This is a genomic window from Streptomyces sp. NPDC051218 (assembly GCF_044455475.1).
Classification (GTDB): Bacteria; Actinomycetota; Actinomycetes; order Streptomycetales; family Streptomycetaceae; genus Streptomyces.
Genome location: NZ_JBITEU010000001.1, coordinates 679041 through 1138956, shown reverse-complemented (window position 1 = coordinate 1138956; position 459916 = coordinate 679041). Strand labels below are relative to the sequence as shown.

Genomic DNA, 459916 nt, shown 5'->3' with positions numbered 1-459916 from the left:
TCGATGGGTTCGGTCAGGCAGGCGAGGCCGAGGTTGAAGGGACCAAGGCCGATGCCGACGAAGTCCAGTGGTTCTCGGTCATCAGGAAGCGCGGTCAAGGGTCTCTCCCAGGTACTGCTCGGCGTGGCCGGCGATCAGATCGAGGACGGCCGTGATGTCGGCGACCGTGGTCTCGGGGTTGAGCAGGGTGAACTTCAGGTACTGGCGCTCGCCGACCTTGGTGCCCGCGACGACGGCGTCACCGGAGGCGAACAGGGCCTTGCGGGCGTACAGGTTGGCGCGGTCGATGGCGGAGGGGTCGCAGATCGACTCGGGGATGTAGCGGAAGACGAGCGTGGAGAGCTGGGGCTCCACGACGACGTCGTAGCGGGGGTCGGCGGCGATCAGCTCCCAGCCCTCGCCCGCCAGGTCGCAGACGGAGTCGAAGAGCTCGCCGATGGCGTCGGCGCCCATCACGCGCAGGGTCATCCACAGCTTCAGCGCGTCGAAGCGGCGCGTGGTCTGCAGGGACTTGTCGACCTGGTTGGGGATGCGCTCCTGCACCATGCGGCGCGGGTTGAGGTACTCCGCGTGGTACGTCGCGTGGCTCAGCGTGGACCGGTCCCGCACCAGGACGGCGGAGGAACTCACCGGCTGGAAGAAGGACTTGTGGTAGTCGACGGTCACCGAGTCGGCGCGGTCGATGCCGTCGATGCGGTGCCGGTTCTTGCGCGAGGCGAGCAGCCCGCAGCCGTACGCCGCGTCGACGTGCATCCAGGTGGTGAACTGCTCGCAGAGTTCGGCGATCTCGGGGAGCGGGTCGATGGAGCCGAAGTCGGTGGTGCCCGCGGTGGCCACGACCGCCATGGGGGTGAGGCCGTTGTCGCGGCAGCGCTCCAGTTCGCGGGCGAGTGCCACGGTCTGCATGCGCTTGTTGTGATCGGTGGGGATGACGATCACGGCGTCCTCGCCGAGACCGAGCAGCGTCGCGGCCTTCTGGATGCTGAAGTGGCCGACCTCGGAGGCGAAGATGCGCAGCTCGGTGGCGGGCTTTCCGGCTTTGGCGGCCTCTTCGCGGGCGAGCAGCATGGCCTGGAGGTTGGACTGCGAGCCGCCGCTCGTGAACACGCCGTCGGCGGCCGGGCCGAGCCCGATGCGTTCGGCGGTCCAGTCGACGAGGCGGCGCTCGATCAGTGTGCCGCCCGCGGACTGATCCCACGTGTCGAGGGAAGAGTTGATGGCGGACAGCACCGCCTCGCCGAGCACGGCCGGTATGACGACCGGGCAGTTGAGGTGCGCGAGGTAGCGGGGGTGGTGGAAGTACACGGCGTCGCGCAGGTAGAGCTCGTCGAGCTCGTCCAGGGCGGCGATGGTGTCGTGCAGGGGCTCGTCCAGGTCGACGGCCTCGATGCGGGGCGCGAGATCGTCGACGGAGACGCCGGTAAAGGGGCGTGAGGTGGTGGCGATTCTGGCCGCCACCCGCTCGACTCCTTCGGTCACGGAGCTGCGGTAACGCTCCGCGGTGGTGTCGTTGAGCAGGTGCGAGCGCATGAACTTCCTCTGGGTGAGGGGACTTGGGGGAAGTGAGGTAAGCCTAACCTAACTACCCCCGTGGTTAAACCCAGGGGGTCCCTGTGGTCACGAAGAGGCAGGAAAACGGAACAGCCCTCTCCGAAATGCGGAGAGGGCTGTGCTCGGGCGCAAGGGGGGCAGGTGTCAGCTGACCTTCTTGGCCTTCTCGATCGCGTCGGCGAGGTCCTCGAGGATCGGGGCGCACTTGTCGTACGAGTAAATGGGCTCGGTGACACGGGGGATGACCTGCCCGGCCTTGACCGCGGGCAGCTTCGCCCAGGTCGGCTTGGACTTGTCCAGGGCGTCGGGCTGCAGGGCGGAGGTGCGGTTGTCCATCATGATGACGTCCGCGCCGTGCTTGTTGACGTTCTCCCAGCTCAGGTTCTCGAACCAGCCGCCGCTCTCCTTCTTGGCGGCCTCGGAGGGTTCCACGAAGTTCACGCCGAGGGACTTGAAGTACTCCAGGTCGGCGGAGAGGTTCGTGCCGGAGACGTAGAAGATGTCCTGGCTGGCCGAGCCGACCATGACCTTGATGTCCTTGTTCGCCTTGGCGACCTTGCGCAGCCGCTCGGCGGCCGCCTCGAAGCGCTTCTTCGCCTTGACGACCTTCTCGGCCTTCACGTCCGCGCCGAGCGACTCGGCGAGCGAGAGAAGGCGCTGGAGGGGCTGGGTCATCTGGCGGTCGTAGACGGAGACGCCGACGCTCGGGGCGAGCTTGAGGATCTTGTCCTTGCTCTCCTCCGGCACGTACCAAAGGGTGCCCGCGTCGTCGAACATCGTGGAGACGAGGAGGTCGGGGGCGAGGCCCGCGTACTTCTCGATGTTGAACTGACCCCATTCGTTGCCGATGACCGTCAGCTTGCTGATGTCCATGTCGCCGGCCTGGACGTCCGCCTTGCCGTCCTTGGTCTTCGTCGGGCCGAAGACGCCCTTGACCTCGACGCCGTAGTCGAAGAGGGCCGCGGCGACGCCGGTGAAGGCGACGATGCTCTTCGGCGTGCCCTTGGCCTGGGCGGTCTTGCCGCGGTCGTCCTTGAAGCTCCAGGGGCCGGAGTCGCCGGCGTCCGCCTTGCCCGAGCCGCTCTTCTTCTCGTCACCGCAGGCTGCCAGCAGGGCCGTGAGGCCGAGGGCGCCACCGGCGGCGAGGATGCCGCGGCGGGAGGGCTGAGGGAAGCGGGCGTGGGACATATGTGGGTCTCTGCTTTCGTGAGGACGGCGGCGGGGCCACTGGCCGGAACTAGCGCTTAGGTTAACCTAACCTAATCTGATGTCCAGCGGCCCCTGCGGGCGCCTTCCCCACCGCAGGGTGGTTATCCCGCGAATCCCAGCTCCCTGGCGATCAGCATGCGCTGCACCTCGCTGGTGCCCTCGCCGATCTCCAGGATCTTGGAGTCCCGCCACATCCGGGCCACGGGGTATTCGTTCATGAAGCCGTACCCGCCGTGGATCTGGGTGGCCTCGCGCGCGTTGTCGACGGCGACCGTGGAGGAGTAGAGCTTCGCGATCGCCGCCTCCTTCTTGAAGGACTCACCGCCGACCAGGCGTGACGCCGCGTCCCGCCAGCCGACCCGCGCCATGTGCGCCCGCGTCTCCATGTCGGCGATCTTGAACTGGATCGCTTGGTTCGCCCCGATCGGCTTCCCGAACGCGTGCCGCTCCTTGGCGTACTTCACGGACTCGTCGACGCAGCCCTGTGCGAGGCCCGTCGCGAGCGCGGAGATCGCGACCCGGCCCTCGTCGAGAATGCGCAGGAACTGGGCGTAGCCGCGGCCCTCTTCGCCGAGGAGGTTCGCCGCCGGGACCCGCACGTCCGCGAAGGACAGCTCGCGGGTGTCCGAGGCGTTCCAGCCGACCTTCGAGTACGGCGCCGCGACCGTGAACCCGGGCGTCCCGGACGGCACGATGATCGAGGAGATGAGCGGACGGCCGTCCGCCTTGCGGCCGGTGACGGCGGTGACCGTGACCAGACCCGTGATGTCCGTGCCGGAGTTGGTGATGAAGCACTTGGAGCCGTTGATCACCCACTTGTCGCCGTCCCGCACCGCGGTCGTGCGGGTACCGCCCGCGTCCGAGCCGCCGTCCGGCTCGGTCAGGCCGAAGGCGCCCAGGAGTTCACCGGAGCAGAGCCGGGGCAGCCACTCCCGCTTCTGCTCGTCCGTACCGAAGAGGTGGATCGGCATCGCGCCGAGTGAGACGCCCGCCTCCAGGGTGATCGCCACGGAGGAGTCGACGCGCGCCAGCTCTTCGAGGGCGATGCCGAGGGCGAGATAGTCGCCGCCCATGCCGCCGTACTCCTCGGGGAAGGGCAGGCCGAACAGGCCCATGCGGCCCATCTCGCGGACGATCTCGTACGGGAACTCGTGGCGCTCGTACAGGTCACCGATCTTCGGGGCGACGACCTCGTGCGCGAACTCCTCGACGGTGCGGCGGAGTTCCTCGTGCTCGGGGGACAGACGGTGGTCCATCGTTCTTCACTGCTCCTGGTGGGAGGTGCCGCTCAGGGCACGGACGGTGCGGGACGGGCTGGGTCGGCCCAGTTGTTCGGCCATCCACGCGCTGGTGGCGGTGAGCTTGCCGAGATCGACGCCGGTCTCGATGCCGAGGCCGTCGAGCATCCATACGAGGTCTTCGGTGGCGAGATTGCCGGTGGCGCTCTTCGCGTACGGACAGCCGCCGAGGCCACCCGCCGACGCGTCGACCGTGCGCACGCCGTGCTGCAGGGCGGCGAGGGTGTTGGCGAGCGCCTGGCCGTACGTGTCGTGGAAGTGCACGCCGATGCGGTCCGTCGGCACGCCCTGCTCGTTCAACTCGGCGAGCAGCGCCAGGACATGGCCCGGGGTGGCCACCCCGATGGTGTCGCCGAGGCTCAGCTCGTCGCAGCCCATGTCCAGGAGCGCCTTCGCGGTCCGCACGACCTGGGCGATGGGCACCGGGCCCTCCCACGGGTCGCCGAAGCACATGGAGAGGTAGCCCCGCACCTGCGCGCCGTGCTCGCGGGCGCGGGTCACGACCGGCTCCGACATGGCGAGCGCCTCGGCCATCGTGCGGTTGAGGTTGGCCTTGGCGAACGACTCCGTGGCGCTGACGAAGACGGCGACGCCGCGCGCGCCGAGCGCCAGGGCGCGGTCCAGGCCCCGGTCGTTCGGCACCAGGACGGGGAGCTTGACTCCGCCGTCCTGTGCGAGGTCCCGCACGAGCGGGAACAGCTGCTCGGAGTCGGCCAGTTGGGGCACCCACTTGGGGTGCACGAAGCTGGTCGCCTCGACGGTCGTGAGGCCCGCGGCGGCGAGGCGGCGGATGAACTCCGCCTTGATCTCCGTGGGGACGAGCGCCTTCTCGTTCTGCAGGCCGTCCCGGGCACCGACCTCGTGGATACGGACGCGGGGCGGCAGGCCTTGGGCGGGCACAGCCATGGGGAGCGGGCCGTGGGGCGTCATTTCTCCTCCTGCGGGGCCTCGGGGTCGGGGATCACCACGGCGAGGATCTGGTCCATGGCGACCGTCGCGCCCGGTGTGACGTCGAGTTCGCTGACGGTGCCCGCGTGCGGGGCGGAGATGACGTGCTCCATCTTCATGGCCTCCACCACCAGGAGGCTCTGTCCCTGGGCCACCCGGTCGCCGGTGGCCACCTTGACGACCGTGACCGTGCCGGGCATGGGGGCGGCGAGGGCGTCGGCCCCGCTGTGGGCGGCGCCGGTCAGGCCGGCCTCCACGGGGTCGTGGTCCTGGACGTGCCAGGCGTCGCCGTCCCGGCCGAGCCAGTCGGCGGCGCGGTGGAAGGTGTGGGCGACCCCGTCCACGTGCACTGTGACGCGGCCGGGCTCCACCGTGCGCGGCCCGGCGCCCGCGACGTGCGCGACAGGCTCCTGGCCCGGTACGCGGAGGTGGTGTGTCAGCGGGGCCGGGGTGCCGCCGATGCGCCAGCCGCCCGGCACCGAGAACGGGTCCCGCCAGCCGTCGCCGGTGGGTTCGAGGGCGGTGGTGCGGATGGCCGCCGCGGCCTCGTACACCTCGTCGGGGACGCCCTTGGGGACCAGGTCCTCGGCCTCGCGCTCCACGAGCCCGGTGTCCAGGTCGCCTGCCACCACCGCCGGATGGGCGAGCAGCCGCCGCAGGAAGCCCGCGTTGGTCGGCACCCCCAGCGTGACCGTCTCCGCGAGGGCGGCGCGCAGCTTGCGCAGGGCCGTGGGGCGGTCGGGACCGTACGCGATGACCTTCGACAGCATCGGGTCGTACAGACTCCCGACCTCCGTGCCCTCGCTCAGGCCCGAGTCGGTCCGCACCCCGTCGCCCTGCGGCTCGTGCAGGGCGAGGACCGTGCCGCCGGACGGCAGGAAGCCGCGGGAAGGGTCCTCGGCGCAGACGCGGGCCTCGATCGCGTGGCCCGTGAGCGCGATGTCCCGCTGCCCGTAAGGGAGTTCCTCGCCGGCGGCGACCCGCAGCTGCCACTCCACCAGGTCGAGGCCGGTGATGAGCTCCGTCACCGGATGCTCCACCTGGAGGCGGGTGTTCATCTCCATGAAGTAGTACGACGCGGGGTCCTTGCCCGGCACGATGAACTCCACCGTGCCCGCCCCCGCATACCCGCAGGAGCGCGCCGCCTGGACCGCGGCCTCGCCCATCGACGCGCGCGTGGCCTCGTCGAGCAGGACGCTGGGTGCTTCCTCGATGATCTTCTGGTGGCGCCGCTGGAGCGAGCACTCGCGCTCCCCGAGGTGGATCACGTTCCCGTGGCCGTCCGCGAGGACCTGGATCTCGATGTGCCGGGGGCGGTCGATCCACCGCTCCACGAGCAGCGTGTCGTCACCGAAGGAGGACCGCGCCTCGCGCCGCGCGGCGGCGATCTCGTCCGCGAGCAGGGCGGCGTCCCGCACGAGCCGCATGCCCTTGCCGCCGCCGCCCGCCGACGGCTTGAGCAGCACCGGCATGCCGATCTCCCGCGCGGAGTCGGCCAGTTGGGCGTCGGTCAGGCCGCTGCCCGATGAGCCGGGGACCACCGGGACCCCGGCCGCCTTCACCGTCTCCTTGGCGCGGATCTTGTCGCCCATCAGGTCGATCGCCGATGCGGGCGGCCCGATGAAGACCAGGCCGGCGTCCGCGCAGGCCTGCGCGAACTCGGCGTTCTCCGCGAGGAAGCCGTACCCCGGGTGGACCGCCTGGGCGCCGCTGCGGGCCGCCGCCTCCAGGAGCCGCTCGGCCGAGAGATAGCTCTCGGCGGCCGGAGCCGGGCCCAGGCGCACGGCCGTGTCGGCCTCCCGCACATGCCGGGCGCCGGCGTCCGCGTCGCTGAACACGGCGACCGAGCGCACGCCGAGCGCCCGCAGCGTACGGATCACGCGGACCGCGATCTCGCCCCTGTTCGCGACCAGAACCGTGTCGAACATCGTCCCTCTCCCCGGGGTGGTCCCTTGCTGGAAGCCGCTCAGCTGGAAGTCGCTCATCGTCCGCCCCTCACATCCGGAAGACGCCGAAGCCGGGCTCGCCCAGCGGGGCCTCGGCGCAGGCGGTCAGGGCGAGGCCGAGGACGTGCCGGGTCTCCATCGGGTCGATCACGCCGTCGTCCCACAGTCGGGCCGTGGCGTAATACGCGTTGCCCTGCTCCTCGTACTGGGCGCGGACCGGGTCCTTGAAGGCTTCCTCGTCCTGCGCCGACCACTCCTCGCCGCGCGCCTCCAACTGGTCACGCTTGACCGTCGCGAGGACCGAGGCGGCCTGCTCGCCGCCCATGACGGAGATCTTGGCGTTCGGCCACATCCACAGGAAGCGGGGGGAGTAGGCACGGCCGCACATCGAGTAGTTCCCCGCGCCGTACGACCCGCCGACCACGACCGTCAGCTTCGGCACGCGCGTGCAGGCCACCGCCGTCACCATCTTGGCGCCGTGCTTGGCGATGCCACCCGCCTCGTAGTCCCGGCCGACCATGAAGCCGGAGATGTTCTGCAGGAAGACCAGGGGGATGCCGCGCTGGTCGCACAGCTCGATGAAGTGGGCGCCCTTCTGGGCGGACTCGGAGAACAGGATGCCGTTGTTGGCGATGATGCCGACCGGGTGGCCGTGGATGTGGGCGAAGCCGGTCGCCAGCGTCTGGCCGTACTCCGCCTTGAACTCGGCGAAGCGCGAGCCGTCGACCACCCGCGCGATGACCTCACGGACGTCATAGGGGGTGCGCGAATCCGTCGGCACCGCCCCATAGAGCCCGAGCGGGTCGACCTTGGGCTCCTCGACCGTCCGGACGGACCAGGGGAGTTCACCGCGCTCGGGGAGCGTGGAGACGATCGTGCGCACGATCCGCAGCGCGTGCGCGTCGTCCTCCGCGAGGTGGTCGGTGACCCCGGAGACCCGGGAGTGGACCTCGCCGCCGCCCAGCTCCTCGGCCGTCACGACCTCGCCGGTCGCCGCCTTCACCAGGGGCGGGCCGCCGAGGAAGATCGTGCCCTGATTGCGGACGATCACCGCTTCGTCGCTCATCGCGGGGACATACGCCCCGCCCGCTGTGCACGAGCCGAGCACGGCCGCGATCTGCGGGACGCCCGCGCCCGACATCCGCGCCTGGTTGTAGAAGATCCGCCCGAAGTGCTCGCGGTCCGGGAAGACGTCGTCCTGCATGGGCAGGAAGGCGCCGCCCGAGTCCACCAGATACAGACAGGGGAGGCGGTTCTCCAGCGCGACCTCCTGGGCGCGCAGATGCTTCTTCACCGTCATGGGGTAATACGTGCCGCCCTTGACGGTGGCGTCATTGGCGACGATCACGCAGGTGCGCCCGGAGACCCGGCCGATACCGGCGATGACACCGGCGGCGGGGGCGTCCCCGCCGTACAGACCGTCGGCCGCGAGCGGTGCCAGCTCCAGGAAGGGCGAGCCGGGGTCGAGCAGGGCGTCCACGCGGTCGCGGGGCAGCAGCTTGCCGCGCGCGACATGGCGGGCGCGGGCCCGCTCGCCGCCGCCGAGCCTGGCCGCCGCGAGCTTGGCCCGCAGGTCGTCGACGAGGGCGGTGTGCGCCGCCTCGTTCGTCCGCCATGCCTCGGACGCGGGATCAGCCGCGCTCGTCAGCACCGGTGCCTGCAGCATCAGTCGAGCCCCCTTGCTCGGTTAATGAGCGTTAACGCGTTTCCCTCAGGTTAACGAGCGCTAACCGCCCTGTCTAGAATTGATTCCATGGCCACCAGAACCGACGCCCCCACCCGACGCGAGCAGATCCTGAGGGAAGCCGCGCGGCTCTTCGCCGAGCGCGGCTTCCATGGAGTCGGAGTGGACGAGATAGGGGCTGCCGTCGGCATCAGCGGGCCCGGTCTCTACCGCCACTTCGCGGGCAAGGACGCGATGCTCGCCGAACTGCTCGTCGGCATCAGCGGTCAGCTCCTGACCGGTGGCAAGCGGTGTGTGGCCGAGGCGGACGGGTCGCCGGAGCGGGTGCTCGACGCGCTCATCGAGGGGCACATCGACTTCGCGCTGGACGACCGCTCCCTGATCACCCTGCACGACCGCGAGCTCGACCGCCTGCGGGACACCGACCGCAAGCTGGTCCGCCAGCTCCAGCGCCAGTACGTGGAGATCTGGGTCGACGTCGTGCGCAAGGTCTATCCGGACCTCGCCGAGAACGCGGCCCGCGTCTGTGTGCACGCGGTCTTCGGCCTGCTCAACTCCACGCCGCACCTGAGCCGGCGCGACGCGCTGCCCAGTCGCACGGCCATGGCGGAGCTGCTGCACGGCCTCGCGCGCGGGGCGTTCGCGGCGGCGGTGGCGTGACGGGAGCGACAGGGCTTCTCTCTGGACGGCCCAGTGACCGGCGGGTAACGTTGATCTGAGCAAGCGCTTAGTCGCCTTGCGTCCAGCCGAGCCAGGTGCCGTATCGAAGGAGCTCCCCGTGCGCCGTACCGTTTTCAATGAGGACCACGAGGCGTTCCGGGAGACCCTGCGCGCCTTCATCGAGGCCGAGGTCGTCCCGGTCCACGAGGAGTGGTTCGCCGCGGGTCAGGTGCCGCGCGAGTTCTACTACAAGCTCGCCGAGCTCGGTCTCTTCGGTATCAGCGTCCCCGAGGAGTTCGGCGGCGCGGGCATCGAGTCGCACAAGTTCGAGGCCATCCAGTACGAGGAGACGGCCCGCGCGGGCGTCAGCTTCGGCGGCTCCGGTGTGCACGTGCTGCTCGCCCTGCCGTACATCAAGGCGCTCGGCACCGACGAGCAGAAGAAGCGCTACCTCGAGAAGTTCGTCTCCGCCGAGGAGATGTGGGCGCTGGCGATGACGGAGCCGGGCACCGGCTCCGACCTCGCGGGCATGAAGACCACCGCCAAGCTCTCCGAGGACGGCACGCACTACGTCCTCAACGGCTCCAAGACCTTCATCACCGGCGGCGTGCACGCCGACCGCGTGATCGTCTGCGCCCGTACGTCCGCGCCCACCGCCGATGACCGCCGCTTCGGCATCTCCCTCTTCGCCGTCGACACCAAGTCCGAGGGCTACTCCATCGGCCGCAAGCTCGACAAGCTCGGCCTGAAGACCTCCGACACCGCCGAGCTCGCGTTCGTCGACGTCAAGGTGCCCGTCGAGGACCTTCTCGGCGAGGAGAACAAGGGCTTCTACTACCTCGGAAGCAACCTCCCCTCCGAGCGCTGGGGCATCGCCTACGGCGCGTACGCGCAGGCCAAGGCCGCCGTCCGGTTCGCCAAGGAGTACGTGCAGGACCGCACCGTCTTCGGCAAGACGGTCGCCTCCTTCCAGAACACCAAGTTCGAGCTGGCCGCCTGCCAGGCCGAGGTGGACGCCGCCGAGGCCGTCGCCGACCGCGCCCTGGAGGCCCTGGACGCGGGCGAGCTGACCGCCGCCGAGGCCGCGTCCGCGAAGCTGTTCAACACCGAGGTCGCGCACCGCGTCATCGACAAGTGCCTCCAGCTGCACGGTGGCTACGGCTTCATGAACGAGTACCCCATCGCCCGCCTGTACGCGGACAACCGCGTCAACCGCATCTACGGCGGCACCAGCGAGGTCATGAAGATGATCATCGCCAAGAACATGGGTCTGTAGAGACCGCCCTCCGAAAACCGCCCTGTAGAACTGCATTCATGAACCAGGCACTTGAGTCCCTCCTCGATCTGCTCGACCTGGAGCAGATCGAGGAGGACATATTCCGGGGCGTGAGCCGCTCGGCGCTCGTCCCGCGCGTCTTCGGCGGCCAGGTGGCCGCCCAGGCGCTGGTTGCGGCGGGACGCACCGTCCCCGCCGACCGGCCCGCCCACTCCCTGCACGCGTACTTCCTGCGCGCGGGGGACCCGGGCGCGCCGATCGTCTACACCGTCGACCGGATCCGCGACGGACGCTCCTTCACCACGCGCCGGGTCGTCGCCGTCCAGCACGGGCAGCCGATATTCCACCTCTCCGCGTCCTTCCAGACGTACGAGGAGGGCCTGGAGCACCAGACGGGCATGCCGTCCGCCCCCGACCCGGAGACGCTGCCGACCGCCGCCGAGATGCTGCCGCGTCATCTGCCGGCGCACGTCGCCGAGCGCCTGATCGAGGCCCGCGCGGCCGTCGATCTGCGCTACGTGGACGCACCGCCCTGGGCCACGGTCGGGCAGCCGCGCGAACCGCGCTCCCAGGTGTGGTTCCGTACGAACGGCAAGCTCGCCGACCACCCTCTGCTGCATGTCTGCCTCGCCACGTACGTCTCCGACATGACGCTGCTCGACTCGGTGCTGCTCGCGCACGGCAGGGGCGGCTGGGCGGTCGGTGACGTCGTCGGTGCCTCGCTCGACCACGCGATGTGGTTCCACCGCCCCTTCAGGGCCGACGAATGGCTCCTGTACGACCAGGAGTCGCCCTCGGCGTCCGGCGGGCGCGGCCTCGGCCAGGCGCGGATCTGGACGCAGGACGGGCAGCTCGCGGTAACGGTCATCCAGGAGGGCGTCGTTCGCGTTCCTCGCTGATCGGACATACCGTCCGATACATGAGTGAGCAACCGTCAGAGGACGGCGGCGAGAACGGCGAGAGCACCTTCACCGTCATCGTCGCCGCCGTCGCCAACCTCGGGATCGCCGTAGCCAAGGCCGTCGCCGGTGTCATCAGCGGTTCGAGCGCGATGCTCTCCGAAGCGGCCCACTCGCTGGCCGACACCGTCACCGAGGTGCTGCTCCTCACCGCCCTGAAGCGCAGCGAGAAGCCCGCCGACGACGACCACCCGCTGGGGTACGGCCCCGAGCGCTACATCTGGGCGATGCTCGCGGCCGTCGCCACCTTCGTCGGCGGTGCCGTCTTCTCGATCTACGACGGCGTCCACACCCTGGTGGCCGGCGAGGAACTCGGCGACCCGCTCATCTCGTACATCGTGCTCGCGATCGCCTTCCTCCTGGAGGGCTACTCACTGCGCACCGGCGTCAAACAGGCCCGCGGTGAGGCGGCGCGCTTCGGGGCGTCCTTCGGGCGCTATCTGCGCCACACGCCCGACACCGCGGTGAAGGCCGTCGTCCTGGAGGACTCCGCCGCCCTGGCCGGGCTCGTGCTCGCCGCGGGCGGACTGCTCGGCGGGCAGCTCACCGGCTCCGGCGTGTGGGACGGCGTGGCCTCGCTCTGCATCGGCGCGCTCCTCCTGTACGTCGCCTGGGTGCTCGGCCGCAGCAACGCGCAGCTCCTCATCGGGCGACCGCTGCCGAAGCCGATGCGGGAGGAGATCCGCGAGGTGCTCCTCGCCTCCGAGCACATCGAGGCTGTACTCGAACTGACGACGCTGCTCCAGGGGCCGCGCGAGGCGCTGGTCGCCGCCAAGGTCGACTTCCGTGACGCCTCCACGGCGGCGCAGATCGAGTGGGCCTGCGAACAGGCCGAACGGCGGCTGCGCGAGCGCTTTCCCGGCGTACGACGGGTCTATCTGGACCCGACGCCGGGGTTCTCCCAGCGGCGCGAGGAAGGGCTCAACCCGTGGCCGTGACTCAGGCCTCCGGCGTGAGACCGGCCGCGTCCAGCAGGTAGGCCGTCATGGGGTCGTAGTGCCGCGGGCTCGTGACGTGGTCGTCCAGCGGGACCGTCACCTGGACGGTGCCCTCGGCCTCGCCGATGAACAGCGCCGGGTCGTTGCAGTCCGCGTACCCGACGGAGTCGATGCCGCGCTGGCCCGCCCGTCCTGCCCAGCCGTGGTCGGCGACGACCAGGTCGGGCAGCGGGCGCCCCTCGCGCTCCAGGCCGTCCAGGATCGCGTTCATCGGCTCGGGGGAGTGCGTGTGCCACAGCGTCGCGCCGCGCTCCAGCATCGCCACGTCCGCGAACTGGAAGACCATGCCCTCGTCGGCGGTGAGGCCCTCGGGGATGACGACGATCTCGCAGCCCGCCGCGCGCAGGGCTGCCGCCGTCGCGCGGTGCACGTCGAGCAGGCCCCCGGGGTGGCCGGTGGCGAAAAGGACCCTCTCCTTGCCGGCCGCGGCCTTACGGAGGCGCGCCGCCATCCGCTCCAGGGCGTCGACCGTCAGCTCCGGGTCGATGGTGTCCTGCCCGTGCCGGAACTCGGCGTCGTCGATCACACCGCACCGCTCGGCCATCACCGCGAGGACGTCCTGCTCGTCGGTCCAGCGGTTGCCGAGTTCCAGACCGAGCCAGTAGTGGCGGTCGCCGTTCGCGAGCTTCCGGTAGTGGCTGAGGTTGTTCTCGCGCGGCGTGGCGACATCGCCCGCGATGCGGGAGCGTACGAGGTGATCGATGAGCGCGGCACGGCTGGGTATCGGCATGGGTCCTATTGTGCCGTCGCTCGGGCCGCGAGGCCGGGGCGTTTCGAAGCCTGGGCCTGTGAGGTGCGCTATGCGCGTGGGCGGGTTCGCTCTTTGGCCACGGGTCCGTCGTGGCTGGGCGCGCAGTTCCCCGCGCCCCTGACGGGGCGCTCCTCAGCTGTTCCGCCCCAGCGCGAACCACAGCTCCATGCGGATATCGGGGTCATCCAGGTCCGCCCCCAGGAGCGTCGCGCACCGCGTGACGCGTTGGCGGACCGTGTTGCGGTGCACCCCGAGCGCCGTGGCCGTGCGGTCCCAACTGCCGTGCAGGGAGAGCCAGGTGCGCAAGGTCTCCGTGAGCGCCTCGCTGCCGCCGAGCGGGGCGAGCAGCACGCGCGCGTGGGCCGCGGCCTCCGCGGGCGCCACCAGAGCCGCGATGCCCGCCTCACGGTGCCGGACGAGCGGCGCCCGGGTGGCCTCGGCGCGGCGCAGGGCGCGGTCGGCCTGGGCGTCGGCGGCCGGCAGGTCACCGGTGGCGGCGGGGGCGGAGGCGCCGAGGGCCCAGCCCGGCTGACCGGCGAGATCGCGGTCGGCGGGGAGAAGGAGCCGTACGAGGTCCTGCCCGGCGTCCGCGTCGACCAGGCCGCTGCCCAGCGCGGCGGCCAGCGCGGAGGCGGCGACGGAGTGCGCCACCGGGTCGTTGCCGGCCTCCCCGCGCGCGTGCACCACGGTCCACTCCTCGGCCCCCAGAAGAGGCGCGACATCGCCCACCGCCGAGCCGAGCAGCAGCCGTACGAGCGCCGCGGACCGTACGGAGTCGGCGGCGCCCTGGTGCTTTCCGGTGAGGAGGGAGAGCAGCACGACGGCCACCCCGGTGATGGTGTGATCCCCCGGTTCACGCTGCTCGGCGGCGACCCCGAGCGCGAACCCCTGCCCGCCGCCGAGCGCGTACGCGGCGAGGTGGGCGCCGCCCACGGAGTCGGTGGCGGAGGCGGGGGCGGGCCCTGGGCGCCCCGACGGACGCACGACTTCGGAGAGGTCACGCACCGCCTGCCGGGCCCCCGCCGCCGGAGCCGTCCCCGCCGTGTGGAGCACCGCGCCGTCCGGAGCGTAGAGCGCCGCCCAGCCGCCCAGCCGCGCCGCCAGCTGGCGAAGCACCGCGGGCACCGGGTCGGGGCGCGCCGCGGCCGTGGCGAGGCCCTGCTGCGCCTCCGTCACGCGCCGCAGCTCCGCGTGCCTGGTCTCGGCCACCAGCTGCCACACCGCGCGGGCGACGCCGCTGAACGTGGTGCGCGGCGGCACCTCAAGGAGCGGCAGGCCGTAGCGGTCGCAGGCCGTCACCAGGGCGCGCGGCACCGTGTCGTGCACGGGCGCGACGCCGAAGCCGAGGGCCGCGCCGCCCGCCTCGACGATCCGCGCCACGTAGTCGTCGAGGTAACCGCCCGCGCCCACCGGGTCGGTGAGGTGCACGCCCGCCGTCAACAGCAGCTCGCCGCCCAGGAGATACGGGTACGGGTCCGCCATCTCCGAGGTGTGCACCCACTGGACGGCGGCCCCGCTCTCCCCGGCGTCCGGCCCCGCGACCTGGCGCAGGCCCAGGTCCTCCCGGGCCAGGAGCGCGGTCAGGGGGACGGGAGGCGTCGGGGGAGCCGGGGAGGGGGCTGACGGGGCGAGGGGGTCCGGCACGGTGGATGTTCCATCCATATCGATCACGGGGAGTGGATGAAACGTACACTTCAGCGTTGCTTTCCGGCCACCTAAGGTCGTGCCGACCCCAGGCCGCGGGTACGGGCGGATGTCCCCGCGGCCGGTTGCCACCCCCCCCACTCCCATCTGCACGACACGCCACCGAGGTGCGCGAAGGAGGGCCCTATGGCCGTCGACTACACAGTGATCGTCGTCTATCTCGCCGGCATGCTCGCCATGGGCTGGTGGGGCATGCGCCGCGCCAAGTCCAAGAGCGAGTTCCTGGTCGCCGGACGCCGCCTCGGACCGTGGATGTACTCCGGGACCATGGCCGCCATCGTCCTCGGCGGCGCGTCCACCATCGGCGGCGTCGGCCTCGGCTACCAGTACGGGCTCTCCGGCGCCTGGATGGTCTTCACCATCGGCCTCGGCCTGCTCGCGCTGAGCGTCTTCTTCTCGGCGCGCATCGCCCGCCTGAAGGTCTACACCGTCTCCGAGATGCTCGACCTGCGCTACGGAGGGCGCGCGGGCGTCATCTCCGGAGTGGTCATGTGGGCGTACACCCTCATGCTCGCGGTCACCTCGACCATCGCGTACGCCACGATCTTCGACGTCCTGTTCGACATGAACCGCACGATCGCGATCATCCTCGGTGGCTCGATCGTCGTCGCGTACTCGACGCTCGGCGGCATGTGGTCCATCACGCTCACCGACATGGTGCAGTTCGTGGTGAAGACCATCGGCGTGCTGCTCCTGCTGCTGCCCATCGCGGTCGTCAAGGCCGGCGGCTTCAGCGAGATGAAGGCCAAGCTGCCCACCGAGTACTTCGACCCGCTGGGCGTCGGCGGCGAGACGATCTTCACCTACGTCCTGATCTACACGTTCGGCATGCTCATCGGGCAGGACATCTGGCAGCGCGTCTTCACCGCGCGCAGCGACAAGGTCGCCCGCTACGGCGGCACCGTCGCCGGTACGTACTGCCTCGTCTACGCGATCGCGGGCGCCGTCATCGGCACGGCGGCCAAGGTCATGTACCCGAAGCTGCCGAGCGCGGACGCGGCCTTCGCGACCATCGTCAAGGACGAACTGCCCATGGGCGTACGGGGTCTCGTGCTCGCCGCGGCGCTCGCCGCCGTGATGTCCACGTCCTCCGGAGCGCTCATCGCCTGTGCGACCGTCGCCAACAACGACATCTGGTCGCGGCTGCGGGGCGTCGTGAAGTCCGACGGAGCGGACGACGAGGCGCACGACGAGGTGAAGGGCAACCGCCTCTTCATCCTGATCATGGGCATCGCCGTCGTCTGCATCGCCATCGCCCTCAACGACGTGGTCCAGGCGCTCACCGTCGCCTACAACCTGCTCGTCGCCGGTCTTCTCGTGCCGATCCTCGGCGGGCTCCTGTGGAAGCGCGGCACGGCTCCCGGCGCCCTCGCGGCCGTCGCCGCCGGTGGGCTCTCGGTCATCGGGCTCATGTGGGGGTACGGAATCCTCGCCAACGAGCCGGTCTACTACGGCCTGTTGATCTCCCTGGCCGTGTACGTCGTCGTCTCCCTCGCCACGAAGCCGACCGACGCCGAGGTCCTCGCGGCCTGGCGCGAGCGGCTGGCGGGCCGGGGGTCAGAAGAAGCGGAACCGGAAACGCCGGTGGCCGTCTAGTTAAGCGCGCGCGGCCCGCTGTCAGTGGGCCGCGCGACACTTGTCCCAGCAGCACAGCATCACTCGTACCAGCAGGAGGAAACCGACCATGAGCAGCGCCGAGACCCCGACCCCCCGAGGCCCGGTCGACTCCTCCCGCATCCCCCGGTACGCGGGCCCGGCGACCTACGCCCGCCTGCCCCGCCTCGACGAGGTGGGCGGCAAGACGGACATAGCCGTGGTCGGCGTGCCCTTCGACACCGGCGTCTCGTACCGCCCCGGCGCCCGCTTCGGCGGCAACGCGATCCGTGAGGCCTCGCGCCTCCTGCGTCCGTACAACCCCGCGCAGGACGCCTCGCCCTTCGCGCTCGCCCAGGTCGCGGACGCGGGCGACATCGCCGCCAACCCGTTCAACATCAACGAGGCGGTCGAGACGATCGAGGCCGCCGCTGACGACCTCCTCGGCTCCGGCGCGCGCATGATGACGCTCGGCGGCGACCACACCATCGCCCTGCCGCTCCTTCGTTCGGTCGCCAAGAAGCACGGCCCGGTCGCCCTGCTGCACTTCGACGCGCACCTGGACACCTGGGACACGTACTTCGGCGCCGAGTACACCCACGGCACGCCGTTCCGCCGGGCCGTCGAGGAGGGCATCCTCGACACCGAGGCGCTCTCCCACGTCGGCACGCGCGGCCCGCTGTACGGCAAGCAGGACCTCACCGACGACGAGAAGATGGGCTTCGGCATCGTCACCTCGGCGGACATCTACCGCCGCGGCGCCGACGAGGTCGCCGACCAGCTGCGCCAGCGCATCGGCGACCGCCCGCTGTACATCTCCATCGACATCGACTGCCTGGACCCGGCCCACGCGCCCGGCACGGGCACCCCGGAGGCGGGCGGCATGACGTCGCGCGAGCTCCTGGAGATCCTGCGGGGGCTCTCCTCCTGCAACCTCGTATCGGCGGACGTCGTCGAGGTCGCCCCCGCCTACGACCACGCGGAGATCACGGCCGTCGCCGCATCGCACACCGCGTACGAGCTGACGACGATCATGTCCCGCCAGATCGCGGAGGCCCGCCGGACCACCGAGGGGAGCGCGGCCAAGTGACGCACGACCACGACGTAGTACTGCGGCCCACGGAGGCTCAGACGGAGGCGGCCCTGAACCCGCCTGCGGGGCGCAACGGCGGTGACCTCGTCGTGGAGACCCTCCAGGGCCTCGGCGCGACGACCGTCTTCGGCCTCCCCGGCCAGCACGCACTCGGCATGTTCGACGCCCTGCGGCGCTCCTCCCTGTCGTACGTGGGGCTGCGCGTCGAGAACAACACGGGCTTCGCGGCGGACGCGTACGGCCGGATCACCGGCGAGGTGGCCCCGCTGCTTCTCTCCACCGGGCCCGGGGCGCTGACCTCGCTCGCCGCGCTCCAGGAGGCGGCGGCCGGGTCCTCGCCCGTGCTCGCGATCGGCAGCCAGATCCCGGTGGCGGGACTCGGCGGCGGCCGGCACGGGTACCTCCACGAACTGCGTGACCAGCAGGCGTCGTTCAGGGACGTGGTCAAGTCCGTGCACACGGTGCGGACGGCCTCGCAGATCCCCTCCGCGATCGCGGCGGCCTGGGAGTCGGCGCTCACCGCCCCGCACGGCCCGGTGTGGGTGGAGATCCCGCAGGACGTGCTGCTCGCGCAGACGACCCTGCCCGTCGTCACGGCCATGGACGCGACCCCGGACGAGGTCGTCCCGCGCCCCGAGCTGACCGCGGTGGCGGCCGTCCTGCTGTCCCGGGCCGAGCGCCCGGCGATCATCGCGGGCGGCGGAGTCGTACGCTCCGACGCCTCCGGCAAGCTGCTCGCGCTCGCCGAGCTGGTGAACGCTCCCGTCGTCACGACCTTCGGCGGCAAGGGCGCGTTCCCCTGGGAGCACCCGCTGTCGCTCCAGTCGTGGCTGGAGGACCGGTACACCACGGACTTCCTGGAGGACGCGGACGTCCTCCTGGTGGTCGGCTCCGGCCTCGGTGAGCTCTCGTCGAACTACCACACGTTCAAGCCGCGCGGCCGGGTCATCCAGATCGAGGCGGACGCGGGGAAGCTGGAGTCCAACCACCCGGCGCTCGGCATCCACGCGGACGCGCGGCTCGCGCTGTCCGCGCTCCTGGAGACGATCGACACCCCCAGGGAGGACTCCACGGCCCCCGAGCGGGTGCGGACGGTCCTCTCCAAGGTCAAGGAGCGGATCGCCGCCCAGGAACTCACCCTGGAGCAGCAGGTCCTGGCGTCGGTGCGGGAAGCCCTGCCGGACGCCTCGCCGTCCTTCTGGGACATGACGATCCTCGCCTACTGGGCCTGGTCCGCCTTCGACGCGCGCCGTCCGAACACGATGCACTCGGCGCAGGGCGCGGGCGGTCTCGGTTACGGCTTCCCGGCCGCGCTGGGCGCGGCGGCGGCCGACCCCACGAAGCCGGTCCTCGCCGTATCGGGCGACGGCGGCGCGATGTACTCCCTCGCGGAACTGGCCTCCGCCAAGCAGCACGACCTGCCGGTCACCTGGCTGATCGTGGACGACGGGGGGTACGGCATCCTCCGGGAGTACATGTCCGACGCCTTCGGCGAACCCACGGCGACGGAACTCTCCCGCCCCGACTTCGTCGCCCTCGCGGAGTCCTTCGGGGTGCCGGGCGTCCGGACGACCCCGGAGAACCTTAAGGACGACCTGGCGAAGGCACTCGCGTCACCCGGCCCCTCGGTGGTGGTGCTCCCGGCAGTCCTGCGCATGTTCGAGCCGACGCACCTGTGACGTAGCGGGCAGGCGGAGTGGTCAGAGGTCGAGGACGGCGCGGAGCGCGTCGTCCACGACCGCCATCTGCTCCGGTGTCACGGCCCCGTGGCGGGTTCCCGTGTCGAATCGGGGCGCGGAGAGCTGGACGAGGTTGACCGCCACAGCGGAGGCGTCGACCGGATCGGTGAGGCGGACGCTCATGGCCGTGTCGGGATGGGCGGCGGGCGCGTGCAGCACCAGAGCCAGTACGGCGCCGTACGCGTCGGCGAGCCCGGTCAGGCTCACGATCAGGACCGTGCGGGTCCCCTTTCCCGTGTCGACGTCCCAGACCTCCCCCCGGGCGATCGTCACAGGGCGTCGCCCTCCCCATCGAGGTCGAGCGGCCGACCGAGCGCGGCGAGCTTGCGGGCCGCGTCCAGCGTCATCTGCCGGCGCACGGCCCGCACGATGTACGCGTTCAGGGAAGGCGCGTCGGCGGCGGCATCGCGCAGCGCCTCGTCCATGGAGTCGGGTATCCGCACGGTGACTACACTCATGCCACCAAATCTAACTACACCTCGCGACCCTGTCTACGCCCGGAAGCCCGGAAGCCCGGAAGCCCGGAGGTCCTAGGACCTCCGGCCCCTCTTTGTTGCGGCGGGATGAAATCCGCATCCCTCCGCGTTGGGCCTCTCGGCAGGTCAGGTCGACGGGAGGCATGTGGTGGCGCAGCAGCGGGGTGGGGTCGAGCAGGAGAAGGCCGGTGAGGCCGGGCCGGAGCAATCCGGCTGGGCGAGACGGCTGACCGGGTACGCGTGGCGGCATCCGAAGGACGTCGTGCTCGCGCTCGGCTCCTCGCTGGCCGGCATGGCCGTCATGGCGCTCGTCCCGCTCATCACCAAGGTGATCATCGACGACGTCATCGGGGACAAGTCGCGCGAGATGGGCCCCTGGGTCGGCGCCCTCATCGGCGCCGCCGTCCTCGTCTACGTCTTCACCTACATCCGCCGCTACTACGGCGGCCGTCTCGCCCTCGACGTCCAGCACGACCTGCGGACCGAGATGTACGGGACGATCACCGGGCTCGACGGACGGCGGCAGGACGAGCTGTCCACCGGTCAGGTCGTCGGACGCGCCACCAGCGACCTCCAGCTCATCCAGGGCCTGCTCTTCATGCTGCCGATGACCATCGGCAACATCCTCCTCTTCGTGATCTCCCTCGTGATCATGGCGTGGCTCTCCATCCCGCTCACCCTCGTGGCACTCGCCGTGGCCCCCGCCCTCTGGCTCATCGCCAAGCGCAGCCGGGGCCGCCTGCACCCCTCCACCTGGTACGCGCAGGCCCAGGCCGCCGCCGTCGCCGGCGTCGTGGACGGCTCCGTCTCCGGCGTACGCGTCGTGAAGGGGTTCGGCCAGGAGGACCAGGAGACGGGGAAGCTCAGGGAGGTCGGGCGCAAGCTCTTCGCGGGGCGCCTTCGCACCATCCGGCTGAACTCCAAGTACACGCCCGCCCTGCAGGCCGTGCCCGCGCTCGGGCAGGTCGCGATGCTCGCGCTCGGCGGCTGGCTCGCGGTGCGCGGGCAGATCACGCTCGGCACGTTCGTCGCCTTCTCCAGCTACCTCGCCCAGCTCGTCGGCCCCGTGCGCATGCTCGCCATGGTCCTCACCGTCGGCCAGCAGGCCCGCGCCGGCGCCGAGCGCGTCCTGGAGCTCATCGACACCGAGCCGACGCTGACGGACGGCACCAAGGAACTGCCCGCCGACGCCCCGGCCACCGTCGAGTTCGACGACGTCTCCTTCGCCTACGAGGACAGCCGCCCCGTCCTCGCCGGCCTCTCCTTCGAGATCAGGCCCGGCGAGACCCTCGCCGTCGTCGGCACGTCGGGCAGCGGCAAGTCCACCGTCGCGCTGCTGCTGCCCCGCTTCTACGACGTGACGCACGGCGCCGTCCTCGTCGGCGGCCACGACGTGCGCGAGCTGACCACCGACTCGCTGCGGGCCGCCATCGGCCTCGTGCCCGAGGACTCCTTCCTCTTCTCCGACACCATCCGCGCCAACATCGCGTACGGAAAGCCGGACGCCACCCAGGAGGAGATCGAGACCGCGGCCCGCGCCGCCCAGGCCGACCGCTTCATAGCGGAGCTGCCCGACGGCTACGACACCACCGTCGGCGAGCACGGCCTCACCCTCTCCGGCGGCCAGCGCCAGCGCGTCGCCCTCGCCCGCGCCATCCTCACCGACCCCCGCCTGCTCGTCCTCGACGACGCGACGTCCGCGGTGGACGCCCGGGTCGAGCACGAGATCCACGAAGCCCTGCGCGGCGTCATGGCCGGGCGGACCACCCTTCTCATCGCCCACCGGCGATCGACCCTCAACCTCGCCGACCGCATCGCCGTGCTCGACGGCGGACGCCTCGCCGCCATCGGCACGCACGAGGAGCTGACGGCCGACTCCCCGCTCTACCGGCGCCTGTTGACCGACCCGGACGAGCTCGGCGGCGTCTCGCCCGGCCGCACGGTCCCGGTCGAGATCCCCGAGGACACCTCCCTGCGCGACGAACTCGACGCGGAGTTCGACGCCGAGCGCGGCATCACCCCGCCACTCTGGGTCGGCGACCGGGAGCCGAAGGACACCGCGATGGCGGGGATGCCCGCCACGCCCGAACTCCTCGCGCAGGTCGACGCGTTGCCCCCGGCCAACGACACACCCCACGTCGACGAGGCGCGCGCGGTCACCCCGGAGGATTCGTACGGCCTGCGGCGTCTCCTCGCCGGATTCGGGAAGCCGCTGCTCCTCGCCCTGCTCCTGGTCGCGGTCGACGCGGGCATGGGCCTGCTCCTTCCCGTACTGATCCGGCACGGCATCGACGAAGGTGTCACGCAGCTCGCGCTCGGCGCCGTGTGGGCGGCCTCCGGACTGGCGCTGCTCGCCGTGCTCGCCCAGTGGGTGGCCCAGATCGGCGAGACGCGGATGACCGGACGGACCGGCGAGCGCGTGCTCTACTCGCTGCGCCTGAAGATCTTCGCGCAGCTCCAGCGGCTCGGACTCGACTACTACGAGCGGGAGTTGACCGGGCGCATCATGACCCGGATGACGACGGACGTGGACGCGCTCTCCACCTTCCTCCAGACGGGCCTGGTCACCGCCTTCGTCTCCGTCGTCACCTTCTTCGGCATCATGGTCGCGCTCGTCTTCATCGACGTGCAGCTCGCGCTCGTCGTCTTCGCGACCCTGCCGCCGCTGATCATCGGCACGGTCTTCTTCCGCCGCTCCAGCGTCAAGGCGTACGAGCTGGCGCGTGAGCGCGTCTCGGTGGTCAACGCCGACCTCCAGGAGTCCGTCGCGGGGCTCCGCATCGTGCAGGCCTTCCGGCGCGAGCGCTCCGGCGGCAAGAAGTTCGCGCAGGCCAGCGACGACTACCGCAGCGCCCGTATCCGCGGGCAGTGGCTGATCTCCATCTACTTCCCGTTCGTGCAGCTGCTCTCGGCGGTCGCCGCGGCGGCGGTCCTGATGGTCGGCGCGGGACGGGTGGAGGCGGGCACGCTGACGACCGGCGCCCTGGTCGCCTACCTCCTCTACATCGACCTGTTCTTCGCGCCCGTCCAGCAGCTCTCCCAGGTCTTCGACGGCTACCAGCAGGCCACCGTCTCGCTCGGCCGCATCCAGGAACTGCTCAGGGAGCCGACCTCCACCGAGGCCGCCGCCGAGCCGCTCGACGTCCTGTCCCTGCGCGGCGAGATCGCCTTCGAGGACGTGAACTTCGCGTACGGCACCGACGACGAGCCGGAGGAGGCGCTCAGCGACGTACGCCTGCGCATCCCCGCCGGCCAGACCGTCGCCTTCGTCGGCGAGACCGGCGCGGGCAAGTCGACCCTGGTCAAGCTCGTCGCCCGGTTCTACGACCCGACCGGCGGCCGGGTCACGGTGGACGGCACGGACCTGCGGTCCCTCGACCTGACCTCCTACCGCCACCGGCTCGGCGTCGTCCCGCAGGAGGCCTACCTCTTCGCGGGCACGGTGCGCGACGCGATCGCCTACGGGCGGCCCGACGCCACCGACGCCCAGGTGGAGGCCGCGGCCCGCGCGGTCGGCGCGCACGACATGATCGCCACCCTGGACGGCGGCTACCTCCACGAGGTCTCCGAGCGAGGCCGCAACCTCTCCGCGGGCCAGCGCCAACTGATCGCCCTGGCCCGCGCGGAGCTCGTCGACCCGGACATCCTGCTCCTGGACGAGGCGACCGCGGCCCTCGACCTGGCAACGGAGGCGCAGGTCAACCAGGCCACCGACCGCATCGCGGGCAAGCGCACCACGCTGGTCGTCGCCCACCGCCTCACCACGGCCGCCCGCGCGGACCGGGTGATCCTGATGGACCACGGCCGGGTCGCGGAGGACGGCACGCACGACGAGCTGCTCGCACTCGACGGGCGGTACGCGACGCTGTGGCGCACGTTCGTGGGGGAGACGGAGCCGACGGCAGCCTGACCCGGTGAACGAATCAGGGCGGGGGCGCAACCACGCGCCCTTCGGTCCGCGTCCGTACATCAGTACGCTGATGCGGATGTGTCGGGAGGGAAACCGGTGAGCAGTGGTCGAATACGGCGGAGCCTTGCGCTCGGCGCCGTCGTCCTTGCGGCTGCCGTCCTGCTCGGGGTCGCGGGCGCCGGTGCGGCGCAGGCGCAGGCATCGGCCGGGCGCTGCGCCGGGCACAAGGTGCGCACCCTCTCCTTCAGCACCGGCAAGGTCGTCATCTACAAGAGCCGCGGCTACGTCTGCGCCGTCACCCTCGCCAAGCGCCCCGGCGCCCGCAAGACGATGTCCGTCAGCGTCCAGGCCCGCGGCAACCGCCCGGCCAGGGACAAGGGCCGCTACACACATCACGCGGGCCCGGTGACGGTGCACGCGGGGCACCGGTGCGTGTGGGTGAAGGGTTCCGTGGGCGGCGGGAACACCAGCTCGGGCTGGATTCTGTGCTGACGGCTTACTGATCGCATGGTGCACGTTGTGTGCCCCTTTGTGACGTACTGAGTCCTGACGTGACGCAAGAGCCCCTAGTGGTGAGCGAGTTGCTCCGATAAGTTCCGGCGGACGCAATCGCGAACTTAGGGGAGAGTGCATGCGCAAGGCGCTCAGATGGCTGCTGTCGCTCGTCGTGCTGATAGGCATCGGCACCGCGGGCACAGTGAGTGCGGCAGGGGCGGCCACCGCCGCGAAGCCGCAGGCCACCGACATCAAGGACAGGCTCCTCGCGATACCGGGCATGAGCCTGATCGAGGAGAAGCCGTACACCGGCTACCGCTACTTCGTCCTCAACTACACCCAGCCGATTGACCACCGGCACCCCTCCAAGGGCACCTTCAAGCAGCGCCTGACGGTCCTGCACAAGGACACCACCCGCCCCACGGCCTTCTTCACCAGCGGCTACGGGGTCTCCACGACCCCCAGCCGCAGCGAGCCGACGCGGATCATCGACGGCAACCAGGTCTCCATGGAGTACCGCTTCTTCACGCCGTCCCGCCCCGAGCCGGCCGACTGGTCCAAGCTCGACATCTGGCAGGCCGCGAGCGACCAGCACCGCATCTTCAAGGCGCTGAAGCCCGTCTACGACAAGAAGTGGGTGGCGACCGGCGGCTCGAAGGGCGGCATGACCGCCACGTACTACGAGCGCTTCTACCCGCGTGACATGGACGGCGTCGTCGCGTACGTCGCCCCGAACGACGTGGTGAACAAGGAGGATTCGCGCTACGACGAGTTCTTCGAGACGGTCGGCACCAAGGAGTGCCGGGCCAAGCTGGAGGCCGTGCAGCGCGAGGCGCTCGTGCGCCGCGAGCCGCTGGAGAAGAAGTACGCGGAGTTCGCCGAGGCCGGCAACTACACCTTCAAGACCGTCGGCAACCTCGACAAGGCGTACGAGGCCGTTGTCCTCGACCTGGTGTGGGGCTTCTGGCAGTACCAGCCGGAGTCGGCGTGCGCGGACGTACCCGACGCGTCGTCCGCCTCGGACCAGGTGATCTTCGACTACGTCGACGCGGTGGGCGGCTGGACCTCCTACACGGACCAGGGCCTGACCCCGTACACGCCGTACTACTACCAGGCCGGTACGCAGCTGGGCTCGCCCGACATCTCGCAGCCCTGGCTCGGCGACCTGAGCCGTTACGGCTACCAGCCGCCGCGGAACTTCGTGCCGCGTGAGATCCCGATGAAGTTCCAGTCCGGTGTCATGAAGGACGTGGACCGCTGGGTGCGGCACAACGCGACGCGGATGCTGTACGTCTACGGCGAGAACGACCCGTGGGGCGCTGAGCCGTTCCGTCCCGCCAGGGGCGCGAAGCACGACTCCCACGTCTTCACCGCACCGGGCGCCAACCACGGCGCGAACGTGGCGGGCCTCGTCCCCGCGGAAAAGGCGAAGGCAACGGAACGAATCCAGGCCTGGGCCGGGGTCGCTACTGCGGCTTCCCCGAAGCCGCTGGCACCTTACGACGCGAAGCTTGACCGCAAGGACACGGACCGGGAGCTGAGTCTGCGGCCGTAGGGGCGATCCCTGCGGGGCATTCCCCAACCCCACCCCTTCCCGAAACTGGGGCTCCGCCCCAGACCCCGCTCCTCAAACGCCGGAGGGGCTGAGAATCAGCCCGTCCGGCGTTTGAGGACAAGGCCCCCGCGCCGAGCGGGTTTTCGGGAAGGGGCGGGGTTGGGGAAAGAAGAAACGCTCACACCCGCACCGCACACCCCACCGGCTTCCCACCCTCCAGTGACACATAGAGCTGAGTCGCCGCCGGACACGCGTCACGTGCAGGCGCCGCCGAAGTCACGCGGTACTCCGGAGCCTTCGCTCCTGACCCGTCACACGCCGTCTCCCGCACCTCACCCTCGCCCGCCTCATACACGCAGTCCCCGACAACAGTCCGAGGCCCACCCCCACCCCCGGGATCCCCGGGATGCGGCAACTCCAAGTTCCGCATGCAGGCGTAGCCCCGCGGCACGGCCCCGTTCCCGTCCTCGTCCACCGCGGGCCGGTTCTCGCTGATGTGGAGTACGAAGTCCGTGCGGGCGGGGCACGAAGGGCCTTCCGTGACCTTGCCGTCGTAGCGGGCGATGACCCGCGCCGCCGCCCGCTCACTGGTGCACGACACCTCCGTGAACGTCTCGCGCCCCCGCGAACTGCACTCCTCCACGGCGAGGAAGACAGCTCCGTATCCGGACGACGCCGACGGGGAAGGCTGCCGGTCCGGCGACTCCGAGCCCGGGTCCGACGACTTCTGGCAGCCGCTCACGCCCACGGACACCACCAGCAGCAACCCCGCATACCTCAGGCCAAGCATGACAAGCATGGCGAACCCCCCGATTTGTGCACCCAGCGTGGCCCGCGGTGGCGGGCGCACGCCAGGCGCGTGGGGTGCTTTGCGTCAGGTGGCGGTGGCGCGCGGGTGGCGCGGCGTACGGCTCAGTACGTAAGGCCGTGCCCGACCGGGTACAGCACCTGCCCCGGATCATCCGCACGCTGCACCGGCACGGGCAGCCGCCCCCGAGGCTCGGCGCGCCCCGCGATCACCCGTACCGCGGCGCGCAGTTCGACGTCCGTCCAGCAGTACGCGGCGAGCGAAGCGCCCACGCCCTGGAGCCGCGCCACGTCGTACGGATTGCGGATCGCCACCGCGACGACCGGAACTCCCGTCGCCACCAACGCTTCCACCAGGGCGATCTGGGCGCTCCCCGCCCCCACGTTGTACGTGCCCACGAGCACCGCGTCCTGACCGGCTGCCGCCGCCACCGCTTCGGCGGTCTTCGCGGCGGAGGGCGCCGTGCCCGTCGGCAGCACCGTCGGCGTGAAGCCGAGGTCCGTCAGCTCCCGCCCGATGACGGTCGTCGGCGGACCCGTCGTCCCCGACGGCGACGCCGGGTCCGCGCCCACGACGAGCACCTTGCGACGCGACTTCCGGGACAGCGGAAGCAGCCCGTCCTTGTTGAGCAGCAGCGTCGTCGTCTCCTCCGCGATCCGGTCGGCGGCGGCGAGATGCGCGCGCGTACCGACCGCCCGGTCGACGCCGCGCGAGGTGACGTACGGGTCGGAGAAGAGGTCCAGCTTCGCCTTGAGGCGCAGGACGCGAAGGATCGATTCGTCGAGCCGGGCCTCCGTCAGCTCGCCGTCCCGCACGGCCTGGAGCACCGCGTTCCAGGCGATCTCCGGCTTCGGCGGGTTCAGGAGCTGGTCGACGCCCGCATTCAGCGCGAGCACCGGCACGCGGTCGTCGCCGTACTTCGTGCGCACCCCCTGCATGCCGAGCGAGTCCGTCACCACGACCCCGTCGTAGCCGAGTTCCTCGCGCAGGATGCCGGTGAGGATGGGGCGGGAGAGCGTGGCCGGGTCCTCGGCGGGGTCGAGGGCGGGGACCACGATGTGCGCGGTCATGATCGAGTCGATGCCCGCTTCGACCGCCGCCCGGAACGGCGGCGCGTCCAGGGTCTCCCACTGCTCACGGGTGTGGTGGATGTACGGCAGCTTGGAGTGGCTGTCGTCCTTGGTGTCGCCGTGCCCGGGGAAGTGCTTGGACGTCGAGGCGATGTCCGTGCTCTGGTAGCCCGTGACCTGCGCGGCGACCAGTTCGGCGACCGCCTCGGGGTCGGAGCCGAAGGAGCGTACGGCGATGACGGGGTTGGCGGGGTTGACGTTCACGTCGGCGACCGGGGCGTAGTTCTGCCGGATGCCGAGCGCGCGCAGTTCGGTGCCCGCGATACGGGCCGCCTTGCGTGCGGTGGAGCGTGAGCCCGCGGCGCCCAGGGCCATCGCGCCGGGCAGGAGCGTGGCGGGGACGCCGACGCGGGCGACGGCTCCATGCTCCTGGTCGGTGGAGATGAGCAGCGGGATGCGGGCGGTGGGGGAGTCCTGCGGGGCCTGCGGCGTGAGGGCGGCGCGCTGGATGCCGTTCGAGAGGGCGGCGATCTGGTGCGGGTCACGGGTGTTGTGGGCCCAGCCGAAGTAAATGATGCCGCCGAGGTGGTACTTGGCGACCGCCTCCGCGGCGGTGCGCACGCCGAGCTCCTTGAGGTTGGCGTCGATGTCCGCCTGGTCGGGCTCGGTGGCGGAGTGGCCGTACACATGCATCACGAAGAGCTGGCCGACCTTCTCCTCCAGGCTCATGCGGGAGATGAGCTCCCGCAGCTTCCGGTCGCGACCGCGGTCACCGTCCCCGGCCGCGTGGGCGGCGGACGGCGCGGCCAGGGCCGTCGCCGCGACGGCCGTGGCGGTGAGCAGGGTGCGTCTGGAGGCGTTGCGGTGGGACATGTGAGCTCCTTCGGGGACGCCCTACGAGGACGGGAACCGGACCGGAGCCGGACTGGGGAAACCGGCTGAAGGAAACTTTCCGAGAGTCACGGATATCCCGAAGATTTCTGCCGGTCAAGAGAGTGGGCAGCGGGAGTCGCCGGTCGCTGTGAAGGAGAGGGGCCGTCACCGGCGCTGTTGAAGGGGGCGCACCGGTGACGGCATGCTGCAGGCCGCGGGCGGCAGAGAGGGTGGTCAGCGTTCGCAGCCAGCAGCGATGCCGACACCGCCGCGCGGAGACTCACCCGGCAGCACGCCAGTTGGACGGTGGTTGCTCCGCGCGGGTTCCCCGTAGGGGGCGTTTTCCGGAAAGTGGTGCGCAGGGGAATCCTGGGGTTCAGGAGGGCCGCATCGAGGGCGGGGCGGCTGCTTCGGAGTCAGGAGGCCTGCTTCTCGGGTGCCGCGCCGGGCCAGTGCCCCTGCAGCGTCCGCACCGTCTCGGCGATCGCGGGGCGCCGCGAGGCCCCGGCCCGCCACAGCGCGTAGAGCCGCCGCACCGGCAGCGGATCGAGCCGCACGGTGACCGCGCCGTCCGGGACCGGGCCGCGCCCGAGGCGGGGGATGAGCGCGATGCCGAGCCCCGCGGCGACCAGCGCGACCAGGGTGGGGTTCTCCTCCGCCGTGTGCGCGATGTCCGGCTCGCAGCCCGCCTCGCGCAGGGTGCGCACCAGCCACTCGTGGCAGACGAGCCCCGGCGGCTGCGTGATCCACCGCTCGCCCTTCAGCTCCTCGCGGCGTACGGCGTCACGGCCCGCGAGCCGGTGGCCCGCGGGCACGACGAGGTCGCAGAAGTCGTCCCCGATGACGGCCTGTTCGACGCCCGGAGGCGTGGGCAGCGGCGCGATGTCCCAGTCGTGCACGACCGCCATGTCCACCGCCCCCTTGGTCACGAGATCCACGGAGAGGTGCGGGTCGATCTCCGACATCCGGGCGTCGAGCGCCGGGTGCCGCCGGGCGAGATCCGCGAGGGCGGCCGGCATCAGACCACGCGCGGCCGAGGCGAACGCGGCGATGATCAGCCGCCCCGCGGGCAGCCCGCGCCGCTCTTCGAGCTCGGTCTCCGCACGCTCCACGATCGCCATCAACTCCTGCGCCGTGGAGGCGAGATGACGTGCCTCCTCGGTGAGCGCGACGCCTCTGCCCTGCCGTTCGAGGAGGGTGGTGCGGGTCTCGCGCTCCAGCTTGGCTATCTGCTGGGAGATGGCGGACGGGGTGTAGCCGAGCGCGGTGGCGGCGGCTCCGACGGTGCCGTGCACGGAGACGGCGTGCAGGGCGCGCAGCCGAGCGAGATCGAGCACGAGAAGCCCTCCCCAGTGGTCGGCGACGCCGGGTCGCGCCGCCCGATCCGTAAGCGTTGCTTCATCCCATCATGCAGAGATCCGCGCTGGTCCTGCATGGTCGGGGCGGGTGATCCTCGACGCATGCGACCCGCACATGTCCTTCTGGCCGTCCTCGTCGCCGCCGTTTGGGGCGTCAACTTCGTCGTCATCGAGGTGGGCCTCGACCACTTCCCGCCGCTGCTCTTCTCCGCCCTGCGCTTCTTGGTGGCGGCGCTGCCCGCGATCTTCTTCGTAGGGCCGCCGAAGGTCGCTTGGAAGTGGATCGTGGGGGTCGGACTCGTCCTGGGAGTAGCCAAGTTCGGTCTGCTGTTCATCGGCATGGACGCGGGGATGCCGGCGGGCATGTCCTCCCTGGTCCTCCAGATCCAGGCGGTCTTCACGGCGCTCTTCGCGTTCGTCGCCCTCGGCGAAAGGCCGGGTGGCGTACGCCTGTTGGGCATGATCATCGCCCTCGCCGGTATCGGCGTCGCGGCGGTCGACGAGGGGGACGCGGGCCCGCTCACGGCCTTCGCGCTGCTGATCGGCGCCGCGGCCTGCTGGGGCGCTTCGAACGTCCTGACCCGCAAGGCGTCCCCGCCCGACCCGCTGAACTTCATGGTGTGGGTCAGCACGGTCCCGGTCGTGCCGCTGCTCGGGCTCTCGCTGCTGTTCGAGGGCCCGCAGGCGGACCTCGACGCCCTGGGCTCACTGGACCGGCAGGGCGTCGGCATCATCGTCTACGTCGCGTGGATCACGACGGTCTTCGGCTTCGGCGCCTGGGGCCACCTGCTCCGCCGCCACCCCGCGTCGACCGTCGCCCCCTTCTCGCTCCTGGTCCCGGTGTTCGGGATGTCCGCCGCGGGGCTCGTCCTGGACGAGTCGGTGAGCACCCTGGGGTGGTGCGCGGCGGCGCTCCTGGTCGGCGGGGTGGGCCTGACGTCCCTGGCGGGCGTCAGGCGGGGCGGGTCGGGAGGTGAGACGGACGGCGTAGGGCTTGGTGGGTCGGGAGGCGAGACCGGCGGCGTCGGGCTTGGTGGGTCGGGAGTTGAGGCTGACGGCGTCGGGCGTGGCGGGTCGGGAGGTGAGACCGACGGCGTCAGGCGTGGCAGGTCGGGAGGTGAGACCGACGGCGTCAGGCGTGGCAGGTCGGGAGGCGAGGCCGACGGCGCCAGGCGTGGCAGGTCGGGAGGCGAGGCCGACGGCGTCAGGCGGGGCGGTCCAGGAGTCAAGGCTGACGGCGTCGGGCGGGGCGGTTCAGGAGCCGAGGGTGACGCCGTCAGGCGGGGCGGTTCAGGAGTCGGGACAGGAAGTCCCGCCCCGGGCCCAGGAGTTCGGGAAGCGGGGCCGCGTCCTCGTACCACCGCTTCTCGTACTCCCAGCACAGCCAGCCGTCCCGGTGCTCCCCGCTGAGCAGCACGTCCACGCACTCGGCGAGCGGCAGGACGCCCTCGCCGAGGCCGAGCGGCGTCGTGTCGTCGGCCGACGCGATGTCCTTGACCTGTACGTAGCCGAGGTACGGGGAGAGCGCCGCGTGGCTCTCCGCCGGGGACTCACCGCCGAGCCAGGTGTGCATCACGTCCCACAGGGCGCCCGCGTACCGGTGGCCCACCGCGCCGAGCACGCGGGTCGCCGCGGCTCCCGTGCGGTGCGAGTCGTGGGTCTCCAGGAGGATGCGTACGCCGAAGTCCGCGGCGAACTCGGCTGCCGTGCCGAGCCGTCGGGCGGCCGTCGCGTCGGCCTCGTCCGCGCTCTGCTCGGTGCCGCCACCGGGGAAGACGCGGATGAAGGGGGCGCCCAGGTCGCGGGCGAGGGTGAGCAGGGCACGTATGTCGTCGAGGACGGGCTCGTCGTCGCCGGGCTCGGCCACGCGCGCGTACCCGGCGATACCGAGGATCTCGACGCCCGCGGTCTTGAACTGGGCGGCCACATCAGCCCGTTCGGTGAGGCCGATCCCCGGGTGGACCGGCTCCTCGGGGTGCGCGCGCAGCTCGACGCCCTGATAGCCGTGCGTGGTGGCCAGGTTCAGCACGTCGGCGAGGGGGAGCCCCGGCACGCCGAGGGTGGAGAAGGCGAGTTTCATGACGCAGACCCTAGGTGCAGTTGCCAGTCCTGCCCCAGCAGGTCCACGCCGAACGAGCGGTGCGGTTTCTCGTCGACGAGGACGAAGCCGTGCCGCTGGTAGATGGCGCGGGCGGCGCCGAGGATGTCGTTGGTCCACAGGACCATCTCGCGGTAACCGACGCCGCGTGCGAACTCCACGCAGGAACGTACGAGTTGATCGCCGATCCCATGCCCCCGGGCGTCCGGCTCGACGAGCAGGAGCCGCAGCCGAGCGGTCCCGGGCGCCTCGTCGCGCACGCACATCACGGACCCCACGGGCCGCCCGTCGAGCTCGGCGATCCACACCCGCTCCAGGTGCGGATCGTGATCCTCCGCGAAGTCGGCGACGATGCGGGCGACCAGGCCCTCGTAGTCGATGTTGAACCCGTACTCCGCCGCGTACAGGGCGGCGTTGCGCTGCACGATCCACCCGAGATCCCCGGGTCCGGGCTCCCGCAGCACCACCTCCGGGACCCGAGCGCCCTTGCCCGCCCTGCTGCCCTCCAGGATCTCCCGCACGGTGCGCATGGCCGCCGCGAGCCGGGTGCGCTCGCCGGGCGCCACGGCCGAGAGCAGCGACCCGACCGATTCGTTCGACCGCTCGTCCAGGAGCGCGGCGGCCTCCCGCCCCCGGGCGGTGAGCGTGATGCTCTGACGCCGGGGATCCCGCGCGGAGGGAGCCCGCTCGACGAGCCCGGCCTTCTCGAACTTACCGAGCAGCCGACTCAAGTACCCGGCATCAAGCGTCAGTTCGGCCCGCAGGTCGGCCGCGTCGGTGCGCGGCGCGTGGGCGAGCTCGTAGAGGACGCGGGACTCGGTGAGGGTGTACGGGACGTACGTGTGCCGGCTGTAGTCGAGGGCGCCGATGAGGTTCGTGTAGAAGCGGTTGAAGGCGCGGATGTCACGAATGGGCGTGTCGGGGTCGGCATGCGGCATGGAATCACTCCGAGGCCATCGAAAGGGGCCACCTTTGACTGAGTCAACGGTACGCCGCCCCGCACATGACCGCCACGCCTCGCGGGGGCCGAACCCCGCTCAGCCCAGCTCCCCGGCCTTCGGAAAGCCGCCGGTGGTGATGGTGATGTCGCGTCCCTGGAGGGGCAGGTGAGGCTCACCGACACGGCGGCGCCGTGGACCCCCGCACCATCAGCTCCGCCCCGATCGTCGCCACGCCCCCGGGCGGGGCCTCCTCCGCGCCTGTGGCCAGGCGGCCCGCGCGGGCGCCTGCCTCGTACAGCGGGAGTCGTACGGTCGTCAGGGCGGGGACGGCGTCGATCGAGAAGGGGAGGTCGTCGAAGCCCGCCACCGAGATGTCATCGGGGATGCGCAGACCGCGCTCGCGCAGGGCGGCGGACGCGCCCAGGGCGACCGTGTCGTTGGCGGCCACGATGGCGGTCAAGTCTGGTGCGCGGCGCAGGAGTTCGAGGGTGGCCTCGTAGCCGGAGCGGCGGGTGTAGGGGCCGTGGACGGTCAGCTCGTCCTGGTCGGCGTCGTCAGTGTGGTCGGAGTTGCCGGGGTTGCCGGTGCCGAAGGCCTTGATGGCCTCCCGGTGGCCTTCGAGCCGGTGCCGGGTCGTCGTGCGCTCCATCGGGCCCGCCACGTAACCGATCCTGCGGTGCCCCAGCGTCAGCAGATGCTCCGTGAGCCGCCGTCCGCCGCTGCGGTTGTCGAAGGTGAGCGTGGCCACCGCCGCGTCCGAGTCCTCCAGCGGCGGGCGTCCGCAGAGCACGATCCGGGTGCCCGCGTCCGCCAGGCGTGCCAGCTTCGCGGACATCGCGGCGGCATGCGCGGGGTCCTCAAGGGCGCCGCCGGTCAGGACGACCGCGGCGGCGCGCTGGCGCTGGAGCAGGGTCAGATAGGTCAGCTCGCGCTCCGGGGAGCCGCCCGTGTTGCAGACCACGGCCATCCGCTCGCCCCCGGCACGCCCGCCGGGACCACCGATCTCCGACTGGACCGCGCCCGCCATGATCCCGAAGAAGGGGTCGGCGATGTCGTTCACGAGGATGCCGACCAGGTCGGACGTGGCTGCGGCGAGCGAGCTCGCGGGCCCGTTCAGTACGTAGTCGAGGTCGTCCACGGCCCGCAGGACACGCTCCCGGGTGGCCGCGGCCACGGGGTAGTTGCCGTTCAGTACGCGGGAGACGGTAGCGGGGGAGACCTGGGCGCGGGCCGCCACGTCGGCCAGGGTCACGGTCATCTCGTCGTCCTCCGGTCACGGCTCTGGTCCGAAGCCCTTGTCCGAACCTTGTGCGGCAGGCTAGCTTCTTCTCGTGTAGAAAGCGCTTGCTATACGCTTACCTGCGTACGGAGGGACTCCCTGTGACTCGCAAGACGGTGCGCATCGCCATGAACGGTGTGACGGGACGGATGGGCTACCGCCAGCACCTCGTCCGCTCCCTGCTCGCCCTGCGCGAGCAGGGCGGACTCCCCCTCGGTGACACCGACAACACGGTGCTGTGGCCCGAGCCGGTCCTCGTGGGCCGCAGGGAGCACGCCCTGCGGGAGATCGCGGAGCGCCACGGACTCGACCCCGAGACCCACGTCTCGACCGACCTGGACGCGGTCCTCGCGGACCCCACCATCGACATCTACTTCGACGCGCAGGTCACGTCCGCGCGCGAGGAAGCCATCAAGCGGGCCATCGCCGCCGGCAAGCACGTCTACACCGAGAAGCCGTCCGCGACAGGCCTCGCGGGCGCCCTCGAACTGGCCCGCCTCGCCACGTCCGCCGGCATCAAGCACGGCGTGGTCCAGGACAAGCTCTTTCTACCGGGACTGCTCAAACTGAAGCGCCTGATCGACGGCGGCTTCTTCGGCCAGATCCTGTCCATCCGCGGCGAGTTCGGCTACTGGGTCTTCGAGGGCGACTGGCAGAGCGCCCAACGCCCCTCCTGGAACTACCGCGCGGAGGACGGCGGCGGCATCGTCGTCGACATGTTCCCGCACTGGGAGTACGTCCTGCACGAGCTGTTCGGCCGCGTACGCAGCGTCCAGGCGCTGGCGGCCACGCACGTACCGCAGCGCTGGGACGAGCGGGACAAGCCCTACGACGCGACGGCGGACGACGCGGCGTACGGCATCTTCGAGCTCGAAGGCGGCGCGATCGCGCAGATCAACTCCTCCTGGACGGTCCGCGTGAACCGCGACGAGCTGGTCGAGTTCCAGGTGGACGGCACGGAGGGCTCGGCGGTCGCGGGCCTGCGCAACTGCCGCGTACAGCACCGCAGCAGCACCCCCAAGCCCGTCTGGAACCCCGACCTGCCCGTCACGCACTCCTTCCGCGACCAATGGCAGGAGGTCCCCGACAACCAGGAGTTCGACAACGGCTTCAAGGCGCAGTGGGAGCTCTTCCTGAAGCACGTGTACGCGGACGCGCCCTACCACTGGGACCTGCACGCGGGCGCACGCGGCGTGCAGCTCGCCGAACTGGGCCTGAAGTCCTCGGCGGAGGGCCGCCGCGTCGAGGTACCGGAGATCGCCCAGTGACGCTCCTGCTCCCGCGCGACGACGGCACCACGCGCCCGTACGAGCCCTGTCCGGCGCCCTCGCAGGCGCCGCCCGGCAGCGGCGCACCTCTCACCTCCCGAACGGTCTTCTCGGCGGCGCACGTGGTGGCGGACCCCCGCGCCGACGTGTCCCCGGACTCCCCGGCGGCCGTTGACTGGGACGCGACCCTCGCCTTCCGCCGCCATCTGTGGGCGCAGGGCCTGGGGGTGGCAGAGGCGATGGACACGGCGCAGCGCGGCATGGGCCTGGACTGGACGGGCGCGGCGGAGCTGATCAGGCGTTCCGCGGCGGAGGCGAAGTCGGCGGGCGGTGCGATCGCCTGCGGCGCGGGAACGGACCAACTCACCGCTTCCGCCGACCTGCTGACGGTCCGCGCGGCCTACGAGGAGCAGCTGGCCCTGGTCGAGGAGAGCGGCGCCCAGGTGATCCTGATGGCTTCGAGGGCGCTCGCCGCCGTCGCCACGTCGCCGGACGACTATCTGGAGACGTACGGCCACCTCCTGCGCCAGGCGAGCGAGCCGGTGATCCTGCACTGGCTCGGCCCGATGTTCGACCCGGCGCTCACCGGCTACTGGGGGAGCGAGGACCTGGACGAGGCCACGGAGACGTTCCTCGATGTCATCTCCGCGCACCCCGACAAGGTCGACGGCATCAAGATCAGCCTCCTCGACCCCGGCCGCGAGATCGCCCTGCGCCGCCGCCTCCCGGACGGCGTCCGCTGCTACACGGGCGACGACTTCAACTACCCCGAACTGATCGCGGGCGACGAGCAGGGCTTCAGCCACGCCCTGCTCGGCATCTTCGACCCGCTGGCTCCGCTGGCGGCGGAGGCGGTGCGCGCGCTGGACATGGGCGACACCAAGACATTCCACGCCCGCCTCGACCCCACAGTCGAACTGTCCCGCCACCTCTTCCAGCCTCCCACCCGCTTCTACAAGACGGGCGTGGTGTTCCTGGCCTGGCTGGCAGGCCACCAAAGCCACTTCACGATGGTGGGCGGCCTCCAGTCGGCACGGTCGCTGCCGCACCTGTGCCACGCCTACGAACTGGCGGACGGCCTTGGCCTGTTCCCGGACCCGCTCCTGGCGGAGTCCCGCATGAAGTCCCTACTGGCCACGTACGGAGTAGACCAATGAGCGAGTCCGAGTCCCTGGCGCGCTTCTCCGTCAACCAGATGACGGTCAAGCAACTGTCGCTGCCGGAACTGGTGTCGGCGTGCACGGACCTGGGGGTCCCCGGGGTCGGCCTCTGGCGTGAGCCGGTCCAGTCGTACGGCCTGGAACGGACCGCCAAGCTGGTGCGCGACGCGGGTCTTACGGTCACCACGCTCTGCCGGGGCGGTTTCCTCACGGCGATCGAGCCGCACGCGCGCGTGCGGGCCATCGACGACAACAGGGCGGCGATCGACGAGGCGGCGACGCTGGGTACGGACACGCTGGTCCTGGTCTCCGGCGGCCTGCCCGCCGGCAGCAAGGACCTGCACGGGGCGCGCTCGCGCATCGCCGAAGCGCTGGCGGAACTCGCCCCGTACGCGGCGTCCCGCGGGGTCCGCCTCGCCATCGAGCCCCTCCACCCCATGTTCGCGTCGGACCGCTGCGTGGTCTCCACGCTGGCCCAGGCGCTGGACCTGGCGGAACGCTTTCCGGCTTCGCAGGTGGGGGTCTGCGTCGACACGTACCACGTGTGGTGGGACGACAGGGCGCCCGCGCAGATCGACCGCGCGGGGCGCGGTGGCCGCCTCCACGCGTTCCAGTTGGCGGACTGGGTGACGCCGCTGCCGGAGGGAGTCCTGAACGGGCGCGGGCAGCTGGGGGAGGGTTCGGTCGACCTGCGGTCGTGGCGGGCGTTGGTGGAGGGGGCGGGTTACGGGGGCCCGATCGAGGTGGAGCTCTTCAACGAGGGGCTGTGGTCGAGGGACGGCCAGGGGGTCCTGTCGGAAACGGTACGGGGTTACTTGCGCCACGCGTTGCCTGGCGGGGCGCCCTAACCTTCACCCCCCGCATCCTCCGCTGCCCGAACAACCCTCTCCCACCCACCCACCCGATCACCCCGCATCCACCCCTGAACGAACAAGCTTTCCCACCCACCCGCCCGATTGCCCCGCGGTGCCATTGGGTGGGTGAGGGCGAGAGGGGTGTGGGTGGGGGCTAGAGGGGTGCGGCTCGGGTGGGGGGGCCCGCACGGAACCCGTAACCGTACGGGGCGGGGGCCTGCGCGGAATCCCTATCGGAACGGTCGGGGGGCCCGCACGGATCCCGTATCCGTACGGGGCGGGGGCCTGCGCGGAATCCGTGCCCGTGCTCGTACCCGTGTCCGCACGCGCTTGCATGGGATCGGCCCAGACTCGCCCGCAGTCGGCAGTGAGACGGGAGGGGACGTGTCGGTTTGTCTGCCCGGAGCACGGTTCGCGGCGCTTCCTCGCCGGAGTACCAAGGCGGCCACTGGACGATAGCGAGGACGGACATACCGGCGCGGCCCCGCACCCACACGCGGGCAGGCTCCGAAGTCGCACGCGCCCGCAGTCGGCAGTGCACGGGAGGGGACGTGTCGGTTTGTCTGCCCGGAGCACGGTTCGCGGCGCTTCCTCGCCGGAGTACCAAGGCGGTCACCGGACGATAGCGAGGACGGACATACCGGCGCGGCCCCGCACCCGAAGGCGGGCAGGTGCCGAAGTCGCACGCGAGGGGACGTGGCGGTATGTCTGCCCGGAGCACGGTTCCCGGAGGCTCCGGGGTCGAAGTGGCCCCGCGGCCCCGCACCCCCCGCAGGGCTACCTCTTCTTGCCGCCCAGGATCTGCCCCAAGAGGTCGCCGAATCCACCCCCGGTGGAACCCGCCCCCGGCGTCCCCGACTTCCGCGCCCGCTTCGTCAGCACCGTAAGCAGTACCGGAATCACCAACTCGATCACCCGCGTCACAGAAGCCGCCGGCAACCCCGTCTTCTTCGCCACCGCATTGGCCACCGGCCGGCTCATCTTCGCCAGCACCCCGGAAAGCATCCCGCCCGCCGCGAGCCCCCCGAACCCACCGAACCCGACGACCCCCTGCGGAGGCGACGCCTCGGTGAGGGCCTGTTCGACCTCCGCCGCCTCCGCGGGATCCTCCGCCTTCTCCTGGAGGTTCCCCGAGAGCGCGGTCACCGTGGTCCCCACCACGTCCTGCGCCCCCGCGGCATCCGTACCGAGCAGCCCCGCGATCTCATGGAGCTTGTCGTCACCCAGCTCGTCGAGTACGTCCTTCTCCAGTGAGCCATCAGGAGTTTCTGGCGATTGTTCGTTCATGCGTTAAAAGTTACTTCTGCCCTACTTCCTCGGCACCCCGAGCAACTTCCTCGGCACCCCGAAAACTAATCGCCCCGCCCGTGCAACCCTTCCCGCCCGACGCGGGTCGTACTTTGCGTCGGGACTTCCGTGGGGGGGATCTGGGGGGATCAGCGGAGTACTGACAGGGGAGGGGAGACCCGAGGGGGCCCGGTCGAAAGACCGGGCCCCCTCGAAGCTGTGCCCCAGCCCCAGCCCCAGCCGACTGCGCCCCACCCCAGCCACCCCCGCCCGAGTTATCCACAGGCCCCCCACGCTGTCAGCCCCGAGCGATAGCGTCGGCTCATGTCGAGCCCAGCAAAAGTGACGACCGCCGTGGTCGAAGGCGTCCTGGAGCGGATCACTTACGCCAACGAGGAGAACGGCTATACGGTCGCCCGAGTGGACACCGGCCGCGGCGCCGGCGACCTCCTCACCGTCGTCGGCGCACTGCTGGGCGCCCAGGTGGGAGAGTCCCTCCGTATGGAGGGCCGCTGGGGCTCACACGCCCAGTACGGCAAGCAGTTCACGGTGGAGAACTACACCACCATCCTCCCCGCCACCATCCAGGGCATCCGCCGCTATCTGGGCTCGGGCCTCATCAAGGGCATCGGCCCCGTGATGGCCGACCGCATCACCACGCACTTCGGCGTGGACACCCTCGACATCATCGAGAAGGAACCCAAACGCCTCGTCGAAGTCCCCGGCCTCGGCCCCAAGCGCACCAAGATGATCGCCGCGGCCTGGGAGGAACAGAAGGCCATCAAGGAGGTCATGGTCTTCCTCCAGGGCGTGGGCGTCTCCACCTCCATCGCCGTCCGCATCTACAAGAAGTACGCGGACGCCTCCATCTCCATAGTGAAGAACGAGCCCTACCGCCTCGCCGCGGACGTCTGGGGCATCGGCTTCCTCACCGCGGACCGCATCGCCCAGTCCGTGGGCATCCCGCACGACAGCCCCGAACGGGTCAAGGCAGGCCTGCAGTACGCACTCTCGCAATCCACCGACCAGGGCAACTGCTATCTCCCCGAGGACCGCCTCATCGCGGACGCGGTGAAGCTGCTCCAGGTGGACACGGGCCTGGTCATCGACTGTCTGGCCGAGCTCGCCACGGAGGACGAAGGCGTCGTACGCGAGAGGGTCCCGGGCCCCGGCAGCGGCCCTGACGGGGAAGAGCCCGTCACCGCCGTCTACCTCGTCCCCTTCCACCGCGCCGAACTCTCCCTCTCCGCCCAGCTCCTGCGCCTGCTCAGAGCTCCGGACGACCGCCTGTCCGCCTTCCGGGACGTCGACTGGGACAAGGCCCTCGCCTGGCTCGCCACGCGTACGGGCGCGGACCTCGCGCCCGAGCAGGAGCAGGCGGTCAGGCTCGCGCTGACGCAGAAGGCGGCCGTCCTCACCGGCGGCCCCGGCTGCGGCAAGTCCTTCACGGTCCGGTCCATCGTGGAGCTCGCCCGCGCCAAGAAGGCCAAGGTCGTCCTCGCCGCCCCCACGGGCCGGGCCGCCAAACGCCTCGCCGAGCTCACCGGAGCCGAGGCCTCCACCGTCCACCGCCTCCTGGAGCTGAAGCCGGGCGGAGACGCCGCGTACGACAAGGACCGTCCGCTCGACGCCGACCTCGTCGTGGTCGACGAGGCATCCATGCTGGACCTGCTCCTGGCCAACAAGCTGGCGAAGGCCGTCGCCCCGGGCGCCCACCTCCTGTTCGTCGGAGACGTGGACCAGCTGCCGAGCGTCGGCGCGGGCGAGGTGCTTCGGGACATGCTCAGCGAGCGGAGCCCCGTCCCCGCGGTCCGGCTCACCCACATCTTCCGCCAGGCCAAGCAGTCCGGCGTCGTCACGAACGCCCACCGCATCAACTCCGGGGTGCCGCCCATCACTCAGGGGCTCTCGGACTTCTTCCTCTTCGTCGAGGACGAGACCGAGGACGCGGGGCGGGTCACCGTCGACGTGGCGGCCCGTCGCATTCCGGCCAAGTTCGGCCTCGACCCCCGCCGCGACATCCAGGTGCTCGCCCCCATGCACCGCGGCCCGGCGGGCGCGGGGAACCTGAACGGCCTGCTCCAGCAGGCCATCACCCCGAGCAGGCCCGACGTACCGGAGAAGCGCTTCGGCGGCCGGGTGTTCCGCGTCGGCGACAAGGTCACCCAGATCCGCAACAACTACGAGAAGGGGCAGAACGGCGTCTTCAATGGCACCGTCGGGGTAGTCACCTCGCTCGACTCCGACGAGCAGCGGCTCACGGTCATGACGGACGAGGACGAGGAGATTCCGTACGACTTCGACGAACTGGACGAACTGGCGCACGCGTACGCGGTCACCATCCACCGCTCCCAGGGCAGCGAGTATCCGGCGGTGGTGATCCCCGTGACCACGGGTGCGTGGATGATGCTCCAACGGAATCTGCTCTACACGGCGGTCACGCGCGCCAAGAAGCTGGTCGTCCTTGTCGGTTCGCGCAAGGCTCTGGGTCAGGCGGTGCGCACGGTCTCCGCGGGCAGACGCTGTACGGCCCTGGACTTCCGGCTCGCCGGAGGCCGTGGTTCCACCCCCGGATCCACCCCTGGAAATTTTGATCGATCAAACGAGTAGGAAAGGTCACACACCACTTCCGCAACCGGGGCGAAGAGGGGCAGGATGAGTAGGTTGGCGGCACTCAGTGCCGCCAATAGGCCCAATGGTCGACCCCGAGTGCACTCTCCAGGGCCAAATGGGGGATGGTAGAGACAGTCAGGGCACCTCGAAGAAGAGGCACAACGTCGGTGAGGGATGACGTGAGCGACAACTCTGTAGTACTGCGGTACGGCGATGGCGAGTACACCTACCCGGTGATCGATTCGACCGTCGGCGACAAGGGCTTCGACATCGGGAAGCTCCGCGCCCAGACCGGTCTGGTGACCCTGGACAGCGGCTATGGCAATACCGCCGCCTATAAATCCGCCATCACCTATCTCGACGGTGAGCAGGGGATCCTCCGGTACCGCGGCTACCCGATCGAGCAGCTGGCCGAGCGCTCCACCTTCACCGAGGTGGCGTACCTGCTGATCAACGGCGAACTGCCGAAGGTCGACGAGCTCGCCAGCTTCAAGAACGAGATCACGCAGCACACCCTGCTGCACGAGGACGTCAAGCGGTTCTACGACGGCTTCCCGCGCGACGCCCACCCGATGGCGATGCTGTCGTCGGTGGTCAGCGCGCTGTCGACGTTCTACCAGGACAGTCACAACCCGTTCGACGAGAAGCAGCGTCACCTTTCGACGATCCGCCTTCTCGCCAAGCTTCCGACGATCGCGGCCTACGCGTACAAGAAGTCACAGGGCCACCCGGTCGTCTACCCGCGCAACGACCTCGGCTACGTCGAGAACTTCCTGCGCATGACCTTCTCGGTGCCCGCCGCCGAGTACGACCTCGACCCGGTCGTCGTCTCCGCGCTGGACAAGCTCCTGATCCTGCACGCGGACCACGAGCAGAACTGTTCGACCTCCACCGTGCGCCTGGTGGGCTCGTCGCAGGCGAACATGTTCGCCTCGATCTCCGCCGGCATCTCGGCCCTCTGGGGCCCGCTGCACGGCGGCGCCAACCAGTCCGTCCTGGAGATGCTCGAGGGCATCAAGGCGGACGGCGGCGACGTCGACACCTTCATCCGCAAGGTGAAGAACAAGGAAGACGGCGTGAAGCTCATGGGCTTCGGGCACCGCGTCTACAAGAACTTCGACCCCCGGGCGAAGATCATCAAGGCTGCGGCGCACGACGTCCTCTCGGCGCTCGGCAAGTCCGACGAGCTCCTGGACATCGCGCTCAAGCTCGAGGAGCACGCGCTGGCCGACGACTACTTCGTCGAGCGCAAGCTGTACCCGAACGTGGACTTCTACACGGGTCTCATCTACCGCGCGATGGGCTTCCCGACCGAGATGTTCACCGTGCTGTTCGCGCTCGGCCGTCTTCCGGGCTGGATCGCGCAGTGGCACGAGATGATCAAGGAGCCCGGATCCCGCATCGGGCGCCCGCGCCAGATCTACACCGGTGAGGTCCTGCGGGACTTCGTCCCGGTCGAGGGTCGCTGAACCAAGCGAAAAGCGCCCCGCCGTCGATCCCCCCACGGGTCGACGGTCGGGGCGCTTTCCTGTTCCCCGGTGCGGATTCCCCCCACGGGATCCGGCCGGGCGTCTGTGGTGGCAGCGCGCCGGTCGTGCTGCTCGTCGTGCTTGTCGTGCGCTCGTCCTGCGATCTGCCGGGACCCGTACGAACCAGGAGGGCCGCTCAAGCTCCCCGGTGCACGTGCCCCGGCCAACGCATTCCTAGGAACATCCCCCAAGATGTCCCCGATGTCTAGAGACGTCCCCCAAGACGTCCCTGGCATCGTCCTCTTAGACTCGCGAGCCCCCCGAATGGTTACGTTGGGATCGCTGTGATCTGCGTCTCCATCATATGTCCTGTACATGCGCAAGAGGCCCGATATGCCGATCAGGACTCAGGCGTGAGAATGCTGCGACCGAGATGTGAAGAGCTTATGTGAAGTTTCTGAGGCGGAGGCTATTGGTGACCACAAAGACCGAGGAAAATGCCATCGCGGCTCCCGCGATCATCGGGTTCAGGAGACCGGCGGCGGCGAGCGGCAGCGCGGCGACGTTGTAGCCGAAGGCCCAGAAGAGATTGCCCTTGATCGTGGCGAGGGTCCTCCGGGAGAGCCTGATCGCGTCGGCCGCCCCGCGCAAGTCCCCGCGCACCAGCGTCAGATCGCTCGCCTCGATGGCCGCGTCCGTGCCCGTCCCCATCGCGAGGCCCAGATCGGCCGTGGCGAGCGCCGCGGCGTCGTTGACCCCGTCCCCGACCATCGCGACGACCTTGCCCTCGTCGCGCAGCCGCCGTACGACATCGACCTTGTCCTCGGGAAGCACATCGGCGTACACGGCCTCGGCCTCGATGCCGACGGCCCTCGCCACGGCCTGGGCGACCGCGTTGTTGTCGCCGGTGAGCAGCACCGGCGTCAGGCCCAGGGCGCGCAGCTCGCGCACCGCTTCGGCGCTGGTGTCCTTGACGGTGTCGGCGACGGTGAGCACACCGCGCGCCACACCGTCCCAGGCGACCAGCACGGCCGTACGTCCCGCCGCCTCGGCCTCCGCCTTGAGCGCCGCCACCGAGGCGAGCCCCGCGACGCCCGCGTCCGTGAGCAGCCGTGCACGGCCCACGAGCACCAAGTGCCCCTCCACCGTGCCGCGCACGCCCGACCCCGCCACGTTCTCGAAGCCCCGCACGGCGGGCAGCGCGCCCACCGAGAGCCCCAACTCCGCGGCGGCGCCCAGGGCGATGGCCCGCGCCACGGGGTGCTCGGAGGCGTGCTCCAGGCCCCCCGCGAGCCGCAGCAGCTCCTTCTCCTCGGTCTCCCCGGCTGCGTACACGTCCCGCAGCGTCATACGCCCCGTCGTCACCGTCCCGGTCTTGTCCAGGACGACGGTGTCCACCCGGCGGGTGGATTCGAGGACCTCGGGGCCCTTGATGAGGATGCCGAGCTGCGCGCCGCGTCCGGTGCCGACCATCAGGGCGGTCGGGGTCGCGAGGCCGAGTGCGCACGGGCAGGCGATGATCAGGACGGCGACGGCCGCGGTGAAGGCGGCGGTCACGTCGCCGGTGGCGCCGAGCCAGCCGCCGAGCGTGGCGGTGGCGATCATCAGGACCACCGGCACGAAGATGCCCGCGATCCGGTCGGCAAGGCGCTGCACCTGCGCCTTGCCGGTCTGTGCGTCCTCGACGAGCTTGGCCATCCTGGCCAGTTGGGTGTCGGAGCCGACGCGCGTGGCCTCGACGAGGAGCCGCCCCGAGAGGTTCGTGGTCGCCCCGGTCACCGTGTCGCCCTCGGTCACGTCCACCGGAACGGACTCGCCGGTCAGCATCGAGACGTCGACCGCGGAAGCGCCTTCGACGACGGTTCCGTCGGTCGCGACGGTCTCGCCCGGACGTATGACGAAACGGTCGCCGACCACGAGACGCGCGACCGGTATGCGGACCTCCGTGCCGTCCCGCAGCACGGCCGCTTCCTTGGCGCCCAGTTCGAGCAGTGCGTGCAGGGCCGAGCCCGCCTTGCGCTTGGCGCGCGCCTCCAGCCAGCGGCCGAGCAGGATGAACGTGACCACGCCCGCGGCCACTTCGAGGTAGAGCGTCGATGCGGCGTCGGCGCGCGACACCGTGAACTCGAAGCCGTGCCGCATCCCCGGCATCCCCGCGTCCCCGAGGAAGAGCGCCCACAGGGACCAGCCGAACGCGGCGAGCGTGCCCACCGACACCAGGGTGTCCATGGTCGCGGCGCCGTGCCGCAGATTCGTGAACGCGGCCTTGTGGAAGGGGAACCCGCCCCAGACGACGACGGGCGCCGCCAGGGTCAGCGAGAGCCACTGCCAGTTGTCGAACTGGAGCGAGGGGATCATCGCGAGCAGGACGACGGGCAGCGAGAGCAGCGCCGAGCCGATGAGCCGCCGGCGCAGGGTGTCGGGCTCGGTGATGTCGGCGGTGGTGGCCGGTGTCTCCCGCTCGGGCGGCGCCGGGACGATCTCCCGCGCGCTGTAGCCGAGCTTCTCGACCGTCGCGATCAGCTGCGCGACCTCGACCCCTTGCGCGTACGAGACCTTCGCCTTCTCCGTGGCGAGATTGACCGACGCGTCCACGCCCTCCACGCGGTTCAGCTTCTTCTCGATGCGGGCGGAGCAGGAGGCGCAGGTCATTCCGCCGACGGCGAGTTCGACTTCGTTCATGGCTCTTTCGTACGTCTGGGGTGAAGCGGCTGCGGGCTCTGTGACGGTGTCACAGAGCCCGGGGTACCCGGCGGGGCGTGCGTCAGGCCTTGCTGACCCCGGCGAGTTCGTAACCCGCCTCGTCGACCGCGGCGCGGACAGCGGCCTCGTCGAGCGGGGCCTCGGAGACCACGGTCACCAGGCCGGTGGAGGCCACCGCCTTGACGGAGGTGACGCCGGCGATCTCCGAGATCTCACTGGTGACGGCGCCCTCGCAGTGGCCACAGGTCATGCCGGTGACCTCGTACACGGTGGTCTCGGCCTGCGGGAGCTCGGTCTGAGCGCTCATGTCGTTCTCCTCGGTGAGGGGTGCGGCGGCGTGTGTGCGTGCCTGTTCGTGCGTCGTAATGTGCAGGAGTGGTCCCGGTGTTCCCGGAGGCCCCCTGACACTCACCACTGTATACCCCTAGGGGGTACGCATCAACGAGGGGGCCGCGAAGAGATCCATCGGGCCGGTCAGTCTCTGCGCCCGCGGTTGTTGCCCGGCCTCGCGGCGACCCAGGCGCGGATGGTGTCCGCGTACCAGTAGGGCTTGCCGGACTCCACGTGGTCGGGCGCGGGCAGCAAGCCGTGCTTGCGGTAGGAGCGCACGGTGTCGGGCTGCACCCGGATGTGTGCGGCGATGTCCTTGTACGACCAGAGCCTTCGGTCGGTCATCAGTGGCACCTCCCTGCGGGCGCCGCAGGGGCGGCTCGGGAGGAGCCGTCGGGGGAGCTGCGGCGCCGACGCTGGCGATCACTCAGCCTGTGCCCGGTGAGCGACGCGGAGTGAGCGCTGGGGGGCAGCTGTCGACTGTCTGTGACGCAAGACCCGCGTAGGCGGGACATGTGTGACAGGAAGAGGTTGTTTGTGACGGTTGTGATGCATCCGGGGGGCGCGAGGCCGCGGCACACGAGGGGCGTACGGATACGGCGCCGGCCGGGACGGCGAAGCGAGGCGGGCCGGGCTCGTCGGCTCGTCCGCCAGCCGGTCGGCCGACGGCGGCCCGCCACCGGGCGCGAGCCGGACTAGGCCCCGCAGGAGCGCAGATACGAGCGGGTGCGGCGGGCGATGGGCAGCGGCTTGTCCGGCGGGCACGGGTACATGTCCTGCTCGACGATGGCGAACAGCTCGACGCCCAGCTTCTGGGCCGCCGCGAGGACCGGCTCGATGGCGGGCACCCCGGTCGGCGGCTCGCACATCACGCCACGGGCCACGGCGGGCCCGAACGGCAGTTCCTGTGCGCGCACTTCGGCCAGGACGGCCGGGTCGACCTGCTTGAGGTGCAGATAGCCGATGCGTTCGCCGTACGTCTCGATCAGCTTGACGCTGTCGCCGCCGCAGTAGGCGTAATGGCCCGTGTCCAGGCAGAGCGAGACGAGGTCGGGGTCGGTCGCGTCGAGGAAGCGGGTGACGTTCTTCTCGTCGTCGATGTGTGTGTCGGCGTGGGGATGGACGACCACACGCAGGCCGTAACGCTCGCGCACCTCGTACGCCAGCCGCTCGGTCTGGAGCGTGAGCTGGCGCCACTGCTCCGGGGTGAGCGTGCGGTCCTCCAGGACCTCGCCGGTCTTGTCGTCGCGCCAGAAGGCGGGGATCACGACGAGGTGCCCGGCGCCCATCGCCTGCGCGAGCGCGGCGTTGTCGGCCACATGGGCCCACGTTCTGTCCCATACGGAGGGTCCGTGATGCAGGCCCGTGAAGACCGTTCCCGCCGACACCTTCAGGCCGCGCTTCTGTGTCTCGGCGGTCAGCACGGCCGGATCGCTGGGCAGATAGCCGTACGGGCCGAGCTCGATCCACTCGTATCCGGAGTCCGCCACTTCGTCGAGGAAGCGGCTCCAGGGGACCTGGCCCGGATCCTCGGGGAACCACACGCCCCACGAGTCGGGAGCCGAACCGATCCGGATGCGTGACAGCGTCGTCATGTCCGCCAGCTTTCAGGGCGCCGCGGAACGGTGTCAAGGAGTGGTCCGAATGTAAGGACAATGTGTTGACAGGGCTGTAGGGCGCGATTAGACCTAGGGGTGGATGCGGGGGAGGGCGACGCTGAGAGGGAGTACAGGGTGACCGATCCGTACGACGTGATCACGATGGGCCGGATCGGCGTGGATCTGTATCCCCTGCAGGCCGGGGTGGCTCTCGCCGACGTCAGCACGTTCGGCAAGTTCCTCGGCGGCTCCGCGTCGAACGTCGCCGTCGCCGCGTCCCGGCTCGGCCGCCGGGTCGCGGTCGTCACGCGCACCGGCGAGGACCCCTTCGGGGACTATCTGCACCGCGAACTGCGGGAGTTCGGCGTCGACGACCGGTGGGTGAGCGGCGTACCGGACCTGCCCACCCCGGTGACCTTCTGCGAGATCTTCCCGCCGGACGACTTCCCGCTCTACTTCTACCGGCAGCCCAAGGCCCCCGACCTGGAGATGTACGAGAAGGAACTCGACCTCGACGCGATCGCCTCCGCACGGGTGTTCTGGATGACGGGTACGGGGCTCTGCGCGGAGCCCAGCAGGTCGACCACGCTGGCTGCCCTGCGCCGGCGGGCGAAGGCGGGGCTCACCGTCTTCGACCTCGACTGGCGGCCGATGTTCTGGCAGCGGGCCGATGAGGCGCGCGGGTTCTACGCCGAGGCCCTCGCCCAGGCCACCGTCGCGGTCGGCAACCTCGACGAGGTCGAGATCGCCACGGGCGTGCGTGAACCCACGGCCGCCGCCTGCGCGTTGCTGGAGACCGGCGTCGAACTCGCCGTCGTCAAGCAGGGCCCCAAGGGGGTGCTCGCCATGAACAGCTCGGGCGAGGCCGCCGAGGTGCCACCGCTGCCCGTGACGGTGCTCAACGGCCTCGGGGCGGGGGACGCCTTCGGCGGGGCGCTGTGCCACGGGCTGCTCGAAGGCTGGGAGTTGGAGCGGATCATGCGGTACGCCAACGCGGCGGGGGCGATCGTCGCCTCGCGCCTCGAATGCTCCTCCGCGATGCCGTTCCCCGACGAGGTCGAGGCGGCGCTCGCCGCGGGAGCCGTGACCCATGGTTGACGTCGCCGCACTCGCCCGTACCCGGGCCGAACACCCCGAGGCCATCGCCGAAGCCGCCACCCGGCGCCCCCGGCGGCCCCTCCTCGGCGACAGCGGGCGGCTGATGATCATCGCCGCCGACCACCCCGCCCGGGGCGCCCTCTCCGTCGGCGGGGACAAGCTGGCGATGGCCAACCGCGGGGACCTCCTGGAGCGGCTCTGCCTCGCCCTCTCGCGGCCCCGCGTGGACGGTGTGCTCGCCACCGCCGACATCCTGGAAGACCTGCTGCTGCTGGGCGCGCTCGACGGCAAGGTCGTCATGGGGTCGATGAACCGCGGCGGGCTCGCGGGGGCCTCGTTCGAGCTGGACGACCGGTTCACGGGGTACCGGGCCGAGGACATCGAACGGCTCGGGTTCGACGCGGGCAAGCTCCTGCTGCGGGTCGACCACGAAGACCCCGGCTCCCTCACCACCCTGCACTCAAGCGCCCGCGCCGTCGACGCCATGGCCGCCCGGCAACTGCCCGTCTTCGTCGAGCCGTTCCTCTGCCGCCGCGCCCCCGACGGCGGACCGCCGCGCAACGACCTGAGCGCGGAGGCCGTCACCACGTCGATCGCCATCGCCTCGGGGCTCGCCGGGACATCGGCGTACACCTGGCTGAAGGTCCCGGTGACCGAGAATCCGGACGACATGGCGCGCGTCATGGAGGCCTCGACCCTGCCCGCCGTCCTCCTGGGGGGTGACATCGGGGACGACAGTGACACCGCGTACGAGAAGTGGCGCGGGGCGCTGCAACTGCCCACCGTGTACGGGCTCGTCGCCGGGCGCACGCTGCTGTACCCGGCGGACGGCGACGTGGCGGGCGCCGTCGACACCGCCGTCGGACTGCTGTAGGAGGGCCACATGACATACGTACCGAAGGGGAGCGCGGCCGAAGGGCCCTACGCCCTCGAACTCGACCCCAAGCGGTCCGGTCTGGACTATTCCGCGCTGCGCGTGGTCGACATCGAACCCGGCACCACACACTCCTTCGCCACAGGGGAGAGTGAATGGATCGTGCTGCCGCTGACCGGCGGCTGTACGGTGCACGCGGAAGGCGAGATCATCGAACTGCTGGGCCGTCGGTGCGTGTTCAGCGGAGTGAGCGACTTCGCCTACGTGCCGCGTGACGCCCGGATCCAGATCGCCTCCGGCGCGGGAGGCCGCTTCGCCCTGGCAGGAGCGAAGTGCGAGCGTCGACTCCCCGCCCGCTACGGCTCCGCGCCGGAGGTTTCCGTCGAGCACCGCGGCAGCGGCACCTGCGCCCGCGAGGTCCGCAACTTCGCGTCGGCCGACGCCTTCGACTGCGACCGCCTCATCGCCGTCGAGGTGATCACCCCCGGCGGCAACTGGTCCTCGTACCCACCCCACAAGCACGACGAGCACCGGCCGGGCGTCGAGACCGAGCTCGAAGAGATCTACTACTTCGAGATCGAGGCCGACAGGGAAGGGAAGGAAGGCTTCGGCTACCAGCGGGTCTTCCCGTCGCGCCCCGGCGGCACCGACGTCCTCGCCGAGGTCCGTACGGGCGACGCCGTGCTCGTCCCCGACGGCTGGCACGGCCCCTCGATCGCCCAGCCGGGGCACAGCATGTACTACCTGAACGTGATGGCAGGACCCGGCGAGGAGCGGGAGTGGAAGATCTGCTTCCATCCCGATCACACGGAGGGATACCGATGACCTCGATCAGGCTGACCACCGCGCAGGCCCTCGTCCGCTTCCTGTCCCGGCAGTTCACCGAGCGCGACGGCGAGCGGCAGCGGCTCATCGGCGCCACCTGGGGCATCTTCGGGCACGGCAACGTGGCGGGCATCGGCCAGGCGCTCGTCGAGTACGGCGACGAGATGCCCTTCCACCAGGGCCGCAACGAACAGGCCATGGTGCACGCCGCCGTCGGGTACGCACGCCAGTCCGGCCGCCTGTCCACGCACGCCGTCACCACCTCCATCGGCCCCGGCGCGACCAACCTCGTCACCGGCGCCGCGCTCGCGACCGTCAACCACCTCCCGGTGCTCCTGCTGCCCGGCGACACCTTCGCGGCCCGCCCCGCCGACCCGGTGCTCCAGCAGCTCGAAGTCCCGTACGCGGGCGACGTGTCGGTCAACGACTGCCTGCGCCCGGTGTCGCGGTACTTCGACCGGATCACCCGGCCCGAGGCCCTGATCCCGGCCGCGCTCGCCGCGATGCGGGTGCTCACCGACCCGGCGGACACCGGCGCCGTCACCCTCGCGCTTCCGCAGGACGTACAGGCGGAGGCCTTCGACTGGCCGCAGGAGTTCTTCGCCGAGAGGGTGTGGGGCGTACGCCGTCCAGCGCCCGATCCGCTTGAACTGGCCGCAGCGGCACGTGCCGTCCGCGAGGCGCGGCGCCCGCTGATCGTCGCGGGCGGCGGGGTCCACCACAGCGCGGCCGAGGAGGCGCTGCGGGAGTTCGCGGACGCGACCGGCATCCCTGTCGCCTCCACCCAGGCGGGCAAGGGCTCCCTGCGGTTCGACCACCCCGCGGACGTCGGTGGCATCGGGCACACGGGCACGGCCACCGCCGACGAACTCGCCCGCGCCGCCGACCTGGTGGTCGGCGTCGGCACCCGCTACAGCGACTTCACCACGGCGTCCGGCACTCTCTTCGAGACCGCGGACGTCCGTTTCCTGAACCTCAACATCGCCGCGTTCGACGGCCACAAGATGGCGGGCCTGCCCCTCGTCGCGGACGCGCGCGCGGGCCTGGAGGGCCTGACCGCAGCCCTGAAGGAGTGGCGCGTGCCGCCCGCGTACGTCGCCGAGTACACCGAGGACAAGGCGCGGTGGGAGCAGCGGGTCGACGCGGCGTACGCGGCCGGCGAACCCGACGTACGGCCCACGCAGATCCAAGTCCTCGGGCTGCTGGACGAGTTGGTCGGGGACGAGGACGTGATCATCAACGCGGCGGGCTCGCTTCCCGGCGATCTCCACAAGCTGTGGAGGGCGCGCTCGCCCCGGCAGTACCACGTCGAGTACGGCTACTCCTGCATGGGATACGAGATCCCCGCCTCGCTCGGGGTGGCCATCGCGGCGCCGGAGCGGCCGGTCTGGGCGCTGGTGGGCGACGGGACGTATCTGATGATGCCCACCGAGATCGTCACGGCCGTCCAGGAGAACATCCCGGTCAAGGTCGTGATCCTGCAGAACCACGGGTACGCGTCCATCGGCGGGCTCTCCGAGTCCGTGGGCGGCGAGCGGTTCGGCACGGCCTACCGCTACCGGGAGGCCGACGGGACGTACACGGGCGCCCCGCTGCCCGTCGACCTCGCGGCCAACGCGGCCTCGCTCGGGATGCCGGTGATCCGCGCCAAAACAGTGGCTGACCTGCGCGATGCCCTCGCGCGGGCGCGGGCGGCCGACGGTCCCACATGTGTCTACGTGGAGACGGAAACGGCAGACACAGTGTCGCCCCCGCCCCCGGCGCAGGCGTGGTGGGATGTGCCCGTGGCCGAGACCGCGGACCGACCGTCGGCGGTCAAGGCCAGGAAAGAGTACGACCGGCACGTCTCAGCCCGACGCCGCCACCTGTGAGATGTGAGAGTAGGGATGCTTGTCATGACGAAGACCGTCAACCACTGGATCGGTGGCAAGACTGTCGAGGGCGCGTCGGGTACGTACGGCCCGGTGACCGACCCCGCGACCGGCGCCGTCACCACGCAGGTCGCCTTCGCCTCCGTGGACGAGGTGGACGCCGCCGTCGCCTCCGCGCGTGAGGCGTACGTCACATGGGGCAAGTCGTCGCTCGCCAAGCGCACCTCGGTCCTCTTCGCCTTCCGCGCGCTGCTCGACGCCAACCGTGACGCGATCGCCGAGCTGATCACCGCCGAGCACGGCAAGGTGCACTCGGACGCGCTCGGCGAGGTCGCGCGCGGCCTGGAGATCGTGGACCTCGCGTGCGGCATCACGGTCCAGCTCAAGGGCGAGCTGTCGACGGAGGTCGCCTCGCGCGTGGACGTCTCGTCCATCCGCCAGCCGCTCGGCGTCGTCGCGGGCATCACGCCGTTCAACTTCCCGGCCATGGTGCCGATGTGGATGTTCCCGCTGGCCATCGCGTGCGGCAACACCTTCGTACTGAAGCCCTCGGAGAAGGACCCCTCGGCCGCGATGAAGATCGCGGAGCTGCTGAGCGAGGCCGGGCTCCCGGACGGTGTCTTCAACGTCGTGCACGGCGACAAGGTGGCCGTCGACGCGCTCCTGGAGCACCCGGACGTGGCGGCCGTCTCCTTCGTCGGCTCCACCCCGATCGCCCGCTACATCCACACCACCGCGACCGCCAACGGCAAGCGCGTGCAGGCCCTCGGCGGCGCCAAGAACCACATGCTGGTCCTGCCGGACGCCGACCTCGACGCGGCGGCCGACGCGGCCGTGTCGGCGGCGTACGGCTCGGCGGGCGAGCGCTGCATGGCGATCTCGGCCGTCGTCGCGGTCGGGTCGATCGGCGACGAGCTCGTCGCGAAGATCAAGGAGCGGGCCGAGAAGATCAAGATCGGCCCCGGCAACGACCCCACGTCCGAGATGGGCCCGCTGATCACCGCCGCCCACCGCGACAAGGTCGCCTCGTACGTCACCGGCGCCGCGGCCGAGGGCTGCGAGGTCGTCCTCGACGGCACGGGACACACGGTCGACGGCTTCGAGGACGGCCACTGGATCGGCCTCTCGCTCCTGGACCGCGTGCCGGTGACGGCCGCCGCGTACAAGGACGAGATCTTCGGCCCCGTGCTGTGCGTGCTGCGCGTCGACACGTACGACGAGGGCGTGGCGCTGATGAACGCCTCCCCCTTCGGCAACGGCACCGCGATCTTCACGCGCGACGGCGGCGCCGCGCGCCGCTTCCAGCTGGAGATCGAGGCCGGGATGGTGGGCGTGAACGTCCCGATCCCGGTGCCGGTCGGCTACCACTCCTTCGGTGGCTGGAAGGACTCGCTCTTCGGCGACCACCACATCTACGGCAACGACGGCACGCACTTCTACACCCGGGGCAAGGTGGTCACCACCCGCTGGCCCGACCCGTCGGACGCGCCGGCCGGCGTCGACCTGGGCTTCCCGCGCAACCACTGAGCGTGGTCAGAGGCCCGCGTACCGCGATCGTGGTACGCGGGCCCCGCTGCCTACTCCCCAGGTAGACAACCGGGTTCAGACCACCGGCTGCCTCGGTTGTCGGACCTCGCCCGTACGGTTGACGCATGGATCTACGACTGCCCAGGCGCAGACTGCTCGCCGCCGCGGCCGCCCTCGCCATTCTGGCGGGGGCGGGCACGTGGACGGCGGCGGCATCGGACGACGGGCCCGCCGTGCACCGTGAGGACCGCATGATGCGGATGCCGGGGGCGGGCGGCGCGAAGATCGACACGTCGTACTTCACCGCGGGTGACCCCGACACGAAGCGCCCCGCCGTCCTCATCGGCCACGGCTTCGGCGGCAGCAAGGACGACCTGCGCACCCAGGCCGAGGACCTCGCCGAGAAGGGGTACGCGGTCCTCACCTGGACCGCCCGCGGCTTCGGCAAGTCCACCGGCAAGATCGGGCTCAACGACCCGAAGGGCGAGGTCGCCGACGCCCGTGGGCTCATCGACTGGCTGGCACAGCGCCCCGAGGTGCAGCTGGACAAGAAGGGCGACCCCCGGGTGGGCATGACCGGCGCCTCGTACGGCGGCGCGGTCTCCCTCCTGGCCGCCGGGTACGACGACCGGGTGGACGCCGTCGCCCCCCAGATCACGTACTGGAACCTCAGCGACGCCCTCTTCCCGAACGGCGTGTTCAAGAAGCTGTGGGCCGGTCTCTTCATCAACACCGGCGGCGGCTGCGAGCGGTTCGAGAAGCAGCTGTGTGAGATGTACAACCGCGTCGCGGTCGCCGGGAAGCCGGACGCCGCGGCGAAGAAGCTCCTCGCCGACCGCAGCCCCGCCGCCGTCGGCGACCGCATCAAGGTGCCCGCCCTGCTCTTCCAGGGCCAGACCGACTCCCTCTTCCCGCTCGGCCACGCCGATGCCATCTCCCAGGCGATCCGCGGCAACCACGCGCCCGTGTCCGTCGACTGGATCTCGGGCGGCCACGACGGCGGCGACCGCGAGACCGGCCGGGTCAACGCCCGGATCGGATCGTGGTTCGACCGCTATCTGAAGGACGACAAGAGCACCGACACCGGCCCCGCGTTCCGGGTCACGCGCACCGGAGGCGTCGACTCCACCGACGGAGCCGCGCAGCTGCGGGGCGCGAGCGGCGACAGGTACCCCGGCCTGGAGAACGCGCAGCGGGACATCCCGCTCAGCGGACGCGAGCCGCAGCGCGTCGAGAACCCCGCGGGCGCCGCGCCGCCCGCCATCTCCGCGCTCCCCGGCGCGGGCGGCGGCGGGCTGGGCCAGCTCTCCTCGCTCGGCGTCGGCGTCTCCCTGGACTTCCCCGGCCAGCACGCCGCGTTCCAGTCGGCGCCGATCAAGGACGACCTGCGGGTCACCGGATCACCGCAGGTGCGGGTGCACGTCAAGTCCGACAGCGAGGACGCCGTGCTCTTCGGGAAGGTGTACGACGTCGGGCCGGGCGGCGGGCAGAAGGTACTGCCCTCGCAGCTGGTCTCGCCGATCCGCGTGGAGGGCGCGAAGGCGGGCAAGGACGTCACCCTCACCCTGCCCGCCGTCGACCACGACCTGCAGAAGGGCCACCGCCTGCGCCTCGTCCTCGCATCGACCGACCTGGGCTACGCCTCTCCGGAGCAGCCCGCCACGTACACGGTGTCCCTGAAGAGCGACCTGAAGGTCCCCACCGCGCCCGGCGTGAAGACGGCGGCGGCCCCGCTGCCCGCCTGGGTGTGGTGGCTGCCGGCGGCCGGAGCGGTGATCGCGGCGCTGCTCCTGCTCACCGCGCGCCGCCGGACGGCGGCGCCCGCCCCTGACCCGGAGCTCGCGGAAGTGCCGCTGCGGATCACGGACCTGAGCAAGAAGTACGCCAAGTCGACGGACCGTTACGCGGTCCGCGATGTCTCCTTCAGCGTCGAGAAGGGCCAGGTGCTCGGCCTCCTGGGTCCGAACGGCGCCGGCAAGACGACGACCCTGCGCATGCTCATGGGCCTGATCCGCCCCGACGCGGGCGAGATCCGCGTCTTCGGGCAGGCGATCAGGCCGGGCGCTCCGGTCCTCTCCCGGGTCGGCGCGTTCGTCGAGGGCGCGGGCTTCCTGCCGCACCTCTCCGGGCGCGAGAACCTGGAGCTGTACTGGAAGGCCACCGGGCGCCCCGCCGAGGACGCCCGCATGGACGAGGCGTTGGAGATCGCCGGGCTCGGCGACGCGCTGGCCCGCGCGGTGCGGACGTACTCGCAGGGCATGCGGCAGCGGCTCGCGATCGCCCAGGCCATGCTCGGCATGCCGGACCTGCTGATCCTGGACGAACCGACCAACGGCCTCGACCCGCCACAGATCCGCGAGATGCGCGAGGTGATGATCCGGTACGCGTCGGGCGGCCGCACGGTCATCGTCTCCAGCCACCTCCTCGCGGAGGTCGAGCAGTCCTGCACCCACCTGGTGGTCATGGACCGCGGACGCCTGGTCCAGGCGGGCCCGGTCGCGGAGATCATCGGCTCCGGCGACACCCTGCTCGTCGGCCTCGCGGACGCCGTCTCCGACCCCATGGTCGACAAGGTGGCCGCGCTGCCCGGCGTGGCATCCGCGGCCCGCGCGGACGGCGGCCTCCTCGTACGTCTCGACGGCACGGAGGCAGGCAGCGCGAGCCGGCTGCTGCCCGAACTGGTGCGCCTGGAGCTGCCGGTGGAGTCCATGGGCCCCCACCGCCGCCTCGAAGACGCGTTCCTCACCCTGATCGACGGAGGCACGGCATGAGCGCCCCAGCCCCACTCACGGAGCCGGGCACGGAACGCGCCACGGCCCCCGGCTACCGCCCCGGCCGTACGCTGCCGCTGCGCGTCGAGGCGGTCCGCCAGCTGAAGCGGCGCCGGACGCTGGTCATGGGCGGCGTGATGGCCCTGCTGCCCTTCGTGCTGGTCCTCGCGTTCACCATCGCCGGATCCCCGGAGTCCCGAAGCGGCCGGGTGACGCTGATGGACACGGCCACGGCATCGGGCGCGAACTTCGCGGCCACGTGTCTGTTCGTGTCGGCGGGCTTCTTGCTGGTCATCCCGGTCGCGCTGTTCTGCGGGGACACGGTCGCATCGGAGGCCAGCTGGTCGTCACTGCGCTACCTACTGGCGGCTCCCGTCCCGCGGGCCCGCCTCCTGTGGTCGAAGCTGGCCGTCGCCCTCGGCCTCAGCGCGGCGGCGATGATCCTTCTCCCCCTGATCGCCCTCGCGGTCGGGACGGTGGCCTACGGCTGGGGCCCGCTGCAGATCCCGACGGGCGGCGCCCTGCCCGCGGGCACGGCGGCGCAGCGCCTGGTGATCGTGGTGGCGTACATCTTCGTCTCCCAACTGGTCACCGCGGCCCTGGCCTTCTGGCTCTCGACGAAGACGGACGCACCCCTGGGCGCGGTGGGCGGCGCGGTAGGCCTGACCATCGTCGGCAACGTCCTGGACGCGGTGACGGCACTGGGCAGCTGGCGCGACTTCCTGCCGGCGCACTGGCAGTTCGCCTGGGCGGACGCGATCCAGCCCCGCCCCGAGTGGGGCGGGATGATCCAGGGCTCGGCTGTGTCGGTGGCGTATGCGCTGGTGCTGTTCGCGTTGGCGTTCAGGGGGTTCGCGCGGAAGGACGTGGTGTCGTAGGGGGTCTTCCGGTCTCCCCTCAACTTCCGGCCGGGCTGGTGAACTCCAGCTCGGCCGGAGGTATTTCAGCCGATCCGGTGCTTGAGGACGAGCTCGGAGAACCTGGCGGAGCCGGTGATGAACGCTGCGCGAGGCGGAGGGGTGCGTTTCCGCGGTGGGTTGCTTTCGCGTTGGTTTGGGGGAGCGGGGGGCTGCTCCTCAACCTCCGGCCGGAGGTATTTCAGCCTGTCCGGCGTTAGAGGGCGAACCTGGCGGAGCTGGCGACGAACGCCGCTCAAGGACCATGGGGCCCGTTTCCGGATCGGGACGTTTCCGCAACGGTTTCGAGCGAGCGTTTGTGGTGCCCCCCGCGTCACAGTCATGTGAACCGACGACGCGAGGGGGCCAGGATGCGGACCTGCAAAGTACGGCGGGGGATGCTCGCCGCGGCGGTGGCCGGTGGGTTGCTGCTCAGCGGGTGCACTACCGGGGGAGAGGACGCGGACCGGGCCACGGGCAGCGGAAAGCGGGACCGGAGCGGCACCGCCCCGCTGCCCGCGCCGGGCCCCGCCTCACCCGGCACGGGCGACGCGGCCACCCCCGGTGAGCAACAGGACGACAAGGGGCGCGGCTTCACCCCGCGCCCGGACTACCTCTCCACCTTCGCCCTGGACGTGGACACCGCCTCCTACGGCTACGCCCGCCGCACCCTCGCCGCGGGCAGCCTCCCGGACCCGGCGACCGTACGCCCCGAAGAGTTCATCAACAGCTTCCGGCAGGACTACCCGCGCCCCGAGGGCGACGGCTTCTCGGTGAACGTGGACGGCGCGCGCACCGACGAGGACGACTGGTCCCTGATGCGGGTGGGCCTCGCGACCCGCGGCGACGGCTCGGACGCCGAACGCCCGCCCGCCGCCCTCACCTTCGTGATCGATGTCTCCGGGTCGATGGCGGAGCCCGGCCGCCTCGACCTGGTCAAGGAGTCGCTCGGGATCATGACCGACGAGCTGCGCGACGACGACTCCGTCGCGCTCGTCACCTTCAGCGACAGCGCGAAGAAGGTGCTGCCGATGACCCGCCTCGGCGACCACCGCGGCGAAGTGCACTCGGCCATCGGCGCCATGGAGCCCACCCAGTCCACCAACCTCGAAGCGGGCATCCGCACGGGCTACGACACCGCCGTGGACGCCCGGCGCGACGGCGCGACCAACCGCGTCGTCCTCCTCTCCGACGCCCTCGCCAACACCGGTGAGACCAGCGCCGACGGAATCCTGGAACGCATCTCCGACGCCCGCAGCGAACACGGCATCACCCTCTTTGGGGTCGGCGTCGGCAGCGACTACGGGGACGCCCTGATGGAACGCCTCGCCGACAAGGGCGACGGCCACACCACCTACGTGTCGGACAGCGAGGAGGCCCGCAAGGTCTTCTGCGAGCAGCTCCCGGCCAACATCGAGCTGCGCGCCCGGGACGCGAAGGCACAGGTCGCCTTCGACCCGCAGACCGTCAAGCAGTTCCGGCTCGTCGGCTACGAGAACCGCGCCGTGGCCGACGACGACTTCCGTGACGACAGCGTGGACGGCGGCGAGGTCGGGCCCGGACACACCGTGACCGCGCTGTACGCCGTACGGACGAGGCCCGGCGCGAGCGGGCACGTGGCGACGGCCAGTGTCCGCTGGCTGGTCCCCGACAACCGTGTCCCGCACGAGGAGTCCAACGAGATCGAGACGGCGGACATGGAGGGCGGCCTGCGGACCGCCGACCACGGTCTGCGCACCACGGCGGTCGCCGCGTACTTCGCGGACGCGCTGCGGAACGGGACGTCGGCGCAGAGCGAGCCCGGCGACCCCGCGGTGCGCCCCGACCCCGGCACGACAGCCGACGCCCCCGACCCGATGTCCACCTCCACGGTGCCCGCCGCCCGGCAGCCCTTGCCCGGAGCCCCCTCACTGGCGGAACTGGCACGGAGCGCCGACGAGTTGTCCGAGGCATCAACGGGCGAGGACAAGGCACCGGGCGCCGACAAGGCACTGCGCGACCTGGCGACCGCCGCACACCAGGCGGACCGCCTCACCGGCGGCAACGGGTACGGGGGAGGCGACACGGAGGAGGAGGGCGAGCTCACCGGGGGGCGCTAACGCCCGCGGGGGAGCTGGCTTCAGCGTCCTCGCGAAGTTGCCGTCGGACCCGCAGCGGGGGGGGGGGGGGGCAGCGGGAGTGCCGCCTGCGCCTGCAGCGGAGTTGCCGTCGGACTCGCCGCGGGGGGTGACGCCAGCGCCTGGCGCGGAGTTGTCGTCAGCTCCGCTGCAGGACCAGCCGGTGCGCCCTGCGCGAAGCTGCCGCCTGCGCCTGCAGCGGAGCTGCCGTCGGACCCGCCGCGGGAGTTGGCGCCAGCGCCCGCCCCGGAGTTGCCGCTAGCGTCCGCCCGCAGGGCAGCTGCCAGGACCGGCGGCGCTGCCGCCAACGCTCGCCGCGCAGCTGCCGCCAACGCTCGCCGCGCGGCTGCCGCCAACGCTCGCCGCGCAGCTGCCGCCAACGCTCGCCGCGCGGCTGCCGCCAACGCTCGCCGCGCGGCTGCCGCCAACGCTCGCCGCGCGGCTGCCGCCAACGCTCGCCGCGCAGCTGCCGCCAACGCTCGCCGCGCGGCTGCCGGCAGCGCTCGCCGCGCAGCCGCCCGCTAACGCCCCCCGCAGAGCTGCCGCTCGGCTCGTACCGGGTCGTTCGGGAAGCGGAACGACGTGCGCTCCCACACCCCGGCGGCGTTGCGCAGAAAACGCCCCGGCGTCATCGGACCCCGCGTCGCCGCCCGCAGCTCGGCCAGCGCTCCGCAGTCGAGCGCGCGCCGGGCCGCGGCGACGCCCGCCGGGTCGAGGCCGGCGGGAAGGGGCCCGCGGCCACGGTCGGCGAAGATCCACGCGTCCGGGAGCCGCTTGTCGTGGCCCACCCGGGCGTCGAGGCGCTCGGAGTGCGCGGCCAGCGGATAGGCGAGCCCGATCGGGTCGAGAGCGGCACCGTCCAGCGGGACCACCGTGCCGCTGAACCCGAGCGTGCTCCAGACGCCGGTGACGCCGGGGGAGTTGGCGGTGACGGCGGTCTTGGCGAGCAGGAGCGTGGGGGTCTCAGCGTGATCGGCGTCGCGTACGAGACGTTCGTACGCGAGGTAACTCGGGTAGTTGGCGAAGCCGTGGTGGAGGGGGTGGGGGGCCGCGTTCTGCCGGACGTACACCCCGCGCTCGTCCGCCACACCGTCCGGCCCGATGTGCCCCTCGTAGGGAATCCGCAGCAGGCTCGCGCAGGCCACGGCCCAGATACCGACGCCCGCGACCGCGATGGTCCACGCGCGCGTGACGGGCACCAGGAAGACCGGCAGGACCATGAGGAGCAGCCCCGGCAGGAACATCCGGCCGTGCATGAAGTCGCCGCCCACCTTGATGACGTAGACCCAGCACAGGAGCCCCGCGACGATGGGCGCGAGCGCGGGGACGAGGGAGGCGGCGTCCCGCCGCGTGGCCGCCGTCGGCAGCAGTGCCGCGAGCAGGAACAGCGCGGGCACCCACAGCAGATAGGGCTCGGTGAAGTCCGCGAGGTAGCCGAACCCGCGCCCCCACAGGCTCTGCGAGGCCTCCTTGGTCACACCGGGCAGCGGCATCAGCTGCCCGTAGTACCCGATCCGGAAGATCTCGTACGCGGCCGGCAGCGCGAGGGCGGCGCCGAGCCCGCCGAACGTGGCACGGCGCGAGGGCTGCGCCAGCAGCCACTGCGCGACGAGGAAGACGGCGGACACGAGCGCCAGGTCGGGCCGTACGAGGGGGCCGAGGCCGAGGACCACGCAGGTGGAGAGCGACTCGGGCCGCGTGACGAGCAGCAGCCAGGCCCCCGCGATCCAGCAGGTGGCGAGCCCGGTCTCCAGGCCGGAGGTGGCGAAGTCCCAGACGGGCGGCAGCGCGAGCAGGACGAGGCAGCCGAGGGGGAGCACGGCCTTGTCCGCGTACAGCCGCATCGCCCCGAGCGAGGCGAACGCGAACCCGGCCGCGGTCAGCAGCAGCCCGCCGTACATCGCGGCCCTGGCGATGTCGATGCCCGGCAGCCCCGCGAGTACCAGCAGCCACTGCCAGAGGGTGCCGGTGGAGGCCTCGGCGCGTTCGCCCGCGTTGAAGACGGGGCCGTTGCCCGCCAGGATCTGCCGGACCGTACGGACGTAGATGTGGCCGTCGTCGGACATCCAGCGCCGCTGGAACCCGGCGAACACGATGACGCAGGCCGGCAGCAGACAGAGGACGCCGCGCCGGAGCCTGCCCCTGGTGTCGCTTCGGCTGTTGATCAGCCCGAGCACGGCGTCGGGCTCGCGGAAGAAGAGTTGCGTCGGTGTCATGATCTTTTCATCGGCGCAGCTCTGTGGTGGCTTTAGGTCGCTTTGCCAGCAATCGTCCCCCGGCCCGAGCCCCGGCGGTTCTGCCACCGGGAGCCGGAGCCCTGGCGGGCCGCCGAAACCCCAGGCCTGGCGGATCGGCCGCCCGCGCCGCGGGTACGCCGCCTGGGACCGGCGCCCTGCAATCCGTCACCCCTGGCCGGGCGCCCAGCGGATCCGCAACCCGCGCCGCACGCCCCTCCCGCCGCAACCCGCGCCGCACACCCACCCGCGCCCGACGCCCCCCGACCCCGCCCCCTACCGGATCTGCCGCCCCGAAATCGCTCGCGCGATCACCAAACGCTGAATCTCACTCGTCCCCTCGAAGATCGTGTAGATCTTCGCGTCCCGGTACATCCGCTCCACCGGATGCTCCCGGCTGTACCCCGCACCCCCCAGCACCTGCACCGCCTTCTCGGACGCCGAAACGGCCAGCTCGCCGGCGCGCAGCTTGGCCATCGAGCCCTGCCCCGCGTCGAACGACTTGTCGTTGCGCGCCATCCACGACGCCTGCCAGATCAGCAGCCGCACGGCCTCGATCTCGGTCCGCAGGTCGGCGAGCCCGAAGGCGATGGACTGGTTCTCGATGATGGGGCGGCCGAAGGCGAGCCGGGAGCCCGCGTAGTCGAGCGCGTACTCGTACGCGGCCCGCGCGATGCCCAGCGCCTGCGCCCCCACCGTCGGGCGGCTCACCTCGAAGGTCGCCATGGCGGCCTGGCCGCGGCCTCCGGCGCCGGTCTTCGCGCCGCCTGCCTTCGCCCCGCCCACCCCCGCGGCGCTCGCGCTGCCCGCGCCGCTCGCGGAAGTCTTCGCCCCCTCGCGCGCACGGGCGAGCCGGCCGTCGAGACGCTCCTTGCCGCCGAGCAGACAGTGCCCCGGCACGCGTACGTCGTCCAGGAACACATCCGCGGTGTGCGAGGCCCGCAGCCCCAACTTCTTGATCTTCTTGGCGCCTTCGAGGCCCCGCGTGCCGGGCGGCACGATGAACGCCGCCTGCCCCCGCGAGCCCAGCGAAGGATCGACGGACGCGACCACCACATGGACGTTGGCGATGCCGCCGTTCGTGATCCACGCCTTCTGGCCCGACAGGGTCCACTCGTCGCGTGCCTCGTCGTACGTCGCCCGCGTCCGCATCGCCGACACGTCGGAGCCCGCGTCCGGCTCGGACACGCAGAACGCCGCGACATTGGGGTCGTCCTCGTCACCGAAGCACTGCGGCACCCACTCGGCGAGCTGGTCCGGCGTGCCCGCGGAGAAGATCCCGGCCACTGCGAGCGAGGTGCCGAACAGGGCCATGCCGATGCCCGCGTCGCCCCAGAAGAGCTCCTCGTTGGCGATCTGCAACGAGAGCCCGCTGGGGTCGCCGAACAGATCGGCCAGGGACTCGAACCCGTACAGGCCGATCTTGGCGGCCTCCTGGATGACGGGCCAGGGAGTCTCCTCGCGTTCGTCCCACTCTGCGGCGGCCGGCCGCACGACATCGGCGGCGAAGCCGTGCACCCAGCCGCGCAGGTCCCTTTGTTCTTCGGTCAGTTCGAACGAGAAGGCCATGGGGGCGTCCCCTTACGGAAGTTGGTCGGACTGCGGCGTTCGGGGTCAGGCCTTCGGGATGTCGAAGTAGCGGGTCAGACCCGCGGCGAACGCCACATCACCCGCGATCTTGATCTTGCGCATCATGAACATCGTCACGGGGCTCGCGTTGCCGGAGACCAGCTTCAGGAACTCGGGGTCGGCCATGACGAGCGTGACGCGCGGCTCGGCGTCCGAGCGGCCCTCGCGAACGGTGCAGGTGCCCTCCGAGATCTCCGTCTCGTAGACCGCCTCGTCGACCGTCTCGTCGACCCCCGTGATCTTCCAGCGGATCAACGCCTCGACGCTGCCCGCGGCCTCCGGCTTGAACTGCCGGCCCATCCGCCCGAAGATCTCCGCGAGGACGCGGGCGCGCAGCTCGGCGTCCTGGGCGATCGCGGCGATCTCCTTGCCGGAGAGCCCCTTCACGATCTTCGCGAACTCCTCGGGGGTGACGCTCGCGAAGTCCAGTCCGGCCAGGCCGTCAGCGCCGCCGATGCCGTCCGCCATGGCAATCTCCTTACTCAAAAGTAAACTTACTAAGGGGTAAGGTAGCCCCGAGTCTGGGAGGCTGCAAGGGTGACGGTCAACGGGAGAACTGAGGGAAGGCGTCGGCGCGTTCCGCGCCAGGAGCGCGAGCAGCAGATCATCGACGTGGCGGTGACGGTCTTCGCCAAGCGCGGCTACCACGCCGCGTCCGTGGACGAGATCGCCGAACTGGCCGGGATCTCCAAGCCGATGGTCTATCTCTATCTCGACTCCAAGGAGGGGCTCTTCCTCGCCTGCCTGCGGCGGGAGGCGGACCGCCTGGTCGCCGCCTTCCAGGGCGCGGCACGAGCGGGTGGCGGCGCGCCCGAACTACGCCTGCACGCAGGCCTGTCGGCGTTCTTCGCCTTCGTGGCCGAGCATCGCGACAGCTGGGTCGTGCTGCACCGCCAGGCGTCGGAGCTGAGCGAGGCGATCGCGACTGCCGTCGCCGACGCGCGGCGGGCGGTGATGGCGCAGGTCGCGGGCCTGGTCCGGGACGGCATCGCGGAGAACCCCGGCGGCTCCCAACTGGACGAGGAGGACGCCGACTTCGTCGCGTACGCACTGGTCGGCGCGGCGGACTCGCTCACCGACTGGATGGGCGGCCATCCCGGCCAGTCGCCGGAGGGGGTCACGCTGCGGTTGATGAACATGGTGTGGGTGGGGATGGGGCGGGTGCTCGAGGGGGAGGTGTGGGTGCAGCAGGCGCCGCGCTCACCGGAGTGAGCGCACTCGTCGCCGACGCGCGCTGCTCACGCCCGGATTTCTTCGGCGCCCACCCCATTGAACTTTCCCTACGCTCAAGTAAGTTGACCCCTCAGTAAGTACGCACCGCACCACCTCTGCATGACCTCTGCATGACCTCAGCACGACCTCAGCACGTCAGCAGCTGACAGGTAGCCGCGAGCCGCGAGCCGGGAGCCGTCATGGGCGTACGCAAGGATCTGAAACGGGCACAACGCCACAGCGAGCTGGCCGATCGGGCCCCGGTGGAGATCGTCAGGGACGAGCAAGGAACCGTGCGCGAGGCGCACACCGCCCCGCTCGCGCCGAAGGCCACCGCGGGCAGCGCCGCCGACATCCCCTTCACGAACGCCGCGGAGGCACCCGGCGCGATCGTCCTGCGCCGCAAGCAGGCCGGCCAGTGGCGCCCGGTCACCACGGCGGCCTTCGCGCACGAAGTCACGGCCACGGCCAAGGGGTTGATCGCAGCCGGTCTCCAGCCGGGCGGCCGGGTCGCGCTGATGTCCCGTACGCGGTACGAGTGGGCCGTACTGGACTTCGCGATCTGGGCGGCGGGCGGACAGAGCGTGCCCGTGTACGCGACGTCGGCGGCGGAACAGATCGAGTGGATCGTACGGGACTCCGGCGCGACGCTGCTGCTCGCGGAGACGGAGGAGAACGTCGCGACGGCCGAGACGGCGGTCGCGGGCCTCACCGAGCCGCCGCGCATCCTCTGCGTAGACGACGGGGCCCTGCTCGAACTCGCGACCCAGGGCGGGGAGTTGCCCGACGAGGAGGTGGCCAAGAGGAGAGCCGCCCTCACCCCGGAATCCATCGCCACCATCTGCTACACATCGGGCACGACGGGCAAGCCCAAGGGCTGCGTCCTCACCCACGGCAATCTGCTCGCGGAGGCCGCGAACACGGTCGATCTGCTGCACCCCATCTTCAAGGAGATCACCGGCCAGGTCGCCTCCACGCTCCTCTTCCTGCCCCTCGCCCACATCCTGGGCCGCACCATCCAGATCGCCTGCATGCTCGCCCGCATCGAACTGGGCCACTGCCCGAGCATCAAGCCGGACGAACTGCGGCCCGAGCTGCGCTCGTTCAGGCCGACGTTCGTCGTTGGCGTCCCGTACCTCTTCGAGAAGATCCACGACACGGGCCGTGCGACAGCGGAGAAGATCGGGCGAGCCGCGTCCTTCGACCGGGCCGAGGGGATCGCGGTGCGGTTCGGCGATGCGTACCTGAACAAGTTCCTCGACGCGGGGAAGGGCAAGGGCACACGCGGCCCAGGACCCTCCCTCGGTCTCTACCTGGGCTGGGCGCTCTACGAACTGCTGGTCTACCGCCGCATCCGCAAGGAGGTCGGCGGCAGGCTGCGGTACGCGATCAGCGGCGGCTCCCCCCTGGACCGGCGCCTCAACCTCTTCTTCTACGCCGCCGGGATCATCATCTACGAGGGGTACGGCCTGACGGAGACCACGGCCGCCGCGACCATCACGCCACCGCTGAAGCCCCGCCCCGGCACGGTGGGGACGCCGGTGCCGGGCACATCCATACGCATCGCGGACGACGGAGAGGTGCTCGTCAAGGGCGGCATCGTCTTCGGGTCGTACTGGAACAACCCGGACGCGACGGACGCCGTGCTGCGGGACGAGTGGTTCGCGACCGGCGATCTGGGGGCGCTCGACGAGGACGGCTATCTCACGATCACCGGGCGCAAGAAGGACATCATCGTCACGTCCGGCGGCAAGAACGTCTCCCCGGCGATCCTGGAGGACCGGCTGCGCAGCCGGGCGCCGGTCGGCCAGTGTCGTCGGCGACAACCGCTCGTACGTCGCGGCGCTCGTCACACTGGACCCGGAGGCAGTCGAACACTGGCTCACCGTGCGCAAGCGCCCCAAGGACACCCCGCTCGCCGAACTGTGCCGGGACCCGAAGATGATCGCGGAGGTCCAGAAGGCCGTGGACTACGCCAACGCGGCGGTCTCACGAGCGGAGTCCATCCGCAGGTTCACCCTCGTCGAGGGCGATTTCACCGAGGAGAACGGCCTGCTCACCCCGTCCCTGAAGATCAAACGGCACGCGGTGACGACGGCATACGCAACCGAGATCGAAACCCTGTACGCCGACCCCAGAGGCTGACCGGACCGCTCGCTCCGTGCTGCCGCCCCGTCAGCAAAAAGGCCCTCCGAGGTGGAGGGCCGAACAAGGGTGGACTGAAGCGCCCCCGGCAGGACTCGAACCTGCGGCCAAGCGCTTAGAAGGCGCCTGCTCTATCCACTGAGCTACGGGGGCCGGATGGTGGCCGGTGGCCTGGAGCCCGGGTGGGGACGAGCCGTGACCTTGCCGGGGACAAGGATAGGGCTCCCGGGTCCGTGTCCCTGGTGCTTCGCCTCCGCGGCACTATGTGGAGGTTCAGTGAAGCGGTCCTGATAATCGCAGGCAGGTGCGAATCTCGCATCGCTTTTGGCGTCTCGCGCCCCGGGTGTTGTGCACTCGTTATGCCTGTGCCCCAGTCGCCCCTTCCGTCCCATGTGTCCGATCGGCGCGCAGGGGTGTCCATATGCTTCAGAAAGCCGCCAAAATTGGGCATTCTTCGCATGTGGTGACCTTGGACGTACGGCCTCAACTGCTCGACGCACTCTCCGCCCTGCGCGAGCGTGTCGCCGCCGCACGCTTTCCGCTCCCCTTGCCGGGGGCGCCACGCGCGCGTGCCAACCGGGACGAGCTCCTTGCCCAGCTCGACGACTACTTGGTGCCCCGCTTGCGGGCCCCCGAAGCGCCGCTGCTCGCCGTGATCGGGGGTTCCACCGGGGCGGGCAAGTCGACCCTCATGAACTCCCTCGTCGGCCGGCAGGTCAGTGAGGCGGGGGTGCTGCGCCCGACGACGCGGACGCCGGTCCTCGTATGCCATCCGGAGGATCATCACTGGTTCGCCGGCATGCGCGTACTGCCCGACCTCACGCGCGTGTGGGTGCCCCGTCCGGAGCCTTCGGCCACGAACGACGAGGACGACGACGGGAGCGACGAGCTGCTCCCGCTGACCCCCGACGGCGAGCGCGCGCTGCGCATCGAGACCTCGGAGACCCTGCCCCAGGGGCTCGCGCTCCTGGACGCCCCCGACGTCGACTCCCTCGTCGCCGACAACCGGACCCTCGCCGCCGAGCTGATCTCCGCGGCCGACGTCTGGGTCATGGTGACCACCGCGTCCCGGTACGCGGACGCCGTGCCCTGGCACCTGTTGCGTACCGCCAAGGAGCACGACGCCACCCTCGTCACCGTCCTCGACCGGGTGCCGCACCAGCTGGTGGCCGAGGTGTCGCGGCAGTACGGGGCGCTGCTCGTCAAGGCGGGCCTGGGCGACGTGCCCCGCTTCACCGTGCCCGAGCTGCCCGAGTCCACCCGCGGCGGCGGGCTGCTTCCGGCCACCGCCGTGGCGCCGCTGCGGGCCTGGCTCACTCACCGGTCCCAGGAGCCCGCGGCCCGCGGAGAGGCCATCGCCCGCACGGCCCACGGCGTCATCCAGTCCCTGAACGTGCGGGTCCCGGAGCTCGCGGGCGCCGTCGCCATCCAGTACGCGGCCGCTCTGCGGCTCACCTCGGCCGTCGACGAGGCGTACGGACACGAGCACGCGCGCGTGCGGGAGCGTCTGCAGGCCGGTGCCGTCCTCGCGGGCGACGCGCTGAAGCGCTGGCGCAGCTACCCCCTGGACTGCGGCGCCGGTGAGCTCCTCGATGCCGTCTCCGAGAGCCTGGAGGCGCTCCTGCTGTGCGCGGTGACAGCCGCCGACGAGCGCATCGACGAGGTGTGGCGGCGCGAACCGGCCGCCGCCGCCCCCGGCCTCGGCGACCGTGACCGGTCCATCGAGAGCGCCGAGAGCGCCGAGCACCGCATCGGGATGGCGGTACGGCGCTGGCGACGCGTCCTGGAGGAGTACGCGGAGGACGAGGTCCGCGGGCTCGACCGGGTCGAGAAGAGCTTCCTCCCGGACCCCGAGATGGTGGCCGCCCTGCTCGCCACGGCCCTGCTCGGCGGGGACCGCGGCCGCTCGGCCGGCGAGACGCTCGCCGAGCGGATCGGCGCCCACGGAGCGCTCCGGCTGCGGGACCGGGGCGGACGCCTGCTCTCCACGTACATCGACAACGTCCTGGGCGCGGAGCGCGAGCGACGCCTCGCACCTCTCGACGCCCTCGACGTCAACCCCGAACCCCAGGCCGACCTGATCGCCGCGCTGTCCGTACTGCAGAAGGAGAGGTGACCCGCGGTGACTGCTGTCACTGATCACACCGAGCGCGAGCCCGAGCGTGAGCACGAGCCCGAACGTGAGCGCGATCGCGATCGCGAGCAGAAGCGGGAGCGTGGGCGGGACCGGGAGCGCGATGAGCCTCGCAAGGGTCTGAAGAATCCCGAGGACGCTGCCGGGGAGGCCCGTGGCGACTCCGAGGGTGTTTGGGACGACGGGTTGATCGCGCGACGCGGCGGCGCCACGCGCGAGGGCTCCGCCCAGGGAGCGGGCGAAGGGGCGAGCGGCGGCTCGGGGAGCCGTTCGGAAGGTGGGCGGCCCGGAGGTGGCTTCGACCCGTATGCCTCGACCGCCTCGTCGGAGACCCCGTCCGGAGCACCGTCCGTTACGCCATCCGGTGCTCTCTCCAGTACGTCATCCAGTACGGCATCCAGCACATCCAGCACATCCAGCACTTCGACCGAAGCTCCGTCCGGCATTTCAACCGCCTACGAAGGGCCCCTGCGCGCCCGGCTCGACGCCCTGCGTGAGCTCGTCGGGCTCTCGCGCACCCGGCTGGACAGCGCCACGCTCGCCGAGGCGGGCCGCGTCCTCGATGAGGCAGCCGCCCGGCGCAGGCTCTCCGGTAGGCACACGGTCGTCGCCATCGCGGGCGCCACGGGGAGCGGCAAGTCGACGCTGTTCAACGCCCTGGCCGGGGTGACGATCTCGGAGACCGGCGTCCGCAGGCCGACCACGGCGGCCCCCATCGGCTGCAGCTGGACCGACGGTGCCGCGGCGCTGCTCGACCGGCTCGGCATCCCGGGGCGGCTGCGCAGACGCCCGCTGCAGGGCCCGGACACGGACACGCTGGAAGGCCTCGTCCTGATCGACCTGCCGGACCACGACTCGGCGGTCGGGGAGCACCGCGCGCACGTGGACCGGATCCTCGCCCTCGTCGACGCGGTCATCTGGGTCGTCGACCCCGAGAAGTACGCCGACGCCATGCTCCACGAGCGCTACTTGCGGCCCATGGCGGGGCACGCCGAGGTCATGTTCGTCGTGCTCAACCAGGTGGACCGGCTGCCGGGCGACGCCGCCGACCAGGTGCTCGACGATCTACGGCGACTGCTCGACGAGGACGGCATCGCCCTCGGCGAGCACGGCGAGCCCGGCGCCACCGTGCTCGCCCTCTCCGCGCTGACCGGCGAGGGGATCGGTGAACTCCGGGAGACGCTCGGTCAGTTCACCAAGGAGCGCGGCGCCGCCGCCCGGCGGATCGCGGCCGACCTGGACGCCACCGCCGACGAGCTGTGGCCGGTGTACGCGGCCGGGGCCGGGTGGCACGGAGGCCGCGGCAGGTCGTGGATCGGGCTCAGCGAAGAAGCGCGCGAGGAGTTCACCGACCGGCTCGCGGACGCGGTGGGCGCGGCGGCCGCGGGGCAGGCCGCGGAACGGGCCTGGCAGCGCAACGCGGGCAAGGCGTGCGGCACGCCATGGCTGAGGCTGTGGCGCTGGTACGAGGCCCAGCGCGCGCCGCGGGGCATCGGCTGGCCCGTGGCTCCGACGCCGCCGGACGAGGAGGCCACGGCTCGGCAGCGCGTGGAGAACGCGGTGCGCACGGTTGCCGACGAGGCCGCCTACGGGTTGCCCCAGCCCTGGGGCCAGGCGGTGCGGGAGGCGGCTGTGCGGGGCGCGGAGGGGCTGCCCGAGGCGCTCGACGCGCTGACGGTGTCGGCCGGGGTGCCGGAGGGGAGGCCTCCGCGGCCCGGTTGGTGGCCGGTCGCGGTCCTCGCCCAGGCGGCGATGACGTTGCTCCAGATCGTGGGCGGGCTCTGGCTGGTGGCGCAGATCATCGGGATCGCGGAGCCAAACCTGGGCGTGCCGGTGCTGTTGATGCTGATCGGCATCGTCGGCGGTCCCTGCGTGGAGTGGGGGAGCCGGATGGCGGCGAGGGGCCCCGCGCGACGCTACGGCCTGGACGCGGAACGACGGCTGCGGGAGGCGGCCGCCGGGTGCGGGCGGGCGAGGGTCCTTGATCCGCTGGCGGCTGAGCTGCTGCGGTATCTGGAGGTGCGGGAGCAGTACGTGCGGGTGACGGGGGCGGCGGTGGGGTGAGGGTGGTCAGTGGTGAGGGTGGTCAGTGATGAGGGGCGGCCGGGCGCCCCGTTCGGGTGAGGGAGTTTTCCACAACTGGCCGGTAGACCACAGGGCTCAGCGAGATCGTGCCGACCGGTTCACTCTGAGATCGAAGCCGCGGGACCGACCACCGCGGCGGCGGAAGCGGAGTGGACGAGGGAGGGGTTCGGCATGAACGAGACCTTGGTGACGGTGGTGGGGAACGTGGCGACGACGCCCGTGTTCCGGGAACTGCCCTCCGGGCCGGTGGCGCGGTTCCGGCTCGCGGTGACGGCGCGGTACTACGACGCGGTGCAGAACGTCTGGGCCGACGGGCACACCAACTTCTTCACGGTGTGGGCGAGGCGAGCGCTCGGTTCGAACGTGCAGGGGTCACTGACGATCGGTGAACCCGTCATCGTGCAGGGCAAGTTGAAGGTGCGCGACGAGGAGCGGGGCGGCCAGCACTGGACGTCGGCGGACATCGACGCGATGACCATCGGTCACGATCTCTCGCGCGGGACGGCGGCGTTCCGTCGCGTGCTCAAGGCGAACGCGGCACTGACGGACCCAGCGGCGGCGCGCGAGCCGGTACTTGAGCCCGATCCCGAGCCGGAGCCGGTGGGGTGAGAGGTCGTCAGGGGGGGGCTGGCGACCGATGTGCGGCTTATCGGCGAATGAGTGTCATGGATTTGTCGATAAGACCGGTTCTGAAAGGTTGTTGGCGATAACGATTCCGAGTCGGATCGGTTATCGAACGGTAGGACGGGGGGTCGTGGTGTGCCGCGTCCCTAGGATGCCGAACGTAGCTAACGGGGCAGTTGGTAGTGGATGCCACGCAGGTGGCAGGCGAGTCTGCCCCTTTCGATCTGCTGGCGGGATCACCCCCCTCGAAGTGAACGGGTCCCGTCCGGAGGGGAATTCTGTGTCTTTTGCGCGATCAGTGTTGTCGGCGTTCTCTGCCCTCTCGGGGGGCCGCGCGTGCTCTGCGCCCTCCCGGGGGAGACGAGGCGCCGCGCGCCTCGCCGCGGTGACGCTGGCGACCGGGGCGCTCGCGGCGGGTGCGATAGCCGGCGCGGGTTCCGCCGCGGCGGAAGAGACTCCGCAGCACAGGGGCGGAGCCCTCGCGACGCTGGGCGGGCTCCAGACGTACGGCCAGGCCGTCGTCCGTGACGCCGGGGCCAGCCAGCAGGTGCCCGCCGGGCTCTTCGAGATGTCCGTGGACGGCGGCGGCACCCTGCAGACGTACTGCATCGACATCCACAACCCCACGCAGAAGGACGCGGAGTACCAGGAGACCCCCTGGAGCGGCACTTCGCTGAACGGCAACAAGGACGCGGGCAGGATCCGCTGGATCCTGCAGAACTCCTACCCCCAGGTGAACGACCTCGCCGCGCTGGCCCACAAGGCGGGCGCACGTGCGCTCACCGAGCAGGCGGCGGCGGCCGGCACCCAGGTCGCGATCTGGCGGTACTCGGACAGCGCCGAGGTGGAGGCCGTCGACCCGCAGGCCGAGAAGCTCGCGGACTACCTCTACAAGAGCGCCCGCGGCGCGGCGGAGCCCAAGGCGTCGCTGACCCTCGACCCGCCCGCGGTCTCCGGACGCGCCGGGGAGCGGGTGGGTCCGGTCACTGTGCGGACGGACGCGGACGCCGTGTCCGTGACCCCGCCCGCGGACGCGGTGGCGAGCGGAGTGAAGGTCGTCGGCAAGGACGGCAAGCCCGTCACCTCGGCGTCCGATGGCAGCCAGCTGTTCTTCGACGTCCCCGAGGACGCCCCGGACGGCTCGGCGGCGCTCACTGTCCAGGCGTCGACCACGGTTCCCGTCGGCCGGGCCTTCGCCTCCGAGACCCGGAGCCAGACGCAGATCCTCGCGGGCTCCAGCGAGTCCATGGTCTCCGCGACGGCGAACGCGACGTGGGCCAAGGACGGTGCGATACCGGCCCTGTCGGCGGAGAAGAACTGCGCCAAGAACGGCGTGGACATCACGGCGAGCAACAAGGGCGACCGGCCGTTCACGTTCCGCCTCATGGGCCTCAAGCACACGATCGAGGCCGGCACGTCGCGAACGGTGACGATCCCGCTGCAGGAGGACCAGGCCTACGACTTCACGATCAAGGGCCCGAACGGTTTCGAGAAGCGCTTCAAGGGCGTGCTCGACTGCCAGACCGAGAGCAGGACGATCGGCAACAAGGCAGAGCCGGCCTCCGACCCGAGCCCGGCATCGGCAGGCGGCACGGGCACAGGCAGCGGCGACCTAGCGGAAACGGGCGGCTCCAGCGCGACCCCGATGATCGCCGGAATAGCGGTGGTCATGGTCGTACTCGGCGCAACAGCGATGTTCCTCCTCCGCAAGAAGAAGGACCCGACGGAGCCGTCGGAGGACTGAACGACGGAGCGGGCGCGGCGGGCTGGCGGGCCGTCCATGACGGCCGGCCGCCGATCAAGGGCGACAGTCGGTGACCAGTGGTGCGGCGCGGGCTCTGAGCCCAAGGGTCGGGGATACCGAAACCCCCGGCATCCCAGAGGAACCGTTCAGGGAACATCAGCGTTTGTGCAGGATGGTGGATGGCGCCGACCGCGGAGCGTGGGCGATCCGGGCTCGATGCTCCTACGGCAGCCGCTGGCCGCCCCGGCAGCCTATTCTGAGGCGCTGGCGGCGAGGACAAGTCGGCTACTGAGGGGCGGGGGCGGGAATGACGTTTCGCACGGCGAATGCCGAGGATCTCGAGCAACTGTCGAAACTCGTGGACGGGCGCGGTGGCGTAGAGGAACGCCTCAACGAGGCCTTCACTAGAGCCGCCCAACTAGGGGTAAGTGGACATCTTTCCTCCCTGAAGCCGATGAGCTCCTGGAGCCGCAGCCAGGGCAAGGACCTGCGTAGACGTGCCACCATCCTGCGCCTGGAGAACGGCGACCCGATGGCCGGATTGCTGTGGGCCGGGTTCACGATGAAGGACCTGGAGAAGTACAAGGGCGAAGGGATCAAGCCGGAAACGCTACTGCTGGCCAATTCGGTAGCAGCGAGTGACGATCCGAACGCGAAGGACCTGACACGACAGCCGGGGGAAAAGCTTGGCGACTGGGTCGCACGGCTTGAGGCGCACGCGCTGGCGAAGATCCCTGGTCTGGAGCCGCACGAAGAGTCCCTCACCGGGATGATCAAGTTCGGATCCGACGCGTTCAACGTCGCGGCCGCAGCCCAGGTTGTGGCCGCAAGCGGCCTCTCGGGAACCAAGGTGCTACTGGGCAATGCGGTGAAGACCGGCAAGCTGGGGCCTATGAAGGATGCCCTCGCGACACGGTGGACCGCGGCCGGCAGCAACCCTATTTTGCGTTGGGCTGGCACGAAGCTCGGCAGTTACAACCCGCCAATACGCTCGTTGGCTGCACCTGGTAGCTGGTTTCCCGGACAGCTCGGCAATATGGCCTCCCGGAGTCAGGCGTACCAAAGGGTGGCCAACGTTCCCCTTAGTTCCGGTTTCATTGGCGACCGTTGGGGCGGAGGGTGGGACAAGCTGCGCGCACGCGGCTTCATGAACGCCAAAATGCTTGGCTTCACTCCCAATCAGGCCATCAATTTCTTCGCCGGGTCGGACGACATGGCTCGCGCGTACGGTGGGCTGACACACTCCGGGCAGGCGGTCACGCGCGCGGGACAAGCCAGCCTCCTGACGGTCGGGAAAGCCGGTGGGTTCGGAGCGGCAGCGAAGACCGCGGGGCTGTGGCGCGGGGCGGGCATCGTAGGGTCAGCAGGCGCGACGGCATTCTCTGTGGCCAACATCGCCACCATGGACCACGGCAAGGAGTGGAAGAAGAGTAAGGCCGGCTACTTGGCCAATTACGCGGAGGTCGGGTTCAACGCCACCCTGACCGCTGCGATGGTCGCACCTAATCCGGTCACGATCGGTCTCGCCGTTGGGACCGGCATCGTCTACGGGGGATTGAAGGTCGTCGAGCACTGGGACGACATCAAGGAAGGCGCAGGTGAGGCAGCCGACTGGGTCGGTGACAAGGCGGGCGACTTCGCCGACGGCGCCAAGAAGCTGGGCAGCGCCCTCAATCCATTCGATTAGCGATGCATGGAAGGAAAGGAGCGGCTGTCGCCATGGAAACGAGCAGTGAGTCCTTGCAGTTCGAGCTGACGCCGTACAGCACCGGCACAGGCACCAAGAAGACGACGCCCAAGGCCGGATTCACAGCGGATGTGGGGCACTTCGGATCCGTCACCGTGGAGCGCTGCCCGCTTTACAGGCCGCTCGAGAAGGGGTTGGACACCGTTCGGTTGAGCGGTCCCGCTTTCCCGGACACGACCTTCCGTGGGAAGCGCAGATCGGGGCAGCCTTCGCTGTCCAGGGCGGAGCTCACCCTCGCCGGCCGGCCCGCAGAGCTGCGGTTCAACGCCCGGGCTCTGCGGAAGGAGGACCGAGCGCTGCGCATCTCGTATGAGAGCCGGGAGTATGTCTACTCCGCTGAGGGTCTGGGCAGGGCGAAGGTTCTGGAGAGAGCGGGCGTCCGGGTCACGATGGAGCCGGGTCAGTACGTACCGGCGACCGGGACCGTCACCGCGGGCACGGCCACCGGCCCGGTCGACGCCGTGGATTTGGCGATCGCCATAGTGCTGGAGGCGGTGGACACCGATGTCCTGACCCTGAGTGGCACCGCGTTGTCGTCGCCGTTCGCCCTGCTGCACCACTTCTCGGACCGAGCCGAGTAGCAGACCCCGCTCGCATCGACAATCAGTGACAGACCAACTACCCAAGCGGTCAGAGAACGTCCAGGTCATGGCCCCCCGGCCATACTGGTTTCCCCCGGTAGGTGGCTGTCAGGCAAGATGGGGTGTATCTGCCCACTCACTGATTGCCGGACGGTTTCTCTTGGCTGAGTACATCTACACCATGCGCAAGACGCGCAAGGCGCACGGCGACAAGGTGATTCTTGATGACGTCACCCTGAGCTTCCTGCCTGGCGCCAAGATCGGTGTCGTGGGCCCCAACGGCGCCGGTAAGTCCACGGTGCTGAAGATCATGGCCGGCCTTGAGCAGCCGTCCAACGGTGACGCGTTCCTCTCGCCCGGTTACAGCGTCGGCATCCTCATGCAGGAGCCGCAGCTCGACGAGAGCAAGACCGTGCTGGAGAACGTCCAGGACGGCGCCGCCGAGATCATGGGCAAGCTCAAGCGCTTCAACGAGGTTGCCGAGCTCATGGCGACCGACTACTCCGACGCGCTCATGGAAGAGATGGGCAAGCTCCAGGAGGACCTGGACCACGCCAACGCGTGGGACCTCGACGCCCAGCTCGAGCAGGCCATGGACGCGCTCGGCTGCCCGCCCGGCGACTGGCCCGTCACCACCCTCTCCGGTGGCGAGAAGCGCCGCGTCGCGCTCTGCAAGCTCCTCATCGAGGCGCCCGACCTGCTCCTCCTCGACGAGCCCACCAACCACCTCGACGCCGAGTCCGTGAACTGGTTGGAGCAGCACCTCGCGAAGTACGCGGGTTGCGTTATCGCCGTCACTCACGACCGGTACTTCCTCGACAACGTCGCCGAGTGGATTCTTGAGCTCGACCGTGGTCGCGCCATCGCCTACGAAGGCAACTACTCCACCTACCTGGAGAAGAAGCAGACCCGTCTCAAGGTCGAGGGCCGCAAGGACGAGAAGCGTGCCAAGCGGCTCAAGGACGAGCTCGAGTGGGTGCGGTCCAACGCCAAGGGGCGTCAGGCCAAGTCCAAGGCCCGCCTTGCCCGTTACGAGGAAATGGCCGCCGAGGCCGACAAGATGCGGAAGCTGGACTTCGAGGAGATCCAGATTCCGCCGGGCCCGCGGCTGGGCTCGATCGTCGTCGAGGTCGAGAATCTTTCGAAGGCCTTCGGCGACAAGGTTCTTGTTGATGATCTGAGCTTCTCGCTGCCTCGCAACGGCATCGTCGGCATCATCGGTCCCAACGGCGCCGGCAAGACCACGCTGTTCAAGATGCTCCAGGGCCTTGAGGAGCCGGACTCCGGCAAGATCAAGATCGGTGACACGGTCAAGGTCAGCTACGTCGACCAGGGCCGCGCCAACATCGACCCGAAGAAGACCCTCTGGGCCGTGGTGAGCGATGAGCTCGACTACATCAATGTCGGGCAGGTTGAAATGCCCTCGCGGGCCTACGTCTCCGCCTTCGGGTTCAAGGGTCCGGACCAGCAGAAGCCGGCCGGCGTGCTCTCCGGTGGTGAGCGCAACCGCCTCAACCTGGCGCTGACCCTCAAGGAGGGCGGCAACCTGCTCCTCCTCGACGAACCGACGAACGACCTCGACGTCGAGACCCTGTCGTCGCTCGAGAACGCGCTGCTCGAGTTCCCCGGTGCGGCCGTGGTCATCTCCCACGACCGGTGGTTCCTCGACCGAGTCGCCACGCACATCCTCGCCTACGAGGGTGACTCCAAGTGGTACTGGTTCGAGGGCAACTTCGAGTCGTACGAGAAGAACAAGGTCGAGCGCCTCGGTGCGGACGCGACCCGTCCGCACCGTGCCACCTACAAGAAGCTCACCCGAGGCTGAGACTGACATGAGTCGGCATATCTACAGCTGCCCCCTCCGGTGGTCGGACATGGATGCCTTCGGGCACGTCAACAACGCCGTCTTCCTGCGGTACTTGGAAGAAGCGCGGATCGACTTCATGTTCCGGCTCGCACCGGGGGACGGCAGCCCGTCGTTCTCGGGCGGGTCCGTCGTGGCCCGTCATGAGATCGACTATGTACGGCCGTTGGTCCACCGGCACTCGCCGGTGACCATCGAGTCGTGGGTGACGAAGATAGGCGCTGCCTCGCTCACCATCTCGTACGAGGTCAAGGACCCCGAGCAGGTGTACGTGCGGGCGACGACGATCGTCGTGCCCTTCGACCTGGAGGCGCAGCGGCCGCGGCGGATCACCGCCGAGGAGAAGGCCGTGCTCCTGACCTTCATGGACGACGCAGCCGATGACGGTCCGGAGGCGCTCGTCGCATGACGGCGCAGCTGCACTTCGCCGACGCCGGGGAGGCGGGGGATCTCGCCGCCTTCCTGGCCCGGCTCATCCACTACGACAAGGCCGCGGCGGTCCGGCTGCAGGCGGCGGGCGACACGCTCGCCGTGTTCGGCAGGCCGCCGTCGTTCGAAGTGCTCGCCATCCGTACGGCGCGGCTCGCGAAGCCGTACGAGCACGGGCTCGAATCCTCGCTCGACGTCACCGTCTCCGCCGGTGAACTCCTGGAATTCGTGGGGGAGTCGGCGGAGTCCGTCGAGACGGCGGGGACGGCTCTCGTGCCGCAGGCCGTCACCGGGCCGCCGTGGGCCGGAGTTCTTCCCCCGCGCGGCGGCTGGCAGCCGGAGAGCGGGCTCCCGCCGGCTGACGCGGTGCGCGGCCTCGTCGCGGCCGCGGTCGCCGAATTCAAGTCCCGGGTCGAGGAGTTGCCGCAGGAGCGGCGGGTCCGGGCGGAACTCGATCAGCTGGGCCGGGAGATCTGGTCCAGGACCATCGGGGACACGGGCCTGCCCGTGCGGGCCGCGCATGCCGCGCAGGCCCTGGGGTTCCTGCGGGGGGACTCGCTCACCCTGCTGTCGTCAGGACCGTGGCTGCGACTGCGCACGAACTACGGCTCGATCGCCGTGCGCCGCGCGGGAGTCGGCGGCCTCTCGGTGACGCCGGCCTAGAGGCCGGGCCACCGCTACCGCCACCACCGCCACCGGAAGAGCGCCGCGGACCGTCAGCCCTCGGAGTTCACCATGGACGCCGCCGCGTACGTCAGGTAGTTCCACAGGGTCCGCTCGTGCTCCTCGGAGAGCTTCAGCTCGTCGACGGCGGTCCGCATGTGCTTCAACCACGCGTCGTGCGCGGCCCTGTCGACGGTGAACGGGGCGTGCCGCATCCGAAGCCGGGGGTGGCCGCGGTCGTCGCTGTACGTGCGAGGGCCGCCCCAGTACTGCATCAGGAACAGCGCCAGGCGCTCCTCGGCCGGGCCCAGGTCCTCCTCGGGGTACATCGGTCGCAGCAGCGGGTCCTCCGCGACCCCCTGGTAGAAGAAGTGCACCAGGCGCCGGAAGGTCTCCTCGCCGCCGACCTGTTCGTAGAAGGTCTGCTCCTGAAGCGTGCCGTGCGGGATCTCTTTCACACCGTCCATGGTCTCAGACGTGCCGACCGAGGACGGAAGACTTAGGACCTACCTCCGCCGGATCGGTACGTTTCGCCGCTCGCATCGCGAGCCATAGCGCAGCACAGTGGCTGTATGGGACCCACAGTCGACCCACTCCTCGCCGCGGAGGCCGCGTCCGCCCTGGTGCGCGAGATCGAGGCGAGCGGTGCCTGGACACGGGACCCCGGCCTGCGCGCGGCGTTCGAGAACGTCCCGCGGCACCTCTTCGTGCCGTACTACTACGTCACGTCATCCGGAGGCGGTCACGAACGCCTCTGGGGCGAGGACCTCGACCCCGCACGCCGGGCACGCTGGCTGCGCGGTGCCTACGCGGACGCCCCGCTTGCCACCCGCGTACGCGACGGAGACCTGCTCTCGTCCAGCAGCCAGCCCTCCCTGATGGCGAAGATGCTGGAGGAGCTCGACCTGCGGGACGGCGACTGCGACGTCCTGGAGATCGGCGCGGGCACCGGCTACAACGCGGCCCTCCTGTCCCACCGGGTCGGCGAGGAGCACGTCACCACCGTCGATCTCGACCCGGAGATCACCGAGTCCGCACGGCGGCATCTGACGGCCGCTGGGTACCACCCCGCCGTCGTCACCGGCGACGGCAGCGTGGGCTGCCCCGAGCGCGCTCCCTACGACCGGATCATCGCGACCTGCACCCTGACCTCCGTGCCGCGCCCCTGGCTCGCCCAGTGCCGTCCCGGCGCCCGCATCCTGGCCCCGCTCGCCACCGGGCTCATCGCGCTGACGGTGCGGGACGCCCAGCATGCCGAGGGCCGCTTCCTGCACACCCCCGCGTACTTCGTGCCGCTGCGCGGAGGCAGCAGAAGGGCCCCGCACGAGCAGCACCTCGGGGGGCTGCCGCGCAGGGCCCTGCAGAACGAGCTCTTCCGCTTCCTGCTCGAACTGACCGCCGGGAGCCTCGATCCTTACGAGGCCCTCGCCCTGTGGCAGCGCGAGGACCGGCCGGTGCGCGAGCGGTTCGGGATCTCCGTCAGCGGGCCGCACGAGTGGGCCTGGCTGGATGACCCCGAAGGGCCGTACGCCTGGCCACTCGCGTGAGCCCGCGGCATCAGCCGCTCAGCTGTGCCGGATGGTGATCGTCGTCCAGGCGCCCACATGCACCCGGTCGCCGTCCTGGAGCGGTACCGGGACGAACGGCTGGATGGGCTCCTCGCCGTTGTTGACCGTGGTGCCGTTGGTCGAGTTCTGGTCGACGACCGCCCAGCTGCCGTCCGGCTGCTGGACCAGGACCGCGTGCTGGTGCGATACGCCCGGGTCCTCCGGCGGCACCGAGAGATCGATGTCCGGGGTGTCGCCGGTGGAGTGCCTGCGACGGCCGATGGTGATCTGGTTGCCGGCCAGCGGGCGCTGCTGCTCGGGTGAGTACGCCGGCAGGTTGAGGCCCGACGCCTCGGGACCGCTGCGGTGCATCATCGCCATGAAGTACTCACGGTCGGGACCGATCGTCGCCGACCAGGAGACCGTGCCGGTGCTCGGCCCCGGCACCGCCTGATAGCCGGGAGGGCCCTGCGGCGCCTGCGTCTGCTGAGGCTGCTGCTGCCCCGGCTGCTGGTGGCCCCACTCGCCCTGCTCGGGAGCCTGCGGTGCGCCGGGACCCGGAGCGGACGTCGAGGGCGGCGGGAGCACCCAGTCGTCGCCACCGCCGCCGAAGGACGGACCGCCGGGACCCGAGGGACCCGGGCCGGGAGGCGGCGGAGTCCCCGTCTCCTGCGGGAACGCGGGCGGAGCCGGCGGACCCTGCTGCTGGAACGCCTGCGGGGGCGGGCCCGACGGGTCACCGCTGTAGGGCGGCGGGGGCGGGCCCGACGGATCGCCGCTGTAGGGCGGCGGGGGCGCTTCGCCGCCGTACGGCGGAGGCACCTGACCGGACGGGTTGCCGTTGCCGAACGGCGGGATCGGCTCGGCGGGCCTGTTCATCTGCGAGGGCCGCGAGCCCTGGTAGCCGAACGGGTCCTGGCCGGGCTGGGTGCCGTGGGGCTGGCGGCCGGGCGGCTGCTGGAACTGCTGGGCCGGGTTCGGCGGGTGCGGGGCTGCCGGGGTGTACGAGGTCGCCGTGTTCGTCAGGAAGTTCCAGCGGCACTCCTCGCAGAACGGCGCGTTCGCCTCGCGGGGCGTGCGGCACTGCGGGCAGAGCTCGGGCTCGGCGGCCTGGTCCGGCACGGACGACAGGTGCGGGCGTCCCTGGTTCTGCTGGGGATATCCGTACCCGGAGTCCTGGCCGGGGCCGGGCGGCGGCGGATAGCCGTAACCGGGCGCGCCCGGGGGCGGCGGGGGAGGCGGCGGTACGGCACCGGCCATGCGGTGACCGCAGACCTCGCACCAGTCGTCGGAACCCGACTGGTGTCCGTTCGGGCAGGTCGGCATGTCGGCGCTTCCCCCTCTCCTTCTCCGGCCCTGAGGGCCGTACGTGCTGCTGTGGGGCTACTGATGATTTCGGGCGGTGCTGTTGTGAGCGGTGCTACTTCTTCACGCGAACGGTCTTCGTGGACCGCGTCTCGAGAGTCATCTCGTCGGCCTCGGTAACCCTCGCCTTCAATCGAACAGTACCTGCCACGGCGTCGACCACGTCCACCACCTTCGAAAGCAGCTTCGCGGTGTCCTCGTTGCCCGATGCGCTGGCGAGCTGGACGGCACGGCCCAGTTTCGCCGTCGCTCCGTCCATATCTCCCGACTTGCGTGCGTCGAGGCCCTGCTGGATCACCTGGGCCAGTTCCGCCTGGCCCGTGTAGTGCGCCACCTGCGGGTTGATCGACGTCGAAGCGGACATGTCATCCGTCCACACGGCCCGCACGAGCCCCTGCGAGAGCGTCTGGGCGCTGCCGTCCGGCTGCGGCACGATCAGCGAGACACGGGCCGCGAGCATCTCCTGGCCGAGCTCGGCGTTCGGCACCTCGACGCAGATGTGGTAATCGCGGGACTCGTCGCCCCAGGACCCGGTGGGATAGTCGCCGGCGCGCGGTCCGGCCTCCGTACGACGGTCGGTCAACTCCTCGACCGTGGGCGCCACTTGCTTGACGAACTTGATCTCCGCGCCCAGCGGTGTCCACAGCCGCAGGCTGACGTCGGCGACCTCCTTGCCCATCGCCGCCTCCATCATCTGCGTGAAGTCGGCGGAGAGCCCCGAGGGGTCGGCGACGATGTCCGCGGTCCCGAGCAGCGCCGAGGCGATGCCGGTGACCTCCTTGACCTCCCAGTCGGTGCCCACACCGCGGGCGTCGCAGGTGAAGCGGCCCGCGCAGGCGTCGAGTGAGGCCTGCAGATCCTCAGGTGACTCGTGTTCGTTGCGGCCGTCCGTCAGCACGATTCCGTGCCGTATGGAGACGTCGGCCGAGGACAGGAGCCGGTCGGCAAGGCGCAGCCAGGTGCCGATCGCCGTACCGCCGCCCGCGCTGAGCTTGCGCAGGGCCTGCTTGGCCTGCTCCCGGGTCTCGGGGCCCGCGACCGCCAGGCGGCCGTTGCCGGGATAGATCTCCTTGGCGACATGGGTGCCGCCGATCACCGCGAAGTGGACTCCGTCACGTACGGCGTCGATGGCGGCGGCCGTGGCGTCACGGGCGCCGCGCATCTTCGTGGGCGGGTAGTCCATCGAGCCGGAACAGTCGACCATGATCGCCACGGCCGCGTCCGGGGTCTGGCCCGCCGAGTAGAGGTGCGGGGCGCTCACCGCGGACCCCACCGTGCCGCCGCCGGTCGAGGTCACCGTGGCGATCGCGTTGACCTCGCGGCCGCCCTCCGGGAGGTACTCGTTCTGGTACACGTCGACCGAGAACTGCGGCACGTTCGACTTCGAGAAATTGGCCATGGATCCCTGCTCCCCCTATACGTTCCCACCGGCTTCCCCAAGCCGGTGGGTGACAAGTGCGCATGGGCGGCCCCCTCCAGCGGGGGCTTCCACTAGGCCGATCCTGCCCCTTGCGGCACGACACGGAACGGCACAATCGCCACTGTTACGTTGTCGTGGCCACCGCCGTCCAGCGCGTGGCCGACCAGGACCTGGGCGCTGTGCAGCGGGCGCTCGGCGGAATCGGCGGGTACGGCGCGTGCCATCTCGTCCACCGCTTCCGCGTAGTTCCACAGCCCGTCCGTGCACACCACCACTACACCCGCACGGTCCGGCTTGAAGGAAGCGGTGTGCGGCTCCAGTTCGTACGCGTCGGCGCCGAGCCAGCCCGTGATGGCGTGCGCGCGCTCGTCGGCGTACGCCTCCGCCTCGTTCATCAGACCCGCGGCCACCATCTGCGCCGCCCACGAGTCGTCCTCGGTGAGGCGGGCCGCAGGACCACTGCGGTCGTCGGGGACCCAGTAGGCGCGGCTGTCGCCGACCCAGCCGACGACGAGCAGACCACCGGCGACGATCGAGCCGACGATGGTGCACGCGGGGGCGTTCTGGTGCGGGGAGTGCTCCCTGGCCCCAGTGGGCTCCGCGGCAAGGGCGTTGACGGCGTCGGACGCCGCGAGGATCGCGTCGTGCATGGCCTGCTGCGGGTGCGTGCCGCGCGGCAGGGCGGCGAGCAGCGATTCGTTGGCCGCGCGGGAGGCGGCGAGCGAGGCCTCGTCGGGGCGGGTCGCGGACGAGACACCGTCGCAGACGATCGCGACGACGGCGGGGGAACCGTCCGGCAGCGCGGTCGACGAGATGGCGAACGCGTCCTCGTTGCGGTGGTGGCGAAGGCCCCGGTCGCTGACCGCGGCGACCGCGTCGAGTTCCTGCTCCATGTGGTCGCGCTCGCGCGGCTGCGCGTGCCCGCAGTTCTCGCAGTAGCCGTCCGGGTCCACCCGGCCCGAACGGCACGCCACGCAGAGCTTGGTGCCCGCGGGCGGCGTGGGGTCGGGCAGGGCCGTACGCGGGTCGGCGGGCTCCGGGGCCGGGGCGCCGGGAGCGGGCAGGGGGTACTCGTCCGGCTCGGCGGGGCGCGCGGCAGGGGCGTCGGTGCGCACCTCCCTCGCGCCCTGCGCGGCCCGTGCGTCCGCGTTCGGGGAGAGCTCGCCGCCCGACGACTCCGTGACCGGCAGGTCTGTGGGCAGGTGCGCGGGCACCGGCATGTCGGAGCTGTCCACGTCCGGGGCGATGGGCCACTGTGACGACGCGTCCGGCGGTGGCGCGGCCGACGAGCCGTTCATCGCGACGGTGGGACGGTCGTCCGACCCGGCCGGCTGCGCCGACAGGTCGTACCCGCACGCCCCGCAGAACAGGTCACCCGATTCCAGCGGCTCTTCGCAGCCGGGGCACGTGGAACCTGCCCCGGCAGTCTGCTGGTGCATCTGCGACATCTTCACACCCACGTCCGAGGGCGGAAACGGTTGGCCCGCTCCACCAGTTCGATCCTTTCCTCGCCACCCTGTGCGAGCCGGGCAAGCGTTCGGTACGAGCGCTCCAGGCCGAACCGGAGGCCCCGCTCGTCGAGGTCGCTGCCGAGCAGCACGGTCCGCGAGCCGCCTGCCGGTGCAGCGGGTGCTGCCGGCGGGTCGGAGGCGTGACCAGGGTGCCTACCGGAGAGTACCCAGTCCAGCGCGGTACCGAGGACCTCGGTGGACAGTCGCTCGCGGCGCACCGCGTCGAGGCCGAAGCCCGCGAGGGCCTCCACCTGGCCCGCAGAGGCCGTCAGATCGTCGAGGAAGTCGCCGAGACGGCCGCCGGGCGACGGCGCGGTGCCCGGCGTCATACGGTGCCGCAGCCTCGCCCGTACGGCCGCCACCCGGGCCGCCGTGTAGTGGATCGAGGCCTCGGGCACCGACTCCAGGGTCCGCACGGCACCGCGCCGGTCGTCCGACGCGAGCTGCACGCGGGCCAGGCCGAACGCCGCGCTGACGAAGCTCGGGTCGGTGGCCCACACCAGGCGGTAGTACTCGGCCGCGTTGTCCAGCTGCTCCAGGACCTCCGCGCAGACGCCGAGGGCCAGCTTGGGGGCGGGCTCGCCGGGGAACGCGTCGTACACGGCGTCGAAGGACAGCGCCGCGTTCTCGTGGTCGCCGGTCGCCAGCGAGGCCACCCCGCGGTACCAGACCACCCGCCAGTCGTCCGGATGCTGTATCTCGAGCTCCGTCAACGCCTGTGCCGCGCCGTCCAGTTCACCCATGGCGAGGCGGGCGCGCAGTCCGCGCAGCCGCAGCTCCACGGAGTCGCTTGGCGCGGCCCGCAGCGCGGTGATCAGCTCGGCGGGCGCGGAGGCCATGAGGCCGGCCAGGAACCCGGCGTTCGGGTCGTTCGGGTCGACGCGCGGCACTGGCAGCGCGAGGGCCGTCGCGGGGGCGTCGAGCGGCCGGACGATCCGGGCGGGCGGGGCGGCCGGCGGCACCGGAGGCGGGACCCCGGGCGAGCCGTTGCCGCCCGTGCCCGCGCCCTGGCCTGCTGTCAGTTCGGGGCGCCGTGTGCGCCGCCCCGCGGGCAGTACCCGTACCCCGAACTGGGAGACGTCCCCGGTCAGTTCCGCGAACAGCTCTGTGTCCGTGACCTTCACCTCGGGCCCGAACAGCGTCGAGAGCGCGGGCCGCGGCCGACCGGTCTGGAGGGCCACGACCTCCCTCAGGACGCCCGTGAGCTGCTCCGCCATCTCCTGCGCCGAGGCGAACCTGCGGGCCGGGTCCGGGTCGGTGGCGCGCACGAGGAGGCGGTAGAACGACTCGTACGTACGGAAGACCTCGATGTTGTCGGGGTCCGGCAGGGAATCCACGAAGACGTTCGTGTACCCCTGGAAGTCGAAGGTGAGCACGGCCAGGGTGCGCGCCACCGTGTACAGGTCGGAGGCCACCGACGGGCCCAGCTCGGCGACTTCGGGGCCTTGGTAGCCGACCGTGCCGTAGATCGCCGACTCGTCGTCGTCCATGCGGCGGACCGCGCCCATGTCGATCAGCTTGAGCTGGTCCTCGGTCTGGATCGCGTTGTCGACCTTGAAGTCGCAGTACAGGAGATTGCGGCTGTGCAGATGGCCGAGGGCCTCAAGGGCCTCGATGCCGAACGCGCACGCCTGCTCCACGGGCAGCGGATCGCGCTTGCCCTGCGCCGTGCGGCGTTCGTTGGCGATCTCCTTCAGGGACTTGCCGCCGACGTACTCCATGACGATGTAGCCGTCCATGGAGCCCGTGCGCTGGTCGAGGTGCTCGACGAAGTTGTAGATGCGCACGATGTTGCTGTGCTCGATCTCGGCGAGGAAGCGGCGCTCGGAGATCGCGGCGGCCATCGCGTCCTGGTCGCCCGTGTCGAGCAGGCCCTTGAGGACCACCCAGCGGTCGGAGACCGCGCGGTCGACGGCGAGATACACCCAGCCGAGCCCGCCGTGCGCCAGACAGCCCACGACCTCGTACTGGCCGTGCACGATGTCGCCGGCGTTCAGCTTCGGCACGAACGAGTACGGGTGGCCGCACTTGGTGCAGAACCCCTCGGTGCGGCCAGGACGCTCCCCGCGCGCACGGCCCACCGGCGCCCCGCAGTCCGAGCGCGAGCAGAAGCGCTTGCGCTCGGGAACCTCGGGGTTCTCCTGCACCGCTCGGCGCGGATCGGGGCGCGGCACCTCGGGCACGAGCACCAGGCCCACGCCGAGCCTGCTGCGGCCGGACGTGCCCGCGGACGGTCCTGAGCTGCGCACCGAGACCGAGCGGGACGTCGAACTGCCGGACAGCGAGCGCGAGAGGCGGCCCGAGACCGATCTGCGGGACGACTGGGAGCGGGCGGAGCGTGACGAGGACCGCGAGCTGGACCGGGAGCTGCTGCTGGCCGAGCCCTTGCCGCCGCCGGTGATGCCGGTCGGGGGAGAGGAGACCAGGCCGGTCGGCGAGACGACCGGGGCCAGACCGCAGGTGTCGCAGTACAGCTCGCCGCCGCCCACGTCCTCGTACGACCCCGTGCATCCGGGCCGCTGGCATTTCTGCTGCTCACTCATGCTTCCCCCCTCCGGTCGGTGGGACCGCCCTGTTGCGGGACCCTCGATGCAAGGACTTCGGCGGCTGCCTGCTGATAACGAAGCACCGCCTGTTCGGCGACGCGCAGATCGCAGGGCGCGCTCCACAGCATCCGGCGCGCCGCGTCGTACCGCTCGATCAGGAACGGGTCCTCCGCGTGGCCGAGGCGGGCGACCTTCGCCTTGTACGCGTCGAGACGGCCGCGCAGCTCCGCGCGGACCGCGAGGGGCTGGGTGACGGCCGTCAACGACTCGCGGGCCCGCATGAGTTCGTCCTCGGCCTTCTCCTCCAGGGATTCCAGGAGCGGGGACAGGCGGTGCCACTGGGCGTGCCTGCGGTAGTCGGACGCCATCGCGAGCTGCTCCTGCAGCGCGGTGGAGGGGCCGCTGACGGCGGGCACCTCGGACGCGGCGATCTTGGCGAGGACCTCGCCGCGCGCGGAGCGTGCCTCGGCCAGCGTGCGGTCGGCGCGCGAGAGCACGTCACGGAGCCTGCCGAGGCGCAGCTCGGCGTCCTGCCGGACCGTGAGCACCGCGTCGATCTCCCGACGCACGTCCTCCAGGGCGCGGGCCTCGCGGTCGTACCGATCGGTGTGCGGACGGCCGCCACCGGGGGCCGAACTGCCCCGCGCGGGCTGCCAGAAGGCCAGCGGATCGGAGATCACCTGCTCGCGCAGGCGTGTCAGCTCCGCCGTGATCCGCTCCAGGTCGTCACCCGCGGGGTGCTCGCCGGGGCGTACTCCCACGGAGTGGGCGAGCTGCCGGGTGCGCTGCAGCTCGGCCGCCAGGAGGTCGATGCGGGCGGGCAGCGCGGACCAGACCGCGTCGGCGGCGACGACCATGTCGAGCGAGTGCGCGTACAGGTCGTTCATCCGCGAGACGAGCTCGATGAGCGTGAAGCGTTCGGTGAGCTTGGCGGGTCCGGTGATCGAGGCCGACGGCGCGGGGGCGGCGCCGCCGGCGACGGTGACACTCTCACCGCGCAGCAGCTCGGTCAGCTCCACCAGGTCGTCCCTGCTGGGCCAGCGTCTGCGGGCCCGCACCTCGTGCGCCGAGCGCAGGGCGGCTGCGTACGCGTCGAAGTACGCCCACAGCAGGGTGATCTGCTGCTCGGTGGACTGCCAGCGCTCCTGTGTGGTGCCGGTGAGCCCGGCGCCTTCGAGGAGCCGTCGGCCCGCGTGATCCTGAAGGGCGAGGAGCGAGGTCTCGATCGCCTCGTGCTCTGCGTCGAGGCGCGCCAGCGCACGGTCCACCTCGTCCCGGTCCATCACAGGACCGGGGGGTCCCGCGACGCTCATCGATCACCTCTCCGCTCTGCGTTGCTGTGCACGTCGGGCTCAGTCGCTGTACTTCGGCGCGGGCGGTCCCGCCGATTCACCGAGGGCCGGCTTCAGCCAGTGGTCGTAACTCTTCTGCCAGCCGCTCTTGCGGTAGTCCTCAAGGACTTGGTTGACGCGCCGCACCAGGTCGTCCTCGCCCTTCTCCGGCTTCTTCATCGCCACGCCGTAGTACTCCGTGTTGAGCGGTGCGTCGCCCTTGAGCTCGACCGTCGGGTCCTGCGCGGCCTGGCTCGCGGCGAGCGCGCTGTCGGTCACGACGGCGTCGACCTCACCGAGCTGGAGCCTTACCAGGCAGTCGAGTTGGTTCGGGACCGTAGTACCGATGTCGGCATCGAGGCCCTCCTTCTTGAGCTCCTCCAGCTTGGTGAGGGCCGTGGAACCCTTCGCGGAGCAGACCTTCTTGCCGTCCAGGGAGTCGTCGAACCCGGTGATGGACGAGGACTTGGGGGCGAGCACCTGCTGACCGGTCTTGAAGTAGGCGGTGGAGAAGGAGACTTCCTTCTCGCGGTCGCAGGTGATCGTCATGGTCCGCACCACCATGTCGACCTGGCCGCTCTGTATCGCCTTGACGCGCTGGTTGGTGGGGATGGCGCGGAAGAGCACGGCGTCGCGGTCGCCGAGGATCTCCTCGGCGATCCTGTGCGCGAGGTCGATGTCGAAGCCTTCGAGCGTCGCCGTCTTCTTGTTCGGGTCGCGGTAGCCCCAGCGGTAGCTGTTCTGGTCGACTCCGACGATGAGCTTCTTCACCGGGCGCTCGCGGATGGCATCGATCGTCGGGCCGTCCTTGTCGTCCGGCGAGAGGCTCTCCTCCGGGGTCTCGCACTCCTCGGCGCGCGCGGGCGCGGCAGCCGCGGAGCCCTGGGAGGCGCGGCCCTCGCCCTGGCCGGACTTGACCGCGCCGCCGGCCTCGGGGAGCACGATCACGAGGGAGCCCGTGAGCGCGCAGGCCACCGCCATGGCGGCAGCTCCGCCCCAGCCGCGCATCCTCGCCAGTCCTCGCGTACGCATCGTCCGCTCGCCCCCTCTCACCTGTACTCCGACAGCCTGCGCCCGACGCCGAGCACGGCGCCGGCGGCGGCGAGCACGGCGAGTACGGCGGCACCCACCGGGAGCCCGCTCATCGCTCCCTTGCCGTCCTTGGCCGCCAGCTCGAATTCGTTCCGCTCGTGCTTCAGCGCGTCGTCGAGCGCCTCGTCGACGTTGTCGAAGCACTCGCCGGTGGGCTCGTCCTCCTTGTCGCCGACGACCTTGGCGAGCGCGCCGTTGTAGTCACCCGCGTCGTCGCTGTCCCGCGCGGTCTTGTGCCGGTCCTTCCAGACCGACACGTTCTTCGCGGCCTCTTTGACGGGGTTCTCGCCCGCGGCGTTGTCGGCCACGGCCACGGCCTTGCCGAGCAGCCCGCTGTCGGCGCTGCCGAGCTGCTTCATCTGCGACTGGTAGGCGACGTCGAACTTGTCCTTGATCTCCTTCGCCGCGCCCACCTCGACGGTCTCCGCGCCCCGGCTGACCAGCGTGAGGTTCTCGTTGCTGCGGGCCTTGAGCGAGCTGATGCGGGCGTCGTTCAGGACGTTCAGGGACTTCACGCCGTTGTCGTACGAGTCGTTGAGTCCCGAGCGCGCGAAGGTGTGCCCCGCGACCAGCCAGAGCAGGACGACGGCGGAGGCGGTGGTCGCGGCGACCAGACCGTGGTTGAACACCCGGTTCGTACGGCGGTAGTTGCGGCGCTGGGCCCAGAACAGGGCGCCGAGCGCGAGCAGGCCGAGGGCGATGGCCGGCCAGGGATACGGCTTCGCGTCGTCGTAGTCCCTGCCCAGCCGCTGCTTCTCCGCGGTGTACAGCTGCTCGGCGGCCGGGAGCATCTGGGTCTGCATCTTGTCGTTCGCGTACCGCAGGTAGGCGCCGCCCAGGGGCAGGCCCTGGCGGTTGCTCGCGCGGGCGCGCTCGATCAGGCCGGTGTACTCCGGCAGGAGCTTGTTCAGCTTGCTCACCGAAGCGGCGGCCGATGATCCCGAGCCCGCGTTCGACGCGGCGTTCGCCAGTTTCTCGGAGGCCCGCTCGATGTCCGCCTTGTACCGGTCGCGTACCTCGGCCGGTTCCTGGCCGCCCGCGAGGAAGCCGCTGGACGCGGCGGTGTTGGCGTCGGCGAGGGAGCGGTAGATGGCCGCCGCGTCGTCGCTCAGCGGCTGGCTGCGGTTCAGGACGCTGTCGGCGGCGGCCGAACGGTCGGACATCTGCCAGGTGGTGACGGCGCCGAACGCCACGACGAGCAGCGCGAGGACGGCGCCGATGATTCGCAGCCTGCCCGGCTCCGTCGTCGCCGCCGCGCGCAGCCGGTCCCGGCCCTCGATCCACGCGGGGCGGCGGGGTGCGGCGCCCGGCACGGCCTGCGCGGATACCGCGGAGTCCGGCCCTGCCTGCGGCGGGACGACGGGCATCGCCGGCGCGGCCTGTCCCGGCGGCGCGGCGCTGCCGTTCGGCGGGTATGTCACCTCGACCTCGACCTCCCCCTTGGTCATCGGACGTTCACTTCCGCCCGGCGTGCGCGGTGCGGGAAGAAGTGCACGGCGGCAAGTATCGCCGTAGGGACCGACATCCGCACAGGTCTTGACTGGATCTTGTTCTGATCACTGCGCCCGGAGACCTGTACGGATCATGCGAAGCCTGCCCGGATCAGCGAAAGCCTGCCCGGATCATGCGAAGATCGCGCACCACCCCTGCCCTTGAATACGCGATCCAGTGCGGATCGGTTCCCTGCCGGGCCCATGAACTCGGCCGCCTCAGGCTCCCACGCCACTCTCGTAGTGCCCCCGCACGCGCGCGTGCACCTCGGTCGGCGCCCCCACCTGGTCAAGGCCGAGCAGCGCCGCGCCGAGCACGGGACGCGCGACGACCACCCTGGCCACCGCCTTGGGCGCCCGCTCGGCCAGCAACGCCCGCACGCGGTCGTCCAGTTGCGGATGCCGGGCGGCCAGGACGCTGCCGCCGAGCAGCACCGGGGCCTCCTCGCCGAGCAGGCCGAGGCGGTCGAGTGCCACGGTCGACATGGCGACGACCTCGTCGGCCATCCGGTCCACCAGCGAGCGTGCGACCGGGTCGCCCGCCGCCGCCGTGGCGAAGAGCACCGGCGTCAACTCGTGCCGCCGTACGGGCGCGATGGAGCCCAGGTGCAGCGCCTCGATCAGCGCGTACATGGAGGACAGGCCGAAGTGCGCGGGCAGTGCGTCGCGCAGCGCGGTCGCATCGCCGCGGCCGTCCTCCGCCCGCGCCGCGTACCAGAGCGCCTCCTCGGCGAGGCCGCCACCGCCGCCCCAGTCGCCGGAGATCCGGCCGATGGCGGGGAAGCGCGCGGTGCGCCCGTCGGGCAGCATGCCCACGCAGTTGATGCCCGCGCCGCACACCACGGCGACGCCCCGCGGCTCGGCGTCCTCCAGGAGCCCGGCCCGCAGGATGGCGAAGGTGTCGTTGCGCACGTCGACCGAAGCGCCCCACGCGCGCCGCCGCAGCGCGAGGCCCAACTCCCGCTCCTCGACCGGGAGATCGGCGTTGGCGAGACAGGCGGACACATGCCCGACGGAGTCGGTGCCCGCCTCGGCGAGCGCGCGCGTCACCGCATCCTGAAGCACGTCCACCGCGGCCTCGACGCCGACCTGCGGCGGCTGGAACCCGCCGCCGCGTGCCGAGCCGACGACTCTGCCGTCGGCCGCGACCACCGCGACGTCGGTCTTGCTGTTGCCCGCGTCGATCGCGAGCACGCTCATGCCTACGCCCACGCCAGGTGCTCCCGGTTGTGCGCGATGAGCCGGTCGGTGAGCGCTTCCGCGTACGCGTACTGGCCGACCAGCGGGTGGGCGAGCAGCGCCTTGAAGACGCGGTCGCGGCCACCGTGCAGCGCCGCCCGGAGCGCCAGGTCCTCGTAGCCGGTGACGTTCGCGATGAGGCCCGCGTACAGCGGGTCGAGCTTCGGTACGGGCAGCGGCTGGGCGCCCTTGCCGTCGACCGTGGCCTGCACCTCGATGACCGCGTCGTCCGGCAGGAACGGCAGCGTGCCGTTGTTGACGGTGTTCACCACCTGGTGGGGGCTGCCGCCGTTGCCGAGCAGCGAGGCCGCGAGGTCGACGGCCGCCTCCGAGTAGAAGGCGCCGCCGCGCTTGGCGAGCAGCTCCGGCTTCTCGTCGAGCGTCGGGTCGCCGTACATCTCCAGCAACTCACGCTCCATCGCGGCCACTTCGGCGGCGCGCGATGGCTTGGTCCGCAGCTCGTCGACCACCGCGTCGTGCTGGTAGAAGTACCGCAGGTAGTACGAGGGCACCACGCCGAGCCGGTCGACGATCTCGCGCGGCATGCGCAGGTCGGCGGCGACCGCGTCCCCGTGCTCGGCCAGGAGCCTGGGCAGGATGTCCTCGCCGCCCGGACCTCCCAGACGTACGCCTGTCTCCCACGTCAGGTGGTTGAGCCCCACGTGATCCAGGTGGACCTCGCCCGGTGAGACGTCGAGCAGCCGGGCGAACTTCCGCTGGAAGCCGATCGCCACGTTGCACAGGCCGACGGCCTTGTGACCGGCCTGGAGCAGCGCCCGCGTCACGATGCCCACCGGGTTGGTGAAGTCGATGATCCACGCGTTCGGGTTCGTACGCCGTACGCGCTCGGCGATGTCCAGGACGACGGGCACGGTGCGCAGGGCCTTCGCCAGGCCGCCCGCGCCGGTGGTCTCCTGGCCGACGCAGCCGCACTCCAGGGGCCAGGTCTCGTCCTGCTGGCGGGCCGCCTGCCCGCCGACGCGCAGCTGGAGCAGGACCGCGTCGGCGTCCGCGACGCCCGCGTCCACGTCGGAGGTGGTGACGATGCGGCCGGGATGCCCCTGCTTGGCGAAGATGCGCCGTGCCAGGCCCCCGACGAGGTCGAGACGGTCCGCGGCGGGGTCGACGAGGACGAGTTCCTCGATCGGCAGGGTGTCCCTCAACCGCGCGAATCCGTCGATGAGTTCGGGTGTGTAGGTCGACCCTCCGCCGACCACTGCGAGCTTCATATCGGTTCTCAGCCCTTTACTCCGGTGAGGGTGACGCCTTCGACGAAGGCCTTTTGTGCGAAGAAGAAGACGAGGATGACCGGCGCCATGACGAGCAGGGTCGCTGCCATGGTCATGTTCCAGTTGACGCTGTGGGCGCTCTTGAACGATTCCAGGCCGTAACTCAGTGTCCAGGCGCCGGGGTTCTGGGCGGCGTAGATCTGCGGCCCGAAGTAGTCGTTCCAGCAGTAGAAGAACTGGAAGAGCGCGATGGCGGCGATACCGGGCTTGGCCATCGGCACGACGATCTTGATCATGGTGCGGAACTCGCCGCAGCCGTCGACCTTCGCCGACTCGATGTACTCCTTGGGGATGGTCAGGAGGAACTGCCTAAGGAGGAAGATCGAGTACGCGTCGCCGAACGCCATCGGGATGATCAGCGGCCACAGTGTGCCCGACAGGTGGAACTGCTGGGCCCAGACCAAGTACATGGGGATCACGATGACCTGCGGCGGCAGCATCATCGTCGAGATGACGAGCAGCATCGCGGTGCGCCTGCCGCGGAAGCGGAACTTGGCCAGTGCGTACGCCACCGGGATCGCCGAGCAGACGGTGAAGAGGGTGCCGAGGCCCGCGTACATGAGCGAGTTGCGCCACCAGTCGAGGAAGCCCGGCGTCTCGAAAACGGCCTTGTAGTTGGACCAGTGCCAGGAGTCGGGCCACAGGTCGCCGCTCATCGCCTGCGAGTCGCTCATCACCGACGTCAGGAAGACGAAGACGAACGGCAGGACGAAGAGCAGCGCGACGGCTATCGCGACACTGTGCACGGCGATCCAGTGCAGGACCCGCTTGCGGCGGGCACGGGCGGCGGCGGGGCCGCGCTGCTTCGGGGCGGTGCCGGCGGGCGCGGCCGGCGCGCTGAGCGTCGTGGTCGTCATGAGTCCTCAGTCCTCCGCCGAGAGCAGCCCGGAGCGCTTGCGCATCAGGAGCATCGTCACGGCCATGGCGATGGCGAAGAGCACGAGCGAGAGCACGCACGCGGCGCCGGTGTTGAAGTTCTGGAAGCCCATCTGGTAGACGAGCTGGGGGACCGTGAGGGTCGAGTGGTCCGGATAGCCGGGCTGGATCACCGAGCCGGGCCCGATGTTGACGCCTGAGGCGACCTTCCCCGCGACCAGGGCCTGCGTGTAGTACTGCATGGTCTGTACGACGCCGGTGACCACCGCGAACATCACGATCGGCGTGATCGCGGGCCAGGTGACGTAACGGAACTTGGCGAACGCGCCCGCGCCGTCGAGCTCCGCGGCCTCGTACTGCTCCTTCGGCACGTCGAGCAGCGCGGCCATGAAGATCACCATCAGGTCGCCGATGCCCCACAGGGAGAGCAGTACCAGCGAGGGCTTGGCGGTGTCGGGGTCGTTGAACCAGTTGGGCCCGGAGATCCCGACCGCACCGAGGATCTCGTTCACCGGCCCGGAGCCCGGATTGAGCAGGAAGACGAAGGCGACGGTGGCGGCCACCGGCGGCGCGAGATACGGGATGTAGAAGGCGGTGCGGAAGAACCCGGCCCCCGACTTGATCTTCGTGATGAGCAGCCCGAGCGAGAGCCCGAAGACCACCCGCAGGGCCACCATGATCACGACGAGCCAGAGGGTGTTCCACAGGGCCGGGCCGAACAAGGGCATCTGCTCGAACACGTACGTCCAGTTCCTGAGACCCACGAAGGTGGGCTCCTTGATCTGGTTGTAGTGCATGAACGAGAAGTAGACGGTGGCGATCAGCGGGTACGCGAAGAAGACGCTGAAGCCGACCAGCCAGGGGGAGAGGAAACCGAGCGTGCGCAGTCTGCGGCGCGCGGGGTTGGAGAGGGTCATTGCCATGGCGGGGTCCTCAGCTCAGCTCTTCGACTGGAGGGTGTCGGCGTCGATCTGCTCGTCGAGCTTCTTCAGCCCCTTGCGCAGGTCGGGGACGCGCCCGGCCTCCACGGAGTACGCGAAGTCCATCAGGGAGACGACGTAGGCGCCGCCGTTGACGGAGGGCGGCAGGGCCTTGCTGTGCTTGTTCTCCAGGATGTCGAAGAAGGTCCGGAAGGTCGGATCGGCGTCCAGGTCGGGGGACTTGAGCGCCGCGAACGTGGAGGGCACGTTGTGGATGGCGTTCGCGAAGTTCACGACCTGCTCGGTGTCCGCGGTCAGGAACCGCACCAGTTCCCACGCCGCGTTCTGGTGCTTGCTGCTGTGCGCGATCCCGGCGACGGTGCCGGTGATGAAGCCGCGCCCGTACGTGTCGGCCTGGTCGTCCGGCACGGGCAGCGGGGCCACGCCCCAGTCGAACTTCGCCTTCGCCTCGTCCAGCATCAGACCGCGCCACTCACCGTCGAGATGCATGGCGACCTTGCCGGTGAGGAAGGCGTTCTGGCTGGACATCTCGTCGCCGAACGACATCCGGAACCGCTCCAGGTCGTTGAACCCACCCTGCGCTTCCGCGAGTTGCCGTGTGGTCTTGAAGAACTTGTACGACGACGGCTCGTCGGTGAGCCGCGCGTCACCGTCGGCGTCGAAGTACTGGGGACCCCACTGCGCGAAGAGCCGGTCCGGACTGTTCTGGTAGAAGCGGAAGTTGGGCATGAACCCGACCTGCTTGTACGAGTCCTTGCCGTCGCGGATGGTCAGCTTCTTGGCGACCTCTTCGAACTCGGACATCGTGCGGGGCGGCCGTTCGATGCCCGCCTTCTTGTAGGCGTCCTTGTTGTAGTACATCCCGAAGGCGTCCGCGAGCAGCGGCAGGGCGCACTGGCTGCCCTGGTAACTCGTGTAGTCGAGCAGCGTCTTGGGGAACGTCTTGCGCTTGTCGAGCCCGGTCTTCTTCATGAACGGGTCGAGGTCCGCCCACATCCCGGAGTCGCAGTACTGGCCGACGTTGTTGGTGGTGAAGGACGACACCACGTCCGGGGCCTTGTCGCCACCCGCGCGAAGGGCCTGGTTGACGGTCTCGTCGGACACGTTGCCGGTGGCCTGCACGTCGATGTTCGGGTGCAGCTTCTCGAAGCGGGCGATGCTGTCGTTGACGGCCTTGACCTCGCCGGGCGTCGACCAGCCGTGCCAGAACTTCAGGGTGACCGGCTCGGTCGGGTCGTCGTTCGCGCTGCCGACGCTCGGGTTGGCGCAGCCGGAGAGCAAGAGACCGGCTGCGGCGAGCGCCGCGGACGCGCAGATGGGCATGCGCCATCGCGGCATGGCGGACTTCCTTTACGGGGGAGGGGCGGTTTCGGTGGTGCGCGGGAGACGGTTCAGGCCGTGTCGAAGACCTGGTCGCGGGCCTGTGTGAGGGCCGAGCGCAGGGCGCCGGTGAGGATCGGGTCGCCGTCGAGTTCGCTGATACGGACGTCGGGGCGGGGCAGCGCGAGCCCGGTCAGCTCCTCCTCGACCCGTACGCGCAGTTTGTCGCCGCCGGCCTGGGCCACCGAGCCGGAGAGCACGACGAGTTCGGGGTCGACGACGGCGACGACCGCGGCGATGCCGGTGGCGAGGCGCCGGGCTACCTCGTCGAGCACGGAGTCGTCGGCGAAGGCGTCCGTCAACGTGGCGGCGCCATCCGCGAGTTGGCGTACGACCGGGGCGCAGACCAGGCTCTGGAAGCCGCCGCCCCCGTCCGGACCGCGCGTCGCCTCGGGGCCGCCGTGCGCCAACGGGGCTCCCGGCAGCGGCATGTAGCCGATCTCGCCCGCGCCGCCGGTCGCGCCGCGCAGCAGGGTGCCGCCGAGCACGATGGCGGCTCCGACACCGTCGTCGACCCAGGTGAGCACGTAGTTGTCGTGGTCCTGGGCCGCGCCCTCGTACTGCTCGGCGACGGCGGCGAGGTTCACGTCGTTCTCGATGTCGACGGGGGTGCCGAGGACGGCGGCGAGATCGTCGCGCAGCGTCCGCGAGTGCCAGCCCGGCAGGTGCGGGGCGTAGCGCAGCTGACCGGTGTGCGGGTCGATGGCGCCGGGGGTGCCGATGACGGCGGCCCGCAGGTCGTCGTGGCCGAGCCCCGCCTGGCGCAGCGCCTCGTCGACGGCCTCCGCGACCAGCTGGGCGGTGCGGTGGCGCACATCCTCGGCCACGGCGTCCGCCTCGACACGGGCCTGGCCGAGGACGGTGCCGGTGATGTCGGCGACGAGAGCGGTGATCCCGGTGGGATCGGCGGACAGCGCGGCGACGTGCCCGGCGCCCGGATCGATCTCGTACAGCAGCGCGTTGGGCCCAGGACGGCCGCTGAGGCTGCCGGTGGTGTGCACGAGCCCGGCCGCTTCGAGCCGCCCGAGAAGCTGCGAGGTGGTGGGCTTGGAGAGCCCGGTCAGCTCACCGATGCGGGTGCGGGTGAGGGGCCCGTGCGCGACCAGGAGGTCGAGTACGGCCCGGTCGTTCATGGCGCGCAGGACGCTGGGCGTGCCCGGAGTGCTACCTGCTGCTGCCATGACGTCACCTTACTTTGGGCGGCTCGGTCGGCCGCTAACTGTTAGGAAACTTTCCAATTGGTGAGGACCGTACGACCGGCCTGAACAGGCCGTCAATAGCGAACGCCCCCGCGGCAACCAACTCGTTACCTGCGGGGGCGTGCCGTTGCACCGGGTGCGTCCGGGGGGGTCTCCTCGGCGGGAGCTACTTCGCCAGATTCGGCGGCGGCGTGATCGGGGATGCGGCGAGGGACTGCGGCGAGGTCGTGGACGCGTACGCCGAGGGAGCCGCGACGCCCGCCGACGGGTCGCCTGCCGCCTCCTCCGTCGCCTGGAGCGGGAGGCCGCCCACGATGCGGATGCCGACCTCGTCGAACGCCTGCTTGATGCGCCAGCGCAGCTCGCGCTCCACGCTCAGGGCGTTGCCCGGCATCGTCTTCGCGGAGACCCGGACGACCATCGAGTCGAGGAGCACGCTGTCCAGGCCGAGCACCTCGACCGGGCCCCACAGGCGCTCGTTCCACGGCTCGTCCTTGGCCATGGACTCGCCGACCTCGACCAGCTTCGCCTTGACCTTCTCCAGGTCCTCGTCCGGGCGGACGGTGACGTCCACGCCCGCCGTGGACCAGCCCTGGCTGAGGTTGCCGATGCGCTTGACCTCGCCGTTGCGGACGTACCAGATCTCGCCGTTGTCGCCGCGCAGCTTGGTCACGCGCAGGCCGACCTCGATGACCTCGCCCGACGCCACGCCCGCGTCGATCGAGTCACCCACGCCGTACTGGTCCTCCAGGATCATGAAGACGCCGGAGAGGAAGTCCGTGACGAGGTTCCTGGCGCCGAAACCGATCGCCACGCCCGCGACACCCGCCGAAGCGAGCAGCGGGGCGAGGTTGATCTGGAATGTGCCCAGAATCATGAGCGCGGCGGTGCCGAGGATCAGGAACGACGCCACCGAGCGCAGCACCGAACCGATGGCCTGCGAGCGCTGGCGGCGGCGCTCCACGTTCACGAGGAGACCGCCGAGCGCCGTCCCGTTCACGGACTGCGCCGTGCGGTTCATGCGCTCGATGAGCTTGGTGATCGAGCGCCGGATGACCACGCGCAGGACGACGGCGACGGCGACGATCAGCAGGATGCGGAGCCCGATGCCCAGCCACGCCGACCAGTTCTGCTCCACCCAGCTCGCGGCGTTCGTCGCGCTCTCCTGGGCGTCCTCAAGGGTCGGGGACTTCGGCTTCGACTTGTCGTCCGGGTCCGTTCCGGCTGCTGACAGGACGGACAGGAACACAGCTGGTACCTCCAGGCATAGCGGCCTGCCCAGGAGATGCGCCGGGCAGAGACACCACACTAACGGGGCATTGTGTGTGGATCGTTGTCATCTTCGAGGGAGAGACGGTGCTCACCTGGGGAAGAAGAGGGTGTCGCACCTGTGTGGTCGAAAACACTCCGAGCCCGTTACCAGCTGATGGTGGCGCTTGGACCAGGCATGAGGGGAGACTGGCTACAGATCGTCCCGGCGCGAGCCACGCGCCGCCGGCGTACAAGGAGGCATCCGTGCCGCACGTCCTGGTCCTCAATGCGTCGTACGAGCCTCTGGGCGTCGTACCGCTCCGCCGCGCGCTCGTCCTCGTACTGGAGAACAAGGCTCTCTGCCTCGAGGAATCCGGCGCCTTCATGCACAGCGCAACGCGCACAGTCCCCGCACCCAGCGTGGTCCGCCTCAAGCGGTTCGTCCGGGTCCCTTACAGGGGGCCCGTTCCTCTGACCAGGCGGGCGCTCTTCGCCCGCGACGGCGGTCGGTGCATGTACTGCGGTGGCGTCGCAACCAGCGTCGACCACGTCATTCCGAAGAGCCGTGGCGGCCCGCACGCCTGGGAGAACGTGGTGGCGTCCTGCCGCCGCTGCAACCACACCAAGGCGGACCGTCATCTCCTGGAGCTGGGGTGGCGCCTGCGCCACAAGCCCGCGCCGCCCTCGGGCCTCGCGTGGCGCATCATCGGGACCGGGCACAGGGATCCGCGCTGGCTGCCGTACTTGCAGCCGTTCGGCGCGGACGACGCGATGGCCCGGATCGATGGCATTTCCGCCTAGGAAGCGATCCGGGCCCTGTTGTACGCGGCCGCCCGCACGGGGCCTGTACGTGGCTGTCGGCCGTCGTCAGTCAGCGGCGGCCGGGGCCACGGCATACGCCTCCACCGACCAGAGCGAGTAGCCGAAGCGGGTGGCCCGCTTGTCGCCCTGGACGCGGATGAAGCGGGTGTCGCGGGCGTCCATGCGGACCGCCTCGCGGCCGCCCTTGCCGTCCTTCACGGTGGCCGCCGTGCGCCAGGTCCTGCCGTCGGCGGAGGTCTGCACGCGGTAGCCCGCCGCGTACGCGTCCTGCCAGCGCAGGACGACCTGGCCGAGCCTGACCGGCTTCGCGAGCTCCAGCTGCCACCAGGCGCCGTCCTCGGCCGGCGACGACCAGCGGGTCTCCGGGTCGCCGTCGTTCGCGCCGGACGCGGGGAAGTCCTTCGTCTCGTCGCCCGATGACGACGCCTTCGCGCCGCGCGCCAGGTCGGGTCCCGCCGTGCGCGGGTAGGCGCGGATCGAGAGGGTGCGGGTCTGGCCGTCGAAGGTGACCGGGATCTCGTACGTTCCGGCGCGCGTGCCGGCCGGGACGCTCACGTCGACCGGGACGTCCACCCGCGTGCCGCGCGGCAGCGTCGAGTTCTCCGGGGTGCGCACCTCGATGCCCTTGGGGGCTTTCGCGGTGACCTTGCCCCGCACCGCACCGGGGCGCAGGGACGTCAGTTTCGCCGTGACCCGCTGCGGGCCGCCGCCGATCTCCGCGTCGGCCTCGGCGCGGGCCAGCGAGAAGCGGGCGGCGGGGGAGTCGGCGTACCAGGGGACGACGTGGCGGACCGTGCCCTCGGTGACCGTGACGCGCACGGCGTCGGCGCGGGGGGCTTCGGTGTCCTTGGGCTTGGCCTCCGTGAAGCCCGAGCCGGACAGGGCCCCGATGCGGCGCCAGCCCTGGCCCGGGACGTGGGCCTCGACGCTGCCCTTGGTGCCGGGGTCGGTGAGGGCCGTCACCGCCGTGAGGGGGCGGGCGCGGGGGACGCGCACCGTCGCGCGGTCCGACGCCTGCTCGCTGTCGAGCCCCGCCCACGTCTCGTACGCCTTCTGCGACCGCGTCAGGAACGGGGCGAGGACGCCCTTGCCGACGGTCACCCGGGCCGCCCTCAGGTCCTTCTGGAGCCCGGCCAGGGTGCGTGAGGCGCGCCAGGCGGCTGCGCCGTCCCCGGCGCTCTGCGCGCGCAGCATGTCGACCGCGGTCTCGCCGGCCTCCCCATAGCGCGCCAACTGCTCCACCCAGGGCCGTACTTCGGTGTCGAGGTCGGTGTCGGCGAGCCGCCGCGGCGCCTCCTTCATGACGGTGAAGGCATCCCGCAGGGCCTGTGCGGACTTGCCGATGCGGCCGGTGTCCGTCGTCGTGCGCGCGCGCCAGAAGTCGTCCATGAGCGGGCGCAGATACGCCGATTCGTCGGCGCCGAGCACGGACGAGGCGTCATTGCCCGCGAGGGCCCGCAGGGCGCCCCGCGCCTTCCTGTCGCCGCCCGAGAGGTCGTCGATCGCGGCGAGCCAGGACTCGTGCGGACGGTAGGCGCGGGGGTTCCAGGCGTAGTCGGCGGCGGTGAAGAGGGGGATGCGGGAGGCCGACGGCTGCTCCATGGCGTTGCCGAGCAGCGCCGCCGAGCCGGTGGCCACGGCGGGCTCGCGGCCGGTGTAGGGGCCGAGGAAGATACGGTCCTGCGCGAAGTCGTTGACGGGGTAGTTGTCCATCGTCACGAGCGGATGCGAGCCGAACGCCTTGCGCACGCCCGCCAGTTCACGCCCGGTGATGGTCTTGGGGACCACGCCGACGCCGGTCCACGCCACCTCGACGCGTTCGTCGAGCTCGGCCGCGATGGCGTCGCGGTACTCCGTGGAGCCGTTCTGGAAGTACTCCGTGGGCATCAGCGAGAGCGGCTTCGCCCCGGGGTGGCGCTCGGCCAGGTGCGCGGAGACGGCGTTGGCGACGCGCGACTGGGCCTTCGCGGCGGCCTCCGGTCCCGAACCGAAGGCGTCGGCGTCCGCGTCGCAGTGCCACTCGCTGTAGCTGACGTCCTGGAACTGCAGCTGGAACGCGCGTACGCCCAGGGCCCACATCGCGTCGATCTTGCGGTTCAGGGCCTTGACGTCCTTGTCGGACGACATGCACATGGCCTGGCCCGGTGCGACGGCCCAGGCGAGCGTCACGTGGTTGGCCCTGGCCCGCTCGGCGAGGGCGCGGAAGTCGGCGCGCTGCTCCGCGGGGTAGGGCTCGCGCCAGCGTGCCTGGCGGTAGAGGTCGTCGCCGGGGGCGTAGAGATAGCGGTTCTGCTTCGTGCGGCCCATGAAGTCCAGCTGGTCCAGGCGCTGTTCGCGGGTCCACGGAGTGCCGTAGAAGCCCTCGGTCATGCCGCGGACCGCGGTGCCGGGCCAGTCACGGATCTGGACGCCGGGGACGGTGGAGTTCGTCGTGCTGTTGGTGCCGTTGGTGCTTGTGGTGATCAGCTGGCGCAGGGTCTGTACGCCGTGGAAGAGGCCGTCATCGCCCGCGCCCGCGAGGGCGATGGTCTCCTGGCCGCCGATCCGCCCCACCGCGAGCCGATAGCCGCCGGACGGCAGATCACCCCGGGCGCGGGCGCCGAGCGTACGCAGAGCCTGCTCGGCGCCGGTGCCTTCGGCGCGGATGACGAGCTTCCCGCCGGCCGCCGGGAGCTGCTCGCCCTCCGCGACCTCGGTGATCCTGCTGGCTCCCGCGTCGTGGAGGAGGGTGCGCAGGGCTTCCATGGCGTACGGATCGGGGTCCTTGCCGGTGGCCAGGACGACCTCGTCGGTGACGGTGACCGGGGCTCCGGCCTTGGTCATCGACTGGGGACGCGGCCAGACCGGGGGGAGGGAGCCGTCGCTCTCGCGGTCGTCGTCGGGGGAGGTGGCGGGGGTGCCGGGTTTCCCGGGGAGGCCTGGGGCGGCGACGGCGCCGGGGGCACCGCCGAGTGCGCCTGCGATGACGGCGACGGCGATGGCCGCCGCGCCCTTCCTGCGCCGCAGTTGCACGGCCCTCTCCTCGTTGTCCTTCGTACTGATGATCACGGCTGTCGATCACGGCTGTTGATCACGTGTGGTGCGTCAGTTGTCTCAGGGTGTCACTGAGCCCACCACTCGCGTGGTGGGGGTGTCAACGGGCGTGGGTGTTGTGGGGGTTTTCTTCCGTGTGAGATCTCCGTGGGGGATCGGCGAGTTCCCCGTCGAACGCCGTGGGGGCTGGAATGCTTGCCCCCGGATCCGCGAACGGACGGGCGGTGGAGGGTGCGCGGAAGGAGGCGGAAGGAGAAGGAAGATCTTGCGTCCGAACCCCCACTCGGGGAAACGAATGTGAGCACGCGCACGTTCATACAACGGATATGTCTGCGAGCCCGCGCATTGGGTAGGGCTGCTGCCGAAGACCCGTCCTGTCCCCTGACAATGGAGCCTTACGTGCCTGCTTCCGCGAACCTCCTTCTCTCCGCTCTTTCCAAACAGGTGTCCGACCCCGACTCGGGTCTCGACGGATCCTGCTCCTGCGGCTTCCTTGAGCCGCCCCTGACCAGCGAGCCCCCGCTGGCCGACGCAGCACCCCTGACCAGCGAGCCTCCGCTCGCCGACGCCGCCCCGCTGACCAGCGAGCCGACCTCCATCGGCACCGCGTCGCACCTGGACTACATGGGGGTCTAGGTGGCCCCACCCGGAGCGACCGGCCCCGACAGCGGGCCTGCCGACGGGCCCTGCGGCCCCACCGGCCTCACCGGACTTCCGCGCCTTGCCGCCCTGCACGGCGTGGCGACTTCTTACTCCCCGTCTCCGGACCGCACCGTTCCGGCCAGCGACGCCGCGGTGATCGCCGCCCTGGCCGCCCTCGACGTGGACGCGAGCACCCCCGAGGCGGTGCGCCGCGCCCTCACGGCCCGCGAGACGGAGCTGAGCGCCCGCCTGCTGCCGCCGACGGTGGTGGCGTGGCAGGGCGGCGACCCCGAGACCCCGCCGCCCTGGGCCGGGCTGCCGCCGGGCACGCGGGTGTGCGTGGAGACGGAGGAGGGGGAGCGGCTGGAGTGGGAGATGCCGCTGCCGGATGCGGACCGCTCCGACCTCGCTGACGCGCCGCGGGGCAATCGGGTGGCTGGGCGGGAGGTATCGCCGCTGGGTGGGCGGGAGGCATCGCCGCGAAGCGGCGGGAAGAGCGAGCCACGCGTGGCGCCCGCCCTGCCACTGGGCGTCCACACGCTCCGAGCCACGACCCCGGACAACCGAACAGCCACCGCCCACCTGATCACCGCCCCGCACCGCCTGCCGCCCTCGCGCGAGAAGACGTACGGAATTCTCGTCCAGCTCTACTCCCTCCTCTCCCGCCGCTCCTGGGGCATGGGCGACCTCGGTGACCTCGCCGAGCTCGCTGCGTGGTCCGGGCGGTCCCTGCGGGCGGGGTTCGTGCAGGTCAACCCCTTGCATGCGGCTGTGCCGAAGCCGTCGGACGGGCCGTCCGACCCCTCCCCGTACCGCCCGTCCTCGCGCCGCTTCCCCGACCCGGTCCACCTCCGCGTCGAGGACATCCCCGAGTACGCCCACCTGGACGGCGAGGCCCGCGAACTGGCCGCCAACCTCACACGCCAGGCCGCCGCACTGCGCGAATCCGTGCTCCAGCAGGGCCAGTTGATCGACCGCGACGCCGTCTGGGCCCTCAAGGTCCGGGCCCTGGAGCTGATCCGCGAGGTCCCGCTCGGCCCCGGACGGCGCGCCGCCTACAACGACTTCCTCGCCGAGCACGGTGAGGACCTGGAGGACCACGCCACCTGGTGTGCGCTCGCCGAGCGACACGGCCCCGACTGGCACGCCTGGCCGGCCCCGCTGCGCGACCCCGCGTCCCCCGAATCCGCGCGCGCCCGCCGCGCGTTGATGGACCGCGTGGACTTCCACTGCCGGCTCGCCTGGCTCACCGACGCCCAGCTCGCCGCCGCGCAGCGTGCCGCGCGGGACGCGGGCATGGACATCGGCCTCGTGCACGACCTCGCGGTCGGGGTGCACCCGTCCGGCGCCGACGCGTGGGCGCAGCGGCGGCACTTCGCCGCGGGCACGTCGACCGGCGCCCCGCCCGACGCGTTCAACGCGCTCGGCCAGGACTGGGGCCTGCCGCCCTGGCGCCCGGACCGCCTCGCCGAGTCCGGATACGCCCCGTACCGCGCCTTGCTGCGCGCCCTGCTCCGGCACGCGGGCGCGATCCGCATCGACCACGTCATGGGGCTCTTCCGGCTCTGGTGGGTCCCGGAGGGCCGCGCGCCCACCGAGGGAACGTATGTCCAATACGACGCGGAGGCGATGCTCGCCGTCCTCGCCCTGGAGGCACACCGCGCGGGCGCCCTCGTCATCGGCGAGGACCTCGGCACCGTCGAACCCGGCGTCCGCGAGACCCTGCAGCGACGCGGCGTGCTCGGCACCTCCGTGCTCTGGTTCGAGCGGGACTGGGCCGGCACGGGGCGGCCGCTGCCCCCCGAGAGCTGGCGGGCGGACTGCCTGGCCACCGCCACCACCCACGACCTGCCGTCCACGGCGGCCCGCATCACCGGTGAGCACGTCCAACTCCGCGACCGGCTCGGTCTGTTGACCCGCCCCGTGGCCATCGAGCAGGCCGAGGCGGCGGCGGACGTGTCGGAGTGGCTCGCGCTGCTCTCGCGCCTCGGGATGCTGCCCGGCGGCGGCGGACACGAGCAGGAGGAGATCCGCGCCGTCCACCGCTTCCTGCTCGCCACACCGGCCCGCATGATCGGCGTATGGCTGCCGGACGCGGTCGGCGACCGCCGCCCGCAGAACCTCCCCGGCACCTGGGACCAGTATCCGAACTGGCGGCTGCCGATCGCCGACGCCGCCGGACGCCCCGTCACCCTGGAGGAACTCGCCGCCTCCCCGCGGCTCCACGCGTTCATGGATGTGTTCCGTACACGCATGGATGTTTTCCGTCCACGCGAAAGGACCCGTACGGCACCCCCGGGCGCGCGGCCCGTTTAACAGTTCGCTACGTTGGCACCGTGGACAAGAAGAACGCCCTGCGCGCCGGCGCCCTGGCTTCCGGTACGACGCTGATGATGCTGCTCATGTCGTCCCCCGCGCTCGCGCTCACGCGCGACGACGGTGACGACCCGGGTCCCGGCCTGAGCGTGATCGACACGCTCGGCCTCTATGTCGTGGCGCCCATCGTGCTGTTCCTGGTGATCGCGGGCCTCGTCATGGTCGGTGACAAGTCCCGCAAGCCGGTGAAGAAGGGCTGACGCCACTTCGTTTCCTGAGCTCTCCGTAGGGGCTCTTTGTCGACGCATGCTTTGCGTACGTCGACAAAGAGCCCCTACGTGTGTCATGGCCGCTCGGCCGTGAGATACCGCTGCACCGTCGGCCCCAGCCAGTCCGCCATCTCCTCGCCGGACAGGGCGACCGCGGGCGGGAACCGCAGCACGTAGCGGGTCAGCGCCATGCCGAGGATCTGCGAGGCGCAGAGCCCGGCCCGCGTCGGCGCGTCGGCGGGATCGGGGCAGACGCGGCGCGCGACCGGCAGGAGCTGGTCCCGGAAGATGCCCTGCATGCGCTCGGCGCCCGCCGTGTTCGTGATGCCGACCCGGAGCATCGCCGTCAGCACCTCGTCCGTCTCCCAGACGTCCAGGAAGTGGGCCACCAGGGCGCGCCCGACGCCCTCGCGTGGCACCGCGGCGAGGTCGGGAAGCCGTAGGTCGATGGCGCAGGCCGCGGCGAACAGGCCTTCCTTGTTGCCGTAGTAGCGCATCACCATGGACGGATCGATCCGCGCGTCCTTGGCGATGGCGCGGATGGTGGCCCGTTCATAGCCGTCGGCGGCGAACCGCTCGCGGGCGGCGGCGAGGATCGCGCCACGGGTCGCGTCGGAGCGGCGGGGTGGCGCCGGGGGTTCCTCGGCGGTTGTCCGGGTCGCTGGATCGGGTGCGCTTTCGGTCATGCCAACAAGCGTAGGCCAACATCTGTTGACAGTCCATGACGGCGGTCCTACGTTAGCCAACAAGCGTTGACCAACAGTTGTTGGCGCAAGGAAGCCGAGGAGGCCGTCATGAACGGAACCCAGGACACGACCGGCACCGACCCCGCTGTGATCGTCGTCGGCTCCGGGCCCACCGGGCTGCTGCTCGCCGGGGACCTGGCCGCCGCGGGCGTTCCCGTGACCCTGCTGGAGAAGCGGCCGCACGAGATCAGCAACCTCTCGCGCGCCCTGGTGCTGCACGCCCGCACCCTCGAACAGCTCGACGCGCGCGGCCTCGCCGACGAGCTGGAGGCCAAGGGTAAGACGCTTGACCGGCTGCGCCTCTTCGGCCGCCTCGAAGTGGGCCTCGACAAGCTGCCCTCGCGCTACAACCACCTCCTGGTCCTGCCGCAGTACGAGGTGGAGCGGGTCCTGGAGCGCCGGGCGATCGCGGCCGGGGTCGACTTCCGGTACGAGAGCGAGGTCACCGGCCTCGCCCAGGACGCGGACGGCGTGACTCTCGAAGTCAGGGGTCCGGGCGGGGAGTCGAGCCAGTGCCGGGCCGCGTACGTCGTCGGCGCGGACGGACTGCACAGCCCGGTCCGCAAGGCCATCGGCCTGCCCTTCCCCGGAAAGTCCGCCATCCGCTCGCTCGTGCTCGCGGACGTGAAGCTCGCCGAGAAGCCCGCGTCGGTCCTCACGGTGAACGCCGCCGGTGACGCCTTCGCCTTCATCGCGCCCTTCGCCGACGGGTACTACCGCGTGATCGGCTGGAACCGCGCGCACAACGTCCCCGACAGCGAGCCCCTCGACCTCGAAGAGGTCAAGGAGATCACCCGCCTCGCACTTGGCCGTGACTACGGCATGCACGACGCCCGCTGGATGTCCCGCTTTCACAGCGACGAGCGCCAGGCGCCCGCCTACCGGGTCGGCCGCGTCTTCCTCGCCGGTGACGCCGCGCATGTGCACACCCCGGCGGGCGCACAGGGCATGAACACCGGGCTGCAGGACGCGGCGAACCTGAGCTGGAAGCTGGTGGACGCGGTCAACGGCCGTGCGCCGCAGGGCCTGTTGGACACGTACCAGTCCGAGCGGCACCCCATCGGCAAGGCGGTCCTGCGCAGCAGCGGCGGGATCGTGCGGCTCGCGATGGTCAAGCGGCCGTGGTCGCGGGCGGGCCGCGCGGTGCTCGCGTCCCTCATCGGCGCCTTGTCCCCGGTCCGGGACAAGGCGATCGGCCGGATCACCGGCATCGGCTACCGCTACCCCGCCCCGAAGGGTGCCCACCGCCTGACCGGTCGCCGCGCTCCGGACGTCGCGCTCAAGGAGGGGCGGCTGTACGAGGCCCTGCGCGAGGGCAGGTTCGTGCTGATCACTCCGCAGGGCGAGGAGTGCGATGCGGGGCGCGCGGTCGCGGCGCAGTGGGCGAGCGGCCGGCGTACGACCGTCCTGGTGCGTCCCGACGGGTACGTGGCGTGGGCCGCGGACGACGCGGACGCGGGAGAGGTGCGGGCCGCACTGGCCAACCATTCAGCTCAGCTTCACTAATACGTCGAAAAGATTCGCTGGACCTGATGGGTGTGGGGGTGCGACGGTAATCCCGCAACCAACCAAGTGATCAGCGAAGAGATCCCCGCCGGGTGGTTACCACCTCGGCGGGGTTCGTGTTTTCCCGGGCGAACCGGGAGAGAGACAAGGGATATCAGTGACTGTCCTGGACCGGACGACCTCCACTCGCGCGGCAGCTACGGCAGCTACGGCGGACACAGCCGCTTCGGCGGCCACGCCGACCACCGCGACGGCGGTGAACAAGGGGGTGCAGCGGGCCGCGGGCCCCATCGGCGTCGGTCTCGCCCTCGCGGCGCTCGCCACGGTCGTCTGGTCGGGCAGCTTCGTCACCTCGCGCGCCCTGGCCGACAGCGTGCCGCCCATCCAGCACGCCTTCTGGCGCTGGATCATCGCGATCGCCGCGGTGGCGCCCTTCGCCGTGCGGCAGACCTGGCGGCAGCGGGCCCTGCTGCGCAAGCACATCCGCTTCCTGCTCATCGCCTCGCTCCTCGGCGTCACGATCTACAACACCCTGGTCAACCAGGCGGGCGTCACCACCACCGCGGGCAACATGGGCATGATCATGGCGGCGTCGCCGGTCCTGATGGCGGTGTACGAGCGCCTCGGCGGGGCCAGGCTCGGGGCGCGCCGGGTGACCGGCATGCTGGTCGCCTGCGCGGGCGTCCTCGTCCTGGTCTCCGGAGGATCGCTCTCCATGGACTTCGCCGTGGGCGACCTGTGGATCATCGCGGGCGCCGTCTCCTTCGGCTCGTACAGCGCGCTGCTCAAGCGCAAGCCGGCGGAGATCGGCGGACTGCCGTTCCTCTTCGCGACGTTCGTGCTCGGTGCGCTGATGCTGCTTCCGGTGTTCGTGGTCAGCTTCGTGGTCCAGGGCGGCTTCGAGCCGACGGTCGGCACGGTCTCCCCGCTCCTGTACGTCGGCGTCGTGTCATCCGCGATCGCCTTCTTCGCCTGGAACAAGGCGATCTCGATCATCGGCGCGGCCCGCGCCGGGGTCATCTACTACCTCCAGCCGGTCTGCGTCGCCCTGCTCTCCTTCGCGGTGCTCGGTGAGGCGATGGGGTGGCTGCAGGTCATGTGCATGGGGCTGATCCTGGGCGGGGTCGTCCTCGGCGCGGCGCGCGCGAAGAAGTAGGGGGCGCGTCCGGTGGGATCACCTCTCCTGACCAGTCGGTACGTTGACTCCATGAGCGAGTGGGACATCAAGAAGCTGCAGATCCTGCGTACGTTGAGCGAGCGGGGCACGGTCACGGAGACGGCTCGGACGCTGCGGATGACGCCGTCGGCGGTGTCGCAGCAGCTGTCCAACCTCGCCAAGCAGCTGGGGGTGCCGCTCCTTGAGGCGCACGGGCGCCGGGTGCGCCTCACGGACGCGGCGCACCTCGTCCTGCGGCACGCGGAGGCGGTCTTCGCCCAACTGGAGCTTGCGGACGCGGAGTTGGCCGCCTATGCGCAAGGTGAGGCGGGGGAGGTGCGGGTCGGCGCCTTCTCGACGGCGGTGCCCGCGCTCGTGGTCCCCGCCGTGCGGGAGCTGCGGGCGGCGGCGCCGGGGATCTCCGTGCGGGTACGTGAGGTGGAGGCGGCGGAGGCGTACGAGTTGCTGGCTGCGGGGGAGGTGGACGTGGCCCTCTCCCTGGCGGTGACGGCGCCGGCCGCGGGCGACGCGGACACGCGCTTCACCCGGGAGTCGCTCCTGGCCGACCCGCTGGACGTGGCGCTGCCGGGGGAGCATCCGCTGGCGTCGGTGGAGGGGCTGCGGCTCGCGGATCTGGCCGGGGAGCCGTGGATCTTCGGGGGCAGCGGGCCCTGGTCGGAGATCACGCGGGCGGCGTGCGAGGGGGCCGGGTTCACGCCCGAGCAGGCGCATTCCGCCTCCGGCTGGACGGCGATCCTGGCGATGGTGGAGGCGGGGATGGGGGTCGCCCTCGTCCCCCGGATGGCGGCGGTCCGCCGTGACGGTGTGGTGATGCGCTCCCTGTCCGCCGACCGTCCTCGCCGCCACGTGGTGGCAGCGGTTCGTCGGGGGGCGGCTGGGGGGGCGGGGGTCAGCAGGGTCTTGTCGGCGCTCCGGGGGGTGGCCCGGTAGCGGCGGGTGGCCGGGTCTTTTGCCTGCGGGCCGACACCGACCTTCCCGCTCGGGCGGGGGGCAGACCTGTCGGGGCCGGGGAGACCCCGGGGGTCGGCACCCCCGGGGTCGAGGGTCAGGCGTCTGCTGACTGCGCCCGCAGGGCCCGCTCCACCCCCGCCCTGGACTCCGTGACCAGGCGGTGGAGGGCCGGTGGCGGGGTCGCCGTGGAGAGCCACGCGTCCGTGGCGTCCAGGGTGGCCTGGGAGATCTGGAGCGACGGGTACAGGCCCACCGCGATCTGCTGCGCCATCTCGTGCGAGCGAGAGTCCCACGCACCCTTGACCGCCGCGAAGAACTTCTCCGCGTACGGGGCGAGGAGTTCGCGTTGCTCCGTCTGGACGAAGCCGCCGATCACGGCCTCCTGGATCGCGTTCGGGAGCTTGTCGGACTCCACCACGGAGGCCCACGCCTCCGCCTTCGCCTCCGGCGTGGGCCGCGCCGCCCGCGCCGAGGCCGCGTGCCGCTCGCCCGCGGCCGTCTTGTCACGGTCGAGCTCCGCCGTGATCCCCGCCTCGTCGAGACGGCCCGTCGCCGCGAGCCGGTGCACGAAGGCCCAGCGCAGCTCCGTGTCCACCGCCAGGCCCTCGATGGCCTGCTTGCCCGAGATCAGCTCCTCGATGAGCGTCAGCTGCCCATCCGTACGCGCCGTCGCGGCGAACGCCCGCGCCCACGCCAGCTGATGGTCACTGCCCGGCGCCGCCGCCCGCAGGTGCGAGAGCGTCGCCTCGGTCCAGCGGGCCAGCGCCTCGTCACGCCCGGACGGCGCCGCGTACAGCTCAAGGGCCAGCTTCACCTGACGGTGCAGGGACTGCACGACCCCGATGTCCGACTCCTTGCCGATGCCGGACAGGACCAGGGAGAGGTACTCCCGGGTGGGAAGCTCCGCGTCCCGCGTCATGTCCCACGCCGACGCCCACGAAAGCGCCCGCGGCAGCGACGCCTCGAAGTCACCGATGTGCTCCGTCACGAACGCGAGCGACTCCGCGTCCATGCGGACCTTCGCGTACGAGAGGTCGTCGTCGTTCAGGAGGATCACCGCTGGGCGCGTGCGGCCCAACAGCCCGTCCACCGCCGTCAGTTCACCGTCCACGTCCAGCTCGACGCGGTCCGTGCGCAGCAGCTTGCCGCTCTCGGCGTCGAGGTCGTACAGGCCGATCGCGATCCGGTGGGGGCGGAGAGTGGGCTCGCCCTTCGCGCCCGCGGGGAGCGCCGGAGCCTCCTGCTTCACCGCGAACGACGTGATCCTGCCGGACGTGTCGACGTCCACCACCGGACGCAGGACGTTGATGCCCGCCGTCTCCAGCCACTTCTTCGACCAGGTCTTCAGGTCGCGCCCGCTGGTCTCCTCAAGGGCGCCGAGCAGATCGGACAGGCGCGTGTTGCCGAACGCGTGCGCCTTGAAGTACGCCTGCACGCCCCGGAAGAACTCGTCATTCCCGACATACGCCACCAGCTGCTTCAGGACGCTCGCGCCCTTCGCGTACGTGATGCCGTCGAAGTTGACCAGGACGTCGTCGAGGTCGCGGATGTCGGCCATGATCGGGTGCGTCGACGGCAGCTGGTCCTGGCGGTACGCCCACGTCTTCATGGAGTTGGCGAACGTCGTCCACGAGTGCGGCCAGCGCGAGTTCTCCGCGTACGCCTGGCAGGCGATGGACGTGTACGTGGCGAACGACTCGTTCAGCCAGAGGTCGTTCCACCACTCCATCGTCACCAGGTCGCCGAACCACATGTGGGCCAGCTCGTGGAGGATGGTCTCCGCGCGCGTCTCGTACGCCGCGTCCGTCACCTTCGAACGGAACACGTACTGGTCGCGGATGGTCACCGCACCCGCGTTCTCCATTGCGCCCGCGTTGAACTCCGGCACGAAGAGCTGGTCGTACTTGGCGAAGGGGTACGCGTAGTCGAACTTCTCCTGGAACCAGTCGAAGCCCTGCCGCGTGACCTCGAAGATCGCGTCGGAGTCGAGGAACTCGGCCAGCGAGGGACGGCAGTAGATGCCGAGCGGAACCGACTGGCCGTTAGGACCCTCGTACGAACTGTGGACCGAGTGATACGGACCGACGATGAGCGCCGTGATGTACGTCGACATGCGCGGCGTGGGCTCGAAGACCCAGACGTCACCGCTGGGCTCGGGGGTCGGCGCATTCGAGATGACCGTCCAGCCGGACGGCGCCTTCACGGTGAACTGGAACGTCGCCTTGAGATCGGGCTGCTCGAAGGAGGCGAAGACGCGGCGTGCGTCCGGGACCTCGAACTGCGTGTAGAGGTAGGCCTGTTCGTCGACGGGGTCGACGAAACGGTGCAGGCCCTCGCCCGTGTTGGTGTAGTCGCAGTCGGCGACCACCCGCAGCTCGTTCGGGCCCGCCTCCAGGTGCCTCAGCGCGATGCGCGAGTCACGGAAGACGGCGCCCACCTCCAGCGGGTGGCCGTTCAGGACGACCTCGTGGACCGCGGGGGCCACCAGGTCGATGAACGTCTCGGCGCCCGCCTCCGCGGAGTCGAAGCGCACGGTCGTCACCGACCGGTAGGTGCCGCCCTCTTGCGCGCCGGAGAGGTCGAGATCGATCTCGTACGAGTCAACGGTGAGCAGCTTCGCCCGCTGCTGCGCCTCTTCGCGGGTCAGATTGGTGCCGGGCACGCGGTCATCTCCTCAGGTACGTCAGGTACGACTTGTGGCGTTTCCGGCCATCCTTCCACGTGGGTCCGCGCACGTGTCCGGGCATGGTCCATGGGCCGCCGCGCGGCATTGTTCGCGGGCTGCCGTGCCGCTACCATCCGCGCGTCGACCAACGCCCCGGGGGAAGCGTTCATGGGACCGAGACCACCACATCGATTACGTCGATTACCGCGCCTACCGCGATCAACGCGCTTACCGGGATCGCCCGGCGCGAGGTGCGCCCCGTGATCGACGTACTTGTCGCCGGAGCGGGGATCGGCGGGCTCACCACGGCGCTCAGTCTGCACGCGGCGGGCATCGGGGTGCGGGTCATCGACGCGGTGGACGCGTTGCGGCCCGTCGGGGTCGGCATCAACCTCCTGCCGCACGCGGTAAGGGAGTTGACGGAGCTCGGCCTCGGCGCCGAACTGGCCGCCACGGCCGTGCCGACCGCCGAGACGATCCACTTCGACCGGCACGGCAACCACATCTGGGGCGAACCGCTCGGTCTCGCCCGCGGTCACCACTGGCCGCAGTACTCCCTGCACCGCGGCGCCCTGCACCTGATCCTCCTCGCCGCCGTCCGTGACCGCATCGGCGAGAACGCCGTCCAGACCGGTACGGCGTTCGTGCGGTACGCCGAGCCCGAGGGGTCCGGGGCGCTGCGGGTGACCCTGCGGGACGTACGGCGCGGACGGGAGTTCGCGGTGCCGGTGCGCGCCCTGATCGGGGCCGACGGCCTCTACTCGGCGGTCAGGGCCCGGCTGCACCCCGGGGAGGGGCCGCCGCTGTGGAACGGCATCCGGATGTGGCGTGGCGTCACCGAGTGGCACCCGGTGCTCGGCGGCCGGAGCATGGCGTTCGCGGGCAGCAACGCGGCCGCGAAGCTCGTCGTCTACCCGATCTCGCGGGAGGCGGAGATGCGGGGGCGTGCACTGCTCAACTGGGTGGCGGAGGTGCGGTATCCGGTCCATCACCACGGGTCGCCCGGACCGGTGGACTGGAACCGTTCGGGACGCCTCTCCGACGTCCTGCCGCACTTCTCCGGGTGGCGGATCGGGGACCTGGACGTGCCCGCGCTCCTCGCGGCGACCGGGTCGACGGGGCGGATCCTGGAGTACCCGATGGTGGACCGGGACCCGCTGCCGTACTGGGGGCGCGGCCCCGTGACCCTGCTGGGCGACGCGGCTCATCCGATGTACCCCGTCGGGTCGAGCGGCGGCTCGGAGGCGGTGCTCGACGCGCGGGTCCTGGCGCGGTGCGTGGCCCTCGCCGGGACGGACCGGGTGAGCGGCCTGCGGGCCTACGAGGCGGAACGGCGGGGCCCCGCCAACGCCGTGGCCCTGGCCAACCGCGCGATGCCGGTGGACGAGATCCTCCGGACGGTGGCCGAACGGGCTCCGGAGGGGTTCGTGCGGGTGGAGGACGTCCTGACGGGGGAGGAGCTGGCGGGGCTGGGGGAGGGGTATCGGCGGATGCGGGGCAGTTGGTAGCGGCCCCTGTCCGGCGCCCCTGTCCGGCCCCCTGTCCGGCGCCCCTAGCCGGTCGCTCCCACCGCCCGTGCGAACGCCCGTACCCGCTCCGTCTCCGCGTCCCGTCGCCACACCATCCCGAGCACCGAGTCCGGCACCCCCTCCACCGGCACGAACGTGACGTCGCGCCGCCCGTGGTACTCCGCCGTGGGGCGGCACAGCAGCATCGCCCCGCGTCCGGCCGCGACCAGCGTCAGGCCCTCCTGGAGGGTGCGCACCTCCGGCGCGGCGACGCAGGAGGGAGCCTGCGCCGCACGCCAGTACGCGGGAGCCGGCGCCGTCGCCGAGATCAGCGGGGTCCCGTTCAGCTCGGCGGCCCGCAGCGAGGCGCGGCCCGCGAAGGGATGGCGTACCGATACCGCGACCGTCTGCTGCTGGCGGGAGAAGAGCGGGCCGAGCACCAGGTCCGGTTCCTCGACGGGCAGCAGCACGATCGCCGTGTCCACGTCCCCGTGCCGCACCGCCCCGAAGGGATCCGAGAAGGGCACCTCGACGATCTCCGTCACGCAGCCCGGATGCGCCTCCTGGAAGCCGGTGATCGCCCCCATCAGCCGGGCGTCCGCCGTCCCCTGGAAGCCGATCCGCAGCCGTCCGGTGACCCCTCGCGCCGACTCCCGGGCCGTTTCCACCGTGGCGCTCAACGTCTCGTAGGCCGGGCGCATTTCGGCCAGAAACCGCTCGCCCGCCGGAGTCAGCCGCACCCGCCGGCTCGACCGCTCCACCAGCCGCGTACCGATCCGCCGCTCCAGGTCGCGCAGCAACTGGCTGACGCGGCTCTGCGACACGTAGAGCCGCTCGCCCGCACGGCCGAAGTGCAGCTCGTCGGCGAGCGCGATGAAGCACTCCAGCTCCCGTATCTCCAGCACCGGCAACCCCCTCATCCATGAGCCTCGCTCATTCAAGGATGAGATCTTCGCCGTTGTTCCCCGCAGGGCTCCCGGCGAAGGCTTGACCGCATGAAAGCCACCTCGACCACACGCCCCGGACCCGTGCTGCCGCAGCGCTCCCTGCCCCTCTCCGTCCTCACCGTCGCCGCCACCACCTTCTCCGTCGTCACCACGGAAATGCTGCCGGTCGGCCTCCTCACCTCGCTCTCCTCCGGGCTCGGCGTGTCCGACGGGACCGCGGGCCTGACCGTCACGCTGCCCGGCGTGGTCGCGGCGCTCGCCGCCCTGCTGCTTCCGGTCGCCGTGCGGCGGGCCGACCGGCGCACGGTGCTGTGTGTCCTGATGGTCCTGCTCGCCGCCGCCAATCTCCTCTCCGCGCTGGCGCCCGCCTTCGGCGTGCTGCTCGCCGCGCGGGTCCTGGTGGGCGTCTGCATCGGGGGCGTGTGGGCGACGGCGGCCGGGCTCGGCGTACGGCTCGTGCGGGAGGAGGCAGCAGGGCGGGCCACCACGGTGATCTTCAGCGGGATCGCGGTGGCGTCCGTGCTCGGTGTCCCCGCCGGTACGTTCCTCGGTGAACTCGCGGGCTGGCGCTGGGCGTTCGCCGTGATGGGGGCGTTCGCGCTGGCCGTCGCGGGGCTGCTCACGGCGGCGCTGCCGCCGCTGCCCGCGACGGCGGCCGTACGGCTCGCCGCGTTCCCCGGGCTGCTGCGGAACGCGCGGCTGCGGGCCGGACTCCTGGTGGTGCTGCTTCTGGTGACCGGGCACTTCGCCGCCTACACCTACGTACGCCCCGTCCTGGAGCGGGTGCCCGACCTGGGCGCCGGGCTCCTCAGCGGGCTGCTCCTCGCGTACGGGATCGCGGGCATCGTCGGCAACTTCGCGGGCGGCGCGCTCGCGGCCCGCGAACCGCGCCGGGCGCTGCTCGCCATCTCGGCCGGGCTTGCCGCCGTCGTCCTGCTGCTCGGGCCCGCGGGCGGCTCGCTCCTCGTGTCGGTGGCGCTCCTCGTGGCGTGGGGCCTCGCCTACGGCGGGGTCTCCGTCTCCACCCAGCACTGGGTCCTGGCCGCCGCGCCCCGCGCCCGCGAGGCGGCCTCCGCGCTCTTCGCCGGGGTGTTCAACGCGGCGATCGCCCTGGGCGCGCTGACCGGCGGCCTGGTCGCGGACGGCCTCGGGACCACGGGCGTGCTGTGGCTCGGGGGCGGACTCGCGGGCCTCGCCCTGCTCGTCGTGGCGTACGCGAAGGGGGCGGACACCGACATCTAGTCGGCGCCCGCCCCCTTCGGCGTACGCAGGGCGAAGGCCTCAGCCCTTGAGCTCGGCCGCCACCAGCTCCGCGATCTGCACCGCGTTCAGCGCGGCGCCCTTGCGGAGGTTGTCGTCGGAGATGAAGAAGGCCAGGCCGTTCTCCACCGTCTCGTCGTTACGGATGCGGCCCACGAAGGAGTCGTCCTTGCCCGCGGCGACCAGCGGGGTCGGGACGTCGGTGAGGACGACGCCCTCGGCCTCCGCGAGGATCTCGGTGGCGCGCTCGGCGCTCAGCGGACGCTCGAAGCGGGCGTTGACCTGGAGCGAGTGACCGGTGAAGACCGGCACGCGGACGCAGGTGCCGGAGACCTTGAGGGCCGGGATCTCCAGGATCTTGCGGGATTCGTTGCGGAGCTTCTGCTCCTCGTCGGTCTCGTTCAGACCGTCGTCGACGATGGAGCCCGCGAGCGGCAGGACGTTGTACGCGATCGGCGCGACGTACTTGTTCGGCGCGGGGAACTCCGTGGCCGAGCCGTCGTGCGTCAGCTTCGGCGCGTCGTCGCCGACCTTCTTGACCTGGTCGAACAGCTCGTCGACACCGGCGAGGCCGGAGCCGGACACGGCCTGGTACGTCGCCACGACGAGCGCGGCGAGCCCGGCCTCCTTGTGCAGCGGCTTCAGGACCGGCATCGCGGCCATCGTCGTGCAGTTCGGGTTGGCGATGATGCCCTTGGGGCGGTTCGCGATCGCGTGCGGGTTGACCTCGGAGACGACGAGGGGGACCTCGGGGTCCATCCGCCAGGCGGAGGAGTTGTCGATCACGACGGGGCCCTGCGACGCGACCTTCTCGGCCAGCGCCTTCGAGGTGGCGCCGCCCGCCGAGAACAGGACGATGTCGAGGCCGCTGTAGTCGGCCGTGGAGGCGTCCTCGACCGTCACACCGTCGAGCTGCGAGCCGGCCGAGCGGGCCGATGCGAACAGGCGCAGCTCGTCCACCGGGAAGTCCCGCTCGACAAGGATCTTGCGCATGACCGTGCCGACCTGACCGGTGGCTCCGACGATTCCGACCTTCACGGGGGCTCCTCCGTACGTACATGAGCTGCTGATGCAGCCATCATGCGTCTCTCCAGGTCAGGCTTGTCCAATCCTTAGTCTTTGCCGCCGCTGTCCCGGGAGCGGGAGCTTCCTCGGGCTTTGGCCGGTCCCTCGTGACCGCCATGCGAGCAAAGTCACAACGGGCGGGGGGGGGGCGAAGGCGGACAAAAACGCACACGTGTGCGTTGGGGTCGCATGTTCGGGTGAGTGTGTGCGAAGTCCGCTTCTGTGTGCGGAGCGGCCCCTACGGTCGGGGCCATGGAGCTGGTGGTGCAGGTGAAGCTGCTGCCGTCGCCGGCACAGGCGGCGGCACTGCAAGCGACGCTGCGCGCCTGCAATCGGGCGGCCGGTCACGTCGCCCGGGTCGCGTTCGAGTCGGGTACGCGGGACCGAAACGGGCTGCAGAAGCTCGTCTACGCGGAGATCAAAGCGGAGTTCGGGTTGTCGGCCCAGCCCGCCGTGCGAGTGGTCAAGAAGGTCGTGGACTCCTATGCGGCGCTGGCCGCGCAAGCGAAGGCCGGAATACTGGGCCCTCCCATGTGCAAGCGCTTCCGCGCGGCGACGGGCAGACCTGTTGCCTTCCGGCCGCAGGCGGCACAGCCGTTCGACGACCGGTGCCTGTCCTGGCAGACCGATGCTCGCACGGTGTCGATCTGGACCGTGGCCGGTCGGATGAAAGGCCTTTGCTATACCGGTGCCGCCGGGCAGCTGAAGACCCTGGCCGATCACCGCAAGGGCGAGTCCGACCTCGTCCAGCGGGGCAGGGCATGGTTCTTGGTTGCCACCTGTGAGGTGCCTGAGCCGGAGGTGTACGAGCCGGTCGACTGGGTCGGGGTGGACCGCGGCATCGTGAACCTCGCGACCACTAGCGACGGCGGCAATCACAACGGCCGCCGGCTGTCCCGCTACCGCCGCTGGCACTCCCGCAAGCGTGCCGAGCTCCAGGCCAGGAAGACCCGGTCCGCCAGGCGCCGTGCCGCCCGGCGCGCACGGAAGGAACACCGGCATGCCACCCATGTGAACCACAAGATCAGCAAGGAGATCGTGTCCGTCGCGCAACGCACCGGACGCGGCGTCGCCGTCGAGGAGTTGGACGGGATCCGCGACCGGGTACGGCTTCGCCGCGACCAGCGGGGCATGCTCTGCTCCTGGCCGTTCCATCAACTCGGACGGCACCTTCAGTACAAGGCCCGCCGGGCTGGAGTGCCGTTCCTAGAGGTGGATGCGGCTTATACCTCGCAGTGCTGTCCGCGCTGCAGGCACACCGATCGGGCCAACCGGCCCACTCGGGAACACTTCCATTGCCGTCGGTGCGGCCTCGCTGGGCCCGCCGACCACGTCGCCGGGGTCAACGTGCGCAATCGCGCACGCTCGGCGTGGGTATTCGTCACCATGCCCGTTCCCGCCCCGGCCTGAATCGGTCGGACCCGGCGGGGAGATGCGACCCGTGACCGTCCTGTCGTAGGGGGCAGTCGGGAGCGCGACGAGGCGTGAACGACCGAGCGCATGAGCACGGCTGTTCGCGGCCAAGGAGGTGACAGGGACTTCCTCCGTATGTCCGTGAGTCCGTACGTTCGTTCCGCCTGCCATGGTCCGACGTAGGGACCGTCTCATCGCGGCGAACGTTTTGGCCCGCCCTGGCGTCGTAGGGGGAAGGTGGGGGACGGGAGGGCACATTGCTGCGTAGAAAGGCGCGCCGCGCGTCACGGCACGAGGGGGCCGATCCGCTTGACGCGGCTCAGGAGGATCGGGTGCGGGCGGTGCTCGCGCTCGGCGGGGTGCCGTACGCCGATCTGCCCGACGGTGTCCAGCAGGTCAGGCTCAAGCTCCTGGAGCGCGCGGCGGACGGGCACGAGGCGCCGCGTGACGTGTCGGCGTGGGCGGCGGTCGTCGCCTCCAACCTCGCCATGGACTGGCATCGGGCGCGCCGGCGCCAGGAACGGCTCGGGGAGCGGCTTGCCGTGCTGTGGCGGGAGGCGACGGACGAGGACGGGGCGGAGTCGCGGGCCCTGTCGATGGCCGTGACCCAGGGCCTGGACGCGCTGCCCGACCCGCAGCGGCAGGTTGTCGTCCTGCGCTTCTACGCCGATCTGCCGGTACGGGCGATAGCGGACGAACTGGGCATTCCGGAGGGCACGGTCAAGAGCAGGCTGCATACGGCGGTACGGGTCCTGCGGACTCGGCTGCACGAGGGCGAGGTGGTGTGACGGTGGCCGAGGACGACGTGGCCGGGAACGAATACGACGCGCTGATGCTCGCCCTCATGGACGAGCCCCTGCCCGCCGCCGCCGGACAGGACCCGGAGTGCGCGGCGGAGTACGCGGCGGCCGTGGCGGATGTCGCGCTGCTCCGGGAGCACATCGGGGTGGCCGGCCGGGCGCTGGCGGCGCCGGAGGCGGTGCCGGATCGGCGGATCGGCGTACGTCCTGCCGGAACCCCCGGGGTGCCCGGGGCCCTGCGGCGGTACGGCGCGAAGGTGGCGCTCGGCCTCGCCGCGACCGTGGCGGCCGTCTCGCTGGTGGGCGGGACCGCCTGGCTGGCGATGGAGGGCGGAGGGGGCATCAGCGGCAGCTCGGACTCCGACGCGGCGAAGGGGGCCCAGGGAGACAGCAAGGACGCCGGCGGCGGGGCCGCGGAGGATCTCTCGCCCGAGGGGTACGTGGCCTGCGCGCGGCTCATCGTCGAGGGGACGGTGAACCGGGTCGAGCCGATCCCCGGAGCGGAGCAGGAGCGGATCGTCCTGGACGTCTCCCGCTACTACAAGCCGGCCGGTGGCAAGAAACAGATCACGTTCGTGATGGACGTGGACGTGGACCCGCGGCTCCGCGCGGGCGACCGGACCCTGATCGGCATCCCGAAGGACGAGGCGTCACCGGACATCTGGGCCACGCGGGGGGCGGACATCGCCAAGGACCGGGCGTGGATCGAGCGGGCGCTGCCGCGAGCGGAGGGGATGCGGTGCTGAACGCGCCCGAATGTGCTGGATGTAAGGGTCTATGTCTGCTTATGGTTACTACATGAGTCCCCAAGTGCCCGCGCCCGAGCCCGACTTCACGCCGACCGACGACGTCTTCGTGCGGAAGCACCTGGGTGTGCCGGACATCGACGTCGCCGACTGGGCGCTGGTGGTGGAGGGGCTCGTCGAGCACCCGCTGCGCCTCGACATGGCCGCCGTTCTCTCCCTCGGGACGCAGCGGCTCGCCGCCTTCCACGAGTGCTTCGGGAGCCCCTTCGCGCCGGACGTGCCGACGCGGGCGGTGGCGCAGGTGGAGTGGGCCGGGGTGCCGCTCGCCGCGGTCCTGGACCGTGCGGTGCCCGGCGCGGGCGCGCGGCACGTCTGGTTCGAGGGCGCGGACACGGGGTCCTTCCAGGGGCAGGACGGCGTCACGTACGTCAAGGACCTGCCCCTGTCGGTGGCCCGCGGTGATGTCTTCCTCGCGCACCGGATGAACGGCGAGCCGCTCCGTCCCGAGCACGGGTTTCCCCTGCGGGCGGTGGTGCCGCGGATGTTCGGCACGAACTCGGTGAAATGGCTGACCCGCGTCGTCCTGGCGGACCGCAGGCCGGAGGGGCTGTTCACCACGCGGCTCTACAACCGTGTCCTGCCGGGGGAGTCGTCCCCGGGCCCGGTGCGGGAGGTCGACGTGAGCAGCAAGTTGTTCGTGCCGGAGGAGGGTGCACAACTCCCTTCCGGTGAGGTGGAGTTGAGTGGCCGGGCGTGGAGCACGACGGAGGTCGTGAGCGTCGAGGTATCGGTCGACGGAGGGCCTTGGGAGACGGCCGCGGTGGCCCCGCCGGGCGCCGGGCCGACGTGGCAACGGTTCTCCCTAGTGCGGGAGTTGGCTGCTGGGCGGCATTCGATCCGCTGCCGGGCGCGGGATCTCGCGGGGCGCGTGCAGCCGCTCGCGGGGGCGCGTAATGCGGTGCATGAGGTGGGGGTCGAGGTCGGGGGAGATGGCCTCAAACGCCGGCCGGGCTGATTCTCGGCCCGGCCGGCGTCAGACACCTAGGGAGTCACCTTCTCGATCAGGACACTGCCCGTGCCGGCAACCGTCCCCCGGCCGTTCAAGAGGGACACCTCACCGAACAGCTGACGCCCCTCCGCCGCAGGCGCGTCCGCCGCGACCTCCGCCGTCACCTGGGCGGAAGCCCCGTTCGCCAGCTTCACCGGCGCCGACTCGTCCACCTTCACCGAGCCCAGCGCGCCCGAGAAGAAGACATCCCGGTAGTCGTACGCGGTCGTGCCGGACGGGATCGAGTAGCCCGCCACCTCGATCTCGTACGTACCCGCCGCCGGCTTGGTGATGCTGACCGACTCCTCGGAGTCGCCGTCCGCCGACGAGCCCACGACCGCCCCGTCCTTCGAGACCGACAGGTCGAGGTCGGCCGCGGTGTCGGCCGTCGAGCCGATGGCCACGTCGAGCCGCTCCGCACCCGCCGGCACGACCACCGTGGTCGTCTGCGTCTCACCCTGCTTGATCGACGGCTTCGCCGCCTTCGCGGAGCCGAGCGGGCCGCCCTTCAACTTGCCGTCCACCGCGGCGAAGTTGTTGGTGACCTTCCAGGAGACGGGCGCCGGCGTACCGACCTTCGCCTCGGGCACCGTCTGCACGGCGGGGTCGAAGGCGACACCCAGCGCGGAGACGTCCAGCTTGTAGGGGTTGTCCAGAAGCGGCGACGTCCTGCGCGACTCGACCTCGATCTCCCACACGCCGGGCTGCGGCTCGGGGTACGAACGCAGGTCGGGGCGGCAGGTGTTGGCCGGGTTCTCGTAGTTCGCGTAGCACGTCAGCGACGACGTCGAGTCGACCGGGACGCCGTACGGGTGCACCGCGATGAACCGCGTCTGGCTCTTGCCCTTCAGGCCGCCGAGCGCCACCTCGAGGGACTTGGCGTCCTTGGGGACGGTGACGAAGTACGACTCGGTGCTGTTGCGCTGCGTCGAATCCGACGTGGAGAAGGTGTACGACGGCTTGGCGAGCGGCGACGAGACGACGACCGTCGACATGATCTGCTGGTCGATGCCCTCGGAACGCTCGTCGTCGACCGTCAGGATCGCGCTGTGCAGACCGGCCGACTTGGCCTTCGCCTCCACCTGGACCGTGACCGGCTTGTTCAGCGGCAGCGTCACGGCGCCCTTGCCGGGCAGTTCGAAGGTGCGCTCGTGGTTGTTGACCAGGTCCAGCTCGTGGCGGATGCCGCGGTCCGGGCCCGACGTGCGGGTGATCGTGACGTCGTACGTCCGCTTCTGGCCGGTCCTCAGGCCGCCCTCACGGTCGTAGATGCCGGTGCCGGGCTTCTTCAGCTCCTGCTCCAGGGCGGTGTCGACCGGGGCCTTCACCGTGTACGTGTGCGCCTTCGCGTCGTCCTCGATGGCGTTCCAGGCGTCGACCACGTTGATCAGGCCGGTGCCCTGCGCGTACGCCTGCTCGCCCCGGATGCGGTCCGCGGTCGAGGTGAGCGCGGTGCGCAGCTTCGCCGGGGTCAGGTCGACCTTCTCCCGCTTCGCGGCGGAGAGCAGCAGCGCCGAGGCGCCCGCGGCCTGCGGGGACGCCATCGACGTGCCCTGCAACATCGAGTAACCGGCGGGCAGTTGATAGCCCGCCTCGGTGACCGGGGAGCCCGGAAGCCAGGTCTGCGTCGTGTTGATGGCCGAACCCGGCGCGGAGATGATCGGCGCGAAGCCGCCGTCCTCGCGCGGGCCGCGCGAGGAGAACGGCATCATCGCGTACTTCTTCTCGACGGCGGAGCCGTAGTTGGCGGCCCAGGTCTCCTTGGAGATGGAGGCGCCGACGGAGATGACCTTGTCGGCGAGGGCGGGGTCGCCGATGGTGTTCGCGCCGGGGCCCGAGTTGCCCGCGGAGATCACCAGCTGGACGCCGTACTCGTCGATGAGGCGCTTGTAGAGCTCCGCGCGCGCGTTGTTGCCGTCGTTCAGTGCCGGGAGGCCGCCGATCGACATGTTCACGATGTCGACGCCGCGCTTCGTCACCAGGTCGATCATGCCCTCGGTGAGCGCGACGTTCGTGCAGCCGCCGGACCAGGTGCAGGCGCGCGACGAGACCAGCTTGGCGCCGGGCGCCGCGCCGCTCATCTTGCCGCCGAACAGGCCGTTGGCCGCGGTGATGCCCGCGACGTGCGTGCCGTGCTCGGACTCGATGACGCCGATGTTGACGAAGTCGGCCTTCTTTCCGACCCAGTCGCCGCCGTACGGGTCGGTCGGAACGTCCTTGCGGATCTCGACGACGAACGGGACGCGCTCGACGACGTCGGTCGCCGGGTCGTCCTTGCCGAAGTAGGCGACCTGGTGGCCGTCCTTGTACGGCTTCATCGTCTCGTCGTCGGTGAAGTCGTTGTTGTCGTTCAGGTCGACGCGGACGGTGCCGGCGGCCGGGTCGTACAGCACGCCCCAGCTGTCGGTGGTGTCGCCGTCGCGGTTGATGTCGCCGTTGGCGTCGCCGCCGACGGTGGCCGACTCGCGGAAGCGGTTGACCTGGAAGGAGCCCGCGGGGGCCTGCCACGTCTCGCTGTCCCAGGTGAACACGGGGCCGGTGACGGGGTTGGTCATGCGCCGCCAGGTGCCGTCCGCGTCCACGATCGGGTCGGTCGCGGTCACCCAGTCGGTGATCTTCCGCTCGCCCGTGGTGGTCTTCTGGAGCGCGGGGTGACCCAGGTCGACGCCGGAGTCGAGGATGCCGATGGTGGTGCCGCGGCCGTCCGCCTTCGGGTGCTTCTTCACGAAGTCGACGGCGCCCGTCTCGAAGGACGGGTTGTACGGGTTCTTCGCCGGGGTGTTCTTGCCGGGCCCGGCGTACGTCCCCTCGGCCGCCTTCTTCGCGCCCTTGGCGCGGTCGGCGGCGGGCGTCGGGTCGTCGAGCTCGATCTCGTGCCGCAGGTCGATGGCGTGCACGGACGACAGCTTGCCCGCCGCCTCGATGGCGGCCTCGGCCTTGCCGGTGGGCACGGTGGCGCGTACGTAGCCGAGCTTGTCGTACGTCCGGCCCACGGAACCGCCCTTGACGGCGTCGAGCTGGTCGGCGACCTGCTCGGTGGCGCCGGGCGCGGTGGCGACCATCATCGTGACGGTCTTCTCGCCCTCCGCCTTCGCGTCGGCGAGGAGGTCGGCATCGGCCGAACCCAGCTTCTTCGCTGCGGACTTGGGGGTTGCCTGGCCCCCGGGGTCGCCGGGGCCTCCGTCGGCCGCGAGGGCCATGGGTATGGGACCGGCGGCGGAGAGCGCGGCGGTCAGACCGACGGCTATCGCGAGACGGGTCGTGCGTCTAGCACTGGATCTGTGCATCAGCATCCCTGTACGTAAAGGTCGAAAGGTCCGGAATCCGGAACCGGATGACCGCTCAGCCTTACGTAAGTGACTGCTGTTTGGGGAGAGTTGTCCGGAGAGGATCGGAGCGTGGCGTAATTCCGCCATGCGCCATCGGTGACATAGCGGGTGATTCAGGCCTCGCGGGCGCGGGCGTAGTGCCGGGAGGCCTTCGCCCGGTTTCCACAGGCGGCCATGGAGCACCAGCGGCGCGTGCCGTTGCGCGAGGTGTCGAAGAAGTGCAGGACGCAGGCCTCGTGCGCGCAGGGGCGGATCCGGTCGGGCGCGGTGGTGAGCAGCGTCAGGTAGTCCCGCGCCGCCAGCCAGGCCGCGCCCCACGTCGCGTCCTTGAACTCGGGCTCCTCGCCGGGGCCTTCGGCGGTCAGGGTCGCCCGGATCCGCCCGTGCCCGAGGATCTTGTTGACGCGGGCGATCCCCGCCGCCGCATCCGGGGCGTCCACGACGGTGGAGATCGCGTCGCGCGCCCGCAGCACATGCTCCAGCGTCGCCTCGTCCGCGCCGAAGCGGTCGTCGAGCCGGTTGGCCGCGAGCCAGACGGCCAGCCCTTCGGTGCCGTCCAGGAGATCCTGGCGCCCGCCGTCCGCCGTCCACCGGGTGTTGAGCAGATCGAGGGAGAGCGGCTCGCCGACGAGGGGGCGGGGGTCGTGGAGGTCGCGGGGCGCGGCAGTCATGGGGGCTCCCTTCAAGGCTAACCAGCAAAGGGTACGTGACTGGTTGACTCGATCCGAGTCTAACCATTAAAGTCACTGTCACGGGTTACCCGCGCAGGGTGGGCCGCCGCCGGCAAGGGGAGTGCCATGACCCCGTACGACCCATACGACCCGTACGACCCGTACCACCAGGGCTCCCGCGCCGTTCAGGACCGCGTCGGCGTGCGGGAACTGGCCGACCACGTGGGCCGGTCCATCGGGGACGGGATCCGTCCCGTCGCCGCCGCCTTTCTCGAACTCCAGCCCATGCTCGTGATCGGCGGCGCGGACCCGGCGGGCGCCGTCTGGGCCTCGTTGCTCACCGGAGAACCGGGGTTCGTGCGGGCCACGGGGCCGCGTCAGATGTCGGTCGCGGGCCGCCCGCGCGAGACCGACCCCCTCGCGCGGGCCCTCGCCCAGGAGGGCACCCCCGTCGGCACCATCGCCCTGGACCCCCGCACCCGGCGGCGCCTGCGGCTGAACGGCCGGGCGCGGCCGACCCCCCGAGGCCTGGCGATCGAGGCCGATCAGGTCTTCTCGAACTGCCCGAAGTACATCCAGAAGCGGCAGCTTTCGCCGGGCGTCATGGCGGCTCGCCCGAAGGCGCCTCGCCACGGAGTGAAGCTCACCGGCGATCAGCGCGCGTTCCTGGCGGATGCGGACACCTTCTTCCTCGCCACCGTCCACGCGAAGGGCGCCGACGCCGGCCACCGGGGCGGCAATCCCGGCTTCGTCCAGGTCCCTTCCCCCTATGAACTCACCTGGCGGGACTACCCCGGCAACTCCATGTTCCTGACCCTCGGCAACCTCGCCGACGACCCCCGCGCCGGCCTCCTCTTCCTCGACTGGGCGACCGGCACGACCCTCCAGCTCACCGGCACCGCTCGCACGGACCATGCCGACGACGGCTCCCGCACGGTCCGCTTCACCCTCACCGAGGCGGTGGAGACCTACTGCGCGAACCCCTTGGGCTGGTCCGCACCGGAGTACTCTCCTGCCAATCCCACCCAAGAGGACTAGCGTCACTCTGTGAACAAAGAGCTCCGGGTGGCGGCCTACGCCGTATGCGTGCAGGACGGGCAGTTGCTGCTCGCCCGCTGGGTGGCGGGCGACGGCAGCAAGCGCTGGACGCTGCCCGGCGGCGGAATGGACCACGGTGAGGACCCGTACGACACGGTGATCCGCGAGGCCGACGAGGAGACGGGGTACGTCATCGAGCCCCGCGCACTCCTCGGCATCGACTCACTGCGCCGCCGCTACCCGCGCAAGCTCGGAGCCGTCGCCGACTTCCACGGCCTGCGGATCGTCTACGAGGCGCGCATCACCGGCGGCGAGCTGCGCCACGAGCGGGACGGTTCCACCGATCTCGCGGCCTGGCACGCCCTGGGCGACGTCCCCGGACTCGACCGGGTGGGCCTCGTCGACGTCGGGCTCGGCCTGTGGCGCACCCGGCCCGACGACGGACACCTGACGGCATCTTCCTGAGGCTTCGCAGGGCCTTCCCTTCCCCGAAAGATGAACGTGGAGTGACCGCTTCCTCTCCGCCCGGAGAGGGGTGCGTGACCGCGCAGGGTGCCGGATGATCCACGTACGGTGATCGGCGTTGCCCGTTGCGGTCTCGTTAACGTGCAGGTCATCCCGGATGCCAACGATCCAGTACGAGCGGGAATTTCGCCTGGTGCGGAGCTGCCCGCGACCACTGCCGACGCGTTCGCAATCGGGGAGACCGCGCCATGTCGCGCATACGCTCTGTCGCCACAGCCGCCCAGTCCGCCGCCCAGTCCGCCACCCATACCGCCGCCGGTGCCGCCTCTTCGGTGGACCGCCGCGCCTTCCTCGCGGCCACCGGAGCCATCTCCGTCTCTGCGGGCATCGGCTACGCCCTGAGACCCGCCACCAGCCATGCCGCCGCCGCGCGCGGGCCCGCCCCGGTCGCGCTCTCCCGGCAGGCGCCCGCCGCGCCGCTCGCGCCCTACCGCGGCGGCACCACGCTGGGCGCCGTCGCCACCCCGCGCGGCGCCTCCGGCTACCGGCGGCTCGGCGACGGTCCCGCCTGGGAGCGTGTGGTCCGCGGTGATCTCGCCGCGGCCAAGAACGGCCGCGAGGGGCGCCGCACCCCGCTCGCCGCGTTCGTCCAGTTCACCGACCTGCACCTGGTCGACGTGCAGCACCCGCTGCGGTACGAGTATCTGCGCGCCCAGACGGCGAGCGCCTGGCGCCCGCAGGAGGCCCTCTCGGTGGCCGGCGCGGTCGCGCTCGTCGAGCGGGTCAACGGGCTGCGCGGCGCGCCCGCCACCGGCTCGCCGCTGCACTGTGTGGTGACGACGGGAGACAACACGGACAACAACTCCCGCTCCGAGCTCGACTGGTTCCTCAAGACCATGAGCGGCGGGCGCATCACCCCCAACACCGGTGACCCGCGCCGCTACGAGGGCGTCCAGGACAGCGGCCTGAAGCTGTACTGGCACCCGGACGGCGACCTCCGCGACTCCGACAAGGCCCTCGGCTTCCCGCAGGTCGACGGCTTCCTGGAGGCCGCGCTCCGCGAGGTCAACAGCCCCGGCCTCGGCCTGCCCTGGTACTCGACCGTCGGCAACCACGACGCGCTGCCCGGCGGCTGCTGGGGCCCCGGAGACTCGTACTTCTCCGAATTCGCCGTCGGCGGGCGGAAGTTGATGTCCTTGGACGAGTCGCGGGGCGCCGCCCTGTGGAAGGCCGTCAAGAAGGGCCGCGATCCCAAGGGCTCCCAGTTCAAGGAGCTGTTGAAGAGCGAGGCCCGGCGGATGCGCTCGGTCACCCCGGACGAGAGCCGCGCGCCCTTCACCCCCGCCGAGTACGTCCAGGCCCATCTCGACCCCGCGTACAAGGGCCACGGCCCCGCGGGCCACGGCTACACGCAGGAGAACCTCGACGCGGGCACCCAGTACTACTCCTTCCGCATCAGCGAGGACGTCCTCGGCATCAGCCTGGACTCGACGGATCCCGGCGGCCACTACGAGGGCTCGCTCGGCAGGGCCCAGATGGAGTGGCTGGAGCGGGAGCTGAAGGCCAACGAGGAGAAGGACGGCGGCGGTTCGTACGTCGTCGTCCTCAGCCACCACACCAGCCGCACCATGCGCAATCTGCGCCAGGACCCGGACCGCCCGCGCGAGGGCAGACACGGGGGCGACGAGATCGTGGCGCTGCTCGGCCGCCACCGGTCCGTCCTCGCCTGGGTCAACGGTCACAGCCACAAGAACAAGATCACGGCGCACCAGACCCCGGACGGCTCCTTCTGGGAGGTCTCCACGGCCTCGCACATCGACTTCCCGCAGCTGGCCCGCGTGGTGGAGCTGAGCGACAACCACGACGGCACGATCTCCCTCTTCACCACCCTCATCGAATCGTCGGCCCCGCACCGCACGGATTACGCCGACCTCTCCCAGACCGGCCTCGCGGCGCTCTATCGCGAGCTTTCCTTCAACGCCCCTGGTGCGAAGCCCGCGTTGGGCGGCGAGCCGGGTGACCGGAACACGGAACTGATCCTCAAGAAGGGCTGAAAACCGCTCAACCCGCGCGAGGCGTTCAACCTCCTCACCCGTCCGCCGAGTCCCTCCCGCCGTCCGAACGGTGTGAACAGAGGGGGAGACATGGCAGTACGCAGGAGAGGCCTGACGGGCGTGGCCGCGGGGGTGGCCATGGCGGTGACGGCGGGGGTGTTCGCGGGGCCGGCGTTCGCGGGGGAGTCCGGTGGCGGGCACGGTGACCGGCACCGGGCGACGCAGCGGGCGATGGAAGCCGCGGTCAACGACGAAGCCCCCGGCGTGACGGTCCAGGTGAAGGACAGGCGCGGAGCCTGGGACTCGGCAGCGGGCATCGGGGACGTCGAGCGGCAGACTCCGCGCGGCGCCCACGACCACTACCGCATCGGCAGCATCAGCAAGATGTTCCTTTCCACGGTGCTGCTCCAGCTGGTGGCCGAGGGGGAGCTGAGCCTCGACGACACGGTGGGGCGGTGGCTGCCGGGCGTGGTCGAGGGCAACGGCCACGACGGCGACCGCATCACGGTGCGCAGGCTCCTCAACCACACCAGCGGGATCTACGACGTACTGACCGACCCCGGGTTCCAGGACGCGGTGTTCACCGAGAAGTTCCTCGCCCACCGCTACGACACCTGGACTCCCGAGCAGCACGTCGCCATCGCCATGCGCCACGAGCCGGACTTCGAGCCCGGCAAGGACTGGCACTACTCCAATACCAACTACATCCTCGCCGGCATGATCATCGAGAAGGTGACGGGCGAGACGTACGCGGACGAGATCCGGCGGCGCATCATCGAGCCGCTGGAGCTGAGTGGCACCAGCGTGCCCCCGAGTACGGAGTTCGGTCTGCCGACGCCGAGTTCACGCGCGTACATGAAACTGTCCAAGGCCCCGGACGCCAGGACCCACGACGTGACGGAGCTGAATCCGTCCATGATGGGCGCGTCGGGCGGGATGATCTCCAACTCCGCCGACCTGAACGTCTTCAACACCGCCCTGCTGCGCGGCAAACTCCTGCCGAAGAAGCAGCTCGCCGAGATGAAGAAGACCGTCCCGCAGGAAGAGGGCAACGACGACGAGGGGTACGGGCTCGGCCTGGTGAGCCGCACGACCAAGTGCGGCAAGGTCGTCTGGGGCAACGGCGGCGATGTGCACGGCTCGACGACGATGATGCTGTCGTCCGAGGACGGCCGCCACGCGCTCGCCGCCAACTTCAACAGCATGGAAGGCGACTTGTACGCGATTCTGAACGCCGAGTTCTGCGGCAAGTGACGCGCAGGGGGCGGGGCCCGTCGTGCGCCCCGCCCCAGGGTCCTACCTGGGGAGCACGACCACGTACGCCGCCGGATCGCGATCGCCCGACGCCATCAGGGCGGTCCGTACGACGGTCGCCTGCTGTTCGAGCGACTCGCGCAGCTTCTTGGGCGTCAGGTGGACGACGGTGATGCCGAGCCGCTCCAAGTGCTCGCGCTTGCGGGCGTATTCGGACCACAGCGCGTCGTCGTCCTGGCGGAATCCCTGCCGGGGTGCCCGCGTGTCCAGCTCGACCGCGACGGCCAGATCGGGCCAGTAGGCGTCGACGCCTCCGAGATGCGGTCCGCCCGGCAGTCGCAGGTCGACGTTCCACAGGGGATCGGGCAGCGCGTGCTCGGTGACCATCCGGTACAGCCGGTCCTCGGCGATGGCGCGGCCCTCGGCGAGCAGCGAGTCCACGGCGTCCACGACATGCGGGCGGGTGAGCAGCTTCGCCTGGTTCAACTCCCTTACGACGGCCGCCGGTTCGCAGTGCCCGCCGCGCACCGCCTCGGTGAGCAGTCTGCGCACGGCGGCCGCCTCGGTGAGCCCCGCCACGGCGTCGGCGAGCGCGCGCGGCACCGGGGCCACCGGAACTCCGCCGATCTGTACGGCGGTCGGCAGCGCCGGGGTGCGCACGAGCCGGACGAACCCGGTGGAGCGCAGCCGCCGGGTGCGCGGGACCAGGACGTCGATGTGGTCGAGGGAGAGCAGTGGGGGAGCCGACGAGAAGCGGTGCAGGGCGAGCGCGGCGAGCCCCGTGACCAGGGCGTCGGCGTACGGGGCGTGGAGTTCGCCCGCGCCGGGTTGTGCCGGCACGGTCTTCGCCACCTTGGCCGGCGGCCGCCCCGCGAACAACAGGGCGCCGTGCAGGCGCTCTTCACTGGTCGGCGGGCCCGGATGCAGCAGGCAGACTCCGGGGAGCAGCTGCTGCCAGGGCCCTTCGGGGCGGCAGTGGGCGGTGATGTCGGCGGGGGAGATGCCGTGGGCGCGGAGCTGGGCGGTGCTCATGACGCGGCGCTGGACCGCGGCGAGGTGGCGGAGGGGGCGGGGGGAGAGCGGGGTGTTGTGGTTCATGACCGGGCCATTCCCGCTGCCGATCCGCCCCCTAACCGCTGTTACACGCCCGTCGACATAACCGGACAACCCCGCACTAAAGTGCAGACGTTCGACTGCCGAAAAGGTCCGTTTGTGCTCGGTACGTTCCGGCAGTCGCTCCCCCCCTCGGCCTAGGAAGCGGCCGCCGCGTCACAGACCTGCGCCCGCAGCGACCGGGCGAGGTCGTCCCGGGCCTCCAGCACGAGCCGCCGCAGGGCGGGCGCGGCCGACTCGTGCGAGTCGAGCCACAGGTCCGCCGCGTCCAGCGTCTCCTGGTCGCCCTGGAGGATGGGGAAGAGACCCCTCACCACGTCCATGCCGATCTGGATGGACCGCTCGGCCCACACCCGCTCGATGGCGGCGAAGTACCGGGGCGCGTACGGAGCGGTCAGCTCCCGCTGCGACGCCTGCGCGAACCCCGCGATCGTCGCCCCCACCAGCGCGTTGGACAGGGAGTCCGACTCGACCACGGAGGCCCACGCCTGCGCCTTGACCGCCTCGGACGGCCGCGCGGCGAGGCACCGCACCTGATGCCGCTTGCCCGAAGCGGTGTCGTCACGGACCAGCTCGGCGGCGAGCACCCGCTCGTCGGCGAGGCCGTGCGCCGCCAGCGGACCGAGGAAGGACCAGCGCAGCTCCTGGTCGACGTCCAGTCCGTCGATCTTCGCGGTGCCTTCGAGGAGTCCCTGCAGCAGCTGGAGATCGGCGTCCGACGACGCCACCGCGGCGAAGAACCGCGCCCACGTCAGCTGGTCCTGGCTGCCGGGCTCCGCGATCCGCAGCTCCCGCAGCGCGCCCTCGGCGAGGGCGCGCCCGCCCTCCTCGCGCCACTCGGGGGCCGCGTAGAAGGTCAGGGCCGAGTCCGCCCAGGTGTGCAGCATCTGCAGCACGCCGATGTCGCTCTCACGCCCCGCGAACCGCAGCACGAGACCGATGAAGTCCCGCGCGGGCATGACCGCGTCCCGGGTGAGGTTCCACAGCGCGGTCCAGCACAGCGCGCGGGCGAGCGGGTCGGTGATGTCGCCGAGGTGCGCGCGCAGCGTGTCCAGGGAGTTCTCGTCGAAGCGGATCTTGCAGTACGTCAGGTCGTCGTCGTTGACCAGGACGAGGTCGGGAGCCTCCTCGCCGGCCAGCTCGGCCACGACCGTGCGCGGCCCCTCGACGTCCAGCTCCGCACGCGCGTACCGCGTCAGCTCGCCCTCGGGCGTGCGGCGGTACAGTCCCACCGCCGCCCGGTGCGGGCGCAGTTCGGGGTGTGACTCGGCGGCCTCCTGGATCACGGAGAGCTCGGTGATCCGCCCCTCAGCGTTCAGCAGGACCTGAGGCGTCAGGGAGTTGACGCCCGCCGTCTGAAGCCAGGCCTGCGACCAGGTGGCCATGTCGCGCCCGGAGGTCTCCTCCAGGACGGAGAGGAGGTCACCGAGGCGGGTGTTCCCGTACGCGTGCCGCTTGAAGTAGCGGCGGGCGCCCTCCAGGAACGCGTCACGCCCGGCGTAGGCGACGAGCTGCTTCAGGACGCTCGCACCCTTCGCGTACGTGATCCCGTCGAAGTTGAGCTTGGCGTCCTCCAGGTCGCGGATGTCGGCCGTGACCGGGTGCGTGGAGGGCAGCTGGTCGGCGCGGTACGCCCACGCCTTGCGGTTGTTGGCGAAGGTGATCCAGCCGTTGGTGAAGCGCGTCGCCTCGACCATCGAGAAGGCGCCCATGAAGTCGGCGAAGGACTCCTTGAGCCACAGGTCGTCCCACCAGCGCATGGTGACGAGATCGCCGAACCACATGTGCGCCATCTCGTGCAGGATGACGTTGGCCCGGCGCTCGTACGACGCCTGGGTCACCTTGCCGCGGAAGATGAATTCCTCGCGGAAGGTCACGAGGCCGGGGTTCTCCATCGCGCCGAGGTTGTACTCCGGGACGAAGGCCTGGTCGTACTTCCCGAAGGGGTAGGGGTAGTCGAAGTTGTCGTGGAAGAAGTCCAGTCCCTGCTTGGTGACCAGGAAGACGTCGTCCGCGTCGAAGTGCTTCGCGAGCCCCTTCCTGCACATCGCGCCGAGCGGGATGTCCAGCGTCGTGCCGTCGTCGAAGGTGCGGCTGTAGGAATCCGTCACGTAGTGGTAGGGGCCCGCGACGACCGCCGTGATGTACGTCGAGATCGGCTTCGTCTCGGCGAACTTCCAGACTCCGTCGGCCAGTTCACCGGCGCCGTTCGACCAGGCGGTCCACCCCTCCGGAGTCCGCACCTCGAAACGGAAAGGCGCCTTCAGGTCGGGCTGCTCGAAGTTGGCGAAGACACGCCGGGAGTCCGCGGGCTCGTACTGCGTGTAGAGGTAGACCTCGCCGTCCTCCGGGTCGACGAAGCGGTGCATGCCCTCGCCGGTGCGGCTGTAGGCGCACTGGGCGTCCACCACCAGTTCGTTCTCGGCGGCCAGGTCCTCCAGCGTGATCCGGGTGCCGTCGAAGACCTCGGCGGGGTCGAGGTCCTTGCCGTTGAGGGAGAGCGCGGTGACGCTCGGCGCGATCAGGTCGGCGAAGCTCGTGGCGCCGGGTTCGGCGGAGCGGAAGCGCAGGGTGGTGACGGAGCGGAACGTGCGCGGCTCCTGGTCGCTCTCGCCGATCGCGGAGCGCAGGTCGAGAAAGACCTCGTACCCGTCGACGGACAACAGGGCGGCCCTTTCCTGGGCCTCGTCGCGGGAAAGATTCTCACCGGGCACGGGCGGTACTCCCTTGTACTCGCAGGTGTAAGTCGTGGATCGCACGACCTGTACGAATGTCTACGATCCTCGCATGTGCCCTCAGTGCGCGGTATCGGGGAATGCCCGGGTAGATCACTGACGTTCCCCTGGCCAAGCGCGCACGTATTCCCTAGGGAGAGACATGTCCGAGAACGGCAAGTCCGGCAAGCAAGGCAAGACCCCCGTCGACTTCTGGTTCGACCCGCTGTGCCCCTGGGCCTGGATGACCTCGCGCTGGATGCTCGAGGTGGAGAAGGTCCGCGATGTCGAGGTCCGCTGGCATGTCATGAGCCTCGCGGTGCTGAACGAGGACAGGCTCGACGAGCTGCCCGAGGAGTACCGCGACATGCTGGAGAACAAGGCCTGGGGCCCGGTCCGCGTGGTCATCGCCGCCCAGCAGAAGCACGGCGACGACTACACCGGCAAGCTCTACACCGCCCTCGGTACCCGCTTCCACAACCAGGGCGAGGGCCCGACCCGCGAGGCGATCGTCGCCGCGCTCAAGGATGTCGGCCTGCCCGAGGAGCTCGCGGAGTACGCGGACTCGGACGAGTACGACACCCAGCTGCGCGCCTCCCACCAGGAGGGCATCGACATGGTCGGCCAGGACGTGGGCACGCCCGTGATCGCGGTCCCCGGCGCGGACGGCGAGCAGGTCGCCTTCTTCGGCCCGGTCGTGACGCCCGCCCCCAAGGGCGAGGCCGCGGCCAGGCTCTGGGACGGCACGCTCCTGGTCGCGTCCACGCCCGGCTTCTACGAGATCAAGCGCACGCGCAAGCAGGGACCGATCTTCGACTAGCGGAACTGCTCGGGGAGGCGGAAGCCGCGCTTGAAGGCGAAGTGCGGCTGGACGCGCAGGCAGCCCGGGTGTGTGCAGCGCCGGAAGGTCCCGGCCTCCGCACGGCCCACCTTCGAGACGACGTAGGCCAGTTCCGCGTCGTTGAGCCAGCGGAACAACTGGAAGCTGTCACCACAGCTGAGGCAGCGCTTGGAAGGGTCCGACATGGGCCTACGGTCCCCCGGAACCCCGCGCACCGAAAGGCCCCCGTGAGTCATGTCCTCACGGGGGCCTTTCGTCTATCCGCCTGCCTCGGCGAAGGTTGAGAAGACGATCACGAGGCGGGGCGTTTCAGGGGCAGGCTCAGGGAGCGAGCAGCAGGCTGTTCACGCGCTGCTTCGCGGCCGCGTAACGCTTGGCCACGTCCTGCCAGTTGACGACGGCCCACATGGCGTCGATGAAGTCGACCTTCTGGTTCTTGTACTGCAGGTAGAAGGCGTGCTCCCAGGCGTCGAAGACCAGGATCGGCGTCGAGCCCTGGCCGACGTTGCCCTGGTGGTCGTAGACCTGCTCGACGATGAGGCGGTTGCTGAGCGGCTCGTAGGCGAGCACGCCCCAGCCCGAACCCTGCGTGGTCGCCGAGGCCTTGGTCAGCTGCGCCTTGAACTTGGCGAAGGAGCCGAAGGACTCGGTGATCGCGTCCGCGAGGTCGCCGACCCCGTCCGCGGCCAGCGGCTCGCCGCCGCCACCGTCCTTCGGGCTGTTCATGTTGTGCCAGTAGATGCTGTGCAGGATGTGGCCGGAGAGGTGGAAGGCCAGGTTCTTCTCCAGGCCGTTGATGGCGCCCCAGGACTCCTTGTCGCGCGCCTCCTCCAGCTGCTCAAGGGTGTCGTTCGCGCCCTTCACGTACGCCGCGTGGTGCTTGTCGTGGTGCAGCTCGACGATCTGGGGGTTGATGACCGGCTCGAGCGCCGCGTAGTCGTACGGAAGTTCTGGAAGCGTGTAAATGGCCATGATCCGAGCCCTCCGACTGCTGCTCTGCTGTGGTGCAACGCTTATTGCAATCTATATGCAAGTGCAGGCTAGCAGCAGGAGCAGGCCGGAGTTGATCAGCCCTTCGTCCTAGGACCGGAGGCGGGGGAGAGGGAGGAAACGCGAAGAGGGCCCCGAGTCGGTCGACTCGGGGCCCTCTTCGCGTTGCTGCCGCTACTCGGCGGCGACAGCCGCCCGCTTCTCCGCCGTCTTCTGCCGGACGAAGCCGATCACCGCGAGCACCAGCGTCAGCGTGCCCGTGGCCAGGAGCTGCTTGCGCGTGTCGGGCTGTTCCGTCATCAGGTAGAAGATGTACGCCATCGCGGCGAGCGCGACCCACGTCAGGACCGGGTAGGCCCACATCTTCACGACCAGCTTCTGCGGCTCGTCGCGCTCCGTCCTGCGGCGCAGGATCAGCTGCGAGACGGCGATGAAGATCCAGACGACCAGGATCATCGCGCCGATCATGTTCAGGAGCCACGGGAAGACGTCGTCGGGGCGCCAGTAGCTGAGCAGGACGCAGACGAAGCCGAAGACCGAGGAGGCGAGGACCGCGAGGCGCGGGACGCCGCTGTCGACGCGGCCGAGCACCTTGGGGCCCTGGCCGCGCGCGATCAGGGAGTACGACATGCGCGATGCGCCGTAGATGTTGGCGTTCATCGCGGAGAGCAGGGCGATCAGGACGATGACGTTCATGATCTGGCCGGCGCCGGGGATGCCCAGGTGGTCGAGCGTGGCGACGTACGGGCCCTTCGCGACGACTTCCTTGTTGTCCCAGGGGAGCAGCGTGACGACGACGAGCATCGAGCCGACGTAGAAGAGGGCGATGCGCCACATCGCCGTGCGCACGGCCTTGGCGACGCTTCGGACCGGGTTCTCGGACTCCGCCGCCGCGATCGTGACGGTCTCCAGACCGCCGTACGCGAAGACGGAGGCGAGGAGGCCGATGATCAGGCCGTCCGTGCCGTTCGGCATGAACCCGCCCTCGCCGGTGAGGTTGGCCGTGCCGGGAGCGGAGACGTCCGAGCCGGGCAGGATGCCGAGGATCGCCAGGACGCCGATGCCCAGGAAGAGCGCGATCGCGCCGACCTTCAGGGCGGCGAACCAGAACTCGAACTCGCCGAAGTTCTTCACGGCCGTCAGGTTGGCCCCGCAGAACACCAGCATGAAGAGCGCGACCCAGACCCATTCGGGGCTCTCGGGGAACCACCCCACCATGATCTTCGCGGCGCCGATGCCTTCGAGCCCGACGGCCACGCAGAGCAGGAACCAGAAGCCCCAGCCCGCGGTGAAGCCCGCCCACGGGCCGATCGCCCGCTCGGCGTGGACCGAGAAGGAACCGGACGCCGGGTTCGCCGCCGACATCTCGCCGAGCATGCGCATCACGAGCATGACGAGCGCGCCGGATATCGCGTAGGCGAGGACGATCGAGGGGCCGGCCGCGGCGATGCCCGCTCCGGAGCCCACGAAGAGCCCGGCGCCGATGACGCCACCGAGGGCGATCATGGAGAGGTGCCGCTGCTTGAGGCCGTGGACGAGCGGTGAGTCGACCTTGGGGGCCTCGGGGGCCGCGTCGGGTGCTGCGTCCTTGGGGGTGGACGTCCGAGACATGGGCGTGCCCTGTTCAGTAGCTGAGACGGGGGAGCTGAGCGGGGTGAGCGAGCGGCCCACAGCGGGGTGAGCGAGCGGCCCACAGTCTGAAGTCCGGTACCGCTGACAGGGAACACCTGACCGCTATACGGACACGACGCTCACACTTTGTGAAGGTGTCGGCACTGGATGTTCACACCCTTGTCCTGCGCACCTCGCGCCACTCCCGTAGACCCGCGACCGCGAGAACCAGACCCGTCGCGCCCGCCGACCAGAGCAGCTGGGGCCGCGCCGCGTCGTCGGTCAGCATCAGGCCGAGCACGGCCGCCATCGCCGCGAGCGCCGCCCACGTCAGATACGGGAACGCCCACATCCGCAGGACGAGCCGCTCCGGTGCCTCACGCTCGATGCGCCGCCGCAGCCGCAGTTGCGAGACCGCGATCAGCGCCCACACGAAGAGGAGCACCGCGCCGACCGCGTTGAGCATGTAGAGGAAGACCGAGTCGGGCCACTTCAGATTCAGTACGACGGAGACGAAGCCGAAGGCCACCGACGCGAGGACGGCACGACGCGGCACCCCGCCGCCGGACACCTTCAGGAGCGCCTTCGGGGCCTCGCCGCGCTCGGCCAGCGAGAAGACCATCCGGGACGAGCCGTACAGGTTGGCGTTCAGCGCCGAGAGCAGCGCCACGAACACCACGATGTTCATGATCGTGCCCGCCGACGGCACGCCGATCGAGTCCAGGACCGTCACATAGGGACTGACGCCCGCCTGCTCCGCCGTCCAGGGCAGCACCGTCACGATGACGAGCATCGAGCCGACGTAGAAGAAGAGGATGCGGTAGACGGCGCTGCGCACGGCGCGGGAGACCGAGCGCACCGGGTCGTCGGACTCGGCCGCGGCGATCGTCACGACCTCCAGGCCGCCGAAGGCGAAGACGACGGCGAGCACCCCGGACGTCACGCCCTCCCAGCCGTTGGGCAGGAAACCGCCGTGTCCGGTGAGGTTGGTGAGGCCCACGGGGTCGGTGTCCGGCAGCACGCCGAAGACCGCGAGCAGCCCGAGGATCAGGAACGCGACGATCGCGAAGACCTTCAGGGCGGCGAACCAGAACTCGAACTCGCCGAAGTTCTTCACGGCGGCGAGGTTGGCCGCGGTGAACACCAGCATGAAGATGAGCACCCAGGCCCACTGCGGCACACCCGGCGCCCAGCCGTTGGCGATCTGCGCGGCGCCGGTCGCCTCCACGGCGAGGACGACGACCAGCAGGAACCAGTAGAGCCACCCGACGCTGAACCCCGCCCAGCGGCCGAGCGCACGCTCGGCGTGCACGGAGAAGGACCCGGAGGCGGGCATCGCGGCCGACATCTCGCCGAGCATCCGCATCACGCACATCGCGAGCGCGCCGGCGATGAGGTACGAGACGACGATGCCGGGCCCGGCGACGGCGATCCCGGCCCCGGAGCCCACGAAGAGCCCGGCTCCGATGACGCCGCCGAGCCCGAGCATGGTGAGGTGGCGCTGCTTCAGCCCGCCGCCGAGCGGTTCGGGTTCCGTGCCCGTCAGGGGCAGGGGTGCGTCGTGCATGGTGCTCAGCGCTGCTCTCGGGATCACAAAGGCTTGGCGGGAACCTACAGTGTCGCTGGGGTGCGGCCCCCCGCGCAAAGCGGGCCCAAAGCGCCGTCGACCTCAGTGACGAGCATCACGCTCCCGCAGGGGGTGGGCGCCGCCTATTGTCCAGAACCCACGAACAAGGTGCCCCGCACCTTGTCACCCGCACACCGTGAGAGGCGCCCCCGCCTGAGATAGCGTCGCGGGGTCCCAACTGCCCGTCCCATAACCCGCGGAGTCCCGATGAGCATCGCCGCCGTCTCTTCCCGTCCCGGCCAGGTCCTCGCGGACCTGCTGCCCGCGTCCCGCGCGAAGGACGCGGCGTTCGTCATCGGCGGCGCCGCCCTCACCGGCATCGCGGCCCAGATCGCCGTGCCCGTCCCCGGTTCCCCCGTGCCGGTGACCGGGCAGACCTTCGCCGCTCTCCTCGTCGGCACCGCCCTCGGCGCCCGCCGCGGCTTCCTCTCCCTCGCGGTGTACGCGCTCGTCGGCATGGCCGGTATGCCGTGGTTCGCGGAGGCGGGCTCCGGCGTCGCCGCGCCGTCCCTCGGCTACGTCCTCGGCATGCTGCTCGCCGCGACCGTGGCCGGCGCCCTCGCCCGCCGCGGCGGCGACCGTTCGGTCCTGCGCACCGCGGGCACGATGGTGCTCGGCTCGGCGATCATCTACGCGGTCGGCGTCCCGTACCTCGCCGCAGCGACCGGCATGTCGCTGACCCAGGCCGTCGCCGCCGGGCTCACGCCGTTCCTGATCGGCGACGCCCTCAAGGCCGCGCTCGCGATGGGCGCGCTGCCGACGGCGTGGAAGCTGCTCGACCGCTAGCTCAACCGGCGTTCCCCACGCCGTAGTTCCGCCTGAAGAGGTTCGCCGGGTCGTACGTGGCCTTCAGCTCGGCGAGCCTCTTTCGCGTACCGGCGTCGTACAGACCGTCGCCTGTGTCTTGAGACGCGCCCCGGTCCCCGGCGCCGAACGCGAAGTTGAGCAGCCGCCCCTCACCCGCGAACAGCTCGAACGCCCGCTCCTGCACGGCCCGCACGGCGTCGAGACTCGTTCCCTCCAGCGGCGAGAGCACTCCCACCACCCACCCCGCGTCCCGGTAGGGCACCGCGTTCCCCGCGGGCTTCGCAAGGGCACCGCCCAGCTGCTTGATCTGGACGACGTGCATCTTCTCGGCGTCCGGACCGGTCATCGTCAGGAGCTCACTCGCCGCCGCGAGATCCAGCTCGCCCTCCACCAGCACGCTGTCCCCGCAGTAGGAGTGCGGGAAGTCGGGGTCGCTGTGGATCGTGTGGCTCTCGGTGTACGGCATCTCCCGCATCGAGTCCGACACGGCGGGCCCGATCTCCCGCAGCGGCGCCACGAGCCGTTCGCCCTCCGCCGCGGAGCCCGTCCAGGCGACCCGGACCGTGACGAGGTAGCGGCCCCGCAGAGGGGGCGGCAGCTGCGGCATGTCCGGGTAGACGAGGGCCGCCACCGACGAGGTCAGCTCCTCCGGCACCGTCCGCGTCCACGCCTCGTACGCCCGCAGGATGCTGCCGGGGTCGACCTCACGGCCGTCGAAGTCGATCGCCCCGCCGTAGACCCGCGCCACCGGCACGAGACCGATCTCCAGGGCCGTCACTACCCCGAGGTTCGCGCCGCCGCCCAGCAGCCCCCAGAAGAGCTCGGGCTCGCTGTGAGCCGTGACGTGCCGCAGAGTGCCGTCCGCCGTCACGACGTCGAGCCACCGGACGTGGTCGGCCGCGTACCCGAACTCCCGTGCCAGGATGCCGAGTCCACCACCCAGCGTGTACGAGACGGCGCCCACACCCGGCGCCGAACCGTTCAGCGGGGCGAGCCCGTACGCCGCCGCGGCCTCGATGACCTGACCCCAGCGGACACCCGCCCCGACGGTGACCGTGCGCGCGTCGGCATCCACCCGGACGGAGTCCATCCGCCGGGTGCTGATCAGTACGCCACCGTCCGACGAGCCCGGAAGCCCGTGCCCGGTGGCCTGGACGCCGACGGGCAGACCCGCCTGCGCGGCGTAAGACACGGCGGCGACGACGTCATCGGCGCCGACGGCCCCGAACACGATCGCGGGCCGCTGCGTGAACCCGGTCTGGAATCCGGCGATCTCCTCGCCGTACCCGTCGTCGCCGGGCCGGAACACGAGTCGCTGAGCGGTGAAGTCCACGGTGATCCTCCAAGAAGCGCTGCTGACGCACAGAGCTTCCCGGCAAAACCTGACATCCGCCGTCAAGTTTTCGCAGCAGCCTTCGCGAACGGGCCGCCCGGAACGCGCGCACCCCCCGACGGTGGCGGGCGCGTCTGCCGCGCCACCGTCGGGGGGTGGAGGGAAGCTGCTAGGCGTCCACCGAGTCGGTGGTGGCAGCGGACTCCGCCGCGTCGCGGGGCCGCACCTTCTCGCGTACCAGGGAGAAGACGACCACGAACGCCGCCGCGAGCAGCGAGAGAAGGACCTGTTTGCGTCCGGTCTCGTCGGTCAGCATGTAGACCAGCACGAACGAGATCATCGCGATCGTGACCCAGGTCAGGTACGGGAAGAGCCACATCTTCACGACGAGCTTCTCCGGCTGCTCGCGCAGGATGATCCCGCGCATCCGCAGCTGCGTGAACGCGATCATCAGCCAGACGAACAGGGCCACCGCGCCCGACGAGTTCAGCAGGAAGTCGAAGACGGTGTCCTTCCACTGGTAGTTGAACCAGACGGCGACGAAGCCGAAGACGACGGACCCGAGGATCGCGGTCTGCGGCACACCACGCTTGTTGGTGCGCGCGAAGGACTTCGGCGCGTCACCGCGCTGGCCGAGCGAGAACGCCATACGAGAAGCGGTGTAGAGACCGGAGTTGAGGCAGGAGAGCACGGCCGTCAGGACGATGACGTTCATGACCTGGCCGGCGTGCGGGATGCCGATCGAGTTCAGCGCGGCGACGTACGAGCCGTCCTTGACGATCGACTTGTCGTTCCACGGAAGCAGCGTGATGACGACGAAGATCGAGCCCAGGTAGAAGACACCGATACGCCAGATGACGCTGTTGGTGGCCTTGGTGACGGCGCGCTGCGGGTCCTCGGACTCACCGGCGGCCAGCGTGACGATCTCGGAGCCCATGAACGAGAAGACGACCATCAGCACACCCGTGAGGATCGCGCCCGCACCCTGCGGCATGAATCCGCCCGCGTCGGTGAGGTGCGCGAATCCGGCGCCGGGGTTGTCGGAGCCGGGCAGCACGCCGAAGACGGCGAGCAGGCCGATGATCACGAAGCCGCCGATGGCGACGACCTTGATCCCGGCGAACCAGAACTCGAACTCGCCGTAGGAGCCGACCGAGACGAGGTTCGTCGCGGTGAGCACCACCATCACGATGAGCGCCCAGCCCCACTGCGGGACGGCCGGTATCCATCCGTTGAGGATGACGGCGCCTGCGGTGGCCTCCACCGCGAGCACGACGACCCAGAAGAACCAGTAGAGCCAGCCGATGGAGAAACCGGCCCAGCGGCCGAGCGCCTGGTCCGCGTAGGTGGAGAAGGAGCCGGAGGTGGGCCGTGCGGCGGCCATCTCGCCGAGCATCCGCATCACGAGGACGACCATCGTGCCGACGAGGGCGTACGACACGAGGATGGCGGGCCCGGCGGCGGCGATGCCGGAGCTGGAGCCGACGAAGAGTCCCGCTCCGATGACACCGCCGATGGCGATCATGGAGAGGTGGCGGTTCTTCAGCCCGGCCTGCAGGCCGTCACCGGTGTCTCCAGACTGCGAATCCCCAGGATCGGCGGGGTTGCGGTCTGCCTTCGCAAGGGAGGGTTGCGAGGTCATGGACGAATCCTTAAGTTCTCGGGTCACGAGCCCCCGCATTCAAACTCAGGGGTGTACGTGACGGAAGTCCTGACTCCGGATCGTGATATTCCGGCCCGATGGCCCAGACCTTGGTGACCAAGGTCCTGCCCCCGGACGCCGCTACCCGCCCCGTGACGTGCCACACTCAGTCGCATGCGCGTGTACCTCGGCTCGGATCATGCCGGCTACGAACTGAAGAACCACCTGGTCGAGTGGCTCAAGAGCCACGGCCATGAGCCCGTCGACTGCGGGCCCCACATCTACGACGCCCAGGACGACTACCCCCCCTTCTGCCTCCGCGCCGCGGAGAAGACGGCGGCGGACCCCGAGTCGCTCGGCATCGTGATCGGGGGCTCCGGCAACGGCGAGCAGATCGCCGCGAACAAGGTGAAGGGGGTGCGTGCCGCCCTCGCCTGGAGCGAGCAGACGGCCGCGCTCGGGCGTGAGCACAACGACGCGAACGTGGTGTCGATCGGCGGCCGGATGCACTCGCGGGAAGAGGCGACGAAGTTCGTCGAGATCTTCCTGTCGACGCCGTACTCGGGTGAAGAGCGTCACACTCGGCGGATCGACATGCTGTCGGCGTACGAGACCACGGGTGAGCTGCCCCCGATCCCGGCACACCACCCGCAGCAGTAGCGAGGCCACGGGGGTTCCACGGACGCCGGACGGGCTGGACTTCCAGCCCGTCCGGCGTTTGAGGACGAGCCCTGAAGGCGATCTTGCCGCACCCACCCCCGGAGGGACCCGTGCCGGAAGGGCACACCATTCACCGCCTCGCGGAGGACCACCGCGCCCGCTTCGAACGCCGCGGCCCTCTGAAGATCACCAGCCCCCAGGGCAAGTTCTCCGACAGCGCGGCCCTGCTCGACGGTCAGGAGATGGACACCGCCGAAGCCCACGGCAAGCACCTCTTCCTCGGCTTCGCGGACACCGGCTGGATCCACATCCACCTCGGCCTCTTCGGCAAGTACGCCCTCGGCGAGACCCCGGCCCCGCCCCCCACGGACACCGTCCGCCTGCGGCTCCTGAACGACGCGTACCACTCCGACCTCCGCGGCCCCACGACCTGCGCCCTGATCACGGACGAGGAGAAGCAGGCGATACACGCCCGGCTCGGCCCCGACCCCCTCCGGGCGGCGGACGACCCGGAGAAGGCCTACCACCGCATCTCCCGCAGCCGCACCACCATCGCCGCCCTCCTCATGGACCAGAAGGTCGTCGCGGGCGTCGGCAACGTCTACCGCGCGGAGGTCCTCTTCCGGCACGGCATCGACCCGTACACCCTGGGCAAGGACATCAAGCCCGCCCTGTGGACGGCGATCTGGGAGGACCTGGTCGCCCTGATGCGCGAGGGCGTACGCCTCAATCGCATCGACACCGTCCGGCCCGAACACACGCCGGAGGCGATGGGCCGTCCGCCGCGCGTGGACGACCACGGCGGCGAGGTGTACGTGTACCGCAGGGCCACGATGCCCTGTCACATCTGTGGCGGCGAGATCCGCACCGCCGATCTCGCCGCCCGCAATCTCTTCTGGTGCCCGAAGTGCCAGCGGCCCCGCCGGCCGAGCCGGCCCCGACGAAAGAGCGGCTGACCATGTTCACCGGCATCGGCCTACTGGGCGCCACCCTGTTCGCGCTGGTCAGCCTGGCGCTCTTCCTCCTGCCGTCCCTCATCGCCTTCAACCGGGGCATCGACAACCGCTGGCTCGTCCTGGTCGTCAACCTCGTGCTCGGCGTCTCCGTCATCGGCTGGCTGCTAGCCCTGTATCTGGCCACGCGCAAGGCCAAGGCAGCGCTGCCGGGCCCGCCCGGAGCCCCCGGCTAGAACCCGTGCGGCAGCCACGGCGCCACGTCCGAGCCGAAGGCCAGTGCCGCCTCGGTCAGGGCGCCGGGCCGCAGTTCCCGTACCCGGCCCGCGGCCGCCAGTGACGTCAGGGACACGCCGCCGAGGTAGGCCGAGCCCAAGTCCCGTACGGACAGGGCGAGATCGGCGTCGTCGTCGGTGCGCTCGCAGGTCGCGCCCTTCAGGTCGCCCGTCAGCCGCCAACGGCCCGCGTTCCAGGAGCAGAAGGCGTCCTCGACGTCAAGGACCACGTTCACCGGCGTCCGGTAGGTGCGCGCCTCCAGCGCCGCCGCCACCTCCACCAGGCGTACGTGGAGCGAGTCCCGCACCTGGATCCGGCAGCGCCGCAGGTCCGAGACGAGGTGGAACACCGCGTCGTCCGTCGGGCGGCTGTGCGCCTCGACCGTCGACGTCAGGTCGATGCCGAAGAGGAACCGCCACAGCGCCGCGGACGCCGCCGGGTCGTCGGCCTCCAGATCACGCAGCCGGACCGTGCCCTTGGGGCCCGCCATGTCCCAGTCGGGTTTCACCTGGAAGCGCGCGTACCCCACGAGCTCCCCGTCGCGCTCGGCGACCACGCACTGCAGCGGCGATGCGCCGTGCCGCTCGCTCTCCGGGTCGAGCAGGCCGAGCCGCTCCCAGCCCGGCTGCCTGGCCAGCATTCCCGGCCGCTCGCTCACCCGGCGCGCGTACAGCTCCTCGCACGCCTCGTGGACGTCGGCGGGCTTGGCGTAGCGCAGCCCTACGTCATCCGTACCGGGCGGCGCCGACAGGCTCACGCGTGAGGTGTCGATCTCGGCCTTCGCCGCGAACGTCGCCGCGCCGTACCCGAACCGGCCGTAGATGGCGGGTTCGGAGGCCGTGAGCACGGCCAGGAACTCGCCCTTCGCGCGGACGTCGTCGAGCTGGCGCCGCATCATCGACGTCAGGATTCCGCGCCGCCGGTGCGTCGCCGCGACGCTGACCATCGTCACACCGGCGGCGTCCACCAGGGAGCCGCCCGGCACGCAGAGGCGGAAGCTGAACGCTCCCGTCGTGCCGACGCAGGTCCCGCCCTCCCAGGTGCCGAAGAACCGGTCGAACTCGGTCAGCGCGTTCCAGAGCTCATGCTCCTCCGGCGCCTCGGCGACGCCACCGAAGGCGAGCTCCAAGGTGCCGTAGTACTCGTCCCAGTCTTCCTGGCGCAACTCCCGCAATTCCGTCGTCATATGCCATGCCTACCAGGGTGAAGCGGACAGAGCGACAGGATTTACGCGCGCCGACAGCATGCCCCTGACGGGGGACAACCGGCACCTCCCGTGCGAAGTGCCTGGCCCGGTGGATAGGGTCCGGGAGCAATGGCAGGCAGGCGTGCGGAAGCCGAGACGTTCACAGCCCGGATGAAGAAGCGGATCCACCGGGCTCGCATAGGGCTGCGCAAATCCGGGGTGGACTACTTCAGAGGCGACGGCTCGGACTGGATCGCGCTCGCCGGCCTGCTCGTCACGATCCCGGTGATCACCTTCTTCACCATCGTCAACAACGTCTGGTTCGCGCCCTCCGCGCTCGTCCTGCCCATCGTGGCGGGCGGTCTGCTGCTCCGGCCCTCCAGCCTGCTCGGCCTGTACGCGACGGCCGCCGCCGCGCTCATCGTGGAGTCCATCCAGCTGGGCCCGTACACGGAAGGGGCGTCCCGGGTCACGCCCGGCGTGGTCCTGGTGGTCGCGGCCTGCGGATTCTTCGGGCTGATCATCGCGCAGTTCCGCAGCAGGGTCGGCGTGCCGTGGCGCGGCGGCGGAACGATGCTGTTCGACCTGCGCGAACGGATCCGCGTACAGAGCAAGCTGCCGAAGCTGCCCCGCGGCTGGCACCGCGAGATGGCCCTGCGGCCCGCGGGCGGCCAGTCCTTCTCCGGCGACTTCGTGGTCGCGGCCCGCACGAACGGCGGCCGCACCCTGGAGGTCGTCCTCACGGACGTCTCCGGCAAGGGCATGGACGCGGGCTCCCGCGCCCTGCTCCTGTCGGGCGCCTTCGGCGGCCTGCTCGGCTCGCTCCCGCCGCACGCGTTCCTGACCGCCGCCAACGGCTACCTCCTGCGCCAGGACTGGGACGAGGGCTTCGCGACCTCCATCCACCTGGTCCTTGACCTGGAGAGCGGCGACTACGAACTCTTCACCGCGGGCCACCCGCCGGGCCTCCAGCTCAGCGCGGGCAACGGCCGCTGGGAGCAGATGGCCGCCGAGGGGCCGCTCCTCGGGGTGTACGACGGGGCGCAGTTCGACCCGGTGAAGGGCTCCCTGCGCCCCGGCGACGTCCTGATGCTCTTCACGGACGGCCTCGTCGAGACCTCCGACCGCGACATCAGCGAGGGCATCGACCGCCTCACCGGGGAAGCCGACCGCTATGTGGCGGGCGGCTTCCACGGCGCCGCGTGGCATCTGATCGAGGCGGTGGCGAAGGACGTGAACGACGACCGGGCGCTGCTCCTGATCTGCCGGGAGCCGTCAGCGGGCGCCTGACAACTCGGGCTCAGGTTCGCGCATCGGATCGCGCCCGCCCGGCAGGATGCGGGCAAGCCACTTCGAGCGTCCCGCGGCCAGCGGCCCGAGCACCGCGAGCAGCAGCACGTACCCCGCGATGAATGGCGAGAGCCGCTCGTCGAGGCCTGCGGTGGCCGCCATGGTCGCCAGGATCAGGGCGAACTCTCCGCGGGCGAGCAGGGTGGTGGAGATGTTCGCCGCGGGTCCTGCCCCGAACCCGTAGATGCGTGCTGCCCCGAGCCCCGCGAGGACGTTCATCAGCAGCGTCACGGCCACGGCGGCGAGCACCGGCCAGAGCACCGTGGGCAGGTCGCCCGGGTCGATGGAGAGGCCGAAGCCGAAGAAGAAGATCGCCCCGAACGCATCCCGCAAGGGGTGCACCAGTTTGCGGACGCGTTCGCCGGACGCCGTGCTGCCCACCATCAGGCCGACCATGAACGCGCCGATCGCGTCCGCGACCCCGAACCACTCCGAGACTCCGGCGACGAAGACGGCGGCGCCGAGGAAGGAGATGACGAGTAGTTCGTCGTCACGGGTGTCCATGAGCCGCCCGACGACCTTCGTGCCGAAGCGCGCCACGAGGGCGAGAAGCAGCAGGAAGCCGAAGGCCTTGCCGCCGTCCATGACGGCCGCGGCGAGGCTGTCGGCGCCGGACAGGACCGGCTGCAGCGCCGCCAGATAGAGCGCCAGGAAGATGTCCTCGACGACGATGATGCCGAGGATCGGCTTCGTCTCCGGATTGCCGAGCCGTCCGGTGTCGACGAGCACCTTGGTGACGATCGCCGACGACGAGATGCCGAGCACCCCGGCGAGGACCAGAGCCTCGGAGGTGCCCCAGCCGAGGGCGAATCCGAAGCCGAGGCCCGCGCCGACGTTCAGCGCGAGATACGTCCCTCCGGCGAGGGCCATCTTGCGGCCGCCCGTCTTGAGGTCGTCCATGTGGAACTCGAGGCCCAGGTAGAAGAGCAGCAGCACCAGGCCGAGCGCCGAGAGCATCTCCAGGTCGTGGGGGTCGGAGAGCAGGACCACGCCGGGAGTGTGGGGGCCGAGGAGGATCCCGGCCAGGATGAAGAGCGGAATGGTGGGGAGTCCGATGCGGCCGCCCAGACGGGCGAGCACGGCGGCGGCGAGAAAGGCGCCGCCCATGGCTATCAGGGTGTCTGCGTGTCCGATGGGCCCGTTCCTCCTGGTGGTCGGCGACGCACCCACCGCATCCGAATAGCAAAGGGCGCGTCAAGAACGCGTCAATAGTTAGCTTACCAAACGATTGACGGAGCAACCTTTGACGACCGGTGGTGGGGTTCTCCCCACCCCAGGTCCGCCGGGGACCCTCATGGTTCACAGCACCCCGAATCCGTACGTTCGAGATATCGATCAGGGCGTACGGACGGAAGGTGGACGAAGCCATGGGGCTGCGGCGCAAAAGGCGAACCGGCGAGGGCAGTTCGGCGGTGCCACCGATGCCCCCGACGCCCCCGCTCCCCGGCGAGGCACCCCGCGGCGCCGACTGGGCCGTCGAACTGCACGGCGTGCGCCGCAGGTACGGCAGGGGATCCGGCGCCGTGCACGCCCTCAGCGGCATCGATCTCGCCCTGGAGCGCGGCAGCTTCACCGCCGTCATGGGGCCTTCGGGCTCCGGCAAGTCCACGTTCCTGCAGTGCGCCGCCGGACTCGATCGCCCGAGCGAGGGCACGGTGCGCCTGGGCGGCACGGAGATCACGTCCATGAGCGAGAACAAGCTGACCGCGCTGCGCCGCACCCGCCTCGGCTTCGTCTTCCAGGCCTTCAACCTGCTGCCCTCGCTGACCGCCGAGCAGAACGTCGTCCTGCCGATGCGCCTCGCGGGCCACCGCCCCGACCGCCGCAGGGCCGCCGATGTCCTGGCCCGCGTCGGCCTCGGCCCCGACAAGCGCAAGCGCCGCCCCGGAGAACTCTCCGGCGGCCAGCAGCAGCGCGTCGCCATCGCCCGCGCCCTGGTCACGAACCCGGACGTGATCTTCGCCGACGAGCCGACCGGCGCCCTGGACACCACCACGGCCGCCGAGATCCTCACCCTGCTCCGCTCGGCCGTCGACGGCATGGGCGCCACGGTCGTCATGGTCACCCACGATCCCGCTGCCGCGGCTTATGCGGACCGGGTGTTGTTCCTCGCCGACGGCGCGATCGTGGACCGCCTTGAGCGGGCATCCGCGGCCGAGATCGCTAGGCGTATGACGACCCTGACGGCTCCGGTGCACGCAGCTGCCGCGGCCTGAGTACACCCGCCGGCCGGATGTGGCTGGTCGCGCAGTTCCCCGCGCCCCTTTCGGGGCGCCCACAAACCCCGGAGAACCCGATGCCCAACGGCCTCGCCCGCGCCGCCATCCGCTTCAAACCCGCCGCCTTCGTGGGCACGTTCGTCGCGCTGATGATGGCCGCGCTGATCGTGTCCGCCTGCGGCATCCTCCTGGAGACGGGAGCGCGCGCATCGGTGCCTCCCACCCGGTACGCGAACGCCCCCGTGGTGGCCGCCGCCGACCAGCGCGCCCACTTCGTCACGGGCAGCGGTGAAAGCCGCTCCGACACGGCCACGCCACTGCCCGACCGCGCCCGGATCGACAACTCCCTGGTGAAGGCGGGTTCGGCCCCCGGAGCGCGTACCGCGGTCCCGGACGTCACCTTCCCGGTGCAGTCCGGCGGCAGGGAAGTCACCGCGCACGGCTGGGGCTCGACCGCCTTCACCGGCGAGAAACTGACCGCGGGCCGCGCCCCGCACCCCGGCGAGGTCGTCATCGCCGCGCCCGGCGCGTCCGTCGGCGAGCGCACCACGCTCACCACGGCGGACGGGCCGCGCGCCTTCCGGATCTCCGGCACCGTAGAAGCCGGGCCGGGCGCACTCACCGCCTGGTTCACCGACTCCGACGCCGTACGGCTCTCCGGCCACCCCGGCCGCATCGACGCCGTGGCCGTCCTGCCCAAGGACGGAGTCACGGACGCCGCCCTCAAGTCCCAGGTGGCGCACGCCGTCGGCGGCAAGGCGGACGTCCACACCGGCGACGACCGCAGCGAGGCCGAGGGCTCCGAACTCGCCTACGCCCAGGAGATGCTCACCGGCCTCGGAGGCTCCTTCGGCGGCATCGCCACCATGGTCGCCATGTTCACCGCGGCCGGCACCGTGGCGCTCTCCGTCGGCCAACGAGCCCGGGAGTACGCGCTGTTGCGGGCCATCGGTACGACGCCCCGCCAGATCCGCCGCACCATCGCCACGGAGGCCCTGCTCGTCGCGCCCCTCGCGGGAGCGGTGGGCGTGCTGCCCGGCATCGCCCTGGCCCGCTGGTGGTTCGGCCAGCTCAAGGACAGGGGAGCCATCCCCGAGGCCCTGGACCTGTCCATCTCGTTCATCCCGCTGGTCTCGGCGGTCGGCGTCGCCGTGCTCACCGCCCTGGTCTCCGGCTACATGGCGGCCCGCCGCCCCTCCCGCATCCGGCCGGGCCAGGCCCTGAGCGAGTCCTCCGTGGAACGCCCGCGCTTCGGCTGGATCCGTACGCCGCTGGGGATCGCGGCGGCCGTCGGCGGCTGCGTCCTCGCCGGGATCGCCTCGTCCCTGACGGGCGACGACGCGGCCAACGTGGCGCTCGGCATCGTCATGCTGTTCATGCTCGCCGTGGCCCTGCTCGGCCCGCTGGTCGCCCGCGGCTGCGCGGCCCTGTTCGGACTTCCGCTGCGCGGCGCGGGCGCGTCCGCCTCGCTGGCGGCGGCCAACTCCCGTACGAACGCCCGCCGGCTGGCCTCGGCGATCACCCCGATCGTCCTGGCGATGGCGTTCTCGTCCACGCTCGTCTTCATGCACACCAGCGAGGACCGTGTGGCCGCCGACCAGCAGCGCGAGGGCATCACCGCGGACCACATCGTCACCGCCGCGGGAGCGGGCGCGACGCCCGACGGGGTGGCGAAGGCCGGGCAGGCCCCCGGGGTCACATCAGCCGTGGGCCTGCTCAAGACCTCCGTCCTGGTGCCGGTGGGCTCGGGCGGCGACCGCTGGCTGGAGAGCGCGTCGGCCCAGGGCGTCACCGGCTCCCCCCGTGACCTGGCGAAGGTCCAGGACCTGGGCGTCAGGACGGGCACGATGGCGGCGCTCGGCAAGGGCGAGATCGCCATCGACGCGAAGCTCGCGGACTCCGCGAACGTGAGGACGGGTGAGCGGCTGGCCCTGCGGATGCCGGACGGCTCGAAGGCGACGCGGAAGGTCGTCGCCACGTACGACCGAGGCATGGGGCTCTCCCAGGTAACGCTCCCGGCGCCGGACCTGAAGGAGCACCTGACCTCGCCCTTCTCCTCGGAGATCTGGACGAGGGGCACGTCTTCGCAGACCGCCCTCACCGCCCTCACCGCCTTCGGCACCCTCCAGGACCGCGACGACTACGCCACCGCGCAGTCCACGGACCGGGCGGTCAACGCCTGGGCGAACACGGTGATGGCGGCCGTACTCGGCGGGTTCGCGGCGATCGCCGCGGTCAACACCCTGGTGATGACGGTCCTCGACCGCCGCCGCGAACTCGGCACGCTGCGCCTCATCGGCTCCACCCGGCGCCAGGTCATGCGGATGGTGCGCTGGGAGGCACTCCTGGTCGCGAGCGCGGGCATCGCGATCGGCTCGGCCATCGCACTGGCGACGCTGATCCCCATGATGAACGGCCTGACGGGCGAGTCCCCGTACATCCCACCGCTGGTCTACGGCTCGTTCGTGGCGGCGACGCTGGCCCTGGGCCTGGCGGCAACGGCTTTGCCGGCGAGGGCGGCGCTGAAGGAAAGGGCCTGAATTTTCCCCAACCCCACCCCTTCCCGAAAACCCGCTCGGCGCGGGGGCCTTGTCCTCAAACGCCGGACGGGCTGGAAATCCAGCCCGTCCGGCGTTTGAGGACGAACTCGGCGGAGCCGGTGATGACGGCACGCAAGGCCCCCGCGCCAGAGCGGGTTTTCGGGAAGGGGCGGGGTTGGGGAAGATCTCCCCATGAACCCCAGCCCCCTCCTCACCCTCCCCGAGGTAGAAGCAATCGCCCGCCAGGCCCACGCCACCCAGAAGGACAAGGCGGGCCGCCCCTACACGGAGCACCTGCAAGCCGTGGCAGAGGGAGTCGCGGCCCGAGGCGGCTCCCAGGAACAGATCGCCGCGGCCTGGCTCCACGACGCCGTCGAGGACAATGCCCTCACCGAGGAGTGGCTGCGGGACGCGCCTCTCACGCAACGTACGAAGGACATCGTGCGAGCCCTCACCAAGAGGGCGGACGAACCCCCCGAGGCCTACGCCACCCGCATCCTCGAAACCCCCGGCGCCCACCTCGTCAAGGAGGCGGACCTGGCCCACAACGCAGATCCGGCCCGCCTAGCAGAGCTAGACGGGCCGACCCGTGATCGCCTCACGGAGAAATACGCGAACATGCGCGCCCTACTGGGCGCCCGGTCGCAGCGCTAGGAGGAAGCCTTGGCCCGCTCCCGGGCCAACGCCGCGGCATCCCGCTTGAACGCCCACTCCATCTTCGGCTCCATGGCGAAACGGAACATCCGCTGCACCGGAGGCGTACAGAGAAGCGTCACCACAGCCGCGGCGATCAACGACACGAGCACCTGCCCGGCGGGCGTGTGCATCCAGTCGTACTCGTCGAACCAGCCCCAGAAGCGCGAGCCCTTGGCCAGGAAGCCGTGCAGCAGGTAGCCGTACAGCGTCCCCGCGCCGAGCACCGTGAACCACATCTTCCGACGCGGAACCCACGCGAAGAAGCACGCGGTCAGGATGGCCGAGCAGCCGAACAGCGCCAGCGTCATCACGACACCGGCCCACCACGGCGCACCCAACTCCTGTGCGCTGTCCCGGCGGTAGAACCAGGCCGACGTCATCCGCGGGCCTGCCCAGTACGCGAGAAGCAGCGCGCTCGCGAAGATCGGGATGGAGAGCAGCCGCACCTCGCGCCGCCGCACCAGCTGGAAGTACTCGGGCTTCATGAAGAGGCCGAGCACGAAGAAGGGCAGGAACTGCAGCACGCGCTGCAGGTCGAGGTCGTCGCCGATGTCCGGGGAGATCGTGGCGAGCACCGCGATGGCGAGCGCGAGCGGAATCGGCCAGCGGACCAGCTTCCACAGCGGGGTCGTCAGACGCCAGACGAAGAGCGCGACCAGGAACCAGGTGAGGTACCAGGGGTCGAGCAGACTGATCGGCTGCGTCGGATCGTTGTCCGCGTAGCGCTTGAAGAAGGTGTACGCGACTTCGAAGATGACGTACGGCACGGCGATGCCGGTCACCAGGCGCTTGAGGCGGTCGGACCGCATGTCGAAGCTGCGCGAGAAGTAACCGGAGATGAGGATGAACGCCGGCATGTGGAAGGTGTAGACGGTCATGTACAGCGCCTCTGCGGCGCGGCTGCCGTCGGTCAGCGGCTCCCAGGCGTGCGCCATCGCGACCAGGACGATCGCCAGGTACTTGGCGTTGTCGAAGAACGAGTCGCGCTGCTTGGCGGGTTGACCCGTGGATGCGGATCTGCCCGTGGAACCGAGGTGGCCCGTGGAGCCGGGGTGGCCCGTCGGGGCGGGGCGAGCGGTGGTGCCGGCCGGGGCGTGGGGAACGGTCGCGGCCATGGTGGACTGGGGGGCGCGGGGGCCTGGTACTCCGTCCGCGGGCACATGTGCCGGGGGGAGCGGCGCCCGGTGGCGGCCGTGCGGTTGAACCGAGTTCGTCACAGGCCCTCCCACCAAGAGCTCGGTGAGACGATCCTGGACCGCACTGCGCTTGCGGGGATGGTGGCAGCGTGGAACATCTGAGGCACCCTAGCGTCGCTCCTGTGTATTCGTAAAACCCCCAACTCGGCTGTCAGCTCAATCACAGACGGATCAGGGCTATTACGGTCCGGGTACCCCGGAAATCATCGAAGTCGACACGGAGATGTACAGAGATTGACCTCCTGGCACCCTTGATACAACGAGCCGGATGTCCAGTACGTCACAACTCATCCCCCTTAAACGCCGCATAACGCCCGCAGGCGACTCTGGTGGAATGTCCGATTGATCGGGTCTTTGTGGGGTCGTCGGTGTGCGGCCCGCAACAATTCGAATTTCTGACGAACGAGTTGTGTGGCAATGGAAACGATCAAGCCGAATTAGCGGCCACGCGCGGGCTTCGAATTCCCGTGCGGGGGCGCGGTGTTCATGTGCCCCAAGGGCGCCTCCGCGCGCCGCGTCCGCGCCGGGCGCGTGTCGCGTTGGCCGACGATGTGTCACCGGCCGCATAGGGAAGCCGCGTTGGTGGCACGATGGTCCTGGCGGGGGTGTGCGGGGTCGTACCCCCCGGGCCGGGGAGAGACCGACCTAGGGTGTGATCAGTGTGGCCATTTCGCTGTCAGTGGTGTTGCTGTTGGCGATCATCCTCATCGTGCTGATCCGTGGGGGATCGATCAAAGCGGGGCCCGCCATCGTCGCGGTGCTCTTCGGGTTCTTCCTCGCCTCAACCGGAATGGCCCCCTCCATAAATCGCTTCCTCAATGAGGTGGCGGAGACCATCAACTCGATCAGCTTCTGACGGCGCGGGCGGGCCGGGATCGGCGCGGTCTCGCGGGGACGCAGAAAAGCCTCCGGCCCGGTTCCGAGGAACCGGGCCGGAGGCCACAGAGCGGGTGACGGGAATCGAACCCGCGTAGCTAGTTTGGAAGACTAGTGCTCTACCATTGAGCTACACCCGCACAGCTCGCGCCACAGTACATCGAGGACTCTGCTGGTCAGCGACCGCGGCACGGCAAGCATCGTAGCGGGTCGGACGCCCTGTCCGCACACCCCGTACGTACTCGCGATTAAGCGGGCGCCGCACTGCCTGCGGGCATGTACCCTACGTGTCGCACCGACGGGGTGTGGCGCAGCTTGGTAGCGCGTCCGCTTTGGGAGCGGAAGGCCGTGGGTTCAAATCCCGCCACCCCGACCAGCAGGATCTCTTCCAGGATCTCCCTCGCAAGATCGCATTGTGGGTCGGCTCCCGCTTGCCGTTACTATGCAAGCTGTGTGCCCGTGTGTCTCTAGCCGGGCTCAATCCCAAGAAGTCAGCCCCAAGGAGACCGAACCGTGAAGAGCGCCGTGGAGACCCTGAACCCGACCCGGGTTCGGCTCACTGTTGAGGTGCCCTTCGAGGAGCTCAAGGAAAGCCTCGACGCGGCCTACAAGAAGATCAACCAGCAGGTCACGGTGAAGGGCTTCCGCAAGGGCAAGATCCCTGCCCGAGTCATCGACCAGCGGTTCGGCCGCGGCGCCGTCCTCGAAGAGGCCGTCAACGACGCGCTCCCGAAGTTCTACACCGAGGCCGTCAACGAGGCCGAGCTCAACGTCCTGGGCCAGCCCGAGGTGGACATCACCGAGCTGAAGGACAACGAGACCCTCAACTTCACCGCTGAGGTCGACATCCGTCCCGCGATCGAGATCCCGGACTACTCGGGCATCGAGGTCGAGGTGGACGCGGTCGAGGTCAGCGACGAGGACGTCGAGAAGGCCGTCGAGGAGCTCCGTGAGCGCTTCGCGTCCACCTCGCCGGTCGAGCGTGCCGCCGAGGACGGCGACGTCGTGACGCTGGACCTGGAGGCCAAGGTCGAGGGCGAGGTCCTGGAGGACGGCGTCGCGTCCGGCGTCTCCTACACGATCGGCTCCGGCGAGCTCCTCGAAGGCATCGACGAGGCCGTCAAGGGCCTGGAGGCCGGTGGCGAGGCCACCTTCACCTCCGAGCTCAAGGGCGGCTCCGCCGCGGGCAAGGAGTCCGAGGTGACCGTCAAGGTCACTCAGGTCGCCGCCCGTGAACTGCCCGCCCTGGACGACGACTTCGCGCAGCTCGCGTCGGAGTTCGACACCCTGGACGAGGTCAAGGCGGACAGCCGCAAGCGCCTCGAGAACATGAAGCAGTACGACCAGGCGACGCAGGCCCAGGAGCGCGTCCTGGAGAAGCTGCTCGAGCTGGTCGAGGTCCCCGTCCCCGAGAAGCTCCTCGCGGACGAGATCGAGACCCGCAAGCACAACCTGGTGAACCACCAGCTCGGCCAGATGGGCCTCGACCTCGCGAAGTACCTGGAGATCCAGGGCAAGACCGAGGAAGAGTTCGACGCCGAGACCAAGGAGCAGGCCGAGAAGGGCATCAAGACGCAGTTCGTCCTCGACGAGCTCGTCAACAAGGAGAAGCTGAACGTCAACCAGGAGGAGCTCACCGAGCACCTCATGCGTCGCGCGCAGTCCTCCGGCATGTCCCCCGACCAGTTCGCCCAGGCCGTCGTCGAAGGCGGCCAGGTCCCGATGCTGGTCGGCGAGGTCGCCCGCGGCAAGGCCCTCGCGGTCGTCGTGGAGGCCGCGACGGTCAAGGACACGAACGGCGAGGTCGTGGACCTCGACGACGAGGAAGAGGCTCCCGCCGAGGGCGAGCAGGCCGAGGCCTCCGAGCCCGCCGAGGAGAAGACCGAAGCCTGAGCTTCGCTCTGACGCACGTACGCAGGGCCCCCGGGACGCGAGTCCCGGGGGCCCTGCGCCTTAGGGGCGCGGGGAACTGCGCGAGCAACCCCGTACGAGCCGCACCCGCCGTGGGGCGTACCGCGGCAGTCGCGACTGCGGCCCTGCGGGGGCTGAGCGCGCAGTTCCCCGCGCCCCTTACGGGGCGCTCCCGGCGGTGTGCTACCTGCGCTCACAGCGAACAGTGAACTCTGCGGGATTCCCCGAAGGGTCCCGCGCGTTAGGGTCCATGAATACGAGGGCAGGGGAGTCCCCGAAGCCGCCCCGGAGCGGCGAGCACGCGGGGTCCCAAGCCTCAGAAGAAGACGTGAGACGGCCCGGCGCCGTCGTAAGACGAGCAGGTGGATACGTGACGAATCTGATGCCCTCCGCCGCCGGCGACCCCTCCATCGGTGGTGGCCTCGGCGACCAGGTCTACAACCGGCTGCTCGGCGAGCGGATCATCTTCCTCGGCCAGGCCGTGGACGACGACATCGCCAACAAGATCACGGCGCAGCTGCTGCTCCTTGCCGCTGAGCCGGACAAGGACATCTTCCTTTACATCAACAGCCCTGGTGGATCCATCACGGCCGGCATGGCGATCTACGACACCATGCAGTACATCCAGAACGACGTGGTGACGATCGCGATGGGCATGGCGGCCTCCATGGGCCAGTTCCTGCTCAGCGCCGGCACCCCCGGCAAGCGCTTCGCGCTGCCGAACGCCGAGATCCTGATCCACCAGCCCTCCGCAGGACTCGCGGGCTCCGCGTCGGACATCAAGATCCACGCCGAGCGTCTCCTTCTCACCAAGAAGAAGATGGCGGACCTCACCGCGTTCCACACGGGTCAGACCGTCGAGCAGGTCACCCGCGACTCGGACCGAGACCGCTGGTTCGACCCGCAGGAGGCCAAGGAGTACGGCCTCATCGACGACATCATGCCCAACGCGGCCAGCATGCCGGGCGGCGGCGGCACCGGAGCCTGAGCCTCACCGCTCAGCCCTTCGAAGCCGACTCAAGCCCACGCTCCTCAGGAGACCTACAGAGATGAAGAACTTCCCCGGCAGCGGCCTCTACGAGGGCGCCCAGGCCGAGTACACCGGCCCGAGCGCCGAGTCCCGCTACGTCATCCCGCGCTTCGTCGAGCGCACCTCGCAGGGCGTGCGCGAGTACGACCCGTACGCGAAGCTCTTCGAGGAGCGTGTGATCTTCCTCGGCGTGCAGATCGACGACGCGTCCGCCAACGACGTCATGGCGCAGCTCCTGTGCCTGGAGTCGATGGACCCCGACCGTGACATCTCGATCTACATCAACAGCCCCGGTGGCTCCTTCACGGCGCTCACGGCCATCTACGACACGATGCAGTTCGTGAAGCCCGACGTGCAGACGGTCTGCATGGGCCAGGCCGCGTCCGCCGCCGCCGTGCTCCTCGCGGCCGGTACGCCGGGCAAGCGCATGGCGCTCCCGAACGCGCGCGTCCTGATCCACCAGCCCTACAGCGAGACGGGCCGGGGTCAGGTCTCCGACCTGGAGATCGCCGCGAACGAGATCCTCCGGATGCGCTCGCAGCTCGAGGAGATGCTGGCCAAGCACTCCACGACGCCGATCGAGAAGATCCGCGACGACATCGAGCGCGACAAGATCCTCACTGCCGAGGACGCGCTGGCGTACGGCCTGGTCGACCAGATCATCTCCACCCGGAAGATGAACAACTCCTCGGTCGTCTGACGCAGCGCTGTAGCATCTGCCGTTCCCTGGCACGGTTCACGTCAAAGTGAACCGTGCCAAGGGGGGCCCGAACGGGGGGCCGGGCAAGGTACCGTCAGATAGAGGCACCAGGAGTCGCTGAACGTGGCGTCTCCCAGGCGAAGGGGAAGCACCTCGTGGCACGCATCGGTGACGGCGGCGATCTGCTCAAGTGCTCGTTCTGCGGGAAGAGTCAGAAGCAGGTCAAGAAGCTCATCGCAGGTCCCGGTGTGTACATCTGCGATGAGTGCATCGACCTCTGCAACGAGATCATCGAGGAAGAGCTCGCGGAGACGAGCGAGGTGCGCTGGGAGGAACTCCCCAAGCCTCGCGAGATCTACGAATTCCTCGAGGGGTACGTCGTGGGCCAGGAGCCCGCGAAGAAAGCCCTCTCGGTAGCGGTCTACAACCACTACAAGCGGGTCCAGGCCGGGGAGACCGGCGGCGCACAGGGCCGTGACGACGCGATCGAACTCGCCAAGTCCAACATCCTGCTGCTCGGCCCGACCGGCTCCGGCAAGACGCTGCTCGCGCAGACGCTCGCGCGCATGCTGAACGTCCCGTTCGCCATCGCGGACGCGACGGCGCTCACGGAGGCCGGCTATGTCGGCGAGGACGTCGAGAACATCCTCCTGAAGCTCATCCAGGCCGCTGACTACGACGTCAAGAAGGCCGAGACGGGCATCATCTACATCGACGAGATCGACAAGGTGGCTCGCAAGAGCGAGAACCCCTCGATCACGCGCGATGTGTCGGGTGAAGGCGTCCAGCAGGCCCTGCTGAAGATCCTGGAGGGCACGACGGCCTCCGTCCCGCCGCAGGGCGGCCGCAAGCATCCGCACCAGGAGTTCATCCAGATCGACACGACGAACGTGCTCTTCATCGTGGGCGGCGCGTTCGCCGGCCTGGAGAAGATCATCGAGTCGCGGGCAGGCGCGAAGGGCATCGGCTTCGGCGCCACGATCCACTCCAAGCGCGAGCTCCAGGAGAAGGACCGGTTCGAGGACATCATGCCGGAGGACCTGGTGAAGTTCGGGATGATCCCGGAGTTCATCGGCCGCCTCCCCGTGATCACCTCGGTCCACAACCTGGACCGCGAGGCCCTGCTCCAGATCCTGGTGGAGCCGCGCAACGCACTCGTGAAGCAGTACCAACGCCTGTTCGAACTCGACGGCGTGGAGCTGGACTTCGAGCGTGAGGCCCTGGAGGCCATCGCCGACCAGGCGATCCTGCGCCAGACCGGCGCGCGAGGGCTGCGGGCCATCATGGAGGAAGTCCTCCAGTCGGTGATGTACGAGGTCCCGTCCCGCAAGGACGTGGCCCGTGTGGTCATCACGGCGGACGTCGTTCACTCGAACGTGAACCCGACCCTGGTGCCGCGTGACGCGCGGGGTCCGGGGTCTGGGGGCGAGCAGAAGTCCGCGTAGCTTCCAGGACTACGTGACGTACGTGAGAGGGGCGCCCGGCGATCCGATCGCCGGGCGCCCCTTTTCCGTTCCCCTGCCGCCTACTTGACCTCGACGCGCACGTCGTCGCTCCGCGACTGTCAGAGCTTGACGCGGACTTCCTTGCGGAACTTGGCCGTCTTGTCCGCGGCCTCGTCGAGGTCGGCGCTCTTGCCGGCCATCGCGTTCGCCACATCCGTGGTGATCACGATGCCCAGCGTGCTCTTGTCGCCCCAGATGCAGGTCGCCATCGACATCTCGCTGGGGCCCGTGGTGCTGCCGGTCGAGGAAGAGCCGAAGTCGAGCTTCGCCTCCTGGCACTTGAGCACCGCGCCGTCGAGCCCCGCGGGGGAGAACGACTTGGGGCTGCCGACCAGGGTCATCTTCTCGCCGCTGCTGCCGCTGCCGCCCTCCTGGGCGTTCTTCTCCGCCTCGCCGAACATCGCGTCGACGACCTTCTCCGGGTCCGCTATGTCGCCGTAGACGCCGTTGAACTGCAGGATCTTCTGCGACAGCGGGTTGTCCTCGTCACCGGCCTCGTACTGCGCGTCGACGTCCTTGGCGTTCTGCACGCCGTGCTTCTCGGCTTCCCTGACATCACTGGAGGTCATGCCGGACCCGCTGGTGCCCTCCTCGCCCTTCTTGTACTCGGAGAGCACCATCGCCGGCGTGGTCAGCTTGTGCGGGCCGTCGTCCTTGATGCCACCCGCGCCGATGCCACCGCCCGCCACGTCCGATGAGCCGCCGCCCTTGCCCTTGTCGTCGTCACCGCCCGCGAGGACGAAGTAGCCACCCACGGCGACCGCCACGACCGCGACCACGGCGGCGATGACGATGCCGGTCTTCTTGCCGCCGCCACCCTGCGGCGGGGGCGGCGGAACCTGCCCGTAGGGGGCCTGCTGGCCGTAAGGAGGCTGCGGCTGCTGGCCGTAGGGGACCTGCGGCTGCTGCCCGTACGGGGCTTGGGGCTGCTGGCCGTACGGGCCCGGCTGCTGCGGGGGGACTCCCTGCGGGGCTTGCGGGGGGTAGCCGTAGCCGGGCTGCGGGGCCTGCGGCTGCTGGCCGTACGGGCCGGGCTGCTGGGGCTGCTGGCCGTACGGGCCTGGCTGGTTGTAGCTCATGACGTGGGTTCCCCCGTGAGTGCGCTTATGTGATGCCGACATCCTGACGGAAGCAGCCCCGGCCGAAGCGACCGGGGCTGCTGTGCGCGCAGTTGCGCCGTCAGGACATCAGGCCTTGACGCGAACTTCCTTGCGGAACTTCGTCGTGGTGTCCGCGGCGTCGTCCAGAGAGGCACTCTTTCCGGTCATGGCGCTCGCCATGTCGACCGGGATCACGACGCCGATCGTGCTGTTGTCGCCCCAGATGCAGACCGGCATGCGGATCGTCTTGGGTCCGGAACCGCCACCCTCGACCTCCGTCTCCTGGCACTTGACGACCGCACCGTCCGCGTCGAAGCTCTTCGGGCTGCCGATCAGCTTGCCGGTGGAGGTGGAGGCACCCTCCTTGTTCGACTGCGTCTTCATCTTGTCGAACATGCCGTCAACGACCTTGGACGGGTCGTCGATCTCGCCGTAGACGCCCATGAACTTGATCATCTTCTGGGCCAGCGGGTTGCTCTTGTCGCCCGACACGTAATCGGCGTCGACGGGCTTGCCGTTCTTGACGCCGTCCTTCTCGGCCCGCTCCATGTCGTCGTCATTGAAGCCGCCGTCGGAGGTGGCCTGCTTCTGGTAGTCGGAGATGACCGTCTCGGGCGTCACCAGCTTGTGCGCACCGTCGTCCGCCACCGCCGAGTTGCCCGCCGACGACGAGCTGTCGTCCTTGCCCGCCGTGAACCACCAGATGCCGCCGCCGATCGCGACGAGCGCGACGACCGCGCCGATGATGATGCCGGTCTTCTTGCCGCTGCCCCCACCCGCGGGCGGAGGCGGCGGGACCTGCCCGTAGGGGCCCTGCTGGTTGTGGTCGTACGGACCCGGCTGCTGCGGCTGGCTGTAGCCGCCCTGCTGCGGGGGGACTCCCTGCGGCGCCTGCTGGGGGTAGCCGTAGCCGGGCTGGGGTGCCTGCGGCTGCTGGCCGTAGGGGCCAGGCTGACCCGGCTGCTGCCCGTAGGGACCGGGCTGCTGGGGCTGCTGCCCGCCGTACGGGCCAGGCTGGTTGTAGCTCATCGCGTGGGTTCCCCTCCGAACGCTTATGTGTTCCCGACATCCTGTACGAAGGCAGAGCCCCCATGTGGCTCCCGGCCGCAACCGTTACTCAAGAATCCGGTTTCGGGACGGGCCTGTGACACCTCTAAACTGGCCCGGTGACCGAGAACACTCAGCAGCAGAAACCAGCGCCCACCTCCGAACTGCCGACCCAGTACGCGCCGGCCGAGGTAGAGGGGACGCTGTACGAGCGCTGGGTGGAACGCGGCTACTTCTCCGCCGACGCGGCGAGCGAGAAGCCCCCGTACACCGTCGTCATCCCGCCGCCGAACGTCACCGGCTCCCTGCACCTGGGGCACGCCTTCGAGCACACGCTCATCGACGCCCTCACGCGCCGCAAGCGCATGCAGGGCTTCGAGACGCTGTGGCAGCCGGGCATGGACCACGCGGGCATCGCCACGCAGAACGTCGTGGAGCGCGAGCTCGCCAAGGAGGGCAAGTCCCGCCACGACCTCGGGCGCGAGGAGTTCATCGAGCGCGTCTGGAAGTGGAAGGGCGAGTCCGGCGGCCAGATCTCCGGGCAGATGCGCCGCCTCGGCGACGGCGTCGACTGGGACCGTGAGCGGTTCACGATGGACGAGGGCCTCTCGCAGTCCGTCCAGACCATCTTCAAGAAGCTCTACGACGACGAGCTGATCTACCGCGCCGAGCGCATCATCAACTGGTGCCCGCGCTGCCTGACCGCGATCTCCGACATCGAGGTCGAGTACCAGGAAGACGACGGCGAGCTCGTCTCGCTGAAGTACGGCGACGGGGACGACACCCTCGTCGTCGCCACCACCCGCGCCGAGACGATGCTCGGTGACACCGCCATCGCCGTCCACCCCGACGACGAGCGGTACAAGCACCTCGTCGGCAAGCTGATCAAGCTGCCGCTGACCGACCGCTCGATCCCGGTCGTCGCGGACGAGCACGTCGACCCCGAGTTCGGCACGGGCTGCGTCAAGGTGACCCCGGCGCACGACCCGAACGACTTCGAGATCGGCCAGCGCCACGACCTGCTGAACATCGCGGTCATGGACGAGCACGCCGTCATCACGGTCCCGGGTCCGTTCCAGGGCCTCGACCGTCTTGAGGCCCGCTCGGCCATCGTCGGCGCCCTGCGCGCCGAGGGCCGCATCGTCGCCGAGAAGCGCCCGTACACGCACTCGGTCGGCCACTGCTCGCGCTGCAAGACCACCATCGAGCCGCGCCTGTCGATGCAGTGGTGGGTCAAGGTCGGCCCCCTCGCGAAGGCCGCCGGTGACGCGGTCCGCGACGGCAAGGTCAAGATCCACCCGCAGGAGATGGAGAAGCGCTACTTCGACTGGGTCGACAACCTCCACGACTGGTGCATCTCGCGTCAGCTGTGGTGGGGCCACCGGATCCCCGTCTGGTACGGGCCCAGCGGCGAGGTCGTCTGCGTCGGACCTGACGACGAGGCGCCCACCGGCGAGGGCTGGACGCAGGACTCCGACGTCCTCGACACGTGGTTCTCGTCCGGCCTGTGGCCGTTCTCCACGCTCGGCTGGCCCGAGGAGACCGAGAGCCTCGCGAAGTTCTACCCGAACTCCGTTCTGGTCACCGGCTACGACATCCTGTTCTTCTGGGTCGCCCGGATGATGATGTTCGGCCTGTACGCGATGGACGGCACCCCGCCGTTCCACACGATCGTGCTGCACGGCATGGTCCGTGACCAGTTCGGCAAGAAGATGTCGAAGTCCTTCGGCAACGCGGTCGACCCGCTGGACTGGATGGACAAGTACGGCTCGGACGCCGTCCGCTTCACGCTGGCCCGCGGCGCCAACCCCGGCGTCGACGTGCCGATCGGCGAGGACTGGGTCCAGGGCTCGCGGAATTTCGCCAACAAGATCTGGAACGCCACGCGCTTCGCGCTGATGAACGGCGCCACGATCGAGGGTGAACTCCCGCCCGCCGAGCAGCTGTCGGCGACGGACCGCTGGATCCTGTCCCGGCTGAACGCGACGGTCGCCGAGGTCGACGCGCTCTACGACGACTACCAATTCGCCAAGCTGTCGGACGCGCTCTTCCACTTCGCGTGGGACGAGGTCTTCGACTGGTACGTCGAGCTGTCCAAGACGACGTTCATGGGCGGCGGCGAGGCGGCCAAGGTCTCGGGCCGGGTCCTGGGCGAGGTCCTCGACGTCACCCTGCGCCTCCTGCACCCGATCGTCCCGTTCGTCACGGAGACGCTCTGGACGACCCTCACCGGCCGCGAGTCCCTCGTGATCGCCGAGTGGCCGTTCGACAGCGGCTTCCGTGACGCCGCTGCCGAGCAGGAGATCGAGACGCTCCAGCAGGTCATCACCGAGGTCCGCCGTTTCCGCGCCGACCAGGGTCTCCAGCCGGGCCAGAAGGTCCCGGCCCGCCTGACCCTGGACGGCACGGCGCTCGCCCCGCACGAGGCGGCCATCCGTCAGCTCCTGCGCCTCCTGCCGGAGGGCGACGGCTTCGCGGCCACCGCGACGCTGCCGGTCTCGGGCGCCACGGTCGCGCTCGACCTGTCGGGCACGATCGACATCGCGGCGGAGCGCAAGCGCCTCGCCAAGGACCTCGCCGCGGCCGAGAAGGAGAAGGCGCAGGCCACGGCGAAGCTCGGCAACGAAGCGTTCCTCGCGAAGGCGCCGGACAACGTGGTCGACAAGATCCGTGGCCGCCTCACCAAGGCGGACGCCGACATCAGCCGGCTGCAGGCCCAGCTGGACGGTCTGCCGCAGGCCTAGTCAGGCGGTGCCTGATCAGGCGGTGGTGACAGGGCCCATGGAACCGGACGGTTCCATGGGCCCTGTCCCGTGTTCGTGGCCCGTCTCCTGGACGGGGATGTACACCTGCTCGGGGATGTGCAGGCCGAGGCGTACGAGCTCTGCCTCGGCGAGCGCGTCGATGATGACGGGGTCGCCGCCGCGCCAGCCCTCCGCGAGGCTGCCCGCGGTGGCGTCGGGGAGTTCGTAGGCGGTCCGCGCTACCTCGTCCAGGGGGCGCAGCAGGGCGCGCAGGGCGAGCAGTTCGCGGCCGTCGTCGCTGGCGGCGAGCTCGTGGGCGGCGGCGGCCTGCCGGATCCAGCGCAGGCGGCGGGGGAGCCAGCTGCTGAGCACGAGACCGACGGGTACGAGGAAGACGACGACGGCGCCCACGATCACCGCGGCGCGCACGGTCACCGGGTCCCCGGCTCCGGCGACGTCCGCGGCGGCCCGCAGCGCGGAGTCGACGCGATCACCGACCAGGGGCAGGCGTGAGGGGTCACCGATGGGCGGGGGCGGCGCCTCCGGGGCGGGGCGGGTGAGCAGACAGGCCAGCCGGTAGGCGACGACGGCGGCGGCGCTCCACAGCGCGGTCCAGAGCAGGACCGCGCCGTCGCCGAGCAGCTGGCGGGTCCGTCGGCCGGGGTTCTGGGCATACCACATGGTCTGATTTGACCCCCGGGAGACGGTCTTTCCGGAGCAGCCACGCCGACGTGTCACACTTCACGAAATAAAGGTCATAAGTCCGATGATTCGGGCAGAAAGACCTTGGATGATGGACGGCATGCTCGACCTGCCCGCCGCCCAGGCGATTCGCCAGGCGACGGCCGCGGGCCGTCGCCTCGCCGGGGGCTGGGCGCGTGCGCCCCGGGTGCAGGACGCGCTCACCGCGCTGAGCTGCCTGGCCCTGATGAGCCTGGACATCCCCGGCCTCGCCGAGGCGGACAACTCCCTCAACGGCCCGCTCGCCGCCCTGGTCCTCACCTGCGGCGCCGCGTCCCTGCTGGTGCGCCGCGGGGCGCCCTGGGTGACGTACGCGGTGGCGCTCGTGTTCATCGGCTGGCTGCACGAGCTGACCCTCGCCCAGTTCGCGCTGTACTCCCTCGGCAGATACCGCGGCCGTCTCGCCGGTACGTTCGGCGTGCTCGGTTACGTGGCCTTCGCGTACGTGATGTTCACTCTGCCCGGCTGGCCGGTGCACCGCGGGGACAGCCTGAGCTCCTTCCTCAGCCTGGTCGTGCCGATCGGTGTGCTCGCCGCGGGGGTCGGCGTGGCGGCCAACCGGCAGGACCTGGTGCGTGCGCTGCAGGCTCAGCGGGCCGAGACGGACGCGTTGCACGCGGTCCAGCAGGAGCGGTCCCGTATCGCGCGGGATGTGCACGACTTCGTCGGCCGTGAGCTGACGCTCCTGAGCGTGCGCTCGCAGGTGCTTGCCCGCCGTGCGGCGGGCGGGGCCTTCGCGGACGGCTTCGACGAGCTGTCCGAGGCGGCGCGGTCGGCGCATCGCATGCTGAACGAGATCATCGTGCGGCGGGGTGTGGACGGGGCGCCGACGCCCGGTCTTGACGCGCTTCCCGAGCTTGCCGAGCGCAGTGAGCTGGCGGGTACGCCGGTCGACCTCCTGATCGACGGGTCGGCCTACCGCCTCTCGCCGATCCGGCAGGCCGCCGTGCACCGGGTGGTGCAGGAGTGTCTGACGAACGCGGCGAAGCATGCGCCGGGGGAGCGGGTGGATGTACGGGTGCAGGTGTCCGATGGCCACCTGCACGTGCACGTCCGCAACGCCTTGCCCGCGGCCGGGCCCGCCGCGCCCCCCGTCTCCGCCGGAACCGGCACGGCGGGGATGGCCGAGCGGGTCCACACGGTGGGCGGCAGCCTCTCCGCGGGCCCCTGCGGGGGGCTCTACGCGGTCCTGGCAACGCTCCCCGCGGGTGACTTGGCCTGAGGCCCGGTTCTTGCCCGCAGCGTTCCCCGCACGAACAAGCTTTCCCGCCCACCCACCCGATTGCCCCGCAGCGACCATCGACTGCCCGCAGTCGGCAGCGCGCGCGAGGGGACGTGCCGGTATGTCTGCCCGGAGCACGGTTCGCGGCGCTCCGGTGCCGAAGCAGCCCAACGGCCACCGGACGATAGCGAGGACGGACATACCGGCGCGGCCCCGCACCCCAAGACGGAGCAGCACCGCACACGCCCCGCCCCGCCGGCCGCAGGCCTACGCCGCCGACATCACCCGCTCCAACCCGTCAAAGTCCTCCACGCACTTGCCGCACCCCATCGCCACACTGTCCAGCGGATCCTCCGCCACGAACACCGGGATCCCGGTGGCCGAAGCCATGCGTAGGTCGAGGCCCGGGAGTAGCGCGCCGCCGCCCGTCAGGACGATGCCGTGTTCCATGACGTCGCCGGACAGCTCCGGCGGGCACTCCTCCAGAGTCGTGCGTACCGCGGAGATCACCGCTTCCACCGGCTCCTCCAGCGCCGCCCGCACCTCACGTACCGTCAGCTCCACCGTCTTCGGCAGGCCCCGCACCTTCTCCCGCCCCCGCACCGTGAACGTACGGAACTCCAGCGCGTCGTCCCCCGGCACCGGCCACGCCGAGCCGATCGCGATCTTGATGTGCTCGGCGGTCCGCTCGCCGATCAGCAGCCCGTGTTCCTTGCGCACGAAGTTCGTGATCGCCTCGTCAAGGCGGTCCCCGCCCACCCGCAGCGACTGCGCCGTGACGATGCCGCCGAGGGAGATCACCGCGACCTCCGTCGTGCCGCCGCCGATGTCGACCACCATCGAACCCCGCGGCTCCGCCACCGGAAGCCCCGCCCCGATCGCCGCGGCCATCGGCTCCTCGACCAGGTGCACGGCACGGGCCCCCGCCCGCTGCGCCGCGTGCACGATGGCCCGGCGCTCGACCGGCGTGACACCGCTCGGCACGCACAGCACCATCCGCGTACGGGGACGGCGCCCCGGCACGGCCTTGCGCACGAAGTGCCGGATCATCTCCTCGGCGGCTTCGTAGTCGCTGATCACACCGTCACGCAGGGGGCGGATCGCGGTGATGGAGCCCGGAGTCCGGCCGATCGTCTCCTTGGCCTCCGTACCGACGGCGAGGGCGGTCGGCGCGCCCTCCTTGACGGCGACCACGGACGGCTCGTTGAGCACGATCCCCTGGCCGCGGACGTAGAGAAGGGTGTTCGCTGTGCCGAGGTCGATACCTATGTCCATGATCGCCAAGTTTGCCCGGCGGCCGACCGGATCGGCGGGACCAAGGTCCTGAATCGGGCAGGACCAAAGTCCCGAGAGCGCCCGAGCGGCGCCCGAGCAGGTCCCGGCGGCGGCTGTCATACCCCCTCCGTAGACTGGCCTGCGTGAGTGACCTCCCCCCGCCCGACAGCGCGCACCCCGACCACGACGACCACGACGACCGTTTCGAAGAGATCGTCGAAGCCGAGACCGACCGCGACCCCGACCTCGCCGTGATCGAGGCGGGCAGCCGCACCCTGCGCACCCAGGCGGGCCCGCCCCAGGGCGACATCCCCTCCCGCCCCACCGACCCTGAGATCGACAAGGCGCTGCGCGAGGTCGAGACCGAGCTCGCGAGCCGCTGGGGAGAGACGAAGCTGGAGCCCTCCGTCAGCCGGATCGCCGCGCTGATGGATGTCCTGGGCGAACCCCAGCGGGCGTACCCCTCGATCCACATCACCGGCACGAACGGCAAGACGTCCACGGCCCGCATGATCGAGGCCCTGTTCAGCGCCTTCGAGCTGCGCACCGGGCGGTACACCTCTCCGCACGTCCAGTCGATCACCGAGCGGATCAGCCTGGACGGCGCCCCCATCGAGGCCGAGCGCTTCGTGGAGACGTACAACGACATCAAGCCGTACGTCGAGATGGTCGACGCCCAACAGGAGTACAGGCTCTCCTTCTTCGAGGTCCTCACCGGCATGGCGTACGCGTCCTTCGCGGACGCCCCCGTGGACGTCGCCGTCGTCGAGGTCGGCATGGGCGGCAGCTGGGACGCGACGAACGTGATCGACGGCTCGGTCGCGGTCGTCACGCCCATCGACCTGGACCACACCGACCGCCTGGGCAACACGCCGGGCGAGATCGCCGCCGAGAAGGCCGGGATCATCAAGCCGGACGCCACGGTGATCCTCGCCCAGCAGCCCGTGGACGCGGCGCAGGTGCTCCTGAAGAAGGCCGTGGAGGTCGACGCGACGGTGGCCCGCGAGGGCCTGGAGTTCGGCATCGTCTCCCGTACGGTCGCGGTCGGAGGCCAGCTCCTGACCCTGCGCGGGCTCGGCGGGGAATACGAGGAGATCTTCCTGCCCCTGCACGGCGCCTACCAGGCGCACAACGCCGCCGTCGCGCTCGCCGCGGTGGAGGCGTTCTTCGGCATCGGCTCGCAGCACACGCGCGTCCTGGACATCGACACCATCCGCAAGGCCTTCGCCTCGGTGTCGTCGCCGGGCCGCCTGGAGGTCGTGCGCACCTCGCCGACCGTCGTCCTGGACGCCGCGCACAATCCGGCGGGCGCGCGCGCCACCGCCGAGGCCATCAGCGAGGTCTTCGACTTCAGCCGGCTGATCGGCGTGGTCGGGGCGAGCGACGGCAAGGACATGAAGGGGCTGCTCGAAGCCTTCGAGCCGATCTTCGCCGAGGTCGTCATCACGCAGAACTCCAGCCACCGCGCGATGGACGCGGACACGCTGGCCGGCCTCGCCGTCGAGGTCTTCGGCGACGACCGCGTCCAGGTCGAGCCGCGCCTGCCGGACGCGCTCGAAGCAGCGATCACCCTCGCCGAGGAAGAGGGCGAGTACGCGGGCGGCGGCGTGCTCGTCACCGGCTCCGTCATCACCGTCGGCGAGGCCCGACTGCTCCTGGGGAGGGGCTGACTCCTGTGCGTACGCTCTGCGCTTCGACGTTGATCGGCGAGTTCTTCGTCGTCGGTTTCGCCGGTCTTGTCGCCATGAAGGACCCGGATCTGACGATGAGCACGGTCTGGACGGTCTGCGGCATCACGATGCTGCTCTGCGTCCTGCTGTGCGGAATGATCACCAGGCCCGGTGGGGTGCAGCTCGGCTGGGCGCTGCAGATCGCGCTCATCGCGAGCGGCTTCGTCGTGCCGATCATGTTCTTCATGGGGGCGGTGTTCGCCGCGCTGTGGTGGGCCTCGATCCACTTCGGCCAGAAGATCGACGAGGCGAAGGCTAGGTTCGCCGCGCAGGCCGAGGCCGAGGCCTAGACCCCGCGCGGCGGATCATGGCCGGGGCCGGAGGTAACGCGGTGTAGTGGGTGCCGGTATTCTGCCGGGCAACCCACATGCTCGTAGAAAAAATGCTTGGAGCCGCACATGACCCAGCGCACTCTCGTCCTGCTCAAGCCCGACACCGTCCGTCGTGGCCTGATCGGCGAGATCATCGGCCGTATCGAGCGCAAGGCGGGCTGGACGATCTCCGCGCTCGAACTGCGCTCGCTCGACCAGGAGACGCTGGAGCAGCACTACGGCGAGCACAAGGGCAAGCCCTTCTACGAGCCGCTGGTCGCCTTCATGTCCTCGGGTCCGGTCGTCGCGCTCGTCGTCGAGGGTGAGCGTGTCATCGAGGGCGTGCGCGCCCTGGCGGGTCCGACCGACCCGATCGCCGCCGCGCCCGGCTCCATCCGTGGCGACTTCGGCAGCATCGTCCGGGAGAACCTCATCCACGCTTCGGACTCCGAGGAGTCCGCCGAGCGCGAGCTGAAGATCTTCTTCCCGGGTGTCGTCTGACGCCGGGCGCGTCTCGCCTGACGGACACCTGAGGGACACAGGTAAAGAGTTCCGTAAAGACTTCTGACGCCCAGTCAGCAGGGCACGGCCCTGACCAGGGGTGGCCGAGAAAACCGGCCGCCCCTTGGCATATGCGCCCCAATTGGGGGAACCCGTGCCTCCGATGGCACGTCTCCAAGAGCGAGGCGGCGCATCATCTGCTGACAATGGCGAAGACCCTAGCGCCGTGTTCGTGCAGGCGAGACTACGATGGAAGCCTCCACGCCACACAGCACCCACCTCGCCTACCTAAAAAGCCATCAGAAGCTCCAGGGAAGGCCAGACGCATCCTCATGGGGAACAACATGTCGTTCATCGGCCGTGACATGGCTGTCGACCTCGGGACCGCCAACACGCTGGTGTACGTCAGGGGTCGCGGGATCGTTCTCAACGAACCGTCCGTCGTCGCGATCAACACCAACACCGGTGGCATCCTCGCTGTCGGCGCCGAAGCCAAGAAGATGATCGGTCGCACGCCGGGCAACATCGTTGCCGTGCGACCGCTGAAGGACGGCGTCATCGCCGACTTCGAGATCACCGAGCGGATGCTCCGCTACTTCATCCTGAAGATCCACAAGCGGCGCTACCTCGCCCGCCCGCGGGTCGTCGTCTGTGTGCCATCCGGCATCACCGGAGTCGAGCGCCGCGCCGTCATCGAGGCCTCCTCGCAGGCCGGCGCCCGCCAGGTGCACATCATCGAGGAGCCCATGGCCGCGGCCATCGGTTCCGGCCTGCCGGTCCACGAGGCCACGGGCAACATGGTGGTCGACATCGGCGGCGGCACCACCGAGGTCGCCGTGATCTCGCTCGGCGGAATCGTCACGGCACAGTCGATCCGCGTCGCGGGCGACGAGCTGGACAACGCGATCATCCAGCACATCAAGAAGGAGTACTCCCTCCTTCTCGGTGAGCGCACGGCCGAGCAGATCAAGATCACCATCGGTTCGGCGTACGACATGGACGCCGACGAGCACACCGAGATCCGCGGCCGTGACCTGGTCTCCGGGCTGCCCAAGACCGTCGTCATCTCCGCCGCCGAGGTCCGCAAGGCCATCGAGGAGCCGGTGAACGCGATCGTCGACGCGGTCAAGACGACCCTCGACAAGTGCCCGCCGGAACTCTCCGGTGACGTGATGGACCGCGGCATCGTTCTCACCGGAGGCGGCGCCCTGCTGCGCGGCCTCGACGAGCGTCTCCGCCGCGAGACGGGCATGCCGATCCACATCGCCGAGGACCCGCTGGACAGCGTGGCGCTCGGTTCCGGCAAGTGCGTCGAGGAGTTCGAGGCGCTCCAGCAAGTGCTCGACGCATCGCCGCGCCGTTGAGGGTGGCGCGAACCCGCTGAAAGGGTGTCCGCCGTACGAGTGCCTGTCACCTCGTGCGGCGGATCGTTGATATAGAGGCAAGGCAAAACAAGGGCAAGGCATAACAATTCCGCGGCGTCCGCAGACGCCGCGGAATCGGATTGTTTAGATTTGCTCCTACATACGCACAGTTGCTCAGAATTCCAAGGATTTCCAACTGAGGAAGGCACGGCCGCCGCACGTGAGGGACACACGAGAGAGCCGGCTGCTCCTGGTGCTGCTGATCGCCATCGCGTTCGCTTTGATCACGGTGGACATCCGTGGTGGCGAGGACTCGCCGGTCGACGGTGCCCGCCAGGCCGCCGCCACGGTCTTCGGCCCGGTCGAGAACGGCGTGTCGTCCGCCGTCGACCCGATCGGCAACGCGATCGGCGCGGTACGGGACTCCGGTGACCGGCATGACCGGATCGCGGAACTCACGCGGCAGAACGCCGCGTTGAAGGCGAAGCTCGGCAGCGACGACCGCAACCGCAGTCGCGTCAGACAGCTGGACAGCATGCTCAAGAGCGCCGGCGCAGGGCAGTACGGCATCAAGGGCGCCGAAGTCATCGGCATAGGAGCGGCCCAGGGCTTCTCCTGGACCGTCACCATCGACGCCGGTGCCAACGACGGACTCAAGCGGGACATGACCGTCCTGAACGGCGACGGCCTGGTCGGCCGCGTCACCACGGTCGGCCCGAGCACCGCCACCGTCCTGCTCGCCAACGACCCCGACTTCACCGTCGGCACCCGCATGGAGAAGACCGACGAGCTCGGCTTCGCCACCGGACAGGGCGACCGCCCGCTGTCGGTGCAGATGCTCAACGGCAAGGCCGAGATCAAGAAGGGCGACCGCCTGGTCACCTTCGGCTCGCAGAAGGACAAGCCGTTCGTGCCGGGCGTACCCGTCGGTGAGGTCGTCCGCGTCGACCCGTCGGGCGGTGACCTGACGCGCAACATCTTCATCAAGCCGTACGTCGGCTTCACCAAGCTGGACATCGTCGGAGTCGTCGTCGAAGCGCCCCGCGAGGACCCGCGCGACACGGTCCTGCCGAACAAGCCCGCCAAGCCGAAGCCGACCCCGACGGTGACCGTCACGGCCACCCCGTCAGGACAGCCCCCGGTCGACGGCGCCGACAACGGCAACGAGCAGTAGGAGCCCCGGACCCATGCGCTTCAACCGAATCCTGCTCTCCACCACCCTGATCGTCGTCGCCCTGGTCATCCAGGTCAGCGTCCTCGCCCGGCTGCAACTGCCGGGCGCGGTCCCCGACCTGGTGCTGCTCACGGTGCTCGGCCTCGCCCTGGTCTACGGCCATGTGGGCGGCGCCCTCATCGGCTTCGGCGCCGGACTCCTCGCGGATCTGGCACCGCCGGCCGACCACGCGGCCGGGCGCTACGCCCTGGTCCTGTGCGTCGTCGGCTACCTCGCGGGCCTGGCCAAGCCGGAGACCGGGCGGCTCAGGTCGGCCACCGCGCCGCTCGTCGTGGTCGTGGGCGCGGCCATCGGATCGACCCTGCTCTACGCGGGCGTGGGCGCCCTCGTCGGCGACACCGCGGCCCGCCACGTGGGCATGGTCAAGCTCCTCTTCACGGCTGCCCTGTACGACCTGCTGCTCGCGCCGTTCACGGTGCCGCTGATCATCGCGCTCGCCCGCAGAGCCGAGAACGACCCACTGGGGGAGACCTCACCCGCCAACAAGGCCGCCACGGACGTCGCGTCCGGCTGGCTCTCGTCCGGCACCGGCCTGCGCATCGGCAACCAGCGCGGCGGCCTGCGGATGAAGGCGGCCAAGGCCCGCGTCGCGCGCGCCGGACGCATCAAGGGGGTCAAGCGCCTGTGACCAACATTCCCGAGACCGGCCGGACCCCGCGGGTCCAGATCCGTCTCATCGTCATCCAGATCCTCGTGCTCTCCCTCCTCCTGACCCTCGGCGGCCGCCTCTGGTACCTCCAGATCCGCAACGGCGAGGAGTACGCCGAGGAGGCCTCCGGCAACCACGTCCAGCAGGTCGTCGACCCCGCCGTACGCGGCTCGATCCTCGACGCCCGCGGCGTGCCGATCGCCGACAACGAGACCCGCCTTGTCGTCTCCGCGTCCCGCACGGACCTGATGAAGATGAAGGACGACGGCAAGGCGGCCCTCGCCAAGCTCGCCGACGTCCTCGGCATGACGCCCAAGGAAGTCTCCGACAAGGTCCGCCTCTGCGACTCCAAGACCCCGCAGCCCTGCTGGAACGGCTCGCCCTACCAGCCGATCCCGATCACGGACGAGGCATCGCCCAAGCAGGCACTGCAGATCCGTGAACGCGCCGAGGACTTCCCCGGCATCACCGCCGAGCCCACCGCCGTCCGGCGTTACGCCGCGCCCGGCAAGTCCAACACCGCCCAGGTGCTCGGCTATCTCTCGCCCGTCACCGACGAGGAGATCAAGAAGGCCGAGCACACCAACTCGCCGTTCCTGCGCTCCGACCAGGTCGGCCGCTCCGGCCTGGAGCGGACCTACGACGCGCAGCTGCGCGGCAAGGCCGGCGTCACCCGCTACGAGGTCGACAACCTCGGCCGCGTCATCGGCAAGGCCAAGGACGACCCGGCCCAGCCCGGTGCCAACGTCGTCACCAGTATCGACGCGCGCGTACAGGCCCTGTCCGAGTACTGGCTGAACGACGCGATGAAGAAGGCCCGCCAGGAGTTCGACAAGAACACCAACGAGAATTACAAGGCCGACGCGGGCGCCGTCGTCGTCATGGAGAACAAGACCGGCCGCATCGTCTCGATGGCGTCCAACCCGACCTACGACCCGAACGCCTGGGTCGGCGGCATCTCCGGCAAGGACTACACGCAGCTCACCGGCAAGAAGTCCAACTACCCGCTCCTGAACCGCGCCATCCAGGGTCAGGCGGCTCCTGGCTCCATCTTCAAGGTCATCCCGACCACGGCGGCGGTCAACGCGGGCTACGACTTCAACGGCAGCTACCCCTGCCCCAGCTCGTACTCCATCGGTGGCCAGGTCTTCAAGAACTTCGAGTCCCAGGGCCACGGCAGCATCACCCTCGGCCAGGCCCTTGAGGTCTCCTGCGACACCGTCTTCTACAAGCTCTCGCACGACCAGTGGGCCAAGGACGGCGGCAACAAGCCGAAGAAGGACGCCAAGGACTGGTTCTACAAGACCGCCCACCAGTTCGGTCTCGGCAAGGAGACCGGCATCGACCTGCCGAACGAGGTCACCGGACGCGTCCCGGACCGCCAGTGGAAGAAGGACTACTGGAAGGCCAACAAGGACGGCTGGTGCAAGCAGGGCAAGAAGGGCGGGGACTACGTCGAGAAGATCGCGTACGAGAACTGCCTCGAAGGCATGAAGATGCGCGCCGGTGACTCCGTCAACTACTCCATCGGACAGGGCGACACCCTCGTCACGCCGATACAGATGGCCTCGATCTACTCCGCCATCGCCAACGGCGGCACCCTGTACAACCCCACCGTCGGCAAGGCGATCGTCAGCGCCGACGGCAAGCAGGTCCAGGAGATCAAGCCGAAGTCGCACGGCAAGCTGCCCATGAGCGAGAAGACGCGCGCCGACATAGACGGTGCGCTCGCCGACGTGGCGACCAAGGGAACGGCCGCCTGGCGGTTCCAGGGCTGGCCGCAGGACAAGATCCCGATGCACGCCAAGACGGGTACGGCGGAGGTCCACGGCAAGCAGACCACCTCGTGGTTCGCGACGTACACCAAGGACTACTCGATCGTGATGACGATCTCCCAGGGCGGTACGGGTTCCGGTGCTTCGGGCCCCGCCGTCCGAAAGATCTACGACGGCCTCTACGGCCTCGACGACGAGGGCAAGCAGGACCCCAAGAAGGCCCTGCTCCCCGAGCCGCAGAAGGATCTGCCGAAGATCGAGACCGACGGTTCGATCAAGTCCCCGAAGATCAAGCCGTACAAGCCGGAGGCCCCCAAGCCGTCCGAGGCGCCGCAGGAACTGGCGGGCGCGCCCGCGAACGGGAGGCGCGACTAGTGGCCGGCAACAATGGCTTCTCCGTCTCCGGCTACGGGCCCGAGCGCTCCTCGCTCTCGTCCCGCCTGTTCGCCCGTGACTCGCTGGTGCGCAGGATGGACTGGCCGATACTGCTCTCGGCGATCGCGCTCTCCGCGATCGGCTCCGCGCTCGTCTACTCCGCGACGCGCAACCGCACCGACCTGGTCGGCGACGATCCGTACTCCTTCCTGTTCAAGCACCTCCTGAACACCGGCATCGGCATCGCCCTTATGGCGGGCACGGTGTGGCTCGGCCACCGGACGCTGCGGACGGCCGTGCCGATCCTCTACGGCATCTCCGTCCTGCTCGTCCTGCTCGTCCTCACCCCACTCGGTGCGACGATCAACGGCGCGCACGCCTGGATCGTCCTCGGCGGCGGCTTCTCGCTGCAGCCCTCCGAGTTCGTGAAGATCACGATCATCCTGGGCATGGCGATGCTGCTCGCGGCCCGGGTGGACGCGGGCGACCGGGACCACCCCGACCACCGCACGGTCGTGCAGGCCCTCGGTCTGGCCGCCGTACCGATACTGATCGTGCTGCTCATGCCCGACCTCGGGTCGGTCATGGTGATGGCGATGATCGTGCTCGGCGTGCTCCTCGCGTCGGGTGCCTCCAACCGCTGGGTCTTCGGGCTCCTCGGCACGGGCGCGGCCGGTGCGATCGCCGTCTGGCAGCTCGGCGTCCTGGACGACTACCAGATCGCCCGCTTCGCGGCCTTCGCCAACCCCGCGCTCGACCCGGCGGGCGTCGGCTACAACACCAACCAGGCACGCATCGCGATCGGCTCCGGCGGCCTGTCCGGCACCGGGCTCTTCAAGGGCTCGCAGACCACGGGCCAGTTCGTGCCCGAGCAGCAGACGGACTTCGTGTTCACCGTCGCGGGCGAGGAGCTCGGCTTCGTGGGCGCGGGCCTCATCCTGGTGCTGCTCGGCATCCTGCTCTGGCGTGCCTGCCGCATCGCGCGCGAGACGACCGAGCTGTACGGCACGATCGTCGCCGCCGGGATCATCGCCTGGTTCGCCTTCCAGTCGTTCGAGAACATCGGGATGACGCTCGGCATCATGCCGGTGGCCGGCCTGCCGCTGCCCTTCGTCTCGTACGGAGGATCATCGATGTTCGCGGTCTGGGTGGCCGTCGGGCTGCTCCAGTCGATCAAGGTGCAGCGGCCGATGTCGGCCTAGCTCGGCTCCGGGGCGGCTGGGGGACTGCCCAGCGCCCCGGATCCCGTCTAGATTCGGTTCATGGCGGAGACAAAGCGGGAAATCGAGCGGAAGTACGACGTCGAAGCAGCCGCAGAGCTGCCTGACCTGACCGGTGTCGCCTCAGTGGCGAAGGTCGTCGACCAAGGTGTCGTCGCACTGGACGCCGTCTATCACGACACGACCGACCAACTCCTGCTCTCGGACTCGATCACGCTCCGCCGCCGCACGGGCGGCGACGACGAGGGCTGGCACCTGAAACTGCCGGTGTCCCGCATAGAAGGCGCGCGGGACGAGATCCAGGCACCCCTGTCGGACTCGGTGCCTTCCGAGCTGTCCGAGCTGGTGCGCTCCCGGGTGCGCGGCGCCGAACTCGTCCCCGTCATGCGGCTGTTGACCGCGCGGGACCTGCGTCACCTCCTCGACGGCAAGGGCGCGCTCCTGGCCGAGCTGAGCATCGACCGGGTCAGGGCCGAGCGGCTCACGGAGGGCGGCGGCACCGCCGAGTGGGCCGAGATCGAGGTGGAGCTCGCGGACGGAGTTGATCCCGTGCTGCTCGACGCGATCGAGAAGGAGCTGAAGAAGCTCGGCGTCGAGCGGTCGGCGGCCGCGTCGAAACTGGCCAAGGCCCAGGCGGGGACGGCGCTGAGCGCGGCCAAGCAGCTGGTCGCGGAGGGCACGCTGAAGCCTGCCAAGGGCAAGAAGGGGCAGAAGGGTGAGCAGTACACCGTCACCCTTCCGAAGGACTCCGCCGTGCAACCTGACCCCGTCACCGCTGCCGACCACGTCCTCGCTTACGTCCGCACCCAGCGCGACGCCCTCGTCGCCCTCGACCCCGACGTCCGCCGCGACCTGCCGGACTCCGTGCACCAGATGCGGGTCGCCACGCGCCGCATGCGCAGCGCGTTCCGCTCGTACCGGAAGCTGCTCGATCGCTCCGTCACCGACCCGATCGGCGGTGAACTGAAGTGGCTCGCGGGCGAACTCGGCGTGGACCGCGACCAGGAGGTCCTGGCCGAGCGGCTCACCGGCCGCATCGACGCCGTGCCGGGGACGCTGCTCCTGGGTCCCGTGCGGGCCCGCCTGAGTATCTGGAACGTCGGCGGCTCCGTCGACGCCCGGAGCAGGACCGTCGCCGCGCTCGAAAGCCGCCGGTACGTGCAGCTCCTCGACTCCGTGGACGCGCTGCTCGCCGACCCGCCGCTGCGCAAGGCCGCCACCGCGTCCCCCGGCAAGGCGCTGCCCAAGGCCGCCCGGAAGGACTTCGCCCGCCTGGAGGCCCGCATCGAACACGCCCTCGCGCTCGCGCCAGGGGAGGAGCGTGACGTGGCGATGCACGGCGCCCGCAAGGCCGCCAAGCGCGCCCGCTACGCGGGTGAGGCGGCGAAGCCCGCGCTCGGCAAGCCCGCCAAGCGGTTCGCGAAGCGGATGAAGGCCGTCCAGAAGGTGCTCGGCGATCACCAGGACAGCGTGGTCGCGCGCGAGGCCCTGCGGAACCTCGCGATCCAGGCCCACGCGGCGGGCGAGACCGCCTTCACCTGGGGTCTTCTGTACGGCCAGGAGGAGGCCAGGGCCGCCGAGCGGGAGAACGAGCTGCCGGCGGTATGGCACCGGGCCTCCCGGCCCAAACTGCGGTCGGCATTGGGCGGCTGAGTACCAGGGTACGCTTGATGGTCACCCCTGCCAGATCATGAGAACCCTGCCGAAAGACGCTGTGATGCCTGTCGAGTCCGTCTTCCCACGCCTGGAAGCGCTTCTCCCGCACGTCCAGAAGCCCATCCAGTACGTCGGCGGAGAGCTCAACTCCACCGTCAAGGACTGGGACGCGTGTGACGTCCGCTGGGCGCTCATGTACCCCGACGCGTACGAGGTCGGGCTGCCCAACCAGGGCGTCATGATCCTCTACGAGGTACTGAACGAGCGCGAGGGCGTCCTCGCCGAGCGCACGTACAGCGTCTGGCCGGACCTCGAAGAGCTGATGCGGGAGCACGACGTCCCGCAGTTCACCGTGGACAGCCATCGCCCGGTCAGCGCGTTCGACGTCTTCGGGCTCAGCTTCTCCACCGAGCTCGGCTACACGAACATGCTTACGGCCCTGGACCTGGCGGGCATCCCGCTGTCGGCCAAGGACCGCACGGTCGACCACCCCATCGTCCTCGCCGGAGGCCACGCGGCCTTCAACCCCGAGCCGATCGCGGAGTTCATCGACTGCGCGGTCATCGGCGACGGCGAGCAGGCCGTGCTCGACATGACCGCGATCATCCGGGAGTGGAAGGCCGAGGGCCGCCCCGGAGGCCGCGAGGAGGTCCTCTTCCGCCTCGCCAGGACCGGCAACGTCTACGTCCCCGGGTTCTACGACGTCGAGTACCTCCCGGACGGGCGGATCGGCCGCGTCGTACCGAACAAGTCCGGTGTCCCGTGGCGCGTGTCCAAGCACACCGTCATGGACCTGGACGAGTGGCCCTACCCCAAGCAGCCCCTGGTGCCGCTCGCGGAGACCGTCCACGAGCGCATGTCCGTGGAGATCTTCCGCGGCTGCACCCGCGGCTGCCGCTTCTGCCAGGCCGGCATGATCACGCGCCCCGTGCGGGAGCGAAGCATCACCGGCATCGGCGACATGGTGGAAAAGGGCCTCAAGGCGACCGGCTTCGAAGAGGTCGGCCTGCTGTCCCTGTCCTCCGCGGACCACACCGAGATCGCGGACGTCGCCAAGGGCCTCGCGGACCGGTACGAGGAAGACAAGATCGGCCTCTCGCTGCCCTCGACCCGCGTCGACGCCTTCAACATCGACCTGGCGAACGAGCTGACGAGGAACGGCCGCCGTTCGGGCCTGACCTTCGCCCCCGAGGGCGGCAGCGAGCGGATGCGCAAGGTCATCAACAAGATGGTCTCCGAAGAGGACCTGATCCGCACCGTCGCGACCGCGTACGGCAACGGCTGGCGCCAGGTGAAGCTGTACTTCATGCTCGGCCTGCCCACCGAGACCGACGAGGACGTCCTGCAGATCGCGGACATGGCGGCGAACGTCATCGCCAAGGGCCGCGAGGTCGCGGGCAACGACATCCGCTGCACGGTCTCCATCGGGGGCTTCGTACCCAAGCCGCACACGCCCTTCCAGTGGGCCCCGCAGCTGTCGGCGCAGGAGACGGACGCCCGCCTCACGAAACTGCGCGACAAGATCCGCGGCGACAAGAAGTACGGCCGCTCGATCGGCTTCCGCTACCACGACGGCAAGCCCGGCATCGTCGAAGGCCTGCTCTCGCGCGGCGACCGCCGCATCGGCTCGGTCATCCGCGCGGTCTACGAGGACGGCGGCCGCTTCGACGGCTGGCGCGAGCACTTCAGCTACGACCGCTGGATGGCCTGCGCCGAGAAGACGCTGCCCGAGTTCGGCGTGGACGTCGACTGGTACACCACGCGTGAGCGCACGTACGAGGAGGTCCTGCCCTGGGACCACCTGGACTCCGGTCTCGACAAGGACTGGCTCTGGGACGACTGGCAGGACTCGCTCGACGAGACCGAGGTCGAGGACTGCCGCTGGACCCCGTGCTTCGATTGCGGCGTGTGCCCGCAGATGCAGACCGAGATCCAGATCGGCCCGACCGGCAAGAAGCTCCTTCCGCTGTCGGTCGTGAAGTAGATGGCGCGGCCGGGGCCGGTGGCCGGAGCGGGTCCTCGACTCGTGCCGCCCACCGGCCTCGTGCATCACTCCTTCATCGCCGCGATGGAGGAGTTCCGCGCCGAGGGGCGCGGCGGCGATGACGACGACACGACGCTCGGCCGCACCCTGCGCGACTACGGCGACAAGTGGCACGACCCGGTGGTCTTCGAGCGCTACGTGACCGAGGTCCGCGCCGCCACGCACCCCGCCGAGCCGCTCGCCGTCCCCGTGACGACCCTCTGGTACGCGCAGGGGGCCGACTACTTCGGCCGCCTCGCCATCCGGCACAACATCAACACGCGCTTCCTGCGCGAGTACGGCGGCCACATCGGCTACGACGTGCGGCCCACCGCCCGCCGCCGCGGCCACGCCACAGCCATGCTGATCGGCTCCCTGCCCTATGCCCGCGCGCTGGGCCTCGCATCGGTCCTGGTCACCTGCGACACCGACAACACCGGTTCGCGCAAGGTGATCGAGGGCGCGGGCGGCGCCTTCGAGGACGAACGCGGCGGAAAGCTGCGGTACTGGATCCCGACCGGCGCCTGACCGAACCAGCACCCACGACTGACGCGTCTAGGACGGCATGGACCTGGAAAAGCAGCCGCTCACCCCACCACGACCACAGGCGGAGGGCTGCCTCGCCGTCGCGATCCGCATCCCGGTGCGGATCGTGGTGCTCGTACTCGTCGTGCCGGTGCGCCTGGTGTGGGACGCCCTCGCCGTGTGCGGCCGATTCCTGTACTTCAGGGGCCTGCGGCCCGTGGGGCGCGCTCTGGCGTGGCTGGGGCGGACGCTGATCGTCACGCCGCTGGCCTGGCTGATGGAGTACGTCATCACGCCGGTCGCACTCGGCGTCACCACCGTCACACTGTGGCTACTCAAGGCCGTGTTCGTGTGGCCCTGGGTGGGTCTTTGGCGGTATGTGCTCGTGCCGGTGGGCAAGGGGCTCGGGTGGCTGGGGCGGGTGCTGGTCGTGATTCCCGCCATGTGGCTGTACGCGTCGGTCCTGACGCCGATCGGGCACGGACTCGCCTGGCTCGCGCGGGGCGTGGGCATCGGCCTCGGGTGGCTGCTCAAGGCGGTCTTCGTGTGGCCGTGGGTGGGTCTTTGGCGGTATGTGGTGGTGCCGGTCGGGGCGGGGCTCGGGTGGCTGGGGCGGGTGCTTGTCGTGATTCCGGTCATGTGGCTGTACGCGTCCGTCCTGACGCCGATCGGGCACGGACTCGCCTGGCTGGCCAAGAGATTGGGAGCGGGCATCGCCTGGAGCGTCCGGGGGATCGGGGCCGGCATCGGCTGGCTGCTGCGGGGCATCGGGACGGTACTCGGCGCCCTGGGACGCTGGATCTTCGTCGTGCCCTCCGTCGCCCTGTGGCGCTGGGTGCTCGCGCCCATCGGGCGGGGCATCGCGGTCGTCGCCCGCGAGATCGGCGCCGCGCTAGGACACGCCTGGCGCGTCGCCGGGTACGTCTCGCTCGCCGTGGGCCGCTTCCTCGGCAGGCTCCTGCGGTGGCTCTTCGTCGACCCGGCGCGCTGGGTGTACCGCTCGGTTCTCACTCCCGTGGGGCACGCGGTACGTGACGGAGTCTGGCGGCCGGCCGTGCGGGCGGTGAAGGACGCGGGCCGCGCCACCCGGCAGGCCATCGCCGCCGCCCGCCGCAGCGTGCGCGAGGCCCGCGCCGACGTACGGCGCATGCTGTTCGGGGCGCCCGAGGAGCGGGTCCCGGTGGGGGCCGTCCCGATGGAGCCCGCTCCGGTGCCGGTGGCCCGGCGGGAACCGGACACGCCCGCGACACGTACTCTAGGTAGCAGTACGACCGCACTCACGAAGGACTAGAACACTGGGCAAGCGACAGCCCGAAGGCCCGCCGCCCGCTCCCGCGGTGCAGCGCATCCGCCTGCGCTACACCAAGCGCGGCCGCCTCCGGTTCACCAGCCACCGTGACTTCCAGCGCGCCTTCGAGCGGGCGCTGCGCCGCGCCGAGGTGCCCATGGCGTACTCGGCGGGGTTCACCCCGCACCCGAAGGTGTCGTACGCCAATGCCGCACCCACCGGCACCGGCAGCGAGGCCGAGTACCTGGAGATCGCGCTCACCGAGCCGCGTGACCCCGACAAGCTGCGCGAGCTGCTCGACGAGTCGATGCCCAGCGGCCTCGACATCATCGACGCCGTCGAGTCCCGCACCTCGGGCCTCGCCGACCGGCTCACCGCGTCCATCTGGGAGCTGCGCCTGACCGGCGTCGAGCCCGCGGACGCGGAGCGTGCCGCCGAGGCCTTCCGGGCCGCTACGAGCGTCGAGGTCCAGCGCCGCGCGAAGAACGGCATGCGGACCTTCGACGCCCGCGAGGCCGTCGTGAGCCTTGAGGCGTTCGCCGCCGACGAGGCGCTCGGTCCCGATGCTGATAGGCCGACCGACCAGCCCTGTGCGATACTGCGGCTGGTTGTTCGGCACGTGACACCTGCCGTACGACCCGACGACGTCCTGTCCGGTCTCCGAGCTGTGGCCGACCTGGCGCCGCCGGTCCCCGCAGCGGTGACCAGGCTGGCGCAGGGGCTTCTTGACGACGAGACCGGCACGGTGACCGACCCGCTCGCGCCCGACCGCGAGGCAGCCACGACCCCACTTGAGCACGACGGGGCCGACGCAGCCGCCGCGAAGGTGCCGGCGACGGAAGGTCCCGCGTAGGGACGAACGTCGAAGCGCCGCCCTTGGACTCGGGAGCCACCTGGGTCGGGCAGCGCACTGACCGAGACTTTCGCCAGGCCGTCCGCATTTGGGCGTACGGAACCGGCGAGACAGACACATAGAGCTCCCGTGCGGCGCCCACGCCCCCGGATGGCGGCCCCGCGTAGGTGAGCGAGGGCCGCGGACATCACCGGACCAGGCGCGGCGCCCGGGAGCGTGACGGGAGAACCGCCCGCATGCATGAGCCGAACGAACCCACTGAGGGCTCGGACAACAACAGCCCCAGCGACACCCTGCCGCCGCGCCGCAGGCGCCGTGCGGCGTCGCGGCCCGCGGGACCGCCCGTGGGCGCCACGGAGGGCGCCGAGGGCGCAGCTCCGGCCATACCGGCCACCCCCGCTGCCGAAGAGCCCGCCGCGGCCGTGACTCCGGAGCCCGCAGCGGCCGAGGAAGCACCCCCCGCCGCGCGCCCGCGCCGTCGTGCCACCCGTCGTGCCTCGGCTCCCGCCGGTGCGCCGCAGGGTGCCGAGACGCCCGCCGAGACGCCGGTGGCCGCCGAGCCCGCCGCCGCCGCGGCCGAGGCCGAGCCCGAGGAAGCAGCTCCCGCCGCGCGCCCGCGCCGTCGTGCCACCCGCCGTGCCTCGGCTCCCGCCGGTGCGCCGCAGGGTGCCCAGACGCCCGCCGAGACGCCGGTGGCCGCCGAGTCCGCCGCCGAGGAGCCCGCCGCCGAGCCGGCGCCCGAGGCGCAGCCGGAGTCCGGTGACGCCGCCCCGCGCCGTGCCCGCCGCCGCGCGACCCGCGGCTCGTCCGCGCCCGCCGCCCAGGCGCAGGCCGCCGAGCAGGCCCCCGCCGCCGAGCCGACGGCCGACGCCGCGCCCGCCGAGGCCAAGCAGACCCCCGAGCCGGAGACCGCCGAAGAGGACGCGCCCAGTGGCCGCCGTCCCCGCCGTGCCACCCGCAAGGCAGCCGCCGGATTCTCGGCGCCCGCCCCCGCGCGCACACGCAAGGCGCGTGCCGGTGACGGCGAGGAGGGTTCCGGAAGGAAGCCGCGGCCGGCCGTCGCCGTCTTCCAGGCGCCGGTTTTCGCCGCTCCGATGTTCCAGACCCCCGAGAGCGCGGCCGCCGCTGCCGCCGCCGAAGCGGTCGACGAGCCCGCCGAAGAGGTCGAGGCCGAGCCCGTGGCCGCCGCCCCCGTGGCGGAGGAGGAGACGGCTCCGCGCCGTCGCCGCCGCCGTGGTCGCGCCTCCGACGAGCAGCCCGCCGACGAGCAGCCCGCGAAGGCCCCTCCCCAGGCTGTGGAGGAGCCCGCCGAGCCCGAAGAGGCCGAGGACACCGCCGCGGACAGTGACACCGACAACGACGACTCCGACGACTCCGGCGAGCGTCACGGCCGCCGTCGCCGCCGTGGTGGCCGTCGCCGTCGCCGCGGTGAGTCCGCGGACGACGCCGGTGACCAGCAGGACGCGGACGCCGAAGCGGACTCCGACACGGACGCCGCCGAGCAGGACGCCGAGCCCGCCGCCGATGAGTCCGACGACGACTCCGACGACAACGGCTCGGGTGCCGGCTCCAGCAGCAGCCGCCGTCGCCGTCGCCGGCGTCGCCGCGCCGGTGACTCCGGCGAGGCCGAGAGCGCGTCGGACGGCGACCCGGAGCGTACGGTCGTCAAGGTCCGTGAGCCGCGCAAGAAGGAAGAGCGCGAGCTCGGCACCGGCGTCGACGAGGTCACGTCCATCAAGGGCTCGACCCGCCTCGAAGCCAAGAAGCAGCGCCGCCGTGAAGGGCGTGAGCAGGGCCGCCGCCGTGTGCCGATCATCACCGAGGCCGAGTTCCTGGCCCGCCGCGAGGCCGTCGAGCGCGTGATGGTCGTCCGCCAGAACGGCGAGCGCACCCAGATCGGCGTCCTCGAGGACAACGTGCTCGTCGAGCACTACGTCAACAAGGAGCAGGCCACCAGCTACGTCGGCAACGTCTACCTGGGCAAGGTCCAGAACGTGCTGCCGTCCATGGAGGCCGCCTTCATCGACATCGGCAAGGGCCGCAACGCGGTCCTGTACGCCGGTGAGGTCAACTTCGAGGCGCTCGGGATGGCCAACGGCCCCCGCCGCATCGAGTCGGCCCTCAAGTCGGGCCAGTCGGTCCTCGTGCAGGTCACGAAGGACCCGATCGGCCACAAGGGCGCCCGCCTCACCAGCCAGGTCTCGCTGCCCGGCCGCTACCTCGTCTACGTGCCCGAGGGCTCGATGACAGGCATCAGCCGCAAGCTGCCCGACACCGAGCGCGCGCGTCTGAAGACCATCCTCAAGAAGATCGTCCCCGAGGACGCGGGCGTCATCGTGCGCACCGCAGCCGAGGGCGCGAGCGAGGACGAGCTGCGCCGCGACGTCGAGCGTCTGCAGCAGCAGTGGGAGGACATCCAGAAGAAGTCGAAGGCGGCCTCTACGAGCGCGCCGGGCCTGCTGTACGGCGAGCCGGACATGACCGTCCGTGTCGTCCGCGACATCTTCAACGAGGACTTCTCGAAGGTCATCGTCAGCGGCGACGACGCCTGGGAGACCATCCACGGGTACGTCTCCCATGTCGCCCCCGACCTGGCCGACCGCCTGCAGCGCTGGACCTCCGAGGTCGACGTCTTCGCGACGTACCGCATCGACGAGCAGCTCATGAAGGCGCTCGACCGCAAGGTCTGGCTGCCCAGCGGCGGTTCGCTGGTGATCGACAAGACCGAGGCGATGATCGTCGTCGACGTCAACACCGGAAAGTTCACCGGTCAGGGCGGCAACCTCGAAGAGACCGTCACGAGGAACAACCTCGAGGCGGCCGAGGAGATCGTGCGCCAGCTCCGGCTGCGTGACCTCGGCGGCATCGTCGTCATCGACTTCATCGACATGGTCCTGGAGTCCAACCGCGACCTGGTCCTGCGCCGGCTGCTCGAATGCCTGGGCCGCGACCGTACGAAGCACCAGGTGGCCGAGGTCACCTCGCTGGGCCTCGTGCAGATGACCCGTAAGCGGGTCGGCCAGGGCCTCCTGGAGTCCTTCTCCGAGACCTGCGTCCACTGCAACGGCCGCGGCGTGATCGTGCACATGGAGCAGCCGACCTCCGCCGGTGGCGGCGGCAAGCGCAAGAAGCGCGGCCGCGGCGGCTCGGAGCAGGGTCAGGAGCACACGCACGACCACGACCACGAGCACGAGGCCACGGACGAGACCGAGGCCGAGGTCGCCGCGGAGGCAGCCGCCCCGGTGGCGCTTCCGGAGCCCGACTTCGTCCCGGACGAGGAGCTGTACAGCAGCGCGTCCGAGGCCGAGGCCGCGGCGTCCCGCGGTGGCCGTTCGCGCCGCAGGGCGACCCGTCGGGCCTCGGCTCCGGCCGGCGCACCGAAGGCGGACGCCGCGCCCAGGGCGGAGAGCGCGCCCAAGGCGGAGAAGCGGTCCAGGTCCCGCAAGGCCGCAACGGCCGAGGACGAGGCTCCGGTGGTCGAGGCCCCCGTGGTCGAGACTCCGGCCGCCGCCGAGGACCCGGTCGTCGAGGTGGCCCCCGAGGCGCCCGCGGACGACGCGGCCCCCAAGGGGCGTACGCGCCGTCGTGCGACCCGCAAGGCGACGTCGCCCGCCGGTTCGCCGAAGTCCGCGGAGAGCGCCGAGCCCGCCGAGGTGATCGTGGCCGAGGCGCCGAAGGCCGAGCCCGTCGCGGAGCCGGTCGCCGAGCCCGTCGCCGCCGAGCCGGTCGCGGACGCCGCTCCGGCCCGCCCGCGCCGTCGTGCGGTCCGCAAGGCCACCGCGCCGACCGCGTCCGAGGAGGCGGCCGTCCTGGTCGTCCCGTCGGCGGAGAAGGCCGCGCAGGCCCCGGAGGCCGGCACGGACCAGGCCGAGGCCGAGACCGAGGAAGCCGCTCCGGCCAAGAAGACGGCGCGTAAGACCGCCGCCAAGAAGGCGCCCGCGAAGAAGGCCGTCGCCAAGAAGACCGCGGCCAAGAAGACGGCCGCCAAGAAGACGACGGCCAAGAAGGCGTCGAAGACGACGAAGAAGACCGCCGCGGCGGAGCAGGCACCGTCCGGTGTCAAGGCCTCCGCGGCCGACGAGGGCTGACCTGGCCCTTCGTCGTTCGTACAGGTGACCGGGCGCCCCCGGTGTGGTGATGTGGCCACGCCGGGGGCGCCCGTCTGTTGGCACGTGGTGAAGTACCTGTAAAACTCATGCGGTTGGTGAAGAAACACACGCGCGTGACGTCCGGGGAGACGTCGCGCTCGTGTCAGGGAGGGGACGCACGATGGCGCAGGGACGCCTGAAAGGCACGGGACGTCACCGTGCCGTGAAACAGATCAAGGGCGGACGCCAGGCAGTAGCGCTGGCCACCGTCCTGTCGGCGGCGGGTATCCAGTCCGTCAGCGCCGTGGGGACGGCGGCGGCCGACGGGGAGCCGCCGCTGGTGGAGGCACCGCTCTTCAACGACCCGAAGGGCACCCCGGAGCAGCAGCACGCGATCCGGACCCGGCTGATCGACCTGACGAACGCCGCGGTGCCCGGTTCGACCATCAAGGTCGCGGTCTACCACGTGTGGGAGGCCTCGGTCGTCGACGCGCTCGTGGCGGCCAGACACCGGGGCGTGAACGTGCAGATGGTGCTCGACGAGACCAGCAGGAGCGACCGGCCCACGAACACCTCGTACGCCAGGCTCGCGACGGAGCTCGGCACCGACCGCAACAAGCCGTCGTTCGTGACGCTCTGCCCGGCCGACAAGTCCTGCCTGGGTGATCCCAAGTACGGCAAGTCGATCATGCACAACAAGTTCTGGCTGTTCTCGCAGGTCGAGGGCGCCAGTGACGTCGTCGTACAGACCACGTCGAACTCGACGCCGTCCGCGCACACGAAGTTCTACAACGATGCGCTGCAGCTCCCTAACAACCCGACGATGTACGAGGCGTACGCCGACTACTTCGCCGAGATGATCCGCAAGGACTGGCGGAACTGGGACTACCGCACGGTGAGCGACGGCCTCTACAAGGCGTATTTCTTCCCGCGCTCCGGCACGGTCAACGAGACCGACACCATGTACTCGGTCCTGAACAACGTGCAGTGCAATTACAAGGACGCGGCGGGGGTGGCCAGGCACACCAACATCCGTGCCTCGATCTTCAAGATCACCCGTAAGCAGATCGCCGACAAGCTCGTCTCGCTCAAGAAGGCGGGCTGCACGGTCAGCATCGTCTACGCCGAGACCGACAGCGCCAAGAGCCAGGGCGGCACCCCGGGCACCTGGGAGGCCCTGCACAAGGCCGGCGGGCCGACCGTGCGCTGCTTCAACGACGACCGGGACCCGCTGCACCCCGGCACCAAGCTGACAACGCCCTACATCATCCACTCGAAGTACCTGCTCATCGACGGCATGTACGACGGCAAGCAGAACAAGCTCTCCTTCACCGGCTCGCAGAACTACACGGCTCCGGCGCTGCGCGAGAACGACGAGGCGATCGTGAAGGTCGACGACGATTCCGTGCACGACGCGTACCGCGGCCACTTCGACCGGGTAGGGGCCGTCGCCTGGCCGGGCAAGGCCGACAGCACCGACCTGTGCAAGGGCGTCAAGCCGCTGCCGCCGGACGGTGAGAAGCCGGTTTGACCCGTCCGGCCCAGCCCCGTAATCTTGACCGTCGGCGTGTTACTAGGCACGTCATACCCCTGTAAACCTGATTTCCTTCCGGCGCCCCCGGCGCTCGGGAGAGGCCGACCGTGCATCCGGACGGGCGGCTGGACTGCGGGGGTCCCGTTCCGAGCGAGAGAGAGATCCGTGTACGCCATCGTGCGCAGCGGTGGTCGCCAGCACAAGGTTGCTGTCGACGACATCGTTGAGGTTGACAAGCTTCCCACCGCCAAGGTTGGCGACACCGTAGAGCTCTCTACGCTGCTCGTTGTCGACGGCGACGCCGTGACGAGTGACCCGTGGGTGCTTGCCGGTATCAAGGTCACGGCCGAGGTCGTGGACCACCACAAGGGCGCGAAGATCGACATCCTTCGCTACAAGAACAAGACCGGCTACCGCCGTCGCCAGGGTCACCGCCAGCAGTACACGGCGATCAAGGTCACCGGTATCCCCACGGCTGCGAAGTAAGGGACTGAGAACACATGGCACACAAGAAGGGCGCATCGTCCACTCGGAACGGGCGCGATTCCAATGCTCAGCGGCTCGGCGTGAAGCGCTTCGGCGGTCAGACCGTCAACGCCGGTGAGATCCTGGTCCGCCAGCGTGGCACCCACTTCCACCCGGGCTCGGGCGTCGGCCGTGGCAAGGACGACACCTTGTTCGCGCTGGACGCCGGTGCGGTGGAGTTCGGCACCCACCGTGGCCGCAAGGTCGTGAACATCGTTCCGGTCGCCTGAATCAGGCTTCTGTAGAACGGGTTCTTTGCGAGGGCGGACCTCACTTCCCTTTCGGGAAGCGGGTCCGCCCTTCGCGTGTTACTAGATAGACATTCCGTAAGTTTCTGGAGGCACATCCCATGACCACCTTCGTGGACCGCGTCGAGCTGCATGTCGCCGCGGGTAGCGGGGGCCACGGCTGTGCCTCCGTCCACCGTGAGAAGTTCAAGCCGCTCGGCGGCCCGGACGGCGGTAACGGCGGCCGTGGCGGTGACGTGATCCTGGTCGTCGACCAGTCGGTCACGACGCTGCTCGACTACCACCACTCCCCGCACCGCAAGGCCACCAACGGCGCCCCCGGCGCCGGTGACAACCGCTCCGGCAAGGACGGCCAGGACCTGGTCCTGCCCGTGCCGGACGGCACCGTCATCCTCGACAAGCAGGGCAACGTCCTCGCCGACCTGGTCGGCCAGGGCACCACGTACATCGCGTCGCAGGGCGGCCGCGGCGGCCTCGGCAACGCCGCGCTCGCCTCGGCCCGCCGCAAGGCGCCCGGCTTCGCGCTGCTCGGCGAGCCGGGCGACGAGGGCGACGTGGTCCTGGAGCTCAAGACGGTCGCGGACGTCGCGCTCGTCGGCTACCCGAGCGCGGGCAAGTCCTCGCTGATCTCGGTCCTGAGCGCGGCCAAGCCGAAGATCGCGGACTACCCCTTCACGACGCTGGTCCCCAACCTCGGTGTGGTGACGGCCGGTTCGACCGTCTACACCATCGCCGACGTACCGGGCCTGATCCCGGGGGCGAGCCAGGGCAAGGGTCTTGGCCTCGAGTTCCTGCGGCACGTCGAGCGGTGCAGCGTCCTGGTGCACGTCCTGGACACGGCGACGCTCGAGTCCGACCGTGACCCCGTCTCCGACCTCGACATCATCGAGGCCGAGCTGCGGGAGTACGGCGCGGGCCTGGAGAACCGCCCGCGTGTCGTCGTCCTCAACAAGATCGACGTACCGGACGGCCAGGACCTCGCCGACCTGGTCCGCCCCGACCTGGAGGCGCGCGGCTACCGCGTCTTCGAGGTGTCGGCCGTGGCGCACAAGGGGCTCAAGGAGCTCTCCTTCGCGCTCGCCGAGGTCGTGGCCGCGGGGCGTGCCGCGAAGCCGAAGGATGAGGCGACCCGTATCGTCATCCGGCCCAAGGCCGTGGACGATGCGGGCTTCACCGTCAAGCTCGGCGACGACGGCATCTACCGCGTGCGCGGCGAGAAGCCGGAGCGCTGGGTGCGGCAGACCGACTTCAACAACGACGAGGCCGTCGGCTACCTCGCGGACCGGCTCAACCGCCTCGGCGTCGAGGAAGAGCTGATGAAGGCGGGCGCCCGCACGGGCGACGGCGTCGCCATCGGCCCCGAGGACAACGCGGTCGTCTTCGACTGGGAGCCCACGGTGATGGCGGGCGCGGAGATGCTGGGCCGGCGTGGCGAGGACCACCGCCTCGAGGCGCCCCGCCCCGCGGCCCAGCGCCGCAGGGACCGGGACTCGGAGCGGGACGAGGCGGAGAAGGCGTACGACGACTTCGATCCGTTCTAGTCCCTGGTCCCGTAAGGGGCGCGGGGAACTGCGCGACCAGCCACGAAGCACCCGCAGTGACGCATGAAGAGAAGGGCCCCGGAGCCGAAGCTCCGGGGCCCTTCTCCGCGCCTGGGGGCGCCCTACAGTGCTACGCCGTGACGGAGTCTTCCGCGCCGTTCGGGTTCGGTTCCGTCGGGTCGGATTCCATTTCCTCCGCCGCGTCCTGCGCCGCACGCTGGCCGGGGATCTCCGCGTCGATGCGGGTGGCCATGCGAAGACGGCGCTCGTCGGCCCTGGCCGCGAGCGCGAGGGCCGCGTCGTTGAAGCGGGCCAGCGAGGGCGGGTCCGAGGGGCCCAGGAGGTGCTCCTTGAGGGCGGCGCGGGCCTCGGCGTGCGTGTCCTTCTCCGGGGAGCGGACGGCCTCCAGGAGGTCGGGGACACCCTCGGCGGTGGGGGAGAGGATCGCCGCCGCGCTCACCGTCGGGAAGCCCGAGCGGAAGTCCGCCTCGGACATGCCGGACGTGTTGGCGACCGCGTACGGCTTCTCGCTCGTCAGCCAGTCGGAGACGACCGAGGAGACGTCGCTGATCAGCAGGTCCGCCTGGTTGAAGCAGGAGAAGATCGCGGGGCGCGGGGTGGTGATGATCTGGTGCTCCCACTCGGGGAACGACGCCCAGTACGCCGCCTCCCACGCCGCCGTCGCCTCGGCGACCGCGGCCTGCTGGTCACCGTCGGGCGTGCCCTGGAGCATCATCCGCTCCATCTCGTCCACGCTCTTGCGGAACGCCGTCGAGGTCAGCCGGTCCAACTCGGCGGTGCGCAGCGACAGTTCGGCCAACGCGTCCTGGCCGGGACGCTCGCCGGAACGCTTGGCGGCGGCCTCGCGGATCATCGTCTTGATGCGCTCGTTGGCGGCGCCGGCGCGCGGGTCCTGCGAGCCGGTCATCGGGTGCGGCTTGTAGATGAGCCGCACGCCGGGGTCGGCGAGCAGATGCCGGACGATGTTCTCGCCCGCGAGGGTCACCGACGTGTTGCCGGGGTTGCCGTCCCAGCCCTCCCAGGTGGGGGCGTACAGGACGGTCGTGAACGGGCCCGTGGGGGCGCCCGTCGACGGCAGGATCGGGGACAGCTGGGGGCGGCCGACCTCGACCACGTCCTTGTCCTCGACGCCGACGTCCGCGGCCTGGTAGCGGTCGCGCGCGGCGGGGCCCGCCACCCACACCTCGTCGTACGCCTTCGCGTACGGGTTGCAGGAGGACAGCTTGTCGCTCTCGCCGTGGTTGATGAAGGCGTGCTTGATCGTGGGGATGCGCAGGACCTGGGAGGTCTTCGCGGCGTTCGCCGGGTGCAGCATCATCTTCAGCGTCGACGTCTCCAGGGAGAACATCGTCGCGACCTTCGGGAAGCAGATGATCGGGACGTCGGTCGCGTCGATCTTCTGCACCATGAACCGCTCACGCAGCACGATCAGCGGCTTGCCGTCGAGCTTGGAGAGCGTGGAGAGCCACATGTTCGCCTGGTACGCGGATGTGGAGCCGCCCGAGAAGTACATCGCGACGGACGGCTGGTAGTCGGCCAGCCAGTTGTCCAGCCACTCCATGACCTTCTCGTCGTTCTTCGCGCGCTTCTTGGGGAGCAGCCATGTGGCGAGGTAGATCGCGCCGATGCCCATCAGGGCGATGGAGATCCCGAGGCCGATGCCGCCCCAGTACGCCTCGGTGGTGGCCGCGGTGACCATCAGACCTGCCGTGGCGGGGACCGAGAACGTCAGCAGGCGGTGGGCCTGGCGGCGCGAGAGGATCCGCGGCGGGGCCGCGGTCAGGTGCAGCGCGGACGCGTCGATGTTGCGCGTGACGATCGGCAGCTGGCGGGTGCGGCGCACCAGTATGGCGGTGGCCTGGCAGCCGAAGTGCAGGAAGTAGAACGCGAGCAGTGAGATCGTCAGCGGCGACTGCTCGGCCAGCGGCTCGATGCCGTCGATGCGCAGCAGGCCGACCAGGATCAGCATGTCGCGCAGGAGCTGCCTGACCGTGACATCGAAGCGGATCTTGCCCAGGAGGGAGAGGAGGCCCGGCTGTTTGTACTGCAGGTAGACGTCGAGCGCGAGGTTCGCCGCCGACGCGGCGATGAACACCGGTACATACGGGACCAGCGCGCTGACGAGCTGGGCCGTGAAGAGCGCGAACATCGCGAACAGCGCGGAGAGCTGCACGATGCGGCGGGGTGCGAGTCCGGCAGAGGGCACGGGCTTGGGCTCCTGGCGGGGGATCGGGGGGATCGGATGGGGGGAAGTCAGGGAAGACGACCACTGACCGTATGACGTGCCGTGGCTCTGTAGCAATCTTCCGTGACGACAATCACCGGATAAAGGGGCAAAGGTACTGAACCCCGGGGCCCGCATTCGCCTCGCGTGAGCCTTCCGCCCCTGGCCGGTCCGCTCCTCGAAATGGAGGGGCGTCCCCCGCGCTCACTCGCGTAGATTGCTGGTCCGGCAGGGAATGGGATCTTCGGGATCATTGGGGAAGTACGTTGGCTGGGGCAAGGCAGGGCGTCGCAGAGGCCCACAGGGTTGTCGTCAAGGTCGGGTCCTCGTCCCTGACCACCGCGTCGGGGGGCCTGGACGCCGATCGCGTTGACGCCCTCGTTGACGTGCTGGCCAAGAGCCGCAGCGGCGGCGAGCGCGAGATCGTGCTCGTGTCGTCCGGCTCCATCGCCGCCGGGCTCTCGCCGCTGGGGCTGCGCAGGCGGCCCAAGGACCTGGCGAGGCAGCAGGCGGCCGCCAGCGTCGGCCAAGGCCTTCTCATGGCCCGCTACACCGCTTCCTTCGCGCGGTACGGCGTACGCGTCGGGCAGGTGCTCCTCACCTCCGACGACATGGCGCGGCGTGCCCACCACCGCAACGCGTCGCGCACCTTCGACCAGCTCCTGGCGATGGGCGCGCTGCCGGTCGTGAACGAGAACGACACCGTGGCGACGGACGAGATCCGCTTCGGCGACAACGACCGGCTCGCCGCCCTCGTCGCCCACCTCGTCCACGCCGACCTCCTCGTCCTGCTCTCCGACGTGGACGGCCTCTACGACGGCGACCCCGCCAAGCCGGGCACCTCCCGGATCTCCGAGGTAACGGGCCCCGCCGACATAGCGCACGTCCAGATCGGCAGCGCGGGCAAGGCGGGCGTCGGCACCGGCGGCATGGTCACCAAGGTCGAGGCCGCGCGGATCGCCGCCGCGGCCGGTATCCCGGTGGTCCTGACCTCCGCGAGCCAGGCCGCCGACGCCCTCGCGGGCCGCGACACCGGCACGTACTTCCACCGCACGGGACGCCGCTCCGGGGACCGGCTCCTCTGGCTCCAGCACGCCTCCGAGCCGCGGGGCGCGCTGACGCTCGACGACGGGGCGGTGCGCGCGGTCGTCGAGGGGCGCAAATCGCTGCTGCCCGCCGGGATCGCGGCGGTCGAGGGTGACTTCGCCGCGGGCGACCCGGTCGAGCTGCGGGACACCGCGGGGCGGGCCGTGGCACGCGGCCTGGTGAACTTCGACGCCAAGGAGCTGCCCCAGCTCCTCGGCCGCTCCACGCGGGATCTCGCGCGGGAGCTCGGACCGGCGTACGAGCGGGAAGTCGTGCACCGCGACGACCTGGTCCTGCTGCACGACTGACGCTCTTCGCGGGTCCGGGCCTCGGCCGAAAACAGGCGCGAACGCCGTGCGAGGACCGGCCTCCGCGAGGTGAAACTCCCCAAAACCGCCCCGCGGGGGCGCTTGGCCTGCTCAACTTTGTTCCAGACACTTCCGCACGACCATTGCGTATCCGCACCACCATTGCGTAGAGGAGGCCGTCGTGAGACGAGTGCGCCCGGGAGCGTCGTCCCGCGCGTCGGCTGAGCGGTCCCTGACCAGCGTCGCCGCGGGGGCGACGTACACCGGTGACACGCGAGCGGCGGGCGAGACGGACGAGAGGCAGGAGGGCGAGACGGTGGACGCGCCCCGTCTGTGGCACGTCACCCTGAGCGTCTCGGGGGGCGAAGCCCCGCTCAAGGAGGTCAGGCGGGGCCTCGAACAGCTCGCCCACGACCACCCCTTCCTGCTGACCAGCAGGTATGCGCCCGATCACGCGGAGATCCGCTACTGGGAAGAGGCCCGCGACCTGCACGACGCCGCCGCGGTCGCGCTCCGGCTCTGGGGCGAGCACCGGCAGAGCGCGCAGCTCCCGCCCTGGGAGATCGTGGGCCTTGAGGTCATCGACCGCGACACGTACCACCAGCGCATCGCGGAGGGGTACGGCCCACTGCCCGCGACCCCGGTGGGCGTGCACCCTTTTTGAGCCGTCCTGCTTCTCGCTCCGTCGTGAGCACCGTGGTCTCGGCTGCTGAAACAGCGGGTGGACTCCGGCCGGTCCCCATTACGCTGCGGGCATGACGTCCCTCACGCCTCCGTTCTCGGGCTTGCCGTACGACAACCTCTCGCCCGTCGCCCAGGCCGCCTACCGCGCCCGTGGCGCCGCCGCGACGCTCGCGCCGCTGCCGCGTGCCGCCAAGGACGACGCGCTCCTGGCGATCGCCGACGCCCTCGAGGTGCGTACGGCCGAGATCATCGAGGCCAACGGCAAGGACACCGCCCGCGCCCGCGAGGCCGGGGCCAGCGAGTCCGTCGTGGACCGGCTGACCCTCACCCCGGAGCGGGTCCGCGCCATCGCCGCCGATGTGCGCGACGTGGCCGCCCTGCCCGACCCCGTCGGCGAGGTCGTCCGCGGCTCGACCCTGCCGAACGGCATCGACCTGCGCCAGGTCCGCGTCCCGCTCGGCGTCGTCGGGATCATCTACGAGGCCCGCCCGAACGTCACCGTGGACGCCGCCGCCCTCTGCCTGAAGTCCGGCAACGCGGTGCTCCTGCGGGGCTCGTCATCGGCGTACGAGTCCAACACCGCGCTCGTCCGGGTTCTTCGCGACGCCGTCCACGGGGCGGGTCTGCCCGCCGACGCCGTCCAGCTCGTGCCGGGCGAGAACCGTGACTCCGTACGCGAGCTGATGCGCGCCCGCGGCCTCGTCGACGTCCTCATCCCGCGCGGCGGCGCCTCGCTGATCAAGACCGTCGTCGAGGAGTCCACCGTCCCGGTCATCGAGACCGGCACCGGCAACTGCCACGTCTACGTGGACGCCGACGCCGACCTGGACATGGCCGTCGACATCCTGATCAACTCCAAGGCCCAGCGCCCCAGCGTCTGCAACGCCGCCGAGACGCTCCTGGTGCACGCCGACATCGCCGACGCCTTCCTGCCGCGCGCCCTGGACGCCCTGGCCGAGGCCGGGGTCACCGTGCACGCCGACGAGCGGGTCGTCCCGTACGCCGATGGGTCGAAGGCCACCGTCGTGCCCGCGACCACGGAGGACTGGGAGACCGAGTACCTCTCGTACGACATCGCGGCGGGCATCGTCGACTCCCTGGAGCAGGCCGTCGAGCACATCCGCCTGTGGACCTCCGGGCACACCGAGGCGATCGTCACCACCTCGCAGCAGGCCGCGCGCCGCTTCACCCAGCTCGTGGACTCCACGACGGTCGCCGTGAACGCCTCCACGCGCTTCACGGACGGCGGCCAGTTCGGCTTCGGCGCCGAGATCGGCATCTCCACGCAGAAGCTGCACGCCCGGGGCCCGATGGGGCTTCCCGAGCTGACCTCGACGAAGTACATCGTCACCGGCGACGGCCACACCCGCTGAATTCCGCGCGGGTCCAATTCCCGTACCGTCTGCCCAGATTGCCCCTTCCGGGGCTACGCTGGAAGGGTGCCGGAGGACGTGGGGGGCACGCCGTCGTTTCCCGACGGCTGGGAGCCCGACGACGACCACGACCGCGGGGGTGCGGACGAAGAGTTCGCCTCCGTGGTCTTCGACGAGTCCTTCGTCAAGGCCGCCCAGGTTCATGAACCCACCGCGGTGGAACGGCTGTTGGCCGCCGCCCAGGCGCGCGCCGAGGCCTCCGAGGCCGAGAGCCGCAGGGCCCGCACCCGGGGCTCGGGCCGAGACTCGCCGGAGGACGACCTCTACGACGAGCAATTCGGCCCGGACGGCGGCGACTTCGGCCACGACGCGGACCTCGACGACGTGTACGACCGGGAGTTCACCGAGGACGGTTACGGCCGGCAGGGCTATGGGGGCCACAACCGCTGGCACCGCCCCGTGGCCTGGATGCTCGCCCTCCTGATGGGCATCGGCATGGTCGCGCTCGCCTTCACCGCGGTCTATCGCGGCGCCTCGACGGGCCGCCAGGACCCCGCCCCGCCGCCGGCATCCACGGAGCCCTCCGCCTCCGCGGAGTACGGCCCGCCGCCGGTGTCGGCGTCGCCGCGCAATCCGTGAGGAGCGGCGGTTGTCGGAACTTGTCGTGTACCAGGGCGTTTACCTGACCGCGCGGAGACCTAACCTGAAGGTATGGGCGGGCCAGGAGAACCACCTGAGGGGACACCCGGGGGCGCTCCCGCCGGTGGCGATGACGAGTACCGATCCGTCGTCTTCGATGAATCGTTCGTCCGCGCCGCACGGCTCCAGGAGTACTCCGCGCAGGAGCGCATGAGTGACCACACGCATGCGGTGCGTCGCCTTCCCGGCCGCCACCGGCACCTCTCCAAACAGGCCGTGATCCTCGTCCTGCTGATCGCCGTCGCCTTCGGCACCGCGATCTACATGGGCGTACGCCATCCGTACCAGAACCCCGTAGCCCAGCGCCCCGAGCCGCTGCGGATGACGGTCATCCCGCTCGCCCCGCCGGGACCGGTGCCCGGCGCCGAGAAGCCCGCCGAGCTGTACGAGCACAGCCCCGCGGCGCAGTTCCGGGTGGGCGCCTCGGGCATCAACCTCCCTGCGGCGCGGCGCACTTCACACTTCTCGGACGGTCAGGTGATGACCGCGCTGACCACCGCCAAGGACTATCTCGTCGAGTCCTCGCTCGACCCGGACGTCCTCACCGGCGGCGCCGTGCGCTCCGCGCGCATCCTGCTCGACCCCCAGCAGCTCGACCAGTTCGACGAGAGCTTCGCGCACCCGGCGGCGGACGGGCGGCACGCACCCACCGGCTGGCTGGTGCGGTTCGACCCGACGAAGACGGCCCTCGCGTCGCCCGGCATCCGCGTCCACGGCACGCTGCACACCACCGAGACCGACAAGAACACCCTCGAAGTGACCTCGGACCACACCTTCGTCTACGCGCTGCGCCCGGCCGGCAAGGGGGAGCATTCCAAGGCCTCACTGTTCACGGTCCGCCGTGAGCTGCAGTTCCGCTTCGACCGCGACGACCTGCGGATGCGCCAGGCCGAGCTGCTCGTGTCGTACACGCAGGCAGGGCCGCTCACCTGCTCGGCCGACTCCGCCAACCGGCTGCGGCCGCTGCTCGCCGGGCAGAAGGCGAAGGCGGGCGGCCCCGCGGGCACCGACCCGTACGCGACGGGTGATGCCACGGCGCTGTGCGGCACGCTCTCGGCCACCGCCCAGCCTTCGCTCTGAGGTCCAGGCCCCGAGAGTTACTTCTCCTCGGTGGGGCCCTGTGGGCCCTGACCGCCGGTGAACTTCCCGCGCAGCTTGCCGCCCAGGTCGCCCGCGCCGCCCGCGATGTCGTTGACCAGCTTCATCAGCGGGTCCTTGCTGTGGCGTACGTCGTCGGCGTAGCTGGAAGCGGACCGGCGGAAGGAGTCCGACACCGAGGTGTCCCTGTCCTCGTCGCGGCGGGGGTAGTGGCCGTCCATGATCCGCTGGTAGTCGCGGGACTCGGCCCACTTCTTCAGCTCGGCCGCGCGCACGGTCGTGAAGGGGTGCGTGCGCGGCAGTACGTTCAGGATCTTCAGGACCGAGTCGCGCAGGTCGCCCCCTGCCTCGTACTCCTTGGCCTGCTCCAGGAACGCGTCCACGTTCATCTCGTGCAGGTGGTTGCCGCCCGCGATCTTCATCAGGCCGCGCATCGACGCCTTGAGGTCCTGGCCCACCAGGAGCCCGGCGCGGTCCGCCGACAGCTCGGACTTGCGGAACCACTCGCGCAGGGCGGTCACGATCGCCATGATCGCCACGTTGCCGAGCGGGATCCAGGCGACCTTGAGCGCGAGGTTGGTGAGGAAGAGCAGTATCGTCCGGTACACCGAGTGGCCGGAGAGCGCGTGGCCCACCTCGTGCCCGACGACCGCCCGCATCTCCTCCTCGTCGAGCAGCTCGACGAGACCCGTGGTCACCACGATGATCGGCTCGTCGAGGCCGATGCACATCGCGTTCGGATTCGGGTCCTGGTTCACGTACATCGGCGGGACCTTCTCCAGGTCCAGGATGTAACAGGCGTCCCGCAGCATCGTGTTCAGGTGGGCGAACTGCGCGTCGGAGACCCGTACGGAGTCCGAGAGGAACAGCAGCCGCAGGCTCCGCTCGGGGAGCAGCGCGCTGAGCGCCTTGAAGACGGTGTCGAAGCCGGTGAGCTTGCGCAGGGCCACCAGGGCCGAACGGTCCGCCGGGTGCTCGTACGCCCGTGACGAGATGCCGGGAAAGCGTCTGCGCTGCCTGCTCGGCACGTGCTCGTGGCCACCGCTCTCGTAGCCACCGTCCTGCCGGCCGCGGTCGTTGTCGTCGGTCATGCCCCATCCCCCATGCTCGTCCAGTCATGCCCCCGAGGTGGGACCCAGCCTAGGCGGAGATACCGTGACAGGGCAGCACAGCGAATGGAGTCGCCCGTCATGGCCGTCATGGAGCACAGCGCCGCAGCCCACCACTGGGTCACGGAGGCGGCCGCCCTGGCCGCGAAGGAGCAGGGTGCGGGCAATCTGCTGCGCGTCGTGCTGATCGTCATGGTCGTCGGCTGTGTGCTCGTGGCGTGGTTCCTGCTGCGGGGCTACCGCCAGGGGGCCGACGCCGAGCGAAGGGCCGCCGAGCGCGGTGAGGACCGTCCCGGCAGTGGCGAGGACCGTCCCGGCGGTGGCGACGAGGGCGACCGCGCGGGCCACAACAGCTGAGTCGGCGTGAGCGCGGCAGGTGTCCCCGCATACGATGGCCCGTAAGTCTTTGTCCCGCCCACCTCCGGATAGGTCCTGCCGACGATGAGCCTCCACAGCACCGCCTCCCAGCTGGTCACCCTCGCCTCCGAGGGCAAGCACGTCGACGAGCACGCAAGCCTCAGCCCTCTCGTCACCGGCGGTGGCGCGTTCGTCGCGCTGATGCTGCTCCTGTGGGTCACCACGCGCTTCAACCGCGACCGCTGAGCTCCAACCGCTGAGCTCCAACCGCTGAGCGCGACCGCTGAGCGGTCTCACGGAACGGACGGCTGGGCCGGAGCCCGTCGACCGGGCCGGTAGGGTCTGCACGCATGGGAGAGCAGGACATGCCTACCGGTCCCGGTACCGGCCCGGCCAGCAAGGGCAAACGCCGCCTGGGCGTCATGGGCGGAACGTTCGACCCGATCCACCACGGACACCTGGTGGCGGCCCAGGAGGTCGCCGCGCAGTTCCACCTCGACGAGGTGGTGTTCGTGCCGACCGGGCAGCCGTGGCAGAAGAGCGACAAGGCGGTGTCCCCGGCCGAGGACCGTTATCTGATGACGGTCATCGCGACGGCCGAGAACCCGCAGTTCTCGGTGAGCCGCATCGACATCGACCGCGGCGGACCGACCTACACGACGGACACGCTGCGCGATCTGCGCACGCTCAATCCCGACACGGACCTCTTCTTCATCACGGGCGCCGACGCCCTCGGCCAGATCCTCACCTGGCGCTACACCGATGAGTTGTTCTCCCTTGCGCACTTCATCGGGGTGACCCGGCCCGGCCATACGCTGGCCGACCCCGGGCTTCCCGAGGGCGGCGTCTCCCTCGTGGAGGTCCCGGCCCTCGCCATCTCGTCCACGGACTGCCGGGCGCGGGTCGCCAAGGGTGACCCCGTCTGGTATCTGGTGCCGGACGGTGTGGTGCGTTATATCGACAAGCGTGAGCTGTACCGCGGCGATTGAGCCGAGAGGGGCACCGGTGAACGACCGACAGTACGACCCGTACGCGGGCGGCGACCCGTATGCGGGCGAGTACGCGGCTGATCAGTACCAGGTCGTCGGGTACGACGAGTATGGGCAGCCGGTGTATCAGCAGGTGCCTCATGCTGCGCAGCAGCAACAGCAGCAGCCCCAGGGTTACGGGTACGACCCGTACGCAACAGGGCAGCAGGCTCCCGTGCCTCCGTACGACTCTTCGTACGACTCCGGTTCGTACGGCACGTACGACCAGCAGCAGGCGTACCAGCAGCCCCAGCAGCAGGCCGCCCACCAGACGCAGACCGGCTGGATCCCGCAGCAGTCGCGGCAGGCGGAGCCCCAGCCGGAGCCTGAGCCGCAACCGATGCCGGAACCCGAGGCTCGGCGTGCGCCGGATCGCGATCCCGCGTACGAGACGCAGCAGTTCTCCTTCATCGAGGAGCCGGACGAAGAGTCCGAAGACGTCATCGACTGGCTGAAGTTCACCGAGAGCCGCACCGAGCGGCGCGAGGAGGCCAAGCGGCGCGGGCGTTCCCGGGTCGTCGCCCTCGTCGTGGTGCTCGCGCTCGTCATCGCGGGCGGTGTCGGCTACCTCTGGTACGCGGGCAAGCTGCCCGGCCTCTCGGACGGCGCGTCCGGCGACGGCGCCGCGGCGGCGGGCCCGCAGAACCGCGACGTGATCGTCGTCCACCTGCACAACACCAAGGGCGGCGGCACCTCGACGGCGCTCCTGGTGAACAACACCACCACCGAGCGCGGCACCACCGTCCTACTGCCCAACTCCCTCTCCGTGACGGACGACGAGGGCGCGGGGACGACGCTCGGCAAGTCGGTCGACGACGACGGTTCGACCGGCACCCGCGAGGCGATCGACAGCCTCCTCGGTACGCAGGTCGAGGGCACCTGGCGCCTTGACACCCCCTACCTGAACAACCTCGTCGAGCTCGTCGGCAACATCGACATCGACACGGACGCCAATGTGCCGGACCCCAAGGCCAAGAAGGGCCAGCCGCCCCTCGTGAAGAAGGGCGAGCAGCAGACCCTGAGCGGCCCGATGGCCGTCGCGTACGCCACCTATCGCGCGTCCGGCGAGACCGAGACCGCGCAGCTCGACCGGTTCGGGCAGGTCATGCAGGGCGTGCTGCGCAAGCTGTCCTCCGACCCGCAGGCCGCGACGACCACCGTCCAGTCGCTCGCCCAGATCCTGGACCCGTCCCTCGAGGAGAAGGACCTCGGCGCCTTCCTCGCCAAGCTCGCCGACCGTGCGAAGGGCGGCGACTACTCCACGCGGCTGCTCCCGGTGCAGCAGGACGGGACGCTCTCGGAGAAGGCCGGCGCGAGCGTCGTCAAGGACGTCCTGGGCGGCGCGGTCAAGAACCCGGACAAGGACGCGTCCGTACGGGTAGGCGTGAAGAACGCGTCCGGCAGCAAGGGCGCGGGCCAGGAAGCGCGGATCTCGCTGGTCAACGGCGGTTACACCTTCGTGGACGGCGGCGCGGGTTCGACGGCCCAGGCGGCGTCGCAGGTCACGTACGCCGAGGCGGACAAGAGGACGCAGGCCACCGAGGTCGCCAAGACCCTCGGCCTGCCGGACAGCGCCGTCCGCAAGGGCAAGACCGCACCGAACGCGGATGTGTCGGTCGTCCTCGGCCGGGACTACGACGCGGGATGACGGCAGCGGCCCCGGCCGGGCACTTTGCCGGCCGGGGTGACGCAGCAGACAGGGCCGTCGCGCAATCGGCGGGAGGTCTCTCGGCGGTCCGTGAGACCCTTGGGGTGTCTTGACCACCTGAAGGAAAGCTCACTGTGACCGCCACGGACCGCTCCATCGAGCTCATCAAGGTCGCCGCTCAGTCGGCCGCCGACAAGCTCGCGCACGACATCATCGCGTACGACGTCAGCGACGTGCTGTCGATCACGGACGCGTTCCTGCTCGCCTCCGCGCCCAACGACCGCCAGGTCAAGTCGATCGTCGACGAGATCGAGGAGCGGCTCAACAAGGAGCTCGGCGTCAAGCCGGTGCGCCGCGAGGGCGACCGCGAAGCCCGCTGGGTCCTCCTGGACTACGTGGACATCGTGGTGCACGTCCAGCACAGCGAGGAGCGTGTCTTCTACGCCCTCGAACGCCTGTGGAAGGACTGCCCCGAGATCGAGCTCCCCGCGGACGCCGTCGCGACCCGCGGCAAGGCCGCCGAGCACGCCGAGCAGCGCGCGGCGGAGGAGGCTGCCGACCTGGACGGTGAGCTTCGGTGACCAACCGCGGCTGCCGGATCATCCTGTGGCGGCACGGCCAGACGGCCTGGAATCTGGAGCGCCGCTTCCAGGGCTCCACGGACATCGAGCTGACCGACACCGGTGTCTCGCAGGCCAGGCGCGCCGCCCGGCTGCTCGCCTCGCTGAAGCCGGACGCCATCGTGGCGTCCGACCTGAAGCGGGCGGCCGCCACGGCGAGCGAGCTCGCGGCCCTCACCGGCCTCCCCGTCACCCACGAGCAGGGCCTCCAGGAGACGTACGCCGGTGAGTGGCAGGGCCTGACGCACGACGAGATCATCGCGCGCTTCGGCGACCAGTACGCCGCGTGGAAGCGCGGCGAATCGGTGCGCCGCGGTGGCGGCGAGCTGGAGACCGAGGTCGCCGACCGTGCCGCGCCGATCGTGCTGCGCCATGCCGAGAAGCTGCCGGAGGACGGCACGCTCGTGGTGGTCAGCCACGGCGGCACGATCCGCACCACCATCGGCCGCCTCCTCGGGCTGGAGTCCTACCACTGGGAGGGCCTCGGCGGGCTCTCCAACTGCTGCTGGTCCGTGCTCGGCCAGGGCGCGCGGGGCTGGCGCCTCCTCGAGCACAACGCCGGCACGCTGCCGGAGCCGGTGCTCGGCGACGACGACTAGTCTCCGCTGGCCGCCCTTGACCGGGCGGGTGCGAGAGCCGCTGGTCACAGGGCCCGGGAGGGCCCGTCACCCGGATTTCACATTCCGGCTCGTCGCAGGCTAGAGTTCTTCTTGTTCGCCCGCCGAGCGGGACGAAACACCATGCGACTCCGTCGCGTGGCGCAAGGGGCTATAGCTCAGTTGGTAGAGCGCCTGCATGGCATGCAGGAGGTCAGGAGTTCAATTCTCCTTAGCTCCACAATCCGGATCCCGTCCTCATCAGAGGGCGGGATTCCTCCGTTTCCGGTGGTCTGAGCGCACGCAGCTCGGCCGACCGGCGGCGGCTCTCCTCGTCGTCGGGGGTGTACGCGACGATCCTGCACTCCGGCATGCCGTTGATGGACAGCGAGACCGACGTCATCCGCAGCTCGCCGACCGCCTCGTGCCGGAACGTCTTCACGCGCGGACCCGGCGGCGCCACGTCGCCGCTCTCCCACAGCTCGGCGAAGTGCGCGCTCGCGGCGGACAGGCGGCGTATGAACTCCTCCCAGGCGGGCTCGCCCACATGCCGTCCGTACGAACTGCGCAGCGTCGCCACCATCACCGGGAGCTCCTCGTCGCGGAAGACCAGCGGGCAGACGGGATCGGGCGCGATGAACAGCGTCCACAGCACGTTCGGCACCCCGAAGGCCTCCAGCTGCGGGACGAAGAACAGGTCCCGGTAGGCGGGGTTGGTGGCGAGGATGTCGTACCGCTCGTTGTAGACCACCGCCGGGTGCGGGTCGAGCGCGTCGATGATGCCCTGGATCTCCGGGCCGACGGCCGCGGGGGACGCGGCCCTGCGGTCGGGCTCGTACGGCACCTCGGCCAGGTGGTACAGGTGCTCCCGCTCCGCCTTGTCGAGCCGGAGCGTGCGCGCCACGGCGTCGAGGACGTGCGCCGAAGCGTTGATCGGGCGGCCCTGCTCCAGCCACGTGTACCAGGTGACGCCGACTCCGGAGAGCTGGGCGACCTCCTCGCGGCGCAGCCCTGGCGTGCGGCGGCGCAGGCCCGGCGGCATCCCCACGTCGGCCGGTGTCACCCGAGCCCTGCGGCCGCGCAGGAAGGCGGCGAGCTCCGGCCTGCGTCGCTGAGTGGTCCCCATCGTCGTCACGTCCCCCATCGTCCGTCCTCGCCACGGGCCTTGCCAGGTGCTGCCAGTACCAGCATCGGTGGGCTCTCGTTACCCGTACCAACTCGCCGCCACGCTCGGTGTCATGACAACGACCACCCCGTCCACCACCCCGCCCGGCGCGGCGGATCCCGTTGGTCCGAACCCCCCTGATCCGGACCCTGCATCCAGTAAAGCCCCCGGCACTGACAATCGCCCCGGGCGGCTGCTCGCCGTCGTCATCGCCGCGCAGTTCATGGCGCTGCTCGACGTCTTCATCGTCAATGTCGCGGCGCCCACCATCCGCACCGAACTGGGCGCGTCGGGCGCCGGGTTGCAGCTGGTGATCGCCGGCTACACCATCACGTACGCCGTGCTCCTGATCACCGGTGCGCGGCTCGGTGACCGTCTCGGGCACCGTCGCGTCTACCTCGTGGGCCTCGCGGTCTTCACCGTCGCCTCGCTGGCCTGTGGACTCAGCAGGGGCACGGGCGAGTTGATCGCCTTCCGGCTGCTGCAGGGCGCGGGCTCGGCGCTGCTCATCCCGCAGGTGCTCAGCCTGATCCAGCGCCACTTCACCGGCGAGGCGCGGACGAGGGCGCTCGGGGCGTACTCGGCCGTGCTCGCCGTCGGGGCCGCCGCGGGGCAGGTGCTCGGCGGGGTCCTGGTCAGCGCCGACCTCTTCGGCACGGGATGGCGTCCGGTCTTCCTGGTGAACGTGCCGGTCGGCGTGGTCCTGCTGATCACGGCGGGGCGTGTGCTGCCGCGTGACGTCGTCCGGGAGCCGGGGGAGGCGCCGCGGGCGCGTGGGCTCGATCTGCCGGGGCTCGTGCTCCTCGGCGCCGCCGTCTCGCTGTTCACCGTGCCGCTGGTGCTCGGCCAGGAGCAGGGCTGGCCGCTGTGGTCCTGGCTCTCGATGGGCTCGGCCGCGGTGCTCTTCGCCGTCTTCTGCGCGTACGAGGCCCGGCTGGCCCGCGGCGGCGGTGCGCCGCTGATCGCGCCGAGGGTCCTGCGCAGCCCCGGCATGGGCCTCGCGGTCTTCCGGATCGCCGCGGTGATGGGGGTCAACGCGGGCTTCCTGTTCGTGCTCACCCTGCACATCCAGGGCGGGCTCGGCTACAGCGCGCTGCGGGCGGGTCTGACGTTCGCGCCGACCGCGGTGGTCTTCGGGGCGGTCGGCCTGACGTGGCGCCACTGGCCCGTGCCGCTCCAACGGGCACTGATCCCGGGCGGGTTCGCGCTCACCTCGGTCTCTGCGGTCGCCGTGGGGTTGCTGCTCCGGGACGGCGGGGAGGGCGGACCGTGGCTGTATGCGGCCTTCGTGGGGATCGGCGCGGGTCTCTCCCTGGGGTTCAGCCCGACGCTGACCCGGGCACTTTCCACGGTGCGGCCGAAGGACGCGGCGGACGCCAGTGGCCTCCTCTCGACGGTCGCTCAGCTCGGCCAGTTGATCGGCGTCGCGTGTTACGGCGCACTTTTCCTCAACCGGCTTGAGTCACAAGGGGTTCCGGGGGCGTATTCATCGGCGGACGCGCTTTTGGTGTGCGCGTACGCCCTGGCCGGGGCGGCCGCGCTGGGCGCCGTGTCCGGACTGGTACGACTGCGTCGCTGACCGGGCCGCTCGGGCCGTGGCAGAATCGGACAGCCGGAAGGGGACCGCACCAGACCACCGAATGTGACCCGACGGGAGGGAGAGCGATGCCTGCGAGCATCCTCGACGGGGCCGAGCGCCCCGTCGCAGTGGCCGCGCCGCGACGCGCTGCCTCTCCCTTCGCGGCGATCGCCCTCCTCACCTGTCCGTCCTGCGGTTCGTCCCACGTCGCCCAAGTCCTGGGTGACAACGGCGGTGTCTCGTACGTGTGCACGGCCTGCGGCCACAGCTGGAGCTGATTGATGGGTGCACACAGGCGGAAGTGCGACTGGTGCGGCAGTGGTACGCCGATCGTCCGCGACATGGAACCGGTCAACCCTGATTACCAGTACTGGTGCGAGGAGTGCGCGCGGGCGCTGATCATAAAGGGCGACCCCATCGAGACGTACCGCGAACTCGAAGGGGAGCCGATCTATGGCCGGCTGCTCGACGAACACTGCACGCTCAAGCGCTTCTATTCATTCGCCACGGCCTGATCCCGCTCGATGACGCTGGATCCCGCCTGATCCTGCTTGATCCCCGAGCGGGTCCGGCGGCCGACTCCTTGCAGCAGGAACGCGAAAGCGGCCCCTACGTAGAGGGCGGACAACGTCATCTCGCCATAATTCTGGCCGAGTTCAAGCCGCCCCACGCCGTGCGGAACCCACCACAGGGCGTACGAACAGAAGACGAGGACCAAGGCTCCGGTGGCCGTCCACCGGGCCCGGCCGCCCCGGCCCACCGACTCCGTCCACACGAGCAGGGCCATCGGCACGCACCACACCCAGTGGTGCGACCACGACACCGGGCTGACCAGGAGCGCCGTCACCGCGCAGCTGACCGCCGCCCTGGCGCGCTCCCCGCGCAGTGCCGCGCCCACCGCGACCGCGAGCCCGAGCGCGCCGGCCGCCGCCGCGGCCACAGCCCACCAGATGCCGGGCTCCTCGGTGTGCAGGAGCCGCGAGAGGACCCCCCGCAGCGACTGGTTCGCGGTGTCCTCGGGGAGCCCGACCCGGCTCGCCTCGAAGACCATCCGGGTCCAGAAGCGCCAGGAGTCGTACGGCAGGAGAGCGGCCGCGAGCAGCGTCGCGCCGGTGAACGAGAGGGCCGCCACGCACGCGTGGCGGACGGGCGGGCGCCACTGCCCCCGCCCCGCGGCCTGCGCGGCGCCGGTGAGCAGCAGGAACACCGCGAAGAGCGCGGGAGTGAGCTTGATCGCGGCCGCGATGCCGATGCCGAGGCCCGCCCAGCGGTGGGCGGGGTGCCGGGACAGATCCCACAGGACCAGGACGGCGAGCAGCAGATTGATCTGGCCGTACCGCAGGGTCGTCCACACCGGCTCGGCCCAGACCGCGAGCGCGGACACCCACAGGGCGGCCTCCAAGCGCGGGGCGGCCTTCACGCGCGCGTGCCCGATGCTCGGCAGGGAGCCGATGAGACGGATGGCGAGGTAGGCGAAGGTCACCAGGAGGAGCAGGTTCCCCAGCGTCGCCAGCGCCCGCATATCGGCCGTGTCCAGGAGCGTCAGCGGCGTGAACAGCAGGGCGGCGAACGGCGGGTAGGTGGTGGGCAGATGGGCCTCGGTGGTGCGCAGCGCGTAGAGGTCGCCGCCCGCGCGCACGGTCTCGCCCTCGGCGCGGTAGACCATCAAGTCGATCATCGAGACGTCCAGTGCGCGCTGCGCGAGCCAGAAGGCCGTGAAGGAGAGCAGGCACGCCCCAGCGGCGAGGGGCACGCGGTGGCGGGCGCCGACAAGCGCGATCACGGTCACGAAGGCTGACAGTACCGGCCGTATCCGTACAGACCGGAAACGATTTGGTGGAGCACGGGGAGGACCGCTAATGTTTACGAAGTCGCCGGGGGAACCCGGCGGACAAGCAAGGGGCTATAGCTCAGTTGGTAGAGCGCCTGCATGGCATGCAGGAGGTCAGGAGTTCAATTCTCCTTAGCTCCACAGCAGATGAGAGCGGGCCACCCGGATCGGGTGGCCCGCTTTCGTGTGTCCGGCCTCTACGGGCTGGTCACTGCCGTCCGCTGCCGAGCGCCCTGCGGCCACGGCTTCTGCCCGACGGCAGTGCGAGCGGCAGCGCCGTGCGCGGCGACGGCAGGGACGGGTCCTCCTCGATGCGCAGGGCGAGCGCGGGGCAGCGGCGTACGGCGCGTTCGGCGCGCGCTTCGGAGTACCGCGGTACGGAAGCTTCCGCCACACCGGGGAAGCCGTCGGGGCCCAGCTGGATCAGCTCGGGGACGATGTCCGCGCAGAGCCCGTGGCCCTGGCAGAGCGTCCAGTCGACGGCCAGCCTGCGGCCGCTGGGCGCCTCGGCCTGCGGGGTTTCCGCCTGGAGCGGCAGGACGCCCTCCACGGGGCGGCCGCAGCCGCCGCCGAGGACGTGCGCGGCGAGGTCGTCGGTGAACGCCGAGATCGAGGACTCGATGAACGCCGCCGTGCCGTCGGGGTGCTTGCAGGCGCCGCGCCGCTTCACGGCCCGTGTCACCTCGCGCAGCGCCTCCAGGGCGGTGGGACCGCCGCCGTCCAGGACGTCCGCGAGGCCGCGGGCCGCCGCGGGCAGGCCCAGATAGCAGGGGCCGCACTGGCCCGCGCTCTCGGAGGCCAGCCAGTTCGCCACGTGCAGCGCCTCCCCGAGCGGGCAGGTGCCCGCGCCGATCGGCAGGATCGCGCCCGCGCCGAGGGCGCCGCCGCAGGCCTCCAGGGAGGCGCGTGAGACGACCGCGTCATGAGCGGTGACCGCGTCGAGCCACTTGCCGTGATAGCCGCCCGTCAGGACGCCCTGGGGGAGCGGCGGGGCCCCGGCCAGCTGCAGGACGTACCGCAAGGGCACTCCCGTGGGGACCTCGACCACCATGGGCCTCGTGACGGCTCCGGAGACGGTGAGCAGTACCGTGCCCGGCTCCTCGCGCAGACCGGTGCGGCAGTAGCGATCGGGACCGATCCGGGCGGCGACGGCCAGCTGGGCGAAGGTCTCCGCGTTGGACAGCAGCGTGGGCGCGCCGCCCACCCCGGAGTCGGAGGTGCGCACCTTGCGCCCCGGGGGCATGGGCGGACCGCCGTCCGCGGAACGCACCAGGGCCGAGGATTCACCGGTCACCATGCGCACCGGATTGCGCTGCACGCGCGCGCGGATGGTCGATCCGCGCCGGTTGGTCAGGCCGCGCTCGGCGAGCGCCGCGAGCATCGAGGACTCGGTGGAGTCCCGGGTCACGCCCACGACGAGCGTGCGCGCTCCGAGGGCCTCTGCGGCAAGGAGAGCACCGTCGAGGATGAGGTGCGGGGCCCGGTTGATCAGGACGGTGTCCTTGCGGCAGGCGGGTTCGTCCTCGCTGCCGTTGATGACCACCACGGGGCGTACGCCGCGACGTATCGCCGCGTCAGCGACCGAGCGCAGCTTCCTGGCGAAGGGGAAGCCTGCGCCGCCCCTGCCGCGCAGCGAGATGGCCTCGGAGAGGGTGGCGAGGGATTCGCCCGCCATGGGTTCGAGCGGGCCGTGCACCTTCAGGTGCATCGCCAGATCGAGGCGCTCGACCAGATCGAAGCCCGAGGTCAGGAGCGGAAGCCCGACGACACGGACTTCGGGGACGTCGGGCAGCGACGCGTTCACTTGGGTCCTCCGGTGGCGGCGTTCCAGGGCTCGCCCGAACTCGGCGCCTGGAAGGTGTGGGGCAGCGGTTCAGTGGCGGGGCCGCTGTCGTACGGGGCCTGGTACGGGGCCTGGTACGGGGGGTCGGGGACCGGGCCGTAGGGCGGCGGGTCGTACGCGGTGTCGTACAGGGTGGTGTCGTACGGGATGTGGGGCGCCTCGGCCGGGGGCGGCGGGGACGGCGCCGGCCAGCGGGGCGGCGGGGGATCGGTGCTGGACACGACCTCCGTGGGCCGGCTGGTGGAGGCGAGGACGCGGTAGGCCGCCGCGATGCCGACCACCGGGGTGGGGTCGGACTCGGGTTCGGGGGCACGGCCGGGAGCGGCGGCCGTGCCGGGGAGCGGGGACTCGGTGGTGTCCCTGCGGACGGGCTCTCTGTTGCGGGCCCTGCTCTCCGGTTCGAGGAGGGCCAGGATCCGGGCGGCCACCTTCCGCTTGAGCGGGAGCGGGGAAGCGCGCAGGGCGACCGCACCCGCGACGGCGGCCAGACAGAGGCAGTACAGGGTGGTCACCCATGGACTCGGCGGACGTCCCGCGTACAGGCCGTGGATCAGCGCCGAACACCAGGCCGGGTAGGCGAGCATGTGCAGCGCGCGCCAGCGGGACGCGACCTGGACCGGCGAGGCGAAGGCGCTGCGCAGGGCCCCGGTGACGCCGGTGACGACCATGAGGAGCCCGGCGAGCGACCCGAGGCCGATGAGCCCGTCGGTTCCGGAGAAGCCGAGCCCGAAGGGGATGAGGGCGCCGACCGGCGACACATGGTCGAGCGTGAGCTTGACGGTGACGTGGAGCAGGAGGAACCCGATGGAGGCGACGGCGGTGGCCCGGTGCACGGCCTGGGCGAGCAGTCGCTGACGGGAGTGCAGGAAGAGCCGGTCGGTGGCGACCAGGCCCCAGACGACGGCGGCGGTCAGGGAGACCAGGGACAGGACGCCGGTGGTGAAGTCGAGTGCGGCGCGGAAGGCGTCGCTCCCGACGATCACGAGCAGGGGTATCAGCAGGAGTGCGGCGGTGGTCAGTACTCCACGCGTGCTTCTGCTCGGTTCGGGGAAGGATGCGAACGAACTGTTCTTGCGGTTGGTGCGGCCCGCGCCGCTCGCACGGCTTGTGCGGCTCGGGCGGCTCTTGCGATGCGGATTCAGAGGGTTCATGGGGGCGACTCCGAAATGGCTCGATCGCCGCATGCTAAGTGGCCGCATACCAGTGAGTACGAGGTTTGAGTTATTGCGTTGTTATCCAAACGCGATGCGATCTTGGTGTTGCCCCGTTAGTGGTCGGTACGCGGAGTAACCCTTGGCCAAAGGTTGGGTTCCGGACCGCCGTGGGCCTCCGGGTGGTGCGGGTATCGCGGCGTGGAACCTCGTCGCGGGCCGCACGAGCGCTGCGGTACCCTGACGCCATGCGTGCCGTACGCCTTCTGCTTAGCGGGCCGCGCTGATCAGTCCCGACCGCCGGAAAATCGCGGTCGGCATCGGCGCGGCGTCCCCTCCTGTGTGAGGGGCTTTTTCATTTGGCCAGGACGGTCATTTCCGCAGGCAGAGACGATCGATGGAGCTTTGAGGATCATGAGCGAGACGAATTCTGCTGCCGCCTCCGAGGTGGCCGCACCGCACCGCTACACGGCCGCCCTGGCCGCCGAGATCGAGGCACGCTGGCAGGACTTCTGGGACGCCGACGGCACGTACGAGGCGCCCAACCCGAGTGGTGACCTGGCGCCCTCCGCCGAGGGGTCGGCTACGCAGGCGGCGCTGGTCGCCAAGCCCAAGAAGTTCATCATGGACATGTTCCCGTACCCCTCCGGAGCGGGCCTGCACGTCGGCCACCCGCTGGGGTACATCGCCACGGACGTCTTCGCCCGCTTCCAGCGGATGAACGGCCACAACGTCCTGCACACCCTGGGCTTCGACGCGTTCGGCCTGCCCGCCGAGCAGTACGCCGTGCAGACGGGCACCCACCCGCGGGCCTCCACCGAGGCCAACATGGAGAACATGAAGGCGCAGCTGCGCGGCCTGGGCCTGGGCCACGACAAGCGCCGCTCCTTCGCGACGATCGACCCGGACTACTACAAGTGGACCCAGTGGATCTTCGTACAGATCTTCAACTCCTGGTACGACGACGAGGCGAAGAAGGCGCGTCCGATCGCCGACCTGGTCGCGCAGTTCGACAGCGGTGAGCGCCCCGTACCGGGCACCACGCGCGCGTGGAGCGAACTGGACGCCGCGGAGCGCGCCGAAGTACTGGGCGAATTCCGCCTGGCGTACGCCTCCGACGCGCCCGTCAACTGGTGTCCCGGCCTGGGCACCGTCCTGGCGAACGAGGAGGTCACCGCCGACGGACGCTCCGAGCGCGGCAACTTCCCCGTCTTCAAGGCCAAGCTGCGCCAGTGGAACATGCGCATCACCGCCTACGCGGACCGCCTGCTGGACGACCTGGACGGCCTGGACTGGCCCGAGGCCATCAAGCTGCAGCAGCGCAACTGGATCGGCCGCTCCGAAGGCGCCCGCGTCGCCTTCCCCGTCGGCACCGAGGACGGCGACGCGATCACCGTCTTCACCACCCGCCAGGACACGCTGTTCGGCGCCACCTACATGGTCCTGGCGCCCGAGCACGAGCTGGTCGACAAGGTCGTCCCCGACGCCTGGCCCGAGGGCACCCACGAGACCTGGACCGGCGGGCACGCCACGCCGGCCGAGGCCGTCGCGAAGTACCGCGCGTTCGCCGCCTCCAAGTCCGACGTGGAGCGCCAGGCCGACGCCAAGGAGAAGACCGGTGTCTTCACCGGCGTCTACGCCACCAACCCGGTCAGCGGCGAGCAGGTCCCGGTCTTCATCGCCGACTACGTACTGATGGGCTACGGCACCGGCGCGATCATGGCCGTCCCGGCGCACGACAGCCGCGACTTCGCCTTCGCCCGCGCCTTCCACCTGCCGATGCACTGCGTGGTCGAACCCTCGGACGGCCGCGGCACCGACACGGCGACCTGGGACGACGCCTTCTCCTCCTACGAGGCGAAGCTGGTCAACTCCTCGAACGCGGAGATCTCCCTGGACGGCCTGGACGTCGCGGGCGCCAAGGCGCGGATCACCGGCTGGCTGGCCACCCGCGGCATCGGCGAGGGCACCGTCAACTTCCGCCTGCGCGACTGGCTGTTCAGCCGCCAGCGCTACTGGGGCGAGCCCTTCCCGATCGTCTACGACGAGGACGGCATCGCCCACTCGCTGCCCGAGTCGATGCTGCCCCTGGAGCTGCCGGAGGTCGACGACTACTCCCCGCGCACCTTCGACCCGGACGACGCGGACACCTCTCCGGAGACGCCGCTGTCCCGCAACGAGGACTGGGTCAACGTCACCCTGGACCTGGGCGACGGGCCCAAGAAGTACCGCCGCGAGACCAACACGATGCCCAACTGGGCCGGTTCGTGCTGGTACGAGCTGCGCTACCTGGACCCGCACAACGACCAGAAGCTGGTCGACCCGGAGGTCGAGCAGTACTGGATGGGCCCGCGCGAGGGACAGCCGACCGGCGGCGTCGACCTGTACGTGGGCGGCGCCGAGCACGCGGTGCTGCACCTGCTGTACGCCCGCTTCTGGTCGAAGGTGCTGTTCGACCTGGGGCACATCTCGTCCGCCGAGCCGTTCCACAAGCTGTTCAACCAGGGCATGATCCAGGCCTACGTGTACCGCGACAGCCGTGGCTTCCCGGTCCAAGCCACCGAGGTCGAGGAGCGCGACGGCAAGTACTTCTTCGAGGGCGAGCCCGTCAAGCGCGAGCTGGGCAAGATGGGCAAGTCCCTGAAGAACGCGGTCACTCCGGACGAGATCTGCGAGGAGTACGGCGCCGACACCCTGCGCCTGTACGAGATGGCGATGGGCCCGCTGGACGTCTCGCGCCCGTGGGACACGCGCGCGGTGGTCGGCCAGTACCGCCTGCTGCAGCGCATGTGGCGGCTGATCGTCGACGAGTCGACCGGTGAGGTCACGGTCGCCGACGTCGCGGAGTCCGAGATCGCCGAGGGCACGCTGCGCGCCCTGCACAAGGCGATCGACGGCGTGCGCCAGGACCTGGACGGCATGCGGTTCAACACCGCCATCGCCAAGATCACCGAGCTGAACAACTACCTGACCAAGGAGGGCGGCACGCTGCCGCGCTCGGTCGCCGAGCGCCTGGTGCTGCTGATCGCTCCGCTGGCCCCGCACGTCGGCGAGGAGCTGTGGCGCAAGCTGGGCCACACCGACTCGGTCGTCCACCAGGACTTCCCCGTGGCCGACCCGGCGTACGTCGTGGACGAGACCGTGACCTGCGTCGTGCAGATCAAGGGCAAGGTCAAGGCGCGCCTGGAGGTCTCCCCGTCGATCTCGGACGAGGAGCTGGAGAAGGTGGCCATGGGCGACGAGAGGGTGCTGGCGGCGCTGGACGGCGCCGGGATCCGCAAGGTCATCGTGCGGGCGCCGAAGCTGGTGAACATCGTTCCGGCCTGAGGCCGGGCGCAGCAGCGTGAGGGGGCATGAGGGTAGTCCCCTACGGGCAGGTTGGGGGTTCCGGTGGAACCCTCGGCCTGCCCTTTGCGTTTACCGTTGAAGAGTCGGTGCGGAACCCGCCGCAGGGACTGGGAGGAGCGTCATGGAAGCCGTGGGCGTGATCGTGGCGCTGCTGGTACTGCTGTTCGTGATCTTTGGTGCGTACATGACCGTGAAGGCGGTCGGTGCCGCCAAGCGTGGCGTGGACCGCACGATCTCGCAGGCGCGCCGGTCGGTGGAGGACACGACGCTCCGGGCGAAGAGCTTCGCGCAGGTGGGCGCGGCCGGTGAACTGGCCCAGCTGCGGCTCAAGTTGCGTACGTCGATGCGGGCCACGCAGGACGCCCTGCAGGCGGGCGTGGTCGAAGACGCCTCGCTGAAGGAGTCCCTGGGGCTCTTCGAGCGGCTCAGCGCGCACGGGCACGAGCTGGACGACGAGCTCCGGCGCCTGGAGCGGGACCCCGACAGGACGACCCTGGCCACGCGGCTCCCGGCACTGCGGGAGCGTACGGCGCAGATCACCAAGTCGGCGGACTCGCTGCGGTGGGCGGTCCGCGACCGGTCCCAGCGCTTCGCGGGCGATGACCTGGACTCCCTGAGCTCGCAGATCGACCTGGAGACGGGCGCGCTGCGGCACTGGACGAAGGAGCCCTCGCCCACACAGACGCCCGCCGCGTGGCCCGAGCCCGAGCCGGCGGCGGACGCGGGCAAGGGTGCCGAGCAGACGTGGACGGAGCCTTCGGGGCAGCCGGAGCAGCCGGAGCGGGCGGGGCAGTCGAAGCCGTCCGCGTCGGCGGAGGAGTCGGCGCGGCCCGCCATCACGCCGCCGACGCCGCGGCCCGTCTATCCCTGGGAGAAGCAGACCAGGCCGGAGAGCACGACGTGACCGCGCGGGCGACGTGGCACGGCCGGGGGCGCGGCCGGCAGACTGCCGCCTCAGGGGTCGGGCTGCCGCCTTCGGGTCCAGGCAGGTAATCTCCACCGCATGTCCCGTCATGTCGCGATCGTCACGGATTCAACGGCCTATCTGCCGCAGCGGACGATGGAGCGGCACGGCATCACGTCGGTACCTCTGACCGTGGTCCTCGGCGACCAGGCGCTCGAAGAGGGCACCGAGATCTCCGCCCGCTCCCTGGCCCTTGCGCTGCAGAAGCGGCGTTCCGTGACCACCTCGCGGCCGAGCCCGGAGCTCTTCGCGCAGACGTATCGCAAGGTCGCCGATTCCGGCGCCACGGCCATCGTCTCTCTGCACCTGTCGGCCGAGTTCTCGGGAACGTACGACGCGGCGGTCCTCGCGGCGAAGGACGCGCCGGTGCCGGTCCGGGTGGTGGACACCGGCATGGTCGCGATGGCCCTGGGCTTCTGCGCCCTCGCGGCGGCGGAGACCGCCGAGTCGGGCGGCTCGGTGGACGAGGCGGTGGCGGCGGCGGAGAAGCGGGCCGCGAACACGTCCGCGTACTTCTACGTCGACACGCTGGACTATCTGCGCCGTGGTGGCCGCATCGGCGCGGCCCAGGCCCTGTTGGGCTCGGCGCTGGCGGTGAAGCCGCTGCTCCAGCTGGACGGCGGGCGCATCGAGATGCTGGAGAAGGTGCGGACGGCGTCCAAGGCGATCGCCCGGCTCGAGGAGATCGTGGTCGAGCGGGCCGGTTCGAACCGCGTGGACATCGCGGTACATCACCTGGCGGCCCCGGACCGGGCAACAACCCTCGCGGACCGCCTCAGGGACCGGCTGCCGTCCCTCGCGGAACTGCACGTGAGTGAGGTCGGCGCGGTGATCGGGGCGCATACGGGGCCAGGGTTGTTGGGGGCTGTGGTTTCGCCCTGGTGAGGGGTGTTGGTGCCGGGGGGGGGCGGGCCTGGGTGGGGGCGTGTGGGTGTGGGTGACGAAGTTATCCACAACTTCCGGGTAATCCACGGAAATTGACCAAGATCAACTAATTTCCGCCGCGATGCCTAGCGTCGTCGGCATGGCACTTCGATCACTTTCACGGAAACCTGCCGCGACGAGCGGACCGGGGCGAGCCCCAGCGTCCGACGGCCGATCCTCCGACGGCCGCGCGCGACACAGCCACGCCCGCAGGCGAGCGACCAGGCGCAGACACGGGTCGGCGGAAGCGCGGGCACAGGCGTTGCGGCAACGCGCGGAGTCACTCTTCACTGCCGAGTCTGAGGGAGCGGGTGGTGAAGGGGGCGGTGCCGGAGGGGGCTTGGGGGCGGGGCTTGGGCTGGGACCAGGACTTGGGCTGGGGTCGGAGCCGCGGCCAGAACCGGGGGCGAGGCCAGAGCTTGGGCCGGGGCGGGTCAGGCGTTGGCGTCAGCCGGAGCTGGAGGAGGCGGGGGGTGAGCGGCCGGAGCCGGAGCTGGAGCTGAAGCTGGATTCCGAGCTGGCGTCGCCGTCTCGGCCGCGGGTGGCGCGGCGATCGAGGGTGGTGTCGCAGCCGCCGGGGTCGGGGGGCTGGGCTTCTGAGCAACCGCAGACTCCGGGGCGGACCCAGCCTTCGGCGCCTCGTTGGGCTCAGCAGGCGGATGCGGATGCGGCCGATGGTGAGCGTGGTGAGCCGAAGGACGTGGGGGAGGCGCAGGGCGCGACTTTGCGACAGGCCGGGCGGGGTTCGCAGCGGCGGGCGCCGGCGTGGGCTCGGTCTTCGGGTGCGCCGGTGCCGCGGGATCCGCAGCCGGACTCGGCCGATGGTGAGCCGCAGGATGGGTTTTTGCAACGCCCTGTGCGGGGTTCGCAGCGGCGGGAGCCAGCGTGGGCTCGGTCTTCGGGTGCGCCGGTGCTAGGGGCTCAGCAGGCGGGTGGTGAGCCGGAGGGCATGACCCTGCAACAGACCGTGCAGGGGCCGCAGCGGCTGGCTTCGGTGCGGGGGCAGTCTTCGGTTGCGCCGGTGTCTCGGGCTCCGCAGGCGGACGCGGCTGATGGTGAGTTGGTGCCGCAGGCGCGGCGGCGTGGTGCGGGGCGGCGTCAGTCAGTGCCGGGGGGTGCGGCTTCGTCGCAGTCGGGGCTGGGTTCGCAGCGGCGGACGACGGTGTGGGCTCGGTCTTCGGGTGCGCCGGTGCCAGGGGTTCAGCAGGCGCACGCGGCGGATGGTGAGGTGCAGGGTGCGGCATTGCCGCTGGCCGAGTCGCCGACTCGGTCGGCATCGTCGCCGGAGGGGGCGGTGTTGCCGCAGGCCGTGCGGGGGCCGTTGTCGGCGTCGGCGCGGGGGCAGGTGCACGACCGGCGGTGGCGGCAGTCGGTGGCGGGTGCTCATGCTCCCGCGCAGCCGCAGCCGCAGCCGCAGCCGATGGCTCGGCAGGCGGCGGTGGGGGCGCCCCTGCGGGGGCGGGTGGGGCTTGCTGTGCGGGAGCGGTTGCCGTTGTGGCTGCAGGCGCGTTGCGGGCTTGAGCGGCGGAGTCTGGTCGCGCTCCTGGTGGTCCTTGTCGTTGCGGCGGTCTTCGCCGCCCAGCACTTCTGGGCAGGGCGGACGCAGCCGGTGCGGGCGCCGGACGTGGTCGGGGCGGCGCCCTCTCCGTCGCCCGGAGCCCCACCTCCCTCGGAAGGCGGGGGTCGGCCGGTGGCCGGCGCGGTCGGCGGGAGGATCGTCGTGGACGTCAGTGGAAAGGTGCGAAGCCCCGGAATTCTGCGGATGCCCGCGGGGTCCCGGGTAGCCGACGCGCTGAAGGCCGCAGGCGGGGTTCGCCCCGGCACGGACACGGACGGCCTCAACCGTGCCCGTCTGCTCATCGACGGCGAACAAGTGGTCGTGGGCGCCCTGGCGCCGACTTCGGCAGCACCGGCAGCTCCGGCGGAGCCCGGCGCGGGATCGGCGGCGGGGCCGACGGCGGCGAGCCCCGCCGCCCCGGTCGGACTCAACACGGCCACTGCCGAGCAACTCGACGAACTGCCGGGCGTGGGCCCCGTGCTGGCCCAGCACATCATCGACTACCGCACGGAACACGGCGGTTTCCGCTCGGTGGACGAACTGCGCGAGGTCAACGGAATCGGCGACAAACGCTACGCCGACCTGCAGAATCTCGTGCGGCCATGAGAGCGCCGAACGGGGCGGCCGTCGTGCCGGGGGCTCCGACGGCTCCGGGGCGCCAGGCGGTGCACGCCCCGCGCGGGCCTCGGCCGGCGGGCGCCCACCCTCGCCGGGAGGGCCCGCTGGACCTGCGCCTCGTGCCGCCCGCCCTCGCGGCGTGGGGAAGCGCGGCCGTGGCGCTGGATGCCCCGCATCAGTGGGTGACCGCAGCCGTGGTGGTCTGCGTGGTGGTGGCAGGTGCCCTGCTGGTGGCCTGGACGGTGAGGGGTCGATCGGCGGGTGAAGGGGAGGAAGGGCGGCAGGACGCGGTGTCCGGGCCGGCCGACGGCCGGTGGCGAGGGCGGCCCTGGCGGCGGGTCTCGGCGGCGGCCGTCCTCCTCTGCGCCGCGGCGGGCGCTGCTTCCGGGGCGTTGCACGGGGCCGACCTGCATCGAGGACCGGTACCTGCCCTGGCGAATCAATACGCCGATGCAGAGGTGGAGTTGGAGATCACCGGAGACCCCCGGCTGACCCGGCCCCGCGTCACGGGAGCCCATGCCGTGCCGCCCTCCGTCATGTTCGACGCGGAGATCGTCCGGGTCACGTCGGCGGACGGCGACACCTCCGTGACCCGCACCCCGGCCCTGGTCTTCGCCGACAGCCGTGGGGATGCCGTCGGACCCTGGCCCAGGGCTCGCTGGCTGGCGCTGCTGCCCTCCACCAGGCTGCGTGTCCAGGCGAGCCTCTCGCCTCCCCTGCCCCGGGGCGACCGCGTGGCGGCCGTGCTGCGGGTGTCCGGGGAGCCGCCCCCGGAGGTGATCGAGGCGGCGTCGGGGCCGCAGCGGCTTGCGGGGAGACTGCGGGGCGGGCTGAGGGAGGCCACGGACGGTTTGCCGCCCGACGCCCGTGCGCTGTTGCCCGGCCTGGTGGTCGGGGACACCTCACGCGTGTCACCCGAGTTGGAAGAGGCCTTCAAGGCGACCGACCTGACGCACCTCCTGGCGGTGAGCGGCGCCAACCTCACGATCGTCCTCGCCCTGCTCATCGGCCCACCCGGCCTAGCGCAACGGGCTGAACGGCGAGGAATCGCACCGCGGTTGGGGATTTCACTGCGGATGACCGCGTTGCTGGGCGGCGTCCTCACCCTCTGCTTCGTCATCGTCTGCCGGCCGGACCCGAGTGTGCTGCGGGCCGCGGCCTGCGGGCTGATCGCGCTGCTAGCCATCGGCACAGGGCGGCGCAGGTCGCTGATCCCGGCCCTGGCCGCCGCCGTACTGCTGCTCGTCCTGTACGACCCGTGGCTGGCCCGAAGTCCCGGCTTTCTGCTCTCCGTTCTTGCCACCGGAGCCCTGCTCACCCTCGCTCCGAGATGGAGTACTGCCCTGCGAAGGCGCCGGGTCCCTCCGCGCCTGGCCGAGGCGTTGGCCGCCGCGGCAGCCGCGCAGGCGGTGTGCGCGCCGGTCGTCGCCGTCCTCGCGGCACGGGTGAGCCTGGTGGCGGTGCCCTGCAACCTCCTCGCGGAGGCGGCCGTCGCGCCTGCCACGGTCCTCGGCTTCGCCACGCTGGCGACGGCGCCGTGGGCGATGCCGGTCGCCAAGGTTTTGGCGTGGTGCGCGAGTTGGCCGACCGGGTGGATCGCGGACATCGCCCGCGCGGGAGCGGCCCTGCCCGGGAGCGGGATCGACTGGCCCGGCGGCTGGCTCGGCGGTCTGCTGCTCGCCCTCGCCACGGCGGGCGTGGTGCTGGTCGGCCGCAGGCTCGTCAGGCACCCGTGGGTCAGCGTGGCCTTCGCTGTGCTGCTCGTCCTCGCGATCGTCCAACCTCCGCCCCTCACCCGGGTGATCGCGGGCTGGCCGCCACCGGGCTGGCGGTTCGCGATGTGTGACGTGGGGCAGGGGGACGCCACCGTGCTCGCTGCCGGTGACGGGGCCGGGGTGGTCGTCGACGCGGGGCCTGATCCGGTGCTCGTGGACCGCTGTCTGCGTTCGCTCGGCGTGACGCGGGTACCGCTGGTGCTGTTGACGCATTTCCACGCGGACCATGTGGCGGGCCTGCCGGGTGTGCTGCGGGGGCGTTCGGTCGGGGCAATCCAGACGACGGGGTATCAAGAACCTCCCGAGCAGGCGCGGTTCGTACGGGGGCAGGCGGCTGCCCACGGGATCCCGGTGGGCCATGCGGTGGCGGGGGAGCGGAGACGCGCGGACGGCGGGGTTCTCGACTGGCGGGTGCTCTGGCCCGTGGCGGCCGGTCCGGGCACGGCAGCGACCCCCGAAGGCCCGAACGACGCCAGCGTCACCCTGCTCGTCCGGGCCGGGGGAGTGACCCTGCTCCTGCTCGGTGATCTCGAGCCGCCCGCCCAGCGAGCCCTGGCGCGCACCCCGGCCGTGGCGGCGCTGCCACCCGTGGACGTGCTCAAGGTCGCCCACCACGGCTCGGCCTATCAGGACCCCGGCCTCCTGCGGCGGGCCGCGCCTCGCCTGGCTCTCATCTCCTGCGGACGGGACAACTCGTACGGCCACCCGGCGCCTCGTACGGTCGCGGCGTTGCGGGCCGGGGGCGCGGAGGTGCTGCGGACGGATACGAACGGCTCCATCGCCGTCATCGGGCCGACCGACGGGCGGGCGGCCGAATCGGCTGAGGGAGCAGTCCCGGCGCTGAAGGTGGCCACGCGCCCGCCATAGGCCGTAGCCCGGAGCCCGGCCGGGGTGCCAAAACGCCTCTACAGGTGACCAATTCGGTTACTCGGGACAGTTCAAGTGCTATCGCAGGATTCCAGTGAAGTGGGTTCGTGTTGCATCGAATGCCGCAACGGTGATCGAATGCCTCTTCGTGACAGGAGTTGTCAAGGTGCGCGGGGGTGTGTCGCAAATGTTCGGCCGTTGGCTGGGAGAACGTACGGACCGAGCCGGTCGAACGAATCGAGTCGTTCAGGCAGGACGGGCAGGTCAGGCAGGGCGGGCTGGACGCGCGGGTCGGGCTGAACGCGTGGGGCGGGCTGGACGGGGCGGCGGTCCCCTTTCCGCTGTGGCGGTTCCGGCCAGTGCGGGGGTGCTCAGCTGCCGGGTGCTCGACCCCGTCAATGAGCCTGTGCGGCATGCTGAGTTCGCGGTGAGCGATGCCATGGGGCGCAAGGTTGTCGGCGGGGGCCTTGATCCGTTCGGTTCGTTCGTCGCGACCGTTCCCGCCGGTGACTACCGCCTGGCGGTCTCGGCGGAGGGGTTCACTCCGTACCGGGCGAACGCCACGGTCGGGGAGAGCGCGCACGCCTCGCTCGGTGACGTCATGCTCCAGATAGCCCCGCCTCCGGCGCTGCCCGAGCCCGGTGACTGGGAGATCGATCCCCTGCACTCCTCGGTCGCCTTCAGCGCGCGGCACATCGGTCTCGCCCGTATTCACGGGCGGTTCAACAGCTTCGCGGGTGCCATACGGCTGGGGGAGCGCATGGAGGACTCGGCCATGCACGTCGTCATCGACGCCTCCTCCATCGACACCGCGGTGAAGATGCGCGACGACCACTTGAGGTCCGGGGACTTCCTCGACGTGGAGCGTTTCCCGACGGTGGAGTTCTACAGCGACCGCTTCGTGCACAAGGGCGGCAGCCGCTGGGCGATCACGGGCGGCCTGACGCTGCACGGGGTGACGCGCACGGTGACGCTGGAGACGGAGTATCTCGGGGTGGGCCGCGGCCTGGAGGGGGAGACCCGCGTGGCCTGCCGCGCCTCCACCGAGCTGCACCGCGACGACTTCACGATCAACTGGCAGACGATGCTGGCCCGAGGCATCGCGGCGATCGGCCCCAGCATCTCGATCGACCTCGACATACAGGTCCTGCCCAAGACCTAGGGAGCCTCCAACACCTAGGCAGCCTCCGGGACCTAGGGAGCTTCCAGCCAGCCCTCATGTTCCGCCGCCAGATCGTCCAGTGCCGTCCGGTCCAGGCGCCGCTCGGGGTCCTCGATCACGACCAGCCACTGGGCGTCCTCGGCGTCGTCCTCACCCGCTAGGGCGTCACGGACGAGCTGCGGCTGCTCACGCACGCCGAAACGGTCGGGGAGTTCTTCGGCCACTTCCTCCGCGGCGTCGCGGTCGGGCAGCACCAGGACATGTCGTACGTCGGTCACCAGCCCATTCTCCGGTATGAGGGGATGCGGTCCGGAACCGGCTGTACGGGGCGGGCTGTCAGTGCCGCGTGGGATGCTTGACCGCGATGGCCAGGAAGACAGATACCGCCGACCCGCTCGCCCCTCTCACGCTCGCCGTGGGCCAGGAGGACCTCCTCCTCGACCGCGCCGTGCAGCAGGTGGTCGCGGCCGCCCGCGCCGCCGACGCGGACACGGACGTGCGTGACCTCACCTCCGACCAGCTGCAGCCCGGCACGCTCGCCGAGCTGACCAGTCCCTCGCTCTTCGCCGAGCGCAAGGTCGTGGTCGTACGCAACGCGCAGGATCTGTCGGCCGACACGATCAAGGACGTCAAGGCGTATCTCTCCGCGCCGGCCGAGGAGATCACCCTCGTCCTGCTGCACGCGGGCGGTGCCAAGGGCAAGGGGATGCTCGACGCCGCGCGCAAGGCGGGGGCCCGGGAGGTCGCCTGCCCCAAGATGACCAAGGCCGCGGACCGGCTCTCGTTCGTACGGAGCGAGTTCCGTGCCCTGGGCCGTTCGGCCACTCCCGAGGCGTGCCAGGCGCTGGTCGACTCGATCGGCAGCGATCTGCGGGAGCTGGCGTCGGCGGTGTCCCAGCTGGTGGCCGACGTCGAGGGCACGATCGACGAGGCCGTCGTCGGCCGCTACTACACGGGCCGCGCCGAAGCCTCCAGCTTCACCGTGGCCGACCGTGCGGTGGAGGGGCGGGCCGCCGAGGCGCTCGAAGCGTTGCGGTGGTCCTTGTCGACCGGGGTCGCCCCCGTCCTGATCACCAGTGCCCTCGCGCAGGCTGTCCGGGCGATCGGCAAGCTGTCCTCTGCGAGGGGCGGGCGGCCGGCTGATCTTGCCCGGGAGCTCGGTATGCCGCCCTGGAAGATTGATCGGGTTCGGCAGCAGAGTCGGGGGTGGACGCCGGATGGGGTGGCGGTGGCGTTGAGGGCCTGTGCGGAGGCTGATGCGGGGGTCAAGGGTGGGGGCGATGATCCCGAGTACGCGCTGGAGAAGGCCGTCGTTTCCGTTGCCCGTGCCGCGAGGGCGCGCCGCTGAGGTTGTGCGGTTGCCCCCCGGGGTGCTGTGTCTGCGGGGGCGTTGTGCTTGTTCGCGCAGTTCCCCGCGCCCCTGGGGGTGCCTCCGCAGCTTCATCGTCTGCAGGCCAGCTGTGGTTGCTCGCGCCGTTCCCCGCGCCCCTAAAGGGGCGTAATACCCCCGGACACAGCAATGCCCCCGGAGTGGGCCGGGGGCATTGTCGCAGCGTGGCGTACTGCGGGGTCTGTCCGCGATTCGAGGTAGAGGGCTCGAATTACCCTCGCGGGAGGATTGATCAGCGCCCCGGCGAGCCGGGGCAAGGGTTTCAGCCCTGGAGGGACGCGACCTTCGAAGCAAGCGCCGACTTCTTGTTGGCGGCCTGGTTCTTGTGGATGACGCCCTTGGAGACGGCCTTGTCGAGCTGGCGCGAAGCCTCGCGCGTCGCCTCGACGGCCTTCTGGGTGTCACCAGCGGCAACGGCCTCGCGGGCCCGGCGGATCGCGGTCTTCAGGGAAGACTTGACTGCCTTGTTGCGCTGACGCGCCTTCTCGTTGGTCTTGATCCGCTTGAGCTGGGACTTGATGTTCGCCACGAAAGAGCCTTTTCAGGTTCAGGTCCTGCAGAGGTACTGCAGATGAGTTTCTTTGACACGTGCCTCAGAACCGATAGGGCAAGGAGACACAGCTGCCCAGATTACCAGCCGCCCTCCGACCGGCCCAATCCGGGCCCAGGCCCCGCCCGGACCGGCCCGATCCGGGTCCGCCCCCCACCCGGACCGGCCCACACCGGGCCCAGTGCTCCACCCATGGGACCATGGAACCTACGTATAGATCCGACCCGAGGCGACAGGCGCCTCAAGAGACAGGACCCTGCGTGCCCGCGACCCCTAAAAATGTGCCCGAGCCGAGCCGTACCGACCCGGCTCTGATCCGTAATTTCTGCATCATCGCGCACATCGACCACGGCAAGTCCACGCTCGCCGACCGGATGCTCCAGCTGACCGGCGTGGTCGAGCAGCGGCAGATGCGTGCTCAGTACCTCGACCGCATGGACATCGAGCGTGAGCGCGGCATCACGATCAAGTCCCAGGCGGTGCGTCTGCCCTGGGCCCCCACGGAGGGGCCCGACAAGGGCAGCACCCACGTTCTCAACATGATCGACACCCCGGGCCACGTGGACTTCACGTACGAGGTGTCCCGCTCGCTCGCGGCCTGTGAGGGCACGGTCCTTCTCGTGGACGCGGCGCAGGGCATCGAGGCGCAGACTCTCGCCAACCTCTATCTGGCGATGGAGAACGACCTCAAGATCGTTCCGGTGCTCAACAAGATCGACCTGCCGGCCGCCCAGCCGGAGAAGTTCTCCGAGGAGCTCGCCAACCTCATCGGTTGCGACCCGGAGGACGTGCTGAAGGTCTCCGCGAAGACCGGCATGGGCGTCGAGGCGCTGCTCGACAAGGTCGTGGCCGAGGTGCCGCCGCCGGTCGGCGTCGCGGACGCGCCCGCGCGCGCGATGATCTTCGACTCCGTGTACGACTCGTACCGCGGCGTCGTGACGTACGTCCGTGTGGTCGACGGCCAGCTCAACAAGCGTGAGCGGATCCGGATGATGTCCACCGGCGCCACGCACGAGCTCCTGGAGATCGGTGTCTCGTCGCCCGAGATGACCCCGGCCGACGGCATCGGCGTCGGCGAGGTGGGTTACATCATCACCGGCGTGAAGGACGTCCGTCAGTCCAAGGTCGGTGACACGATCACCTCCCTGAACAAGGGTGCGACCGAGGCCCTCGGCGGCTACAAGGACCCGAAGCCGATGGTCTTCTCGGGCCTCTATCCGCTGGACGGCTCGGAGTACCCCGACCTGCGCGAGGCCCTGGACAAGCTGCAGCTCAACGACGCCGCGCTGGTCTACGAGCCGGAGACGTCGGCCGCGCTCGGCTTCGGTTTCCGCGTCGGCTTCCTGGGCCTGCTGCACCTCGACGTGATCCGTGAGCGGCTCGAGCGCGAGTTCGGACTCGACCTCATCGCCACCGCTCCGAACGTGGTCTACCGCGTGGTCATGGAGGACGGCACCGAGCACACGGTCACCAACCCGAGTGAGTTCCCCGAGGGCAAGATCGACGAGGTCTTCGAGCCCGTCGTGCGCGCCACGCTCCTCGCGCCCAGCGAATTCATCGGCTCGATCATGGAGCTGTGCCAGAACCGGCGCGGCACCCTGCTCGGCATGGACTACCTCTCCGAGGACCGCGTGGAGATCCGCTACACGCTGCCGCTCGCCGAGATCGTCTTCGACTTCTTCGACCAGCTGAAGTCCAAGACACGCGGTTACGCCTCGCTGGACTACGAGCCCACCGGCGAGCAGTCCGCCCAGCTCGTGAAGGTCGACATCCTGCTGCACGGCGACAAGGTCGACGCCTTCTCCGCCGTCACGCACAAGGACGCCGCGTACGCGTACGGCGTGCGCCTGGTGGCCAAGCTGCGCGAGCTCATCCCGCGCCAGGCCTTCGAGATTCCCGTCCAGGCCGCGATCGGCTCCCGGGTCATCGCCCGCGAGACCATCCGCGCCATCCGCAAGGACGTCCTCGCCAAGTGCTACGGCGGTGACATCTCCCGTAAGCGCAAGCTGCTCGAGAAGCAGAAGGAGGGCAAGAAGCGCATGAAGATGGTCGGCTCCGTCGAGGTGCCGCAGGAAGCCTTCATCGCGGTGCTCTCCAGCGACGACAGCGGCCCCGGCAAGGCGAAGAAGTAGTCCCTGCCACAGCTGTGGCACCGTCCGGCACGGGCGTCACAGAGGCAGCTCAGCGGGTCCGTCGCGCTTCTTGCGCGGCGGACCCGTTCTTGTATGAAGTGACAGGCAGAAGCCCCTTACGTGGCGGGCCTCCGCGCTCTACTCTGATCACTGCTCGTAGGTTACTCGCAAGTTAAACAAGACCAGCAGCCGCCAGCCAGTCGCCGCTTTGTCGCGGGTCCGGAGGATGTCGTGAGCGACACACAGACCTTGATCGAGAACCGTCCGCCGTCCGTGGCCCATCTCTTCCTGGAGCGCGTGGCGGCCACGCCCGACGCCGAGGCCTACCGCTATCCCGTGCCGGCCCCCTCGGGCGACGGCCCCGACGAGTGGAAGTCGCTGAGCTGGGGGCAGGCCGCCGAGCGCGTCTACGCCATCGCCGCGGGTCTCATCGAGCTCGGCCTCGCGCCCGAGGACCGGGTGGCGCTCGCCTCGTCCACGCGGGTCGAGTGGATCCTCGCCGACCTCGGCATCCTCTGCGCGGGCGCGGCCACCACCACGGTGTATCCGCAGACCAACGCCGAGGAGTCCACCTACATCCTGGCCGACTCCGACAGCCGGGTCCTGATCGCCGAGGACGCGGCGCAGCTCGCCAAGGCGCGCGAGAAGCGCGCCGAGCTGCCCGACCTGCGGCACGTCGTCGTGATCGACGCCGAAGGCGCAGGACCCGCCGAGGGCGACCCGGAGGGCTGGTTGCTCACCCTCGCCGACCTGGAGGCGCGCGGCGCCGCCCATCTGGAGAAGAACCCGGAGGCGGTCAAGGAGCGGATCGCGGCGATCACCAAGGACCAGCTCGCCACGATCATCTACACCTCCGGCACCACGGGTAAGCCCAAGGGTGTGCGCCTGCCGCAGGACAACTGGTCGTACATGGCCAAGGCCATCGCGTCGACCGGCCTGCTCGGCCCGGACGACGTGCAGTACCTGTGGCTGCCGCTCGCGCACGTCTTCGGCAAGGTGCTGACCTCCGGCCAGATCGAGCTCGGGCACGTCACCGCGGTCGACGGCCGCGTCGACAAGATCATCGAAAACCTGCCGGTGGTGCAGCCGACGTACATGGCCGCCGTGCCGCGCATCTTCGAGAAGGTCTACAACGGGGTTGCGGCCAAGGCACGGGCCGGCGGCGGCGCCAAGTACAAGATCTTCCTGTGGGCCGCCGAGGTCTCCCGCGAGTACGCGAAGGTCAGCCAGGACAACTTCCGCAGGACCGGCAACGCGTCCGTGCCCTTCGGGCTCGGCGCCAAGCACAAGGTCGCCGACGCGCTCGTCTACTCCAAGCTGCGGGAGGCCTTCGGCGGACGGCTGCGCGCCGCCGTATCCGGTTCGGCCGCCCTCGCGCCCGAGATCGGCTACTTCTTCGCCGGCGCGGGCATCCACATCCTGGAGGGCTACGGCCTCACCGAGTCCTCCGCGGCCTCCTTCGTCAACCCCGGCGAGGCCTACCGCACCGGCACCGTCGGCAAGCCGCTGCCCGGCACCGAGGTCCGGATCGCGGACGACGGCGAGATCCTGCTGCGCGGCCCCGGCATCATGGAGGGCTACCACGGCCTCGCCGACAAGACGGCCGAAGTCCTGGAGCCCGACGGGTGGTTCCACACCGGGGACATCGGCGAGCTGTCCGCGGACGGCTATCTGCGGATCACCGACCGCAAGAAGGACCTGATCAAGACCTCCGGCGGCAAGTACATCGCGCCCGCCGAGGTCGAGGGTCAGTTCAAGGCCGTCTGCCCGTACGTCTCCAACATCCTGGTGCACGGCGCCGACAAGAACTTCTGCACCGCGCTGATCGCGCTCGACGAGCCGGCCATCCTGGCCTGGGCCAAGGACAACGGCCTTGACGGCAAGAGCTACGCCGACGTGGTCGCCGCCCCCGCGACGGTCGCACTCGTCGAGGGCTATGTGAAGGAGCTCAACGAAGGCCTCCAGCGCTGGCAGACCGTCAAGAAGTTCAAGCTGCTGCCCCGCGACCTGGACATCGAGCACGGCGAGCTGACGCCGAGCCTGAAGCTGAAGCGCCCGGTCGTCGAGCGCGAGTACCAGTACCTGATCGACGAGATGTACGCGGGATCGCGCGAGGCCTGAGCTCCCGGCTCCTGATTCCCGGCTCCCGACCCCGTGCGCGGGCGGGCTGATGCGGACCCCTGGGTCAGACATCACCTCGTCCGCGCCGCATCTCCTTGACCAGCTCCTCCATGTGCGTCACGTGGTGGCGCAGTTCGAGGACGTCCTTGAGGCTGCTGGCCGCCATGTGCGACTCGATGGCCGACAGGCGGGCCGCCAGCTCGTCGAACTGCTGCTGCTCACGCGCCAGGATCCTCTCCAACTGCCGGTTCTTGCGGTGCAGTTCAAGGAAGACGGTGACCTTGGCGCGCAGCACCCACGGGTCGAACGGCTTGGTGAGATAGTCCGCCGCGCCCGTCGCATAGCCTCGGAAGGCGTAGCCCGCGTCGTTGTCGGTGCCCGTCAGGAAGATGATGGGCACGTCCTTGGTCTGGTCGAGCCGTTTGATGTTCGTCGCGGTCTCGAAGCCGTCCATCCCCGGCATGCGTACGTCCAGGAGGATCACGGCGAAACGCTGGCGCAACAGCGCCTTCATCGCCTCCTCGCCCGAACGGGCGCGTACCAGCGGTTCGTTGAGTGACCCCAGGACGGCTTCGAGAGCCATCAGATTGTCCTCCATGTCATCGACGAGGAGGATGCTCGAGCGGTTGTCGGTCAGGACCTCTGTGCTCATGGTGACAGTGCCTCACTCGGCCGTCGGCGGAACAGCGGCCTCCCCGAGAGCGCCTGCCGGTTCCGTTGCGACGGCCGTATCTGTGGTGGTGGGCGTGTCCGGCTCTGCCGCGCCCGCGCGCTCAGGGGCCAGGAGCGCGCAGGCGACGGTGAGCAGTTGGTCCACATCCACGGGTTTGGGTACATAGTCGTTCGCGCCCTGCTCGATGGCCTTCTCGCGGTCGCCCGGCATGGCCTTGGCGGTCAGCGCGATGATCGGAAGGCCGGCCCAGCGTGGGGTTCGGCGGATCGCGGCGATGGTTTCGTAGCCGTCCATCTCCGGCATCATGATGTCCATCAGGATGAGGTCGGTGTCGGGGTTGCGCTCCAGGGTCTCGATTCCTTCGCGGCCGTTCTCCGCGTAGAGGACGGGCATGCCGACGCGGCTCAGCACATGGGTGAGGGCGAAGACGTTGCGGATGTCGTCGTCCACGATCAGGACGCGGCGCCCGCGCAGGATGCGGCCTGCCGGGCCCTCGCGGTACTCCTCCAGCTTGGTCGGCGTCGGCCAGCTGTCGTTCTGTTCGTGGAAGGTGTGCGGGGACATGGTGACCCGCTCGTCGTGCAGCTCCGGCGCCGCGAGCGACTTGGTCGCCGCGTACGCCGCCGCCGCGGGCCCGTGGCCGGGGTGCACCACGGGGACGTAGAGCGTGAAGGTGGAGCCCTGTCCCGGGCTGCTCTCGGCGGTGATGCGGCCGCCGAGGAGACCGGCGATCTCGCGGCTGATGGAGAGGCCGAGGCCGGTGCCGCCGTACTTGCGGTTGGTGGTGCCGTCGGCCTGCTGGAACGCCTCGAAGATGGCGGGCAGTTGATCGGGCGGGATGCCGATGCCGGTGTCCGTGACGGCGAAGCAGAGCCGGTCGCCGCCGTCGTGGAGCCGCCGGTCGCCGGTGTTCTTGACGCGGCTCACGCGCAGCTCGACCCGGCCGCTCGCGGTGAACTTGACCGCGTTCGACAGGAGGTTGCGCAGGATCTGCTGGAGCCGCTGCTCGTCCGAGAACATCTCGCGCGGCACGTCCTCGCCGACCGACACCTCGAAGGCGAGCCCGCGGTCCAGGGTGAGCGGTCGGAACGTCGCGTGGACGTAGTCGAGGACCTTGATGAGGGGGAGCTTCTTGGGGCGTACGTCCATCCGGCCGGCCTCGATCTTCGACAGGTCCAGGATGTCGTTGATGAGCTGGAGGAGGTCGGAGCCCGAGCGGTGGATCGTGGTCGCGAACTGCACCTCCTGGTCGGAGAGGTTGCTGTCGGGGTTGTCGGAGAGCAGCCGGGCCAGGATGAGCAGGGAGTTCAGCGGGGTGCGCAGCTCGTGCGACATGTTCGCGAGGAACTCCGACTTGTACTGCGACGAGGTGGCGAGCAGCGCCGCCTTTTCCTCCAGTTCGGCGTTCGAGCGCTGCAACTCCGCCTGCTGGAGCTGAAGTTCGTCCGAGCGGTCCTGGAGCTGCGTGGCGAGCCGCTGGGACTCGCTGAGCAGTGACTCCGTACGGGAGTTGGCGATGATGGTGTTGATCGCGACGCCGATGGTGCTGACGAACTGGTCGAAGAACGCCAGGTGCACGTCCGAGAAGCGGGAGAACGTGGCCAGCTCGATGACGCCGAGCAGCTTGTCCTCGAAGAGGATGGGGATGATCACCAGGCTGGCGGGGGCGGCGTCCCCGAGCCCCGAGTTGATCTTGATGTAGTCGGGCGGCACCTCGTCGACGAGGATCCGCTTCTTCTCCAGGGCCGCCTGCCGCACCAGGCCGTGCGCGGGCATCGCTCCCGTGTCGACGACCGAACCCTGCGCGGAGCCGTACCCGGCGATGAAGGCGAGCCCCTTGACCGGGGGAGACTGCAGCGTCGTCGCGTCCCCGGCCTCCGGATCGGCCAGGAAGAAGGCGCCGTACTGCGCGTTCACCAGCGGGGTCAGCTCGCGCAGGATCAGGTCCGCGACCTCCATCAGGTCGCGGTGGCCCTGCATCAGACCCGCGAGGCGGGCGAGGTTCGACTCCAGCCAGTCCTTGGCGCGGGTGGTCTCACGGAGGTTGGAGACCATGACGTTGATGTTGTTCTTCAGCTCGGAGACCTCGCCGCGGGTCTCGACCGTGATGGAACGGGTCATGTCGCCCTGCGCCACGGCCGACGCCACCTCGGCGATCGCGCGGACCTGGGTGGTGAGGTTCAGGGCGAGTTCGTTCACGTTCGTCGTCAGGCGCTTCCAGGTGCCGTAGACGCCCTCGACCCGTGCCTGGCCGCCCAGTTGGCCCTCGGAGCCGACCTCGCGGGCCACGCGGGTGACCTCGGATGAGAAGGAGGACAGCGTGTCCACCATGGTGTTGATGGTGGTCTTCAGCTCCAGGATCTCGCCGCGCGCGTCCACGTCGATCTTCTTGGAGAGGTCACCCTGGGCCACCGCCGTCGCGACCTGCGCGATGTTGCGGACCTGGCCGGTGAGGTTGTCGGCCATGTAGTTGACGTTGTCGGTGAGGTCCTTCCACACGCCCGATACGCCGAGCACCTGGGCCCGGCCGCCGAGCCGTCCGTCCGTGCCGACCTCGCGGGCCACGCGGGTCACCTCGTCCGCGAAGGCCCGCAGCTGTTCCACCATCGTGTTGACGGTGTCCTTCAGCTCCAGGATCTCGCCGCGCGCCGTCACCGTGATCATCTTGGAGAGGTCGCCGTTGGCGACGGCCGTGGTGACCTGGGCGATGTTCCGCACCTGGGAGGTGAGGTTCAGCGCCATGAAGTTGACGTTGTCGGTGAGGTCCTTCCAGACCCCGGACACGCCGCGCACCTGGGCCTGTCCGCCCAAGTTGCCCTCGGTGCCGACCTCGCGGGCCACGCGGGTCACCTCGTCGGCGAACGCGGAGAGCTGGTCCACCATCGTGTTGATGGTGGATTTCAGTTCGAGGATCTCGCCCTTCGCCTCGACCGTGATCTTCTTGCCGAGGTCGCCCTGGGCGACGGCCGTCGACACCAGCGCGATGTTCCGCACCTGAGAGGTGAGATTGTCCGCCATGAAGTTGACGTTGTCGGTGAGGTCCTTCCATACGCCGGACACGCCGCGCACTTGAGCCCGGCCGCCGAGGTTGCCCTCCGTGCCGACCTCGCGGGCCACGCGGGTCACCTCGTCCGCGAACGCGGAGAGCTGGTCCACCATCGTGTTCACCGTCGACTTCAACTCCAGGATCTCGCCCCGGGCGTCGACGGTGATCTTCTGGCTCAGGTCGCCGTTGGCGACGGCCGTGGTCACCTGGGCGATGTTTCGCACCTGAGAGGTGAGGTTCGACGCCATGAAGTTGACGTTGTCCGTGAGGTCCTTCCAGACCCCGGACACACCACGGGCCTGCGCCCGGCCGCCCAACTGCCCCTCGGTGCCTACCTCACGAGCGACACGCGTCACCTCGGCGGCGAACGCGGAGAGCTGCTCGACCATCGTGTTGACGGTCAGCTTCAGTTCGAGAAGCTCGCCCGTCGCCTCGACCGTGACCGTCCGTGTCAGATCGCCCTGCGCCACCGCCGTCGTCACCAGGGCGATGTCGCGCACTTGGGCGGTGAGCCGGGCCGCCATCGTGTTGACGGCCTCCGTCACGTCACGCCAACTGCCCGAGAGGCCGCGCACCTTGGCGCGCCCGCCGAGCCGCCCCTCCGTGCCGACCTCGCGGGCGACGCGGGTGACCTCGCCCGTGAAGAGCGACAGCTGGTCGACCATCGTGTTCACCGCGCGGCCCAGGCGCCGCAGGTCTCCCCGCAGTTCGCGCGAGCCGTCGTGCAGGTCCACGCGCTGGGTGAGGTCGCCGCCCGCGACCGCGTTCAGTACGCGCGTCGCGTTGGCCGCCGGGGCGACCAGGGAGTCCAGCAGGGAGTTGGCGTCCGCCACCCGCGTGGCCCAGCTGCCCTGCCCCGGGCTCGCGGTGAACCGCTCGTCGAGGTGCCCGTGACGGATGATCTCCCGGCGTACGCGCGTGAGTTCACTGTCGAAGTGCAGGGAGCGGTCGAGCATCTCGTTGAACACCGTGTGCAGCTCGGCGACCAGGCCGTGCCCGCTCACCGTGACCTTGGTGAAGTCCCCGTCGCGGGCCGCCCGCATGGCGGACAGCAGGATGCGCAGTTCGGACGCCGCTTCCGGGGCGGTCTCCGGAATGATTTCTGGTGCCGGGTCCGGATCGTTCCCGGCCTGCGGCGGAGGTGACGGAGCTGGTTTCGGTGCCGGAATCCGACCGTAACCGAGCGCGGGCATAGCACTGTTCTCACTCATAGCGGCCCACTTCAGTAACTCGGTGCTTATGGGCGTGGCCAGTCTGTCACTCTGTCCGTGTCGCCTGAGGCGTATTCGACCGAACTGCTCAGGAGCCGAAACGTGGGGTCCATTCCGATGCAACGGGAGACCACTTTCCGTGCGTCCGCCCAGCCGGGGCACCAGCCCGGCCCGCCGGCGGTGGTGTGCACGTCCTTGCCCGGAAACCCGTTGGCACCCGCGGCCGCACGCAAGTTCGTACGGGCCGCGCTCGCCGACTGGGTCGAGCTCGCGGTGCCCGCCGCCGCGGGCGTCACCGACCGGCTCGCGGACGACGCCGTGCTCCTGGTCAGCGAACTCGTCACGAACGCCGTCGTGCACGCGGGCACCACGGTCGAGCTGCTGTGCCGGCTCGACGAGGCGGGCCTTGGCGAGAGCACCGACACCCTCGTCATCGAGGTCTCCGACCACCACCCCGCCCGAGCGGTCCGCAGCGAGCCCATGCCCCAGCCGCCCGGCACCCCCGAGTACGGCCGCGGCCTTCAGCTCGTCGCGACCCTCTCCGACTCCTGGGGCATCACCTACCGCACCGGCACCAAGGCCGTCTGGGCCCGCCTCCCGGTCGGCGGCGTCCAGGCCGTGCACGAGATCGAGTCGTACGCCAGCGAGCAGGCCGTGCAGCGCGGACTGCGCACCGCCGAGATCCTCGCGCCGCTGCCGAAGCGGATCACGCACGACACGGAGTGGGTCAACCGCGGCGCGCTCACCTTCCTCGCCGAGGCGTCCGACCTGCTCGCAGGACAGTTCGACGAGGACCTGGTGGCCGCACTCGCCGGGCAGCTGCTCGTGCCGCGGCTCGCGGACTGGTGCGCGGTATGGCTCGACGACGAGGCGGAGGTCGCGCCGCGCGACTCCATGAGCGGGGGCGCGGGCTCCCGGCTCGCCCGCGTCTGGCACACCAGTGAGCAGCGCATAGAGGAACTGCGCCGCAGCCTGGAGAAGGACCCGCCACGGCTGCCCGAATCCGTCGGCTCCGGCGCCGTCCCCGTGCCGTGGCCCGGCGAGGCGCTCTCGGTGCCGGAGGAGGCGAGCGGCACGGCCCTCGCGTACCGCCTCACGGCGGGCGGTCGCGGCCTGGGCACGCTGATCATCGGGCGGGCCGGCATGGTGCGCTTCGCCGACGAAGTCACCGGCCTCATCGAGGACTTCAGCCGCCGCGTCGCACTGGCCATCAACGCGGCGCGGCGCTACCAGCGCCAGGCCACCATCAGCCAGGTCCTCCAGCGCGGCCTCCTCCCGAGCTCCGTCGCGGACATCCCCGGAGTGCACAGCGGCGTCGTGTACGAACCGCGGGACAAGGGCGGACCCGGCGGTGACTTCTACGACGTGTTCCAGGCGGGCAAGGGCCGCTGGTGCTTCGCGCTCGGCGACGTACAGGGCAAGGGCGTCGAGGCGGCCGTCGTGATCGGCCTCGCCCGGCCGTGGCTGCGGCTGCTCGCCCGCGAGGGGTACGAGGTCGCGGAGGTGCTCGACCGCCTCAACCAGCTCCTGCTCGACGACGCGACGGAGGCGGCGGACGCGGCCGCGGCGGTGGTCGCGGTGGCCGGCGGCCAGGGCGTCCCGCCCGACGGAGCCACCTCCCGCTTCCTCTCCCTCCTCTACGGGGAGCTGGTGCCCACGGACGACGGCGGAGTCCGCTGCACGGTGGCGAGCGCGGGCCACCCCCTGCCGCTCCTGCTCTCCCCGGACGGGACGGTCCGCGCGGCGGCCACGCCCCAGCTGCTCCTCGGGGTCGTCGACGACGCGACGTACACGAGCGAGACGTTCGATCTGCGGACGGGGGACACGCTGCTCTGCGTCACGGACGGGGTGACGGAGCGCCGCACGGGGCAACTGATGTTCGATGACGGCGACGGCCTCGCGACGGCGCTCGCGAGCTGCGCCGGGCTGGACGCGGCGCTGGTGGCGGAACGGATCAAGCGCCTGGTGCACGAATTCTCCGAGCGGCCGCCGGACGATGATCTGGCGGTGCTGGTGTTGCAGGCGCAGTAGGCGGGATCGGGTGCGGCGTCGTGGGCGTGCACCGCGGGGCCTGTGGCGCGGCGTCGGGTCCCTTCGTGGTGCGGGACAATCGAAGGTATGCCTTCCGCACTGCCCGATGGTGAGCCCATGCCCGAGGACGGGGCCCTGCCCGCGTCCGCCCTCGCGGCTGCGGGGACACGACCGCTCGGCTTCTACCTCCACGTCCCGTACTGCGCCACCCGCTGCGGCTACTGCGACTTCAACACCTACACCGCGACCGAGCTGCGCGGCTCCGGCGGCGTGCTCGCCTCGCGCGACAACTACGCGGACACGTTGGTCGATGAGGTGCGGCTCGCACGGAAGGTGCTCGGGGACGACCCGCGCCCCGTCCAGACCGTCTTCGTGGGGGGCGGTACGCCGACGCTGCTCGCCGCGGCCGACCTGGTCCGCATGCTGGGGGCGGTGCGGGAGGAGTTCGGGCTCGCGGACGACGCGGAGATCACCACCGAGGCGAACCCGGAGTCCGTCGATCCCGCCTACCTGAGCGAACTGCGGGCCGGCGGCTTCAACCGCGTCTCCTTCGGGATGCAGAGCGCCAAGCAGCACGTACTGAAGGTGCTCGACCGCACGCACACCCCCGGCCGGCCCGAGGCCTGCGTGGCGGAGGCGCGGGCCGCGGGCTTCGCGCACGTCAACCTCGACCTCATCTACGGCACCCCGGGCGAGACCGACGACGACTGGCGGGCCACGCTCGACGCGGCGATCGGCGCCGGGCCCGACCACGTCAGCGCGTACGCCCTGATCGTCGAGGAGGGCACACAGCTGGCGCGGCGGATCCGGCGCGGCGAGGTGCCGATGACGGACGACGACGTGCACGCGGACCGGTACCTGATCGCCGACGAGGTCCTCGGCGGTGCCGGGTTCTCCTGGTACGAGGTGTCCAACTGGGCCACGTCCGAGGCGGGGCGGTGCCTGCACAACGAGTTGTACTGGCGTGGGGCCGACTGGTGGGGGGCCGGGCCGGGGGCCCACAGTCATGTCGGGGGCGTGCGGTGGTGGAACGTCAAGCATCCCGGGGCGTACGCGGGGGCGTTGGCCGCTGGGCGCTCGCCGGGGGCGGGGCGGGAGGTGCTCGCTGCGGAGGACCGGCGGGTGGAGCGGATTCTGCTGGAGCTGCGGTTGCTTGAGGGGTGTCCGTTGTCGTTGCTTCGGCCCGCCGGCCTTGCGGCTGCGGGGCGGGCCCTCGCGGACGGCCTCCTCCAGGCGGGGCCCTACGAGGAGGGGCGGGCCGTGCTTACCCTGCGGGGGCGGTTGTTGGCGGACGGGGTTGTGCGGGATCTGGTGGACTGAGGTTCCAGCGGCCCTGCGGGGCTCTCCCCAATCCCACCCCTTCCCGAAATTCCGGCTTCGCCGGCCGCGCGGTTGCCGTCATCACCGGCTCCGCCGAGTTCGTCCTCAAACGCCGGACGGGCTGAGAATGCCTGGCGGGGCTGGGTGGGCAGCTGCGGGGCAATCGGACGGGTGGGCGGGACAGCTTGCACCCGTAGACGGAGATGGCCCAGGTCCCCGCTGGGCAAGCCGCGGGGCAATCGGGCGGGTGGGCGGGAAAGAATCGCCGCGCAGCGGTGGGTCAGACGCACTCGGAGATGGCGAGGCCCAGGTCCCCGCTGGGCAAGCCGCGGGGCAATCGGGTGGGTGGGCGGGAAAGAATCGCCGCGCAGCGGCGGAAAGGCCGGTCCGCAGGCGGCGAGGGCCCGACGCCTGGAGAGATCCGCCGCGCAGCGGCGGGCCAGGTCGCACTCGGAGACGGCGGCGGCTTAAGGCGCTGTCACGAAGTCGATCAGTTCCTCCACGCGGCCCAGCAGTGCCGGTTCAAGATCCCGGTAGCTCCGGACCGAGCCCAGGATCCGTTGCCACGCGGCGCCCGTGTTCGGGGGCCAGCCCAGTGCCTCGCAGACGCCCGTCTTCCAGTCCTGGCCGCGCGGGACGCGGGGCCACGCCGCGATCCCCACCGAGGACGGCTTCACCGCCTCCCACACGTCGATATAGGGATGCCCCACCACCAGCGCCGACGGAGAACTCACCGCCGCCGCGATCCTCGACTCCTTGGAGCCCGGGACCAGGTGGTCCACCAGGACCCCCAGGCGCGCGTCGGGCCCGGGGGAGAAGTCGTCCACGATCCCCGGCAGGTCGTCGATGCCCTCCAGATACTCGACGACCACGCCCTCGATCCGCAGGTCGTCACCCCACACCCGCTCCACGAGCTCCGCGTCGTGCCGCCCCTCGACGTAGATCCGCCCGGCACGGGCGACCCGGGCCCGAGCCCCCGGCACGGCCACCGAACCCGAAGCGGTACGCGTGGGACGTACAGGTGAGGTGGAGGATGCGGTGGACGGGCGGACCAACGTCACCGTCCGGCCCTCCAGGGCGAAGGCCCCCGGCGTCATCGGGAAGACGCGGTGCTTGCCGAAGCGGTCCTCCAAGGTCACCGTCGGACCCTCCGCCGTCTTCTCGCAGCGGATCACCGCCCCGCAGAAGCCGGTGCTCAGCTCCTCCACCACGAGGTCCGCCTCCGCGGCGACCTCCGGCACGGGCTTCTGCTTCTTCCAGGGCGGGGTCAGGTCCGCGGAGTACTGGCGCATTTTCCCGACGATAGGAAGAAGAAGGGGGAGGCTCGCTACGACACGCCGAAGCGGGCCGCCAGTGTGGCGCGTTGCGCACGGACAAACGCCGCATCGACCACCGCACCGTGCCCCGGCACGTACAGCGCGTCCTCGCCGCCCAGCTCCAGCAGCCGGTCGAGCGCGGCAGGCCACCGAGCCGGGACCGCGTCGGGGCCGGCCTGCGGTTCGCCCGACTCCTCGACCAGGTCGCCGCAGAAGACGATCTCCGGGGACTGCGCGGTGCCCGGCACCAGGACCGCCAGGTCGTGGCCCGAATGCCCCGGGCCCACGTTCGCGAGGAGCACCTGCACCCCGCCGCCCAGATCGAGCGTCCACTCCCCGCACACCGAGTGGTGCGGGGACACCAGCAGATCGGCGGCCTCCGCCGCGGCGTCCGGGGCGACCCCGTGCCGTACGGCGTCGTGGCGCAGCTCGTCGCGGCCCTTCGCCAGGAGCGCGTCGAGGCCAACGGCTCCGTACACTTCCACGCCCGCGAACGCCGCGGCCCCGAGCACATGGTCGAAGTGCGGATGCGTCAGGACGAGGTGAGTGACCCGGCGGCCACCGCCGAGGATGCCGCGAGCCTCGGTGCGCAGCTCGCCGCCCTCACGCAGCGTCGCCCCCGCCTCGATCATCAGCGCCGATTCGCCGCCGACCACCAGACCCGCCGTACAGTCCCAGACCGGCAGGCGCCGCCGCCCCACATGCGGCGCCAGCCGCTCCCAGCCCGCCTCGTCCCACGCCAGTGCCACGTCCATGAGGTCGACGCTAGTCCCGCGCGGGCGGCTCGGCAGCCGTCACCTCGGCCTTCGGACCGACATAGCGGGTCCGGCCCTTGCCGGGGCCGTACCCGACGGCCGTACACTGGGCGCGGCGCAGGCTGGCACTCACCCCAGGGGAGTGCCAGGCAGAGCCGCAGGGCAGACAGGTTTCAGGGCAAAAAGGTGGAGGTGAGCGCGGATGCTGAATGAACGCAGGCTCGAGGTGCTGCGCGCCATCGTCCACGACTACGTCGGCACCGAGGAGCCCGTCGGCTCCAAGGCGCTCACCGAGCGGCACAGCCTCGGGGTCTCCCCGGCCACGGTCCGCAACGACATGGCGGCGCTGGAGGAGGAGGGGTTCATCGCCCAGCCTCATACGAGCGCGGGGCGCATCCCCACCGACAAGGGGTACCGCCTCTTCGTCGACAAGCTCGCGGGCGTCAAGCCGATGGCGGCGCCCGAGCGCAGGGCCATCCAGAACTTCCTCGACGGCGCCGTCGACCTCGACGACGTCGTGGCGCGCACGGTGCGGCTGCTCGCGCAGCTGACCCGGCAGGTCGCGGTCGTGCAGTACCCGTCCCTGACGCGGTCGACGGTGCGGCACGTGGAGCTGCTCTCGCTGGCTCCCGCCCGCCTGATGCTCGTCCTGATCACGGACACGGGCCGGGTCGAGCAGCGCATGATCGACTGTCCCGCGCCGTTCGGCGAGACCTCGCTCGCGGACCTGCGGGCGCGGCTCAACAGCAGGGTCGCGGGCCGTCGCTTCGCGGACGTGCCGCAGCTGGTGCAGGACATGACGGAGTCCTTCGACGCGGAGGACCGCGGCACGGTGGCGACGGTGCTCTCCACCCTCCTCGAAACCCTGGTCGAGGAGACCGAGGAGCGGCTGATGATCGGCGGAACGGCCAATCTCACCCGCTTCGGACATGACTTTCCCCTCACCATCAGGCCCGTCCTGGAGGCTCTTGAGGAGCAGGTCGTCCTGCTCAAGTTGCTTGGCGAAGCCACGGATTCGGGCATGACCGTACGGATCGGTCACGAGAACGCCCATGAGGGACTCAGCTCCACGTCCGTGGTCTCCGTCGGCTACGGTTCGGGCAGCGAGGCAGTAGCCAAGCTCGGCGTGGTCGGCCCGACCCGCATGGACTATCCGGGAACGATGGGAGCAGTACGCGCAGTGGCACGTTACGTCGGACAGATCCTGGCGGAGTCGTAAGTGGCCACGGACTACTACGCCGTACTAGGCGTGCGCCGCGACGCTTCCCAGGACGAGATCAAGAAGGCCTTCCGGAGGCTTGCGCGAGAGCTTCACCCGGACGTGAATCCGGATCCGAAGACTCAGGAGCGCTTCAAGGAGATCAACGCCGCGTACGAGGTGTTGTCGGACCCGCAGAAGAAGCAGGTCTACGACCTCGGCGGTGACCCGCTGTCCCAGCAGGGCGCGGGCGGCGGCGCGGGCGGTTTCGGAGCCGGTGGCTTCGGCAACTTCTCGGACATCATGGACGCGTTCTTCGGGACGGCGTCGCAGCGTGGCCCCCGGTCGCGCACGCGCCGTGGCCAGGACGCCATGATCCGGCTCGAGATCGACCTGGACGAGGCGGCCTTCGGGACCACCAAGGACATACAGGTCGACACGGCGGTCGTCTGTACGACCTGCAGCGGTGAAGGTGCCGCGCCGGGGACATCCGCTCAGACGTGTGACATGTGCCGCGGTCGCGGTGAGGTGTCGCAGGTCACGCGGTCCTTCCTCGGTCAGGTCATGACGTCGCGGCCGTGCCCGCAGTGTCAGGGCTTCGGCACGGTCGTGCCCACCCCGTGCCCGGAGTGCGCCGGCGACGGCCGCATCCGGTCGCGGCGGACGCTCACCGTGAAGATCCCCGCCGGTGTCGACAACGGCACGCGGATCCAGCTCGCGGGCGAGGGCGAGGTCGGCCCCGGCGGCGGCCCCGCAGGCGACCTGTACGTGGAGATCCACGAGCTGCCGCACGCCGTCTTCCAGCGGCGCGGTGACGACCTGCACTGCACGGTCACCATCCCTATGACGGCCGCGGCCCTGGGCACCAAGGTGCCCCTGGAGACGCTGGACGGCATGGAGGAGGTCGACATCCGGCCGGGCACGCAGTCCGGCCAGTCGGTGCCGCTGCACGGCAGGGGCATCACGCACCTGCGGGGCGGCGGTCGCGGTGACCTCATCGTGCACGTCGAGGTCCTCACGCCGAGCAAGCTGGACGCGGAGCAGGAGCGGGTCCTTCGGGAGCTGGCGGTGCTGCGCGGCGAGGAACGGCCCACGGGGCAGTTCCAGCCGGGACAGCAGGGTCTGTTCTCCCGCCTCAAGGACGCGTTCAACGGGCGGTAGCGCCTTTTACGGGCGAGGGCGCCTCGAGCGGTGCCTTTCCTGCGCCCCCGGTAGCGGTTCGCCCGTGCCGGGGGCGCTTTGCTGTCTGTCCGCGGGCTGTCCTGGGTTGCTCGCGCCCCGCGGCGGAGCCGCACATGTCACAGCCCCGCGCCCCTTACGGGGCGTTGTGGGTTGCTCGCGCCTCGCGGCGGAGCCGCACATGTCACAGCTCCGCGCCCCTTGGGGCGCTCCTGATCATGCCGGGTGACGGGTGGGTGGGTGGGAAAGACCCGCGATTCGGCCCCCCGGCCAGGAAGTGGCACGATGCGTTCATGCCCACCGCACTGACCGATCTCTGCCGCCTCCCGATCGTGCAGGCCCCCATGGCGGGAGGCGCCTCGTGCCCCCAGCTCGCCGCGGCCGTCTCCGAGGCCGGAGGCCTCGGTTTCCTCGCCGCCGGGTACAAAACCGCCGACGGGATGTACCAGGAGATCAAACAGCTGCGGGGGCTCACGAGCCGTCCGTTCGGCGTGAACCTCTTCATGCCGCAGCCCGAGTACGCGGACGCCGCCGCCGTCGACGTCTACCGCAACCAGCTCGCCGGTGAGGCCTCCTGGTACGAGACGCAGCTCGGCGACCCGGACAGCGGCCGCGACGACAACTACGACGCCAAGCTCGCGATCCTCGTCGAGGACCCGGTGCCGCTGGTGTCGTTCACCTTCGGCTGCCCCACCCGCGACGTCTTCGACGCCTTCGCGCGGGTCGGCACCATCACCGTCGCCACCGTCACCTCGCCCGAAGAGGCGCAGACCGCCCAGTGGTCGGGCGCCGACGCCGTATGCGTCCAGGGCATCGAGGCGGGCGGCCACCAGGGCACGCACCGCGACAACCCCGAGACGGACGGCGCCGGGCTCGGCCTCCTCTCGCTCATCGCGCAGGTGCGCGAGACCGTGCAGATCCCGGTCGTCGCGGCCGGCGGCCTGATGCGCGGCTCGCAGATCGCGGCGGTGCTCGCGGCCGGCGCGGACGCCGCGCAGCTTGGCACGGCCTTCCTGGTCTGCCCCGAGTCGGGCGCCAACGCCCTGCACAAGCAGGCCATGACCAACCCGCTGTTCACCCGCACCGAACTGACCCGCGCCTTCTCGGGACGCCCCGCACGGGGCCTGGTCAACCGCTTCATGCGCGAGCACGGTCCCTACGCCCCCGCCGCCTACCCCCAGGTCCACCACCTCACCAGCGGGCTGCGCAAGGCCGCCGCCAAGGCCGGTGACGCGCAGGGCATGGCGCTGTGGGCGGGGCAGGGCCACCGCATGGCGCGGGAGCTGCCCGCCGGTCAGCTCGTGGAGGTTCTCGCGGCCGAACTGGCCGAGTCGAAGGCCGTGTTGGCGGCCGGAGGGCAGCAGGGGACCCAGCCGGGGAGCCCGGCGTGACCGCACCCGTCTTCGTCGTCGAGACCTTCGAGACCCGGGGGAACCCTGCCGCGGGCGGCGACGGACGCTACGTACTCGACGGTCCAGAAGGGCGTCACGCCGTCTCCGTGAAGCGGCTGCACGCCGGTGAGGACGTCGTCCTGACCGACGGGGCCGGGCGCTGGGCCGACTGCGTGGTCGAGGACACCGAGGGCAAGGACCGGCTGATCCTGCGGATGGACCCCGTACGGGAAGAGGCCCTCCAGGAGCCCCGCATCACCGTCGTACAGGCGCTGCCCAAGGGTGACCGAGGTGAACTCGCCGTCGAGACCATGACGGAGACCGGCGTCGACGCGATCGTGCCGTGGTCCGCGTCGCGCTGCATCACGCAGTGGAAGGGCGAGCGCGGACTCAAGGCGCTCGGCAAGTGGCGTGCCACGGCGCGCGAGGCGGGCAAGCAGTCGCGCCGGGTGCGCTTCCCCGAGGTGGCGGACGCGATGTCGACCAAGCAGGTCGCCGCGCTGCTCGCCACGGCCGACCTCGCCGCGGTCCTGCACGAGGAGGGCAGCGAGCCGCTGGCCACGGCGGATCTGCCAAAGGCCGGGCACATCGTCCTGGTGGTCGGCCCCGAGGGCGGCGTATCGCCGGACGAGCTCGCGGCGTTCGCGGACGCGGGCGCCAAGCCGTACCGCCTGGGGCGCAGCGTGCTGCGTACGTCGACGGCGGGGACGGCGGCGACCGCACTGCTCCTGGGGCGCACGGGCCGCTGGTCCTGAACCCGCCCCGAGCAGCCCGCCGGGGAGTGGACGCAAAGGGGACTATCGTCAGACGGCCCGCAGTGGCACTCTGCCGCCTATGGGGGCATTGAGGCGCTTACATGATCGTGCGGTGGACGTGCGAGGCAGGCGACGGCAGGTGCTGTACGCCGTCGGGTTCGCGGGGGCGGCGGTGATCGGGGTCGCCGCGTGCGATCCGGTCGACGGCGGGATGAACACGGCGGCCGTCGCGATCACCACCGACCAGCTGGCGACCAAGGAGCTGGAGCGGCAGCATCTCGACGTGCTGTGGATCAGCTGCACCGCCCGCTACAAGGACAAGGTCACCCCGACCGGCGACGGACCCGACCGCGACGCCCGTGTCACCGTCGACTGCCAGGGCCAGGCCAGGGAGGGGAAAGGGGGCGAGGACACCAGCGACATCACCGTCAAGGGGACCGTGACGTCCGTCGTCGACGGACACTGCGTACGCGGAGACCTCACCGCCAAGGTCGACGGCAAGGAGTGGTTCCGGGTGGACGTCATCGGGGACTGCTCCGGTGGCGACCGGTCGACCGAGCCGGAGGAGTCCGACCAGCCGCAGGAGCCGGAGCAACCGGACCAGCCGGACGAGCCCGACCAGCGGCCCACCGCGACCGTCACCGTGACCGCCACGCCCGACCCGCCGCCGCGGCGGCCCGATCCGACCTGCACCTGCTTCAAGGGCAAGTGATCCAAAACCCTGTCCGGCTCCGCCGAGGCTGCCTAGGCTGGCCGTGTGACACTGACTGGGCACTCTGCGTATCTCCGGTTTCCGCATCTGCGTGGCGAGTTGGTCGCCTTCACCGCCGAGGACGACGTCTGGGTCGCGCCCCTCGACGGCGGCCGGGCATGGCGCGTCAGCGCCGACAACACGCCGGTGAACCACCCCCGCATCTCCCAGGGCGGCACGACCGTCGCCTGGACGTCCACACGTGACGGCGCCCCCGAGGTGCATGTCGCCCCGGTCGACGGCGGACTCTCCAAACGCCTTACGCACTGGGGTAGTTCACGCACCTCGGTGCGGGGCTGGACCCCGGACGGACAGGTCCTCGCCGTCAGTACGGCCGGCCAGGCCTCGCTGCGTCGCAGCTGGGCGCGGGCCGTTCCGCTGGACGGCGGACCCGCGGCCACCCTGCCCTACGGGATCGTGGGGGACGTGGCGTACGGCCCGCGGGACGGCCAACTCCTGCTGCTCTCCGCGCCGATGGGGCGCGAGGCCGCCTGGTGGAAGCGGTACCGCGGCGGCACGGCGGGCAAGTTGTGGATCCGGAGCGGGGGTGCTGACGCCGAGGGTGGCGGGGGCGGTGAGGGCGGTGAGGGTGGCGAGGGCGGCGAGGACCGCTTCGTACGCGTCCATGAAGGGCTCGACGGGAACATCGAGTACCCGCTGTGGGTCGGCGAGCGTATCGCCTTCCTCTCCGACCATGAAGGCGTCGGCGCGCTCTACTCCTCGCTGCCCGACGGCTCCGACCTGCGCCGGCACACCGGCATCGACGGCTTCTACGCCCGGCATGCGGCGACCGACGGCACGCGGGTCGTGTACGTGTCGGCGGGTGAACTCTGGCTCCTGGACAACCTCGTGGACGCCGAGCCGCGCCGCGTCGACGTCCGACTCGGCGGCCAGCGCACCGACCTCCAGCCCCACCCGGTGAGCGCCGCGCGCTGGTTCGGCGCCGCCGCTCCCGACCACACCGGACGCGGCAGCGCCGTCTCCGTGCGCGGCGGCGTGCACTGGGTCACCCACCGCGAGGGACCCGCCCGCGCGCTCGCCGCGGAACACGGGGTGCGCGCGAGGCTGCCGCGCACGTTCCGGGTCGACGGCGAGGAACACGTCGTCTGGGTGACGGACGCGGAGGGCGACGACGCGCTCCAGTTCGCGCCCGCCACGGGCCTCGCGCCCGGCGCCACGCCCCGCAGGATCGCTGCCGGGCAGCTGGGCAGGGTGCTCGGGCTCGCCATGGCACCCGACGGCAGCCGGGCCGCCGTCGCCTCGCACGACGGGCGGGTGCTCCTGGTCGAGCGGGAGAGCGGAGAGGTACGCGAGGTCGACCGCGGGGAGGACGGGGACGCCTCCGGCCTCGTCTTCTCGCCGGACTCGGCGTGGCTGGCCTGGTCGCATCCGGGACCGAGTCCGCTGCGGCAGCTGAAGCTCGCCAACACGGCCGACCTGTCCGTCTCCGAGGCGACGCCGCTGCGGTTCCGTGACTACGCGCCCGCGTTCACGCTGGACGGCAAGCACCTGGCGTTCCTGTCCGCGCGGGCGTTTGATCCGGTGTACGACGAGCACGTCTTCGACCTCGCCTTCGTCGGCGGATCGCGGCCGTATCTGATCACGCTGGCAGCCACCACCCCCTCGCCCTTCGGGCCGCAGCGGCACGGGCGGCCCTTCGAGGCACCCGACAAGGACGAGACCCCGGACAGCGAGGGCTCGCCCGTCACCCGCATCGACCTCGACGGTCTCGCCGACCGCATCGTGCCGTTCCCGGTCGAGGCCGCCCGCTACTCGACGCTGCGGGCCGCCAAGGACGGCGTCCTGTGGCTGCGGCATCCCGTGCGGGGCGTCCTCGGCGCGTCCCGCGCCACCCCGTCCGACCCCGACCCGCACACCGAGCTGGAGCGCTACGACCTCGTACAGCAGCGCATCGAGGAACTGGCGTCGGACGCCGATCACTTCGCCGTCAGCGGGGACGGGAAGCGGGTGCTGCTGTGGGCCGACGGGAAGCTGAAGGTCGTGCCGATCGACCGGCGGGCGTCCGGTGACGAGAGCTCCGACTCGAACATCACCGTCGACCTCACGCGGGTACGCCAGACCGTCGATCCGGCCGCGGAGTGGCGGCAGATGTACGACGAGGCCGGGCGGTTGATGCGGGACAACTTCTGGCGGCCCGACCTGGGCGGGATCGACTGGGACGGCGTGCTCGACCGCTACCGCCCGGTCCTCGGCCGGGTGGCCACGCACGACGACCTCGTCGACCTGCTCTGGGAGGTCGCGGGCGAACTCGGCACCTCGCACGCGTACGTCATGGGGGGCGGGGCCTGGGGGAGTTCGGCGGTGCGGCAGGGGCTGCTCGGCGCGGATGTCTCGCGGGGCGCGGACGGGGCGTGGCGCATCGACCGCATCCTCCCCTCCGAGACGTCGGACCCCTCCGCCCGCTCGCCGCTCGCCGCGCCGGGGGTGGCGGTGCGGGCCGGCGACGCGTTGCTCGCGGTGGCGGGGCGTCCGGTGGACCCGGTGACGGGTCCGGGGCCGCTCCTGGTGGGTACGGCCGGGAAGCCGGTGGAGCTGACGGTCTCACCCGCGGGCGGGGGCGATCCGCGGCACGCGGTGGTGATCCCCGTCGACGACGAGGAGCCGTTGCGGTACCACGCGTGGGTCGTGGACCGGCGTGCGTACGTCCACGAGCGGTCGGGCGGCCGTCTCGGCTACCTGCACGTGCCGGACATGCAGGCGCCGGGCTGGGCGCAGATCCACCGTGACCTGCGGGTAGAGGTGGCGCGGGACGGGCTCGTGGTGGACGTCCGCGAGAACCGCGGCGGGCACACGTCCCAACTGGTGGTCGAGAAGCTGGCCCGCAAGATCGTGGGCTGGGACCTGCCGCGGGGGACGCGGCCCTTCAGCTACCCGGCGGACGCTCCTCGGGGGCCGGTGGTCGCCGTCGCCAACGAGTTCTCCGGCTCCGACGGGGACATCGTGAACGCGGCGATCAAGGCGCTGGGGATCGGGCCCGTGGTGGGCACGCGGACGTGGGGCGGCGTGATCGGCATCGACAGCAGGTACCGGTTGGTGGACGGAACGCTGGTGACGCAGCCGAAGTACGCGTTCTGGCTGGAGGGGTATGGGTGGGGCGTCGAGAACTACGGGGTGGACCCGGATGTGGAGGTGGTGACGACCCCGGAGGACTACGCGGCGGGCCGGGACCCTCAACTCGACGAGGCGATCCGCCTGGCCTTGACGTCCCTGGAAACGACACCCCCAAAGACGGCACCGTCCCTGCCGTCCCTGCCGGGGGCCTGAGGCGGTTCGTCTGTGGGTGCGGGCTGCGCCGGTCTACTGCGGAGCTGGTCCGCCTTCGGGTGCGGGGCCGCGCCGGTATGTCGGCCTCGCGTCTCGCCTCTCGTTGCCGACTGCGGGTGGGTGGTTGCTGCGGAGCTGGTCCGCTTTTGGGTGCGGGGCCGCGCCGGTATGTCCGTCCTCGCTATCGTCCGGTGGCCGCCGTGATTCTTCGGCGAGGGAGCGCCGCGAACTGTGCTCCGGGCAGACATACCGGCACGTCCCCTCGCGTGCGCTGCCGACTGCGGGCGCGGGGGACTTCGGAGCTTGCCCGTCTTTGGGTGCGGGGCCGCGCCGGTATGTCCGTCCTCGCTATCGTTCGGTGGGCGCCTTGGTACTTCGGTGAGGGAGCGCCGCGAACTGTGCTCCGGGCAGACATACCGGCACGTCCCCTCCCGAGTGCTGCCGACTGCGGGTGTGTGCGACCCAGGCCCCGCCCCCGCCGCGTACGTCGCCCCCCGACCCCCAACGGCTGCCCCCCTCACCCGAGCCACGCCACCCACCCCCCCCACCCCTCCAGTCACCGTGGGGCAATCGGGCGGGTGGGCGGGAAAGGCTTGTTCGGCACGGGGTGGATGCAGGGTGATCGGGCGGGTGGGTGGGAAAGGCTTGTTCGGGGGGGGAGGTGGATGCGGGGTGATCGGGTGGGTGGGTGGGGAGGGTTGTTCGGGAAGGGCGGGCTGCCGGGGGCCGAGGGGAGGGGCCTGGCGTGGGCGCAGCCCGGATAGCATGCGGGGGGCCAGTACAACCAGCTAGGACCGGAGGCGCCCCATGGCGGGAGAACCCCAGGCTGACTGCCTGTTCTGCAAGATCGTCGCGGGCGAAGTGCCCGCGACCCTGGTGAAGGAGACGGACACGACCGTCGCCTTCCGGGACATCAACCCCCAGGCCCCCAGCCACGTCCTGATCATCCCCAAGGCGCACTACCCGGACGCCGCCTCCCTCGCCGCCGCGGAACCCACCATCGCCGCCGACGTCCTCCGCGAGGCCGGCGAGGTCGCCGCCGAGGAGAAGGCGGAGAGCTACCGCATCGTCTTCAACACCGGCACCGGCGCCGGCCAGACCGTCTTCCACGCGCACGCCCACGTCCTCGGCGGACGCGGCCTGCAGTGGCCCCCTGGATAACGGGACAACGGGACAACGGGACAACGGGATTACGGGATTACGGGATAACTGGCCTTGTCCGTACGTGAATTGGTGGTCCTCGGCACCGCGAGCCAAGTTCCCACCCGGCACCGCAACCACAACGGCTACGTCCTGCTCTGGGACGGGCAGGGCATCCTCTTCGACCCCGGCGAAGGCACGCAGCGGCAGATGCTGCGTGCCGGGGTCGCCGCGCACGACCTGCACCGGATCTGCGTCACGCACTTCCACGGTGATCACTCGCTGGGCCTGCCGGGGGTCATCCAGCGCATCAACCTGGATCGCGTCCCGCACGACGTGACCGTGCACTACCCGCGCTCCGGTCAGCGCTTCTTCGACCGGCTCCGCTACGCCACCGCCTATCGCGAGACCGTCCAGCTCATCGAGGAACCCGTCGCGGACGACGGGCAGTTGGCCCGCACCCCCTCCTTCACGCTCGACGCCGTCAAGCTCTCGCACCCCGTCGAGTCCTTCGGCTACCGCATCACCGAGCCCGACGGCCGCCGCATACTCCCGGAGCTGCTCGCCGCGCGCGGCATCGCCGGGCCCGACGTGGGACGCCTGCAGCGCGAGGGCGCACTGCGGGGCGTCACGCTCGACGAGGTGAGCGCGGTGCGGCGCGGGCAGAAGTTCGCCTTCGTCATGGACACCCGGCTCTGCGACGGCGTCCACGCCCTGGCCGAGGGCTGCGACATGCTCGTCATCGAGTCCACCTTCATCGACGAGGACGAGCAACTCGCCCTCGATCACGGGCATCTGACCGTGGGCCAAGCCGCCCGTGTCGCCATCGACTCCGGGGTCCGGCATCTCGTACTGACCCACTTCAGCCAGCGCTACCCCGACCCCGGCATCTTCGAGCAGCAGGCCCGGGACGCGGGTTTCGACGGTGAACTCACCGTCGCACAAGACCTGTTGCGTGTATCCCTGCCCAAACGAACCACCTGAGTGAGCCGCCGTCATGCCCCTTCCCAAAGCCGAACTCCACCTCCACATCGAGGGAACGCTCGAACCCGAGCTGGCTTTCTCCCTGGCCGCCCGCAACGGCGTCACCCTCCCGTACGCGGACACCGAAGAGCTGCGCAAGGCCTATCTGTTCGATGATCTGCAGTCCTTTCTCGACCTGTACTACGGGTTGATGGCCGTCCTGCTCACCGAGGACGACTTCGAGGAGCTCGCCGACGCCTATCTGGCGCGGGCGGCCCGGCAGGGCGTGCGGCACGCCGAGATCTTCTTCGACCCGCAGGCACACATGGCGCGCGGCGTCGGCATCGGGACGGTGATCGAGGGGCTCGGGCGCGCCCTGGACCGGAGCGAGGAGCGGCACGGGGTCTCGACCCGCCTCATCATGTGCTTCCTGCGTGACCAGTCCGCCGCATCGGCCCTGGAGACCCTGGAGGCCGCACGGCCCCACCTCCACCGGATCGTCGGCGTCGGGCTCGACTCCGCCGAGGTCGGGCACCCGCCCGCCAAGTTCCGCGAGGTGTACGAGGCGGCCGCCGCGCTCGGCCTGCGCCGCGTCGCGCACGCCGGCGAGGAGGGGCCGCCCGCGTACATCACCGAGGCCCTGGACGTCCTGGGTGTCGAGCGCATCGACCACGGCCTGCGCTGCATGGAGGACCCGCAGCTGGTGGAGCGCCTGGTGCGGGAGCGGGTCCCGCTCACCCTCTGCCCGCTGTCCAACGTCCGGCTGCGCGCCATCGACGTACTCGAAGAGCACCCGCTCGCGCGGATGATGGACGCCGGTCTCCTCTGCACGGTCAACTCCGACGACCCCGCTTACTTCGGCGGCTATGTCGACGACACCTTCCACGCCGTACGGGAAGCCCTCTCCCTCGACCAGGAGCGGCTGCGGGAGCTGGCGCGCAACTCGTTCGAGGCGTCCTTCCTCGACGGGAGCGCCGAGGACGAAGCGCTGCGGGCGCGGTACCTCGCCGAGGTCGCGGAATATTCGTTCGACTGATCGGCGGCAGCGGAGCTACGGTTTCGCGCATGGACTCCTTCATCCAGCTCTACGGCTGACACGGCCTCACCGGTCCGAGCGCCCCGCTGAACAGCGGTTGCGGCGCCGGTCCGGCACGCCTTCATCCGTAGCAGTGGCATCACACGAAGGAACTCACCCATGCATCGTCGAACGTCCCGTCACCGCGCCCATATCGCCATGGTCGGCACCCCGATGGTCAGCCATGTGCTGCCCAGTCTGGAGATCATCCGTGAACTGGTGGCGCGCGGCCACCGGGTGACGTACGCGAACGACCCGGCGAACCGCGGGCTGATCGAGCCCACCGGCGCCGAACTCGTCCCGTGCACGTCGGTACTGCCGTTCAAGGACAACGTCTGGCCCGAGGACCCGATCGCCGCGAGCGGTCTCTTCCTCGACGACGCGATGGCGCTGCTCCCGCAGTTGCGCGCGTTCTACGACGACGATCCGGCCGACCTGTATCTGTACGACATCGGCGCGTACGTCGCCCGCGCCCTCGCCGAAGGGCAGCAGCGGCCGTTCCTGCAGCTGTCGCCCACCTTCGTGGCCTGGGAGGGGTACCAGGAGGAGGTCGGGGCGCAGATCCGGCAGCTGCCCGGAGCCGCCGACCTGGAGGAGCGGTTCGGGCAGTGGCTCGCCGGGTGCGGGGCCACGACCCTGGACGTCGCCGCCTTCTCCGGCACACCCGACCGCGCCGTCGCGACGATCCCCCGCGCCATGCAGCTGAACGCCGACCGGGTCGACCCGAAGCGGGTCGACTTCGTGGGCCCCTGCTTCGGGGACCGCTCGGCGCAGGGCGGCTGGCAGCGGCCCGAGGGCGCCGAGAAGGTGCTGCTCGTGTCCCTCGGCTCCTCCTACACCCAGCAGCCCGAGTTCTACCGGCAGTGCGTGAGCGCCTTCGGCGGGCTCGCGGGGTGGCACGTGGTGCTGCAGATCGGCAAGCACGTGGACCCCGCCGAGCTGGGGGACGTGCCCGGGAACGTGGAAGTGCGCTCATGGGTACCGCAGTTGGCGATCCTGGAGCAGGCCGACGCGTTCGTCACCCACGCGGGTATGGGCAGCAGCAGTGAGGGGCTGTTCAGCGGGGTGCCGATGATCGCCGTGCCCCAGGGCGCGGAGCAGCCGCTCAACGCGGACCGGCTCGTGGAGCTGGGGGTCGCGCGGCGCATCGACACCGCCGACGCGACCGCCGACGCGTTGCGTTCGGCTCTCCTCGAGCTGACGTCCGACCCCGGCGTCGCGCTCCGGGCCGCCCGTCTGAAGGCGGAGGTGCGGGCCGAGGGCGGCACCGCTCGGGCCGCCGACCTCGTCGAGGCGGAGCTCGGCGGGTAGCGGCCGGTCCCGGCACGCCGGGCGGACCGTACCCTCGGCCCGTCCGGCGTTCGGCCCCCCGGTGGCCTGAATCCGTTACGTTGCCTGCATGGTCGTACCTCTCAAACCCAGCATCGACCCGCTCAAGGGAGCCCGCAGAGCAGGCGATCCGCCCTGTGACGTCTTCCTCACCGGCACGGTCTTCCTCGACATCATCTTCACCGGCCTGGACTCCGCGCCCGTACGCGGCACCGAGTCCTGGGCGCGCGGCATGGGGTCGAGCCCCGGCGGCGTCGCCAACATGGCGACCGCCCTTGCCCGGCTCGGCCTGCACACCTCGCTCGCGGCGGCCTTCGGGGACGACCACTACGGCGAGTACTGCTGGGACGCCCTCGAACAGGGCGAGGGCATCGACCTCACGACATCGCGCACCGTGCCCGGCTGGCACTCACCGGTGACCGTCTCCATGGCGTACGAGGGTGAGCGGACCATGGTCAGCCACGGCCACGAGCCGCCGCCCGACGCCGAAAGCCCGCACGGCGGCGCCCCGGCATGCCCGCCACGCGCGCGTGCCGCCGTCGCCTCCCTGACACCCGGCTCGCGCTCCCCGTGGATCGCCGAGGCCGCGCGCAAGGGCACCCGGATCTTCGCCGACGTCGGGTGGGACGACACCGGGCGCTGGGACCTGGCGGGCCTCCCGGACCTGGCGCACTGCGAGGCGTTCCTGCCGAACGCGGAGGAGGCCATGCGCTACACCCGGACGCAGTGCCCCCGGGCCGCCGCGCGGGCGCTCACCGAACACGTACCGCTCGCCGTGGTGACGCTGGGTGCGGAAGGTGCGTACGCGGTGGACGGGCGGACCGGCGAGAGCGCCGAGGTCCCGGCCATCGCGGTGGAGGCCCTCGATCCCACGGGCGCCGGCGATGTCTTCGTGGCCGGCTTCGTGACCGGCACCCTCGCCGGCTGGCCGCTCGCCGACCGGCTCGCCTTCGCCGGGCTCACCGCGGCGCTCTCGGTGCAGGAGTTCGGCGGCTCGCTCTCGGCGCCGGGCTGGGCGGAGGTCGCCACGTGGTGGCGGACCGTACGGGAGGTCGACGACCAGGACCCGGTGGCGCTGCGCCGCTACGGCTTCCTGGAGGGCCTCCTCCCGGAGTCCACACGCCCGTGGCCACTGCGGCGCGCCGTGCCCACGATCGGGTTCCGGTCGGCCTAGCCGCCGCCCGAAGTCGCACAGTCGTGCGTGACCGGAGTGGAAAAGCCCTACGGCGGTGACAGTGGTGCGTCGTACTCTTGGCAGTGCAAGGCTGTCGAGCGGCCACCAAGCCCCGCAAGAGGAGGATGAGCAGGCCCTAGCGCCGGCCCATGACTCAGACACCCACAGCTCATACCCCCGCCGAGGGTCAGGCCCGAGCACACTTCACCGTCCCGGCGACCCATCCGATGGTCACGGTGCTCGGCTCCGGCGACGCCCTGTTGCGCGTGATCGAGAAGGCCTTCCCGGCGGCCGACATCCATGTCCGGGGCAATGAGATCAGCGCGGTCGGTGACGCCCATGAAGTCGCCCTCATCCAGCGCCTGTTCGACGAGATGATGCTGGTGCTCCGCACCGGTCAGCCGATGACGGAGGACGCAGTGGAACGCTCGATCGCCATGCTCAGGGCGGACGAGGCAGGAGAGGGCGACGGCCAGGAGACCCCGGCCGAGGTCCTCACGCAGAACATCCTCTCGTCCCGCGGCCGCACGATCCGCCCCAAGACGCTCAACCAGAAGCGTTACGTCGACGCCATCGACAAGAACACCATCGTCTTCGGCATCGGCCCCGCGGGCACCGGCAAGACCTACCTCGCCATGGCCAAGGCCGTGCAGGCCCTCCAGGCCAAGCAGGTCAACCGCATCATCCTGACCCGCCCCGCCGTCGAGGCCGGCGAGCGCCTCGGCTTCCTGCCGGGCACGCTCTACGAGAAGATCGACCCGTACCTGCGCCCGTTGTACGACGCGCTGCACGACATGCTCGACCCGGACTCGATTCCGAGGCTGATGGCAGCGGGGACCATTGAGGTGGCGCCGCTGGCATATATGCGTGGCCGTTCGCAGCCCGTCTTCACGAACGTCCTGACGCCCGACGGCTGGCGCCCCATCGGGGACCTCCAGGTCGGTGACCTGGTCATCGGCTCGAACGGCGAGCCGACGCCGGTACTTGGTGTCTACCCCCAGGGTGAGCGAGACATCTACCGCGTCACCGCACAGGACGGCTCCTGGACGCTGTGCTGCGGTGAGCACCTGTGGACGGTCAGGACGCGCGACGACAAGCGTCGCGACAAGCCGTGGCGGGTCCTGGAGACCCAGGAGATGATCGGCAACCTGCGGGCGGCGCACTATCGTCGGTACGAGTTGCCGATGCTCACAGCGCCCGTCGAGTTCCCGGAGCGTGAGGTCCGCATGGACCCGTACGCGCTGGGCCTGCTCCTTGGGGACGGCTGCCTCACCGGCTCCACCACGCCGTCGTTCTCGACAGAGGACGTCGAACTCGCCCAGGCGCTGGAGGCGGCGCTCCCGGGCGTCAAGGTGCGGCACAAGAGCGGCCCCGACTACGTACTGAACCGGGTGAAGTCGCCTGGCGACGTGGTCACTCTGGAGAATCCGGTCACCGGCGTCATGCGCGAACTGGACCTCATCGGCGGCCGTTCGCACTCCAAGTTCGTGCCGGACGACTACCTGTTCAACACGGCGGAGACCCGGCTCGCAGTGCTCCAGGGCCTGCTCGACTCCGATGGCGGTCCGGTCACCCAGGACGACCGTACGTGCCGTATCCAGTACTCGACCGCGTCGATCGTCCTGCGCGACGACGTGATCGCGCTCGTCCAGTCGCTCGGGGGTGTCGCCTATACGCGACGCCGTCCGGCCGAGGGCCGCGAGCAGGGCACCGCGTTGACTGCCCATCGGTACGACCAGCACGTCGTCGACATCCGTCTCCCCGAAGGCATCGAGCCCTTCCGCCTCGCCCGCAAGCGCGACAAGTACCACGCGGCCGGAGGCGGCGGACGTCCGATGCGCTTCATCGACTCCATCGAGCCCGCAGGGCGTGAGGAGACGGTCTGCATCCAGGTCGCCGCCGAGGATTCGTTGTACGTCACGCAGGACTACCTGCTCACGCACAACACCCTGAACGACGCCTTCATCATTCTCGACGAGGCGCAGAACACCAGCGTCGAGCAGATGAAGATGTTCCTCACCCGCCTCGGCTTCGAGTCGAAGATCGTGATCACGGGCGACGTCACCCAGGTCGACCTGCCGAACGGCACCAAGTCCGGTCTGCGCCAGGTCCAGGACATCCTGGAGGGCATCGACGACGTGCACTTCTCGCGGCTCACGTCCCACGACGTCGTACGGCACAAGCTCGTCGGCCGTATCGTCGACGCGTACGAGAAGTACGACGACAGCCAGCAGAGTCAGCAGAACAAGAAACACGGGAAGTAGCGGAAGCCGCACCATGTCGATCGACGTCAACAACGAATCCGGGACCGAGGTCGACGAGCAGGCGATCCTCGACATCGCCCGCTACGCCCTCGCGCGGATGCGCATCCACCCGCTCTCCGAGCTCTCGGTGATCGTCGTGGACGAGGACGCCATGGAGCAGCTCCACATCCAGTGGATGGACCTGCCGGGACCGACGGACGTCATGTCCTTCCCCATGGACGAGCTGCGCCCGCCGGCCAAGGACGAGGAGGAGCCCCCGCAGGGCCTCCTCGGCGACATCGTGCTCTGCCCGGAGGTCGCCATCAAGCAGGGCAAGGAAGCGCCCACGGAGCACTCCATGGACGAGGAGCTCCAGCTGCTCACCGTCCATGGGGTGCTGCACCTCCTTGGGTACGACCACGAGGAGCCGGACGAGAAGGCCGAGATGTTCGGTCTCCAGGCGGCCATCGTCGACGGCTGGCGCTCCGAGAACGGCCTGACCGGGCCCTCTCCCGCGCCCACCGTCTCGTAGCGGCATGAGTTTCCAGTTGATCGCGGGCGCCGTCGCCCTGGTCGTCGTCGCCTGGCTCGCGGCCTGCGCGGAGGCGGGCATCGCCCGCGTCTCCAGCTTCCGCGCGGAGGAGGCGGCCCGCTCCGGGCGGCGCGGGAGCGCCAAGCTCGCGCAGGTCGCCGCCGACCCCACCCGCTATCTGAACGTGGCGCTGCTCGTCCGCGTCGCGTGCGAGATGGCCGCGGCGTCCCTGGTGACGTACGCCTGCCTGAACGAATTCCCCGAGACCTGGGAGGCGCTCGCCATCGCCATCGCGGTGATGGTCCTCGTCTCGTACGTGGCCGTGGGGGTCTCGCCGCGCACCATCGGCCGCCAGCACCCGCTCAACACGGCGACCGCCGCCGCGTACGTCCTGCTGCCGCTGGCCCGCATCATGGGCCCGATCCCGCCGCTCCTGATCCTCATCGGCAACGCGCTCACGCCCGGCAAGGGCTTCAGGCGCGGCCCGTTCGCCTCCGAGGCCGAGCTGCGGGCGATGGTCGACCTCGCCGAGAAGGAGTCCCTCATCGAGGACGAGGAGCGCCGCATGGTGCACTCCGTCTTCGAGCTCGGCGACACCCTCGTACGCGAAGTCATGGTGCCCCGGACGGACTTGGTCGCCATCGAGCGTTTCAAGACCATCCGGCAGGCGCTCACGCTCGCGCTGCGGTCCGGTTTCTCGCGCATCCCGGTGACGGGCGAGAGCGAGGACGATGTCGTCGGCATGGTCTATCTCAAGGACCTGGCCCGCAAGACGCACATCAACCGCGACAGCGAGGCCGACCTGGTGTCGACGGCGATGCGCCCGGCGACGTTCGTGCCCGACACGAAGAACGCGGGCGATCTGCTGCGCGAGATGCAGCAGGAGCGCAACCACGTCGCCGTCGTCATCGACGAGTACGGCGGCACGGCCGGCATCGTCACCATCGAGGACATCCTCGAGGAGATCGTCGGCGAGATCACTGACGAGTACGACCGTGAACTGCCGCCCGTCGAGGAGCTCGACGACGGCTGCTACCGCGTCACCGCGCGTCTGGACATCGGCGACCTCGGCGAGCTCTTCGGACTCGACGAGTTCGACGACGAGGACGTCGAGACCGTCGGCGGTCTGCTCGCCAAGGCCCTCGGCCGGGTGCCGATCGCGGACGCCTCGGCGATCGTGCCGCTGCCGGACGGCCGTGAGCTGCGGCTCACCGCGGAATCCGCAGCCGGACGGCGCAACAAGATCGTGACGGTGCTCGTGGAGCCGGTCGCGCCCGCGGGCGCTCACAAGGAGACATCGGTGTGACCCCACAGCAGCTGCGCGCGTTCTGCCTGTCGTTCAACGACGTGGTGGAGGAGTTCCCGTTCGGGCCCGAGGCCTCGGTGTTCAAGGTCGCGGGCAAGATGTTCGCGCTGAGCTCGCTGGACGCCGTGCCGCTGACGGTGAACCTGAAGTGCGACCCGGACATGGCGGTCCAGCTGCGGGAGGCGCACCCGGAGATCGTGCCGGGGTGGCACATGAACAAGCGGCACTGGAACACGGTCTCCCTCGCCGGAGAGCTCCCGGACCGGCAGGTCCGGGAGCTCGTCGAGGATTCGTACGACTTGGTCGTCGCCGGTCTCCCGAAGGCGCAGCGCCTGCGGCTCGACCGGCCCTAGGCGTTGCGCTTGACCCGCAGGCCCGTCGCCACCAGGGCCGCCGTCACCAGCAGGACCGCCGTGTCGATCAGGAGCACCGTCCGCGTGCCCGCCAGGAGATCCGTGTTCGTGGTCGCGAGGACTCCCAGGAGCGGGATGCCGATCGTGATGCCCACCTGCTGGGTGGACGTCACCAGGCCGGTGGCCAGGCCCTGCTCCTCGTTCGGGACACCCGAAGTGACCGTCACGCCGTACGAGATGATCGCGCCCAGGTGGAACATGCTCGCCACCGATACGCCCGCCGTGGCGAGCCAGACCGAACCGGTGCCCTCGTCGATGCCGAGCAGTGTCGCGATGAACAGGCCCTGGCCGAGCAGCGAGACGACGAGGGTACGGCGCGCCCCGAAGCGGCTGATGACCTTGGGCGCGTAGATCCCGGAGACCACCGAGAGGACGCCCTGCACGCCAAAGACGAGACCTGTCTGGAAGGCGGAGAGCTTCAGGATCTCCTGGAGGTACAGGGTGAGGGTGAAGATGACCGCCGACATCATCGAGAAGGTGATCAGACCGCCCAGGTTGCCCCAGGCCACCGTCCGCCGCCGCAGCATCGGCAGCGAGACGAGCGGGGACTCGGCGCGCGACTCGACGTAGCCGAAGGCCGCGATCAGCAGTACGCCCGCGGTCAGCGTGACGACGACGTCCGCCCCGCCGAAGCCGCGCTCGGCGGCCGTGGAGAGCGCGTAGATCAGGGCGAGCAGACCGCCGGTGACGGTGACCGCGCCGGGGGTGTCGAGGCGGGGGCGGTCCGGGGTGCGGGACTCGGGCAGGAGGCGCGGCGCGAGCGGCAGCACGATCAGCACGAAGAGGGTCAGCAGGCCCATCGTGGAGCGCCAGCCGAGCGTGTCGGTGAGTACGCCGCCGAACACCATGCCGAGGGTGTAGCCGAGCGAGAGCAGTGTGCCGGAGATGCCGAGTGCCCGGTCGCGCTGCGGGCCCTCGGGGAAGGTCGTCGTCAGCAGGGACATGCCGGTCGGCACGATGGCCGCCGCGCCCACGCCCTGCAGCGCGCGTCCGGCGAGGAAGGACGCCGGGTCCCAGGCGAACGTCGCCAGGAGCGAGGCGAGGCCGAAGAGCGCGAGGCCGCCGATGAACAGCTTGCGGCGGCCGTACAGGTCGCCGGTGCGGCCGAAGAGCAGCAGGAAGCCACCCGAGGGGAGGGCGAACGCGGTCACCGCCCACTGCAGCGCGGACTTGCTCATGCCCAGGTCGGTGCCGAGGACGGGCAGCGCCACGTTCAGCACGGAGAAGTCGAGCGCGACCATGAACTGGGCGGCGCAGAGCACGAAGAGGACGAGCTTGTCGCGGGGTGCGAGCTTGGGGGCCGTGGGCTGAGGTGCGGGGGCCGTCGTTGTCGGGGACGGGGAAACGGTGGTGTCGATCGCCATGCGATGAGCTTCGGGCGTCAGGAATAGCCGTGGGGAGCGGGTACTTATGCTGGTGGTCGTAACACCAGGCAGGGGGGGAGCTCGCGAATGGCAGGGACGAGTGAAGCGGCGGCCGCGCGGCCCCAGGACGAATCCAAGGCACGGCGTCTGGGCGAACTGCGCGAGTTCCTGATGAGCCGCCGCGCCCGGGTCAGCCCCACGGAGGCGGGCCTCCCGGACGGCGGGGCGCGGCGGCGTACGCCGGGCCTGCGGCGCGAGGAGGTCGCCGTGCTCGCCGGGGTCGGCGCGTCCTGGTACCAGTGGCTGGAGCAGGGCCGCGACATCTCCGTGTCGCCGCAGGTCCTGGACTCCGTGGGACGTGTCCTGAAGCTGTCGAGCGCGGAGCGGCGGCACTTGTACGTGCTCGCCGGTCTCAACCCGCCCGCCCCCGAGGTCGAGCAGGCCGACCGGGACATGTGCGAGGGGATGCAACGCCTGATCGACACGTGGATGCCGTACCCCGCGCACATCATGGACCGCTACTACAACTGCGTCATGTACAACGACGCGGCCGGGATGGTCTTCGGGATGCGCCCCGAGATCACCCAGAACTGCCTCGTGGACTTCTTCACCGACCCCATCTACCGCTCACGGAGCGTGAGTTGGCGGACGAACGCGGAGACGGTCGTCGCGCAGTTCCGCGCGTCCTGCTCGGAGACCCCGGACGACGAGGGGTTCCAGGCGATCCTCGCCGAGCTGCGGGAGTCGGTGGCGGCCGAGGAGTTCGACGAACTGTGGCAGCGGCGGGACGTGCGGCCCGCCGGGCAGGTGCACAAGGAGCTCATCCATCCGCTGGTGGGGGCGTTGCATGTCGAGTCGACGGCGATGCGGGTGCCTGCGCGGCCCGACCTGACGATCGTGCTGCACACGCCGCTGCCGGAGGCGGAGACCGCGGCGAAACTGGAGTGGCTCGCGTCGCCGGAGGGGCGGCGGGGGTCGATGTACCCGGTGGCGGTTTAGGTCTCTTGGCTCCGTATGCTCGGCGTATGAGCGAGAGTGCTGCGCCTGGCGCGCTGGATGCCGAGGACCGGAAGATCGTTACGCTGGCTCGTTCGGCGCGGGCGCGGAACGGGGTGGCCGAGGGGGCCGCTGTGCGGGACGAGACGGGGCGGACCTATGTCGCCGGGACGGTTTCTCTCGACTCCCTGAAGCTTTCCGCCCTGCGGACCGCGGTGGCCATGGCTGTCGCTTCCGGTGCGGAGTCCCTTGAGGCGGCGGCGGTCGTCTCCTCCGAGGAGGCGCTGTCCGCCGAGGACCTTTCCGCTGTGCGGGACCTTGGCGGGGCCGGGACGCCGGTGTTCCTGGCGGGGGCTGACGGGGAGGTCCGGGTGCGGGCTCAGGCGAACTGAGTCTTTCCCCAACCCCGCCCCTTCCCGAAAACCCACTCTGGCGCGGGGCCTTGGTTGCCGTCAATCACCGGCTCCGCCGAGTTCGTCCTCAAACGCCGGACGGGCTGAAAATTCAGCCCGTCCGGCAGGGGCGGGGTTGGGGATGAATCAAACCGCGTCCGGCCCCCGCTCCCCGGTTCGTACCCGTACCACCGTCTCCACCGGGACCGCCCACACCTTCCCGTCACCGATCTTGCCCGTGGCCGCCGCGCGGACGATTCCGTCGATCACGGCCTCCGCGTCCGCGTCGTCGACGACGACCTCGATCCGCACCTTCGGGACCAGGTCCACCTGGTACTCCGCGCCCCGGTACACCTCCGTGTGCCCCCGCTGGCGTCCGTACCCGCTCGCCTCCGTGACCGTGAGGCCCTGGACGCCCAGTTCCTGCAGGGCCGTCTTCACCTCGTCGAGGCGGAACGGCTTGATGACCGCGGTAACGAGCTTCATCGGACGGTGCTCCCCTTCATCGGGCTGACCAGGACGCCGTGATCGTAGGCGGTCTCCGCGTGGTGCGTCTGGTCGAGGCCCGTCTGTTCGTCCTCCGCCGACGCGCGGAAGCCCATGAGCTTGTCGATCGCCTTGCCGATGCCGTACGTCACCGCGAACGTGTACGCCGCCACCGCGAGCACCGCCACCGTCTGCTTGCCCAGCTGGGCGAGCCCGCCCCCGTAGAAGAGCCCCTCCGCGCCGTCCGTCATCGTGGCCGTCGCGAACAGGCCGATCAGGAGCGTGCCGACCACGCCGCCGACCAGGTGGACGCCCACCACGTCGAGGGAGTCGTCGTAGTTCAAGCGGAACTTCCACGCCACGGCGTACGAGCAGACCACGCCCGCCGCGAGGCCGACCACCGCGGCGCCGAGCACCCCGACGACCCCGCACGCGGGGGTGATGGCGACCAGGCCGGCCACCGCGCCCGACGCCGCGCCGAAGGTGGTGGGGTGGCCGTCGCGTCGCTGCTCCACGAAGAGCCAGCCGAGCAGGCCCGTGCACCCGGCCAGGAGCGTGTTCAGGAGGGAGGCCGCCGCGAGGCCGTTCGCGCCGAGGGCCGAGCCGCCGTTGAAGCCGAGCCAGCCGAACCAGAGCAGGCCCGCGCCCATCAGGACCATCGGCAGGTTGTGCGGACGCATCGCGTCCTTCCTGAAGCCGAGCCGCGGGCCGAGTACCAGGCACAGGGCGAGGCCCGACGCACCCGACGCGATCTCGACGACCAGGCCGCCCGCGAAGTCCAGTGCGCCGAGGGAGGAGGAGATCCAGCCGTCCGGGCCCCAGACCCAGTGCGCCACGGGAACGTATACGAGCAGCGCCCAGATGGGCACGAAGACCAGCCAGGCCGCGAACTTCGTGCGGTCCGCGATCGCGCCGCTGATCAGCGCCGTGGTGAGGATCGCGAAAGTGAGCTGGAACGTGGTGAAGAGGAGGGTGGGGACCGTCCCGGTGAGGGTCTCCGGGCCGATGCCCGCGAGCCCGAGGTGGTCGACTCCGCCGATCAGGCCCGCGAACGCGTCGTCGCCGAACGCGAGTGAGTAGCCGGCGAGCAGCCACACCACCGTGACCAGGGCGATCGACACGAAACTCATCAGGAGCATGTTGAGGACGCTCTTCGTGCGGACCATGCCGCCGTAGAAGAGGGCGAGGCCGGGCGTCATCAGCAGGACGAGGGCGGTGGCCGCGAGCAGCCAGGCGGTGTCGCCGGTGTCGGGGCCCTTGGCCGCGGCCAAGGTGGTGGTCAGGGACTGCACGGGGAATCTCTCCTCCGGGTGGGGGCAGAGGGAGAGCGTCACCGCCCCGCGTTTCGGGACGGGCACCCGGGCGTTTCCGCCGTGTTTCGTGTTGCCGGTGAGTTTCCGCGTGCTCACCGGTGCCGCTTCCGGGCCTCATCGGTGCCTCGGGGTGCTGCGGCCCTCCGGCGATCAGGGAGAATGGGCGCCATGAGCGTTCGTACCGAGTCATCCGAGCCGTCAGAATCGTCGGGGGCACCCCACCGCGCCGGCTTCGCCTGCTTCGTGGGCCGCCCCAATGCGGGCAAGTCCACCCTTACGAATGCTCTGGTCGGCCAGAAGGTGGCGATCACGGCCGACCAGCCGCAGACCACGCGGCACACGGTGCGCGGCATCGTGCACCGGCCCGACGCCCAGCTGATCCTGGTGGACACCCCCGGGCTCCACAAGCCGCGCACGCTGCTCGGCGAGCGGCTCAACGACGTCGTGCGCACGACGTGGGCCGAGGTCGACGTCATCGGGTTCTGTCTGCCCGCGAACGAGAAGCTCGGCCCCGGTGACCGTTTCATCGCCAAGGAACTGGCCGGCATCAAGAAGACGCCGAAGATCGCGGTCGTGACGAAGACCGACCTCGTGGACAGCAAGACGCTCGCCGAGCAGCTCATCGCCATCGACCAGCTCGGCAAGGAGCTCGGCTTCGAGTGGGCGCAGATCGTGCCGGTGTCCGCGGTGGGCGACAAGCAGGTCCAGCTGCTCGCCGACCTGATCGTCCCGATGCTCCCCAAGAGCCCGCCGCTCTATCCCGAGGGCGACCTCACGGACGAGCCCGAGCAGGTCATGGTCGCCGAGCTGATCCGCGAGGCCGCGCTGGAAGGCGTCCGGGACGAGCTGCCGCACTCCATCGCCGTCGTGGTGGAGGAGATGCTGCCGCGCCAGGACCGCCCCGCGGACAAGCCGATGCTCGACATCCACGCGAACGTCTACATCGAGCGCCCCAGCCAGAAGGGCATCATCATCGGCCCGAAGGGCAAGCGCCTCAAGGAGGTCGGGATCAAGTCCCGCCAGCAGATCGAGGCGCTCCTGGGGACGCCGGTCTTCCTCGACCTGCACGTCAAGGTCGCCAAGGACTGGCAGCGCGACCCCAAGCAGCTCCGCAAGCTGGGTTTCTGATTGATTCCCCGGCGGGACCCCGGGGTTACTCCACGCCCCTGATCCGCGTCACGAGCAGCGCCCCCGCCAACCCGATCACGGCCGCCACCAGGTACAGCACCCGGTAGCCGCCCAAGTGCGTCACGATCGGGGCCGCCAGGGCGGGGGCCGCCACCTGGGGGAGTGAGTTGGCGATGTTGATGACGCCCATGTCCTTGCCGCGGTCCATCGCCTTCGGCAGGACGTCCGTCATCAGGGCGAAGTCCACCGAAGTGAAGACGCCGAAGCCGACGCCGAGGACCGCCGCAGCGACGATCGCCCCCGGCCAGGTCTGCCAGCCGGACAGCAGGGCCGTCGCCACCGCCATCAGGACGCCGGACCAGAGCACGAAGGGCTTCCGGCGGCCCACGCGGTCCGACCAGACGCCGCCGACGACCACCGTCGCGAGCAGCGTCAGGCCGTTCACCGCCGTGAGGATCAGGACGCCCTCGTCCGGGTCGGCGTAGTCCAAGCGGTCCCGGAGGTAGTAGAGGAGATAGAGCAGGACCAGGGCGTTGCTGAGGTTGATCAGGAAGCGGGTCAGCCAGGCCCAGCCGAGGTCCGGGTAGCGGCGCGGGCTCAGCCAGAAGGCGCGGGTGAACGACCGCCACGCGAACGGCGGCCTGTCGTGCGGCGCCAGGCGCAGGTCCCGGTGGCGCAGGACGTACGGGAGCACTCCCACCAGGGTGAACACCGCGCACGCCGCGTATCCCGCGCCCACACCCCCGGCAGCCGTGGCGAGGCCCGTGCCCACGACCACGCCCAGGATCTGCGCCGCCCCCAGCCAGCCGCCCACCGCGCCCCGCTGGAGCCGCGGCACCCGGTCCGGTACGGCCGCTGTGACCGCGGCGAACGCGGCGTTCAGGGTGAGCTGGACCAGGCACCAGCCCGCCGCCATCCACCACACGGACCCGGCGGCCGAAAGCAGCAGGAGCGCCGCCGCGCCACCCGCCGTGCCCGCCACGATCCATGGCGTGCGCCGCCCGAAGCGCGACACGGTCCGGTCGGAAAGCGCGCCGAACAGCGGGTTCGACGCGAGGGACACCACGGCCCCGGCGCCCGCCACCCACGCGAGGACCGTCTCCTTCGATGTGCCGGCCGGGGCGAGGTCCTCCGCCTGTACGGCAAGGAGGATCTGCAGCGGGCCGTACCACCCCACCCAGATCGCTCCGTTGGCGAGCGAGAGGGACGCCGTCCAGCCCCGCCCGACGCGGTCGACCGGCTCCCGCAGCGCCTCAACCCGCCCGGCTGTCATGCCTGTTGCACCCGCAGTGCCTCGCGCAGCCAGGCGTATGACGCCTTCGGAGTGCGCTTCAGGGTGGCGTAGTCGACGTGGACGAGACCGAAGCGCTGCCGGTAGCCCTCCGCCCACTCGAAGTTGTCCATCAGGGACCAGACGAAGTAGCCGCGTACGTCCACTCCCGCCTCCAACGCCCGGTGCAGTGCGCGCAGATGACCGTCCAGGTAGTCGATCCGCCGCTCGTCGTCGATGCCCTCGTACGAGCAGCCGTTCTCGGTGATCACCAGCGGGGGCAGCCGGTCGCCGTACCGGTCGCGGAAGCCGGTGAGCAGTTCGGTGAGTGACTCCGGGACCACCGGCCAGCCGAAGTCCGTCATCGGGCGGCCCTCGATCTCCCTTGGCGCGAAGGGGAGTTCGGGCGGGAGTGTGACGCCGCCGAACTCCGTGGCAGTCGTGGCCGTGGCCGGGAGCGGGGCGCCCACCTTCGTCGGCTGGTAGAAGTTGATCCCGTACCATTCGACCGGCTCCGCGATGACCTTCAGGTCCGCCTCGATGTCGCCGCCCGGCATCAACTCCGCGATTCCGTCCGGGTATCGGCCGAGGATCAGCGGGTCCGAGAAGAGGCGGTTGAGGAGCACGTCGTAGAAGTCCGCCGCCTGGGTGTCCTCGGCCGAGGGGGAGGCGGGCCAGGTGGGGCCGTGCGAGTTGGCGACGCCGATGTCGGTGATGCCCGCCGCGCGCAGCGCCCGCACCGCGAGGCCGTGGGCGACGAGCTGGTGGTGCGCCACCGGCAGGGCGTCGAACATGAGCTGCTCGCCGGGCGCGTGCTGGCCGAGGGCGTGACCGAGGAGGGTGTGCTCGGCGGGTTCGTTGAGGGTGATCCACTTCTTGGCGCGGTCACCGATGCGGGCGGCCACCACGGCCGCGTACGCGGCGAAGCGCTCGGCTGTGTCCCGCCGCAGCCAGCCGCCCTCATCGGCGAGCGCGAGCGGTGTGTCCCAGTGGAAGAGCGTGGGGACGGGGCTGACGCCCGCCGCGCACAGCTCGTCGACGAGACGGTCGTAGAAGTCGAGGCCCGATGTGCTCACCTCACCCGCCCCGCTCGGCAGCACGCGCGGCCACGACACCGAGAAACGGTAGGCGCCGACCCTCAACTCCCGGATGAGCGCGACGTCTTCGCGGTAGCGGTGGTAGTGGTCGCAGGCCACGGCGGCCGTCGTGCCGTCCTTCACCCTGCCGGGCAGCGCGGTGAACGCGTCCCAGACCGAGGGGCCGCGTTCGTCGACGGCGCCCTCGATCTGGTGAGCCGATGTGGACACCCCCCACACGAAGTCGCGGGGGAACTGCGGGAGTGGTTCGCGCACATGGGTCGCATGGGTCGCTGCCATGGGCGCGATCTTCCGTACGGCCGCGTACGGAAGTCAATGGGCGTACCTCAGAAAACGTGAACACTTCTCACGTCTTGCGGGTTCCCCTGTTCTACGAGCCCTCCTTGAGGACACGCGTGATCAGCTTGCGCTGTGGATCGGTCAGGCGGGGATCCGAGCAGTACACCGTGCGGCCGTCCACGGTGAGCTGGTAGCTGAAGCCGTCCGGCACCCCTATCGGTGGCGCGTTCCGGCCCTCTGCCATGGCCTCGTCGGCCAGGGCCTGCCACTCGGGGGCATCGGGCAGACCCGAGGTGTCGACCTCGGCGTGCCGCTCGATGCCCGCGAATCCTCCCGTGCGCTTCACCTGGATACGCATGGAACCTGTCTACTCCATGGGGAGGCCGGTTGGTAGGCCGGTCGGTGGGCGGTCAGTTGGTGGGCACGCCGACCTGGGACCACGCCTTGACGACGGCACCGTGCTCCTCGCCCTCGCCGTACTTGTCGCGCGCCGCGGCCACCGTCAGCTTCGCGAAGTCCGCGAAGGACGCGTCCTGGGCCAGCTCGCCGCCGGTCAGGACGGCGTACCAGATCTGGCCCGCCCGCTCCCACGCGTTGCCGCCGAGCGCCTCGGCGAGCAGATAGAAGGCGTGGTTGGGGATGCCGGAGTTGATGTGCACGCCGCCGTTGTCGCGGCCCGTGCGGACGTAGTGGTCCATGTCGGCCGGCTGCGGGTCCTTGCCGAGCACATCGTCGTCGTAGGCCGTGCCGGGCGCCTTCATGGAGCGCAGCGCCGTGCCCGTCACGCGCGGGGCGAGGAGCCCGGCGCCGATTAGCCAGTCGGCCTCGGAGGCGGTCTGGCCGAGCGTGTACTGCTTGATCAGCGAGCCGAACACGTCGGCGCACGATTCGTTGAGCGCGCCGGGCTGACCGAAGTACGTGAGGTTCGCCGTGTACTGCACGACGCCGTGCGTCAGCTCGTGGCCGATGACGTCCACGGGGATGGTGAAGTCGAGGAAGATCTCGCCGTCACCGTCGCCGAACACCATCTGTTCGCCGTTCCAGAAGGCGTTCCCGTAGTCCTCGCCGTAGTGGACCGTCGCGTTCAGCGGCAGGCCGCTGCCGTCGATGGAGTTGCGCTGGTACGACTTCAGGAACAGCTCGAAGGTCGCGCCGAGGCCCGCGTACGCGCGGTTGACGGTCGCGTCCTTGCCGGGCTTGTCGCCCTCGCCGCGGACCTTGCGGCCCGGCAGCTCGGTCTTGTGCTTCGCGTCGTGGATCGTGCGGTGCGGTTTGCTCTCCGCGGCTTCCTTGGGCAGCGAGACGGCGGGGGCGCCGATGACCGTGGTCAGGCGGCGGTGGGTGCGCTCGATCGAGTCGCGCTCAAGGGTGCGGCGAGCGGGACCCGCGAGAGTGGCGTCGTCACTCTGGGCCAGAGTGTCGAGCACGTGAGGAGGGATGATGGTGCAGAAGACAGGCTCGAAGCCTGGATTGGCGGTCATGGCGGCAATGTGGCACTGGGTCATGCCGCTGTCACTACCTGCAACCATGATTAGTGAAATAGAGGTATTGATCACCTCTTACCCGTTACCTGGCGGCGATCCCGCATACTGATACGCACCCGCGCACACAGCGCGACTCGGCTAGGCTGCGGAGCATCATGCGTTACGGGCTGCTTCTCCTTAGCTGCCGCGGCGAGGGCCTGTAGTCGAGGCCGACCCCCTCCCCGCGGAGTTCGGTGTTGCTCGCGAAGCGACCGTCGGCCGTCCTTAAGGACACTCCCGAGGAGCCCCCGCATCATGGCGATCAAGCCCAATCTGCAGCGTGCCACGTCCATGCCGGTCCACAAGTACGGCCAGTACGACCAGGTCGACATCCCCGACCGCACGTGGCCGGACAACCGCATCACGGTCGCTCCCCGCTGGCTCTCCACGGACCTGCGTGACGGCAACCAAGCGCTGATCGACCCGATGTCCCCGGCCCGCAAGCGCGAGATGTTCGACCTGCTGGTCCGCATGGGCTACAAGGAGATCGAGGTCGGCTTCCCCTCCTCGGGCGCGACCGACTTCGATTTCGTACGGTCGATCATCGAGGACGGCGCGATCCCGGACGACGTCACGATCTCCGTCCTGACGCAGGCCCGCGAGGAGCTCATCTCCCGCACCGTCGAGTCGCTGGTCGGCGCCAAGCGCGCCACCGTCCACCTGTACAACGCGACCGCGCCCGTCTGGCGCGAGGTCGTCTTCCGTGGCTCGAAGGACGCGGTCAAGCAGATCGCCGTCGACGGCACGCGCCTGGTCATGGAGTACGCGGAGAAGCTGCTGGGCCCCGAGACGGTCTTCGGCTACCAGTACAGCCCCGAGATCTTCACCGACACCGAGCTGGACTTCGCCCTGGAGGTCTGCGAAGCCGTCTGTGACGAGTGGCAGCCCGCGGAGGGCCGCGAGATCATCCTCAACCTGCCCGCCACGGTGGAGCGTTCGACGCCCTCCACGCACGCGGACCGCTTCGAGTGGATGTCCCGCAACCTGACCCGGCGCGAGCACGTCTGCCTGTCGGTCCACCCGCACAACGACCGCGGCACCGCCGTCGCCGCCGCCGAACTGGCCATCATGGCCGGCGCCGACCGCATCGAGGGCTGCCTGTTCGGGCAGGGCGAGCGTACCGGCAACGTCGACCTGGTCACGCTGGGCATGAACCTCTTCTCGCAGGGCGTCGACCCGCAGATCGACTTCTCCGACATCGACGAGATCCGCCGCACCGCCGAGTACTGCAACCAGATGGAGATCCACCCCCGCCACCCGTACGCGGGCGACCTCGTCTACACCGCCTTCTCCGGCTCCCACCAGGACGCCATCAAGAAGGGCTTCGAGGCCATGGGCATGCGGGCCGAGCAGCAGGGCAAGACGGTCGACGAGATCGAGTGGGCCGTCCCGTACCTGCCCATCGACCCCAAGGACGTCGGCCGGTCCTACGAGGCCGTCATCCGCGTCAACTCGCAGTCCGGCAAGGGCGGCATCGCCTACGTCCTGCAGAGCGACCACCACCTGGACCTGCCGCGCCGCATGCAGGTCGAGTTCTCGAAGATCATCCAGACGAAGACCGACACCGAGGGCGGCGAGGTCACCCCGGACGCGATCTGGGGCATCTTCCAGGACGAGTACCTGCCCAACCCGCAGAACCCGTGGGGCCGCATCCAGGTCAAGAACGGCCAGACCACCACGGACAAGGACGGCACGGACACCCTCACCGTCGAGGCGACGGTCGACGGCGCCGACACCGTCCTGACCGGCACCGGCAACGGCCCGATCTCGGCGTTCTTCAACGCGCTGCAGGGCATCGGCATCGACGTACGCCTCCTGGACTACCAGGAGCACACGATGAGCGAAGGAGCCTCCGCGCAGGCCGCTTCGTACATCGAGTGCGCCATCGGCGACAAGGTCCTGTGGGGCATCGGCATCGACGCGAACACGACGCGTGCCTCGCTGAAGGCCGCGGTCTCCGCGGTGAACCGCGCCGCCCGCTGACACACCGCCCGACCGCCCCCCGAGGTGATCCTCGGGGGGCAATCAGGGTGCGGTACCGGCCATCTCTCGTACAGGGTGCTGACGCCACATCAACAATGTGGCTAACATCACGCCCAACGCGGCAATGTTGCCGGGGCGTTACGGAGGTGCGCGGTGCTGCCAGATCGGGGACGAGACGGCCGGGAATCCCGCATCGTCGCCACGCCCGTTTCGCGTGGGCGTGTCCTGCGCAGGCGCGTGGTCGGCGTGCATACGGCCTGGACCACCGTCGGGGACGGTGAGTTCTTCTGCCCCGGCTGCGGCGGTGACCGCAACTACCAGCGCCGCACCGGCCGTCGCCGCTTCGTCCTGCTCGGCGTGCCCGTCCTGCCGCGCGGCGCCGCGGGGCCCATCGTCGAGTGCGCCGCCTGTGGTGACCACTTCGGTACGGACGTTCTCGGCCATCCCACGACCACACGGCTCTCGGCCATGGTCCGCGACGCCGTGCACACCGTCGTCCTCGCGATCCTCGCCGCGGGCGGCACCTCGTCGCGCTCCACGCTCGACGCGGCCGTCGGCGCGCTGCGCCTCGCCGGGTTCGACGACTGCCGCGAGGACCAGCTCGTCGCGCTGGTCGAAGCGCTCGCCGCGGACACCGGCCGTGCCACCGTCCCGGACTGCGGGCCCGGTCTGGCCATAGAGCTCCACGAGGCGCTCGGCCCGCTGGCCCCGCACCTCGCTCCCGCCGGACGTGAGGCGCTGCTGCTCCAGGGCGCGCGGATCGCACTCGCCGACGGCCCGTACACCCCCGCCGAACGCGAGGTGCTCGCCACGGTGGGCGGCGCCCTGACCATCGGCGCGGACGAGGTCACGCGGCTGATGGTGGCGGCGCGGACGACGCACTTCTGACCTGAGGGTTGTAGGGCCTAAGGGGTGTGGGCGCTACTCCCCAGGGAGTAGTACGAGGCTGATGCCTCCCTGCGTCGTACGCCCCAACTCGCCCTCTCGCCCGACGGATCGCGACACACCCTCCGGAAGGGTTGGCACCGAACCTGCCAACCTGCCGGAAGGAGGCCCGTCATGCGGGCCGAACAGACCACCGCACGACGGCGACGAGCCGTGCCCTGGATGTTCCTCGGACTGTGGATAGCCGTCATCGCGCTCGCCGGGCCCTTCGCGTCGAAGCTCTCCGACGCCCAGCAGGACCGCGTCGTGGACTACCTCCCCGCGAGCGCCGACTCCACCGAAGTGGCCAAGATCCAGGACCAGTTGCCCGGGGGTGAGGCCACCGAGCTCGTCCTCGTCTACCACCGCGACGGCGGCCTGACCTCAGCCGACCGCGCCGCGGCGGCCCGGCAGGTCACCGAGATCGGCCGGGCCCACAAGCTGGCGGCCACCCCGCGCGTCGTACCGTCCAAGGACGGCACCACGCTCATGTACCCCGTGGTCAGCACCGAGCCGGGCCATGACGAGAAACTCCGGGACGCGCTCGTCGACGACATCCGCGACACCGCCCGGGGCGAGGACGGGCTGAGCGTCGACGTCGGCGGCCCGGGAGCGCTCTCCACGGACGCGGGCAAGGTCTACGACTCCCTCGGCGGGCCCCTGCTCTACACCACCGCAGGCGTGGTCGCGCTGCTCCTGATCCTCATCTACCGCAGCCCGTTCCTGTGGCTCGTGCCGCTCACCGTGGCGGGCATCGCGGACTACCTGGCGATGGGCGTCGCGTACGGACTGCACGAAGGCTTCGGGACGTCCGTCACCGGTCAGAGCAGCGGCGTGATGACGATCCTCGTGTTCGGCGCGGGCACGGACTACGCGCTGCTCATCGTCTCCCGCTACCGCGAGGAACTGCGCAGGATCAAGCGGCCCTACGACGCGATGGTCGCCGCCCTCAAGGGCTGCGGCCCGGCCGTGCTCGCCTCGTCGGGCACGGTCGCGGCAGGGCTGTTCTGCCTGCTCGCCGCCGACCTCAACAGCAGCCGTGGCATGGGCCCGCTGGGCGCGGTCGGCGTGCTGTGCGCGCTCCTCGCGATGCTGACGCTGCTGCCCGCGCTCCTCGTCCTGCTCGGGCGGCGCGTGTTCTGGCCGCTGGTGCCCGCCTACGGCGGCGAGCCCAAGCAGCGGCGCAGCCTCTTCTCCATGATGGGCAGCTCGGCGGGGCGCAGGCCCCTCACCGTGCTCGCGGGCGGCGCCGTGCTGCTCGGCGCGCTCGCCCTGGGGGCGCTGAACCTGCCGGGCGCGCTGAAGCAGGAGGACTCCTTCACCAAGACGCCCGACTCCGTCACCGCGATGGAGACCCTTGACAAGGCCTACCCCGAGCACGGCACCCGGCCCATCACCGTGATGACGCCCGCCGACCGCGCCTCCGATGCCCTCGCCGACATCAAGGGCACGCGGGGCGTGGACAGCGCCGAGAAGGGACGTACGGCGAAGGACTGGACCGAGATCTCCGTGATCGCGACGGCCGCGCCCGAGTCGGCGGGAGAGACGGAGACGATCAAGGCGCTGCGGGCGGACCTGGACGGCTCGTACGTGGGCGGAGCCAGCGCTCAGCAGCTGGACCTGAAGGACACCAACGACCGGGACACCCCGATCATCGTGCCGCTGGTTCTCGCCGCGGTGCTGCTGATCCTGGTGGCGCTCCTGCGGTCCCTCGTCGCGCCGCTGCTCCTGCTCGCCGCGGTGGTCGCGGTGTGGGGGGCCTCGCTCGGCATCGCGGGCCTGGTCTTCGAGCCGCTCCTCGGCTTCGAGGGCACGGACCCGGGGCTGGGGTTGCTCTCCTTCGTCTTCCTGGTCGCGCTGGGCGTCGACTACGGCATCTTCCTGATGCACCGCATGCGGGAGGAGTCCCTCGCGGGCGCCGAACCGGGGGCCGCCGCGCTGACCGCGCTGCGGACGACGGGCGGCGTCATCGCGTCGGCGGGCCTCGTGCTCGCGGCGACGTTCGCGGTGCTCACCAACATGCCGCTGGTGCAGCTGGTCGAGCTGGGCTTCGTGATCGCGGTCGGGGTGCTGCTCGACACGTTCCTGGTGCGGACGTATCTGGTGACGAGCGCGAGCGTGGCGCTCGGCAGGAAGGTGTGGTGGCCGGGGAGCCTCTCGCGTCCCGCCCCGGAGACGGGCCCCGCCCTGGAGCCCGAGCCCCAACGGGTGCACGCCCCCTGACCGTTGAACGCTTCCGGGCGCCCCTTCCCTGCCGGAGGGGCGCCCTCGTACGGGAGGATGAGGCTGTGGCGGACATACCGCGGGTTCAGGAGAGGGCGCCGGCGCCGCGTGGTGTGCTGGCCTTCACGGGGGCCGTGCCCGGCAGCCGGAACGCTCTGCGCACCGACGCGCTGTTCGCGGCGGTGCTCGCGGCGCTGTCCGTCCTGCTCGCCGTGTTCGTCGAGGACGGCCGGCGCCCCGACCTCCTCGGCTGGAGCCTGCTGCTCTGTGCGCACGTACCGCTGGCGTGGCGGCGAAGCAGTCCCCTGCTGGCGCTGCTCGGGGTGATCGTCTTCATCTCTCCGTACCACGGCATCGACTACACGCACATGGCCGCCGTCCCGGTCGGCATGGTCGCGCTCTACACCGTCGCCGCCTCCGGGCGTCCGCGCCGCGCCCTGATCATCGGCGGCCTCGTCGTCGGCATCATGCTGACCGTCAACGCGAGAGTGTCCCCGCACCAAGTCGCGGAAGTGCTGCGGATGTCCGGCTGGATCGTCTCCGTGCTGCTGCTCGGCGTGTACGTGCGCATCCACCGCCAGTACGTCACCTCCGTACTGGAGCGTGCCGAGCGGGCGGAGCGTACGCGCGAGGAGGAGGCGCGGCGGCGGGTCGCCGAGGAGAGGCTGCGGGTCGCCCGTGACCTGCACGACCTGCTGGCGCACAGCATCACCCTGGTCGGCGTCCAGACGTCCGTCGCCGCGCACGTCCTCACCGCCGATCCGGAGCGCCTCGACCGGGAGGCGGTGGCGAAGGCCCTCGACGACATCGCCGACACCTGCCGGTCGGCCCGTGGTGAACTCCGCGCCACCCTTGAGGTGTTGAGGGAAGGCACCGCGGAGGAGACGCGGGGCCCGCTGCCGGGCCTCGACGGCCTCGCCGACCTGGCGGAGGCGGCGCGGACGTCCGGCGCGGAGGTCGATCTGGCGGTACGGGAGGTCGAGGCGCCGCCCGCCGTGGGCGCAGCGGCCTACCGCATCGTGCAGGAGGCGCTGACCAACGCGGTGCGGCACGGTGGCGGCGGCCCCGGGCTCACGATCCGGGTGGGTGTCCGGAGCGAGGGGCCCGCGTTGCGGGTGACCGTGGTGGACGACGGGGCCGTCTCAGCCCTGGACCCCTCGCACACCCCCGGTTTCGGCCTGGTGGGGATGCGGGAGCGGGCCCGGAGCGTGGGCGGGACGTTGGAGGCGGGGCCTCGGCCCGATGGCGGTTTCTTGGTGGCGGCGGTACTGCCCCTGGTGCCTGTGGGAGGGCTTCGATGACGATCCGTGTACTACTCGCCGACGATCAGACGCTGGTGCGGGCCGCGTTCGCGATGCTGGTCGAGTCCGCGCCGGACATGGAGGTGGTGGGGCAGGCGGGGACGGGGCGGGCGGCGGTCGACCTCGCCCGCTCCGAGCGGGCGGATCTCATCGTGATGGACATCCGGATGCCGGACCTGGACGGGATCGAGGCGACGCGGCTGCTTGCGGAAGACGAGGATCTGGCCGGGGTGAAGGTGTTGATGCTGACGACTTACGACACGGATGAGCATGTCGTCGACGCGCTTCGGGCCGGGGCGTCGGGGTTCTTGGTGAAGGACACGAAGCCGGGGGAGTTGTTGGAGGCGATTCGTACGGTGGCCGCGGGGGAGTCCCTGCTGTCGCCGGGCCCGACTTCTCGGTTGATCGCTCGGGTGTTGCGGGCGCCGGTTGAGGTTGCTCTGCCGGATGCGTTGTCCGGTGAGTTGAGCGAGCGGGAGCGGCAGGTTCTCGCGCTGGTCGCGCGGGGACTGAACAACGCGGAGATTGCGGATCAGTTGGGGTTGAGCCCCCTGACCGCGAAGACCCATGTCAGCCGGATCATGGGGAAGCTGGGGGCGAGGGATCGGGCGCAGCTGGTGATCGTGGCTTATGAGTCGGGGTTGGTGCGGCCGGGGGTGGCGGGGGTGGGGTAGGGGCGTTTCTTTTCCCCAACCCCGCCCCTTCCCGAAAACTCGCTCTGGCGCGAGGGCCTTGCGTACCGTCATCACCGGCTCCGCCGAGTTCGTCCTCAAACGCCGGACGGGCTGGAAATCCAGCCCGTCCGGCGTTTGAGGACAAGGCCCCCGCGCCGAGCGGGTTTTCGGGAAGGGGCGGGGTTGGGGATTAAAAAGGCGCCTACAACAACCCCGCCCCCGCCAAGAACTTCCCCACCCGCTCGACCTCCCCGGAGGACAGCGGAACCTGGGGCTCCGCAGTGGCGGGGCACGCGATTACGCCCCGGAGGGCGAGGGCCGCCTTGAACGCCCCCAGGGCGGACGAGTTCCCGCCCATGCGGCCCGCGTCCCCGACCCGCACCATCCCGAACAGACCGCACAACCGCTCCTGCTCGGCCCGCGCCCGCACCAGGTCCCCCTCCCGGCAGTAGCGGTACAGCCGCGCATACCCCTCGGGGTCCACGTTCCCCAGGCCCGGTACGACCCCGTCCGCGCCCATGGCCAGCGCCGCGTCCACCGTCGTCTCCGAACCTGTCAGGACACTGAAGGCCGGCGCGTCCCCGCGCCCCCGCGCGCCGAGCACCACGTCCCGGAAGTTCCCCTCGTCCCCGCTGGAGTCCTTGAGGCCGGCGAGCACCCCCTCCGCCGCCAGCTCAAGGACCAGCTCCGCGGGCAGTTTGGAGTGGACCGAGACAGGGAGGTCGTACGCGAACACCGGCACCGGCGACCCCGCCGCCACCAGGCGGAAGTGGCGGGCCATCTCCGCCGGATGCGTGCGCGTGTAGAAGGGCGCCGTCACCACCACAGCGTCCGCCCCGGCCGCCGTCACCGCCCGGACGTGGTCCAGGACCCGAGGCGTCGTCATGTCGATCACCCCTGCCAGGACCGGGAGTTGGCCGCCCACGTGGCCCACCACCGTATCGACCACGGTCTTCCGCTGCGCGTCCGTCAGGTACGCCGCCTCCGACGACGAGCCGAGGACGAAGAGGCCGTCCACCCCGCCCGACACCAAGTGGTCGACCAGCCTGATGAGCGAGGGCGTGTCCACCTCGCGGTCCGGTGTCAGGGGGGTGCAGACGGGCGGAATGACACCGGTCAGCGGGGTGGGCATGGTCATGGGCTCTCCCTGGGGCTCGCGTCCGTGGCGGCGGACTGGATCACTAGCTCGTGCGTGGACTGGCCGTCCCGCACGGGGTGATGGCAGCGGTAGCGGTGTCCAGATTGTTCCGATGGTGCCGATCTCTCCGACAAGGCGAAGTCCGGCATGGTGGCGGCGCAGGTCTCGTCCGCCTTCCAGCACCTCGTACGGAACGGGCAGCCGCTCGGCGGTCGTGTCGCGGACGGCACCGGGCCGACGAGCGGGATCGGGTCGATGGGGTCGAGGAGGCCGGGGGTCGCGGAGAAGAGGGCCCGCGTGTAGGGGTGGCGTGCTCTGTCAAGGATCTCCTCCGCCGGTGACTCCTCCACGATTCTGCCCAGATACATCGTGATGACCCGGTCGCTCATCCTTCGCACGGTCTGGATGTCGTGCGACACGAAGACCAGGGCCAGGCCGAGCCGCTCCTTCAGGTCCAGGAGGAGGTTGAGGATCTGGGCGCGCACGGAGACGTCCAGCGCGCTCGTCGGCTCGTCCGCCACCACCAACTCCGGTTCGAGGGCGAGGGCGCGGGCGATCGCCACGCGCTGGCGCTGTCCGCCCGAGAGCTGTCCTGGCAGTCCGTCCGCCAGGGCTTTGGGTAGGCCCACCAGCGCCATCAAGTCCCGTACGCGTGCCTCACGTTGGGGCGCATTGCCCATCCTGTGGACGTCCAGGGGGTCCCGCAGGATCTGTCGTACGGTCAGCCTGCGGTTCAAGGCCGTCGACGGGTCCTGGAAGATCATGCCGGTGTTCCGGCCGATCGTGGCCCGGCGCTCGGCGGGCTTCATCGTCCATAGGTCGCTGCCACGGAAGGACACCGAACCCGCCGTGGGCCGCTGCACCCCTACGAGCACCTTCGCGAGCGTCGACTTGCCGCACCCCGACTCGCCCACGACGCCGACGGTCTCGCCGGGCGCGATGGTCAGGTCGGCGCCGGTCAGGGCGTATACGCGGTCACGGGAGAACAGACCGCCCGAGCGGGCCCTGTGCACGACGTGCGCGTCGGACAGCGAGATCAGAGCGGTCATTTGAGGGCCTCGCTTCCCCTGGGGCGCGGCACCGGGGGCGGTTGCTGCGCCGGATGGTGGCAGGCGATGGAGTGCCGTGCCCCGCCGACGAGTTCGGGCGCCGTCGTGCGGCACACCTCGCTCGCGAGGGGGCAGCGGTCCGCGAACCGGCAGCCCGCGGGGAAGTCGGCCGGCGAGGGGACGACGCCCTTGATCTGCGTCAGACGTTCGGCCGCCGATTCGAGCGAGAGCACCGAGCCGAGCAGGCCCCGCGTGTAGTGGTGCGACGGCGCCTCGACGAGGTCCGCCGTCACGCCCGTCTCCACGATCTGGCCCCCGTACATCACCACCACCCGGTCGGTGACGTCCGCGACGAGCGCCAGGTCGTGCGAGACGAGGATCAGCGCGAAACCCAGTTCCTCGCGCAGGCGCAGCAGGAGCTGGATGACCTGGGCCTGCACCGTGACGTCGAGGGCCGTCGTCGGCTCGTCGGCGACGATCAGCTTCGGGTCGCGGGAGAGCGCCATCGCGATCAGGACGCGCTGGCGCTGGCCGCCGGAGAGTTCGTGCGGGTAGCTGCGCAGGGTGCGGTCCGGGTCCAGGCCGACCAGTTCGAGGAGTTCGACCGCCGTGCGGCGCCCACCCCTGCGGACGACCTGTTTGAGCTGGGCGCGGACCGTCATCGCCGGGTTGAGGGACGACAGGGCGTCCTGGTAGATCATCGCCATGTCGTGGCCGAGCAGCCGTCTGCGGGCGCGCATCGGCATGCCCGTCAACTGCTCGCCGTTGAACGTGACCTGGCCGCCGATGCGGGCGCCCTTCGGTTCCAGGCCCATCACGGTCAGCGCGGTGAGCGACTTGCCGCAGCCCGACTCGCCTACCAGACCGAGGACTTCGCCCGGCCTGACGTGGAAGCTGATGCCGTCGACGATGTCCACGCCCCCGTGGCGGGCGTCGAAGCCGATCGTGAGGTCGGAGACGGTGAGCACCGGGGTGCCGTCCGGCAGTGGCCGTGCGCGTGAGCGCAGGCGCTGCGCCGCATCCGCGAGGCCAGGCAGTTCGAGCACCTTGCCGCTGCCCGGCTCGGGGGCTTCGATGCGGTCCTCCTTGCGGGCCGCGCCCGGCACGTCACGCGTCGCGGGCGCCGCCCACGCGTCCGAGACGCCCTCGGAGAGGATGTTCAGGGCAAGGACCGTGATCAGCATGAGGAGTCCGGGGAAGACCGTCGCCCACCAGCCGCCGAGCAGCACCATGTTCTTGCCGTCGGCGATGACGCTGCCCCAGGACGGGTCCGGGGGCCGTACGCCCGCGCCGATGAACGACAGCGAGGCCTCGAAGACGATGGCCTCGGCGACCTGCACCGTGCAGAACACCAGGATCGGCGCCGCGCAGTTGATGGCCACGTGCTTGATGAGGATGTGCGGGGTGCGGGCGCCGACGATGCGTTCGGCGACGACATAGTCCTCGCCGTACTGATCCATCACGTTCGCCCGTACGACCCGGGCGATCGGCGGGGTGAACAGGAACGCGATGGCGCAGATCAGGACGAGGATGCCGCCCCCGAAGACCGCCACGAGCACGGCGGCGAGCGCGATGCCGGGGAACGCCATGACGATGTCCAGGCACCGCATCAGCGTCTCGTCGACCGCCTTGCGCGAGGTCGCCGCGATCGCCCCGAGCACCGCGCCGACGACCAGGGCGAGCAGCGTCGCCCCGAGCCCGATCGCGAGGGACCAGCGCGCCCCGTACATCAGCCGGCTGAGGATGTCCCTGCCGAGGCTGTCCTGGCCCATCCAGTGGTCGCCCGACGGGTGCCCGGTGCCGTCGACCTGGGGCTGCTGGTCGAGCGGGTCGTGCGGGGCGAGCAGGGGTGCGAACAGCGCGACGAGGACGACCACGCCGACGACCGCCACCGCGATCCGGGAGAGGACCGGCAGCCTGCGCAGGGAGCGCAGCCGGACGCCGGGCCGCGAGAGCCGCTCGGCCAGAGCCTTGCGCGACGTGATCATCAGGCGGACCCCCTCAGGCGCGGATTGACCAGCAGGTGGAGGATGTCGAGGACGAGGTTCACGACGACGAACCCGACGGCCGTGGTGATGACGACCCCCTGCACGACGGCCGGGTCGCCGTTCTTCACGGCGTCGATCATCAGCTTCCCCATGCCGGGCAGCGAGAAGATCGTCTCGATGACGACCGCGCCGCCGAGCAGATAGCCGACGCGCAGTCCGAGCACGGTCAGCGGGTTGACGAGGGCGTTGCGCAGGACGTTGCGGCCGACCACCACGACCGGCGGCAGACCGCTGCCGATCGCCGTCCGTACGTAGTCCTTGTCGAGTTCCTCGACGACTGCCGTACGGATGATGCGGGTGAGCCCGGCGGCCACGGGGAGCGAGAGCGCGAAGGCGGGGAGCGTCATCGTCTTGAGCCAACCGCTCAGCGAATCACCGGGGTTGACGTATCCGCCGGTCGGGAACCAGCCCGCCTCCACCGCCAGGTACTGGATCATCAGCAGCGCCAGCCAGAAGCCGGGTGCCGCCACACCGGTCAGCGAGATGACGCGGATCAGCTGGTCGGGCAGCCGGTCGCGGTAGATCGCGGCGGTCACACCGAGAAGGAGCGAGATGACCACCGCGATGCCCAGGCCCATGAAGGTCAGCTGGAGGGTGAGCGGAAGGGCGGTGGTGACCTGGTCCACCACCGGTGAGCGGGTGAGCACGCTGATGCCCATGTCGCCCTGGACCAGATCGCCGACGAACGCGACATAGCGCACCGGCAGCGGATCGAGCAGGCCGTTCTCCTCGCGGAAGTCGTGCAGTTGCTGCTCGGTGGGGTTGGCGCCCTGGAAGAACGCCGACGCCGGATCGACGTCCGAGAACCGCATGACGAGGAAGACGAACAGGACGATGCCGAGCAGCAGCGGGACGAGGAGGGCGAGGCGGCGGGCCAGGATTCGGAGTACCGCGGTCACGTCGCCCACTTGGCCTGGAGCAGGTTGATCCCCGGGTAGGGCTGGGCCTTGATGCCGGTGAGCTTCTTCGGGTCCCAGGCGGTCATCAGCTCGTTGTGGACTACGGGATAGATCACCGCCTGCTCGGCGACGACGTCGATGTAGTCCTGGACCATGGCCTTCTTCTTGGTCGCGTCAGGCTCGCGCGTCGCCTGGTCCATGTCCTTGAAGAGCTTCTTGGCCGTGGAGTTGCCCGCCCAGCGGGCGTACCCCATCCACAGGTTCTCGGGCCCGTAGTTGTAGTGCATGATCAGGTCGGGGTCGATGCCGAACTGGTTGGGATTCGATGCGGCGGCGACGACTTGATAGTCCTTCTTCTGGTCCATCTTGGTGAAGACGGCCGTGGTCTCCTGCGGGTCCAGGGTCGTCTTGACGCCGATCGCGTCCCACGAGGCCTTGATGGTCGGCAGGCAGTCGACGATCCAACTCACGTTCACCGCCATGAGGTTGACCGAGAGATCCTTCACCCCGGCCTCCTTCAGGAGCTTCTTCGCCTTCTCGGGGTCGTACGCGTAGACCGTCTTCGCGGGGCGGTAGGCGGGGTTGGACTCGTTGAGGAACGAAGTCGACGCCTTTCCATGCCCCTTGAGCGCGACCTCGATCATCTTCTCGGTGTCGATGGCGTAGTGCAGGGCCTGGCGCACGCGTACGTCGTCGAAGGGCTTGTGCGCGGTGTTGAACATCAGGAACAGGTTGTTCATCCCCGCCCCGCCCTCGACGGTGAGCCCGCCCTTCTTGAGCTGCTCGATGTTGGCGTACGGGATGTTGTCCGCGATCTCCGAGTCCGCGCTGCCACCCGAGATCTTCGCGACGCGAGGTGCCGCGTCCACGATGGTCAGCCAGTTCATCTTCTTGAAGGCTGCCTTGCGGGGGCCGTTGTAGTCGTCGAAGGCCTCGAAGGTGGTGTTGGACTTCGGGGCGTGCGAGGCCTGCTTGTACGGTCCTGAGCCGATCGCCTTGCCCTTGGTCGCGTCGTCCCAGGCTCCGGGCTTGGAGTAGACGTGCTTCGGCATGATCTTGGCGAGGGAGAGCCGGGCGAGGCCGTCAGGGAAGGGGAACTTCAGGATGAGCTCGACGGAGGTCGCGTCGACCTTCCTGACCTCCTTCAGCCAGCTCTCGAAGAAGCCCTTGGCCAGGGTCTGCGTCTTCGGGTCCAGGATGCGGTCGAAGACGAACACCACGTCGTCGGCGGTCACGGGCTTCCCGTCGTGCCACTTGGCGCCGGGCCGCAGCGTGAACTTCCAGGTGGTCGCCTTGTCGTCGGTGGGAACCTCCGTGGCGAGCGCGGCGTACGGCTCGCGGGTGATCGGGTCGGTGTTGAGAAGCCCCTCGTAGATGTGTTCGTTGCCGGCCATCGCGAAGGCGGACGCGGTCTGCGTCGGGTCCCAACTGCCGTCGTTGCCATAGCCGATGACGGCGGTGAGGGTGGAGTCGCCGCCCTTGCCGCCGCCACCTCCGGCGTCGTTCGTGGACTCGGGCCCCGACGAGCAGGCGGAGAGCGTGGTGGTGATGGTGGCGGCCGCGCCCAGCGCACCGGTGTACCTGAGGAAGGACCGGCGGTCCGGCGCGGGTCCGGTGGGTCCGGCTGAGCCGATGCGGGTCTTGTGGTCGCTCACTGTGTCTCCCTTGAGAGATCCCACGTCCTACGTCATGGTGGCGTGGCGACGATAAGAGGGGCCGGAGGGCCGGTCAAGGCTCCGGACGGCAGGTACCCCGTCCGGGTGAGGGCTTCCGACTCGGGGCTCGCGGCGGCATGCGCCCAGTGTTTAGTGAATGCTAAACTCTCGAAGGGGCTGAGGAGTGGAAGAGCACTGGGACATCTACCTGACCGACGAGGTGGACCAATGGCTGAACGATCTCGAGAAGGCCGATCCCGTTTCGTACACGCTGGTGAACCAGGCAATTTGGATCCTGGCCTGTCACGGACCGTCGGAAGGGAGGCCGCTGGTCGACCGCATCAAAGGGTCCGCGTTGCACAATCTGAAGGAGCTGCGGCCGGGCTCGGCGGGACGGAGCGAGGTGCGCGTCCTGTTCATGTTCGATCCCTGGCGCTCGGCCATCCTCCTGGTCGCGGGTGACAAGGCAGGGAACTGGGTCACCTGGTACGACGAGGCGATCCCTCTGGCTGAGCGTCGTTACGCGCAGTACGTCGCCGACCGTGAGAAGGAGCTGGGGAAGTGAGCGGACACATCAGGTGGTCGGCGAGTGGACACCGTGAGCGCGCGGAGGAACTGGCCGGTGGGCGGGGTGAGTTCCTCGAAGGTGCTCAGCGCATGCTGGCCGAGGCGCGTGCGTGGCGTCTCGTCGAGATGCGCCAGGAGCGGGGGTATACCCAGGCGCAGGTGGCCGAGCGTATGGGGGTCAGCAAAGGCAGGGTTTCGCAGATCGAGAGCGGCCGGGTATCCGGCACGGATGTGATGGCGCGGTACGTCGAAGCGCTGGGCGGCAGCCTGGTGATGGTCGCGGTTTTCGACGACGGTGAGCTGCGAAAGGTCGGATGACGTGACCGAGTATCAGGGCATGGCCCGCTTCCGTTCCCGTCTGCCGTCGCTCGGCTACGGCGGCGACTACAACCCCGAGCAGTGGGGCCCGGAAGTCCACACCGAGGACGCCGAGTTGATGCGCGAGGCGGGCGTGAACCTCGTGACGCTCGGCATCTTCTCGTGGGCCAGGACGGAGCCCGCCCCGGGCTCGTACGACTTCGCCTGGCTGGACGGGCACATGGACCGCCTGGCCGAGGCGGGCGTCGCGGTCAGCCTGGCCACGATGACGGCCTCCCCGCCCCCGTGGCTGACGCGCCTGCACCCCGAGACCCTGCCCGTCCTGGAGGACGGCACCCGACTGCACCCCGGCTCCCGCCAGCACTGGTGCCCGTCGAGCCCGGTCCACCGCCGCCACGCCGTGCGCCTCGCGGAACGCCTCGCCACGCGCTACGGCACGCACCCCGCCCTCGCCCTGTGGCACATCGGCAACGAATACGGCTGCCACATCTCACGCCACTGCCACTGCGAGGTGTCGACGGCGGCGTTCCGCGGGTGGCTGCGGGAGCGTTACGGCACCGTGGCGGCCCTGAACGACGCGTGGTCGACGGACTTCTGGTCGCAGCGCTACGGCACGTTCGAGGAGATCCACACCCCGCGCAAGGCCCCGTCGTTCCGCAACCCGGCCCAGCAGCTGGACTACTGGCGCTTCTCGTCGGACGAACTCCTCGCCTGCTACCTGGCGGAGAAGCAGGTCCTGACCCGCATCACCCCGCACATCCCCGTCACCACGAACTTCGTCCCGGTGGCCAAGACCCTGGACCTGTTCGCGTGGGCCCCGCACCTGGACGTCATCTCCTACGACTCGTACCCCGACCCGCACGACCCGGAGTCACTCCACCAAACGGCCTTCTCGTACGACGTCATGCGCGGCCTGAAGGGCGGTCAGCCGTGGCTGCTCCTCGAACAGGCGCCGGGCGCGGTCAACTGGCGTGAGCGCAACGGCAGGAAGCCGCCGGGCCGGATGCGCCTCGACAGCTGGCAGGCGGTGGCGCACGGCGCGGACTCGGTGCTGTTCTTCCAGTGGCGGCAGTCGCGCGGGGGAGCGGAGAAGTTCCACTCGGCGATGGTGCCGCACGGGGGCCGCGAGACGCGGATCTTCCGTGAGGTACGGGAGCTGGGCGCGGAACTGGCCCGCCACCCCGACCTGCTCGGCTCCCGCCCCGAGCGCGCGGACGCCGCCCTGCTCCTGGACTGGCCCAGCTGGTGGGCCCTGGAACTGGACGCACACCCCAGCACGGACGTGACGCTCCTGGACGCGGCCCTGGCCCACCACAAGCCGCTGTACGACGCGTCGGTGGCCTGCGACGTGGTCCCGGTGGACGGGGACTTCGCCCCGTACCGCCTGCTCCTGGTCCCCAACCTCTACTCGGTGACGCAGGAAGCCGCGGAACGGATCCGCGCGTACGTCCACGGGGGCGGCACCCTGGTCATGTCCTACTTCTCGGGAATCGTGGACGAACACGACCGCGTCCACCTCGGCGGCTACCCGGCCCCCTTCCGCGAGCTCCTCGGCCTGCGCGTGGAGGAGTTCGACCCCCGCCCCGACGGCACCTGGTCGGAGGAGATCCACCTGGAAGGCGCGGAAGCGGTCACCACGACCCCCGAGGGCACCCCGGCGGTGACCCGCCACGCGTACGGCGATGGCGTGGCCTGGTACCTGGGCACGCGCCCCGCCCCCAAGGAGCTGCGGGAACTCCTCGACAGGGTGCGCACGGAGTGCGGGGTGAACCCGGTCCTCCCCGGCCTCCCGGAGGGGGTGCAGGCGCGGACGCGGGTGACGGCGGCGGGGGAGCGGGTGCATGTGGTGCTCGACGGGCGGGATCTGAGCGTGGAGGTGCGGCGGGGGCTTTCGCCGACACGTTAGTGGAGCGTTAGCCGGACGGCGCTGGATCACCAGCGGCGGCGGACAGTCTTGTCCTGTCGAACCCCGCACCCCCCGACAGAACGGTGAGAACATGTCGCACGCCACCCTCCTCCACGCCCGCAAGGCCGCAGCCGCCATGGTGATCACCGTCGCCGCGTTCGGGCTCACCGCCTGCCAGGGCGGCGGCAACGACGCCTCGTCCTCCTCCTCCGCCGCTTCCGCTTCCGCGTCCAAGACCGGCGAGACCAGCAAGACCGGCAAGACCTCCGCCGACGAGGCGCCGTCGGCCGCCCCGGACGACTCCGGGAAGCGCTGCACCGACCAGCTCGACTACGCGGGCGACCCGAGGTCGAACGCCGAGATCAACTCCATCGGCGCGGACACCGGCACCTGCCCCACCCCGGTGAAGGGCGAGAAGCCGTCGCCCGCCCCCGCCAAGCCCGGGAAGAGCTGCACCGACCAGCTCGACTACGCGGGCGACCCGAGGTCGAACGCCGAGATCAACTCCATCGGATCGGACACCGGTACCTGCCCCACCCCGGAGAAGGGCGACAAGCCCTCGGGCACCCCCAACAAGCCCGGTGTCAGCTGCACGGACCAGATCAACTACGTGGGCGACTCGCGGTCGAACGCCGAGATCAACTCCATCGGCGCCGACACCGGCTACTGCCCGCCGGTCAAGAAGTAGGTCAGTAGCGGCTGGCTACTCGTCGAGGTTCTCTCGGAGTGCGTCGACCACGTACTCGGGGCAGAACTCCAGGAGCCAGTCCATGAAGCGCAGGCCGTACGCGTCCCGTGCGCCGTCGATGATGAGGTCGGCGTCCTCGGGCGCGGTGAGGCCGAACCGCTCCTCCAGCCAGGCGAGATACTCCCCGTGCCCCAGGCTGTGCTCCTCGTCCTCGTCCCACTCCCACTCGGGCAGATACCACTCGTGGTCGATGGCAAGCAGCCGGAACAGATCCCGCAGCCCGGAGGCGACGACGTCGAGGTCGCCCTCGTCCCCGAAGAGGACGACGGGCAGCGTCGCGAGATCGGCACGGTCGTCGCAGCGCCACAGCGCGTAGAACGAACCGGAGCCGGTGGCCTGGGCGAAGGGCACGAGACGGTCCAGGCGGGCCCGCAGCTCCGGGGTGTCGGTCATGTCCAGCCACTCGACGAGGCCGGCGTCACGCCGCCCGTACTCGTACATCTCGAACCCGTCGGCGAAGCCTGCCTTTCCCGGGCCGTCGTGGAACTCCTTGAGCAGATTCAGCTCCGGTATGGGTGAGTAGGCGGTGCCCATGACGTTGACCACGGCATCTCCTCGGCGAGGGGCGGTTCGGGTGACGGCAACGGACGCTACCGCCCGGCACTGACAACGCCGCCCACGCCCGCTTGGCGATAGGTTTCCGCCATGCCCGAACTCCAGCGCCTGCGCGCCGATCACGCCCCCGCCCTGCTCGCCTTCGAGCGTGAGAACCGGGCCTACTTCGCGAAGTACGTGCCCGACCGTGGTGACGCCTACTTCACCGAGTTCGATGCGCGACTCGCCGCCCTGCTCGCCGAACAGGCCACGGGAGCCTGCCACTTCCACGTACTGGTGGATGGAGAGGGCGCCGTGGTCGGGCGCGTCAATCTCGTCGACGTGGCGGACGGGGAGGCCGAGCTCGGCTATCGCATCGCGGAGAGGGCGGCGGGGCGGGGTCTTGCTACGTCCGCCGTACGGCAGGTCTGCGAGGTCGCCGGCGCCCAGTACGGGCTCACTGCCCTGCGGGCGGCCACCGATCACGACAACGAGGGCTCCCGGGCGGTGCTCGTCCGTGCGGGGTTCGTGGTCGTCGGCGAGGGGGAGATGGAGGGAACGGGGCGGGCGGAGGTGCGCTATCGCCGTGCGGTAGCGGCCGGTTGACACGTGATCCGTCCCGCGCAAGAGTCGCGCCGGTGGAGATCAGGGATCTGAGCGAGGCCGAGCGACAGGTGTGGGACGCGTTCCCGCTGGGGCGACTCGTCGACTTCCGGCAGCGCACGAGGGAACCCGCCGATCTCGGCGCCGACTGGGGCCCCGAGCGGACCGTGCGCGCCGACGTGCTCCGGGCCCTGCTCATCGACGGGCCCCGCCAAGAGGGCGAGACGCCCTACCTGCGGCTCAACGGAGCCCGCATCACGGGCAAGTTGGACCTCCAGTACGCGGAGGTCGCGGGGGCGATCCACCTCTGGGCATGCTACTTCGACGAGGAACTGGACATCTACGGTGCGCAGTTACGGCAGCTAAACCTGGGCTGGTCCATCTTCCCCGGCCTGTGCGGGGTCGGACTGCGGGTCGACGGCTCGCTGCGGATGACCGGAGTCCGCGTCCGGGGAAAGGTCCGGCTGGGCGGCGCGCGCATCTCCGGGGCTCTCTTCCTGGACCGGGCCCGGCTGGGCGAGGAAGGGGCGGCCCGCGACCCCGACGAGCCCATCCTGACCCTCAACCGCGTCACCATCGACGACGACCTGACCGCCGACCAGGGCTTCACCGCCCACGGGATGGTCCGCCTCGCGGGAGCGGTCGTCGCCGGGACGATCACGTTCGACGACGCGGTCCTCAGTAACCCGGGGGGCACTGCGCTCCAGGCGTCGAATCTGAGTGCCGGGACCGATCTGCATGCGATGCGGCTCACGGCGCGGGGGCGGATCAACCTGCGGGGCGCCCGCATACCGGGCCAGCTCAACTTCACCCACGCGCGCCTGTCCAACCCCGGCGGCATGGCCCTGCGCGCCAGCAGCCTCGCCGTCGGCGAACTGTGGTTCAAGGAGGCTGCCCCCATCGAGGGCTCCCTCACCCTGCGCCGCTCCCAGCTCGACCTGCTGCGCATCGCCCCGGAGACCTGGCCGGACGAGGTCCGGCTCGACGGCCTGACCTACACCACGCTCGACCCGCACGAGCCTGCCGAGCGTCGGCTCCAGATCCTCGGACGTGACTCCGACGGCTACGTCCCGTACGCGTACGAGCAACTGTCCACCGCCTACCGCCGGATCGGGGACGACGCCGCCGCACGCAAGGTCCAGCTCGCCAAGCTGCGCCGCCACCGGACCACCCTGCCCTGGTACGCCAAGGCCTGGGGCCACCTTCAGGACGTCACCGTCGGCTACGGCTTCCGGCCCACGCGGGCGGCGGTCTGGCTGCTCTCACTGCTCCTGATCGGCTCCGTCACGTACGCGGTGCGGGAGCCGGTGGCGCTGAAGCCGAAGGAGGCCGCGGAGTTCAACCCCGTCTTTTACACGCTGGACCTGCTGCTCCCGATCATCGACTTCGGCCAGGAGCACGCGTATGCCTCGCGGGGCGCGTATCAGTGGCTCGGGTACGCCCTGGTCATCATGGGCTGGACCCTCGCCACGACGATCGCGGCGGGCGTCACGCGGTCGATCAGCCGCCAGTAGGCCGCAGACCGGTCACGAAGGCCTGCCAGGCGGGGGCGTTGATCAGCAGGGCGGGTCCCTGGGGGTCCTTGCTGTCGCGTACGGGGACGATACCGGGGACTCCGTCGGCCACCTCGACGCAGTTGCCGCCCTCGCCGTTGCTGTAACTGCTCTTGCGCCAGCGGGCGGCGCCGATGAAGTCGTAGGCGACTTCGACGCAACTGCCGCCGTTGCCATCGCTGTAGGTGCTCTTGCGCCAGCGTGCGTTGCTCAGGTCGTACTCGCGCATCGTCTGTAGCCCTCCGCCGCCGACTCGATCAGGTCCAGGGACGCCTGCGGCGACAGCGCGGCGGCCCTGAGCAGATCGTATGCCGAGTACGAGCGCTTCACCACTGCCGGGTCGTCCAGCAGATTCCCCGAATACACGGCTTCTGTATAGGCCGTTGGAGGCGCGTCCTCGAACTCCATGAGCGCCAGCATCCCGTTCATCACGGCGTACGGCCCAGCGGCGTATGGCAGTGCTTGGACCAGCACCGTGCGCTCCCGTGCCTGGGCTACCAAGCGTTCCAACTGCTCCGCCATGACGGCTGGGCCGCCGACCGGAATGCGCAGCACATGCTCGTGGAGGATTACCCAGTACGCGGGCCGCGTGGCGTCCTTGAGGATGGACTGACGCTCCAGACGGCCCGCTACCTTCTCCTCGATGTACTCGTCCGGTGCGAAGGGGTTCATCGCCACCGTCACCGCCCGCGCGTATGCGGCGGTCTGCATCAGGCCTGGCACCAATGCGGGCGCGAACTCACAGATCCTCGTGGCCAGGCGCTCCAACTCGACGACGTGAGCGAAGTAATCCGCATACCGCTTGTCGTCGATCAGTTTGCGGCACATCCGCTCGAAAATACCGTCTGATTGCAGAATCTCGTCGATCCGCTGAGCTACGTCCAACTGCGGTTTGCGAATTGCCTGTTCGAATTGGCCGATGTACGCGCCGGACACGAAAACCTGGAGCCCCAGCGAGGACTGCGTGAGCCCCGCGTCCTCCCGGCGTCTCTTCAGCTCGGCTCCGAAGAACTCCCACGCTGCCTGCCGCGAACCATTGGCCATGGCCAACCACCCTTCGCTGCGCCGCAGTTGTAGAGCGCAGACCCCTCACGAGTGTAGGCCGGAGCGGTCACCATCGAGGCACGAAGCGTGAAATCCGATGGGAAAGGGGAGCCACGTCATGGTTGACGGCAAGGTGAACTCGGCGCAATGCGCCGAAGAAGCGGAGGAGACGATGAAGGAATTGCGCACCGCACCCGCAGGGGCCGGAATTATTCTGTCCGGATTGCGGGTCGACCCCACATCCTGGCCCGTGAAGCCCCTTGTCCGCGGAATGAATTGAGGGCGGGATGAACCTCTACCTGCCGATCGGCGCCTACGCCGTGGACACCCGTACCGGACAGGTGGGCCGGGTCATGGGCCACGAAGGGCCCTATGTCCAGCTCCGACCCTTCGGCGGCGGACGGGAGTGGGACTGTGCGCCGGACGCGCTCAGGACCGCCACGACGGCGGAGCGGCTGCGCGCCGCGACCGCTTATGCGAACGCGCGGAGCCGGGGCGAAGTCCCGTGACGTAGGCGAAGTCGCGTCACGTAAGGTGCGGGCGCATGGCCATATGGAAGTGGGGCAAACCCAAGGTCGAGTCCAAGTACCCGACGCCGCTGACCATGCACCAGCTGTGGATGGTGTCGCTGAGCGCGCCGGTCAGCCGGGACAAGGACGCCTCCCGGACGACCCTGTATCCCTTCACCCGCATCGACGACGGCAAGGCGCGGACGTGGCTGGCCGAGCAGTGGGAGATCACCGCGCCCGAGCAGCTGCTCGGGCGCCTGAGCGGGCTCGCGAGCACCGGCTACCGCGCCATGGCCCAGCGGCGCTTGGGTATCGCACCGCTGGCGTGGGACATCGCGCTCTACGTGGACATCTCACGGCGCGGCTACGCCTGCGGGATGCTGAGCGAGGCCGACACCTGGGCCCGGCTGAAGAACGTCGTGCCGACGGTGGCGGGGACGTACTCCTCCTGGCAGGAGTACGCCGACCACTATCTGCTCGGCAGGAAGGTGTGGCGGGACAGTCTCCAGGGGACGCGGGACGCGGACTTCCCCGCGCCTCAGGCCGCGTCCGACGCCCACCTGAAGGCGCTCCTGGACCCGGCGAACCGGACGAGCCCGTGGAGTCTCGCCCCCTGGGAAGCGATCAGTCACCCGGACCGGCCCGGCCCCGCCCGCCGGGGCTAGTGCTGCTGCGGCTTCTGCGGGGTCAGCTCGCTCGGCCGCACGATCACGTATCCCTCGCCCCGCAGCAGCAGCTGCACCGCCTCGCCGGAACCGCCCCTGATCATGGAGCCGATGGACTGCGAGCGGTGCAGCGTGGTGTCCAGGTTCGCCGTCCAGCCGACCACCGCGTCCGTGTCGACGTACACCGGCTGCTGCGGCGACACCGGGATGACGAGGGGGTTGCCGTCACAGACCAGGCCCAGCTGCCCGGACCCGGTGAAGACGCTGTTGAAGAGGCCGCCGCCGGTGACGCCCGCGCCCTTCACCGTCTTGATCTCGTACGAGAGCGTCGCGTCGAAGCACAGGACGTTGCGGCCGTTGACGGTCAGGACGTCGCCCGGCTCGATGTCGACGATGAAGCAGTTCTGCGCCTCGTGCGCGAACCACGCCTCGCCCTGGCCGCGCACCGCCATCAACGGCAGACCCTCACCGGTCATCGCCCGCTTGAGCATGCCGCCCATGCCCTGGCCCTTGCGCTCGAACTGAAGGTCGCCGCGGTAGGCGATCATCGCGCCCTGCCGAGCGTGCATCTCGCCGTTGACCGCGTACTTGATGGACTTGGCGTTCTGCAGGGTCATCCCGGGGACGACGGACTGCTGGGCCATGTGCTCCGTGGAGAACAGCTCACTCTTCATGCGGGCATTTTTGCAGGCGTGAGCGATATGGCCAGAGGGCGGAGCGGATCGGTACGACCCCGGCCACGGCTGTCGGCCCCGTACGCGAGAATGGGTCCATGAGTCTGTTCCGTGATGACGGCGTCGTGCTGCGCACCCAGAAGCTGGGTGAGGCGGACCGCATCATCACGCTGCTCACCCGCAGTCACGGCCGGGTCCGTGCCGTCGCGCGCGGCGTGCGGCGCACGAAGTCCAAGTTCGGGGCGCGGCTCGAACCCTTCTCACACGTCGATGTGCAGTTCTTCGCGCGCGGCAGCGAACTCATCGGACGCGGCCTTCCGTTGTGCACACAGAGTGAGACCATCGCTCCTTACGGTGGCGGGATCGTCACCGACTACGCGCGCTACACCGCCGGCACGGCCATGCTGGAGACCGCCGAGCGGTTCACCGATCATGAGGGCGAGCCCGCAGTGCAGCAGTATCTGCTGCTCGTGGGCGGCCTGCGGACCCTCGCCAACGGCGAGCACGAGCCCCACCTCATCCTCGACGCGTTCCTGCTGCGCTCCCTCGCCGTGAACGGGTACGCACCCAGCTTCAGCTCCTGCGCCAAGTGCGGAATGCCCGGACCGAACCGCTTCTTCTCCGTCGCCGCCGGCGGCTCGGTCTGCGCCGACTGCCGGGTGCCCGGCAGCGTCGTACCCTCGATGGAAGCCCTCGGCCTGCTCGGCGCGCTGCTCACCGGAGACTGGGAGACGGCGGACGCGTGCGAGGCGCGGCATGTCAGGGAGGGCAGCGGGCTTGTTTCCGCCTATCTGCACTGGCACTTGGAGCGCGGGCTGCGCTCGTTGCGGTACGTAGAGAAGACCACGTAACACAGATACAGCTAGGTAGGAGAGAGCCCCCCATGGCACGACGCGGAATCCTCGGACGGTCCCGCCGTGAGTACAAGACCCCCGAGCCGCACCCCTCGGGCGTCACACCGCCGAAGATCCCCGGCGAGCTGGTGCCCAAGCACGTGGCGATCGTCATGGACGGCAACGGACGCTGGGCCAAGGAGCGCGGTCTGCCGCGCACCGAGGGGCACAAGGTCGGAGCCGAGCGTGTCCTCGACGTCCTCCAGGGCGCCATCGAGATGGGTGTCGGGGCGATCTCGCTCTACGCCTTCTCCACCGAGAACTGGAAGCGGTCCCCGGACGAGGTGAAGTTCCTGATGAACTTCAACCGCGACTTCATCCGCAAGACCCGCGACCAGCTCGACGAACTCGGCATCCGGGTGCGCTGGGTGGGCCGGATGCCCAAGCTGTGGAAGTCGGTCGCCAAGGAGCTGGAGATCTCCCAGGAGCAGACCAAGGGCAACGACAAGCTCACCCTGTACTTCTGCATGAACTACGGCGGCCGCGCGGAGATCGCGGACGCCGCACAGGCGCTCGCCGAGGACGTGAAGGCGGGACGGCTCGACCCCTCCAAGGTCAGCGAGAAGACCTTCGCGAAGTACCTGTACTACGCGGACATGCCGGACGTCGACCTGTTCCTGCGCCCGAGCGGCGAGCAGCGCACCTCCAACTACCTGCTGTGGCAGAGCGCTTACGCCGAGATGGTCTTCCAGGACGTCCTGTGGCCGGACTTCGACCGCCGTGACCTGTGGCGCGCCTGCCTCGAATACGCCTCGCGCGACCGCCGCTTCGGCGGGGCGATCCCGAACGAGCAGCAGATCGCCGACAGTTAGCGGTAGGTGTACGTATACGGGAGGGCCCCCACCGTCAGCTCGACGGTGGGGGCCCTCCCGTATACGTACGGCGCTACTTGCTCGCACACTCCGCGCACGTGCCGAAGATCTCCACGGTGTGCGCCACGTTCACGTACCCGTGCTCGGAGGCGATCGCCTCGGCCCACTTCTCGACCGCCGGGCCCTCGACCTCGACCGCCTTGCCGCACACCCGGCAGACCAGGTGATGGTGGTGGTCACCGGTGGAGCAGCGGCGGTAGACCGACTCGCCCTCGTCGGTGCGCAGCACGTCGACCTCGCCCGCGTCGGCGAGGGACTGGAGCGTCCGGTAGACCGTCGTCAGGCCCACCGAATCGCCCTTGTGCTTGAGCATGTCGTGCAGGTCCTGCGCACTGCGGAACTCGTCCACCTCGCCCAGGGCCGCCGCCACAGCGGCTCGCTGCCGGGTGGATCGGCCTCGTACCGGGGGTCCCGCAGCCGTTGTCACAGGTGCCTCCTCAACTGAAAACTCGCACGATCGCCCGCACATCTGTCATATCCCGCCGGGCCATTGTGCCAGCTCGCTCTCAGACGGTGACCTCGTCCGCCGGGGGCCGCGCCCCCGGGAGGTCCTTCGGGGCGTCCGCCGTGCAGGTCGCATCGGCGGCGGTCGCGGCCCGCGCCCGGCGCCGGGCCAGCGGTGTCGCGAGCGCCGTCAGGACGACGAAGACGCCGATCGCCATCAGGACGATGGTCGCCCCGGGCGGCACGTCCTGGTAGTACGACGTGACCGTGCCGGACAGTGTCACGGCGGTGCCGATGACCACCGACAGGACGAACGTCACCTTGAACGAGCGGGTGATCTGCTGGGCCGCGGCGACCGGCACCACCATGAGCGCGCTCACCAGGAGCAGGCCCACGACGCGCATCGCGACGGTCACCGTGACGGCCGCGGTGACCGCGATCAGCAGGTTCAGCGCCCGCACCGGAAGCCCCGTGACCCGCGCGAACTCCTCGTCCTGGCTCACCGCGAACAGCTGCTTGCGCAGGCCGACCGTGACGAGGACCACAAACGCCGCGAGCAGGCAGATCGCTGTGACGTCGGAGTCCGAGACCGTCGAGAGCGAGCCGAAGAGGTACGAGGAGAGGTTCGCGTTCGAGCCGGTGTCCGAGAGGTTGATCAGCAGGACACCGCCCGCCATGCCGCCGTAGAAGAGCATCGCCAGGGCGATGTCACCGCGCGTCTTGCCGTACGCCCTGATCAGCTCCATCGTCACCGCGCCGACGACGGCGATCAGCGTCGCCATCCACACGGGGCTCGAATTGAGCAGGAAGCCGAGGCCGACGCCCGTCATGGCGATGTGGCCGATGCCGTCGCCCATCAGGGCCTGGCGGCGCTGGACGAGGTAGATGCCGATGGCGGGGGCCGTGATGCCGACGAGGACGGCGGCGATCAGCGCCCGCTGCATGAATTCGGTCTGGAAGATTTCCATCATCAGGTCAGCAGTCCCGTGCGGATCGGCTCGTGCTCGTCGGCCGAGTGCGGATGTACGTGGTCGTGGCCGGGCAGCGCGTGCTGTCCCGTGGCCTTGGGCGGCGGACCGTCATGGGTCACGCAGCCGTCGCGCAGCACGATCGCGCGGTCGATCAGCGGCTCCAGGGCGCCGAGCTCGTGCAGCACGAGCAGCACCGTCGCACCGGCAGCGACCTGCTCGCGCAGGGTCTGGGCGAGGATCTCCTGGCTCGCCAGGTCGACGCCCGCCATCGGCTCGTCCATGATCAGCAGCTCGGGCTCGGAGGCGAGCGCGCGAGCGATGAGCACGCGCTGGTGCTGGCCGCCGGACAGGGCGCTCACGGAGTCCTTGGCGCGGTCGCCGAGGCCGACGAGCCCGATCGCCCGGTCGACCGCAGCGCGGTCCGCCTTGGTGCTCACGCCGAGCCTCGACAGCTTCGTACGCGACAGACGTCCGGCCGACACGACCTCACGGATCGTCGCGGGAACGCCGCTCGCTGCCGTCGTGCGCTGCGGCACGTACCCGATGCGGGCCCACTGCCTGAAACGCTTCAGGGGAGTGCCGAAGAGGCTGATGTCACCGCCGGTGAGGGGGACTTGGCCGATCACCGAGCGCACAGCGGTGGACTTGCCCGAGCCGTTCGCGCCGAGCAGCGCCACGACCTCACCGCGCCCGACGGTGAGGTCGATGCCGCGCAGCACCGGACGCGCGCCGAGGGTGGCCGTGGCCGCCCGCACGGATATGACGGGCGGTACTGGCTGGCTGGCTTCCATCACGGGTGTCTCCGATGCTGCTGCTGGCCGTTTCACTTCGCGCCGAGAGCCTTCTGGAGCGCGGCGAGGTTGGACTCCATGACCCCGATGTAGTCATCGCCCTTGGACTTGCCCGTGATTCCCTCCAGCGGGTCGAGCACATCCGTCTTGAGGTGCGCGTCACCGGCGAGCGTCTTGGCGGTCTTGTCGCTGGCGAGGGTCTCGAAGAACACCGTGGACACGTCGTCCTTCTTCGCGATGTCCTGGAGTTCCTTGACGCGGGCGGGGCTCGGGTCCGACTCGGGGTCGATGCCGGCGATGGACTCCTGGTCGAGGCCGTAGCGCTCGGCGAGGTAGCCGAAGGCGGAGTGCGTGGTGATGAAGGTCTTGCTCCTGGTGTCCTTCAGGCCGCCCTCGAACTTCGTGTTCAGCGCGCCGAGCTTCTCGACCAGGGCCTTCGTGTTCTTCTTGTACGCCGCCGCGTGGTCGGGGTCGGCCTTCTCCATTGCCTTGCCGACGCCCTCGGCGACCTCGGCGTACTTCACCGGGTCGAGCCAGATGTGCGGGTCGGCGCCGGCTTCGTTCTCGTGGCTGTGCTCTTCTTCGGAGTGCTCTTCGCCCTCGTGGCCGTGGTCGTGGCCGACGCCGGTGCCGTGCTTCTCCAGGTGGGTGAGCTCCGCGGCATCCACGGTGTTCTTCACGCCGGACTGGCCGATGGCGTCGTCGACGGCGGGCTGGATGCCCTTGAGGTACAGGATGAAGTCCGATTCGCCCAGCTCGGCGGTCTGCCGCGGGCTGAGCTCCAGGTCGTGCGGCTCGACACCCGGCTTGGTCAGGGTGTCCACGGAGACGTGGTCGCCGCCGATCTCCTGGGCGAGGTACTGCATGGGGTAGAACGACGCGGTCACGTTCAGCTTGCCGTCGCCGTTCTTGTCCGCGGCGCTGGAGGACGAGCAGGCGGACAGAGCCGTGAGCCCGAGAACCGTGGCGGAGGCGACGGCGACGGTGGGTATGAGGCGACGTACGTTCATGACACTCATTTTCAACAAATCTGGAAACGATTGTCAACTAGCGGTGTGGGAGGAAGCTCGACCGGAACCGATTTGATAAGTGGGGTAAGGCCGCCGGTAACCTGAACCATTCGCTTCGCCCACCGTCGTAATGAAGAGAGCACCGTGGCCGCCGACAAGATCGACAGCATCGTCAGCCTGAGCAAGCGCCGTGGCTTTGTTTACCCGTGCAGTGAGATCTACGGCGGCCAGCGTGCCGCCTGGGATTACGGGCCGCTCGGCGTCGAGCTCAAGGAGAACCTCAAGCGCCAGTGGTGGCGCTACATGGTCACTTCGCGCGAGGACGTCGTCGGCATCGACTCGTCGGTGATCCTGGCCACGGAGGTCTGGCAGGCCTCGGGTCACGTCGCGACGTTCTCCGACCCGTTGACCGAGTGCCTCTCCTGCCACAAGCGGCACCGCGCCGACCACCTGGAAGAGGCGTACGAGGCCAAGCACGGCCGTCCGCCCGAGAGCCTGGCCGAAGTCAACTGCCCCAACTGCGGCACCAAGGGCCAGTTCACCGAGCCCAAGCAGTTCTCCGGCATGCTCTCCACGCACCTCGGCCCCACGCAGGACAGCGGCTCCGTCGCCTACCTGCGCCCCGAGACCGCGCAGGGCATCTTCACCAACTTCGCCCAGGTCCAGCAGACTTCGCGCAAGAAGCCGCCGTTCGGCATCGCGCAGATGGGCAAGTCCTTCCGCAACGAGATCACGCCCGGCAACTTCATCTTCCGGACCCGCGAGTTCGAGCAGATGGAGATGGAGTTCTTCGTCAAGCCGGGCGAGGACGAGAAGTGGCAGGAGTACTGGATGGAGCAGCGCTGGAACTGGTACACCGGCCTGGGCCTGCGCGAGGAGAACATGCGGTGGTTCGAGCACCCGAAGGAGAAGCTCTCCCACTACTCCAAGCGCACCGCTGACATCGAGTACCGCTTCCGCTTCGGCGGCAGCGAGTGGGGCGAGCTGGAGGGCGTCGCCAACCGCACGGACTACGACCTGTCCGCGCACTCCAAGGCGTCGGGCCAGGACCTGTCGTACTTCGACCAGGAGGCCGGCGAGCGCTGGACCCCGTACGTCATCGAGCCCGCGGCGGGCGTAGGCCGCACGATGCTGGCGTTCCTCCTGGACTCCTACATCGAGGACGAGGCCCCCAACGCCAAGGGCAAGCTGGAGAAGCGGACGGTCATGCGCTTCGACCACCGCATCGCGCCGGTGAAGGTCGCGGTCCTGCCGCTGTCCCGCAACCCGGAGCTGTCCCCGAAGGCCAAGGGCCTCGCCACGGCCCTTCGCCAGAACTGGAACATCGACTTCGACGACGCGGGCGCCATCGGCCGCCGCTACCGCCGCCAGGACGAGATCGGCACGCCGTACTGCGTGACGGTCGACTTCGACACCCTGGACGACAACGCGGTGACGGTGCGCGAGCGTGACTCGATGAAGCAGGAGCGGGTCTCCCTCGACCAGATCGAGGGCTACCTGGCTTCGCGCTTGGTGGGTTGCTGACGCTCCGCTCCGCCTTCGGCTGAGTGAAGCTTGAAAGAAGGCCCCGGTTCCGCGTACGGAACCGGGGCCTTCTGCTGCACACTGTTCGCCATGCCTTCGATGACCACGAGCAAGGTCAGCAGATGGGACCAGCACGGGCGCGAGCATGTGGTGCACGTGCAAAAGGCGGGCGTCCAACGCCAGTTGAGCTGCGACACGTGCGGCTGGGGGAAGCGGGTGCAGTTCCTGCCGTGGCTGAAGGCGGAGGAACACCTGGCGCAGGCACACCAGGCGACGGTGGATCCGTCGGTGCCTTAGCTGCTGCTTGGGCTGCTGGGTGGAGTGGCTACTGGCTGGTGCCAGCTGCCAGCTGCCAGCTGGCGGGCGAAGCGGCGGACGGCGTCGGTGAAGGCGTCCGGATCGTCGAAGTTCGCGAGGTGACTAGCTCGCGGGATCAACTCGACGCGGGCGTCCGGATGGGCGCGGGCGAAGTCCCTCTCACCGGACCGGAAGACGGTGTCCTTCTCGCCGTTCAGGATGAGCACGGGAGATGCCACGTGACGCATCGAGCCCGCGTCGAAACGGCCCAACACCTCGCCCCAGGCGGCCGGAAGCGTGTGGAACGCGTAACCGGCGCGGATGGTCGCCGCCACCACCTCGGGCGGGTAGAGCCTTCGAAGCAACCGGTCGTTCAACCGTGCCAGGCGGTCCGCCGGCAGACGAGGGACGAGACCGGCGACCCACCGGTACGGCGTTGCCCACCGGCCACGGGTCGATGCGCTGGCCCCGGCGAGGACCAGCCCCCGTAGCTGTTCGGGGCAGCGGCGCGCGAACTCCAGCGAGGCGTACCCGCCGAGCGAGTGTCCGACGACCAGCGCCGGCCCGCAGGCCAGGGAATCCACCGCTGAGGCGATGATCTCCGTCGCCGCGTCCAAACTCCACGGCTGGTCCGAGCGGGCACCGTGCCCCGGCAGATCAACAGCGGCCACCCGGAAGTCGCTGCGGAGCGCGGCGAGCTGAGGACTCCACTGCCCCGCACTGAACCGCGTGCCGTGCACGAAGACGATGGGTGGTGCGTCCGGTGCGTCCTGCGCGTCCGGTGCCGTCATAAGTCCCCCCGGGCTTCGACCCTCTGGTGTCAGGATGCCGGTTGCCTTGACAGTGGCCGTACCCGGGGTCGGATAGCGCACCCGCCGCCGCGTCCGCGGGCACGCCCGCCTAGTTCCTCTGCTAGTTCCTCTGCAGAGTGCGGGTGACGCCCGCGATGAGTGCGGTTGTCAGGACCCAGCCCAGAGCCACCAGCAGGTAGGCCAGCCATTGGGGGGCGTTGCCCGTCCAGTACCAGGCCGTGCGCTGGCCCAGGCCGCCGATGGGGATCAGGAGGTCGAGCGTGTAGACGACGGGCTGGAACGGGGCGCCCTCGCCCGGTTTTACCGGGCTGGGAGTGTGTGCGCCGAAGATCAGGGAGCCCAGCAGCGTCAGGGTCAGGAGCCAGATACCGGCCAGCCATGGCCGGTACCCGTAGCCGACCGTCGCGTCGAGCAGATGGCCCCAAGCGCGCGCGGGCAGGGCCAGGGTGCGGCGCCGGTGACGCTGTTTGGCCAGGAGTACCCGGCGGGCGTCGTCGTCGTGGCCGATCGTCCGGTACCAGCCCGCCAACTGTTCGTACGGCTGCGGGCTGTATCCCGGGCTGCGTCGTAGCCACGCCACGCGGTGGGCCGCGGACTCCCGGTATCCCGCGCCGTCCTGCCGTTCACCCGCCTCCGCCGACTTGATGGAGCCGTAGCCGAAGCCGTCCAGCTCCACCACATCCGGCCAGCTCCGCTGGTTCTCGTGCAGGTAGGAGACCTGCGCACCCCGCAGGTCCAGCGGGGCGGACGGGGTGCGGGCGGGGGTGAGGCGGAACTCGACGGCCTGCATCAGCGGGGCGAACAGGGCTGGGCCGCCGCCGTCGGGCGGGCCGTTCAGGACCGCTCCTTCAAGGGTGAGGTCGTCCGCGATCTGGGCACCCCGCAGCCGTAAGGTGCCGTTCGCGGTGAACCCCTTGGAAAGATTGAGCGTCGAGACCACGGCGTTGTCCAACGAGAGCGCCACCCCGTGCGGTCCAGGGCTTGCCAGGTGTGCGCCCTGCATGAAGAGCCCGCCCGGCAACTGCGCGCCGACGAGCCGTACTTCACCCCGCGCGGTGAAACCGCCCTTGCAGAAGACGCCCCCTTCCACGGCCAGGCCCCCGGCGGACACGGCCCACCCGCCGGGCACGTTGAACTCGGCGTCGTTGAGGAGCACGCCGCCCGTCACGTGGGCGTCGCTCAGCGACAGAGCGGTGTTCTCGTGATTGAAGGGCGAGGAGAAGCCGCCCTCCATGACGGATCGCCGCAGGTCGAGATTGCCCTCGATGCGGGCCGCATCGGCCTCGATGCCCGGCGTCCGGCTCCCGGTGATCACGATCGTCTGCGTCGACGCTCCGAGAAGGTCGACCGATTCCTCGAACGAGCAGTCCTCGAGCCACAGGGCATGAGCGATCTGCGCGCCGGCCAGGTTGAGGCGCCCGGTTATGCGCGCCCCGGCGAGCCGGAGGCACGCGACGGCGCCCGGCTGCGCGGTGTTCGCGCCCAGGAGGAGGGCCGCGATCACGGCGGCCCGCACCATCCGTCCCGGGCCCCACCGCCCGCCATCGGCAACTCGGTCGTCCGCGGGCACGCCCGTGCGCAGGTCCACGCGCTGCCCCTCGGGGAACGCGTCCCACAGCTCACGTTCCGGTGGAGTCAACTCGTCGTATGAGAGCACCTGTGCAGAGTAGTGATCTCCCTGTAGTGATCTCTCTCCTACGGCAACTGCGCGAGCTCCATTGGAACTTGGCTACGCATGGAACCTGGCTACGCATGGAACTTGGCTACGAACCGCTTCTGCCACGGCGTCTCCACCGCCCGTGGCGCGTAATGCTCCCGCACATACGCCACGGCCTCCGCGCCCGGCACTCCGTCCAGTACCGCGATGCACGCCAGCGCCGTTCCCGTACGCCCCTGGCCCCCGCCGCACGCGACCTCGACCCGCTCCGTACCGGCCCGCTCCAGCGCCTCGCGCAGTGCGGTGGCCGTTGCCGGGCGGTCGGACGGTAGGCGGAAGTCCGGCCAGCGCAGCCAGCGGGATTCCCATGCGGCGGTGGGGGGCTCCTTGCCCAGGAGGTACAGGGCGAAGTCGGGTGTGGGTCCTGCCGGGAGGGGGTGGCGCAGGCCCCGGCCGCGGATCAGTCGGCCGGAGGGGAGGCGCAGGATGCCTGATGCGGTGGGTTCCCAAGTCGTGGTCACGGCGGGAGCGTAGCCCCGGGGGGCGGGGCGGTATGCGGCTTCGGGCGGAGTGCGTGCGGCGTTCCGACGCCGTTCGCCGCTGCCGTCACGGTTGTGCTGAGCGCTCGTTCCGGTGGGGCGGGGGCGCCGGCGGTGTGGACTCCAGGCGGGCCGCCGTCCGTTGGGCTGTTCTTCTCGCCCAGTGGCCGCTGGTCAGCGCGCCCAGGAGCAGCACCGCCAGGCCGCAGCTCGCGATGATCCACCAGGCGGGGCGGCTCGCCTCGGTGAAGGTGGCCGCGTACGACGAAGAGCCCACCCCCGACGCGAGGACCGCGCCGATGACCGCGACGCCGAGCGTCTGGCCGATCTGGCGGCTCGTGGAGGCCACGGCGGCGGCGACGCCCGCCTGGGAGCGGGGCATTCCGGAGACGGCGGTGTTCGTGATGGGCGCGTTCACGAAGCCGAAGCCGAGGCCGAAGAGGACGTAGCCGAGGAAGAGCGTCGCGTTCGTGGTCTCCGCGTCGAAGGCGGCGAAGAGGACTCCGGACGCCGTCATCGCGACCCCCGCGACCAGCAGGGAGAAGCGTGGTCCCCGGCTGCCGACCAGGCGGCCCGACAGCGGGGCGCAGATCAGCGTCATCGCGGCCATCGGCAGCATCCACACGCCCGCGTCAAGGGCGTTCAGACCGCGCACGTTCTGGAGGTAGAGCGTGGAGAGGAAGAGGAATCCGCCCAGCGCGGCGAAGGCGCAGACCGCGATCACCGTCGCCCCGCTGAACGGCGCCGAGCGGAAGAAGCGCAGGTCGATGAGGGGGTCCGCCCGGCGCGGCTCATAGGCCAGCAGGCCGAGGAGGGCCAGTAGCGCGGCTCCCGCGAACGCGATGATCAGCGGCGAGGTCCAGCCCGCCGTCGGCGCCTCGATGATCGCGAACGTCAGGGCGCCGAGCAGCACCATCACCAGGAGCTGGCCCACGGGGTCGGGGCGGCGCGGCTTGGGGGCGCGGGACTCGGGGACGTACCGGATGGTGAGGAGCAGCGCCGCGAGGCCCACCGGCAGGTTGATCCAGAAGATGGAGCGCCAGCCGACGGAGTCCACCAGAAGGCCGCCCACGAGCGGCCCCGCCGCCATGGAGATGCCGACGACACCGCCCCAGACGCCGATGGCGCGGGCTCGCTCACGCGGCTCGGTGAAGGTGTTGGTGATGATCGACATCGCGACGGGGTTGAGCATGGAGCCGCCGACCGCCTGCGCCATGCGGAAGGCGACGAGGGACTCCAGGTTGGGCGCGAGGGAACACGCCACCGAGGCGAGCGTGAAGATCACCAGGCCGATCTTGAAGATCTTCCGGCGCCCGACGCGGTCCGCCGTCGACCCCGCGAGCATGAGGAGCGCGGCGAGTACGAGGGTGTAGGCGTCGATGGTCCACTGCATGCCCGAGATGCTGGTGCCGAACTCCCGCGCCATGGAGGGCAGGGCGACGTTCAGGACGGTGTTGTCGAGGCTGACGATGAGCAGGCTCATGCAGCAGATCGCGAGAACGAGCATGCGTCGGCGGTGCGTGAGCTCTTGCTTGGGCATGAGTTCGACGGTAACTCGGCCGGCTGTGGGTCGCTTCTGCGGGCGGGGGGGGGTACGTACATCCCGCCCGGAGAGAAGGTCCCGGGCGGGCCCTCAGCCCAGCCTCCGCGGCAGGCGCAGGCTCAGCAGGGCGAGGCCGAGCAGACCGGCCAGCTGTACCGCGAGGACGGTCGCGAACGCGGTGCGCATGCCGAGGCCCGGCACCAGGGCCAGGAACAGCGAGCCGAGGGTGGCGACGCCGATGGCCAGGCAGGACTGCTGGACCGTGGCCGCGAGGCCGCTGCCCGCGCCCGCCCGTGACGCGGGCACCGCGGCCAGCACGATGCGGTAGTAGAGGGCGAGCTGCACGCCTTGGCCGAGGCCACACAAAACGAGACCGGGGGCGAGCACGAGCGGGGTGAGTGAGGCGTACGGGGTCCACAGCACCGTCAGGGCGAGGGCCGCGAGGCCGGTGGCGTGGACCAGGGCGCACAGCGTCATCGCGCGGCTGCCGAGCCGGGTCACCAGGCGAGGGGCGAGCATCGACGCCGCGAACTGCGCGACCCCCATGGGGATCAGGGTCAGCCCGGACTTCAGAGGGCTGAAGCCGAGCCACTGCTGGAGCGTGACCGCGCTGACGAACATCCACCCGGCGAAGCCGGTGAAGATGGGCAGGCCGACGGCGAGCCCCATCCGTACGCCGGGTTCGCGCAGCAGCGACGGAGGCAGCAGGGGGCTGCCGCCGGTGCGTTCGGCCCGCAGTTCGACGCGGGCGAACGCCCAGGCCAGGAACGGCGAGGCGACCAGGGAGAGCACCGACCACAGCGGCCAGCCCGCGGCCCGCCCCTCGGTCAGCGGCAGCAGCAGCGCGATCAGGGACCCGGCGAGCAGCAGCGTGCCGCCGATGTCGCTACGAGTGGCCTGCTCGGCCCGGCTGTCCGGCACCGAGCGCACGGCGAGGAGCAGGGCGACGACCGCGACGGGCGCGTTCACCAGGAACACCGCGCGCCATCCGGTGCCGGCCAGGTCGGCGGAGACCAGGACGCCGCCGAGCACCTGCCCCAGGACGATGGAGATGCCGCCGACCGAGCCGTAGCGGGCGACCGCCTTCGAGCGCCGCTCGCCCCGCGTCGTCGCGTGGATGGTGGCGAGGACCTGCGGCAGCATCAGCGCGGAGGCGGCGCCCTGCGCGACGCGCGCACCCACCAGCCACCAGGCGCCGGGCGCGAGCCCGCAGGCCAGCGAGGTCACGCCGAAGGCGGCGACACCCCAGAGGAAGAGCCTGCGGCGCCCGTACGTGTCGCCGAGCCGCCCGCCGAGCACGAGCAGCACGGCGTAGGCGACGGCGTAGCCCGCGACGACCATCTCCAGGGTGGCGGGGGATGCGTGCAGGTTGTGTTCGATGCTGGGCAGGGCGACGTTGACGATGAAGAAGTCGATCATCGGGAGCGCGGCGCCGAGCAGGATGGTGACGAGGCCGAGGGGGGTGAGCGCGGGGGAGGCGTCCCCTGCGGGCCGGTCGGCTGCCGCTGGCCGGTCGGCCGCCGTGGGTCGGTCGGCTGCCGCTGGTCGGTCGGGCGGCGCGGGGTGGTCGGGCGGCGTGGACTGGTGGGCTGCCGCAGGTTGGTCGGGCGGCGTGGGCTGGTCGGTGGGCGTGGGCTGGTGGGCTGCCGTGGGTTGGTCGGTGGGCGTGGGCTCGTCGGCTGCCGCGGGCTCGTCGGTGGGCGCGGGTTGGTCGGTGGGCGTGGGCTGGTGGGCTGCCGTGGGTCGGTCGGTCGGCGCGGGCTCGTCGGCTGCCGCGGGCTCGTCGGTGGGCGCGGGCTCGTCGGTGGGCGCGGGCTGGTCGGTGGGCGCGGGCTGGTCGGTGGGCGCGGGCCCGCCGGCCGACGTGGGCCCGCAGGGCGGCGTGGTGGGCTTCAGGGTGCAGGCGGTGGCGTTCGTGAGGTTCACGAGTACGACGGTCGTCGTATCACCAGCCTGGTACCAGAGTCTGTTTATCCTGGTACCTGTACTACCTGGAAACAGGGTCGCCGGGGCAGTCACCGGGCGGGCAAGCTGATCCCATGGACACCGCAGTGCCGACGCCGCAGCAGCCCGACCGCATCCGCCGCAGCGAGCTCGCCGACTTCCTGCGCAGCCGCCGCGAGCGCATCACCCCGGAGCAGGCGGGCCTGCCCCGCGGCCCGCGCCGCCGCACGCCGGGCCTGCGCCGCGAGGAGGTCGCGCACCTCTCCACGGTGGGCGTCACCTGGTACACGTGGCTGGAGCAGGGCCGCGCCATCCACGTCTCGGCCCAGGTGCTCGACGCGCTGTGCCGCGCCCTGATGCTGGACGCCGGCGAGCGCGCCCACCTCTTCCAACTGGCGGGCACCGCCGACCCCTCCCCGGCCGCCGAGATCGCCTCGGTCCCGCAGGGCCTGCTGCGCATCGTCACGCAGCTGGAGCCGTACCCGGCATGCGTGCAGAACTCCCGCTACGACATCCTGGCCTGCAACGCGACGTACGCGAACCTCCTCACCGACCTCGACGTGCTGCCGCCCGAGGACCGCAACTGCATGTGGCTGACCTTCACGCACCCCGCCTGGCAGGCCGCCATGGAGGACCGGGAGGAGACGATGCGCAGGATGGTGGCGAGGTTCCGGGCGCGGATGGCCGGGCATCTCGCGGACCCGGCGTGGAAGACGCTGCTCAGGAGGATGCGCAAGGCATCGCCCGCCTTCTGCGAACTGTGGGAGCGGCACGAGGTGATGCAGGCGGTTGACCAGTCCAAACGGTTCAACAACTCGGTCGTGGGGCCGCTGCACTTCACGTACCACGGGCTGTGGCTCGGTCCGGCCGAGGGCCCGCGCCTGGGGACGTACGTCCCGGCGGACGCGCGCTCGCAGGCGGCCACGGAGGAGCTGCACCGGCTGGTGCGGGCCGGGGGTGTGGGCAGCCGCGCGGGTACCCATGTGGCCGCGCGTGAGGGCACGCGCGCGAATGGGGGACAATAAGAGGTCTGCCCACGCTTCAGCACAGCTCGCCCCGGAGGATTCCCCCGCCATGGAGCCCCAGCTTCAGATCGGCCCGCACGCCGTGCGGCCGCCCGTCGTGCTCGCGCCCATGGCGGGCATCACGAACGCGCCGTTCCGGACGCTGTGCCGGGAGTTCAGCGGGGGCAAGGGCCTCTTCGTCAGCGAGATGATCACCACGCGGGCGCTGGTCGAGCGCAACGAGAAGACCATGCAGCTGATCCACTTCGACGAGACCGAGAAGCCCCGGTCCATCCAGCTGTACGGCGTCGACCCCGCGACGGTCGGCAAGGCGGTCCGCATGATCGCCGAGGAGAACCTCGCCGACCACATCGACCTCAACTTCGGCTGCCCCGTCCCCAAGGTCACCCGCAAGGGCGGCGGCTCCGCGCTCCCGTACAAGAGGCCGCTGCTTCGCGCGATCCTCCGTGAGGCCGTCAGCGGCGCCGGGGACCTGCCCGTCACGATGAAGATGCGCAAGGGCATCAACGACGAGCACATCACCTTCCTCGACGCGGGCCGCATCGCCGTCGAGGAGGGCGTCACGGCGATCGCCCTGCACGGCCGCACCGCCGCCCAGCACTACGGCGGCACCGCCGACTGGGACGCCATCGCCCGCCTCAAGGAGCACGTCCCCGAGATCCCGGTGCTCGGCAACGGCGACATCTGGTCCGCCGCCGACGCGGTGCGGATGATGAACGAGACCGGCTGCGACGGCGTCGTCGTGGGCCGCGGCTGCCTCGGCCGCCCCTGGCTCTTCGGCGACCTGGTCGCCGCCTTCGAGGGCACGGGCGCGCCCAAGGCACCCGACCTGCGCGAGGTCGCCGCCGTCATGCTGCGGCACGCGGCCCTGCTCGGCGAGTGGATCGGTGACGAGGCGCGCGGTGTCATCGACTTCCGCAAGCACGTGGCCTGGTACCTGAAGGGGTTCGCGGTCGGCTCGGAGATGCGCAAGCGTCTCGCGATCACCTCGTCGCTCGCGGAGCTGGAGGACGGGCTCGGCGAGCTGGACCTCGACCAGGGGTGGCCCGCGGGAGCGGACGGTCCGCGTGGCCGCACGTCGGGCAACAACCGCGTCGTCCTGCCGGACGGCTGGCTGAAGGACCCGTACGACTGCGCGGGCATCAGCGAGGACGCGGAGCTGGACACGTCGGGCGGCTGAACCGCCCCCCGCGCGAGATTTGGCCTGAACACCCTTCCCGTTTCCCGGCCCGCGGTGCGCCGCGGGCCGTTCTGTCGGCGTTCCCTTCCCCGCTCGACGCGCGAGCGGCGTCCGACGGGGGCCGACGGCGTCCGACGCGGTCAGACCGACGCGCGAATCGTCTCGCCACGCGTCCGGATGCTGACATCCAGCCGCTTCAAACGGCGTGATTCTCGCCACCCCTGATAGGCGTTGCGCTCAGATGAGCGGTTTCAGGGTGACTGCACTTCTCCAAGGGGTGGCACTCAGTGCCACCGCTCGATCATTCACGAGGTGAACTCACATCTGAGAATGATCCGCTCATCTGAGCAAAACGCCGGGTCTACGGGCGTCACGTCTTCAAGAGTTGAACGAATGATCGTCCCTCCAGCTACCGCTGAGTCACTTTCGATCTACTGGCGGACGGGTGGTTACGGCCGCATGACGCACAAGTGGACGTACCCATGCGCCTTCGATCTGGGTATGTTCCTCGCCGTCAGGGCAGCCACCGAGTCCTCGAGGAGTCGAGACCCGTGTCGGAAAACAAAGATCCCCACGTAGCGCAGAACGACGCGAACGACGCGAGCGATGCGGCGGTGAAGTTCGTTTACGACTTCACCGAGGGCAACAGGAACCTCAAGGACCTTCTCGGCGGGAAGGGCGCGAACCTCGCCGAGATGACCAACCTCGGGCTGCCCGTCCCTCCGGGCTTCACGATCACCACAGAGGCCTGCAAGACCTACCTCGCCAGCGGCGAGGAGCCGGTCGAGCTGCGCGACGAGGTGAGCGCGCACCTCGACGCCCTCGAGAAGACCATGGGCAAGAAGCTCGGTCAGGCCGATGACCCGCTGCTCGTCTCGGTCCGCTCGGGCGCCAAGTTCTCGATGCCCGGAATGATGGACACCGTCCTGAACATCGGGCTCTCCGACAAGTCGGTGACCGGCCTCGCCAAGCAGTCCGGCGACGACCGCTTCGCGTGGGACTCCTACCGCCGCCTCATCCAGATGTTCGGCAAGACCGTCCTGGACGTCGACGGCGAGCTCTTCGAGGACGCCCTGGAGGCCGCCAAGGCCGCCAAGAAGGTCAAGGTCGACACCGACCTGGAGGCCGCGGACCTGAAGAAGCTGGTCACGAAGTTCAAGAAGATCGTCAAGACCGAGGCCGGCCGCGACTTCCCGCAGGACCCGCGCGAGCAGATGGACCTCGCGATCCGCTCGGTCTTCGAGTCCTGGAACACCGACCGCGCGAAGCTCTACCGCCGCCAGGAGCGCATCCCCGGCGACCTGGGCACCGCGGTCAACATCTGTTCCATGGTCTTCGGCAACCTCGGCCCCGACTCCGGTACGGGCGTCGCGTTCACCCGCGACCCGGCCAGCGGCCACCAGGGCGTGTACGGCGACTACCTGACGAACGCGCAGGGCGAGGACGTGGTGGCGGGCATCCGCAACACCGTCGCGCTCGCGGATCTCGAGCAGATCGACAAGAAGTCGTACGACCAGCTCATGCAGATCATGGAGACCCTCGAAACGCACTACAAGGACCTGTGCGACATCGAGTTCACCATCGAGCGCGGCCAGCTGTGGATGCTGCAGACCCGCGTCGGCAAGCGCACCGCCGGTGCCGCCTTCCGCATCGCGACGCAGCTCGTCGACCAGGGCCTGATCGACGAGGCCGAGGCGCTGCAGCGCGTCAACGGCGCTCAGCTCGCCCAGCTGATGTTCCCGCGCTTCGACGAGACCGCGAAGGGTGAGCAGCTCGGCCGGGGCATCGCCGCGTCACCCGGTGCCGCGGTCGGCAAGGCGGTCTTCGACTCGTACACGGCCATCAAGTGGTCGCGTTCGGGCGAGAAGGTCATCCTCATCCGCCGTGAGACCAACCCCGACGACCTCGACGGCATGATCGCGGCCGAGGGCATCCTCACCTCTCGCGGCGGCAAGACCTCGCACGCCGCCGTCGTCGCCCGCGGCATGGGCAAGACCTGTGTCTGCGGCGCCGAGGAGATCGAGGTCGACACCAAGCGGCGCCGCCTGACGGCCCCCGGCGGTGTGGTCATCGAAGAGGGCGACGTCGTCTCCATCGACGGCTCGACCGGCAAGGTCTACGCCGGTGAGGTGCCCGTCGTGCCGTCGCCGGTCGTCGAGTACTTCGAGGGCCGCATGCACGCCGGCGCCGACGACGCCGACGAGCTGGTCGGCGCCGTGCACCGGATCATGGCGTACGCGGACCGGGTGCGCCGCCTGCGGGTGCGCGCCAACGCCGACAACGCGGAAGACGCGCTGCGCGCCCGCCGCTTCGGCGCCCAGGGCATCGGCCTGTGCCGCACCGAGCACATGTTCCTCGGTGAGCGCCGCGAGATGGTCGAGCGGCTGATCCTCGCCGACGCGGACGGCGAGCGCGAGGACGCCCTCAAGGAGCTCCTGCCGCTCCAGAAGCGTGACTTCGTGGAGCTCTTCGAGGCGATGGACGGCCTTCCGGTCACCGTCCGCCTCCTGGACCCGCCGCTGCACGAGTTCCTGCCGGACATCACGGAGCTCTCCGTCCGGGTGGCGTTGGCCGAATCCCGCAAGGACGCCAACGAGAACGACCTGCGCCTGCTCCAGGCGGTGCACCGCCTGCACGAGCAGAACCCGATGCTGGGCCTGCGTGGCGTACGCCTGGGCCTGGTGATCCCCGGCCTGTTCACCATGCAGGTACGGGCGATCGCCGAGGCGGCTGCCGAGCGCAAGAACGCCAAGGGTGACCCGCGTGCGGAGATCATGATTCCGCTCGTCGGCACGGTCCAGGAGCTGGAGATCGTCCGCGAGGAGGCCGAGCAGGTCATCGCGGAGGTCGAGGCGACGACGGGCGTGGCGCTGAAGCTGGCGCTCGGCACCATGATCGAGCTGCCGCGTGCGGCTCTGACGGCGGACCAGATCGCGGAGGCGGCCGAGTTCTTCTCCTTCGGCACGAACGACCTCACGCAGACGGTCTGGGGCTTCTCGCGGGACGACGTGGAGGCTTCGTTCTTCACCGCCTACCTGGAGAAGGGCATCTTCGGTGTCTCCCCCTTCGAGACCATCGACAAGGACGGCGTGGGCAAGCTGGTGAAGGACGCGGTCAAGGCCGGCCGTGCCACCCGCCCCGACCTGAAGCTCGGCGTCTGCGGCGAGCACGGCGGCGACCCGGAGTCCGTGCACTTCTTCCACGAGGTGGGCCTGGACTACGTCTCTTGCTCCCCGTTCCGGATCCCGGTGGCCCGCCTCGAAGCGGGGCGCGCGGCTTCCGAGTCGGCGGGCAGCGACCACCGGTAGGCCTGAGGACCTGAAGGCCTGAAGGCCTGAGGGCCTGAGGGCCTGATGGGCCACCGGTTAATACTCCGGGGCCGATGCCGTGTCCCCGACCCTCACCGATGCGGCGTCGGTCCCGGTTCACCACGAAGGGGCAGTTCCCTGTGCGGGGGAGCTGCCTCTTCGGTCGTTCTCAGCTCGCGGCTCCTGGACCGGTTCTTCGCGATGTTCCGGGTCTTCCTGGTGCGGGCCGACTCGGCGACCACGGCGAGTACCGCGGGCGACGTCGACCACTCGGCGAGGTGGCGCTGCATCCAGTCCGTGACCTCGGCCAACTCGGCCGGTGTCGGCGCGTGGCCGTCCTGCTCGACGGAGAGGCAGAACAGCCAGTCGTGGATGCGGCGGCGGATGAAGTCGCGGAAGCTTTCGACGGGGAGCCGGTCGATCTCCGGCAGCAGGCCGTCCGACCACTGCCGGAACTCGGCGGGACCGCTCACCTTCCACGCGATCCTGTCCACGAGGGCGACCACCGCCGTCTTGGCTCCGCTCGCGTCGGGGTCGCGCAGGATCGTGGCCACGATTGCGCGGTCCCGGTCGCGGCTCTGCGAGGCAGCGACGACCGAGACGACGCGGAGGTACGCGGACGTTCGGGCGTGGTCGTCCGGGACGGCCTCGTCGACGTCCACGTCCGCGTCCACGTCCGCGTCCACGTCGACGAGGCCGGCCTCCGCGAGTAGCTCGGCCACATCGGAATGCAATGTCATCGCTTCATTTCCTACTTGCCCTACGTGCCTGGTTTCTCGGCGGCCTGGACGGCCTCGCGCTGCCCGTGGGCGTCAGCGGCGTGCCTCGCGGAGTATGGCAGCCAGGGCCCGGCGGGTAGGGCAATCGCGCCAGTTGCACTGGCAGCGGGGACAGTTCAGCCCGTGGGCCAGCATCGCGCGGTACGCCAGATCCGCCGGGTCCTCCGCCAGACCGGCGGCGCTCCCGCGCCCGCCCTGCTCCACCATGTCGACTCCGTCCGGTCTCCCGTGCCCCGGGCCGCTCACGGTTGCCGGGGCCTTACCGCATGACTTCCGTGGAACCGGGGCCGATGGACGCAGCGAAAGGCATATGCGACCGAATTCCGGGGGTGGGTGGGGCTACTCGGCGCTCTCCAGCAGGGACTTGAGTTCGGCCAGGCGCTCGCGCCAGAACGCCTTGTACGCCGCCACCTCCGCCGCGTCCGCCAGCTTCTCGTGCCGGACGCCCACCAGTGTCTTCGCCGGGCCCTTGACGGTCACGCCCACGGAGAGACGGCTGGTGGCGCCCGTCGCGTCCTTGAAATCGGCGGTCACCGACTTGGCGGGGCGGTGCGTGCGGAGGGAGATCTCCGCGTCGGGGAGCCAGCGGCGGCGTACGGCGTCGTCCGTGAAGGCCTCGATGACCCGCGCCGCCGACGCGTCGATCGTCTTGCTACCGCTCGTCCGCCACTCGCCCGTGCTGCTCTGGCCGACCTCGCGCAGACCCCGCTCCTGCTCGTAGCCGACGGCCACGGACTGGGCGTACCAGCCGTCGACGCCATGTTCCTCGCGGACGTGCCGGGCGATCTCCGTGTGGTTGCGGGAGGTGGCGCCCCAGGCGTCGAGCGCCGCGAACCACTGCGGCCAGTCCTTGCCCGTCGCCTCGCGCAGCGCATCGGACGACAGCTTCTCGGTGATCCTCTTCCCCGCGCTGCCGGCGCTGTCCGCGCTGCCCGAGCTGCCCGCGTGGCCCTGGCGGTCCGCGCCGCCCCGGCCGCCCCCGTTGCCCGTAGCTCCCGTACGTCCGCTCATGGCGCGACGCTAGGACCGTCCGCGCCCCGCCGCAAGGCGGAACCGCAGGCGGCAGATGACCGCGTCCGTGTCCCGGCGGACGGCGTGGGCGAGGACCGCGCCGCGTTGGTTCTGGAGCAGGCGTTGCCAGACGTGGGCCGGTTCCACCTCGGGGATCAGGACGGTGACTGGACGTGGGCAGGGCAGGGCAGGGCAGGTCGTGACGGTGGCGGGGCCAGCCGAGAGGCGGGTTGGGCCGGCCGTGACGTGGGCGGGGCCGGCCGTGACGTGGGCGGGGCTGGCCGCGACGGTGGCGGGGCCAGCCGTGACGCGGGTGGTGCAGGCCACGACGTGCGTAGGGCCGGCCGTGGCGTAGGCGGAGTCGGCCCTGACGCGGGTGAGGGAGGGGCTCAGGCCGCGGCGCCTCCGTCGACCACCAAGTCCGCGCCCACCACGGACGCCGACTCGGCCGAGGCGAGGTAGAGCACGGCGGCGGCGACCTCTTCCGTCGTCGATACGCGGCCGAGCGGCGTTGCGCTCTTCATGCGCTCCGTGCGCTCGGCCGGGCTCTCGCCCTGGCGCAGCGACATGCTGGTGTCGGCGGAACCGGGGCTCACCGCGTTGATCCGTATCCCGTCCCGGATGTTCTCGATGGCGGCGCCCTTGGTCAGCGCGGAGACGGCCGCCTTGGTGGCGCCGTAGCCGATGGTGCCCGGAAGGCTGGTGTGGGGACCGAGGTTGGAGGAGACGTTCACGATCGCCCCGCCGCCGGGCTGCGTGCGCATCTGCTTCACCTCGGCCTGGAGGGCGAGCAGTACGCCGGTGACGTTGATGTCGAGCATCGTCCGCCAGTCCTCCTCGGGCAGCTCCACGACCGGCTGCCCGGCGCGCAGGACGCCCGCGTTGTTGACGGCCACGTCCAGTGAGCCGAACCGCTCGACGGTGGCCTCGACGAGCGCCGCGAGGTCGCCGGAGCGCGAGACGTCGGCCGGGACGGCGAGCGCCGTGCCGCCCGCGTCCTCGATGAGGCCCACGGTCTCCTTGAGGGGGCCTTCGGTGCGCCCCGCGACGACGACGTTCGCGCCCTCGGCGGCGAACGCGAGCGCCATGGCACGGCCGAGACCGGAGCCGGCGCCGGTGACGAGGGCGGTGCGTCCTGCGAAGCGGGTACGCGGTGCTGAAGACATCACGGAACTCTTTTCTTGAACGATCGATTCAGTATTAGGGCATCAAAAAAGAGGCCAGGGAGATTGAGCAAGCGGAGCTCAGGCGAGCAGGCTCAGCGCCTGTTCCGTCGCGTCCCGCACCCGCGCCGGGTCCTTGGAGGCCTTGCCGACCACCCGCACCCCTTGCATCAGGGTCAGCAGCATGCGCGCGAGGGCCAGCGGGTCGCGGTCCTCCGGGAGTTCGCCCTGCGCCTGGGCGCGCACGAGCGCGGAGTGCAGCAGCGTCTCCATGTGCTCCCAGCTGCGCTCGACGCAGCGGCTCGCCGCGTCGTCGTGCGGGCCGAGCTCGGCCGCCGTGTTGGTGATGAAACAGCCGTTCAGGCGCGCGGCGTCGGAGGCCGCCTCGGCCCCGAAGCGGCGGACCACCGAGCGGACGGCGGGCAGCGCGGGGCCCGGCTGCGAGAGCTCCGCGAGCAGCCGCGGGTTCTGGAGATCGGCGTACCGCTCCAGTGCCTTCAGGTACAGCTCGTGTTTGTTGCCGAACGTCGCATAGATGCTGGCGCGTCCGATGCCGAGCTCCTCGACGAGGTCGGCCATCGACGTCGCCTCGTAGCCGCGCCGCCAGAACAGCTCTAGGGCCGACTGGAGCGCGGCGTCCGGATCGAATTCCTTGGTCCTGGCCACGAGGAGGAGACTAGATCTATCTGGAACGCTCGGTCAAGTAAATTGCGGCTGACTGCTAGGCCAGCCTGACCCGGTGCGTCTGGACCGTCACCGAGTCGTCGTCCAGGCACCGCCCCGTCTCCAGGTCGAACCGCTGCTTCAGGAGCGGTGAGGCGACGAACGGCCGGCCGGCCGCCGCGCCGAGCAGGCCGCGCGAGAGCACCGCGGCGCCCGTGAACGGGTCGCGGTTGTCGATCGCGTACGCGCGGCCCGCGCGGTCGATGAAGAGTGCGGCCTGACGGCCGTCGGGGAGCAGTGCGGCGATGCCGCGGCCCGGCTGGAGATGCGCGCGGTCACAGACCTCGAACCAGGCGTCTTCCAAGTGGAGTTGAATGCTCATCAGGATGCGGCACCTTCCAGGTCGCGAGGGCGGGAGCCGATGGACAGCAGCGGCAGGTCGGGCTTGATCTGGTCCCGTTCGGGGACGAAGCTCACGGTCGGGTCCGGGACGTCCGGCGCGTTCACGAAGGACACGAACCGCGCGAGGCGCTCGGGGTCGTTGATGGTCTCGGACCACTCGTCGCGGTAGTGCGCCACGTGGTCGGCCATCAGGGCCTCCAGCTCGGCGCAGAGTCCGAGCGAGTCGTGCACGACCACGTCCCGTACGTGGTCGAGGCCGCCCTCGATCCGCTCCAGCCAGGTCGATGTGCGCTCAAGGCGGTCCGCCGTGCGGATGTAGAACATCAGGAACCGGTCGATGAGACGCACCAGTTCGGCGTCGCTCAGATCCTGCGCGAGCAGGTCCGCGTGGCGCGGAGTCGCGCCACCGTTGCCGCCCACGTACAGGTTCCAGCCGCTCGACGTGGCGATCACACCGAAGTCCTTGGACTGGGCCTCCGCGCACTCGCGGGCGCAGCCGGAGACGGCCGACTTCAGCTTGTGCGGGGAGCGCAGGCCGCGGTAGCGCAGCTCCAGGTCGATCGCCATCCGGACCGAGTCCTGCACGCCGTAACGGCACCAGGTCTGCCCGACGCACGACTTCACCGTCCGTAGCGACTTCCCGTACGCATGGCCCGACTCGAAGCCGGCGTCCACCAACCGGGTCCAGATAAGCGGCAGTTGTTCCACGCGTGCGCCGAACATGTCGATGCGCTGGCCGCCGGTGATCTTCGTGTAGAGACCGAAGTCCTTGGCCACCTCGCCGATCACGATCAGCTTCTCCGGGGTGATCTCGCCGCCGGGAATGCGCGGCACGACCGAATAGGAGCCGTTCTTCTGGAGGTTGGCGAGGAAGTGGTCGTTCGTGTCCTGGAGCGAGGCCTGCTCGCCTTCGAGTACGTAGCCGTCGGCGCCGATCGTCGGGGCAAGGGAGGCGATGATCGAGCCGACCGTCGGCTTGCAGGTCTCGCAGCCCTCCGTGCCACGGGCGGACTCGCGGCCGTGCGAGTCCAGGAGTTGGCGGTAGGAGGTGATCCCCAGGGTGTGGACGATCTCGTACAGCTCCTGACGCGTCTGGGCGAAGCAGCCGCACAGGCCCTTGTCGACCTCGACGCCCGACGCCTCCAGCTCGTCGTTCACCAACTGGCCGAGCACCTTCACACAACTGCCGCAGCCGGTACCGGCCTTGGTGCACTTCTTGACCTCGGGCACGGTGGTGCAGCTGTGTTCCGTGACGGCGCCGCGGATCGCGCCCTTGGTGACGTTGTGGCAGGAGCAGATGACCGCGGAGTCCGGCAGCGAGGACGGTCCGATCGCCACCGGGGCGCCCGCGCCCGCGGGAAGGACCAGCTGCTCCGGCGAGACCGGCGGCACGCTCCCGGTCATCGGCCGCAGCACGCCGTACGCCTCCGCGTCACCGACCAGGACACCGCCGAGCAGCTCGCCGCCCGACCCGATGACCAGCTTCTTGTACGTGCCCGAGCGCGAGTCGGAGTAGACGACGTCCAGGCAGTCCGGGGTCGCGCCGTGCGCGTCGCCGAAGGAGGCGACGTCCACGCCGAGGAGCTTCAGCTTGGTGGAGAGATCGGCGCCGGTGAAACTCGACTCCTCCGTGGCGATCGAGGCGGCGACGGTCTCGGCCATCTCGTAGCCGGGCGCGACCAGACCGTAGACCCGGCCGTCCGACGCCAGGGCGCACTCGCCGATCGCGTACACGGAGGGGTCGCTGGTGCGGCACTGCTCGTCGACGGTGATGCCGCCGCGCTCGCCCACCGAAAGGCCGCAGTCGCGGGCGAGTTGATCGCGGGGTCGGATACCTGCGGAGAACACGACGAGATCGGTGGCGAGTTCACTGCCGTCCGACAGTTTCATCCCGCTGACGGCACCCTCCGTACCGACGATCTCCTGGGTGCCGACGCCCGTGTGCACGGTCAGGCCCATGCCGGTGATGGTGCGCAGGAGCGCGGCGCCACCGCCCTCGTCGACCTGTACGGGCATCAGCCGTGGCGCGAACTCGACGACATGCGTGGCGAGTCCGAGGCCGCGCAGTGCGCCCGCCGCCTCCAGTCCGAGCAGTCCGCCTCCCACCACGGCGCCGGTCGTGGCGTACGTCTTCGCGTACTCCTCGATGGCGAGCAGGTCCTCGATCGTGCGGTAGACGAAGCAGCCCGTGGTGTCCTTGCCCGGCACCGGCGGCACGAAGGGGAAGGAGCCGGTCGCGAGCACGAGGGTGCCGTAGGCGAAGGTCTGCCCGGAGCGTGCCGTGACGGTCCTCGCGTCGCGGTCGACGCTCTCGGCGGGGTCTCCGACGTACAGCTCGATGCCGTGCTTCTCGATGAACTCCGGGTCGGTCAGGGAGAGTTCGTCGGGCGTGCGGCCCGCGAAGTACGAGGTGAGCTGTACGCGGTCGTAGGCGGGCCGAGGCTCTTCACACAGGACGACCACGCGGTGGTTGTCGGTGAGACCGCGGGCGGCGATGGCCTCCAGGAAGCGCTGGCCGACCATGCCGTGCCCGACAAGGACGATGGTGTTGTCGTGCGCGCCGTGGCGGGGGCTGGGGGTGTCCGTGGGCATCTCAGAGGCCTCCGTCGGTGGTGAGCAGGTGGAGCAGGGGGCTGCCGTCGTCGGGCAGCGGGTCGTCGGCCTCCCAGGCGCGGGCGAGCGCGCCGACGGCGGTCAGCTCGCCGAGCAGCACGCCGCCGACGAGCCGGTCACCGCGGACGACGACCTTGCGGTACGTGCCACGGGTGGCGTCCGCGAGCTGGACGACGTCGTCGTCGGGCCGGTGCTCGGGGTCGCCGAAGGCCGCCAGGTCCAGGGGAGCGGAGCCGGGACGTCCGTTGTGCAGGGTGAGGCGGGTGAGGGCGCGGGTGCCGGCGTAGGGGCGGGCGTCACGCGGCGAGAGCAGGGCATCGGCGAGGGCATCGGCCTGCTCGAGGGCGGGCGCCGCGAGGCAGCGGGCCTCGCCGGAGTGCTCGGCGCAGTCGCCGATGGCGCGGATGTGCGGGTCGGAGGTACGCAGCTCGTCGTCCACGATGATGCCGCGGCGCACGTCCAGGCCCGCGGCCTGCGCGAGACCCGTGCGGGGGCGGACACCGCAGGCGAGGACGGTGAGGTCGGTGCCGAGTACGTAGCCGTCGGCGAGCTCCACCGAGCGGATTGCGCCGTCGCCCTGCCGCACCCCGCGTACGCGGCACTCGGTGTGCACTTCCACGCCGAGCTCGGTGAGGTGCCGGTGGACCAGCGCGCTCGCGGCCGGGTCGAGCTGGCGCTCCATGAGGCGGTCGCCCTGCTGGGTGAGGACGACCTGGGCGCCCCGCACGGCGAGCGCGCGGGCGGCCGATACGCCGAGGAGGCCGCCACCGATGACGACTACCCGGGTTCCGGGTACGACGGCCTTGGACAGGGCTAGGCAGTCGTCCATGGTCCGGAAGGCGTGCACGCCGCGCGGCAGTTCGGTGGCGCCGGGCTCGAAGAGGCCCCGCAGGGGTGGAAGCACGGGGTTCGAGCCGGTCGCGAGGACGAGGGTGCCGTACGGGACGACGCTGCCGTCCGCGCAGTGCACGAGCCGGTCGGCGCGGTCGACGCGGACGGCGCGGGTGCGGAGGAACTCGCCGGGGGCGGGAGGCAGGCCGATGACCTCGGGGGCGAGGCGGCCGGAGAGGACATCGGCGAGGAGAACGCGGTTGTACGGGGCGTGGGGTTCCTCCCCTATGAGGGTGACCCCGGAGGTGCCATCGCCGTCGCCCCCGAGGCGCTGGGCGAGCCGGACGCCGGCGAGGCCGCTGCCGATCACCACCACGGGGGGTGCGGGGCTCGGGGTCGATGAGGTCATGTACGGCAGCGTGCGGGGGTGGTGTTACCCGGCGGCATCTTGTCTGTTTCCCAGGGGGAACGCTGCCCTCAGCGGGCGCCGGGGCTGGATGTGAGGGTCCTGGCCGGGGGCCTTGGTTCGCCCCGCATCCGACTCTTGCCGAACGGGCCTCTCCCACCCACCCGCCCGATTGCCCCGCATCCGATTGCCCCGTAGTGCCATTCATCAGCCGTCGAATGGCCGCAGTCGGCAGTCCGACGTGAGGGGACGTGGCGGTATGTCTGCCCGGAGCACGGTTCGCGGCGTTCCGGGGGCGAAGTAGCCCGGCGGGTACCGGACGATAGCGAGGACGGACATACCGGCGCGGCCCCGCCCCCTACGACGGACCAGAACCGCACCGGCTTAACCGCCGTTGAGGCAATCCTCAAGCCCGCCTTAAGGATCAGCAGTATCCGCCTGACCAGCCACTTCCGCCCCCGCCCCGCGCCTAGTCTGCGGCGGTGACCACCGACGTAGCCGATTCCCGCCTTGACGCTTACCCCGCCCTGGCCGCATACCTGCGGCAGACGGAGGGGCCCCCGGTTTCGCCGGTTTCGACGGTTCCGCCCATGCCCGCGAAGCCACCGCGGCCCCGAACACCCGCCACCCCCGCCACCCCGATCCGCCTCACCCCCACCACCCTCCGCAACGGCATCCTCGGCGTAGGCCTCGCCGTCACCGCGCTCTGGGCCGTGCAAGCCGAACCCTCGGCCCGGCTCGACGTGCTCTTCGCGACCGGAGCCCACCTCACCGGACTGCTCGCCGGCTACGGCGTCCTCGTCATGCTCTTCCTGATGGCCCGCGTGCCCGCGGTCGAGCACGGCGTCGGCGCCGACCGGCTCGCCCGGCTGCACGCCCTCGGCGGTCGCTACGTGCTCAGCCTGTGCCTGGGCCACGCCCTGCTCGCCCTGTGCGGATACGCCGTCCACGCCGACACCGACCTCCTCAGCGCGGGCCTCGACCTGCTCGGCTACCCAGGCCTCGCCCTGGCCTGCGCGGGCACCGCCCTGCTGCTCGCCGTCGGCGTCACATCGGCGCGCGCGATGCGCCGCCGCGTCCCGCACGAGACCTGGCAGGCCGTGCACATGCTGACCTATCTCGGCGCGGCGCTCGCCTTCGTGCACCAGCTCGCGGGGCCCGACGTGGCGGGCGGCATCCTGACGGTGTGGGCGTGGTCGATGCTGCACGCGACGGTCGCGGTGCTGCTCGTCTGGTACCGCGTCGTCGTACCCGTGCGGCAGGCGCTGAAGCACAGCCTGCGCGTCATCGACGTACGGGACGAAGGGCCCGGCGTCGTGTCGGTCGTGATGCAGGGCATCGGGCTCGACGAACTGCGCGCCGAGCCCGGCCAGTTCTTCCGCTGGCGCTTCCTGCGGCGCAGGCTCTGGCGCACCGCGCTGCCGTTCTCGCTGTCCGCGCCCGTGCGCGACGACACCCTCCGGATCACCGTGAAGGCCATCGGCGACCACACGCGGCGGATGCGGCGCCTGAAGCCGGGGACGCGGGTGCTCGCCACGGGGCCCTTCGGGGCGCTGACCGCGCACCGGCGTACGAAGCGGAAGGTGCTGCTGCTCGCGGGCGGGGTGGGGATCACCCCGATGCGGGCGCTGTTCGAGACGCTGCCGGGCGGGCCCGGGGACATCACGCTGCTCTACCGGGCGGGCAGCGCGGAGCAACTCGTACTGCGGGCGGAGCTGGAGGAGATCGCCAGGAGCAGGGGAGCGGGGCTGCACTATCTGCTCGGGCGCTCCGACGCCTCCTTCGACCCGCTCGCCCCGCAGGCCCTGCGCAATCTGATCCCGGACCTGGCGGAGCACGACGTCTATCTGTGCGGCCCGCCCGGGATGGCGTCATCCGCCACCGCCGCGCTCGTACGGGCCGGTGTGCCCCAGGAGCGCATCCATGCCGAGTGTTTCACCTTCTGAGAGGGGCTGACGTGGGACGTCACCGTAGACCAGTGGGCCCGGCCCAGGGCCCCACCCTGCAAGCCCGCCGCAAGCTGGCGACGGGCCTCGCGGGAGCGAGCGCGCTGATCGCCACCGCCCTCGCCCTCACCGTCGACCCGGCGGCACCACCGGCGCCCGACCGCGCCCCGGCGGGGGTCCCGGCACCGCAGGCGGCGCCGTAGGGGGCGTAGGAGAACCGGACCAGAAGCCTCCGGAAGCCTCCGCAACCCCAGAAAGCCTCCGGAACCCCCGGAAGCCTCCGGAACCCCCGGAAGCCTCCGCAACCCCAGAAAGCCTCCGGAACCTCTGCAACCTCTGGAAACCCTCAACTCTCCCTGAAGTCATGGACGACGTGATCACTCTCTCCATAAGGTCGCGATCATGCCCGACATATCGCTGACCACCGTCGTCGTCCTCTGCATCGCCGCCCTCGCGGCAGGCTGGATCGACGCGGTGGTCGGCGGCGGGGGGCTGCTCCTCCTGCCCGCCCTGCTCCTCGGCCTGCCGGCCGGGACCCAGGCCACGCACGCGCTGGGGACGAACAAGGCCGTCGCCATCGTCGGGACGACCGGCGCCGCGGTGACCTACGTCAGGAAGACGCCGGTCGACGTGCCCACCGCCGTACGGATCGGTCTTGCCGCGCTCGCCGGGTCCATGGGCGGCGCCTTCTTCGCGGCCGGCATGAGCACCGAGGTGCTCAAGCCCGTGATCATGGTGGTGCTGCTCGGCGTCGGGGCCTTCGTCATCTTCAGGCCCGCCTTCGGCACCGCGCCGCCGGCCCGCCCCGCCTCGCCCAAGCGCATCCTCGCCGCCATCGGCCTCGCGGGCCTCGGCATCGGGTTCTACGACGGGCTCATCGGGCCCGGCACCGGTACCTTCCTGGTGCTCGCGCTCACCGCCGTGCTCCACCTCGACCTGGTGTCCGCCTCGGCCACCGCCAAGATCGTCAACTGCTGCACGAACGCGGGCGCCCTCGCGATGTTCGCCTGGCAGGGCGCGGTCCTGTGGCAACTGGCCGGTCTGATGGCCGTCTTCAACCTCGCGGGCGGCATGCTCGGCGCGCACACCGCCCTCAAGAAGGGCAGCGGCTTCGTCCGGATCGTGCTGCTCACCACGGTGTTCGGTCTGGTGGCGAAGATGGCGTACGAACAGTGGCTCGCGTAGCTCCTGAGCTCGCGTGGCCCAAGCCGGGGGCCGCACCCCGGCGCCCCGGCGCACCCCCGCCGCCCGAGGGTCAGCGCACCCCCGTCAGGTGGGCGAACACCACCACGTTGCCCTCGTAGCCGGTCTTCCGCGAATAGTCGCCGCCGCACGTGATCACCCGCAGCTCCGGCCGGTCCGCCGCCCCGTACACCTTCTCGTCCGGGAAGTTCTCCGCGTCGTAGACCTCGTTCGCGTCGACCGTGAAGACCGCGATGCTGCCGTCCCTGCGTTCGACCTCGATGGTGCGGCCCCTGGTCAGACCGCCCAGGTCGTAGAAGACGGAGGGCCCGTCGGCGTTGTCGACGTGTCCCGCCACGATGGCCGTGCCGTTCTCGCCGGGCGTCGTCCCGGACTCGTACCAGCCCGCGAGGTTCGTCTTCTTCGGCGGCGGTACGTCGAGACTGCCCTGCTGATTGAGGCCGAGCCCCATCAGGGGCGCGTTGACCCGGATCGCGGGGATGCGGATCCGGTCGGGCGGGGACGGGGGGAGCGCGTCGGCGGACGTGGTGTGGCCGGAGTGCGGCTGCGCCGAAGCGGCCTGCGCGGCGGACGGCTGGGGCGGCGGACGGGACTCGGTGCCGTTGCGCAGCAGCCATGCCCCGGAGCACAGGGCCAGGACGGTGACCGTGCCTATGGCGGAGTTGACGGCTTTCCTGCCCAGCGGCCTTCCGCCCAGCGCCCTGCGGCCCAGCGGTCTTCGGCCCTGCGGCTTTCTGCCGGGGTTCTTCCTGCCGGGGTTCTTCCTGCGCATCACTCGACTCGTCCCCCTCGGGGTTCTCAGGGTTCGGGGAGGCCGGTCCCCGCTTCCCCCTCCGGGTCCACGAGGGACAGGCGGACCCGGAGAGGGAGGGGGCTGGCGGTACCGGTGGACAGCGGAGGGTGTCCGTCAGATCCTGTCGCCTCTCGCCCGGCGATGCAGGAGCCAGGTACCGCCCGCGGCGGCGACGGCAAGGGCCGCCACACCTGCCGCGGTCTGTACGGGGTCGGGGCCAAGAGCGCCGCCGACCCCCGTCTTCACGTGCCCCTTCGGGGTGATCTGTTGATCGTGGGCGGCGGCGGTCGAGGTGATCGTCACGACCAGGTCACCGGTGACCTGCTTGCCGTCGGCGCCGGAACCCGAGCACTTCGCGACGATCTCGTAGGTGCCGGGCTGTGCCGATGGCGGCACCTTGAACTGACCGGCCGCGCTCCCCTCGTACTCCTTGTCCGAGCCGGGCGCGAGCGTGAACGTGCCGGCGCCCACGGCGCTTGCGTCGCCCGACGCGGAGCCGTCGCTGCCGCACGCGGTGGTGCTCACGGTGACCGTGGAGCCGGGCATGACCGTGGTCGGGTGGACCTCCAGGCCGCCACCACCGGCGGCGGGTGTCGCGGCGGCTGCGGGTGCCAGCAGCGCCGCCGATGCGACGGTGAGCGCGGCAGTGGTCAGCAGGCGGGCTTTGCGCATCGTGCTTGTCCTCCGAGGAGCCATCAGAGGGCACGGCCCGCGGCACCCCCAAGTGCCGCTGCGTCGGTCGAACCCCGCTGTACCGAGGTAAGTGGCACTCGGCGGCGCACGCCTCCTGAAAGACGGTCAGAAACCCTGTACCGGAGCGGCTTCTGACACTTCGACGGATACGTTCCAGCAGGTCACTCGGCGTGTCGCGGAGAAGCGCCCGAAGGGAACGCTGGGCGCCTGTGAATGGGTGACCCGGGGCCGGACGCGCCCCGGCCGTGACCCGCTGCGGCCCTCGGCTCGCCGCAGACCCGCGTTCGCCTCAGACGGTGTCCAGGGGCACGTCGGCGTAGAGCCCCGCCAGCGTCTCCATCAGTGTCTCGTCGACCTTGAACTCCGTGTCGTCGATCCGCCGCACCGGTGCGATGCCCCGTGCGTTGGTGATGAAGGCCGCCGTGTACGAGGAGAGGCTCGCGAGGGTGACCGGGGCCCGGCGGGTGGGGAGTCCGGCGGCCGGGAGGCGGGGTTCGAGCAGTTGCATGGTGATGCCGGCCAGGCAGGGCGCGTCCGGCCAGATGATCTCCGTGCCGTCGTAGAAGGCGATGTTCGTGGTGGCGCCCTCGCTGACCGTTCCGTCGTGCCCGGTGAGCAGCGCGTCGTCGAAGCCGGCCCGCCTGGCGAGCTCTCCATGGCGGGCCTGCCCGAAGCCGCCCAGGTGCTTGATGTGCGGGAAGGGCCGCTGGTAGGGGGCGGACCGCAGGGCCTGCGCGCCCCCGGGCATCCCGCCCGGCGCCCGGACGATGACCGTCACGGACGGCTCGCCGTCGGGTGCGTGGACGTGGACGCGTACGGACGCGTCGGCGATGTCGTCGCGGAGCACGTGCCGGACGAGCTCGCGGACGTGCTCACCGTCGAGCTCCCGGTCGAAGAGCTCACGCGTGGCCGAGTCCAGCCGCTCCAGATGCAGCCCGAGCCCACGCGTCGCGCCACCCCTGACCTGCATCGCGGTGAAGTGCCCGACGCCACCGAGCGCGGACCACAGCAGCCGGTCGGCGGTGGCGGCCTGCCCGTCGATCTCAAGCCGCTGCAGCGGTGAGGGAGTTGTCATGGTCCACACGGTACGGCGGGCCCCGCGCCGAACTCGCGGAAAGAGGCGCTTGACCTCAACCTAGGTTGAGCAATCAGGCTCTCCTCATGACCCAGAACAAGACCCAGAACAAGACCCAGAACAAGAGTGCCGCTGACCCCACGTCCGCCGCCACGGCCACCGCGCCCGGCGCCACCCTCACCACCCCCGCCACGCCCCTTCGCGTCGCCGTCGTCGTCGGGAGCAACCGCGAGGGCCGCTTCGGGCCGATCGTCGCCGACTGGCTGCTGGCCCGGATCGGCGAACGCACGGACTTCGAGGCGGACGTCATCGATCTCGCCGACTCCCACCTGCCGACCGCGCTCTCCTTCAACCCGTCCGCCGAGACGCTCGCCGAGCTCGCCAAGGTCACCCCGAAGCTGGCCGCCGCCGACGCCTTCGTCGTGCTCACCCCCGAGTACAACCACTCCTACCCCGCGTCCCTCAAGAGCCTCATCGACTGGCACAACGCCGAATGGCAGGCCAAGCCCCTCGCCTTCGTCTCCTACGGAGGGCTCTCCGGCGGTCTGCGCGCGGTCGAGCACCTGCGCCCGGTCTTCGCCGAGCTGCACACCATGACGATTCGCGACACCGTCTCCTTCCACAACGCGGGCGCCCTCTTCGCCGACGACGGCACCCACAAGGACCCGACGGCCGCGAACGCCGCCGCCAAGTCCATGCTCGACCAGCTCCACTGGTGGGCGTGGGCCCTCCGGAGCGCGAAGGAGGTCCGGCCGTACGGCAGTTGAGGCCGAAGCGCAGCGCGCTCACGCCGTCGGCAGGTGTACTTCCGCCACCGCGCCACCGCTCTCCGCGTTGCTCAGCTCCACGCGCGCGCCGATCGCCTGCGCCTGGCCGAACGCGATCGTCAGGCCGAGGCCCGTGCCCTGACCGCGCTCGCGAGCGCCGGTCTGGAAGCGCCGGGGGCCGTCCTTCAGCAGATGCTCGGGGAAGCCGGGCCCATGGTCGCTGACCGTGACCACGGGCCCGGCCACCCGTACGTCCACCGGGTCGGCGCCGTGCCTGCGGGCATTGGCGACGAGGTTGGCGATGATCCGCTCCAGGCGGCGCGCGTCGGTGCGTACGAGCGTGTCGTCCCGACCGTCCCGACCGTCCCGACCGTCCCGACCGTCCGGGTCGGCGGGGGCGGCAGGGTCGGCAGCGTCGTCGGGGTTCACCCGGCCGTACGGGTCGCTCTCCGCCGCGAACCGCACCGGGCACCCCGACCGTTGCACGATCCCCTCGGTCAGCGTGCCCAGCGGATGCGTGGCCAGGTCGGGGCGCTCCATCTCCGCGTCGAGACGCGCCACTTCGAGCAGGTCCTCGGTGAGCGTGCGCAGGGCGAGGACCCGGTCGCGCACGAGTTCCGTGGGCCGGCTCTGCGGCAGCAGCTCGGCCGCGGTGTGCAGACCGGTCAGCGGGGTGCGCAGCTCGTGGGCGACGTCCGCGGTGAAGCGCTGCTCGGCTTCGAGCCGCTGCTGCAGGGACGCCGCCATCGTGTCGACGGCGGTGGCGAGTTCGGCCACCTCGTCCTTGCCCGGCCGGCCGCCTGGCGGTCGCGGATGGTCGATACGGGCGTCCAGATCGCCCTGGCTGATCCGGCGCGCGGTGGCCGCCGCGGTCCGCAGTTCGCGGCTGAGACGGCTGGCAAGCGCGGCGCCGCCGAGCGCCGCGAGGATGACGACGACGGCACCCGAAGCCACCAGCTGCTGGTCGAACTCCTCCAATTCATCGGCCTGTTGGGCCAACGGTTCGCGCACCGAGAGCACATGGTCGCCGACCGGCCGCGCCGCCCATACGACGGGGTCGGCGGCGCCCATGTCGAGGTACGTGGTCCGCCGCCCGTCCAGCGCGGCGGCCCGCAGCGATGCGGGCAGATCCGGCGCGTCGAGAGCGGCGTCCGTATCGGCCTCGCCGCCGGTGTCCACCTGGCCCGTCAGCTCGTACAGCTGGCGCACCCGCACCAACTGCGCGGTCGCCCCCGACCTGGCGGTCTTGGAGACCTGTTCGAGGCGCGCCTGGTGGATGAGGACCCCGATGGCGACGGCGACGACCGCGCAGCCGAGCGCGAGCAGCGCGGCGATCTTCCAGCGCAGACCGAGGGCGTTGAGCGCGGCGCGGACGCGCTGGGCGAGGGCCCTCATCTCTGCCCGTCCGAAGGTTTGTCGCTGTCCGTGGGCTCCGGAGTGGGCTTGCGCGTGGGCTTGGGCGTGGGCTTCGGTGACGGCGATGAGCCGTCGGCGCCGTCCGGCGCCTTGTTGTAGTTCTTGGTGTCGCTCACCGTGGACATCCGTACCCCGTCCCAGTGGAACCGCACGGCCTGCTCGCCGCCGTCCGCGCACGGGCTGCGCACCAGCAGGTCGGGGCCGAGCGTCTCGACGCTCACGCGCTTGCCGGAGGTGAGCAGGATCGGGTACACGCGGCCTTCGCGCTCCTTGTAGGCGACCAGGAGGCTGCGTCCGCTCTCCGTGTCGGCGGCCACGAGCAGTTCGGGCCGCCCGTCGCCGGTCAGGTCCGTCAGGAGCGGAGGCCGGAGCCCGGCCTGTCCGGGGCGGTCGATCTCGCCGCGGTCGGCCAGCGGTTTCATCCGCGGATCGGCCCGCAGGACCTTGCGGAAGTCCTCCGCGCCGAGCCCGCCCCTGCCGAGCTTCGGCAGCCCTGCCAGCGGCTCCGGCGGCGGCTGGTGGGTGGCGGCGTCGGCGCCGGGTGCCTCGGACGACGTACTGGTCCAGGCGGGCCAGAGCGGTTCCGGGCGCGGCTGTACGGACACGGACGGCGCGGGCTCACCGGCGCCGAGCCCGTCCACGCTGCCGCATCCGGCCAGCGCGACGGCCGCCGTGCCGGCGAGAAGGGCGGCGCGGCGCAGGAGGCGGCGGTGGGGGCAGGGAAGATTCATGGCACTACCGACGGTAGGAAGCGTCCATCACGGAAAACGGGACGTTGTGTAACAGACAGGGGTAAGCGGGGTGGGGGAGCGGAGATCGGGACCTTCGGCCTGGCCGGTGGCCCCGGCCGGCCGTGAGGGTGTTCGGTGCGGTGGTCGGTGGTCGGTGGCCGGAGGTCGGAGGCCGGTGAGAGGCTCCCCGCCCTGCGCGGCGAGAATCGGCCCCATGACGTCGACGTACGCAACGGAATCAGGTCCCGCACGGGCGGCGGTGCTCACCGTGCTCACCACGACCGACACGGCCCAGAAGGCGGAAGCCCTCGCGAGCGGCGCGGTGGCGGCGCGTGCCGCAGCCTGCGCGCAGATAGCTGGGCCCGTCACCTCCGTCTACCGATGGGAGGGCGCCGTCGAGACGGCACAGGAGTGGCAGGTGCTGTTCAAGACGGCCGCCGCGCGGTACGAGGAACTGGAGGCCTGGCTGACCGAGGCCCACGACTACGACACCCCCGAGATCATCGCGACGCCCGTCGTGCGGGGGAGCGCGGCGTACCTGGAGTGGGTGGAGCGGGAGACGGCCCCATGAGGCGGGACGGCCCCATGAGGCGGGACGGCCCCATGAGGCGGGAGAGGGAACGGCTGCCGTTCTTCGTGTACGGGACGCTGCGGCCGGGGGAGCCGAACCACGACGTCCACCTGCGCGGCAGCGTCGAGGCGGAGCCGCCCGCCCTGCTCCCGGGGGCGGTTCTCTACGAGGGGCCCGGCTATCCGTACCTGGTGGAGGCACCCGAAGGCGGCCCGGTGCGCGGCGAGTTGATCACCCCGCTCCCGTCCGCGTACGACCGGGTCATCGCCGACCTCGACGTGCTGGAGGACTACGCGCCGGGCGACCCCCGCAACCTGTACGAGCGCGTCGAGCGCGAGGTGACGCTCCTGGGTGGAGTGACGGCGCGCGCGTGGGTGTACGTGGCGGCGCCGCGGGTGGCGGTGATGCTGCGTGCTTCGGGGGCGTTGATCGGGGGAGGGGACTGGGCGTCGTTCCAAGGGCGGGGGCGGGGGCGGGGGTGAGGTGTGATCCGGGCGCGCCGGTGACGGGGTGGGCGCGGCTAGGGAGGGGTGGTCGCGGACGCGGATTCCGCAGCTCAAACGCCTGCGCACGCGGTGAGCACTCGATCCGGTGTACTCCGTCACCCGTGAGAGCGACCCGCGTGAACCGCATGATCGCGGAGGGTGTTCGCTGTGGCACTCTCCGTGTGCACCAGTCGGTGCGCGAGTCGGTGCGTGAGCACCACGTCCTCAGCAGGAGTTGCCCCATGAGCCTTCGCCGTTCGCTGCCGGCCCTCGTAGGCGCCGTAGCCCTCACACTCGGCCTCCCCGTGGCGGCCGCCGCGTCCGCTCACACCCCGACCGCCGTCATGAACCCCTGCGGGTTCTACGAGACCGGCAGCGACGCGTTCTACAACCACTGCACGGGCGACGGTTCGAAGGTCGTCATCCACGTGCGGGTGGCCCTCGCCCCCGACTACGAGCGCTGTGTGGGCCCGGGCAAGCACTGGCTGGGCTCGTCGAGCAAGATCCAGGGCGCGCACTACGTGGGCCGCACCTGCTGATTCCGCACGCGCTGTTCTACCTACGCGCATGACAGCGGGCCGGGGGGATTCCCCCCGGCCCGCTGCTACTGCCGCCGCTGCCGCTGCTGCTGCCGCGTCCGGCGGCTACGCCCGCTCAAGCCGGACCGCGCACACCTTGAACTCCGGCATCCGTGACACGGGGTCAAGTGCCGGATTGGTGAGGGAGTTGGCCCGGCCTTCGCCAGGCCAGTGGAACGGCATGAACACGGTGTCGGAGCGGATCGCGCTCGTGATGCGCGCCGGGGCGACGGCCCGACCCCGCCGCGACACGACGGTCACCGGCTCGCCCTCCGCGACCGCGAGCCGCGCCGCCAGCCGTGGATGCAGCTCCACGAAGGGGCCCGGAGAGGCGGAGTTGAGCTCGTCGACCCGGCGGGTCTGGGCCCCCGACTGGTACTGCGCGAGGACCCGCCCGGTGGTCAGGAGCACGGGATACTCCGCGTCCGGCTCCTCGGCGGCCCCCCGATGAGCCACAGCCACGAACCGCGCCCGCCCATCCCCGGTAGCAAACCGCTCAAGAAAAAGCCGAGGAGTCCCGGGATGCTCCCCACCGACGCCGCTCCCGCCATCCGCACCCCCCTCCCCGCCCTCTCGCGCGGGGCACGGCCAGAACACGCCCTCCCCGTTGCCCTCTCTCAGGCGTGCGTACGAGATTCCCGAGTAGTCCGCCACTCCCCCCGCGCTCGCTCTGCGCAGCTCCTCGAAGACCTCCTCCGGGTCCGTCGGGAAGCCCTTCTCGTGGCCGAGGTGCGCGGCGAGACCGTGCAGGACGTCCAGGTCGCTCCGTACGCCATCGGGCGCGCTCACCGCCTGGCGGCGCAGCAGTACCCGGCCCTCCAGGTTCGTGACCGTGCCCGTCTCCTCGGCCCACTGCGTCACCGGCAGCACGACGTCGGCCAGTTGGGCCGTTTCGGAGAGCACGACGTCCGCCACGGCCAGGAAGTCGAGGGACCGAAGCCGCTCCTCCACGTGCGAGGCGCGCGGCGCCGACACGACCGGGTTGGAGCCCATCAGGAGCAGCGCCTTGATGTCCCCGCCGAGCGCGTCCAGCAGCTCGTACGCTGAGCGGCCCGGGCCCGGGAGCGAGTCCGGGTCGACGCCCCACACCCCCGCCACATGCGCCCGCGCCGCCGGGTCCGTCAGCTTGCGGTAGCCGGGCAACTGGTCGGCCTTCTGGCCGTGTTCCCGTCCGCCCTGGCCGTTGCCCTGCCCGGTCAGGCAGCCGTACCCGGCCAGGGGGCGGCCCGCGTTGCCCGTCGCCAGGCAGAGGTTGATCCACGCGCCCACCGTGTCCGTCCCCTTGGACTGCTGCTCGGGCCCCCGCGCGGTGAGCACCATCCCGGCCTCCGCGTCGCAGAACATCCGCATGGCATCCCGGAGTTGCGGCACGGGAACGCCGCTGATCCGCTCCACGTACTCCGGCCAGTGCGCCATCGCCGCCGCCCGCGCCTCCTGCCAGCCGCTGGTGCGCGCTTCGATGAACGCCTCGTCTGTCCGCCCTTCGGCCACCACCAGGTGCAGCAGGCCGAGGGCGAGGGCGAGGTCGGTGCCGGGGCGCGGCGCCAGGTGGAGGTCGGCCTGTTCGGCGGTGCGGGTCCTGCGCGGGTCGACGACGATCAGCTTCCCGCCGTTCGCCTTCAGCTCCGTCAGATACCGCAGCGCGGGCGGCATCGTCTCGGCGAGGTTCGAGCCGACGAGGATCACACAGCCGGTGCGCGGGATGTCGTCGAGCGGGAACGGCAGACCGCGGTCGAGCCCGAAGGCACGCTGGCCCGCCGCAGCCGCCGACGACATACAGAACCGGCCGTTGTAGTCGATCTGCGAGGTGCCGAGCGCCACCCGCGCGAACTTCCCCAAGGCGTACGCCTTCTCGTTGGTCAGCCCCCCGCCGCCGAACACCCCGATCGCGCCCGCGCCATGTTCCGTACGTGTACGGGAAAGCCCCTCGGCGACGCGGGCGACGGCCTCCTCCCAGGTGGCCGGTTCGAGCCGGCCCGTGGCGTGGGATCGGATGAGTGGCTCGGTCAGGCGCACCCGGGAGGAGAGCACAGCGGGCGCCGTGCGGCCCTTGCCGCACAGCGCGCCCCCGTTCACGGGGAACGCGGGACGCTCCACGACCTCCACTTTGCCGCCGGGCCCGGTGGCCAGGCCCATCCCGCATTGCAGCGCGCAGTACGGACAGTGGGTCGGTGTCGCCTTGGTGTGCATAAGGCCCAGCCTCCGCCGGGCTTGTTACACCCCCCAACGCGATCGCGTTACACACGAGGTAAGCCGACCTCATCGCCCCCCACACCCCACTGTGAGCCACCCACACCCGACGCCCGCAGCCGTGCCCCGCCAGGGGCGCGAGGAACGGCGCGAGGACGGACCACAATCCGCACCCGCCGGACGGACGGGCGGAAGGGCAGACGCGCTTCTCACGCGGAGGGAGCCGCCCGCGCCCCGCAAGGGCCGAGGGGAACGGTCGTGCCCCGCCAGGGGCGCGAGGAACGGCGCGAGGACGGACCACGACCGGCACCCGGCCAACGAACGGGCGGAAGGGCAGACGCGCCCCCCCAACCCCGCTCAAGGCCCAGGGGCCAGACTCTCTCGGGGGCCCAGGAACCGCGGATCCGGCTGAAACGCCGCGTCCCACACCGCCTTGCCCGCAGCGAACAGCTCCCTCGCGCCGCCGTAGTACCAGGTCACGTCGTGCTTGGCATCGACCCCGACGCCGTACGACGAGACGCCCGCGGCGCGGCACAGCGCGACGGCCCTGCGTATGTGAAAGCCCTGGCTGATCAGCACCGCGCGGTCGACGCCGAACACCTTCTTGGCGCGCACGCAGGAGTCCCAGGTGTCGAAGCCCGCGTAGTCACTGACGATCCGCCGCCCCGGCACGCCCCGCTCGGTCAGATACGCGCGCATCGCGTTCGGCTCGTCGTAATCCTCGCGGCTGTTGTCCCCGGTGACGAGGACGACCTCTATCCGCCCCGCCTCGTACAACTCGGCCGCCGCGTCCAGGCGGTGCGCGAGATACGGCGACGGCTCGCCGTCCCAGAGCCCGGCGCCGAAGACGACCGCGACCCGCGTGCGCGGCACGTCAGCCGTCGAGTGCAACCGCCCCTCCGCCGTCACGAACAGCCACGTCGCGGGCAGCAGCGCCACCACGCAGCAGGCCATGAAGACCTGCACGGCCCGCCGCTGACCCCGCCGCGTCCGCGGCAACCGCACCCGCGGCCACCCCGGCCGCAGCCACCTCGGCCGATTCCACCCCGGCCATTTCCACCCCGGACCCGTCATGCCGCCCCCGTCCCCCCGCCCCCGATACCGGATCCCCCGATCCGATCACTGCAGCCAACGGTAAACGACCGCACTGACAACGCCGCGGCGTCGCCCGTGAGCCAGGCCGAAAGGGCCCGTCACCGGCGCGCAACGCGACCGAAACGCCGCACGGCCATCCTCGGTCCATGACGCCGTCGAACCCCCTTCGCAGCCGGCCCGGCAGCCGCGCGCCCGCGCTCGTCGTGGTCGCCCACGGCAGCCGTGACCCCCGCGCTCTCGCCACCGTCACGGCGCTCCTCGAACGGGTCCGTGAGCTGCGGCCAGGGCTCACCGTTCGCCTCGGCCACATCGAGCTGAACGAGCCGCTGCTCACCGACACCCTCGCCACCACGGCAGGCCGAGCCGTCCTCGTGCCACTGCTGCTCGGCCGCGGCTACCACGTCAAGCACGACATCCCCGAGGCCGCCGCGAGCGCACCGCACCTCGAAACGCGGCTCGCCGCCCCGCTCGGCCCGCACCCCCTGCTCGTCGACGCACTGCACGACCGGCTCGCCGAAGCGGGCTGGCCGGAGAGGCTCGGCCGGGCGGCACGGCGCACCAGCGGCGTGATCCTCGCCGCGGCCGGCTCCCGCGACCCGGACTCCGCCACGGACACCCGCCGCGCGGCGGACCTCCTCGCCCAGCGGCTCGGCGTGCCGGTGGTCCCCGCGTACGCGTCGCCGACCGCCGCCGCCCCGCTCAGCGTGCCCGCGGCAGTGCGCGCCCTCGCCGCACGTGGCCGCCACCGCACCGCCGTGGCCTCGTACTTCACGGCACCGGGCCGCTTCGCCACGCAGTGCGCCGACGCCGCCCCCTGGATCGCGTCGGGCCCGCTCGGCGACCACCCGGCGATGGCCCACCTCCTCCTGCACCGTTACGACAAGGCCCGCGCGACCACCCCCGCCACACCGGCCACCCCCGTCACGCGCCTTTCACCCCGTCAGCTGGCCTCCGCCTGACGGTCGACGGTCGGCCACCGAGGGGCCCTGGAGCCCTCTTTGTCACTGCTTGCGTCTACTGTCGGTGCATGGAAGGCACTGCACCGAACACGTACGACGACGAGGCGGCCGAGGCGGTCGAGGTGGCTGAGACTGCCCAGGCCGCCTATGACGAGGCCGCCGTCGAGCGATGGGCCACCGAACCGGACAAAAGGCCCGGACGCACCGCCTTCCAGCGGGACCGCGCGCGCGTCCTGCACTCCTCCGCACTGCGCCGCCTCGCGGGAAAGACCCAGGTGGTCACCCCCGGCACGCGCAGCAACGAGGCGTGGGACGCCAGCGCCCGCACCCGCCTGACGCACTCCCTGGAGTGCGCCCAGGTCGGCCGCGAGCTCGGCGCCGCCCTCGGCTGCGACCCCGACCTGGTGGAGACCGCCTGCCTCTCCCACGACATGGGCCACCCGCCCTTCGGGCACAACGGCGAGCAGGCGCTGAACGAAGTCGCGGAGAGCTGCGGCGGTTTCGAGGGCAACGCCCAGTCGCTGCGCCTGCTCACCCGCATCGAACCGAAGCGCTTCGTAAGAAGTGAGCAGACGGACGAACTCGTCAGCGTGGGGCTCAATCTGACCCGCGCCGCCCTGGACGCCGCCACCAAGTACCCCTGGCCGCGCGGCGCCCACCCCGCCGACCCCGAGTCCCCCAAGTTCGGGGTCTACGAAGACGACCGGCCGGTCTTCGACTGGGTCCGCAAGGAGGCCCCCGGCCGCCGCACCTGCTTCGAGGCCCAGGTCATGGACTGGGCGGACGACGTGGCGTACTCGGTGCACGACATCGAGGACGGCCTGCACGCCGGGCACCTCGACCCGAACCTCCTGCACGCCGAGCCCGAGCGCCAGGACATCTTCGCCGTCGCCATCGGCCGGTACGTCCCCGCGGACACCGACCCCGAAGAGCTCTCCGAAGCCCTCGACCGCCTCCTGGAACAGGAGTGGTGGCCGCACGGGTACGACGGCTCGGCCATCGCCCAGGGCCGCCTGAAGGACGCCACCAGCCAGCTCATCGGCCACTTCTGCCTCGCCGCCGAGACCGCCACCCGCCTGCGGTACGGCTCGGGCCCCCTCACCCGGTACGCCGCCGAGCTCGTCGTCCCGCGCGAGGCCCGCCACGAGTGCGCGGTCCTCAAGGCCGTCGCCGACCGCTACGTGATGCAGCGCCCCGCCCAGGAGCGGCTGCGCGCGGACCAGCGGATCGTCGTCGCCGAGCTGGCCGAGGCCCTCACCGCCCGCGCCCCGGACGGGCTCGACCCGCAGTTCCGCGCGCTGTACGACACCGCGCCCGACGACCGCGCGGCGCTGCGCGTGGTCGTCGACCAGATCGCGTCCCTCACGGACGCCGCCGCACGTTCCCTGCACGCACGGCTCACGGCGAGACAGCCCTGACGCGGCCCCTGACGCGGCCCCTGACGCGGCCCCTGACGCGGCCCCTGACGCGGCCCCTGGCGCGGCAGGGCCCCGCCATATAGGGCCCTGACATATGCGGAATGACCCGATCGACCACGGGGCGTGACGAAAACTGGCCGGATCGGGCCGCAACCCCTTCCCCCATCACGCTCCGTGCGGGACGCTCCCCCTGACGGCAAGGCTTTGAGGAGGCATCAAGTGGTCGACGCGGATCAGACGTTCGTCATTGTCGGAGGAGGTCTCGCGGGCGCGAAAGCGGCCGAGACACTCCGGGCCGAGGGTTTCACCGGCCGGGTGATCCTCATCGGCGACGAACGCGACCACCCGTACGAGCGCCCGCCCCTGTCGAAGGGATACCTCCTGGGCAAGGAGGAGCGCGACAGCGTCTTCGTGCACGAACCCGCCTGGTACGCCCAGTCGGACGTGGAGCTGCACCTCGGCCAGACCGTCGTCTCCATCGACCGCACGGCCAAGGCCGTGCACCTCGGAGACCGCGCCGTCATCCACTACGACAAGCTCCTTCTGGCCACGGGCGCGGAGCCGCGCCGTCTCGACGTCCCCGGCACCGGCCTGGTGGGCGTGCACCACCTGCGCCGCCTCGCGCACGCCGACCGGCTGCGTCAGGTTCTCGCCAGTCTCGGCCGCGACAACGGCCACCTGGTGATCGCGGGAGCGGGCTGGATCGGCCTGGAGGTCGCCGCCGCCGCGCGGACGTACGGCGCGGAGGTCACCGTCGTCGAGCCCGAGCCCACCCCGCTGCACGCGGTGCTCGGCCCCGAGATCGGCCAGATGTTCGCCGACCTGCACGCCGAGCACGGCGTGCGCTTCCACTTCGGCGCCACGCTCACCGAGATCGCGGGGGAGGACGGCCTGGTCCTCGCCGCCCGCACGGACGACGGCGAGGAGCACCCGGCGCACGACGTGCTCGCCGCGATCGGCGCGGCCCCGCGCACCGCGCTCGCCGAGGCGGCCGGTCTGGAGATCGCCGAGCGCGCGCACGGCGGCGGCGTCGTGGTGGACGCCGCCCTGCGGACCTCGGACCCGGACATCTTCGCGGCGGGCGACGTGGCCGCCGTCCAGCACCCGCTCTTCGACACCAGGCTGCGCGTCGAGCACTGGGCGAACGCCCTGAACGGCGGCCCGGCCGCGGCCCGCGCGATGCTCGGCAAGGAGGTGACCTACGACCGCGTGCCCTACTTCTTCTCGGACCAGTACGACGTGGGCCTGGAGTACTCGGGATGGGCGCCCCCGGGGACGTACGACCAGGTGGTGGTGCGAGGCGATGCGGGGAAGCGGGAGTTCGTCGCCTTCTGGCTGAGCGAGGGGCGGATCCTCGCCGGGATGAACGTAAATGTGTGGGACGTCACGGACACCATCCAGAAGCTGATCCGCGCGGGCGCGCGACCGCCCGCCGAGTCCCTCTCCGACCCGTCCGTCCCCCTGGAGTCGCTGCTCGGGTGACGGGGCAGGGCGGGAGTGTCACAGCAGGGCCGTAGTATTCCAACGTGGCAGGCAGGATCAATGACGAGGACGTGAAGGCGGTTCGGGACGCGGTCCCGATCGACGCCGTGGTCTCCGACTACCTCCAGCTGCGGAACGCGGGCGGCGGCAATCTCAAGGGCCTGTGCCCCTTCCACGACGAGAAGTCACCGTCCTTCCAGGTCAGCCCGAGCAAGGGTCTCTTCCACTGCTTCGGCTGCCAGGAAGGCGGCGACACGATCGCCTTCGTGATGAAGATCGACCACCTCACCTTCTCGGAGACGGTCGAGCGCCTCGCCGCCCAGGCGGGCATCACCCTGCGGTACGAGGAGGGTGGGTACAACCCCACGAGCCAGCGCGGCGAGCGCATCCGGCTCGTCGAGGCCCACAAGATCGCCGCGCAGTTCTACGTGGACCAGTTGGAGAGCCCCGAGGCGGAGATCGGCCGAAAGTTCCTGGCCGAGCGCGGCTTCGACCAGGCCGCCGCCGCGCACTTCGGTGTCGGCTACAGCCCGGCGGGCTGGGACCACCTCACCCGCTTCCTGCGCGGCAAGGGCTTCACCGACAAGGAGATCATCCTCTCCGGCATCGCCCAGGAGGGCCGCCGCGGCCCCATCGACCGCTTCCGTGGCCGGCTGATGTGGCCGATCCGCGACATCAGCGGCGAGGTCGTCGGCTTCGGCGCGCGCAAGCTGCGCGACGACGACAACGGCCCCAAGTACCTCAACACGCCTGAGACGCCGATCTACAAGAAGGGCCAGGTCCTCTACGGGGTCGACCTCGCCAAGAAGGAGATCGCCAAGACCTCCCGCGCGGTCGTCGTCGAGGGGTACACCGACGTCATGGCCTGCCACCTCGCCGGTGTCACCACGGCCATCGCGACCTGCGGCACCGCGTTCGGCGGCGACCACATCAAGATCCTGCGCCGCCTGCTGATGGACAACGGCTCGGCGCGGGTGATCTTCACCTTCGACGGTGACGCGGCGGGCCAGAAGGCCGCCCTGCGTGCCTTCGAGGACGACCAGAAGTTCGCCGCCGAGACGTACATCGCCATCGCGCCCGAGGGCATGGACCCCTGCGAACTGCGCCTGGCCAAGGGCGACTCGGCGGTCTCCGACCTCGTCGAACCGCGCACGCCGCTCTTCGAGTTCGCGCTGCGCCAGATCGTCGGGCGGTACGACCTGGAGACCCCCGCCGGTCGCGCCGCCGCACTGGACGAGGCGGCGCCGGTCGTGGCCCGCATCAAGAACAGCGGCGCGCAGCACGAGGTGGCCGTCCAGCTCGCCGGGATGCTCGGCATCCTGGACACCCAGTTCGTGGTCAAGCGCGTGGCCCAGCTGGCGCGTTGGGCCCGCGACCGGGGTGGCAGGGGCCCGGCGCCGCAACAGCAGCGCACGCAGCAGCACCAGCAGTACGCGGCCTCCGCGCCCGCCGGGCCCTCCGGCCCGGCGCTCACCCTCCGCAGCCCCGCCCACCGCACCGAGCGCGAGCTGCTCAAACTGGCCCTGCAACGCCCGGAGCTGGTCTCCCCGGCCTTCGACGCGTACGGCGTGGACGAGTTCACCGCGCCTCCGTACGCGGCGGTGCGCCAGTGCGTGGAAGAGGCCGGCGGCGCCGAGGCGGGCATCCCCGAGCCGCAGACCTACCTCGCCCGCGTCCTGGACGCGGCACCGAACGACACGGTCCGCGCCATGGTCACCGAGCTGGCCGTCGAGGCGATCCTGCGCAAGCAGGTCGACGAGATCTACGCGGGTATCCAGCTCGTCCAGGTCCGGCTGCGCGCGGTCGACCGCCGCATCCGCGACGTCACGGGCAGCCTGACCCGCCTGAGCGCCCAGGGAGACGCCGCGCAACTGGCGGCGGTCCAGAACGAGTTGTGGGTCCTCCAGCAGTACGCACAAGCACTGCGAGAGCGCGGCGCCGACGCACTCTGAGCTCCCGCTCGGGGCAGTGCCGGCCCCGCCCGAGGTTCAGAAGGCGCCCAATTGGTTACCCGGCGGGTAACCGCTCGGTCACGCACCGGACTCAGAAAGTCACCGCACGCCCCTCGTGGCGGCCGTGTGTCGTGCCCCACACTGGGTTGCGGTGCCTGAGTCCTCGGAGCGCGGCCGGCCCGCAGACAGCGGATGCGGATCCGGTATCCCCGCGATTCCACACATCGTGTTCGGGACGGACAGCGGCGAGGCCGTCGAAGCCGATCCCGCCGTACCGCTGCCGCACGCCTCAGCCGCGATCATCATGGAGGTCGCCCCCGTGCAGACCCAGACCCTCACCCAGACCGAGACCGCCGCCCTCGCCGCGGAAGCGGAAACGGAAGCGGAGGCGGCGGATACGGACGTCATCGCGGCCGTACCGTCCCAGAACCGCGCCGCTGGGCACCCGGAGGCGGGCCAGGAAAACTCCGAAGCGGAAGCCGCCCCGGAGCCGCGGGAGGCGCTCGAACCCGACAGTGGAGAGCTGCTGCCCTTGCCGCCCGCGCCCCGCAGCCGCGCCGACACCGGCGGGCCCTCGTCCGACCTGTTCCGTCAGTATCTGCGTGAGATCGGCCGGATCCCCCTGCTCACGGCGGCCGATGAAGTGGAGCTCGCGCGCGGGGTCGAGGCCGGTCTGTTCGCCGAGGAGAAGCTGCGCCTCGCCACCGACCTCGACTCGCAACTCGCCCTCGACCTGGACAAGTTGGTCGTCGTGGGCCGGATGGCCAAGCGCCGCCTGATCGAGGCCAACCTCCGCCTGGTCGTCTCCGTCGCCAAACGGTATGTCGGGCGCGGACTGACCATGCTCGACCTCGTCCAGGAGGGAAACCTGGGCCTGATCAGGGCAGTGGAGAAGTTCGACTACGCACGCGGCTACAAGTTCTCCACGTACGCGACCTGGTGGATCCGCCAGGCGATGTCGCGGGCCCTCGCCGACCAGGCCCGCACCATCCGCGTCCCCGTGCACGTCGTGGAGCTCATCAACCGCGTCGTCCGCGTCCAGCGCCGCATGCTCCAGGAGCGGGGCTACGAACCGACCCCCGAAGAGGTCGCGGCCCACCTCGACCTGCCGCACGAGCGGGTCAGCGAGGTCCTGCGCCTGGCCCAGGAACCGGTGTCGCTGCACGCGCCCGTGGGCGAGGAGGACGACGTCGCGCTCGGCGACCTCATCGAGGACGGCGACGCGACGAGCCCCGTCGAGTCGGCGGCCTTCCTCCTGCTGCGCGAACACCTGGAGGCGGTGCTCTCCACGCTCGGCGAGCGCGAACGCAAGGTCGTCCAGCTGCGCTACGGCCTCGCGGACGGCAGGCCCCGCACCCTGGAGGAGATAGGCCGGATCTTCGGCGTGACACGCGAACGTATCCGCCAGATCGAGTCCAAGACCCTCAACAAGCTGCGGGACCACGCCTTCGCGGACCAGCTCAGGGGCTATCTCGACTAGCCCCGTAAAGGGAGCTAGTCGACCTCGGCCACCGCCTGCGCGAACTGAGCCGCGTACAGACGCGCGTACGCGCCCTCGGCGGCCAGCAGCGCGTCATGCGTGCCCTGTTCGACGATCGACCCGTTCTCCATCACCAGGATGGTGTCCGCGTCGCGGATCGTGGAGAGCCGGTGCGCGATGACGAACGACGTCCGGCCATGCGCGAGCCGCGCCATCGCCTTCTGGATGAGCACCTCGGTCCGGGTGTCGACCGAGCTGGTCGCCTCGTCGAGGACGAGTATCACCGGGTCGGACAGGAACGCGCGCGCGATGGTGATGAGCTGCTTCTCGCCCGCGCTCACACCCGTGCCCTCGTCGTCGATCACCGTGTCGTACCCGTCGGGCAGCGTGCGGCAGAAGCGGTCGGCGTGGGCCGCCCGCGCCGCCTCCTCGATCTCCTCGCGGGTCACGTCCTTGGCCGCCCCGTACGCGATGTTCTCCGCGATGGTGCCGCCGAACAGCCAGGTGTCCTGGAGCACCATGCCGATGCCGGACCGCAGTTCGTCGCGTGACATCTTCGCGATGTCGACCCCGTCGAGCGTGATGCGCCCGCCGGTGACCTCGTAGAACCGCATGAGGAGATTGACCAGGGTGGTCTTGCCGGCGCCGGTGGGCCCGACGATCGCCACCGTGTGGCCGGGGTCGACCTTCAGGGACAGGTCCTCGATGAGCGGCTTGTCCTTCTCGTAGCGGAAGGACACCTCCTCCATCTCGACCCGGCCGCGCAGATGGTCGGGACGCAGCCCCGGCACCGGGTCGGCCTCCTGCTCCTCCGCGTCGAGCAGCTCGAAGATCCGCTCGGCGGACGCGACACCGGACTGCACCAGGTTCGCCATCGACGCGACCTGCGTGAGCGGCATCGAGAACTGGCGCGAGTACTGGATGAAGGCCTGCACGTCACCGATCGAGAGCGCGCCGGACGCGACCCTGAGGCCACCGACCACGGCCACGAGCACGTAGTTGAGGTTTGACATGAAGAACATCAGCGGCTGCATGGCCCCGCTGTTGAACTGCGCCTTGAACCCCGCCTCGTACAGCGCGTCGTTCTGCTCGGCGAACGCCTTCGCCGACTCCTCCTGGCGCCCGAAGACCTTCACCAGGTTGTGCCCGGTGTACATCTCCTCGATGTGCGCGTTGAGCTTGCCGGTGGACTTCCACTGCTGCACGAACTGCGGTTGCGACCGCTTGCCGACCTTCGTCGCCACGAAGAACGACAGCGGCACGGTCACCAGCGCCACCAGGGCCAGCAGCGGCGAGACGTAGAACATCATGATCAGTACGCCGACGATGGTGAGCAGCGAGTTCACCAGCTGGCCCATGGTCTGCTGGAGGGTCTGGCCGATGTTGTCGAGGTCGTTCGTCGCCCGGCTGAGCACCTCACCGCGCTGCCGCTTGTCGAAGTACGACAGCGGGAGCCGCGACAGCTTCTCCTGCACGTCGCCGCGCATCTTGAACACGGTCCTGTTGATGGCGCGGTTGGAGAGCCGTGTCGCCACCGCCATCAGCAGACCCGCGATCAGGAAGGCCCCGAGAGCGAGCAGCAGCACCTCTCCCACCGCGCCGAAGTCGATGCCCTCGCCCGGCGTGAAGTCGACGCCGGTCAGCATGTCCGCCATGCCGCTGTCGCCCTTGTCGCGCAGGCTCTCGATGGCCTGGTCCTTGGTGACGCCGCTCGGCATGTCACGCCCGACGATGCCCGCGAAGAGCAGGTCGGTCGCCTTGCCGAGGATCTTCGGGCCGAGCACGGTGAGCGCCACGCTGAAGACTCCGGCGGCGATCATCCCGTACATCGTGGCGCGTTCGGGCCTGAACTGCGCGAGGAGCCGCTTGCCCGACCCCTTGAAATCCATCGACCGGGAGTCCGGCCCCATCATCTGTCCGCCCGGACCGGCCATTACGCGGCCTCCGCTTCCGTCAGCTGGGAGAGCACGATCTCCCGGTAGGTCTCATTGCTCTCCATCAGCTCGTGATGGCGTCCCGTCCCCACGACCCGCCCCTCGTCGAGGACGATGATGCGGTCGGCGTCCCTGATCGTCGACACGCGCTGGGCGACGATCACGACGGTCGCCTCGGCGGTCTCGCGGCCGAGCGCGGCGCGCAGGGCGGCGTCGGTCGCGTAGTCGAGGGCCGAGAAGGAGTCGTCGAAGAGATAGATCTCGGGGCGCTGTACGAGCGTCCGCGCGATCGCGAGGCGCTGGCGCTGACCGCCGGAGACGTTCGTTCCGCCCTGCGAGATGGGTGCGTCAAGGCCCTCCTCCAGGCTCTCGACGAAGCCCTTGGCCTGGGCGACCTCAAGGGCGTGCCAGAGGTCCTCGTCCGTCGCGTCCGGATTGCCGTAGCGGAGGTTGGTGGCGACCGTGCCGGCGAAGAGGTACGGCTTCTGCGGCACCAGGCCCACCGTCCGCGCGAGCAGCGCGGGCTCGATGGTGTGCACGGGCACGCCGTCCACCAGGACCTCGCCCTCGGTGGTGTCGATGAGCCGCGGCACGAGGCTGAGCAGCGTCGACTTGCCGCTGCCGGTCGAGCCGATCACGGCGGTCGTCTCACCGGGGCGCGCGACGAGCTCGACGGCCTTCAGGACGGGCTCCTCGGCGCCGGGGTAGCGGAAGCCCGCGTCGCGGATCTCCAGGTGGCCGTGGCGCCGCAGCTCGATCACGGGGGAGGCCGGGGGCACCACGCTGCTCTCGGTGTCCAGGACCTCCTCGATGCGCTCGGCGCAGACCTCGGCGCGCGGCACCATCATGAACATGAAGGTGGCCATCATCACGGACATCACGATCTGCATCAGATACGCGAGGAACGCGGTGAGCGCCCCGATCTGCATGCCACCGCTGTCGATGCGGTGCGCGCCGAACCACACCACGGCGATCGACGAGATGTTCACGACGGTCATGACGATCGGGAACATCAGCGCGAGCAGCTTGCCGGTGCCGAGCGACACCTCGGTCAGCTCGGCGTTGGCCTTCCGGAAACGGTCCTTCTCGTACGCGTCGCGGACGAAGGCGCGGATGACGCGGTTGCCGGTGATCTGCTCGCGCAGCACGCGGTTCACGGTGTCCAGGCGCACCTGCATGGTGCGGAAGAGGGGCCGCAGCCGCTTCACGATGAGGCTCACGCAGATCGCGAGGACGGGCACGACCGCGATCAGGACGCCCGAGAGCGGTACGTCGAGGCCGAGGGCCATGATGATGCCGCCGACGCACATGATCGGCGCCGACACCATCAGCGTGAACGACATCAGGACCAGCATCTGCACCTGCTGGACGTCGTTCGTGGTCCGGGTGATCAGCGACGGCGCGCCGAAGTGTCCCAACTCCCGGGCCGAGAACGACTGCACGCGGTCGAAGACGGCCGCCCGCACGTCGCGGCCGAGCGCGGACGCGGTGCGGGCGCCGTAGTAGACGGCCCCCACGTTGCAGACCACCTGGGCGACGGTGACGGCGATCATGATGCCGCCGAACGACAGGATGTAACCCGTATCGCCCTTCACGACACCTTCGTCGATGATGTCGGCGTTGAGGGTCGGCAGATAGAGCGAGGCGCAGGTCTGCAGGAACTGCAGGAGCACCAACAGGGCGATGGGCTTCTTGTACGGACCCAGGTGGGCCCGAAGGAGTCGTATGAGCACGGGGTCTCTCGAGAGGGGGTTCTGGCGAGGGCGCCTCAATACTCCGATACCGCACCCGGGGCTGCGCAACCGATTAAGCCATGACCCGGTAAAAAGATTGGCCGGGTCAAGAACTAGGTATGCTCCCGCGGGTCTTTTGTGGCTGGGCGCGCAGTTCCCCGCGCCCCTTACGGGGCGCTGTCCAGCGCCCCGGGATGTGCCTGCTCCCGCACGGTCCGATACTGCTGGCGTACCGCCTGGCCCACGGCCAGTTCCTCGCCCGGCTCGAAGGTCTGCGCGGATGCCCCCTGCCAGTACGGCAGTTGACCGTTCAGGGCCCAGGCGGCCTGTCGCGCCGCGCCGATCGCCGCGTAGTCCGCGGGCTGCGGCACCACGACCTGCGTGCCGAACAGCATCGGCGCCGCGGCCTGCACCGCCGGCAGCTCGGCCGCCGCACCGAGCAGGAAGACCCGGCGCACCTCCACGCCGCGGCCCCGCAGCACGTCGAGCGCGTCCCCGAGCCCGCACAGCATGCCCTCGAAGGCCGCCCGCGCCAGATGCTCGGGCCGCATCGACTCACGCCGAAGCCCGGTCAGGGTGCCCGCCGCGTGCGGCAGATTCGGCGTCTTCTCGCCCTCCAGATACGGCAGGAGTACGAGCCCGTGCGCACCCGGCGTCGACTTCATGGCCAGGTCGGAGAGCCCTTCGAGGTCGGAGACCCCCAGCATCTCGGCCGCGCCGCGCAGCACCCGCACGGCGTTCAGCGTGTGCACCACCGGCAGATGCATGCCGGTCGCGTCCGCGAGCGAGGTGATCGTCCCGCTCGGGTCGACCAGGGCCTCGTGGTGCACGGCCATCACGGACCCCGAAGCCCCCAAGGAGACCACCGCGTCGCCCTGTTGGACCCCGAGCCCGAACGCCGCCGCCATCGTCTCGCCGGTCCCGGCGGAGATCAGCAGCCCTTCGGGGGTCGTCCCGGCCGCCTCGGCGGGACCGATCACCTCGGGCAGCATCGCCTGGTGGCCGAGCGCGAGCTCGACGAGATCGGGACGGTACGAACCTGTCGCCGCCGACCAGTAACCGGTCCCGGAGGCGCCGCCCCGGTCACTCGTGCGCCGCGCGGGCCGGCCGAGGAGCTGCCACACCAGCCAGTCGTGCGCCTGCATGAGGGAGGCCACGCGCCGGGCGGACTCCGGCTCGGTCTTCGCCAGCCAGCGCAGCTTCGTCACGGGGTGCGCCGCCTGCGGGACGCATCCGACGGCCTGTGCCCAGGCCTCGCGGCTGCCGAGCCCGTCGATCAGGTCGGCGGCGGCGACCTGCGCCCGCCGGTCGTTGCCGACGAGCGCGGGCCGCACCGTGTTGCCGTGCTGATCCAAGGGGACGACCGCGTTCTGCTGCGCGGAGACGCCGATGGCCTGCACGCCTTCGAGCAGCCCGCCGCCCGCCGCCTCGCCGAGCGAGAGCAGCCAGGCCTGCGGATCCACGTCCGACGGACGGCCCGCGCCATCGGGGCCCTCCGTCGGATGCGGGGCATAGCCCTGCTTGAGTACGGCACCCGTGTCCGCGTCACAGACCACGATGCGCGTGAAATCGGGCGAACTGTCCAACCCTGCGACTATCCCCATGCCAGGAATTCTGCCGCACCGCGCGACGTGACCCGTACCTCAGCTCCCAGGGGCCGTTCCCGTCACGTGTTGCTGGTGCCCCAGTCGTCCTCGCCACTGCCCGGCCCGCGCTCGCGCAGCGACCGCACCCGGTCGGCCACCGAGTCCGGGACCCGGTCCCCGACCTTCTCGGACACGGAGTGGAAGGCCTTGCCCGCCACGTCGCGTCCCTGCTGTGTCGCGGACTCCACGGTGTTGCGCACGGCCGGGTTCTGCGCGAACTCGCGAGCGGCCTTCTTCAGCTTCTCGTAGCGCTCGCGGCCTGCCCGGGTACCGAGCACGTACCCGAGAGCCACCCCCGCTACGAATGTGAGCCGGTAGCGCATGGCTGCCACCCTTCCCTTGCGTCGGCGTCGAGCGTCTGTCGCTCGTCTGCTGCTCTGCGTCGGCGGTGGGGGATACCGATTGGCGGAGCACCCCCCTGCTTGCGCTAATGTATGTGTCGCAGCGACCGCCCGCCGCCTGGAGAGTTCCCAGGTAGCTGCGTTCGATGCAACGAGACGATCCCCTGTAGCTCAATTGGCAGAGCAGCCGGCTGTTAACCGGCAGGTTACTGGTTCGAGTCCAGTCGGGGGAGCTCGGTCTCCTGTAGCTCAATTGGCAGAGCAGCCGGCTGTTAACCGGCAGGTTACTGGTTCGAGTCCAGTCGGGAGAGCTGTGAGAAGGACCCTTGAGGTTGCCCTCAAGGGTCCTTTTTCGTGCCTGGTGGAACCACGCGGGCAGCACGGAGGTCCTCATGGTCGAGCGATGCCGACCATCCGAAGCAGGAGATCGTATGAGCGGCTATGCTGCGGCAGACGGCGCGCACAAATGTGCGCGACGCGCCGTTAGGGGCGGTAGCTCAGCCGGTTAGAGCAGCGGACTCATAATCCGTCGGCCGTGGGTTCGAGTCCCACCCGCCCCACCACAGCGCTGGGGCGCAGGAACGATTCCACCTGCGTCAACAGTGCAAACCTCCTGGGTGTTCCTTTTCGGGTACCGCACGAGTGATCGGTTGCTGGCCCGCTGCTGGCCCGAAGGGCAAACGATCTAGACATGGAGCGGCCCCGGCGGGGCGTGCCTCCCAGCCGGGGCCTGAAGCGTCGGGGTCAGACGTGGGCCTGGACGATGAGAGTGCCGATGTGCCCAGCCTTCGGCGCCTCGATCACCGTCGACTCGACAGCAGTGAAGCCTGCCCGGAGCAGATGCCGCTCCCACACCGCGGGCTTGTAGCTGTAGCGGTAGGTGAACATGGCTTTCCCCGCGAACCCGCCCTTGTACATGCCCTGCGGTCCGTAGGCGCCCGGGATGGCAGGCGGCTGTGAGAAGACGAAGACGCCACCCGTAGCCAGACGCTCCCGGACGAGGGGGAAGAGCCGGGACGGGTCGGTGAACCAGGCCGCGCCGAAGATGGAGTACACGGCGTCGTACCGGGCCTCGTCGGTGGCGAGCCAGTCGAGGATCTCGCCCTGCTCGATCCGCACGCCGAGCGGCGCCCACCGCTCCCCGGCGAGCTGCACCATGCGCGGCGACAGATCGACCCCGGTGGCCTTGACGCCCTGCTCGGCGAGGTGGGCGAGGGCGCGACCGGTTCCGCAGCCGATCTCCAGCACGGACTCCGGGGTACCCAGCAGCTCGGCGCCCGGTCCGTGGCCGGCGTACTGGGTCCAGCACAGCGACGCTGGCGAGTCTGGATCGAAGGCGGTGGCAGCGTAGGTGTCCCAGAGTTCGGTCTCGGCGGGGATGTCATGGGGTACGGGCACAACGGGATCCTCTGGTCGTCGGAACGCGGGAGCCCCCGCCCTCGGGAGCCGGGAGGGCGGGGGCGACTGTAGCGGGATCAGTGGCTGTCGGGGGCCTTGTTGTCACACGGGGAGCGGTCGGCACCGTCGATGGCCCACAGTTCCTCGTCGATCGCCCAGCCTTGGGACTTGAGGAAATCGCCGGTGCGCAGGCACAGGCCGTCGCTGCGGCGCTCGATGAACGGGGCGTGGTGCTTGTAGGCGCCGTTGTTGTAGAGACGGCACAGGCCCCACCAGACGGGGGTGTCGAGGATGAGCTGGTGGACGCCGATGTCGACGAGTTTGCCGACGCCGAGGTGCACGTCCGGGTTTTCGATGGAGCCCATGACGTACATGACGCCGTTGCCGAGGATCCGCTCGGCCATGTCCCGGACCATGGTGTGGTCGCGCAGGAGCAGCGCGATCTCACGGTCCCAGATGGTCATGCCGGAGTCGAAGATGTTGAGGGTCAGTTCCGTGATGTGTGGAGCGACCGCGTTGAGCAGCTCTTGCGGGTCGCGGGTGCGGGTTGAGGCGGAATGCTCTAACGCTACGGTCACGACTTCCTCCTGTTGTGGACGAGCGCCCCTGCTGGGGCGTCGGGCCCGCCCGCCCCCAGAGCTACGGGGTGCGGGGCGGGCGGGGGATTGACGAGCGGCCCGCGTCGTGGGCTCACGCCATGAGGCGGGCCGCCCCTTCCCTGCCGTGGGCTGTCCGACGAGCCACGGCGAGGGGGTCTAGGGGTGGCGCCGGACGAATGTCGGGCGTTCCGCGCAGGCTTCGTGCACGCGGATCGTGATGCCGCCGGCCGAGATGGAGACCTTGGCGAAGGTCTGGAACTTCTGGCCTTGGGTGATCGGCTCGTCGCAGTGCCCGCAGTAGCGTGTGCCCTCGCTCATCGCCGTGTCTCCTTCAGCGTCTGCCGCAAGGCCTGCCCGCCGGTGCAGCGGGCGGGGTTGTCGTAGCACTGCAGGCAGTTCGCGGTGTGGTCGAGGAGGGCCTTGTGCGCGGCGACGACGAGGCAGGGGCAGCAGGAGCGGGGAAACCAGCGGGCACACGAACCGTGTGCTTCGGTCTCCCGCACGCCGAGATCTACGGCCGTGGCGTTACTCAGGGCGACGGCACACCGGACGACGCGATGCGCCTGCTGACAGCAGCACGGCGCGCGGCCTACACCGGCCCGGGCAAGGAGCAGGCGAAACTTCAACGACTTGCCGACGCCCGCCTGGAGATGAGCGTGTCGCCGCGCAGCGCTCGGAAGATCATCGAACTGGGCTTTGAGGGTGGCTCCATCCGCACATATGCCTCAGCAGACCGATGCTGCTGCACGCGGCAGAGCGCCTCATGTGCGGGGAGACGCATGAGTTGGCGCCGGCGTGCCGGGTAAGGCAGTGCCTTCCCGGGATCTTCCCCACACCTGCAGGCATGGTCCCGTCATGGTGCCCGGCATCCTGGGCTCAGGTAAGTGCTCCCCGCACCCGCGGGAATGTTCCCACGGATTCGGGGCCGCTTCAGCCGCCACTGGATCAGCGGCGGCGGCAGCGTTCGACGGCTTCCTCGTCCAGGGTGATGCCGAGGCCGGGGGCGTCGGTGACGCCGACGAAGCCGTCGCCGTAGATGCGGACCGGGTCGCCGAGCATGAAGTCGCGGCGCTCCACCGTCCAGCCCTCGGGGTCGTAGGGGAACTCGAAATAGGGTGCCGCGCCGACGCCCACCGCCACATGCAGGTTGGCGAGCACGCCGATGCCGTTGGTCCAGCTGTGCGGCGTGAACTGACGGTTGCGCTGCTGGGCCAGTTCGGCGGCGGTGCGCGCGCGGTGCATGCCGATGGCCAGCACGACGTCCATTTGGTAGACGTCCAGCAGGTCCTCGTCGAGGTGGGTCAAGACGTCGTCGAAGGTCTGGAACATCTCGCCGCCGGCGATCCGCACCTCCGTGCCGGAGCGCAGCTGCCGCAGGCCGGACCGGTCGCTGTACGGCAGGGGTTCCTCGACCCAGGTGACGCCGAGCTCCGCGAGCCGAGCCACGGTGCGGCGCACCGTCTTCGCGTCGAGCGCCGGTTCCACGTCGCCCGCCATGCGCCACGACTGGTTGAGGTCGACCATGATGGCGAAATCGTCGCCCAGCGCCTCACGCACGCCGCGGACCGACTCGACGCCCTTTTCGATGCCGTCCCGGGCGATCCGGATCTTCATCGCGCGAAAGCCCTCGGCGCGGGCCGCCAGCGCCGATTCGACGCGCGCCTGCGGCGACTTCAGCTCTCCGGTCGACATATAGGCGGGCATGCGTGTGGCGGTGTTGCCGAAGAGCGTCGCGACGGGCAGGCCGGTGACCTTGCCCATGAGGTCCCACAGCGCGGCCTCCAGCGGCCAGAAGCGCCCGGCGTGGAAATTGATCGTCTCGATCGTCCGGATATGGCGCATGATCTGCAGCGGGTCGGTGCCGACGAACAGATGCCTGAAGGCGTCGAAGCCGTCCATGGTGTCGCCGGAGCCGATGCCGGTGACTCCCTCGTCCGTCTCCACCCGCACGATCGTCGCGTCGAAATGGCGCCGGGGCTCGGGGTCCCAGGCCGCGTGGAAGGGCGGGTCGAGGTCGAGGCGGAGTCGGTCGAGGCGGATGTCTGTGATCTTCATGCGTGTTGCTCCGGAGTGTCGCGGGGGAGGCAGGAGAGGCGGGGGAGACAGGAGGGGCGGGGCAGGCGCGGGGCGGCGTTCGGGGCCGTCACCACAGGCCTTCGTGCTTGAGCCAGCGCTCGGCCACGTCATCGGGGTCGAGGCCCTCGATGTCCACCTGGGCGTTGAGCGCCCGCATGGTGGGTGTGTCGAGCTTCTGCGCGAGGGGCGCCATGATGCGGGCGAGTTCGGGACGCTCCTTGGCCGTCTTCTCCATCATCGTGAGAGCGCCCTGGTAGTGGGGCAGGAACCGTTCGTCGTCCTTGAGGAGGGTGAGCCCGAGGCCGCTGACCCGCCCGTCGGTGGCGAAGACCTCACCGACGTTGCAGCTCCTGCCCTTGTCGGTCTCGTGGTAGATGACGCCCCCGTCGAGCGTCTTGATGTGGGACTTCGGCAGGTTGATGCCGTAGGTGTCGAGCAGGCCGGGCAGACCGTCGTCGCGTGAGGCGAACTCGCTCTCGACGCAGACGGTCGCCTGCGCGGGGTCGCGGCGCGCGAGCCGCGCGAGGTCCGAGACGGTCGCGAGCCGGTGCTCCTTCGCGAATTCCGACCGGACGGCCAGGGCATAGGAGTTGTCGAGTCCCGCGGGGTCGAACCAGGCGATGCCGTTCTTCGCCGCGTCCTCATCGCGGACGGCGGCGAACTGCTCGCCGGGGTCCCGGATGGGTTCGGTGTGGTGCTGGTAGGAGATCCAGGCCGTGCCGGTGTACTCCCAGTACATCGACATGTCGCCTGATTCCATGGCCGTCCGGATGTTGGCCGAGCCGCTGATGCTCTTCACCTGGGCGTCGGCGCCGTTTCTCTGGAGCAGCAGGGCGGTCAGGTTCGCGAGGATGTCCTGCTCGGTGAAGTCCTTGGCGCCGATGACGTAGGACTCACCGTTCAGCGGTCCGTCGCGTCTGGCGGAACCGCCGATGCAGGCGGTGGCAAGCAGCACCGGCACAAGGGCGAGGATCAGCGGGATGCGGGGCTTCATGGCTCTCTCCGTGGTCGCTGGAGCTGGCGGGTGCGCTCACACGCCCCTGGGGCGCAGCAGGTGTTCGAGCAGCCCGGCCAGCCAGTCGAGGCCGAGGGCGATGACAGCCGTCAGGACGGCTCCGGTCACCAGGACCGGGGTGCGGGTGGTCTTGATGCCGACGACGATCACGTCCCCCAGGCCGCCCGCGTTGACGAAGGTGGCGACCGTGGTGACGCCGACGCAGATCACGAGGGTGCTGCGCACCCCGGCGAGCAGTACGGGGACCGCCAGCGGGAGTTCGACCCGGGCCAGCACCTGTCGCGGGCGCAGTCCCATGCCGGCGGCGGCTTCCACCAGCGTCGCGTCGACCTGCTGGATGCCGACGATCGTGTTGCGCAGGACCGGGAGTACGGCGCTGATGACGAGGGCGGCGATGGCGATGCCGCGTCCGACTTCGAACACCATGGCCAGGATGACCAGGATGCCGAGCGCGGGGGCCGCCTGGCCGATGTTGGCGAGGGCGAGCGCTCCGGGTGTCAGCCACCGCATGCCGCGCCGGGTGAGGAGGACGCCGAGGGGGATGGCGATGGCGACGACGACGAGGGTCGCGATCGCGGTGATCTCCAGGTGCTGCACGGCGGCCGTGACGATGGCGTCGCCGGTCAGGACGCGGGCCTCGATGCTGTCCAGGTCGGCGGCTGCCAGCCACCCGTACAGCGCGAGCACCACGGCGGCGAGGAACAGGGGGGTCGCGAGGTGGCCGCGCCGCCACCTCGGGCGGTCCTGCGGCGGGTTGTCGGCGGCGGGAGCGGCGCCGGGGGCGGTCCCGAGCGTGTCAGATGCCATCGGCGCTCCTCTTCCAGAGGGAGCAGACGTGGTCGAAGTCGAGGGTTCCCATGTCCTGGCCGTCGGCGCTCCGCACCCGTACGCGGGAGTGGCCGGAGCGCAGCATGAGGTCGACGACGTCGCGGGCGCTCGTGGTCTCGACCGTCGTCGGCGCTTCGTCGTCCACCGTGTCGTTCACAGCGCCGTCCGCCGCGCGTGCACGGTCCGGGCCCAGCAGGCGTACGGCCTCTCCGGCGGTCGTGAGACCGAGGTGGCGGATCGCGGCGGCCGAGCCGACGAAACTCGCGACGTAGTCGTTCGCGGGGGCGGCGAGGATGCGCTCCGGGGTGTCGAACTGCTCGATCACCGAACGCTCGCCGAGGACGGCGATGCGGTCTCCGAGGCGTACGGCCTCGTCGAAGTCGTGGGTGACGAAGATGATGGTCTTGCCGAGCTCCTTGTGCAGCTTCAGGAACTCGCTCTGCAGATTCTCGCGCGTGATGGGGTCGGTCGCCCCGAACGGCTCGTCCATGAGCATCACGGGCGGGTCAGCGGCCAACGCCCTTGCCACTCCCACGCGTTGCTGCTGACCGCCGGAGAGCCTGCGGGGATGGCGCCCGCGGAAGCGGGACGGGTCGAGGCCGACGAGTTCGAGCAGCTCGTCCGCGCGGCGCCGGGCCGCCGGCTTGGACCAGCCGATCAGTTCCGGTACGAGCGTGATGTTCTCGCGCACGGTCAAGTGGGGGAACAGGCCGATCTGCTGGATGACGTAGCCGATGCCGCGGCGCAGTTCGTGCGGGTCGAGAGTGGCGACATCCGTGCCGTCGATCAGCACCTGGCCGCCCGTGGGCTCGATCAACCGGTTGATCATCTTCATGGTGGTGGTCTTGCCGCAGCCGGACGGGCCGAGGAACATCACCATCTCGCCGGGGGCGATGTCCATCGACACGTGGTCGACAGCGGGCACCGGCTGGCCGGGGTACTGCTTGGTCAGCTCCACCAGGCGAATTCCGGCGCCGCCCGTGGACGAGGCGGCGGGGGCCGTCTCCCGTGTCCGCTCGGCGGACCGGACGGCGCGGCTTGTGGTGAGGCTTGTGGAGAGGGTGGTTCTAGACACGGAGCCCCCTAGGCGTGATGAGACGGTGGATCAGGACGAATGCCGCGTCGAACGAGAGCGCGAGGACGACGACGCCGAGCGTTCCGGCGCAGGCCTTGTTCAGGGCGTTGGCGGCGCCGAGCCGGGACAGCCCGGTGAGGATGTCGTTGCCGAGGCCCGGCCCCGCGACGTAGGCGGCGATGGTCGCGACGGCGAAGAGCATCTGGGCCGAGACGCGGATGCCGGCGGCGATCACCGGCCAGGCCATGGGCAGCAGGATGCCCCGCATTGCCGCTGCACGGGAGAGGCCCATCCCGGTGGCCGCCTCGCGCACGGCGTCGTCGATGCCGCGCAGTCCGGCGATCGCGTTGCGGACGATCGGCAGCAGTGAGTACAGGACGAGCGCGATGATCGTCGGTGTCCAGCCGAGTCCCACGAGGGGGATCAGCAGGGCGAGCAACGCCAGGGACGGGATCGTCAGGAGCGTGCCCGACGTCGCGAGGGCGAGTGCGGACCACCGCGGGTTGTCCCAGGTCAGTACGGCGACCCCGACCCCGACGACGGTGGCGACGGCCAGCGCGATCACCACGACGAGCAGGTGCTGCAGAGCGGCGTTGGCGAGGTCGATCCGCTCATAGGAGAGGTATTCCCAGAATCCCAACGGCTTCTCCGCTTCCTCGTGCGCGTGTGTCGATCCCGCACGCTAAGCAGTTGTTAACCTCAGCGCAATTGAAGTTGTTCGTATCGCAACACGGAGAGGGTGGTGGCCGTATGAAGACGTCCTCGACGGGCATGGGTCTGCAACGGGATCTCGAACTCCTGGAGGTCCTGGCATCGGCGACGGCGCGCGGCACGGCCGGCAGTCTGGGCGTCACGCGGGTCGCGGAGCTGGCCGGGCGCGAGAAGTCGCAGGTCTCGCGAGCGTTGCAGGCGCTCGCCAGGGAGGGACTCGTGGAGCGGGACGCGGACACGCGCGGCTACCGCGTCGGATGGCGGCTGTTCGCCCTGGCCGCCCAGACGATGGAGTCACGGCTCGTCGCACTGGCCATGCCCCACCTACGGGCCGTCGTGGCGAAGGTCCAGGAGACGACGGCACTGTGCGTCCTGCGCGGCGACCAGGTACTGACGGTGGCCGGCGAATCCGCCGCCCACGCCTTCCGGGGGGTCGGCTGGGAAGGCGTCAGTGTCCCGGTCGCCGCGACGTCGGCCGGACGGGTCCTGGTCTCGGAGTGGGAGGAGCCGGCGATCCGCCACCTCTTCCCGCCGCAGGCCATCGCCCGCCCCGGAGCGCGCTCCGTGATCACCACCACGGACGAACTCCTGGCCGAGCTCAGCACCATCCGGAGCCAGGGCTACGCGACCGTCGACGAGGAGTTCGAGTACGGCGTGGTCGGGTGCTCGGCTCCCGTCCGCGACCCGCACGGCCGCATCATCGCGGCCGTCAACATCATCGCGCCCAAGGCCCGGCTCGGAGACCGTCTGGACATGGCGGGCCGCTTCGTGGCCGGCGCCGCGTCCGCGCTGGGGGACCGCCTGTGCGCTCCGGAAGAGCCGGTTCAGTGAGCGGGATCAGGCAGCCCGCCGTGCAAGGCCGAAGCGCGGCATGAGCTTCAGCCGCGCGATCCGGGGCAGCAGGGGCACATGAAGATATTGATCGTTCTGGTGGTCATCGGCCTAGCCGCAGCTTGGTACATGCAGTCACGGAAGCGCCGGTGAGCACGCGGGCCGGGGACACGGCAGCCGCTCCGGTGGCCGTGCATCCGTCGAAGGGCACCGGCGGGCGGCGCGTGACGGTCCGTGGGCAGATCGTCGGCCTCGCGCATTCGGACGCGGACGTGGTCGAGTTCCTGCGGGCGGCCGGGCTGCCGGACGCCGAGGGCCTCCTGGACGATCCCGCCTGGGTGAAATGGCGCGGCGGCGGCGCGCACGAGTACGAAGCGGCGTAGGTGTGCGAACGGACCCGGGTCTAGAGCGGGGCCTGCCAGGTGGTGGTCGTGCCCGACCCGACGCCGTCCGTCGTGCCGTCGTCGTAGACCGTCAGACGTACGCCCGACCGGCCGTCCGGCAGCGTCGCCCGCGCGTCCACCGCCACCTCGATGCGGGTGACGTCGGGGCGGCGGGACGTGGTGGCCAGGGCGCGGCGCAGCGCGGCCAGGAGATGGCCCGCCGCGGGCTCCGTGACGCGGGCGTCGACGGCGCCGGTGAAGTGCACCGAGGGCTGCACACCGACCACGGCCGCCGCGCCCGCCGTCTCACGGAGCACCTTGCCGCGGAACGTGGTCGGGGCGTCGGCCGGGGGCTGCTGGAGCGCGAAGATCGCCGTACGGACCTCCTGGATGGTGGACTCCAGCTCGTCCACGGCCTGGTCCAGGGTGGACTCCACCTGCGGCGAGTGGTCCCTGCTCCGGGTCGACTCCAGCATCATGCCGGTGGCGAAGAGCCGCTGGACGACGAGGTCGTGCAGGTCGCGGGCGATGCGGTCGCGGTCCTCGAACACGGCGAGGCGCTGCCTGCTCTGCTGGGCGTCCGCCAGGACGAGGGCCAGCGCGGCCTGTGAGGCGAACTGCGTGGCGAGAAGACGCTCCACGGAGGTGTACGCGCGCTCGCCCCTGCGGCGGGGCAGCGCGAGCGTCCCGATGAGCCGTCCGCCCGCCTGCAACGGCAGCATCATGCTGGGCCCGAAGTTGGTCCGCACATGCGTCGTCATCCGGGGGTCGGTCGCGGAGTCTTCGATGAACACCGGCTCGCCCCCGAGCAGTTGACCGAGGACGTCGCTGCCGGGCTCGATCGTCGTGCCGATGAGGTCGTTCTGGAGGGCGTGCGGGTGCGCATCGGAATCGCTCGGGGGAGTGATGCCGTCCTCCTCCTCCGTCGCCGCCGCGACGATCCGCATGCCGCCCTGGTCCGTGGGCTGCAGGATCACCCCCGCCGATGCGCTCGCGAGGATGCGGGCCTGCTCGGCGACCGTCATCAGGGCGTCGGCCGCCGGTTCGCCGGTGAGCAGGGCCGTGGTGACCGCCGCCGCGCCGTCGATCCACCGCTCGCGCTGGCGTGCCGCCTCGTACAGGCGGGCGTTGCCGATCGCGATGCCCGCCTGGCTCGCGAGGACGCGGAGCAGTTGCAGGTCCTCGTCGGTGAAGCGGCCCTCGCGCTTCTCGGTGAGGTAGAGATTGCCGAACGCCTCGTCGTGGACGTGCACCGGCACGCCCAGGAAGCTGTGCATCTCCGGGTGCCCCGGCGGTACGCCGCACGAGCGCGGGTCCGCCGTCAGGTCGTCGAGGAGGAGCGGCTTCGGTTCGCGGATCAGGGTGCCGAGGAGGCCCGAGCGGCCGTCGGGCAGGGCGCCGATGCGCTCCCGCTCGGCTTCGGTCAGGCCCGCGGTGAACAGGTCGGTCAGTCCGCCGTGGCCGGGGTCGATGACGCCGAGCGCGCCGTACCGTGCGCCGCCCAGCTCGGTCGCGCTGTCCACGATGTGCTGGAGCGTGGTGTGCAGTTCGAGGTCCGAGCCGACGCCGAGCACCGCGTCCAGGAGGGGGACGAGGGGGAGGGGCAGGTCGTCGCCGCTCATCGCGCGGCGCCGTTCCGGTCCCGGCCGGCCCGCCCGCCGCCGCGCGCCTTCTTGACCAGGCTCAGCAACGAGACCACCATCCACGCACCCTCCAGAAGCAGAAAACCCCACTGCCTTTCATGGAGAGCATCGCCCGCCGTGAGGCCCGAACCGACGAAGTTCAGCCAGAGATAGAGCCAGGTGTCCGTGCCGAGCCTGCCCGCCTGGGCGAGGACGAAGGCGAGCAGGATCAGCGCGGAGCCGACCAGCTGCACGGTCATCGACATACGGGCGCTCTTCCGCGGGGGGCCGGGATCAGCCGGGGGGCCGGGATCAGCGGGGGAAAGGGCTCGCGTCAGCCGGAGAGCGGGTTGAGGACCAGGGGCTGGATCTTGCCCTCCAGCATCGCGCCGAGCCCGAGCACGGCGCACACGTCGGGCCGTTCGGCGATCTGCACCGGCATCCCCGTCGCGTCCCGCAGCATCTGGTCGAGGCCCGGCAGCAGCGCGCTGCCGCCGACCATCATGATCCCGCGATCGGCCAGGTCGGCCACCAGGTCCGGCGGGCAGTCCCGCAGCACCTTGCCGATGCCGTCGAGTACGGCGGTCAGCGGGGTGTGGATCGCCTCGCGGACGGCGGCGGTGTCGACGTGCACCGAACGGGCGAGCCCCGTGGCGACATCGCGGCCGTGGATCTCGGTCGACTCGGGCCCCTCCGGGGTCAGGCCGTTGCCGCGCAGGGCGAGCTGGAGCGGGCGTACCGACTGGCTGGGGAGCATCAGCTCGTGGTGGTGGCGCAGGTGCTGGACGATCGCGTGGTCGATGGCCTCGCCGCCGACCGGGATCCGCTGGGCCGTGACGATCGACCCGAGGGAGAGCACCGCGACCTGCGTGGTCGCGGCCCCGCACACCAGGATCATCGTCGCTTCCGGCTGCTCGACGGGAAGCCCGCAGCCGACCGCGGCCGCGATGAGCGTGTCCACCAGCTCGACCCTGCGCGCCCCGAGCCCGACCATCGTCTCGACGGCGGCGCGCTGCGCCAGCGGGTCCGCGTCGTGCGGCGTGCAGGCGGCGGCGCGCAGCCGCGGCTTGCGGCGCAGGGTGCGGCGGAGCTTTTCGCCCAGGAGGTGGCGCAGCATGCGCTGTGCCATCTCGATGTCGACGACGGTGCCGCCGGACACCGGCCGTACGACCCGGATGTAGCCCGGCGTACGTCCCGTCATCTGCTCGGCGAACTGGCCGACCGCGATGAGCGCGCCCGTCCGGGTGTTCACGGCGGCGGCGCTCGGTTCGTCGACGACGAGCCCCGCGCCCTTCACGAATACCCGGGTCCTCGCGGCACCCAGGTCGACGGCGATGTGGCAGCGGCGCAACTGCTCCAGACTGACGGTCATGGCAGATCCTCCCGAGAGCGCAGACCGTACGGGCCGTCGGACGACGGTCCCCTCTCGCATCGTGCGGTGGCCGCGGGCGGCGCGCGCGCTGGGCTGAGCCGGGCGGGGTGCCGCCGCACGGGTGGTCTGTGGCGGGTTCGGGGGTTCGGGGCGGGGGTGCGGGGGTGTGGGGGTGTGGGGGTGTGGCTCGGGTGGGGGTCGGCGTCCTGCGGGGTGCGTGCGGCTCGGTGCTGTGGCTGGTGTTGCGTGGGGCGCAGTTAGCATCCCGTGTGACTCATACGCCCCCGGAAGAAGACGAAGCCGACGGCCCCCGGATACCCGAGGCCGCCGCCGACCCTCTGCTGCCTCCGCGGCCCGCGCTGCCTGCGCAGTCGGTGGAGTCCCCGGGGCCCGTCGCGAAGAGACGGCTGCTCGCCGATCTGACCCCGTTGCGTACGTCCGCCGACTACCGCCGGCTCTGGGCCGGCAACACCATCTCCTGGATCGGCCAGGCGATGACCGCGCTCGCCGTCTCGCTCCAGGTCTACGACATCACGCACTCCAGCTTCTCGGTGGGCCTCGTCGGGCTCTTCTCGCTGGTCCCGCTGGTGGCGTTCGGCCTGTACGGCGGCGCGATCGCGGACACCGTGGACCGGCGGAAGCTGGGCCTCTACTCCGCGCTCGGCTCGTGCGGGCTCTCGGTCGTGCTGGCCGCGGGCGCGTTCGTGGGCTTCCACCACGTGTGGTTCCTGTACTCCGTGGTCGCGCTGCAAGCGGTCTGCGGGGCGCTGAACTCGCCGGCGCGCTCCTCGATGATCCCGCGGCTCCTTCCGCCGGAGCAGCTGCCCGCGGCCAACGCGTTGTCGTCGATCACGACGACAGGGGGCACGATGCTCGGCCCCATGCTGGGCGGACTCATCGTCGGACTGTGGGGCTACCAGGCGGCGTACACGGTGGACGCGGTGGCCTTCAGCGCGGCGCTGTACGCGATGTGGCGGCTGCCTGCGATGCGGCCCGAGGGGGCGGAGGCTGCCGGGGGGCGCCGGAAGCGGGCCTCGGTTCTCGACGGGCTGCGGTTCCTGGCCACGCGGCCGAACCTGCGGATGACCTTCTTCACGGACATGTGCGCGATGGTGCTCGCGCATCCGCGGGCCCTGTTCCCCGCAGTTGCGGTGGTGTGGTTCGGCGGCGACGCGAAGACGGTGGGGCTGCTTGTCGCGGCGCCCGCGGTGGGGGCGTTGCTCGGGGCGGTGTTCTCCGGGTGGCTGGGGCGGGTGAGACGGCACGGTCTGGCGATCCTGCTGGCGGTGGCCGGCTGGGGCACGGCGATCGCCGTCTTCGGCCTGACGCGGAATCTGTGGCTGGGGCTGTTCTTCCTCGCGGTGGCGGGCTGTGCGGACACCATCTCGATGGTGTTCCGCAGCACGATGCTGCAGGCGGCTGTGCCGGACGAGATGCGGGGCCGCCTGCAGGGGGTCTTCATCGTGGTGGTGGCGGGCGGACCCCGGCTCGGGGACTTCATCGCGGGCTCGGTCGGGGACGTGGGGTCGCCGGGGCTCGCGGTGGTGGGGGGTGGCGCGGCGTGCGTCGTCGCTGTGGGGTTGCTGGCGTTGCGGTGGCGGGGGTTTGCTCGGTATGAGGCGGGGGTGCAGGGGGTGCCGGGGGCGTGAGGGGGCGTTCCGGCTGCGGGTGGGTGTGGCTGCGGGGCTTGCCCGTCTTTGGGTGCGGGGCCGCGGGGCTTGCCCGTGTGTGGGTGCGGGGCCGCGCCGGTATGTCCGTCCTCGCTATCGTTCGGTGGCCGTTGGGTTGCTTCGGCTCCGGAGTGCCGCGAGCCGTGCTCCGGGCAGACATACCGGCACGTCCCCTCCCGTGCGCTGCCGGCTGCGGGTGCGTGGGACTTCGGAGCCTGCCGGTGTGTGGGTGCGGGGCCGCGCCGGTATGTCCGTCCTCGCTATCGTCCGGTGGGCGCTGGGTTGCTTCGGCTCCGGAGTGCCGCGAGCCGTGCTCCGGGCAGACATACCGGCACGTCCCCTCCCGTGCGCTGCCGGCTGCGGGCGCGTGGCACTGCCCCACCCCCGCCCGCCCGCGATGTCCGCCCTTCCCCGTCGAGCTGCCCCCCCGCCCACTCGCCTGTCACTGCGGGGCAATCGGGTGGGTGGGTGGGAAAGGCTTGTTCGGGCAGGGGTGGATGCGGGGTGATCGGGTGGGTGGGTGGGAGAGGCCTGTTCGGGCACCGGTGGTTGCGGGGCGGGCCGACGGCAGTGGGTGGGGAAGGTGGGGGCCCGGCCGCCCGGCGGAGGCGTTCACCGTTCAAGCCCCGTGCAACGGACTGGCGGGAAGGTGACCTGGCGGATTTCCGCCAGTGACCGTCAACACCCCTGCAACACAAGCCCCCTGACACTTTTCGCAGCACCCGGCGCCCACCCCCGCCCGGGTCCGACGAAGAGAGGGCACCCATGACCCGATCACCCGCGTGGCGAAGAGCCAGGCTGCTGCCGGCCATCGGCCTAGCCTTCGCCCTGCTCCCGGCAGGGCAGAGCGCGAACGCCGCTCCCGCGGACGCACCGCAGGGGCGGGCCACCCCCGCCGCCCGCGCCGCCCACACGGTCACCCTCGTGACCGGCGACAAGGTCACCGTCACGGAACTCGGCGGCGGCAAGAAGACCGTCACCGTCGACCGGCCCGCCGGGGCCACCGGAGCCGTCCGGAGCGAGATAGCCGGTGACCGCATCACCGTCGTACCGGACGAGGCGCGGCCCTATCTGGACGCGGGCACCCTCGACGAGCGCCTCTTCGACGTGACGGAGCTGATACGGCAGGGGCTGGCGGGCGAGGAGGGGGGTGCGTTGCCGCTCATCGTCACGTATGAGCGGAGTGCGCGGCGCGGCAGCGCCGGACCGGTCGCCCCCCGTGGCGCCGACACAGTGCGGTCGTTGCCCAGCGTGGGCGGCCTCGCCGTGGCAGCGGCCAGGCCGGGGGCCCTGTGGAGGGACGTCACCGCGGACGACAGCGGGGACACCGCCCGTGGCGCTCTCGCCGACGGCATCGGCAAGATCTGGCTCGACGGCCGCGTCGAGGCCGACATGGCGCAGAGCAACGAGCAGATCGGCACCCCCAAGGCCTGGGAGGCCGGGCTCACCGGCAAGGGGGTGAAGGTGGCCGTCCTCGACACGGGTGTCGACGCGGGCCATCCAGGGCTCAAGGACCGCGTGGGCGTGAGCAAGAGCTTCATCCCGGGCGAGGAAGTCGCCGACCGCAACGGCCATGGCACCCACGTGACTTCGACCGTCGGCGGCAACGGCGCCGAGTCCGACGGCAACAAGGAGAAGGGCGTGGCGCCCGGCGCCGAACTCTCCGTCGGCAAGGTGCTCAGCGACGAGGGCTCCGGCAGCGAGTCGCAGATCATCGCCGGAATGGAGTGGGCCGCCAAGGACGTCGGCGCCAAAGTCGTGTCGATGAGCCTCGGTTCGCAGGAGGCCAGCGACGGCACCGACCCCATGGCCGCCGCCGTCAATGCTCTCTCCAAGGACACCGGCGCCCTCTTCGTCATCGCCGCGGGCAACACCGGCGCCCCCTCCTCGATCGGCTCGCCCGGCGCCGCCGACTCCGCGCTGACCGTCGGCGCGGTCGACTCCGCCGACAAGGCCGCGTACTTCACGAGCCAGGGCCCGCGGTACGGCGACCACGCCCTCAAGCCCGACCTCTCCGCACCCGGCGTCGACATCCTCGCCGCTCGTTCGCAGCTCGTCGCAGGTGAGGGCTACTACACCGAGCTGAGCGGTACGTCGATGGCGACCCCGCACATCGCGGGCGTCGCCGCCCTGCTCGCCGAGAAGCACCCGGACTGGAGCGGGGCCCGGCTGAAGGACGCGCTGATGTCGTCCTCCGCGCAACTGGATGCGTCTGTGTATGAGTTGGGTGCCGGTCGCATCAGCGTGCCTGATGCCATCGATACGCCGGTCACCGCGAGCGGCAGCGTCGATCTCGGGTTCTACTCCTGGCCCTATGGGGCGAATGAGCCCGTCACGAGGACACTTACCTACAGCAACTCGACTGGCAGCGATGTGGAGTTGAGCCTTTCCGCCGAGGGGGCGGCCGATGGAGTGGTGGCCCTCGCCGACAAGACGCTCACCGTCCCCGCGCACGGCACCGCGTCGACCACGGTGACCGGCGACGGTGCGAAGGCGCCCGTCGGCAACAGCAGTGGGCGGATCGTCGCGAGCGTGGCCGGTAAGACTGTCTCGCATACCGCCTTTGGCCTGGTCAAGGAGGAGGAGCGGTACACGCTCACTGTCCGCGTCAAGGACCGTGACGGCGCGCCGACCGGGGCGGGCCTCGTCCTTCAGCGGCTCGCCGAGCAGGTCGACCCCGAGCAGGCGGAGGTCGGCGACTCCGGGACCCTGGAGCTTCGCCTCAAGCCCGGCACGTACTCCCTCTCCTCGCTCCTCGACGTGCGCGGCAGCAAGGGCAAGGACTCCCTCGGCCTCGGCTTCCTCGCCGCACCCGAGGTCGTACTCGACCGGGACCGTGAAGTCACCCTGGACGGGCGTGCGTTGCGCGAGGTCGGTGTCGACGTCGGTCAGCGGACGGAGACCCGGCAGCTCCTGATGGAGTACGACCGCGAGGCGAACGGCGCCCAGCTCCAGGGCGCGGTCCAGGTGCCCGTCAAGTACGACAGCATCTTCGCGGCACCCACCGGCAAGGTGACCGAAGGCAGCTTCGAGTACCGCACCGTATGGCGCCTCGGCAAGCCGACCCTGGACGTGAAGGGGCTCGGCCGGGTGGTCGCGCAGCCCGGCGGCACGGTGAGCGACGGCCGCAGCAAGCTGCCGATCGTGGACGTGGGCGGCGGCACGGCGGCCGAGTACGCGGGCAAGGACGTCAAGGGCAAGGCCGTCATCGTGCGGCGGTCCGGCGGCAGCGATGTGACGCTCACTCAGGTAGGGCAGGCTGCCCAGGACGCGGGCGTCAAGGCTCTGTTCGTGACGGATGACGCGCCGGGCAGGCTCAACGCCTGGTTCGGTACGGAGGACAACGGGGAGCGGCCGCTGCAGATTGGCACGGTCGACGCGGCGGACGGCGCGCGGCTGCTCGCGGCGGCGAAGGCGGGCCGTACCGTGGAGACGACGGCGACATCCCGCACGCCCTACGTCTACGACGTGTCGGAGGGCCACAAGGGTGCCGTGCCCCGCGGCGACCTGACGTACGAGCCCGCCAAGCGTGAACTCGCCGTCCTGGACGCGAAGTTCCATGCGGTGAAGCCGGTTGCCGGTGGGGAGTTCCGCTACTCGCTGACGGACACCTTCTCCGTCGGGATCGGCTTCCAGGAGAAGATCGACTACCCGGCCGAGCGGACGGACTACGCCTCCACCGGCGCCGGCCAGCTGTGGCACGAGTCGGTGTCGGTCGGGCCCGGCGCGGTGGAGGAGCGCAGTGGTCTGGTCGGTTACCGGGGTGGCAAGCGCGGTGAGCTGAACTGGTTCAAGCCCGTGTGGCACCCGTGGCTGGGGACGGGCCTCGGCTGGGGCCAGCAGCGGCGGGGGAACACCCTGGAGTTCAACGTTCCCGGCTGGGGCGATTCGGGACCCGACCACACGGGGTTCGGCGATGTGTGGAACGAGGACTCGATGACGCAGGTCAGTGAGGTGTACGCGGACGGGGAATTGGTCGACCGGCGGCAGAGTTCGGGTGTGTACGTGTGGGACGCGAATCCGGCGTCGACGACGTACAAGGTCGTCACGGACACGACGCTGGATCCCGAGCGGTGGCGGCTCACCACGAAGGGGCACTCGGAGTGGACCTTCAGGTCGAAGGAGACGCCGGACGACCGCAAGACCTTCCTGCCCCTGCTGAACCTCGGGTTCGACGTGGACACGGATCTCGCGGGTGACGTCCGGGGCGGGCGCTCCGTGCGGGTCGGGATCTTCTCCGAGTACGTCAAGGGAGCGGTGGACACCGGGTCCATCTCCGGCGGCAAGCTCGAAGTGTCGTACGACGACGGTGAGAGCTGGAAGGTCGTCGGCCTGGACCGGGATGGCCGCGAGGCCGCCTGGGACGGGAAGTTGAAGGTGCCCGGCGACGCGGAGTTCGTCTCGCTGCGGGCCTCGGTGCGGGATGACCGGGGCGGGTCCGTCAGCCAGGAGATCATTCGGGCGGTGGGGGTGCGGTAGGACGCCACGACGCGGCGACGCCGCCTCCCCTGGGACGGGGGAGACGGCGTCGCTGCGGGTGTTTCGGTGACGTCAGACCAGCCAGCCGAGGAAGTGGGCGATACCGGCGACGACGTCAGTGATGATGTTCATGGTGGTGCTTCTCCTTGTGGGACTTTCTCAGGATCTTCCAACTCCCGGACCTCGTATGGGACATGGCCCGGGAACGCGGCAACTACGGTCTGCAGCCCGTTGCTTGCGTTCCGTAATCATCGTCAATCACTTGCGTCACATGCAATCCCTGACGCAACGATCACCTGTTCCAGGGAACAACTGCTCCCCTGTTCGCATTTTCGGGCCGCGTCGTCGAGATGCGGCGGGCGTCTCCAAGGGGCGGGCGGCCTTGGACGGATGACTCAAGGAGGTCACGCCCTCCAATGAGCTGCGGAACTGGTTCCACCAACACCGTGGCGAGCACGAGGAGTTCGGCCGCCGCTACCGCGCCGAGCTCGCCGGCCCCGAGCAGCAGGACGCTCTCCATCACCTGCGCGAACTCGCGGACGCCGGAACGGTCACCCTGGTCACGGCGGTCAAGGACGTGGAGCACGGGCATCTGCCGACGCTCCGGGCTGAGTTGATGCAAGAGGGTTGAGGGGGCGAGGGTTCGGCCCGCCCTGCGGGCGCCGCTTAGAGGGCGCACATGCCGACGGCAGGTGCATCCGTGCGCCGGGCACTTTGCGTGCCTGATCGGATACTCTGGGTGACTTCGGTGGGTCGCCGTCGGGAGCGGTCCGCACGGTGGAGGGGATCTCAACATGATGCGACGACGCATGGCCGCGGCCCTGGGGGCGCTCGTGGCCGCCGCGACCCTGATGGTCGCGGTGCCGGGATCGGCGTACGCGGCGGAAGGTGTCCTGATCATCAACGGTTCCGAACACGAGGACCCGAGCGGCTGCTACCCCGTCGAGTGGTTCCCGTCCTCAGTGACCAACCACACCGACGCCATCGCCGAAGTCCACTCCGGGCCCGGCTGTGGCGGTCCCGTCGAGTGGCTGGTTCATCCCGGTGAGACGTACTACACGGAGACGGCTCAGAGCGTCTTCGTCCTCTGATCCCCCCACGGGGAAGCGGGGGGTGGCGGTCCGCGCCGTCGCCCCCCGCTGACCTGGGCAAGGGTCTTGTCGGGAGCACGTCGACATGTTGTTAGCCTGCGGGGCGGATTCATCGAACCCTGGAGGACCACGTGTCACCCGACCGCCCCACGATCGCCCTGGTCACCAGCAGGCCTCAGCTGGAGACCGGCCTCGACCGTGACCTCCCCGAGCTGGCGCGCTCGCTCGGCGCGGCGGGCGCCGATGTCGCCACCGTGTCCTGGGACGATCCGCGGGTCGACTGGGAGGCGTTCGACCTCGTCGTCATCCGGTCCGCCTGGGACTACAGCGAGCGCGTCACCGAGTTCCTGGCCTGGGCGGGGCGGGTCGCGCGGCTCACCGTTCTCGCCAACCCGGCGTCCGTGGTGCGCTGGAACACCGACAAGCGGTACCTCGCCGAGCTGGCGGCGGCGGGCGTACCCGTCGTGCCGACCACCTATCTGGCGCCCGGCGACGCGATCGAGATTCCGGACGACGGATCGTTCGTCGTCAAGCCCGCTCACGGGGCGGGCGCGCGCTTCGCGGCGCGGTACGAGAAGGGCGAGTACGACACCGCCGCGGCGCACATCGAGCGGATGCACGCGGAAGGCCTGACCGCGATGGTGCAGCCCTACATGCCCCGCATCGACGAGACCGGCGAACGCGCGCTCGTCTTCGTCGGCGGGCGCTTCCTGCACGCCATACAGAAGGGCGCGGTCCTCGCGCCGGGCACGGCCTACGACGACGAGAAGATGCCCCACCCCGACCTCCGCCAGTGGCAGCCGACCGCGGAAGAACTCGACGTGGCCGAGCGGGCGTTGGCCGCCGTTCCGGGCTCGCCCGAGCTGCTGTACGCGCGGGTCGACCTCGTCGACGGAGCGGACGGCGACGTGCCCTGCGTCATGGAGCTGGAACTCGTCGAGCCGAACCTCTTCCTCTTCCTGCACGCGGACTCGCTGCCCGCGGTCGCCGAGGAGATCCTCACCGCTGCCGGATAAGGGGTGGACGTGGCGGCGGAGGCCTGATTAGCCTGCCGCCATGTCCAGTCCCGAGTCCGACAGACTCTAGCCACCGGCCGGCACGCCCGGTGGCCCCCTCTCACGTCACCGGACCGATCGCCGAAGCGCGGATTCGACATCCCCCTTTTCTTCCCGGCGCGGCAGCCGCACGGCTGAGCCGCCGCCTTGTCGACCCATGACGTGGTCGACCCATGACGTGGGTGCGGAGTTCCCTCATGCCCTTTGCTCTCTACATGCTCGGCCTTGCCGTCTTCGCGCAAGGAACCTCCGAGTTCATGCTCTCCGGTCTCGGCCCCGACATCGCCGCCGACCTCGATGTGTCCCTCTCCACCGCGGGCACCCTGACCTCGGCCTTCGCCGTCGGAATGGTCATCGGCGCGCCCGTGATGGCCGTCATCGGCCGCCGTTGGCCGCGCAGGACCGCGCTGCTCGCCTTCCTGGTCACCTTCCTGCTCGTCCATGTCGTCGGCGCGCTGACCACCAGCTTCGCCGTGCTCCTCGCGACCCGCGTCGTCGGTGCGCTCGCCAACGCCGGGTTCCTCGCGGTGGCCCTGGTCGCCGCCATCGGCATGGTCGAGCCCAACGCCAAAGGGCGGGCCACCTCGGTGCTGCTCGGCGGCGTCACCCTCGCCTGCGTCGCGGGCGTCCCGGGCGGCGCGCTGCTCGGGCAGTTCTGGGGGTGGCGGTCCGCGTTCTGGGCGGTGGCCCTCGTCTCGGTGCCCGCCGTCATCGCGATCCTGCGGGCGGTGCCCGCCGGTACGCCGCCCGACACGGCAGGCGCCGACGCGCGGGCCGAGCTGCGCTCGCTGCGCGACCCGGGTCTCCTGGTCACGCTGCTCCTCGGCGCCCTGGTGAACGGCGCGACCTTCTGCACGTTCACCTATCTCTCGCCGCTGATCACCAACATCAGTGGATTCTCGGCGAGTTGGGTTCCTGCGCTGCTCGCGCTCTTCGGCGCCGGGTCGTTCATCGGCGTCACGGTCGCGGGGCGGTTCGCGGATGCGCGGCCCGTACGGTTCCTTCTCGCGGGCGCGGTGGCGCTGCTCGCCGGGTGGGTGCTCTTCGCGCTCAGCGCCGGGAACCCCGTGGCAGCGGTCGTGCTCGTCCTCGTCCAGGGCGCGCTGTCCTTCGGCGTCGGCTCCGCCCTGATCACCCGGGCGCTGTACGCGGCGACCGGCGCCCCCACCCTCGCCGGCGGCTTCGCCACGGCCGCGCTGAACGTGGGCGCCGCGATCGGTCCCGTGGGCGGCGGCCTCGCCCTCTCGGCGGGGCTCGGCCACCGCTCGCCCCTGTGGGTCAGCGCGCTGCTCGTGACGCTGGCCCTGGTGGTCGGGGCCCTGGCACTGCGGAAGCGTCAGCCCGCGTCGGGGAACGACAGCCGCTGGAGCAGCCCCCAGGTGAACTCCGCGACGCAGCGCCGCGGCTGACCCGCACCGTCCGGCGCGGTGAAGGCGAGCCGCCAGCGGGTGGGCGCCGTGCCCTCCATCGGGCGGGCCGGGGCGAACGCGCGGGCGGCCTCGTCGACCGTGCACGACCAGGGGGTGAGGTCGTCCAGGTTCCGGAGCGCGGGCCCCGGAGCGCCGGGCGCTCGGATCAGCCACTCGTTCCACACCGCGCCGTTCGGTGCGCGCAGGACCTCGAAGCGCAGGGTCGGCCAGAGCGGCACCGGCCACAGCAGGGCCTCGCACTCCAGGTCGCCGATCTGCCGGGCCACCGTGGACTCGGGGGCGCCGAGCACCGAGCGGTAGCGGGAGACCGCGCCGCGCGAGCGGGACGAGCGGGTCATCGCCTGCCAGCGGCGGTTGGCCTCGCGCATCTCCGCGATGGAGGCGCCGAGCTCGTGGCGGGCCGCCTCCACCAGGTCCGGGTTGTGGTCGGCCATGCGGCGCAACAGGACCAGCTGGAAGTCGAGCGGGGTGAACGCGGAGCTAGCGGACATGCGCTCCATGGTCGCGCACCGCCGCCGCTCCCGGGCGGCGCCCGCCGGGAAGGAAGAGCACCGAGTTGACGTACCGGGGCCTGCGCGGCGTGAGCACCCTGCGGAGCAGCCCCTGCGACACGACGTACGAGGTGTCGTTCTGGTGCGCCTCCAGGTCGAAGCCGTCGAGCGGCACCCAGGTGTCGTGGGGGAGCACCCAGCCCCGGTAGCCGTGGTGCCGGGTGAGCAGCTCGATGATCGGCTCGATCGGCTGGATGCGGGACTCCAGCTCGATGAAGAGGGCGGGGTGGTCCCGGGTGAGCAGGTCGCGGGCGCCGTGCAGGACCGGGAGTTCGTTGCCGTCCACGTCGATCTTGATGAAGTCGACGTCACGCAGGCCGAGCCCGTCCAGGGTGAGGCAGGGCACCTCGACCGCCTTGGCGTGGATGTCCCTGCGGATGAGCGAGGAGACTCCGCGGTCCCCGCGGTCGCCCTGCGGCAGCCAGAGCCGCGCCGTGCCGGGGCGGTCGGTGGCCGCGGCCTGGATCACCCGGACGTTGCCGGGCGTTGAGGTCTCCAGGAACCTGGCCAGGTGCGGCACGGGCTCCACCGTGACCACGCGGCGCGCACGCGAGGCCAGGCGGCGCGACCAGGGCCCGTACCAGCCGCCGACGTCCACCGCCGTGCCACAGCCGCGCGGGCAGAGGTCGGCGAGGCGGGCGAGCTCCGGCTCGAAGCGGGGGTAGACGAGGCGGGCCACGGCGCCGATGAGGCGGGCGGGGAGGTGCGGGGCGAGGCGGGCCGCCACGGTCTTGTGCGGTTTGGTCTTGTGGGGCTCGGTCCGGTGGGGCTCGGGGGCGGCCCTTTCGGGGCCCGTCACGGGGAGATCCGCTTCAGGAGCTGCTCGTGCTCGTCCTCGGGTATCTGCTCGCCCGACGAGGGCAGGAGCTGCGGTATGCCATCGATGATCGGATAGCGGCGGCGCAGCCGGGGGTTGTAGAGCACCTCCTCCGGTACAAGGGGTTCCGCCGGCTCCAGAAGATGCAGCGGCCCCTTGTCCAGCGGGCAGGCGAGGATCTTCAGGAGGGGGTCTTCGGGGTTCATCAGCTCGTCAACTCCTTGGTCGGCGGCGTCGGTTGGGGCGGGGGCGCGTCATGCTTGGGCATGGCGAGGAGCACGGACACCGCGAGCGCCGTACCCGCGATCCGCAGGGCGAGCCGCAGCGGTTCCTCCGGCAGCGGCTCGCCGAAGGCCAGGGTGCCGAGTACCGCGGTGAACAGCGCGGTAACCGTCGTGCACACGGGGACGATGAGCGAGGCCCGGCAGCGTTGCAGCGCCGCCTGCGACATGATCAGGCCGAACGCGCCGGTGAACAGCAGGAGATACGGGTACGGGGAGCGCAGCAGGCCGAGCAGCGCGGAACCGAGTTCGTCCGTGGTCAGGTAGCTGGAAACCCCCTTGATGGCGAGCGAGCTGACCCCGTAGAGGAGCCCGACGGCGACCCCGTACTCGACGCCCGTCGTGGGCAGCCGGTGCCGGTGCTTCGCGCGCCGCTCGGCCGATCCGTACAGCAGGACCCCCGCCGCCAGCGAGGGCAGGCAGACCGTGAGGACGAGCGGGACCGGCGCGCTGCGGCTCACGGTGTCCGCCTCCTCGCTCAGCGAGAGGACGACCATGAGCAGCGCGAGGAGGATGGCCCCGACGGCGTACCGCTCGCGCCCCGAGGTCTGCTCCCCGAGCAGCACGGAGGACAGCAGCAGCAGGAGCACGAGCCCGGAGACGAAGATGCCCTGTGCGGCGGCGATCGGCAGCGTCCGGTAGACGGCGAGCTGCGCGCCGAACCCGGCGGCGAGCGCCAGCGATCCGCCGATCCACAGTGGGCTGGAGATGACCTGTCTGAGCAGCCGTGCCGGGCTGCGCACGCTGACGGAGGGCATCGCGGTGAGGGCACGTTTCTCCAGGACGAACCCGGTGCTGTAGAGGACGTTCGCAAGGAGGGCGGCGGCCACACCCCACCACATGGTCTACGACCTTCGGGCGTGCAGCAGCAGGATCGACGACGCGCTCGGCACGGCGCAGGCGAGCCGGTCCAGGGCGCGCAGCGGACGCGGTACGCCGTGGAAGGGCGCACCGGCGACGCGGACCACGTCGAAGCCGGACGCGGCGACGAACTCCCGCAGCGCGCGGGCGGTGTAGAGCCGCAGGTGCCCGACGACCTCGGTCCCCGGGCGGCCGTGGATGCCGCGCAGGCTGACCTCGGAGAAGACGGGCTGTACTCCCGCGAGCAGGAGGCCGCGGTTGTACCAGGCGGCGAGGTTGGGCGTGGACAGCATCAGATGCCCGCCCGGCCTGAGCACTCTCCGCAGCTCGTCGAGCGCGCTGTCGGGGTCGACGAGATGCTCGATGACCTCACTGAAGAGGACGGCGTCGGCGGAGCCGTCGCCGAACGGCAGCCCACCGTCGGTGAGTTCACCGCGTACGACGTACGGCAGATGTGCGTGGGCCCGCTTGAGGGCGTCCTGGGACCAGTCGACGCCGACGACGCGGTGCCCGGCGAGCAGCGGGGCCGCGGTCGCCGCGGCGGTGCCGTCGCCGCAGCCGATGTCGAGGACGACGGCGGTGCGGGCGGTGGCGGGGCCGAGGGCGTCGGCGAGCATCCGGGCCTGGCGGATGCTGCGGGCGTCGCCGGAGGCTACGGGGACGGAGGGGTCCTCGTAGAAGTCCCGCAGATCGCGGGGCGCGGTACTGGTGCCGGTCACGGTGTCTCCCCCTCCTCCGTGTGCTCCGTCGCGTGGAGGTAGTGCTCGAACAGGTCGCGCAGGTGGGCGCCGTCGCCGCTGCTGAGCAGGGACTTCGACCAGCGCAGTGCGACATGCAGGCGCCCCGCGGTGGACGCCGTGGTCACGGTCAGGCCGCGGGGCAGCCGGGCGGGCGCGGAGAACCAGACGGCGTGCGCGCGGCCCGCGTCGCCGAAGTCCAGGGAGTACGGGACGCGGCCGATGTTGCTGAGCAGCGTGGTGGACGTCCAGGGCGCGGCGGCTCTGCGCAGGCCGCGGGTGACGGCGGCCCTGAGGGTGACGGGCAGGACGGGCGAGGTCAGAAGGGCCGCGCCACGGCCGAGTTGGGGCCGGGAGAGTGCCTTGAGGGCGCGGGTACGGTCGGCGGTGCGACGCAGGAGTGCCCCGATATCTGCGGGCCCCCACTCCTCGGAGGTCAACTCGGCAGCACTGAAGGGCACTTCCACCAGCCGGGTGCCGTTGCCGATGGGCATGTCCATGTCCCGGGTCCGGTCGTCGACGGGCATGGTGATCCGGAACGGCTTCGGCCGCGCTCCGTGCTCCCGGTTCCAGTGCGCGATCATCAGCGCGGTCGCCACCATGAGCTGATCGTTCACGGTGAACGGCGCCCCCTTGGGCCGCCGGGGCACGGGCAACTCGGCGACGAGCATGCCGTTGCCGGGAGAGGGCTCAGGCTTCCCCCGAGAGACCCGAGCAGGCGGAGCCCACCCGGAGGGCCCGCCCCCCACGTCATCCGCCTTCTCGGGCACGGCGGACGAGACCGGCCGCAGGGGAGGCGCGGCGGGCGAGTTGTCCTGCCCGCCGTACAACTCGGCGGCGGTGGCGAGAACACGGAGACAGGCGGGGCCGTCGAGGGCGGTGTGGTTGATGGTGAGAAACAAGACACTGGCGGACTGTGGGCTGCCGTTGCCGCCTCCGTTGCCGCTGGGTGCGGCGTCCGCTTCCGGAGTCCCGGCCTCCGGGCCGGGAGCGGTTGAAGCCTCCGGCTCCTCCGGGGCGGCATCACCTCCGGCAGCGGAGGAGGCGTCGGCCGCGATCACCTCCAGGCGGATCGGTGGGGAAGCCGACAGAGACGGGGCTTCGGAGAGGGAGCGGGTGCGGGCCTTCTTCAAGGCGTCTCGTTCCGGGGGTGGGAACGTCACCACCTCTACGTCCGGCTCCGCCGTCAGTTCCCACTCGTAGCGGCGGCGGTACCAAGGCCCCCGCGCCTCCCGCATCAGGATGCGCGGGTGGCGGCGCAGGGCCTCGGTGAACGCGGCCTTCAGGCGGGCCGGGTCCGGGGTGCCGGGCAGGTGCACCTCGATGTGCACCGTCTCCGGCTCCTCCTCCTGGAGGCAGTGCCTCGCGACCTCGTCGACGACGGGGAACGGCACGCGCTCCGGAGGCCGTTCGGGTCCGTCCGCGTGACGTGCCGGGTGATCGAGTGCGGTCATCGGTCCGTGTCCTCCCCGGGGGCGGACGGCGCGGCTGCTCCCACCGGCCCGTCCGTCGCCCTTGGCCTGCGCCGCCTGAAGCGCGTGGTCCGCATCGTCCGGGTACCCGACGGCGCCGGTTCCTGCTGGGCCGATGCCGGGCCCCTGGCGGAGATCGTCGGGCTGGTCGCCGCCTGCGGTGCGCCGCCGGCGTCGTGGCCGCCGGAGCCAGGACCGCTCTCCCCGCGCTTGCGGCGCGGCAGCGCAGTCGTACCCAGGTCCCGGTCGGGGCCCGGCGGTGGCGTCATCGGCGGCGCCGGGGGCGGCGGCTGGTGCGCGGGTGGCTCCCATGGAGCGGCCTGGCCGCCCCCACCGGGAGACGCGGCCGTCGCCGGAGCCCCCGCAGCCGTGCCCCGCACACTCACCAGCGCGGCGAACAGGGCGATGAGAGCCAGGAGTTGGGCCGCGGGGCTGAACGCACCCTCGTCCGCCGTCGCCGGCTCACCCGCACCCACCGCCGCCGCGATCCCCGCCCCCGCCATCGCCACGAGAGCGAGCGGCACGAGCAGCGCGTGACGGCGCCAGGCGAGCAGGGCGAGCGCGGGCACGAGCAGCGCGAACCAGCCCGCGATCACCGCGGCCACCAGCGTCAGCGCCACCGTGCCGAGGATCAGTCCCGGCGCGGGCGGGACCACGTCCGGTCCGTCCGGGTTCGGCTCGCGGCGCCGGATCAGGGCGAGGGCGATGAGGGCAAGGACCCCGACGCCGCCGCCGATCAGGCCGATCTCGTAGATCCGCGAGGGCTCGTAGGAGAGCTTGACCGTGCCGCCCTCACCCTTGGGGACCAGGAAACCCTGCTGCCAGCCGTCGAGCCGTACGGACGACAGCTCCTTGCCGTTCAGCGTGGCCTTCCAGCCGTCGTTGATGTTCTCGTAGGTCGAGAGGTACGAGGCCGAGCCCGCGCCCACCGACACCTCGCGCCGGTCGCCGAGCCAGTCCTTGATGTCGAGGGAGCGCGACTCCTCGTCGATCGCGCCCGGCGTCCCCTGCGTCAGCGAGACGTCCATGAGGACGAGCGGACCCGCGTCCCCGGCCTCGACGGTGTGCTTACCGGCGCCGAGCGACAGGGCCGTGTTCTGCGATCCGCGCGAGCAGAGCGTCACCTCGATGGGCCGCCGCTCGGTCAGATCCCGTACCGAACCCTTCGCGCTCGTGGCGTGCAGCTTGCCGTCGACGGCGAGATCCGGGCCCTCACCGCAGGCGAGTTCGAAGGTCGCCGAGGCCTTGGGCTGCTTCGTCCGGTACTGGTCGAGCGCCGGGACGTAGACCTCGGTGAGACCGACCGGCAGCTGCAACTCGTCGTCCGCCACCGGGTTGTGGACCGTCAGCGGCGCCGTCTCGGTGACCGTGATGGTCAGCTCGTCCGTGGTGATCGGCGGGAACCGCACATTGCCGTTCTCGTCGACACCGGCGATCGCCGCGCCGTCCGGCGAGCTGATCTCGACCTTCTGGGGGCGCGTCGAAAGCCCGCCCGCAGCGGGCAGGACGACCTCGTCGATCGCCTGCTTGCCCTTCCACTTCAGATGGACCACGGGACTGTCACCGGCGATCCAGGCCGTCGTCAGATCGCCGTCCGTGAGATTGCGCGGCGACAGACTGCCGCCGAGCTTCGACGTGGAGTCGGCGCTCGCGACGATCTGGTCCTTCTGCTCCGGCGCCACCTTGTACAGCAGCTTGTCGAGCTCGGACCCCGCCATGGCGACCGCGCTCGCCTTCACCTCGAACTCGGCCTCGGCCGGAGTCGTGAAGCGGCGGTGCAGCCCCGACTCGGTGTTCACCGGCGACAGGGCGCTCGGGTCCGAGGCGCGGTGCATCGAGTACGTCGTCGCGTCGGCGCCCTCGGCGGGCGTCCTGGCGGCGGACCCGGTGTCCGTGGGCAGCTGCAGCAGCTTCGTCACCCGCACACCAGGAACGGTGATCTCCGAGAACCCCGCCCCTGTCAGACCCGCCTTGCCGATCTCCGCGTCCAGAATGGTGACCTTCAGCCAACTGGAGTCGCCCGCAGGAGCCTTGACGCTCTGGCGCATGCCGTTGGGCTGCAGCGAACTCGTGCGGCTGCCCTGCTCCGTCTCCACCCGCACCCGGGTGGGCGCGGCCCGCACACCCTCCTGCGGCAGCGGCGTGAGCCGGATCGAGGACGGGACGGACTCCTTGGACCTGAACTCGGCCTTGATCCAGGCGCCGTCGGGCTTTCCGGGGCTGCCCTCGGCCCACGCCGTGGCCGGATTGCCGTCGAAGGCGTTCACGGGGTCGTACTGCGGCAGGTGGAAGAGCCAGTTGCCGTAGCTCGACGCCGTCACGGACTTCGCGCCGCGCAGCTGAGCCGTCGTCTGGTGCTCGATACCCGTGGTGGGCAGGATCTGGTGCGGCTTCTTGCCCGCGTCCTGGAGCGCCTCGCTCGCGTTCCGCTCGCCCGCTGTGTACGTGTAGGAGGTGTTGGAGTTGACCAGGCCGAAGCGGGTGTCGGCGCGGCGCAGACCGTCACCGACCGCCTGGAGACCGGGAGTTCCGACCCCCGGGTGGTTGTCGCCCGTCAGGACGGAGGGCCGGTCCCGCATCGAGGGGTCGGCGGACAGCGGGAGCAGCGACTCGGGGCCGCCGCTCACCACGGCCGTGTTCGACACGGGCTTGATCCCGGCCTGGCCGGGCCGCTCGGCGCCCGACCCCGGTGCGTAGATCTCCACGGCGCGCTGGCGCGGGTAGAGGCCCTCGACCTGGAGAGGCGTGTCGTTGGGTATCTTCCCGCCGGTCCCGGTCGGACCGAAGCCGGTGACCCGCTCGAAGCCCGACTCCTCCAGGGTCCGCTTGACCGTCGCGGTCGGAATGTTGCCGACCTGATCCGGGTCGAGGTCGTTGCGTACGACGACGTAGTACAGGCCCGCACGCGTCACGTAGTCCCGCAGACCGGGGACCTCGCCGCCGGTCGCCAGCGCCTGCTCCACCGCGTCCATCGCACGCCGGTTGCCCGCCGTGCCGAACGGCACGTAGTCCCGCTGCGCCCAGCGCGACTCCGCGAGCACGTCGAGGGGCTGGTCGATGGGCGAGCCCCAGGTGTAGATGCCGTGCGCGGTGGCGGGCACCACGAGCGCGCGGGAGTCGGGGGAGTACTTCTTCAGCCAGTCTCCCGTCGCCTCCCAGTAGTTGGGCAGCTTCTGGAAGGAGCCGGGCTGGAGGATCGAGCCGTTCAAGTAGGGGAAGGCGAGACCGGGCAGCACCAGCAGGGCGGCGATCAGCGGGGCGAACTTGCGCCCACGCACCGGCCGCGCCCCGCGCGCCTGCGCGGCCACGCCCACGAGATGCATCAGGCCGAAGACAAGGGCGAGCGCGAGGCCCGTCTGGAACTTGTAGATGTTCCGGAAGGGGACGAGCCCGCCGTTCAGCCACGACTGCACCGTCTCGTGGAAGGGCGCGCCGAACGAGCCGCCGTACCCCGCGAGCGTGATCAGCGCGACCGACAGCACGGTCAGGACGAGCCAGCGCCGCTCGGGCAGGTCACGCCGCGCGAGCCCGGCGAGGCCGAGGGCGGCGGCGAGCGCCGAGCAGACCACGACCACCACGGACGTCGCGACCGTCCACCCCGCGGGCAGCCACGCCTCGCCGAAGTGCAGATAGGCCACCCAGTTGCCGGCGCCGCGCAGTGTCTCCGTGGCCGACATCGTGCCGGTGGTCGTGGCCGAATTCTCCACGTAGGGAAGGAAGTTCTCGCCGTAGATGCCCAGCATCAGCAGGGGCACCACCCACCAGGCGGTGGCGAGGATGACGCCGGGCACCCACCAGGTGATCAGCTTCCGCTTGCGCGGGCCGTTGGGCCGCGACAGGAGGTACAGGCCCACCGGGAGCAGGGACGCCAGCGTCGCCGCCGCGTTCACGCCGCCCATGAAGGGGATGAAGAGCGCCGAGCGCAGGGCCGCCGAGCGCGCGCTGATGCGGTCGTTCGTCAGCGGGAACAGCACCCACGGGAGCAGGGCGCCGGGCAGGGCCGCCGCCGACGTCGATCCGACGACGACAGTGAAGGTCGGCCACAGGGCGTAGGCCACCGCGCCGAGCAGCCGACTGGAGCTGCTGCCTATGTTCAGCCGCTCCGCGAGCCGCAGCGCGCCCCAGAAGGCGGTCGCCACGATCAGCGAGAGCCAGAGCCGCTCCGCGAACCACACGGGGAGCTGGACGAGGTCCGCCAGACCGTAGAACGGCAGCATCGGCCACGCATAGCCGACGTACTGGTCCTGGATGCCGCCGAACCCGCCCCGGTCGTGCCACAGCTGACCCAGGTCGGAGAGGAACTGCCAGGGGTCGACGGCGACCCCCAGCTTCGTGTCGAACGTCATCCGCCCCGGCTTCACGGCCAGGAAGAGGACGAACACCACGGCCCAGAACCCGAGCAGCCAGCGCTTGGAGCGCGGCCCTCTGCCGGGTTCGGGGGCGTCAGCCGTTGGCCGGACTGCCGCCGGGGGTGGGGCCTGCACCGTGGTCATGGACACCGCCTGAGGATGAGAAGGAGATTCCAGGTGGCGAACTCGCGTACACCCGGCACTTTGGTGATGCCACTGGCCAGGAAGGGCCAGTAGCGGGACCGTGCGGACACGACGGACACGTCGTTCCTCGCCCGCACTTGGCGCAAGGTCGGGCCGACGTGGTGAGCGAAGAGGTTCTCGCCGAGCGTGTGTTTGGCTGCCTTGCCTGTACGTCGTTCATAGCGGGCGCGGCCACGGGCGCCGCCCAGATAGTGCCAGGGCGCCCACTCGTGGCCGCCCCACGGCGAGTACCAATTGGTGAAGGAGACGTAGATCAGGCCGCCGGGCCTGGTCACCCGCACCATCTCGCTGAGGAACGTCTGCGGATCGTCCACGTGCTCGAGGACGTTGGAGGAGAAGGTGACGTCGGCGACGCCGTCCGCCAGCGGGAGGAGATACCCGTCGGCGACGACGGAGCCCTCCGGCGGTTTGGCGCCCAGCTCTGCCGGGTCCGGCTCGAAGAGGAAGCTCTGCGCGCCGCGCCGCCGGAACTCCTCGGTGAAATAGCCACCGCCGCCGCCGATGTCGACGACGACGCGGTCCTTGACCGGTCCATAGGCCTCGACCTGGTCGGCGGCGTCACGGGCGAGCAGGGTGTAACACCGCTCGGGCTCCTGCTGCTCGCGCAGAAAGGCCCGGAAGAGGGTGAGGGATCGGCGCAGGGACGGGTCCTTCACGCGGACCCCTGGGCTGCCTGGTGCGAGACGATCGCCTCGGAGGCCACCGCCTGGAACTCCCGTACGGAATTGGCCCACCGGTAGCTGGTGGCCCGTTCGCCCGCCGCCTTGCCGAAGGTCTCGCGGCGCTCGGTGCTCAGGGCCAGGGTGCACCAGGCTGCGGCGAAGGAACTCTCGCCCCGGGCGAGCAGCCCCGTCACGCCGTCCTCGATGGAGTCACGTACGCCCGGTACGTCGAAGCCGATCGCCGGGGTCGAGCGGGTCGCCGCCTCGGTGATGACAAGGCCCCAGCCCTCCACGGCCGAGGGGTGCAGGAGCATCCACGCCTCGCACAGCAGCCGGTGCTTCTCGGCCTCGGAGACATGGCCCTTGAACTCCACGCCGGGGCCGGCGAGTTGCCGCAGCCGCTCGCGCTCCGGTCCGTCGCCCACGATCACCAGGCGGCCTCCGGTGACGGGCCTGACGCGCTCCCATAGGCGCAGGAGCAGGTCGATGCGCTTGTATTCGACGAGACGTCCCATCGCGAGGAACATCGGTTCGTCCGAGCGGGGGTGGAGCGTGCCCGGCTCCTCGACCCCGTTGTGGACTATGCGTATGCGCTCACGCTCGACGCCTATCGCGCGCAGGGCGGTGGCAGTCGACGGCGAGACGGCCACCAGGAGGTTGCCGCGCTGGGCACCGGAGAGCGACCAGTGTTCGAGTCTTCGGCCGAGCCGGGCCGCGGGGGCGAGCGCACCCTGGAAGCGCATCCCCCACAGATCGGTGTGGACGTGGTTGACCAGGCACAGCGTGGGCCCGCGGTGCCACAGCGGCGCCAGATACGGCATGCCGTTGCAGACCTCGACCAGAAGGTCGCAGTCACCGACCTGCCGGGTGAAGGCGGAGCGCGAGCGCAGATAGTGCCCGAGGTCACCGCCGGCCGATACGACGCGGTAGTCACGGAAGGCGGCGGGGCCGCCGCACAGCAGGGTGACCTGATGGCCGAGCTTGCTCAGGCCGTCGGCCAGCCGGTCGACGAGCAGTTCGGATCCGCCCGCGGCCGGGTTCGCGAGGTCGCGGCGGGCGAGGAAAACGATCCGGCGCGGCTGCGGGGGAGGTGCCGGGAGCCGCTGCGCGACCCGCGGGGTTGCGGCGCGCAGCGGAGAAGGCACGTGCTGGGGCATGCGTGCTCCAACTCGTCAGGGTGCGGAACCGTGAGGTGCCTATGGGGGGTTGCACCGTTCGGGGGTCGCTTACGGAGGGGCTGTGCTCTGACTGTGCGCGGGTGGTGCGGGGGCGGTGCGGGGACTGTGCGCGGGTGGGGTCGCTAGTTTTCGCCGCCGTGTTCGACGCGGCTACTCACCGAAGTGACAACTTTTGGTGTTTCAACAGCTGACGTCTCATCACATCGTGGTGGGTTGCAGGGCGGTTGGGGACGTATCGCTATGCGGACCGCCCGGCTCCGCCGCTGAACCGGGCCCTCCGGGCCCATCGGGCCCCTGCGCCCCACTGTCCGAACGTCGTCCGCGGATGACAAGAACGCCTCCCGCGATCGCGAGCAGCGCACCGAGCACACCCGTACCGACCGGCAGCGTCTCGCCCACCAGCTTCAGCCGGCTGCTGTCGTCGTCCGCGAGCCCGACCTGCGTCTTCTGTGTCTTCTCGGTGAACGCGATGCGCTCGCTGTCGAGCAGCACCGTCGCGTCCTTGTCCGAGCCGGGCGCGCGCAGCGTCTTGCGGGGGCCGATCGCCGCGTAGATGATCCGGCCGGTGCGCTTGTCGGCGACCAGCTCGACGCCGTGGTTGGCGTACCACTCCTCGGCCAGCACGTTGCTGCGCTTGGGCTGCCCCACCAGGCGGCCGGGCACCAGACGGGTGCCGGTCTTGGCGGGCTTCACCTCGGCGGTGAAGCGGTAGCCCTCGTACCCCTGGATCTTCTTCGTGCCGCGGAAGGTCAGCGGGACGGTCGCGCCCAGGGTGTTGTCCCACCAGGTGTAGGAGCGCTTCTCCACGTCGAAGGGGAACTTGAGGTAGGCCTCGCCCTCGAAATACGGCTTCTCGTCGCAGCAGTGCACCGGCTTGTTCGTCCCGCGGTCGGTGACCCAGCGCTCCGTCGTGAACTGGAGCGAATCGTGCGGGTCTGACGCGGGCAGGGACTTGTCCGGGTCGACGGACGTGACCACGTCCCAGACCGCGTGCTCGCTGGTGCTGTCCTCCACGTCGCCGCGGACCTGCCGCGTGATCGTGAGGTTCTTGTCGCGCACCGTCTTGATCTTCTCGGTGTCGAAATAGCTGCCTTTGCCCTTGAAAACAGTGATCGTGTCGATGTCCACGGGCGTGCGTTTCGCGCGTGGCTCGACGTACCACGCGAGCATCGGCGCCAGGACGAGCAGAAAGACGCCGAGTCCGAGGAGGATCAGCGAGAGGGGCGAGGCTGTGCGGCGCATCCGGCACTCCTGGGGGCGGGTGAGAAGTGTTACCGAGCCGTAGGGGCCGGAACGCTAGGCGGACCCTTGACGAAGTGTCAATGCGTTGATGAAACTGTGCACCTACCGGGTGGGGCCGGTAAAGGACTGTGCGAGCGCCATCCGCGCGACCTGGGTGGGGACGACCTCCAGCAGAGAGGCTGACCCTGACATGCACCGATTGCTCGCCGCCGGGCTGACCGCCGTAGCCGCCGCGGCACTCGCCGTGGCCGCCGCGTTCGGCGTCGTCGCGCTCCTGAACGCGACCCCCGACCAGCCCAACACTCCCCTCGTGCACTACGAGACCGCCCCCCGGGGACAGTGAGTGGCCGTGCCCGTGACCGAGAGCCAGGGTTCGCTGTCCGTCCGCTCGGCCTGGCGCGACGTACCGCCCGTGCAGGCGCGGCAGTTCGCCGCGCTCGCCCTGGACGAAGTGCCCGCCCTCGCCCACGACATCCTGCGTGAGATCCGCGCCGAGTACCCCGCCCTGCCCGTCGTGCTCGACGAGTCGGGCGAACCCATGGCGCTCATCGGCATACGCCGCGCCCTGGAGGGGTTCGTCCAGCAGATCGCGGCGGCCGAGGGCGGGCGGCCCGTCTACCCCCTTGAGGTCTTCCAGGAGTTCGGCAGGGGCGAGGGCCTGCACGGCCGCAGCCTCGACTCGCTCCAGGCGATCTACCGCCTCGGCGTACGGCTCGCGTGGCGCCGCCTGGCCGAGATAGGCCAGCAGATCGAGATCCCGCCACCGGCCATGTACGAACTCGCCGAGTCGGGCTTCGAGTATCTGGACGGCCTCGTCGATCAGTCCGTCCGCGGATACGCCGAGGCCGCGGCCCGGCAGGCAGGTGAACGGCTGCGCCTGCAACGGAAGTTGATGGAGTTGCTGCTCTCCGAGCGGCGCGGGGACCCCGGTGCGGGAGCGCCCGCCGACTTCGGCCACGGCTCCGGTTCCCGCTCCGCGGCCGCCGGTGCGCCCGGCGCCCGCAGCGCACTCGACGAACGGGCCGCCCGCGTCGGCTGGCAGCTGCCCGAGCGGGTCGCCGTCGGTGTCCTGCTCCGCCCCGCGAGGGAAGCCGTGGCGCCCGCCGTCGGCCAGGGCGTCCTGCTCGACATGGAGACCGAACAGCCCCGCATGGTCGTCCCCGACCCCGAGGCCGCGGGCCGCCCCGAGCTCCTGCGCCGCGCCATGGCCGGCTGGTCCGGCGCGATCGGCCCGCCCGTACCGCTCGCCGACGCGGCGAAGTCACTGCGCTGGGCCCAGGCCGCCGTCCGCCTGATGGAACGCGGCCTGCTCCCCTCCGGTGAGGTCCTGCTCTGCACCGAGCACACCGAGGCCCTTGTCCTGCTGCAACCCGAGGAGCTCATCGAGGACTTGGCCCGCCGCTGCCTGGCCCCGCTCGCGCACTGCGGACCCGCGCACGGCCGCCGCCTCGCCGAGACGCTGCTCGCCTGGCTGGAGACACGGGGCGGCGCCCCGGAGGTCGCGGCTCGGCTCGGGGTGCATCCGCAGACGGTGCGCTACCGCCTGCGGCAGATCAGGGAGCTGTGGGGCGACGAGGTCGACGACCCGGACCGCCGCTTCGAGCTGGAACTGGTGCTCAGGGCGCGGCGGTTGCGCGGAGAGCTGGGACGGGTGGGCTGAGCGGGGAGTCGGGGAGCCGGGGAGCCGGGCGTTCGGCCAGCCGTACGGACAGTCCTGCGGGTAGCCTGCCGCAATGGACATAGCGGTACGCGCGCAGGCAGCACTCGGCGAGGGCCCCACCTGGGACCACGCCGCCCAGCGGCTGATCTGGGTCGACATCCTGAGCTCACGCGTCCACACGTACGACCCGTCGACCGGGCACCGCTCCGTCCTGGCCACCGAGCAGCACGTCGGCGCCGCGAAGCCGCGCGCGGGCGGCGGCCTGGTGGTCAACCTCCGGGACGGCGTGGGCCTCTACGACTCCGCGGCCGACGGAGGCGGCTTCCGCTGGCTGCACCGCGAGGTCGTGCCGGGCCGCCGGGGCAACGACGCCGCGGTCGCCCCCGACGGAGCGCTCTGGGCGGGCACGATGCGCTACGACGAAGGGGAGGGCGGCGGCAACCTCATCCGGCTGACCGGTGACGGCGCCCGGGATGAGGTCCTGCCCCCCGTCTCCGTCAGCAACGGCATCGGCTGGAGCCCGGACGGCCGGCTCATGTACTACATCGACACCCCGACGCGCCACGTCGACGTCGTGGAACTGGGCGACGACCAACTCCCGCGCTCCAGGCGCCCCTTGGTGACGATCGAGCCCGAAGCCGGATACCCCGACGGCCTGACCGTCGACGCCGACGGCTGCGTCTGGGTCGCCCTGTGGGACGGCGCCGCCATCCGCCGCTACACCCCCTCCGGCGCCCTGGACGGGGTGATCGAACTGCCGGTGGTCCGCCCGACCGCGTGCGCGTTCGGCGGCGCGGGACTGCGCGACCTGTACATCACCTCCGCCCGTACGGGACTTGAGGCGCCGCACCCTTTGTCCGGCTCCGTGCTCGTGCTGCCGGACGCCGGACAGGGCGTGGAACAGGCGGCGTTCGCCGGCTAGACGGGCCCGCGGCCGGAGCGGAACAGGCGGTTTGCCCCATAGGGGAAGCCGACACGGCAGGAACATCCGATTCCGCACACAACCTTCACGGCAGCGGCTTCCTCTGTTCCCCGCGGCTCACTTAGCCTCCATGCCTCATGGACTACTGCCACCCGTGCCACAGGCACCTCAACGGCGCCCTGGCCTGCCCGGGGTGCGGAACCCCGGCCGAAGCCTGCCGTGAGTACGCGGAGGCGGTCGCCGAGCAGGAAGCCCCCGCCGGTTCGGAGCGCACGTACGACGACGTGGTGCCCCGGAGCAGGGGCCGCCGCAGGGAGCGCGGGCGCCGGGCGCACCGGCGCAGACGCCGCAAGGTCCTGCTGATCACCGCGGGGCTCGCGCTCGCGGCCGGTGGCCTGAGCCTGGCCGAACTCGGCATCGAGGGCCCGTCGGAGGAGCCGACGGCGGCGTCCTCGCCGGACGGGGGAGCGACCCGGCCCGCGTCACGGACGCCGCAGGACCCGGCCGACGGCACGGCGACCGGCGCCGAGTCCGCGGCGGCCACGTCCGCCGGTCCCTCGGCCTCCAAGTCCGCGAAGGACAAGGCGGCCAAGGAAGCGAAGAAGGACGAGGACAAGAAGAAGGCCGACGAGAAGACGGAGCGGGCCGACAAGGACCCCGATCCCGCGGCCCCGGTCACGACCTCCGCGCCGGACACCCCGGACAGCCCCCCGGACGCCCCCGCGACCACGCGCCCCACGCCCCCGCCGACCACGCAGCAGCCGGATCCGACGCCCGAGCCGGAGCCCTCCCAGACGTGCGACCGCTTCCTGTGGTGGTGCACGTAGCCGGCTCCTGAGGCGAGCGAGCGGTCAGCCCGCGTCCTCGCCGACCATCCTGCGCAGCAGCCCACGCAGCGAGAGCCGCTCCTCGCGGGTGAGCTCGGCCAGCGGCTCGCGCGCGAAGTCCAGCGACTCGCGCAGGCTGCGGGCGACCGTCAGGCCCTCCTCCGTCGGGGCGGCGAGCTTCACGCGGCGGTCGGCCGGGTCGGGCCGCCGCTCCACGAGACCGCGCGCCTCGAGCCGGTCGATGATCCCCGTGATGTTCGACGGCTCGCACTTCAGCTTCTGCGCTATGCGCCGCATGGGCAGCGGTTCGAGGGACAGCAGACCCAGTACGCGTGCCTGCGCCCCGGTGAGGGCGTGCTTGCCCGCCGCGGCGTCGTACTCCTCGTAGTAGCGCGCGACGACCGTCCCGATGAGCTCGACGACTTCGAGCGTCAGGGGGTCGGTGCGCGGGGTGCGGGAGCTGGTGGTGGCCATGCGCTCCAGGCTACCCCGTTACTTGACATCATGAAATATGTAGGCGCATGGTTGTTTCACAACATGAAGCATTTTCGATATGCCAGCCTGCCGGCCACGGCAGCCTGAGCAGGAGGAGGACGCCCGCATGTCCGTCACCCCCGAGGCCCCCGGGTCCCAGAAGCTCCCCGCCGTCAGCCGCGAGTGGCACCTCGTGCGCCGCCCGCACGGCTGGCCGGTCCCGGAGGACTTCGCGCTGCGCGAGGCCCCTGTGGCGGCCCCGGCCGATGGCCAGGTCCTGGTCCGCAACCTGCACTTCTCCGTGGACCCGTACATGCGTGGCCGGATGAACGACGTGAAGTCGTACACCCCGCCGTTCCAGCTGGACCAGCCCATGCAGGGCGGTGCGGTCGGCGAGGTCATCGCGTCGAACGCCGAGAACATCGCGGTGGGCGACCACGTCCTGCACTTCGCGGGCTGGCGCGAGTACGCGGCCGTCCCCGCCAAGCACGCCGTCAAGGTGGACGCGCAGGCCGCGCCGCTCTCCGCGTACCTCGGCGTGCTCGGCATGACCGGCCTGACGGCCTACGCGGGCCTCTTCGAGGTCGCTTCCTTCAAGGAGGGCGACGCGGTCTTCGTCTCCGGTGCCGCGGGCGCGGTCGGCTCCCAGGTCGGCCAGATGGCCAGGCTCAAGGGTGCGTCGCGCGTCGTCGGCTCGGCGGGCTCGGACGAGAAGGTGAAGAAGCTCGTCGAGGAGTACGGCTTCGACGCCGCGTTCAACTACAAGGACCCGCGCCCGGTCGTCGAGCAGCTCAAGGAGGCCGCCCCCGAGGGCATCGACGTCTACTTCGACAACGTCGGCGGCGAGCACCTCGAAGCGGCCATCAGCCGCATGAACGTGCACGGCCGCGCCACCATCTGCGGCATGATCGCGGGCTACAACGACACCGAGCCCACGCCGGGCCCGCGCAACATGGCCATGATCATCGGCAAGCGCCTGCGCCTGCAGGGCGTGCTGGTCGGGGACCACGAGGCGCTGCAGCCGCAGTTCGTGTCGGAGGTCGGCGCGTGGATCCGCTCCGGCGAGCTGAAGTACGACGAGACGCTCGTCGAGGGCGTGGAGAACGGCGTCGAGGCGTTCCTGGGCATGCTGCGCGGCGAGAACACCGGAAAGATGATCGTTTCCCTGGCCTGAGGTGCGGGCACCCGAGGAGTAGCGCCCGGTGTTTTTCCGGCATCCGATAAAGTGATTCCACATTGTCGCGACTGTGGGCGCGCATCGCGGAACATCTCAGGAGGAACCGGCACTTATGTCCATCCAGCAGATCGACGTCAAGTACACCGCCGTCGCCACCGCCGAGAACGGCCGTGACGGCCGCGTCGCCACCGACGACGGCAAGCTCGACGTCGTCGTCAACCCGCCGAAGGAGATGGGCGGCAGCGGCGCGGGCACCAACCCCGAGCAGCTCTTCGCGGCCGGCTACAGCGCCTGCTTCCAGGGCGCGCTCGGCGTGGTCGCCCGCAAGGAGAACGTCGACATCTCCGGCTCGACCGTGACCGCCAAGGTCGGCATAGGCTCGACCGAGGCCGGCGGCTTCGGCCTGGAGGTCGCGATCAGCGCCTCCATCCCGAACGTGGACGCGGCCACCGCGCAGTCGCTGATCGAGAAGGCGCACCAGGTGTGCCCGTACTCGAGCGCCACGCGCGGCAACATCAAGGTGGAGCTCGCGGTCGCCTGACCGTCTCCTCCGATACGTGACGGAGGGCCGCACCCCGAAGCGGGGGTGCGGCCCTCTGCCATGCCGGTCGGCCTGTCGTGTCAGTCAGTTTGCCAGGCCGGTCAGCGGGTGACGGCCGCCGTGTGGATGGCCCGCACCAGGCGCTCGTCCTCCGGGGTCGCTCCGCCGGGGGCGGGGAAGCGGCGCCGCGTGTACCCGTAGGCGAGCCCGCTGCGAGGGTCGGCGAACGCCTGCGAGCCGCCCACGCCTTTGTGCCCGATGGACCCCACGCCGAGGAAGGGATACCAGGCCTCGGCGACGTTCTGGAACCCCACCCCGAACGACTTGTGCGCCCGGAGCACCAGGTCGTACCCATGGGAATGTATCTGCCCGAAATCGGCCACGGTGTCCGCCTTCAGGAGCGGCTCCTGCCCTTCGAGCCCGCCGACGGCCGCCGCGTACATCGCGGCGAGCCCGCGCGCGGAGGCGACCCCACCGGCGGACGCGGGCCCCTGGGCGCGCACCGAACGGGAGTTGGGGAGCGACTCGACGTCGGTGGGCTGCGCGGCATGGCGGTTGAAGGCGATGGAGTTCAACGTGCCCGGCTGCGGCGGCTGCGCGTCGAGCAGGGCACGCTCCTCGGGGGAGGGCATCATCGGCAGCACGGAACGGAAGCGGGGCTCCAGTGCTTCCGGCAGCCCGAGGTGGAAATCAAGGCCGTGCGGGACACGCACGCGCTCCTCGTACACCTCTTGCAGCGTCCGCCCGGTGGCCCGCAGGACGACCTCGCCGGCCAGCGCGCCGATGGACAGGGCGTGGTAGCCGAAGGCGGTGCCGGGGCGCCAGTAGGGACGCTGGGTCGCGAGCCGGGCGGCGGCGGCGCGGTCGTCGGCGATCTCCTCGGGGCTGAAGCCGGAGTCTGCGCCGACGACGCCGACGCGGTGCGAGAGGAGTTCCCGCAGGGTGGCCTCCCCCTTCCCCTCGGCGGCGAACTCCGGCCAGTAGTAGGCCACCTTGCGATCCAGCTCCAGGGTGCCGTCCTGGACGAGCAGCGCCATGACGAGGTGGGCGGCGCCCTTCGTGGACGAGTACACCCCGAAGAGCGTGTCACCGTCGGTGTCCGGCCCCACCCACAGGTCGACGACCTGCCGCCCTCGTACGTAGGCGGCGACCTGCGAGGCGTGATCGGGCTCCGCCTGGGCGAGCAGGGCGGTGAACTCGTCCCGCACGGATTCGTATCCGGCTGCGGTGGTGCCGTGGACTCTGATCTCACGTGTCATGTGTTCTTCCTCCCCCACCCCACCCCTTCCCGAAAACCCGCTCGGGCGGGGGCCCACAAATTCAGCCCCTCCGGCGTTTGAGGAGCGGGGTCTGGGGCGGAGCCCCAGTTTCGGGAAGGGGTGGGATTGGGGAAAGCCCCGCAGGGATTGCCTTAGCCCCGGCTCACACTCAGCAACGCTCGCCCCACCTGCGGAAACGCCCCCTTAGGGTGGTCGCGGAAGAGAGGCTCCGTGCCGAACAGGACAACCCGGGACCCCGCAGCGGACCCGCTGACCACCGAAGGCTGACCCGCAGCATCAGAGGGACCACCGCCACCCTCCTCCGCGGAACGCCAATGCCCGGAGAGCAGCGGATTCCCACCCCCATAAGCCTGATCGACCCGCACCCCACTCCCAAGCCCCGTGAACCACATGGGCGCATAGACGAACGAGTGTGACGGCGCACCCCCAGTAACAGGGCCCCCCGCATTGACCACCCGCACCACACCATTCGCATCCCCGTTCCCGGAGACCGCCTCAACGGACAGCAACTTCGCGTCGGAGTTGAGCGCAACCCCTTCCGCGCCCCGCCCGACGAGCCCACCGCCCCCGGAGAGGAACGCGTCGAGCCCGCCCCGCGCCCCCGCGTCCAGCTCCCCGTACGAAAGCCCCGCCGACACGAACAACGCCTCCACCCCCGACTTCTTCCAGTCGAACCCCGCGTTGAGCACCGAAGTCGAGACCGGTACCACGTCGAAGTTCATCTCCCGCAGCGCGAACAGCTCCCCGGGCGTCACCGCCGCCGCGACCCGGGTCGCGCGCACGACGGCACCACCCTTCGCCTTGGTCGCGTCGAAGGCGATGTCATACTTCCTCGCCGCGGCAACAGCCGCACCCCGCGCCGACGCCGGCAGAACCACACTCCCGTCATCAGCCCTGCGCACAGAAGTCCCGCGCGCCAGCAGCCAGTTGAGAGCGGCCACCTCCCGCGCGTCGTCGAGCCGCAGCCGTAGATTCCCCCGCCCCGCTACATGTCCGACCCGCGACGCCGCGTCCACGACACGCGAGCGCACACCGGACAGCGAACCGCCCTGCACCGAGTCCACCGTCGCGCCCCACAACCGCCCGAGGCTCCACCCCGAGATGTCGTACATGGTGGACACCTTGTCGCTGATGTCCCGCCCGTCGGCGAGCATCACGTTCGCGAGCCCGCGCTTGGGCTGACGCATGTCGATGACGTAGGACCCTGCACCGTACGACGTCCCGCCGAGCCTGAAGTCCCTTGTCGCCCGCCGCACTTCGACGTCGTTGTCGAGCAGATGCTCCACGAGCCGCGAGGCGGCAGCCGCGGAACGCTGGCCACGCCCACCCTGGGGAATCACGTACGCACGCGGGAAGTCGGTCGTGTAGACGTCCTCCGGGCCGATGCCCGGCACACCCGGCACGGTCTCCGGCGAAACGGGCACCTGCGCCGCACCCGCCGCGCCGCGCCGGAACGTCTCGATCTGGTCGGCGATCACCGAAGTGCGGTGCTCCTGCGTGTACTTGAGCGTCGCCGACATCGCGGCGCCCGCGATGTCCACGTTGATCGCGGACCGCCGCCGCAGCTCCGGCACCGGCAGCTCGTCGTACTCGTCGTTGTTGACGGTCATCGGGAACTCGATGGTGTGCGCGGCGACCGCGCCGTGGAACGGCATGTACTGCGGGGTGAAGATCGGCGGCCAGTCGTCCCAGCCCTCCTCCTGGTCACGGAAGGGGATGATCGCCGGTTCGACGCCGTCCTTCTCGGGGGTGTAGCCGAGGCCGTTGACCGCGGCTTCCATGCCGAGCGCGTTGGCGTAGGTGTTCTTGAGGAAGAGGTCGTACTCGTAGTTCTCGCCGTGCGGGGGAGTCGTCGGCTCGATCAGTGTGCCGTTGACGTACCCGTGCAGGTCGATCATGACCGCGGGCTGCTTGTCGATCGCGATCTGCCGCATCGCACGCGCCTCGGGCTGCGAGGCGGTGATGAAGTCGCGGTTGAGGTCGAAGCCGTTGGCGTTGGCGCGGGTGCCCGCGATGCGGCCGTCGGGGTTGGCCGTGACGTTGAAGTACAGCCGGTTGTGCGCGAGCAGGTCCCGCGTCGTGCCGTCCTTGGCCTTCGCCAGCTTCTCGATGAGCTTCAGGGCGGCGTCCGTGCCCTCCCACTCGTTGCCGTGGATGTTGTTGTTGATGAAGACCGGCGTCTTGTACGAGGACTTGACGGCGCGGTCCTTGGCTGCGGCGCCCGGCGCGTTCTCGATGAGCTCGCGCATCCGCTCCTGGCGGGCGGTCTCCTTGGCCGACTCAGGGGCGGTGACGGTCACCAGGTAGAGCTGGTGACCGCCCGCCGAACGGCCCGCGATCTCCACGCTGACGCGGTCGCCGATGCCCTGGATGTCATTCAGCTTCGGGGCGATGGAGTGGTAGGGGGCAAGGCCCAGCTTTATCGACTTGTCGTCGGGATTCGCGGGAGGCGGGGTGAGCTTCTGCTCGCGGGGGTATCCGCGGTCCTTGCCGCGACCGTGTCCGGACTCGCCGGACCGACCGGACCCGAGTGCGGGGCTGTCCGCGGCCCCCAGTGCCCGGTCGGCGGCGCTCAGCGGCGTCCTCGCGGCCCGTTCCGTACTGCTGAGGGGCGAGCCCTCGCGGTGGATGTCCCGGTCGCCCGGACGGGGGTCGGCGGTCGCGGCGCCGGGGGCGAGCGTGGTGAGGACAAGGGCGCCCGCCGAGGCGAGGGTGGTGAGCAGAACGGGTCTTGATGGCCGGGATATCCCCATACGTACCTCCGGGAGCGACAGCTGGAGAGAAGTCAGTACGCGTGGTCTACCGTCTCAACCCCCGCGCAACAAGAGGGCCTTCGACCCCCTTGCCTCTCTCGCGTCCCGCGGACCGCACGGCCGTGACCGGCGGATAGGCTGTGCCGCATGCGTGATCTGGGACGAGGCTTCGGCTATTTGATGAAGGGCCAGCGGTGGGTGGCCCAGCACGGCAAGCAGTTCGGAGTCGGCCTGCTGCCCGGCCTGATCACCCTGCTTCTCTACGCGGCCGCCCTCGTGGCGCTCGCCCTGTGGGGCGCGGACTTCGTCGGCTGGGCGACGCCCTTCGCGGATGACTGGTCGTCGCCGTGGTCCGGCCTGTTCCGGGGCTTCCTCACGGCGCTCCTCTTCGCGCTGGCGCTGCTCCTGTCCGTGGTCACCTTCACCGCGGTGACGCTCCTGGTGGGCCAGCCCTTCTACGAGTCGCTGTCGGAGAAGGTCGACATCTCCGTCGCCGGGTACGCCCCCGAATCGGGCCTGCCGCTCTGGCGTGAACTGTGGATCTCGGCGCGCGACAGCCTGCGCATCGTCCTGCGGGCGGCGGTCTGGGGCATCCTGCTCTTCGCCCTCGGTTTCATCCCGGTCGTCGGCCAGACCGTGGTCCCGGTGGTCGGCTTCTGCGTGACGGGCTTCTTCCTCGTGGAGGAGCTGACGGGGGTGGCGCTCCAGCGCCGGGGCATCGAGGCCCGCGAACGGCTCGCGCTGCTGCGTGCCCGTAAGCAACTGGCGTGGGGCTTCGGCACCCCGCTCGCCGTGGCCTTCCTGGTCCCGTTCGTCGCGGTGTTCCTGATGCCGGGGGCGGTCGCGGGCGCGACGCTCATGGCGCGGGAGCTCATGGGCGAGGACAGCGGCCACGCCCCGGACGACGACGCCCGGGGCGCGGCCGACCCGGCAGGACCCGGCGGACCGCAGGCCGCTACCGGCGGGCGTTCATAGCCGTCGTCAGGATCTCGCGCACCTGCGCGATGATGTCGAGGCGGTTGCGCACGAACTCGGGGTCGGTGATCTCGCCCGTCGCCGGGTCCGTGTTGCCCGCGCCGAACTGCAGGATCGGCGTGTGCACATGGCCGCCGGGCAGCCGGTCGTGCAGCCCGAGCCGGTCGCGGAGGAGCGTCGCCCGGTAGGCGATCTCGTTCGACAGGTAGTTGCCGCCGCCGCCCTCGCGGGCCGTCGAGCCGGCGGTGGGCCCGTCGGGGCGGACCACGGGAGCCGTCTGGCCCGCCGGGATCTCGGTCACCGAGGTGTTGTCGTACACCGGGAAGCGGCCGGTTTCCGCGCTCACGATCTCCTTGTACGGGAGGGTCGTGGACGTCCACTGGGGCTGCGTGGCCGGATCGGTGACCGGCACCGTCTCCGTACGCGCGAGGTTCTCGTTGTCGGGGAAGCCGCCACGCCAGGCCCCGTTGGTCCGCTCGATGTCGAAGCGTCCCGCGCGGCCCTGGCTGATGGTGGTGAAGAGGTCGACGCGGGGGAGCTGGGCGCGCAGGGTGCGCTCGACCGTCCCCTCCGCGAAGTCGTCCCAGCGGACCGGGAAGACGACGGTCTCCACGCGCGCGGGACCTTCGGCGGTCTGGATGACAGTGCCGTCGAGGGCGAGGGCCGTGGCGCCCGACGGGTTGCTGATGCGGACGTCCCTGTCGAGCGTGAAGGGGTCGAAGCCGGTGACGAGGACGCGCTTGAGGCTGTGGCCCGCGCGGTCCTCCTTCGGGTAGCGGATGGAGTCGTGCCCGCGGGAGGAATCCTCCAACGCCCGTATCAGGCGCCCGTGCTGGGCCTCGCTCACCCCGAAGCGGGCCGGCTCCCACTGCCTGAGCTCCCGCGTCATCCCGAGCCGGGCCCAGTACAAGGGCCGGTCGTCGTCCCGGCTCAGCTCCCCGGCTCCCGTCGCCCCGTGCCCCCGCCCCTGCGCCCGCTCGACGGCACGCCGCCACAGTGCGTCCCCCTGGCGTACGACGACGCGCTTGGCCTCGCCGTACGAGTGGGCGCGGTCGAGGGCGCGCGCGAACTCCGGTGCCACGGCGTCGAATCCGCTGCGGCGCAGGATCTCCTGCGGGGCCGCTCGGTCGAGGCGCTGCTCCTCGGCGGTGGCGCCGTCCGGTGCGGTGGCGGCCGACGCGGGCACGGCGGCGAGGGAGAGCAGGAGGGTGACGCCGAGCGAGGTGAGCCGGGCGGCGCCATGGGACGTAGGTGACACGGGAGTCCTTCCGTGGCCGGTGGGGGTGGCCGCAGTATCGCGCCGAGAGGGCGGCGCCCGCTAGCGGTTGAACTCCCGCGACCCAGGGCGGCGCGCAGGGTCATGGACGCCGAGCCGCACGCCCGTAGTGGTCGGCCACAGCGTGGAACGCCTCCTTGGGCTCCCAGTGCCAGCGGCCGGAGGTCCCGTCCTGGATCGTCTTCACGATGCTGTAGCTCGCCATGTCGAGGTCGTGTCGCGGCTCGGCCTTGTGCGGGGCGTCGGGGCTGACGAAGTTGTAGAGCGTCGCCGAGTAGAGGTCCATCGACTCGAAGACGTCCAGTACGTCGGTGATGTACGCCGCCTGGGTCCGCTCGCTGCGGACGAGCCCGCCCTTGATCTCGGGCGGATACTTCGTGTAGTCGACGACGTCCCAGCCCATGCCGCCCTGCTCCGGGGCGCCCCGGAAGGTGCAGGAGCCGAACTCGGTGATCGCCACCGGCTTCCCCCAGCGTCGGTAGGGCGCCAGATCCCGTAGGTAGGCGGCCCGACTGCGGTGATATCCGTAGTAGTTGACGCTGACGATGTCGAAAAGACCCCAGTCGACCTCGTCACCGTCCGCCGCCCCATAGGTCAGCCCGCCCCCGAAGACGGACCTGCCGACCGCCGCCGCCCGCCCGATGAACCGCTTCAGGCGCCGCTGCGTCAGCACGGGGTCGAAGTTTCCCTTGCTGATGTTCTCGATGCGCTCCACCGCGCTGTCACCGGGCACGATGCCCGGCACGAAGAGCACGAACTCGCAGCCCACACTCAGATGGACCGCCGCTCCCTGCCGACGCAGCCGCTCGGCGTGCCGGCCCGTCTCCGCGAGGTGGTCGAGGATCTCCCGCTGGGGCCGGTCGGCCAGACGCGGCTGGAGCCAGACGTGCAGGCCGCGCTCGGCGGCCTCCGTCGCGGTGGCGCCGAGCCGTTCGACGCCGTCGCCGAACACGGAGACGGTGGTGGCGTGCAGCCGGTCGTCGATCACGCACAGGTCCTCGCGCATGCGGGCAGCGCTCCACCCGGTCGTGGGCGTTTCCCCCGAGACGACCTCGTAACAGACACCGCGATACCTGAGCCCACCTGCCGGCCCACCTGCCCCGGGGCTACTCGCCACCGCAGGCGCCGCAGTCAACAGCCCCCCTGCCGCCGCCGCGAGGCCGACGCCCCCCGCCCCCGCCAGAAACCGCCCCCGACTGATCCCGCCACTCATCACGGTGCCTCCCAGTGCCCACCCGCACGGCCCGTACGGTGGGCCCAGTCTCACCAGCGGCCCCGGCCCACCTCGACCGCCGTCGGTCTACGCCGTGGGCGACCTTGGTAGGAAAGCGCTGCCCTGCTGGGCGACTTGAGTAGCGCGACAGCGTGATCACCGCCCGTCGGATCCGCCGTCCAGCAGAGCGAGGAAATTCCTGAACGCCCCCGCCATGTCCACCGATTCGGGGTCCAGGAGCCACTGGTACTGGAGTCCGTCCATCACCGCGACGAGGAGCGGCGCCGCGGCCTCCGGGGTGAGGCCGCCGGGGAGCCGGTCGCCGTACTCCGTGCGCAGGACCGCCGCGAAGTTCTCCCGCACCCTGCCGTACCGCTCGGTGAAGTACTCCCGGGCCGGATGCCCGTCCGTGACGCTCTCGCCGAGCAGGGCGCTGAAGGTCTGGATGATGCCGGGGCGCATCGCGTTGTACTCGACGAGCGAGCCGAGCAGGTCGAGGCGGATCTCGCTCGTCGGCACCGCGTCCCACTGGTCGCGGGCTTCTAGGACGGCGACGAGGAGGGCGTCCTTCGTCGGGAAGTAGTGCAGCAGGCCCTGCTGGGTCAGACCGACCCGCTCGGCGACGGCGCCCAGGCTCGCGCCGCGGTAGCCGCGCTCGGCGATCACCTCAAGGGCGGCCCGGAGAATCTCCGCGCGCCGCTCCTCGCTTCTGGCCCTGGTCGCCATGGTCTCTGCCCTTCACGCTCTCGGTCCTGCTCGCGGGACGACCGTACGTCATGCTCCGGTCCAAATATAACGTCCAGATCACGAAACCTACCGATCTACAGGTAGTCGAGGCAGGATGGAGGGAACGTACGGAACGGATTTCGACGACACAGGCGACTTCAACGAGGAGGCACCGCCATGGCGGGAACCCAGGGACCCGGAGCGACGCAGGCAGATCAGGCGCGTGAGGAGGTCGTGGAGGCCGCGCTCGCCGCGCTGGACCTGGACGCCAAGACCCGGCTGCTCGGCGGGCGCGACATGTGGTCGCTGCACCCGCTGCCCGAGATCGGGCTCGCGCCCCTCGTCATGTCGGACGGCCCGATCGGCGTGCGCGGCACCCGCTGGACCGCCGACGACCCCTCCATCGCCCTGCCGTCCCCGACCGCGCTCGCCGCCACCTGGGACCAGGACCTCGCCCGCCGCGCGGGCGCCCTCCTTGCCCAGGAGGCCCGCCGCAAGGGCGTCCACGTCCTCCTCGCGCCCACCGTCAACCTGCACCGCTCACCGCTGGGCGGCCGGCACTTCGAGGCGTACAGCGAGGACCCGTATCTGACCGGCGTCATCGGCACCGGCTACGTCCAGGGCGTGCAGTCCGGCGGCGTCGGCACGACCGTCAAGCACTTCGTGGCGAACGACGCCGAGACCGACCGCTTCACCGTCGACAACAAGGTGGGCGCGCGCGCCCTGCGCGAGCTGTACCTCGCGCCCTTCGAGGCGATCGTCACCAACGCCCACCCCTGGGGCATCATGACCGCGTACAACAAGGTCAACGGCTCGACGATGACCGAGCACCGCTATCTGGTCAACGAGGTGCTGCGCGGCGAGTGGGGCTTCGATGGCTACAACGTCTCCGACTGGATGGCCGCCCGCTCGACCACCGGCACCATCGAGGGCGGCCTCGACGTCGCCATGCCGGGACCGAGGACCGTGTACGGCGACGCGCTCGCCGACGCCGTGCGCGGCGGTCAGGTCAAGGAGGCGGTGGTCGACGACGCCGTCCGCAACGTCCTGCGCCTCGCCGCCCGCGTCGGCATCCTTGAAGGCGCCGATCCCGTCGTCACCGATCCGCCCGCCGAGATCGACGGCGAGGCGCTGGCCCGCGAGGTCGCCCGCCGCGCCTTCGTCCTCGTGCGCAACGAGAACGACACCTTGCCGCTCAGGCCCTCCGCCTCCGTCGCCCTCATCGGCGCCGCCGCACGCGACGCCCGTGTCCTTGGCGGCGGCTCCGCCACCGTCTTCCCGCCGCGCGTGATCTCCCCGCTCGACGGCCTGACGGCGGCGCTGGGCGAGGAATCCCTGACGTACGCCGTCGGCGCGGACCCGAGCGACGAACTCGCCCCCGCCGACAAGGGGTTCGAGCTACGCGCCGTCTGCCGCGACGCCGACGGCAACATCCTGGGCGAGGGCAGCCTCCCCTCCGGCCAGGTCCAGTGGATCGGCGACGACCTGCCCGAAGGCGTCACCCACGAAGCGATGGCCTCGATCGAGGTCGTCGGCACGTTCACGCCGCGCGAGAGCGGCGAGCACTCCTTCGGCACGCGCGGTCTCGGCGCCTTCACGCTCACCGTCGGCGGCGACGTCGTCTTCGACGGGACCGAGGTGATGGGCGAGGCGTCCGACCCCTTCGAGGCGTTCTTCGGCTCCCCGGTCGAGCGCGCCAAGGTGAGCCTGACGGCGGGCGAGAGCGTCGAGGTCTCCCTGCTCCACCCGCTCGACAAGGAGTACAAGGCCCCGCTGCCCGGCGTGGTGTTCTCCTTCGTGCACCTCGGCCCGCGGCGCGACCCCGACGAGCTGATCGCGGAAGCCGTCGAGGCGGCGCGGGGAGCCGACACCGCGGTCGTGGTCGTCGCCACCACCGAGCGCGTCGAGTCCGAGGGCTTCGACCGGCAGGACCTGCGGCTCCCGGGCCGCCAGGACGAACTGGTGCACGCGGTGGCCGCGGCCAACCCCCGCACGGTCGTGGTCGTCAACTCCGGCTCCCCGGTGGAACTTCCGTGGCGCGACGACGTGGCGGCGGTCCTGCTCGGCTGGTTCCCCGGGCAGGAGGGCGGCGCCGCGCTCGCCGACGTGCTGCTCGGCGCCCAGGAGCCGGGCGGCCGTCTGCCCACGACGTGGGGCGCCTTCGCGGACGCGCCGATCACCCAGGTCACCCCCGGAGAAGGTGAACTCTCCTACGACGAGGGCGTGTTCATCGGCTACCGCGCCTGGGAGAAGTCCGGCGCCACCCCCGCGTACGCCTTCGGCCACGGCCTCGGCTACACCGACTGGACGTACGAGTCCCTCACCGTGGAGGGCACGACGGCAACGGTCCGCCTGCGCAACTCCGGCCCGCGCGCGGGCCGCGAGGTCGTCCAGGTCTACCTCGCCCCGACCGCGAACGACGGCTCCCGCCCCGCCCGCTGGCTCGCGGGCTTCGCGGGCGTGGATGCCGTGCCCGGCGAGAGCGTGGAGGTGTGCGTCGAACTCCCGCGCCGTGCCTTCGAGATCTGGGACGAGAGCACCAACTCCTGGGCTCACCAAGCCGGTTCGTACGAGATCCAGGCGGGCCGCTCCATCGCCGACAGCCGCCTGAACGAGACGATCACCGTCGCCTGAACGAGACGATCGCCGTCTGACCTCGGGCAACCGCGCTAGCGAACGGAGAAGCCGTACACCGTCTCCGACGCGTACACCCCACCCGGCCGCAGCTCCGTGCTCGGAAACTCCGGCCGGTTGGGGGAGTCGGGGAAGTGCTGCGTCTCCAGGGCGACACCGTCCCCGGGAGCGAACGGCAGCGGCTCCGCGAAGTGGTCCGCCGTGTACAGCTGAAGACCCGGTTCCGTCGTCGCCACGGTCAGCACGCGACCGGACGCCGGGTCGCTCAGCTCGGCCACCTCGACCGGCCGCGCGGTGACCCCCTTGTCGAGCACGTAGTTGTGGTCGATCCCGGCCCCGACCTTCCGCGCGTCCCGGAAGTCGAAGCGCGTCCCGTCGACGTCCTCGTACACCCCCGTGGGAATCTGCGTCCCATCCGTCGGTGTGAGCCGCGTCGCCGCGATCCGCAACTCATGGCCGCCCGCGCCACCGCTCCCGGCCCCCGCGAGATTCCAGTACGTGTGGTTGGTGAGGTTCACGACCGTCGGGGCGTCGGTCGTCGCCTCGTAGGCGATCCGCAGCGCGCCCGACTCGTCCAGCGAGTACGTGGCCGACACCGTGAGCCGCCCCGGATAACCCTCCTCGCCGTCCGGGCTCACCCGCGAGAGCCGCACCCCGTGCTCGGCCTCCGCCGCCTCCCACACCCGCTTGTCGAAGCCGGCCGCGCCACCGTGCAGGGCGTTGGGCTCGTTGTTCCGCGCCAAGGGGTACGTCCGGCCGTCGAGCGTGAACTCGCCGCCCGCGATCCGGTTCGCGTACCGGCCCACCAGCGCCCCGAAGTACGGCCCGGGATGATCGAGGTAACTCTGGAGGTCATCGAAGCCGAGCGCCACCTGCGCGCACCGCCCCGACCGGTCCGGAACTTCCGCCGACTGGATGATCCCGCCGTACGTCAGGACGCGTACCCGCACCCCGCCCCTTTCCAGGGTCCAGCGATGGACGGGCGTGCCGTCGGGGAGCGTCCCGAAGAGTTCACTGCGCATGATCGCGACCCTACGCCGGGCCGCGCGGACGTGGGGCCGCCGGTCCCTCAGTCCCTGGGATCCTTGGCGTTCTTGGCCTTCACCTGACGGTACGCCAGCTCGGCGAGGCGCGACTGGCCGTCCTTGCTGGGGTGGAACCAGTCCCAGTGGCTCAACTGGTCACCGTCGAAGCGGTACTCGAAGACCGCCCCGCCGTCGTACCGGCAGCGCAGATCCTTCGCGCACACCTCCTTGAGCACGTCGTTGTACGCGACCACGCGGTTCTGCACGGTGGCCCGGCGCTCCGTGGCCGCCGCGTCCCGCGCGTCCGGGTCCGCAAGCATCGAGGCGCAGATGCCCAGCTTCCAGATCTGCTTGCCCAGCGCGTTGGTGCGCCCCTGGGACCACAGCCGCTTCAGGTCCGGCACGGACGTCACGTACACCTGCGTCTTGGGAAGCTCGCGCCGCAGCGTGCGCATCGCCTCCTCGAAGTCCGCGCGGAACTGGGCGACCGGCGTCATGGAATCCACCGAGGGGCGGCACGCGTCGTTCGCGCCCGCCATCACCGTGACCAGCTCGGGGCGCTTGAGCGTGGCCTGCTTCATCTGCCCGGTCAGATCCGCCATGCGTGCGCCGGTCTTCGCGTAGTTCCAGCTGTGCCCGGCGGCCCGCTCCTTGCCCAGGAGCCGGGTGGCGAGGCTGCGCACCTCGGAGTCCGTGCCGGTCGCCCAGGAGGCCTCGGGGCAGTCGGCGAGCACCGAGCAGGCGTCGAAGCCGCGGGTGATGGAGTCGCCGACGGCCGCCAGGGAGTCCGGACTCGTGTCCCAGGTCGGGGTGGGCTTGGGTGATGGCTTGTCGCGCGCGGAGGGTCCGTTGGGCGCCTGGGCGTCGCCGCCGGAGGCGTCGCACGCCGTGAGTGCGGTGGCGCCGAGAAGAACCGCCGTCGCGGCGGCGACGGCGGCACGTGAGCGGTGCCTTCGGTTCCGCATCCCCAGGTCCCCTCTGTTGCCGTACGCCGATCTGTCGCCGTGGGCCGAGATGCTGCCGTAGGCCGACCGCGCCGTTTCGGCGCCCCTGCGAGTGAATGGTGGGCGATTCCTGGCCTCGGGACCGACGGTACGTCACACTCCTTGTTCCGCCGCACGGTAGCCTCGCCACCCAGTGGCACCCTGCTCTTCCGGTTCCGCTAAATTACATCACGTCACATCTGTCCCGTTTTCGGGAGTTTCCCGAATTCAGGGCGACAACGCTCGGCACGGGCGCGAGGCCGCTGGGGAAGGCGAACCTCGACCCACACTGGAGGTCCCGGTGACGACACGTGGAGTTCTGTACGTGCACTCCGCACCGCGCGCGCTGTGTCCGCACGTCGAATGGGCAGTCGCGGGCGTACTCGGCGCGCGCGTCAACCTCGACTGGATCAGGCAGCCCGCGGCGCCCGGCAGCTGGAGATCGGAGTTCTCCTGGCGCGGCTCGGTGGGCACCGCGTCCAAACTCGCCTCCGCCCTGCGCGGCTGGCAGCTGCTGCGCTTCGAGGTCACCTCCGAGCCGTGCCCCACGGCCGAGGGCGAGCGGTACAGCGCCACCCCCGAGCTCGGCATCTTCCACGCGGTCACCGGCATCCACGGCGACATCCTGATCCCGGAGGACCGCCTGCGCGCCGCCCTGGCCCGCTCCAAGGGCGGCGAGAGCGACCTGGAGGCCGAGCTCTCCAAGCTTCTCGGCAAGCCCTGGGACGACGAACTCGAACCTTTCCGGTACGCGGGTGAGGGCGCTCCGGTGCGGTGGCTGCACCAGGTCGTGTGACGTACGTCCGGCTGTAGTACGGCGAAGGGCCCCCACCGCATGGTGGGGGCCCTTCGCTACGTACGGGTGAGTGCTCAGACGGTCCTGAACGCGAGCACCACGTTGTGGCCGCCGAAGCCGAACGAGTCGTTCAGCGCCGCGATCCTGCCCTCGGGCAGCGCGCGGGCCTCGTCGCGGATGACGTCCGCGTCGACCTCGGGGTCGAGGTTCTCGATGTTGATCGTCGGCGGGGCCATGCGGTGCTTCAGCGCGAGGACCGTCGCCACGGTCTCCACACCGCCCGCGCCACCGAGCAGGTGACCGGTCATCGACTTCGTGCTGGCGATCGCCATGTGGTCGACGTCGTCACCGAAGGCCTTGCGCAGCGCCTTGATCTCGGCGACGTCACCCTGCGGCGTCGAGGTGGCGTGCGCGTTCACGTGCACGATCTCGGCGGGCTTGAGGTCCGTGCTGTCGATGAGGTTCTGCAGCGCCGCCGCGATGCCGTTGCCGGACGGCTCGGGCTGCGTGATGTGGTGCGCGTCGGCCGAGATACCCTGGCCGACGGCCTCCGCGTAGATCTTCGCGCCGCGGGCCTTGGCGTGCTCCTCGGACTCGAGGACGATCACGCCGGCGCCCTCGCCGAGCACGAAGCCGTTGCGGTCGACGTCGTAGGGACGCGAGGCGCCCGCCGGGTCGTCGTTGTTCTTGGACATCGCCATCATGTTGCCGAACGCGACGATCGGCAGCGGGTGGATCGCCGCCTCCGTACCACCCGCGACGACGACGTCGGCGCGGCCGGTGCGGATCATCTCGATCGCGTAGCCGATGGCCTCGGCGCCCGAGGCGCACGCCGAGACGGGGGTGTGCACACCCGCGTGGGCGCCCAGCTCGATGCCGACGTTGGCCGCCGGGGAGTTGGGCATCAGCATCGGCACGGTGTGCGGGGAGACGCGGCGTACGCCCTTCTCCTTGAGCACGTCGTACTGGTCGAGCAGGGTGGTCACGCCGCCGATGCCGGAGGCGATGACCGCGCCGAGGCGGTGCGGGTCGACGGACGTGTCCTCGCCCGCCTTCGCGGTGTAGCCGGCGTCGGCCCAGGCCTCCTTGGCGGCGATCAGCGCGAACTGCGCCGAACGGTCCAGCTTGCGGGCCTGCGGGCGGGGCAGGACCTCGCCGGGCTCGACGGCGATCTGGCCCGCGATGCGGACCGGAAGTTCGGCCGCCCAGTCCTGCTCGAGAAGACTGACACCGGAGCGGCCCGCGAGCAGACCTTCCCAGGTCGAGGCTGCGTCGCCACCCAGCGGTGTGGTTGCGCCGATACCGGTGACGACCACGGTGCGATTGGTCGAGTTCACAGGAAAATTCTCCACGGTGTTGAGGGGATCAGCGGCGCCACCGCCGGGTGGCGACAGCAGAGCAGCCTTGTCAGGCCCGGTGCTTCAGCAGAGCAGCCTGAATCAGGCCTGGTGCTCGAGGATGTACTTGGTCGCGTCGCCGACCGTCTTGAGGTTCTTGACGTCGTCGTCCGGGATCTTGACGTCGAAGCGCTCTTCGGCGGCGACGACGACCTCGACCATGGACAGCGAGTCGACGTCCAGGTCGTCGGTGAAGGACTTGTCCAGCTGGACGTCCTCGACCGGGATGCCGGCGATCTCGTTCACGATCTCGGCGAGACCGGCGACGATCTCTTCCTGAGTGGCGGCCATGTTGGCGCTCCTTCTATGTATCCAGAGGGTGTGGCGCCCGCCGCGGCAGCGGCAGGTTGGTTTACAGCCGTACGGATCGGATGATCCGGACGACATGCCTAGGGGAGGGTAACGACCGTGGCGGCGTACACGAGACCCGCCCCGAAGCCGATGACGAGCGCGGTGTCGCCGCTCTTCGCCTCGCCGGTCGCCAGGAGCCGCTCCATCGCGAGCGGGATCGAGGCTGCCGACGTGTTGCCGGTGGTGCGCACGTCACGGGCGACCGTGACGTGTTCCGGCAGTTTCAGAGTCTTCACCATCGAGTCGATGATCCGCTCGTTGGCCTGATGCGGAATGAAGACATCCAGGTCGTCCGCGGTGATTCCGGCCGCGTCCAGCGCCTGCTGGGCGACCTTCGCCATCTCGAACACGGCCCAGCGGAAGACCGCCTGGCCCTCCTGCGTGATCGCAGGGAACTTGATGTTGCCCTTGCTGTCGAGCGGCAGCTTCGAGACATCGCCGACGTGCAGGTCGTTCCACGACACGGTCTGCTTGATGGTCTCGGACTTGTCGCCCTCGCTGCCCCAGACGGTGGGACCGATCTGCGGCTCGGTGGCCGGACCGACGATCACGGCGCCCGCGCCGTCACCGAACAGGAAGGCCGTCGCACGGTCCTCCAGGTCGGTCAGGTCGCTCAGCCGCTCGACGCCGATGACCAGGACGTACTCCGCGGAACCGTCGGTGATCATGCCCTTGGCGAGCGTCAGACCGTAGCCGAAGCCGGCGCAGCCGGCGGAGATGTCGAACGCGGCGGGCTTGCCCGCGCCGATCTTGTCCGCGATCTCGGTCGCGATGGCCGGGGTCTGCTTGAAGTGCGAGACGGTCGAGACGACGACCGCGCCGATCTGCTCCGGGGTGATGCCCGCGTCGGCGATCGCCTTGCCGGACGCCTCGACGGACATCGCGGCCACGGTCTCCTCGTCGGAGGCCCAGTGGCGGGTCGCGATGCCGGAGCGGGAGCGGATCCACTCGTCGGACGAGTCGATCGTCTCGAGGATCACCTCGTTGGGCACGACACGGGTCGGGCGGTAGCCACCGACTCCCATGATGCGCGCGTACGGGGCGCCCTTACTGGGCTTGATCTTCGACATGCTCTCCTGGCTCCTTCTCAGGCACCCGCCGCGTCGGCGGCGGATGCGGTGTCGGCGATGAGCTCAGATGCGGCGTCGAGATCGTCGGGGGTCTTCAGAGCCACCGTCCGCACGCCGGGCAGGGCGCGCTTGGCGAGACCGGTGAGCGTGCCACCGGGGCACAGCTCGATCATCGCCGTGGCTCCCAGGTCCTTGAACGTCTCCATGCACAGGTCCCAGCGCACCGGGTTGGCCACCTGGCCGACCAAGCGGGACACGACGTCCGAGCCGGTCGCCACGGTCTGGCCGTCGCGGTTCGACACGTACGTCAGCTTCGGGTCGGCCGCGTCGAGCGCCTTGGCGGCCTCTTCGAGCGTGGCGACCGCGGGTGCCATGTGGTGCGTGTGGAACGCGCCCGCCACCTTCAACGGTACGACGCGGCGGACACCCTCGGGCTTGTCCTCGGCGAGCGCCGCGATCTGCTCCGCGGTGCCCGCGGCGACGATCTGGCCCGCGCCGTTCACGTTCGCCGGTGTCAGGCCCAGCTTCTCCAGGTGCGGAATGGTGATCTCGGGGTCGCCACCGAGGAGTGCCGCCATGCCCGTCTCCGTGACCGCGGCGGCGTCGGCCATGGCCAGACCCCGGGTGCGGACGAGACGGAGCGCGGCGTCATCGCTGAGCACACCCGCGTACGCGGCGGCGGTGATCTCGCCGACGCTGTGTCCCGCGACCGCGCCCGGCTTGTTCGCACCGAGCGCGTCACTGAGTGCCGCGGCGGAGAGCAGACCGGCGGCCACGAGCAGCGGCTGGGCCACGGCGGTGTCGCGGATCGCGTCCGCGTCGGCCTGCGTGCCGTAGTGGGCAAGGTCGAGCCCGATGGCGTCCGACCACGCGCCGATGCGGTCGGCCGCACCGGGGAGATCGAGCCAGGGGGTCAGGAAGCCGGGCGTCTGGGCGCCTTGGCCGGGAGCGACGAGTACGAGCACTCTCACACTCTCTCTTGTGGACGGTGGAAGCCGCCCGTGGGGACAGGGACGAAGAACCGCTGGGGGAATTGTAGAGGCCCGACAAAAACCTACGGTTGGAGATCTCCGTCGGCCAGACGCCCCAGGATGAGCGCGATCCGCAGCGTGAATGCGGAGCGTACGTCCGATGGCGACCAGCCGGTGACGTCAGTCACACGTCGCAGCCGGTAGCGCACGGTGTTGGGGTGTACGAAGAGCATCCGGGCCGCGCCTTCGAGGCTGCTGGCTTGTTCCAGATAGACGCTGAGCGTCTCCAGGAGCGCGGATCCCGCTTCCTCCAGTGGTCTGTAGATCTCCTCCACCAACTGCTCGCGCGCGGCGGGATCGCTCGCGATCGCGCGCTCCGGCAGGAGATCGTCCGCCAGGACGGGACGCGGGGCGTCCTGCCAGGCGGCGCAGGCCTTGAGTCCGGCCGCCGCGGCCTGCGCGGACCGGGTGGCGGCCAGCAGGTCGGGGACGATGGGTCCGGCGACGACGGGCCCGGCCGCGTACGGGCCGATCAGCCCCTTGGCGACCTGCAGCGGATTGTCGCTGCCGCCCGCGATGACGACCAGACGGTCGCCCAGCACACCCGTCAGGACCTGCAGCTTGGCGTGCCGCGCGGCGCGACGGATGGCCTCGACGGTGAGCTCGCTGTCGCCGTCGGGCGCGGTGCCGAGAACGACACAGACGTGCTCGGGGGAGTTCCAGCCGAGCGCGGCGGCGCGGGACACGGCCCCTTCGTCGGCCTCCCCGGAGAGCACGGCGTTCACGACCAGCGACTCGAGGCGGGCATCCCAGGCACCGCGTGCCTCGGCGGCCTGCGCATAGACCTGCGCCGTGGCGAAGGCGATCTCGCGTGCGTACACCAGGAGCGCCTCGCGGAGAATGGACTCGTCTCCCGGGGCCGCGATCTCGTCGACCGCGGACTCCATCACCTCGATCGTCGTACGCACCATCTCCACCGTCTGGCGCAGGGTGATCGCCCTGGTCAGCTCGCGGGGGGCGGTGCCGAAGACGTCGGTGGAGATGGCCTGGGGGGCGTCGGGATGCCGGAACCACTCGGTGAACGCGGCGATACCGGCCTGCGCGACCAGACCGATCCACGACCGGTTCTCGGGCGGCATCGCCCGGTACCAGGACAGGGTCTCGTCCATGCGCGCGATGGCCTGCGCCGCGAGGCTGCCGGCCGACTGCTCGAGGCGCTTCAGCGTGGCTGAGTGCGCGTGAGCCTTCCGGTGCGCGTCCTGGCGGGCGGCTTCCTCGTGGCGCGCGGCTTCCTCGTGGGCTGCCTGATGGGCGTCCTGGCGGGCTTCGTTCGCAGAGGGTTCGGGCACGGGGACAAGACTGCCTTATCGGGACGGGGACATGCGGAGCCGGGTCTAACGTGGGGTGCGTGATTGATGTACGGCGCTCCGGCGAGCGGTACCCCGGCGGCGAGCCCGCCGCCGGTATCGAAACCTTCCACGCCATCTCCTTCGGGCCGCACTACGACCCGGACAACCTCCGCTTCGGCGCGGTCCTGGCCTGCAACGAAGAACGTCTCGCGCCCGGCGCGGGCTTCGACGAACACCCGCACAGCCACACGGAGATCGTGACCTGGGTGGTGGAGGGCGAACTCACCCACCGCGACTCGGCCGGTCACGAGTCGGTCGTGCGCCCCGGGGACGTCCAGCACCTGAGCGCGGCGGGCGGCGTCCGGCATGTGGAACGCAACGACGGCGGCGACCCGTTGGTCTTCCTCCAGATGTGGCTGTCACCGCTGAAGCCGGGCGGCGAGCCGTCCTACGAGGTGGTGCACGGCATCGCGGACTCCACTCCGTACGCGGTACCGGCGGCGGGCGCCCTCCTCCACGTCCGGCGCCTGACCGCGGGCGAGCGCACGGCGATCCCGGATGCGCCTTTCGCGTACGTGCATGTGGTGCGGGGTGAGGTCTGCCTGGGCGGCGAGGAGTTGCGACAGGGCGACGCGGCCCGGATCACGGCCGCGAAGGGTCTGGAGGCGGTGGCGGGGAGCGAGGGGGCGGCGGAGCTGCTGGTGTGGGAGATGACGGAAGGCTGAGTTGCGCCGCGGCACCCCGCCCCGCCGGGCTGCGGAGACGGTCCTTGCGGTAACTGTGCTGCGGGGTGCTGCGCAAAGCTGCGGGGCCCGCAAGGCCCGCCCGTACGCCCCCCTACAGCTCGGAGAGCACTGCATCCGTGAACGGAGGCCACGCCTCGACGGCCCACGGTCCGAACGCCCGGTCAGCCAGAGCGACACACGCCGCCCCCGCATCGGGATCGACCCAGAGGAACGTCCCGGCCTGCCCGAAGTGTCCGAACGTCCGGGGTGACGACGAACTCCCGGTCCAGTGCGGCGACTTGGAGTCCCGGATCTCGAACCCGAGCCCCCAGTCATTGGGGCTCTGATGCCCGTACCCGGGAAGCACACCCTTCAGCCCCGGATACGCCACGGACATCGCCTCGGCCACCGTCCGCGGATCGAGCAACCGCGGCGCCTGCACCTCAGCGGCGAACTTCACCAGGTCATCGACGGTGGACACCCCGTCCTTGGCGGGCGAAGCCCCTCCGTCGAGCGAGGTGGCCCCCATGCCCAACGGCTCCAGCACCGCCTGCCGCAGATACTCCCCGAAGGGAATGTCCGTCGCCTTGGCGATGTGATCACCCAGCACCTCGAACCCCGAGTTCGAGTACAGCCGCCGCGTCCCGGCAGGCGCCGTAACCCGGTGCTCGTCGAACGCGAGGCCGCTGGTGTGCGCCAGCAGATGCCGCACGGTCGACCCCTCGGGCCCGGCCGGCTCATCGAGCTCGACCGCCCCCTCTTCGTACGCCACGAGCGCCGCGTACGCCGCCAACGGCTTGGTGACCGAAGCGAGCGCGAAACGGTGCCCGGTGGGTCCATGCGCCCCGACGACCGTGCCGTCCGCGCGAACGACGGCGGCGGCAGCGGTAGGGACCGGCCAGTTCTCGATCAACGCCAGGCTCTGCATGCGTACGAGCGTAAGCGCCCTACAGGTTCAGCCGCATCGAGGGGTCGGGCTTGCGCACGAAGCCGAGCGAGGCGTACAGCGGCTCCGCATCCGCCGACGCGTTGAGATCGACACTCCCCGCGCCGCGCTCCCGGAACCAGTCGAGCAGCACCTCCATGCAGGCCCGCGCATACCCACGCCGTCGCTGATCCGGATCGGTGGCAACACTGAACACATGGCCGATGGCACCCTGCGGATTACCCGCCCGCCCGATGCGGTACTCCAGCGTCCCCACCACCAGCGCCGCCAGCTTCCCCGGCCGCTCCGGCTGCTCGACGACGAATGCGACGAAGTCGCCGTTCGGATCGGCCAGTTTGTCCCGGACGACAGGAAGGGACTCGGCGTGCCAGCCGGTGTCGGACGCGGCCGACACCGAGTCGGCGGCGAACACCGAGTCGATCATCACCTGCCGTAGCCTGATCAGTTCTTCGGCATCCTCTGGCGTGGCGCGACGCACAAGACTCATGATCGGCACCGTAACCACCGCATGAAGCGGCGTCCCCCGATTTTCCGAGGGTTTGGCTTCGTCACAATTTTCCTCCCTGTTCTGCTTGCTTAGAGCGCACTCCAAGGTTTTAGCGTTGGGGTCATGACGGTGATCGAGACCGAGACGGCCCACCCACAGGGCCCCACGCCCGGCGCGACGGAGACGGACCCGGGTGCTGCCGGTGCTGCTGGTGTCCCCGGTGTCGCCGGGAGCAGCCGCGCTCCTGGTGCTGTAGGTGCTGCCGGTGCACCGGGTGCCGCCGGGAGCTCCGACGGCCCGGACGCCAGTGCTGACGCCTGCGCCTCGGTACCCACCGCGCACCCCCGCCCGGACGGACGGGACCACTACACGATCAGTGAGGTCGTCGCCTTCATCGGCCTGACCGCGCACACCCTGCGCTGGTACGAGCGAATCGGCCTGATGCCTCACATCGACCGCTCCCACACGGGCCAGCGCCGCTACCGCAACCGTGACCTGGACTGGCTCACCTTCGTCGGCAAGCTCCGCCTGACCGGCATGCCGGTGGCGGACATGGTCCGCTACGCCGAGCTGGTGCGCGAGGGTGACCACACCTTCACGGAGCGCCATGAACTCCTCGAACAGACCCGCCGCGACGTCCGCACCCGCATAGCGGAGCTCCAGGACACGCTCGCCGTACTCGACTACAAGATCAACTTTTACGCTGACGCCCGCCCGGCGTCGGAGAGGCTCTGACACTGATGACCGCAGAGACACCCAACACCCCCGAAGCGGCTACGACCCCCGAGACGGCTACGACCCCCGAGACGGCAACGGCATCCCGGATCGCGAAGGTGCAGCTCGGGACCGGCGGCCCCGAAGTCGGCGTCCAGGGGCTCGGCTGCATGGGCATGAGCTTCGCCTACGGCCCCACCGACGCCGAGGAGGCCCGGGCGACCCTGGAGCGAGCCCTCGAGCTGGGCGTCACCCTCTACGACACCGCCGACGCCTACGCCGCCGGTGAGAACGAGCAGTTCCTCTCCCCCTTCCTCAAGGCACACCGTGACGAGGTCGTCCTCGCCACGAAGTTCGGCCTGGCCATGGACCCGGCCGACCCGACCAGGCGCATCATCAACAACGACCCCGCCTACATCCGCGCCTGCATCGATGCCAGCCTCCAGCGCCTCGGCGTGGACACCATCGACCTCTACTACATGCACCGCCGCAGCCCCGAGGTGCCGATCGAGGAAACGGTCGGCGTGATGGCCGAGCTGGTCGCCGCCGGCAAGGTCAAGCATCTCGGCCTCAGCGAGGTCACCGGCCCTGAACTCCGCGCCGCCCACGCCGTCCACCCCATCGCCGCCGTCCAGTCGGAGTGGTCGCTGTTCAGCCGTGACATCGAGCAGGGCGTGGTCCCGGTCGCCGCCGAACTCGGCGTCGCCCTCGTCCCGTACTCCCCGCTCGGCCGCGGCTTCCTCACCGGCTCGTTCGTCAGCGCCGACAAGGAACTCGGCAAGGACGACTTCCGCCGCCAGCAGCCCCGCTTCACCGGCGACAACGCCGCCACCAACGCGGCCCTCCTCGAACCCGTCCGCACCGTCGCCGAAGCCCACGGCGCGAGCCTCGGCCAGGTCGCCCTCGCCTGGGTCCAGCAGCAGGCCCAGGCCCACGGACTGGCCGTCGTCCCCATCCCGGGCACCCGCAAGCGCACCCGCGTCGAGGAGAACACCGCAGCCACCCACCTCGAACTCACCCCCTCCGAACTCACTCTCCTGGACCCCATCGCCGCCCAGGTAGCAGGCGACCGCTACGCCGACATGACCTTCACGTCAGCAGGCCGCGAGTAACAAAAACCGACAGCCCCGCCGACCGGGCCCGGCCCCTGCCCCGCGGTACACCCAACGCGCAGGGGCCCCATCCGGCGGCGCCTGTTCGCCTACCCACCCCGTGGGGCGCCTCGCACGACAGCGATCCCAGCGGCCAGGCTCCCGGCAACTCACTCCGGGCTCTCCCTGCCCGAGCTCTGCCCGATCTCTGCCCGACGGGGATGCCATCGCGCGGGGCTGGCTCTAGGCGGGCCGCCATACCCTGCGGGGCGCCGCCGGCCCACCCCCGCGGGAGCCTTGCGAGTACTGGCCCCGTGGGGCGCGGCTTGCCTGCCGAAGCCAGGCAGCCCTCCCCGCGGCCACCCTGCGAGGCTCCGAGCGAACCCCCTCGCAGGGGACCTACTCGGCAGCGGAACCACCTGGCGGGACGGGTCTCCCTGGCGAGGCCCTGCCGCCGCATTGCCTTGGGCGAAACCTCTGCCGCGCATGCCCGCCCGGTATGACCCTGCTGCGCATGCCCACTGGGCCCCACAGCCGCGCGGCACGCACCCGGCAAGGTCCGTCCCCCCCCCAACTCGCTCACGCCAGCCCCAGTGCGAAGACCGTGAACCCGGCCGCCAAGAGTCCGGCCAGTGCCCTTCGGGCGTGGGTGGCTCGTTTCCACGGGGCCTCGAAGCTGCGGGTGTGGCGGCCTATCAGCAGCAGGAGTACTCCGAAGACCGGAAGCCAGGCGATCCGGGCTGCTATCCAGTCCCAGGTGTCAGGGCCCGCCGTCAGCCCCGGCACCGTGTCGCCGAGGAACGAGCCGGGCACGGCCGCCGCGAGCATCGCCGTCTGGTGCCAGCACAGGATCGTCATCGCCGACAGGTTGATCACCACCACCGGTGCCCACAGGGCGGGCCTGCGCAGCAACTTGCCGATGCGCTCCCGCAGCAGGATCGCCGCTCCACTCTGCGCGGCGGCCAGTGCCAGGACCAGCAGCGACGGAGGGTGGGAGTTCGTCCGAACCTCACCCGGGACACCGACCATCGATGTCGGGTAGTGGAAGACGAGCAGCAGGGCCGCGAAGAGGGCTGACCCTCCGACGAGCAGCAGCCACGCACCACGCCTGCCCAGCCTCTTCTCCCCCCAGCTGACACCCAGTTGATAGGCGAACATCCAGCCGGGCAGCAGATTCAGCAAGCTCAGCCAGGACGGCATCGACTCCCCGTACGGGCCGTAGCGCAGGAAGTCGACGACGGCGACCGATCCGAGCAGTGGCACCGCGGCCCCGGCCCCGAGCCGCTCGGCCGCCCTTATGCACCATGGAGTGAGCGCGGTGATCACCGCATAGATCCCGACGAACCACAGCGGCTGTATCACCAGCGTTGACCCCGTGCGCAGAGTCGTGCCGGGCACTCCCATCGCGTACAGCACCGGGATCAACGCCGCCCAGACGGCCGTCACCCCGAGGACGGGTCGCCCGAGACGCGCCACTCGCCCACGAAGCCAGCGGCTCGTCGACTCGCCGCGCGCCGCCGCCCGGCGATACGACAGGACGGAGGCATAACCCCCCACCAGAAAGAAGATGCCGAGCATCTGCAGCACCCAGCTGAGCGGCGCGAAGAATCCGAACGACGCCAGAGGGCTGGCATTGTGCAGCGCCCCGCCCGCATCGAGCGTGAATCCGCCGAGCAGCCAGTGCCCGGTCGGCACAGCGAGGAGGGCGAGCGCACGCAGCCCGTCTATGGCCCGGTCACGATGTGCGGGCGTCTTGGCGTCAATTGCCGACGCGGTCTTGCGCAGGGTGGTCAGCGGGGTGAGGTTCATGGCCGCTCTCCAGTGGGGCTGGCGTCGGCGGCAGGCGCCCAGCCGGCGGTGCCGTGGTCCGAGACGGTGGAGGAGGTGGTCTTCGCGATGGCGGCGAAGGCCTGGAGGGAATCCGTCCCCGGGGCGAAGTAGCCGGTATGGCCCTCGGCTCGCTCCGCGGGAACGCGTCGGGCGCCGAACCCCGGGTCGGCCGGGTCCTCGCCATGGCCGAGGCCGAACAGCTCGACATTTGGCACGTCACCGATCCAGTCGCTCTCGTCCTTGGCCGCCCACACACGGGCGGAGGTGTGCAGATCGGCCACGCTTTCGGCACGCATGCCGGGGGAGCCGAGCACCACCAGGTCGGACGCCGGTAGTTGAGGGGCCGCCAGACCGCACACCACCGAGCCGTAGCTGTGGCAGAACACAGCGGGGCGCGGGGTGCCTGACGCCGTCAGGCCCTGCACGAACCGTGCGAGCCGTGGCGCACCGGCGTCCGCGAGCCGCCCCGTCGCGGCGTCCGGTCCGAGGCCCACCGGCGTGGTGTATCCGACCCAGGCCACCACCGCCGTGTCGTCGCCTGCGGAGGCGTGCAGGGAGCGCGCCATCCCAGCCGGAGTGCCGTACTCGTCCTTCGAGCGGTCGAAGGTGCCCAGGTCCATGTCGGAGCCCGGCACGACCACGGATACGTGGCTGGCGTCCGACAAGTCGCCGTACACCTCGGCTACTTGACCCCTGCCGCGGGGGTCGAACGCGAGTATCTGCCGACCGGGGCTCAGGAGGTCTTCGTAACGCGCCACGAGGGATCGGGCCCGCTCGTGATCCTGCAGAGTGAGGCGCGGATTGGTCTCACGCGCTCGCTCGCGGGCCCGCTCGACTTTCAGGGACTGGGAGTTGGCCTCGAAACGCAGAGCGGTCGGGGCGCCGTCCAGATTGCCGACGACCGAGGGGTGCCGTGCGGCCAGGCGGTGCTGCTGCGCCTGGCTCAACGAGTCGAAGAACGCGGCGACTCGGGCGGGGGTCGTGGATGCCGGATCCGGCAGTCGAACCCCCCACGTATGGTCCGTGCGCCAGGCCTGCGTACCCGGCGGCGGGCCTGTGAGCGGCTGCTGCTCATTGCCGACCGCCCAGCCAGTCGTGCCGGCCACGATCGTCGTCGTGAGCGCCGCGGCGATCAACGTCCGCTTGCTGCGGCTCTTCCAGCTTCCGCGGGCTTTCCGTGAACGAAGGCGCATGGCCCGTCTCCCTCCCCATCTCGTGCACGCTCTGGCGTGACGAGGGGAAAAGTAGGGAGACGGTGCCCTGCGGCACCTCACACTGCGGAGCCAACTTGCGGCTCATACCGGGGTAGGGGGAGCCCATACCGCGGTATGGGGGAGAGGGGTTCTACTGCTCTCCGGGCGCGATCAGTCCGGACTCGTAGGCGAAGATCACGGCCTGGGCGCGGTCCCGCAGGTCCAACTTGGACAGCACCTTGCCGATATGGGTCTTCACGGTCTGCTCGGCGAGGACCAGCCGCTCGGCGATCTCCTGATTCGACAGGCCGCGCGCGATCAGCACCAGTACCTCGGTCTCACGCGGCGTCAGGCCGTTCAACCGCAGCGACTGGTCGCTGCGCGGCCGCTGCTTGGCGAAGTCCGTGATCAGGCGACGTGTCACCGATGGAGCGAGCAGCGCGTCGCCGGCCGCCACCACGCGGACCGCCGAGATCAGATCGGCGGGCGGAGCGTCCTTGAGGAGGAAGCCCGAGGCTCCGGCGCGCAGCGCCTCGTACACATAGTCGTCCACGTCGAAGGTGGTGAGCATCAGTACCTTCGGCACGTGCACCACTCCGGGTGGGGGGTCCAACAGGGCGCGAGCCGCGGTGAGTCCGTCCATCTCGGGCATCCGCACATCCATCAGGACGACATCGGGATGGGTGTTGCGGCTGACGTCGACAGCCGCCTTGCCGTTCGGCGCCTCGCCCACGACGTCGATGTCGCTCTGCGCCGCAAGGAGTGCGGCGAAGCCGGCCCGCACCATGTTCTGGTCATCGACGATGATCACGCGGATGGTCATGCGGTGCCGGAGTCCTTTTTGAGAAGGGGGAGTTGGGCCGCCACACGGAAACCGCCGTCGGGCAGGGGCCCGGCGTCGACCGTGCCGCCGACCAACCGTACGCGTTCGCGCATGCCGACGAGACCGTGTCCTGTGCCGCTGTGCTCCAACGGGTCGGGTGTTTCGGTGGGCGGGCCGTTGACCACCAGGATCAGCAAATGTTTCTCGTCCAGGGTCACGGTGATGGTGGTGCGTGCTCCCGGCGCGTGCCGCATCACGTTCGACAGGGCCTCCTGGACGATGCGGTACGCGGACAGGTCGACAGCCGGTGTGACGTCGGCCAGCTGTGTGAGCACCGACAGTTCAGGACGGGACAGCTCGATCGGTATGCCGGCGCGCACCGTCGCCTCCACCAGATGCGGCAGTCTGCTGAGTCCCGGCTGCGGCGCCCGCTCGCCCGCCGCGTCCTCGCTGCGCAGCACGGCGAGCAGCCGCCGCATCTCGGTGAGGGATTCGCGGGCACTGGCCGCGATGCTGCCGAACTCCTCACGTGCAGCGTCCGGCAGGCCGTCGAGGCGGTAGGGCGCGGAGTCGGCCTGCACCGTGATCACCGACATGTGGTGAGCGACGACATCGTGCAACTCCCGGGCTATGCGGGTTCGTTCCTCAAGAAGGGTTCGCTGGGCACGCTCGGCCTCGCTGATGGTCTCCTGCTCGATGAGTCTGCGCTGCGCGTCGCCACGCTCGCGCAGCAGCGCGCCGAGCAGCAGCGCGCCACCGCTCAGCACGATCAGCAGCACGCTGGTGTCCTGGCTGCCGCCGTCGCGGAACGCGCCGAGGACGAGGCTCACGACGACGGTCACCAACCACACCCCCAGGAGGGTGCGGCGGCTTTCGCGCAAGGACAACAGGAGGCACACGACCACGTAACCAACGATGATCATGACCGTCCAGGGCGCGGGACGGTCGTCGCTCATGGACAACGTCACGATCGCCCCGATGACATCCGCGACGATGACGATGCACCAAGCGGCCAAGGGGCGACTCACCGCGAGCAGCAGCGGCGCGACCTGAGCGACACCCAGGGCGCCCGCCAGACCGCCGTTCACGCCATAGTCGTTCGCCAGCACCTGGGTGGTGATCGGGATGAGGGCAGCGACGAAGCCCAGCGCGGTGATCAGGGGGAGCAACCGCATCCAGCGCTTGGGCGCCCGGGCAAGAAGCGGTTCGGCCCGCCCCGCGGGTGTAAACAGGAAGGCCCCCGCCCGGCCGAGGCCCTCGCGGACGCCCGCGATCGCATGCTGAAGGGTGGCCCCGCGCCCGTCCGGCTCCGAGGCCGGTGGGCGGGAATCCTGGTCCGGTGGTGTCGATGCGCTGCTCATGGCCTGTTCAGCGTAGGCACGAAGCACGCCCGGCGCCGTCGTACCGCGGAGCTGACCTGCACCCCATACTCAGGTACGAATCGGGCTTCCAGCGATACCCAGGTATGACGCGTGGGCCCCTGGATCCGCCTGATCACAGCTCCGCCAGCAGCTCGGCCTTCTTCGTGGTGAATTCCTCGTCCGTGAGCAGCCCGGCTTGGTGCAGCTCGCCGAGGTGCCGGATGCGATCCGCGATGTCCGCAGGGTCACGGCGGACCGCCGGGGTGCTGCTGGGAACCGTGCCGGGCGTCAAGGCCGGGCCCGACGTCCGCACCGCGGCGAGCACCGACGCCGCGAACGGCAGCGACTCGTGCACCGGCCCGTACCCCAGACCGAAGACGACGGCTGCGGGATCCTGGTCCGCCTGCGCGGGCTGGGCGAGCGGGGTCTCACGGCGCAGCAGCCGCAGATGGCCCTCGAAGACCTCCGGGGAGCGCCACTCGACGCCGCTCAGGTCCGTGACCAGGAAGCTCTGGTCGCCGGCCTTCCACTTCGCGGACGAAGCGCCCGTCCAGAACCACCGGAAGGCCACCGATTTGCCGTCGAAGGACGCCTTGCCGTCGTACGCCTTGAACTGCAGCGGAGCCTCCGGCGGGGCGACCAGGTAGCGGTCCGGAGGTCCGCTGTCACCCTCCGCGAGCTGCGCCCGCAGTTCGTCCGCGTAGTACTCGGCGAGCGTCTCCCGCTCGGCGGGCAGCACGAGTCGGTACGGGTCGCACCCGTCCTTGAGCTGGCCCGCGGCCGCCTCCATCAGCGGATCGGCGCCCGGTCTCGGCACGGCGTGCAGAACGACTGTCCCGCGTTTACCGGGAGTGAGTGTCACCGCTGCGATCGCCTCGTGGGGGATGCGGCGTTCGCCGAGCGCCTGAAGGAGCTTCGGCGTACGGATCCCCCGTTCGAAGCGGATGAGCACGGAGTCGGACTCGAACTCCCAGGCGGCGTGAAATCCGGCCAGTACATCACCCATGCGGCTCATCGTAGGCGGCACGCGCGCCTCCGTCCCTCCTGCGGCGTGCCGCTGTTTCGTCGATTTCTACGCGCGTCAGACCACGGCCGAGCCGGAAAATTCCTTCCGGCAGACGTCATCGCCGCTCGCGCACCGCACCGAGCGGTACGAACCGACGCCGATGTCGGCGAAGTTCCTGAGGCTCTCCGTGCCCGGCTCGAAATAGCCGGTGTGGCCGATGGCGCCGCGTGCGGACAGCACGCGCGCGCCGAAGTCCCGAGAGACGGGATCGGCACCGTGACCGAGCCCGCCGACCTCCATGTTTGGCACATCCTGGATCCAGTCGTCGCCGTCCCGTGTGGCCCAGACGCGGGCCCCTGTGCCCAGCTGCGCCGCCGTGTCCGCGCGCATCCCGGGGCTGCCCGCCACCGCGATGTCGGTGACGCGGGAGGGCAGCTGTCGCGCGGCGACCCCACACACCACCGAGCCGTAGCTGTGGCAGTACAGCGCGACGGGTGAGTGACCCGGCAGGCCGCGGACCAGGGAGTTGAGCCGGGTCGCGCCGTCGTCGGCGCGCATGGACGTGGCCGCGTCCACGCCAAGGCCCGCGGGCGCGGTGTAGTCGGCCCACGCGATCACGGCGGTACGCGCGCGTGGGCTCGCCGCGTGCTCCGCGCCGTACAGGGCCTTGGCCATACCGACCGGCGCCGAGTACTTGCGGTTCGTCCGCTCGAACGTCAGCACGTTCGTGTCCACCCCGGGCACCACGACCGACACCCTGGAAGCCTTGCCGAGGTCCCCGAAGACCTCGGCGATACGGCCGGACCCCATGGGATCGAAGGACAGGACCTGCCGATCCGGGTGCGTCATCACGCCGAAGCGCTTCATTCTGCGCTCCGCCTCCTGCTGCCCGAGAGGGGAGAGCCGGTTGTCGTGCACGCGCTGTCGCTCGGTCTTGCGTGCTTGCTCCAGCGCGATGCGGTTCGCGCGATATCGCAGCTCTACGGGGGCACCGTTCATGTTGCCGACCGCAAGGGGATAGCGGGTGGCGAGTCGGCTGCGCTGATGCGCGTTGAGCGACGAGAAGAAGTGAGCGAGCTTGCCGGCCGGGGCACTGGCGTCGGGCAGGGCACGGCCGCCGATGTGCCCGCGCTCCCAGGCGGAGAGCGAGGCCGCGAGCGGCGATGCGGCGTCCTTGTGGTGGCGCACCGCGGTCCAGCCCGTGGTCGCCAGCATGACGAACACGACGGCGAGCGCAAGCAGTGCGCGCCAGGCGCTGAGTTGAGGGGAGGAGTCGAAGGAAGTCACTACGGAACACCCTAGGAGAATCGTGATGCCTACCGTGCACCGGGTGAGACAGATCACGTTTCACGTGGGGTAATTGAGGCAAAGCGGGCGTACTTTGAGCATTCTCGTCACGCACTGTATGCAGTGTGTACGCGCAGCGCACCGGCGTAAACCGTTACTGACGGTGTATCAATCGTTCACTGAACGTGCTGATTTGTTCGATGGGTCGATCCATCGTGTTGCCGGACGTCACCTGTGACCGAACGAGGAGTGCGCGTACCGTCACTCCCTGCGCCAGCTCTCCGCCAACGCGGGTCCGAGGTGATCGAGATACGTCTCGGTGATCGCGCGAATCGACTCCACGCTCGAGTCCTCGCCCGCACCCCACAGGCGCCCGGTCACGCGCATCACTCCGCTGAAGGCGGCCACCACCACGCGCGGGCGGGGGTCCGTGTCGAGGTCGAGCCCCTCACGTTCGGCGATCACGCGCGCGATCTCTTCCTCCATCTCGATGGAGCGGCGCAGGTGGGCGGCGAGCAAGGAAGGGGTGGACTCGATCATCTGGTAGGTCCGCATGTGGAGTTCGACAGGGACGACCTCCTCGATGGACCGGCCCATCGCATCCCAGGCCCCTATGACGGCCCCACGCAGAGCCACGAACGGCGTTTCGCCGGCAGGGCGTTCGCGCAACGTCTCCACGAACCGCTGCTCCACCATCTCCTGTACGGCGAAGGCGGCCTCCTGCTTGTTGGCGAAGTACCGGAAGAACGTGCGCTGAGAGACGTCGACGGCTTCGGCGATCTCGTCGACCGTCGTCTCCTCGTACCCCTTGGTCGTGAAGAGCTCGAGCGCCGCGCGCAGCAACGCGTCGCGAGTGCGCTGCTTCTTGCGCTCGCGCAGTCCGGGCCGAGAGGGCTCGTCGGAGCGCACTCCCACGGTCTCGGCCTGCGGTTTCGCGGGATCCGCCGCTCGCTGCCCGGTCCTCACGCCATGGCCTTCTTTCCGCCGTTCGATCAGCTCACCTTACCTGTGAGCTACGTGACAGTTACCGACTTGTGAAATGGTTTGTCAACTGTCAGCAGCTGACACTAGCCTCGAACACATGACTAGTCAGATCACCGTCGACAAGGCGGACAAGGCGCCGGAGCCGACCGCTCCGGCCCCGGCCAAGGGGCTCCGCGGCCACCCTTGGCTGACGCTCTTCTCCGTCGCGATCGGCGTGATGATGGTTGCCCTGGACGGCACCATCGTGGCGATCGCCAACCCGGCCATCGCCAAGGACCTCGGCACCTCGATGGCCGGCGTCCAGTGGATCACCAACGGCTACCTCCTCGCGCTCGCCGTCGCACTGATCACCGCCGGCAAGCTCGGTGACCGGTTCGGCCACCGGCAGACCTTCCTGATAGGTGTGGCGGGCTTCGCCGTCGCCTCGGGTGCCATCGGGTTCTCCAGCAGCGTCGGCCTGGTCGTCGCCTTCCGCGTCCTCCAGGGCCTCTTCGGAGCCCTCCTGATGCCGGCCGCGCTCGGCCTGCTGCGCGCCACCTTCCCCGCCGAGAAGCTGAACATGGCGATCGGCATCTGGGGCATGGTCATCGGCGCCTCGACCGCGGGCGGCCCCATCGTCGGCGGTCTGCTCGTCGAGCACGTCAGCTGGCAGTCGGTGTTCTTCATCAACGTGCCCGTCGGCGTCATCGCTCTCCTCCTCGGCCTGGTGATCCTCAAGGACCACCGTGCGGAGAACGCGCCGAAGTCCTTCGACATCCCCGGAATCGTCCTGCTCTCGGGCGGCATGTTCGCCCTGATCCTCGCCCTCATCAAGGGCTCGGAGTGGGGCTGGGGCGGAACGAGGACGCTGCTCTTCCTCGCGGGCGCGGTGGTGCTCTTCGCGCTCTTCGCCTTCTGGGAGACGAAGGTCAAGGAACCGCTGATCCCGCTGGGCATGTTCAGGTCCATCCCGCTGTCCGCGGGCACGATCCTGATGGTGCTGATGGCTTTCGCCTTCATGGGCGGCCTGTTCTTCGTCACGTTCTATCTGCAGAACGTGCACGGCATGAGCCCGGTCGACAGCGGGCTGCACCTCCTGCCGCTGACGGCCATGATGATCGTCGCATCGCCGATCGCGGGTGCGCTCATCACCAAGTTCGGCCCGCGCGTTCCGCTCGTCGGCGGCATGGTGGCCACCGCCATCGCGATGTTCGGCATGTCCACGATGACGACGGACACCGCGACACTGCCGATGTCCCTCTGGCTCGGCATGCTCGGCCTCGGTCTCGCGCCCGTCATGGTGGGAGCCACCGAGGTCATCGTCGGCAATGCCCCGCTGGAGCTGTCCGGTGTGGCAGGCGGCCTCCAGCAGGCCGGCATGCAGGTCGGCGGCGCGCTCGGCACGGCGGTGCTCGGCGCGGTGATGGCAGCACGGGTCGACGAGGACCTGCCCGCGAACTGGGCGGACGCCAAGCTGCCGCCGATGACGGCCGGGCAGCAGGACCAGGCGTCCGCCGTGATCGAGATGGGCGGGGCCCCGGTCCCGCCGAAGGCGCCGGAGCCGGTCGCCGAGGCGATCACCTCGGTCGCGCATGACACGTTCGTGTCCGGCATGGGCCTGGCCTTCACCGTCGCCGGTGTCGTCGCGGTCATCGCGGCCCTGGTCGCCACGTTGACCAAGCGCGGTGCCAACGCCGACGCGGGCGCCGGGGTCGGGCACATCTAGCCGAGTCCGAGCCGTCGCGTACGCGCATTCTCGTGCCGTCGCGCACGCGCATCAGGGAAAGCCCCTCAGGGTTCTACTGGGGGGCTTTCGCCTATCTGGGTGACGCACATCCGTACCCCTTCCGATGGAGCTGGCGAGTGGGTCACAGTTCTGGCAAGTGATCCACACGACACGGGAGTTGAAGCAGATGCGCACGAGCATGCCCACGACCTTCGCCGCGGCCGCACTCGCCACGGTGATCCTCACCCCCGCACAGGCCGGCGCCACGGCACCGGTCACAAAGGCCGATCTCGCGACACCCGCGAAGTACGCCGGGGCCGCGGCGCCGCCCAGGCTCGCCGGTTGCGGTCCTGGGGAGCTCTGCCTATGGGGAAAGGCGGAGTTCAAAGGCGCCCGACAGACGTATGAGCTGTCCGAGATCGACATCGAGAGCTGTGTAGCGCTGCCGGAGGGGGGTAGCGCTCAAGCTCTCGCCAACCGCACGGGTCGGCCGGTCACCACCTACCAATCCGCGGAGTGTGCCGAGACCGGCGAGTTCGACACCTATCCAGGGGGTGGCAGCTGGGTCCCTGAATCGCCCTATCGCGTACGGGCGTTCAAGGTCTGGGAGAACTGACCGGAGGCACATCGGGGGTCTCCGCGGTCGGCGCCGGCCGCGGCACCTCCACCTCCACACCAGACGCACCGGCCACCCCAGATGCACCGGCTGCCACGCCAGCCGCCCCAGCCGCCCCCGACTCCGCCCCGGCCGACAGTGCGGTCACCTGTGCCCGCAGCGCTCGCACCTCCGCCGTCAGCGTCTCGATCGCCGCTGTCTGGCGCCGCTCCTCGACGTCGTCCCGGTCGAAGCGCGCGATGAACCAGGCGGCGATATTGGCGGTGACCACACCCAGCAGTGCGATGCCCGACAGCATGAGGCCGACCGCGAGCACGCGGCCGAGCCCGGTCGTCGGCGCGTGATCGCCGTAGCCGACGGTGGTCATCGTGGTGAAGGACCACCACACCGCGTCACCAAGGGTCTTGATATTGCCGTTCGGTGACTCCCGCTCCACCGAAAGGACAGCCAGCGAACCGAACATGAGGAGGCCCACGACAGCCCCGGCGACGTATGTCGTCAGCTGAATCTGAGACGCCATCCGGGCCCGGCGCCCCACCAGCAGCAGAGTCGACACGAGCCGCAGCAACCGCAGCGGCTGCAACATGGGAAGGAGGACAGCACCGAGGTCCAACCAGTGCGAGCGGACGAACTGCTTGCGGTGGTCGGTGAGGTAGAGGCGTACGAGATAGTCAGCGGCGAACGAAGCCCAGACGATCCACTCCACCACCGTGCAGGTGGTTCCGACGCTCTCGCTCGCGTCGGGCACCACGATGGGCACGGCGTAGGCGACGGCGAAGGCCACCGCGAGCACGAGGAGCGGATTCTGTGTGCGTCGCTCCCAACGGAGCTGTGCCGGAGGGTGTTTATCGGGCGCTTCCATGCGCGCATCGTAGGAAACGCCGGAGGGTGGCGGGAGCCACTGCCCCACCACCCTCCGAACGACCTACGTGCTACGGGCGCCGCGCGCCCACGCGGCTACGGCTGCCACCGCACGGCGCACGGCCTAGGCGTCGCCCCCAGCGGCGCCCGGATCGGCCGCCGTGACGTCCAGGAGCTGGTAGCGGTCGATGGCCTGCTTCAGTACGGAGCGGTCGAGCTTGCCCTCGCGGGCCAGCTCGGTGAGCACGCCGACCACGATCGACTGCGCGTCGATGTGGAAGAAGCGGCGGGCCGCACCGCGAGTGTCAGCGAAGCCGAAGCCGTCGGCGCCCAGGGACTGGTACGTGCCGGGGACCCAGCGGGAGATCTGGTCGGGGACGCTCCGCATCCAGTCGGAGACGGCCACGAACGGGCCCTCGGCGCCGGACAGCTTCTGCGTCACGTACGGGGTGCGCTGCTCCTCCTCGGGGTGCAGGAGGTTGTGGCGCTCCACGTCGACCGCCTCGCGGCGCAGTTCGTTCCAGGAGGTCGCCGACCAGACGTCCGCCTTGACGTTCCACTCCGAAGCGAGGATCTGCTGGGCCTCGACCGCCCACGGCACCGCGACACCGGAGGCGAGGATCTGCGCCGGGATGGCGCCCTGCTCGGCCGCCTTGAAGCGGTAGATGCCCTTGAGGATGCCCTCGACGTCCACATCGGCGGGCTCGGCGGGGTGCTGGATGGGCTCGTTGTAGACGGTGAGGTAGTAGAAGACGTCCTCGCTGTCGGGGCCGTACATCCGGCGCAGGCCGTCCTTGACGATGTGCGCGATCTCGTAGCCGAAGGCCGGGTCGTAGGCGACGCAGCCCGGGTTGGTCGAGGCGAGCAGCTGCGAGTGGCCGTCCGCGTGCTGGAGACCCTCGCCGGTCAGCGTCGTACGGCCGGCGGTGGCGCCGAGTACGAAGCCGCGGGCCAGCTGGTCGGCCATCTGCCAGAACTGGTCGCCGGTGCGCTGAAAACCGAACATCGAGTAGAAGACGTACACGGGGATCAGCGGTTCGCCGTGGGTGGCGTAGGCCGAGCCCGCGGCGATCAGCGAGGCCGTGCAGCCGGCCTCGGAGATGCCGTCGTGCAGCATCTGGCCGGTCGGGGACTCCTTGTAGGCGAGGAGCAGCTCGCGGTCGACGGCCTCGTACTGTTGGCCGAGCGGGTTGTAGATCTTCGCGCTCGGGAAGAAGGCGTCCATGCCGAAGGTGCGGTACTCGTCGGGGGCGATCAGCACGAAGCGCTTGCCGATCTCCTTGTCCCGCATGAGGTCCTTCAGGATGCGGACGAACGCCATGGTGGTGGCGATCGACTGCTGGCCCGATCCCTTCTTCGCTGCCGCGTACGTCTTCTCCTCGGGGAGGGGGAGAGGCTTCGAGCGGACCACGCGGGTCGGTACGTAACCGCCGAGGCCCTGGCGGCGGTCGTGCATGTACTGGATCTCTTCGGAGTCACGGCCCGGGTGGTAGTACGGCGGGGCGCCGTCCTCCAGCTGCTTGTCCGTGATCGGGATGTGCAGGCGGTCGCGGAAGCCCTTGAGGTCGTCGACCGTCAGCTTCTTCATCTGGTGCGTGGCGTTGCGGCCCTCGAAGTTCGGGCCGAGGGTCCAGCCCTTGACCGTCTGCGCCAGGATGACGGTCGGCTGGCCCTTGTGGGCCTTGGCGGCCGCGTACGCCGCGTAGACCTTCTTGTGGTCGTGGCCGCCGCGGCCCAGGTGCAGGATCTGCTCGTCGGACATGTTCTCGACCATGGAGCGCAGGCGGTGGTCGTCGCCGAAGAAGTGCTCGCGGATGTACGAGCCCGTCTCGGTCGCGTACGTCTGGAACTGGCCGTCGGGCGTGGTGTTGAGCCGGTTGACCAGGACGCCGTCGCGGTCCTGGGCGAGCAGCGGGTCCCAGCTGCGGTCCCAGACCAGCTTGATGACGTTCCAGCCGGCGCCGCGGAACTGCGACTCCAGCTCCTGGATGATCTTGCCGTTGCCACGCACCGGGCCGTCGAGGCGCTGGAGGTTGCAGTTGACGACGAAGGTGAGGTTGTCCAGGCCCTCGCGGGCGGCGATGGAGAGCTGGCCGAGCGACTCGGGCTCGTCCATCTCGCCGTCGCCGAGGTAGGCCCAGACGTGCGACTTGGAGGTGTCGGCGATGCCGCGCGCCTCCATGTAGCGGTTCATCCGCGCCTGGAAGATCGCGCCGAGGGGGCCGAGGCCCATCGAGACGGTCGGGAACTCCCAGAAGTCCGGCATCAGACGCGGGTGCGGATAGGACGAAAGGCCGTTCGGGGCCTTCGACTTCTCCTGGCGGAACGCGTCGAGCTGCTGCTCGGAGAGCCGGTCGAGGAGGTACGCGCGGGCGTAGATGCCGGGGGACGCGTGCCCCTGGAAGAAGATCTGGTCGCCGCCGTCGCCCTCGTCCTTGCCCCGGAAGAAGTGGTTGAAGCCCACGTCGTAGAGCGAGGCGGAGGACGCGAAGGTGGCGATGTGGCCGCCGACCCCGATGCCGGGGCGCTGGGCGCGCGACACCATCACCGCGGCGTTCCAGCGGGTCGCGTTCAGGACCTTGCGCTCGATCTCCTCGTTGCCGGGGAAGAACGGCTCGTCCTTGGTGGCGATCGTGTTGACATAGTCCGTGCTGCGCATCTCGGGCACGGCGACGCGCTTCTCGCGCGCACGTTCGATAAGCCGGAGCATCAGGTAGCGGGCCCGCTCGCGGCCGCGTTCGTCGACCGCGGCATCGAGGGAGTCGAGCCACTCCTGGGTCTCTTCGGGATCGAAGTCCGGGACCTGACTCGGCAGGCCGCCAATGATGATCGGGTTGCGATCGGATCCGGAAGCCACGCTGTTCCTTCGCTGTTGGGGCTTTCGCCTGGGTTTTGCCTGGCTGTGAGACGTTCCCCATCGTGTACCGCGTAGACGCAATCGTCATCTCTACTGAGAGGTAACCGACGGGTCCGCCCGGCGGCCCTGGGGTAGGCTCGACCAAATCGCAACGATACGCCCATCCCGCCTAGCCGGTTCGTAAGGCCGTTCGGACCTCAGTTCCGATCGGTGTCGTACGAGCGAAGTCGAGCTGAGTGCGAGCGGAGAAGGATCTGGCAGGTGGGCCTTGAGTTGCGGCGACACGGCCGGGAACGTCACCGTTTCAGCGGTCTTGACGGCCGGGTACTTGCGCGATCCGGTCCGCCCGTGTGGACTACCGCCAATGTCCCGCGCACGCGCGTGGGTGAAGGCATTCCCGAAAACATGATCAGGAGGCAAGCCGTGAGCGCGACCGCGGACCACGCGGAGGAGCGGACCAACCCTGCCGCGAGGCTGGGTTTCCAGCCCGAGCAGGTGGTCCAGGAGATCGGCTACGACGACGATGTCGATCAGGAGCTCCGCGAGGCCATTGAAGGGGTGATCGGCAGCGAGCTCGTCGACGAGGAATACGACGACACTGCCGACGCCGTGGTGCTGTGGTTCCGTGAGGACGACGGCGACCTGACGGATGCGCTGGTCGACGCCACGCAGATGATCGAAGAGGGCGGCGACCTCTGGCTGATGACGCCGAAGACCGGCCGCGACGGTTACGTCGAGCCGAGCGACATCAACGAAGCGTCCACGACCGCCGGACTCGCTCAGACCAAGAGCATCAACGCGGGCAAGGACTGGACGGGCAGCCGTCTGGTCACGCCGAAGGCGGCAGCCAAGAAGCGGTGAAGCTGCCGCTCAGGCAGCAGGAAATCGACTGAGCCGATTGTCGTGAGCCCCCACCGACGTATGCCGGTGGGGGCTCACGCATGTCCGCAGGACGGCCGGCGCCGCACAAGCGCCCGCCCTGCGGGGTGATCGGATGAAACGTCCGTTGCGTAGGGTGGTCGTCACCCGAACAGCCCCACCGAAGGGATGCGAACTCATGGCGCTCGCTGGAACGGCGATCGGCACCAAGGCCCCGGACTTCGAACTGAAGGACAACCACGGCCGGACCGTGAAGCTGTCGGACTTCCGCGGCGAGAAGAACGTGGTGCTGCTCTTCTATCCGTTCGCGTTCACCGGTGTGTGCACGGGCGAGCTCTGCGCGCTGCGCGACGAACTGCCGAAGTTCGTCAACGACGACACCCAGCTGCTCGCGGTCTCGAACGACTCCATCCACACCCTGCGCGTCTTCGCCGAACAGGAGGGCCTGGAGTACCCGCTGCTCTCCGATTTCTGGCCGCACGGCGAGGCGTCGCGCGCGTATGAGGTCTTCGATGAGGACAAGGGCTGCGCGGTGCGCGGCACCTTCATCATCGACAAGGAGGGCGTGGTGCGCTGGACTGTCGTCAACGGCCTGCCGGACGCCCGCGACCTCGGCGAGTATGTCAAGGCGCTCGACACCCTGTGATTCCTCAGGGGTGACACCCTGTGTTTCTTCAGGTGCAGAGCCTGTGGCGGCCGGGAACCGGTCACTAGGATCCACTCGTTGATCCGATGGCAAGCACGACTGGGGCTCCCCGCCCCTGGACATCAATTGGGAGGACCTGTGGGAGTCAGCCTCAGCAAGGGCGGCAACGTATCGCTGAGCAAGGAGGCGCCCGGCCTGACCGCGGTTCTGGTCGGCCTGGGCTGGGACGTCCGTACCACCACCGGTACGGACTTCGACCTCGACGCCAGCGCCATTCTGACCAACGCCGAGGGCAAGGTCAGCAGTGACGGCAACTTCGTGTTCTTCAACAACCTGAAGAGCCCGGACGGCTCCGTCGAGCACACCGGTGACAACACCACCGGTGAGGGCGAGGGCGACGACGAGGGAATCAAGGTCAACCTGGCGGCCGTTCCGGCTGACGTGGACAAGATCGTCTTCCCGGTCTCGATCTACGACGCCGAAACCCGCCAGCAGTCGTTCGGCCAGGTCCGCAACGCGTTCATCCGCGTCGTGAACCAGGACGGCGGCACGGAGATCGCGCGGTACGACCTCTCCGAGGACGCCTCGACGGAGACGGCGATGGTCTTCGGTGAGCTGTACCGCAACGGGGCGGAGTGGAAGTTCCGCGCCGTCGGCCAGGGCTATGCCTCGGGCCTGCGCGGCATCGCGCAGGACTTCGGCGTCAACGTCTGAGCCGAGTAACGCCCTCCGCCTTGTCGTCCGGCGCCGCACACCACGAGTGCGGCGCCGGACGTGCTCAAACTCCTGCTCCCGGGCACAGCTTCCGCATCATGGGGGACCGGGAAACTCTTGCTCTCGAACCACGGGGAGGACCACATCATGGGCGTCACGCTCGCCAAGGGAGGCAACGTCTCCCTCTCCAAGGCCGCACCGAACCTCACACAGGTCCTGATCGGCCTCGGCTGGGACGCGCGCTCCACCACCGGAGCACCCTTCGACCTCGACGCCAGCGCGCTGATGTGCAACTCGGGCCGGATTCTCGGCGACGAGTGGTTCGTCTTCTACAACAACCTCAAGAGCCCGGACGGCTCCGTCGAACACACCGGCGACAACCTCACGGGTGAGGGTGACGGTGACGACGAGTCGCTCCTGATCGATCTCTCCAAGGTTCCCGCCACCTGCGACAAGATCGTCTTTCCGGTCTCGATCCATGACGCGGACAATCGCGGCCAGGCGTTCGGCCAGGTCAGCAACGCTTTCATCCGCGTCGTCAACCAGGCGGACCAGCAGGAGCTCGCACGGTACGACCTCTCCGAGGACGCCTCCACGGAGACCGCGATGATCTTCGGCGAGGTCTATCGCTACGGGGGCGAATGGAAGTTCCGTGCCGTTGGGCAGGGGTACGCGTCAGGTCTGCGGGGCATCGCTCTAGACTTCGGGGTCAATGTTTCGTAAAGCAGGGGACCGGCGCGGGGGAGACCGCTAAACGGGAGCCCGTACACACACGATTGGGTAGCCAGTGCTTCTGAAAACCTTCGGCTGGTCGTTCGCGGTTACCGCGCTCGGCCTGGTCGCGGCGGTGTTCTACGGGGGGTGGACAGGTTTCGGGATCGTGGCGATCCTGTCCATCCTCGAGATCTCGCTGTCCTTCGACAACGCGGTGGTCAACGCCGGGATTCTGAAGAAGATGAGTGCCTTCTGGCAGAAAATCTTCCTCACCATCGGCATCCTCATCGCCGTGTTCGGCATGCGGCTGGTCTTCCCCGTCGTCATCGTGGCCATCAGCGCCAAGATCGGGCCCATCGAGGCCGTCGACCTGGCGATGACCGACAAGGACATGTACAAGCAGCTGGTGACCGACGCTCACCCGTCGATCGCCGCCTTCGGTGGCATGTTCCTGCTGATGATCTTCCTGGACTTTATTTTCGAGGACCGGGACATCAAGTGGCTGGGCTGGCTCGAGCGTCCGCTCGCCAAGCTCGGCAAGGTCGACATGCTGTCGGCCTGCATCGCGCTGATCGTCCTGCTGATCACCTCGATGACCTTCGCCGTCCACGCCCACCAGCACGGCGGCACACACGTCAACAAGGCCGAGACGGTACTGATCTCCGGCATCGCCGGTCTGATCACCTATCTGATCGTCGGCGGTCTCTCCGGCTTCTTCGAGAACAAGCTTGAGGAGGACGAGGAGCGCGAGCACGAGGCCGAGGAAGAGGCCAAGCGCACCGGTAAGAACACCGGCATGGCGATGGCCGGCAAGGCCGCGTTCTTCATGTTCCTGTACCTCGAGGTCCTGGACGCGTCGTTCTCCTTCGACGGTGTCATCGGCGCCTTCGCCGTCACGAACGACATCGTCCTGATGGCGCTCGGTCTCGGCATCGGCGCGATGTACGTCCGGTCGCTCACCGTGTACCTGGTCCGCCAGGGCACCCTCGACGACTACGTCTACCTGGAGCACGGCGCGCACTACGCGATCGGCGCCCTCTCCGTGATCCTCCTCGTCACCATCCAGTACGAGATCCACGAGGTCATCACCGGCCTCGTCGGCGTCGTCCTGATCGCCTGGTCCTTCTTCTCGTCCGTGCGCCGCAACAAGCGCATCGCGGCGGAGGAGGGCAAGGGCAAGGGCTCGGGTTCGGACGAGAAGGCCGAGGTGCCTTCCGGCGTCTGACCCAGGGTCCGATCCGTTCCCGGAGTGTGACGCGGGGCCGGGTGAGGAACGCTTCTGAACGGGGCGGCCATCGAGGACGAGTCCTCCTGGCCGCCCCGTTCGCATTCGTAAGGAACTCACTGGGCCCATGGGGCTCATGGGGGCACCGGCACTTTTTTTGGGGGCGGGCATGTCCTTCTGGGACGGTTTGTGGCGTGGACGATCGATGGACTACGAGTCGGGCAGCGCCGCGACGAACTCCATCGAACTCACCAAGCGGCACCCGACGGTCTCGCTCAACAAGCAGGGCGCGGCCACCGGCAACCTCCGGGTCAACCTCTCCTGGCAGATGCGCACGTCCGACATCATCGGCAAGCCCAAGGGCGCAGGCCTGCTGCGGCACCCCCTGAAGATGTTCCAGCCGGACGTGGTGCAGGCGCACACGCAGGGCGTGGTCAACGTGGACCTCGACCTCGGCTGTCTGTACGAGACGATGGACGGCGCCAAGGGTGTCGTGCAGCCGCTGGGCAGCTTCTTCGGGGACCTGAACGCGCCGCCTCACGTGAAGCTCAGCGGCGACGACCGTTTCGGTTCGCCGTCGGGCGAGACGATCTACGTGAACCTCGATCACCGTGAGTCGATCAAGAGGCTGCTTTTCTTCGCCTACATATACGACCAGACGCCGGCCTTCGACCGCACGCACGCCAAGGTGACGCTCTACCCCAGCAACGGCCCGCGGATCGAGATCGACCTGGACGAGCGCCAGCCGCAGGCGCGCTCCTGTGCCATCTTCACGCTGGAGAACGTCAAGGGCGAGATGGTCGTGCGCCGCGAGGTGAAGTTCGTGTACGGCTTCCAGGCCGAGCTCGACCGTCTCTACGGCTGGGGGCTGCAGTGGGGCCGTGGCTACAAGTCGAAGGTGGGCGGCGCCTGAACGGGCCCCGGGCGCTCATCGCGCTCGGCCCGATCGGCGTGCTCGGTGCGCCTGGGACCCTCGGCCCGCTGATCCTGCCGAGCGGCCCCGCGTCCTCAGCGTGCGAGGAACTGCGGGCCCTGGGGCGGCAGCCGGAAGTTCGGGTCGGGCATCGGCGCCACGGGCTGCGGATAGCCGTACGAGGGCTGCGGGACCGGCGCCGCGTGGGCGGGCGGGTGCTGCGGGTAGCCGTAGGACGGCTGCGGGGCGGGCTGGTGGCGCGGGGGCTCGGGAGGGTAGCCGTAGGCGGGCTGCGGAGCCGGGGCGGGGAAGGGCTGCGGGGCGGGAACCTGCGGGGACGGCCCTGGACCCGGAGATTGGCCGGGACCCGGGGCCTGCGCCTGCGTGGCAGCTTCGGGCAGCGGCTGCCGCTGGGGGTACGGCTGCGGGAGCGAGGCCTCGGTCGACGGCTCGGGCACCGCCTCCGACTCGTCCACGGAGATGCCGAAGTCGCCGGCGAGGCCCTCCAGGCCGTTCAGATAGCCCTCGCCCAGCGCGCGGAACTTCCAGACCTCACCGCGGCGGTAGAGCTCGCCGCAGATCAGGGCCGTCTCGGCGCCCGTCTGCGGGGTGATGTCGAAGTACGCGAGCGGTTCGGCCTCGCCCGCGCCGGCGTCGTACAGCAGGATGCGCAGCGCGCGCACGTTCTCGAAGGCGGTGTTCTCGGCGGAGGCGACGAGCAGGACGCGGTGCACGGCGGGGTCGAGGCCCGCCATGTCCGTCTGGATCGTGTCGGTCAGGCCCTCGGCGAGGCCCTGGGAGACGCGCTTCTTGCCGAGCCGCCAGACCTTGCCCGACGGATGGCGCGGCTGGTTGTAGAAGACGAAGTCCTCGTCGGACCGCACGCGGCCGTCGGCGCCGAGGAGCAGAGCCGACGCGTCGACGTCCGGGACGCCCTGACCAGGGGTCCAGCGCAGCACGGCGCGGACGGCGGTGGCTTCGAGCGGGACGTTCGACCCCTTCAACATCGCGTGCGTCATGCGGTCATCCTGCCTTCCCGGGTTTGAACGGGACAACGCGGGGGTGACGGTGTGTGGCCAGTGTGTCTGACATGGCCGGGTTACTTGAATTTCATGCCCAAGGGGAACCCTTGACACCCGTCCCTACGTACTATTACCGGCCACATCACGTCGGGTCGCGCCGACGAGTACAGGGGAAATAATGCGTCATTTCGGGCATATAGCCCCAGAGGTGCGAGAGCGTCTCTTCCATCGGGAGCCGTGCGCCTTCACCGCGGACTCCTCCCCGCGTCTGCTCGCCGCCGCCCTGGGAGCCACGCTCTACAGCCCTGCCACGCGCCCCCGCCTCGCCGACGACATTCTCAAACAGGCCGGGCATGGCGTGATCTCGATGGTGCTCTGCCTCGAGGACTCGATCGACGACGCCGAGGTCGTCGGCGCCGAGGAGAACCTGGTCAGGCAGTTCGCCGACCTGGCCGAGCGGGACGGCGCCGAGCCTCCGCTTCTCTTCATACGGGTCCGGACGCCCGAACAGATAGCCGACCTGACGGAGCGACTCGGGGCCGGGATCAGGCTGCTTTCCGGGTTCGTGCTGCCCAAGTTCACCGAGGAGCGCGGCGTCGCCTTCCTGGAGTCGCTCGCCGTGGCGGAAGCCGCGAGCGGCCGCAGGCTCTTCGCGATGCCGGTCCTCGAATCGCCCGAGCTGCTGCACCTGGAGAGCCGCTCGGAGACCCTCGCCGGGATCGCCCGCACCGTCGACAAGTACCGCGAGCGGGTGCTCGCGCTGCGGCTCGGCGTCACCGACTTCTGCTCGGCGTACGGACTGCGCAGGCCGCCGCACATGACCGCGTACGACGTGCACATCGTGGCCTCCGTCATCGCCGACGTGGTGAACCGCCTCGGCAGGGCGGACGGCACGGGCTTCACCGTGACAGGCCCTGTGTGGGAGTACTTCCGAGCCCAGGAGAGGATGTTCAAGCCGCAGCTGCGCCGCAGCCCCTTCCTTGAAGGGCGGGCCGAGGAGCTGCGGCAGGCGCTCATCGAGCACGACATCGACGGGCTGCTGCGCGAGATCGAGCTCGACCGGGCCAACGGCCTGCTCGGCAAGACCTGCATCCACCCCTCGCACGTGCTGCCCGTGCACGCGCTCTCGGTCGTCAGCCACGAGGAGTTCAGCGACGCCGAGGACATCCTGCGCCCGGAGCGGGACGGCGGCGGGGTGATGCGCTCGGCGTACACGAACAAGATGAACGAAGTGAAGCCGCACCGCGCCTGGGCCGAGAGGACCCTCCAGCGCGCCGAGGTCTTCGGCGTCGCGCGCGAGGACATCGGCTTCGTGGAACTGCTCACCGCCGGGCTCTCCGGCTGAGCACCCGGGCCGGCTGAGCACCCGGGGCCCCCTTTTTCCGGCTGAACTTTCCCGGCTGAACGTAAGGACTGTGCGAGGACTGTGAACGACGACGTGGTGTGGTCAGGGACGTGGGTGGCCGAGCGGCTCGGTGTGGAGTTGGCCGGGGACGCGGGGCTGAGCGGCCTGCTCGGCCTCGCCCTGCGCCGCAACCCGAAGCGGGCGCACCTCCTGGTGTCGAACGTCCTCGGCAAGCATGTGCCGCAGCTCCCTTCCGTCGTGTACGCGGCCGGGCGCGACCTCGGTGTGCGGGTGCGCGCCCTCCTGGGTGACACGGAGGCCGGGCGCGCGGTCGTGCTCGGGTACGCGGAGACGGCGACCGGCCTCGGCCACTGTGTCGCGGACGGCATCGGCCTCGCGCCCTACCTCCACTCCACGCGCCGTCCGGTCGACGGGGTGCGCAGGGCGGGCGGCTTCGAGGAGTCCCACTCCCACGCGACCTCGCACCTGCTGCTCCCCGAGGACCCCCGGCTCCTCACCAGGGACGGCCCGCTGGTCCTCGTCGACGACGAGTTCTCCACCGGTAACACGGTCCTCAACACCATCCGCGCCCTGCACGAGCTGTACCCGCGTGAGCGGTACGTCATCGTGGCGCTCGTCGACATGCGCTCCCCGCGGGACCAGGGCCGCCTGGCCGACTTCACCCGCGAGATCGGCGCGCGGGTCGACCTGATCACGATGGCGTCCGGCACGGTGAGCCTGCCGGAGGGGGTCCTGGAGAGGGGGCAGGCGCTGGTCGAGGAGTACGAGGCTTCGGCGCTCCCCGCCCCGCGCCGCGAGGCGGGTTCGGTCACCCGGGCCGACCTCGCCTGGCCCGCCGGGGTACCGGACGGCGGCCGCCACGGCTTCACCCCCGAGCACCGGGCGGCTCTTGAGGCGGCGCTCCCGGGGATGGCGAACCGGCTCGCGGAAGAGCTGGCTTCGGGGGGCGCACTCAATGCTGTTTCGCAGTCGGCTTCGGGGGCTACAGCGGATGCTGCCTCGCGGTCGGCTTCGGGGGGTGCACCGGATGCTGCCCCGCAGTCGGCCTCGGGGGTGACACCGAATGCCACCCCGCAGCCCAACTCGGGAGCCACGCCGACGGCTGCCCGGCCGCTGACCTCGGGGGCCGCGCAGGAGGAATCCGCGCCGGAGTCCGCCCCCCAGCCGGCCTCGGCAGCGACGCCGACGGCCGCCCCGCGGTCTGCCTCGGGAGCCGCACCCACAGCCGCCCCCCAGCCTGCCTCGGCAGCGGTGCCGGAAGCCGCCGCCACCCCGTCCCCCGCCCCCCGCGTCCTGGTCCTCGGTTTCGAGGAGTTGATGTATGCGCCGTTGGCCATCGGCGTGGCGTTGGAGGAGCGGTTGGGGGGTGGTGTCGCGGAGGTGCGGTACTCGACCACCACACGGTCGCCCGTCCTCGCCGTCGACGACCCCGGCTACGCCATCCGCAGCCGCCTCGTCTTCCCCGCGCACGACGCCCCCGCCGACGGACCCGGCGAGCGGTACGCGTACAACGTCGCCGGCGGTGGCTTCGACGCGATCGTTCTCGTCGTCGACTCCGTGGCCGACCGACCCGAACTCCACGCCCCCGACGGCCTGTTGGCGCAGCTCGCCGCGCACGCACCGCAGGTGCTGCTCGCCGTCGTACCCTCGTACGTCCCCGAAAGGCACTCCATGCTGCCCGAGCCCCTCCGCGGCCCCGACTTCTCCTCGTACGCGGCCGAAGACGTCGGCTGGCTGCTCCAGGATCTCTCGGACGTGACGCTCGAGGCGCCCACCGAGGAGCGCGAGGAGGCGATACAGAGCGGTGGCGCGCACTATGCCGAGTCGCTGCCGGTCGAGTACCAGCCGAGCCCGCAGTACCAAGAGCTGTTCCGGGCCGCGCTCGGCACCTCCGCCGCCCGCATCGCGCAGGCCGTCGGTGCCGTCACCGAGACCGTGCTCGCCGAGCGCTCCCCGCGTCCGGTCCTCGTCTCCCTCGCCCGTGCGGGCACGCCCGTCGGTGTGCTGATGCGGCGCTGGGCGCAGCACCGGCACGGCCTCGACCTGCCGCACTACGCCGTCTCGATCGTGCGTGGCCGCGGTATCGACGCCAACGCGCTGCGCTGGCTCGCCGCCCACCATGACCCGGCCGATGTCGTCTTCGTCGACGGCTGGACGGGCAAGGGGGCGATCACGCGTGAACTCGCCGACGCGGTGAGGGAGTTCGAGGAGGCCGGAGGCCCGGCGGGCTTCAACCCGGAGATCGCGGTGCTCGCCGACCCCGGCTCCTGCGTCCGCACCTACGGCACCCGTGAGGACTTCCTCATCCCCTCGGCCTGCCTCAACTCGACGGTGTCCGGCCTGATATCACGCACCGTCCTGCGTGCGGATCTGGTCGGGCCCGATGACTTTCACGGTGCCAAGTTCTACCGCGAGCTCGCCGACGGCGACGTGTCCCTCGACTTCCTGGACGCCATCACCGCCCGCTTCGACGAGGTGGCCGACGCCGTCGACGCCCAGGTTAAGGAGCTGCTCTCGGCCGACAGGGCGCCGACCTGGGAGGGTTGGGCCGCCGTCGAGCGGATCAGCGAGGAGTACGGGATCCACGACGTGAACCTGGTCAAGCCGGGCGTCGGCGAGACGACGCGCGTCCTGTTGCGGCGCGTTCCCTGGAGGATCCTGGCGCGCGCGGGGGCGGGGGCCGACCTCGATCACGTACGACTGCTGGCGGAGCAGCGTGGCGTACCGGTCGAGGAGGTGTCCGAACTCCCTTACACCTGCGTCGGACTGATTCACCCTCAGTTCACGCGCGGAGCCACCGGAACGGACGGCAAGGCGGTGACCTCCAAGTGAGCACCTCCCGTTCAGTGTTGGTCGCCAGCGACCTCGACCGCACCCTCATCTACTCCTCCGCCGCCCTCGGCCTGCCCATGCCCGACGCCGAAGCGCCGCGCCTGCTCTGCGTCGAGGTCTACGAGAGCAAGCCGCTGTCGTACGTCACCGAGGCCGCCGCCGGGCTCCTTGACGAGGTGGGCCGTTGCACGGTCTTCGTGCCGACGACCACACGGACGCGCGAGCAGTACGGGCGCATCCATCTGCCGGGCCCCGCACCGCGGTTCGCGATCTGTGCCAACGGCGGGCACCTGCTGGTGGACGGGGTGTCCGACCCCGCGTGGCGGGCGGACGTCGACCGGCGGCTCGCCGCCGAGTGCGCCTCGCTGGACGAGGTCCGCGCTCACATGGTGCGCACCGCCGACCCCGCCTGGCTCCTCAAGGAGCGGGTGGCCGAGGACCTCTTCGCCTATCTGGTCGTCGAGCGCGCCCTGCTGCCGGTGGAGTGGGTCAAGGAACTCGGCGTGTGGGCGGAGGGCCGCGGCTGGACCGTCTCGCTGCAGGGCCGCAAGATCTACGCCGTGCCGAAGCCGCTGACGAAGAGTGCGGCGGTGCGTGAGGTGGCCCGCCGTATCGACGCGGACGAGATCCTGGCCGCCGGTGACTCGCTCCTCGACGCCGATCTGCTGCTCGCCGCCGACCGTTCCTGGCGGCCTGGGCACGGTGAGCTGGCGGACACGGGCTGGACGGCGCCGGGACTCACGGTGCTGCCGGAGCGGGGGGTCGCGGCGGGGGAGGAGATCCTGCGGGAGTTCCTTCGCCAAGGTTCGTCCAACGCCTGACCCCCGGTCGGCCCGCTGCCGCTAGCCTTGGCCCATGCCCCGATACGAGTACCGCTGCCGTTCCTGTGGCGACACCTTTGAACTGAGCCGCCCGATGGCCGAGTCCGCCGCCCCCGCGGCCTGCCCCGCCGGGCACGAGGACTCGGTGAAGCTGCTGTCGACGGTGGCCGTCGGAGGCTCAACCTCGGCGCCCGCCGCGGCCCCGCGAGGCGGGGGTGGTGGCGGAGGCGGTTGCTGCGGCGGGGGCTGCTGCGGCTAGCGGACCGGCGGGTCGGTCGGCTTTGGAAGGTGCCCAGCGGACCCGCGGGCTAGACGGCTCTGTAAGGCGTCCTGCGGGTGACGGCCCCGTCAGCTCTGTAAAGGGCCCAGCGGACTGCGGTCCGGTTGTCTCTGGACAGGGGCCCGCGGGCCGGGCGGCCCTCTGGAGGGGGGCCCCGCCGGACGGCCCGCTCCAGCCCCAGCCCCGCCGAACGGCCCTCTCCAGCCGAGAGGGCTAACGCACCACCGTCCCCGGCCCCGCCCCCAGCAGCCCCAGCTCCGCCCGCGTGGGTGCCCCCTCCCAGTCCCCGTGTGATGCCACGGCGAAGGCGCCCGTGGTGACCGCGCGGTCGAGGCGGTCCGGCACGTCGTCGCCGTCGAGCAGCGCCGACAGGTACCCGGCGACGAACGCGTCCCCCGCGCCCACCGCGTCCACCGCCCGCACCGGACGCGCCGGGGCGTACAGCTCGCCCTCGGCGGTGTACGCGGTGGCCCCGTCGGCACCGAGTTTGACCACGACCTCGCGCACGCCCTGCGCGAGGAGCGCCTTGGCCAGGGCGTGGGCTTCACCGGTGGCCGTCGTCTCCCGTACGCACAGCGGCAGTTCGTCGTCCGACGCGATGAGGACATCGACGTACGGAATCCACGAACGCATCACCGCGGCGGACTCCTCGTCGCTCCACAGCCGCGAGCGGAAGTTGACGTCGAGGCAGACCGTCGTGTCGTGCTCTCGGGCCAGTTCGAGGGCGCGGCGGCAGGCGGCCAGGGCGGACGCGCCGAGGGCCGGGGTGATGCCGGTGAGATGCAGGACGCGGGGCGCGCCGGGAGACGTGAACGCGCCCTCGACCGCGGCCGCCGTGAGGCGTGAACCGGCGGAGCCCGCTCGGTAGTAGTGCACGCGGGTCACTTCGGGCAGCCGCGGTTCGAAGAGGATGAGCCCCGTGGGCGCGTCAAGGTCGCGGGTCGCGCCGGAGACGTCGACACCCTCGGCCCGCAGCGTGCGCAGCACGAGCTCGCCCGCCTCGTCGTCGCCGACGGCGCCCGCCCACCGCGTCGCGTGGCCGAGCCGCGCGAGCCCGATGGCCACGTTCGACTCGGCGCCCGCGATGGACACGTCCATCGAACCGCCCAGCTTGAGCGGCCCGCTGCCGCGCAGGGCGACCATGGTCTCGCCCAGGGTGAGGACGTCGGTGGCGCCGCGGGGAGGCGTGGTGCCGCTCATCGGCCCGCCCCCGCCGCTGCCCCGGTGGCCGCCACGAACCGCGCCGCGCGCTCGCGCAGCGCGTCCAGATCGCCGCCGTCCGCCGCGTCCCCGATCAGCGGGGAGCCGACGCCGACCGCGACCGCGCCGAGCGCCAGGTACTCCTCGGCGGCGGCCGCGTCCACGCCGCCCACCGGTACGAAGGGCAGGTCGGGGAAGGGGGCTCGCAGGGCCTTGAGATACGCGGGGCCGCCCATCGCCGAAGCGGGGAAGATCTTCAGGGTGGTGGCACCGGCGGCGCTCGCCGCGATGACGTCGGTCGGGGTCAACACCCCGGCGGCGACCGGCAGTTCACGCCGCAGCGCCTCGTCGACCCCGGCTCCGAGTCCGGGCGTCACGATGAGATTCGCCCCCGCGTCCGCGGCGCGGCGCGCGTCCTCCGCGGTGAGGACCGTGCCCGCGCCCAGCCAGGCCTCGCCGCCCAGCTCGGCGCGTGCCCGACGCAGGACGCCCAGGGCGTCGGCGCCGCTGAGGGAGACCTCGACGAGCGGCACACCGGACTCGACGAGCGTCATGACCGTCCGGAAGGAGGCCTCCGCGTCGGTGCCGCGCACGATGGCGAGCAGACGCCGGGTCCGCAGGGCTGAACTGAAGGCAGTGGTGAGGTCCGACATGCCCCAAGGCTCGCACAGGGGATTCAGCGTGCCTGCTCAGGGCTGGGTGTCGGTGCCCGGCACCTTGGACCTGGGCTCGACGCGGCGGCCTCCACGCCCGCGCCCGGCGTGCCGCACCTGCTCGGGGTGGCGTGCACGCCAGTACGGGTTGTCGTGCGGCAGGGCCGAGCCGACCCGCCCGTACATCCCGAAGATCATCAGGAGGACGCCCACCACGAAGCTGAACAGCACGTTCTGGATGCGGAAGGCGAGAAAGTTGAAACCGGTGTCGAGGAGGGCGAGATTGACGAAGCCGCTCAGGATGAAGGCGCAGCCGAGGACCATGTTGAGCGTCGACGCGAAGTTCCCGCCGATCACCATGCCGGCGAACAGGAGCAGGCCGACGCAGATCGACAGGACGCTGAGCGCGCCGTTGGTGTTCAGACCGGCGACGGTGTCGCCCCCGGTGTCGAAGAAGCCGACCTTGTCGATCAGGCCGAGGATGCCGAACGCGAGCAGGACGAGCCCCATCAGACCCGCGCCGACGCGGTAGACCGTGCTGAGGCGGTGGTCGACGGGCAGGTGTTCGTTCAGCGTGACGCGCCGCCTGGGCCGCTTCGCCCCTGGGTGGAGTACGTGCGTGGCCATGTCCGCCTCCTGACGTCGGCGTACGTATCTCCAATATCCGCCCGCGGGGCACCAACCGCCAGCAGAGGTGCCGGGGCGTGCCGCCCCTAGGCCCCGTGCCCCCGCTCCTCCCGGATCTGCGTGACCACGCGCGCCACCGCCTGCCGCACGGCCTCGGTCTCGGTCAGGAAGTGCCAGTAGTCCGGGTGGCGCCCCTCCAGGGAGGCCACCGCGCGGTCCAGGCGGGCCACGGACTCGTCGAGGGGGCGGGCGTGGCGCTGCTCCGGGGTCTGGCGCCCCGCCATGGCGAGGCGCTGGGCGTCACGGATGGCGAAGCGGGTGCGCTCGATCTCGTGCTGGGGGTCCTTCGCCACCGCGTTCAGCCGCTGCAGCCGGTCGCCGGCGGCCGAGACCGCCTCGTCCGTCGCGTTCAGCAGGGCGCGGACCGTCGAGAGCAGCGATGTGGCGTCGGGCCAGCGCTGCTCCTCGCGCGCCTGCCGGGCCTCCTTCAGCTTGACCTCGGCCTGGCGTACGTTCTCCGTGGCCTGGTCCGGCACGCGCTGCAGGTCCTGCCAGCAGGCGGCGGTGAAGCGCCTGCGCAGCTCGCTGAGGACCGGGTCGACCTGGCCGCTGCGGGTGGTGAGCGCCTGCGCGCGCGTACGCAGCGAGACGAGGCGGCGGTCTATCTCCGCGGCCCGCTCGGGCAGCCGGTCGGCCTCGGTCCTGACGGCTTCGGCATCCCGCAGCACGCGGTCGGCGCGCTGCAGCGTCTCCGGCACGCCGTGCTGCCCGGCGCCTTGATTGAGCTTGGTCAGCTCGGGCCCGAGGGCGGCGAGGCGGGCGGCCAGATCATCGGCCTTGAGCCCCGCGCCCCGTACGGCATCGAGGGCGTTGCTGGCGGCGAGGAGGGTCTGCCGGGCCCGCTCGACGGCGGGGGCGAGCCGGGCGAGCTGCGTCTCCGCCTTGTCGAGCAGCGGGCCGAGCCCCTGCTGGAAGCGGTCCAGGTCCTGCTTGGCCTTGTCCAGCTCCCCCTTGGCCTCGGTGAGCTCGGTCCTCGCGCGGGCGGCGACGGAGGCTTCGAGATCATCACGGTCGAGGTCGTGCGCGTCCACCGCGCTGATGTACTGGTGGCTGGCCTCGTCGATCCGCCGCCCGATGGCCTCGAAGTCGGAGACGGCACGCTGCGCGGCGGGCGTGGAGTCCACGGCGATGATCGTCTCGATGGAGATCCGCAGATCCCGCTGGGCGGTGTCCAGCTCGTAGAAGGCGGCGGCCGCCGCGTCCTTGGCGGCCTGGGCATCGGCCCGCACGCTCTCCCCGCGCCCGCCGAACCACCGCCGGGTGCCGCCGCCGGCGAAGGCGGCGGGCAGGGCGAGGGCGATGAGGGGGAGAGGCAGGAGGGCGAGCGTCAGGGCGTCGCGGAGGGGGCGGAGCGGGCCGCGGCGATCTCGCAGGCCGTGCGGTCGGGAACGCGGCCGCACGCTCCCGCAGCGTCGTACATCCCTGTCCGGCACTGCTGACGCACTCGATCTGCTCGGCGTGTCCGGTGTGTACGGCTGCGAAGGTGTCGCCGTCACTATCCCTCTCCCGTGCTGTCATCCGCCTTGCCCGGTGTCACATTCTCCCACCGGTTAATGACGAACACACGGGCCGGTTAGTTCGCGCTGCGCACCGCGACTTTGCCGTCTTCGCTGCGGGCGGACACGAGGTGCGGACTACCACCGCCACGGGGAGCGGAAACATCCGAGCGGTCCCTCGTGAGCCCACCCTCATACGGGTTTGCGACCCGGGGCCACCGGCAAGGTAGGCTGTCGAAACATTCCGGGCGCGTAGCTCAGCGGTAGAGCGCTGCCCTTACAAGGCAGATGTCGGCGGTTCGAAACCGTCCGCGCCCACCCGGACGAAGACCCCCAGTCGATCATGGCTGGGGGTCTTCGACGTAGCTGTCCTTCTCCCGGGCGCTGTCCTTCACCTGCGCCCGCAGGTCGTCGATCTCCTGTTGCAGCGACTTCAGTTGCGCGTAGGTGTCGAAGAGATAGCGGACCTTGGTGCGCAGCGTCAGTGGGTCGATGGGCTTGAGGGCTACGTCGGCGACGCCGAGCAGGAAGGCCGCGGCGGCGATCTCGCGGCTGACGTCGAAGCCGGTCAGCAGGATGATGGGTATGGCGCGTGTCTGGTCGAGACGGCGTACGTAGCGCACGACGTCGAGGCCGCTCACGCCCGGCATGCGCACATCGAGCAGGATGAGCCCGACGTCCCCGCGCAGGACCACTCTGAGGGCGTCGTCGCCGTTGGTCGCGCTCACCAGCGGGTAGCCGAGAGGGGCCAGCGCGCTCTCCAGCGCGAACAGGGTGTCCTTGTGGTCGTCGACTACGAGGATCACGGATGTGGTCGGCATGGATCTGAGCCCCCTTTCTCAGTAACTACGGTAAGCCGAAGTCGAGTTGGAGAATCCGTTCGTCACCCCTGGTTGCTGCCCGGGTTGCCGCCCTGGCTCATGACCACGGCACCGGAGGTAGCAGTAGCACCGTCCGCTACAGAGAAGAAGCCCCGCACCTGATCGGGTGCGGGGCCGGTGTGCCGGGGGCTCGGGTGGTGTTCCGTGTGATCACGTGAAAGCCTCACCGCGCTCTTGAAGGCGTCACCGCGCGCTACGGCTACTCCCGCGCCTTTGCGTAGTCCTGCGCCATGCCTCCCGCGAAGTCGTACAGCAGGACCTGTTCGTCGCCGACGACCCACGCGTCGTGGCCGGGCGGGCATACGAAGACATCGCCCGGTCCGACTTCGGCCTCGCCCCCGTCGTCCATCAGGAGGTGCATCCGCCCCGCGACGACGTAGGCGTTGTGGTGGATCTGGCAGGTTTCGGTGCCCGCGAGCGGGGCCACGGACTCGGACCAGCGCCAGCCGGGCTCGAAGGTGCCCACGGCGAAGTCCAGCCCTGTGAGATGGACGGCTTCGAGGTGGCCGCGTGGGAAATCGCGACGCTCGTCCGGCTTTTCGACCGCCTTGACCTCGATCATGACAACTTCCTCCGTTCGGGCTCGTGCCCGCGATCTCGGAGTCAGTTGTCGCCGCCGCGGGGTCCACGGCCGACGTCATCACCAGCCGACCCCTTCACTCCATCGTCTGCCTGTCAAGCGGGGGCCGCCACCTGGGGGAATCCCGGCCGGTACGCGGCCCGGCCCGCGGACCGCGGCAGTGAAATCGATCGGGTGGTCGTCCAGAACTTCGGGGATCTCGGGTGAGTTGGAGGCAGTGGCAAGGCCTGTGCGAGTGTCCTGTGCGGATGCTTCGGGCGGGCGACCGTCGTGCTGCCGTTGGGCCCTGCCGGAAGGGATACACCTCGTGAAGATCTCCAAGGCCGCTGCTGGTGTCGCCAGCGTCGTCGGTGTCGCCGGTGTCGGGCTCGCGTTGGGGGCCGTCGCTCCCGCTATCGCCGCGCCCCAACCCCAGCCGCAGGCTCAGGCGTCCGCCGACGGCGTGACTCGGATCCTCGACTCCGCCACCCGAACCACGCAGGACGTGCAGGACCTCCTCGGCGAGGCCGCCGTGGACCCCACCACCGGAGAGCTCACCGCGAACAACCCCGGAGCCGTCACGACCAAGGCCGGCGACGCGGCGCTCGGAGCGGTCTCGATGCTCGGCGGGCTGCCCGCCGGGGCGCCGGTCGGCTGAGGCCGACCCGTCGAAGTGGCCGTACGGGAACTGCCGTTGGTACGGCACGGAGGGGCTTCGCTGAGTCGGACGGCCGCCCGGCGGTGACCGTCCGGCTCAGCGGCCCGAACCCGGGTGGGTCCGGCGGTACCTGCGGTCCCAGCGCTCCTGGCGTTCCTTGCGGATGCGGTAGTCGCGGTAGGTCTTGGGATAGCCCCCGCCTCCGCCACCGCCCCCACCGCCGGCAGCGCCTCCGCCGCCCCCGCCGCCCCCTGCGGCACCCGACGCTCCGCCCGCGCCGCTTCCGCTGCCGCTGCTCTTGCCGGAGCCCCCGCGGTCGTACTGCTGGACCATGTAGAAGACGAGCGCCGCAGCGGCCAGCCACAGAACTGGCTGGCCGAAACCGAGGCCGACCAGGGCGAGGAGCAGGACGACCAGCAGCACATTCATGGCGGCACCTCCTTGGCGTAGCAGGAGTCAACGCCCGCTGTCACCCGGTGTCAATGGATTTCTCGTGGATGTGTTTCAGCCGTGCACGAGCCGCCACCGCGTCGGGTCCCGCCACCTGATCCCAGAAGCGGTGACACGTGACGAACACCGCCAACTCCCGCTCCCGCGCGCGGAGTTTCTCGACCTCCTCCTGTTCGTCCGGGGTCCAGCCGGGGGAGGCGGGGCGCTCCACCTTCCGCCAGCCGTGGTCGTCGCTGAAGCCGTCGAGGGGCGTGACCGACCAGGGGAGCCGCTTCAGCAGGCCCAGGAGTTCGGCCCGGACCTGGTGCAGTTCCTCCTGACCCGCGAGGAGGTCGTCAGGGAAGTCGTATGCAGGGGTTGCAGGCACCCCGTAATGCTACTCCTGTTCGAATTTCGAGTGCGAGAGCCGCCACGCGTGAGGTGGGGTGAACTTCGGGACGGGGGCGGGAGACGGGGGACGGGGGACGGGGCCGGAGGGTGCCTGCGCTCTCCTCCCGCGGACGACTTCACGTCCGCGCTCCACTCGCGGCAAGCTGTAAGCATGTGCCGCAGCATCAAGACGCTCCGTCCGCCCGCCATCCCCGACGACGCCACCGAGGAGGAGATCCGGGCCGCCGCGCTTCAGTACGTGCGCAAGGTCTCGGGGTTCCGTGCCCCGGCCGCGCACAACCGCGAGGTCTTCGACCGAGCCGTGGACGCGGTCGCCGAGGCCACCGCGGAGCTGCTCGCCGGGATCGAGGTCCGCGGGGCCAAGCCGCGGGCCGCCGACCAGGCGCCCGAGGAAGCCCCGGCGGCCTAGTTCGCCGCCGCAGCCCCAGCAGCCCCAGTAGCAGCCGCCGCCCCAGCCGCCGCAGTCGCCGTCCGCGGTCGGCGGACCAGGAACGCCGCCCCCGCGCCCGCCGCGAACAGCGCGAGCAGCGAGACGCCGGTGGCCAGCCACGTCGCGCCGAGCCACTGCCCGCCGAAGTAACCGAGCGCGACGCTGTACCCGGCCCAGGCCACGCCCGCCAGGGCCGACCAGGGCAGGAACTCGCGCACCTTGCGGTGTGCCGCGCCCGCCGCGAGCGAGACGATCGAGCGGCCCGCAGGGGCGAAGCGCGCGAGGACGACCAGGGCGCCGCCGCCCCGGGAGAGCGCGGTGCCGAGTCGTTCCTGCGCGGTGGTGAGGCGGCGTGAGCGGGCGATGGCGCGGTCCAGGCGCTCGCCGCCGCGCCAGGCGAGGCGGTAGACGGCCAGGTCGCCGAGTACCGAGGCGGTGGCCGCGCAGAGCAGCAGGATCAGGATGTCGGGCACCGCGTGCGGCACGCTCCCCGCGCCCGCACCCGCGGTCGCCGTACTCGCCGTGCCGGCCGCGGCCGCCGCGGTGGCCGCCGTGATGACGAGGACGCCGCTCGGCAGCACGGGCAGGACGATGTCGAAAAGCACCGAAAGCGCGACCACCGCGTAGATCCATGGGCTGCTGGTCAGTGAGCCCAGAGTCTCAAGCACCGGAATTCCCCGTAACTCCCCGGTCGACGACGTGACTGCCGCGACGTCGCGGGGGAGCGGCAGGGGCGGCCTGGTGACAGCTGTACAGCGTACGCCGCGCTCTCCGCCGGAGATCCACGGGGGGCTCATATGTTCGCTACGTCACGTTCACCCGGCTGCCGCCTTCGATGGGGCATCCGGCGCCGAAGTCCCGTACCAACAGAGTCACCAACAGGAAGGAGCGGGGCGATGGTGGCAGGAATGCTCGCCGGGGCCGTGGCAACAGCGGTGCTCGCAGCGGGCGGTGGCGCGGTCGGTGGGGGAGCGGTCGACGGAGGCGCGGTCAGCGGTGGCGCAGGTGGTGACGGTGGCGCCGTCAGCGGAGCCGCGCCGTTCTACGAGATGCGGGTCGGCGGGCGGTTCGCGCCGCCCAAGGCCTCGATGTACTCGTGGGCGGTCACGTACGACACGAAGCTCGTCCCCGCCGGGTCCCAGATCGAGATCGAACAGCGGGGCAAGCCGCGTGACATGGAGGTCACGCTCCGGGTGAAGGGCATGAAACCCGGTTACGCGTACGGCGCGCACGTGCACCAGAAGCCGTGCGGCACCGACCCCGACGCGGCGGGTGGGCACTACCAGCACCGTCAGGACCCGGTCCAGCCCTCCGAGGACCCGGCCTACGTCAATCCGGAGAACGAGGTCTGGCTGGACTTCACCGCGGGCGCGGACGGCTCGGGCGCGGCGACCTCCCGCCACGACTGGGAGTTCCGTGCGGGTGAGGCCAGGTCCGTCGTGCTGCACCGGGAGCAGGGCGGGGCGGGGGAACGGCTGGCGTGCTTCACGGTGCCGTTCCTTCCCACCCACTGAGTCCCCTCCGCCGGCATGTGACGGCGCCCCCACCCTCGTAATGTCACGAGGGTGGGGGCGCCGTCACATGCCGACTGACTGCGCGTGTTCGTCAGGCTGCCACCGGCGTCCGCTCCGACGCCGCCTCGGTCTCGCTCTCGCCGCGCGAGGCGAAGAGCCGGTCGAGGCCGAGCGCGCCCGAGCCGGTGAAGACGAGCAGGAGCATGGCCCAGCAGAAGATCGCGGAGGCCTCTCCGCCGTTCTGCATCGGCCACAGGGCCTCCGGCTGGTGCACCTTGAAGTAGGCGTACGCCATCGAGCCGGACGAGATGAACGCGGCGGCGCGGGTGCCGAGGCCGAGGGCGACCAGGCCGCCGCCGACCAGCTGGATGACGGCCGCGTACCAGCCCGGCCAGGTGCCGGCGTCGACCGTGCCGCCGCCCATCGCGCCACCGAGCACTCCGAAGAGCGAGGCGGCGCCGTGGCAGGCGAAGAGCAGGCCGATGACTATGCGGAAAAGCCCGAGGGCGTAGGGCTGGGCGCTGTTGAGACGTCCAGTCATGGTGGGGGACTCCTTCGGTCTTTGGGGACGGTAACCGAGCGGAGGCCCAAGGTTAGGTGAACCTAATCTATGCTTGCAAGTTCAACATCTGGCCATTCCGGCGATTCCGCTTGCCGCGCGGAGGGGACCGCTCCCCTCGGGGAAGGGATCTCCGTCGCCCCCGCGGCTTCCGCCGCCGTCCGCAGCGCGGCCCGCGCCATCGCGTCCGCGTCCGACAGGGTCACCGAGTCGACGCCGGGCCTGGCCCCGGCCGCCGTGACCCAGTGCACGCCCTCGGTGGGCACTCCGAACGCGAACCGCCTTGCGTGGGAACGGCCTTGACGGTCGATCAGGTGATAGGGGCGGGGTGTGACGTCGAGGCCTCCGGTTTCGTGTCCGTCGACCACGTGGGCGCGGCACTGGCCCGTCTCCCAGAGCCATCCGAGCAACTCGTCCGCGGTGCGCCGCACGTCCGGCTCGGGGAGCCGGGCCTCGATGACTGTGGTCACCGCCACATCCGAACCCGGTACGTCGGGGGAGCGGGCGAGAAACGTTCCGCCCGCCGCGGGCCGCACGTCGAGACGCGGGCCCAGCACCTCCACGACGCCCGCTTCGATCAGTGCGGTCATCTCCTCGATGCGGCGCCGGGGAGGGCCGATCGACAGGAAGGCGTTGAGCGGGGTGTACCAGCGGTCCAGGTGCTCGCGGCGTGAGGTCCCCGACAGGCCGCCGTGGTCGAGGATCAGGCGGAGTTCGTTGCGCAGGTCGCGCAGGACGTCGAGGGCGGACTTCAGCGGGCTCGTGACATTGCCGAGCGCGGCCTGCGCGACGTCCTCGCGCAGATACGCGAGCAGCCAGGCGCGGAAGTCGTCCGGGGAGCCGAAGGTGTGGCCCGCGTGCGGCTGCGCGAGGCGGTCCCAGGACCAGCGTGCGGCCTCGGGCACTCCGAACTCATCCAGTACGAGGGCCTCTTGAGGGCTGTGGTGCGGTACGGCGAGGAAGGCGTCCCGGAAGTCCGTCACCCGCTCCCGCTCGCGGGGCTGGACGAGGGCCGCGTAGTAGACCGTCTCCACCTCCTTGGCGACCAGCGGCCATATCTCGTCCAGGAAGTCCGGGGCGTCGCCGCTGTCCGCGCGCTTGCGGAAGCGGGCTATGACATCGGACGTGAGGACGAGCGGCTCGTGCCGTCCGTAGGGGCCCTTCTCGTTGTCGCCGCGTGCTTGGTACGGGATGCCGCGCCGCGAGCCCGCGTACAGCTTCGGCTCGTGCCCCGAGGGGTGGTAGCGCAGGCCGCCCCCCGGCGCCGGGGTGAAGCGTCCGCCGCGGCCCTGCGTCAGGAGCGCCATGTGGTCGAAGAAGTTCAGGCCCAGCCCGCGCAGGAGTACGCGCTCGCCGGGGGCGATGGCCGAGAGGTCCACGTCGGCGGGGTTGGCGGGCGGGATGTGTCGCAGGCCGTGCCGTGCCGCGTGCGCGGCGAGGTGCTCCTGCCCTTCGTCGCTGACTGTGGGGAGGTGGCCCTGAGCGAGGATGACGGCGTCGAGTCCGGAGAGCTCGCGGCCGCTGTCGAGCATGAGCGACTGGGCGCCGTCGGCAGGCCCTTCGAGGCGTACGGCGCGCGCCGCGTGCGCCTCGACCCGGACGGTTCCGGGGGCGCGGCGCAGGGTCTCGGCGAAGACCCACTCCAGGTAGCGGCCGTAGCAGGCGCGGGTCGGGTAGTCGTCGGGGCCGAGCGCCGGCGCGTGCCCGGCGGCGGCCCAGGCATACAGGCTCGGGCCCGGCCGTATCGGTCCGGCGCAGTCCACGCTCTCGTCGGTGAAGAGGGTCACCTGTGAGGCGACCGTGTTCATGAGCAGCTCGGCCGGCTGGGCGGTCCGCCAGACCCGGCCCGGCCCCGGGGGCGAGGGATCGACGACGTGGACCGTCAGCCGTGCCCCCGGCGGCAGGAGTTCGGCCGCCGAGGCGCAGAGGCGCTCCAGGACACTCGTGCCGCGGGGCCCCGCGCCGACGACGGCGACTGCAACGTCATGTTCCGGTGCGGCCGCTGCGGATGGTGCGAACAAGAGCGTGACTCCCGGGCATAGCAGGGGGTGGTGGGGGGCGTGGGGTGGTGGGGGTGTGGGGTGAGTGGGGGTGTGGGGTGATGGAAGCGGACGGTCCGCCTCATCATGCCGCCGGAACACGCGAAGTCGAACCCCGTGACGGAGGTTCGCCGGAGGGGTGTGGCCTGAGTCACGTGCTGCCTGGGGGCGCTGGTCGCCTTTGCGAGGCTATGGGAACTAAGGAGTGTGAGAGGGATTCACGAACTTCTGGGGTCTACGGGAACTACATGAGGTACGGGGGTTTTTGAGGCTTAGGGGGGGGCGGTCGCGGAAGCCCGACGGCCCGCGAACTCCGCTAACCCCCGAAGCTCACGAACCCCCGAAGCTCACGAACACCCGAAGTTCACGTACCTCCGAACCTCACGAAAGCCGTGACCTCTGCGTCGTCTCCAAGCGGGTGCCAACGCCCTTGACCACCTGCGCCTGGTCCAGTTGTACGTCCGCCGCACGACCCCTCAGGGTCAGCGTCATGAGTTGGTTGCCGAACCACGGGCCGCCCGTTTTGCGCCAGTTGATGGCTGCCCGCGCCATCCGGCCGTGGCGGACGAAGCGGCGGCCCAGGGCGCGGCCCACCCTGCTCCAGCCGAAGCGGAAGCCCAGCTTTATCGACGCGGGGATGGAGTTGTGGACGGGGGAGCACGTCAGTTGCAGGACGCGGGCCTCGGGGCCGCCGCCCGCCGGCCAGGTCGGTTCCGCGATGTACGCGTGATGGACGTCGCCGGAGAGCACGCACACCGTCGCCGGGGAGCCCACCCCCGTGCCCGCCTCGGCGATCAGCGAGGTCAGCGCGTCGAAGGACGAGGGGAACGCCGCCCAGTGCTCCAGATCCGAACGCCTGCGGAGGTTCTCGCCGAAGCGGGCCCAGCGCGCCCCTCGCTCGCCACGGCACAGCGCGGCGTTCCAGCCCTCGGCGTCATGGATGAGGTGCGGCAGCAGCCAGGGCAGCGACGTCCCGATCAGAAGGTGGTCGTAGCCGACCGCCCTGCCCGAGCCGTCGGCAGCCCTACCCGAGCCGTCTTCCGCCCTGCCCGCGTCGTCCGCCGCGCCACCCGCGCCGCCCACCCCGTCGAGAGCCTGCTCGCGCAGCCAGCGGGCCTCGTCCGGGTCGATCATGGCGCGGTTCTGTTCGTCCAGGACGCGCGCCGCCCTGGTATCGATCATGAGCAGACGTACGCGGCCGAAGTCCCGGCGGTAGCTCCACCGGGTCGCCCCGGGGTCGGCGTCCGAGGCCGCGGCGAACGCGCGCAGTGCGTCCGTACCGTCGGGCGTCGAGCGCAGCGTGGCGTACAGCTCGTCGCGCTCCAGCTCGGCGGGCGGCAGATTGCCGATGTGCTGGTAGACCCAGTACGACATCAGGCCGCTCAGCACCCGCTCGCGCCACCACGGCGTCGCCCGCATCTCGGCGAGCCAGGCCGCGCTGGTGTTCCAGTCGTCTATGACGTCGTGATCGTCGAAGATCATGCAGCTGGGCACGGTGGACAGCAGCCACCGCACCTCGGGGTCGAGCCACGATTCGTAGTAGAGGTGGGTGTACTCCTCGTAGTCCGCGACCTGGTCGCCCGGCGGGTCGTTCAGATTCCGGCGGGCCGCGAGCCAGCGCCGCGTCGCCTCGGACGTGTTGTCCGCGTACACCTGGTCGCCCAGAAGAAGCAGGACGTCCGGGCGGTCGGCAGCCGTGCCGGTGGCGATGCGCGCGGCGAGGGTGTCCAGGGCGTCGGGCCCCACGGGGTCGTGCTCGCCGCTCGGCGGAGCCGCCCAGCGGCAGGACCCGAAGGTGACGCGGAGCGCCTCGTCGTCGCCCTCGCCCGGCGTGCGGATGGTGCTCGGCGGGAAGGGCGAGTCCGGCAGCGGCCACACGGGGCCGCCGCTGTCGCCGAGCCGCACCTCGTACGCGGTCTCCGTGCCCGGACGCAGGCCGGTGACCGGGATGAGCGCGTAGTGATGGCCCGCGATCTGGAACGTGTTCGCCGTGCCCTTGGCGCCATCCGCGCACCGCACCTCGGCGGTGCAGGGCCGGTCGGCCTCGACCCAGACCGTCGCCGTCGAATCGTCGACATACCTCAGCAGTGGACCCAGGCGCAGCCGTGCCACGATGATCACTCTCCTCCGTCGCCCCGTACGGTACGGAACGACGGAGGCCGTTGGCGAGGTTCCGAGGATTCCCCCTGGTTACAGGGTGGTGACCTCACCGCTCGTGAACCGGTGACCTCAGCAGCCGCTGAGGACCGACGACAGCTTGGTCTTCTCCTCCGCGTTCACCGTCAGGCTGTAGTGGTGCTTCACGTCCACCCACATCCGGGCGTAGTAGCAGTGGTACGACGTGGTGGGCGGCATCCACTCCGCCGGGTCCTGGTCGCCCTTGCTCTGGTTCACGTTGTCGGTGACGGCGATGAGCTGGGGGCGGCTGAGATCGTTGGCGAAACCTTCCCGCTGGGCGGTGGTCCAACTGTTCGCGCCGGACTTCCAGGCCTCGGAGAGCGGGATGACGTGGTCGATGTCGACGTCGGACGCCGCGGTCCAGGTGCCGCCGTCGTACGGGGACTTCCAGGTGCCCGAGGTGGCCGCGCAGCTGGAGTCCTGCTGGACGTTCGTGCCGTCACGCTTGAGGACGACCTCGCGGGTGTCGCAGGCGCCGGACTGGGTGCTCCAGTGCGGGAACTTGTCGCGGCTGTAGCCGTCGGAGGAGCCCTCGGCCTTCTCCGTGAGCTGGCCCAGGTAGGTGCGGGCGGTGGCGGCGGAGACCGGTGCCGGGGGAGCGGCCTGGGCCGGGGCGCCGGTGAGGAGGGACGCCGCGGAGGCGAGTGCGGTCAGGGCGGTGAGAGTGGCGAGGCGTCGACGCGCGTAGACAGCGGACATACGAACTCCCTTGACGTGGGGGGATGTTGGCCGTTGGGGCGGCCATGCTGGCGCGGTGGGGTTTCCTGCGGATGTGCGTCAGGTGACAGGGTCGCGTCAATCGGGTGGTCAGTTCAAGAGTCCTGGCGCCGCGTCATGTCCGGCCGCCTGTCCGGGAGTTGGGTTTTCTTGATTCTTCGTGACCCGAGTCACCCGCGAGGGGGTCGAAAGGCCCTGGTCCGGGGTGTGCGGACGTCCCGTACGATGGATGGCGCAGAAGGGGAGTAGCTCTTCGCCGGACCGTCGACATACTGCTCAGCTCGCCTGAGCCGGCGCCCGGAGGCAGGCCTCGCCATCCATGGGATGGACGCGGTCGGCCAGCGAGACCTTCGGCAAGCAGTGCCCGACGTACATGACCGTGTACGTCCGTGTGCGCTGCCGTGCCGAGGTGTCGTACGTGAGGTACAGATGGCTCTCGGTGGGGCAGCCCCGACCGATTGAGGAACCTTGATCAGCATCAGCGTGATGGCGCTCGTCTTCGGCGTCGTCTTCCTTGCCGAACTCCCGGACAAGACAGCGCTGGCCGGGCTCGTCCTCGGGACGCGCTACCGCGCCTCGTACGTCTTCGTCGGGGTCGCCGCCGCCTTCGTCGTCCATGTCGTGCTCGCCGTGGCGGCGGGCAGCGTCCTGACGCTCCTGCCGCAGCAACTGCTGCACGCGCTCACCGGCGTCCTCTTCCTCGGCGGGGCGGCGATGCTGCTTCTGAAGGGCGGCGAGGACGAGGAGGAGGTCCGCGAGCCCAAGGATCAGAGCTTCTGGAAGGTCTCCGGCGCGGGCTTCATGCTGATCCTGGTCGCGGAGTTCGGTGACCTGACGCAGATCATGACCGCGAACCTCGCCGCGCGGTACGACGACCCGCTCTCCGTGGGGCTCGGCGCCGTGCTCGCGCTGTGGGCGGTGGCCGGGCTCGGCATCGTCGGCGGAAAGGCGCTGATGAAGCGGGTTCCGCTCGCGCTCATCACCAAGATCGCGGCGATGTTGATGCTGGGTCTTGGGGTGTGGAGCCTGTACGAGGCGATTGCCTGACTTTCGCCCGGCGCTCTGCCCGGAGCTCTGGCCGGAGCTCTGCCTGGATCGGGGCCCCGGAAGGGGTGTGACCTGCGGTGCTGGCGTCCGGCGAGGCCTTTTTGTATCGTGGAGAAACAAAGTGGCTCCGCCCGTGTTCCCTGACCGGCGGGCGGAGCTGCCTTGATTCTTTCGACGGTCCTTTTCTCCGCTTTCCCTGGAGTACGCCGATGACGGCCGCTACCGCCTCTGTACTGACCGCCCGAGCGCTCCTCCTGGACATGGACGGGACCCTCGTCAACTCCGACGCGGTGGTGGAGCGCTGCTGGCGGCGCTGGTCCGAACGGCACGGGCTCGACTTCGACGAGGTCATCAAGGTCGTCCACGGGCGGCAGGGCTACGCGTCGATGGCGGTGCTGCTGCCGGAGCGGCCCATGGAGGAGAACTACGCGGAGAACCGCCGGATGCTGGCCGAGGAGACCGCGGACATGGAGGGCGTCGTCCCCGTGCCGGGGGCCGAGGCTTTCCTGGCGTCCCTGGAGGGGCTCCCGCATGCCCTCGTGACGTCCGCGGATGTGCCCCTGTCGACCGGGCGCATGGCCGCGGCCGGGCTGTCGCTGCCCGCCGTGCGGGTCACCGCGGAGAGCGTGGGGGCGAGCAAGCCCGACCCCGAGGGTTTCCTCAAGGGCGCCGCGGAGCTGGGCTTCGCCCCCGCCGACTGCGTGGTCTTCGAGGACTCCGGGGCGGGAATAGCCGCGGGCCTCGCGGCAGGCATGCGAGTCGTGGGCATCGGCCCCCGCGCCGGGGAGTTCGGCCCCACCGTGCATGTCGACGACTTGACGGAGGTCAGCGTGGAGCCGGCCGAGGGCGGGGCACTGCGACTGACGTTCGGCTGATCCGGGGTTGGTTGCTGGGTGCTGGTCGCTGCTTGGGCGGGGCGAGATGCGCCCCGCCAGGGGTGCTGAGCGGCTGGGTACCTGCGGTGCGCCCCGTCAGGGGCGCGGGGAACTGCGCGATCAGCCCCCGCGCACCTGTAGACGAGTGGCGGCGGGTAGGTGTCGCGTGTTGCTCGCCGGTTTCGGTCGTTGTTCGGGCGGGGGCGAGCCCCGTTAGGGGCGCGGGGAACTGCGCGACCAGCCCATGCGCGCCTGCAGACGAGTGGCGGCGGGTTGTTCTCCGGGTTCGGTCGCTGTTTGGGTGCTGGGCATGGAGGCGGGGGCGAGCCCCGTCAGGGGCGCGAGGAACTGCGCGATCAGCCCACGCGCACCCGCGGACGAGAAGCAGTCGGGAGCAGGCGCAGGGCCGCCCCGGGCCAGCTGACGAGAGGCCGCCGGGTTGGCGGACTTGCAGGGCCGCCGGGTCAGCGGCACCCGGGGGCGCCGGACGGGTGGACGTGGGGCCGCCGAGGTAGACGCACCCGGCGGTAGCCGGGGACTACGGCTCCGTGGTTTCCCGTTCCAGGGCCGCCCGCGTCCGCTCCCCGTAGACCCCCTCGCCGTCCGCCTGCGTCGCGCGGGCGTACTGGAAGCGGGTGACCGCCTCGGCCACCGAGGTGTCGTACGTGCCGTCGGCCTCGCCCATGTACAGGTACAGCTGCCGCAGCCGCCGCTGGAGTTCCTCGACCTCAGGGCCCCTGTCGCCGCGCTTCAGGACACCGTCGGCCTTCGGCGTCGCCGACTCCACCGAACCCGTTGCCCGCGCCGTCGAGCGGCTCGGCGGTGGCGTGGAGCGCGGCTTGGCCGAGGCCGTGCTCGACGGGGGCGGTGAGGAACTCGCCTCGGGCGACTCGGACTTGGACTTGGACTTGGGCGTGGATGCCGAGGTGGACGACTGCGCGGAAACGGACGGGGAAGCCGTCGGCAGCGAGGCCGAGCCCGACGGGGCCGCGCTCGCCGCCCGCGTCGGCACGTCCGGCATCGCCTGCTCCCGTTGCGGCTTGTCCGGTGACAGCAGCACCGTCGCGAGCACCGCGACGGCCACCACGGCCACCACCGCGCTCACCCCCGCGTACAGGCCGGTACGGCCGCGCCTCGCCCCGTCGTCCGGCATCGAGGGCGGGAGCAAGGGCCGCCGCGACTCCCCCTCGCCCGCCGCGAACAGGCCCACATCCGCCGACCGCGGCGGAACCACAGCCTCCGGCGGCAGGACGGGCACGGGAGACCGCCGCCCCGGCTCAAGCCCCGCCACCTCGGACTCCGACTCCGACTCCGCCTCCGCGGGCCCCGGCTCCGGCAGCGTCACATACGGACGTATCCGCAGCGGATCGAAATCCTCGGCGGCGGCAGCGTCCGCGGACCTCGCGTCCCGCGCCGCGTCGGCGGCCCGCTCCGTACAACCGCAGGCAGGCGCGCTGCCCGGCTCCCGTGACGTACCGCATTGGGGACATCGCTGACCGTGCCGGCGGCCTTCGGTGCCGTCCGGACGTCCTTCCTCCGTGCTGCTCACTCTTCGTACCCCACCCCTTGAGAACTCCAGCGATTATGCAGACCCCCGGTTCAACAGGCCATAACGGGTCACACGGATCAGGATGGAGAAGGAGAGGCTCGCGCAGGACACGCGGAAGCCCTCAGGAGGTGTCCATGACGCAGGACGTCAGCGCCCGGCCCACGGGGCCGGAGCCGGATCCCGTCCCCGGGCCCCCGGGCGAGCACGCCCACGGCGGCGTACTGGTCTCCATCGGTGCGCTGCTGCTCGGCATGCTGCTCGCCGCCCTCGACCAGACCATCGTCTCGACCGCGCTGCCCACCATCGTCAGCGAACTCGGCGGCATGGAGCACCTCTCGTGGGTCGTCACCGCGTATCTGCTCGCCGCCACGGCCGCGACACCGCTCTGGGGCAAGCTCGGCGACCAGTACGGCCGCAAGAAGCTGTTCCAGCTGGCCATCGTGATCTTCCTGATCAGCTCGGCCCTCTGCGGCATGGCGCAGAACATGCCGCAGCTCATCGGCTTCCGCGCCCTCCAGGGAATCGGCGGCGGCGGTCTGATGGTCCTGTCGATGGCGATCGTCGGCGACATCGTCTCGCCGCGTGAACGCGGCAAGTACCAGGGGCTGTTCGGTGCCGTCTTCGGAGCGACGAGTGTCCTCGGGCCGTTGCTCGGTGGCCTGTTCACCGAACATCTCAGCTGGCGCTGGGTCTTCTACATCAACCTGCCCATCGGCGTCGTCGCGCTCATCGTCATCGCCACGGCCCTGCACATCCCCGTGCGCTCGCAGAAGCACACCATCGACTATCTCGGTACCTTCCTCATCGCGGCCGTCGCCACCTGCCTCGTCCTCGTCGCCTCGCTCGGCGGCACGACCTGGGGGTGGGGCTCGCCGCAGATCGTCGGCCTCGCGGTGCTCGGCGTCGTGCTCGCCGTGGCCTTCGTGGCCATCGAGCGCAAGGCGGCCGAGCCGGTCATCCCGATGAAGCTGTTCCGGGTCAGGACGTTCACGCTCTCCGCGATCATCAGCTTCGTCGTCGGCTTCGCGATGTTCGGCGCGATGACCTATCTGCCGACGTTCCTCCAGGTCGTCCAGGGTGTGTCGCCGACGATGTCGGGTGTGCACATGCTGCCCATGGTGATCGGCATGCTGATCGCGACGACCGCGTCCGGCCAGATCGTCAGCCGCACGGGCCGCTGGAAGGTGTTCCCGATCGCGGGCACGGGAGTCACCGCCCTCGGTCTGCTGCTGCTCCACCAGCTCGACGAGAACAGCGGCACGGGCGAGATGAGCGCCTACTTCTTCGTCTTCGGCTTCGGGCTCGGCCTGGTCATGCAGGTCCTGGTGCTCATCGTGCAGAACGCGGTCCCGTACGGGGATCTGGGCGTCGCCACGTCCGGCGCGACGTTCTTCCGCTCCATCGGAGCCTCGTTCGGTGTCGCCATCTTCGGCACGATCTTCGCCAACCGCCTCGTCAGCAGTCTCTCCGAGGCCGTCGCGGGCCAGCAGCTGCCGCCCGGCGTCAGCGCGGACTCCCTCACGGCCGACCCGCGGGGCATCGCCGAACTCCCGGCGGCCCTGCGCCCGGACGTCATCCACGCGTACGCGTCGTCCATCACGGACGTCTTCCTGTACGCGGCGCCGGTGGCCCTGGTCGCGTTCGTCCTGGCCTGGTTCCTGCGCGAGGACAAGCTGCGCGGTTCGGTCACGGCGCCGGACACGACGCAGACGCTCGCCAGCAACCCCGTCGAGCGTTCGTCGTACGACGAGGTGGCGCGGGCACTCTCGGTCCTCGGCACGCGTGAGGGCCGTCGCGAGATCTACGTACGCATCACCGAGCGCGCGGGCTACGACCTGCTGCCCGGTGCCAGCTGGCTCCTGCTGCGCATCAGCCGGCACGGCCACGTGGAACCTGCGGTGCTCGCCGAACGCAGCCCCGTGCCGCTGTCCGTGATCACGGCCGCGTCGCGCCAGGTCGAGGAGCGCCGGCTCGCCCGGCGCGAGGGCATGGGCCTGCGGCTGACCGACGAGGGACGGGTGGTGGTCGCCAAGCTGGCCAAGGCCCGCGAGGAGTCCCTGGCCGAGCTGCTCGGCGACTGGTGGGGCCCCGACCGGCCCACCGACCTGGTCAAGCTCGTCGAGGAGCTGGGCGCCGAGATGTGCGGCTCGTCCGCGGAACAGCCGCACAACGGGCCGCACGGCAGCGGGCCCGGCGGGACCGGCAGTACCGGCAGTACCGGCAGGCCACCACAGCGCGGCGTCGCGGCCTGAGCGGCGCCGCGACGCCGCTCAGGCCGAAGCCCTCCCACGGGGCTCAACCGGCCGCCGGGGCAAGCTTCTTGGCGTACCAGCACTCGGCGTACATCCGCTCGGTCAGCGGCTCGCTCTCCTCGTAGCCGTGCCGTGCGTAGAGCGCTCTGGCCTCGACCAGATCGAGGCGGGTGTCGAGGATGAGGCGCTCCGCGCCGAGCGCGCGGGCCGCGTCCTCGGCGGCGGCGAGGAGGAGCGCGGCGCCGCCCTTGCCGCGCATGTCCTCGCGCAGGAAGACGCGCTTGAGCTCAGCGGTACGGAAGCCCTTCAGGTCGCCCATGAGCCGCACCCCGGCCGTACCCGCGGGCTCGCCGCCGTACCGGGCGACGAGGAGTACGCCGGTGGGCGGGCGCAGGCTCTGGCCCGTCTCGGCGGCGATCTCACGCTCCAGCTCCCCGGGGTCGGTCCTTCGCCCGTCGTGGAGGAGGTAGTACCGGTCGCTCACCTCCGTGTAGTACGCGCGCCAGAGCGCCGCGGCGACAGGGGAGTCGACGGCTTCGGGAGCGACGGCCCAGGAGGCGGGTCTCGCGGTGCTGGTCTCGATGTGGGTGGTCATGAGGGCCATTCAGGACCCGACTGCCGTGCCCCGCAAGCAAATTACGGGTCTCACGGTGCTCCCCGAGCCCACTGTCCTCGACGGCGCCCCGGGGTCAGTCCTTGCGTCCGGTCGCGGCGATGCCGACGCCGAGCCCGATCATGGTGAGCCCGCCGGCCCCGCCGACCATCGAGAGCCGCCGCGGCGAGTGCGCGAACCAGCCGCGCGCGGTGGCCGCGACCAGGCCCCACACACTGTCGGACGCCAGGGCGATGGCGTTGAAGACCAGGCCGAGCAGCAGCATCTGCAGCATGACGTGCCCCTGCTCGCGGTCGACGAACTGCGGCAGCACGGCGGCGAAGAAGACGATGGTCTTGGGGTTGGCCACGCCGACCGCGAACCCTTCCCACAACGTACGCAACCCGCTGCGGGCGGGAGCGTCACCGGTGAACGCGGCGTGCAGCGAGCCGCGTTGGCGCACCGCCTTGACCCCCAGATACACGAGGTAGGCGGCCCCCAGCAGCTTCAGCGCGGTGAAGACGACGACGGAACGCTCGACGACGGACCCGACCCCGAGCGCGACGGCCACCACGAGCACGTACGCACCGATCGTGTTCCCCACCACGGAGGTCAACGCGGCCCGCCGCCCCTGAGCCAGCGCCCGCCCGACGACGAACAGGACGCTGGGCCCGGGGATCACGATGAGCAGGAAGGACATGGCCGCGAAGGCGAGTATCCGGTCGGTGGACATCATGGGCACATGGCACCACGGGCCGGGGAGGCGCCGGTACTGCTTTTTCCCGGCCCCAGCCGCCTCCCGCCGCTCCTCCCGGCTACTCGCCCTTGGGCGCTGCCTGCTGCACGACCTCGAACGACCACACCGCGGCGCTGCTCGATGCGGGCTTGGGCCGCTCGCCACCACCGGCGCCACCGCCCTGGTGCGCGGCCTTCATGGGGCCCTCCATCCACGCCTTGAAGGACTCCTCGTCACGCCAGCGCGTGTAGACCAGGTAGTCATCGGTGCCCTCGATGGGGCGCAGCAGCTCGAACCACTCGAAGCCGTCGGAGTTCTCGACGGCGCCGGCGCGGGACGCGAAGCGCTTCTCAAGGGTTTCCCGCTGTTCGGCGGGAACGGTCAGGACGTTGATCTTTACGATGCTCATGCGCCCATCCTCGCGCATGCCCCCGTCCCGCCATCCGCCCCCATGCGCTCAGCGCGGGTGGCGTGCGCGCCAGGTCTTGGCCACCTCGTCGACGTCGAAGGGCTGCAGGCCGAGGGGCGGGCCCGGGGGCGGCATGCGCAGGGCCTCGCGGATCTTGGTGTTGAGGTCAGTGACCAGTTTGCGGGCCGCCTGTTCGGAGGGGGCGTCCGGAGCCGCGGCCAGGACGTCCTCGGCCTCCTTGCGCAGGGCGAGGGTCGGGGGGAGGTGCGAGAGGCCCTCGCGGACCATCTTCTGTTTGATCCACCACTGCTCGTCGTGCGACGTGGTGTTCAGGCCGTCGGGCAGTGGCTTGCCGCGGCCCTTCAGGGTGGCGAAGTCGCCCCGCTCCTCGGCCTCTCGGATCTGTTTGTCGATCCAGGACTCGAAGCTGACCTCAGGTGGTTTCCGTTCAGTCATACGTCCATTGTTCCAGGCGGTCGTGCGGTCTCGTGAGGTCCGCCATAGGATGCGGCGGCGCGGGGACGTGTGCGGCCGCCGCGCGTTCTGACCGCCGAGAGCTGGGGGAGCGTACGTGCTGGAGCTGACCATGGCCTCCTTGTCGGGGGCGGACGAAGGGGCGACGGCGGGCATGCTCATGGCTGACGCGCCGAGCGCACCGGGTTCCGTGCTGCGGGTGGGGCGCGACCGCGGTGTGTGCCGTCTTGTGCCCCCTGATGACTGGCTGTTCGTGTCGCGTACGCACCTGGAGTTCCGCTGCGGAACGGACGGTGCCTGGACCGTCACCTGGCTGCGCGGGTCGCATCCCGAGCCCGCGTCGGAGGTACGGCTCACCGTGGGCGGTGCGCCGTCACCCCTGGAGTACGGGGGCACGGCGCCCCTGCCCCGGGGTGGTTCCGGTGACGTCGTCATCCAGGACCGGGCCGGGCCGCGCAGCGTGAACGTCGGGTTCTATCAGGAGGGTTGAGGCCGGCCGGGCCTCGCCGGGTCCGGTCCGCCCGGCCGGGGGCTCAGTCCAGTACGCGGGCCAGCGCCAGGCCGTCGTACCCCTTCGTGCCCACCGTCTGCAGCGCCGTGCCGCTCAACTTCGGGTGCTCGGCGATGATTTCGAGCGCCTTGCGTGTGCCCTGGACGCTGGGGTCGACGGAGTCGGCATGGGCGACCGCGCCGCTTCGTACGACGTTGTCGATGATGATGAGGCTGCCGGGGCGGGTGAGCTTGAGCGACCACTCCACGTAGTGCGGGTTGTTGCCCTTGTCCGCGTCGATGAAGACCAGGTCGAAGGGGGCCACGTCCTCGGCCACGAGCGCGGCGAGCGAGTCGGTGGCCCGGCCCACCCGGACCTCGGTGAGCTTGTCGAGGCCGGCGCGCGCGAGGTTGCCGCGGGCCACGTCCGCGTGGACCGGGGAGTACTCCAGGGTGACGAGGCGGCCGTCCGCGGGCAGGGCGCGGGCCAGCCAGATGGTGCTGTAGCCGCCGAGCGTGCCGATCTCGAGGATGCGGTGCGCGCCCTGGATCTGGGCGAGGAGCTGGAGCAGCTTGCCCTGGTTCGGCGCGACGCTGATCTGCGGCAGGCCTGCGGCGTCACTGTCGTGCAGGGCCGCGGCCAGTGCCTCGTCGGCGGGGGTGAGGAGATCGGTGAAGTACGTGTCGACCGCGGTCCATTGCTGCTGGTTCATGGAGGCCTTTCCCAGTACTCGTTAGGTTCGCTAACGATGTTAGTGGGGTGGGGGCCGATTGTCAGTGGGGGCTCGCATACTGGGGTTGTCGGTCCGTGATGGCGGGGCGAGGGCTGTGGGCTGCGGGGGTTGAGATGACGTACGGGGCTGGGGATGGGGCTGGGTCGGAGGCTGGGGTGGGGGTCGGGGTCGGGGTCTGGCAGGTGTTGCCGGCGGCGGCGATCCGGGGGCTTGCCGAGCGGTGGCTGCCGCTGATGGCTTCGCCCGGGGTGAGGCCCGGAGCGGGGCTTGGGTCGGCGCAGGGGCGCGGTGACGGGGCCGGGGCGGGGGACTTCGTGTGCTCGCCCGCCGGGCTGTGGCTCGCGCTGGCCGCCGTCGCGGTGGGCGCGCGGGAGGAGACCGCCGTGGAGCTGCGGGAGTTGCTCGGCGTCGCGGGTGAGGAGGCCGCCGGTGTGGTCACGGCGGCGGCGCGGGCGTTGGGCGGCACGGACGCCGTGGCCGTCGCGACCCGGGTGTGGAGTCGGGTTCCGGTGTACCGCGCCTATCGGGAAGCGCTGCCGGACGTGGGATTCGGGCCGATGGACCCGGAGGGCATCGACGCGTGGGTGCGGGAGGCGACGGACGGCCTCATCGAGCGGCTGCCGGTGGTGATCACTCCGGACGTGCTGCTCGTCCTGGTCAACGCGCTTGCGCTCAAGGCGCGTTGGGAGATCCCCTTCGAAGGGGCGGGCACGCGGGACCAGGACTTCACCGACGCCCTCGGCGTGCGGCACCGGGTGCCCACGATGCACCGGCCCGTTCCGCTGAACTGCGCCTGGACCGTGGGCGGCGCGAGTGTCGTCGAGCTGAAGTGCCGGTCGGACGGCGGGAGTGCGCCTGCCCGGGTGCGGTTCGTGCTCGGTGAGCCGGGCGCCGGCGCCGCCGAGGTGCTGCCGCTCGCGTGGGCGCCGGAAGGCCGCTGGACGGGGATCGACGCCGAGCAGATCAACATGGCGCTGCCGCGGATGTCCCTGCGGACGCGGGTCGACGCGACGCGGCAGTTGGCGGAGCTGGGTGTGCGGTGGGCGATGAGCGAGGGGGCCGACTTCTCCGGGATGTCACCGGAGGAGCTCGCGATATCGCAGGTGGTGCAGGAGGCCGTGGTGCGGGTTGCGGAGGAGGGGGTCGAGGCGGCGGCGGTGACGGCTGTGCCGGCGGCTCCCGGTGGGGCGCCGTATGTCCCTCGGCGGATCGAGTGGATCGCCTTCAACCGGCCGTTCGGGGTTGTGGTGCTTGATGGGGCGGGGGAGGTGCCGTTGTTTGTGGGGTGGCAGGCGGGGGTCCCGGGGTAGGGGCGGGTTCTTCCCCAACCCCGCCCCTTCCCGAAAACCCGCTCGGCGCGGGGGCCTTGGTGGCCGTCATCACCGGCTTCGCCGAGTTCGTCCTCAAACGCCGGACGGGCTACTTCTCCACCGGCGGCCGGGCTACTTCTCCACCGCCGGACGCGACCCCGGCAGCGGACGTCCCGCGCTCTCCGTCATGAACCACACCGCGATACCGCCCACCACGGCCGCGGCCATCATGTAGTACGCGGGCATCATCATGTTCCCCGTCGCTCCGATCAGCGCCGTCACCACCAGCGGTGTCGTGCCTCCGAAGATCGATACGGAGATGTTGAAGCCGATGGAGAGCGAGCCGTAGCGGACCTTGGTCGGGAAGAGGGCCGGGAGCGTCGACGGCATCGAGGCCGTGAAGCAGACCAGGAGCAGGCCGAGCGCCGCCATGCCGAGGCCGATCGCCCAGAGCGAGCCCTCGCGGATCAGGAGCAGCGCGGGCACGGAGAGGAGCAGGAAGCCGACGCAGCCCGCGGCGATCACCGGGCGGCGGCCCACCCGGTCGGTCAGCGCGCCCGCGAACGGCTGGACGCACATCATCAGCGCCATCACGGCCAGGACGACCAGGAGGCCGTGCGTCTCGTCGTACTTGAGCTCGCTCGTCAGGTAGCTCGGCATGTACGACAGGAGCATGTAGTCCGTGACGTTGAAGACCAGGACCAGGCCCATGCACAGGAGCAGTGCCTTCCACTGACCCTGGACCATGTCGCGCAGGCGCACCTTCGGGCGGGACTGCTCGTCCTTGTGCGCCTTGGTGAGCTCCGCGGCGAACGCCGGGGTCTCCTCCAGCTTCATCCGCAGGTACAGGCCGATCAGGCCCATCGGGCCCGCGATCAGGAACGGGATGCGCCAGCCCCAGGAGAGGAGGTCATCGGTGGAGAGCAGGGCCGTCATCAGGGTGACCAGGCCCGCGCCGCCGATGTAGCCGGCGAGGGTGCCGAACTCCAGCCAGCTGCCGAGGAAGCCCCGTTTCTTGTCGGGTGCGTACTCGGCGATGAACGTGGCCGCGCCCGCGTACTCACCGCCCGTCGAGAAGCCCTGCACCAGGCGGGCGAGCAGGAGCAGGATCGGGGCACCCACACCGATGGAGGCGTAGGACGGGATCAGGCCGATCGCGAAGGTTCCCGCCGCCATCATGATCATGGTGAGGGCGAGGATCTTCTGGCGGCCGATGCGGTCGCCGAGCGGGCCGAAGACCATGCCGCCGAGCGGGCGGATCAGGAAAGCCGCGGCGAAGGCGCCGAACGTGGAGAGCAGTTGGGCCGTGGGGTTGCCCGAGGGGAAGAAGACCTTGCCCAGTGTCACGGCGATGTAGCTGTAGACACCGAAGTCGAACCACTCCATCGCGTTGCCGAGGGCCGCCGCCTTCACCGCCCGCTTGACCAGCGCCGGGTCGACGACGGTGACGTCCGCCGAGGCGTGCGCGGACGGAGGGGCCTGGGTCTGCGGGGCGACGGGTGCGACGGATGCGGCTGCCGGCAAGGGTTCGCTCGCCTGCCTCTCGGTTGACTGCAAGTACAGAGCCGCCCAGCGCGGGGCGGCCCGCAAGCGACCATAGGTGTAGGCGGCATCATTACGGTCGGTGTCCGGCCAA

The 459916-nt window shown here is 70.7% G+C and carries 385 protein-coding genes, 9 tRNA genes and 3 pseudogenes (1 of these 397 running past the window's edge); 210 read left to right on the top strand and 187 right to left on the bottom strand.

Features of this window, described 5'->3' with window-relative positions; genetic code table 11:
* The 7 genes from ACIBCK_RS05105 to ACIBCK_RS05075 form a co-directional block, all read right to left on the bottom strand.
* Window positions 1–98, bottom strand: the 5' portion of a protein-coding gene (locus ACIBCK_RS05105; protein WP_399386796.1) for a lysine N(6)-hydroxylase/L-ornithine N(5)-oxygenase family protein. Its footprint begins 1177 nt before the window's first position; 98 of the gene's 1275 nt are visible here — the first part of the coding sequence; the start codon lies at window positions 96–98; the stop codon falls past the left edge of the window.
* The gene (locus tag ACIBCK_RS05100) at window positions 82–1530 is read right to left on the bottom strand and encodes a pyridoxal phosphate-dependent decarboxylase family protein (protein WP_399386794.1); all 1449 of its coding nucleotides are present in this window, start codon (window positions 1528–1530) and stop codon (window positions 82–84) included. The genes ACIBCK_RS05105 and ACIBCK_RS05100 overlap by 17 nt, the downstream gene beginning before the upstream one ends.
* Before the next feature lie 165 nt (window positions 1531–1695).
* Complete coding sequence (locus tag ACIBCK_RS05095; RefSeq protein WP_399386792.1) at window positions 1696–2739, bottom strand: ABC transporter substrate-binding protein; 1044 nt, start codon at window positions 2737–2739, stop codon at window positions 1696–1698.
* A gap of 122 nt (window positions 2740–2861) precedes the next feature.
* A complete protein-coding gene (locus ACIBCK_RS05090; protein WP_399386790.1) occupies window positions 2862–4016 on the bottom strand; it encodes an acyl-CoA dehydrogenase family protein in 1155 nt (384 codons plus the stop codon).
* Window positions 4017–4022: 6 nt separating this feature from the next.
* On the bottom strand, window positions 4023–4988 hold the full coding sequence (locus tag ACIBCK_RS05085) for a hydroxymethylglutaryl-CoA lyase (protein WP_399386789.1): 966 nt from the start codon (window positions 4986–4988) through the stop codon (window positions 4023–4025).
* Window positions 4985–6934, bottom strand: coding sequence for a biotin carboxylase N-terminal domain-containing protein (locus ACIBCK_RS05080; RefSeq protein WP_399387257.1), 1950 nt, complete (start codon window positions 6932–6934; stop codon window positions 4985–4987). Before ACIBCK_RS05080 ends, ACIBCK_RS05085 begins: the two co-directional genes overlap by 4 nt.
* A 67-nt stretch (window positions 6935–7001) precedes the next feature.
* Complete coding sequence (locus ACIBCK_RS05075; protein WP_399386787.1) at window positions 7002–8618, bottom strand: carboxyl transferase domain-containing protein; 1617 nt, start codon at window positions 8616–8618, stop codon at window positions 7002–7004.
* 87 nt (window positions 8619–8705) lie between these two features.
* Between ACIBCK_RS05075 and ACIBCK_RS05070 the strand changes: the two genes are divergently transcribed.
* From ACIBCK_RS05070 to ACIBCK_RS05055, 4 genes are all read left to right on the top strand, one after another.
* Window positions 8706–9296, top strand: a complete 591-nt coding sequence (locus ACIBCK_RS05070) for a TetR/AcrR family transcriptional regulator (RefSeq protein WP_399386785.1) — start codon at window positions 8706–8708, stop codon at window positions 9294–9296.
* 118 nt (window positions 9297–9414) lie between these two features.
* Entirely contained in the window at window positions 9415–10572 is a 1158-nt protein-coding gene (locus ACIBCK_RS05065; protein ID WP_399386783.1) for an acyl-CoA dehydrogenase family protein, read from the top strand.
* Between the two features lie 38 nt (window positions 10573–10610).
* On the top strand, window positions 10611–11471 hold the full coding sequence (locus ACIBCK_RS05060) for an acyl-CoA thioesterase (RefSeq protein ID WP_399386781.1): 861 nt from the start codon (window positions 10611–10613) through the stop codon (window positions 11469–11471).
* A 20-nt stretch (window positions 11472–11491) separates the two neighbouring features.
* A complete protein-coding gene (locus ACIBCK_RS05055) occupies window positions 11492–12469 on the top strand; it encodes a cation diffusion facilitator family transporter (protein WP_399386779.1) in 978 nt (325 codons plus the stop codon).
* A gap of 1 nt (window position 12470) precedes the next feature.
* On the opposite strand, the gene ACIBCK_RS05050 is transcribed toward ACIBCK_RS05055, so the two are convergent.
* A complete protein-coding gene (locus ACIBCK_RS05050; protein WP_399386777.1) occupies window positions 12471–13259 on the bottom strand; it encodes a phosphatase in 789 nt (262 codons plus the stop codon).
* Between the two features lie 153 nt (window positions 13260–13412).
* Entirely contained in the window at window positions 13413–14942 is a 1530-nt protein-coding gene (locus ACIBCK_RS05045; protein WP_399386775.1) for a PucR family transcriptional regulator, read from the bottom strand.
* A gap of 168 nt (window positions 14943–15110) precedes the next feature.
* On the opposite strand from ACIBCK_RS05045, the gene ACIBCK_RS05040 reads away from it, so the two are divergent.
* The 3 genes from ACIBCK_RS05040 to ACIBCK_RS05030 all read left to right on the top strand — a co-directional run bounded on the left by ACIBCK_RS05040 (window position 15111) and on the right by ACIBCK_RS05030 (window position 19349).
* The gene (locus tag ACIBCK_RS05040) at window positions 15111–16580 is read left to right on the top strand and encodes a sodium:solute symporter (RefSeq protein ID WP_399386773.1); all 1470 of its coding nucleotides are present in this window, start codon (window positions 15111–15113) and stop codon (window positions 16578–16580) included.
* Between the two features lie 88 nt (window positions 16581–16668).
* Entirely contained in the window at window positions 16669–17667 is a 999-nt protein-coding gene (speB, locus tag ACIBCK_RS05035; RefSeq protein ID WP_160505152.1) for an agmatinase, read from the top strand.
* Window positions 17664–19349, top strand: a complete 1686-nt coding sequence (locus ACIBCK_RS05030; protein ID WP_399386771.1) for a thiamine pyrophosphate-binding protein — start codon at window positions 17664–17666, stop codon at window positions 19347–19349. Before speB ends, ACIBCK_RS05030 begins: the two co-directional genes overlap by 4 nt.
* A gap of 21 nt (window positions 19350–19370) precedes the next feature.
* Here ACIBCK_RS05030 and ACIBCK_RS05025 read toward each other — a convergent pair whose 3' ends face one another.
* Window positions 19371–19682: a hypothetical protein gene (locus ACIBCK_RS05025; RefSeq protein ID WP_399386769.1), complete on the bottom strand. Its 312-nt coding sequence runs from the start codon at window positions 19680–19682 to the stop codon at window positions 19371–19373.
* The gene (locus ACIBCK_RS05020; protein WP_399386768.1) at window positions 19679–19867 is read right to left on the bottom strand and encodes a hypothetical protein; all 189 of its coding nucleotides are present in this window, start codon (window positions 19865–19867) and stop codon (window positions 19679–19681) included. The genes ACIBCK_RS05025 and ACIBCK_RS05020 overlap by 4 nt, the downstream gene beginning before the upstream one ends.
* Before the next feature lie 166 nt (window positions 19868–20033).
* Here ACIBCK_RS05020 and ACIBCK_RS05015 point away from each other — a divergent pair, with 166 nt between their 5' ends.
* The 3 genes from ACIBCK_RS05015 to ACIBCK_RS05005 all read left to right on the top strand — a co-directional run bounded on the left by ACIBCK_RS05015 (window position 20034) and on the right by ACIBCK_RS05005 (window position 25845).
* Window positions 20034–23795, top strand: coding sequence for an ABC transporter ATP-binding protein (locus ACIBCK_RS05015; protein ID WP_399386767.1), 3762 nt, complete (start codon window positions 20034–20036; stop codon window positions 23793–23795).
* Between the two features lie 96 nt (window positions 23796–23891).
* Window positions 23892–24287: a hypothetical protein gene (locus ACIBCK_RS05010; protein WP_399386766.1), complete on the top strand. Its 396-nt coding sequence runs from the start codon at window positions 23892–23894 to the stop codon at window positions 24285–24287.
* A 139-nt stretch (window positions 24288–24426) separates the two neighbouring features.
* Window positions 24427–25845 carry a S28 family serine protease gene (locus ACIBCK_RS05005; protein ID WP_399386764.1) on the top strand — a complete coding sequence of 473 codons (1419 nt, stop codon included), beginning with the start codon at window positions 24427–24429 and terminating at the stop codon, window positions 25843–25845.
* Between the two features lie 178 nt (window positions 25846–26023).
* Here the strand turns inward: ACIBCK_RS05005 and ACIBCK_RS05000 are convergent, their stop codons facing one another.
* The 3 genes from ACIBCK_RS05000 to ACIBCK_RS04990 all read right to left on the bottom strand — a co-directional run bounded on the left by ACIBCK_RS05000 (window position 26024) and on the right by ACIBCK_RS04990 (window position 29933).
* On the bottom strand, window positions 26024–26644 hold the full coding sequence (locus ACIBCK_RS05000) for a hypothetical protein (RefSeq protein ID WP_399386762.1): 621 nt from the start codon (window positions 26642–26644) through the stop codon (window positions 26024–26026).
* 113 nt (window positions 26645–26757) lie between these two features.
* Window positions 26758–28596, bottom strand: coding sequence for a glycoside hydrolase family 3 protein (locus ACIBCK_RS04995; protein WP_399386761.1), 1839 nt, complete (start codon window positions 28594–28596; stop codon window positions 26758–26760).
* A gap of 416 nt (window positions 28597–29012) precedes the next feature.
* Window positions 29013–29933, bottom strand: a complete 921-nt coding sequence (locus ACIBCK_RS04990; RefSeq protein WP_399386760.1) for a LysR family transcriptional regulator — start codon at window positions 29931–29933, stop codon at window positions 29013–29015.
* Window positions 29934–30056: 123 nt separating this feature from the next.
* On the opposite strand from ACIBCK_RS04990, the pseudogene ACIBCK_RS04985 reads away from it, so the two are divergent.
* A pseudogene (locus ACIBCK_RS04985) lies at window positions 30057–30947 on the top strand (EamA family transporter); the annotation flags it as partial.
* Between the two features lie 283 nt (window positions 30948–31230).
* Here ACIBCK_RS04985 and ACIBCK_RS04980 read toward each other — a convergent pair.
* The 3 genes from ACIBCK_RS04980 to ACIBCK_RS04970 all read right to left on the bottom strand — a co-directional run bounded on the left by ACIBCK_RS04980 (window position 31231) and on the right by ACIBCK_RS04970 (window position 34251).
* A complete protein-coding gene (locus ACIBCK_RS04980) occupies window positions 31231–32034 on the bottom strand; it encodes a sugar phosphate isomerase/epimerase family protein (RefSeq protein ID WP_399386758.1) in 804 nt (267 codons plus the stop codon).
* Window positions 32031–32990 carry a GNAT family N-acetyltransferase gene (locus tag ACIBCK_RS04975; protein ID WP_399386756.1) on the bottom strand — a complete coding sequence of 320 codons (960 nt, stop codon included), beginning with the start codon at window positions 32988–32990 and terminating at the stop codon, window positions 32031–32033. Before ACIBCK_RS04975 ends, ACIBCK_RS04980 begins: the two co-directional genes overlap by 4 nt.
* 175 nt (window positions 32991–33165) lie before the next feature.
* Window positions 33166–34251 carry a LacI family DNA-binding transcriptional regulator gene (locus tag ACIBCK_RS04970; protein ID WP_399386755.1) on the bottom strand — a complete coding sequence of 362 codons (1086 nt, stop codon included), beginning with the start codon at window positions 34249–34251 and terminating at the stop codon, window positions 33166–33168.
* Window positions 34252–34373: 122 nt separating this feature from the next.
* Here ACIBCK_RS04970 and ACIBCK_RS04965 point away from each other — a divergent pair, with 122 nt between their 5' ends.
* Genes ACIBCK_RS04965 through ACIBCK_RS04955 form a run of 3 tightly spaced genes read left to right on the top strand, consistent with a single transcriptional unit; the run spans window position 34374 to window position 37548 of the window.
* The gene (locus tag ACIBCK_RS04965; RefSeq protein ID WP_399386753.1) at window positions 34374–35540 is read left to right on the top strand and encodes a Gfo/Idh/MocA family protein; all 1167 of its coding nucleotides are present in this window, start codon (window positions 34374–34376) and stop codon (window positions 35538–35540) included.
* Window positions 35537–36697 carry a dihydrodipicolinate synthase family protein gene (locus ACIBCK_RS04960; RefSeq protein ID WP_399386752.1) on the top strand — a complete coding sequence of 387 codons (1161 nt, stop codon included), beginning with the start codon at window positions 35537–35539 and terminating at the stop codon, window positions 36695–36697. The genes ACIBCK_RS04965 and ACIBCK_RS04960 overlap by 4 nt, the downstream gene beginning before the upstream one ends.
* Entirely contained in the window at window positions 36694–37548 is an 855-nt protein-coding gene (locus ACIBCK_RS04955) for a sugar phosphate isomerase/epimerase family protein (RefSeq protein ID WP_399386750.1), read from the top strand. Before ACIBCK_RS04960 ends, ACIBCK_RS04955 begins: the two co-directional genes overlap by 4 nt.
* A 783-nt stretch (window positions 37549–38331) precedes the next feature.
* Here the strand turns inward: ACIBCK_RS04955 and ACIBCK_RS04950 are convergent.
* Window positions 38332–38841, bottom strand: a complete 510-nt coding sequence (locus tag ACIBCK_RS04950; protein WP_399386748.1) for a DUF937 domain-containing protein — start codon at window positions 38839–38841, stop codon at window positions 38332–38334.
* Between the two features lie 324 nt (window positions 38842–39165).
* Between ACIBCK_RS04950 and ACIBCK_RS04945 the strand changes: the two genes are divergently transcribed.
* Both ACIBCK_RS04945 and ACIBCK_RS04940 read left to right on the top strand, forming a co-directional pair.
* Window positions 39166–41451 carry an ATP-dependent RecD-like DNA helicase gene (locus tag ACIBCK_RS04945; protein ID WP_399386747.1) on the top strand — a complete coding sequence of 762 codons (2286 nt, stop codon included), beginning with the start codon at window positions 39166–39168 and terminating at the stop codon, window positions 41449–41451.
* Window positions 41452–41633: 182 nt separating this feature from the next.
* Window positions 41634–42923: a citrate synthase gene (locus ACIBCK_RS04940; protein WP_367042047.1), complete on the top strand. Its 1290-nt coding sequence runs from the start codon at window positions 41634–41636 to the stop codon at window positions 42921–42923.
* Window positions 42924–43367: 444 nt separating this feature from the next.
* On the opposite strand, the gene ACIBCK_RS04935 is transcribed toward ACIBCK_RS04940, so the two are convergent.
* The 4 genes from ACIBCK_RS04935 to ACIBCK_RS04920 all read right to left on the bottom strand — a co-directional run bounded on the left by ACIBCK_RS04935 (window position 43368) and on the right by ACIBCK_RS04920 (window position 47551).
* Window positions 43368–45605 carry a heavy metal translocating P-type ATPase gene (locus ACIBCK_RS04935; RefSeq protein WP_399386745.1) on the bottom strand — a complete coding sequence of 746 codons (2238 nt, stop codon included), beginning with the start codon at window positions 45603–45605 and terminating at the stop codon, window positions 43368–43370.
* A gap of 82 nt (window positions 45606–45687) precedes the next feature.
* A complete protein-coding gene (locus tag ACIBCK_RS04930; RefSeq protein WP_399386743.1) occupies window positions 45688–45933 on the bottom strand; it encodes a heavy-metal-associated domain-containing protein in 246 nt (81 codons plus the stop codon).
* 167 nt (window positions 45934–46100) lie between these two features.
* Window positions 46101–46301, bottom strand: coding sequence for a MarR family transcriptional regulator (locus ACIBCK_RS04925; RefSeq protein WP_367042041.1), 201 nt, complete (start codon window positions 46299–46301; stop codon window positions 46101–46103).
* Window positions 46302–46651: 350 nt separating this feature from the next.
* Window positions 46652–47551 carry a sugar phosphate isomerase/epimerase family protein gene (locus ACIBCK_RS04920; protein ID WP_399386742.1) on the bottom strand — a complete coding sequence of 300 codons (900 nt, stop codon included), beginning with the start codon at window positions 47549–47551 and terminating at the stop codon, window positions 46652–46654.
* Between the two features lie 165 nt (window positions 47552–47716).
* Here ACIBCK_RS04920 and iolC point away from each other — a divergent pair, with 165 nt between their 5' ends.
* The 8 genes from iolC (at window position 47717) to ACIBCK_RS04880 (ending at window position 59515) form a co-directional block, all read left to right on the top strand.
* On the top strand, window positions 47717–48652 hold the full coding sequence (gene iolC, locus ACIBCK_RS04915) for a 5-dehydro-2-deoxygluconokinase (protein WP_399387255.1): 936 nt from the start codon (window positions 47717–47719) through the stop codon (window positions 48650–48652).
* Complete coding sequence (locus tag ACIBCK_RS04910) at window positions 48645–49526, top strand: deoxyribose-phosphate aldolase (protein WP_399386741.1); 882 nt, start codon at window positions 48645–48647, stop codon at window positions 49524–49526. The genes iolC and ACIBCK_RS04910 overlap by 8 nt, the downstream gene beginning before the upstream one ends.
* A gap of 9 nt (window positions 49527–49535) precedes the next feature.
* Window positions 49536–50351 carry a 5-deoxy-glucuronate isomerase gene (gene iolB / locus ACIBCK_RS04905; RefSeq protein ID WP_399386739.1) on the top strand — a complete coding sequence of 272 codons (816 nt, stop codon included), beginning with the start codon at window positions 49536–49538 and terminating at the stop codon, window positions 50349–50351.
* Window positions 50348–52222, top strand: coding sequence for a 3D-(3,5/4)-trihydroxycyclohexane-1,2-dione acylhydrolase (decyclizing) (iolD, locus tag ACIBCK_RS04900; RefSeq protein WP_399386737.1), 1875 nt, complete (start codon window positions 50348–50350; stop codon window positions 52220–52222). The genes iolB and iolD overlap by 4 nt, the downstream gene beginning before the upstream one ends.
* Before the next feature lie 24 nt (window positions 52223–52246).
* Complete coding sequence (gene mmsA / locus ACIBCK_RS04895) at window positions 52247–53749, top strand: CoA-acylating methylmalonate-semialdehyde dehydrogenase (RefSeq protein ID WP_399386735.1); 1503 nt, start codon at window positions 52247–52249, stop codon at window positions 53747–53749.
* Window positions 53750–53874: 125 nt separating this feature from the next.
* On the top strand, window positions 53875–56520 hold the full coding sequence (locus tag ACIBCK_RS04890) for an alpha/beta fold hydrolase (protein WP_399386734.1): 2646 nt from the start codon (window positions 53875–53877) through the stop codon (window positions 56518–56520).
* The gene (locus ACIBCK_RS04885; protein ID WP_399386732.1) at window positions 56517–57398 is read left to right on the top strand and encodes an ABC transporter permease; all 882 of its coding nucleotides are present in this window, start codon (window positions 56517–56519) and stop codon (window positions 57396–57398) included. Before ACIBCK_RS04890 ends, ACIBCK_RS04885 begins: the two co-directional genes overlap by 4 nt.
* A 389-nt stretch (window positions 57399–57787) precedes the next feature.
* Window positions 57788–59515 (top strand): von Willebrand factor type A domain-containing protein, encoded by a 1728-nt coding sequence (locus tag ACIBCK_RS04880; protein ID WP_399386730.1) that lies wholly within the window; start codon window positions 57788–57790, stop codon window positions 59513–59515.
* 539 nt (window positions 59516–60054) lie between these two features.
* On the opposite strand, the gene ACIBCK_RS04875 is transcribed toward ACIBCK_RS04880, so the two are convergent.
* From ACIBCK_RS04875 to ACIBCK_RS04865, 3 genes are all read right to left on the bottom strand, one after another.
* A complete protein-coding gene (locus ACIBCK_RS04875; RefSeq protein WP_399386729.1) occupies window positions 60055–61749 on the bottom strand; it encodes a hypothetical protein in 1695 nt (564 codons plus the stop codon).
* A gap of 294 nt (window positions 61750–62043) precedes the next feature.
* Window positions 62044–63336, bottom strand: coding sequence for an acyl-CoA dehydrogenase family protein (locus ACIBCK_RS04870; protein WP_399386727.1), 1293 nt, complete (start codon window positions 63334–63336; stop codon window positions 62044–62046).
* Window positions 63337–63381: 45 nt separating this feature from the next.
* On the bottom strand, window positions 63382–63864 hold the full coding sequence (locus ACIBCK_RS04865; RefSeq protein WP_399386725.1) for an SCP2 sterol-binding domain-containing protein: 483 nt from the start codon (window positions 63862–63864) through the stop codon (window positions 63382–63384).
* A 69-nt stretch (window positions 63865–63933) separates the two neighbouring features.
* On the opposite strand from ACIBCK_RS04865, the gene ACIBCK_RS04860 reads away from it, so the two are divergent.
* Both ACIBCK_RS04860 and ACIBCK_RS04855 read left to right on the top strand, forming a co-directional pair.
* Window positions 63934–64608, top strand: coding sequence for a TetR/AcrR family transcriptional regulator (locus ACIBCK_RS04860; RefSeq protein ID WP_399386723.1), 675 nt, complete (start codon window positions 63934–63936; stop codon window positions 64606–64608).
* A 200-nt stretch (window positions 64609–64808) separates the two neighbouring features.
* Window positions 64809–66753 (top strand): annotated as a pseudogene (locus ACIBCK_RS04855) (AMP-dependent synthetase/ligase).
* Window positions 66754–66833: 80 nt separating this feature from the next.
* On the opposite strand, the gene ACIBCK_RS04850 reads toward ACIBCK_RS04855, so the two are convergent.
* A tRNA-Arg gene (locus ACIBCK_RS04850) sits at window positions 66834–66906 on the bottom strand.
* 307 nt (window positions 66907–67213) lie between these two features.
* Between ACIBCK_RS04850 and ACIBCK_RS04845 the strand changes: the two genes are divergently transcribed.
* The 9 genes from ACIBCK_RS04845 to ACIBCK_RS04805 all read left to right on the top strand — a co-directional run bounded on the left by ACIBCK_RS04845 (window position 67214) and on the right by ACIBCK_RS04805 (window position 78624).
* A complete protein-coding gene (locus tag ACIBCK_RS04845) occupies window positions 67214–68869 on the top strand; it encodes a dynamin family protein (RefSeq protein WP_399386721.1) in 1656 nt (551 codons plus the stop codon).
* 6 nt (window positions 68870–68875) lie between these two features.
* A complete protein-coding gene (locus ACIBCK_RS04840) occupies window positions 68876–70951 on the top strand; it encodes a GTPase (protein ID WP_399386719.1) in 2076 nt (691 codons plus the stop codon).
* A 192-nt stretch (window positions 70952–71143) separates the two neighbouring features.
* The gene (locus ACIBCK_RS04835) at window positions 71144–71581 is read left to right on the top strand and encodes a single-stranded DNA-binding protein (protein WP_399386718.1); all 438 of its coding nucleotides are present in this window, start codon (window positions 71144–71146) and stop codon (window positions 71579–71581) included.
* A 313-nt stretch (window positions 71582–71894) separates the two neighbouring features.
* Window positions 71895–73340, top strand: coding sequence for a Cys-Gln thioester bond-forming surface protein (locus tag ACIBCK_RS04830; RefSeq protein WP_399387253.1), 1446 nt, complete (start codon window positions 71895–71897; stop codon window positions 73338–73340).
* 307 nt (window positions 73341–73647) lie between these two features.
* Window positions 73648–75027: a PE-PGRS family protein gene (locus ACIBCK_RS04825; RefSeq protein WP_399386717.1), complete on the top strand. Its 1380-nt coding sequence runs from the start codon at window positions 73648–73650 to the stop codon at window positions 75025–75027.
* 32 nt (window positions 75028–75059) lie between these two features.
* Window positions 75060–75668 carry a hypothetical protein gene (locus tag ACIBCK_RS04820; RefSeq protein ID WP_399386715.1) on the top strand — a complete coding sequence of 203 codons (609 nt, stop codon included), beginning with the start codon at window positions 75060–75062 and terminating at the stop codon, window positions 75666–75668.
* 160 nt (window positions 75669–75828) lie between these two features.
* On the top strand, window positions 75829–77493 hold the full coding sequence (gene ettA, locus ACIBCK_RS04815) for an energy-dependent translational throttle protein EttA (RefSeq protein ID WP_399386713.1): 1665 nt from the start codon (window positions 75829–75831) through the stop codon (window positions 77491–77493).
* 7 nt (window positions 77494–77500) lie between these two features.
* Complete coding sequence (locus ACIBCK_RS04810) at window positions 77501–77941, top strand: acyl-CoA thioesterase (protein WP_399386711.1); 441 nt, start codon at window positions 77501–77503, stop codon at window positions 77939–77941.
* A complete protein-coding gene (locus ACIBCK_RS04805; protein WP_399386709.1) occupies window positions 77938–78624 on the top strand; it encodes a hypothetical protein in 687 nt (228 codons plus the stop codon). Before ACIBCK_RS04810 ends, ACIBCK_RS04805 begins: the two co-directional genes overlap by 4 nt.
* A 53-nt stretch (window positions 78625–78677) precedes the next feature.
* On the opposite strand, the gene ACIBCK_RS04800 is transcribed toward ACIBCK_RS04805, so the two are convergent.
* Window positions 78678–79091 carry a globin gene (locus ACIBCK_RS04800; RefSeq protein ID WP_399386708.1) on the bottom strand — a complete coding sequence of 138 codons (414 nt, stop codon included), beginning with the start codon at window positions 79089–79091 and terminating at the stop codon, window positions 78678–78680.
* A gap of 105 nt (window positions 79092–79196) precedes the next feature.
* Between ACIBCK_RS04800 and ACIBCK_RS04795 the strand changes: the two genes are divergently transcribed.
* Complete coding sequence (locus ACIBCK_RS04795; RefSeq protein ID WP_399386706.1) at window positions 79197–80171, top strand: methyltransferase domain-containing protein; 975 nt, start codon at window positions 79197–79199, stop codon at window positions 80169–80171.
* An 18-nt stretch (window positions 80172–80189) separates the two neighbouring features.
* Here ACIBCK_RS04795 and ACIBCK_RS04790 read toward each other — a convergent pair whose 3' ends face one another.
* The 14 genes from ACIBCK_RS04790 to ACIBCK_RS04725 all read right to left on the bottom strand — a co-directional run bounded on the left by ACIBCK_RS04790 (window position 80190) and on the right by ACIBCK_RS04725 (window position 99099).
* Entirely contained in the window at window positions 80190–81497 is a 1308-nt protein-coding gene (locus ACIBCK_RS04790; RefSeq protein ID WP_399386705.1) for an FHA domain-containing protein, read from the bottom strand.
* Window positions 81498–81591: 94 nt separating this feature from the next.
* On the bottom strand, window positions 81592–82935 hold the full coding sequence (locus ACIBCK_RS04785; protein ID WP_399386703.1) for a VWA domain-containing protein: 1344 nt from the start codon (window positions 82933–82935) through the stop codon (window positions 81592–81594).
* A gap of 92 nt (window positions 82936–83027) precedes the next feature.
* A complete protein-coding gene (locus ACIBCK_RS04780; RefSeq protein ID WP_399386702.1) occupies window positions 83028–84404 on the bottom strand; it encodes a protein phosphatase 2C domain-containing protein in 1377 nt (458 codons plus the stop codon).
* A 2-nt stretch (window positions 84405–84406) separates the two neighbouring features.
* The gene (locus tag ACIBCK_RS04775) at window positions 84407–87010 is read right to left on the bottom strand and encodes a tetratricopeptide repeat protein (protein ID WP_399386700.1); all 2604 of its coding nucleotides are present in this window, start codon (window positions 87008–87010) and stop codon (window positions 84407–84409) included.
* The gene (locus tag ACIBCK_RS04770; protein WP_399386698.1) at window positions 87007–88326 is read right to left on the bottom strand and encodes a hypothetical protein; all 1320 of its coding nucleotides are present in this window, start codon (window positions 88324–88326) and stop codon (window positions 87007–87009) included. Before ACIBCK_RS04770 ends, ACIBCK_RS04775 begins: the two co-directional genes overlap by 4 nt.
* Window positions 88327–88365: 39 nt before the next feature.
* A complete protein-coding gene (locus tag ACIBCK_RS04765) occupies window positions 88366–89376 on the bottom strand; it encodes a glutamate ABC transporter substrate-binding protein (protein ID WP_399386697.1) in 1011 nt (336 codons plus the stop codon).
* A gap of 17 nt (window positions 89377–89393) precedes the next feature.
* Window positions 89394–90857, bottom strand: coding sequence for a hypothetical protein (locus ACIBCK_RS04760; protein ID WP_399387252.1), 1464 nt, complete (start codon window positions 90855–90857; stop codon window positions 89394–89396).
* Window positions 90858–91145: 288 nt separating this feature from the next.
* Entirely contained in the window at window positions 91146–92126 is a 981-nt protein-coding gene (locus tag ACIBCK_RS04755) for an N-acetylglucosamine kinase (protein WP_399387250.1), read from the bottom strand.
* 2 nt (window positions 92127–92128) lie between these two features.
* Window positions 92129–93394 (bottom strand): 6-phospho-beta-glucosidase, encoded by a 1266-nt coding sequence (locus tag ACIBCK_RS04750; RefSeq protein WP_399386695.1) that lies wholly within the window; start codon window positions 93392–93394, stop codon window positions 92129–92131.
* An 8-nt stretch (window positions 93395–93402) separates the two neighbouring features.
* On the bottom strand, window positions 93403–94311 hold the full coding sequence (locus ACIBCK_RS04745) for a carbohydrate ABC transporter permease (protein WP_399386693.1): 909 nt from the start codon (window positions 94309–94311) through the stop codon (window positions 93403–93405).
* A gap of 6 nt (window positions 94312–94317) precedes the next feature.
* Window positions 94318–95253, bottom strand: coding sequence for a carbohydrate ABC transporter permease (locus tag ACIBCK_RS04740; protein ID WP_399386691.1), 936 nt, complete (start codon window positions 95251–95253; stop codon window positions 94318–94320).
* 15 nt (window positions 95254–95268) lie between these two features.
* Window positions 95269–96609 (bottom strand): ABC transporter substrate-binding protein, encoded by a 1341-nt coding sequence (locus ACIBCK_RS04735; RefSeq protein WP_399386689.1) that lies wholly within the window; start codon window positions 96607–96609, stop codon window positions 95269–95271.
* A gap of 53 nt (window positions 96610–96662) precedes the next feature.
* Window positions 96663–97832 carry an ROK family protein gene (locus ACIBCK_RS04730; protein ID WP_399386687.1) on the bottom strand — a complete coding sequence of 390 codons (1170 nt, stop codon included), beginning with the start codon at window positions 97830–97832 and terminating at the stop codon, window positions 96663–96665.
* Between the two features lie 184 nt (window positions 97833–98016).
* The gene (locus tag ACIBCK_RS04725) at window positions 98017–99099 is read right to left on the bottom strand and encodes a mechanosensitive ion channel family protein (RefSeq protein WP_399386685.1); all 1083 of its coding nucleotides are present in this window, start codon (window positions 99097–99099) and stop codon (window positions 98017–98019) included.
* Window positions 99100–99365: 266 nt separating this feature from the next.
* On the opposite strand from ACIBCK_RS04725, the gene ACIBCK_RS04720 reads away from it, so the two are divergent.
* Window positions 99366–99902 (top strand): HNH endonuclease, encoded by a 537-nt coding sequence (locus ACIBCK_RS04720; protein WP_389907065.1) that lies wholly within the window; start codon window positions 99366–99368, stop codon window positions 99900–99902.
* A 66-nt stretch (window positions 99903–99968) separates the two neighbouring features.
* On the opposite strand, the gene ACIBCK_RS04715 is transcribed toward ACIBCK_RS04720, so the two are convergent.
* A complete protein-coding gene (locus ACIBCK_RS04715) occupies window positions 99969–102935 on the bottom strand; it encodes a beta-N-acetylglucosaminidase domain-containing protein (RefSeq protein WP_399387249.1) in 2967 nt (988 codons plus the stop codon).
* 420 nt (window positions 102936–103355) lie between these two features.
* On the opposite strand from ACIBCK_RS04715, the gene ACIBCK_RS04710 reads away from it, so the two are divergent.
* The 3 genes from ACIBCK_RS04710 to ACIBCK_RS04700 all read left to right on the top strand — a co-directional run bounded on the left by ACIBCK_RS04710 (window position 103356) and on the right by ACIBCK_RS04700 (window position 106174).
* Window positions 103356–103592 (top strand): hypothetical protein, encoded by a 237-nt coding sequence (locus ACIBCK_RS04710; protein ID WP_367041953.1) that lies wholly within the window; start codon window positions 103356–103358, stop codon window positions 103590–103592.
* 102 nt (window positions 103593–103694) lie between these two features.
* Window positions 103695–105914, top strand: a complete 2220-nt coding sequence (malQ, locus tag ACIBCK_RS04705; protein WP_399387247.1) for a 4-alpha-glucanotransferase — start codon at window positions 103695–103697, stop codon at window positions 105912–105914.
* Window positions 105915–105934: 20 nt separating this feature from the next.
* Window positions 105935–106174: a hypothetical protein gene (locus ACIBCK_RS04700; protein ID WP_363309541.1), complete on the top strand. Its 240-nt coding sequence runs from the start codon at window positions 105935–105937 to the stop codon at window positions 106172–106174.
* Between the two features lie 83 nt (window positions 106175–106257).
* Here the strand turns inward: ACIBCK_RS04700 and ACIBCK_RS04695 are convergent, their stop codons facing one another.
* The gene (locus ACIBCK_RS04695) at window positions 106258–106869 is read right to left on the bottom strand and encodes a TetR family transcriptional regulator (RefSeq protein WP_399386682.1); all 612 of its coding nucleotides are present in this window, start codon (window positions 106867–106869) and stop codon (window positions 106258–106260) included.
* Window positions 106870–106977: 108 nt separating this feature from the next.
* On the opposite strand from ACIBCK_RS04695, the gene ACIBCK_RS04690 reads away from it, so the two are divergent.
* From ACIBCK_RS04690 to ACIBCK_RS04680, 3 genes are all read left to right on the top strand, one after another.
* Complete coding sequence (locus ACIBCK_RS04690) at window positions 106978–108435, top strand: FAD-dependent monooxygenase (RefSeq protein ID WP_399386681.1); 1458 nt, start codon at window positions 106978–106980, stop codon at window positions 108433–108435.
* A 166-nt stretch (window positions 108436–108601) separates the two neighbouring features.
* The gene (locus ACIBCK_RS04685) at window positions 108602–109591 is read left to right on the top strand and encodes a DMT family transporter (RefSeq protein ID WP_399387246.1); all 990 of its coding nucleotides are present in this window, start codon (window positions 108602–108604) and stop codon (window positions 109589–109591) included.
* A 51-nt stretch (window positions 109592–109642) separates the two neighbouring features.
* Window positions 109643–110542, top strand: a complete 900-nt coding sequence (locus ACIBCK_RS04680) for a LysR family transcriptional regulator (RefSeq protein WP_399386679.1) — start codon at window positions 109643–109645, stop codon at window positions 110540–110542.
* Between the two features lie 115 nt (window positions 110543–110657).
* On the opposite strand, the gene pepN (ACIBCK_RS04675) is transcribed toward ACIBCK_RS04680, so the two are convergent.
* Window positions 110658–113225 (bottom strand): aminopeptidase N, encoded by a 2568-nt coding sequence (pepN, locus tag ACIBCK_RS04675; RefSeq protein WP_399386677.1) that lies wholly within the window; start codon window positions 113223–113225, stop codon window positions 110658–110660.
* A gap of 266 nt (window positions 113226–113491) precedes the next feature.
* Between pepN (ACIBCK_RS04675) and ACIBCK_RS04670 the strand changes: the two genes are divergently transcribed.
* Window positions 113492–114736 carry a flavin-dependent oxidoreductase gene (locus ACIBCK_RS04670; protein WP_399387245.1) on the top strand — a complete coding sequence of 415 codons (1245 nt, stop codon included), beginning with the start codon at window positions 113492–113494 and terminating at the stop codon, window positions 114734–114736.
* 44 nt (window positions 114737–114780) lie between these two features.
* Here the strand turns inward: ACIBCK_RS04670 and ACIBCK_RS04665 are convergent, their stop codons facing one another.
* Complete coding sequence (locus ACIBCK_RS04665) at window positions 114781–115656, bottom strand: LysR family transcriptional regulator (protein ID WP_399386676.1); 876 nt, start codon at window positions 115654–115656, stop codon at window positions 114781–114783.
* Between the two features lie 75 nt (window positions 115657–115731).
* Here ACIBCK_RS04665 and ACIBCK_RS04660 point away from each other — a divergent pair, with 75 nt between their 5' ends.
* Window positions 115732–116925 (top strand): MFS transporter, encoded by a 1194-nt coding sequence (locus ACIBCK_RS04660; protein WP_399386674.1) that lies wholly within the window; start codon window positions 115732–115734, stop codon window positions 116923–116925.
* Between the two features lie 39 nt (window positions 116926–116964).
* On the opposite strand, the gene ACIBCK_RS04655 is transcribed toward ACIBCK_RS04660, so the two are convergent.
* Window positions 116965–117981: an aspartate-semialdehyde dehydrogenase gene (locus ACIBCK_RS04655; RefSeq protein ID WP_399386673.1), complete on the bottom strand. Its 1017-nt coding sequence runs from the start codon at window positions 117979–117981 to the stop codon at window positions 116965–116967.
* 279 nt (window positions 117982–118260) lie between these two features.
* Here ACIBCK_RS04655 and ACIBCK_RS04650 point away from each other — a divergent pair, with 279 nt between their 5' ends.
* The 4 genes from ACIBCK_RS04650 to ACIBCK_RS04635 all read left to right on the top strand — a co-directional run bounded on the left by ACIBCK_RS04650 (window position 118261) and on the right by ACIBCK_RS04635 (window position 121982).
* Window positions 118261–119418, top strand: coding sequence for an RNA-guided endonuclease InsQ/TnpB family protein (locus ACIBCK_RS04650; protein ID WP_399386671.1), 1158 nt, complete (start codon window positions 118261–118263; stop codon window positions 119416–119418).
* 260 nt (window positions 119419–119678) lie between these two features.
* Entirely contained in the window at window positions 119679–120209 is a 531-nt protein-coding gene (locus ACIBCK_RS04645; protein ID WP_399386668.1) for a sigma-70 family RNA polymerase sigma factor, read from the top strand.
* 2 nt (window positions 120210–120211) lie between these two features.
* Window positions 120212–120967, top strand: coding sequence for a hypothetical protein (locus tag ACIBCK_RS04640; protein WP_399386667.1), 756 nt, complete (start codon window positions 120212–120214; stop codon window positions 120965–120967).
* A 52-nt stretch (window positions 120968–121019) separates the two neighbouring features.
* Window positions 121020–121982, top strand: a complete 963-nt coding sequence (locus ACIBCK_RS04635) for a molybdopterin-dependent oxidoreductase (RefSeq protein WP_399386665.1) — start codon at window positions 121020–121022, stop codon at window positions 121980–121982.
* A gap of 26 nt (window positions 121983–122008) precedes the next feature.
* On the opposite strand, the gene ACIBCK_RS04630 is transcribed toward ACIBCK_RS04635, so the two are convergent.
* Together ACIBCK_RS04630 and ACIBCK_RS04625 are read right to left on the bottom strand one after the other, a co-directional pair.
* Window positions 122009–125302 (bottom strand): S8 family serine peptidase, encoded by a 3294-nt coding sequence (locus ACIBCK_RS04630; RefSeq protein ID WP_399386664.1) that lies wholly within the window; start codon window positions 125300–125302, stop codon window positions 122009–122011.
* 155 nt (window positions 125303–125457) lie between these two features.
* The gene (locus ACIBCK_RS04625) at window positions 125458–126015 is read right to left on the bottom strand and encodes a CGNR zinc finger domain-containing protein (protein ID WP_399386662.1); all 558 of its coding nucleotides are present in this window, start codon (window positions 126013–126015) and stop codon (window positions 125458–125460) included.
* Window positions 126016–126141: 126 nt separating this feature from the next.
* On the opposite strand from ACIBCK_RS04625, the gene ACIBCK_RS04620 reads away from it, so the two are divergent.
* From ACIBCK_RS04620 to ACIBCK_RS04605, 4 genes are all read left to right on the top strand, one after another.
* Window positions 126142–127053: a pyridoxamine 5'-phosphate oxidase family protein gene (locus ACIBCK_RS04620; protein WP_399386660.1), complete on the top strand. Its 912-nt coding sequence runs from the start codon at window positions 126142–126144 to the stop codon at window positions 127051–127053.
* Between the two features lie 9 nt (window positions 127054–127062).
* Complete coding sequence (locus ACIBCK_RS04615) at window positions 127063–127518, top strand: NUDIX hydrolase (protein WP_399386659.1); 456 nt, start codon at window positions 127063–127065, stop codon at window positions 127516–127518.
* Window positions 127519–127766: 248 nt separating this feature from the next.
* Window positions 127767–129572, top strand: a complete 1806-nt coding sequence (locus ACIBCK_RS04610; RefSeq protein ID WP_399386658.1) for a TIGR03767 family metallophosphoesterase — start codon at window positions 127767–127769, stop codon at window positions 129570–129572.
* A 90-nt stretch (window positions 129573–129662) separates the two neighbouring features.
* Window positions 129663–130826, top strand: a complete 1164-nt coding sequence (locus tag ACIBCK_RS04605) for a serine hydrolase domain-containing protein (RefSeq protein ID WP_399386656.1) — start codon at window positions 129663–129665, stop codon at window positions 130824–130826.
* 42 nt (window positions 130827–130868) lie between these two features.
* Here the strand turns inward: ACIBCK_RS04605 and ACIBCK_RS04600 are convergent, their stop codons facing one another.
* Both ACIBCK_RS04600 and pepN (ACIBCK_RS04595) read right to left on the bottom strand, forming a co-directional pair.
* Window positions 130869–131924 carry a hypothetical protein gene (locus ACIBCK_RS04600; RefSeq protein WP_399386654.1) on the bottom strand — a complete coding sequence of 352 codons (1056 nt, stop codon included), beginning with the start codon at window positions 131922–131924 and terminating at the stop codon, window positions 130869–130871.
* A 152-nt stretch (window positions 131925–132076) separates the two neighbouring features.
* Complete coding sequence (gene pepN, locus ACIBCK_RS04595; protein WP_399386652.1) at window positions 132077–134653, bottom strand: aminopeptidase N; 2577 nt, start codon at window positions 134651–134653, stop codon at window positions 132077–132079.
* Window positions 134654–134816: 163 nt separating this feature from the next.
* On the opposite strand from pepN (ACIBCK_RS04595), the gene ACIBCK_RS04590 reads away from it, so the two are divergent.
* The gene (locus ACIBCK_RS04590; RefSeq protein WP_399386650.1) at window positions 134817–135473 is read left to right on the top strand and encodes a DsbA family protein; all 657 of its coding nucleotides are present in this window, start codon (window positions 134817–134819) and stop codon (window positions 135471–135473) included.
* Here the strand turns inward: ACIBCK_RS04590 and ACIBCK_RS04585 are convergent.
* The 4 genes from ACIBCK_RS04585 to ACIBCK_RS04570 all read right to left on the bottom strand — a co-directional run bounded on the left by ACIBCK_RS04585 (window position 135470) and on the right by ACIBCK_RS04570 (window position 139662).
* Window positions 135470–135679 carry a hypothetical protein gene (locus ACIBCK_RS04585; protein ID WP_399386649.1) on the bottom strand — a complete coding sequence of 70 codons (210 nt, stop codon included), beginning with the start codon at window positions 135677–135679 and terminating at the stop codon, window positions 135470–135472. The genes ACIBCK_RS04590 and ACIBCK_RS04585 overlap by 4 nt on opposite strands.
* Before the next feature lie 136 nt (window positions 135680–135815).
* Window positions 135816–136466 carry a superoxide dismutase gene (locus ACIBCK_RS04580; protein WP_367041917.1) on the bottom strand — a complete coding sequence of 217 codons (651 nt, stop codon included), beginning with the start codon at window positions 136464–136466 and terminating at the stop codon, window positions 135816–135818.
* Between the two features lie 192 nt (window positions 136467–136658).
* On the bottom strand, window positions 136659–138095 hold the full coding sequence (locus tag ACIBCK_RS04575; RefSeq protein WP_399386646.1) for an amino acid permease: 1437 nt from the start codon (window positions 138093–138095) through the stop codon (window positions 136659–136661).
* A gap of 172 nt (window positions 138096–138267) precedes the next feature.
* The gene (locus ACIBCK_RS04570; RefSeq protein WP_399386644.1) at window positions 138268–139662 is read right to left on the bottom strand and encodes an amino acid permease; all 1395 of its coding nucleotides are present in this window, start codon (window positions 139660–139662) and stop codon (window positions 138268–138270) included.
* 267 nt (window positions 139663–139929) lie between these two features.
* Here ACIBCK_RS04570 and ACIBCK_RS04565 point away from each other — a divergent pair, with 267 nt between their 5' ends.
* On the top strand, window positions 139930–140508 hold the full coding sequence (locus ACIBCK_RS04565) for a biotin transporter BioY (RefSeq protein WP_367041911.1): 579 nt from the start codon (window positions 139930–139932) through the stop codon (window positions 140506–140508).
* 1 nt (window position 140509) lies between these two features.
* Here ACIBCK_RS04565 and ACIBCK_RS04560 read toward each other — a convergent pair whose 3' ends face one another.
* Complete coding sequence (locus ACIBCK_RS04560; RefSeq protein ID WP_399386642.1) at window positions 140510–141862, bottom strand: FAD-binding oxidoreductase; 1353 nt, start codon at window positions 141860–141862, stop codon at window positions 140510–140512.
* Window positions 141863–142031: 169 nt separating this feature from the next.
* Complete coding sequence (locus tag ACIBCK_RS04555; RefSeq protein ID WP_399386640.1) at window positions 142032–143504, bottom strand: amino acid permease; 1473 nt, start codon at window positions 143502–143504, stop codon at window positions 142032–142034.
* A gap of 174 nt (window positions 143505–143678) precedes the next feature.
* Between ACIBCK_RS04555 and ACIBCK_RS04550 the strand changes: the two genes are divergently transcribed.
* The 3 genes from ACIBCK_RS04550 to ACIBCK_RS04540 all read left to right on the top strand — a co-directional run bounded on the left by ACIBCK_RS04550 (window position 143679) and on the right by ACIBCK_RS04540 (window position 145353).
* Window positions 143679–144164 (top strand): ribose-5-phosphate isomerase, encoded by a 486-nt coding sequence (locus ACIBCK_RS04550; protein ID WP_399386638.1) that lies wholly within the window; start codon window positions 143679–143681, stop codon window positions 144162–144164.
* A 110-nt stretch (window positions 144165–144274) separates the two neighbouring features.
* Window positions 144275–145120 (top strand): Fpg/Nei family DNA glycosylase, encoded by an 846-nt coding sequence (locus ACIBCK_RS04545; protein WP_399386636.1) that lies wholly within the window; start codon window positions 144275–144277, stop codon window positions 145118–145120.
* Window positions 145121–145122: 2 nt separating this feature from the next.
* A complete protein-coding gene (locus ACIBCK_RS04540; protein ID WP_367041902.1) occupies window positions 145123–145353 on the top strand; it encodes a superinfection immunity protein in 231 nt (76 codons plus the stop codon).
* Here the strand turns inward: ACIBCK_RS04540 and ACIBCK_RS04535 are convergent.
* Window positions 145350–146579, bottom strand: coding sequence for a GNAT family N-acetyltransferase (locus ACIBCK_RS04535; RefSeq protein WP_399386634.1), 1230 nt, complete (start codon window positions 146577–146579; stop codon window positions 145350–145352). The genes ACIBCK_RS04540 and ACIBCK_RS04535 overlap by 4 nt on opposite strands.
* Window positions 146580–146708: 129 nt before the next feature.
* On the opposite strand from ACIBCK_RS04535, the gene ACIBCK_RS04530 reads away from it, so the two are divergent.
* Complete coding sequence (locus ACIBCK_RS04530) at window positions 146709–147869, top strand: PP2C family protein-serine/threonine phosphatase (protein ID WP_399386632.1); 1161 nt, start codon at window positions 146709–146711, stop codon at window positions 147867–147869.
* On the opposite strand, the gene ACIBCK_RS04525 is transcribed toward ACIBCK_RS04530, so the two are convergent.
* On the bottom strand, window positions 147855–149036 hold the full coding sequence (locus ACIBCK_RS04525) for a cation:proton antiporter (protein ID WP_399386630.1): 1182 nt from the start codon (window positions 149034–149036) through the stop codon (window positions 147855–147857). The two genes, ACIBCK_RS04530 and ACIBCK_RS04525, sit on opposite strands and share 15 nt — an antisense overlap.
* Before the next feature lie 314 nt (window positions 149037–149350).
* Here ACIBCK_RS04525 and ACIBCK_RS04520 point away from each other — a divergent pair, with 314 nt between their 5' ends.
* From ACIBCK_RS04520 to ACIBCK_RS04510, 3 genes are all read left to right on the top strand, one after another.
* On the top strand, window positions 149351–150145 hold the full coding sequence (locus tag ACIBCK_RS04520; RefSeq protein WP_399386628.1) for an ABC transporter ATP-binding protein: 795 nt from the start codon (window positions 149351–149353) through the stop codon (window positions 150143–150145).
* Between the two features lie 80 nt (window positions 150146–150225).
* Window positions 150226–152688 carry an FtsX-like permease family protein gene (locus ACIBCK_RS04515; protein ID WP_399386627.1) on the top strand — a complete coding sequence of 821 codons (2463 nt, stop codon included), beginning with the start codon at window positions 150226–150228 and terminating at the stop codon, window positions 152686–152688.
* A gap of 192 nt (window positions 152689–152880) precedes the next feature.
* Window positions 152881–153342, top strand: a complete 462-nt coding sequence (locus ACIBCK_RS04510) for an HD domain-containing protein (RefSeq protein WP_399386626.1) — start codon at window positions 152881–152883, stop codon at window positions 153340–153342.
* On the opposite strand, the gene ACIBCK_RS04505 is transcribed toward ACIBCK_RS04510, so the two are convergent.
* Window positions 153339–154601: an acyltransferase family protein gene (locus tag ACIBCK_RS04505; RefSeq protein ID WP_399386625.1), complete on the bottom strand. Its 1263-nt coding sequence runs from the start codon at window positions 154599–154601 to the stop codon at window positions 153339–153341. The genes ACIBCK_RS04510 and ACIBCK_RS04505 overlap by 4 nt on opposite strands.
* Before the next feature lie 640 nt (window positions 154602–155241).
* Here ACIBCK_RS04505 and ACIBCK_RS04500 point away from each other — a divergent pair.
* A complete protein-coding gene (locus ACIBCK_RS04500) occupies window positions 155242–155436 on the top strand; it encodes a hypothetical protein (RefSeq protein ID WP_160505028.1) in 195 nt (64 codons plus the stop codon).
* 89 nt (window positions 155437–155525) lie between these two features.
* On the opposite strand, the gene ACIBCK_RS04495 is transcribed toward ACIBCK_RS04500, so the two are convergent.
* A tRNA-Gly gene (locus ACIBCK_RS04495) sits at window positions 155526–155596 on the bottom strand.
* Between the two features lie 159 nt (window positions 155597–155755).
* On the opposite strand from ACIBCK_RS04495, the gene ACIBCK_RS04490 reads away from it, so the two are divergent.
* From ACIBCK_RS04490 to clpX, 5 genes are all read left to right on the top strand, one after another.
* Window positions 155756–155832, top strand: a tRNA-Pro gene (locus ACIBCK_RS04490).
* 137 nt (window positions 155833–155969) lie between these two features.
* Window positions 155970–157349 (top strand): trigger factor, encoded by a 1380-nt coding sequence (tig, locus tag ACIBCK_RS04485; RefSeq protein WP_399386623.1) that lies wholly within the window; start codon window positions 155970–155972, stop codon window positions 157347–157349.
* Between the two features lie 400 nt (window positions 157350–157749).
* Window positions 157750–158355, top strand: a complete 606-nt coding sequence (locus ACIBCK_RS04480; protein ID WP_202122057.1) for an ATP-dependent Clp protease proteolytic subunit — start codon at window positions 157750–157752, stop codon at window positions 158353–158355.
* Window positions 158356–158416: 61 nt separating this feature from the next.
* Window positions 158417–159097 carry an ATP-dependent Clp protease proteolytic subunit gene (locus ACIBCK_RS04475; RefSeq protein ID WP_363211198.1) on the top strand — a complete coding sequence of 227 codons (681 nt, stop codon included), beginning with the start codon at window positions 158417–158419 and terminating at the stop codon, window positions 159095–159097.
* 155 nt (window positions 159098–159252) lie between these two features.
* Window positions 159253–160542, top strand: coding sequence for an ATP-dependent Clp protease ATP-binding subunit ClpX (gene clpX, locus ACIBCK_RS04470; protein WP_399386621.1), 1290 nt, complete (start codon window positions 159253–159255; stop codon window positions 160540–160542).
* Window positions 160543–160661: 119 nt separating this feature from the next.
* Here clpX and ACIBCK_RS04465 read toward each other — a convergent pair whose 3' ends face one another.
* Complete coding sequence (locus tag ACIBCK_RS04465) at window positions 160662–161681, bottom strand: hypothetical protein (protein WP_399386619.1); 1020 nt, start codon at window positions 161679–161681, stop codon at window positions 160662–160664.
* Window positions 161682–161789: 108 nt separating this feature from the next.
* The gene (locus ACIBCK_RS04460; RefSeq protein WP_399386617.1) at window positions 161790–162731 is read right to left on the bottom strand and encodes a hypothetical protein; all 942 of its coding nucleotides are present in this window, start codon (window positions 162729–162731) and stop codon (window positions 161790–161792) included.
* A gap of 137 nt (window positions 162732–162868) precedes the next feature.
* Here ACIBCK_RS04460 and ACIBCK_RS04455 point away from each other — a divergent pair, with 137 nt between their 5' ends.
* Window positions 162869–165493: a valine--tRNA ligase gene (locus ACIBCK_RS04455; RefSeq protein WP_399386615.1), complete on the top strand. Its 2625-nt coding sequence runs from the start codon at window positions 162869–162871 to the stop codon at window positions 165491–165493.
* 15 nt (window positions 165494–165508) lie between these two features.
* Here ACIBCK_RS04455 and ACIBCK_RS04450 read toward each other — a convergent pair whose 3' ends face one another.
* Window positions 165509–166174 carry a hypothetical protein gene (locus ACIBCK_RS04450; protein ID WP_399386613.1) on the bottom strand — a complete coding sequence of 222 codons (666 nt, stop codon included), beginning with the start codon at window positions 166172–166174 and terminating at the stop codon, window positions 165509–165511.
* A 109-nt stretch (window positions 166175–166283) separates the two neighbouring features.
* Between ACIBCK_RS04450 and ACIBCK_RS04445 the strand changes: the two genes are divergently transcribed.
* The gene (locus ACIBCK_RS04445) at window positions 166284–167456 is read left to right on the top strand and encodes a sensor histidine kinase (protein ID WP_399386611.1); all 1173 of its coding nucleotides are present in this window, start codon (window positions 166284–166286) and stop codon (window positions 167454–167456) included.
* A 267-nt stretch (window positions 167457–167723) separates the two neighbouring features.
* Here ACIBCK_RS04445 and ACIBCK_RS04440 read toward each other — a convergent pair whose 3' ends face one another.
* Window positions 167724–168731 carry a rod shape-determining protein gene (locus ACIBCK_RS04440; protein WP_399386609.1) on the bottom strand — a complete coding sequence of 336 codons (1008 nt, stop codon included), beginning with the start codon at window positions 168729–168731 and terminating at the stop codon, window positions 167724–167726.
* A 143-nt stretch (window positions 168732–168874) separates the two neighbouring features.
* On the opposite strand from ACIBCK_RS04440, the gene ACIBCK_RS04435 reads away from it, so the two are divergent.
* The 18 genes from ACIBCK_RS04435 to obgE all read left to right on the top strand — a co-directional run bounded on the left by ACIBCK_RS04435 (window position 168875) and on the right by obgE (window position 192171).
* The gene (locus tag ACIBCK_RS04435; protein WP_399386607.1) at window positions 168875–170401 is read left to right on the top strand and encodes a bifunctional folylpolyglutamate synthase/dihydrofolate synthase; all 1527 of its coding nucleotides are present in this window, start codon (window positions 168875–168877) and stop codon (window positions 170399–170401) included.
* A gap of 5 nt (window positions 170402–170406) precedes the next feature.
* Window positions 170407–170751 (top strand): DUF4233 domain-containing protein, encoded by a 345-nt coding sequence (locus tag ACIBCK_RS04430; protein ID WP_399386605.1) that lies wholly within the window; start codon window positions 170407–170409, stop codon window positions 170749–170751.
* A 108-nt stretch (window positions 170752–170859) separates the two neighbouring features.
* Entirely contained in the window at window positions 170860–171273 is a 414-nt protein-coding gene (ndk, locus tag ACIBCK_RS04425; RefSeq protein ID WP_249589932.1) for a nucleoside-diphosphate kinase, read from the top strand.
* A gap of 344 nt (window positions 171274–171617) precedes the next feature.
* A complete protein-coding gene (locus ACIBCK_RS04420) occupies window positions 171618–172637 on the top strand; it encodes a rod shape-determining protein (RefSeq protein ID WP_160505014.1) in 1020 nt (339 codons plus the stop codon).
* 220 nt (window positions 172638–172857) lie between these two features.
* Complete coding sequence (mreC, locus tag ACIBCK_RS04415; RefSeq protein ID WP_399386604.1) at window positions 172858–173811, top strand: rod shape-determining protein MreC; 954 nt, start codon at window positions 172858–172860, stop codon at window positions 173809–173811.
* A 13-nt stretch (window positions 173812–173824) separates the two neighbouring features.
* Window positions 173825–174499, top strand: coding sequence for a rod shape-determining protein MreD (gene mreD / locus ACIBCK_RS04410; RefSeq protein ID WP_399386602.1), 675 nt, complete (start codon window positions 173825–173827; stop codon window positions 174497–174499).
* Window positions 174496–176670, top strand: a complete 2175-nt coding sequence (mrdA, locus tag ACIBCK_RS04405; protein WP_399386601.1) for a penicillin-binding protein 2 — start codon at window positions 174496–174498, stop codon at window positions 176668–176670. The genes mreD and mrdA overlap by 4 nt, the downstream gene beginning before the upstream one ends.
* The gene (rodA, locus tag ACIBCK_RS04400; RefSeq protein ID WP_399386599.1) at window positions 176670–177872 is read left to right on the top strand and encodes a rod shape-determining protein RodA; all 1203 of its coding nucleotides are present in this window, start codon (window positions 176670–176672) and stop codon (window positions 177870–177872) included. The genes mrdA and rodA overlap by 1 nt, the downstream gene beginning before the upstream one ends.
* Window positions 177873–177932: 60 nt before the next feature.
* Complete coding sequence (locus ACIBCK_RS04395; RefSeq protein ID WP_399386598.1) at window positions 177933–179543, top strand: CHAD domain-containing protein; 1611 nt, start codon at window positions 177933–177935, stop codon at window positions 179541–179543.
* A 64-nt stretch (window positions 179544–179607) separates the two neighbouring features.
* Window positions 179608–181530, top strand: a complete 1923-nt coding sequence (locus ACIBCK_RS04390; RefSeq protein ID WP_399386597.1) for a TIGR03960 family B12-binding radical SAM protein — start codon at window positions 179608–179610, stop codon at window positions 181528–181530.
* Between the two features lie 42 nt (window positions 181531–181572).
* The gene (locus tag ACIBCK_RS04385) at window positions 181573–182097 is read left to right on the top strand and encodes a GNAT family N-acetyltransferase (protein ID WP_399386595.1); all 525 of its coding nucleotides are present in this window, start codon (window positions 181573–181575) and stop codon (window positions 182095–182097) included.
* A gap of 37 nt (window positions 182098–182134) precedes the next feature.
* Window positions 182135–183385, top strand: a complete 1251-nt coding sequence (locus tag ACIBCK_RS04380) for a hypothetical protein (RefSeq protein WP_399386593.1) — start codon at window positions 182135–182137, stop codon at window positions 183383–183385.
* Window positions 183386–183431: 46 nt separating this feature from the next.
* Complete coding sequence (locus ACIBCK_RS04375) at window positions 183432–184235, top strand: TIGR03936 family radical SAM-associated protein (protein WP_399386591.1); 804 nt, start codon at window positions 183432–183434, stop codon at window positions 184233–184235.
* A gap of 236 nt (window positions 184236–184471) precedes the next feature.
* Window positions 184472–188323 carry an Rne/Rng family ribonuclease gene (locus ACIBCK_RS04370; RefSeq protein ID WP_399386589.1) on the top strand — a complete coding sequence of 1284 codons (3852 nt, stop codon included), beginning with the start codon at window positions 184472–184474 and terminating at the stop codon, window positions 188321–188323.
* Between the two features lie 181 nt (window positions 188324–188504).
* A complete protein-coding gene (locus ACIBCK_RS04365; protein WP_399386588.1) occupies window positions 188505–189854 on the top strand; it encodes a phospholipase D-like domain-containing protein in 1350 nt (449 codons plus the stop codon).
* Between the two features lie 168 nt (window positions 189855–190022).
* Window positions 190023–190343, top strand: coding sequence for a 50S ribosomal protein L21 (gene rplU, locus ACIBCK_RS04360; protein WP_160505004.1), 321 nt, complete (start codon window positions 190023–190025; stop codon window positions 190341–190343).
* 14 nt (window positions 190344–190357) lie between these two features.
* Window positions 190358–190612 carry a 50S ribosomal protein L27 gene (rpmA, locus tag ACIBCK_RS04355; RefSeq protein ID WP_030564037.1) on the top strand — a complete coding sequence of 85 codons (255 nt, stop codon included), beginning with the start codon at window positions 190358–190360 and terminating at the stop codon, window positions 190610–190612.
* A 119-nt stretch (window positions 190613–190731) separates the two neighbouring features.
* Window positions 190732–192171 carry a GTPase ObgE gene (gene obgE / locus ACIBCK_RS04350; protein ID WP_399386586.1) on the top strand — a complete coding sequence of 480 codons (1440 nt, stop codon included), beginning with the start codon at window positions 190732–190734 and terminating at the stop codon, window positions 192169–192171.
* A gap of 130 nt (window positions 192172–192301) precedes the next feature.
* On the opposite strand, the gene ACIBCK_RS04345 is transcribed toward obgE, so the two are convergent.
* Window positions 192302–194398 (bottom strand): hypothetical protein, encoded by a 2097-nt coding sequence (locus ACIBCK_RS04345; protein ID WP_399386585.1) that lies wholly within the window; start codon window positions 194396–194398, stop codon window positions 192302–192304.
* Between the two features lie 284 nt (window positions 194399–194682).
* Here ACIBCK_RS04345 and proB point away from each other — a divergent pair, with 284 nt between their 5' ends.
* The 5 genes from proB (at window position 194683) to ACIBCK_RS04320 (ending at window position 199646) form a co-directional block, all read left to right on the top strand.
* A complete protein-coding gene (gene proB / locus ACIBCK_RS04340; RefSeq protein ID WP_399386584.1) occupies window positions 194683–195810 on the top strand; it encodes a glutamate 5-kinase in 1128 nt (375 codons plus the stop codon).
* A 181-nt stretch (window positions 195811–195991) separates the two neighbouring features.
* Window positions 195992–196474 carry a hypothetical protein gene (locus ACIBCK_RS04335; RefSeq protein WP_399386582.1) on the top strand — a complete coding sequence of 161 codons (483 nt, stop codon included), beginning with the start codon at window positions 195992–195994 and terminating at the stop codon, window positions 196472–196474.
* A gap of 91 nt (window positions 196475–196565) precedes the next feature.
* Window positions 196566–197867, top strand: coding sequence for a glutamate-5-semialdehyde dehydrogenase (locus ACIBCK_RS04330; protein ID WP_399386580.1), 1302 nt, complete (start codon window positions 196566–196568; stop codon window positions 197865–197867).
* Between the two features lie 66 nt (window positions 197868–197933).
* On the top strand, window positions 197934–198506 hold the full coding sequence (locus ACIBCK_RS04325; RefSeq protein WP_399386578.1) for a hypothetical protein: 573 nt from the start codon (window positions 197934–197936) through the stop codon (window positions 198504–198506).
* A 72-nt stretch (window positions 198507–198578) separates the two neighbouring features.
* Window positions 198579–199646, top strand: a complete 1068-nt coding sequence (locus ACIBCK_RS04320; RefSeq protein ID WP_399386576.1) for a hypothetical protein — start codon at window positions 198579–198581, stop codon at window positions 199644–199646.
* A gap of 17 nt (window positions 199647–199663) precedes the next feature.
* On the opposite strand, the gene ACIBCK_RS04315 is transcribed toward ACIBCK_RS04320, so the two are convergent.
* Window positions 199664–200755, bottom strand: a complete 1092-nt coding sequence (locus tag ACIBCK_RS04315) for a M48 family metallopeptidase (RefSeq protein ID WP_399386574.1) — start codon at window positions 200753–200755, stop codon at window positions 199664–199666.
* Window positions 200756–200854: 99 nt separating this feature from the next.
* On the opposite strand from ACIBCK_RS04315, the gene ACIBCK_RS04310 reads away from it, so the two are divergent.
* The 7 genes from ACIBCK_RS04310 (at window position 200855) to ACIBCK_RS04280 (ending at window position 205263) form a co-directional block, all read left to right on the top strand.
* Window positions 200855–201130 carry a hypothetical protein gene (locus ACIBCK_RS04310; protein ID WP_399387296.1) on the top strand — a complete coding sequence of 92 codons (276 nt, stop codon included), beginning with the start codon at window positions 200855–200857 and terminating at the stop codon, window positions 201128–201130.
* 84 nt (window positions 201131–201214) lie between these two features.
* Window positions 201215–201376, top strand: coding sequence for a hypothetical protein (locus tag ACIBCK_RS04305; RefSeq protein WP_399386572.1), 162 nt, complete (start codon window positions 201215–201217; stop codon window positions 201374–201376).
* Between the two features lie 104 nt (window positions 201377–201480).
* Window positions 201481–202119, top strand: a complete 639-nt coding sequence (gene nadD / locus ACIBCK_RS04300; RefSeq protein WP_367041829.1) for a nicotinate-nucleotide adenylyltransferase — start codon at window positions 201481–201483, stop codon at window positions 202117–202119.
* A gap of 16 nt (window positions 202120–202135) precedes the next feature.
* Window positions 202136–203806 carry an LCP family protein gene (locus ACIBCK_RS04295; protein WP_399386571.1) on the top strand — a complete coding sequence of 557 codons (1671 nt, stop codon included), beginning with the start codon at window positions 202136–202138 and terminating at the stop codon, window positions 203804–203806.
* Window positions 203807–203940: 134 nt separating this feature from the next.
* Window positions 203941–204387 (top strand): ribosome silencing factor, encoded by a 447-nt coding sequence (gene rsfS, locus ACIBCK_RS04290; protein WP_371529206.1) that lies wholly within the window; start codon window positions 203941–203943, stop codon window positions 204385–204387.
* Window positions 204384–205025: a histidine phosphatase family protein gene (locus tag ACIBCK_RS04285; protein ID WP_399386569.1), complete on the top strand. Its 642-nt coding sequence runs from the start codon at window positions 204384–204386 to the stop codon at window positions 205023–205025. Before rsfS ends, ACIBCK_RS04285 begins: the two co-directional genes overlap by 4 nt.
* Window positions 205026–205190: 165 nt before the next feature.
* A tRNA-Ala gene (locus ACIBCK_RS04280) sits at window positions 205191–205263 on the top strand.
* Here ACIBCK_RS04280 and ACIBCK_RS04275 read toward each other — a convergent pair.
* Window positions 205255–206166: a helix-turn-helix transcriptional regulator gene (locus ACIBCK_RS04275; protein ID WP_399386567.1), complete on the bottom strand. Its 912-nt coding sequence runs from the start codon at window positions 206164–206166 to the stop codon at window positions 205255–205257. The two genes, ACIBCK_RS04280 and ACIBCK_RS04275, sit on opposite strands and share 9 nt — an antisense overlap.
* Before the next feature lie 94 nt (window positions 206167–206260).
* Here ACIBCK_RS04275 and ACIBCK_RS04270 point away from each other — a divergent pair, with 94 nt between their 5' ends.
* The 3 genes from ACIBCK_RS04270 to ACIBCK_RS04260 all read left to right on the top strand — a co-directional run bounded on the left by ACIBCK_RS04270 (window position 206261) and on the right by ACIBCK_RS04260 (window position 208281).
* Entirely contained in the window at window positions 206261–207766 is a 1506-nt protein-coding gene (locus tag ACIBCK_RS04270) for an MFS transporter (RefSeq protein WP_399386566.1), read from the top strand.
* Window positions 207767–207852: 86 nt separating this feature from the next.
* Window positions 207853–208044 (top strand): hypothetical protein, encoded by a 192-nt coding sequence (locus ACIBCK_RS04265; RefSeq protein ID WP_399386565.1) that lies wholly within the window; start codon window positions 207853–207855, stop codon window positions 208042–208044.
* Between the two features lie 3 nt (window positions 208045–208047).
* Complete coding sequence (locus ACIBCK_RS04260; protein ID WP_016643127.1) at window positions 208048–208281, top strand: hypothetical protein; 234 nt, start codon at window positions 208048–208050, stop codon at window positions 208279–208281.
* Here ACIBCK_RS04260 and ACIBCK_RS04255 read toward each other — a convergent pair.
* Window positions 208260–209555 (bottom strand): glycosyltransferase 87 family protein, encoded by a 1296-nt coding sequence (locus ACIBCK_RS04255; RefSeq protein ID WP_399386564.1) that lies wholly within the window; start codon window positions 209553–209555, stop codon window positions 208260–208262. The two genes, ACIBCK_RS04260 and ACIBCK_RS04255, sit on opposite strands and share 22 nt — an antisense overlap.
* A 110-nt stretch (window positions 209556–209665) precedes the next feature.
* Here ACIBCK_RS04255 and ACIBCK_RS04250 point away from each other — a divergent pair.
* Window positions 209666–209738: transfer RNA gene (locus ACIBCK_RS04250), tRNA-Ala, on the top strand.
* Window positions 209739–209805: 67 nt separating this feature from the next.
* Here the strand turns inward: ACIBCK_RS04250 and ACIBCK_RS04245 are convergent.
* On the bottom strand, window positions 209806–211401 hold the full coding sequence (locus tag ACIBCK_RS04245; RefSeq protein WP_399386562.1) for an NADH-ubiquinone oxidoreductase-F iron-sulfur binding region domain-containing protein: 1596 nt from the start codon (window positions 211399–211401) through the stop codon (window positions 209806–209808).
* On the bottom strand, window positions 211398–212591 hold the full coding sequence (locus tag ACIBCK_RS04240) for a hypothetical protein (protein WP_399386561.1): 1194 nt from the start codon (window positions 212589–212591) through the stop codon (window positions 211398–211400). The genes ACIBCK_RS04245 and ACIBCK_RS04240 overlap by 4 nt, the downstream gene beginning before the upstream one ends.
* A gap of 414 nt (window positions 212592–213005) precedes the next feature.
* Here ACIBCK_RS04240 and leuS point away from each other — a divergent pair, with 414 nt between their 5' ends.
* From leuS to ACIBCK_RS04210, 6 genes are all read left to right on the top strand, one after another.
* Entirely contained in the window at window positions 213006–215918 is a 2913-nt protein-coding gene (leuS, locus tag ACIBCK_RS04235) for a leucine--tRNA ligase (protein ID WP_399386560.1), read from the top strand.
* Window positions 215919–216060: 142 nt separating this feature from the next.
* Window positions 216061–216843 carry a hypothetical protein gene (locus ACIBCK_RS04230; RefSeq protein ID WP_399386559.1) on the top strand — a complete coding sequence of 261 codons (783 nt, stop codon included), beginning with the start codon at window positions 216061–216063 and terminating at the stop codon, window positions 216841–216843.
* 99 nt (window positions 216844–216942) lie between these two features.
* The gene (locus ACIBCK_RS04225; RefSeq protein WP_399386558.1) at window positions 216943–217788 is read left to right on the top strand and encodes a DegV family protein; all 846 of its coding nucleotides are present in this window, start codon (window positions 216943–216945) and stop codon (window positions 217786–217788) included.
* A 1459-nt stretch (window positions 217789–219247) separates the two neighbouring features.
* Window positions 219248–219991, top strand: coding sequence for a helix-hairpin-helix domain-containing protein (locus ACIBCK_RS04220; RefSeq protein WP_399387244.1), 744 nt, complete (start codon window positions 219248–219250; stop codon window positions 219989–219991).
* Entirely contained in the window at window positions 219988–222645 is a 2658-nt protein-coding gene (locus tag ACIBCK_RS04215) for a ComEC/Rec2 family competence protein (RefSeq protein ID WP_399386556.1), read from the top strand. The genes ACIBCK_RS04220 and ACIBCK_RS04215 overlap by 4 nt, the downstream gene beginning before the upstream one ends.
* A gap of 187 nt (window positions 222646–222832) precedes the next feature.
* The gene (locus ACIBCK_RS04210) at window positions 222833–223807 is read left to right on the top strand and encodes a YceI family protein (protein ID WP_399387242.1); all 975 of its coding nucleotides are present in this window, start codon (window positions 222833–222835) and stop codon (window positions 223805–223807) included.
* Window positions 223808–223839: 32 nt separating this feature from the next.
* Here the strand turns inward: ACIBCK_RS04210 and ACIBCK_RS04205 are convergent, their stop codons facing one another.
* The gene (locus tag ACIBCK_RS04205; RefSeq protein ID WP_399386554.1) at window positions 223840–224085 is read right to left on the bottom strand and encodes a hypothetical protein; all 246 of its coding nucleotides are present in this window, start codon (window positions 224083–224085) and stop codon (window positions 223840–223842) included.
* Between the two features lie 86 nt (window positions 224086–224171).
* On the opposite strand from ACIBCK_RS04205, the gene holA reads away from it, so the two are divergent.
* The gene (gene holA / locus ACIBCK_RS04200; protein ID WP_399386552.1) at window positions 224172–225155 is read left to right on the top strand and encodes a DNA polymerase III subunit delta; all 984 of its coding nucleotides are present in this window, start codon (window positions 224172–224174) and stop codon (window positions 225153–225155) included.
* 304 nt (window positions 225156–225459) lie between these two features.
* On the opposite strand, the gene rpsT is transcribed toward holA, so the two are convergent.
* Window positions 225460–225726 (bottom strand): 30S ribosomal protein S20, encoded by a 267-nt coding sequence (gene rpsT / locus ACIBCK_RS04195; RefSeq protein WP_399386550.1) that lies wholly within the window; start codon window positions 225724–225726, stop codon window positions 225460–225462.
* A 281-nt stretch (window positions 225727–226007) separates the two neighbouring features.
* On the opposite strand from rpsT, the gene lepA reads away from it, so the two are divergent.
* Together lepA and ACIBCK_RS04185 are read left to right on the top strand one after the other, a co-directional pair.
* Window positions 226008–227879, top strand: coding sequence for a translation elongation factor 4 (gene lepA, locus ACIBCK_RS04190; protein WP_399386548.1), 1872 nt, complete (start codon window positions 226008–226010; stop codon window positions 227877–227879).
* 231 nt (window positions 227880–228110) lie between these two features.
* A complete protein-coding gene (locus ACIBCK_RS04185; protein ID WP_399386546.1) occupies window positions 228111–230000 on the top strand; it encodes an AMP-dependent synthetase/ligase in 1890 nt (629 codons plus the stop codon).
* A gap of 64 nt (window positions 230001–230064) precedes the next feature.
* Here ACIBCK_RS04185 and ACIBCK_RS04180 read toward each other — a convergent pair whose 3' ends face one another.
* Together ACIBCK_RS04180 and ACIBCK_RS04175 are read right to left on the bottom strand one after the other, a co-directional pair.
* Window positions 230065–230652: a two-component system response regulator gene (locus tag ACIBCK_RS04180; RefSeq protein WP_399386544.1), complete on the bottom strand. Its 588-nt coding sequence runs from the start codon at window positions 230650–230652 to the stop codon at window positions 230065–230067.
* Between the two features lie 12 nt (window positions 230653–230664).
* Window positions 230665–234762: a HAMP domain-containing protein gene (locus ACIBCK_RS04175; protein WP_399387240.1), complete on the bottom strand. Its 4098-nt coding sequence runs from the start codon at window positions 234760–234762 to the stop codon at window positions 230665–230667.
* A gap of 270 nt (window positions 234763–235032) precedes the next feature.
* Between ACIBCK_RS04175 and ACIBCK_RS04170 the strand changes: the two genes are divergently transcribed.
* Both ACIBCK_RS04170 and hemW read left to right on the top strand, forming a co-directional pair.
* On the top strand, window positions 235033–236961 hold the full coding sequence (locus ACIBCK_RS04170; RefSeq protein ID WP_399386542.1) for a SpoIIE family protein phosphatase: 1929 nt from the start codon (window positions 235033–235035) through the stop codon (window positions 236959–236961).
* 87 nt (window positions 236962–237048) lie between these two features.
* Entirely contained in the window at window positions 237049–238281 is a 1233-nt protein-coding gene (hemW, locus tag ACIBCK_RS04165; RefSeq protein WP_399386540.1) for a radical SAM family heme chaperone HemW, read from the top strand.
* A 467-nt stretch (window positions 238282–238748) separates the two neighbouring features.
* Here the strand turns inward: hemW and ACIBCK_RS04160 are convergent, their stop codons facing one another.
* The 3 genes from ACIBCK_RS04160 to ACIBCK_RS04150 are packed head-to-tail and all read right to left on the bottom strand — an operon-like array spanning window position 238749 to window position 240485.
* The gene (locus tag ACIBCK_RS04160; RefSeq protein WP_399386538.1) at window positions 238749–239573 is read right to left on the bottom strand and encodes a DUF3097 domain-containing protein; all 825 of its coding nucleotides are present in this window, start codon (window positions 239571–239573) and stop codon (window positions 238749–238751) included.
* Window positions 239574–239608: 35 nt separating this feature from the next.
* The gene (locus ACIBCK_RS04155) at window positions 239609–240352 is read right to left on the bottom strand and encodes an MBL fold metallo-hydrolase (protein WP_399386536.1); all 744 of its coding nucleotides are present in this window, start codon (window positions 240350–240352) and stop codon (window positions 239609–239611) included.
* A 10-nt stretch (window positions 240353–240362) separates the two neighbouring features.
* Entirely contained in the window at window positions 240363–240485 is a 123-nt protein-coding gene (locus ACIBCK_RS04150) for a hypothetical protein (protein WP_399386535.1), read from the bottom strand.
* Window positions 240486–240554: 69 nt separating this feature from the next.
* On the opposite strand from ACIBCK_RS04150, the gene hrcA reads away from it, so the two are divergent.
* From hrcA to ACIBCK_RS04075, 15 genes are all read left to right on the top strand, one after another.
* Window positions 240555–241571: a heat-inducible transcriptional repressor HrcA gene (gene hrcA / locus ACIBCK_RS04145; RefSeq protein WP_160504974.1), complete on the top strand. Its 1017-nt coding sequence runs from the start codon at window positions 240555–240557 to the stop codon at window positions 241569–241571.
* Window positions 241572–242711 carry a molecular chaperone DnaJ gene (dnaJ, locus tag ACIBCK_RS04140; protein WP_399386534.1) on the top strand — a complete coding sequence of 380 codons (1140 nt, stop codon included), beginning with the start codon at window positions 241572–241574 and terminating at the stop codon, window positions 242709–242711.
* Between the two features lie 311 nt (window positions 242712–243022).
* Window positions 243023–244120, top strand: a complete 1098-nt coding sequence (locus ACIBCK_RS04135; protein ID WP_399386532.1) for a nitronate monooxygenase — start codon at window positions 243023–243025, stop codon at window positions 244118–244120.
* Window positions 244117–244875 carry a 16S rRNA (uracil(1498)-N(3))-methyltransferase gene (locus tag ACIBCK_RS04130; protein WP_399386530.1) on the top strand — a complete coding sequence of 253 codons (759 nt, stop codon included), beginning with the start codon at window positions 244117–244119 and terminating at the stop codon, window positions 244873–244875. Before ACIBCK_RS04135 ends, ACIBCK_RS04130 begins: the two co-directional genes overlap by 4 nt.
* A 112-nt stretch (window positions 244876–244987) precedes the next feature.
* On the top strand, window positions 244988–245587 hold the full coding sequence (locus tag ACIBCK_RS04125) for a hypothetical protein (RefSeq protein WP_399386528.1): 600 nt from the start codon (window positions 244988–244990) through the stop codon (window positions 245585–245587).
* 51 nt (window positions 245588–245638) lie between these two features.
* Window positions 245639–248911 carry a S41 family peptidase gene (locus tag ACIBCK_RS04120; protein WP_399387238.1) on the top strand — a complete coding sequence of 1091 codons (3273 nt, stop codon included), beginning with the start codon at window positions 245639–245641 and terminating at the stop codon, window positions 248909–248911.
* Window positions 248912–249718: 807 nt separating this feature from the next.
* Window positions 249719–250072, top strand: a complete 354-nt coding sequence (locus ACIBCK_RS04115; protein ID WP_367041784.1) for a histidine triad nucleotide-binding protein — start codon at window positions 249719–249721, stop codon at window positions 250070–250072.
* 54 nt (window positions 250073–250126) lie between these two features.
* Window positions 250127–251035 carry a ribonuclease Z gene (locus ACIBCK_RS04110; RefSeq protein ID WP_399386526.1) on the top strand — a complete coding sequence of 303 codons (909 nt, stop codon included), beginning with the start codon at window positions 250127–250129 and terminating at the stop codon, window positions 251033–251035.
* A 13-nt stretch (window positions 251036–251048) separates the two neighbouring features.
* Complete coding sequence (locus ACIBCK_RS04105; RefSeq protein ID WP_399386525.1) at window positions 251049–252050, top strand: adenosine deaminase; 1002 nt, start codon at window positions 251049–251051, stop codon at window positions 252048–252050.
* Between the two features lie 159 nt (window positions 252051–252209).
* A complete protein-coding gene (locus ACIBCK_RS04100) occupies window positions 252210–253400 on the top strand; it encodes a macrolide family glycosyltransferase (RefSeq protein ID WP_399386523.1) in 1191 nt (396 codons plus the stop codon).
* 88 nt (window positions 253401–253488) lie between these two features.
* Window positions 253489–254592: a carbohydrate kinase family protein gene (locus ACIBCK_RS04095; RefSeq protein ID WP_399386521.1), complete on the top strand. Its 1104-nt coding sequence runs from the start codon at window positions 253489–253491 to the stop codon at window positions 254590–254592.
* A 149-nt stretch (window positions 254593–254741) separates the two neighbouring features.
* A complete protein-coding gene (locus ACIBCK_RS04090; protein WP_399386519.1) occupies window positions 254742–256856 on the top strand; it encodes a PhoH family protein in 2115 nt (704 codons plus the stop codon).
* Window positions 256857–256869: 13 nt separating this feature from the next.
* A complete protein-coding gene (ybeY, locus tag ACIBCK_RS04085) occupies window positions 256870–257367 on the top strand; it encodes an rRNA maturation RNase YbeY (protein WP_399386517.1) in 498 nt (165 codons plus the stop codon).
* Between the two features lie 4 nt (window positions 257368–257371).
* The gene (locus ACIBCK_RS04080) at window positions 257372–258673 is read left to right on the top strand and encodes a hemolysin family protein (RefSeq protein ID WP_399386515.1); all 1302 of its coding nucleotides are present in this window, start codon (window positions 257372–257374) and stop codon (window positions 258671–258673) included.
* Window positions 258670–259026 (top strand): MmcQ/YjbR family DNA-binding protein, encoded by a 357-nt coding sequence (locus tag ACIBCK_RS04075; protein ID WP_399386513.1) that lies wholly within the window; start codon window positions 258670–258672, stop codon window positions 259024–259026. Before ACIBCK_RS04080 ends, ACIBCK_RS04075 begins: the two co-directional genes overlap by 4 nt.
* Here the strand turns inward: ACIBCK_RS04075 and ACIBCK_RS04070 are convergent.
* Entirely contained in the window at window positions 259023–260450 is a 1428-nt protein-coding gene (locus tag ACIBCK_RS04070; protein ID WP_399386512.1) for an MFS transporter, read from the bottom strand. The genes ACIBCK_RS04075 and ACIBCK_RS04070 overlap by 4 nt on opposite strands.
* An 87-nt stretch (window positions 260451–260537) precedes the next feature.
* Here ACIBCK_RS04070 and ACIBCK_RS04065 point away from each other — a divergent pair, with 87 nt between their 5' ends.
* The gene (locus tag ACIBCK_RS04065) at window positions 260538–261449 is read left to right on the top strand and encodes a helix-turn-helix transcriptional regulator (protein ID WP_399386510.1); all 912 of its coding nucleotides are present in this window, start codon (window positions 260538–260540) and stop codon (window positions 261447–261449) included.
* A gap of 26 nt (window positions 261450–261475) precedes the next feature.
* Window positions 261476–261838: a cytidine deaminase gene (locus tag ACIBCK_RS04060; protein ID WP_399386508.1), complete on the top strand. Its 363-nt coding sequence runs from the start codon at window positions 261476–261478 to the stop codon at window positions 261836–261838.
* 147 nt (window positions 261839–261985) lie between these two features.
* Here ACIBCK_RS04060 and ACIBCK_RS04055 read toward each other — a convergent pair whose 3' ends face one another.
* Both ACIBCK_RS04055 and ACIBCK_RS04050 read right to left on the bottom strand, forming a co-directional pair.
* Entirely contained in the window at window positions 261986–262324 is a 339-nt protein-coding gene (locus ACIBCK_RS04055; protein WP_399386506.1) for a P-II family nitrogen regulator, read from the bottom strand.
* On the bottom strand, window positions 262321–263607 hold the full coding sequence (locus tag ACIBCK_RS04050) for an ammonium transporter (protein WP_399387237.1): 1287 nt from the start codon (window positions 263605–263607) through the stop codon (window positions 262321–262323). Before ACIBCK_RS04050 ends, ACIBCK_RS04055 begins: the two co-directional genes overlap by 4 nt.
* 189 nt (window positions 263608–263796) lie before the next feature.
* On the opposite strand from ACIBCK_RS04050, the gene era reads away from it, so the two are divergent.
* Window positions 263797–264765 carry a GTPase Era gene (gene era / locus ACIBCK_RS04045; RefSeq protein WP_399386504.1) on the top strand — a complete coding sequence of 323 codons (969 nt, stop codon included), beginning with the start codon at window positions 263797–263799 and terminating at the stop codon, window positions 264763–264765.
* A gap of 25 nt (window positions 264766–264790) precedes the next feature.
* Here era and ACIBCK_RS04040 read toward each other — a convergent pair whose 3' ends face one another.
* The 4 genes from ACIBCK_RS04040 to ACIBCK_RS04025 all read right to left on the bottom strand — a co-directional run bounded on the left by ACIBCK_RS04040 (window position 264791) and on the right by ACIBCK_RS04025 (window position 268892).
* Window positions 264791–266038, bottom strand: coding sequence for an MFS transporter (locus ACIBCK_RS04040; RefSeq protein WP_399386503.1), 1248 nt, complete (start codon window positions 266036–266038; stop codon window positions 264791–264793).
* Window positions 266035–267411, bottom strand: a complete 1377-nt coding sequence (locus ACIBCK_RS04035; RefSeq protein WP_399386502.1) for a GH1 family beta-glucosidase — start codon at window positions 267409–267411, stop codon at window positions 266035–266037. Before ACIBCK_RS04035 ends, ACIBCK_RS04040 begins: the two co-directional genes overlap by 4 nt.
* Before the next feature lie 91 nt (window positions 267412–267502).
* Window positions 267503–267769, bottom strand: a complete 267-nt coding sequence (locus tag ACIBCK_RS04030) for a protealysin inhibitor emfourin (protein WP_399386500.1) — start codon at window positions 267767–267769, stop codon at window positions 267503–267505.
* A gap of 52 nt (window positions 267770–267821) precedes the next feature.
* On the bottom strand, window positions 267822–268892 hold the full coding sequence (locus tag ACIBCK_RS04025) for a M4 family metallopeptidase (RefSeq protein WP_399386498.1): 1071 nt from the start codon (window positions 268890–268892) through the stop codon (window positions 267822–267824).
* Between the two features lie 297 nt (window positions 268893–269189).
* Here ACIBCK_RS04025 and leuA point away from each other — a divergent pair, with 297 nt between their 5' ends.
* From leuA to ACIBCK_RS04000, 5 genes are all read left to right on the top strand, one after another.
* Window positions 269190–270917: a 2-isopropylmalate synthase gene (gene leuA / locus ACIBCK_RS04020; protein WP_399386497.1), complete on the top strand. Its 1728-nt coding sequence runs from the start codon at window positions 269190–269192 to the stop codon at window positions 270915–270917.
* Between the two features lie 153 nt (window positions 270918–271070).
* Window positions 271071–271805 (top strand): TerB family tellurite resistance protein, encoded by a 735-nt coding sequence (locus ACIBCK_RS04015; RefSeq protein ID WP_399386495.1) that lies wholly within the window; start codon window positions 271071–271073, stop codon window positions 271803–271805.
* Window positions 271806–271976: 171 nt separating this feature from the next.
* Window positions 271977–274064, top strand: a complete 2088-nt coding sequence (locus ACIBCK_RS04010; protein ID WP_399386493.1) for an MMPL family transporter — start codon at window positions 271977–271979, stop codon at window positions 274062–274064.
* Window positions 274065–274129: 65 nt separating this feature from the next.
* Window positions 274130–275365 carry a sensor histidine kinase gene (locus tag ACIBCK_RS04005; RefSeq protein WP_399386491.1) on the top strand — a complete coding sequence of 412 codons (1236 nt, stop codon included), beginning with the start codon at window positions 274130–274132 and terminating at the stop codon, window positions 275363–275365.
* The gene (locus ACIBCK_RS04000; RefSeq protein WP_399386489.1) at window positions 275362–276039 is read left to right on the top strand and encodes a response regulator; all 678 of its coding nucleotides are present in this window, start codon (window positions 275362–275364) and stop codon (window positions 276037–276039) included. Before ACIBCK_RS04005 ends, ACIBCK_RS04000 begins: the two co-directional genes overlap by 4 nt.
* Before the next feature lie 202 nt (window positions 276040–276241).
* On the opposite strand, the gene ACIBCK_RS03995 is transcribed toward ACIBCK_RS04000, so the two are convergent.
* The 5 genes from ACIBCK_RS03995 to ACIBCK_RS03975 are packed head-to-tail and all read right to left on the bottom strand — an operon-like array spanning window position 276242 to window position 282828.
* The gene (locus tag ACIBCK_RS03995; RefSeq protein WP_399386487.1) at window positions 276242–277177 is read right to left on the bottom strand and encodes a dihydrodipicolinate synthase family protein; all 936 of its coding nucleotides are present in this window, start codon (window positions 277175–277177) and stop codon (window positions 276242–276244) included.
* Window positions 277174–278226, bottom strand: coding sequence for an oligopeptide/dipeptide ABC transporter ATP-binding protein (locus ACIBCK_RS03990; RefSeq protein WP_399386485.1), 1053 nt, complete (start codon window positions 278224–278226; stop codon window positions 277174–277176). The genes ACIBCK_RS03995 and ACIBCK_RS03990 overlap by 4 nt, the downstream gene beginning before the upstream one ends.
* Entirely contained in the window at window positions 278223–280214 is a 1992-nt protein-coding gene (locus ACIBCK_RS03985) for a dipeptide/oligopeptide/nickel ABC transporter permease/ATP-binding protein (RefSeq protein WP_399386484.1), read from the bottom strand. The genes ACIBCK_RS03990 and ACIBCK_RS03985 overlap by 4 nt, the downstream gene beginning before the upstream one ends.
* A complete protein-coding gene (locus ACIBCK_RS03980) occupies window positions 280214–281173 on the bottom strand; it encodes an ABC transporter permease (RefSeq protein WP_399386482.1) in 960 nt (319 codons plus the stop codon). Before ACIBCK_RS03980 ends, ACIBCK_RS03985 begins: the two co-directional genes overlap by 1 nt.
* The gene (locus tag ACIBCK_RS03975; protein WP_399386480.1) at window positions 281170–282828 is read right to left on the bottom strand and encodes an ABC transporter substrate-binding protein; all 1659 of its coding nucleotides are present in this window, start codon (window positions 282826–282828) and stop codon (window positions 281170–281172) included. Before ACIBCK_RS03975 ends, ACIBCK_RS03980 begins: the two co-directional genes overlap by 4 nt.
* A gap of 184 nt (window positions 282829–283012) precedes the next feature.
* Between ACIBCK_RS03975 and ACIBCK_RS03970 the strand changes: the two genes are divergently transcribed.
* From ACIBCK_RS03970 to ACIBCK_RS03955, 4 genes are all read left to right on the top strand, one after another.
* Window positions 283013–283393, top strand: a complete 381-nt coding sequence (locus ACIBCK_RS03970; protein WP_399386479.1) for a type II toxin-antitoxin system RelE/ParE family toxin — start codon at window positions 283013–283015, stop codon at window positions 283391–283393.
* Window positions 283390–283713: a helix-turn-helix domain-containing protein gene (locus ACIBCK_RS03965; RefSeq protein WP_399386478.1), complete on the top strand. Its 324-nt coding sequence runs from the start codon at window positions 283390–283392 to the stop codon at window positions 283711–283713. Before ACIBCK_RS03970 ends, ACIBCK_RS03965 begins: the two co-directional genes overlap by 4 nt.
* Before the next feature lie 19 nt (window positions 283714–283732).
* Entirely contained in the window at window positions 283733–285619 is a 1887-nt protein-coding gene (locus ACIBCK_RS03960; protein WP_399387236.1) for a beta-galactosidase, read from the top strand.
* A 91-nt stretch (window positions 285620–285710) separates the two neighbouring features.
* Entirely contained in the window at window positions 285711–286307 is a 597-nt protein-coding gene (locus tag ACIBCK_RS03955; RefSeq protein WP_399386476.1) for a hypothetical protein, read from the top strand.
* A 15-nt stretch (window positions 286308–286322) separates the two neighbouring features.
* On the opposite strand, the gene ACIBCK_RS03950 is transcribed toward ACIBCK_RS03955, so the two are convergent.
* A complete protein-coding gene (locus ACIBCK_RS03950; RefSeq protein ID WP_399386474.1) occupies window positions 286323–286913 on the bottom strand; it encodes a hypothetical protein in 591 nt (196 codons plus the stop codon).
* A gap of 99 nt (window positions 286914–287012) precedes the next feature.
* Between ACIBCK_RS03950 and ACIBCK_RS03945 the strand changes: the two genes are divergently transcribed.
* Both ACIBCK_RS03945 and ACIBCK_RS03940 read left to right on the top strand, forming a co-directional pair.
* The gene (locus tag ACIBCK_RS03945; RefSeq protein WP_399386473.1) at window positions 287013–287507 is read left to right on the top strand and encodes a GNAT family N-acetyltransferase; all 495 of its coding nucleotides are present in this window, start codon (window positions 287013–287015) and stop codon (window positions 287505–287507) included.
* A 32-nt stretch (window positions 287508–287539) separates the two neighbouring features.
* Window positions 287540–289018: a membrane-associated oxidoreductase gene (locus tag ACIBCK_RS03940; RefSeq protein WP_399386471.1), complete on the top strand. Its 1479-nt coding sequence runs from the start codon at window positions 287540–287542 to the stop codon at window positions 289016–289018.
* On the opposite strand, the gene ACIBCK_RS03935 is transcribed toward ACIBCK_RS03940, so the two are convergent.
* On the bottom strand, window positions 289005–289286 hold the full coding sequence (locus ACIBCK_RS03935) for a DUF397 domain-containing protein (protein ID WP_399386469.1): 282 nt from the start codon (window positions 289284–289286) through the stop codon (window positions 289005–289007). The two genes, ACIBCK_RS03940 and ACIBCK_RS03935, sit on opposite strands and share 14 nt — an antisense overlap.
* Window positions 289268–290101, bottom strand: a complete 834-nt coding sequence (locus ACIBCK_RS03930; RefSeq protein ID WP_399386467.1) for a Scr1 family TA system antitoxin-like transcriptional regulator — start codon at window positions 290099–290101, stop codon at window positions 289268–289270. The genes ACIBCK_RS03935 and ACIBCK_RS03930 overlap by 19 nt, the downstream gene beginning before the upstream one ends.
* A 118-nt stretch (window positions 290102–290219) precedes the next feature.
* Here ACIBCK_RS03930 and ACIBCK_RS03925 point away from each other — a divergent pair, with 118 nt between their 5' ends.
* Genes ACIBCK_RS03925 through ACIBCK_RS03915 form a run of 3 tightly spaced genes read left to right on the top strand, consistent with a single transcriptional unit; the run spans window position 290220 to window position 291275 of the window.
* The gene (locus ACIBCK_RS03925) at window positions 290220–290381 is read left to right on the top strand and encodes a hypothetical protein (RefSeq protein ID WP_399386465.1); all 162 of its coding nucleotides are present in this window, start codon (window positions 290220–290222) and stop codon (window positions 290379–290381) included.
* Window positions 290382–290388: 7 nt separating this feature from the next.
* The gene (locus ACIBCK_RS03920; RefSeq protein WP_399386463.1) at window positions 290389–290610 is read left to right on the top strand and encodes a hypothetical protein; all 222 of its coding nucleotides are present in this window, start codon (window positions 290389–290391) and stop codon (window positions 290608–290610) included.
* A 35-nt stretch (window positions 290611–290645) separates the two neighbouring features.
* Complete coding sequence (locus ACIBCK_RS03915) at window positions 290646–291275, top strand: DUF1266 domain-containing protein (protein WP_399386461.1); 630 nt, start codon at window positions 290646–290648, stop codon at window positions 291273–291275.
* Here the strand turns inward: ACIBCK_RS03915 and ACIBCK_RS03910 are convergent.
* Entirely contained in the window at window positions 291272–291949 is a 678-nt protein-coding gene (locus tag ACIBCK_RS03910; RefSeq protein ID WP_399386459.1) for an AIM24 family protein, read from the bottom strand. The genes ACIBCK_RS03915 and ACIBCK_RS03910 overlap by 4 nt on opposite strands.
* A gap of 98 nt (window positions 291950–292047) precedes the next feature.
* Here ACIBCK_RS03910 and recO point away from each other — a divergent pair, with 98 nt between their 5' ends.
* Together recO and ACIBCK_RS03900 are read left to right on the top strand one after the other, a co-directional pair.
* On the top strand, window positions 292048–292800 hold the full coding sequence (gene recO, locus ACIBCK_RS03905) for a DNA repair protein RecO (protein WP_367041713.1): 753 nt from the start codon (window positions 292048–292050) through the stop codon (window positions 292798–292800).
* Between the two features lie 32 nt (window positions 292801–292832).
* Complete coding sequence (locus ACIBCK_RS03900) at window positions 292833–293654, top strand: isoprenyl transferase (protein WP_367041711.1); 822 nt, start codon at window positions 292833–292835, stop codon at window positions 293652–293654.
* A 73-nt stretch (window positions 293655–293727) separates the two neighbouring features.
* Here ACIBCK_RS03900 and ACIBCK_RS03895 read toward each other — a convergent pair whose 3' ends face one another.
* The 4 genes from ACIBCK_RS03895 to ACIBCK_RS03880 are packed head-to-tail and all read right to left on the bottom strand — an operon-like array spanning window position 293728 to window position 296930.
* A complete protein-coding gene (locus ACIBCK_RS03895; protein WP_344527445.1) occupies window positions 293728–294183 on the bottom strand; it encodes a transcriptional repressor in 456 nt (151 codons plus the stop codon).
* Window positions 294184–294220: 37 nt separating this feature from the next.
* Entirely contained in the window at window positions 294221–295126 is a 906-nt protein-coding gene (locus ACIBCK_RS03890; RefSeq protein WP_367048997.1) for a metal ABC transporter permease, read from the bottom strand.
* Window positions 295127–295128: 2 nt separating this feature from the next.
* Entirely contained in the window at window positions 295129–295920 is a 792-nt protein-coding gene (locus ACIBCK_RS03885; RefSeq protein WP_399387235.1) for a metal ABC transporter ATP-binding protein, read from the bottom strand.
* 32 nt (window positions 295921–295952) lie between these two features.
* Window positions 295953–296930, bottom strand: coding sequence for a metal ABC transporter substrate-binding protein (locus ACIBCK_RS03880; RefSeq protein WP_399386456.1), 978 nt, complete (start codon window positions 296928–296930; stop codon window positions 295953–295955).
* A gap of 144 nt (window positions 296931–297074) precedes the next feature.
* On the opposite strand from ACIBCK_RS03880, the gene ACIBCK_RS03875 reads away from it, so the two are divergent.
* Both ACIBCK_RS03875 and ACIBCK_RS03870 read left to right on the top strand, forming a co-directional pair.
* The gene (locus ACIBCK_RS03875; protein WP_399386454.1) at window positions 297075–298454 is read left to right on the top strand and encodes a glycine--tRNA ligase; all 1380 of its coding nucleotides are present in this window, start codon (window positions 297075–297077) and stop codon (window positions 298452–298454) included.
* 90 nt (window positions 298455–298544) lie between these two features.
* A complete protein-coding gene (locus tag ACIBCK_RS03870; protein ID WP_399386453.1) occupies window positions 298545–298751 on the top strand; it encodes a hypothetical protein in 207 nt (68 codons plus the stop codon).
* Here the strand turns inward: ACIBCK_RS03870 and ACIBCK_RS03865 are convergent.
* The 5 genes from ACIBCK_RS03865 to ACIBCK_RS03845 all read right to left on the bottom strand — a co-directional run bounded on the left by ACIBCK_RS03865 (window position 298748) and on the right by ACIBCK_RS03845 (window position 305228).
* Window positions 298748–299542, bottom strand: a complete 795-nt coding sequence (locus ACIBCK_RS03865) for an alpha/beta fold hydrolase (RefSeq protein ID WP_399386451.1) — start codon at window positions 299540–299542, stop codon at window positions 298748–298750. The two genes, ACIBCK_RS03870 and ACIBCK_RS03865, sit on opposite strands and share 4 nt — an antisense overlap.
* 121 nt (window positions 299543–299663) lie before the next feature.
* Window positions 299664–301220 (bottom strand): oxidoreductase, encoded by a 1557-nt coding sequence (locus tag ACIBCK_RS03860; protein ID WP_399386449.1) that lies wholly within the window; start codon window positions 301218–301220, stop codon window positions 299664–299666.
* Between the two features lie 89 nt (window positions 301221–301309).
* Complete coding sequence (locus tag ACIBCK_RS03855) at window positions 301310–301741, bottom strand: protein-tyrosine phosphatase family protein (protein WP_399386447.1); 432 nt, start codon at window positions 301739–301741, stop codon at window positions 301310–301312.
* An 85-nt stretch (window positions 301742–301826) separates the two neighbouring features.
* Window positions 301827–303299 carry an MFS transporter gene (locus ACIBCK_RS03850; RefSeq protein ID WP_399386445.1) on the bottom strand — a complete coding sequence of 491 codons (1473 nt, stop codon included), beginning with the start codon at window positions 303297–303299 and terminating at the stop codon, window positions 301827–301829.
* A 93-nt stretch (window positions 303300–303392) separates the two neighbouring features.
* Window positions 303393–305228 carry an MFS transporter gene (locus ACIBCK_RS03845; protein WP_399386444.1) on the bottom strand — a complete coding sequence of 612 codons (1836 nt, stop codon included), beginning with the start codon at window positions 305226–305228 and terminating at the stop codon, window positions 303393–303395.
* Window positions 305229–305341: 113 nt separating this feature from the next.
* On the opposite strand from ACIBCK_RS03845, the gene ACIBCK_RS03840 reads away from it, so the two are divergent.
* The 3 genes from ACIBCK_RS03840 to ppdK all read left to right on the top strand — a co-directional run bounded on the left by ACIBCK_RS03840 (window position 305342) and on the right by ppdK (window position 310759).
* Window positions 305342–306271: a helix-turn-helix transcriptional regulator gene (locus ACIBCK_RS03840; protein ID WP_399386443.1), complete on the top strand. Its 930-nt coding sequence runs from the start codon at window positions 305342–305344 to the stop codon at window positions 306269–306271.
* A 49-nt stretch (window positions 306272–306320) separates the two neighbouring features.
* On the top strand, window positions 306321–307451 hold the full coding sequence (gene dusB, locus ACIBCK_RS03835; protein ID WP_399386442.1) for a tRNA dihydrouridine synthase DusB: 1131 nt from the start codon (window positions 306321–306323) through the stop codon (window positions 307449–307451).
* A gap of 551 nt (window positions 307452–308002) precedes the next feature.
* Entirely contained in the window at window positions 308003–310759 is a 2757-nt protein-coding gene (ppdK, locus tag ACIBCK_RS03830) for a pyruvate, phosphate dikinase (protein ID WP_399386441.1), read from the top strand.
* 92 nt (window positions 310760–310851) lie between these two features.
* Here the strand turns inward: ppdK and ACIBCK_RS03825 are convergent, their stop codons facing one another.
* The 8 genes from ACIBCK_RS03825 to ACIBCK_RS03790 form a co-directional block, all read right to left on the bottom strand.
* Window positions 310852–311499, bottom strand: a complete 648-nt coding sequence (locus ACIBCK_RS03825; RefSeq protein WP_399386440.1) for a hypothetical protein — start codon at window positions 311497–311499, stop codon at window positions 310852–310854.
* 378 nt (window positions 311500–311877) lie between these two features.
* Window positions 311878–312549, bottom strand: a complete 672-nt coding sequence (locus tag ACIBCK_RS03820) for a hypothetical protein (RefSeq protein WP_399386439.1) — start codon at window positions 312547–312549, stop codon at window positions 311878–311880.
* Window positions 312550–312558: 9 nt separating this feature from the next.
* On the bottom strand, window positions 312559–312876 hold the full coding sequence (locus ACIBCK_RS03815; RefSeq protein ID WP_399387294.1) for a hypothetical protein: 318 nt from the start codon (window positions 312874–312876) through the stop codon (window positions 312559–312561).
* A 62-nt stretch (window positions 312877–312938) separates the two neighbouring features.
* On the bottom strand, window positions 312939–313715 hold the full coding sequence (locus ACIBCK_RS03810; RefSeq protein WP_399386438.1) for an SDR family NAD(P)-dependent oxidoreductase: 777 nt from the start codon (window positions 313713–313715) through the stop codon (window positions 312939–312941).
* A gap of 78 nt (window positions 313716–313793) precedes the next feature.
* Entirely contained in the window at window positions 313794–314378 is a 585-nt protein-coding gene (locus ACIBCK_RS03805) for a TetR/AcrR family transcriptional regulator (RefSeq protein ID WP_399386437.1), read from the bottom strand.
* A 55-nt stretch (window positions 314379–314433) separates the two neighbouring features.
* Window positions 314434–314757, bottom strand: a complete 324-nt coding sequence (gene nirD, locus ACIBCK_RS03800) for a nitrite reductase small subunit NirD (RefSeq protein ID WP_399386436.1) — start codon at window positions 314755–314757, stop codon at window positions 314434–314436.
* Window positions 314757–317369: a nitrite reductase large subunit NirB gene (gene nirB / locus ACIBCK_RS03795; RefSeq protein ID WP_399386435.1), complete on the bottom strand. Its 2613-nt coding sequence runs from the start codon at window positions 317367–317369 to the stop codon at window positions 314757–314759. Before nirB ends, nirD begins: the two co-directional genes overlap by 1 nt.
* 1 nt (window position 317370) lies before the next feature.
* Entirely contained in the window at window positions 317371–318630 is a 1260-nt protein-coding gene (locus ACIBCK_RS03790; RefSeq protein ID WP_399386434.1) for an NAD(P)/FAD-dependent oxidoreductase, read from the bottom strand.
* 587 nt (window positions 318631–319217) lie between these two features.
* Between ACIBCK_RS03790 and ACIBCK_RS03785 the strand changes: the two genes are divergently transcribed.
* The 3 genes from ACIBCK_RS03785 to ACIBCK_RS03775 all read left to right on the top strand — a co-directional run bounded on the left by ACIBCK_RS03785 (window position 319218) and on the right by ACIBCK_RS03775 (window position 321758).
* Window positions 319218–320573, top strand: coding sequence for a ferric reductase-like transmembrane domain-containing protein (locus ACIBCK_RS03785; RefSeq protein ID WP_399386433.1), 1356 nt, complete (start codon window positions 319218–319220; stop codon window positions 320571–320573).
* A 32-nt stretch (window positions 320574–320605) separates the two neighbouring features.
* The gene (locus ACIBCK_RS03780) at window positions 320606–320776 is read left to right on the top strand and encodes a hypothetical protein (RefSeq protein WP_399386432.1); all 171 of its coding nucleotides are present in this window, start codon (window positions 320606–320608) and stop codon (window positions 320774–320776) included.
* Between the two features lie 199 nt (window positions 320777–320975).
* Window positions 320976–321758, top strand: coding sequence for a sulfite exporter TauE/SafE family protein (locus ACIBCK_RS03775; RefSeq protein ID WP_399386431.1), 783 nt, complete (start codon window positions 320976–320978; stop codon window positions 321756–321758).
* Between the two features lie 70 nt (window positions 321759–321828).
* Here the strand turns inward: ACIBCK_RS03775 and ACIBCK_RS03770 are convergent, their stop codons facing one another.
* The 3 genes from ACIBCK_RS03770 to ACIBCK_RS03760 all read right to left on the bottom strand — a co-directional run bounded on the left by ACIBCK_RS03770 (window position 321829) and on the right by ACIBCK_RS03760 (window position 324337).
* Window positions 321829–322548: a class F sortase gene (locus tag ACIBCK_RS03770; RefSeq protein ID WP_399386430.1), complete on the bottom strand. Its 720-nt coding sequence runs from the start codon at window positions 322546–322548 to the stop codon at window positions 321829–321831.
* Window positions 322549–322683: 135 nt separating this feature from the next.
* A complete protein-coding gene (locus ACIBCK_RS03765) occupies window positions 322684–323241 on the bottom strand; it encodes a hypothetical protein (RefSeq protein WP_399386429.1) in 558 nt (185 codons plus the stop codon).
* Between the two features lie 310 nt (window positions 323242–323551).
* Window positions 323552–324337, bottom strand: coding sequence for an aminotransferase class IV (locus ACIBCK_RS03760; protein ID WP_399386428.1), 786 nt, complete (start codon window positions 324335–324337; stop codon window positions 323552–323554).
* Window positions 324338–324423: 86 nt separating this feature from the next.
* Between ACIBCK_RS03760 and ACIBCK_RS03755 the strand changes: the two genes are divergently transcribed.
* On the top strand, window positions 324424–325104 hold the full coding sequence (locus tag ACIBCK_RS03755) for an NADPH-dependent FMN reductase (RefSeq protein WP_399386427.1): 681 nt from the start codon (window positions 324424–324426) through the stop codon (window positions 325102–325104).
* Between the two features lie 18 nt (window positions 325105–325122).
* On the opposite strand, the gene ACIBCK_RS03750 is transcribed toward ACIBCK_RS03755, so the two are convergent.
* Window positions 325123–326499, bottom strand: coding sequence for an ATP-binding protein (locus ACIBCK_RS03750; RefSeq protein ID WP_399386426.1), 1377 nt, complete (start codon window positions 326497–326499; stop codon window positions 325123–325125).
* The gene (locus tag ACIBCK_RS03745) at window positions 326496–327251 is read right to left on the bottom strand and encodes a hypothetical protein (protein ID WP_399386425.1); all 756 of its coding nucleotides are present in this window, start codon (window positions 327249–327251) and stop codon (window positions 326496–326498) included. The genes ACIBCK_RS03750 and ACIBCK_RS03745 overlap by 4 nt, the downstream gene beginning before the upstream one ends.
* Before the next feature lie 214 nt (window positions 327252–327465).
* Here ACIBCK_RS03745 and cutA point away from each other — a divergent pair, with 214 nt between their 5' ends.
* The 3 genes from cutA to ACIBCK_RS03730 all read left to right on the top strand — a co-directional run bounded on the left by cutA (window position 327466) and on the right by ACIBCK_RS03730 (window position 328846).
* On the top strand, window positions 327466–327822 hold the full coding sequence (cutA, locus tag ACIBCK_RS03740; RefSeq protein ID WP_399386424.1) for a divalent-cation tolerance protein CutA: 357 nt from the start codon (window positions 327466–327468) through the stop codon (window positions 327820–327822).
* 32 nt (window positions 327823–327854) lie between these two features.
* Window positions 327855–328304 (top strand): gamma-glutamylcyclotransferase family protein, encoded by a 450-nt coding sequence (locus ACIBCK_RS03735; RefSeq protein ID WP_399386423.1) that lies wholly within the window; start codon window positions 327855–327857, stop codon window positions 328302–328304.
* A 245-nt stretch (window positions 328305–328549) separates the two neighbouring features.
* Window positions 328550–328846 (top strand): DUF6355 family natural product biosynthesis protein, encoded by a 297-nt coding sequence (locus ACIBCK_RS03730; protein ID WP_367041651.1) that lies wholly within the window; start codon window positions 328550–328552, stop codon window positions 328844–328846.
* A 105-nt stretch (window positions 328847–328951) separates the two neighbouring features.
* On the opposite strand, the gene ACIBCK_RS03725 is transcribed toward ACIBCK_RS03730, so the two are convergent.
* Both ACIBCK_RS03725 and ACIBCK_RS03720 read right to left on the bottom strand, forming a co-directional pair.
* Window positions 328952–331075 carry a molybdopterin oxidoreductase family protein gene (locus ACIBCK_RS03725; protein ID WP_399386422.1) on the bottom strand — a complete coding sequence of 708 codons (2124 nt, stop codon included), beginning with the start codon at window positions 331073–331075 and terminating at the stop codon, window positions 328952–328954.
* A gap of 357 nt (window positions 331076–331432) precedes the next feature.
* Window positions 331433–332149 carry a vancomycin high temperature exclusion protein gene (locus ACIBCK_RS03720; RefSeq protein WP_399386421.1) on the bottom strand — a complete coding sequence of 239 codons (717 nt, stop codon included), beginning with the start codon at window positions 332147–332149 and terminating at the stop codon, window positions 331433–331435.
* Window positions 332150–332316: 167 nt separating this feature from the next.
* On the opposite strand from ACIBCK_RS03720, the gene ACIBCK_RS03715 reads away from it, so the two are divergent.
* The 5 genes from ACIBCK_RS03715 to ACIBCK_RS03695 all read left to right on the top strand — a co-directional run bounded on the left by ACIBCK_RS03715 (window position 332317) and on the right by ACIBCK_RS03695 (window position 339461).
* Window positions 332317–333129 (top strand): sirohydrochlorin chelatase, encoded by an 813-nt coding sequence (locus tag ACIBCK_RS03715; protein WP_399386420.1) that lies wholly within the window; start codon window positions 332317–332319, stop codon window positions 333127–333129.
* 68 nt (window positions 333130–333197) lie between these two features.
* Window positions 333198–334547: a deoxyguanosinetriphosphate triphosphohydrolase gene (locus ACIBCK_RS03710; RefSeq protein ID WP_399386419.1), complete on the top strand. Its 1350-nt coding sequence runs from the start codon at window positions 333198–333200 to the stop codon at window positions 334545–334547.
* 219 nt (window positions 334548–334766) lie between these two features.
* Entirely contained in the window at window positions 334767–336029 is a 1263-nt protein-coding gene (locus ACIBCK_RS03705; protein WP_399386418.1) for an NAD(P)/FAD-dependent oxidoreductase, read from the top strand.
* A gap of 44 nt (window positions 336030–336073) precedes the next feature.
* Window positions 336074–337981, top strand: coding sequence for a DNA primase (dnaG, locus tag ACIBCK_RS03700; protein ID WP_399386417.1), 1908 nt, complete (start codon window positions 336074–336076; stop codon window positions 337979–337981).
* A gap of 151 nt (window positions 337982–338132) precedes the next feature.
* Complete coding sequence (locus ACIBCK_RS03695) at window positions 338133–339461, top strand: RNA polymerase sigma factor (RefSeq protein WP_399386416.1); 1329 nt, start codon at window positions 338133–338135, stop codon at window positions 339459–339461.
* Between the two features lie 14 nt (window positions 339462–339475).
* On the opposite strand, the gene ACIBCK_RS03690 is transcribed toward ACIBCK_RS03695, so the two are convergent.
* The 4 genes from ACIBCK_RS03690 to ACIBCK_RS03675 all read right to left on the bottom strand — a co-directional run bounded on the left by ACIBCK_RS03690 (window position 339476) and on the right by ACIBCK_RS03675 (window position 345097).
* Window positions 339476–341395: an ABC transporter ATP-binding protein gene (locus ACIBCK_RS03690; RefSeq protein WP_399386415.1), complete on the bottom strand. Its 1920-nt coding sequence runs from the start codon at window positions 341393–341395 to the stop codon at window positions 339476–339478.
* The gene (locus ACIBCK_RS03685; RefSeq protein WP_399386414.1) at window positions 341395–343128 is read right to left on the bottom strand and encodes an ABC transporter ATP-binding protein; all 1734 of its coding nucleotides are present in this window, start codon (window positions 343126–343128) and stop codon (window positions 341395–341397) included. Before ACIBCK_RS03685 ends, ACIBCK_RS03690 begins: the two co-directional genes overlap by 1 nt.
* A gap of 167 nt (window positions 343129–343295) precedes the next feature.
* Window positions 343296–344732, bottom strand: coding sequence for an FGGY-family carbohydrate kinase (locus ACIBCK_RS03680; RefSeq protein ID WP_399386413.1), 1437 nt, complete (start codon window positions 344730–344732; stop codon window positions 343296–343298).
* A 62-nt stretch (window positions 344733–344794) separates the two neighbouring features.
* Window positions 344795–345097 (bottom strand): YtxH domain-containing protein, encoded by a 303-nt coding sequence (locus ACIBCK_RS03675; RefSeq protein WP_367041633.1) that lies wholly within the window; start codon window positions 345095–345097, stop codon window positions 344795–344797.
* Window positions 345098–345275: 178 nt separating this feature from the next.
* On the opposite strand from ACIBCK_RS03675, the gene ACIBCK_RS03670 reads away from it, so the two are divergent.
* The 3 genes from ACIBCK_RS03670 to ACIBCK_RS03660 all read left to right on the top strand — a co-directional run bounded on the left by ACIBCK_RS03670 (window position 345276) and on the right by ACIBCK_RS03660 (window position 345678).
* A tRNA-Asn gene (locus ACIBCK_RS03670) sits at window positions 345276–345348 on the top strand.
* 5 nt (window positions 345349–345353) lie between these two features.
* Window positions 345354–345426, top strand: a tRNA-Asn gene (locus tag ACIBCK_RS03665).
* Window positions 345427–345601: 175 nt separating this feature from the next.
* Window positions 345602–345678: transfer RNA gene (locus ACIBCK_RS03660), tRNA-Ile, on the top strand.
* 181 nt (window positions 345679–345859) lie between these two features.
* Here the strand turns inward: ACIBCK_RS03660 and ACIBCK_RS03655 are convergent.
* The 8 genes from ACIBCK_RS03655 to ACIBCK_RS03620 form a co-directional block, all read right to left on the bottom strand.
* Complete coding sequence (locus ACIBCK_RS03655; protein ID WP_399386412.1) at window positions 345860–346513, bottom strand: class I SAM-dependent methyltransferase; 654 nt, start codon at window positions 346511–346513, stop codon at window positions 345860–345862.
* 77 nt (window positions 346514–346590) lie between these two features.
* On the bottom strand, window positions 346591–347091 hold the full coding sequence (locus ACIBCK_RS03650; RefSeq protein WP_399386411.1) for a hypothetical protein: 501 nt from the start codon (window positions 347089–347091) through the stop codon (window positions 346591–346593).
* Window positions 347092–347268: 177 nt separating this feature from the next.
* On the bottom strand, window positions 347269–347430 hold the full coding sequence (locus ACIBCK_RS03645) for a hypothetical protein (protein ID WP_399386410.1): 162 nt from the start codon (window positions 347428–347430) through the stop codon (window positions 347269–347271).
* A gap of 627 nt (window positions 347431–348057) precedes the next feature.
* Complete coding sequence (locus tag ACIBCK_RS03640; RefSeq protein WP_399386409.1) at window positions 348058–349167, bottom strand: mandelate racemase/muconate lactonizing enzyme family protein; 1110 nt, start codon at window positions 349165–349167, stop codon at window positions 348058–348060.
* An 88-nt stretch (window positions 349168–349255) separates the two neighbouring features.
* Window positions 349256–350182, bottom strand: coding sequence for a glycine betaine ABC transporter substrate-binding protein (locus tag ACIBCK_RS03635; protein ID WP_399386408.1), 927 nt, complete (start codon window positions 350180–350182; stop codon window positions 349256–349258).
* A gap of 36 nt (window positions 350183–350218) precedes the next feature.
* Window positions 350219–351010, bottom strand: a complete 792-nt coding sequence (locus ACIBCK_RS03630) for an ABC transporter permease (protein WP_399386407.1) — start codon at window positions 351008–351010, stop codon at window positions 350219–350221.
* Complete coding sequence (locus ACIBCK_RS03625) at window positions 351000–351998, bottom strand: ABC transporter ATP-binding protein (protein WP_399387233.1); 999 nt, start codon at window positions 351996–351998, stop codon at window positions 351000–351002. The genes ACIBCK_RS03630 and ACIBCK_RS03625 overlap by 11 nt, the downstream gene beginning before the upstream one ends.
* Window positions 351999–352098: 100 nt before the next feature.
* Window positions 352099–352746, bottom strand: coding sequence for an ABC transporter permease (locus ACIBCK_RS03620; protein ID WP_399386406.1), 648 nt, complete (start codon window positions 352744–352746; stop codon window positions 352099–352101).
* 110 nt (window positions 352747–352856) lie between these two features.
* Between ACIBCK_RS03620 and ACIBCK_RS03615 the strand changes: the two genes are divergently transcribed.
* Together ACIBCK_RS03615 and ACIBCK_RS03610 are read left to right on the top strand one after the other, a co-directional pair.
* A complete protein-coding gene (locus ACIBCK_RS03615; protein WP_399386405.1) occupies window positions 352857–353648 on the top strand; it encodes an IclR family transcriptional regulator in 792 nt (263 codons plus the stop codon).
* A gap of 149 nt (window positions 353649–353797) precedes the next feature.
* Complete coding sequence (locus tag ACIBCK_RS03610) at window positions 353798–354031, top strand: hypothetical protein (RefSeq protein WP_399386404.1); 234 nt, start codon at window positions 353798–353800, stop codon at window positions 354029–354031.
* 20 nt (window positions 354032–354051) lie between these two features.
* On the opposite strand, the gene ACIBCK_RS03605 is transcribed toward ACIBCK_RS03610, so the two are convergent.
* From ACIBCK_RS03605 to ACIBCK_RS03595, 3 genes are all read right to left on the bottom strand, one after another.
* Window positions 354052–355653 (bottom strand): GAF domain-containing protein, encoded by a 1602-nt coding sequence (locus tag ACIBCK_RS03605; RefSeq protein WP_399386403.1) that lies wholly within the window; start codon window positions 355651–355653, stop codon window positions 354052–354054.
* Entirely contained in the window at window positions 355650–355919 is a 270-nt protein-coding gene (locus tag ACIBCK_RS03600) for a hypothetical protein (protein ID WP_399386402.1), read from the bottom strand. Before ACIBCK_RS03600 ends, ACIBCK_RS03605 begins: the two co-directional genes overlap by 4 nt.
* A gap of 68 nt (window positions 355920–355987) precedes the next feature.
* Complete coding sequence (locus ACIBCK_RS03595) at window positions 355988–357025, bottom strand: rod shape-determining protein (protein ID WP_399386401.1); 1038 nt, start codon at window positions 357023–357025, stop codon at window positions 355988–355990.
* Between the two features lie 359 nt (window positions 357026–357384).
* On the opposite strand from ACIBCK_RS03595, the gene ACIBCK_RS03590 reads away from it, so the two are divergent.
* The 6 genes from ACIBCK_RS03590 to ACIBCK_RS03565 all read left to right on the top strand — a co-directional run bounded on the left by ACIBCK_RS03590 (window position 357385) and on the right by ACIBCK_RS03565 (window position 366729).
* On the top strand, window positions 357385–358674 hold the full coding sequence (locus ACIBCK_RS03590; RefSeq protein WP_399387231.1) for an MFS transporter: 1290 nt from the start codon (window positions 357385–357387) through the stop codon (window positions 358672–358674).
* Between the two features lie 786 nt (window positions 358675–359460).
* Entirely contained in the window at window positions 359461–363174 is a 3714-nt protein-coding gene (locus ACIBCK_RS03585; RefSeq protein ID WP_399386400.1) for a S8 family serine peptidase, read from the top strand.
* Between the two features lie 421 nt (window positions 363175–363595).
* Window positions 363596–363805, top strand: a complete 210-nt coding sequence (locus tag ACIBCK_RS03580) for a DUF488 family protein (protein WP_399387229.1) — start codon at window positions 363596–363598, stop codon at window positions 363803–363805.
* 163 nt (window positions 363806–363968) lie between these two features.
* Entirely contained in the window at window positions 363969–364265 is a 297-nt protein-coding gene (locus ACIBCK_RS03575) for a hypothetical protein (protein ID WP_399386399.1), read from the top strand.
* 131 nt (window positions 364266–364396) lie between these two features.
* Window positions 364397–365281, top strand: coding sequence for a RimK family alpha-L-glutamate ligase (locus ACIBCK_RS03570; RefSeq protein WP_399386398.1), 885 nt, complete (start codon window positions 364397–364399; stop codon window positions 365279–365281).
* Window positions 365282–365517: 236 nt separating this feature from the next.
* Window positions 365518–366729 carry a Cmx/CmrA family chloramphenicol efflux MFS transporter gene (locus ACIBCK_RS03565; RefSeq protein WP_399386397.1) on the top strand — a complete coding sequence of 404 codons (1212 nt, stop codon included), beginning with the start codon at window positions 365518–365520 and terminating at the stop codon, window positions 366727–366729.
* Here the strand turns inward: ACIBCK_RS03565 and ACIBCK_RS03560 are convergent.
* From ACIBCK_RS03560 to ACIBCK_RS03515, 10 genes are all read right to left on the bottom strand, one after another.
* Window positions 366657–367250 (bottom strand): hypothetical protein, encoded by a 594-nt coding sequence (locus ACIBCK_RS03560; protein WP_399386396.1) that lies wholly within the window; start codon window positions 367248–367250, stop codon window positions 366657–366659. The genes ACIBCK_RS03565 and ACIBCK_RS03560 overlap by 73 nt on opposite strands.
* The gene (locus tag ACIBCK_RS03555) at window positions 367231–368028 is read right to left on the bottom strand and encodes an FkbM family methyltransferase (RefSeq protein ID WP_399387227.1); all 798 of its coding nucleotides are present in this window, start codon (window positions 368026–368028) and stop codon (window positions 367231–367233) included. The genes ACIBCK_RS03560 and ACIBCK_RS03555 overlap by 20 nt, the downstream gene beginning before the upstream one ends.
* A 68-nt stretch (window positions 368029–368096) precedes the next feature.
* Window positions 368097–368324 carry a Trm112 family protein gene (locus ACIBCK_RS03550; protein ID WP_367041605.1) on the bottom strand — a complete coding sequence of 76 codons (228 nt, stop codon included), beginning with the start codon at window positions 368322–368324 and terminating at the stop codon, window positions 368097–368099.
* Complete coding sequence (locus tag ACIBCK_RS03545) at window positions 368324–369229, bottom strand: hypothetical protein (RefSeq protein ID WP_399387225.1); 906 nt, start codon at window positions 369227–369229, stop codon at window positions 368324–368326. Before ACIBCK_RS03545 ends, ACIBCK_RS03550 begins: the two co-directional genes overlap by 1 nt.
* Before the next feature lie 15 nt (window positions 369230–369244).
* Window positions 369245–369979, bottom strand: coding sequence for a class I SAM-dependent methyltransferase (locus ACIBCK_RS03540; RefSeq protein WP_399386395.1), 735 nt, complete (start codon window positions 369977–369979; stop codon window positions 369245–369247).
* A complete protein-coding gene (locus ACIBCK_RS03535) occupies window positions 369976–371451 on the bottom strand; it encodes a condensation protein (protein WP_399386394.1) in 1476 nt (491 codons plus the stop codon). The genes ACIBCK_RS03540 and ACIBCK_RS03535 overlap by 4 nt, the downstream gene beginning before the upstream one ends.
* On the bottom strand, window positions 371448–375962 hold the full coding sequence (locus ACIBCK_RS03530; protein WP_399386393.1) for an alpha-(1->3)-arabinofuranosyltransferase family protein: 4515 nt from the start codon (window positions 375960–375962) through the stop codon (window positions 371448–371450). Before ACIBCK_RS03530 ends, ACIBCK_RS03535 begins: the two co-directional genes overlap by 4 nt.
* Entirely contained in the window at window positions 375959–376678 is a 720-nt protein-coding gene (locus ACIBCK_RS03525; RefSeq protein ID WP_399386392.1) for a class I SAM-dependent methyltransferase, read from the bottom strand. The genes ACIBCK_RS03530 and ACIBCK_RS03525 overlap by 4 nt, the downstream gene beginning before the upstream one ends.
* On the bottom strand, window positions 376675–377841 hold the full coding sequence (locus ACIBCK_RS03520; RefSeq protein ID WP_399386391.1) for a glycosyltransferase family 4 protein: 1167 nt from the start codon (window positions 377839–377841) through the stop codon (window positions 376675–376677). The genes ACIBCK_RS03525 and ACIBCK_RS03520 overlap by 4 nt, the downstream gene beginning before the upstream one ends.
* Window positions 377842–378060: 219 nt before the next feature.
* On the bottom strand, window positions 378061–379104 hold the full coding sequence (locus tag ACIBCK_RS03515) for a DUF3068 domain-containing protein (RefSeq protein WP_399386390.1): 1044 nt from the start codon (window positions 379102–379104) through the stop codon (window positions 378061–378063).
* Window positions 379105–379294: 190 nt separating this feature from the next.
* Between ACIBCK_RS03515 and ACIBCK_RS03510 the strand changes: the two genes are divergently transcribed.
* The 4 genes from ACIBCK_RS03510 (at window position 379295) to ACIBCK_RS03495 (ending at window position 382513) form a co-directional block, all read left to right on the top strand.
* On the top strand, window positions 379295–379447 hold the full coding sequence (locus ACIBCK_RS03510; protein ID WP_399386389.1) for a hypothetical protein: 153 nt from the start codon (window positions 379295–379297) through the stop codon (window positions 379445–379447).
* A 6-nt stretch (window positions 379448–379453) separates the two neighbouring features.
* Window positions 379454–380764 carry a helix-turn-helix domain-containing protein gene (locus tag ACIBCK_RS03505; protein ID WP_399386388.1) on the top strand — a complete coding sequence of 437 codons (1311 nt, stop codon included), beginning with the start codon at window positions 379454–379456 and terminating at the stop codon, window positions 380762–380764.
* 73 nt (window positions 380765–380837) lie between these two features.
* Window positions 380838–381686, top strand: coding sequence for an SMP-30/gluconolactonase/LRE family protein (locus ACIBCK_RS03500; protein WP_399386387.1), 849 nt, complete (start codon window positions 380838–380840; stop codon window positions 381684–381686).
* 137 nt (window positions 381687–381823) lie between these two features.
* The gene (locus ACIBCK_RS03495; RefSeq protein WP_399386386.1) at window positions 381824–382513 is read left to right on the top strand and encodes a hypothetical protein; all 690 of its coding nucleotides are present in this window, start codon (window positions 381824–381826) and stop codon (window positions 382511–382513) included.
* A 24-nt stretch (window positions 382514–382537) separates the two neighbouring features.
* Here the strand turns inward: ACIBCK_RS03495 and ACIBCK_RS03490 are convergent, their stop codons facing one another.
* Window positions 382538–382987: a MarR family winged helix-turn-helix transcriptional regulator gene (locus tag ACIBCK_RS03490; RefSeq protein WP_399386385.1), complete on the bottom strand. Its 450-nt coding sequence runs from the start codon at window positions 382985–382987 to the stop codon at window positions 382538–382540.
* A 127-nt stretch (window positions 382988–383114) separates the two neighbouring features.
* Here ACIBCK_RS03490 and ACIBCK_RS03485 point away from each other — a divergent pair, with 127 nt between their 5' ends.
* Window positions 383115–384161: an NADP-dependent oxidoreductase gene (locus ACIBCK_RS03485; protein ID WP_399386384.1), complete on the top strand. Its 1047-nt coding sequence runs from the start codon at window positions 383115–383117 to the stop codon at window positions 384159–384161.
* Window positions 384162–384276: 115 nt separating this feature from the next.
* Window positions 384277–384705, top strand: a complete 429-nt coding sequence (locus ACIBCK_RS03480; RefSeq protein WP_399386383.1) for an organic hydroperoxide resistance protein — start codon at window positions 384277–384279, stop codon at window positions 384703–384705.
* A gap of 101 nt (window positions 384706–384806) precedes the next feature.
* Here ACIBCK_RS03480 and ACIBCK_RS03475 read toward each other — a convergent pair whose 3' ends face one another.
* Both ACIBCK_RS03475 and ACIBCK_RS03470 read right to left on the bottom strand, forming a co-directional pair.
* Window positions 384807–385964 (bottom strand): serine hydrolase domain-containing protein, encoded by a 1158-nt coding sequence (locus ACIBCK_RS03475; RefSeq protein WP_399386382.1) that lies wholly within the window; start codon window positions 385962–385964, stop codon window positions 384807–384809.
* 152 nt (window positions 385965–386116) lie between these two features.
* Window positions 386117–388738: a M14 family zinc carboxypeptidase gene (locus tag ACIBCK_RS03470; RefSeq protein ID WP_399386381.1), complete on the bottom strand. Its 2622-nt coding sequence runs from the start codon at window positions 388736–388738 to the stop codon at window positions 386117–386119.
* A gap of 147 nt (window positions 388739–388885) precedes the next feature.
* Between ACIBCK_RS03470 and ACIBCK_RS03465 the strand changes: the two genes are divergently transcribed.
* Window positions 388886–389713 (top strand): EI24 domain-containing protein, encoded by an 828-nt coding sequence (locus tag ACIBCK_RS03465; RefSeq protein ID WP_399386380.1) that lies wholly within the window; start codon window positions 388886–388888, stop codon window positions 389711–389713.
* Here ACIBCK_RS03465 and ACIBCK_RS03460 read toward each other — a convergent pair.
* The 3 genes from ACIBCK_RS03460 to ACIBCK_RS03450 all read right to left on the bottom strand — a co-directional run bounded on the left by ACIBCK_RS03460 (window position 389694) and on the right by ACIBCK_RS03450 (window position 392928).
* The gene (locus ACIBCK_RS03460; RefSeq protein ID WP_399386379.1) at window positions 389694–390971 is read right to left on the bottom strand and encodes a pyroglutamyl peptidase; all 1278 of its coding nucleotides are present in this window, start codon (window positions 390969–390971) and stop codon (window positions 389694–389696) included. The genes ACIBCK_RS03465 and ACIBCK_RS03460 overlap by 20 nt on opposite strands.
* Before the next feature lie 100 nt (window positions 390972–391071).
* Window positions 391072–392202, bottom strand: a complete 1131-nt coding sequence (locus tag ACIBCK_RS03455; RefSeq protein ID WP_399386378.1) for an abortive phage infection protein — start codon at window positions 392200–392202, stop codon at window positions 391072–391074.
* 156 nt (window positions 392203–392358) lie between these two features.
* Entirely contained in the window at window positions 392359–392928 is a 570-nt protein-coding gene (locus ACIBCK_RS03450) for a TetR/AcrR family transcriptional regulator (protein ID WP_399386377.1), read from the bottom strand.
* Between the two features lie 177 nt (window positions 392929–393105).
* Between ACIBCK_RS03450 and ACIBCK_RS03445 the strand changes: the two genes are divergently transcribed.
* A complete protein-coding gene (locus tag ACIBCK_RS03445; protein WP_399386376.1) occupies window positions 393106–395562 on the top strand; it encodes a beta-glucosidase in 2457 nt (818 codons plus the stop codon).
* 35 nt (window positions 395563–395597) lie between these two features.
* Here the strand turns inward: ACIBCK_RS03445 and ACIBCK_RS03440 are convergent, their stop codons facing one another.
* Together ACIBCK_RS03440 and ACIBCK_RS03435 are read right to left on the bottom strand one after the other, a co-directional pair.
* Window positions 395598–396584 (bottom strand): aldose epimerase family protein, encoded by a 987-nt coding sequence (locus ACIBCK_RS03440; protein WP_399386375.1) that lies wholly within the window; start codon window positions 396582–396584, stop codon window positions 395598–395600.
* Window positions 396585–396631: 47 nt separating this feature from the next.
* Window positions 396632–397552, bottom strand: a complete 921-nt coding sequence (locus ACIBCK_RS03435; RefSeq protein WP_399386374.1) for an SGNH/GDSL hydrolase family protein — start codon at window positions 397550–397552, stop codon at window positions 396632–396634.
* Between the two features lie 319 nt (window positions 397553–397871).
* On the opposite strand from ACIBCK_RS03435, the gene ACIBCK_RS03430 reads away from it, so the two are divergent.
* Window positions 397872–398366, top strand: coding sequence for a DUF3145 domain-containing protein (locus ACIBCK_RS03430; RefSeq protein ID WP_399386373.1), 495 nt, complete (start codon window positions 397872–397874; stop codon window positions 398364–398366).
* A 74-nt stretch (window positions 398367–398440) separates the two neighbouring features.
* Here ACIBCK_RS03430 and fabF read toward each other — a convergent pair whose 3' ends face one another.
* The 5 genes from fabF to fasR form a co-directional block, all read right to left on the bottom strand.
* Window positions 398441–399703, bottom strand: coding sequence for a beta-ketoacyl-ACP synthase II (gene fabF / locus ACIBCK_RS03425; RefSeq protein WP_399386372.1), 1263 nt, complete (start codon window positions 399701–399703; stop codon window positions 398441–398443).
* Window positions 399704–399805: 102 nt separating this feature from the next.
* On the bottom strand, window positions 399806–400054 hold the full coding sequence (locus ACIBCK_RS03420; RefSeq protein ID WP_055531551.1) for an acyl carrier protein: 249 nt from the start codon (window positions 400052–400054) through the stop codon (window positions 399806–399808).
* Between the two features lie 98 nt (window positions 400055–400152).
* Window positions 400153–401184 (bottom strand): ketoacyl-ACP synthase III, encoded by a 1032-nt coding sequence (locus ACIBCK_RS03415; RefSeq protein ID WP_399386371.1) that lies wholly within the window; start codon window positions 401182–401184, stop codon window positions 400153–400155.
* Between the two features lie 17 nt (window positions 401185–401201).
* Window positions 401202–402149 (bottom strand): ACP S-malonyltransferase, encoded by a 948-nt coding sequence (locus ACIBCK_RS03410; protein ID WP_399386370.1) that lies wholly within the window; start codon window positions 402147–402149, stop codon window positions 401202–401204.
* A gap of 89 nt (window positions 402150–402238) precedes the next feature.
* The gene (gene fasR / locus ACIBCK_RS03405; protein WP_367048988.1) at window positions 402239–403378 is read right to left on the bottom strand and encodes a fatty acid biosynthesis transcriptional regulator FasR; all 1140 of its coding nucleotides are present in this window, start codon (window positions 403376–403378) and stop codon (window positions 402239–402241) included.
* A 185-nt stretch (window positions 403379–403563) separates the two neighbouring features.
* Between fasR and ACIBCK_RS03400 the strand changes: the two genes are divergently transcribed.
* Complete coding sequence (locus tag ACIBCK_RS03400) at window positions 403564–404229, top strand: pirin family protein (protein ID WP_399386369.1); 666 nt, start codon at window positions 403564–403566, stop codon at window positions 404227–404229.
* 112 nt (window positions 404230–404341) lie between these two features.
* Here the strand turns inward: ACIBCK_RS03400 and ACIBCK_RS03395 are convergent, their stop codons facing one another.
* Complete coding sequence (locus ACIBCK_RS03395) at window positions 404342–405157, bottom strand: serine hydrolase domain-containing protein (protein ID WP_367041554.1); 816 nt, start codon at window positions 405155–405157, stop codon at window positions 404342–404344.
* Window positions 405158–405176: 19 nt separating this feature from the next.
* Entirely contained in the window at window positions 405177–405662 is a 486-nt protein-coding gene (locus ACIBCK_RS03390) for a GNAT family N-acetyltransferase (RefSeq protein ID WP_399386368.1), read from the bottom strand.
* Window positions 405663–405971: 309 nt separating this feature from the next.
* Between ACIBCK_RS03390 and ACIBCK_RS03385 the strand changes: the two are divergent.
* Both ACIBCK_RS03385 and ACIBCK_RS03380 read left to right on the top strand, forming a co-directional pair.
* A pseudogene (locus ACIBCK_RS03385) lies at window positions 405972–406397 on the top strand (MerR family transcriptional regulator); the annotation flags it as partial.
* 5 nt (window positions 406398–406402) lie between these two features.
* Window positions 406403–407488, top strand: coding sequence for an aldo/keto reductase (locus ACIBCK_RS03380; RefSeq protein WP_399386367.1), 1086 nt, complete (start codon window positions 406403–406405; stop codon window positions 407486–407488).
* Window positions 407489–408046: 558 nt separating this feature from the next.
* Here ACIBCK_RS03380 and ACIBCK_RS03375 read toward each other — a convergent pair.
* The 7 genes from ACIBCK_RS03375 to ACIBCK_RS03345 all read right to left on the bottom strand — a co-directional run bounded on the left by ACIBCK_RS03375 (window position 408047) and on the right by ACIBCK_RS03345 (window position 415846).
* On the bottom strand, window positions 408047–409276 hold the full coding sequence (locus tag ACIBCK_RS03375; protein ID WP_399386366.1) for an acyltransferase: 1230 nt from the start codon (window positions 409274–409276) through the stop codon (window positions 408047–408049).
* The gene (locus ACIBCK_RS03370; RefSeq protein WP_399386365.1) at window positions 409273–410490 is read right to left on the bottom strand and encodes an alpha/beta hydrolase; all 1218 of its coding nucleotides are present in this window, start codon (window positions 410488–410490) and stop codon (window positions 409273–409275) included. Before ACIBCK_RS03370 ends, ACIBCK_RS03375 begins: the two co-directional genes overlap by 4 nt.
* A 151-nt stretch (window positions 410491–410641) precedes the next feature.
* Window positions 410642–411313 (bottom strand): response regulator, encoded by a 672-nt coding sequence (locus tag ACIBCK_RS03365; RefSeq protein ID WP_399386364.1) that lies wholly within the window; start codon window positions 411311–411313, stop codon window positions 410642–410644.
* Window positions 411310–412674: a sensor histidine kinase gene (locus tag ACIBCK_RS03360; RefSeq protein ID WP_399386363.1), complete on the bottom strand. Its 1365-nt coding sequence runs from the start codon at window positions 412672–412674 to the stop codon at window positions 411310–411312. The genes ACIBCK_RS03365 and ACIBCK_RS03360 overlap by 4 nt, the downstream gene beginning before the upstream one ends.
* 133 nt (window positions 412675–412807) lie before the next feature.
* The gene (locus ACIBCK_RS03355) at window positions 412808–413680 is read right to left on the bottom strand and encodes a DUF4429 domain-containing protein (RefSeq protein ID WP_399386362.1); all 873 of its coding nucleotides are present in this window, start codon (window positions 413678–413680) and stop codon (window positions 412808–412810) included.
* A 75-nt stretch (window positions 413681–413755) separates the two neighbouring features.
* Window positions 413756–414967 (bottom strand): alpha/beta hydrolase, encoded by a 1212-nt coding sequence (locus tag ACIBCK_RS03350; protein ID WP_399386361.1) that lies wholly within the window; start codon window positions 414965–414967, stop codon window positions 413756–413758.
* 261 nt (window positions 414968–415228) lie between these two features.
* Window positions 415229–415846: a TetR/AcrR family transcriptional regulator gene (locus ACIBCK_RS03345; protein WP_399387222.1), complete on the bottom strand. Its 618-nt coding sequence runs from the start codon at window positions 415844–415846 to the stop codon at window positions 415229–415231.
* Between the two features lie 202 nt (window positions 415847–416048).
* Between ACIBCK_RS03345 and ACIBCK_RS03340 the strand changes: the two genes are divergently transcribed.
* The gene (locus tag ACIBCK_RS03340; RefSeq protein WP_399386360.1) at window positions 416049–417656 is read left to right on the top strand and encodes an MFS transporter; all 1608 of its coding nucleotides are present in this window, start codon (window positions 416049–416051) and stop codon (window positions 417654–417656) included.
* 199 nt (window positions 417657–417855) lie between these two features.
* A complete protein-coding gene (locus ACIBCK_RS03335; RefSeq protein ID WP_399387220.1) occupies window positions 417856–418272 on the top strand; it encodes a peptidase inhibitor family I36 protein in 417 nt (138 codons plus the stop codon).
* On the opposite strand, the gene ACIBCK_RS03330 is transcribed toward ACIBCK_RS03335, so the two are convergent.
* Window positions 418253–419134 carry a potassium channel family protein gene (locus tag ACIBCK_RS03330; protein WP_399386359.1) on the bottom strand — a complete coding sequence of 294 codons (882 nt, stop codon included), beginning with the start codon at window positions 419132–419134 and terminating at the stop codon, window positions 418253–418255. The two genes, ACIBCK_RS03335 and ACIBCK_RS03330, sit on opposite strands and share 20 nt — an antisense overlap.
* Window positions 419135–419257: 123 nt before the next feature.
* Entirely contained in the window at window positions 419258–421990 is a 2733-nt protein-coding gene (gene aceE, locus ACIBCK_RS03325) for a pyruvate dehydrogenase (acetyl-transferring), homodimeric type (protein ID WP_399386358.1), read from the bottom strand.
* A gap of 423 nt (window positions 421991–422413) precedes the next feature.
* On the opposite strand from aceE, the gene ACIBCK_RS03320 reads away from it, so the two are divergent.
* The 6 genes from ACIBCK_RS03320 (at window position 422414) to ACIBCK_RS03295 (ending at window position 427081) form a co-directional block, all read left to right on the top strand.
* Complete coding sequence (locus tag ACIBCK_RS03320) at window positions 422414–422851, top strand: DUF3052 domain-containing protein (protein WP_399386357.1); 438 nt, start codon at window positions 422414–422416, stop codon at window positions 422849–422851.
* Between the two features lie 196 nt (window positions 422852–423047).
* Window positions 423048–423515: a peroxiredoxin gene (locus ACIBCK_RS03315; protein WP_399386356.1), complete on the top strand. Its 468-nt coding sequence runs from the start codon at window positions 423048–423050 to the stop codon at window positions 423513–423515.
* 138 nt (window positions 423516–423653) lie between these two features.
* Window positions 423654–424229 carry a TerD family protein gene (locus ACIBCK_RS03310; RefSeq protein WP_367041528.1) on the top strand — a complete coding sequence of 192 codons (576 nt, stop codon included), beginning with the start codon at window positions 423654–423656 and terminating at the stop codon, window positions 424227–424229.
* Between the two features lie 147 nt (window positions 424230–424376).
* The gene (locus ACIBCK_RS03305; RefSeq protein ID WP_399386355.1) at window positions 424377–424952 is read left to right on the top strand and encodes a TerD family protein; all 576 of its coding nucleotides are present in this window, start codon (window positions 424377–424379) and stop codon (window positions 424950–424952) included.
* A gap of 64 nt (window positions 424953–425016) precedes the next feature.
* Window positions 425017–426168, top strand: coding sequence for a DUF475 domain-containing protein (locus ACIBCK_RS03300; RefSeq protein WP_399386354.1), 1152 nt, complete (start codon window positions 425017–425019; stop codon window positions 426166–426168).
* A gap of 169 nt (window positions 426169–426337) precedes the next feature.
* Window positions 426338–427081 (top strand): Tellurium resistance, encoded by a 744-nt coding sequence (locus ACIBCK_RS03295; RefSeq protein WP_399386353.1) that lies wholly within the window; start codon window positions 426338–426340, stop codon window positions 427079–427081.
* Window positions 427082–427176: 95 nt separating this feature from the next.
* Here the strand turns inward: ACIBCK_RS03295 and ACIBCK_RS03290 are convergent, their stop codons facing one another.
* Window positions 427177–428100, bottom strand: coding sequence for a TerD family protein (locus ACIBCK_RS03290; protein ID WP_399386352.1), 924 nt, complete (start codon window positions 428098–428100; stop codon window positions 427177–427179).
* A 181-nt stretch (window positions 428101–428281) separates the two neighbouring features.
* On the opposite strand from ACIBCK_RS03290, the gene ACIBCK_RS03285 reads away from it, so the two are divergent.
* From ACIBCK_RS03285 to ACIBCK_RS03270, 4 genes are all read left to right on the top strand, one after another.
* Window positions 428282–429448, top strand: a complete 1167-nt coding sequence (locus ACIBCK_RS03285) for an HpcH/HpaI aldolase/citrate lyase family protein (protein ID WP_399386351.1) — start codon at window positions 428282–428284, stop codon at window positions 429446–429448.
* An 81-nt stretch (window positions 429449–429529) separates the two neighbouring features.
* Window positions 429530–432301 carry a phosphoribosyltransferase domain-containing protein gene (locus ACIBCK_RS03280; RefSeq protein ID WP_399386350.1) on the top strand — a complete coding sequence of 924 codons (2772 nt, stop codon included), beginning with the start codon at window positions 429530–429532 and terminating at the stop codon, window positions 432299–432301.
* Complete coding sequence (locus ACIBCK_RS03275) at window positions 432298–433122, top strand: HAD family hydrolase (RefSeq protein ID WP_399386349.1); 825 nt, start codon at window positions 432298–432300, stop codon at window positions 433120–433122. Before ACIBCK_RS03280 ends, ACIBCK_RS03275 begins: the two co-directional genes overlap by 4 nt.
* 34 nt (window positions 433123–433156) lie before the next feature.
* On the top strand, window positions 433157–433381 hold the full coding sequence (locus tag ACIBCK_RS03270) for a zinc ribbon domain-containing protein (RefSeq protein ID WP_399386348.1): 225 nt from the start codon (window positions 433157–433159) through the stop codon (window positions 433379–433381).
* A gap of 234 nt (window positions 433382–433615) precedes the next feature.
* On the opposite strand, the gene ACIBCK_RS03265 is transcribed toward ACIBCK_RS03270, so the two are convergent.
* The 4 genes from ACIBCK_RS03265 to ACIBCK_RS03250 all read right to left on the bottom strand — a co-directional run bounded on the left by ACIBCK_RS03265 (window position 433616) and on the right by ACIBCK_RS03250 (window position 437438).
* Window positions 433616–434602 (bottom strand): sugar kinase, encoded by a 987-nt coding sequence (locus tag ACIBCK_RS03265; protein WP_399386347.1) that lies wholly within the window; start codon window positions 434600–434602, stop codon window positions 433616–433618.
* On the bottom strand, window positions 434599–435255 hold the full coding sequence (locus tag ACIBCK_RS03260; protein WP_399386346.1) for a bifunctional 4-hydroxy-2-oxoglutarate aldolase/2-dehydro-3-deoxy-phosphogluconate aldolase: 657 nt from the start codon (window positions 435253–435255) through the stop codon (window positions 434599–434601). The genes ACIBCK_RS03265 and ACIBCK_RS03260 overlap by 4 nt, the downstream gene beginning before the upstream one ends.
* A 36-nt stretch (window positions 435256–435291) precedes the next feature.
* Entirely contained in the window at window positions 435292–435882 is a 591-nt protein-coding gene (locus ACIBCK_RS03255) for a DUF4383 domain-containing protein (RefSeq protein WP_399386345.1), read from the bottom strand.
* An 86-nt stretch (window positions 435883–435968) separates the two neighbouring features.
* The gene (locus ACIBCK_RS03250; protein ID WP_399386344.1) at window positions 435969–437438 is read right to left on the bottom strand and encodes a hypothetical protein; all 1470 of its coding nucleotides are present in this window, start codon (window positions 437436–437438) and stop codon (window positions 435969–435971) included.
* Window positions 437439–437684: 246 nt separating this feature from the next.
* Between ACIBCK_RS03250 and ACIBCK_RS03245 the strand changes: the two genes are divergently transcribed.
* A tRNA-Val gene (locus tag ACIBCK_RS03245) sits at window positions 437685–437756 on the top strand.
* A gap of 23 nt (window positions 437757–437779) precedes the next feature.
* Here ACIBCK_RS03245 and ACIBCK_RS03240 read toward each other — a convergent pair.
* Window positions 437780–438259, bottom strand: a complete 480-nt coding sequence (locus tag ACIBCK_RS03240) for a two-component system response regulator (RefSeq protein ID WP_399386343.1) — start codon at window positions 438257–438259, stop codon at window positions 437780–437782.
* 259 nt (window positions 438260–438518) lie between these two features.
* On the bottom strand, window positions 438519–438881 hold the full coding sequence (locus ACIBCK_RS03235; protein ID WP_399386342.1) for a cupin domain-containing protein: 363 nt from the start codon (window positions 438879–438881) through the stop codon (window positions 438519–438521).
* Between the two features lie 325 nt (window positions 438882–439206).
* Between ACIBCK_RS03235 and ACIBCK_RS03230 the strand changes: the two genes are divergently transcribed.
* Window positions 439207–439536 carry a hypothetical protein gene (locus tag ACIBCK_RS03230; protein ID WP_399386341.1) on the top strand — a complete coding sequence of 110 codons (330 nt, stop codon included), beginning with the start codon at window positions 439207–439209 and terminating at the stop codon, window positions 439534–439536.
* A 96-nt stretch (window positions 439537–439632) separates the two neighbouring features.
* On the opposite strand, the gene ACIBCK_RS03225 is transcribed toward ACIBCK_RS03230, so the two are convergent.
* Both ACIBCK_RS03225 and ACIBCK_RS03220 read right to left on the bottom strand, forming a co-directional pair.
* Entirely contained in the window at window positions 439633–439965 is a 333-nt protein-coding gene (locus tag ACIBCK_RS03225) for a hypothetical protein (RefSeq protein WP_399386340.1), read from the bottom strand.
* Window positions 439966–440005: 40 nt separating this feature from the next.
* A complete protein-coding gene (locus ACIBCK_RS03220; RefSeq protein WP_399386339.1) occupies window positions 440006–440353 on the bottom strand; it encodes a hypothetical protein in 348 nt (115 codons plus the stop codon).
* 174 nt (window positions 440354–440527) lie between these two features.
* On the opposite strand from ACIBCK_RS03220, the gene ACIBCK_RS03215 reads away from it, so the two are divergent.
* The gene (locus tag ACIBCK_RS03215) at window positions 440528–440785 is read left to right on the top strand and encodes a DUF2277 domain-containing protein (protein WP_399386338.1); all 258 of its coding nucleotides are present in this window, start codon (window positions 440528–440530) and stop codon (window positions 440783–440785) included.
* Here the strand turns inward: ACIBCK_RS03215 and ACIBCK_RS03210 are convergent.
* Window positions 440782–441474, bottom strand: coding sequence for a DedA family protein (locus tag ACIBCK_RS03210; protein WP_399386337.1), 693 nt, complete (start codon window positions 441472–441474; stop codon window positions 440782–440784). The genes ACIBCK_RS03215 and ACIBCK_RS03210 overlap by 4 nt on opposite strands.
* Before the next feature lie 228 nt (window positions 441475–441702).
* On the opposite strand from ACIBCK_RS03210, the gene ACIBCK_RS03205 reads away from it, so the two are divergent.
* Window positions 441703–442320 carry a superoxide dismutase family protein gene (locus tag ACIBCK_RS03205; protein ID WP_399386336.1) on the top strand — a complete coding sequence of 206 codons (618 nt, stop codon included), beginning with the start codon at window positions 441703–441705 and terminating at the stop codon, window positions 442318–442320.
* Between the two features lie 91 nt (window positions 442321–442411).
* Here the strand turns inward: ACIBCK_RS03205 and ACIBCK_RS03200 are convergent, their stop codons facing one another.
* From ACIBCK_RS03200 to ACIBCK_RS03185, 4 genes are all read right to left on the bottom strand, one after another.
* Entirely contained in the window at window positions 442412–442861 is a 450-nt protein-coding gene (locus tag ACIBCK_RS03200; RefSeq protein ID WP_399386335.1) for a DoxX family protein, read from the bottom strand.
* A 62-nt stretch (window positions 442862–442923) separates the two neighbouring features.
* Window positions 442924–444900, bottom strand: coding sequence for an FAD/NAD(P)-binding protein (locus ACIBCK_RS03195; RefSeq protein ID WP_399386334.1), 1977 nt, complete (start codon window positions 444898–444900; stop codon window positions 442924–442926).
* 399 nt (window positions 444901–445299) lie between these two features.
* The gene (locus ACIBCK_RS03190; RefSeq protein ID WP_399386333.1) at window positions 445300–447030 is read right to left on the bottom strand and encodes an alkaline phosphatase D family protein; all 1731 of its coding nucleotides are present in this window, start codon (window positions 447028–447030) and stop codon (window positions 445300–445302) included.
* A gap of 117 nt (window positions 447031–447147) precedes the next feature.
* Window positions 447148–447795 carry an HNH endonuclease family protein gene (locus ACIBCK_RS03185; protein ID WP_399386332.1) on the bottom strand — a complete coding sequence of 216 codons (648 nt, stop codon included), beginning with the start codon at window positions 447793–447795 and terminating at the stop codon, window positions 447148–447150.
* A 486-nt stretch (window positions 447796–448281) separates the two neighbouring features.
* On the opposite strand from ACIBCK_RS03185, the gene ACIBCK_RS03180 reads away from it, so the two are divergent.
* Window positions 448282–448860 carry a TMEM165/GDT1 family protein gene (locus ACIBCK_RS03180; protein WP_367041483.1) on the top strand — a complete coding sequence of 193 codons (579 nt, stop codon included), beginning with the start codon at window positions 448282–448284 and terminating at the stop codon, window positions 448858–448860.
* 209 nt (window positions 448861–449069) lie between these two features.
* Window positions 449070–449735, top strand: a complete 666-nt coding sequence (locus ACIBCK_RS03175) for an HAD-IA family hydrolase (protein WP_399386331.1) — start codon at window positions 449070–449072, stop codon at window positions 449733–449735.
* A gap of 538 nt (window positions 449736–450273) precedes the next feature.
* On the opposite strand, the gene ACIBCK_RS03170 is transcribed toward ACIBCK_RS03175, so the two are convergent.
* Complete coding sequence (locus ACIBCK_RS03170) at window positions 450274–451284, bottom strand: peptidoglycan-binding protein (protein WP_399386330.1); 1011 nt, start codon at window positions 451282–451284, stop codon at window positions 450274–450276.
* A 134-nt stretch (window positions 451285–451418) separates the two neighbouring features.
* Between ACIBCK_RS03170 and ACIBCK_RS03165 the strand changes: the two genes are divergently transcribed.
* On the top strand, window positions 451419–453536 hold the full coding sequence (locus ACIBCK_RS03165) for a DHA2 family efflux MFS transporter permease subunit (protein ID WP_399386329.1): 2118 nt from the start codon (window positions 451419–451421) through the stop codon (window positions 453534–453536).
* A gap of 43 nt (window positions 453537–453579) precedes the next feature.
* Here the strand turns inward: ACIBCK_RS03165 and ACIBCK_RS03160 are convergent, their stop codons facing one another.
* From ACIBCK_RS03160 to ACIBCK_RS03145, 4 genes are all read right to left on the bottom strand, one after another.
* Window positions 453580–454131: a GNAT family N-acetyltransferase gene (locus tag ACIBCK_RS03160; RefSeq protein ID WP_399386328.1), complete on the bottom strand. Its 552-nt coding sequence runs from the start codon at window positions 454129–454131 to the stop codon at window positions 453580–453582.
* A gap of 94 nt (window positions 454132–454225) precedes the next feature.
* Window positions 454226–454864 (bottom strand): LysE family translocator, encoded by a 639-nt coding sequence (locus ACIBCK_RS03155; protein WP_399386327.1) that lies wholly within the window; start codon window positions 454862–454864, stop codon window positions 454226–454228.
* A gap of 79 nt (window positions 454865–454943) precedes the next feature.
* Window positions 454944–455273, bottom strand: a complete 330-nt coding sequence (locus ACIBCK_RS03150; protein ID WP_399386326.1) for an antibiotic biosynthesis monooxygenase family protein — start codon at window positions 455271–455273, stop codon at window positions 454944–454946.
* A gap of 48 nt (window positions 455274–455321) precedes the next feature.
* Window positions 455322–455729 carry a DUF1992 domain-containing protein gene (locus ACIBCK_RS03145; RefSeq protein ID WP_399386325.1) on the bottom strand — a complete coding sequence of 136 codons (408 nt, stop codon included), beginning with the start codon at window positions 455727–455729 and terminating at the stop codon, window positions 455322–455324.
* 115 nt (window positions 455730–455844) lie between these two features.
* On the opposite strand from ACIBCK_RS03145, the gene ACIBCK_RS03140 reads away from it, so the two are divergent.
* Window positions 455845–456237 carry a hypothetical protein gene (locus tag ACIBCK_RS03140; protein ID WP_399386324.1) on the top strand — a complete coding sequence of 131 codons (393 nt, stop codon included), beginning with the start codon at window positions 455845–455847 and terminating at the stop codon, window positions 456235–456237.
* Window positions 456238–456280: 43 nt separating this feature from the next.
* Here the strand turns inward: ACIBCK_RS03140 and ACIBCK_RS03135 are convergent, their stop codons facing one another.
* The gene (locus ACIBCK_RS03135) at window positions 456281–456949 is read right to left on the bottom strand and encodes an O-methyltransferase (protein ID WP_399386323.1); all 669 of its coding nucleotides are present in this window, start codon (window positions 456947–456949) and stop codon (window positions 456281–456283) included.
* Window positions 456950–457203: 254 nt separating this feature from the next.
* Between ACIBCK_RS03135 and ACIBCK_RS03130 the strand changes: the two genes are divergently transcribed.
* Window positions 457204–458280 (top strand): serpin family protein, encoded by a 1077-nt coding sequence (locus tag ACIBCK_RS03130; RefSeq protein ID WP_399387218.1) that lies wholly within the window; start codon window positions 457204–457206, stop codon window positions 458278–458280.
* A 132-nt stretch (window positions 458281–458412) separates the two neighbouring features.
* On the opposite strand, the gene proP is transcribed toward ACIBCK_RS03130, so the two are convergent.
* The gene (gene proP, locus ACIBCK_RS03125; protein ID WP_399386322.1) at window positions 458413–459804 is read right to left on the bottom strand and encodes a glycine betaine/L-proline transporter ProP; all 1392 of its coding nucleotides are present in this window, start codon (window positions 459802–459804) and stop codon (window positions 458413–458415) included.
* Window positions 459805–459916: the final 112 nt, after the last annotated feature.

Excerpts from the sequence above, each read along its gene's own strand:
- ACIBCK_RS05100 (WP_399386794.1), bottom strand. The coding sequence starts at position 1,530 with ATGCGCTCGCACCTGCTCAACGACACCACCGCGGAGCGTTACCGCAGC.
- ACIBCK_RS05095 (WP_399386792.1), bottom strand. The coding sequence starts at position 2,739 with ATGTCCCACGCCCGCTTCCCTCAGCCCTCCCGCCGCGGCATCCTCGCC.
- ACIBCK_RS05090 (WP_399386790.1), bottom strand. The coding sequence starts at position 4,016 with ATGGACCACCGTCTGTCCCCCGAGCACGAGGAACTCCGCCGCACCGTC.
- ACIBCK_RS05085 (WP_399386789.1), bottom strand. The coding sequence starts at position 4,988 with ATGACGCCCCACGGCCCGCTCCCCATGGCTGTGCCCGCCCAAGGCCTG.
- ACIBCK_RS05080 (WP_399387257.1), bottom strand. The coding sequence starts at position 6,934 with ATGTTCGACACGGTTCTGGTCGCGAACAGGGGCGAGATCGCGGTCCGC.
- ACIBCK_RS05075 (WP_399386787.1), bottom strand. The coding sequence starts at position 8,618 with ATGCTGCAGGCACCGGTGCTGACGAGCGCGGCTGATCCCGCGTCCGAG.
- ACIBCK_RS05070 (WP_399386785.1), top strand. The coding sequence starts at position 8,706 with ATGGCCACCAGAACCGACGCCCCCACCCGACGCGAGCAGATCCTGAGG.
- ACIBCK_RS05060 (WP_399386781.1), top strand. The coding sequence starts at position 10,611 with ATGAACCAGGCACTTGAGTCCCTCCTCGATCTGCTCGACCTGGAGCAG.
- ACIBCK_RS05055 (WP_399386779.1), top strand. The coding sequence starts at position 11,492 with ATGAGTGAGCAACCGTCAGAGGACGGCGGCGAGAACGGCGAGAGCACC.
- ACIBCK_RS05050 (WP_399386777.1), bottom strand. The coding sequence starts at position 13,259 with ATGCCGATACCCAGCCGTGCCGCGCTCATCGATCACCTCGTACGCTCC.
- ACIBCK_RS05045 (WP_399386775.1), bottom strand. The coding sequence starts at position 14,942 with ATGGATGGAACATCCACCGTGCCGGACCCCCTCGCCCCGTCAGCCCCC.
- ACIBCK_RS05040 (WP_399386773.1), top strand. The coding sequence starts at position 15,111 with ATGGCCGTCGACTACACAGTGATCGTCGTCTATCTCGCCGGCATGCTC.
- speB (WP_160505152.1), top strand. The coding sequence starts at position 16,669 with ATGAGCAGCGCCGAGACCCCGACCCCCCGAGGCCCGGTCGACTCCTCC.
- ACIBCK_RS05020 (WP_399386768.1), bottom strand. The coding sequence starts at position 19,867 with ATGAGTGTAGTCACCGTGCGGATACCCGACTCCATGGACGAGGCGCTG.
- ACIBCK_RS05005 (WP_399386764.1), top strand. The coding sequence starts at position 24,427 with ATGCGCAAGGCGCTCAGATGGCTGCTGTCGCTCGTCGTGCTGATAGGC.
- ACIBCK_RS05000 (WP_399386762.1), bottom strand. The coding sequence starts at position 26,644 with ATGCTTGTCATGCTTGGCCTGAGGTATGCGGGGTTGCTGCTGGTGGTG.
- ACIBCK_RS04995 (WP_399386761.1), bottom strand. The coding sequence starts at position 28,596 with ATGTCCCACCGCAACGCCTCCAGACGCACCCTGCTCACCGCCACGGCC.
- ACIBCK_RS04980 (WP_399386758.1), bottom strand. The coding sequence starts at position 32,034 with ATGAAACTCGCCTTCTCCACCCTCGGCGTGCCGGGGCTCCCCCTCGCC.
- ACIBCK_RS04975 (WP_399386756.1), bottom strand. The coding sequence starts at position 32,990 with ATGCCGCATGCCGACCCCGACACGCCCATTCGTGACATCCGCGCCTTC.
- ACIBCK_RS04970 (WP_399386755.1), bottom strand. The coding sequence starts at position 34,251 with ATGACCGTGACCCTGGCCGACGTGGCGGCCCGCGCCCAGGTCTCCCCC.
- ACIBCK_RS04955 (WP_399386750.1), top strand. The coding sequence starts at position 36,694 with ATGAGCGAGTCCGAGTCCCTGGCGCGCTTCTCCGTCAACCAGATGACG.
- ACIBCK_RS04950 (WP_399386748.1), bottom strand. The coding sequence starts at position 38,841 with ATGAACGAACAATCGCCAGAAACTCCTGATGGCTCACTGGAGAAGGAC.
- ACIBCK_RS04945 (WP_399386747.1), top strand. The coding sequence starts at position 39,166 with ATGTCGAGCCCAGCAAAAGTGACGACCGCCGTGGTCGAAGGCGTCCTG.
- ACIBCK_RS04935 (WP_399386745.1), bottom strand. The coding sequence starts at position 45,605 with ATGAACGAAGTCGAACTCGCCGTCGGCGGAATGACCTGCGCCTCCTGC.
- ACIBCK_RS04930 (WP_399386743.1), bottom strand. The coding sequence starts at position 45,933 with ATGAGCGCTCAGACCGAGCTCCCGCAGGCCGAGACCACCGTGTACGAG.
- ACIBCK_RS04925 (WP_367042041.1), bottom strand. The coding sequence starts at position 46,301 with ATGACCGACCGAAGGCTCTGGTCGTACAAGGACATCGCCGCACACATC.
- ACIBCK_RS04920 (WP_399386742.1), bottom strand. The coding sequence starts at position 47,551 with ATGACGACGCTGTCACGCATCCGGATCGGTTCGGCTCCCGACTCGTGG.
- iolC (WP_399387255.1), top strand. The coding sequence starts at position 47,717 with ATGGGCCGGATCGGCGTGGATCTGTATCCCCTGCAGGCCGGGGTGGCT.
- ACIBCK_RS04910 (WP_399386741.1), top strand. The coding sequence starts at position 48,645 with ATGGTTGACGTCGCCGCACTCGCCCGTACCCGGGCCGAACACCCCGAG.
- iolB (WP_399386739.1), top strand. The coding sequence starts at position 49,536 with ATGACATACGTACCGAAGGGGAGCGCGGCCGAAGGGCCCTACGCCCTC.
- iolD (WP_399386737.1), top strand. The coding sequence starts at position 50,348 with ATGACCTCGATCAGGCTGACCACCGCGCAGGCCCTCGTCCGCTTCCTG.
- mmsA (WP_399386735.1), top strand. The coding sequence starts at position 52,247 with ATGACGAAGACCGTCAACCACTGGATCGGTGGCAAGACTGTCGAGGGC.
- ACIBCK_RS04890 (WP_399386734.1), top strand. The coding sequence starts at position 53,875 with ATGGATCTACGACTGCCCAGGCGCAGACTGCTCGCCGCCGCGGCCGCC.
- ACIBCK_RS04885 (WP_399386732.1), top strand. The coding sequence starts at position 56,517 with ATGAGCGCCCCAGCCCCACTCACGGAGCCGGGCACGGAACGCGCCACG.
- ACIBCK_RS04880 (WP_399386730.1), top strand. The coding sequence starts at position 57,788 with ATGCGGACCTGCAAAGTACGGCGGGGGATGCTCGCCGCGGCGGTGGCC.
- ACIBCK_RS04875 (WP_399386729.1), bottom strand. The coding sequence starts at position 61,749 with ATGACACCGACGCAACTCTTCTTCCGCGAGCCCGACGCCGTGCTCGGG.
- ACIBCK_RS04870 (WP_399386727.1), bottom strand. The coding sequence starts at position 63,336 with ATGGCCTTCTCGTTCGAACTGACCGAAGAACAAAGGGACCTGCGCGGC.
- ACIBCK_RS04865 (WP_399386725.1), bottom strand. The coding sequence starts at position 63,864 with ATGGCGGACGGCATCGGCGGCGCTGACGGCCTGGCCGGACTGGACTTC.
- ACIBCK_RS04835 (WP_399386718.1), top strand. The coding sequence starts at position 71,144 with ATGAACGAGACCTTGGTGACGGTGGTGGGGAACGTGGCGACGACGCCC.
- ACIBCK_RS04825 (WP_399386717.1), top strand. The coding sequence starts at position 73,648 with ATGACGTTTCGCACGGCGAATGCCGAGGATCTCGAGCAACTGTCGAAA.
- ACIBCK_RS04820 (WP_399386715.1), top strand. The coding sequence starts at position 75,060 with ATGGAAACGAGCAGTGAGTCCTTGCAGTTCGAGCTGACGCCGTACAGC.
- ACIBCK_RS04810 (WP_399386711.1), top strand. The coding sequence starts at position 77,501 with ATGAGTCGGCATATCTACAGCTGCCCCCTCCGGTGGTCGGACATGGAT.
- ACIBCK_RS04805 (WP_399386709.1), top strand. The coding sequence starts at position 77,938 with ATGACGGCGCAGCTGCACTTCGCCGACGCCGGGGAGGCGGGGGATCTC.
- ACIBCK_RS04800 (WP_399386708.1), bottom strand. The coding sequence starts at position 79,091 with ATGGACGGTGTGAAAGAGATCCCGCACGGCACGCTTCAGGAGCAGACC.
- ACIBCK_RS04795 (WP_399386706.1), top strand. The coding sequence starts at position 79,197 with ATGGGACCCACAGTCGACCCACTCCTCGCCGCGGAGGCCGCGTCCGCC.
- ACIBCK_RS04790 (WP_399386705.1), bottom strand. The coding sequence starts at position 81,497 with ATGCCGACCTGCCCGAACGGACACCAGTCGGGTTCCGACGACTGGTGC.
- ACIBCK_RS04785 (WP_399386703.1), bottom strand. The coding sequence starts at position 82,935 with ATGGCCAATTTCTCGAAGTCGAACGTGCCGCAGTTCTCGGTCGACGTG.
- ACIBCK_RS04780 (WP_399386702.1), bottom strand. The coding sequence starts at position 84,404 with ATGTCGCAGATGCACCAGCAGACTGCCGGGGCAGGTTCCACGTGCCCC.
- ACIBCK_RS04775 (WP_399386700.1), bottom strand. The coding sequence starts at position 87,010 with ATGAGTGAGCAGCAGAAATGCCAGCGGCCCGGATGCACGGGGTCGTAC.
- ACIBCK_RS04770 (WP_399386698.1), bottom strand. The coding sequence starts at position 88,326 with ATGAGCGTCGCGGGACCCCCCGGTCCTGTGATGGACCGGGACGAGGTG.
- ACIBCK_RS04765 (WP_399386697.1), bottom strand. The coding sequence starts at position 89,376 with ATGCGTACGCGAGGACTGGCGAGGATGCGCGGCTGGGGCGGAGCTGCC.
- ACIBCK_RS04755 (WP_399387250.1), bottom strand. The coding sequence starts at position 92,126 with ATGAGCGTGCTCGCGATCGACGCGGGCAACAGCAAGACCGACGTCGCG.
- ACIBCK_RS04750 (WP_399386695.1), bottom strand. The coding sequence starts at position 93,394 with ATGAAGCTCGCAGTGGTCGGCGGAGGGTCGACCTACACACCCGAACTC.
- ACIBCK_RS04745 (WP_399386693.1), bottom strand. The coding sequence starts at position 94,311 with ATGACGACCACGACGCTCAGCGCGCCGGCCGCGCCCGCCGGCACCGCC.
- ACIBCK_RS04740 (WP_399386691.1), bottom strand. The coding sequence starts at position 95,253 with ATGGCAATGACCCTCTCCAACCCCGCGCGCCGCAGACTGCGCACGCTC.
- ACIBCK_RS04735 (WP_399386689.1), bottom strand. The coding sequence starts at position 96,609 with ATGCCGCGATGGCGCATGCCCATCTGCGCGTCCGCGGCGCTCGCCGCA.
- ACIBCK_RS04730 (WP_399386687.1), bottom strand. The coding sequence starts at position 97,832 with ATGGCAGCAGCAGGTAGCACTCCGGGCACGCCCAGCGTCCTGCGCGCC.
- ACIBCK_RS04695 (WP_399386682.1), bottom strand. The coding sequence starts at position 106,869 with ATGACCGAAAGCGCACCCGATCCAGCGACCCGGACAACCGCCGAGGAA.
- ACIBCK_RS04690 (WP_399386681.1), top strand. The coding sequence starts at position 106,978 with ATGAACGGAACCCAGGACACGACCGGCACCGACCCCGCTGTGATCGTC.
- ACIBCK_RS04680 (WP_399386679.1), top strand. The coding sequence starts at position 109,643 with ATGAGCGAGTGGGACATCAAGAAGCTGCAGATCCTGCGTACGTTGAGC.
- ACIBCK_RS04665 (WP_399386676.1), bottom strand. The coding sequence starts at position 115,656 with ATGAGGGGGTTGCCGGTGCTGGAGATACGGGAGCTGGAGTGCTTCATC.
- ACIBCK_RS04660 (WP_399386674.1), top strand. The coding sequence starts at position 115,732 with ATGAAAGCCACCTCGACCACACGCCCCGGACCCGTGCTGCCGCAGCGC.
- ACIBCK_RS04650 (WP_399386671.1), top strand. The coding sequence starts at position 118,261 with ATGGAGCTGGTGGTGCAGGTGAAGCTGCTGCCGTCGCCGGCACAGGCG.
- ACIBCK_RS04635 (WP_399386665.1), top strand. The coding sequence starts at position 121,020 with ATGAGTCCCCAAGTGCCCGCGCCCGAGCCCGACTTCACGCCGACCGAC.
- ACIBCK_RS04630 (WP_399386664.1), bottom strand. The coding sequence starts at position 125,302 with ATGCACAGATCCAGTGCTAGACGCACGACCCGTCTCGCGATAGCCGTC.
- ACIBCK_RS04625 (WP_399386662.1), bottom strand. The coding sequence starts at position 126,015 with ATGACTGCCGCGCCCCGCGACCTCCACGACCCCCGCCCCCTCGTCGGC.
- ACIBCK_RS04620 (WP_399386660.1), top strand. The coding sequence starts at position 126,142 with ATGACCCCGTACGACCCATACGACCCGTACGACCCGTACCACCAGGGC.
- ACIBCK_RS04610 (WP_399386658.1), top strand. The coding sequence starts at position 127,767 with ATGTCGCGCATACGCTCTGTCGCCACAGCCGCCCAGTCCGCCGCCCAG.
- ACIBCK_RS04605 (WP_399386656.1), top strand. The coding sequence starts at position 129,663 with ATGGCAGTACGCAGGAGAGGCCTGACGGGCGTGGCCGCGGGGGTGGCC.
- ACIBCK_RS04600 (WP_399386654.1), bottom strand. The coding sequence starts at position 131,924 with ATGAACCACAACACCCCGCTCTCCCCCCGCCCCCTCCGCCACCTCGCC.
- ACIBCK_RS04590 (WP_399386650.1), top strand. The coding sequence starts at position 134,817 with ATGTCCGAGAACGGCAAGTCCGGCAAGCAAGGCAAGACCCCCGTCGAC.
- ACIBCK_RS04585 (WP_399386649.1), bottom strand. The coding sequence starts at position 135,679 with ATGTCGGACCCTTCCAAGCGCTGCCTCAGCTGTGGTGACAGCTTCCAG.
- ACIBCK_RS04580 (WP_367041917.1), bottom strand. The coding sequence starts at position 136,466 with ATGGCCATTTACACGCTTCCAGAACTTCCGTACGACTACGCGGCGCTC.
- ACIBCK_RS04575 (WP_399386646.1), bottom strand. The coding sequence starts at position 138,095 with ATGTCTCGGACGTCCACCCCCAAGGACGCAGCACCCGACGCGGCCCCC.
- ACIBCK_RS04570 (WP_399386644.1), bottom strand. The coding sequence starts at position 139,662 with ATGCACGACGCACCCCTGCCCCTGACGGGCACGGAACCCGAACCGCTC.
- ACIBCK_RS04565 (WP_367041911.1), top strand. The coding sequence starts at position 139,930 with ATGAGCATCGCCGCCGTCTCTTCCCGTCCCGGCCAGGTCCTCGCGGAC.
- ACIBCK_RS04555 (WP_399386640.1), bottom strand. The coding sequence starts at position 143,504 with ATGACCTCGCAACCCTCCCTTGCGAAGGCAGACCGCAACCCCGCCGAT.
- ACIBCK_RS04550 (WP_399386638.1), top strand. The coding sequence starts at position 143,679 with ATGCGCGTGTACCTCGGCTCGGATCATGCCGGCTACGAACTGAAGAAC.
- ACIBCK_RS04540 (WP_367041902.1), top strand. The coding sequence starts at position 145,123 with ATGTTCACCGGCATCGGCCTACTGGGCGCCACCCTGTTCGCGCTGGTC.
- ACIBCK_RS04535 (WP_399386634.1), bottom strand. The coding sequence starts at position 146,579 with ATGACGACGGAATTGCGGGAGTTGCGCCAGGAAGACTGGGACGAGTAC.
- ACIBCK_RS04530 (WP_399386632.1), top strand. The coding sequence starts at position 146,709 with ATGGCAGGCAGGCGTGCGGAAGCCGAGACGTTCACAGCCCGGATGAAG.
- ACIBCK_RS04525 (WP_399386630.1), bottom strand. The coding sequence starts at position 149,036 with ATGGGCGGCGCCTTTCTCGCCGCCGCCGTGCTCGCCCGTCTGGGCGGC.
- ACIBCK_RS04520 (WP_399386628.1), top strand. The coding sequence starts at position 149,351 with ATGCCCCCGACGCCCCCGCTCCCCGGCGAGGCACCCCGCGGCGCCGAC.
- ACIBCK_RS04515 (WP_399386627.1), top strand. The coding sequence starts at position 150,226 with ATGCCCAACGGCCTCGCCCGCGCCGCCATCCGCTTCAAACCCGCCGCC.
- ACIBCK_RS04510 (WP_399386626.1), top strand. The coding sequence starts at position 152,881 with ATGAACCCCAGCCCCCTCCTCACCCTCCCCGAGGTAGAAGCAATCGCC.
- ACIBCK_RS04480 (WP_202122057.1), top strand. The coding sequence starts at position 157,750 with ATGCCCTCCGCCGCCGGCGACCCCTCCATCGGTGGTGGCCTCGGCGAC.
- ACIBCK_RS04475 (WP_363211198.1), top strand. The coding sequence starts at position 158,417 with ATGAAGAACTTCCCCGGCAGCGGCCTCTACGAGGGCGCCCAGGCCGAG.
- ACIBCK_RS04465 (WP_399386619.1), bottom strand. The coding sequence starts at position 161,681 with ATGAGCTACAACCAGCCAGGCCCGTACGGCCAGCAGCCCCAGCAGCCC.
- ACIBCK_RS04460 (WP_399386617.1), bottom strand. The coding sequence starts at position 162,731 with ATGAGCTACAACCAGCCTGGCCCGTACGGCGGGCAGCAGCCCCAGCAG.
- ACIBCK_RS04450 (WP_399386613.1), bottom strand. The coding sequence starts at position 166,174 with ATGTGGTATGCCCAGAACCCCGGCCGACGGACCCGCCAGCTGCTCGGC.
- ACIBCK_RS04445 (WP_399386611.1), top strand. The coding sequence starts at position 166,284 with ATGATGGACGGCATGCTCGACCTGCCCGCCGCCCAGGCGATTCGCCAG.
- ACIBCK_RS04440 (WP_399386609.1), bottom strand. The coding sequence starts at position 168,731 with ATGGACATAGGTATCGACCTCGGCACAGCGAACACCCTTCTCTACGTC.
- ndk (WP_249589932.1), top strand. The coding sequence starts at position 170,860 with ATGACCCAGCGCACTCTCGTCCTGCTCAAGCCCGACACCGTCCGTCGT.
- ACIBCK_RS04420 (WP_160505014.1), top strand. The coding sequence starts at position 171,618 with ATGTCGTTCATCGGCCGTGACATGGCTGTCGACCTCGGGACCGCCAAC.
- mreD (WP_399386602.1), top strand. The coding sequence starts at position 173,825 with ATGCGCTTCAACCGAATCCTGCTCTCCACCACCCTGATCGTCGTCGCC.
- ACIBCK_RS04395 (WP_399386598.1), top strand. The coding sequence starts at position 177,933 with ATGGCGGAGACAAAGCGGGAAATCGAGCGGAAGTACGACGTCGAAGCA.
- ACIBCK_RS04390 (WP_399386597.1), top strand. The coding sequence starts at position 179,608 with ATGCCTGTCGAGTCCGTCTTCCCACGCCTGGAAGCGCTTCTCCCGCAC.
- ACIBCK_RS04380 (WP_399386593.1), top strand. The coding sequence starts at position 182,135 with ATGGACCTGGAAAAGCAGCCGCTCACCCCACCACGACCACAGGCGGAG.
- ACIBCK_RS04370 (WP_399386589.1), top strand. The coding sequence starts at position 184,472 with ATGCATGAGCCGAACGAACCCACTGAGGGCTCGGACAACAACAGCCCC.
- ACIBCK_RS04365 (WP_399386588.1), top strand. The coding sequence starts at position 188,505 with ATGGCGCAGGGACGCCTGAAAGGCACGGGACGTCACCGTGCCGTGAAA.
- rpmA (WP_030564037.1), top strand. The coding sequence starts at position 190,358 with ATGGCACACAAGAAGGGCGCATCGTCCACTCGGAACGGGCGCGATTCC.
- obgE (WP_399386586.1), top strand. The coding sequence starts at position 190,732 with ATGACCACCTTCGTGGACCGCGTCGAGCTGCATGTCGCCGCGGGTAGC.
- ACIBCK_RS04330 (WP_399386580.1), top strand. The coding sequence starts at position 196,566 with ATGACGTCCCTCACGCCTCCGTTCTCGGGCTTGCCGTACGACAACCTC.
- ACIBCK_RS04320 (WP_399386576.1), top strand. The coding sequence starts at position 198,579 with ATGGGCGGGCCAGGAGAACCACCTGAGGGGACACCCGGGGGCGCTCCC.
- ACIBCK_RS04315 (WP_399386574.1), bottom strand. The coding sequence starts at position 200,755 with ATGACCGACGACAACGACCGCGGCCGGCAGGACGGTGGCTACGAGAGC.
- ACIBCK_RS04310 (WP_399387296.1), top strand. The coding sequence starts at position 200,855 with ATGGCCGTCATGGAGCACAGCGCCGCAGCCCACCACTGGGTCACGGAG.
- ACIBCK_RS04305 (WP_399386572.1), top strand. The coding sequence starts at position 201,215 with ATGAGCCTCCACAGCACCGCCTCCCAGCTGGTCACCCTCGCCTCCGAG.
- nadD (WP_367041829.1), top strand. The coding sequence starts at position 201,481 with ATGGGAGAGCAGGACATGCCTACCGGTCCCGGTACCGGCCCGGCCAGC.
- ACIBCK_RS04275 (WP_399386567.1), bottom strand. The coding sequence starts at position 206,166 with ATGGGGGACGTGACGACGATGGGGACCACTCAGCGACGCAGGCCGGAG.
- ACIBCK_RS04270 (WP_399386566.1), top strand. The coding sequence starts at position 206,261 with ATGACAACGACCACCCCGTCCACCACCCCGCCCGGCGCGGCGGATCCC.
- ACIBCK_RS04265 (WP_399386565.1), top strand. The coding sequence starts at position 207,853 with ATGCCTGCGAGCATCCTCGACGGGGCCGAGCGCCCCGTCGCAGTGGCC.
- ACIBCK_RS04260 (WP_016643127.1), top strand. The coding sequence starts at position 208,048 with ATGGGTGCACACAGGCGGAAGTGCGACTGGTGCGGCAGTGGTACGCCG.
- ACIBCK_RS04240 (WP_399386561.1), bottom strand. The coding sequence starts at position 212,591 with ATGAACCCTCTGAATCCGCATCGCAAGAGCCGCCCGAGCCGCACAAGC.
- leuS (WP_399386560.1), top strand. The coding sequence starts at position 213,006 with ATGAGCGAGACGAATTCTGCTGCCGCCTCCGAGGTGGCCGCACCGCAC.
- ACIBCK_RS04230 (WP_399386559.1), top strand. The coding sequence starts at position 216,061 with ATGGAAGCCGTGGGCGTGATCGTGGCGCTGCTGGTACTGCTGTTCGTG.
- ACIBCK_RS04225 (WP_399386558.1), top strand. The coding sequence starts at position 216,943 with ATGTCCCGTCATGTCGCGATCGTCACGGATTCAACGGCCTATCTGCCG.
- ACIBCK_RS04220 (WP_399387244.1), top strand. The coding sequence starts at position 219,248 with ATGGCTCGGCAGGCGGCGGTGGGGGCGCCCCTGCGGGGGCGGGTGGGG.
- ACIBCK_RS04215 (WP_399386556.1), top strand. The coding sequence starts at position 219,988 with ATGAGAGCGCCGAACGGGGCGGCCGTCGTGCCGGGGGCTCCGACGGCT.
- ACIBCK_RS04210 (WP_399387242.1), top strand. The coding sequence starts at position 222,833 with ATGTTCGGCCGTTGGCTGGGAGAACGTACGGACCGAGCCGGTCGAACG.
- holA (WP_399386552.1), top strand. The coding sequence starts at position 224,172 with ATGGCCAGGAAGACAGATACCGCCGACCCGCTCGCCCCTCTCACGCTC.
- ACIBCK_RS04180 (WP_399386544.1), bottom strand. The coding sequence starts at position 230,652 with ATGAGCACAGAGGTCCTGACCGACAACCGCTCGAGCATCCTCCTCGTC.
- ACIBCK_RS04175 (WP_399387240.1), bottom strand. The coding sequence starts at position 234,762 with ATGCGGGCGGCCCGCGACGGGGACTTCACCAAGGTCACGGTGAGCGGG.
- hemW (WP_399386540.1), top strand. The coding sequence starts at position 237,049 with ATGCCTTCCGCACTGCCCGATGGTGAGCCCATGCCCGAGGACGGGGCC.
- ACIBCK_RS04160 (WP_399386538.1), bottom strand. The coding sequence starts at position 239,573 with ATGCGCCAGTACTCCGCGGACCTGACCCCGCCCTGGAAGAAGCAGAAG.
- ACIBCK_RS04155 (WP_399386536.1), bottom strand. The coding sequence starts at position 240,352 with ATGGACGTGGCACTGGCGTGGGACGAGGCGGGCTGGGAGCGGCTGGCG.
- hrcA (WP_160504974.1), top strand. The coding sequence starts at position 240,555 with ATGCTGAATGAACGCAGGCTCGAGGTGCTGCGCGCCATCGTCCACGAC.
- ACIBCK_RS04135 (WP_399386532.1), top strand. The coding sequence starts at position 243,023 with ATGCCCACCGCACTGACCGATCTCTGCCGCCTCCCGATCGTGCAGGCC.
- ACIBCK_RS04115 (WP_367041784.1), top strand. The coding sequence starts at position 249,719 with ATGGCGGGAGAACCCCAGGCTGACTGCCTGTTCTGCAAGATCGTCGCG.
- ACIBCK_RS04105 (WP_399386525.1), top strand. The coding sequence starts at position 251,049 with ATGCCCCTTCCCAAAGCCGAACTCCACCTCCACATCGAGGGAACGCTC.
- ACIBCK_RS04100 (WP_399386523.1), top strand. The coding sequence starts at position 252,210 with ATGCATCGTCGAACGTCCCGTCACCGCGCCCATATCGCCATGGTCGGC.
- ACIBCK_RS04095 (WP_399386521.1), top strand. The coding sequence starts at position 253,489 with ATGGTCGTACCTCTCAAACCCAGCATCGACCCGCTCAAGGGAGCCCGC.
- ACIBCK_RS04090 (WP_399386519.1), top strand. The coding sequence starts at position 254,742 with ATGACTCAGACACCCACAGCTCATACCCCCGCCGAGGGTCAGGCCCGA.
- ybeY (WP_399386517.1), top strand. The coding sequence starts at position 256,870 with ATGTCGATCGACGTCAACAACGAATCCGGGACCGAGGTCGACGAGCAG.
- ACIBCK_RS04080 (WP_399386515.1), top strand. The coding sequence starts at position 257,372 with ATGAGTTTCCAGTTGATCGCGGGCGCCGTCGCCCTGGTCGTCGTCGCC.
- ACIBCK_RS04070 (WP_399386512.1), bottom strand. The coding sequence starts at position 260,450 with ATGGCGATCGACACCACCGTTTCCCCGTCCCCGACAACGACGGCCCCC.
- ACIBCK_RS04065 (WP_399386510.1), top strand. The coding sequence starts at position 260,538 with ATGGCAGGGACGAGTGAAGCGGCGGCCGCGCGGCCCCAGGACGAATCC.
- ACIBCK_RS04060 (WP_399386508.1), top strand. The coding sequence starts at position 261,476 with ATGAGCGAGAGTGCTGCGCCTGGCGCGCTGGATGCCGAGGACCGGAAG.
- ACIBCK_RS04055 (WP_399386506.1), bottom strand. The coding sequence starts at position 262,324 with ATGAAGCTCGTTACCGCGGTCATCAAGCCGTTCCGCCTCGACGAGGTG.
- era (WP_399386504.1), top strand. The coding sequence starts at position 263,797 with ATGGGCGCCATGAGCGTTCGTACCGAGTCATCCGAGCCGTCAGAATCG.
- ACIBCK_RS04040 (WP_399386503.1), bottom strand. The coding sequence starts at position 266,038 with ATGACAGCCGGGCGGGTTGAGGCGCTGCGGGAGCCGGTCGACCGCGTC.
- ACIBCK_RS04035 (WP_399386502.1), bottom strand. The coding sequence starts at position 267,411 with ATGGCAGCGACCCATGCGACCCATGTGCGCGAACCACTCCCGCAGTTC.
- ACIBCK_RS04030 (WP_399386500.1), bottom strand. The coding sequence starts at position 267,769 with ATGCGTATCCAGGTGAAGCGCACGGGAGGATTCGCGGGCATCGAGCGG.
- ACIBCK_RS04025 (WP_399386498.1), bottom strand. The coding sequence starts at position 268,892 with ATGACCGCCAATCCAGGCTTCGAGCCTGTCTTCTGCACCATCATCCCT.
- leuA (WP_399386497.1), top strand. The coding sequence starts at position 269,190 with ATGGCGATCAAGCCCAATCTGCAGCGTGCCACGTCCATGCCGGTCCAC.
- ACIBCK_RS04010 (WP_399386493.1), top strand. The coding sequence starts at position 271,977 with ATGCGGGCCGAACAGACCACCGCACGACGGCGACGAGCCGTGCCCTGG.
- ACIBCK_RS04000 (WP_399386489.1), top strand. The coding sequence starts at position 275,362 with ATGACGATCCGTGTACTACTCGCCGACGATCAGACGCTGGTGCGGGCC.
- ACIBCK_RS03995 (WP_399386487.1), bottom strand. The coding sequence starts at position 277,177 with ATGACCATGCCCACCCCGCTGACCGGTGTCATTCCGCCCGTCTGCACC.
- ACIBCK_RS03990 (WP_399386485.1), bottom strand. The coding sequence starts at position 278,226 with ATGACCGCTCTGATCTCGCTGTCCGACGCGCACGTCGTGCACAGGGCC.
- ACIBCK_RS03985 (WP_399386484.1), bottom strand. The coding sequence starts at position 280,214 with ATGATCACGTCGCGCAAGGCTCTGGCCGAGCGGCTCTCGCGGCCCGGC.
- ACIBCK_RS03960 (WP_399387236.1), top strand. The coding sequence starts at position 283,733 with ATGGCCCGCTTCCGTTCCCGTCTGCCGTCGCTCGGCTACGGCGGCGAC.
- ACIBCK_RS03955 (WP_399386476.1), top strand. The coding sequence starts at position 285,711 with ATGTCGCACGCCACCCTCCTCCACGCCCGCAAGGCCGCAGCCGCCATG.
- ACIBCK_RS03945 (WP_399386473.1), top strand. The coding sequence starts at position 287,013 with ATGCCCGAACTCCAGCGCCTGCGCGCCGATCACGCCCCCGCCCTGCTC.
- ACIBCK_RS03935 (WP_399386469.1), bottom strand. The coding sequence starts at position 289,286 with ATGCGCGAGTACGACCTGAGCAACGCACGCTGGCGCAAGAGCACCTAC.
- ACIBCK_RS03930 (WP_399386467.1), bottom strand. The coding sequence starts at position 290,101 with ATGGCCAATGGTTCGCGGCAGGCAGCGTGGGAGTTCTTCGGAGCCGAG.
- ACIBCK_RS03925 (WP_399386465.1), top strand. The coding sequence starts at position 290,220 with ATGGTTGACGGCAAGGTGAACTCGGCGCAATGCGCCGAAGAAGCGGAG.
- ACIBCK_RS03920 (WP_399386463.1), top strand. The coding sequence starts at position 290,389 with ATGAACCTCTACCTGCCGATCGGCGCCTACGCCGTGGACACCCGTACC.
- ACIBCK_RS03915 (WP_399386461.1), top strand. The coding sequence starts at position 290,646 with ATGGCCATATGGAAGTGGGGCAAACCCAAGGTCGAGTCCAAGTACCCG.
- ACIBCK_RS03910 (WP_399386459.1), bottom strand. The coding sequence starts at position 291,949 with ATGAAGAGTGAGCTGTTCTCCACGGAGCACATGGCCCAGCAGTCCGTC.
- recO (WP_367041713.1), top strand. The coding sequence starts at position 292,048 with ATGAGTCTGTTCCGTGATGACGGCGTCGTGCTGCGCACCCAGAAGCTG.
- ACIBCK_RS03900 (WP_367041711.1), top strand. The coding sequence starts at position 292,833 with ATGGCACGACGCGGAATCCTCGGACGGTCCCGCCGTGAGTACAAGACC.
- ACIBCK_RS03895 (WP_344527445.1), bottom strand. The coding sequence starts at position 294,183 with ATGTGCGGGCGATCGTGCGAGTTTTCAGTTGAGGAGGCACCTGTGACA.
- ACIBCK_RS03890 (WP_367048997.1), bottom strand. The coding sequence starts at position 295,126 with ATGGAAATCTTCCAGACCGAATTCATGCAGCGGGCGCTGATCGCCGCC.
- ACIBCK_RS03885 (WP_399387235.1), bottom strand. The coding sequence starts at position 295,920 with ATGGAAGCCAGCCAGCCAGTACCGCCCGTCATATCCGTGCGGGCGGCC.
- ACIBCK_RS03880 (WP_399386456.1), bottom strand. The coding sequence starts at position 296,930 with ATGAACGTACGTCGCCTCATACCCACCGTCGCCGTCGCCTCCGCCACG.
- ACIBCK_RS03870 (WP_399386453.1), top strand. The coding sequence starts at position 298,545 with ATGCCTTCGATGACCACGAGCAAGGTCAGCAGATGGGACCAGCACGGG.
- ACIBCK_RS03865 (WP_399386451.1), bottom strand. The coding sequence starts at position 299,542 with ATGACGGCACCGGACGCGCAGGACGCACCGGACGCACCACCCATCGTC.
- ACIBCK_RS03850 (WP_399386445.1), bottom strand. The coding sequence starts at position 303,299 with ATGCCCAAGCAAGAGCTCACGCACCGCCGACGCATGCTCGTTCTCGCG.
- ACIBCK_RS03840 (WP_399386443.1), top strand. The coding sequence starts at position 305,342 with ATGGACACCGCAGTGCCGACGCCGCAGCAGCCCGACCGCATCCGCCGC.
- dusB (WP_399386442.1), top strand. The coding sequence starts at position 306,321 with ATGGAGCCCCAGCTTCAGATCGGCCCGCACGCCGTGCGGCCGCCCGTC.
- ACIBCK_RS03825 (WP_399386440.1), bottom strand. The coding sequence starts at position 311,499 with ATGACATTGCATTCCGATGTGGCCGAGCTACTCGCGGAGGCCGGCCTC.
- ACIBCK_RS03820 (WP_399386439.1), bottom strand. The coding sequence starts at position 312,549 with ATGAGCGGACGTACGGGAGCTACGGGCAACGGGGGCGGCCGGGGCGGC.
- ACIBCK_RS03810 (WP_399386438.1), bottom strand. The coding sequence starts at position 313,715 with ATGTCTTCAGCACCGCGTACCCGCTTCGCAGGACGCACCGCCCTCGTC.
- nirD (WP_399386436.1), bottom strand. The coding sequence starts at position 314,757 with ATGAGCATTCAACTCCACTTGGAAGACGCCTGGTTCGAGGTCTGTGAC.
- nirB (WP_399386435.1), bottom strand. The coding sequence starts at position 317,369 with ATGCCCACGGACACCCCCAGCCCCCGCCACGGCGCGCACGACAACACC.
- ACIBCK_RS03790 (WP_399386434.1), bottom strand. The coding sequence starts at position 318,630 with ATGACCTCATCGACCCCGAGCCCCGCACCCCCCGTGGTGGTGATCGGC.
- ACIBCK_RS03785 (WP_399386433.1), top strand. The coding sequence starts at position 319,218 with ATGCCCGCGAAGCCACCGCGGCCCCGAACACCCGCCACCCCCGCCACC.
- ACIBCK_RS03775 (WP_399386431.1), top strand. The coding sequence starts at position 320,976 with ATGCCCGACATATCGCTGACCACCGTCGTCGTCCTCTGCATCGCCGCC.
- ACIBCK_RS03770 (WP_399386430.1), bottom strand. The coding sequence starts at position 322,548 with ATGCGCAGGAAGAACCCCGGCAGGAAGAACCCCGGCAGAAAGCCGCAG.
- ACIBCK_RS03765 (WP_399386429.1), bottom strand. The coding sequence starts at position 323,241 with ATGCGCAAAGCCCGCCTGCTGACCACTGCCGCGCTCACCGTCGCATCG.
- ACIBCK_RS03760 (WP_399386428.1), bottom strand. The coding sequence starts at position 324,337 with ATGACAACTCCCTCACCGCTGCAGCGGCTTGAGATCGACGGGCAGGCC.
- ACIBCK_RS03755 (WP_399386427.1), top strand. The coding sequence starts at position 324,424 with ATGACCCAGAACAAGACCCAGAACAAGACCCAGAACAAGAGTGCCGCT.
- ACIBCK_RS03750 (WP_399386426.1), bottom strand. The coding sequence starts at position 326,499 with ATGAGGGCCCTCGCCCAGCGCGTCCGCGCCGCGCTCAACGCCCTCGGT.
- ACIBCK_RS03745 (WP_399386425.1), bottom strand. The coding sequence starts at position 327,251 with ATGAATCTTCCCTGCCCCCACCGCCGCCTCCTGCGCCGCGCCGCCCTT.
- cutA (WP_399386424.1), top strand. The coding sequence starts at position 327,466 with ATGACGTCGACGTACGCAACGGAATCAGGTCCCGCACGGGCGGCGGTG.
- ACIBCK_RS03735 (WP_399386423.1), top strand. The coding sequence starts at position 327,855 with ATGAGGCGGGAGAGGGAACGGCTGCCGTTCTTCGTGTACGGGACGCTG.
- ACIBCK_RS03730 (WP_367041651.1), top strand. The coding sequence starts at position 328,550 with ATGAGCCTTCGCCGTTCGCTGCCGGCCCTCGTAGGCGCCGTAGCCCTC.
- ACIBCK_RS03725 (WP_399386422.1), bottom strand. The coding sequence starts at position 331,075 with ATGCACACCAAGGCGACACCGACCCACTGTCCGTACTGCGCGCTGCAA.
- ACIBCK_RS03720 (WP_399386421.1), bottom strand. The coding sequence starts at position 332,149 with ATGACGGGTCCGGGGTGGAAATGGCCGGGGTGGAATCGGCCGAGGTGG.
- ACIBCK_RS03715 (WP_399386420.1), top strand. The coding sequence starts at position 332,317 with ATGACGCCGTCGAACCCCCTTCGCAGCCGGCCCGGCAGCCGCGCGCCC.
- ACIBCK_RS03710 (WP_399386419.1), top strand. The coding sequence starts at position 333,198 with ATGGAAGGCACTGCACCGAACACGTACGACGACGAGGCGGCCGAGGCG.
- ACIBCK_RS03690 (WP_399386415.1), bottom strand. The coding sequence starts at position 341,395 with ATGGCCGGTCCGGGCGGACAGATGATGGGGCCGGACTCCCGGTCGATG.
- ACIBCK_RS03680 (WP_399386413.1), bottom strand. The coding sequence starts at position 344,732 with ATGGGGATAGTCGCAGGGTTGGACAGTTCGCCCGATTTCACGCGCATC.
- ACIBCK_RS03675 (WP_367041633.1), bottom strand. The coding sequence starts at position 345,097 with ATGCGCTACCGGCTCACATTCGTAGCGGGGGTGGCTCTCGGGTACGTG.
- ACIBCK_RS03645 (WP_399386410.1), bottom strand. The coding sequence starts at position 347,430 with ATGAGCGAGGGCACACGCTACTGCGGGCACTGCGACGAGCCGATCACC.
- ACIBCK_RS03640 (WP_399386409.1), bottom strand. The coding sequence starts at position 349,167 with ATGAAGATCACAGACATCCGCCTCGACCGACTCCGCCTCGACCTCGAC.
- ACIBCK_RS03635 (WP_399386408.1), bottom strand. The coding sequence starts at position 350,182 with ATGAAGCCCCGCATCCCGCTGATCCTCGCCCTTGTGCCGGTGCTGCTT.
- ACIBCK_RS03630 (WP_399386407.1), bottom strand. The coding sequence starts at position 351,010 with ATGGCATCTGACACGCTCGGGACCGCCCCCGGCGCCGCTCCCGCCGCC.
- ACIBCK_RS03615 (WP_399386405.1), top strand. The coding sequence starts at position 352,857 with ATGAAGACGTCCTCGACGGGCATGGGTCTGCAACGGGATCTCGAACTC.
- ACIBCK_RS03605 (WP_399386403.1), bottom strand. The coding sequence starts at position 355,653 with ATGAGCGGCGACGACCTGCCCCTCCCCCTCGTCCCCCTCCTGGACGCG.
- ACIBCK_RS03600 (WP_399386402.1), bottom strand. The coding sequence starts at position 355,919 with ATGTCGATGACCGTGCAGCTGGTCGGCTCCGCGCTGATCCTGCTCGCC.
- ACIBCK_RS03595 (WP_399386401.1), bottom strand. The coding sequence starts at position 357,025 with ATGACCGTCAGTCTGGAGCAGTTGCGCCGCTGCCACATCGCCGTCGAC.
- ACIBCK_RS03585 (WP_399386400.1), top strand. The coding sequence starts at position 359,461 with ATGACCCGATCACCCGCGTGGCGAAGAGCCAGGCTGCTGCCGGCCATC.
- ACIBCK_RS03575 (WP_399386399.1), top strand. The coding sequence starts at position 363,969 with ATGATGCGACGACGCATGGCCGCGGCCCTGGGGGCGCTCGTGGCCGCC.
- ACIBCK_RS03565 (WP_399386397.1), top strand. The coding sequence starts at position 365,518 with ATGCCCTTTGCTCTCTACATGCTCGGCCTTGCCGTCTTCGCGCAAGGA.
- ACIBCK_RS03560 (WP_399386396.1), bottom strand. The coding sequence starts at position 367,250 with ATGGAGCGCATGTCCGCTAGCTCCGCGTTCACCCCGCTCGACTTCCAG.
- ACIBCK_RS03550 (WP_367041605.1), bottom strand. The coding sequence starts at position 368,324 with ATGAACCCCGAAGACCCCCTCCTGAAGATCCTCGCCTGCCCGCTGGAC.
- ACIBCK_RS03535 (WP_399386394.1), bottom strand. The coding sequence starts at position 371,451 with ATGACCGCACTCGATCACCCGGCACGTCACGCGGACGGACCCGAACGG.
- ACIBCK_RS03530 (WP_399386393.1), bottom strand. The coding sequence starts at position 375,962 with ATGACCACGGTGCAGGCCCCACCCCCGGCGGCAGTCCGGCCAACGGCT.
- ACIBCK_RS03520 (WP_399386391.1), bottom strand. The coding sequence starts at position 377,841 with ATGCCCCAGCACGTGCCTTCTCCGCTGCGCGCCGCAACCCCGCGGGTC.
- ACIBCK_RS03515 (WP_399386390.1), bottom strand. The coding sequence starts at position 379,104 with ATGCGCCGCACAGCCTCGCCCCTCTCGCTGATCCTCCTCGGACTCGGC.
- ACIBCK_RS03510 (WP_399386389.1), top strand. The coding sequence starts at position 379,295 with ATGCACCGATTGCTCGCCGCCGGGCTGACCGCCGTAGCCGCCGCGGCA.
- ACIBCK_RS03500 (WP_399386387.1), top strand. The coding sequence starts at position 380,838 with ATGGACATAGCGGTACGCGCGCAGGCAGCACTCGGCGAGGGCCCCACC.
- ACIBCK_RS03495 (WP_399386386.1), top strand. The coding sequence starts at position 381,824 with ATGGACTACTGCCACCCGTGCCACAGGCACCTCAACGGCGCCCTGGCC.
- ACIBCK_RS03490 (WP_399386385.1), bottom strand. The coding sequence starts at position 382,987 with ATGGCCACCACCAGCTCCCGCACCCCGCGCACCGACCCCCTGACGCTC.
- ACIBCK_RS03485 (WP_399386384.1), top strand. The coding sequence starts at position 383,115 with ATGTCCGTCACCCCCGAGGCCCCCGGGTCCCAGAAGCTCCCCGCCGTC.
- ACIBCK_RS03480 (WP_399386383.1), top strand. The coding sequence starts at position 384,277 with ATGTCCATCCAGCAGATCGACGTCAAGTACACCGCCGTCGCCACCGCC.
- ACIBCK_RS03475 (WP_399386382.1), bottom strand. The coding sequence starts at position 385,964 with ATGACACGTGAGATCAGAGTCCACGGCACCACCGCAGCCGGATACGAA.
- ACIBCK_RS03470 (WP_399386381.1), bottom strand. The coding sequence starts at position 388,738 with ATGGGGATATCCCGGCCATCAAGACCCGTTCTGCTCACCACCCTCGCC.
- ACIBCK_RS03465 (WP_399386380.1), top strand. The coding sequence starts at position 388,886 with ATGCGTGATCTGGGACGAGGCTTCGGCTATTTGATGAAGGGCCAGCGG.
- ACIBCK_RS03455 (WP_399386378.1), bottom strand. The coding sequence starts at position 392,202 with ATGAGTGGCGGGATCAGTCGGGGGCGGTTTCTGGCGGGGGCGGGGGGC.
- ACIBCK_RS03450 (WP_399386377.1), bottom strand. The coding sequence starts at position 392,928 with ATGGCGACCAGGGCCAGAAGCGAGGAGCGGCGCGCGGAGATTCTCCGG.
- ACIBCK_RS03445 (WP_399386376.1), top strand. The coding sequence starts at position 393,106 with ATGGCGGGAACCCAGGGACCCGGAGCGACGCAGGCAGATCAGGCGCGT.
- ACIBCK_RS03440 (WP_399386375.1), bottom strand. The coding sequence starts at position 396,584 with ATGCGCAGTGAACTCTTCGGGACGCTCCCCGACGGCACGCCCGTCCAT.
- ACIBCK_RS03435 (WP_399386374.1), bottom strand. The coding sequence starts at position 397,552 with ATGCGGAACCGAAGGCACCGCTCACGTGCCGCCGTCGCCGCCGCGACG.
- ACIBCK_RS03420 (WP_055531551.1), bottom strand. The coding sequence starts at position 400,054 with ATGGCCGCCACTCAGGAAGAGATCGTCGCCGGTCTCGCCGAGATCGTG.
- ACIBCK_RS03415 (WP_399386371.1), bottom strand. The coding sequence starts at position 401,184 with ATGTCGAAGATCAAGCCCAGTAAGGGCGCCCCGTACGCGCGCATCATG.
- ACIBCK_RS03395 (WP_367041554.1), bottom strand. The coding sequence starts at position 405,157 with ATGCAGAGCCTGGCGTTGATCGAGAACTGGCCGGTCCCTACCGCTGCC.
- ACIBCK_RS03390 (WP_399386368.1), bottom strand. The coding sequence starts at position 405,662 with ATGAGTCTTGTGCGTCGCGCCACGCCAGAGGATGCCGAAGAACTGATC.
- ACIBCK_RS03380 (WP_399386367.1), top strand. The coding sequence starts at position 406,403 with ATGACCGCAGAGACACCCAACACCCCCGAAGCGGCTACGACCCCCGAG.
- ACIBCK_RS03375 (WP_399386366.1), bottom strand. The coding sequence starts at position 409,276 with ATGAACCTCACCCCGCTGACCACCCTGCGCAAGACCGCGTCGGCAATT.
- ACIBCK_RS03370 (WP_399386365.1), bottom strand. The coding sequence starts at position 410,490 with ATGCGCCTTCGTTCACGGAAAGCCCGCGGAAGCTGGAAGAGCCGCAGC.
- ACIBCK_RS03365 (WP_399386364.1), bottom strand. The coding sequence starts at position 411,313 with ATGACCATCCGCGTGATCATCGTCGATGACCAGAACATGGTGCGGGCC.
- ACIBCK_RS03360 (WP_399386363.1), bottom strand. The coding sequence starts at position 412,674 with ATGAGCAGCGCATCGACACCACCGGACCAGGATTCCCGCCCACCGGCC.
- ACIBCK_RS03355 (WP_399386362.1), bottom strand. The coding sequence starts at position 413,680 with ATGGGTGATGTACTGGCCGGATTTCACGCCGCCTGGGAGTTCGAGTCC.
- ACIBCK_RS03340 (WP_399386360.1), top strand. The coding sequence starts at position 416,049 with ATGACTAGTCAGATCACCGTCGACAAGGCGGACAAGGCGCCGGAGCCG.
- ACIBCK_RS03335 (WP_399387220.1), top strand. The coding sequence starts at position 417,856 with ATGCCCACGACCTTCGCCGCGGCCGCACTCGCCACGGTGATCCTCACC.
- ACIBCK_RS03330 (WP_399386359.1), bottom strand. The coding sequence starts at position 419,134 with ATGGAAGCGCCCGATAAACACCCTCCGGCACAGCTCCGTTGGGAGCGA.
- ACIBCK_RS03315 (WP_399386356.1), top strand. The coding sequence starts at position 423,048 with ATGGCGCTCGCTGGAACGGCGATCGGCACCAAGGCCCCGGACTTCGAA.
- ACIBCK_RS03305 (WP_399386355.1), top strand. The coding sequence starts at position 424,377 with ATGGGCGTCACGCTCGCCAAGGGAGGCAACGTCTCCCTCTCCAAGGCC.
- ACIBCK_RS03295 (WP_399386353.1), top strand. The coding sequence starts at position 426,338 with ATGTCCTTCTGGGACGGTTTGTGGCGTGGACGATCGATGGACTACGAG.
- ACIBCK_RS03290 (WP_399386352.1), bottom strand. The coding sequence starts at position 428,100 with ATGACGCACGCGATGTTGAAGGGGTCGAACGTCCCGCTCGAAGCCACC.
- ACIBCK_RS03285 (WP_399386351.1), top strand. The coding sequence starts at position 428,282 with ATGCGTCATTTCGGGCATATAGCCCCAGAGGTGCGAGAGCGTCTCTTC.
- ACIBCK_RS03270 (WP_399386348.1), top strand. The coding sequence starts at position 433,157 with ATGCCCCGATACGAGTACCGCTGCCGTTCCTGTGGCGACACCTTTGAA.
- ACIBCK_RS03265 (WP_399386347.1), bottom strand. The coding sequence starts at position 434,602 with ATGAGCGGCACCACGCCTCCCCGCGGCGCCACCGACGTCCTCACCCTG.
- ACIBCK_RS03260 (WP_399386346.1), bottom strand. The coding sequence starts at position 435,255 with ATGTCGGACCTCACCACTGCCTTCAGTTCAGCCCTGCGGACCCGGCGT.
- ACIBCK_RS03255 (WP_399386345.1), bottom strand. The coding sequence starts at position 435,882 with ATGGCCACGCACGTACTCCACCCAGGGGCGAAGCGGCCCAGGCGGCGC.
- ACIBCK_RS03240 (WP_399386343.1), bottom strand. The coding sequence starts at position 438,259 with ATGCCGACCACATCCGTGATCCTCGTAGTCGACGACCACAAGGACACC.
- ACIBCK_RS03235 (WP_399386342.1), bottom strand. The coding sequence starts at position 438,881 with ATGATCGAGGTCAAGGCGGTCGAAAAGCCGGACGAGCGTCGCGATTTC.
- ACIBCK_RS03225 (WP_399386340.1), bottom strand. The coding sequence starts at position 439,965 with ATGAATGTGCTGCTGGTCGTCCTGCTCCTCGCCCTGGTCGGCCTCGGT.
- ACIBCK_RS03215 (WP_399386338.1), top strand. The coding sequence starts at position 440,528 with ATGTGCCGCAGCATCAAGACGCTCCGTCCGCCCGCCATCCCCGACGAC.
- ACIBCK_RS03205 (WP_399386336.1), top strand. The coding sequence starts at position 441,703 with ATGGTGGCAGGAATGCTCGCCGGGGCCGTGGCAACAGCGGTGCTCGCA.
- ACIBCK_RS03200 (WP_399386335.1), bottom strand. The coding sequence starts at position 442,861 with ATGACTGGACGTCTCAACAGCGCCCAGCCCTACGCCCTCGGGCTTTTC.
- ACIBCK_RS03185 (WP_399386332.1), bottom strand. The coding sequence starts at position 447,795 with ATGTCCGCTGTCTACGCGCGTCGACGCCTCGCCACTCTCACCGCCCTG.
- ACIBCK_RS03175 (WP_399386331.1), top strand. The coding sequence starts at position 449,070 with ATGACGGCCGCTACCGCCTCTGTACTGACCGCCCGAGCGCTCCTCCTG.
- ACIBCK_RS03165 (WP_399386329.1), top strand. The coding sequence starts at position 451,419 with ATGACGCAGGACGTCAGCGCCCGGCCCACGGGGCCGGAGCCGGATCCC.
- ACIBCK_RS03160 (WP_399386328.1), bottom strand. The coding sequence starts at position 454,131 with ATGACCACCCACATCGAGACCAGCACCGCGAGACCCGCCTCCTGGGCC.
- ACIBCK_RS03155 (WP_399386327.1), bottom strand. The coding sequence starts at position 454,864 with ATGATGTCCACCGACCGGATACTCGCCTTCGCGGCCATGTCCTTCCTG.
- ACIBCK_RS03150 (WP_399386326.1), bottom strand. The coding sequence starts at position 455,273 with ATGAGCATCGTAAAGATCAACGTCCTGACCGTTCCCGCCGAACAGCGG.
- ACIBCK_RS03145 (WP_399386325.1), bottom strand. The coding sequence starts at position 455,729 with ATGACTGAACGGAAACCACCTGAGGTCAGCTTCGAGTCCTGGATCGAC.
- ACIBCK_RS03135 (WP_399386323.1), bottom strand. The coding sequence starts at position 456,949 with ATGAACCAGCAGCAATGGACCGCGGTCGACACGTACTTCACCGATCTC.
- ACIBCK_RS03130 (WP_399387218.1), top strand. The coding sequence starts at position 457,204 with ATGGCTTCGCCCGGGGTGAGGCCCGGAGCGGGGCTTGGGTCGGCGCAG.